Origin of the sequence: Noviherbaspirillum sp. Root189 (genome assembly GCF_001428545.1) — a bacterium.
Taxonomy (GTDB): domain Bacteria; phylum Pseudomonadota; class Gammaproteobacteria; order Burkholderiales; family Burkholderiaceae_D; genus Noviherbaspirillum.
Genome location: NZ_LMHZ01000001.1, coordinates 57194 through 382673 on the forward strand (window position 1 = coordinate 57194; position 325480 = coordinate 382673).

The 325480-nt window shown below is 58.4% G+C and carries 292 protein-coding genes, 2 tRNA genes and 1 riboswitch; of the genes, 127 read left to right on the forward strand and 167 right to left on the reverse strand.

Translation table 11 applies throughout. The annotated features are described in order from the left end of the window. Window positions 1–354: 354 nt before the first annotated feature. Window positions 355–1479: a branched-chain amino acid ABC transporter substrate-binding protein gene (locus ASE07_RS00270; protein WP_057288798.1), complete on the reverse strand. Its 1125-nt coding sequence runs from the start codon at window positions 1477–1479 to the stop codon at window positions 355–357. A gap of 251 nt (window positions 1480–1730) precedes the next feature. Here ASE07_RS00270 and ASE07_RS00275 point away from each other — a divergent pair, with 251 nt between their 5' ends. From ASE07_RS00275 to ASE07_RS00300, 6 genes are all read left to right on the forward strand, one after another. Further along, window positions 1731–2066 (forward strand): hypothetical protein, encoded by a 336-nt coding sequence (locus ASE07_RS00275; protein WP_057289050.1) that lies wholly within the window; start codon window positions 1731–1733, stop codon window positions 2064–2066. A 69-nt stretch (window positions 2067–2135) separates the two neighbouring features. Then, entirely contained in the window at window positions 2136–3026 is an 891-nt protein-coding gene (locus ASE07_RS00280; RefSeq protein WP_057288799.1) for an ion transporter, read from the forward strand. Between the two features lie 36 nt (window positions 3027–3062). After that, a complete protein-coding gene (locus tag ASE07_RS00285; RefSeq protein WP_057288800.1) occupies window positions 3063–4334 on the forward strand; it encodes an amidohydrolase family protein in 1272 nt (423 codons plus the stop codon). 105 nt (window positions 4335–4439) lie between these two features. Further along, window positions 4440–5543 (forward strand): DUF748 domain-containing protein, encoded by a 1104-nt coding sequence (locus tag ASE07_RS00290; RefSeq protein ID WP_057288801.1) that lies wholly within the window; start codon window positions 4440–4442, stop codon window positions 5541–5543. Window positions 5544–5739: 196 nt separating this feature from the next. Beyond that, window positions 5740–5828, forward strand: a riboswitch (cyclic di-GMP riboswitch). A 59-nt stretch (window positions 5829–5887) separates the two neighbouring features. Further along, on the forward strand, window positions 5888–6208 hold the full coding sequence (locus ASE07_RS00295) for a hypothetical protein (RefSeq protein WP_057288802.1): 321 nt from the start codon (window positions 5888–5890) through the stop codon (window positions 6206–6208). Between the two features lie 142 nt (window positions 6209–6350). After that, a complete protein-coding gene (locus ASE07_RS00300) occupies window positions 6351–7109 on the forward strand; it encodes a phytanoyl-CoA dioxygenase family protein (RefSeq protein ID WP_057288803.1) in 759 nt (252 codons plus the stop codon). 79 nt (window positions 7110–7188) lie between these two features. Here ASE07_RS00300 and ASE07_RS00305 read toward each other — a convergent pair whose 3' ends face one another. Further along, on the reverse strand, window positions 7189–7878 hold the full coding sequence (locus tag ASE07_RS00305) for an ArsR/SmtB family transcription factor (protein ID WP_057288804.1): 690 nt from the start codon (window positions 7876–7878) through the stop codon (window positions 7189–7191). An 84-nt stretch (window positions 7879–7962) separates the two neighbouring features. Here ASE07_RS00305 and ASE07_RS27875 point away from each other — a divergent pair, with 84 nt between their 5' ends. After that, on the forward strand, window positions 7963–8514 hold the full coding sequence (locus ASE07_RS27875; RefSeq protein WP_082583864.1) for an antibiotic biosynthesis monooxygenase family protein: 552 nt from the start codon (window positions 7963–7965) through the stop codon (window positions 8512–8514). A 30-nt stretch (window positions 8515–8544) separates the two neighbouring features. Beyond that, window positions 8545–9672 carry a cytochrome P450 gene (locus ASE07_RS00315; RefSeq protein ID WP_057288805.1) on the forward strand — a complete coding sequence of 376 codons (1128 nt, stop codon included), beginning with the start codon at window positions 8545–8547 and terminating at the stop codon, window positions 9670–9672. A 20-nt stretch (window positions 9673–9692) separates the two neighbouring features. Here the strand turns inward: ASE07_RS00315 and ASE07_RS00320 are convergent, their stop codons facing one another. The 4 genes from ASE07_RS00320 to mobA form a co-directional block, all read right to left on the reverse strand. Continuing rightward, window positions 9693–10040 (reverse strand): hypothetical protein, encoded by a 348-nt coding sequence (locus ASE07_RS00320; RefSeq protein ID WP_057288806.1) that lies wholly within the window; start codon window positions 10038–10040, stop codon window positions 9693–9695. Further along, window positions 10037–12406, reverse strand: a complete 2370-nt coding sequence (lon, locus tag ASE07_RS00325; RefSeq protein WP_057289051.1) for an endopeptidase La — start codon at window positions 12404–12406, stop codon at window positions 10037–10039. Before lon ends, ASE07_RS00320 begins: the two co-directional genes overlap by 4 nt. 360 nt (window positions 12407–12766) lie before the next feature. After that, on the reverse strand, window positions 12767–14056 hold the full coding sequence (gene moeA, locus ASE07_RS00330; protein WP_057288807.1) for a molybdopterin molybdotransferase MoeA: 1290 nt from the start codon (window positions 14054–14056) through the stop codon (window positions 12767–12769). Between the two features lie 5 nt (window positions 14057–14061). Next, a complete protein-coding gene (gene mobA / locus ASE07_RS00335) occupies window positions 14062–14661 on the reverse strand; it encodes a molybdenum cofactor guanylyltransferase MobA (RefSeq protein ID WP_057288808.1) in 600 nt (199 codons plus the stop codon). A 174-nt stretch (window positions 14662–14835) separates the two neighbouring features. Between mobA and apbC the strand changes: the two genes are divergently transcribed. The 16 genes from apbC to ASE07_RS00415 all read left to right on the forward strand — a co-directional run bounded on the left by apbC (window position 14836) and on the right by ASE07_RS00415 (window position 30340). Continuing rightward, window positions 14836–15924, forward strand: coding sequence for an iron-sulfur cluster carrier protein ApbC (apbC, locus tag ASE07_RS00340; RefSeq protein ID WP_057288809.1), 1089 nt, complete (start codon window positions 14836–14838; stop codon window positions 15922–15924). A 237-nt stretch (window positions 15925–16161) separates the two neighbouring features. Then, window positions 16162–16680 (forward strand): DUF3305 domain-containing protein, encoded by a 519-nt coding sequence (locus ASE07_RS00345; RefSeq protein WP_057288810.1) that lies wholly within the window; start codon window positions 16162–16164, stop codon window positions 16678–16680. Next, window positions 16670–17209: a DUF3306 domain-containing protein gene (locus tag ASE07_RS00350; protein ID WP_057288811.1), complete on the forward strand. Its 540-nt coding sequence runs from the start codon at window positions 16670–16672 to the stop codon at window positions 17207–17209. The genes ASE07_RS00345 and ASE07_RS00350 overlap by 11 nt, the downstream gene beginning before the upstream one ends. Further along, window positions 17193–19289 (forward strand): 4Fe-4S binding protein, encoded by a 2097-nt coding sequence (locus ASE07_RS00355; RefSeq protein ID WP_082583865.1) that lies wholly within the window; start codon window positions 17193–17195, stop codon window positions 19287–19289. The genes ASE07_RS00350 and ASE07_RS00355 overlap by 17 nt, the downstream gene beginning before the upstream one ends. Before the next feature lie 84 nt (window positions 19290–19373). Further along, window positions 19374–19988: a TorD/DmsD family molecular chaperone gene (locus ASE07_RS00360; protein WP_057288813.1), complete on the forward strand. Its 615-nt coding sequence runs from the start codon at window positions 19374–19376 to the stop codon at window positions 19986–19988. 166 nt (window positions 19989–20154) lie between these two features. Further along, window positions 20155–20352: a hypothetical protein gene (locus tag ASE07_RS00365; protein ID WP_057288814.1), complete on the forward strand. Its 198-nt coding sequence runs from the start codon at window positions 20155–20157 to the stop codon at window positions 20350–20352. Window positions 20353–20370: 18 nt separating this feature from the next. Next, window positions 20371–23331, forward strand: coding sequence for a formate dehydrogenase subunit alpha (locus ASE07_RS00370; protein ID WP_057288815.1), 2961 nt, complete (start codon window positions 20371–20373; stop codon window positions 23329–23331). Between the two features lie 12 nt (window positions 23332–23343). Next, window positions 23344–23970, forward strand: a complete 627-nt coding sequence (gene fdh3B / locus ASE07_RS00375) for a formate dehydrogenase FDH3 subunit beta (protein ID WP_057288816.1) — start codon at window positions 23344–23346, stop codon at window positions 23968–23970. Continuing rightward, a complete protein-coding gene (locus ASE07_RS00380) occupies window positions 23967–24203 on the forward strand; it encodes a hypothetical protein (RefSeq protein WP_156396310.1) in 237 nt (78 codons plus the stop codon). The genes fdh3B and ASE07_RS00380 overlap by 4 nt, the downstream gene beginning before the upstream one ends. A 208-nt stretch (window positions 24204–24411) precedes the next feature. Further along, window positions 24412–25572, forward strand: coding sequence for a formate dehydrogenase subunit gamma (locus tag ASE07_RS00385; protein WP_057289053.1), 1161 nt, complete (start codon window positions 24412–24414; stop codon window positions 25570–25572). 40 nt (window positions 25573–25612) lie between these two features. After that, window positions 25613–26077, forward strand: a complete 465-nt coding sequence (locus ASE07_RS00390) for a hypothetical protein (RefSeq protein WP_200960853.1) — start codon at window positions 25613–25615, stop codon at window positions 26075–26077. 52 nt (window positions 26078–26129) lie between these two features. After that, on the forward strand, window positions 26130–26972 hold the full coding sequence (locus ASE07_RS00395) for a formate dehydrogenase accessory sulfurtransferase FdhD (RefSeq protein ID WP_057288817.1): 843 nt from the start codon (window positions 26130–26132) through the stop codon (window positions 26970–26972). A 67-nt stretch (window positions 26973–27039) separates the two neighbouring features. Further along, a complete protein-coding gene (locus ASE07_RS00400) occupies window positions 27040–27942 on the forward strand; it encodes a DMT family transporter (RefSeq protein WP_057288818.1) in 903 nt (300 codons plus the stop codon). Window positions 27943–28122: 180 nt separating this feature from the next. Next, window positions 28123–28830: an ABC transporter permease gene (locus ASE07_RS00405; RefSeq protein ID WP_057288819.1), complete on the forward strand. Its 708-nt coding sequence runs from the start codon at window positions 28123–28125 to the stop codon at window positions 28828–28830. Next, complete coding sequence (locus ASE07_RS00410; RefSeq protein ID WP_057288820.1) at window positions 28827–29501, forward strand: energy-coupling factor ABC transporter ATP-binding protein; 675 nt, start codon at window positions 28827–28829, stop codon at window positions 29499–29501. Before ASE07_RS00405 ends, ASE07_RS00410 begins: the two co-directional genes overlap by 4 nt. Window positions 29502–29536: 35 nt before the next feature. Beyond that, window positions 29537–30340, forward strand: a complete 804-nt coding sequence (locus tag ASE07_RS00415) for a substrate-binding domain-containing protein (RefSeq protein ID WP_057288821.1) — start codon at window positions 29537–29539, stop codon at window positions 30338–30340. Between the two features lie 44 nt (window positions 30341–30384). Here the strand turns inward: ASE07_RS00415 and ASE07_RS00420 are convergent, their stop codons facing one another. Continuing rightward, the gene (locus tag ASE07_RS00420; RefSeq protein ID WP_057288822.1) at window positions 30385–30789 is read right to left on the reverse strand and encodes a hypothetical protein; all 405 of its coding nucleotides are present in this window, start codon (window positions 30787–30789) and stop codon (window positions 30385–30387) included. A gap of 331 nt (window positions 30790–31120) precedes the next feature. Between ASE07_RS00420 and ASE07_RS00425 the strand changes: the two genes are divergently transcribed. After that, window positions 31121–31720 (forward strand): type 1 glutamine amidotransferase domain-containing protein, encoded by a 600-nt coding sequence (locus ASE07_RS00425; RefSeq protein ID WP_057288823.1) that lies wholly within the window; start codon window positions 31121–31123, stop codon window positions 31718–31720. Window positions 31721–31916: 196 nt separating this feature from the next. On the opposite strand, the gene ASE07_RS00430 is transcribed toward ASE07_RS00425, so the two are convergent. After that, window positions 31917–32660, reverse strand: a complete 744-nt coding sequence (locus ASE07_RS00430) for an MgtC/SapB family protein (RefSeq protein WP_057289054.1) — start codon at window positions 32658–32660, stop codon at window positions 31917–31919. A 65-nt stretch (window positions 32661–32725) separates the two neighbouring features. Then, complete coding sequence (locus ASE07_RS00435; protein ID WP_235548295.1) at window positions 32726–33412, reverse strand: Crp/Fnr family transcriptional regulator; 687 nt, start codon at window positions 33410–33412, stop codon at window positions 32726–32728. Window positions 33413–33670: 258 nt separating this feature from the next. On the opposite strand from ASE07_RS00435, the gene ASE07_RS00440 reads away from it, so the two are divergent. From ASE07_RS00440 to ASE07_RS00470, 7 genes are all read left to right on the forward strand, one after another. Continuing rightward, entirely contained in the window at window positions 33671–35638 is a 1968-nt protein-coding gene (locus ASE07_RS00440; RefSeq protein WP_057288825.1) for an AMP-binding protein, read from the forward strand. A 4-nt stretch (window positions 35639–35642) separates the two neighbouring features. Beyond that, window positions 35643–36431 carry an ABC transporter ATP-binding protein gene (locus ASE07_RS00445; protein ID WP_057288826.1) on the forward strand — a complete coding sequence of 263 codons (789 nt, stop codon included), beginning with the start codon at window positions 35643–35645 and terminating at the stop codon, window positions 36429–36431. A 61-nt stretch (window positions 36432–36492) separates the two neighbouring features. After that, window positions 36493–37422, forward strand: coding sequence for a branched-chain amino acid ABC transporter permease (locus ASE07_RS00450; protein ID WP_057288827.1), 930 nt, complete (start codon window positions 36493–36495; stop codon window positions 37420–37422). Between the two features lie 98 nt (window positions 37423–37520). Beyond that, the gene (locus ASE07_RS00455; RefSeq protein ID WP_057288828.1) at window positions 37521–38585 is read left to right on the forward strand and encodes a branched-chain amino acid ABC transporter permease; all 1065 of its coding nucleotides are present in this window, start codon (window positions 37521–37523) and stop codon (window positions 38583–38585) included. A gap of 61 nt (window positions 38586–38646) precedes the next feature. Then, window positions 38647–39966 (forward strand): ABC transporter substrate-binding protein, encoded by a 1320-nt coding sequence (locus tag ASE07_RS00460; protein ID WP_057288829.1) that lies wholly within the window; start codon window positions 38647–38649, stop codon window positions 39964–39966. 87 nt (window positions 39967–40053) lie between these two features. Further along, a complete protein-coding gene (locus tag ASE07_RS00465; RefSeq protein WP_057288830.1) occupies window positions 40054–40902 on the forward strand; it encodes an ABC transporter ATP-binding protein in 849 nt (282 codons plus the stop codon). 71 nt (window positions 40903–40973) lie between these two features. Then, entirely contained in the window at window positions 40974–42221 is a 1248-nt protein-coding gene (locus ASE07_RS00470; RefSeq protein ID WP_057288831.1) for a phenylacetate--CoA ligase family protein, read from the forward strand. A gap of 75 nt (window positions 42222–42296) precedes the next feature. Here the strand turns inward: ASE07_RS00470 and ASE07_RS00475 are convergent, their stop codons facing one another. Beyond that, on the reverse strand, window positions 42297–42554 hold the full coding sequence (locus ASE07_RS00475) for a hypothetical protein (protein ID WP_156396311.1): 258 nt from the start codon (window positions 42552–42554) through the stop codon (window positions 42297–42299). A gap of 107 nt (window positions 42555–42661) precedes the next feature. Beyond that, on the reverse strand, window positions 42662–42964 hold the full coding sequence (locus ASE07_RS00480; protein ID WP_156396312.1) for a DUF1330 domain-containing protein: 303 nt from the start codon (window positions 42962–42964) through the stop codon (window positions 42662–42664). A gap of 156 nt (window positions 42965–43120) precedes the next feature. Here ASE07_RS00480 and ASE07_RS00485 point away from each other — a divergent pair, with 156 nt between their 5' ends. Beyond that, window positions 43121–43702 carry a hypoxanthine-guanine phosphoribosyltransferase gene (locus ASE07_RS00485; protein ID WP_057288834.1) on the forward strand — a complete coding sequence of 194 codons (582 nt, stop codon included), beginning with the start codon at window positions 43121–43123 and terminating at the stop codon, window positions 43700–43702. 111 nt (window positions 43703–43813) lie between these two features. On the opposite strand, the gene ASE07_RS00490 is transcribed toward ASE07_RS00485, so the two are convergent. Beyond that, window positions 43814–44785, reverse strand: coding sequence for an NAD(P)H-dependent flavin oxidoreductase (locus tag ASE07_RS00490; protein WP_057288835.1), 972 nt, complete (start codon window positions 44783–44785; stop codon window positions 43814–43816). Between the two features lie 167 nt (window positions 44786–44952). Here ASE07_RS00490 and ASE07_RS00500 point away from each other — a divergent pair, with 167 nt between their 5' ends. From ASE07_RS00500 to ASE07_RS00510, 3 genes are all read left to right on the forward strand, one after another. Continuing rightward, entirely contained in the window at window positions 44953–45612 is a 660-nt protein-coding gene (locus ASE07_RS00500) for a TetR/AcrR family transcriptional regulator (protein ID WP_057288837.1), read from the forward strand. 441 nt (window positions 45613–46053) lie between these two features. Further along, window positions 46054–46911 (forward strand): enoyl-CoA hydratase-related protein, encoded by an 858-nt coding sequence (locus tag ASE07_RS00505; RefSeq protein WP_057288838.1) that lies wholly within the window; start codon window positions 46054–46056, stop codon window positions 46909–46911. 44 nt (window positions 46912–46955) lie between these two features. Beyond that, window positions 46956–47858, forward strand: a complete 903-nt coding sequence (locus ASE07_RS00510; RefSeq protein WP_057288839.1) for an SDR family oxidoreductase — start codon at window positions 46956–46958, stop codon at window positions 47856–47858. Window positions 47859–47951: 93 nt separating this feature from the next. Here ASE07_RS00510 and ASE07_RS00515 read toward each other — a convergent pair whose 3' ends face one another. The 27 genes from ASE07_RS00515 to ASE07_RS00645 all read right to left on the reverse strand — a co-directional run bounded on the left by ASE07_RS00515 (window position 47952) and on the right by ASE07_RS00645 (window position 74127). Beyond that, window positions 47952–48860 carry an MBL fold metallo-hydrolase gene (locus ASE07_RS00515; RefSeq protein WP_057288840.1) on the reverse strand — a complete coding sequence of 303 codons (909 nt, stop codon included), beginning with the start codon at window positions 48858–48860 and terminating at the stop codon, window positions 47952–47954. Continuing rightward, window positions 48857–49306, reverse strand: a complete 450-nt coding sequence (locus ASE07_RS00520) for a hypothetical protein (RefSeq protein WP_057288841.1) — start codon at window positions 49304–49306, stop codon at window positions 48857–48859. The genes ASE07_RS00515 and ASE07_RS00520 overlap by 4 nt, the downstream gene beginning before the upstream one ends. 3 nt (window positions 49307–49309) lie before the next feature. Continuing rightward, complete coding sequence (locus ASE07_RS00525) at window positions 49310–49936, reverse strand: 2-hydroxychromene-2-carboxylate isomerase (protein ID WP_057288842.1); 627 nt, start codon at window positions 49934–49936, stop codon at window positions 49310–49312. 269 nt (window positions 49937–50205) lie between these two features. Continuing rightward, window positions 50206–50415 carry a DUF1289 domain-containing protein gene (locus ASE07_RS00530; protein ID WP_057288843.1) on the reverse strand — a complete coding sequence of 70 codons (210 nt, stop codon included), beginning with the start codon at window positions 50413–50415 and terminating at the stop codon, window positions 50206–50208. After that, window positions 50412–50918 carry a YbaK/EbsC family protein gene (locus ASE07_RS00535; protein WP_057288844.1) on the reverse strand — a complete coding sequence of 169 codons (507 nt, stop codon included), beginning with the start codon at window positions 50916–50918 and terminating at the stop codon, window positions 50412–50414. Before ASE07_RS00535 ends, ASE07_RS00530 begins: the two co-directional genes overlap by 4 nt. Continuing rightward, a complete protein-coding gene (locus ASE07_RS00540; RefSeq protein ID WP_082583866.1) occupies window positions 50915–51511 on the reverse strand; it encodes a uracil-DNA glycosylase family protein in 597 nt (198 codons plus the stop codon). Before ASE07_RS00540 ends, ASE07_RS00535 begins: the two co-directional genes overlap by 4 nt. A 17-nt stretch (window positions 51512–51528) precedes the next feature. Next, window positions 51529–52437 carry a hydroxymethylglutaryl-CoA lyase gene (locus tag ASE07_RS00545; RefSeq protein ID WP_057288845.1) on the reverse strand — a complete coding sequence of 303 codons (909 nt, stop codon included), beginning with the start codon at window positions 52435–52437 and terminating at the stop codon, window positions 51529–51531. A gap of 151 nt (window positions 52438–52588) precedes the next feature. Beyond that, window positions 52589–54604: an acetyl/propionyl/methylcrotonyl-CoA carboxylase subunit alpha gene (locus tag ASE07_RS00550; protein ID WP_057288846.1), complete on the reverse strand. Its 2016-nt coding sequence runs from the start codon at window positions 54602–54604 to the stop codon at window positions 52589–52591. Between the two features lie 88 nt (window positions 54605–54692). Continuing rightward, on the reverse strand, window positions 54693–55724 hold the full coding sequence (gene bioB / locus ASE07_RS00555) for a biotin synthase BioB (RefSeq protein WP_057288847.1): 1032 nt from the start codon (window positions 55722–55724) through the stop codon (window positions 54693–54695). Next, a complete protein-coding gene (gene bioD / locus ASE07_RS00560) occupies window positions 55724–56458 on the reverse strand; it encodes a dethiobiotin synthase (protein ID WP_057288848.1) in 735 nt (244 codons plus the stop codon). Before bioD ends, bioB begins: the two co-directional genes overlap by 1 nt. Beyond that, entirely contained in the window at window positions 56455–57651 is a 1197-nt protein-coding gene (gene bioF / locus ASE07_RS00565) for an 8-amino-7-oxononanoate synthase (RefSeq protein WP_057288849.1), read from the reverse strand. The genes bioD and bioF overlap by 4 nt, the downstream gene beginning before the upstream one ends. A gap of 2 nt (window positions 57652–57653) precedes the next feature. Then, window positions 57654–58982 (reverse strand): adenosylmethionine--8-amino-7-oxononanoate transaminase, encoded by a 1329-nt coding sequence (gene bioA, locus ASE07_RS00570; protein ID WP_057288850.1) that lies wholly within the window; start codon window positions 58980–58982, stop codon window positions 57654–57656. A gap of 52 nt (window positions 58983–59034) precedes the next feature. Then, complete coding sequence (locus ASE07_RS00575; RefSeq protein ID WP_057288851.1) at window positions 59035–59421, reverse strand: endonuclease domain-containing protein; 387 nt, start codon at window positions 59419–59421, stop codon at window positions 59035–59037. 185 nt (window positions 59422–59606) lie between these two features. Continuing rightward, window positions 59607–60392, reverse strand: a complete 786-nt coding sequence (locus tag ASE07_RS00580; protein WP_200960854.1) for an enoyl-CoA hydratase/isomerase family protein — start codon at window positions 60390–60392, stop codon at window positions 59607–59609. A gap of 286 nt (window positions 60393–60678) precedes the next feature. Then, window positions 60679–62286, reverse strand: a complete 1608-nt coding sequence (locus ASE07_RS00585; protein ID WP_057288852.1) for a carboxyl transferase domain-containing protein — start codon at window positions 62284–62286, stop codon at window positions 60679–60681. 35 nt (window positions 62287–62321) lie between these two features. Beyond that, on the reverse strand, window positions 62322–64022 hold the full coding sequence (locus ASE07_RS00590; RefSeq protein WP_057288853.1) for an AMP-binding protein: 1701 nt from the start codon (window positions 64020–64022) through the stop codon (window positions 62322–62324). Between the two features lie 63 nt (window positions 64023–64085). Then, entirely contained in the window at window positions 64086–64478 is a 393-nt protein-coding gene (locus tag ASE07_RS00595; RefSeq protein ID WP_057288854.1) for a YchJ family protein, read from the reverse strand. Beyond that, window positions 64475–65158: an HAD family hydrolase gene (locus tag ASE07_RS00600; RefSeq protein WP_082583867.1), complete on the reverse strand. Its 684-nt coding sequence runs from the start codon at window positions 65156–65158 to the stop codon at window positions 64475–64477. The genes ASE07_RS00595 and ASE07_RS00600 overlap by 4 nt, the downstream gene beginning before the upstream one ends. Window positions 65159–65164: 6 nt before the next feature. Further along, a complete protein-coding gene (locus ASE07_RS00605; protein ID WP_057289058.1) occupies window positions 65165–65557 on the reverse strand; it encodes a rhodanese-like domain-containing protein in 393 nt (130 codons plus the stop codon). 93 nt (window positions 65558–65650) lie between these two features. Continuing rightward, entirely contained in the window at window positions 65651–66781 is a 1131-nt protein-coding gene (locus ASE07_RS00610; RefSeq protein ID WP_057288855.1) for an acyl-CoA dehydrogenase family protein, read from the reverse strand. Window positions 66782–66810: 29 nt separating this feature from the next. Next, window positions 66811–67482 (reverse strand): SDR family oxidoreductase, encoded by a 672-nt coding sequence (locus tag ASE07_RS00615; protein ID WP_057288856.1) that lies wholly within the window; start codon window positions 67480–67482, stop codon window positions 66811–66813. Between the two features lie 223 nt (window positions 67483–67705). Beyond that, on the reverse strand, window positions 67706–68890 hold the full coding sequence (locus ASE07_RS00620; RefSeq protein ID WP_057288857.1) for an acetyl-CoA C-acetyltransferase: 1185 nt from the start codon (window positions 68888–68890) through the stop codon (window positions 67706–67708). A gap of 15 nt (window positions 68891–68905) precedes the next feature. Further along, the gene (gene aceK / locus ASE07_RS00625; protein WP_057288858.1) at window positions 68906–70699 is read right to left on the reverse strand and encodes a bifunctional isocitrate dehydrogenase kinase/phosphatase; all 1794 of its coding nucleotides are present in this window, start codon (window positions 70697–70699) and stop codon (window positions 68906–68908) included. 2 nt (window positions 70700–70701) lie between these two features. Continuing rightward, window positions 70702–71646, reverse strand: a complete 945-nt coding sequence (locus tag ASE07_RS00630) for a pyridoxal-phosphate dependent enzyme (protein WP_235548297.1) — start codon at window positions 71644–71646, stop codon at window positions 70702–70704. A 113-nt stretch (window positions 71647–71759) separates the two neighbouring features. Continuing rightward, window positions 71760–72197, reverse strand: coding sequence for a PaaI family thioesterase (locus tag ASE07_RS00635; RefSeq protein WP_057288859.1), 438 nt, complete (start codon window positions 72195–72197; stop codon window positions 71760–71762). 182 nt (window positions 72198–72379) lie between these two features. Continuing rightward, window positions 72380–73564 carry an isovaleryl-CoA dehydrogenase gene (locus tag ASE07_RS00640; protein ID WP_057288860.1) on the reverse strand — a complete coding sequence of 395 codons (1185 nt, stop codon included), beginning with the start codon at window positions 73562–73564 and terminating at the stop codon, window positions 72380–72382. A 125-nt stretch (window positions 73565–73689) separates the two neighbouring features. Next, window positions 73690–74127 carry a MerR family transcriptional regulator gene (locus ASE07_RS00645; RefSeq protein WP_057288861.1) on the reverse strand — a complete coding sequence of 146 codons (438 nt, stop codon included), beginning with the start codon at window positions 74125–74127 and terminating at the stop codon, window positions 73690–73692. Between the two features lie 157 nt (window positions 74128–74284). Here ASE07_RS00645 and ASE07_RS00650 point away from each other — a divergent pair, with 157 nt between their 5' ends. Next, window positions 74285–75346: an MBL fold metallo-hydrolase gene (locus tag ASE07_RS00650; RefSeq protein ID WP_057288862.1), complete on the forward strand. Its 1062-nt coding sequence runs from the start codon at window positions 74285–74287 to the stop codon at window positions 75344–75346. A 305-nt stretch (window positions 75347–75651) separates the two neighbouring features. After that, window positions 75652–76056 (forward strand): transcriptional regulator, encoded by a 405-nt coding sequence (locus tag ASE07_RS00655; RefSeq protein ID WP_057288863.1) that lies wholly within the window; start codon window positions 75652–75654, stop codon window positions 76054–76056. A gap of 54 nt (window positions 76057–76110) precedes the next feature. On the opposite strand, the gene ASE07_RS00660 is transcribed toward ASE07_RS00655, so the two are convergent. The 8 genes from ASE07_RS00660 to ASE07_RS00695 all read right to left on the reverse strand — a co-directional run bounded on the left by ASE07_RS00660 (window position 76111) and on the right by ASE07_RS00695 (window position 85223). Further along, the gene (locus ASE07_RS00660) at window positions 76111–76908 is read right to left on the reverse strand and encodes a helical backbone metal receptor (RefSeq protein ID WP_057288864.1); all 798 of its coding nucleotides are present in this window, start codon (window positions 76906–76908) and stop codon (window positions 76111–76113) included. Beyond that, the gene (locus ASE07_RS00665) at window positions 76905–77684 is read right to left on the reverse strand and encodes an SDR family oxidoreductase (RefSeq protein WP_057288865.1); all 780 of its coding nucleotides are present in this window, start codon (window positions 77682–77684) and stop codon (window positions 76905–76907) included. Before ASE07_RS00665 ends, ASE07_RS00660 begins: the two co-directional genes overlap by 4 nt. A gap of 203 nt (window positions 77685–77887) precedes the next feature. Beyond that, the gene (locus ASE07_RS00670; protein ID WP_057288866.1) at window positions 77888–78553 is read right to left on the reverse strand and encodes a thiol:disulfide interchange protein DsbA/DsbL; all 666 of its coding nucleotides are present in this window, start codon (window positions 78551–78553) and stop codon (window positions 77888–77890) included. 64 nt (window positions 78554–78617) lie between these two features. Then, on the reverse strand, window positions 78618–79289 hold the full coding sequence (locus ASE07_RS00675; RefSeq protein ID WP_057288867.1) for an SPOR domain-containing protein: 672 nt from the start codon (window positions 79287–79289) through the stop codon (window positions 78618–78620). Window positions 79290–79332: 43 nt separating this feature from the next. After that, window positions 79333–81060: an arginine--tRNA ligase gene (argS, locus tag ASE07_RS00680; protein WP_057288868.1), complete on the reverse strand. Its 1728-nt coding sequence runs from the start codon at window positions 81058–81060 to the stop codon at window positions 79333–79335. Window positions 81061–81126: 66 nt separating this feature from the next. Next, window positions 81127–81531, reverse strand: a complete 405-nt coding sequence (locus tag ASE07_RS00685; RefSeq protein WP_057288869.1) for a gamma-glutamylcyclotransferase family protein — start codon at window positions 81529–81531, stop codon at window positions 81127–81129. A gap of 108 nt (window positions 81532–81639) precedes the next feature. Continuing rightward, window positions 81640–82869, reverse strand: coding sequence for a GGDEF domain-containing protein (locus tag ASE07_RS00690; protein WP_057288870.1), 1230 nt, complete (start codon window positions 82867–82869; stop codon window positions 81640–81642). 122 nt (window positions 82870–82991) lie between these two features. Further along, on the reverse strand, window positions 82992–85223 hold the full coding sequence (locus ASE07_RS00695) for a S8 family peptidase (protein WP_057288871.1): 2232 nt from the start codon (window positions 85221–85223) through the stop codon (window positions 82992–82994). Between the two features lie 302 nt (window positions 85224–85525). Here ASE07_RS00695 and ASE07_RS00700 point away from each other — a divergent pair, with 302 nt between their 5' ends. Beyond that, window positions 85526–88201 (forward strand): bifunctional acetate--CoA ligase family protein/GNAT family N-acetyltransferase, encoded by a 2676-nt coding sequence (locus ASE07_RS00700; RefSeq protein ID WP_057289060.1) that lies wholly within the window; start codon window positions 85526–85528, stop codon window positions 88199–88201. A gap of 93 nt (window positions 88202–88294) precedes the next feature. On the opposite strand, the gene ASE07_RS00705 is transcribed toward ASE07_RS00700, so the two are convergent. The 3 genes from ASE07_RS00705 to ASE07_RS00715 form a co-directional block, all read right to left on the reverse strand. Further along, the gene (locus tag ASE07_RS00705) at window positions 88295–89419 is read right to left on the reverse strand and encodes a sensor histidine kinase (protein WP_057288872.1); all 1125 of its coding nucleotides are present in this window, start codon (window positions 89417–89419) and stop codon (window positions 88295–88297) included. 177 nt (window positions 89420–89596) lie between these two features. Beyond that, window positions 89597–90727, reverse strand: coding sequence for a methyltransferase (locus tag ASE07_RS00710; RefSeq protein WP_057288873.1), 1131 nt, complete (start codon window positions 90725–90727; stop codon window positions 89597–89599). Between the two features lie 161 nt (window positions 90728–90888). Further along, on the reverse strand, window positions 90889–91287 hold the full coding sequence (locus ASE07_RS00715) for an aminoacyl-tRNA synthetase (protein ID WP_235548298.1): 399 nt from the start codon (window positions 91285–91287) through the stop codon (window positions 90889–90891). Between the two features lie 246 nt (window positions 91288–91533). Between ASE07_RS00715 and ASE07_RS00720 the strand changes: the two genes are divergently transcribed. Together ASE07_RS00720 and ASE07_RS00725 are read left to right on the forward strand one after the other, a co-directional pair. Continuing rightward, window positions 91534–91845, forward strand: a complete 312-nt coding sequence (locus ASE07_RS00720) for a hypothetical protein (protein ID WP_057288874.1) — start codon at window positions 91534–91536, stop codon at window positions 91843–91845. 292 nt (window positions 91846–92137) lie between these two features. Next, the gene (locus ASE07_RS00725) at window positions 92138–92368 is read left to right on the forward strand and encodes a hypothetical protein (RefSeq protein ID WP_057288875.1); all 231 of its coding nucleotides are present in this window, start codon (window positions 92138–92140) and stop codon (window positions 92366–92368) included. Between the two features lie 161 nt (window positions 92369–92529). Here ASE07_RS00725 and ASE07_RS00730 read toward each other — a convergent pair whose 3' ends face one another. Beyond that, window positions 92530–92817: a PsiF family protein gene (locus tag ASE07_RS00730; RefSeq protein ID WP_057288876.1), complete on the reverse strand. Its 288-nt coding sequence runs from the start codon at window positions 92815–92817 to the stop codon at window positions 92530–92532. Between the two features lie 350 nt (window positions 92818–93167). After that, on the reverse strand, window positions 93168–94259 hold the full coding sequence (trfA, locus tag ASE07_RS00735) for a plasmid replication initiator TrfA (RefSeq protein WP_156396313.1): 1092 nt from the start codon (window positions 94257–94259) through the stop codon (window positions 93168–93170). Window positions 94260–95195: 936 nt separating this feature from the next. Here trfA and ASE07_RS00740 point away from each other — a divergent pair. Next, a complete protein-coding gene (locus ASE07_RS00740; RefSeq protein ID WP_057288878.1) occupies window positions 95196–96320 on the forward strand; it encodes an FkbM family methyltransferase in 1125 nt (374 codons plus the stop codon). A 541-nt stretch (window positions 96321–96861) separates the two neighbouring features. Here ASE07_RS00740 and ASE07_RS00745 read toward each other — a convergent pair. Beyond that, window positions 96862–96937: transfer RNA gene (locus ASE07_RS00745), tRNA-Arg, on the reverse strand. A gap of 393 nt (window positions 96938–97330) precedes the next feature. On the opposite strand from ASE07_RS00745, the gene ASE07_RS00750 reads away from it, so the two are divergent. After that, the gene (locus tag ASE07_RS00750) at window positions 97331–97534 is read left to right on the forward strand and encodes a hypothetical protein (protein WP_057288879.1); all 204 of its coding nucleotides are present in this window, start codon (window positions 97331–97333) and stop codon (window positions 97532–97534) included. A 312-nt stretch (window positions 97535–97846) separates the two neighbouring features. Beyond that, a complete protein-coding gene (locus ASE07_RS00755; RefSeq protein ID WP_057288880.1) occupies window positions 97847–98746 on the forward strand; it encodes a c-type cytochrome in 900 nt (299 codons plus the stop codon). Window positions 98747–98846: 100 nt separating this feature from the next. Here ASE07_RS00755 and ASE07_RS00760 read toward each other — a convergent pair whose 3' ends face one another. The 5 genes from ASE07_RS00760 to ASE07_RS00780 all read right to left on the reverse strand — a co-directional run bounded on the left by ASE07_RS00760 (window position 98847) and on the right by ASE07_RS00780 (window position 102881). Beyond that, window positions 98847–99554 (reverse strand): OmpA family protein, encoded by a 708-nt coding sequence (locus tag ASE07_RS00760; RefSeq protein WP_442946036.1) that lies wholly within the window; start codon window positions 99552–99554, stop codon window positions 98847–98849. 191 nt (window positions 99555–99745) lie between these two features. Continuing rightward, window positions 99746–100120, reverse strand: coding sequence for a hypothetical protein (locus tag ASE07_RS00765; RefSeq protein WP_057288881.1), 375 nt, complete (start codon window positions 100118–100120; stop codon window positions 99746–99748). Continuing rightward, a complete protein-coding gene (locus tag ASE07_RS00770; protein WP_057288882.1) occupies window positions 100120–100512 on the reverse strand; it encodes a phage holin family protein in 393 nt (130 codons plus the stop codon). Before ASE07_RS00770 ends, ASE07_RS00765 begins: the two co-directional genes overlap by 1 nt. A 3-nt stretch (window positions 100513–100515) precedes the next feature. Next, the gene (locus ASE07_RS00775; RefSeq protein ID WP_057288883.1) at window positions 100516–100818 is read right to left on the reverse strand and encodes a DUF883 family protein; all 303 of its coding nucleotides are present in this window, start codon (window positions 100816–100818) and stop codon (window positions 100516–100518) included. Between the two features lie 209 nt (window positions 100819–101027). Beyond that, the gene (locus ASE07_RS00780; protein WP_057288884.1) at window positions 101028–102881 is read right to left on the reverse strand and encodes an ATP-binding protein; all 1854 of its coding nucleotides are present in this window, start codon (window positions 102879–102881) and stop codon (window positions 101028–101030) included. A gap of 135 nt (window positions 102882–103016) precedes the next feature. Between ASE07_RS00780 and ASE07_RS00785 the strand changes: the two genes are divergently transcribed. Then, a complete protein-coding gene (locus tag ASE07_RS00785) occupies window positions 103017–103745 on the forward strand; it encodes a substrate-binding periplasmic protein (RefSeq protein ID WP_162256852.1) in 729 nt (242 codons plus the stop codon). A gap of 15 nt (window positions 103746–103760) precedes the next feature. Here the strand turns inward: ASE07_RS00785 and ASE07_RS00790 are convergent, their stop codons facing one another. Further along, complete coding sequence (locus ASE07_RS00790; RefSeq protein WP_057288886.1) at window positions 103761–104306, reverse strand: hypothetical protein; 546 nt, start codon at window positions 104304–104306, stop codon at window positions 103761–103763. A gap of 183 nt (window positions 104307–104489) precedes the next feature. Here ASE07_RS00790 and ASE07_RS00795 point away from each other — a divergent pair, with 183 nt between their 5' ends. Further along, window positions 104490–104915 carry a hypothetical protein gene (locus ASE07_RS00795; protein ID WP_235548299.1) on the forward strand — a complete coding sequence of 142 codons (426 nt, stop codon included), beginning with the start codon at window positions 104490–104492 and terminating at the stop codon, window positions 104913–104915. Between the two features lie 315 nt (window positions 104916–105230). On the opposite strand, the gene ASE07_RS28555 is transcribed toward ASE07_RS00795, so the two are convergent. After that, window positions 105231–105659, reverse strand: a complete 429-nt coding sequence (locus tag ASE07_RS28555; protein ID WP_156396314.1) for a hypothetical protein — start codon at window positions 105657–105659, stop codon at window positions 105231–105233. A 281-nt stretch (window positions 105660–105940) separates the two neighbouring features. After that, window positions 105941–106429, reverse strand: coding sequence for a hypothetical protein (locus ASE07_RS00805; protein WP_057288888.1), 489 nt, complete (start codon window positions 106427–106429; stop codon window positions 105941–105943). 188 nt (window positions 106430–106617) lie between these two features. Here ASE07_RS00805 and ASE07_RS00810 point away from each other — a divergent pair, with 188 nt between their 5' ends. Then, window positions 106618–107151, forward strand: coding sequence for an SRPBCC family protein (locus ASE07_RS00810; protein WP_057288889.1), 534 nt, complete (start codon window positions 106618–106620; stop codon window positions 107149–107151). A gap of 26 nt (window positions 107152–107177) precedes the next feature. On the opposite strand, the gene pip is transcribed toward ASE07_RS00810, so the two are convergent. Then, window positions 107178–108143, reverse strand: coding sequence for a prolyl aminopeptidase (gene pip, locus ASE07_RS00815; protein WP_057288890.1), 966 nt, complete (start codon window positions 108141–108143; stop codon window positions 107178–107180). Between the two features lie 128 nt (window positions 108144–108271). On the opposite strand from pip, the gene ASE07_RS00820 reads away from it, so the two are divergent. Both ASE07_RS00820 and ASE07_RS00825 read left to right on the forward strand, forming a co-directional pair. Continuing rightward, window positions 108272–108850 (forward strand): DUF6622 family protein, encoded by a 579-nt coding sequence (locus ASE07_RS00820; RefSeq protein ID WP_327196031.1) that lies wholly within the window; start codon window positions 108272–108274, stop codon window positions 108848–108850. A 67-nt stretch (window positions 108851–108917) separates the two neighbouring features. Then, window positions 108918–108994 (forward strand) — tRNA-Asp (locus tag ASE07_RS00825). A 184-nt stretch (window positions 108995–109178) separates the two neighbouring features. On the opposite strand, the gene ASE07_RS00830 is transcribed toward ASE07_RS00825, so the two are convergent. The 3 genes from ASE07_RS00830 to ASE07_RS00840 form a co-directional block, all read right to left on the reverse strand. Further along, window positions 109179–110090: a recombination-associated protein RdgC gene (locus tag ASE07_RS00830; RefSeq protein ID WP_057289063.1), complete on the reverse strand. Its 912-nt coding sequence runs from the start codon at window positions 110088–110090 to the stop codon at window positions 109179–109181. A gap of 92 nt (window positions 110091–110182) precedes the next feature. Next, window positions 110183–111328 (reverse strand): DNA polymerase IV, encoded by a 1146-nt coding sequence (gene dinB, locus ASE07_RS00835; protein ID WP_057289064.1) that lies wholly within the window; start codon window positions 111326–111328, stop codon window positions 110183–110185. Window positions 111329–111431: 103 nt separating this feature from the next. Then, window positions 111432–111968 (reverse strand): hypothetical protein, encoded by a 537-nt coding sequence (locus tag ASE07_RS00840; RefSeq protein WP_057288892.1) that lies wholly within the window; start codon window positions 111966–111968, stop codon window positions 111432–111434. Between the two features lie 444 nt (window positions 111969–112412). Here ASE07_RS00840 and ASE07_RS00845 point away from each other — a divergent pair, with 444 nt between their 5' ends. Together ASE07_RS00845 and ASE07_RS00850 are read left to right on the forward strand one after the other, a co-directional pair. Continuing rightward, a complete protein-coding gene (locus ASE07_RS00845) occupies window positions 112413–112976 on the forward strand; it encodes a hypothetical protein (protein ID WP_235548301.1) in 564 nt (187 codons plus the stop codon). Between the two features lie 11 nt (window positions 112977–112987). After that, entirely contained in the window at window positions 112988–113893 is a 906-nt protein-coding gene (locus tag ASE07_RS00850; protein WP_057288893.1) for an NAD(P)/FAD-dependent oxidoreductase, read from the forward strand. Between the two features lie 59 nt (window positions 113894–113952). Here ASE07_RS00850 and ASE07_RS00855 read toward each other — a convergent pair whose 3' ends face one another. After that, window positions 113953–114375 carry a flagellar basal body-associated FliL family protein gene (locus tag ASE07_RS00855; RefSeq protein WP_057288894.1) on the reverse strand — a complete coding sequence of 141 codons (423 nt, stop codon included), beginning with the start codon at window positions 114373–114375 and terminating at the stop codon, window positions 113953–113955. A 173-nt stretch (window positions 114376–114548) separates the two neighbouring features. Between ASE07_RS00855 and ASE07_RS00860 the strand changes: the two genes are divergently transcribed. Then, entirely contained in the window at window positions 114549–114845 is a 297-nt protein-coding gene (locus ASE07_RS00860) for a hypothetical protein (protein ID WP_057288895.1), read from the forward strand. A 28-nt stretch (window positions 114846–114873) separates the two neighbouring features. Here ASE07_RS00860 and ASE07_RS00865 read toward each other — a convergent pair whose 3' ends face one another. The 3 genes from ASE07_RS00865 to ASE07_RS00875 all read right to left on the reverse strand — a co-directional run bounded on the left by ASE07_RS00865 (window position 114874) and on the right by ASE07_RS00875 (window position 116170). Then, window positions 114874–115206 carry a DUF2288 domain-containing protein gene (locus ASE07_RS00865; RefSeq protein ID WP_235548302.1) on the reverse strand — a complete coding sequence of 111 codons (333 nt, stop codon included), beginning with the start codon at window positions 115204–115206 and terminating at the stop codon, window positions 114874–114876. Continuing rightward, window positions 115184–115393, reverse strand: a complete 210-nt coding sequence (locus tag ASE07_RS00870) for a SlyX family protein (protein WP_057288897.1) — start codon at window positions 115391–115393, stop codon at window positions 115184–115186. Before ASE07_RS00870 ends, ASE07_RS00865 begins: the two co-directional genes overlap by 23 nt. 93 nt (window positions 115394–115486) lie before the next feature. Then, window positions 115487–116170 (reverse strand): SDR family oxidoreductase, encoded by a 684-nt coding sequence (locus ASE07_RS00875; RefSeq protein ID WP_057289066.1) that lies wholly within the window; start codon window positions 116168–116170, stop codon window positions 115487–115489. A 495-nt stretch (window positions 116171–116665) separates the two neighbouring features. Between ASE07_RS00875 and ASE07_RS00880 the strand changes: the two genes are divergently transcribed. Then, window positions 116666–116932: a hypothetical protein gene (locus ASE07_RS00880; RefSeq protein WP_057288898.1), complete on the forward strand. Its 267-nt coding sequence runs from the start codon at window positions 116666–116668 to the stop codon at window positions 116930–116932. Between the two features lie 81 nt (window positions 116933–117013). Here the strand turns inward: ASE07_RS00880 and ASE07_RS00885 are convergent, their stop codons facing one another. Together ASE07_RS00885 and ASE07_RS00890 are read right to left on the reverse strand one after the other, a co-directional pair. Continuing rightward, a complete protein-coding gene (locus ASE07_RS00885) occupies window positions 117014–118024 on the reverse strand; it encodes a porin (protein ID WP_057288899.1) in 1011 nt (336 codons plus the stop codon). Between the two features lie 471 nt (window positions 118025–118495). Then, window positions 118496–120553 (reverse strand): UvrD-helicase domain-containing protein, encoded by a 2058-nt coding sequence (locus ASE07_RS00890; protein WP_057288900.1) that lies wholly within the window; start codon window positions 120551–120553, stop codon window positions 118496–118498. A gap of 183 nt (window positions 120554–120736) precedes the next feature. On the opposite strand from ASE07_RS00890, the gene ASE07_RS00895 reads away from it, so the two are divergent. The 4 genes from ASE07_RS00895 to ASE07_RS00910 are packed head-to-tail and all read left to right on the forward strand — an operon-like array spanning window position 120737 to window position 124393. Next, the gene (locus ASE07_RS00895) at window positions 120737–121381 is read left to right on the forward strand and encodes a TetR/AcrR family transcriptional regulator (RefSeq protein WP_057288901.1); all 645 of its coding nucleotides are present in this window, start codon (window positions 120737–120739) and stop codon (window positions 121379–121381) included. Further along, the gene (locus ASE07_RS00900; protein WP_057288902.1) at window positions 121378–122349 is read left to right on the forward strand and encodes an HlyD family secretion protein; all 972 of its coding nucleotides are present in this window, start codon (window positions 121378–121380) and stop codon (window positions 122347–122349) included. The genes ASE07_RS00895 and ASE07_RS00900 overlap by 4 nt, the downstream gene beginning before the upstream one ends. After that, the gene (locus ASE07_RS00905; protein WP_057288903.1) at window positions 122346–123272 is read left to right on the forward strand and encodes an ABC transporter ATP-binding protein; all 927 of its coding nucleotides are present in this window, start codon (window positions 122346–122348) and stop codon (window positions 123270–123272) included. The genes ASE07_RS00900 and ASE07_RS00905 overlap by 4 nt, the downstream gene beginning before the upstream one ends. Beyond that, a complete protein-coding gene (locus tag ASE07_RS00910) occupies window positions 123269–124393 on the forward strand; it encodes an ABC transporter permease (RefSeq protein WP_057288904.1) in 1125 nt (374 codons plus the stop codon). Before ASE07_RS00905 ends, ASE07_RS00910 begins: the two co-directional genes overlap by 4 nt. Before the next feature lie 49 nt (window positions 124394–124442). On the opposite strand, the gene ASE07_RS00915 is transcribed toward ASE07_RS00910, so the two are convergent. From ASE07_RS00915 to ASE07_RS00925, 3 genes are read right to left on the reverse strand one after another with little or no spacing between them, the layout of a single operon-like run. Next, window positions 124443–125297, reverse strand: coding sequence for an amidohydrolase family protein (locus ASE07_RS00915; protein WP_057288905.1), 855 nt, complete (start codon window positions 125295–125297; stop codon window positions 124443–124445). Then, window positions 125294–126292, reverse strand: coding sequence for a Vgb family protein (locus ASE07_RS00920; protein WP_057288906.1), 999 nt, complete (start codon window positions 126290–126292; stop codon window positions 125294–125296). Before ASE07_RS00920 ends, ASE07_RS00915 begins: the two co-directional genes overlap by 4 nt. Window positions 126293–126350: 58 nt before the next feature. Further along, complete coding sequence (locus tag ASE07_RS00925) at window positions 126351–126788, reverse strand: J domain-containing protein (protein ID WP_057288907.1); 438 nt, start codon at window positions 126786–126788, stop codon at window positions 126351–126353. A gap of 203 nt (window positions 126789–126991) precedes the next feature. Between ASE07_RS00925 and ASE07_RS00930 the strand changes: the two genes are divergently transcribed. Continuing rightward, entirely contained in the window at window positions 126992–128203 is a 1212-nt protein-coding gene (locus ASE07_RS00930; RefSeq protein ID WP_057288908.1) for an EAL domain-containing response regulator, read from the forward strand. A gap of 95 nt (window positions 128204–128298) precedes the next feature. After that, the gene (locus tag ASE07_RS00935) at window positions 128299–128769 is read left to right on the forward strand and encodes an SRPBCC family protein (RefSeq protein WP_057288909.1); all 471 of its coding nucleotides are present in this window, start codon (window positions 128299–128301) and stop codon (window positions 128767–128769) included. 154 nt (window positions 128770–128923) lie between these two features. Here the strand turns inward: ASE07_RS00935 and ASE07_RS00940 are convergent, their stop codons facing one another. After that, window positions 128924–130165 carry a YsnF/AvaK domain-containing protein gene (locus ASE07_RS00940; RefSeq protein ID WP_057288910.1) on the reverse strand — a complete coding sequence of 414 codons (1242 nt, stop codon included), beginning with the start codon at window positions 130163–130165 and terminating at the stop codon, window positions 128924–128926. 102 nt (window positions 130166–130267) lie between these two features. Then, entirely contained in the window at window positions 130268–130939 is a 672-nt protein-coding gene (locus ASE07_RS29560) for a YsnF/AvaK domain-containing protein (protein ID WP_235548303.1), read from the reverse strand. A 226-nt stretch (window positions 130940–131165) separates the two neighbouring features. Here ASE07_RS29560 and ASE07_RS00950 point away from each other — a divergent pair, with 226 nt between their 5' ends. Further along, window positions 131166–131765: a hypothetical protein gene (locus ASE07_RS00950; protein WP_057288911.1), complete on the forward strand. Its 600-nt coding sequence runs from the start codon at window positions 131166–131168 to the stop codon at window positions 131763–131765. Window positions 131766–131900: 135 nt separating this feature from the next. On the opposite strand, the gene ASE07_RS00955 is transcribed toward ASE07_RS00950, so the two are convergent. From ASE07_RS00955 to ASE07_RS01070, 24 genes are all read right to left on the reverse strand, one after another. After that, the gene (locus ASE07_RS00955; protein WP_057288912.1) at window positions 131901–132647 is read right to left on the reverse strand and encodes an endonuclease/exonuclease/phosphatase family protein; all 747 of its coding nucleotides are present in this window, start codon (window positions 132645–132647) and stop codon (window positions 131901–131903) included. Continuing rightward, entirely contained in the window at window positions 132647–134800 is a 2154-nt protein-coding gene (locus tag ASE07_RS00960; protein ID WP_057288913.1) for a VTT domain-containing protein, read from the reverse strand. Before ASE07_RS00960 ends, ASE07_RS00955 begins: the two co-directional genes overlap by 1 nt. Before the next feature lie 147 nt (window positions 134801–134947). Then, window positions 134948–135619 (reverse strand): glutathione S-transferase family protein, encoded by a 672-nt coding sequence (locus ASE07_RS00965; protein WP_057288914.1) that lies wholly within the window; start codon window positions 135617–135619, stop codon window positions 134948–134950. A gap of 124 nt (window positions 135620–135743) precedes the next feature. Beyond that, window positions 135744–137774 (reverse strand): primosomal protein N', encoded by a 2031-nt coding sequence (locus tag ASE07_RS00970; RefSeq protein WP_057288915.1) that lies wholly within the window; start codon window positions 137772–137774, stop codon window positions 135744–135746. A 765-nt stretch (window positions 137775–138539) separates the two neighbouring features. Beyond that, complete coding sequence (gene hemE / locus ASE07_RS00975) at window positions 138540–139628, reverse strand: uroporphyrinogen decarboxylase (protein ID WP_057289068.1); 1089 nt, start codon at window positions 139626–139628, stop codon at window positions 138540–138542. Between the two features lie 158 nt (window positions 139629–139786). After that, on the reverse strand, window positions 139787–140284 hold the full coding sequence (locus ASE07_RS00980; protein WP_057289069.1) for a hypothetical protein: 498 nt from the start codon (window positions 140282–140284) through the stop codon (window positions 139787–139789). A gap of 73 nt (window positions 140285–140357) precedes the next feature. Then, window positions 140358–141083, reverse strand: coding sequence for an SGNH/GDSL hydrolase family protein (locus ASE07_RS00985; RefSeq protein WP_235548304.1), 726 nt, complete (start codon window positions 141081–141083; stop codon window positions 140358–140360). A 123-nt stretch (window positions 141084–141206) separates the two neighbouring features. Next, on the reverse strand, window positions 141207–142013 hold the full coding sequence (locus ASE07_RS00990; RefSeq protein ID WP_057288917.1) for a PPK2 family polyphosphate kinase: 807 nt from the start codon (window positions 142011–142013) through the stop codon (window positions 141207–141209). 165 nt (window positions 142014–142178) lie between these two features. Further along, window positions 142179–142601 carry a F0F1 ATP synthase subunit epsilon gene (locus ASE07_RS00995; RefSeq protein ID WP_057288918.1) on the reverse strand — a complete coding sequence of 141 codons (423 nt, stop codon included), beginning with the start codon at window positions 142599–142601 and terminating at the stop codon, window positions 142179–142181. A 208-nt stretch (window positions 142602–142809) separates the two neighbouring features. Next, a complete protein-coding gene (atpD, locus tag ASE07_RS01000; RefSeq protein ID WP_057288919.1) occupies window positions 142810–144210 on the reverse strand; it encodes a F0F1 ATP synthase subunit beta in 1401 nt (466 codons plus the stop codon). Between the two features lie 36 nt (window positions 144211–144246). Then, the gene (gene atpG, locus ASE07_RS01005; protein ID WP_057288920.1) at window positions 144247–145116 is read right to left on the reverse strand and encodes a F0F1 ATP synthase subunit gamma; all 870 of its coding nucleotides are present in this window, start codon (window positions 145114–145116) and stop codon (window positions 144247–144249) included. A 34-nt stretch (window positions 145117–145150) separates the two neighbouring features. Then, window positions 145151–146686: a F0F1 ATP synthase subunit alpha gene (atpA, locus tag ASE07_RS01010; RefSeq protein ID WP_057288921.1), complete on the reverse strand. Its 1536-nt coding sequence runs from the start codon at window positions 146684–146686 to the stop codon at window positions 145151–145153. A 58-nt stretch (window positions 146687–146744) separates the two neighbouring features. Continuing rightward, a complete protein-coding gene (locus ASE07_RS01015; protein ID WP_057288922.1) occupies window positions 146745–147278 on the reverse strand; it encodes a F0F1 ATP synthase subunit delta in 534 nt (177 codons plus the stop codon). Window positions 147279–147280: 2 nt separating this feature from the next. Then, window positions 147281–147751, reverse strand: a complete 471-nt coding sequence (locus ASE07_RS01020; RefSeq protein WP_057288923.1) for a F0F1 ATP synthase subunit B — start codon at window positions 147749–147751, stop codon at window positions 147281–147283. Between the two features lie 96 nt (window positions 147752–147847). Further along, window positions 147848–148093, reverse strand: a complete 246-nt coding sequence (gene atpE, locus ASE07_RS01025) for a F0F1 ATP synthase subunit C (RefSeq protein ID WP_057288924.1) — start codon at window positions 148091–148093, stop codon at window positions 147848–147850. Between the two features lie 101 nt (window positions 148094–148194). Beyond that, window positions 148195–149019, reverse strand: coding sequence for a F0F1 ATP synthase subunit A (gene atpB, locus ASE07_RS01030; RefSeq protein ID WP_057288925.1), 825 nt, complete (start codon window positions 149017–149019; stop codon window positions 148195–148197). A gap of 1 nt (window position 149020) precedes the next feature. Beyond that, entirely contained in the window at window positions 149021–149359 is a 339-nt protein-coding gene (locus tag ASE07_RS01035; RefSeq protein ID WP_057288926.1) for an ATP synthase subunit I, read from the reverse strand. A 439-nt stretch (window positions 149360–149798) separates the two neighbouring features. Continuing rightward, a complete protein-coding gene (locus ASE07_RS01040) occupies window positions 149799–150347 on the reverse strand; it encodes an RBBP9/YdeN family alpha/beta hydrolase (protein WP_057288927.1) in 549 nt (182 codons plus the stop codon). Between the two features lie 13 nt (window positions 150348–150360). Continuing rightward, window positions 150361–151263 (reverse strand): ParB/RepB/Spo0J family partition protein, encoded by a 903-nt coding sequence (locus ASE07_RS01045; protein WP_057288928.1) that lies wholly within the window; start codon window positions 151261–151263, stop codon window positions 150361–150363. An 8-nt stretch (window positions 151264–151271) separates the two neighbouring features. Further along, a complete protein-coding gene (locus ASE07_RS01050) occupies window positions 151272–152042 on the reverse strand; it encodes a ParA family protein (protein ID WP_057288929.1) in 771 nt (256 codons plus the stop codon). Window positions 152043–152048: 6 nt separating this feature from the next. Beyond that, window positions 152049–152681 carry a leucine efflux protein LeuE gene (gene leuE, locus ASE07_RS01055; protein ID WP_057288930.1) on the reverse strand — a complete coding sequence of 211 codons (633 nt, stop codon included), beginning with the start codon at window positions 152679–152681 and terminating at the stop codon, window positions 152049–152051. After that, on the reverse strand, window positions 152678–153331 hold the full coding sequence (gene rsmG / locus ASE07_RS01060) for a 16S rRNA (guanine(527)-N(7))-methyltransferase RsmG (RefSeq protein ID WP_057288931.1): 654 nt from the start codon (window positions 153329–153331) through the stop codon (window positions 152678–152680). Before rsmG ends, leuE begins: the two co-directional genes overlap by 4 nt. Window positions 153332–153343: 12 nt before the next feature. After that, window positions 153344–155269 (reverse strand): tRNA uridine-5-carboxymethylaminomethyl(34) synthesis enzyme MnmG, encoded by a 1926-nt coding sequence (gene mnmG / locus ASE07_RS01065; protein WP_057288932.1) that lies wholly within the window; start codon window positions 155267–155269, stop codon window positions 153344–153346. Window positions 155270–155399: 130 nt separating this feature from the next. After that, window positions 155400–156101: a hypothetical protein gene (locus ASE07_RS01070; protein WP_057288933.1), complete on the reverse strand. Its 702-nt coding sequence runs from the start codon at window positions 156099–156101 to the stop codon at window positions 155400–155402. A 185-nt stretch (window positions 156102–156286) separates the two neighbouring features. Between ASE07_RS01070 and ASE07_RS01075 the strand changes: the two genes are divergently transcribed. Then, window positions 156287–157444 (forward strand): iron-containing alcohol dehydrogenase, encoded by a 1158-nt coding sequence (locus ASE07_RS01075; RefSeq protein ID WP_442946037.1) that lies wholly within the window; start codon window positions 156287–156289, stop codon window positions 157442–157444. A 58-nt stretch (window positions 157445–157502) separates the two neighbouring features. On the opposite strand, the gene ASE07_RS01080 is transcribed toward ASE07_RS01075, so the two are convergent. The 7 genes from ASE07_RS01080 to ASE07_RS01110 all read right to left on the reverse strand — a co-directional run bounded on the left by ASE07_RS01080 (window position 157503) and on the right by ASE07_RS01110 (window position 166408). Continuing rightward, complete coding sequence (locus ASE07_RS01080) at window positions 157503–158489, reverse strand: branched-chain amino acid ABC transporter permease (RefSeq protein ID WP_057288935.1); 987 nt, start codon at window positions 158487–158489, stop codon at window positions 157503–157505. Window positions 158490–158625: 136 nt separating this feature from the next. Continuing rightward, window positions 158626–159510, reverse strand: coding sequence for a branched-chain amino acid ABC transporter permease (locus tag ASE07_RS01085; RefSeq protein ID WP_057288936.1), 885 nt, complete (start codon window positions 159508–159510; stop codon window positions 158626–158628). Window positions 159511–159759: 249 nt separating this feature from the next. After that, on the reverse strand, window positions 159760–160968 hold the full coding sequence (locus tag ASE07_RS01090) for an ABC transporter substrate-binding protein (RefSeq protein ID WP_057288937.1): 1209 nt from the start codon (window positions 160966–160968) through the stop codon (window positions 159760–159762). Between the two features lie 46 nt (window positions 160969–161014). After that, window positions 161015–161725: an ABC transporter ATP-binding protein gene (locus ASE07_RS01095; RefSeq protein WP_057288938.1), complete on the reverse strand. Its 711-nt coding sequence runs from the start codon at window positions 161723–161725 to the stop codon at window positions 161015–161017. Then, a complete protein-coding gene (locus tag ASE07_RS01100; protein ID WP_057288939.1) occupies window positions 161726–162496 on the reverse strand; it encodes an ABC transporter ATP-binding protein in 771 nt (256 codons plus the stop codon). A gap of 301 nt (window positions 162497–162797) precedes the next feature. Next, complete coding sequence (locus ASE07_RS01105) at window positions 162798–164474, reverse strand: GMC family oxidoreductase (protein WP_057288940.1); 1677 nt, start codon at window positions 164472–164474, stop codon at window positions 162798–162800. Between the two features lie 425 nt (window positions 164475–164899). Continuing rightward, on the reverse strand, window positions 164900–166408 hold the full coding sequence (locus ASE07_RS01110) for a CoA-acylating methylmalonate-semialdehyde dehydrogenase (RefSeq protein WP_057288941.1): 1509 nt from the start codon (window positions 166406–166408) through the stop codon (window positions 164900–164902). Window positions 166409–166515: 107 nt separating this feature from the next. Here ASE07_RS01110 and ASE07_RS01115 point away from each other — a divergent pair, with 107 nt between their 5' ends. Both ASE07_RS01115 and ASE07_RS01120 read left to right on the forward strand, forming a co-directional pair. Further along, window positions 166516–167391 carry a LysR family transcriptional regulator gene (locus ASE07_RS01115; protein WP_057288942.1) on the forward strand — a complete coding sequence of 292 codons (876 nt, stop codon included), beginning with the start codon at window positions 166516–166518 and terminating at the stop codon, window positions 167389–167391. Window positions 167392–167743: 352 nt separating this feature from the next. Next, window positions 167744–168505, forward strand: a complete 762-nt coding sequence (locus ASE07_RS01120; protein ID WP_057288943.1) for a 5'-methylthioadenosine/adenosylhomocysteine nucleosidase — start codon at window positions 167744–167746, stop codon at window positions 168503–168505. Window positions 168506–168549: 44 nt separating this feature from the next. Here the strand turns inward: ASE07_RS01120 and ASE07_RS01125 are convergent, their stop codons facing one another. Both ASE07_RS01125 and putA read right to left on the reverse strand, forming a co-directional pair. Beyond that, the gene (locus ASE07_RS01125) at window positions 168550–170580 is read right to left on the reverse strand and encodes an AsmA family protein (RefSeq protein ID WP_057288944.1); all 2031 of its coding nucleotides are present in this window, start codon (window positions 170578–170580) and stop codon (window positions 168550–168552) included. 210 nt (window positions 170581–170790) lie between these two features. After that, window positions 170791–174480, reverse strand: coding sequence for a trifunctional transcriptional regulator/proline dehydrogenase/L-glutamate gamma-semialdehyde dehydrogenase (gene putA, locus ASE07_RS01130; protein ID WP_057288945.1), 3690 nt, complete (start codon window positions 174478–174480; stop codon window positions 170791–170793). 151 nt (window positions 174481–174631) lie between these two features. On the opposite strand from putA, the gene ASE07_RS01135 reads away from it, so the two are divergent. Then, window positions 174632–175090 (forward strand): Lrp/AsnC ligand binding domain-containing protein, encoded by a 459-nt coding sequence (locus tag ASE07_RS01135; protein WP_057288946.1) that lies wholly within the window; start codon window positions 174632–174634, stop codon window positions 175088–175090. On the opposite strand, the gene ASE07_RS01140 is transcribed toward ASE07_RS01135, so the two are convergent. After that, entirely contained in the window at window positions 175087–176091 is a 1005-nt protein-coding gene (locus tag ASE07_RS01140) for a GlxA family transcriptional regulator (protein WP_057288947.1), read from the reverse strand. The two genes, ASE07_RS01135 and ASE07_RS01140, sit on opposite strands and share 4 nt — an antisense overlap. A 126-nt stretch (window positions 176092–176217) precedes the next feature. Here ASE07_RS01140 and ASE07_RS01145 point away from each other — a divergent pair, with 126 nt between their 5' ends. From ASE07_RS01145 to ASE07_RS01165, 5 genes are all read left to right on the forward strand, one after another. Next, the gene (locus ASE07_RS01145; RefSeq protein ID WP_057288948.1) at window positions 176218–176526 is read left to right on the forward strand and encodes a DUF1272 domain-containing protein; all 309 of its coding nucleotides are present in this window, start codon (window positions 176218–176220) and stop codon (window positions 176524–176526) included. Window positions 176527–176701: 175 nt separating this feature from the next. Beyond that, the gene (locus tag ASE07_RS01150; protein ID WP_057288949.1) at window positions 176702–176899 is read left to right on the forward strand and encodes a hypothetical protein; all 198 of its coding nucleotides are present in this window, start codon (window positions 176702–176704) and stop codon (window positions 176897–176899) included. 437 nt (window positions 176900–177336) lie between these two features. Then, on the forward strand, window positions 177337–177720 hold the full coding sequence (locus ASE07_RS01155) for a response regulator (protein ID WP_057288950.1): 384 nt from the start codon (window positions 177337–177339) through the stop codon (window positions 177718–177720). 151 nt (window positions 177721–177871) lie between these two features. Further along, window positions 177872–178072 carry a hypothetical protein gene (locus tag ASE07_RS01160; protein ID WP_156396315.1) on the forward strand — a complete coding sequence of 67 codons (201 nt, stop codon included), beginning with the start codon at window positions 177872–177874 and terminating at the stop codon, window positions 178070–178072. A 101-nt stretch (window positions 178073–178173) separates the two neighbouring features. Continuing rightward, window positions 178174–180426: a PhoX family protein gene (locus ASE07_RS01165; protein WP_057288952.1), complete on the forward strand. Its 2253-nt coding sequence runs from the start codon at window positions 178174–178176 to the stop codon at window positions 180424–180426. Window positions 180427–180584: 158 nt separating this feature from the next. On the opposite strand, the gene ASE07_RS01170 is transcribed toward ASE07_RS01165, so the two are convergent. Continuing rightward, window positions 180585–181562, reverse strand: coding sequence for a LysR family transcriptional regulator (locus ASE07_RS01170; RefSeq protein ID WP_057288953.1), 978 nt, complete (start codon window positions 181560–181562; stop codon window positions 180585–180587). A 180-nt stretch (window positions 181563–181742) separates the two neighbouring features. Here ASE07_RS01170 and ASE07_RS01175 point away from each other — a divergent pair, with 180 nt between their 5' ends. Together ASE07_RS01175 and ASE07_RS01180 are read left to right on the forward strand one after the other, a co-directional pair. Beyond that, a complete protein-coding gene (locus ASE07_RS01175; RefSeq protein ID WP_057288954.1) occupies window positions 181743–182060 on the forward strand; it encodes a hypothetical protein in 318 nt (105 codons plus the stop codon). A gap of 38 nt (window positions 182061–182098) precedes the next feature. Continuing rightward, the gene (locus ASE07_RS01180; RefSeq protein WP_057288955.1) at window positions 182099–182515 is read left to right on the forward strand and encodes a DUF2798 domain-containing protein; all 417 of its coding nucleotides are present in this window, start codon (window positions 182099–182101) and stop codon (window positions 182513–182515) included. A 108-nt stretch (window positions 182516–182623) separates the two neighbouring features. Here ASE07_RS01180 and ASE07_RS01185 read toward each other — a convergent pair whose 3' ends face one another. From ASE07_RS01185 to ASE07_RS01200, 4 genes are all read right to left on the reverse strand, one after another. Next, window positions 182624–183052 carry a hypothetical protein gene (locus ASE07_RS01185; protein WP_057288956.1) on the reverse strand — a complete coding sequence of 143 codons (429 nt, stop codon included), beginning with the start codon at window positions 183050–183052 and terminating at the stop codon, window positions 182624–182626. Between the two features lie 84 nt (window positions 183053–183136). Beyond that, entirely contained in the window at window positions 183137–183430 is a 294-nt protein-coding gene (locus tag ASE07_RS01190) for a DUF5985 family protein (protein ID WP_057288957.1), read from the reverse strand. Window positions 183431–183437: 7 nt separating this feature from the next. Continuing rightward, entirely contained in the window at window positions 183438–183695 is a 258-nt protein-coding gene (locus ASE07_RS01195; protein WP_057288958.1) for a DUF5985 family protein, read from the reverse strand. Between the two features lies 1 nt (window position 183696). After that, window positions 183697–184089 (reverse strand): hypothetical protein, encoded by a 393-nt coding sequence (locus ASE07_RS01200; protein WP_057288959.1) that lies wholly within the window; start codon window positions 184087–184089, stop codon window positions 183697–183699. 226 nt (window positions 184090–184315) lie between these two features. On the opposite strand from ASE07_RS01200, the gene ASE07_RS01205 reads away from it, so the two are divergent. Beyond that, window positions 184316–186832, forward strand: a complete 2517-nt coding sequence (locus ASE07_RS01205; protein ID WP_057288960.1) for a penicillin-binding protein 1A — start codon at window positions 184316–184318, stop codon at window positions 186830–186832. Between the two features lie 22 nt (window positions 186833–186854). Here ASE07_RS01205 and ASE07_RS01210 read toward each other — a convergent pair whose 3' ends face one another. Beyond that, a complete protein-coding gene (locus ASE07_RS01210; RefSeq protein ID WP_162256853.1) occupies window positions 186855–187295 on the reverse strand; it encodes a GFA family protein in 441 nt (146 codons plus the stop codon). A gap of 88 nt (window positions 187296–187383) precedes the next feature. Then, window positions 187384–187728: a DUF805 domain-containing protein gene (locus ASE07_RS01215; protein WP_057288962.1), complete on the reverse strand. Its 345-nt coding sequence runs from the start codon at window positions 187726–187728 to the stop codon at window positions 187384–187386. Between the two features lie 225 nt (window positions 187729–187953). Between ASE07_RS01215 and ASE07_RS01220 the strand changes: the two genes are divergently transcribed. Then, a complete protein-coding gene (locus ASE07_RS01220; protein ID WP_057288963.1) occupies window positions 187954–188424 on the forward strand; it encodes a Dps family protein in 471 nt (156 codons plus the stop codon). A 76-nt stretch (window positions 188425–188500) separates the two neighbouring features. Here ASE07_RS01220 and ASE07_RS01225 read toward each other — a convergent pair whose 3' ends face one another. The 3 genes from ASE07_RS01225 to ltaE all read right to left on the reverse strand — a co-directional run bounded on the left by ASE07_RS01225 (window position 188501) and on the right by ltaE (window position 190885). Then, complete coding sequence (locus ASE07_RS01225; RefSeq protein ID WP_057288964.1) at window positions 188501–188740, reverse strand: DUF2061 domain-containing protein; 240 nt, start codon at window positions 188738–188740, stop codon at window positions 188501–188503. A gap of 141 nt (window positions 188741–188881) precedes the next feature. Then, complete coding sequence (locus ASE07_RS01230; protein WP_057289070.1) at window positions 188882–189562, reverse strand: hypothetical protein; 681 nt, start codon at window positions 189560–189562, stop codon at window positions 188882–188884. Window positions 189563–189820: 258 nt separating this feature from the next. Next, entirely contained in the window at window positions 189821–190885 is a 1065-nt protein-coding gene (gene ltaE, locus ASE07_RS01235; protein ID WP_057288965.1) for a low-specificity L-threonine aldolase, read from the reverse strand. Window positions 190886–191073: 188 nt separating this feature from the next. Between ltaE and ASE07_RS01240 the strand changes: the two genes are divergently transcribed. Then, entirely contained in the window at window positions 191074–191946 is an 873-nt protein-coding gene (locus ASE07_RS01240) for a response regulator (protein WP_057288966.1), read from the forward strand. A gap of 196 nt (window positions 191947–192142) precedes the next feature. On the opposite strand, the gene ASE07_RS01245 is transcribed toward ASE07_RS01240, so the two are convergent. The 5 genes from ASE07_RS01245 to ASE07_RS01265 form a co-directional block, all read right to left on the reverse strand. Further along, a complete protein-coding gene (locus ASE07_RS01245; protein ID WP_057289071.1) occupies window positions 192143–193894 on the reverse strand; it encodes a cation:proton antiporter domain-containing protein in 1752 nt (583 codons plus the stop codon). Window positions 193895–194054: 160 nt separating this feature from the next. Continuing rightward, complete coding sequence (locus ASE07_RS01250; RefSeq protein WP_057288967.1) at window positions 194055–194291, reverse strand: hypothetical protein; 237 nt, start codon at window positions 194289–194291, stop codon at window positions 194055–194057. Between the two features lie 73 nt (window positions 194292–194364). Beyond that, window positions 194365–195138 (reverse strand): TSUP family transporter, encoded by a 774-nt coding sequence (locus ASE07_RS01255; protein WP_057288968.1) that lies wholly within the window; start codon window positions 195136–195138, stop codon window positions 194365–194367. 188 nt (window positions 195139–195326) lie between these two features. Further along, the gene (locus ASE07_RS01260) at window positions 195327–196199 is read right to left on the reverse strand and encodes an acyl-CoA thioesterase (protein WP_082583871.1); all 873 of its coding nucleotides are present in this window, start codon (window positions 196197–196199) and stop codon (window positions 195327–195329) included. Window positions 196200–196258: 59 nt separating this feature from the next. Beyond that, window positions 196259–197824: a class I adenylate-forming enzyme family protein gene (locus ASE07_RS01265; RefSeq protein WP_057288969.1), complete on the reverse strand. Its 1566-nt coding sequence runs from the start codon at window positions 197822–197824 to the stop codon at window positions 196259–196261. A 289-nt stretch (window positions 197825–198113) separates the two neighbouring features. On the opposite strand from ASE07_RS01265, the gene ASE07_RS01270 reads away from it, so the two are divergent. Then, window positions 198114–198545: a hypothetical protein gene (locus ASE07_RS01270; protein ID WP_057288970.1), complete on the forward strand. Its 432-nt coding sequence runs from the start codon at window positions 198114–198116 to the stop codon at window positions 198543–198545. Window positions 198546–198589: 44 nt separating this feature from the next. Here the strand turns inward: ASE07_RS01270 and ASE07_RS01275 are convergent, their stop codons facing one another. The 3 genes from ASE07_RS01275 to ASE07_RS01285 form a co-directional block, all read right to left on the reverse strand. Continuing rightward, window positions 198590–200260, reverse strand: a complete 1671-nt coding sequence (locus tag ASE07_RS01275; protein WP_057288971.1) for a diguanylate cyclase — start codon at window positions 200258–200260, stop codon at window positions 198590–198592. Between the two features lie 156 nt (window positions 200261–200416). Continuing rightward, the gene (locus ASE07_RS01280; RefSeq protein WP_057288972.1) at window positions 200417–200728 is read right to left on the reverse strand and encodes a hypothetical protein; all 312 of its coding nucleotides are present in this window, start codon (window positions 200726–200728) and stop codon (window positions 200417–200419) included. Between the two features lie 719 nt (window positions 200729–201447). Continuing rightward, window positions 201448–202614: a mandelate racemase/muconate lactonizing enzyme family protein gene (locus ASE07_RS01285; RefSeq protein WP_057288973.1), complete on the reverse strand. Its 1167-nt coding sequence runs from the start codon at window positions 202612–202614 to the stop codon at window positions 201448–201450. A 110-nt stretch (window positions 202615–202724) separates the two neighbouring features. Between ASE07_RS01285 and ASE07_RS01290 the strand changes: the two genes are divergently transcribed. Continuing rightward, window positions 202725–203621: a LysR family transcriptional regulator gene (locus tag ASE07_RS01290; RefSeq protein WP_057288974.1), complete on the forward strand. Its 897-nt coding sequence runs from the start codon at window positions 202725–202727 to the stop codon at window positions 203619–203621. A gap of 30 nt (window positions 203622–203651) precedes the next feature. Here ASE07_RS01290 and ASE07_RS01295 read toward each other — a convergent pair whose 3' ends face one another. The 3 genes from ASE07_RS01295 to ASE07_RS01305 form a co-directional block, all read right to left on the reverse strand. Then, window positions 203652–204218 (reverse strand): NnrU family protein, encoded by a 567-nt coding sequence (locus ASE07_RS01295; protein ID WP_057288975.1) that lies wholly within the window; start codon window positions 204216–204218, stop codon window positions 203652–203654. Window positions 204219–204376: 158 nt separating this feature from the next. Further along, window positions 204377–206524, reverse strand: a complete 2148-nt coding sequence (locus ASE07_RS01300; RefSeq protein ID WP_057288976.1) for a DUF1631 family protein — start codon at window positions 206522–206524, stop codon at window positions 204377–204379. Between the two features lie 263 nt (window positions 206525–206787). After that, a complete protein-coding gene (locus ASE07_RS01305) occupies window positions 206788–207696 on the reverse strand; it encodes a LysR substrate-binding domain-containing protein (RefSeq protein ID WP_057288977.1) in 909 nt (302 codons plus the stop codon). A 155-nt stretch (window positions 207697–207851) separates the two neighbouring features. Between ASE07_RS01305 and ASE07_RS01310 the strand changes: the two genes are divergently transcribed. Together ASE07_RS01310 and ASE07_RS01315 are read left to right on the forward strand one after the other, a co-directional pair. Further along, the gene (locus tag ASE07_RS01310) at window positions 207852–208487 is read left to right on the forward strand and encodes a glutathione S-transferase family protein (protein ID WP_057288978.1); all 636 of its coding nucleotides are present in this window, start codon (window positions 207852–207854) and stop codon (window positions 208485–208487) included. 9 nt (window positions 208488–208496) lie between these two features. Beyond that, entirely contained in the window at window positions 208497–209465 is a 969-nt protein-coding gene (locus ASE07_RS01315; RefSeq protein WP_057288979.1) for a pyridoxamine 5'-phosphate oxidase family protein, read from the forward strand. A 58-nt stretch (window positions 209466–209523) separates the two neighbouring features. Here ASE07_RS01315 and ASE07_RS01320 read toward each other — a convergent pair whose 3' ends face one another. Both ASE07_RS01320 and ASE07_RS01325 read right to left on the reverse strand, forming a co-directional pair. Continuing rightward, window positions 209524–210462, reverse strand: coding sequence for a DUF808 domain-containing protein (locus tag ASE07_RS01320; RefSeq protein WP_057288980.1), 939 nt, complete (start codon window positions 210460–210462; stop codon window positions 209524–209526). Window positions 210463–210760: 298 nt separating this feature from the next. Next, entirely contained in the window at window positions 210761–212617 is a 1857-nt protein-coding gene (locus ASE07_RS01325; protein WP_057288981.1) for a phosphoenolpyruvate carboxykinase (GTP), read from the reverse strand. Between the two features lie 364 nt (window positions 212618–212981). On the opposite strand from ASE07_RS01325, the gene ASE07_RS01330 reads away from it, so the two are divergent. From ASE07_RS01330 to ASE07_RS01350, 5 genes are all read left to right on the forward strand, one after another. Beyond that, on the forward strand, window positions 212982–213968 hold the full coding sequence (locus tag ASE07_RS01330; protein WP_057288982.1) for a D-2-hydroxyacid dehydrogenase family protein: 987 nt from the start codon (window positions 212982–212984) through the stop codon (window positions 213966–213968). Between the two features lie 129 nt (window positions 213969–214097). Further along, on the forward strand, window positions 214098–214535 hold the full coding sequence (locus ASE07_RS01335) for a CBS domain-containing protein (protein WP_057288983.1): 438 nt from the start codon (window positions 214098–214100) through the stop codon (window positions 214533–214535). A 163-nt stretch (window positions 214536–214698) separates the two neighbouring features. Next, window positions 214699–215238, forward strand: coding sequence for a hypothetical protein (locus ASE07_RS01340; protein ID WP_200960856.1), 540 nt, complete (start codon window positions 214699–214701; stop codon window positions 215236–215238). A gap of 161 nt (window positions 215239–215399) precedes the next feature. Further along, complete coding sequence (locus ASE07_RS01345) at window positions 215400–216563, forward strand: MFS transporter (RefSeq protein ID WP_057288984.1); 1164 nt, start codon at window positions 215400–215402, stop codon at window positions 216561–216563. Further along, a complete protein-coding gene (locus ASE07_RS01350; RefSeq protein ID WP_057288985.1) occupies window positions 216560–217162 on the forward strand; it encodes an MOSC domain-containing protein in 603 nt (200 codons plus the stop codon). Before ASE07_RS01345 ends, ASE07_RS01350 begins: the two co-directional genes overlap by 4 nt. Here the strand turns inward: ASE07_RS01350 and ASE07_RS01355 are convergent. Beyond that, window positions 217119–217877 carry a hypothetical protein gene (locus ASE07_RS01355; protein WP_057288986.1) on the reverse strand — a complete coding sequence of 253 codons (759 nt, stop codon included), beginning with the start codon at window positions 217875–217877 and terminating at the stop codon, window positions 217119–217121. The two genes, ASE07_RS01350 and ASE07_RS01355, sit on opposite strands and share 44 nt — an antisense overlap. Window positions 217878–218244: 367 nt before the next feature. On the opposite strand from ASE07_RS01355, the gene ASE07_RS01360 reads away from it, so the two are divergent. Together ASE07_RS01360 and ASE07_RS01365 are read left to right on the forward strand one after the other, a co-directional pair. Next, a complete protein-coding gene (locus ASE07_RS01360) occupies window positions 218245–220851 on the forward strand; it encodes a chemotaxis protein CheW (RefSeq protein ID WP_082583873.1) in 2607 nt (868 codons plus the stop codon). Beyond that, a complete protein-coding gene (locus ASE07_RS01365) occupies window positions 220848–221384 on the forward strand; it encodes a hypothetical protein (RefSeq protein WP_057288987.1) in 537 nt (178 codons plus the stop codon). The genes ASE07_RS01360 and ASE07_RS01365 overlap by 4 nt, the downstream gene beginning before the upstream one ends. Before the next feature lie 25 nt (window positions 221385–221409). Here the strand turns inward: ASE07_RS01365 and ASE07_RS01370 are convergent, their stop codons facing one another. Continuing rightward, window positions 221410–222333, reverse strand: coding sequence for a LysR family transcriptional regulator (locus ASE07_RS01370; RefSeq protein ID WP_057288988.1), 924 nt, complete (start codon window positions 222331–222333; stop codon window positions 221410–221412). A 110-nt stretch (window positions 222334–222443) separates the two neighbouring features. On the opposite strand from ASE07_RS01370, the gene ASE07_RS01375 reads away from it, so the two are divergent. Further along, window positions 222444–223091, forward strand: coding sequence for an NAD(P)-dependent oxidoreductase (locus ASE07_RS01375; RefSeq protein WP_057288989.1), 648 nt, complete (start codon window positions 222444–222446; stop codon window positions 223089–223091). A 46-nt stretch (window positions 223092–223137) separates the two neighbouring features. Here the strand turns inward: ASE07_RS01375 and ASE07_RS01380 are convergent, their stop codons facing one another. Further along, window positions 223138–224202 (reverse strand): AbrB family transcriptional regulator, encoded by a 1065-nt coding sequence (locus ASE07_RS01380; protein ID WP_235548305.1) that lies wholly within the window; start codon window positions 224200–224202, stop codon window positions 223138–223140. Between the two features lie 128 nt (window positions 224203–224330). Further along, the gene (locus ASE07_RS01385; protein ID WP_156396322.1) at window positions 224331–225260 is read right to left on the reverse strand and encodes a tripartite tricarboxylate transporter substrate binding protein; all 930 of its coding nucleotides are present in this window, start codon (window positions 225258–225260) and stop codon (window positions 224331–224333) included. 333 nt (window positions 225261–225593) lie between these two features. Between ASE07_RS01385 and ASE07_RS01390 the strand changes: the two genes are divergently transcribed. From ASE07_RS01390 to ASE07_RS01420, 7 genes are all read left to right on the forward strand, one after another. Next, the gene (locus tag ASE07_RS01390; RefSeq protein ID WP_057288991.1) at window positions 225594–226274 is read left to right on the forward strand and encodes a response regulator; all 681 of its coding nucleotides are present in this window, start codon (window positions 225594–225596) and stop codon (window positions 226272–226274) included. Continuing rightward, on the forward strand, window positions 226271–227689 hold the full coding sequence (locus ASE07_RS01395; protein WP_057288992.1) for a sensor histidine kinase: 1419 nt from the start codon (window positions 226271–226273) through the stop codon (window positions 227687–227689). Before ASE07_RS01390 ends, ASE07_RS01395 begins: the two co-directional genes overlap by 4 nt. 322 nt (window positions 227690–228011) lie before the next feature. Beyond that, window positions 228012–228962: a CAP domain-containing protein gene (locus tag ASE07_RS01400; RefSeq protein ID WP_057288993.1), complete on the forward strand. Its 951-nt coding sequence runs from the start codon at window positions 228012–228014 to the stop codon at window positions 228960–228962. Window positions 228963–229114: 152 nt separating this feature from the next. Then, window positions 229115–233032, forward strand: a complete 3918-nt coding sequence (locus tag ASE07_RS01405) for a PAS domain S-box protein (RefSeq protein WP_057288994.1) — start codon at window positions 229115–229117, stop codon at window positions 233030–233032. Beyond that, window positions 233029–234183, forward strand: a complete 1155-nt coding sequence (locus ASE07_RS01410; RefSeq protein ID WP_235548306.1) for a response regulator — start codon at window positions 233029–233031, stop codon at window positions 234181–234183. The genes ASE07_RS01405 and ASE07_RS01410 overlap by 4 nt, the downstream gene beginning before the upstream one ends. Before the next feature lie 184 nt (window positions 234184–234367). Then, complete coding sequence (locus ASE07_RS01415) at window positions 234368–234589, forward strand: hypothetical protein (protein WP_057288995.1); 222 nt, start codon at window positions 234368–234370, stop codon at window positions 234587–234589. 19 nt (window positions 234590–234608) lie between these two features. After that, complete coding sequence (locus ASE07_RS01420) at window positions 234609–235040, forward strand: DUF4186 domain-containing protein (RefSeq protein ID WP_057288996.1); 432 nt, start codon at window positions 234609–234611, stop codon at window positions 235038–235040. 250 nt (window positions 235041–235290) lie between these two features. Here the strand turns inward: ASE07_RS01420 and mnmE are convergent, their stop codons facing one another. The 5 genes from mnmE to rpmH all read right to left on the reverse strand — a co-directional run bounded on the left by mnmE (window position 235291) and on the right by rpmH (window position 239303). Continuing rightward, complete coding sequence (gene mnmE, locus ASE07_RS01425) at window positions 235291–236673, reverse strand: tRNA uridine-5-carboxymethylaminomethyl(34) synthesis GTPase MnmE (RefSeq protein WP_057288997.1); 1383 nt, start codon at window positions 236671–236673, stop codon at window positions 235291–235293. Between the two features lie 146 nt (window positions 236674–236819). After that, window positions 236820–238472 (reverse strand): membrane protein insertase YidC, encoded by a 1653-nt coding sequence (gene yidC / locus ASE07_RS01430; RefSeq protein ID WP_057288998.1) that lies wholly within the window; start codon window positions 238470–238472, stop codon window positions 236820–236822. A 27-nt stretch (window positions 238473–238499) separates the two neighbouring features. Beyond that, window positions 238500–238757, reverse strand: a complete 258-nt coding sequence (gene yidD / locus ASE07_RS01435) for a membrane protein insertion efficiency factor YidD (protein WP_057288999.1) — start codon at window positions 238755–238757, stop codon at window positions 238500–238502. After that, window positions 238754–239140 (reverse strand): ribonuclease P protein component, encoded by a 387-nt coding sequence (gene rnpA, locus ASE07_RS01440; protein ID WP_082583874.1) that lies wholly within the window; start codon window positions 239138–239140, stop codon window positions 238754–238756. Before rnpA ends, yidD begins: the two co-directional genes overlap by 4 nt. A gap of 28 nt (window positions 239141–239168) precedes the next feature. Further along, a complete protein-coding gene (gene rpmH / locus ASE07_RS01445; RefSeq protein WP_057289000.1) occupies window positions 239169–239303 on the reverse strand; it encodes a 50S ribosomal protein L34 in 135 nt (44 codons plus the stop codon). A 705-nt stretch (window positions 239304–240008) separates the two neighbouring features. Between rpmH and dnaA the strand changes: the two genes are divergently transcribed. The 7 genes from dnaA (at window position 240009) to ASE07_RS01475 (ending at window position 250938) form a co-directional block, all read left to right on the forward strand. Further along, window positions 240009–241463, forward strand: coding sequence for a chromosomal replication initiator protein DnaA (dnaA, locus tag ASE07_RS01450; protein ID WP_057289001.1), 1455 nt, complete (start codon window positions 240009–240011; stop codon window positions 241461–241463). 382 nt (window positions 241464–241845) lie between these two features. Then, entirely contained in the window at window positions 241846–242952 is a 1107-nt protein-coding gene (dnaN, locus tag ASE07_RS01455) for a DNA polymerase III subunit beta (RefSeq protein WP_057289002.1), read from the forward strand. A gap of 272 nt (window positions 242953–243224) precedes the next feature. Then, window positions 243225–245720, forward strand: a complete 2496-nt coding sequence (gene gyrB / locus ASE07_RS01460) for a DNA topoisomerase (ATP-hydrolyzing) subunit B (RefSeq protein WP_057289003.1) — start codon at window positions 243225–243227, stop codon at window positions 245718–245720. 41 nt (window positions 245721–245761) lie between these two features. After that, the gene (locus ASE07_RS29365; protein ID WP_200960857.1) at window positions 245762–246976 is read left to right on the forward strand and encodes an ATP-binding protein; all 1215 of its coding nucleotides are present in this window, start codon (window positions 245762–245764) and stop codon (window positions 246974–246976) included. A 72-nt stretch (window positions 246977–247048) separates the two neighbouring features. After that, window positions 247049–247633, forward strand: coding sequence for a hypothetical protein (locus tag ASE07_RS29370; protein ID WP_200960858.1), 585 nt, complete (start codon window positions 247049–247051; stop codon window positions 247631–247633). A gap of 260 nt (window positions 247634–247893) precedes the next feature. After that, window positions 247894–248412, forward strand: a complete 519-nt coding sequence (locus ASE07_RS01470; RefSeq protein WP_327196029.1) for a cupin domain-containing protein — start codon at window positions 247894–247896, stop codon at window positions 248410–248412. A gap of 198 nt (window positions 248413–248610) precedes the next feature. Continuing rightward, window positions 248611–250938: a DEAD/DEAH box helicase gene (locus ASE07_RS01475; RefSeq protein ID WP_082583875.1), complete on the forward strand. Its 2328-nt coding sequence runs from the start codon at window positions 248611–248613 to the stop codon at window positions 250936–250938. A 400-nt stretch (window positions 250939–251338) separates the two neighbouring features. Here ASE07_RS01475 and ASE07_RS01480 read toward each other — a convergent pair whose 3' ends face one another. Further along, window positions 251339–252481, reverse strand: coding sequence for a zinc-binding dehydrogenase (locus ASE07_RS01480; protein ID WP_057289005.1), 1143 nt, complete (start codon window positions 252479–252481; stop codon window positions 251339–251341). 249 nt (window positions 252482–252730) lie between these two features. Between ASE07_RS01480 and ASE07_RS01485 the strand changes: the two genes are divergently transcribed. After that, the gene (locus ASE07_RS01485; RefSeq protein ID WP_057289006.1) at window positions 252731–253165 is read left to right on the forward strand and encodes a DUF3597 domain-containing protein; all 435 of its coding nucleotides are present in this window, start codon (window positions 252731–252733) and stop codon (window positions 253163–253165) included. A 171-nt stretch (window positions 253166–253336) separates the two neighbouring features. After that, a complete protein-coding gene (locus ASE07_RS01490; protein ID WP_057289007.1) occupies window positions 253337–254374 on the forward strand; it encodes a histone deacetylase family protein in 1038 nt (345 codons plus the stop codon). Between the two features lie 187 nt (window positions 254375–254561). Here the strand turns inward: ASE07_RS01490 and ASE07_RS01495 are convergent, their stop codons facing one another. Both ASE07_RS01495 and ASE07_RS01500 read right to left on the reverse strand, forming a co-directional pair. Then, a complete protein-coding gene (locus tag ASE07_RS01495) occupies window positions 254562–255728 on the reverse strand; it encodes an ABC transporter substrate-binding protein (RefSeq protein WP_057289008.1) in 1167 nt (388 codons plus the stop codon). Window positions 255729–256058: 330 nt separating this feature from the next. After that, window positions 256059–257633 carry a DUF4214 domain-containing protein gene (locus ASE07_RS01500; RefSeq protein WP_082583876.1) on the reverse strand — a complete coding sequence of 525 codons (1575 nt, stop codon included), beginning with the start codon at window positions 257631–257633 and terminating at the stop codon, window positions 256059–256061. A gap of 259 nt (window positions 257634–257892) precedes the next feature. Here ASE07_RS01500 and ASE07_RS01505 point away from each other — a divergent pair, with 259 nt between their 5' ends. After that, a complete protein-coding gene (locus tag ASE07_RS01505; protein ID WP_057289010.1) occupies window positions 257893–258150 on the forward strand; it encodes a hypothetical protein in 258 nt (85 codons plus the stop codon). Between the two features lie 54 nt (window positions 258151–258204). Then, window positions 258205–258651, forward strand: a complete 447-nt coding sequence (locus ASE07_RS01510; RefSeq protein ID WP_057289011.1) for a hypothetical protein — start codon at window positions 258205–258207, stop codon at window positions 258649–258651. A 271-nt stretch (window positions 258652–258922) separates the two neighbouring features. Here ASE07_RS01510 and ASE07_RS01515 read toward each other — a convergent pair whose 3' ends face one another. Then, on the reverse strand, window positions 258923–259465 hold the full coding sequence (locus ASE07_RS01515) for a nucleotide pyrophosphohydrolase (RefSeq protein ID WP_235548307.1): 543 nt from the start codon (window positions 259463–259465) through the stop codon (window positions 258923–258925). Between ASE07_RS01515 and ASE07_RS01520 the strand changes: the two genes are divergently transcribed. Next, entirely contained in the window at window positions 259448–260725 is a 1278-nt protein-coding gene (locus ASE07_RS01520; RefSeq protein WP_057289012.1) for an NAD(P)/FAD-dependent oxidoreductase, read from the forward strand. The genes ASE07_RS01515 and ASE07_RS01520 overlap by 18 nt on opposite strands. 77 nt (window positions 260726–260802) lie before the next feature. Here ASE07_RS01520 and ASE07_RS01525 read toward each other — a convergent pair whose 3' ends face one another. Both ASE07_RS01525 and ASE07_RS01530 read right to left on the reverse strand, forming a co-directional pair. Further along, window positions 260803–261735: an alpha/beta hydrolase gene (locus tag ASE07_RS01525; RefSeq protein ID WP_057289013.1), complete on the reverse strand. Its 933-nt coding sequence runs from the start codon at window positions 261733–261735 to the stop codon at window positions 260803–260805. Between the two features lie 214 nt (window positions 261736–261949). Next, a complete protein-coding gene (locus ASE07_RS01530; RefSeq protein WP_082583877.1) occupies window positions 261950–262453 on the reverse strand; it encodes a cupin domain-containing protein in 504 nt (167 codons plus the stop codon). Between the two features lie 258 nt (window positions 262454–262711). On the opposite strand from ASE07_RS01530, the gene ASE07_RS01535 reads away from it, so the two are divergent. Both ASE07_RS01535 and ASE07_RS01540 read left to right on the forward strand, forming a co-directional pair. Beyond that, on the forward strand, window positions 262712–263440 hold the full coding sequence (locus tag ASE07_RS01535) for a glutathione S-transferase (protein ID WP_057289015.1): 729 nt from the start codon (window positions 262712–262714) through the stop codon (window positions 263438–263440). A 154-nt stretch (window positions 263441–263594) separates the two neighbouring features. Continuing rightward, window positions 263595–267779: a DEAD/DEAH box helicase gene (locus ASE07_RS01540; protein ID WP_057289016.1), complete on the forward strand. Its 4185-nt coding sequence runs from the start codon at window positions 263595–263597 to the stop codon at window positions 267777–267779. Between the two features lie 27 nt (window positions 267780–267806). On the opposite strand, the gene ASE07_RS01545 is transcribed toward ASE07_RS01540, so the two are convergent. Genes ASE07_RS01545 through ASE07_RS01555 form a run of 3 tightly spaced genes read right to left on the reverse strand, consistent with a single transcriptional unit; the run spans window position 267807 to window position 269838 of the window. Beyond that, window positions 267807–268592 (reverse strand): metallophosphoesterase, encoded by a 786-nt coding sequence (locus tag ASE07_RS01545; RefSeq protein WP_057289017.1) that lies wholly within the window; start codon window positions 268590–268592, stop codon window positions 267807–267809. 59 nt (window positions 268593–268651) lie between these two features. After that, window positions 268652–269191: an isochorismatase family protein gene (locus ASE07_RS01550; RefSeq protein WP_057289018.1), complete on the reverse strand. Its 540-nt coding sequence runs from the start codon at window positions 269189–269191 to the stop codon at window positions 268652–268654. Next, window positions 269188–269838 carry a TetR/AcrR family transcriptional regulator gene (locus ASE07_RS01555; protein ID WP_235548308.1) on the reverse strand — a complete coding sequence of 217 codons (651 nt, stop codon included), beginning with the start codon at window positions 269836–269838 and terminating at the stop codon, window positions 269188–269190. Before ASE07_RS01555 ends, ASE07_RS01550 begins: the two co-directional genes overlap by 4 nt. Before the next feature lie 180 nt (window positions 269839–270018). Between ASE07_RS01555 and ASE07_RS01560 the strand changes: the two genes are divergently transcribed. After that, a complete protein-coding gene (locus tag ASE07_RS01560) occupies window positions 270019–271584 on the forward strand; it encodes a 4-hydroxyphenylacetate 3-hydroxylase family protein (RefSeq protein WP_057289019.1) in 1566 nt (521 codons plus the stop codon). Between the two features lie 306 nt (window positions 271585–271890). Here the strand turns inward: ASE07_RS01560 and ASE07_RS27880 are convergent, their stop codons facing one another. The 5 genes from ASE07_RS27880 to ASE07_RS01585 all read right to left on the reverse strand — a co-directional run bounded on the left by ASE07_RS27880 (window position 271891) and on the right by ASE07_RS01585 (window position 279579). After that, complete coding sequence (locus ASE07_RS27880) at window positions 271891–272283, reverse strand: DUF4148 domain-containing protein (protein WP_082583878.1); 393 nt, start codon at window positions 272281–272283, stop codon at window positions 271891–271893. Between the two features lie 228 nt (window positions 272284–272511). Beyond that, entirely contained in the window at window positions 272512–273963 is a 1452-nt protein-coding gene (locus tag ASE07_RS01570; protein ID WP_442946035.1) for an efflux transporter outer membrane subunit, read from the reverse strand. Continuing rightward, the gene (locus tag ASE07_RS01575; protein ID WP_057289020.1) at window positions 273964–277137 is read right to left on the reverse strand and encodes an efflux RND transporter permease subunit; all 3174 of its coding nucleotides are present in this window, start codon (window positions 277135–277137) and stop codon (window positions 273964–273966) included. A 230-nt stretch (window positions 277138–277367) separates the two neighbouring features. Next, window positions 277368–278633 (reverse strand): efflux RND transporter periplasmic adaptor subunit, encoded by a 1266-nt coding sequence (locus ASE07_RS01580; RefSeq protein ID WP_057289021.1) that lies wholly within the window; start codon window positions 278631–278633, stop codon window positions 277368–277370. Between the two features lie 79 nt (window positions 278634–278712). Beyond that, complete coding sequence (locus ASE07_RS01585) at window positions 278713–279579, reverse strand: alpha/beta hydrolase (protein ID WP_235548309.1); 867 nt, start codon at window positions 279577–279579, stop codon at window positions 278713–278715. 231 nt (window positions 279580–279810) lie between these two features. On the opposite strand from ASE07_RS01585, the gene ASE07_RS01590 reads away from it, so the two are divergent. Further along, window positions 279811–280836, forward strand: coding sequence for a LysR family transcriptional regulator (locus ASE07_RS01590; protein WP_082583879.1), 1026 nt, complete (start codon window positions 279811–279813; stop codon window positions 280834–280836). A 5-nt stretch (window positions 280837–280841) separates the two neighbouring features. Here ASE07_RS01590 and ASE07_RS01595 read toward each other — a convergent pair whose 3' ends face one another. After that, window positions 280842–281666: a Crp/Fnr family transcriptional regulator gene (locus ASE07_RS01595; RefSeq protein ID WP_442946038.1), complete on the reverse strand. Its 825-nt coding sequence runs from the start codon at window positions 281664–281666 to the stop codon at window positions 280842–280844. Between the two features lie 338 nt (window positions 281667–282004). Further along, a complete protein-coding gene (locus ASE07_RS01600) occupies window positions 282005–282415 on the reverse strand; it encodes an ANTAR domain-containing response regulator (protein WP_057289023.1) in 411 nt (136 codons plus the stop codon). Window positions 282416–282608: 193 nt separating this feature from the next. On the opposite strand from ASE07_RS01600, the gene ASE07_RS01605 reads away from it, so the two are divergent. Both ASE07_RS01605 and ASE07_RS01610 read left to right on the forward strand, forming a co-directional pair. After that, complete coding sequence (locus ASE07_RS01605; RefSeq protein ID WP_057289024.1) at window positions 282609–283184, forward strand: glutathione peroxidase; 576 nt, start codon at window positions 282609–282611, stop codon at window positions 283182–283184. A 143-nt stretch (window positions 283185–283327) separates the two neighbouring features. Further along, on the forward strand, window positions 283328–283780 hold the full coding sequence (locus tag ASE07_RS01610) for a universal stress protein (RefSeq protein WP_057289025.1): 453 nt from the start codon (window positions 283328–283330) through the stop codon (window positions 283778–283780). A gap of 60 nt (window positions 283781–283840) precedes the next feature. On the opposite strand, the gene ASE07_RS01615 is transcribed toward ASE07_RS01610, so the two are convergent. Both ASE07_RS01615 and ASE07_RS01620 read right to left on the reverse strand, forming a co-directional pair. Next, window positions 283841–284302, reverse strand: a complete 462-nt coding sequence (locus ASE07_RS01615) for a cyanophycin metabolism-associated DUF1854 family protein (protein WP_057289026.1) — start codon at window positions 284300–284302, stop codon at window positions 283841–283843. After that, window positions 284299–286578, reverse strand: a complete 2280-nt coding sequence (locus tag ASE07_RS01620; RefSeq protein WP_057289027.1) for a cyanophycin metabolism-associated ABC transporter — start codon at window positions 286576–286578, stop codon at window positions 284299–284301. The genes ASE07_RS01615 and ASE07_RS01620 overlap by 4 nt, the downstream gene beginning before the upstream one ends. A gap of 309 nt (window positions 286579–286887) precedes the next feature. Here ASE07_RS01620 and ASE07_RS01625 point away from each other — a divergent pair, with 309 nt between their 5' ends. Then, window positions 286888–289053, forward strand: coding sequence for a cyanophycin synthetase (locus tag ASE07_RS01625; RefSeq protein ID WP_057289028.1), 2166 nt, complete (start codon window positions 286888–286890; stop codon window positions 289051–289053). Window positions 289054–289194: 141 nt separating this feature from the next. Next, window positions 289195–291762 (forward strand): cyanophycin synthetase, encoded by a 2568-nt coding sequence (cphA, locus tag ASE07_RS01630; protein WP_057289081.1) that lies wholly within the window; start codon window positions 289195–289197, stop codon window positions 291760–291762. Window positions 291763–291877: 115 nt separating this feature from the next. Here the strand turns inward: cphA and ASE07_RS01635 are convergent, their stop codons facing one another. The 3 genes from ASE07_RS01635 to ASE07_RS01645 form a co-directional block, all read right to left on the reverse strand. Continuing rightward, window positions 291878–293005 carry a PQQ-dependent sugar dehydrogenase gene (locus ASE07_RS01635; protein ID WP_057289029.1) on the reverse strand — a complete coding sequence of 376 codons (1128 nt, stop codon included), beginning with the start codon at window positions 293003–293005 and terminating at the stop codon, window positions 291878–291880. 111 nt (window positions 293006–293116) lie between these two features. Next, the gene (locus ASE07_RS01640; RefSeq protein ID WP_057289030.1) at window positions 293117–293413 is read right to left on the reverse strand and encodes a hypothetical protein; all 297 of its coding nucleotides are present in this window, start codon (window positions 293411–293413) and stop codon (window positions 293117–293119) included. Window positions 293414–293503: 90 nt separating this feature from the next. Continuing rightward, window positions 293504–294034, reverse strand: a complete 531-nt coding sequence (locus tag ASE07_RS01645; protein WP_057289082.1) for a hemerythrin domain-containing protein — start codon at window positions 294032–294034, stop codon at window positions 293504–293506. A gap of 180 nt (window positions 294035–294214) precedes the next feature. Between ASE07_RS01645 and ASE07_RS01650 the strand changes: the two genes are divergently transcribed. Both ASE07_RS01650 and ASE07_RS01655 read left to right on the forward strand, forming a co-directional pair. Then, on the forward strand, window positions 294215–295108 hold the full coding sequence (locus tag ASE07_RS01650; protein ID WP_057289031.1) for a DMT family transporter: 894 nt from the start codon (window positions 294215–294217) through the stop codon (window positions 295106–295108). A 128-nt stretch (window positions 295109–295236) separates the two neighbouring features. Further along, complete coding sequence (locus ASE07_RS01655) at window positions 295237–295557, forward strand: YkvA family protein (RefSeq protein ID WP_057289032.1); 321 nt, start codon at window positions 295237–295239, stop codon at window positions 295555–295557. A gap of 139 nt (window positions 295558–295696) precedes the next feature. Here ASE07_RS01655 and ASE07_RS01660 read toward each other — a convergent pair whose 3' ends face one another. Continuing rightward, window positions 295697–296515: a metal-dependent hydrolase gene (locus ASE07_RS01660; protein WP_057289033.1), complete on the reverse strand. Its 819-nt coding sequence runs from the start codon at window positions 296513–296515 to the stop codon at window positions 295697–295699. A 123-nt stretch (window positions 296516–296638) separates the two neighbouring features. Between ASE07_RS01660 and ASE07_RS01665 the strand changes: the two genes are divergently transcribed. Further along, window positions 296639–297244, forward strand: a complete 606-nt coding sequence (locus ASE07_RS01665; RefSeq protein WP_057289034.1) for a TetR/AcrR family transcriptional regulator — start codon at window positions 296639–296641, stop codon at window positions 297242–297244. Window positions 297245–297310: 66 nt separating this feature from the next. On the opposite strand, the gene ligD is transcribed toward ASE07_RS01665, so the two are convergent. Continuing rightward, complete coding sequence (ligD, locus tag ASE07_RS01670; RefSeq protein WP_057289035.1) at window positions 297311–299929, reverse strand: DNA ligase D; 2619 nt, start codon at window positions 299927–299929, stop codon at window positions 297311–297313. 18 nt (window positions 299930–299947) lie between these two features. Beyond that, window positions 299948–300076, reverse strand: coding sequence for a hypothetical protein (locus tag ASE07_RS30340; protein ID WP_268793399.1), 129 nt, complete (start codon window positions 300074–300076; stop codon window positions 299948–299950). A 227-nt stretch (window positions 300077–300303) separates the two neighbouring features. Between ASE07_RS30340 and ASE07_RS01675 the strand changes: the two genes are divergently transcribed. The 10 genes from ASE07_RS01675 (at window position 300304) to ASE07_RS01720 (ending at window position 321129) form a co-directional block, all read left to right on the forward strand. After that, entirely contained in the window at window positions 300304–301266 is a 963-nt protein-coding gene (locus ASE07_RS01675; RefSeq protein WP_057289083.1) for a Tim44 domain-containing protein, read from the forward strand. Window positions 301267–301666: 400 nt separating this feature from the next. Continuing rightward, a complete protein-coding gene (locus ASE07_RS01680; RefSeq protein ID WP_057289036.1) occupies window positions 301667–302752 on the forward strand; it encodes a porin in 1086 nt (361 codons plus the stop codon). Window positions 302753–302819: 67 nt separating this feature from the next. After that, a complete protein-coding gene (locus ASE07_RS01685) occupies window positions 302820–303851 on the forward strand; it encodes an ABC transporter substrate-binding protein (protein ID WP_057289037.1) in 1032 nt (343 codons plus the stop codon). 58 nt (window positions 303852–303909) lie between these two features. After that, entirely contained in the window at window positions 303910–304695 is a 786-nt protein-coding gene (locus ASE07_RS01690; RefSeq protein WP_057289084.1) for an ABC transporter ATP-binding protein, read from the forward strand. Window positions 304696–304760: 65 nt separating this feature from the next. Next, window positions 304761–305525: an ABC transporter permease gene (locus tag ASE07_RS01695; RefSeq protein ID WP_057289085.1), complete on the forward strand. Its 765-nt coding sequence runs from the start codon at window positions 304761–304763 to the stop codon at window positions 305523–305525. 470 nt (window positions 305526–305995) lie between these two features. Then, window positions 305996–307699, forward strand: coding sequence for a TolC family protein (locus ASE07_RS01700; protein WP_235548310.1), 1704 nt, complete (start codon window positions 305996–305998; stop codon window positions 307697–307699). Between the two features lie 5 nt (window positions 307700–307704). After that, the gene (locus ASE07_RS01705; protein ID WP_082583882.1) at window positions 307705–308502 is read left to right on the forward strand and encodes an efflux RND transporter periplasmic adaptor subunit; all 798 of its coding nucleotides are present in this window, start codon (window positions 307705–307707) and stop codon (window positions 308500–308502) included. Between the two features lie 36 nt (window positions 308503–308538). Then, window positions 308539–317625, forward strand: coding sequence for a VCBS domain-containing protein (locus tag ASE07_RS01710; RefSeq protein ID WP_057289038.1), 9087 nt, complete (start codon window positions 308539–308541; stop codon window positions 317623–317625). 9 nt (window positions 317626–317634) lie between these two features. After that, window positions 317635–318999: an efflux RND transporter periplasmic adaptor subunit gene (locus tag ASE07_RS01715; RefSeq protein ID WP_200960859.1), complete on the forward strand. Its 1365-nt coding sequence runs from the start codon at window positions 317635–317637 to the stop codon at window positions 318997–318999. A gap of 3 nt (window positions 319000–319002) precedes the next feature. Beyond that, complete coding sequence (locus ASE07_RS01720) at window positions 319003–321129, forward strand: site-2 protease family protein (RefSeq protein WP_082583883.1); 2127 nt, start codon at window positions 319003–319005, stop codon at window positions 321127–321129. A gap of 30 nt (window positions 321130–321159) precedes the next feature. Here ASE07_RS01720 and ASE07_RS01725 read toward each other — a convergent pair whose 3' ends face one another. Then, a complete protein-coding gene (locus tag ASE07_RS01725; RefSeq protein ID WP_162256854.1) occupies window positions 321160–323799 on the reverse strand; it encodes a sensor domain-containing protein in 2640 nt (879 codons plus the stop codon). A 235-nt stretch (window positions 323800–324034) separates the two neighbouring features. Here ASE07_RS01725 and ASE07_RS01730 point away from each other — a divergent pair, with 235 nt between their 5' ends. Next, window positions 324035–325171, forward strand: a complete 1137-nt coding sequence (locus ASE07_RS01730; protein WP_057289040.1) for a metallophosphoesterase — start codon at window positions 324035–324037, stop codon at window positions 325169–325171. The last annotated feature ends 309 nt before the right edge of the window (window positions 325172–325480 follow it).

Consider the following 325480-nt stretch of genomic DNA (forward strand, 5'->3'; position numbering starts at 1 on the left):
GAATTTCCTCTGGATCAGCGTTGCTCTACCATTGCTGCGGCCACTGCAGCAGCGAGTATGAGGGGTCGCTAAGCCACCTTTTGTTTATAAGAATCAGTGTAGCAGGAGGAAGGCCAAGATTTCCATATTGCCAATTTTCAACATGCCGGGAGTTCTCCGGCGTTGTTGCCTGCAGGCATATCCATAACCCGTACTTAAATGACCGGCATCGACGACTGAAATGGATATAAGACGGAAGTCAGCGGGAGTGTGAAAGCGGTGGACAGAAATAAAAAAGCGGCGCCGGAGCGCCGCTTCTTATTTTCGCAACTGATAGGAAATTACCAATCCAATCAATAACTGATCAATCACTGATCAATAGCTGGTCAGCGGTACTGGCTGCTGGTTCTTGAAGGTGAACACAGTCACTGGAGACTGCTTCATGTTGCCTTTTTCGTCGAACGAGTAGGTGCCGGCGACGCCCTTGAACGAACCCTTCCGGATCTCGGCGTTGACCTTGACCGGATCGACAGAGCCCGACTTCTTCATTGCGTCGGCGAACATCATCATGCCGTCATAGAAGGATGCAGCGTAGACGTCGGGGTCCTGGTTGAAGCGCTTCTTGTACTTGGCCTTGAATTCCGGACCGGAAGCTGCCTTGTCGAGGATCGCGCCGCCTTGCGCGCAGAGGACGTTTTCGCCGACGGCATCACCGCCCAGCTTACCCATTTCAGCTGCACAGATGGTGTCGCCGCCGAGCAGTTTGGCATTGAGGCCGAGCTGCTTCATCTGGCGCGCCATCGGGCCGCCCTGCGGTGCATAGCCGCCGAGGAAGACCGCTTCGACCTTCTTCGACTTCAGGTTGGTCAGGATCGCGGTGAAGTCCGATGCCTTGTCGTTGGTGAACTCGTGGCCCAGCACGTTCATGCCGGAAGCCTTGGCCTGCTTCTTGAACTCTTCGGCGACGCCCTGGCCGTATGCGGTACGGTCATCGATCACGGCGACGTTCTTCAGTTTCAGTTCCTTGGCAGCGTACAGCGCCATCTTGGAGCCGAGCTGGGTATCGCTGGCGTTGATACGGTACAGGGTCTTGTAACCCTGTTCGGTGATCTTCGGGTTGGAACCTACTGTAGCGACGACTACGCCGGCATCGTTATAGACGCGCGATGAGGGAATGGCGACACCGGAGTTGTACGGACCGACAACGAACTTGACGCCGCTGTCGACCAGCTTTTGCGCGACGTTGACGCCGGCCTTCGGATCGCCCTGGTCGTCTTCGCTGACCAGTTCAAACTTGATTTTCTTGCCAGCGACGGTGATCGGATTGGCGTTCAGTTCTTCCACGGCAAGACGGGCACCGTTTTCATTGTCCTTGCCCGCGAACGACTGGGAACCGGACAACGGACCGCTGTGCCCAATTTTGACGACGGTTTCTTGTCCGTATGCCGTACCCACCATGCCGACGAGGGCGAGGCCACCAATAATCTTGTTCAGGTTCATGCGTTTTCCTTGTTGAAGTCTCTGTCGACGGCACATCCGATCGTGTCGGCAAGCGCCAGCGTTATGCACTGGTTAAGTTACGGATGTGGATTATGGACAAGATTTCGACAAATTATCTTGCGTTCTTTTGCCTGAATCCCGACATTTTTGGCGATTAATTTTCCTGTAACCGGCAATTTCAAATTAAATTCGGCGTCTGAAGATCAATGCGGAATAGCAATTCCATGCACAACATGCAAAATCACGGAATCATGAATGTTTACCAGGACATTCCCGCCGCGCTTGCCGATGAACTCATTCAAACCCTGGCCGGTGCCGGCGGAGTGCGGATCGAGCGTATCGTGTCGCGCGGCCATAGCTCCCCTCCGGGATTCTGGTACGAACAGGCAGAACATGAATGGGTGCTACTGCTCAAAGGCGAAGCCTGCCTGCGCTTCGAACGCGGCGACCGCATGCTTCTGCTCATCGAAGGCGACCACGTGACTATTCCGGCGGGCGAACGTCACCGCGTAGAATGGACACGGAATGACGGTACCGACACGATCTGGCTAGCCGTTTTTTATGCACAGGCGACGGCCGATAAATGATCCCCGCTCTATTTGCCACCGGCTACCAGCACGCAGCCCATAACAGAAATTCCCTAGCCTGAATCCTCAATGAACCGTGACCTGCCTTCCTCGCAACCGCTAACGACCGCGCCGTTCGGCCGGCCGGAAAGCGGCTGGCGCCTGCGCCTCTACACCATTATTTTCGAAGCCGAGACCGATGCCGGCCGCCGATTCGACAAGCTGTTGATTGTTGCCATCCTGGCCAGTATTTTCGTGGTGCTGCTCGATAGCGTGCGTGCGATCAGCATACGCTTCGATGTGGAAATGAATGTGCTGGAATGGGGATTCACCCTGCTGTTCACCTTCGAATACCTGCTGCGACTTGCCTGCGTAAAGCGTCCGCTGCGTTACGCCACCAGCTTTTTCGGCATTATCGACCTGCTGTCGGTGCTGCCAACCTATCTGGCGTTTTTTGTTCCCGAGGTGCATGCGCTGCTTGATGTAAGGATACTCCGCCTGATCCGTATCTTCCGCATCTTCAAGCTCACGCTCTATGTGCAGGAGTACCAGGTGCTCACCAGCGCGATCAGTGCCAGTCGCCGCAAGATCCTGGTGTTCCTGTCGATCGTCATGATGGCGGTGCTGGTGATGGGTACGCTGATGTATGTGCTGGAAGGACCGGCGCACGGCTTCACCAGCATTCCGAAATCGATGTACTGGGCGATCGTGACGATGACCACGGTCGGCTACGGTGACATGACGCCGCAAACCGATGTCGGCAAGGCGCTTGCTTCGTTGATGATGCTGCTGGGCTGGGGCGTGCTGGCCGTGCCGACCGGTATTGTGACTGCCGAGATGACGACGCAGCGGCTCAGCCTGCCCGGCAGCCTGCGCCGGAGCACACGCATCTGCGCAAGCTGCCGTAGCGAAGGCCATGACGACGATGCCAGGTTCTGCAAGGATTGCGGTGCATCCATGCCTGCCGGCGGCCAACAGTAACGGACACACTGACCGATTAGAAAACAGGGAGACCGCATGGATCTGATTATTCGCGACGCCACGCTGCCGGACCGCACCCGGGCCGATATTGCCATTGCCGCAGGCCGTATCGCCGCTATCGGTACCGACCTGGCCTTGCATGCCGGACAGGAAATCGACGCCGGCGGCAATCTTGTGACCCCTCCTTTCGTCGATGCGCATTTCCATATGGACGCGACGCTCAGCTATGGGCTGCCGCGCGTCAACCAGTCGGGCACGCTGCTCGAAGGGATTGCCTTGTGGGGCGAGCTGAAGCCGACGTTGGCGCAGGAAGCGCTGATCGAACGGGCGATGCAGTATTGCGACTGGGCGGCGGCACGTGGCCTGCTGGCGATCCGTACCCATGTCGACGTCTGCGACGACCGTCTGCTGGCGACCGAATCTCTGCTGGAAGTAAAGCGCCGTGTCGCGCCGTATATCGACATGCAGCTGGTCGCGTTTCCGCAGGATGGCTTGTTGCGCAGCCCGACCGCATTCGACAACCTCAAGCGCGCGATCGCAATGGGTGTCGATGTGGTGGGCGGCATACCGCATTTCGAACGGACCATGGCCGACGGCGCCGAATCAGTGCGGCTGCTGTGCGAGTTCGCCGCCGACAAGGGCTTGCGCGTCGACATGCATTGCGATGAATCCGACGATCCGCTGTCGCGCCATATCGAAACCCTGGCCTACCATGCAAACCGGCTCGGTCTGCATGGGCGCGTCGCCGGTTCTCACCTGACCTCGATGCATTCAATGGATAACTATTACGTCAGCAAGCTGCTGCCCCTGATTCGCGAAGCCGGTGTCGCCGCAATTGCCAATCCGCTCATTAACATCACGCTGCAGGGCCGTCATGACACGTATCCGAAGCGGCGCGGCATGACCCGGGTGCCGGAACTGATGGCGGCCGGCATCGACGTCGCTTTCGGTCATGACTGCGTGATGGACCCCTGGTACGGACTGGGCTCCGGCGACATGCTGGAAGTCGCGCATATGGGCTTGCATGTCGCACAGATGACCAGTCAGGAGGGCATGCTGGCCTGCTTCAATGCGGTGACGGAAATCCCGGCCCGCATTCTCGGGCTGGAAGACTATGGCCTGCAGCCCGGCTGCCATGCGGATCTGGTCATCCTCGACGCCGGCGATCCGATCGAAGCGATCCGCCTGCGGGCGGCACGACGCTATGTGATCCGGCGCGGGCGCGTTATCAGCCAGTCGCCCGCCGTACGCGCCAGCCTGGATTTGCCGGGACGCCCCGGGACCGTGGATTTCCGGCTTGCTCGCTAAGCCGGAGCGGCGCGTGGCATACTGTGCCAACGCCGATCACAACAGGAACCGGCGCGCTACGATTGACCAAAGAGATAAAAATACAAGCAAGCCGGTACGAGGGAGATGAACAAAAAAACTTACCAGCGCGCGGCCGTCGCCATGCTTGCCGCACTCTGCCTGCTCGCCCTCGCGGCCTTTGCGGGATTGCATGTCGCTACCAGAGTATTGAAGGAACAGGTGCTTCAGGCGCTTGGATCGGATAGCGAAATTGCCGAGGTCGTCGTCGGCTGGTCAGCGGTCGAGATGCGTGGGATACGTATCGCCAGTCCCAAGGGATGGCCAGCCACGGACGCGTTGCGGGCCGACCGGGTGGTGATCGAGCCGGATCTGATCGGCCTGTTTTCAGCGCGCGTGCATGTACGGCGTATCACGGTCGACCGTGCCTATGTGTCGGTGCTGCGCTCCCGCGACGGCAAGCTGCGCGTATTGCCCAGCCTGCTTGAAAAATCCGCGCAAGCGGGACAGCCGGCATCGGTCGCTGGCACGCCAATTTCCATCGGCCACATCGAACTGCGTGAGGGCGTGCTCGAATTCCATGACGCGACCGTCCGCCAGCCGGCGCACAAAACCCGGATCGAGCAAATGCATGCACGGATTGATGACCTGCGCCTGCCAGCGCTTTCAGGCCGTACCCGCATCCAGCTGGACGGTTCGATCAAGGGCGTGAAGCGCAACGGCAAATTGCTGATCGACGGCTGGGCCGAAATCGCTGACCGGAACTCCGAAATCACCACCAAGCTGCAGGGTGTGGATTTGGTCGCACTGCAGCCTTACCTGATCAAGGCCTCGGAAACCGGCGTGCGACGCGGGACGCTGGACCTGAAACTGAAGTCGACCGTGCGCAACAACCGTCTGCATGCGCCAGGCACCGTGACATTGACGGGTCTGGAACTGGCGCCGGCGGGTGGCGCATTCGGCACTTTCATGGGCGTGCCGCGCCAGGCGGTCATTGCGAGCTTGAAGAACCGTCGCGACCAGATCCGTATCGATTTCAGCCTGGATGGCAATCTCGATGATCCGCGATTTTCGCTCAATGACAGCATCACCCGGCGTATCGGCACCTCGGTGGCCGAGAGTCTCGGCATCAGCCTGGAAGGCTTGACGCAGGGCGTCGGTACCGCTGCCCAAGGCCTCGGTGGAATGGTGAAAAAATTGTTCACGCCTTAGACTGGCATCAGAAACCCACCCTGACATCGTTTTTTTCTTCCTTCTTGCAGGCATGCCCAAAAAATATTGCCTGTGGGACACAAAATTCACAAACTGCTATACTTTCGCTAACTTGAAAGTTTTAGAGACGGCGCTGGTTCTTTACCGGTGATCTGTTAAAGAGCAATGCTGTTGCCTGTTGCGCTAAAACCCTTCCATCACCGCAGGGCAAACCGGTCGAAAGACCGGGACGCAAAGCTTCCGGCCTAACAGAGGTTTTCCTCTCATGGTAGCGGGGCCGCCTTCCGAAGCGAAGCCAAGCTTCCGCCTTTGGCATGCCTTGCATCGTTATATTGTGAGCCGCCATGTCCAAAGCCAGCATTGCCCTGTTTTTCGTTTCCGCACTGATGACCTCCCCGGTATTGGCGGCATGCGGCTTTGTGCAGTCCGGCGACACGATGACCATCGTCGTCGGGAGCAACACATCTTCCTGTTTTTCTTCTTCGGAATTCCGCGAAGCCTTCAAGGCCAACATTCAGGCGGCACTCGGTGAAAGCGATGCTGTCGCGGCCGGGCAAAAGAAACCTTTCGATCATCGCACGCGTAATGGCAACAAGCTGTGGGCGCTGGCCGAACGCCATCATCAGGCGACGGCGGGCGGCCGGTATTTCGGCCAGGGTCGATAGGACGCTTTCAATCAATACCGGGTAGATTCTTTTCCATGGAATGGTGGCCTGCGTCCGGTCAGCGTCGCTGATTTGCCATCAAAGTTGCGCCCAAAGCTGTGGTTTTTGCGCTAACGTAGAGCCTCTCAGGAGGATATGCGGCATGTCGCTTTCAGCAGCACAGATTGAACAGTTCAGGACGGATGGCTACCTGGTTTTCAGGAAGCTGGCATCACCGGCAGCTTGCGCCAGCATGCTGGCCGTAACGCAGGCGCACCTGCAGCAGGCACTGGCGCCGGTCGAATTCGAAGCCGAAGTCGGTTACGCCGGCGCGCCCGCTTCACTCGATGCACCGGGTGGCCGGACCGTGCGCCGGCTGCGTGCCGCTTACCAGCGCGACCCGGCGTTTCGTGCATGGGCCGAAGATGCCCGTCTCGTTGTATGGCTGCGCGAACTGCTCGGCGAACGGGTGTGCCTGACGCTGGCTCACCACAACTGTGTGATGACCAAGCACCCCAACTTCGGCACTGCGACGGGCTGGCATCGCGATATCCGTTACTGGTCGTTTGCCCGCAACGAGCTGATTTCGGTCTGGCTGGCGCTCGGCAGCGAAAAGGATGCCAATGGCGCACTGAAGGTGATTCCCGGTTCCCACCGGCTGGACATCAAGCGCTCCCAACTCGATGAACTCGATTTCCTGCGACCGGATGTGCAAGAGAACCTGGCGATCTTTGCCGGCGGGACGACGGTGGAACTGGAACAGGGGGATGTCCTGTTCTTCCACAGCGGTCTGTTCCATGCAGCGGGCAGAAATAACGGCGCTGCGGTGAAGAATTCGGTGGTGTTTGCCTATCGTGGCGAAAGCAATCTTCCCCTTGCCGGAAGCCGCTCGGCGCAAGCAGGCGATGTCTGCCTGGGATAGAAATCGTCGGCCTCATCAGGCATATCCGTAGCCCCGGAGCGGATCCGGGCTGACGCACCGGCGCGTCGGCTGGCATTCGCTACAAACGTATCCCAAACACGTCTTTCAGGCCCGCGCTCCCGGCGGGCGTCAACTGCAGCACCCTCGCCTGCTGTCCGCGCAATAACCATTTTTCATCCAGCATGCGTTGCAACAGCGCGGCACCCAGTGCGCCGCCAAGATGGAACTGGCGCTCGCTCCAGTCAAGACAACCGCAGGCGAACTGGCGCTTTGTTCCACGCAGCGAGGACAAATCCATGCCGAGCCGGGCGAAGGCCTTTTCACCCTTTGCGGAAACGTCAAAGTTTTTTTCGCTGCGTGTCAGCAGGGCCTTCTGCTCCATCTGCATGAGCAGGCTGACGGCCAGTTCTCCGGCGAGATGGTCGTAACAGGTACGGGCAAAACGCATGGCCGGCGGTGTGCCGCGCGAGGCCGGCACCGGCTTCAGCGCGGGGCGCGGGGCAATCGCCGCCAGCGACTCCAGCGCCACGCCAACCGTATGGCTGGCAAGACGGTAATAGCGGTGCCGCCCCTGGGTTTCTACCTGCAGCAATTCCGCTTCGACCAGCTTGGCCAGGTGGCCGCTGGCCGATTGCGCCGAAACATTGGCTGCAAAGGCGAGCTCACCGGCGGGGCGGGCGCGGCCATCGATCAGTTGCCATAACATCGCGGCACGCGCCGGTTCGCCGAGCAGTGCGGCGACCTTTGCAATCTGTACAGCGGATTCCATGCTTCACCTCAGGATGAAATATCGGAGATATCGCCATCGTATCATTCCTCCATCAGCAACGGAAAATGGACAACGGAGGTCACCATGTATGCAGTCGTATTTGAAGTATTGCCATCCGCCAGCGGTTATCAACGCTATCTGGATACGGCCGCCGCCCTGCGTCCCCGCCTTGACGAGATACCTGGCTTTGTGTCGATCGAACGCTTCCGCAGCATGACGAATCCAGGCTGGATACTTTCCCTGTCATTCTGGGAAACCGAAACGGCACTGGTGCAATGGCGCAATCATGGCGAACACCATGCCGCCCAGGAAGCCGGACGTGCTTCAGTGTTCGACGACTATCGGCTACGTGTCGTACGCATGGCCGATGCCGGGACATCCCCGGTGGAAAACAGCCCGCTACTTGTAATGCATGAACATCCTGCCAATCCCAGCCTGCCGCGCGGCAAACGATTTGACAGCCTGGTTACTCCTGGCAAACACATCGATCTGTGGGAGTCCGACGCGGGGTTTGCCGAACCACTGTTACCACCAGCCGCATCAGAGCGTATCTGGTGCGCCAACGTACTGCGTGACTATGGGCTGTTCGACAGGCAGCAGGCACCGCAACACTTTCCTGCCGTGACGCGCGGCTAAGCTCGATCAGCAGTACAAACTGGAGAAAACATGGCAATCATGAACAAGGTGTTATTCCTGCAATCGGAGGTTACCGATCCTTATACCCTGTATGCGATGCGGCGCGTGCAGCCTGTTTGCTGGAGTGCCGAGGACCATGTGTGGGCAGTGTACGGCTACAAGGAAAGTACGACCTTGTTGCAGCATCCGGCCGCAATGATTCCGCCACAGCACACGGAAAAGAACCAGGCGCTCAACGACGCCGCGCGCATGCTGGTCGCACGGCTGGCACGCCTTGCCAATCCGCCAGCGCATCCTGTATTCCGCCAGGCAGTGATGGGTTTGTTTGCCCAATTGCAGCCGCATGCCATTGACGCCATGTTGTCGCGTCTGCTCGGTGATTCAAAAGAAGTCGATTGGGTCGATACGGTATGCCGCAAGCTGCCGGCGCTGGCCGTCATGCAAGGGCTGGGATTTGCCGAAGACGACATTGCGATTCTGCTTCCGCAGACGGAACAACTGACAAAAATCATGCTGCCCGAGAAGACGGCGGCACAAGCAAAGGAAGCCGGCGACGCCGCAGAGTCGGCACTGGCAATCGCCAGGCGCCATATTCTCGCCCATCCCTTGCTTCGGACGCTGGCACAGGACCAGGATGCGCTCGACACGTATGCGGTCAACCTGATCGGCCTGCTTATCCAGAGCGTCGATGCCGGACGTGGCTTGCTTGGCAATACGATGCTGCAGGCGTTGCGGCATCTTGCGGTCGGTGCAACACCCGACCGGCAAACCTGCGAGCGACTGGTGGTGGAAACCCTGCGTTTCGATCCGCCGATTCACAACACGCGCAGGATCATGGCGGACGACGTGCGTCTCGGCGGGCAAGTCGTGCAGCGAGGCGATGCGGTACTGGTCGTCATGGCGGCCGCCAACCGCGATCCGGCGGTCTTCGAACGCCCCGGGCAATTCGACCCCGCTCGCACAAACAACGACAAGCATTTGAGCTTCGGCGCAGGCATCCATGAATGCGCGGCACGACATTTTTCCGTGGCACTTGCCGCAGAGGCGCTGGCCGCGCTATTGGGCCGGACGCGCGTGCGACTCATGCCACAGGAGCTTGCGTATGCGCCCATGGTCAATGCACGCATGCCGCAACGCATGATGCTGGCGCTTGGCTGACCTGGATTGAAACCGAGGGCTCAGCGGATGAACGGGCCGAGCAGCAAACGGGCGACGCCAAACATCTGGTTCAGGAATTGAGACTGCGCTTCGCTGACCATGCGCTGGTAGGCGTCGCGGTTGAGCGAGCCTTCGCATTCCTGCGAACTGAGCCGGCCATCCTGATAGCGCGTCTCACGCATTTTGACGTGTACCTGTCCGTTCTGCGAAAACACTTCCGTCGATGAATAGCGAAAGGTAACAAAACCGCTCGGCATGTTGAACGGGACCTGCTGCGCCGGCGGCCATGCGTCCTGGCGTACGGGTTCGCTGCGTTGTTGTTGCAGTTGTTGCGGCTGTTGAATCTGGTGATCGAGTTCCCACTTCATACGGTATCTCCAATGATCAGGTGACCGATGGCTTCATGCAGCGCATCGTCCACCGTTTCCAGCCAGACGAAGCGCAATCCCTTGCGCGCGGCTTCGGGAATATCATCCATGTCCTTGCGATTGCGGGCCGGCAGCAGGACGACCTTGATACCGGCCTGCAGCGCGGCGAGGACTTTTTCCTTGACGCCGCCGACGGGCAGTACCAGGCCGCGCAGGCTGATCTCGCCGGTCATCGCGCAATCGTGGCTGATCGGCTTGTCGCGCACCAGCGAGGCGAGCGCGACGTAAATCGCCACGCCGGCACTGGGCCCATCCTTGGGCATCGCTCCGGCCGGCACGTGCACATGGATGTCATGTTTGTCGAAGACCTCGGGATCGACCTGGAGTTCAGCGGCGTGGGCCTTGAGCAGCGTGAGCGCGGCCTGCGCACTTTCCTTCATGACATCGCCGAGCTGACCGGTGAGGATCAGCTTGCCGGAACCAGGCGTGCGGCTGGCCTCGATGAACAGGATATCGCCGCCGGCCGGCGTCCACGCGAGCCCGGTGGCGACCCCCGACAGGCTGGTACGGAGAGCCAGTTCGCTTTCGAATTTTGCCGGTCCAAGGATGTCGGCCAGATCGCCGGCGTCGACCGTCACCTGTTGCGCCGATCCTTCTGCCACCCGCATTGCCACATGCCGGAAGACATTGCCGATCTCGCGTTCGAGATTGCGCACACCGGCTTCACGCGTGTAGTCGTGGATCAAGGCGTCGATCGCGTGATCGGTGAGCCGGCATTGTTCCGCTCGCAAGCCATCAGCATCGAGTTGCCGCTGGATCAGATAACGGTGTGCAATCTGCTTTTTTTCCTCAGAGGTATATCCAGGCAGATGCAGCACTTCCATCCTGTCCAGCAAAGGGCCTGGGATGGTGTCGAGCATGTTGGCCGTACCGATGAACATCACCTTGGACAAGTCGAAAGGCTGGGCCAGATAATTGTCGCGAAAACTGCCGTTCTGTTCCGGGTCAAGCACTTCCAGCAACGCCGCCGCCGGGTCGCCATGCATGCCACCGCTGCCAAGCTTGTCCATCTCGTCGAGCATGACCACGCAGTTGTTGGTGCCGGCCTTGCGCAAGGCCTGGATGATATTGCCGGGCAAGGCGCCTACATAGGTACGGCGGTGGCCGCGGATCTCGGCCTCATCGTGCACGCCGCCAAGACTCACGCGGGCAAACTTGCGTCCGGTCGCACGGGCAATGCTCTGGCCGAGCGAGGTTTTGCCGACACCGGGTGGACCGACAAAGCACAGGATGGGGCTCTTTCCTCCCGGATTAAGCTTGCGCACCGCGAGATGTTCGAGAATGCGGCGCTTGACCTTGAGCAGGCCGAAGTGATCTTCATCGAGAATATTGCGTGCGGCTGCAATATCGATACAGTCTTCGCTGCCGATCGCCCATGGCAATTCCGTCATCCATTCCAGATACGTGCAGAGCATTGAATATTCCGCTGCCGCTTCGGGCATGCGCTTGAGGCGCTGCAACTCCTTGCGGGCGTGCGCTTCGACGTCTTGCGGCATCGCTGCGCGGGCAATGCCTTCGGAAAGCTTGTCGAGCTCGGCATTAACGCTTTCTGCTTCACCCAGTTCATCCTGGATGGTCTTGAGTTGCTCGCGCAGCAGGAACTCGCGCTGGCGGTCTTCCATTCTTTCCTTGGTTTGGGCGCTGATTTCCTCGGACAGGCGTAGCACTTCAAGACGCGCGGACAAGGCATCGAGCACCTTGTCCAGGCGCGCAGACAAGTCATCGGTTTCCAGGATTTCCTGTTTCTGCTGCAAGGGCAGGTCAACCAGTCCCGCAACGAAGTCGGCAAGCGCGGTGGCGGAAACCATGTTCTGCGTTGCGGCAACGAGTTCGGCGGAGGCCTGTGGCAACAGGTCGATGACTTCCGCGGTTAACTGCTTTAGAGGAATCATTCGTGCTTCGATGGCATTGCCGTCGTCGGCAGAATCCTCGATCCGCTCCACACGCGCTACCAAAAATGGAAATCCTTCCAGGAATTCCAGCACACGGATCCGCTGTTGCCCCTGACAAACGATGTAATGCCCGCCTTCTTCCGAAGTGATATAGCGCATGATGCTGGCGGCCGTACCAACCTGGTACAACTCATCGGCGCGCGGCGTATCAACTTCAGAGTCATGCTGCAGCAGCAAGCCGATCTCGCGATCGGTGCGCACCGCTTCCCGCGCAGCGGCGATCGACGCTTCGCGTCCCATGCTGATCGGCACGATCATGCCGGGAAAGAGTACGAGGTAACGCACCGGAATGATGACCATTGCATCGTGCGGCAATTTCGGCAGCACAGCGGGTGACGACTTGATGTCCTCCATTGTCCTGGTGCTTTCCCCGCCCAGGCTCGCTTCGAGTATATGTAGTTGCTCCGGCTTGATCATGTCACGTCCCAAGATTGACCGGATACGGTCATGCAGATGCACGGCGCTCGCGGCTGACTTGTTGGACATGGAAGGGCAGACCCTGTTCCTACGAAAGCCCGAATCCGGCAACTGACGACGCGAAGCTAAACCATTGTCAAACTAAGGAACGGAAAAGAGGCAAACTAGACGCGCATCGGGCTGGCATCGAAGGGAATGGAACCGGCATCGATGCGACGAGAGGGCGAGACAGGAACATCGGTTGCGCCACTGCCAGCGCGCCGTAGCGGCGCATCAACGCAGTGGCGCCAGCATGCTTTATACCAGGCCTTCGAACAGCAAGACGTCAACCGGATCACCGGCGTTGACGCTGCCTTGTTCATGATGCAGGACGACCATGCAGTTGGCTTCGGACATCGAACGCAGAATGCCGGATCCCTGTGCGCCCGTAATGCGTACGCGCTGCAGGCCATCCTCACCAACGGTCAGGATGCCGCGCTGATATTCGGTACGCCCGGGCTTCTTGCGGATCGCCGACGCGGATACGGCGCGCATCAGCGGCAAAGGCGCATCGTCCGCGCCCATCATGCGCAGCAGCGCCTGGCGGGCGAAGAAATAAAAGGTCACCATCACCGCCACCGGATTACCCGGCAAGCCGAACAGGTAAGCGCTCCTGCCATTCGAGGAAATCTTGCCAAAAGCCATTGGACGTCCGGGCCGCATGCCGATTTTCCAGAATGTCACATCGCCCAGCGTCGCCATCATTTGCTTTGTGTAATCGGCTTCACCGACCGATACACCACCGGACGTGATCACGGCATCGGCGTTTTCGCATGCTGTGCGGAATGCCTGTTCCAGCGCGGAAGGATCGTCCCGGACCACGCCCATGTCGATGATGTCGCAGCCAAGCCGTGTCAGCATGCCGTACAGCGTGTAGCGATTGCTATCGTAGACACAACCAGCGTCCAACGGTTCGCCGATGGAACGCAGTTCATCGCCGGTCGAGAAAAAGGCGACACGCAAACGGCGTTGCACCGGCACTTCCGCAAAACCGAGCGAAGCCAGCAGGCCGAGGTCGGCGGGACGCAGGCGCTTGCCTTTGAATAATGCAGGCTTGCCCGCCATCAGGTCTTCACCTTGCAGGCGTCGGTTGTCACCGGTTTTGACCACGCCTGCGGGAATGGTCACCGCAGTGGCATTGGTAGCGTCGGCAGCCTCGGTAAATTCCTGCGGCACCACGGTATCGCAGCGCGCCGGCATTGGTGCGCCGGTCATGATGCGGATGCATTCACCCGGATTCAACGTACCATCGAAGCGGCCGCCCGCGTGCACGGTGCCGACTACTTTCAGGACGGTCGGACCGGCCGCACCAAGGTCCGCACCGCAGACCGCATAACCGTCCATTGCCGAATTGTCATGCTGCGGCACATTGATCGGCGACACGATATCTTGCGCAAGAACCCGGTCAAGCGCCGAACGGATCGCGACTTTTTCCACACCCTGCACGGGTGCGACCACATCGCGGATAATTTGCTGCGCTTGTGCCACGGGCACGGCATTCGGGTCGTAGCCCGACAGGCAGCTGATGACTTCTGAAAGGCTGGGCATGGGGGTCAGGTATTTTCGAAGCGACGCAGTTCGTCAAGGGTGTTGATGTTGCGGAAAGCGGTTTCGTCGGGAAACATGACTTCGACGAAGTTGAGTGAACGGTACCACTTGTCGATCTTGCGCTCGCCCAATTGCAGGAAGGCAGTCAGGTTCGGCAGTACCGAGGCTTTCATCAGGCAGAACACCGGATGCGGCTGGCGCCTGCCCTCTTCCTCGGTGACGGCAACCGCGAGGTCCGCATCGTTGTCGGTCAGTGCCTGGAACAGGCGTTCGACTAGATCCTGCGGCAGAAAAGGCGAGTCGCACGGGGCCGTCACCAGGTAGTTGGTATCGCACTGCGACAGGCCAGTCTGCAAACCGGCGAGCGGCCCTTCGAAACCCGTGAGCTGGTCGGGCCAGACCGGCAACCCGAAACCTTCATACGGACCAAGGTTGCGATTGGCGTTGATCATCAGGGCGCCAACCTGCGGCGACAGGCGCATGATGACATGCAGTACCATCGGCGCGCCACGGAAATTCTGCAGGCCCTTGTCCACGCTCCCCATGCGGGAGCCGCGGCCGCCGGCGAGGATCAGTCCGGTAATCTGTTGAGTATCGATCGTCATGGAAGCATTCATTGGAACTTCGTAGGGACGGTAGCGGACATTGTAAGTCGTGCATCGTTTATCTGTCGAACAGTCGTGATAACGTCATGGCAAACTGGCAAGACCCGTCCGAAAAACTTGCAAGCGCATTCGCTGCAATCTGGTTTAGACTTTGCGCATCTATGAGGAGAAGTAATGAGCATCTCGATTGAAACCGTCAAAGCCGCCTTGTCGCAAGTCATCGATCCCAATACCGGCAAGGACCTGGTCAGCTCCAAATCCGCCAAAAATATCCGCCTCGACGGCGCCGATGTCATGCTGGACGTCGAACTCGGCTATCCTGCCCGGAGCCAGCTGGACCTCATCCGCAAGGCCACCATTGCCGCAGTGCGCGGTGTCGAAGGCGCCGGCAATGTCAGCGTCAACGTGTATTCGAAGATCATTGCCCATACCGCACAGCGCGGCGTCAAGCTGATGCCCAATGTGAAGAACATTATTGCCGTGGCGTCCGGCAAGGGTGGGGTCGGCAAATCGACCACCGCCGTCAATCTGGCGCTCGCACTGGCCGCCGAAGGCGCCACCGTCGGCATCCTGGATGCCGATATCTACGGCCCCTCACAGCCGATGATGATGGGTATCAATGGGCGTCCTGAAACAGTGGATGGCAAGACCATGGAACCGCTGGAAAACCATGGCCTGCAAGTATCGTCGATCGGGTTCATGATCGATCCGGACGAACCCATGGTCTGGCGTGGCCCGATCGTCACGCAGGCGTTGCAGCAATTGCTCGAACAGACCAACTGGCGCGACCTGGATTACCTGATCGTCGACATGCCGCCGGGCACCGGCGATGTGCAGCTGACTTTGTCGCAGAAAGTGCCGGTCACCGGCGCGGTGATCGTCACCACACCGCAGGACATCGCGCTGCTGGATGCGCGCAAGGGTCTCAAGATGTTCGAGAAAGTTGGCATCCCCATCCTCGGCATTGTTGAAAACATGAGCATGCACATCTGCTCCAACTGCGGCCATGCCGAACCGATTTTCGGCCAAGGTGGCGGCGAGAAGATGTGTGCGGAATATGGCGTGGATTTCCTCGGCGCGCTGCCGCTGACGATGTCGATCCGCGAGCAGACCGATTCGGGCAAGCCGACCGTGGTTGCCGATCCGGATGGTCAGGTGGCGGCGATCTACAAAACCATTGCGCGCAAGGTCGCGGTCAAGGTGGCGGAAAAAGCCAAGGACATGAGCAGCAAGTTCCCGAGTATCGTGATCAAGAACGACTGATGCGGGGTTAATGCATGGACTGCTGCGGCGCAGCAAAACGCCCTTCCTCACTCGAAGGGCGTTCTTTTTTGTGCCGGATTTCACCCATCAGGCCGGTAACGCCGGGGGTTTCGAACTGCAGCAATTTTGCCTAACAGGCAACGTCTTGCAAACACACGTGCACAAATCTGTTTTTTGGCGCAATATTGCACAATATGTTCTGATACATAACATAGGTGCAAAGCACCAGCGGAGCACATGGAGACAGATGCACTCAAGGTAGCCGTGGTAATGCAGCGCGTACCGCTTGCAAACCGCTGGCAACCCATTCAATGGAAGCCGATAGACATATCGGCAGATTCCGGTTTGCAAGACGGTGGTGGGCGCTGTTTACGTAACGACGAGGCCGACGCGCGCTGGCTCTTCGGCGGCTACGAGGTCCGTCTCTACACCGACGAAGCCGAAGGTTATTTTCTTAACGTCGATTCCCCCGTGCCCTGCTGGTTCATCATGTGGCGTATCGAGGACATCGACGGCGCTGAAGTCGCGGTGCCCAAACAAGTCACCCTGTCCTACAACGAAGCCGCGCGGCTGATGGATGGCGGCGAACAGGTCGATACCCTGCCGGCCTCCCCGGACATCGTTGCGCATCTGGGCGCCTTCGTCCAGCAGCACTATCGTCCCGAAGTCAAAAAGAAGCGGCGCAAGCCTTCGTTCGAAGGGGGCGCCGGCGTCGATCAGATGGCACGTGCCGAAGGAGGCAGCCATGGAAGCTGAAAGCTTCTTTGCGCGCTGGAGCAAACGCAATGCGGAAGCGGCCGAGGAAAAACAGGCTGCCATCACGGTACCGACATCTGTATCGCAGCCGGTAGCGGATGCGCAGCCAAAGCCGCCGCCAACCATTGAAGATGTCGCGACACTCACATCCGACTCCGATTTCACGCCGTTCGTCGCGCGCGGAGTCGATGAAAATGTGCGGCGCTCCGCCATGAAAAAGCTGTTCACCGATCCACATTTCAATGTGATGGACGGCCTTGATGTCTATATCGAGGACTACAACAAATTCGATCCCATTCCTCCTGCCATGCTGGCGGCGCTCAACCATGCCAAGGGATTGCTCGATCCGCTGTCGCAACTGGAGCATCCGTTGATGCGCCTGTTGCAGACACCTCCGCCGACGGAGGAAGCGAGCGCGCAAGCTGAGCCGCCTGAACACAAAGCAGTCGATAACGAACTTGCATCATCCGATATCGACGATGACGTAGACAACACCCCGGACCAGGCTTCACATGACAACCCAGTTTAAAGTCTGCAGCTGCAACCAGACGATGCCGCTTGACGCGGCGGCAGGCGCAACGCTCGGCGCGGCGCTTGACTGCAGCATTCATCCCGCGACGCAACTGTGCAGGCGCGAGGTCGGTGCTTATCTTGACAGCGTGCAAGTACAAAGTGGCGATCAGGTGGTCGTCGGCTGTACGCAGGAACAAGCGCTGTTTTCCGAACTCGCAGAGCAGAAGCTGGCGGTCGCGCCGATCCGTTTCGTCAACTTGCGTGAAACCGGCGGCTGGGGCAAAGAGGCGAAGCAATCCCTGCCTAAAATGGCGGCACTGCTTGCCGCCGCCGCATTGCCCGATCCGGAACCGGTGCCAACGGTTGAGTACGATTCCAGCGGCAATGTGCTGCTGATCGGGCCCGCCGATCGCGTGCTGCCCTGGGCAAAGCGATTGGGCAGCCAGCTCGGCGTGAATGTGTTGCTGACCTCCGGCAATGCGGACACTCCGCTGCAGGGCCGCAATTATCCAACCTATTCCGGCACAGCCATTCGTATCGATGGCTGGCTCGGCGCATTCAAGGTCAGCTGGCAGCAAGCCAACCCGATCGACCTGGAATTGTGCACGCGTTGCAATGCCTGTATCAACGCCTGCCCTGAAAATGCCATCGGCCTCGACTACCAGATCAACTTGGCTGCCTGTACCTCGCACCGCGATTGCGTGAAAGCGTGCGGTGCGATCGGTGCAATCGACTTCCAGCGCGAGGACACGGTGCGCAGCGGTGAATTTGATCTGGTGTTCGACTTGTCCGATCAGCCGTTGATTACGCTGCATCAGCCGCCGCAAGGTTATTTCGCGCCTGGCGCCGACCCATTCAGGCAAACCGAGCAGGCAATGCAGCTGACCCAGCTGGTTGGCGAGTTCAGCAAGCCCAAGTTTTTCGTCTACAAGGAAAAGATTTGCGCGCACAGCCGCAACCAGACGGTCGGCTGCAATGCCTGCGTTGAAGTGTGCTCGGCAGAAGCGATTGCGCACAACGGCAATCACATCAAGGTCAATCCCAACCTCTGTGTCGGCTGCGGCGCCTGCACCACGGTCTGCCCGTCCGGCGCATTGAGCTATGCGTATCCGCGTGCGTCCGATCTCGGTGTACGGATCAAGACCTTGCTGTCCACGTATGCAAAAGCCGGCGGCAAGCAGCCAGCATTGCTGCTGCATAACCAGGAACAAGGCGCGGATCTGATCAACCGCTTCGGCCAGCTGGCTGCCACCGGTTCTGTGCAAGGCATGCCTGCGCGCGTGATGCCGGTCGACCTGCATCATGTGGCGTCGGTCGGCATGGACACCTGGCTGAGCGCACTTTGCTACGGCGCCACCAACGTGCTGGTGCTGAGCACCGGCGACGAAGCGCCGCAATACCTGGACGCGCTGGAGGCGCAGATCGGGGTTGCGCAAACGATCCTGTCGGGTCTGGGCTACCAGGGGCAGCATATTGCCTTACTGCGCGCAACGACACCGGCGGAACTCGATGCCCAGCTGCACAAGCTGCAGCCGGCGCAAGTGCCTGCCGTGCGTGCCGTGTACAACATCGGCGCGGAAAAGCGCAGCACGCTGGATTTTGCCTTCGAGCATTTGCTCAAGCATGCACCGACAGCCAGGGAAGACATTCCCCTGCCTGCGGGCGCGCCCTTCGGTCAGGTGAAGGTGAACGCCTCGGCCTGCACGCTATGCATGTCCTGTGTCGGTGCCTGCCCGGAATCGGCGCTGCTCGACAATCCCAATCTGCCGCAGTTGCGTTTCATTGAAAAGAATTGCGTGCAGTGCGGGCTGTGCGAAAAGACTTGTCCTGAAAATGCGATCAGCCTGTCGCCGCGCCTGCTGCTCGGCGATGCAGCCAGACAGCCCGCCACGCTGAATGAGGCGCAGCCGTATCACTGTATCCGCTGCAGCAAACCGTTCGGCACCTTGCGGATGATCGAAACCATGTTGTCCAAACTGTCGCTGCATGGCGCTTTCGCCGGCAATATCGACCGGTTGAAAATGTGCTCGGACTGCAGGGTGATCGACATGATGGAAAACAAGAAGGAAACGTCGATTCTGGAATTGAAGCGATAAGTTGAAGCATGCATTGAACCGCTGATTCAAGCGTTCCAGCCTTGCAGTAATCGGATCACCAAGCAGGATGCCACCAAGTAAATTATGACCACTGCCCAGCCCTTGAAATTTGAAGCGCCCGACCAGGGCGAGGAAACCGCACGGGCCGACCTGTACGGCGTGCTGGCTTCGCTGTTCTATGCGCCGCCATCGCAACACATGCTGGAAACCATTGCCGCCGCGCCCAATGAAGGTGACGGTGTGTTGCGACAGGCATGGGGAGAAGTCTCGGCTGCCTGTGCGTCCGCAAGCGCGGAACAGGTACGCGACGAATATGATTCGCTGTTCATCGGTGTCGGCAAACCGGAGGTCATCCTGTATGGCTCGTATTACCTAGCCGGATTCATGATGGAAAAGCCGCTGGCCGCCTTGCGTACCGATCTTGCCCGCTTGGGACTGGAACGGGAGCAGCACGTCAACGAGAGTGAAGACCATATCGCGACGCTATGCGAAGTCATGCGCTACCTGATTGCATCGGACGACGTAACACATGCCAATCTGGCGACGCAGAAACAGTTTTTCGGGCAACATCTGCAGCCTTGGGTTTCTCAATTGTGCGATGCAATCGAAGCCCATCCGCAAGCGGTTTTTTATGCGCCGGTCGCCCGACTGGCAAAGGCATTTTTTGAAGTGGAGATGCAGGCATTTGATATGGCATAAGGCGGAAACCAGGCCGGCATCGATGCAAGATCGTTTGCGGAACGATCAACTTGCATGGACAAATTTTCTACCTCAATGCAATTCTCAGGAATTTGTGCTAACTTGAAGAAACAAAATAAAAAGTAGCGAGGATCGGTTTTCATCCTACTACCATTAGGAGACAGATATGGCAGATCAAACCAAGATTGCCCGCCGGACGTTCTTCGCCGGCCTGGGTCTCGCAGCGGCCGCTGGCATCGCTGCAAAAATTTCATCCAAAACCGCCATACCGGAAGTCACCGAAACGACTCCCTCCGAGCCGAAGGGTGACGGTTACCGCCTGACGGAACACGTTAAAAAGTATTACCGGACGACCACCATCTAACCGTCGAGGGAGACGATCATGCTGTTGACTCGCAAAGGCCAGTCAGGCCAGCGCTCGCCCAATCGTTTTACGTCCAGTCTGTCGGAAAGCCTGTCGCGCGCCTTGCCGACCATGGACCGCCGCACCTTCCTGAAGCGCTCGGGAATCGGCATCGGCGCAGGCATTGCTGCATCGCAGCTTAACCTGATCCAGAAAGCCCGCGCGGCCGACGGCGACAAGGCAGCCGGCGGCAAGATCGAAGTCAAGCGTACGGTCTGTACCCACTGTTCGGTCGGCTGTGCGGTCGACGCGGTCGTCGAAAACGGTGTCTGGGTCCGGCAGGAGCCGGTGTTCGATTCACCGATCAACCTGGGCGCGCATTGCGCGAAGGGTGCGGCGCTGCGCGAGCACGGCCACGGCGAGTATCGTCTCAAATACCCGATGAAGCTGGTCAACGGCAAATACCAACGCATCACCTGGGACCAGGCGCTCAACGAGATTTCCGCCAGGATGCTGGATATCCGCAAGGCATCGGGTCCGGATTCGGTGTTTTTCGTTGGCTCGTCCAAGCACAATAACGAGCAATCCGCGTTGCTGCGCAAGTTCGTCTCCTTCTTCGGCACCAATAACACCGACCACCAGGCGCGCATCTGCCACTCGACCACGGTCGCCGGCGTCGCCAATACCTGGGGCTACGGTGCGATGACGAACAGCTACAACGATATGCAGAACGCCAAGGCGGTGATGTATATCGGCTCCAACGCTGCCGAAGCCCATCCGGTCTCGATGCTGCACATGCTGCACGCGAAGGAAACCGGCACCAAGATGATCGTGGTCGACCCCCGCTTTACCCGTACCGCAGCAAAGGCCGACCAGTACATCCGCATCCGTTCCGGTTCCGACATTCCCTACCTGTACGGCATGCTGTACCACATCTTCAAGAATGGCTGGGAAGACAAGCAGTACATCAATGACCGTGTCTACGGCATGGAGAAGGTCAAAGAAGAAGTGATGAAGTGGACGCCGGACAAGGTCGAAGAAGCCTGCGGCGTACCGGAAGCGGAAGTCTTCAAGGCCGCAGAAACCATGGCGAAAAACCGCCCATCGTCGCTTGTCTGGTGCATGGGCCAAACCCAACATTCGATCGGCAATGCGATGGTGCGCGCTTCCTGCCTGGTGCAATTGGCGCTGGGCAATGTCGGTGTCGCCGGCGGCGGCGCCAACATCTTCCGCGGCCATGACAACGTACAGGGTGCCACCGACGTCGGCCCCAATCCCGACTCCCTGCCCGGCTATTACGGCCTGGCGACCGGCTCGTGGAAGCATTGGGCGGCCGTATGGGGCGTCGATTATGAATGGATCAAGAAGCAGTTCGTGTCGCAGGCGATGATGGAAAAGTCCGGCACCACGGTGTCGCGCTGGGTCGATGCGGTGATGGAAAAGAATGAACTGATCGACCAGGACAACAACGTCAAGGCGATGCTGTTCTGGGGCCATGCGCCGAATTCGCAGACACGCGGTTTGGACATGAAGAAGGCGCTCGACAAGCTCGACCTGCTGGTGGTGATCGATCCCTATCCCTCGGCTACCGCAGCGATGGCGGCAATGAAGGTTGACGGCCAGGAACTCAATCCCAATCGTGCGGTGTACCTGCTGCCTGCGGCCACGCAGTTCGAGACGTCCGGCTCGGTGACGGCTTCCAACCGCTCGCTGCAGTGGCGCGAGAAAGTGATCGAGCCGCTGTTCGAATCCCGCACCGACCACATGATCATGTATCAGCTGGCGGAAAAGCTCGGCTTCGGCAAGGAGCTGGTGGCCAAGATCAAGCTGGTGCCGGGCAAGGGCGGCATGATGGAGCCGGAACCGGAAGACATGCTGCGCGAAATCAATCGCGGCACCTGGACCATCGGCTACACAGGCCAGTCGCCGGAGCGCCTGAAGGCGCACATGCGCAACATGCATCTGTTCGATGTGAAAACCCTGCGCTGCAAGGCCGGCAAGGACGCGGCGACCGGTTACGACATGACCGGCGATTACTTCGGCCTGCCCTGGCCCTGCTACGGCACGCCGGAACTCAAGCACCCGGGCACCCACATCCTGTACAACACCAACCAGCATCTGATGGATGGCGGCGGCTGCTTCCGCGCCAACTTCGGCGTCGAGCGCGAAGGCGTCAACCTGCTGGCCGAGGATGGCTCGCATTCGGCCGGCTCCGATATCACGACCGGCTATCCGGAATTCGACCATGTGCTGCTGAAGAAGCTGGGCTGGTGGGATGACCTGACCGACGCCGAAAAGAAGGCGGCCGAAGGCAAGAACTGGAAGACCGACCTGTCCGGCGGCATCCAGCGCGTCTGCATGAAGGTGCATGGCGTGCACCCGTTCGGCAACGCGAAGGCACGCGCGGTCGTGTGGAACTTCCCTGATCCCGTACCGCTGCATCGCGAGCCGCTGTACGGCACACGCGCCGACCTGGTGGCGAAGTATCCGACGCACGACGACAAAAAGGGTTTCTGGCGCCTGCCGACGCTGTACAAGTCGGTGCAGCAAAAGAATGTCGAGACCAAGCTCTACGAAAAATTCCCGATCATCCTTACGTCGGGACGACTGGTCGAATACGAAGGCGGTGGCGAAGAGACACGCTCCAACCCCTGGCTGGCCGAACTGCAGCAGGACAACTTCGTCGAGATCAATCCGAAGGCGGCGGCAGACCGCGGCATTCGCAACGGCGAGTATGTGATCGTGTCGACACCGACCGGCGCCCGTCTCAAGGTCAAGGCGCTGGTGACGCCGCGCGTCGGTCCGGACACGGCGTTCATTCCCTTCCACTTCTCCGGCTGGTGGCAAGGCAAGGACATGCTCGAGTATTACCCGGAAGGCGCGGCGCCGGTGGTGCGCGGTGAAGCGGTGAATACGGCGACCACGTACGGCTACGACTCGGTGACCATGATGCAGGAAACCAAGACCACGATTTGCAACATCGAACGCTTTACTGCCTGACGGAGAAACGACATGGCACGAATGAAATTTATCTGCGACTCGGAGCGCTGCATCGAGTGCAATAGCTGCGTCACTGCATGCAAGAACGAGCATGAAGTCCCGTGGGGCGTCAACCGCCGGCGCGTGGTCACCATCAATGACGGCGTGATCGGCCAGGAAAAATCGGTGTCGGTGGCCTGCATGCATTGTTCCGATGCGCCCTGCATGGCGGTCTGCCCGGTCGACTGCTTCTACCGCACTGATGAAGGTGTGGTCCTGCACAACAAGGACACCTGCATCGGCTGCGGTTACTGCTCGTATGCCTGCCCGTTCGGCGCACCGCAATTCCCGTCCAGCGGCGAATTCGGCCTGCGTGGCAAGATGGACAAGTGCACGTTCTGTGCCGGCGGTCCGGAGGAAAACGGCTCCAAGGCAGAGTTCGACAAGTATGGCCGCAACCGTCTGTCCGAGGGCAAGCTGCCGGCCTGCGCGGAAATGTGCTCGACCAAGGCGCTGCTTGGCGGCGACGGCGATATGGTGGCGGACATCTTCCGGAACCGTGTCCTGCGTCGCGGCAAGGGCAGCGAAGTCTGGGGTTGGGGCACCGCCTATGGCAAAGCCCCGAATGGGGAAGCCAAGCCGGAAGGGAAGAAATCATGAGACTGGCACTGATATTGGCAGGATTGGCTGGTTCTGCAGCCTTGCTGGCGGGCTGCGGCGAAAAGGATCAGATCATGAGCAAGGACACGACCAACCGCAGTGATGTCGCGCCGTGGCAAGGGGCGAAGAATGCCTATCTGGCAAAGGGCTGGTCGCCCGGCGATCAGAAAAGCTGGGAAACGCAGCTGCGCACGCGCGGACAGGCTCAGAATGAGTATGTGAAAGTGAATTGAGCATTGAGCGTCAGGTAAAAAATCCGCTGCTGTCCGGTCGAGCAACATGAAGGCTCCCTCCCCCTCCAAGGGGGAAGGTTGGGATGGGGGTTGGGTGATCAAGCTAACACCGTTGATAACTCGACCGCACTACCCCCACCCTAGCCCTCCCCCTGCAAGGAGGAGGGAACCGTAAGCGGTGGAATTGCCGCCCATGAAGGGAAACATCATGAATAAATGGATTACCGCCCTCACCCTGTCGACGATGCTGTCGGCCGGTATCGCGTTCGCCCAGGACGCCAAGGCACCCGCCGCCCAACCGGCTCCGCCCCCCGCTTCCGCACCTGCGGCCACGGCACCGGCAGCCGCGCCGAACGTCGAGTCGATCGACATTCTGAAACAGAACCAGGCCGAACGTACGCGCGACCAGCCTGGCAACAACGCGCCGACCTGGCGCATCGTCAAGGAAGGCACGAACAATTATTCCAGCCTTCCCGGTGCGGAAATGGGCGTGCTGATTCAGCCCAAGGCACAATTTCTTGGCCAGGACCGGGCGGTGACCGCCGGCGAAGCATGGCGACAATACCGTAACGGCCCGCTGACCTCGTTCGGCGGCTGGCTATTGGTGCTCGCCATCGTGGTCCTGGCGGTCATCTACTTCGTCAAGGGCCAGGTCAAACTCAAGGAAGGACGCACTGGCCGCCTGATCGAGCGCTTTACTTCGCTTGAACGGATCTCGCACTGGACCGTGGCGATCACCTTCCTGACGCTGGCGCTGTCGGGACTGATCCTTCTGTTCGGCAAATACATATTGATGCCGGTATTCGGCCACACACTATTTAGCTGGCTTGCCTATGCCTGCAAGAATATCCATAACTTTGTCGGCCCCTTGTTCTCGTTGTCGCTGATCGTGATGTTCGTCATCTACGTGAAGGACAACTTTCCGCAGCGCGGCGATGGCAAATGGCTGGCGCGGCTGGGCGGCATGGTCGGCAAGGAGCATGTCAGTGCCGGTCGCTTCAATGCCGGCGAAAAACTCTGGTTCTGGGGCGGCGTCGTGGCGCTTGGCCTGATCGTCAGTGCGTCCGGCTTTGTGCTCAACATGCTGGTGCCCGGCATCCTCTACACGCGCGGCACCATGCAGATCGCCAACATCATTCACCTGATCGCCGCAGTGCTGTTCGTTGCGATGTCGTTCGGACACATCTACCTCGGTACCATCGGCATGGAAGGCGCGTACACCGCGATGCGCACTGGCTACGTTGACGATACCTGGGCCAGGGAACACCATGAATTGTGGTACCAGCAGGTCGAAAGCGGCGAAATTCCGCGTGTACGTACCCAGGAGAGACCGGCCAATGTGTTGCCGGCCAGGCCGTCAAAAGCCTGAAGTCAAAAGTCTGGTCTGAAGGAAGGCAAGAGAGGACATCATGAAAAAAAGCTTAGCCCTGTTGATCGTACTGGCTTGCGGCGCTTCCGCCGTGCAGGCGAAACTGCCACCGCCAACGCCTGAAGCCAAGGCGGCGGCCGATGCCGCCAAGGACAAGACCGCCTGGAGCGACAAGGTCGCCAGCTACAAACTTTGCCTGGTACAGGACAAGGTCGCTACGCAATATCTGAAGAGCAAGGAAGGGGCGAAGAAGCCGACCGTGGAAACCCCGCCATGCACCGATCCTGGACCTTATGTACCGACGACGGCCGGTGCAGCGCCTGCCCCTGCACCGGGCTCCGCAGCCGGAGGCACTACAGCCGCAGCCGCCGCGCCTGCGGGCAAGCCTGCAAGCCCGCAGGCAAGTGTTGCTCCGGCGAATGCAAATGCAAATTCCAATGCCAATGCAGCCGCAGCCGCAAACGCGAATTCCAGCGCAACGCCCGCCGAGCCTGCCAAGAAGTAAGAGCGGATTCGCTGATACACTCGTTGCTGTTCGCAGCAGAAAAGTCCGAAGCATGCCACGCCGTCCTCACCTGACCAATGCCGCCGCCCCTCTCACGCAGGAAGTCGAGGTGATGGATGAACGCGGCAGGTTGTCCACCATTTCGATTCCCTCCGAACGGCCGCTGACCGTCTATGTCGACAAGCGCGAGCTGGTGACGCTGATGACGCTGGGCAGCGCGCCGGAAGCATTAACGCTCGGCTATCTGCGCAACCAGCGCCTAGTCAAGTCGATCGAAGATATCGAATCGGTCACGGTCGATTGGGAAGTCGATGCGGTCGCCGTCAAAACCTTTACCGGCATTGCCGACATCGAAGAGCGCACCTCGAAAAAGGTGGTCACCACCGGCTGCGGCCAGGGGTCGGTATTCGGCGGCCTGATGGATGAAGTCGACAAGATTTCCCTGCCTGCCGACGCAAGGCTGCGCCAGTCGACGCTCTACAAGATCGTCGATACCATCCGTACCCAGCAATCGATTTACAAACAGGCCGGCTCGGTGCACGGCTGCGCACTGTTTTCTTCCGACGGCGAGATGCTGTATTTCGTCGAGGATGTCGGACGCCACAACGCGGTCGATTCGATTGCCGGCCGCATGTGGCTCGACGATATCGGCGGCGGCGACAAGGTGTTTTACACGACCGGACGGCTGACTTCCGAGATGGTGATCAAGGGCGCGCAGATGGGCATTCCCTTCCTGCTGTCCCGCTCTGGGACCACGCAGATGGGACATATGGTGGCCGAACGCCTGGGCATGACCTTGCTGGCGCGTTGCACCGGCAAGCATTTCCTGGCCCTGACCGGACGCGATCGCCTGATCATGGAAACGCATCTGGCCGACGTGCTGCGGGTCGCTTGATGCCAGTGCTTTTGCCGTATTCGCTGCCGGCGGGCGATATTGAAGCGAAGGCGCGGACGTCGATTTAATGCCATCTACGCAACGCCTCGATAGCCTGCTGGCCTGGTTTTTTGTCATCGTCTGGGGTTCAGGCTACCTCGCCAGCAAGACCGGCCTGCAATACGCGGCGCCTTTCACTTTTCTCTCATTACGTTATGGCTTTGGCGTGCTGTGCCTGATTCCCTGGGTGCTGCTGTCGCGGCCATCATGGCCATCCAGTCCGCGTGAGTTTTTGCATATCTGCATCGCAGGCCTGATGATGCATGCGATCAACCTCAGCGGCAGCCATTATGCGCAATACCTCGGCATGTCCGCAGGCATCACTGCATTGATGCTGGCGACGCAGCCGCTATTTACCGCGGCTATTGCGCATTTACTCATGGGCGAGCACCTCAAGCCACAGCAATGGCTGGGCGTACTGCTCGGCCTGGCCGGTGTCGCACTGGTGGTCTGGCACAAGATCAACTTCAATGCAGGGGGTGCGGCAAGCCTGTTGGCGGTGAGCGTATCGCTGGTGGCGATTACCTGCGGCACGCTGTACCAGCGCAGTTTCTGTAGGACGGCCGACTTGCGCAGTTCGGCTTTCATCCAGTTCGTACTGTCCTTGCTGGTGCTGGCACCGCTCGCCTGGTCGGTCGAAGGCTTTGTGATCCGCTGGAGCTGGCCGTTGCTATGGTCGGTGGTGTTGCTGGTGATTTTTGCCTCCATCCTTGCCGTGAATGCGCTGCACACCCTGATGCGCCGCGGCCATGCTGCCAAGGTGACCAGCCTGTTTTTTCTGACGCCTGTCGTGGCAGTATTGCTGGAATGGGCCATGTTTGGCGTGGTGCCGACCTGGCTGAGCGTGATCGGCATTGCGGTCACCTGTGCCGGCGTGGCGCTGGTCTCGGGTACACCGGTTGCATCAGGTACAGCGGCAAGAAGGGCGTGAGCCTATGGAAACTGAGTGGCAACCGACCGGCAACCGAGGCCGGCATTTTCAGGCATTGCAATGCGCCGATCTCTGGCAAACTTATACCAATTCTTATATTTCAGGCGTTAGGGGGTTGGGATTGGCGTTCATCCTGTGGACACCGCCCCCATTCGCCGCCCGGCCTGATAGTCCTATCTTATGCATCTGCTTGACGCCATCCGTGACGCTTTTGCCCTGCTCCTGTCCGGGAATGCGGAGCTATGGCAAGTCATCTGGGTATCACTCAAGACGACCGTCCTCGCCTTGCTGCTGGCCACGCCGGCCTCCGTCATCTTCGGTTACCTGATCGCCGCACGTACGTTTGCGGGGCGACGGGTGGCCATCTGGCTGGTGCAGACCTCCTTGTCGCTGCCTACCGTGCTGATCGGCTTGCTGCTCTACCTGATGCTGTCGCGCCAGGGCCCGCTGGGCGATTTCCGCTGGCTGTTTTCGCAGTCGGGCATCATCGCCGGACAAATGCTGATTGCCTTGCCGGTCATGACGGCGTTCACGCTGGCTGCCGTGCAGGCCGCGGACAACCGGCTGGCGGAAACCGCCGTCACACTTGGTGCATCGCCCTGGCGCGTGATGCGTACCGTGTTGTATGAAGTACGCTTTGGCGTGATGGCAGCCATCATCAGCGGCTTCGGCCGGGTGATCTCGGAAGTCGGCTGCGCGATCATGGTCGGCGGGAATATCGAAGGCGACACGCGAACCATTACCACCGCCATCGCCTTGCAGACCAGCAAGGGTGAATTTGCACAAGGCATCGCGCTCGGCATGGTGCTGGTCGCCATCGCGCTGCTGATCAATGCGGCGTTGGTGTTGTTGCAAGGTGATGCACATGCAGCAAGGGGCGCGACATGACTTCACTGCTCACGTTGCATCAGCTCTCCAAGCGCTTTGGCGAGCGCCAGCTATTCAATATCGAGCAACTGCAGATCCGGCAGGCGACGGCCTATGTACTGACAGGTCTCAACGGCGCAGGCAAGAGCACACTGCTGCGTGTGCTCGCGGGACTGGAGCCGGCGGACGCGGCACGTGTGACTTTTCTCGACAGCGAAGTCCGGTTGGCGCCCTATCCCCGCGACATGCGTGAAGCCATTGTCTATGTGCACCAGCATCCGGTAATGTTTTCGACCAGCGTGGCAGACAACATCGGATACGGGTTGGTATCGCGCGGCGTGCCGAAACCGGAGGTCGCACGTCGTGTCGAGGAAGCGATGCAGTGGGCCGGCGTCGGTCACCTGCGCGACAGCAAGCCAACCGTGCTGTCTGGCGGCGAAAAACAGCGCATCGCGCTGGCCCGCGCCAAGGTGCTGGCGCCGAAGCTGCTGTTGCTCGACGAGCCGACCGCCAACCTTGACGGCGCAGCGCGCGAACAGGTGATTGCACTGATCCCATCGCTGACTGCCAGTGGCAGCAGCGTCATCATGGCCTGCCATGACCGCGATCTGATTGCGCTGTCCGGCGTGCAGCGACTGAAACTGAGAGATGGACGGCTGCAGGCGAGACAGCAGCGCATCCGTGTCGCCTAGCGGGGCGAATCATTTTTTAATAGGAGTCCGACACCATGCGCATCCGTATCGCCGCCTTGCTTTCGACCCTGCTGCTTGTCGCGCCTTTGACGATGGCGCAGCAGGTATTGAAACTTTCCACGACAACCAGCACCGAGAATTCCGGCCTGCTCAAATTCATGCTGCCGGCGTTTGAACAAAAGTCCGGGCTCAAGGTACAAGTCATTTCGGTCGGTACCGGCAAGGCGCTGGAACTGGCGAAAAATGGCGACGTCGATGTGACCCTGGTCCATGCGCGTCCTTCCGAGGACAAGTTCGTCGCCGAAGGGCATGGCGTCAATCGACGCGACGTGATGTACAACGATTTCATCCTGGTCGGTCCCACCTCGGACCCGGCGGGGATCAAGGGCATGCGCGATGTCCACGCGGCACTCAAGAAAATTGTCTCGTCGGGGGCGCGCTTCATTTCGCGCGGCGACAATTCCGGCACCGACCAGATGGAAAAAGCTTATTGGAACGAAATCGGCGCCAAGCCGACCGGCAGTGCGTACGTGTCCGCCGGTCTGGGCATGGGCGAAGTGCTGAACATGGCGGCCGAACTGCAGGGGTACACGCTGACCGACCGCGCCACCTATGTTGCCTACCGCGCTAAAACCGGCCTTGCCATCGACGTCGAGGGCGACCGGAAGATGTTCAATCCCTACGGCATCATCGCGGTCAACCCCGCGCGCCACAAAGACGCCAACTACAAGGGAGCAATGCAGCTGATCGAGTGGATCACGTCAGACGCCGGTCAGCAACGCATTGCCGACTTCCGGGTGGAGGGACAGCAATTGTTCTTTCCTTCGGCCGGGCGGTAAGGAAAGCGGAGCGAATTGTCACTCTGGCCACTCCGCCTCGTCCACTATTTTTTCTCGCCGACGCTGCTGGCGGGGCCGGTGGTATCGGGCGTAGAGTGATTATTCACCTGCCCTGAATGCGGCAGCGAGTTCTGCTCCTGCCCCTTGCTTAACGCTGCGGGATTGGCCTGGGTCGGCGTATTGGCGTCGCCACTGTTGGGCGCGTTCGCGACTTTTGGTGGTATCGCCGCATCGGAAGCGGGCATCTGGTTGGGCGGCAAGGCGACCGATTTGCCGGGGTTTTCCGCCGCACCGGTATTGGCAGACGTATTGGCCGATGCATTGGTCGACGTATTGGCCGCAGTACTCGGGCCAGTAATGGCAGAGGTTTTCGGTTCGGGTGTTTTCTGGCAACCGGCAATCAGTGCAAGTGCTGCGCCGGCAAGCAAGAGATGGCGATAAAGGATCATGATGAGCTCCGTGCAAAGCGGGTTGACCGGCATCAGCGCTCGGAATGATTCGGTTAGCGAGGACCGGATTCGTTAATTTTTGACTAAGTTTTTTACTTCCGGTTCGACATTCCTTGCTTCAGGACGAGCAAAATCAAATTTTCTCCGTAGCGCGGCGCACTAGCCATGCACAGCAGCAATCCAGCCTAGGTGAAGAAACGGACAGGTCGCCACCGGTTCAGTCACTGAGGAATTATTTGCAAGTCTGCTGTGCAGGCGCAGTGCGCGGTGTGCTTTGCCGAACTTTTTCGGAAGCCGTTACTCCACCTGATTTTGGTTCAGGAGAAATGAGATGGATCCGCTATTGAACGGAATGAACGTCGCCATCCTCGTCACCGATGGCTTCGAGCAAGTAGAACTGACGGAACCGAAAAAGGCACTGGAAGCCGCCGGGGCACTGACCCGGATCGTGTCCGACAAGTTTGACAAGGTAAAGGGCATGCATCACGACCAGCCAGGTGATGAATTTACGGTCGACCTGCTGCTGCGTGAAGCCGATGCAAAAGCTTTCGATGCGGTGTTGCTGCCAGGCGGAAAAGTGAATGCTGCAGCACTGCGCAATATGGGCGAAGCCCAGCGTTTCGTGCAAAACATGGAAGAAGACCACAAGCCCATCGCCGTGATTTGCCATGGTGCGTGGCTGCTGGTGTCGGCCGGCATGGTGGAGGGACGGACCTTGACCAGTTTCCCTGCACTGGAACAGGATATCCGCAGCGCAGGCGGCAACTGGGTCGATCAGGAAGTGGTGGTTGACAGCAATCTGATCAGTAGCCGCACCCCGGAAGACATTCCGGCGTTCAACGACAAGATGGTGGAAGTCATTTCCGACAGGATGCGCGCGCATCTGCGTGGTACGCCGGATGAACATGCGGTGGGACTGGCGAGTAGTTGACCTTGCATTCCAGCTAGGGAGACCTACTGAGAGCCCTGTCAGGTTCCCTCCCCCTTGCAGGGGGAGGGTTAGGGAGGGGGTAGTGCGGTCGATCAATCGCAAGAGTTGACCGACGTTCACACCCCCATCCCAACCTTCCCCCTAAAAGGGGGAAGGAGCTTGCCAACTATATCGCTTCATTTCCCCCTCGATCCAATCAATTCCTTGCATGCGAAAGATGGAAACTCTCCAGGCCTTCCACCTGTGACATATCGCGCGCCAGCACGCTGATCGGCGCACCGCTGCTCCTGCTGTATGCCACCGCAACGAAATGCCATTCGATTTTTCCATTCTGCATGGCAATGGAAATTGAACCGCCAGCAATTTCATATCCACGATTCATCGCTGCTTCGCGCAACTTCTGTTCACTGGGTGCAGCACCTTTCTTGAAGCGCATCACAATCGCGATCGCCTGACGTGTCGGCAGCCGGCTTGCCAGGCGTGGCACACCGATCATGCAGAATGCTGACATGAAGGCCAGCAGCATCGCCGACAGATAGAACCCGACGCCCACCAGCACGCCGATCACGGACGTCGCCCAGATCGATGCCGCCGTGGTCAGGCCGCTGATATTGCGGCCCTCCTTCATGATGACACCGGCGCCGAGGAAGCCGATGCCGGTGACGATGCCTTGTACGATGCGGGTCGGATCCGCGCCCAATCCCACCATGACCTGTCCGCCGTACCAGTCATTCGGATAGCCTGCGATGACGGTGAGTGCGGCCGAGCCCATGCAGACCAGCCCATAGGTGCGCATGCCGGCGGCACGGCCGCGATACGATCGCTCGTAGCCAACTAGCAGGCCAAGCAGCAAGGCGCCGAACAGGCTGAAGAAAACGATCAGGTTGGTGGCAACCACCGGTCCCGACCAGAACGCTGCCAGCAATTCGAGCGATGGCAGGTCGGCGAGAAAACTATTCATGAAATCCTTGTGAGTCGACTGGGCGCAGCAAGCGTATCAGAGCATCAGGCGCGGAAGCGGCGCAAGCCGTCCAGATCGAGGATTTGTATGCCGCCGTAATCGACTTTCAGCAAGCCTTCCTTTTCGAGCACCTGCAATGCCTGGTTCGCGCGCTGGCGCGAGGCACCGGACAGATAGCCGATTTCTTCCTGGGAAATCTGCAGCAATGGATTAGCCCCGGGATACAGATGGGCATTGAACATTTCGGCGAGGCAGCGTGCGACACGTGTGTCGACGTCGAGTAGCCGGTCGACCTCCACCATGCCGATGAACTGGCCTAGCCTTTCGTTGAGCTGCATCAACAGGAAGCGGGTGAACGGCAAACTATTGTCGAGCAGCCAATTAAAGGTAGAGGCCGGCATGCGCGCGATCCGACTGTCGCGCAAGGCGGTAACGTCGTACTTGCGCACCTCGCCCTTGAGCACCGTTCCCTCGCCGAACCAGCTGCCGTTGGACAGGCCGGTAAAGGTGATGGATTTACCTTCGGGCGAAAGATTGTTCATCTTGACCAGCCCGTCGATCACCCCCAGCCAGGCATCGACCTTTTCACCCTTGCGGCAGACGTAACCGCCTTTCGGCACAAACTGCTCGACGGTATCGGCCTCCACGCGCGCCATTTGTTCCGGGCTGAGCTGGCGAGCCCAGATGGTCTCGCGCAAGGCCTGCTCCAGCGTGCGTTTTTCTACGGTCATGGTGCGATGCATCAACGATAGTTTTTTATTTTGATCAGGATTGTCAGTCAAATGACAGCGCACAGCGGCTTCGCTGTCTAGTATGCTGACAACAAAGAAAACAACGGAGACATTGTAAGCCGACTTCCACCGTGCGGATATAGCTGCGCACAGGGTGGACCGGTGGGCTTGCATCGCCTGACCAGCCAAACGGACAAATGGCCGGCGCTCCGCATTCGATCCTTCATGACGGCACACCTGTTATAAGAGAGCGGGACGATGGAAGAGACAAGCAAGTCGGGCGGACACACTTTCCCCCGCATCCTGCTGCAGCACGCGCAAAAACGTGCCAGCAAACCAGCCTTTCGAGAAAAAGACCTCGGCATCTGGCAGACCTGGAACTGGTCGCAGGTAGCCGATGAAGTGCGCGCACTCGCCTGTGGCTTGGCTGCCATGGGGTTTAAACGCGGCATGAACCTGGCGATCATCGGCGACAACCGTCCGCGTTTGTACTGGTCCATGCTGGCCGCGCAGTGCCTCGGCGGCGTTGCGGTGCCGCTGTACCAGGATGCGCCGGCGGCGGACATGATGTTCGTGCTCGACGACGCGGAAATCGACTTCGCCGTGGTGGAAGACCAGGAGCAGGTTGACAAGCTGTACGAAATCAAGCAAAGCCTGGAGCGGCGCAGTTCGCTTATTTCGCATATCATTTTTGACGACGACCGCGGCATGCGGCACTACGTCCGGCCCGAGCTGAGTTCCTTTGAAAAGGTGCAGCAGCTGGGCCGCGAATTCGATCGCGCGCATCCGGAATTTTTCATGCAGGAAGTCAACGCCGGCCGCCATACGGATACCGCGGTGATGCTGTACACCTCGGGTACGACCGGCAAGCCGAAAGGCGTCTGTCAGACCCACCATGCGTTCATGTCGGCGGCAATCGGCGGCATTGAATTCGACAAGCTCACCGGCGATGAAGACATCCTCTCCTACCTGCCGATGGCATGGTGCGGCGACCACCTGTTCTCGTTTGCGCAGGCGCTGGTGGCCGGCTTCACCGTCAATTGCCCCGAATCGGGCAATACCGTGATGACCGACATGCGCGAAATCGGCCCGACCTATTATTTTGCGCCGCCGCGCATCTTTGAAAACATGCTGACCACCGTCATGATCCGCATGGAAGATGCGGGCGCGATCAAGCGAAAGATTTTCCATCACTACATGGAAGTCGCGCGCCGGGTCGGCGCCGATATCCTCGACGGCAAGCCAGTCGGGTTGACGGACCGCATCAATTACGGCATCGGCAATCTGCTGGTCTACGGGCCGCTGAAGAACGTACTTGGCCTGTCGCGTGTGCGCATCGCCTATACGGCGGGTGCGGCGATTGGCCCTGACCTGTTCCGTTTCTATCGTTGCATCGGCGTCAATCTCAAGCAACTGTACGGCGCGACCGAAACCTGCGCGTATGTCTGCCTGCAGCCGGATGGCAACATCAAGTTCGACAGCGTCGGCCTGCCTGCGCCGGGCGTGGAAGTAAAGCTCGCGCCGAACGGCGAAGTGCTGGTGAAATCGGATGCGATGCTCAAGGAGTACTACAAGCGGCCGGATGCCACCGCCGAAGTCATCGACAGCGATGGCTACTTCCATACCGGCGACGCCGGTATCTTCGATGAAGACGGCCACCTGAAAATCATCGACCGTGCTGCGGACGTGGGCCGTATGAATAGCGGCGACATCTTCGCGCCCAACTATATCGAAAACAAACTGAAGTTTTTCCCCTTCATCAAGGAAGCAGTCGCCTTTGGCAACCAGCGCGACATGGTGTGCGCGTTCATCAACATCGATCTCGACGCAGTCGGCAACTGGGCCGAACGACGCGGTATTGCGTATTCGGGCTATACCGATCTGGCCAGCAAACATGAAACCTACGACCTGATCGCCGAGTGCGTGGAAAAGGTCAACGCCGATCTCGCCAGCGAAGCCATGATGTCGGGCACACAGATTCATCGCTTCCTGGTCCTGCACAAGGAACTCGATGCCGACGATGAAGAACTGACCCGCACGCGCAAGGTGCGACGCCGTTTCGTGGGCGAAAAATACAAGGTGCTGATTGATGCACTGTACAGCGGCCGGACCTCGCAATATATCGAGACCCAGGTCAAGTTCGAAGATGGCCGCACCGGCATGGTGGCCGCCGATCTGCGCATCGTCGATGTGAAGACATTTTCGTCATTGAAAAAGGCAGCGTAAGCACATGAACAGCAATCGCAACATCGGCGATGTGATCCTGGACCTGCAAAACATATCGCTGTCGTTCGGCGGTGTGAAGGCGCTGACCAATATTTCCTTCGACGTGCGTGAGCATGAGATCCGTTCCATCATCGGCCCCAATGGCGCCGGCAAGAGTTCGATGCTCAACGTGATCAACGGCGTCTATCGTCCGCAGGAAGGCGTGATCACCTATCGCGGCCAGCAACGCCGCGACATGAACACCTATGCGGCGGCCAAGAGCGGCATCGCCCGGACCTTTCAGAACATTGCGCTGTTCAAGGGCATGACCGTGCTCGACAACATCATGACCGGTCGCAACCTGAAGATGCAAACCAACTTCCTGATGCAGGCCTTGTACTGGGGACCAGCGCAGCGTGAAGAGATTGCACACCGCAAGGTGGTCGAAGAAATTATCGATTTCCTGGAAATCCAGCACATCCGCAAGACGCCGGTGAGCCGCCTGCCCTATGGCTTGCAGAAACGCGTCGAACTGGGTCGTGCGCTGGCCGCCGAACCGTCGATCCTGCTATTGGACGAGCCGATGGCCGGCATGAACGTCGAAGAAAAACAGGACATGTGCCGCTTCATTCTCGACGTCAATGACCAGTTCGGCACCACCATCGTGCTGATCGAGCATGACATGGGTGTGGTGATGGATATTTCGGACCGGGTCGTGGTGCTGGATTACGGCAAGAAGATCGGCGACGGCACCCCCGACGAAGTACGCAAGAACGACGACGTGATTTCTGCCTACCTCGGCACGGCGCATTGATTGATGCAAACCGCGTAGAACACTCACGTCACGCACTCATCCGCGAACAAGGAAAAGCATCATGGGATTTTTTATTGAAACGGTTTTTGGCGGCCTGATGGCCGGCATGCTGTACGCGCTGGTGGCGCTGGGCTTCGTGCTGATTTTCAAGGCATCCGGCGTGTTCAATTTTGCGCAAGGCGCGATGGTGCTGTTCGCCGCGCTGGCGATGGCGCGGTTTGCCGAATGGATTCCCGCCTGGCTGGGGCTGAGCAACAAGTTCCTGTCCAATGCCCTGGCGCTGGTCGCCTCGATCGCACTGATGATTTGCGTGGCATGGCTGATCGAACGGCTGGCCCTGCGCAAGCTGGTCAACCAGGAACCGATCGCCTTGCTGATGGCGACGCTGGGCATCGGTTATTTCCTGGATGGCGCCGGACAACTGCTGTTTGGCAGCGCGACCTACAAGATCGATGTCGGCATGCCGAAGGAGCCGATGATGGTGATGGAAAACACCTTCGAAGGCGGCCTGCTGCTGAGCAAGGAAGACTTGTATGCGGCACTGATCGCCGCGACGCTGGTGGCCGCGCTGTCGATCTTTTTCCAGAAGACCGCGACTGGGCGTGCATTGCGCGCCGTCGCCGACGATCACCAGGCAGCGCAATCGATCGGCATCCCGCTGTCGCGCATCTGGGTCATTGTCTGGTCGGTGGGCGGTATCGTGGCCCTGGTGGCCGGCATTATCTGGGGCTCCAAACTGGGTGTGCAGTTCTCGATTTCGCAGGTGGCATTGAAAGCATTGCCAGTGGTGATTCTCGGCGGACTGACTTCGGTGCCGGGCGCGATCATCGGCGGACTGATCATCGGCGCGGGCGAAAAATTGTCTGAAATTTATCTTGGGCCTTTCCTCGGCGGCGGCATCGAAAACTGGTTTGCCTATGTGCTGGCACTCGGCTTCCTGCTGGTTCGGCCGCAGGGATTGTTCGGCGACAAGATCATCGACCGGGTGTAGCCGGGGGTAGTCGGGTGTAGCAAGCACCAGCAGGAAACACGAAAAAACAGCAAGAAACAACCCGCGCCGGAACCACGGACGCATTGGAGACAAGCATCATGTTTTATCGCGAAAACGGCCAGTTCAAAACCACGTATCGCCTCGACCAGCAGATTTTCCCGATCTCGCAGGACCGCATCGCGATGGGCCTGTTGCTGGCGGTCGCCTTCATCGTCCTGCCGGGACTGGCCAGCGATTATGCATTCCGCGCCATCTTCATTCCCTTCCTGATCCTGTCGCTGGCGGCCATCGGACTCAATATCCTGGTGGGTTACTGCGGACAAATCTCGCTCGGTACCGGCGCGTTCATGGCGGTCGGCGCCTACGCCGCATTCAATTTTCATGCACGCTTTCCAGGCATGCCACTCCTGTTGTCACTGATCGGCGGCGGCCTGTGCGCCACCGTCATCGGCGTGATATTCGGCACGCCCAGCCTGCGCATCCGCGGGCTGTACCTTGCAGTGGCGACACTGGCCGCGCAATTCTTCATTGACTGGTTCACCAACCGCGTGCCCTGGGTGACCAATAATTCTTCCTCCGGTTCGGTCAGCGTCGGCACTCTGCAGATCGCCGGTTTCACGCTTGATACCCCGGTGTCGAAATACCTGTTTTGCCTGACGCTGGTGCTGGTGATCGGGCTGCTGGCCAAGAACCTGGTGCGCAGCGCAATCGGGCGCGAATGGATGGCGATCCGCGACATGGACGTGGCCGCATCGGTGATCGGCATTCGTCCGGTGTTTGCCAAGCTGTCGGCCTTTGCGGTGAGTTCCTTCATCGTCGGTGTTGCCGGCGCGCTGTGGGGCTTCATCCACCTGGGCGCATGGGAACCGTCGGCATTCAATATCGAAAAATCTTTCCAGCTGCTGTTCATGGTCATCATCGGCGGACTGGGTTCGATCGTCGGCAGCTTCTTCGGTGCAGCCTTCATGGTGCTGCTGCCACTGTTCCTGAACCAGGTACCGCACTGGCTGGGCCTGCCCCTGTCGACAGCGACCGCATCACATCTGGAACACATGATTTTTGGCGCGTTGATTGTGTTTTTCCTGATCGTGGAGCCGCATGGCCTGGCTCGGCTGTGGCTCACCGCGCGGCAAAAACTGCGGGTCTGGCCGTTCCCGCATTGATCCGAACCCGGCTAACGTTTTCATCTCGCACCACGGGTGCGTTTACAACAAGGAGACAAAAATGATGTTGAAGACCATTGCTGCTACCGCCGCCGTTGCGGCAGCCGGCTTCTCGGCACTGACCGCGGCGCCGCTGGCGTACGCACAATCGGCCGAGCAGTTCATCCCTCTGCTGGTGTACCGCACTGGCCAATTCGCGCCACTGGGCATTCCCTGGGCCGACGGCAAGCAGGATTACCTGAAACTGATCAATGCCCGTGATGGCGGTGTCAACGGCGTCAAGCTGACGTACGAAGAATGCGAGACCGCCTATGACGCCGCCAAGGGCGTCGAATGCTACGAGCGCCTGAAAGGTCGCGGTACCGGCGCTTCCGGCTTTGACCCGCAGTCGACTGGCATCACCTTTGCGCTGACCGACAAAGCCTATAGCGACAAGATGCCGATCGAGACACTCGGTTATGGCCTGTCGCAGTCGAGCGACGGCAGCGTGTTCGAATGGAACTTCCCGCTGCTCGGCACGTACTGGACCGCCGCCGACGTGATGATCCAGGACATCTTGAAAAAAGAGAAAGGCAATCTGAAGGGCAAGAAGATTGCGCTGGTCTATCACGACTCGCCATATGGCAAGGAACCAATCCCGCTGCTGCAGAAGCGTGCGGCAAAAGATGGTTTCACGCTGTCGCTGTTCCCGGTCACGCCGCCCGGCGTCGAGCAGAAGTCGACTTGGCTGCAGATCCGCCAGCAGCGTCCCGACTATGTGCTGTTCTGGAGCGCGGGCGTGATGACACCGGCGGCGATTCGCGAAGCGCAGGCAACCGGTTATCCGCGCGACAAGATGTACGCGATCTGGTGGGCTGGCTCCGATCATGATGTCAAGGATATCGGCGACGGTGCCAAGGGCTATAACGCGATCACCATCCACAACAGCGCAGCACGCGACAAGGTGCATGAGGACCTGAAGAAGTTTGTGTACGACAAGGGTCAGGGCACCGCAGGCGATGGCAGCGAAGTCGGCACGCTGGCGCATACACGCGGCATGATGATCTCGATGATGCAGGTCGAAGCGATCCGTACCGCACAGGAAAAATACGGTAAGGGCAAGCCGCTGACACCGGAGCAGGTACGCTGGGGCTTTGAAAACCTGAACCTGAGCGCGGACCGCCTGAAGGCCTTGGGCTTTGGCGAAATCATGCGTCCGGTGCAAACTTCCTGCGCCAATCACATGGGTGCCGACTGGGCGCGCATCGTGCAGTGGGACGGCGCCAAGTGGAAGATCACTTCCGACTGGTACCAGGCCGACAAGACCATGATCGACCCGTTGGTCAAAGAGTACGCCGACAAGTACTCGAAGGAAAAGAACATCAAGCCGCGTAGCTGCTGATGTTTTTACTGTCCCGGCTACGCACCTTTTATCGTGCAGCCGGGACAGCTGCCTCACCGGTCAAACGAAACGCAAGAAGGAAATCCTATGCCGTCCGCCGTGCTGTCCTCCGCGCCTGTGAGCGCTCCGGCGCAAGCCGCCAACCTGCTGGAAGTCAATGGCATTGAAGTCATCTATAACCACGTGATCCTGGTGCTCAAGGGCGTCTCGCTGCAAGTGCCGGAAGGCCGCATCGTTGCACTGCTCGGCGGCAATGGCGCGGGCAAGACCACGACGCTGCGCGCGGTGTCCAACCTGTTGCACGGTGAACGCGGCGAAGTGACCAAGGGCATGATCCAGTTGCGCGGCGAGCGCATCGAAAACCTGTCGCCCGCGCAGCTCGTGCAGCGTGGCGTGGTGCAGGTGATGGAAGGCCGCCATTGCTTTGCCCACCTGACCATCGAAGAGAACCTGCTGACCGGCGCCTACACGCTGAAGAACAAGGGTGAAATCTCGGCGAACCTGGACAAGGTGTACACCTATTTTCCGCGTCTGAAAACGCGCCGCACCTCGCAGGCCGCCTACACCTCCGGCGGCGAACAGCAGATGTGCGCGATCGGCCGCGCGCTGATGACCAGTCCGCGCATGGTGCTGCTCGACGAACCGTCGATGGGCCTGGCGCCGCGCATTGTCGAAGAAGTATTCGATATCGTGCAAGACCTGAACAAGAAAGAAAAAGTCACCTTCCTGCTGGCCGAGCAGAACACCAACATGGCGCTCAAGTACGCAGACTACGGCTACATCATGGAAAGCGGACGCATCGTCATGGACGGCGCAGCGCGCGACCTCGCTAGCAATGAAGACGTCAAGGAGTTTTACCTCGGCGTCGGCGGCGAGGAGCGAAAGAGCTTCAAGGACGTGAAGAGCTACAAGCGTCGCAAGCGCTGGCTGGCATAACGCGGATCAGTGGCATAAGGCCCAAGCCCTACTTCTTACCATCATTTATCCATCGAACCGGCAGCCAAGCGATGTCCCACATTCTTGATACTCTTGAAACGCGCGACCCACAGGAACGCGAACGCAGCCTGATGCACCAATTGCCGCAACTCGTGGCGCGCGCGCAAGCCGCGCCGGGCTGGGGCAGGATTCTTTCCGGCGTGAATGCGGCCGATATTTGCTCACGCCAGGCTCTCGCGCAATTGCCGGTGACGCGCAAATCCGAGCTGAAGGAATTGCAGCAACAGGACGCGCCCTTTGGCGGGCTGACCAGTACCGCGCCCGCCGGCATGCGGCATGTCTTCATGTCGCCGGGACCGATCTTCGATCCGGAAGGGCAAAGTCAGGATTGGTGGCGCTTCGGCCGTCCGATGGCGGCGCTCGGCCTGCGCGCCGGACAACTCATTCAAAATTGTTTTTCCTATCATTTCACGCCGGCGGCCTTCATGGTCGAAGGCGGCGCGGCCAGGCTGGGATGCGCAGTCATTCCGGCGGGCGTCGGCCAGACCGAGATGCAGGTGCAGGCGATTGCCAGCCTGCGTCCGGATGCGTACGCGGGCACGCCTTCCTTCCTCAAGCTCATCATCGAAAAGGCGCAGGAAATGGGCGCGGATTTCAGCAGTGTGCAGCGCGCGCTGGTCAGCGCCGAGGCACTGCCGCCGTCGCTGCGCAAATGGCTGCAGGACAACGGCGTGCCGCATGTATTGCAGGTCTACGGCTCGGCCGATATCGGCAGCATTGCCTATGAAACCGAGACCGACGGCCAGGTGAATCCCGGCATGGTGGTCGATGAAGACCTGATCCTGGAAATCGTGCGTCCCGGCACCGGCGACCCGGTTGCGGACGGCGAAGTCGGCGAAGTGGTCATCACCTCTTTCAATCCCGATTATCCACTGGTCCGTTTCAGTGTCGGTGATATGTCGGCGGTACTGCCAGGTGTGTCGCCCTGTGGCCGCACCAATGTGCGCATCAAGGGCTGGATGGGGCGGGCCGATCAAACCACCAAGGTCAGGGCGATGTTCGTGCATCCGTCGCAGGTAGCGGAAATCGTCAGGCGGCATCCGCAGATCGGACGCGCGCGGCTGGTGGTGTCCGGCGAGATGGCCAATGATGTGATGACATTGCAATGCGAAGTGGACGATCCGGCAACGCTGGCGGCGTCCGAGGTCGTCGAGACCATAAGGGATGTCACCAAGTTGCGCGGTGATGTGCAACTGGTGGCGCGTGGCAGCTTGCCGAACGACGGCAAGGTCATCGAGGACGCACGCAAATATCAATGAGGCGGCGGGTGCGATGCACCCTGCCGGTCCTGCGTTGATGCCTTGGTGTCAAGGCATCAACGCATCAAGGCGACATCAAAATGGTTTTTTCACGACCTTGTCCGGCGAGTGACCGGGCCGGTCGTTGACCACTTCATCAACGCCACCGGTCTCACGCAAGTCGGTATCGACCTGGCCGTTCTGCAAGTCCTCATAAGCCTGCTTCATATCGTCGCGCACATTATCGTCGTAGTTGTCATTCGATTCATCGCGCTCGTGCGGCATCCGTGGCGTCGAACCGTCCCGGTAAGGTCGTTGGGTGGTTACCTGGTGCTGCTTCAAGGTGGTCTTCATCGCTCCCTCACATGAAAGAATGTCATTCTGTTCGAGGCGAATCCGCAGGAAAGATTCCCGCACGATGGCATAAACGTCCGCTGACCTGCCAGGGATCAAGCTTGCGTTCAGGCACCTTCGACGATGAACAGGCGGCCAACCGAATTGGTTTGGCGGATTACCATTGCTTTCTGATACTCCGGGGACTTGTACCAGCGCTGCGCCTGTTCCAGCGAAGGGAATTCGACAATCACGGTGCGCCAGCCGGCATTGTGGGTTGCGTCCTCGCCCTCGCGCTGGTCGCGCTGGCCGCCACGCACCAGGAACTGCCCGCCATACTGCTTGACGGCCTCGGTCGACAAGGCCCGGTATCCTTCATAATCTGCGGGGTTGGTTACGTTGATTTCCGCGACAACGTAGGCTTTTTTCACTATTTTCTCCATTGCATGTATTGAAGTTTACAGCTTGCCATTATCTTGCCACATGCGTGCCGGCGTCATATGATGGCCGCCCGCCAAGGTCATGCGTTAGCATGATGACTGGCTGCATGCAGTACCCGTTTATCTTTTGATGTGAGGCCCCGTGCCATGACCTATATCGATTCCGAATTTCACCGTGACAAAGCCCGCGCGCTCCTCAATGACGCCGAACTGATTTTTGACGATGCAGCCGTCCAGCGCGCGGTCGATGATGTCGCCGCGAAGCTGAATGATCGCTTCGACAACAATGAAGGCGCTCCCTTCCCGCTCGTGCTTGGCGTCATGGGGGGCGCGGTGGTGTTTTGCGGCCAGTTGCTGACGCGGCTGAAGTTTCCGCTGGAATTCGACTACATGCACGTGACCCGCTATGGCAGCAAGGACCAGGGCGGCAAGATCGAGTGGAAAGTGATTCCGCGTTCCAACGTACAGGATCGCACGGTCATCGTGCTGGATGACATTCTGGACGAAGGCGAAACGCTGGCGCATGTGAAGGAGCGCCTGCTGGAAATGGGTGCGGCGGAAGTCGTGCTGGCGGTGTTCGCCGACAAGAATATCGGCAAGAGCAAGCCGGTGACGGCGGACTATATCGGCCTGACGCTGCCGAACAAGTTTGTGGTGGGTTACGGGATGGATGCCTATGGTTACTGGCGTAACCTCCCGAGTATCTGGGCAATCAAGACGGGCGGGTAAGCACGGATAAGCGCGTACCAGACGTTCGGAGACGATCCGTCTTTTACCATCTGCGTCCTTGCCTGAACGAAAAAGCCGGCAGACTCCCGCGAGTCGGCCGGCTTCCTTGTTTTATATGCCGATCCGCTTTTTCGCGGCCACGTACTCGGCGGTCAGTTTCTCCATTACTTCCGGCACGCTCATGACCGCATCCATCAGGCCGACGCCCTGACCGGCACCCCAGATATCGCGCCATGCCTTGGCTTTGCTGCCGCCACCGGAGCCGAAATTCATTGCCGACTTATCGGCTTGCGGCAGGTTGTCCGGATCCAGTCCCGCAGCGACGATCGACTTGCGCAGGTAGTTGCCATGCACGCCAGTGAACAGGTTGGTGTAGATGACGTCCGCTGCCGCCGATTCCACGATTGCCTGACGATAGTTGTCGTCGACATTGGCTTCCCTGGTCGCCAGCCAGCGTGATCCGATGTAAGCGAAGTCGGCCCCCATGGCCTGCGCCGCCAGCACCGCATCGCCGGTCGCGATGGAACCCGACAAGGCGATCGGTCCCTTGAAGAACTTGCGCACCTCGCCGACCAGTGCGAAGGGCGACAGCGCGCCCGCATGGCCACCGGCACCTGCGGCCACCAGGATCAGGCCATCAACGCCGGCTTCCAGCGCCTTCTGCGCATGACGGATCGAAATCACGTCGTGCAGCACGATGCCGCCATAGCTATGGATCGCGTCCAGCATTTCCTTCGGCGGTGCGCGCAGGCTGGAAATGATGATGGGGATCTGGTGCTTTACGCAAACTTCAACGTCATGCGCCAGGCGGTCATTGGACTGGTGCACGATCTGGTTGACCGCGATGGGACCGACCCTGGCGCCGGGATTGCTGCGCTTGAAGGTTTCCAGATCAGCCTGGATCTCGGTCAGCCAGGTATCCAGCAATTCCGCCGGACGCGCATTCAGTGCCGGGAATGAACCGACGATACCGGCCTTGCACTGCGCCTTGACCAGTTCCGGGCCGCTGGCGATGAACATCGGCGACGCAATAACGGGCAGGCTCAGGTTCTGCAAAACCGCCGGCAAATGATTGTTGCTCATGAAAACTCCTTGGATGTGGCTCCGAACCGTTCCGCTTACGTAACGAAATTCGTTGCAAAATTTGTCATGCGCCTGTCGGCCGATCTCGATTGGCCGATTGCGTTTTTTTATTTTCTGTTTATGATGTTATCAGAAAAAACAACGTTTTTGCACAACGCCTCTGGAACATGAAATCTAAAAAAACACCGGTGGTTGATTTCCGCCAGGCACAGGAAGAATTACGCAGCACGCTCAGGCAGGGCATGCTGGAAGCCGCCACGCGGCTGCTGACCGAAGAAGGTCCGGCGGCAATGACGGTCCGGCGCGTCGCCGACGCCGTGAACTGCTCGACCACCCTGCTCTACTCGCTGTTCGGCGGCAAGGATGGCCTTGCCAACGAGTTGTACCTGGAAGGCTTTGCGCGCCTGAAAGCGGAGTTTGCCGCTGCGGCGCAGGCCGCGAAAAAGAAATCCGATACCGAAGGCCTGGGACCGCTGCTCTTGCACGCGCGGGTGTATCACGAGTATGCGAAGCGTAATCCGAGTTACTACATGGTGATGTTTGGCGACGCGATTGCCGGCTTTGTGCCGCCGATCGAATCGCGCAATCAGGCCTGGGAATCGCTGGCTGTGCTGATCGAGACGTTTGACGCGGCGATGAAGGATGGGACGCTGCCGCCTTCGAATCCGACTGCCGCGGCGCGCTTGTTGTGGGCGGCGATGCATGGCGCGGTGAGTTTGGAGTTGAAGGGGTATTACCTGAAGAGCGAGCGCGCGGATGAGTTGTTTAATGCGGCGGTGAATGCGGTGTTGCGGTCGTTGCAGATGGGGGAGAAGGAAGTAGCGTAGGCGGGGGTTGGTGTGCTTTTATCGCCGCATTGTTCTGTTCAGCCCCAACGGATTTTTGGTTTAACAGGCAAGTTCGTTGACTCAACCGCACTACCCCCATCCTAGCCTTCCCCCTACAAGGGGGAAGGGACCGGGCGGTGCAGGCGCGAAGGTCAGAGCACTTGCCCCGCGTTGTGCATAGAGGCTGTGGTGGTTGTTCCCCTGTGCCGACGCCAAAAGAGTGCGCGTCAAAACGGATAAAGAAGCGAAACCTGTTTGAGCCGCAGGCGAGTTTCGGGGTCGCACCTCGGCGGCCCCCTTTCTTTGCTTACTTTCTTTGGCGAAGCAAAGAAAGTGAGTGGCCCGCCGGGGCCAGTCCCGGCAAGCATCCTCGAAGAACAGAACGTCCTGCATTACCGAAGAAAAAACATCACGAGAAACCAAAACCCAAAGGAGCCCATCATGAACTACGAATGCCTCACCCTCACCATCACCAACAAAATCGCCCACCTAACCCTCAACCGCCCCGCCACCCTCAACACCATGCACCCCGCGCTCTGGCGCGAACTCACCCACGCCCTCACCACCCTGAACCGTGAAGCCAACGCCAGGGTGCTCATCATCTCCTCAACAGGCAAACACTTCACCGCCGGCATGGCCCTCGACGTCTTCGGCGCCGACACCGGCATCTCGCTCAACGACAGCACGGCAGCCGGCCGCGCCAACATCGTCCCCCAGCTCACCGACATGCAACAGGCATTCAACCTGATTGAACAGCTGCGCATGCCCGTCATCGCCGCCATCCAGGGCGGCTGCATCGGTGGCGGCGTCGACATGATCAGCGCCTGCGACATCCGACTCGCTACCGCCGACGCTTTCTTTTGCATCCAGGAAATCAACATCGGCATGACCGCCGACCTTGGCACCTTGCAACGCCTGCCCAAACTGATCCCGGAAGGCATCGTGCACGAGATGGCCTACACCGGCCGCCGCTTGCCCGCGCAACGCGCATTCGCGGTCGGTTTGGTCAATGAAATATTCGATACGCAGGACACAATGCTCGAAGCCGCCCTGCAAATGGCCCGCGAAATCGCCGAAAAACCGCCAGTCGCCATCTGGGGCAGCAAACAGGCCATCCACTACGCACGCGATCATTCGACCCATGACGCCCTGCAACAGATGGGCTGGCTGCAGTCGGGCATCTGGCAGACCGGCAACCTGGTGGAAGCCTTCACCGCCAAGCAGCAGGGACGCGCACCGCAATACGACGACCTAGCGCCGCTGCATTCCTTCAGCGAAGGCAAGTACGAACTGAAATAACGATCGCCAACACTCTTCCCGCATTCACATTCAAGGAGACAAGCATGTTTGAACCCAAACTGTTGCAAGGCAAACGCATTCTGGTGACCGGTGGCGGCACCGGCCTCGGCCGCGCGATGGCGGAAAAATATTTATCGCTCGGCGCCGACATCTACATCTGCGGCCGCCGCAAACCAGTGTGCGACGAGACTGCGAAAGAAATGATGGCCACCTATGGCGGCTCGGTAAAAACCTTCGGCATCGATATTCGCGACGCTGCAGCAGTGGATGATATGGTCGAGCAGATTTTTGCCGAAGGTCCGCTCACGGGCCTGGTGAACAATGCGGCAGGCAACTTTATCTCGCCTACATCGGCCTTGTCGCCGCGCGGCTTCGATGCGATCGCCAATATCGTGATGCACGGGACTTTCTACGTCACGCATGCGGTCGGACGGCGTTGGGTGGAGATGGCGGCAAAGGGACAATGGAAACCGGAAGACGGCTATCGCAGCGTGGTGTCGATCATCGTCACCTGGGTGCTGAACGGCGGTCCCTTCGTCGTCCCATCGTCAATGAGCAAGGCGGCGATCCATGCGATGACCATGTCGCTGGCCACCGAGTGGGCGCAGTACGGCATACGCCTGAATGCGATTGGCCCGGGTGAAATCCCGACTGAGGGCATGAGCAAGCGCCTGAACCCGGGAGAAGCGCCCGGCGCACGTTCCGCCGCGATCAACCCGATGGGACGTGCAGGCAAGATGGAAGAATTGCAGAACCTTGCAAGCTTCCTGATGAGCAATGGCTGCGATTGGCTGACCGGTCAGGCAATCATGATGGATGGCGGCAACCACCTGGCGACAGGCGGCAATTTCTATGAATTGCGCTCGTGGTCGGAACAGCAGTGGAAAGAAGCGCGCGACCGGATCGAGGCGCAGAACAAGAAGGACAGAGAGCAGCGCACAGCTTGATCGGCTGACGCTGTAGCGGCTGAGGCTGAGGCTGAGGCTGATTGAGGGTGTGACGAAGGCGACGGATCAGAACACGGCAAACACCACCTGTTCTCAATCCCGATTCCGAAGCGCCTCGCCACTCACCTCGGCCGCACCAACGCGCACCAGTTGCTCGACCGCCCATTGCGCAAGCGCGTGCTCATCCTGATGCAAAAAGCGCCGATTCGCCTCGCCGAACAGATACATTTCCGACATCAGTTGCGGCACCTGCGCCAACGGCAGGCTTTGCTTTTCCAGCAGCAAAAACTTCAGCAATACCTTGATCGCGTTTTGCGCGTTACGCGCCGGATCGGCGGCAAAATACGCCAGCCGCGAGTAAGCGGTTTCAAGGGCCTTGCCGATGTTACTGAACGGCGCGCCATGCCCGGGAATCACCAGCTTCACATCCAGCGCGGCAATCATGTCCAGCGTCGCGCGCACTTCCGCAAAACCGGATTCGCCTTCCAGCTCGGGGAAAACCACACCGAAGCCATGCTCCCACAAGGCATCGGCGGAAATCAGGATGCCTTCATCCGGGCAAAAGAACACCAGCGAATGCGGATCGTGCCCGGGCGCCCCCAGCACCTGCCATGGCAGGTCGCCGAGCGTAATCACATCGCCCGGCGTCAGTGTCTCCTCGAAGCGGAAGCGCTCGCATTGCTGGCCGGTCGCTTCATATGTCAGCTCGTCTTCGTTCCAGGTTTGCACCTTGGCCGCCTCTGAAGCCGGAATCGCGGTGCGGCACAAGAAGCGGCGCTGCAGCGCGGCGTTGCCGCCGCAGTGATCGGAATGCAGATGGGTGTTGACCAGCCGGTCCAGTGGACGACCCTGCAACGCATGCTCGACCAGGGCCACCGTTTGCGCAGCGTGAGTCGCATATCCGCTGTCCACCAGCGCAGTCTCGTTCCGGCCTGTAAAGAGAATGTTGTTCGACGACAGCCAGCCGCGCTCGAACACTTCCATCGATGCGGGTAGTTTCATTTTTTCATTTGATAGGCCAGCGAGATCTTGGCGAATTCCACCAGGATGGATTGCGAACCACCGTTGAAGGTTGTGAAGGAGTTACCGGTGCGGACCACCAGGCGCGGTGGAAAGATCGCCGACAGGTAGGGAATGCCGATCATCTTGGCGCTGCGGATGTCGCGCCATTCGACATGGCGGTTATACATCCAGCGTTGCGTGATGCCGGACTCGTTGATCGTGATGGTCGAGCGCAGGAACCAGTAATAGCTGATGATCAGCATCAGCGCGGCACCGGCGAGCAAGGCTTTGACGCCAAAACCGTATTGCATCAGCGGAAAACGGATCGCGATATTCATCCCGTAAGTCGCGAGCAGGATCGTGACGACCGTTGCCAGGATTTTGAACCAGAGGCTGTACGCGGGACCGGTAAGAGCTTGCTGCGGTTTGTAGAAATCGAGAGTCATTGTCTATTTGTTACGTTGCACGCCTTGCGGCACATTGCCCGCACGGAGGAAGGGCTCGGACCGGAAGAAGGAATCGCCGCGCAGGTACGCCTGCAGCATGTCGGTCGCATCCAATCCCCAGAAACAACGATTATCCACTACCGCGGTCGGCACGCCAAACACACCGGCGGCAATCGCCTGCTCACCATGATTGCGCAGTTGTTGCTTGACCGCGGGGGTATCGAGCATGTCGGGCGTGACGGACAATTCGTTCAACAACTGGCTGAAGTTGTCGCTTTCATTAGGGAGTTTGCCTTCGCGCCAGACCCAGCGAAACAGACGTCGCACGACTGCCGGCGTGCTGCCGAGGGCAATGCACAGGCGCAGCAACGGCAAGGGGTTGAACGGATGCTGGGCGGGCATCGTCAGCGGGATGCCATGCTTGTGCGCAAGCCAGGCGCAGTGCTCGTAGGTCCATTGACGTTTCGGCACGATTTCGGCGGGACCGCGGTTGTCCCAGTGCGTGAGCAAGGCGGCGAACAGGACTGGCTTGAAGTCAATTTGCACATCGCCGGGCAGCGTATGCAGCAGTTCGCTTTGCAGATAGGCAAAAGGCGAGATGAAGTCGAAGTACCAGTCGATCTTTTGCATAGTGTTGCTCCCTTGGCATGGTTTCGGTTGCTCCTTCCTTCTGCAAGGAGATGATCATGATGTTTCCCTTTGACTGAGGGGCATTCCTGCTACCGGCCTGCTCCTTCCCCCTCTTAGGGGGAAGGTTGGGATGGGGGTAGTGCGGTCGCTTCATCGACTGCGATATCTCGATCGCACTACCCCCACCCTAGCCCTCCCCCTGCAAGGGGGAGGGAACCTGTTCAATACTGGCAGATCACGGCGATGCCACTTATTTCACAACGCGCAATTCAAAACAACGCGTCCTGCCGCCGACGAATTTCCACCCACACCGCACGCTTCACGTCATTCGTCGCCGTGCTCCACATTCTGATCTCGTCGATCGTGCGGAAGCATCCTTCGCACAAACCGCTCACTGCGTCCATCTTGCAGATATTGATGCAGGGCGACGGCACCGTACCGGTGTCGTTGTCCGTGATTGGATCGTAGTTCACCGTCATGCCGATTCCATTTCAGTGCGCAGGGCGACGTCGGCGACCGGTGCGCCAGTCATGTTGCGTAATTGTTCGGGCGTCAGGTTGAAAACTGCATGCGGATGTCCTGCCGCTGCCCAGACGCTGGGCAGTTTCATCAAATCTTCGTCGATCAGCATGACGGTCTTTTCTACATGCCCGATCGGGCAGACGCCACCGATCGCGTAACCGATGCGCGTTTTTACAAACTTCGCATCGGCTCTGCCGAGCGGCCCGACGATGGCCGCGACCTTCTGTTCATCGACCCGATTGACGCCGCTGGCGACCACCATCACCGCCGCGTCATCGGACAGACGGCGAAACACGATGGACTTGGCAATTTCCGCCACGCCGCAGCCGAGGCCGGCAGCCGCTTCGGCCGACGTCTTGCCGGTTTCGGGCAGCATGACCACCGGCTTGTCATGGCCAAGCGCTGCGAGCAGGTCGGCAACGCGTTGCGCGGAATCGGGAAGTTTTGTTGTTGTGCTCATTGTGCAGTCTTGAATAAGGGTTCGATGCGTTCGCGCAGGATCGGCAACACCTCCAGCTCGAACCAGGGATTCATTTTGAACCAGTAGCGGTTGCGCGGGCTGGGATGCGGCAATGGCAAGTAGCGCGGCAGGTAGTCGCGGAAGGCCGCCACCGTATCGGTCAGCGTTGACCTGGCATTTTCGCGCAAATAATATTCCTGCGCATACCGGCCGATCAGCAACACCAGTTGTACATCAGGCATCGCTTGCAGCAGCGGGGCATGCCATGTGGGCGCGCACTCCGGTCGCGGCGGCAGGTCGCCGCTGCGACCCTTGCCCGGATAGCAAAAGCCGGTCGGCACGATGGCCACCCGGGATGCATCGTAAAAACTGTCGCGCGACAGGTTCAGCCATTCGCGCAAGCGATCGCCCGATGGATCATTCCACGGGATGCCGGTGTCGTGTACCTTGCGTCCCGGCGCCTGGCCGACGATCAGCAGCCTGGCAGTCGCGCCCGCCTGCACCACCGGACGCGGGCCGTGCGGCAGGTTGGCTTCGCAGCGACGGCAGGTGCTGATGTCGGTCAACAGCGCAGGAAGTTCCAGCTTGCCCACTTCTATCCCGTTGCCTGTTATCCGAGCCGTTTTGCCGCGATCGCGTTACCCGCGCGGCTTACCGCTTTGCGGCCGAGATGCTGCGAGATGAACTGGCCGGCGTCGACGACCTTGTCGAGATCGATGCCGGTGTCGATACCGAGGCCGTTCATCAGGTACAGCACGTCTTCGGTCGACACATTGCCGGTCGCGCCTTTGGCATACGGGCAGCCGCCGAGTCCCGCGACCGAGGAATGGAAAATCGAGATGCCGACTTCCAGGCTGGCGTAAATGTTGGCGGTCGCCTGGCCATAGGTGTCATGGAAATGACCGGACAGGCGCTCGATCGGGAATTCCTTCGCGACGCGTTCCATCACGGTTTGCACTTTCCTTGGCGTGCCGACGCCGATGGTGTCGGCAATGTCGATTTCATCGCAGCCGAGTTCACGAAGGCGCTGCACGACGTCAGCCACGCTTTCCGGCGACACCTCGCCCTGGTAGGGGCAGCCGAACGAGCAACTGATGCTGCCGCGCAGCCGGATGTTGTGCTGCTTGGCTACCTGCGCAACTTCGCGGAAACGCTCGATCGATTCGGCGATCGAGCAATTGATGTTCTTTTGCGAAAAGGCTTCGGATGCCGCGCCAAAGATCACGACTTCATCGGCCTTCGCGGCGATGGCGGCTTCCAGTCCCTTCATGTTCGGCGTCAGCGCGGAATAGATCACGCCGGGCTTGCGTTTGATTTCGGCCATCACCTCGGTCGAGGTTGCCATCTGCGGCACCCATTTCGGCGAGACGAAGGAAGCGGCTTCGATGTTGACGAAGCCGGCGTCGGTGAGACGGTCGACCAGTTCGATCTTGACGGAAGCCGGAATGGTTTCCTTTTCATTCTGCAGGCCGTCACGCGGGCCGACTTCGACGATTTTGACTTTGCTGGGCAGGGTCATTTTTATCTCTCGGAGAGTAGTTTTCGCTCCTTCCCCTTCAAGGGGAAGGCTGGGATGGGGATGGGTTTGGTACTTTGCTGCACCCATCCCCACCCTAACCCTCCCCTTGAAAGGGAGGGAACGTTCTTATGCGACTGACGGCAATGGTGAGTCAAGCTGCCTTGAACGCCAGCAATTGCGCACCTTCCGCCACCTGATCACCAACGGCATACAACAACTCTTCCACCGTCCCATTGGCCGGCGCGGCAATCGTATGTTCCATCTTCATCGCTTCCATGATCAGCAATGGTGTACCTTTTTCCACAGTCTTGCCTTTGTCGACCAGCAGCGCGACGATCTTGCCGGGCATCGGTGCCGTCAGGCGGCCACCTTCAGCCTCGGCTTCACCGGCATGCGCAAGAGGATCGTTGTAATTGAGAACATAGTGCGCACCACCCGTGAACACATGGAACACATCGGCTGCGCGCACCACCGTGCCGCGTACCGCCGTACCATCCACCTTGATGACCAGATGCTGGCCCTTGCGCTCGACCAAGGTCATCACCGATGAGGGCGCGCCTACGCCGATGTTCCAGCCGGCATCGCGATAGCTGACCGATACAGGATAGGTAGTGGCTTCTTCCGCAAATTCCAGTGTGCGCATGAGCGCCGTATTCATGCGCCAGCCGCTGGTATTGGCCCAGGGATCGTTGGCTGCGATACCGTCATTTTGCTCCGCGGACAACAGCGATGCGGCTGCCAGCCCAAGAATCTGCAGCGATACCGGTGCCGCCTGCGGGAACAGCGCATCGTGGTTGCGTTCGATCAGGCCGGTATCGAGATCGGCCTGCGAGAACGGGCGGCTTTCCACCAGGCGCTTGAGGAAGGCGACGTTGGCCGAAAGACCAACCACCTGAAATTCCGACAGCGCCTGCGACATGTGGGCGAGCGCTTCTTCGCGGTCGTTGCCCCAGACGATCAGCTTGGCGATCATCGGATCGTAGAATGGTGAAATTGCATCGCCTTCGCGCACGCCGGAATCGATACGCACCGCGGCCGGATTGCCGGGTACAACACCATTGCCCAGTTGAAAACTGACCGCTTCCGGCGTATGCATATGCTGCAAGGTACCGATGGACGGCAGGAAACCCTTTTCGGGATTTTCCGCATAGATGCGCGCTTCCAGTGCGTGGCCGTGGATGCGCAGTTCATCTTGCTGCTTCGGCAGCGTTTCACCAAAGGCGACGCGCAATTGCCATTCGACCAGGTCATGGCCGGTGATCATTTCGGTGACCGGGTGCTCGACCTGCAGGCGGGTATTCATTTCCATGAAATAGAAGCTGCCGTCCTGGTTGGCGATGAATTCCACCGTACCCGCGCCGACGTAACCAACCGCCTTGGCGGCGGCGACCGCTGCTTCACCCATCGCGCGGCGACGTTCTTCGGTCATGCCGGGCGCCGGCGCTTCTTCCAAAACTTTCTGGTGGCGGCGCTGCACCGAGCAGTCGCGCTCGAACAGGTAGACGCAATTGCCATGGGTATCGGCAAACACCTGAATTTCGATATGGCGGGGTCGGGTCAGGTATTTTTCGACCAGCACCTTGTCGTCGCCGAAGCTGTTGATCGCTTCGCGCTTGCAGGATTCAAGCGCGGCCTTGAAGTCTTCGCTTTTCTCGACGATGCGCATGCCCTTGCCGCCACCGCCCGCGCTGGCCTTGAGCAAGACCGGGTAACCGATCTTGTCGGCCTGCTCCCGTAGAAAATCCGCATCCTGATTGTCGCCATGGTAGCCGGGCACCAGCGGCACATTGGCTTTTTCCATCAAGGCCTTGGCGGCCGACTTGGAACCCATCGCGCGAATCGCCGATGCCGGCGGGCCGATGAACACCAGGCCGGCCTTGGCGCAGGCTTCAGCGAACTCGTCGTTTTCCGACAGGAAGCCATAGCCGGGATGGATGGCCTGGGCGCCGGTGGCAAGCGCGACTTCGATGATCTTGTCGGCGCGCAGGTAGCTTTCCTTGGCCGGCGGCGGGCCGATCAGGACCGACTCGTCGCAGACGGCGACGTGCTTGGCATTGGCATCGGCTTCCGAATACACAGCAACGCTTTTGACGCCGAGGCGATGGGCGGTGGCGGCCACGCGGCAAGCAATTTCGCCGCGGTTTGCAATCAGGATCTTGTTAAACACGCTATCTCCTTTTGGGTGGCGTTGGGGTTGTCTCTTGTTGTAATGCTTTTTGTGGCGCCCCCCTTGCGTCGGAGAGCGACCGGCTTCTTTACTCGTTTACTGCAAGCTTCGCATCCACTTGCGTGTGCTTGATCTTCATGCCCAGCTTGTTCAGCAAGGCCATGTCTGCATCCGCATCCGGATTACCGGTCGTCAGCAGCTTGTCACCATAAAAGATCGAATTGGCGCCGGCCTGGAAGCACATCGCCTGCACCGCTTCGCCCATCTCGCGACGGCCGGCCGACAGACGCACGCGCGCCTTCGGCATGGTGATACGCGCCACCGCAATGGTGCGCACAAACTCCAGCGGATCGAGCGGATCGAGACCATGCAAGGGTGTGCCTTCGACCTGCACCAAGTGGTTGATCGGCACCGACTCCGGATACGGATCGAGATTGGCGACCTGCGCGATCAATCCCGCACGCTGCTTGCGCGACTCGCCCATGCCGACAATGCCGCCGCAGCACACCTTGATGCCGGCATTGCGCACCTTGTCCAGGGTATCGAGGCGGTTTTCGTAGTTGCGGGTCGTGATGATGTCGTTATAGAACTCGGGCGCGGTATCGAGATTGTGGTTGTAATAATCGAGACCGGCAGCGGCGAGGCGTTCGGCCTGGCCGTCTTCCAGCATGCCGAGCGTGGCGCAGGCTTCGAGGCCGAGTTCCTTGACGCCGCGCACCATCGCTTCCACGTGATCGAGGTCGCGATCCTTGGGACCGCGCCAGGCAGCGCCCATACAGAAACGCGTTGCGCCATGGGCTTTCGCAGCGCGTGCCGCTTCCAGTACGGTTTCCAGTTCCAGCAGCTTCTGTGCGGTGACGCCGGTGTCGTAGCGTGCGGCCTGCGGGCAATAGCCGCAATCTTCCGGGCAGCCGCCGGTCTTGATCGACAGCAGCGTGGCGAGTTCGACTTCCTGCGGATCAAAGTGTTCGCGGTGCACTTGCTGCGCACGGAACATCAGTTCGTTGAACGGCAGGTTAAACAGCTCCAGCACCCTTTCTTCGGGCCATGCCTGCGCAGCGGCGACACGCGCTGCGGCAGGCGTGCGAATCTCATGAAACGTAATGGCTTGTGACGGCATCAGACTTCCTTTACTTCAGAGTGAGACAGGACTTGCCGGGCCGGCACTGGCCAATGGGGCAAGCTTGAAAAATCCAGATGCGCGGCGGCCCGTGCAGCCGATGGCGCGGGCAGACGCGGAATGCAGCCGAGCAGCGGCGCGGCGATGCGTGTGCGCAGCGCGTCGACATTGTGATCAAGATGACGCATGCCGGGATCGACGACATTGGCGATCCAGCCGGCCAGCGGCAAGCCACGCGCGGCGATCGCTTCGGCGGTCAGCAAGGCATGGCTGAGGCAGCCGAGGCGCATCCCGACCACCATGATCACCGGCAAGCCGAGCTGTTGTGCGAGATCGGCGGTAGTGGCGGTATCCGACAAGGGCACGCAGAATCCGCCGACGCCTTCGACTACCACGGCATCGGCACTGGCCGCGACGCGTTCATAGCAGAGGCGGATATGCATCAGATCGATGCGCACGCCTTCCTGTGCAGCGACGATATGCGGGGCTGCGGCATCCTGCAGCAAATACGGCGTCGTCAGTTCCAGCGGCAGCGTCACATTGGTGGCAGCAGCCAGTGCATCGACATCGTCGTTATGCAGCATGCCGTCGTGCAGTTCCGCACCGGCAGCGATGGGCTTCATCCCTGCCACGCGCACGCCGCATTGCGCCAGTGCATGCAGCAAAGCGCTCGATGCGAGCGTCTTGCCGATTTCGGTATCGGTGCCGGTGACGAAATAGGCGGGCTTGTTCATGCAGGCACCCCGGCTTCGACGGCATTGATGGCTTCGGCAACGCGTGTGACATCGGCTGCGGTATGTGCGGCCGACAGCGTGATGCGCAAGCGTGCGGTATCGGCAGGTACTGTCGGCGGGCGAATCGCGGGCACCCATAAGCCCTGTTCGTGCAAGGCGGCGGAGGCACGTAGCGCCTCGTCGTTGCGGCCAATGATGACCGGCTGTATCGCCGTTTGCGAAGGAAACAATGTCCAGCGCTGCAAGTGCAATGCCGCTTGCAACTGGCCAACCAATTGCTGCAGGTGCGCCCGACGTATCGCGCCCTCGTGGCCGCTGATCAGTTCGACGCTGGTCATCAGCGCATGGGCCAGTGCAGGTGCGGCTGCGGTTGTGTAGATGTAAGGCCGCGCGCGCTGCACCAGCCATTCGATCACGGTGGCGTGCGCGGCAACGAAGGCGCCGCCGACGCCGGCCGCCTTGCCTAGCGTACCCATGTAGACCAGATAGGGAGAACGCAGCCTGAAATGTTCGAGCGCGCCGCGCCCGTACTTACCGAGTACACCGAACCCGTGTGCGTCGTCCACTACCAGCCACGCGCCATAACGCTCGCAAAGCCCAAGCAGTGCAGGCAAGGGCGCGAGATCGCCGTCCATGCTGAACACGCTGTCGGTGACGACGACTTTGGTTTTTGCGGTACTGGACTTGAGCAGAACCTCAAGCGCGGCATTATCACCGTGCGCATAGACCTGAACTCTGGCGCGCGACAAACGAGCACCATCAATCAGGGAAGCATGGTTCAGCGATTCGGAAAACAGATCGGCATCCCGCCCCGCCGGTGCGGTGAGTGCGGTAAGTACTGCGAGATTTGCCATGTAACCGGTGCAGAAGTACAGGGCACGCGCCTGCTCCAGGTGCGGCGACAGGAAGTCGGCGAGCCGCTCTTCCAGCAGGGCATGCGCACGCGAATGGCCGCTGATCAGGTGCGATGCGCCGCTACCGACGCCATAGCGGGTGGCGCCTTCATGCAAGGCTTCAACCAGTCGCGGATGCGACGCCAGGCCGAGATAATCATTACTGCAGAAGGCCAGCAGCTTGCGACCGTCGACCGTCACATGCGGTGCACATGGCGTGTCGGCGATGCGACGCCGGCGGCGCAATTGCTGTGCATCAAGTGCATTGAGTTGCTGTTCGAGATCGGACAGGAGTTGCATGTTCAGGCTCCGATCACTTGCTGGAACACCGCATGCGTGCGCTGTGCGAGCAACGCGGTTTCCTCGTCATCGAGAATGTAAGGCGGCATCAGGTAGAGCGTGCGGCCGATGGGGCGGAGCAACAATTCATGTTGCAGCGCTGCGGTAAAGAACTTGCGCGAGAATGCCGGGTCGTCGGTCCTTGCATCGCATGCCCAGATCATGCCGCGCTGGCGCACATGCTCGACGCGGGAATCGCTGGCAAACATAGCCAGCGCCTTGCCGAGCTTTGTCGCCTGCTCCTTGTTGCGATTGATGACATCATCTTCGTCGAAAATCGCCAGTGTCGCCAGCGCCGCACGGCAGGCGAGCGGATTGCCGGTGTAGGAATGCGAATGCAAAAAACCGCGCCGCACATCGGTGTCGTAAAAACCCTGATAGATGTCGTCGCGCGTCATCACCAGTGACAACGGCAGATAGCCGCCGCTGATGCCTTTGGACAGGCAAAGGAAATCCGGCCAGATCGCCGCCTGCTCGCAGGCAAAGAAACTGCCGGTCCGACCGCAGCCAACCGCGATTTCATCGGCAATCAGATGCACCTGGTGACGGTTGCAGATGGCGCGCAGTTCCGACAGGTAGACCGGATCGTACATCGCCATGCCGGCGGCACATTGCACCAGCGGTTCGACAATCACGGCGGCAATTTTTCCGGGACGCTGTTGCAGCATTTCTTCAAGTTGTTGTGCGGCACGGTGGGCTACATCTGCGGGCGATTCGCCGTCCTGTGCCTGGCGCGCATCGGGTGAGGCGACCACATGCGCCTGCTGCAGCAGCGGGCCATAGGCATCGCGGAACAGTTGCACATCGGTGACCGCGAGCGCACCGATCGTCTCGCCGTGATAACTGCCTTTCAGGCAAACGAATTCGCGTTTGTCGGTCTGGCCACTGTTGCGCCAGAAATGAAAACTCATCTTCAGCGCGATCTCGACCGCGGAAGCACCGTCGGATGCGTAGAAGCAATGGCCCAGGACGTTGTTGGTGCGGGCGGCCAGTTGTTCCGATAGCCTGATGACCGGTTCGTGGGTAAAGCCCGCGAGCATCGCATGCTCGAGCAGGTCCAGCTGATCCTTCAATGCGGCATTGATGCGCTGGTTGGCATGACCGAACAGGTTGACCCACCAGGAACTGATGGCGTCGAGGTAACGCCGCCCTTGCGCATCGTACAGCCATGCACCGCGCCCATGGCTGACCGGCACCAGCGGTACCGTCTCATGGTGCTGCATCTGCGTGCATGGGTGCCAGACGCTTTTCAGGCTGCGGGCGACCCAGTCGGGTTGTTCAATTGTGTTCAATACTGCTCCAGAAGCTTTGATTTGTTGCCGGGTTACGTTGACAGGCGTTTTTTCATTTCGAAAAGGATTGCGCTGCGGGTGATGCGGTCAATGTGCCGACGATGCTGCTTAAAATACCATCAAGATTTTCAAAAACTTTGTTGTTCCAGAATCGCATTACGCGCCAGCCTTGCGACTGTAAAAATTTGGTTCTCTCAAGGTCATACTCAATCCGATCCTGATGCTGACCGCCGTCCAGTTCAATCAGCAGCAGCGCTTCAACGCACGCAAAATCGGCGATGTAAGGACCGATTGGATGTTGCCGGCGGAAGCGATGTCCTTGTAGTTGTTTGCCGCGTATCGCATGCCATAACCGTTGCTCGGCCAAGGTCATACCTGTGCGCAGTGCTCTAGCATTGGTCCTGATTGTTGGTTTGATGCGCGTTATTGCTTCAACCATCCTGCCTCTTTACTTTCTCCGTCAGGTTCCCTCCCCCTTTTAGGGGGAGGGCTAGGGAGGGGGTGTGAAGGTTGATCGACTGGCTACTATTACTCAACCTCACTACCCCCATCCTAACCTTCCCCCTGCAAGGGGGAAGGAACTCTTCTGTTATCGTTTTGAAGCAGGAAGTAGCAGGATCGTCACTACCCCAACCATCCCGGCTTCCGCTTCTCCAGAAACGACCTTACCCCTTCCTTCCCTTCCTCCGAACTCCGAATATCCGCAATCCTCACCGCCGTATCCGCAATCAGCGCATCACTCAATGGCCGGCCCGCGACATCCTGCACCAGTCGCTTGGCTTCCTTGACCGCATGAGGGCTATTCGACACCAAGGCCTTGACGACATCGGCAACCGCACCATCCAGCGCATCCGCGCTGACAACCGAATGCACAAAGCCAATACGCTGCGCTTCCTGTGCGGAAAAACGTTCTGCGGTCAGAAAGTAACGACGGGCGGCATTTTCACCCATGGCCTTGATTACGTAGGGCGAGATTGTCGCAGGAATCAGGCCGAGTTTTACCTCACTCAGGCAAAAATATGTTGTCTCAACGGCAATGGAAATATCACAGGCGGCGACCAGGCCCATGCCACCGGCATAGCAATCTCCCTGGATCTTCGCGACCACCGGTTTAGGGCAGGTGTAGATGGTGCGCAGCATGTCGGCAAGCTGCACGGCATCCGCACGATTTTCTTCGTGCGTGTAGCCGGCCATCTTTTTCATCCAGTTGAGATCGGCGCCGGCGCAGAATGCCGGGCCGTTCGCGGCGAGCACGATCGCGCGCAATGCGACGTCCTTGCCCAGTTCACCGAACACCTGGGTGATTTCGGCGATCGTGGTTTCGTTGAAGGCGTTGCGCACATCCGGCCGGTTGAGGGTTATGGTAGCGACACCGGCTTGCACGGCGACATCGAGGGTTTGCCAACTCATGATCATTCCTTTCAAACAATGTGGTCATCGACCGCGTACAACGCGCGGCCGGTCCTGACGAATTTCTTGCAGACGATGCGACATAGCCAAACTCGCCGCGCAGGCACGCTGGCGCATGCATACGTGATCGGCATCGCATCGATCTCCGCTTGTTATACCAATCCCAAGCTATAACGTGACAAATGAGATCGATGGATTTTTTTGACTGGCAAGGCGCAGGAGGAGTCAATAGCGAGCTATTGACGACGGACGCGATCTCATGGTGCGTTATGGGTTGGGATTGGTATTACATCCGGAACACGCCGAACTTCGATTCCGGAATCGGCGCATTCAGCGATGCGCTGATGCCCAGTCCCAGCACCATCCGCGTATCGGCCGGGTCGATCACGCCGTCGTCCCATAATCTAGCTGTCGCGTAGTACGGATGGCCCTGGTGTTCATACTGTTCGCGGATCGGCTGCTTGAACGCTTCTTCCTCCTCGGCACTCCAGTTGCCGCCCCTGCCTTCAATACCGTCACGCTTGACAGTGGCCAGCACGCTCGCCGCCTGTTCGCCGCCCATCACCGAGATGCGCGCATTCGGCCACATCCACAAGAAGCGCGGCGAGTAGGCGCGGCCGCACATGCCGTAATTGCCGGCACCGAAACTGCCGCCGATGATCACCGTGAACTTGGGCACGGCAGCGGTCGACACGGCGGTCACCATCTTCGCGCCATTGCGGGCGATGCCTTCGTTTTCGTACTTGCGCCCGACCATGAAGCCGGTGATGTTTTGCAGGAAGACCAGCGGAATCTTGCGCTGGCAGCACAGTTCGATGAAATGTGCGCCCTTGAGCGCCGATTCCGAAAACAGAATCCCATTGTTGGCGATGATGCCGACCGGCATGCCGAAGATATGCGCAAAGCCGCATACCAGCGTGGTGCCGTAGCGTGCCTTGAATTCATCGAACTCGCTGCCGTCGACGATACGCGCAATCACTTCCCGCACGTCGAAGGGCTTGCGGGTATCGGCGGGGATCACGCCATACAATTCCTTGGGATCGAACTTTGGCGCCACCGGTTCACGCAATACCAGCGCATGGTTTTTCTGGCGGTTGAGGTTGCCGACAATGGTGCGCGCCAGGGACAGCGCATGCATGTCGTTCTTTGCCAGATGATCGACCACGCCCGACAGACGTGTATGCACATCGCCGCCCCCGAGGTCTTCGGCACTGACCACTTCGCCGGTTGCTGCCTTGACCAGCGGAGGACCGCCGAGGAAGATCGTGCCCTGGTCCTTAACAATGATCGATTCGTCACTCATCGCCGGCACATACGCGCCGCCCGCGGTACAGGAACCCATCACCACCGCGATCTGCGGGATGCCCTTGGCCGACATGTTGGCCTGGTTGAAGAAGATGCGTCCGAAGTGGTCGCGGTCGGGGAACACCTCATCTTGGTTCGGCAGGTTGGCGCCGCCAGAGTCGACCAGATAGATGCAGGGAAGATTATTCTGGTCGGCGATTTCCTGTGCGCGCAAATGCTTCTTGACCGTAATCGGGTAGTAGGTGCCGCCCTTCACGGTCGCATCATTGCAGACGATCATGCATTCCTGACCGGCCACGCGGCCGATACCGGCGATCACGCCGGCCGCCGGCGCAGCGTTGTCGTACATCTCGTACGCGGCCATCTGCGACAGTTCGAGGAAAGGCGTGCCGGGATCGAGCAGCATCTGCACGCGGTCCCGTGGCAGCAGCTTGCCGCGCGAGGTATGTTTCTTGCGCGCGTCTTCCCCACCGCCCAATGCCAGTTTCTCCACCTTGGCCTTGAGGTCGTCGACCAGCGCCTGCATGGCGGCGGCATTGGCTTTGAAGTCTTCGCTGCGCGGCGACAGTTTGCTTTCTATTTGCGGCATATTTGCATCCTTTTTATAGCTTGTTTTAGCTTGTCTTAAGCGGTTTTGTCTTCGTCGATCTTGAGTTCGTCTTTCATGAGCTCGCGCATTCTGAACTTCTGGACCTTGCCGGTGACCGTCATCGGAAAGCTATCCACGAAGCGGATATACCGGGGGATCTTGTAATGCGCGATCTGTCCCTTGCAGAAGTCGCGTAGTTCGTCTTCCGTGACACTGGCGTCGGGCCGGCGGATCACCCATGCACAGAGTTCTTCACCGTACTTGCGGTCCGGCACGCCGATCACCTGCACATCCTGAACCGCGGGATGGCGATACAGGAATTCTTCGATCTCGCGCGGGTAAATGTTTTCGCCGCCGCGAATCACCATGTCCTTGATGCGGCCGGCAATGTTCACATAGCCTTCTGCATCCATCACCGCAAGGTCGCCGGTATGCATCCAGCCTTCGCTGTCGATGGCTTCCGCGGTCTTTTGCGGATCGTCCCAATAGCCGTGCATGACGGAATAGCCGCGTGTGCAAAGTTCGCCGGTAACGCCGATGGCGACCGGCTTGCCATTCTCAGGATCGGCGATCTTTACTTCCAGGTGCGGCTGTACCCGACCCACCGTCGACACACGTTTCTCGAGCGGTGTGTCGGTGGTGCTCTGGCAGCTGACCGGACTGGTTTCGGTCATGCCATAGGCAATCGTGACTTCGCTCATGTGCATGTCACTGACCACCCGCTTCATCACTTCGATCGGGCACGGCGAACCGGCCATGATGCCGGTGCGTAGCGTAGACAGGTCGAACTCGGCAAAACGCGGATGGTCGAGCTCGGCGATGAACATGGTAGGCACGCCATGCAGTCCGGTGCAACGCTCGTCCTGCACCGCCTGCAGTACCGAGAGCGGGTCGAAGGCATCATTCGGGTAGACGATGGTTGCGCCGTGCGTCAGGCAGGCGAGGTTGCCGAGTACCATGCCGAAGCAGTGATACAAGGGTACCGGGATGCACAACCGGTCTTCGGCGCTCAGGCGCATTGCTTCGCCGATAAAGAAACCGTTGTTCAATACATTGCGGTGCGTGAGCGTGGCGCCTTTCGGAAAGCCGGTGGTGCCACTGGTGAACTGGATATTGATGGGATCGGTGTTGCGCAGCGTGCCGGCAATGCCCTTCAGGTCCGCATCGTCCGGATTGCCCCTGGCCATCAAGTCCGTGAACCGCATTATGCCGGGCTCGTCGCACTCGCCGAGATGGATCACCGTTGAAAGCGAAGGCGCGCGGGATGCCTTGAGCTGGCCGGGCGAGCTGGCAACAATTTCCGGCATGATCTCGCGCACCATCGCCAGGTAATCGCTGGTCTTGAAGCTGGTCATCGTGATCAGCGCCTTGCAACCGACCTTGTTAAGTGCGTACTCCAGTTCGGCGATGCGATAGGCGGGATTGATGTTGACCAGCACGACGCCCGCCTTGGCGGTGGCGATCTGGGTCAACAGCCATTGCGCATTATTGTGCGACCAGATGCCGACGCGGTCACCCGGCCGTATGCCGATCGCCAGCAATGCGCTGGCGAGGCGGTTGGCCTCGCGCTGCAGTTCGCGATAGCTGTATCGCAACTGCTGGTGGCAGGACACCAGTGCCGCGTTGTCGGGAACGCGTGCGGCCATCGCGTCAAAGAAATCACCAATCGTCTGCTCGATCAGCGGGATATCGGTACTGCCGCGATCGATGCTTGTCTCCAGTTGCGCCACGTCCATTCTCCTGTCTTGCGAATTTCATGTTCCGTCAGCGCCCTTGTGGGGCGAGACAGCGCTCAATGTCTATGCCTTGTCGGGAAAACTGCCATCCACGTAAAACCACTTGCCGTCTTCGCGTACGAAACGACTGATTTCATGCAGCCGGTGCGCCCGCCCGCCGACTTTGTAACGTGCGACGAACTCCACCGTTGCCTGGTCGCCGTCGGGCACATGGCGACGTACTTCCAGGCCCAGCCAGTTCATGCCTTCATCCTGTGTCACCGGCTCGACGGGGCGGGTGCTGGCATGCCAGGTGGCTTTCAGATACGGCTCGTTGCGCAATACATACGCGGTATAGCGCGAACGCATCAGCAGGTCGGCGGCCGGTGCCGCGTCTCCACCATCGATATAACGGCCGCAGCAGCCTGCATAATCGTTGCTGCCGCAGGGGCAGGCTGAGCGCGCGGCTTTTTTCATGCGAGCACCAGCTGCGGCAGTTCCGCCATGTCGCTGAAGACACGGCTTGCGCCGGCGTTGAGCAAGACCTGCGGATCCGAGTGCTCGGCATAACCGAATACGGTCATGCCGGCGGCCAGACCTGCGGCGATACCGGTCGGCGTGTCCTCGATGACGACACAGCGCTCAGGCGCCATGCCCATCGTCTGCGCCGCGAGCAGGTAGACATCGGGGGCCGGCTTGGTGCGCGCGACTTCCATGCCGCTGAATATTTTTCCTTCAAACCACGGCAGCAATCCTGTTTGCCCCAGCGTGAGATGCATCTTTGCGCGGTCGGCACCGGAGGCAACGCAGAACGGCATGCTGGCTGCAGCGATTTGTTCGATCGCGGTATTCACACCGCGCACCGCGTCGATACCGGCTCGCAGCGCTACGTTGCGGCGTTCGACGAACTGCTGATAGAAATCGACGGGCATGGGCTTGCGGATATTGGCGGCGATCATCGTCGTTTCGTCACGCACCAGGCGGCCCACGAAGGCACGCATGGTTTCCTGCAGAGAGATCTGCCATCCAAGTTCATTGAGCATGTCGGCGAGCACGCCGCACGTTACCGGCTCGCTGTCGACCAGCACGCCGTCGCAATCGAAGGCGATCATGTCAAATCGTGGCATGCGCGGCATCAGTGACATCAGTGACATCATTCTTTTTCACTTTCTCTGTTTCTCTGTCGTTGGTGCGCCGGCCGCCTTCCAGGCGCCGAATCCGCCTTCGATATGCGCAACCTTTTCCAGTCCCATGTCCTGCATGGTCTTGGTGGCGAGGGCGCTGCGCAGGCCACCGGCGCAGAAGAAGATGTATTCCTTGTTCTCGCCGAAGACCGGTTTGTAATACGGCGATTCGGGGTCGACCCAGAATTCCAGCATGCCGCGCGGTGCGGACAACGCGCCGGGAACGATGCCTTCCCGTTCGAGTTCTCGTGGGTCGCGGATGTCGACGAACTGGACATTGGGGTCCTGGTATTTCTGCAGCGCTTCGGCGACGGTGTAGGTCTTGATCTCCGCCATCGCTTCATCGACGAGTGCCTTGTAGCCTTTTTTCATGCTTGTCTCCGTAGGTTTTTTACTTTGCGATGCGATGAGAACCGGGTACGAACGCCTGCGAATATCACCCTGATCCAACAGGAACATGAACCTTCAAGCCAGGGCGCGACCGATCAGTATTTTCTGGATGTCGCTGGTACCCTCGTAAATCTGGCATACCCGCACATCGCGGTAAATCCGTTCGACCGGAAAATCACTGACGTAACCATAGCCGCCATGGATCTGTATCGCATCGGAGCAGATGCGTTCCGCCATTTCGCTGGCGAACAGCTTGGCCATCGCCGCTTCTTTCAAGCAAGGCTTACCGGCATCCTTCATGCTGGCCGCGTGCATGATCAGCTGGCGCGCCGCTTCGATCTGCGTCGCCATGTCCGACAGCTTGAATTGCACCGCCTGGTGCTCGAACAGCGTTTTGCCAAAGCTGGTGCGCTCTTTGGCGTAAGCAAGCGCCGCGTCGAATGCCGCACGCGCCATGCCGACCGATTGCGAAGCGATGCCGATGCGGCCGCCTTCGAGTCCGGACAAGGCAATCTTGTAGCCCTGCCCTTCGTCGCCGATCAGGTTCTGCGCGGGAATGCGGCAATTCTCGAACAGGATCTGCGCGGTGTCGGACGAGTGCTGACCGAGCTTTTCTTCGAGTCGCGCGACGATGTAACCCGGCGTATTGGTCGGCACCCAGAACGCGCTGATGCCTTTCTTGCCCGCCGCCTTGTCGGTCACCGCCATCACGATCGCCACATCCGCATATTTGCCGCTGGTGATGAACTGCTTGACGCCGTTCAGCACGTAATGATCGCCATCGCGGGTAGCGGTGGTGCGCAATGCCGACGCATCGCTGCCGACATGCGGCTCGGTCAGGCAGAATGCGCCCAGCATGTCGCCGCGCGCCAGCGGCTTGAGAAAGCGCTCTTTCTGCTCGTCGTTTGCATACATCATCGCGATGCTGCAGACCGGACAGTTGTTGACCGAGATAACGGTCGACGTGCCGCCATCGCCGGCCGCGATTTCTTCCAGCACCAGCGCGAGCGACACATAGTCGAGACCTGCGCCGCCCAGTTCTTCCGGCACCGCGACACCGAAGGCGCCCAGCTGGGCAAGGCCTTTCAGTTCATCCTTGGGGAAATGGTGTTCCTTATCCCAGCGCGCGGCATTGGGCGCGAGCCTTTCCTGTGAAAAGCTGCGCAGCGCGTCGCGGATCATTTCATGCTGTTCGGATAAAACCATGGTCTTCCCCTGTCGTTATTTCGTTATTCTTACCAGGCCAGCTCACGCCCCGCGTAATTGCGGAAGCTGCCACTGTCCTTGTGTTCAAGTGCGGCGATCACGCGCAGCAGTCCGGTGACGCTTTCTTCCACCGAGATCGCGGCGTTCGGCCCTCCCAGGTCGGTCCGTACCCAGCCGGGGCAGAGTGCGACGAAACTGGCTTTTGGATAGTCGAGCGAGGCGCTTCTGACCGTCATGTTGAGTGCCGCTTTCGATGCGCGATAAACCCAGCCGTGGCTGGACTCAACTTCGCCGATGCTGCCCATGCCGCTGCTGATGAAGGCGAACTTGCCCTGCGCGGCTTCGACCAGCGGTGCGATCAGCGGAATCGTTTGCATCGCCCCGAGGACATTGGTATGCATCACCGCATCGAAGTCTTCCATGGCCGGCGGCGACGTTGCCTGCCCACCCTGGCCGTAGACGCCGGCGACATAGATGGCGAGATCAAGCTTTTCATCGTCGAGTTGCCAGCCAAGTCCGGCGAGGGACTCGGGTTTGGTTACGTCCAGCTTCAGCGGTTCGGCGCCTTCGTTGCGCAATGCCGCCAACGCCGCATCATCGCGTGCGGTGGCGAAGACTTTCCAAGTTGCGGCGCGGCGCAGCTGGCGGACGATTTCGTGGCCGATGCCGCGTGAAGCGCCGAGGATGAGTGCGGTGGGCATGGTGGTGGTTGACAATGGTTGGTGAACGCAGCGTAGAGGGCGTTTGTTGCCACGCCCTCCGTTGTGTTCCCTCCCCCATGCAGGGGGAGGGTTAGGGTGGGGGTAGTGCGGTCGAGCCATTGCAGTCTTGTGCTCAACCTTCACACCCCCATCCCAACCTTCCCCCTAGAAGGGGGAAGGAGCCTTCAGCGAAAGCGCGACTGAATGGTGATCGAGCAGTCGTTTACACCAGCTCGATCGCCATCGCCGTACCTTCGCCGCCGCCGATACACAGCGCTGCCACACCCAGCTTGCCGCCGGTCTTTTGCAGCGCGCCGATCAGCGTCACGATGATGCGGGCACCGGATGCGCCGATCGGATGGCCGAGTGCGCAGGCGCCACCGTGGATGTTGATCTTGTTATGCGGGATGTCGTGTTCCTTCATCGCGGCCATCGGCACGGCGGCAAAGGCTTCGTTGATCTCGAACAGGTCGACGTCCTTGGTGGTTAGATTCAGCTTCTTGTACAGCTTGTCGATCGCGCCAACCGGTGCGGTGGTGAACCAGTTCGGTTCCTGCGCATGGGTGGAGTGGCCGAGCACGCGGGCGATCGGCTTGCAGCCCAGTTTCTTGGCGGTCGATTCACGCATCAGCACCAATGCGGCGGCGCCATCGTTGATCGACGACGAGGAAGCGGCGGTGATCGTGCCATCCTTCTTGAAGGCCGGCTTGAGCGACGGAATCTTGTCGAGCTTGGCTTTCAGCGGGCCTTCGTCCTTGTCGATCACGACATCGCCACCCTTGGCAGCCACGGTGACCGGTGCGATTTCCCATTTGAAGGAACCATCGTTGGTTGCGGTTTGCGCGCGCTTGACCGATTCAATCGCGTAGGCATCCTGCTCTTCGCGGGTGAACTGGTACTTGGCAACGCATTCTTCGGCAAACGTGCCCATTGCGCGGCCCTTGTCGTACGCGTCTTCCAGGCCGTCGAGCATCATGTGGTCATACATCATGCCGTGGCCGATGCGGTAACCGCCGCGTGCCTTCGGGATCAGGTAGGGCGCGTTGGTCATGGATTCCATGCCGCCTGCGATCACGACTTCATTGCTGCCTGCGAGCAGCGAATCGTAACCGATCATCGCGGCCTTCATCGCGGAGCCGCACATCTTTGACAAGGTGACGGCGCCGGCCGACGTCGGGATGCCGGCCTTGATGGCGGCCTGGCGTGCCGGCGCCTGGCCCTGGCCTGCCATCAGGCAGTTGCCGAACAGGACTTCGTTGACATGGGCCGGTTCGAGATTGGCGCGCTCGACTGCCGCGCGGATCGCGGCAGCGCCGAGGTCCGATGCGGACAGCGCGGAAAAGTCGCCTTGAAATGCACCCATCGGGGTACGTGCTGCGCCGACAATAACAATAGGATCGTTGTTCATCTTGGGTCTCCGAGATCAAGCGGCTCGCGCCGCGGGGGTGAGGGGTTTATAGCTGAAACGCAATTCCTGCGGGTAGGGGAATACGTCTTCGACATGGCCTTCCAGGATTCGCTGTTTGGCTTTCTGCCAATACTGCGCGGTGAGCAGGTCGGCATGGTGTTTTAAAAAGTATTTTCTGACTTCGAGATTACCTAGCAGGAAGGTGCCGAACTGCTCAGGGAATACGTCGTTCTTTGCGACCGAGTACCACGGCTCGCTCGACATTTCATCTTCTTCGTTGCGCGGTGCCGGGATGTGCCGGAAATTGCAGTCGGTGATGTATTCGATTTCATCGTAATCGTAGAACACCACGCGACCATGCTTGGTCACGCCAAAATTCTTGTACAGCATGTCGCCGGGAAAGATATTGACACCGACCAGATCCTTGATCGCATTGCCGTATTCGACGATGCCGTGCTCGATGGCAGCGTGGTCGCCACGCTTGTCCGCCTCTGACAGCCAGATATTGAGTGGCGTCATCCGGCGCTCGATGTACAAGTGCTTGATGATGATTTCATCGCCCTCTTCCTCGACGATCGAAGGCGCGACCTGTTTCAGGTCGGCCAGCAGCTCGCTCGAGAAACGTGCGCGCGGGAAGGCGACGCTCGAATATTCAAGCGTGTCCGCCATGCGGCCGACGCGGTCATGGTTTTTCACCAGCAGGTATTTTTCCTTGACCAGTTCGCGTGTGGTTTCCTTGGGCGGCGGGAAATAATCCTTGATCACCTTGAACACATACGGAAACGACGGTAGCGCAAACACCACCATCACCAGGCCGCGAATGCCGGGTGCCGATTCGAAGCAGTCGGATGAATAGCGCAGATGATGCAGGAAGTCGCGGTAAAACGCCGCCTTGCCCAGTTTCTGCAGGCCGAGGATCGTATAGATTTCGCTGCGCGGCTTGTACGGCATGAGCGTGCGCAGGAATTGCACATACGCGGACGGCACTTCCATGTCGACCATGAAATAAGCGCGTGTGAACGAAAACAGCACCGTGATCAGGGTCGGATCGAACAGCACGGTGTCGAGCACGAGTTCACGCTTGCGGTTGTACAGGATGGGCACGACAAACGGGTAAATGCGATTGCCGTTGATGCCCTTGCCGACAATGTAGGCGCCCTTGTTGCGGTAGAACAGCGTGGCCAGCACCTGGATCTGGTGGTTCGGTTCCAGCAGGTCGGAACCGAACATCGCGCGCATGCGTGCTTCCACTAGATTGACATCGCGGTCGAGATCGGCAAAGGGTGCCGCCAGCTGGAAATTGGTGACGATGCGTTTGAGCGTGTAGTGCAGGCCATCAGTGGCCGGGTAATAGACCCGGTAGGTCGGCTGCATACCTTCCGGCTCGATGTATTCAGTCGATACCGCCGGTCGCACGAAAATGAAATCGTTGTGGAAATAGGTGCGATGCAAAATGTTGCAGCACACGGAATTAAAAAAGGTTTCGGCCAGTTCCGGCTGCTTGTGGTTGATCAGCAAGCCGATGTAATGCAGTTTGACCTCGCGCCAGACTTCGTCGTCGATTTCCTCGCGGTCGTATTCATCTTCCAGTGTCTGCACGGATTCCTGCACGCGGGCATCGTAGAACGCGATTCTTTCCCTGGCCTTGATCTGTGCCGTTTTCCAGTCGCTGGTTTCAAAATAGCGCTTGGCATCCTGGCTGGCGGCACGAAAAAGCCGATAGTGCTTGTCGAAGCCGTCAAGGATGGTGCGCGCGATATCGAACGCGATCTGGGAACTGAGGAGCTTGGGAAAGGCGGTCTGGGGCATGGCTAACGCTCGAATTGGATTTTCCAGGCCTCCAGTTTAGCCAAATCCACGCCGATACCGCCGCAGACGACCACCAGTAGTTTTTCGAAGGGTGCCAGCGCCGGCGCGCAATGGTACGCCACTGACAAGGCGGCGCCACAGGCCGGTTCGACCAGGATACGCATGTCGTCGGCAAAACGGCGGCAGGCGCTGACAGCTTGCGCATCGCTGACCAGCACACTGTGCACGTCATGGCGTTTTGTCCATTCAAATGCCTGGCGCGCGACGCGTTTTGCCCCGAGCGAGGTAGCGATGGACTTGATTTCCGGCAAGGTGACAAGTTCGCCGGCTTGCATCGCGGCATGCAGCGAGGCGGCTCCTTCGGTTTCCACCGCGAGCACCGGAATGTGTCCAAGGCCGTTGCGATGCAGGCCTTCGAGTACGCCGCACATCAGGCCGCCGCCGCCGACTGCACAAATAACAGCATCAAAATCCACGCCGTCGGCACGCACTTCATCGATCAGCGTGGCGTTGCCGTCCCAGATGTCATGATGATCGAAAGGCGGCACATAGATGGTGCCGTCCTTTTCGCATAATTGCAGCGCATGCTGATTGCTTTCATCCCAGACCGCGCCGTGCACAACGACCTCGGCACCAATAGCCCGGATTTTCAGGCGTACCGATTCATGCGTGGTTTCGGGAACGACGATGGTGGTGTGCATGCCAAGCGACACACCGGCCACTGCGGCGGCAAAGCCGGCATTGCCGCCGGAAGGACAGACGAAATGGCTGGCTCCGCGCGCGGCCGCGCGCTGGCAGAACAATCCGATGCCGCGCATCTTGAACGAACCGGATGGCTGCAGGTTTTCCATCTTCAGCAGCACGCGCTTGCCGATAGCCGTGGAAAGGCCACCATGTGTGAGCGTCGGCGTGGTCAGATGCAGAGGAGTCATGGCCGGGATAGTCATCGGTAATTCATCAAATACGGTACCGTAAGAATACGAGGAATGCGTACGTCATGCGCAATCCATGATGCTGGTGTGCGGACGGTAAATTTCACCAGGGAAATCATTTGTGCGGGTTACGGAACATTGCGTGGCACAACGGCCATCGTGCCGCCAAGTTTGCTGACCAAGGTTTTTTTACCACCCTTCATCGCATACACCTCCGACTCCACCACATGGAACGCCTTGCCCGGCTTGAGTACCTGCGCCCGGCACCAGAGGTTGTCACCCAGTGCTGCACGCAGTAACTGCATCTTGAATTCCACCGTCAGGATGACACCATCCGCCGGCGTCACCGTCATTGCCGCGCCACCCGCCGTATGGTCGGCCAAAGTCGATTGCACACCGGCGTGGATGACGCCGGTGTGCTGCAAATGCCTTGGCCCGATGCGAAGGGTAGATTCGCACCAGCCGGGGCCGCAGTCGACAAGGGTGATGCCGATGTCGTTCAGAAAGGCCGCGTCGCGGAAACCGCGTTCGACGACGTGTTTATAGTCTGGATCGGGTGCGTGCATGGGCGCTCCGGGCGGTGGTGCGTTGACTACGGGCTCCTTCCCCTTTTAGGGGGAAGGTTGGGATGGGGGTAAGAGGGTTGATCGACCGACTGCGAGGGCCCGATCGCATCACCCCCACCCTAACCCTCCCCCTACGAGGGGGAGGGAACCGTACATTGGTTAGAGGACGAGCGGTGAAGCGCTTACTTCGTCTCCGCAAACAACTCCCGCCCGATCAGCATCCGCCGGATCTCGCTCGTACCCGCACCAATTTCATACAGCTTCGCATCACGCCACAAACGGCCCACCGGATATTCATTGATATAGCCATTACCGCCCAACGTCTGGATCGCTTCACCTGCCATCCAGGTTGCCTTCTCCGCCGAATACAAAATTGCGCCGGCCGCATCCTTGCGCAGCGCGCGCACCGCTTCCGGGTTCTTCGCACGGTCGCACGCCTGGCCGACCGCATACACGTACGCCTTGCACGCCATCATGGTCGAATACATGTCGGCGATCTTGCCTTGCATCAGCTGGAATTCGCCGATCGGCTGGCCGAACTGCTTGCGCTCGTGGACGTAGGGAACCACCGCATCCATGCAGGCCTGCATGATGCCGAGCGGGCCGCCGGACAGGACGGTACGCTCGAAATCCAGACCGGACATCAGCACATTGACGCCCTTGCCCAAGCCGCCGAGCACGTTTTCAGCGGGCACTTCGCAATCCTGGAACACCAGTTCGCCGGTGTGCGAGCCGCGCATACCGAGCTTGTCGAGTTTCTGCGCAATCGAGAAACCCTTGTAGCCCTTTTCAATCAGGAAAGCGGTCATGCCGCGCGGGCCGGCTTCAATATCGTTCTTTGCGTAGACCACCAGTACGTCGGCGTCAGGACCGTTGGTGATCCACATCTTGGTGCCGTTGAGCACCCAGCGGTCGCCCTTCCAGTCGGCGCGCAGCTTCATGCTGACAACGTCGGAACCGGCATTCGGCTCGGACATCGCCAAGGCGCCGACGTGCTCGCCGGAAATCAGCTTGGGTAGGTATTTCCGCTTCTGTTCTTCAGTGCCGTTGCGATTGATCTGGTTGACGCAGAGATTGGAGTGCGCGCCGTAGGACAGGCCGACCGAGGCGGAAGCGCGCGAAATTTCTTCCATCGCGACGATGTGGGCGAGGTAGCCCATCTCGGTGCCGCCGTATTCTTCGCTGACGGTAACGCCGAGCAGGCCGAGGTCGCCCATCTTTTTCCACAGGTCCATCGGGAACTGGTCGGTGCGGTCGATTTCGGCGGCGCGCGGCGCGATTTCAGCCTGCGCAAACTGCTGCACGGTTTCGCGCAGTGCGGCGATGTCTTCGCCGTGATCAAAGGTCAAGCCGGGCAAATGGATCATGTCGTCCTCACGTTGTTGGAGTTATCAATACAGAAACGGGATAGCGCGATGTTGCGAATCATACCGCCAAACTGACGTTTACGTAAACGTAAAGTAGATACGGTAAAAATACGGTTATCAGGCGCCTACGCCGCGTCCTTCACACGGCGTGTTGATGCTTTCTTTTCGTTACTTTTTGCGGGCTTTTCGCCAGCCAGCAGACGTCGGCATTCTTCTTCATGCGCGGAGATTTCAGCGAGCGTGACTTCAAGATCTTCACGCTGGCGCTCCAGGGTTTCGCGATGTTGTGCAAGCACCGCGAGAAAGCGCTTGAGCTGCGCCGTAGTGTCCTTTGGCGACGCGTACATATCGACCAGGGCCTTGATTTCAGAGAGGCTGAGGCCGAGCCGCTTGCCGCGCAACGTCAGCTTCAGGCGTGTGCGCTCGCTGGCGTTGTAGACGCGCGTTCGGCCGCCGACACCTTCCCGCCGGGGAGTCAGCAAGCCCTGGTCTTCGTAGAAACGAATGGCGCGCGGCGTAATGTCGAATTCACGGGCAAGTTCGGTAATGGTATAGGTCGGCATGGCGCTTTCTGGGGGGGGTCGTCAGCAGCGGAAAACGAATCTGGTTAGAATCACTGAACAGGAACTGCAGTTTACGTTAACGTAAAGCGTATTGTAGGCGCGCTTTACCCAATTGTGAACATGCAGCACCAGAACTTTTGTCTTGGAGCATGCACTGATGAATCCGCAGGAATCTCAACTGAACTACGCCTTCGGCGATACCCTTCCCGCCCCCGGAACCGTGCTGGAGGTTGCGCCGGACGTTTTCTGGCTGCGGATGGGCTTGCCGTTTGCGCTCGACCACATCAACCTTTGGCTGCTGCGCGATCGCGATGAAGCGGGTGGGCAAGGCGACGGCTGGACCGTCATCGATTGCGGCATCAACAACGATGCGACACGCTCATCCTGGGAATCGGTGTTTGCCCATGCACTCGACGGCATACCAGTGCGGCGGGTCATTGTTACCCATTGCCATCCGGATCATGTCGGTCTCGCCGACTGGTTGTGCAAAAAATGGAATGCGCCGCTGTGGATGACGACCGGTGAATACGGTTTTGCGCGAATGATGTCGGCCTCGCTGCCGGGTGTCGACGGCACCGCGATGCTGCCGCATTTCCAGCGTCATGGCCTGAACGATCCGGATACGCTGGAGCGACTGCAGAACCGCAAGAGTTATTACCCGACGCTGGTGCCCGCGGTGCCGGATGCTTATGTGCGCATGCAGGACCAGCAGGCTTTTCGGATCGGCGCACATGACTGGCGCGTGATCACCGGTTTCGGCCATTCGCCGGAACATGCGGCACTGTACTGCGCGGATCTGAACCTGTTGATCTCCGGCGACATGGTGCTGCCGCGGATCTCGACCAATGTCTCGGTGTTCGCGGTCGAGCCGGAAGCCAACCCGGTGCAACTTTATCTCGATTCCCTGCAGAAGTTCACCGACCTGCCGGCCGACACGCTGGTGCTGCCTTCGCATGGCAAGCCCTTCCGCGGCCTGCATACGCGCATTACGCAACTGGCCGAGCATCATCGCGACCGGCTGGAGGAAGTCGTCGTCGCCTGCGCGACGCCGCAATCGGCGGCCGATATCGTGCCGGTGATGTTCCGCCGCGCGCTCGATGCACACCAGATGACCTTTGCGCTGGGCGAAGCGCTCGCGCATCTTCACAAACTGTGGTTCGACGGCGTCCTGAAACGCGTGGTCGACGAACACGGTACCTTCCGCTTCCAGGCCGCCTAAACCTGGAATCGCTGGGCGCCTGAAGATCTCTTTAGGCGCCTTCACCTATCGGCTGCTCATGTCGGCTGCATATGTCGATGGGCACCCTCTTCGATCAATTTTTCGCCATCGACTAATCGCGTCGATCACGACGACTTTATCTTTGCGTATTGTCGAGTTAAGAAGACAATAATGACTTCGCCATCATTAAAAATAGATAGTACGCTACCAAGAATGTGTTACCTTTCCTTTACATTTTTCGTCACAACAGGTTCCTGTAAAACATTGACTGACTGTCAAGGCATGTCATGGAATAGTGCGCGGTCATGAATCCATCAATCGAACGAGAAGGCTTTAGCGAACGGCTCCAGCAGGCATTGCGTAATGCCGACTATTCGCCGGACAGCCCCACACAACTGGCACGTGAATTCAACATCCGCTTTGACGGCCGCCCCATTACGGTGCATGCGGCACGCAAGTGGCTGGTGGGCGAAGCCATTCCAACGCAGGAAAAGCTGCGCGCATTGGCTCAGTGGCTGGGCGTCCCGGCGGAGTGGCTGCGCTTTGGCGGTGAAGCCTCGCATTCCGGCCTTGAAGGCGGGAGCGCACCATCACGCTTCGAATCGGCCGACGTCAAGCTGATCAGCGACCTCCAGCGACTCGATGAACATCATCAGGCTCTGGCCCGTGAATTTATCCGCATGCTGGTAAGGATGAATCGTCAAAAGTAAGCCAGCTTGCTTCAGGGTGCCTGTTCAATCTCAGACTTTGATGTTCTGGACAGGCTATCCGCCTGCTGCCAGCTCACGCAAATAGCGCAGGCCAGCGATCGCCCGGCTGCCGTACCAGGACATCATTTCTCCATCGACCAGCTGAACCGGTTTGCCAACCTGCTTTTCCAATGCATCGACATGCTCTTCCGTAAAACGGTAGGGCTCGCTCGACAGCAAGACGCCATCGATTTCTGCCGCCACGGCATCGGACCATTCGAAACGCGGATAACGCGCATCGCTTCCTGCTGGCGCCCACGCCTGCCAGCCGATCTCGGTCATCATTTGCGCAATGTAGGTGTCGCGCGAAATCGTCATCCACGGATCTTTCCAGATGCAGTACAGCAGCGTTTGCGGCGGCCCCTTGGGCATGGCGCGCAGCGCGGTGTACTCGGCTTCGAATGCGTCGCACAGTGCCTCACCCCGGTTGGCGACGCCGAAGATGCCGCCCAGCAGCCGGTATAGCGCCAGATTGTCGCGCGGTGCCAGTGGATGCGTAACCACGACATGGGGAATGAACTGCGCCAGCGTGTCGACGGTCGGCTTTTCATTTTCGTCGATGTTGACGATCAGGTGCGTCGGCGCGAGGCGACGGATTTTTTCAATGTTCACATCTTTGGTGCCGCCCACCTTGGGAATTGTGCGTATGGCCTCGGCCGGATGGATGCAAAAGCCGGTACGACCGACCAGAAAGGATGCAAGTCCCAGCGCGCACAGCAATTCAGTGATCGAGGGCACCAGCGACACGATGCGCGGCGCAGTGCCGGCGGCAATCGCTTCATGCACTTGCCCGATGGCGTCGGTGTAACTCATGACTTGCGCGCCTTGTGCGGCGCACGGGCAAACGCCGCATCGTAGAGCCAGTTCGGCAATGCCCGCAGCAGTTTGGCAACCACGCCCATTTGCCAGGGGATGACCCGATAGCTGGTGCCGGCCTCGATCGTGCTGACCGCCTTGTCGGCGAATCGCAGCGCGGGCATCAGGAAAGGCATGGGATAGGCGTTCACTTGCGTCATCGGGGTGTCGATGTAACCGGGTGCTATGGTCACCACCTTGATGCCGCTGGCGCGCAGTTCGACGCGCAGCGATTCGCAATAACTGATGACCGCGGCCTTGGATGCGCAATAGCCGCCTGCTCCCGGAAGGCCACGGATACCGGACACGCTGGCAATGCCGACAAGGCGGCAATCGCGGCTCCCGGCCGCGGCCTGTCGTTTCATCGCGGGCAGGAAGGGTGTGAAAGTGGCCACGGTCGCCGTCACATTGGTTGCGACAATGCGCTCGAACACGGGCAGGTCTTCCGCGAACTCGGTCAGCGTACCTTGCGAAATGCCGGCGTTGGCGATCACGACATCGACGCCGCCGAAGGCATGGATGAAATCGGCAGCCGCAGTACGCAACGCCGCATGATCGGTAACGTCGAGCGGATAGATCCGGTGTCGTTCAGGGTGCGGCAAACTGGCGGCCAGCGATTGCAGCATGTCCTGGCGCCTTGCTGCGAGGCCCAGCACTGCACCTTGGGCGGCATAGCGCGCAGCAAGCGCTGCGCCCAGACCGCTGGAGGCGCCGGTGATGAATACGCGTTTCATGTTGTCCCTGGTTTCATGTTGGCCCTGATGCGCTGGTGTGTCTTGTCCCTTGTTGGACGGCGTTCCGGATAACGGATAATTTTACGCCGCGACGCCGGGCGATCCTCAATGAGGTCAAAAACAAAAAAGTCCGCCCTCATACGAGTGACGGACTTTTGTCCTTGCCGGAAAGTCTTGCATTCCGGCGGATCGGCCGATCAGGCTTATTTGCCTTGCTTGCTCTTGCTGACCAACCAATCCGCGACTTGCAGAGTCGCCGCATGCAATACGGGCTCCGGCTTGTTGCCGATGCTGGCGCTGACGATGGACGGCGAAGTCAGGTAGCGGCCGTCGATGGCGAGCAGCGGTACGCCGTCGATCTGGTAAGCCTGTGTCAGCTGGGTAGCGCGCTTGACTTTGCTTTGCACGCCGAAGGAGTTGTAAACCTCAAGGAATTTCTGCTTGTCGATACCATTCTTGGCAACGAATTCCGCGATCTCGGCATCGGTGTCGGTACGCTTGCGCTGCACATGGATAACATTGAATACCTTGGCATGCAGCTCGTCCAGCTTGCCCATTGCTTCAAGCGTGTAGTACAGCTTTTGCTGTGGCACCATCGAATCGCGGAAGGCGACGGGCACACGTTTGAAGACGATGTTGTCGCCCTGTTTTTTGACCCAGGCTGCCAGGTCAGGCTCCAGCGCATTGCAGTGCGGGCATGAATACCAGAAGAATTCGATGACTTCGACTTTCTTGCCGGAGTCGGTTTGCTGCGGCTTCTCCAGCGTGCGGTAATCGACGCCATTTTGCGGATTGTCAGGGGCGGCCTGCGCGCCTGCCGCCAGCAGGCTGATGGTCAGTGCAGCCAGTACATGTTTCAGAAAACGCATAAAATTCCTTCAATTTCTCTGGTAAGTTCTTGTTCGGTTCTTGCAGGATTGCTACTTTAGCCGATCATTTGGCAATGCGCACGATTGCGGCATCGACACCATTGTCAGACAACTTCCCGCGTACCTTGTTCATTGCATCCAGTTGACTGAACGGGCCGACACGTACACGGTACAACACGCCGGTATCGGCCTGACGCTCGGAAATCTTCGCCTCCACGCCCATCAATGCCAGTTTGGCACGAATATTTTCCGCATCATTTTGCTCACGAAAAGCACCCGCCTGCAGATAATAACTCCACTTGTCGTCCGCGTTCTCGGCCTTGGTTTCCGCCTTGGCTTCGGCATCGGCTCTGGTCGGCTTTTCGCTGGTCGACTGGTCGAACACCGGCGCCTTGCTATCGGCCTTCTTGTCCTGCCTGGCGTCGAGCTTCGGATCGACCTTTACTTCCGGTTTCTTCTCGGTTGGCTGCGCCACAGCGGTGTTGGTTGGCGCTTCTTTTGTTTCCCTTCCTTCTTCCGCCGGTTTTTTCGACTTGGCGCCATAGAGTGGCTTGTTGGGGTCGGCAACCTGGCCCGAGGTCGGCTCAGCCATCTTTTGCCGACCCGACTTGTCGGTAAACGGCATCGGTGTCTTGGTGATCATCATCGCGACGCCGAGCGCAATGCCCAAACCGATGATCAAGCCGATGATAATGCCTAAAATTGTTCCACCCTGTTGCCTGTTGTACTTGTGCATACTTCCTCAATAACGTTACATCGACATGGGTCCGGACCCATGCCTACATTCGCGCAGGCGCCGATACCCCGATCAGTGCCAAACCATTGCGCAAGACCTGGCGCGTCGCGCACATCAGTGCCAGTCGCGCCATTTTTATGGACACATCGTCAACGAGCACGCGTTCAGCGTTGTAGTAGCTGTGGAGTTCGCCGGCGAGGTCACGCAGATAGAACGCTACCTGATGCGGTCCGAGTTCGTCGAGTGCTTTTTGCAGCATCTCCGGATATTCGGCGAGCTTGGCGAGCAGCGCTGCCTCGCGCGGCGAAGTGAGTGGCGAAACATCCACATTGTTCAGCGTGGTTTCATCGCCGCCCCACTGTGCCATCACCGAACAGATGCGGGCATGCGCGTACTGCACGTAATAGACCGGATTCTCGTCGGATTGCGACAGCGCCAGGTCGACGTCGAAGGTGAACTCGGTATCGGCCTTGCGCGAGATGAGGAAGAAGCGCACCGCATCGCGTCCGCGTGTCAGATCCCGTTCGCCCTGTTCATTGACCGCGTCGCCGGCCGACCATTCGATCAGGTCGCGCACGGTGACGTAAGAGCCGGCGCGCTTGGAAATTTTCACTTCCTCGCCGTTCTTCATCACAGTCACCATCTTGTGCAGCACATAGTCGGGATAGCCTTGCGGAATGCCCATATCGACGGCTTGCAGGCCGGCGCGTACGCGCGCGATCGTGCCGTGATGGTCGCTGCCCTGCACATTGATGACCTTGCCGTAACCGCGTTGCCACTTGGTGATGTGATAAGCAACATCCGGCACGAAATAGGTATAGGTGCCGTCGGACTTCTTCATCACGCGGTCCTTGTCGTCACCATATTCGGTGGTACGCAGCCACAGCGCGCCATCCTGCTCGTAGGTCTTGCCGGCCTTGACCAGCGCATCGACCGCCGAGGCGACCTTGCCCTCGATGTAGAGCGAGGATTCGAGATAGTAATTGTTGAACTTGACGCCGAAGGCCAACAGGTCGAGATCCTGCTCATGGCGCAGGTAGGTGACTGCGAACTTGCGGATCGATTCGATATCGTCGACGTCGCCGCTGGCGGTAACCGGCGCACCGTCGCTGGCGGAGACGGTTTTCTTTTGCAGGAAATCGGCCGCGATGTCGGCGATATAGTCGCCGTTGTAAGCCGATTCCGGCCAGCCGGCGTCGCCCGGCTTGAAACCCCTGGCGCGTGCCTGCACCGACAGTGCCAGATTGCCGATCTGGACGCCGGCGTCGTTGTAGTAAAACTCGCGGGTGACGTCATAACCCTGGGCATCGAGCAGCGATGCCATCGCATCGCCAAGCGCACCCTGTCGGCCATGGCCGACATGCAACGGACCGGTCGGATTGGCGGATACGAATTCAACCATCACCTTCTTGCCGGCGCCGACATTGCTCTTGCCGAAGTGTGCAGTTTCAGCGAGCACTGTCTTCACCACCGCCTGCTTGGCGGTGGCAGCCACGCGCAGGTTGATGAAGCCGGGGCCGGCGATATCGGCCGATTCGATCAGTTCACCCTTGTTGGCCAATACTGCCGCCACGATCGCTTGCGCCAGTTCACGCGGGTTTTTCTTGAGCGGCTTGGCAAGCTGCATCGCGATGTTGCAGGCGATGTCGCCGTGCGCCGGGTCGCGCGGGCGCTCCAGCACGACATTGGGTTGCAGTTCGGTGCCGGCAATGATCGGCGCAAGCGCGGCCTGAAACAGGTCGACTATCTGTTGTTTTTGTGAAGCGAGCATGGGAAAAATAGCGTCCGGCACGCGGCCGGGCTTGAGCAATTGGGGAAAGCGGCCATTATACCGGCTCTACTCCCCCAGTTTTTCACGGCAATACGACCCGATGAAGCGCTCCATCTGGAAAGCTTCCGGCAACCATGGTGAATCGGACAACTTTTCCGGCAGCAGGTAGAGATAGGTGTGCGCTTCGACCGTTTCGCCGGATTCCAGGGTCACACCGACCGGCACGCGCCGGTATTCGTGGCCTTCAAACGCATCCAGGGCAGCTACATCGGGAGCCGATACCTCGAAGTACAGCAAGCCGGCGACCTTGCTGTCGGCCTGGACGATGACGCCCGGGTAAGTCTCATCCTTCAGGGCAAAGCGGGCATGGCCGGCGAGCGTGGCGGGTGCCGAGCGGTAGCTGCCGCGTACGACACGGCTCCAGACTTGCAGGAACATCAGTGAGCCATAGGTAAAAATAGGAGTGGACATGAGATGAGTTAGCGTAGACAGCGAAGATAACGAAGGTGACTGAAGTCTGCGGATCAGCGATCAAAGACCTTCGATTGTAGCGCCACAACAGGCGTTGGCGTCACGCCCTTATTGCCGCATTGCCATCGTTTGTTCAGTCATCACGACCTGGTTCCGGCCCTGTTCTTTCGCCTTGTACAGTGCGGCGTCGGCGGCTGCGACCAGATCAGCCGGCTGTAACGTGTCAGATGGCAGCAAAGCTGCAACGCCGAAGCTGGCGGTCACCCCGGGCGCAACTTGCGAGCTGGCATGGGGAATCTGGAGATCGATCACGCCCTGCCGCATTTTTTCAGCAATTGCCACGGCATCGGCGGCGCTTGTGGCAGGCAGCAGGGCCACGAATTCTTCGCCGCCGAAACGGGCCACCAGATCGGCCGAACGCTTGGGGACCGAATGCAGTACACCAGCGACCTGTTGCAGGCAGGCGTCGCCGGCCGGATGTCCGTAGTGGTCGTTATAGTTCTTGAAATTATCGACGTCGACCAGGATCAGGGCCAGCGGGTAATTTTCACGGCGCGCACGTCCCCATTCGATCCCAAGCCGCCGGTCGAATTCGCGGCGATTCGCCAGCTGGGTCAGCGCATCTTCCGCCGACAGCCTAGCGAGTAGTTCCACCGCATGACTGAGCTCTTCGTTGCGTACATGTTCGCGCGCCCGGGCCAGGTAGGCGCGGCGCTGATCCTGGTCCATACGGAAATTGGCGATCAGGCTGATCGCCACCGCCGACAGGCAAAACAGCCAATTGTTGAAACGTACATGAGGCGGCATCAACGGCAGATTGCTGAGCGTCAGTCCGTGCAGGATGACGAGGATCACGGATGTCCAAAGGGCGCTGCGAAAACGCTGGTTCACGACGATATTGCCAAACAGGATAATCAGCGTGACCCCGGTCTGATAATGCATGGCGTTGGGATGCGAACTGAGGCCGGCGATCCATGGCAGGCTGGCGCCGCCGATCACGATGGCCAGCGAGATGGCGATCTCTCGCATCACGAGGCTTTTCAGCTTGTACACGGTGAAAGTGCACAACAGCATCAGCGGAATTACGAGCAGAAAGCGTATCGCCCATGCCTGCTGATAAATATCGGGCACCATGGTCTTGTCGCTGATAGCAAAAGCGCCATACAGCACGACACCGGCCACCCCGGTCCTAGTCATTCGGCGTTCACGTACGCTATCCATTTCGAGCTGATAGGCGCGCTCTTCCTGGCTTGAGAATTTTTCGCTGCGGCTCCAGAAATTGCCAGCCCCTTCAGCCGGTGGAACAGTGCGTTCTTCTGATGCGGTATCGCGTGACATAATTGGGGCGTTAAGCCTCCGAATACAGATGCTGCGAGCTTAGCGCCGTGCGCACCCGGCGTCCAGCGCCGCGATGTGCGGCAGGCGACTTCAGCCGGCGATTGGCAAAAACAGCAATGCGATCAAAAGCGTGCGGTATAGCGCAACGCGGCCAGCTTATCCATCGGTGCATCGGCGATATTGTTGGGAGCACGGCGCAGCATGAACATCATGCCGACGGTCGCCAGCCTTCCGGCCGGTGACCGGTAGTTCAGCTCAGCCCGGGTTTCACGACCGGTCGGCACCATGGAAAACACCGTATGCTCGCGCGCCTGATTGGCGGCAAGCACATCAAGCGCAAGACTGCCGGCATAGGTGCGCATCGGTTGCGCAACCGAGATACTGACGCGATCGCCTTCCCGGAAGCGATCGGCACCGACCAGCGCCAGCGAAAACGCATTGGTACGGGTCGCGGTGACTTCGGTGATCAGGCTGTCGATGATACGGCCGCCCGGTGTGATGCCGTAGGCAGCCTGCCCGGCCAGAGCCAGCTTTGGGGTCAGCATGAGCGCCCCGGCGAACTGGGCCGAATTGGTCGATGCACGATTGGCAAGACCCAGCATACCGCTGGAATACGACCCGAGGTAGGCATTGCTTTCGCGCGTTTGCGACAGGGAGAACGACACCGCCGCGCCGTCGAAAGATTTGGACAGTTCGAACACGCCTGCCTTTGCGCGTGGCGCGACGGATGCCGGCAGATAACTATCGGGTGAAGCGACCAACAGATTGTCGCTGCCGCTGTCGATAACGCCGAACTTGAGCTTCACGCCATGAAATTCCTGGGCAAATCCTGCATGCGACGTCGCCGGCAACAACGATAGATAGGGATTGGACAATGCGCTGACTTCCGCCAGCGACATGGATGGCGACGGCTTCAGTGCTGCAGCACCAAAATAAGCGCCTGCAAATCCGCCCAGCGCAAATGCGGTTTCCATCCCGCCGCCGCCTTGCCGTTGCAACGACAACGCCGCAAGCCGGCGGCGCGGCGCATCGGCAAACGACAAGCCCATCTGCGGCCGCCGGTTTTCGTAGGCCAGCGACAATTCGCTGCCATCGGCCAGCACTTGTTCGGCGACTTCGATACGGCGATCCATATCGCCGATTGCCCTGTCCAGCGACAATGATGTCGGCCTTGCCACGGTGGCGCCCAGGTCGATGCCAAAATCTCGTTCAAAATCATCCCTGCCCACGACGCGCAACTGACCGGACGTCGCCAGGCTCCATATTTTGCTGGTGGCTGACGATGGCTGGGTAAGGCCGGCAAGTACGCTGACCGTCTTGCCGTTGAAGGTCGTAGTGGTCAGCGTGCCGACCGGTTGCATGGCTTTTTCCACATTGAGCAAGCCGCGTCCATAGATCGGGTCGATACCGGGTGCGCCGAGATCAGTGGCGGTCACCAGCAGGATCGTGGCGACCTGATCGGCGCGCAGCGAAGGCCACATCTGCATCAGCAGTGCGGCCGCGCCGCTGACTACCGGCGCCGCCATCGAGGTGCCGCTCATGGTCGCGTACTGGTCGTTGCGATAACTGGAGTAGATGCCAACACCGGGCGCGACCAGATACCACGCGGCGACGTCGCCGGCCCGGTTGGAAAACGCCGCCATCTTGTTGGACGCATCGACCGCGCCGACGGCAATGATCTGGTTGTTGGCCCAGACTTCCCGCGCAAAACGTGCAGGCCATCCGACCGACGGGCTGCCATCGTTGCCGGCCGACGCAACGATCAGCAAGCCGCCCTTCACGGCCTGCTGCATTGCGCGTGAATCGTAGACGCTGGAAGCGCCGAGGCTCATGTTGACGATCGATGCCTTGCCGATTGCATAACGCAGGCCGATGTCGAGCGCCGCGGTCGAACCACTACCGCGATCCGGGAAAACCTTGATCGGCAATAGCATGGCATCGTACGCCACCCCCGACATGCCGCGTCCGTCACGCGCCGCCGCCAGAATGCCGGCGCTATGTGAGCCATGTCCTGAACGGTCGGTGACATCGCTGCTGCCATTGACCGCATTAAAGCCGCGCAGCAGTTTGCCTGCCTGCGAAAACTCACGATGATCGGTGCTGATGCCGGTATCCAGCGTAGCGATCGTCACGCCTTTACCGGTAATCCCAAGCCCATAGGCATAATCGGCGCGAATGCGCCCGATGAAAGCGGAGTTACTGCGTTCCGTTTCGAGTGCACTACGGGTAGCCTGCACCGTGGCTCCCGGTATCATTTCAACCGGTTCGGCTGAGGCCGGCATGGCAAGGGCAGCACAGGCGAAACAAACGGCCAACGACATGAAGCGGGGAACAAGCAAAACGGGGCTCGACATTTTTTTACCATTGCGTCAGTGCATGATTCCATTGTGCATGCATCGCATCGTGCTGCAAATGAAATGCTGGAACACAAACACATGGCAGTCGCCATGCAGCAACAGCATGTCGGAACGACAATCCACGTTGCGCTCTGTCCGCAGTGCATCCCCTGACGCAATGCATAGGATCACAACTGAAATGCATGTTGAAAGCGCTTCAACGCAGCTTGACGAAAGCGCTGAAAAAGCTTTGCGAGAACGACACCACGTTGCATGTTGTCTTGTTAAACTCGCACCCATCACACGTGTTGGCGAACGGCATGGAAAAACTCACTCTCTCTCCCTTGTTTTCACCCACATCGATTGTGGTCTTCACCGGCGACGAGCAAAGCAGCACACAGACCGCCTATGGCAAATCGCTTGCCGCTCAGTTACGCGTATCCGGTTATACGGGCCGCGTAAGCTTTCTCGACATCGGCATGAGCGGGACCTTGAGCGAGCTCGCCCAGTCACAATCCGACCTCGCCATCATCGCATTGCCCAACGAGCAACTGGCCGCTGCGCTCGAAGTCGCGGCCCGCATCCACAGCAAGACGGCATTGATCGTCACTAGTGGTGTGGACGCTGCGCTGGCGCGTACGCTGCAGACGATTGCAAAACAACATGGCATTCATTTGCTTGGCCCCAATTCAATGGGCTTCCAGCGGCCTGGCATGGCACTCAATGCCAGTACGCTCGGACCGCTGGGGCAGCAGGGCTCGCTTGCACTGGTGTCGCAATCGGGCGCGCTGGGTTCCTCGATCCTGGACTGGGCGGTCAAGAACGGCGTCGGCTTTTCGACTGTAGTGTCGCTTGGGGCCAGTACCGCGCTGGATGTTGCCGACGTACTCGATTTCCTGGCGCAGGACCGCGCGACGCAAAGCATTGTTGTCTACCTGGAAGGCATACGCAGCGCACGCCGCTTCATGAGCGCCTTGCGTGCAGCAGCCAATGTCAAACCGGTGTTCGTGCTGAAAGCTGGCCGCAAACCGGCCGGATCGACTGCGGCACTGACGCATTCCGGCGCCATCGTCGGCAGCGACGATGTCTTCGATGCCGCCCTGCAGCGCGCGGGGGCTGTGCGTGTACGTACGCTGGTGCAATTATTCACCGCGGCCAAGGGTTTATCGGGGCGCAATCTACCGGCAGGCAAGCGGCTCGCCATTATCAGCAATGGCGGCGGCCCGGGTGTGCTGGCCGCCGACTGGACCAATGAACTCGGACTGGAGCTTGGTGCGTTGACCAGCGGCGAGGCTTTTGCGCTCGCGAAGGAGCTATCGCCGCTGGCCCATCTCGAATCGGTGCTGGACCTGGGCGAAGACGCCGGTGCATCGCATTACCATGCCGCGGTCGCCGCCTGTGCCAAGGGCAGCCAGATCGACGGCATCCTGGTCATCCTCGCCCCCAAACCGGAGCTCGATACGGCAGCGGTAGCACGCGCCCTTGCCGATCTGTTGCCGTCGATCGGCAAGCCGCTGGTTACCTGCTGGATGGGTGACGAGCGGGCGGCGGAAGCACGTTCCATTCTCAGCCGCGCCGCCATTCCGACCTTCCGCACGCCTGAAGCGGCGGTCGACGCTTTCAGCAACATCGCCGCGTTCCACCAGAACCAGCAACTGCTGCACCAGACACCGCCACCCTTGTCACCACTGGCCAAGCCCGACCTCGAAGGTGCGCGCATCCTGGTGGAGAGCGTGCTTGCTGAACGGCGCAAGGTGCTGACGGAAATGGAATCCAAAGCTCTGCTGTCCGCTTTCCATATCCCGGTCACCAAAACCATGCTGGCACGTTCGGCCAGCGAGGCGATCCTGATCGCCAGTCAGCTCGGTTATCCGGTCGCGCTGAAAATCGACTCACCGGACATTCCGCACAAATCCGATGTGCTCGGCGTCGCGCTCAACCTGCAGAACGCCGCCACGGTACGCGACAGCTGGCAAGACATGATGGCCACCGTCGCGCGCCTGCGCCCGGATGCGCGCATCAACGGCGTGACCGTACAGAACATGTCGGGTAAACCGCGTGGGCGCGAACTGTATATCGGCGTCACGACGGATGAACCTTTCGGCCCGGTCATTTCGTTCGGAGCGGGCGGCACCATGATCGAGTTGATCGACGATCGCGCCATTGAACTGCCGCCGCTCAATCAATTTCTTGCCCAGCGCCTGATCGATCGCGCACGCTCGGCCGACACCCTTGGCACATGGCGTGGCGCACCGCCGGCCCATCGCGAATCGCTGGAGCAAATCCTGCTACGCGTATCCGAAATGGTGTGCGCGTTGCCGCAATTACGCGAGATGGATATCAATCCCGTGATCGTTGACGCAACAGGATCGCTGGTGGTCGATGCACGCATCGTGATTGACCATGTACCGCGCGGCACAGGTGATTATCCCCACCTGGCGATCCTCCCGTATCCATCAGACCGTGAAGAGGAATGGCCATTGCGCGGCGGTGGCAGCTATATCGTACGGCCTATCTATCCGAACGATGCCGAAATGCTGCAGGACTTCGTGCGGCGCCTGTCGGCGGAAAGCCGTTACATGCGCTTTGTGTCGACAATGCGGGAATTGTCATTGAAGATGCTGGCGCGCTTCACACTGATCGATTATGACCGCGAGATGGCCCTGGTAGCGATCCGCCGCGAGCGTACGACGGACGATGTGGGCGGCTTCAAGGAAACCGAGCGCATCATTGCGGTCTCCCGTTATGTCACCAATCCGGATTTCACCACCTGCGAATTTTCACTCGCGGTAGCGGATGAGTTCAATGGTCAGGGCATCGGCTCGCGCATGCTGCTCTCCATCATGGATGTGGCACGCAGCAAGGGACTGTCGCAAATCGAAGGGCTGGTCCTGTCCAATAACGTGCCGATGCTGAAGCTGATGCGCAGTCTCGGCTTCGAGGTGCGCCGCTTTGAAGAGGATCCGGATTTTAGGCTGTGCGTGCGGGCGCTGTAATGATGATTGTGCGTTGCGCCTGCAATCGCAGATATCTCAGCAAGCAGATTTCGGAGCTTCACGTCACCGATCACCGATCACCGACATGAGGCGCTACTTCCTTGAACGAGGCAAGGTAAATGTAAACACTGTCCCCTCGGTATCCAATGAAGCCGCACTTATCTCTCCATGATGGGCGTGGACAATTTCGCGCGCGATGAACAATCCCAGTCCCAGGTTGGCCGGCGGCATCGAGCTGTCATCGTCATCGACACCGACATGAATCATCGGGTTGAAGATCACTTGCAGGCTTTCTGCGGAAATTGCGGGTCCGTGATTTCGCACCCGTACGGTAATGGCATCGGCATCGCCATGGGCGCTGATATCCACCGGCTGGTTACGCGCGCCATGCTGGACGGCGTTATTCAACAGGTTCCACAGCACCTGGCCAATACGCTCGCCATCGGCCACGCCATCCATGGGACCGGAGACTTCAAGGTCGAACTGCCGTGCTGGATGCGCCTCCCGTATCTGCTCCAGCGCTGATGCACACACTTTGCCAAGGTCGCATGGCGCAGGTAGAACAGGAATACCTTTGCCCAGGCGCGAACGGGTGAACTCGAGCAAGTCCTTGATCATTGCACTCATTGCCTCGGCACTGCGTCCGAGTCGTACAGCGGCTTCGTTGAGCCTGTCCTGCGAAATGCCGGGTGTCGCCAGATACTGGCTGGTCATGATGATGGCGCTCAGCGGAGTACGCAGGTCGTGCCCGAGAATGGCGAGAAACATATTGCGCGAGCGTTCGACTTCTTCCGCATAACGCGCCAGCGAATCCGCCATCGCCTTGTCGACGGCGTCGTTGAAGCGCAGCATCTGTGTGAACGCCTGCTCATCCTTCGCGAAGTCGTGTGCAATCCATGTACGCAAGACGTTATCGCGCAAGGCATGGAATTCCGCACTCACCTGATGCAATTCAAAGCCGGCCGCATGGCGAACCGCGCCATGCGCGGCCGCTGCATCATGGCAGCGCGCCTGCGCAATGGTCGCTTCGTTTGCTGCCTGACCCGGTGCGGCCAGTGTCTCGATATCAGTCGCGATGCGTTTGAGAATGTCGTGGAAATGATCGCGCAGCGCCACCGGCGTCATCGTTCGTGCAGCAGGCAGCAAGGTAGAGGCGAACGTTTCCCACTCCGCAACGATCGGTCCGATGTTGTCGTTGATGAATGTGGAAAGTTTCACTACGTCTCCAAAGCAAATACGTGGCGGCATTGAGCCCCGCTGTAGCAACGGGGATCCAGGCTGTTGATGACAGGAATGACTTCGCGCCAAAAACACGCCATTTTACTAGGTGGACACGAAAATGCGCAGCACCGTCAGGTTTCTTGCCGTTTTGGAAAACACTGGCGTCCCAAAATGCTAAGCAAGCCTGAGGCGCCAAAGCGAAGTCACTTCAGCGACGCGAGCCTGATGCAATGGGTCTTCAGCATCAACGGCCTTGGGATGACGCGGCCGCACATCGATGCGGGCCTCGACGTTGAGCCCGGCGTTGCCAATCCATTCCAGCAGTTGCGCGCGCGGGCGCAAACCAAGGTGCTCGGCCAGGTCCGATAGGATCAGCCAGCCTTCTCCCTTCGGTTCGAGATGGTCAGCCAGTCCGTCGAGGAAACCCCGCAGCATGCGACTATCCGGGTCATACACCGCGTATTCAATCGGTGAGCTAGGACGCGCAGGCACCCATGGCGGATTGCAGACGACCAAAGGCGCGCGCCCCGGCGGAAACAGGTCTGCCTGCAGGATATCGACTTGTTGCTGGTAGCCGAGACGCGCAATATTGTCGCGCGCGCAAGCCAGTGCCCGCGCGTCCTGGTCGGTCCCGACGATATGCCGCACACCACGGTGGGCCAGCACCGCCGACAGCACTCCGGTGCCGATCCCGATATCAAATGCACGTTCGGTCGACGGCAAGGGTGCGTTTGCCACCAGGTCGACGTACTCGCCACGCACTGGGGAAAACACCCCGTAACAAGGATGGATACGTGCGCCCAGAGCAGGAATGTCGACCCCCTTCTTGCGCCATTCGTGCGCGCCAATCAGACCCAGCAACTCGCGCAGCGAGGCGACATAAGGCGCGTCGGCCGCCCCGTAAGCTTCTTCGCAGGCCAGGTGCACGTCGGGTGCCCGCCGCAGTGGAATGACATGGCCGGCATTAAAGGGTAACAACAGCATGCCAAGTGTGCGTGCGCGTTGCGCTTGCGCCTGCCGGTGCAGGTGGAAGGCTTGCGTAAGGGATGGCGCCGGTGCGCGGCCTTTTTTCGGCTTGCGGTCGACACGCCGTGCAAGCGCCTGCAGCAACTGACGGGCATTCTGGAAATCGCCGCGCCACAGGAGTGCAGTGCCTTCGCATGCCAGCCGATACGCACTATCGGCCGTCATCCGGTCGTCCGCAATCACCACCCGCTTGGGCGGTGTCACGCCGGCTTCGGATCGCCAGCGAGCGGAATGCGGCTGGCCATTTTCTTCCCAGCTAATGGTGGCAAGGTCGGTCATGCTGCGGCTCCCGGTACACGCAAATGGTCGGAGGGAAAATCGGGAGACGGCTGGAACATGGATTCCTGGGGGCGTAAGAAGATTGGCCGGTATTCTAAGCCGGAAAACGACTAGTAACGGCAAGAAGCGCCGCAACCAGCACGAAGTGGCGACCGATAACGTTAAGATCGATGCAATGTCGGTGAAACAGGATGTCCTGAGGCCGAAGGTCCATGCTTATGGTCACTGTGATGTTCCAGATGGCAGATTACCGCCTTGACAATGGCTGTCATGATGGCGCGATCCTTCGATGGATGATCGGAGAAGCGAACGGTCGACGAGCCGGCGATCACGCAATGTGGCTCTGTGCTACCTTCGTCAGCGACAAAGCGCAGCCCAATCCCGTAACGGGCGATCAGCGGTCCGCATGCCGCCCAGTCACGCGTCCATTGCGGCATTGCCTGCGTCCCTTCCCACAGGACGCCAGCGCTTTCGTAGTATTCCTCGACCTCATGCCCGAGCAGTTGCGCCAGATGGCGTTCTTTGGCCACACAGCTGCGGAAGTATTCTTCGTCGCTCATGCGCATCGCGGTCTCCGTCCAGTTTATCGAGTTTATCCGGGTACTACGAAGATATAGGAATTAGATGCCAGAATGTCTAGTGGTTCATCCGGTTTCGAAACGTGCAGCGTTAGTTCGTGTCTTAAAGGCCAGTTAGTTCGTGTCTTAAAGGCCAATCCGACACCACCCGCTCAAACACAACGGTCAAACACGGGCGAAAAAAAACCCGCAACCTTGCGGTAGCGGGTTAATCCAATTCTTGGAGAGTTGGAGGAGACAGTTCTCACTGTAGATGCGCAGCAGCATATTGTCTTCTTTATTGTTGTGATGACCGGTATAGATGACGGTGATAACTATCCATACTGGTTCCCGGGTGACGCGAGGTATAAAAGGAAAAGCCCGCGCAATCTGTATCGCGCGGGCTTTTGTTTGTCTCCCGTCCTTCCTGAGGCGGATTTTTTTGTGCTCGAATATTACACCGAACCTTGGCATTTACCCAAGTTGCACCGCAACGAAGTCAGCGGAAAGGCGGGCACAGCCGGCAGACGCATAAAAAAGCTCGCCGGAGCGAGCTTTTGAAACGATACAGGAGTAGATTCCTGACACCCTAACCGCTCCGGAAAATGGCCCCAGTTTGATGAATCTGCTCTTGTATCGGCGTTCTTGGCGGAGGTCCGTGGTGAGTGCGAAGAATGTGGAATGACTATAGCAACGCGTCTTGTACAAAGGCAAGGGTATTGGTAGCAGACAAAGGTAATCTTTCCCGAACGCTACAGGAAATCAACAGGCGAGAATGCAATGACATGCATTTTTGCACGCAATACGCCGGACATCCGTCACCGTGTTCGTGCCTCAATTTGGAGTAGCCTATATGTCAACAGTGATTCAGCATCGCGGCATTCGTATTGTTACGTTGTCCGCCAACGAAACGGTAGCCGAGCACTGCAAGGAAGGCGACATTGTCCTGGTTCAGGACAATTCCGGCTGGTGGACCCATTTTGTCGGACCAAACGGCGAGACCGAAGGGTATGACACTGCATTCGAAAGTTATGACAAAGCCTTATGGACGGCAAAGGCGGCAGCGGAATTTTCTGCCGAATAGCAAGCTGCAAGCAACCTGCGATAAGTTTGAAGAGTTTGAAGAAAACAGTCCGCCGACGGCACTGCCAGGCATGCCGCGCTGTAGATGCTTTCTTCCTGCGCCAAGCTAAGCGCACGCAGGCTTTACCGGGCCGCTAGCGAACAGCGGCCCGCGGAGCAAGGTCAGCCTTTTTTCAGGCAAGCGCTCATAAACTTCTTGCGCTCGTCGCCAGTCTTGCCCTTGGCCTCGGCATTGCAGGATTTCATCTTGTCCTGCTGTGCCTTCTGCGCTTCGCTGACTTTGGGTTTGCTGCTCAGGCAGTCTTTCATAAAGGCCTTGCGCTCATCGCCCTTCTTGTCGCCGGCATCCTTGTTGCAGGTTGCCATCTTGTTTTGCTGCTCGGTCGCCGCGAATGCCGGCTGCAACAGCATGGGAAGTACGAGCGCGAGTGCGCCTGCAAGTGCTTTCATGGTTCTCTCCTGGTGGTACGTTTTTTAGAGTTATCGTCGACCTTGCGGTCAACTAAATTACAGCACACTTCCGGAAGCAGATGCAGCCGCTTCACTGCTTATTTGACGTCACGGCAGCAGGAATAGTGCCGCCATGGATTTGCGATTCCTCATTGTATTGTTGAGTTTGCAATAAAAAGGCCAGCAGGAAGGTCGATAGTTGGGACCAGTTGGGACTAAGGATTGAAGATCGCCCGACTAGGCTTAGTCGGGTGCCGGGATGGGAAGACGGCAACATGCAGCCATCGCTCGAAACACGATAGCTATCGTAGTCGCCGTAGTGACGGTAGCGACAAGAATGGCAGATTGGATCAGGCAGTCAGCTGCGCGACTTGTTGGGCACGCGTTGCACGCACCACGGTGACAACATCTGTCATCGGATCAATCTTCCAGGACTTAAGAAAGCCCTGCTCGACCAGCAAGTCGAGTGCCTTCTTCAAACCATTGCGGAAATGGTAGAGCTGCTGCGCTGAAGAACCACACAGGCCCTTCAAGGTTTCGACCTTGTAACCAAAGGGTTCGCGGTGGGTAAAGTAAAAACCATGCAGCCACTTCGCAAGCGGTGATCGCAATTTCAAGCGCTGGCGCCAGTCCAGCTGGGTATAGGCATCAGCGCCGAACAGTGTGATGAGCTTCGGATTAAGCCTGACCTTCCACTGCCGGTCGGTCTCATCCTTGAAGGTAAATTCCTGCACCAGCGTACCGCCGTAACCACGCTTGCCCGAACCAGCATCAAACCGGATCTCCACCGCATTGGCGGTCAGGCGCAGAATGCACAGGCGCAGGCGCTCATAAGAGGGGGAAGAGGTCGGCCAGCCCATGGACTTGAGCATTGAATAAGCGGTGAAGGACACCTCGTGACCCAGCGGCTGGCTGCGCGCCAGATGGACCAGATTCAGGAATACGTCTTCGTCGTCCTGGCGCAGTTCCTCGCCGGTATAAAAGATTTCGACACCCTTGACCGAGGTGATCGGCCTTTCCTTCAGGTGCTGACGCGGCTCGTTCTGGCGAGCGACACTGAACAGGGCGGAGCGCGCGAGAGGATTCGGTAAGCCGCGTACCTGATTTTCCCACAGAGGCAACTGGATAATATTGAGCACCTGCTCGACATCGCGGCGGACCGCATCGGCCGACACATCATCACTCGGGTCCAGACTCATCTGGACCTGCCGGCCGGTGCCCTTGCGCTTGGCAGCGAGGGTTTCCTCGATTTTTTGCAGCGCATCGCTAAGCGGCTTGTGCTTGATCCCTGTCGGCGGCATGTCATTCCATCCATTTTCGTTGTCAGGAAGCAAGGTATCACGCCTGTGGACGTATCCCGAGCGTGAAGCGTCGTCGTTGTAGCGTTGAAACACGTATTTCGAGCGTGGGTCGAGCAGCGATTGTGATGAATAAATAGGCACTCCATCGTTTCTCGAGCGTGGGTCCGCGCACTGAATGCTGTCCGGAGATGGCCATCGTCGTTCGAGCGTGGGTAAATCCCTTTTCAACCTCCCTGGAGCGACAGAAATTGGAACCTTAGACAGGTATTGACCAGTGTGGTGAGCAGCATCGGTATCGTATTTCGAGCGTGTACAGCGCGAGCGTCCCTTTGTTGGGGTTCAGCACACGTATTTCGAGCGAGGCAGACGCCAGTCAATGCCCCAATTATCGTTGTTCCAGCGTGGTCAAAACATGTTCTATCGTGTACCGAACGAGGTGAACTGCGGCTCTCAAACGAAATTCCTCGTTTTTCGAGCGATGAAACCAGCGAAAACAAAGGTATTGATCGCGATGTCTTGTATCGGACACCAAAACTTCAGCCCTTAAACCCGTTTTTGCGGCGCTGGCAGATAAAAATTATCGTGTTTGGAGCGTGGATACCCATCGTTCCCCAACCGTTGAGACACGTCGCTCGGGCGAGCATGGCGCGTTCGTGGAGCGTGTGATGCTCGTTTGTGGAGCGCGTCAGACACGTATCTCGAGCGCAAAAGATTGAGAATAAATTATTTAAAATCAAATACCTACAAGTCTTTTTCAGCTGCTTAATCTGGTTTTAATCTTTGTAATCGACGAAGCAGCAACGCTCGAAACACGTGCCTTGATGTGCCAAAGGGCATGGAGGGAATAGAGGGAATGGAGGGAATGGAGAAATATCTATGCGCTCAGAATTAAGGCGATAGTTGATAGTTGATAGTTGTATAAAGATCCGTCGAGGGATACGAAAATCCAGACGCATAGTCCCCGAGGCCAGGTTTCCTGGTTGGTGCTAATGGTGCTGATTCAAAGAGTGGCCGGTGCTAGAATCCTTGTAACCATGTATACGTGAATTAACACATACTGCCATTTAAGAAAGACTTATGAGTTCCTATTCCAATACATTTATTACAAGAAACCAGATTTATCTCGGCTACGATACTGAAGACCTCCTTCGCTTGGTGCGCTATCGCCGCCGTGAAGTCGTACTTACGCCGGGGTCTTACACGGACTGGTTCGGTATTAAGACAAGGACAAAATACTTCACCGCTGAACAGAACACACTTGATCAGCATGTTCCCCGATTCCCTTTTCCCGATGACGGAATCCATGCAGAGGCTATTGAGTATCTTGGAACGGCTAAAGCTTTGGAAGCGTCGGGTGACGATGTCACTATCGTAGAGATGGGGGCCGGATACGCCCCTTGGCTGGTCTTCTCGGCTCATGTGGCTAAACGTCTTGGCAAGAAGAAGATCAGACTTGTGGCGGTCGAAGCAGAGTCGGCTCGACATGAGCTGATGAAGACCCACTTCCAAGACAATGGCATCCCGCTGCCAGGAACAGATGGGCCAGTAACAACCGAAATAATCCACGGCGCCATCTCCAATCAGAGAGGCTCTCTGACCTTTGGGAGCGCCAGCATCCTCGATTGGGGAGGTGCATTACAAGAAGGCAAGGGAGACTATCGCGGTATCCAGACAAAGCAGGAGGTCGTCCCTGCAATGCTCATGAGCGATGTCCTCAAGAATCTTCCTGTGGTCGATCTGCTGCATGTTGACATTCAAGGCTGGGAAGCAAAGGCGATCGAAGCATCACTTGACGATGTTTGCTCCCGTGTCCGGTACATGCTGATCGGAACTCACAGTCGCCCAATTGAAGGCGAACTGATTTCCATGCTTCGCGCGTGTGGCTGGAAGCTAATGCATGAAAAGCCCTGCCAGTTCCACTTCACGGCGGAACTTGAAGAACTCAGTGGGGCAACTTGGCAAGACGGAGCCCAGATTTGGGCTAATACCAAACTAGGAGCCAACCCGAACCCGCCTGTAACCCTGAGCCCTGAGGACATGCGTGTCGCTGAACAGGAACGCGAGAAGTTGATCGCTGCCCACAACGACCAATATGCTGCGAGAGTTCTTGAGTTGGAACATGAAGTGAAGGCTCTGAAGGAATCCACGAGCTGGAAAGTAACTGCGCCCTTAAGGAAGCTCCGTTCGGCAGTCAAAGGGTAAATCTTTGGGGGGAGGCGAGATTTCAAAGCCCCCCGCCGCGAGTCCCCTCCCTCATGCCTTCAATCCCGCTCGGAGTGACACATAATTGGGCCGTGCATCCCGAGTTTTTTATGGAAGAAACGCCGTAGCGTCAGTCAATGGCTGCGCAAAAGGTATGAACGCCGACCATTTCCTCAAGCCGCCGTGCCTGCATGCGCGGCCGGCTAATCGTGTTTTGCTTGGGCTGGACTCCCAATGCCCACTTGCCAATCAGTACATCAAAGCTGGTTTTCCTCTTGAGAGCCATCGTCGCTTGAATGATTCGCCCGGAGTCGCTCGAACTCTTGGTCAAGTTCAAAGCGCACGCAAGGTTTCTCTGCCTTTGTAGTGCAGGATTACCTCTAGTGGGTTTTTGGGCCGGAAATAGTACGGAAAACCCATGCTTTGCAAGATGTGTACACGTAGACTTTTCAAGGTTAGGTGTAACACCCACAGGGGACATTCCCCGCTTCAAAGCCTTGCTGGCTCTGGGTTCGGCATCCCATAAGGGCTTTGGAACGGATGGTGCGGCTGGCGGGGATCGAACCCACGACCCTTGGCTTCGGAGGCCAATACTCTATCCACTGAGCTACAGCCGCGTAGGAGGAACGGTGAAGAGGCTGAAGGATACCGGTTTTCCGGTTGCGCGTCCATGCGTACGGTCGACCGGCCTGTGCATCTCAATAAATGCTATGCATCTCTCCTTGTGCAAGGAATGGATATTCAACGCACTGACAGCCACATTTGGTGCCGTGGAAACCTCCATTCAAACTGGTCATGAAGTCCCATCCGTCCAGTAGGCCAATCGACGCTGCCAATAAAGACGAAGAAATTACGTATTCGTAGTTACTAATTTCTTGCCCTTGGATCCACCCGGAAACACTGTTCTTTGCGCATTTGACGGATTCGGGCCAAGCGCCTCGCTCTTTTTTGTGACTAGTCAATAGCGCTGAGTTTATTGACAAGAAAATAATAAAAAAGGGAGGAAGACAATGAATATCGATAAACTGAGGCTGTTGGCAGATGAGGAAACCAACGATGCAAAGGCGCGCCGACAGCGTCGCAAGCGTAACGAAGTTTTCCGCCATAAACTGGTAAAGCAGCGTGCGTTACAATCTCAACACCGGTATCTGATGCTTTCTATCGGCGCAGCTGTAATAACGTGGACGTTTGCCGGAATCCAGGTGTTACGCTAGTCTTTGAATCATTCGCTGAGTTGCCTGCATGCAGAGCTGTAGTCGGCTCGGAAGCAGTCTGTCCGTCTTCCTCCTCTTCCCCTGCACACCATCCCTTTAATCGATGCATAGCCGTAGTACAGGCATGACGGCACCTACCGTTTTCAATTTGATTTGCCCTCTACACGATGCTACAGCCAGCGCATTTCCGTTCCACACCCTGAGCTTTCCGACTATAATCAAGGGTTTTGCGAGGTGTTGCGCTGCAGTTGGAGAGAGCCCCAGGCCATTTGCACACCCGCCCACCGGTTTTGAAAATGTACTGAGGGAATAATGAGCAACGCACACAACGAACACGAATCCGTTATCAAGACGCCGAAGCAGCTGGTCGCTGCTGTGATTGCCGCGTTCCTGATACCGATTATTTGCATCATCCTGCTGGTTCAGTATGTCTCCAACGAGTCAAAATCGGGGGCCGGTTCCGACAGCCTGGCACCGGAAGCGGTCGCCGAGCGTCTCAAGCCGGTGGCCGATGTCGGCTTCACGCTGAAAGACGTCAACGCACCCAAGGTTCTGCAAACTGGGGAAGCTGTTTATAAAGCTGTTTGTGCAGCCTGCCACACGACCGGGGCCGCGGGCGCGCCAAAAACTGGCGATGCTGCCGGATGGTCGTCACGTATCAGCCAAGGCCAGGCCACGCTGGTCGAACATGCGATCAAGGGCATCCGTGCCATGCCTGCCAAAGGCGGCAACCCGGATCTGGACGATGTGGAAGTCGAACGCGCCGTAGTCTTCATGGCGAATCAGTCGGGCGGCAAACTGAAGGAGCCGGTCGTCAAGGAAGCTGCACCGGCGGCCGCTTCGGCAAATGCTGCACCCGCAGCCAGCGAAGCAGGTGCACAGACCGCATCGGCTACCCAACCGTTAACCTCCTCGCCGTCGCAGCAAACGCAGGCACTAGCCGCAGCCGCTCCCGCAGCAAAAGCAGACGGCAAGAAGGTCTTTGACGCAAGCTGCGCAGCCTGCCACGGCGCAGGCGTTGCAGGTGCACCGAAGGTTGGCGACAAGGCGGCATGGGCACCACGCATCCAGCAAGGTTCCGCAACGCTGTACGAACATGCAATCAAGGGCTTCCAGGGCAAAGCCGGTATGATGCCTCCGAAGGGCGGTTCCTCCGCATCGGACGAAGAAGTCAAAGCTGCGGTCGACTACATGGCTGACGCAAGCAAGTAAATCAGGAATCAGGCGTCGGCATCAACCGTCCGCCCTCAAAAAAGCCGACCCGAGGGTCGGCTTTTTTATTAGCTGTATGGAGCAAAACCCGAGGGCGGTCTCACCTTGGTGGTGGCAGCGGCTGTCCGGGCTGCGGCGCTTGCGCAGTGCTCTGCGGTTCACCCACGTAGATTTCGACGCGACGATTGCGGGCGCGGTTGGCTTCGGTATCGTTGGCCACCAGCGGTTCATGAGAACCGCGACCATCGATATTGATCCGGTTCGTCGGGACACCACGCGCAGTCAGGTAGTCCCGTGTACGTGCAGCGCGATTAACCGACAAGGGGTCGTTGACTGCGTCGCCGCCGGTATTATCTGTATGCCCGACAATGGTCACCCGGCTGTACGGATTCTCGACAAGCCCGGAGGCAAAGCGGTCAAGAATGGGACGGAAATTCGGTTTGATATCGGAGCGATTGGTATCGAAAGAAATATCGGACGGGATGTCAAGCTTGAGGCGGTTGTCCTGGGTCTGGGTCACCTGCACACCGGTCCCCTGCGTAACCTGTTCCATTTGCCGCTTTTGCTGCTCCATCCGACTGGACCAGATGTTGCCGATGACAGCGCCTGCAGCACCACCTATTGCCGCACCTGTCGCAGTGCGACGTCCTCCACCGGGTCCTGTAGCGGCGCCAAGCACAGCGCCAAGACCTGCGCCAACGCCAGCGCCGGTTGCCGTGCCACGCTGTACCTCATTCATATTGGCACAACCACTCAGCGTCACAATAGCGACAAGGGAAGTAACGGTAATTTGCTTGCGCATTTGCATGATCTGCATGTCCTCTTGCGTAATTAAACAAGTTTTGGACATCCATGCGCCGATGCTAGTTCGGCAAGTTACAAATCGAGAGGCTTGTTACTCAAAGTCTGGGAGATGCCCAGTCCGAGCGCGGACATAACGACGACAGACAAATAATCTGGAATCTCATTATCCAGCAACGCATATCGAATCAAACTGCGTCACCTTCCTGCTTCGTGCTGTTTCCTGCGGGACACGGCAGCCGTCACAGCAGCTGTTACACCAGCCGCCAAAATACTGCTCAGTACGATCTTCAGCACTAATTTTTTCGATGTAAACTTCATCAGTCCGGACACCGCAGTAATCAGCAACGGCAAAGCGGTCTGCAGCCTGCCAATCGACAACCCTGCGGCACCCTGATGTCGAAATGTCGAATATACGCGCATCGCAAGCTGTTCAGTTGCCCCGCGTACCAGCGCCTGCGGCCTCAATCCAGTGCGCACGGTATCTTTGGCGATCATGATTTCAGCGCGATATAGGGCGCCTTGCGCTATCAATTGTTTCTTGCGCTCTTCCTGGTTCAAGATCGTCTTCATCACAATAAAGCGTCGCGGTCTTTGCGCAGCTCGGCCATTGTGGCGGGCAACGCCAGCACTTTCCGTGCGACGATCACACGCGCATATGCCAGCAGGGCGACTGCGCCGGCGGAATACAGCATCGCCACCAGAAACAGGATCTTCCATCCTAAAGCTTCCCACGCCAGTACGACGATCAATGCTGTCCAGCTACCTACGGCAAATAGCAGGATTACGGTGCCAAGGGCAGCAATCATCAACAGCCTGGCCAGGTTGTCGCGCAGCTCGCCGATCTCGATGGCGGCAAGCTCTACGCGGCTCAGCAACAGGCCGATGCTGTTTTTGATCAGGGCGGCAGTACCTGCTATCAGACCCGGATGATTGTCGTCGGGACCGGCGTGACGGGAAGTCACCGATTAACGACGTGAAAGCAGCAGGCCGACGACCAAGCCGGCACCGGCTGCAATACCGACAGCTTTCCATGGATTGGTTTGCACGAATTCATCTGTGCTTTGGGCCGCCACCTTGCTTTTTTCCACCGCAATGCCCTGTACTTCCTGCGCCCTATCCATTGCGGTATCAAGCAGGGAAAGTCCCTTGGCGCGCAGTTCGTCAGCCTTGCCGCCGGTCGACTGGGTTGCTTCACGGAAGAGGTCCTGTGCTTCCTTGATCAGGGTTCTCATGTCGTTACGTACGGTTTTGATATTCGAATTCAGCATGGTGATACTCCTTCAAAGTAATCTTTGCTTAACAGTGCTGTACTCATGCGAGAGGGCAAGACACCATTGGCACAAATAAATTTTACGCTTTCAGCAACATTGCCGCTTATTTATCTTAAGTAATTTGCGAAATCTAAACTTCCCGCCGGTAGATCACAAGCTTGTTGGAAGCGGAGAACATCACATTCCACATTCCGCATTGTGATGACTCAAGGCGGCGTCCGAGGGTGCATGTGTTGCTCTACCAGACTAACAATCGCTTTCGACTGATACCCCTGCGCCAGTTCATGTAACCGGTCGGCAAACGGCTGGTAATGGGGATCAAGGCTGGCGATATGCGCCGCATATTTACGAATGGCTCGCATGTTTCCTGCCATCGCAAGCTGATGTAATTCTTTCATTTCTTCAGAAGGAGGCGAGGCAATGAAAGGCTCGGCCATGCCCACAGATTCGGCGTCAGGGCCTAGCGTCATGCTCTGCGGCCCAAGTTTGGCACCACCACCGGATACGGCGGATGCCGCGCCAGCCGCCTCCTGGTCATTGCCGATGCCGACGTCCAGCACGAAACTAAATACACTGCCGCTTCCGGGATGGCTGTCGACGAAAATTTCGGAACCCATCATGTGCACCAGTTGCCGGCTGATGGATAGGCCGAGTCCTGTCCCGCCAAAGCGACTCTGTGGATCGCCTGCCTGCTCGAAAGGCTGAAAAATGCGGTCGAGCTGACTCGGCTCCATTCCGATACCAGTGTCACGCACTTCGAAGCGGAGCTGCGCTCGCGTATCGTTCAGTGACACCTGCTCGACATTGAGAGTAATCGTTCCGTTGTCGGTGAATTTCACCGCATTTCCAAGCAGGTTGAGAAGAACTTGTCGCAAGCGCTGTTCATCGGCGACGATCATGCGCGGAAATCCCTTTGTATCGTAGCTAAAGCGCAGCCCCTTCTGTTCTGCCCTGACGCGGATGATGTCGATGATCGTTTGCAGAAAAGGCTGGAGCGCAAATTCGCCGCTATACAGTTCGAGTTTACCCGCCTCGATCTTGGTCAGGTCGAGCAGATCGGTAATCAACGCCAGTAAATGCTCACCGCTTTGCTGGATGGTTTCCAGATTCTTTTGCTGGCGCGCGGTGAGGTTGCCGTCACGCCTGAGCACCTGTGCATATCCAAGCACGGCATTCAGTGGTGTGCGGAGTTCATGGCTCATGCTGGCAAGAAAAGCGGTCTTGGTCTGATTTGCGACTTCGGCACGCTCCTTTGCAACCGACAATTGGGTGGTCCGCTCTCGGACAAGTTCCTCCAGATGCAGCCGGTGCTGTTGCAGCTCGCGCTCAACCTGCATGCGTTGCTCGATGTCGCGCTCAAGTGCAAGATTCTTTGCTTCGATCTCGCTGAACAGCGATTGCAGCGCCTGGCGCGTACTTTCAAGCCTGTTGCCAAGCATGCTCAGCTCGTCGTCGCCTTGCCAATGGAAAGGTTCGGCCAGCTGCCGGCGGGCGAGACGCTGGGACTCATCCATCAGCCGGTGCACAGGCGCAAGCAATCGCTGTTGCAGCAAGGCGACGATGAGGATCAGGCTGAGCAGGAGCTGGCCGAGCGCGGTGACGACAAACACCGTGCGCATATGTGCGATTTCTTTGTCGAGCTGCCCGCTGTCCATCTCCACGGTTACGAAGCCGATCACCCGATCGTTATAGACCACGTCGCGGCCAATCGACGTCTGACGGCCAAGCCTGCGCTCCGGACGTTCAGCCCGCAGAAAAACGCCAAACTGCTTGTCACGCACGGTCAGTGCGGTGATCCGCTCATCGCTCAATACCGACTCGAACAACGGATAGGCGGCATCCCGGCTGAGGTTCCACAAGGGCTCCTGCATGCCGAGAGAAATTATTTCCGCAATTCGCCGATGGTCCGCAGCGCGACGCTGGTCCAGGGCATGGTGCCTCTCTCTGAACGTGGCCAGACTGGCGACGAAAAGTGGAATCAGCAAACCGATAATGACAGCGAGCACAATGGACGCACGTAGCTTCAGTTGCAGCCTTCCCCTGTATCGTTGAAAAATCATCGCCGTATGTTGCCGTGACGCGCCTGTCCTTTTCAGGGAAGGGCTGCGCTGGAAATGAATCCGGTATGGTCAGTCGCCACGGCGATGACTATACTGAACCGCTCACCACCCTTGCGCATCCATACGGAGCATCGTATGCATTGTCGTATGCCGCTGCTGCTGGCTGCAGTGCTGCAGCTCCTCGGATGCTCGGCTGCTTGCGCATGGCAACTAGTGACGGAAGAAAATCCGCCATACAACATGCGTCAAGATGGCAGGGTGGTCGGCATTTCGACCGATAAGCTGCTGGAAGCGTTCCAGCGAGTCGGTGTTAAGCCGGACATCCAGATCATGCCGTGGGCGCGCGCTTACCAGTCGGCACTGACACGCAGCAATCACTGCGTGTTTTCCACCGCAAGAAACACGGACAGGGAGCCGTTGTTCAAGTGGATCGGACCAATTGCCGAGGCAGAATGGGTACTCTATAAAACCGCGGACGCAGCAGTGCCGGCCAGACTCGACGATGTGCGCGGCCAAGTGATCGGCGGGTATCTGGAGGATGTCATTACCAAATGGCTGCTGGCGCAAGGCTACCATGTGGAAGCAGCAACCAGCGACGCGGTCAATCCGCGCAAACTGATCGCCGGAAGAATTGATTTTTGGGCATCGACGCCGGCACGCGCATCGCGTTTCCTGGCCGCTGGGAATTTGGCTTCAGCCATCGTACCGGCGTTGTCCTTCGGGCGCAGCCAGCTTTATCTGGCCTGCCATCCGTCCGCGTCGGACGCCATGGTACGTCGGCTCAATGATGCACTGCGAGATATGGGTAAGGATGGCACATCGGCACGCATCGAAGCGCGCTATGCGAACCGGCTCAAGCCATAAGAAAAACAGGTTGTTTCAGGCGCCGCGCACGCGAAGTTCGGCAATGCTCTCGATGCTTCCGATACGGATGACCACCGGACTACAAGACATCACGTGCTGGGTTGGCCTCCATGCGAACAGCCATTCCTTTTCCAGGGCAAGCTGCCGGGCTTTGGAAAATGCCGCACCCAGGGGGCTGGGCGTTCCATATGAAATAGCCGCATCGATGCCAGCCCAGCTCGGTAACATGCGCTGCACGGCACGGTGTATCCGTTCGCCGAATTGCTCGGCATCGTGAACGACCAGGCAGGTATCGGCGCCGCCGAAGATATCGAAGAGCTTTTCGTCCCAGGAATCCGCCATGCTCAGTGTCAGAAAGGTGGACGCGGCAACCGACCGGCGTGCACTGAAAGGTATGATTTGCTGGACCGGCGCAGTCATCTGCATTTCCGCCGGCGGCGGCCGCAGGCGGAATTCGCCCAACTGGAGAGAGCGCTCCAGCCATTGACGCTGCGAATAGCGGTATAGCTTGGATGGACGCTGGTAAGCGTGGACGGAAGAACGGGACTGGGCAGGATTCATGGAAGTCGGGATGTGGATCTTGCTGTCATTTAAACAGATTACGGACAACGCGACAAATACAGGATGCCAAATATTGATACAACATCGTTACATCTTGCTGGCACGCATCGTTTATCATTGAAGTCAAATTCCCGGTCTTGCATTGATGCATGTTGCAGGATTATCACCGCTCAAGGAGCTACCATGCGATTCAAACTATTTGCCGTGTCAGGTGCCATCCTCGCGCTGGCTCTGTCGTCCGCCCATGCGAGCGATGTCAATGTAGGCGTCACTGTTGCCGGCGAAATCAGCCCGGGCGTCTACGGCCGTGTCAACATCGGTAATACGCCGCCACCGGTCGTCTACCAACAACCCGTCGTGATTGTGCGCCAGCCGCGTCCGGTTGCACCGATCTATATGAATGTTCCTCCCGGCCACGCAAAAAAATGGAGCAAGCACTGCCATAAATACAATGCCTGTGCCCAGCCGGTGTATTTTGTAAAGAGCGCCGAATATGGCGGCTATGACCGTGGTGGCCGTGATGATGGGCACGGACGAGGGCATCATGATGACCATCACGGTAACGGTCATGGCCACAAGGAAAAGAAGAACAAGCATCATCACGACTAATACCAATCCCAACCCATAACGCAACATGAGATCGCGTCTTTTTTCCGGGGGCGCCGAGCCGCCTGCCGGCGTTGCACTCGTCGTCAATAGCCCGCTATTGACTCCTCCTGCGCCTTGCCAGTCAAAAAAATCCATCGAGGTTGGACCGGGTTGGCAACGGTCGACCGTAAGCAACGACGCTTCGGTGTTTGCAATAACTTTTCGTTTTCATTCTTAGTCGAATAGCCGCTGTACTGGCGGCATTCGTTCCCTTTCTTCTTCGCATAAAAAAAAGCGGCCCGAAAGCCGCTTTATCACACGTCCGAACCAGTAACATTACTGGCTTGAGGTAGGGGAAGTACCTTGACCGGACGAGGTTTCCGAACCCGAGCCAGCCGATGCGCCGGAAGACTGCGCCTTCTCGGCGCGCTTGGCCTTTTTCACTTTTTTCTTGGATGTCGCGGTATCGCTGCTGCCCGATGAAGCACCAGATGTTGCCGAGGGCGAGCTGGTGCCGCTTGCGCCGGAAGTGCTTGAGGGATTCGGCGTGCTCGGCGGTACCGACATGGATGTCCCGTTGCCACCTGCCATGCCGGCATCGCTGCCGGTACCGGCACCAGTTGCCCCAGTCGCATTTTGCGAACGTACGGTCGGTGACGGTGTGGTTGCGCTGCTGCCTGCACCTGAGGATTGCGCCAGAACCAGTGACGATGCCGATGCAATCAGAACAAATGAGATCGCTTTGAGCTGGTTGGTTAATGTCATGTGTACCTCCTATTAATCACAAGAAAAGCATCACCGATGCAGCAACTTGGATGCAGTGCTTTTCTGCTTGTTCAGGCGGATCACTAACCGGTTACCGCAATCCCTGATGGTTTTTTTGCAAGCAACTGAATTTAAAAGGTTTTTGACAATGTAAAAAACTGTAACCCCTATCACTCGGATAGAGGTACTTTCAGCGTTACAGCGAACCTCATGTTGCGAGTTCTATTTTTGCCGATCAAGCGTAAACCTCGTGCCGGCCTGACGAACACGCTCACGCAGGTTTACTGGTCCATTTGTGGCAGGGCAAGCGAGCGCAACTGGAAACGCCCGTCGTTATTGAATAACCATGTCTCGGACACTTCTACCTTGCCATGGCGCAGCAGATGGGAAGCCGGTTTGGGAAAAGGCGCCGCCTTGCGCAATGAAGCCAGCGCGGTTATCTCATTTTCTCCATCACGATTGGAACGCATGATGTCGCTACGGATCAGTTGTCCATGCGAGTCGATGGAATAGCGAACCACGATCACAGAACGCAGTAATGCCTGTGGCCTGCTGGTGTACACCTTGGTGGAATTAACCTGGACGATGCGCTGTGCAAGGTCGCGCTTGTAACCTTCGACCGTGTTTTCGGTCGAAGTCGCATCCGGCAGCGTGTCGACTGTTTCGAAACGACTGGCTTTCCGGGCGTTTCCGGTCGGTGCATCCGCACTGCGGGTGGCGCAACCGGCAAGCACAGTCACGGCAAGCAGGATCAGGAATTTGGCATGCATGGCATTGTCAGTAACTATGGCGGAAGCAGTGGTGAAGATGAACGACAGTCTGCATGCGACGATCGTCCTGCAAGGCCTGCGGACGCCGGGATGCTGTGACTCAACATAATATAGTGCCGCCGAACGGCAGAAGTCATTTTACCGGCAGTTACAACTTGTCCTGCCGGCCATTAGTTAGGGAATAACCCATGCGCGTTCAACACTCTGTTGCCTCAACCGTAGTGCAGGCGAATGCCCAGCGCATCCACCGCGATGGCCAGTCATTTTTCGAGGTATACGCGACAGGTTTCACCACCGCCACGCACGATCAGGTGTGGGCAACCTTAACCGATTACGAAAGTCTCGCGAATTTTGTGCCGGATCTCGTGTATTCCCGTGTGATCTCCCGCTCCGGAATGGTGAGCATGGTGGAACAGGCGAGTCGCGCAGGGACAATGTTCTTCGCGCCACTGGTGCGCATGCTGGTGCGTATTGAAGAAGAGCCGCAGTCCACCATCACTGTGTCCCAGGAATCCGGCGACATGCAACACTACACTGCGCGCTGGGAACTGGAGCCGGCCAGCCAGGGTGATGGCGCGCAAGGTACGCGCATCGTGTTCGCCGGTGAACTCGAGCCCAGGTTCTTTATCCCTGCTTTTATCGGGCAACCTGTTGTACAAGCCAATGTCAGGCAAATGGTGGAATCGGTCATCAAGGAAATTGAACGCCGCACTCGGCATTAGGGCATTTACCCGACTTCAGCCCGAGTTCAACCAAAGTGGCGGCTGATCCGGAATGATTCAGTCGCCGCGATCAGTTCCTGCGCAATGCCGGGTTCAAAGCCAGAATGTCCCGCGTCATCGATTATCCTCAGCCGGGATTCGGGCCATGCCTGATGCAGGCGGTAGGCAGTCAACGGCGGACAAACGACGTCATATCGCCCTTGCACGATGACAGCCGGTAAATGGCGAATTTTGTCGACGTTGCGGATCAGCTGATCGTCGCTGAAGAAGCCGTCATGCAGAAAATAATGCGCTTCCAGCCGGCCGATACCCAGGCTGACCGCATCCGTGCCGAACTGGTCAATCGACTGCGGATCGGGACGCAGGAACAGGCAACTCGCTTCATAACGGCTCCAGCGACGGGCGGCAGGAATATAGATGTCGGGATTGTCTGAAAACAGGCGCTTGCAGTAAGCCTGCAACAGTTCGCCACGCTCGCTTTCCGGGATGGCGGCGATAAAGTCATCATGCACTTCCGGATAAAACCAACGCATCCCGTTTAGGAACCAGTCGATCTCGGGTTGTGTACACAGGAAGATACCGCGCAGGATAAATCCGAGGCAGCGTTCGGGATGCGCCTGGCCGTACGCCAGCGCGAGGGTCGATCCCCAGGAGCCGCCGAACAGCAACCAGCGTTCTATACCGAGCATGGTGCGCAGGTGCTCGATATCTTCGATCAGCAACTGGGTTGTATTGTTGCGATATTCTCCGAGCGGTGTTGACTGGCCGGCACCGCGCTGGTCGAACAGGATGATGCGATAGTGTTCCGGGTCAAAGAAACAGCGCTGGCGTGGCGAGGTACCGCCGCCGGGACCGCCATGCAGGAACAACACAGGCAACCCGTCCGGATTGCCTGATTCTTCCCAGTACAAGGTGTGAATGTCATCGACCGGCAGCATGCCGCTGCGATGGGGTTCGATGGGAGGAAAAAATGGCTGGCTGGCATCAATCATCGTGCGCTCCGAACTAGCATGGCAGTGTCATTGTAGAACGTACTGGCGGCAAGGTCGTTCCCCTAAGCGCCTACCGTTAGGCTGACGTTGCATTTCACTCCCCGAATTCCGCGTTTCGTCGCAATTGGCTGTCACCGGCTGACGCGTTCCGGCAGAATCCGTTTCATTATCTAGCTGCCAAGGAGCGTGACATGCTGCTGCAAATCATAGGGAATACACCCGCCTGGGTCTGGGCTTTGCTGGCTTTTCTGGTCTATCGCGGCGTGGTGGCCAGCGTCGGCCAGGAAACAGGGCTGAAAAAGTTATTTATCATCCCGATAGTCATGCTGGGTTTATCGATCCAGGGCATCGCGGGCAGCTTCGGCGCCAGTCTCATGGCCGCACCGGTCTGGCTCGCCGGTATGGCGGCCGGCATCCTGGCGTCATGGATACTATTCAGTCTCGATAGCGTCATCGTGCGTCCGGAACGCGGTACCGTGTTCCAGCACGGCAGTTGGTTACCGATGTTTTTGATGATGGGTATTTTCCTGACCAAGTACGCAGTGGCCGTATGCCTGGTCATGTCGCCTCAGTTGAAACAGCATGCCGGATTTGTCATCAGCGTCTGCGTGTTGTACGGCATATTCAATGGTGTGCTGATTGGTCGTCTGCTGCGCATTGTGGCAATTTATCGCTCGGGAGTAGCCAGAATTTATAATTTGCTGTAGACTTCAGGCCCTTCAGACGTGGTGACAAACGTCGCATGTACCGGCTTGCCGGGCATGAGCAATTTCAGGAGTGGTAGTTCAGTTGGTTAGAATACCGGCCTGTCACGCCGGGGGTCGCGGGTTCGAGTCCCGTCCACTCCGCCAGAATTAAAAAGACGAACCTTCGGGTTCGTCTTTTTTTTCGCCCGGTGTTTTTATTATTCCGTTCGTATCGACCGGGATGGTCGATACGGCGCAGATCACGGCTCAGATTTGCAGGCATTCAGGCATCGGGGCGGACGAAGCTGACGAAGCTGCCGCCCTACTCTGCCTGTTTTTTCATCGCCGTTCAGGCAGCCTTCTTTTGCTGCTCCTCGCCACCGAGTGCGTCAACCAGATCGCCGATCAGCTTCGCCAGTTCACCGGTCATCAAGGCAAAATCGGTGTCAAAACGTTCATCGTCATTCTGGGTCGACGAATCAACATTTTCCTTCAGTACATCCAGTGCCGCGACGCGCTTGATCGCCAGCGATTCGGTCAGCACAAACGACACGCGGTCATTCCACGTCATCGCCAGGCGCGTGCACTGCTTACCCGCGGCGATGTGGCGACGTACATCGTCAGCTTCCAGCGTGTGGCGAACGTAGCGCACCGTCGCCTTGCCTTCGTTGGTGGCACGCAATTCGGTATCCTGGTCGACCGTGAAGCCACTCGGTGCTTCATCAGCGGCGAGCCAGTCGGTCATTGCCGACAGCGCAGAACGCTCGGTACGCAGCGAAGCGAACGGCAGGGTCTCCAGCGATTTCAGCAGCAGCTTGAACACTTCATCGGCCTTGGCCGGGCTCGATGCATCCACTACCAGCCAGCCGTTGACCGAATCGATCCAGACCCGCGTGCTGCGTTGAATACTGAACGCGCGCGGCAACAGTTCGTCAGCTACCTGTTCCTTGAGTTCCTTCATCTGCTTGCGGCCCGGCTTGAAGCCTTGCTGCTCTTCGAGTTCAACGGCGCGCGCCTTGGTCACCTGATTGATCACGCTCGATGGCAACAGCTTCTTTTCCGTCGATAGCTCCAGCAGCATCTGGCGGTTGACGGTATGCACCAGCGCGCCATTGTTGCGCGGCGATGCCCAGCCCTGGCTTTGCAGTTCACTGCTCGAGCAGGGGGCAAATTCCTGCTTGACGAGACTCTCTTCGAGCTGTTCGGATGTCATGGTCCATGGAGCGGTGAGACGGTAGATTTGCAGGTTCTTGAACCACATGCTTGGCACCCAAAAAGGCGCCATTCTACCGCCAGGATCGGCAGTGTTGGTTGTAGGCGTGCAGCGCAAAAAGTATTGACAGCGACGGCGCTTTATATCGCTGTGATGGTATCCGGCGCGGAGCTTGGCGTGCTCTCGTCACCAAACAATCCGAGCTGAAGGAGTTCTTCTTCCTCGTTCAGGCGCACACCCACGCCCAGCAGCCGCACGGGACGTCGGCCGCGTTGCCAGGCCGTGTCGAGGAGCTTGCGGCATAAGCCAGGATCGAGAATGCTGCTGACACATTCGGCTGTCGTGCGCTGAAAATTCGCGAAACGAATTTTTACAAACAATTTATGCGTAGCGCGCTCGGCATTGGCGCGCCGGATGCGTTGTTCAAGTTTGGCAATCAGGTCATCGAGTTCGCGTTCACACGCCGCCAGGTCGGGCAGGTCGGTAACATAGGTTTCCTCGACACTGACCGACTTGCGTTCCTGGCTTGGACTGACCTGGCGTCGATCGACGCCACGGCAGAGGTTGTACAGGCTACCGCCGAACTTGCCGAAGTGATGCTGCAATTCGTTGATCGGCCATTGCCGCAGATCCGCGCAAGTGAATGCGCCGAGTTTCTTTAGCTTTGCCGCAGTCACTTTGCCGACGCCGAACAGTTTATCGACCGGCAGTGCTGCGACGAAGGCGTCGACCTCGTGCGGGCGCACCACGAACTGTCCATTCGGCTTGTTCCAGTCGCTCGCGATCTTGGCAATGAACTTGTTCGGCGCGATGCCGGCCGAGGCCGTGATGCCGACCGTGGCAGCGATACGGGTGCGGATTTCCTCGGCGATCAGCGTGGCGCTGTTGCGGCAGTGCGGTGAATCGGTGACGTCCAGATACGCCTCGTCGAGCGATAGCGGTTCGACCAGGTCGGTGTAGTCGCGATAGATCGCCAGAATCTGCTTCGATGCGGCGCGGTACTTGTCCATCGCTGGCGGCAGCACGATCAGGTCAGGACAGCGCTGCAACGCCTGCGATGTCGCCATCGCCGAGCGCACGCCAAATTTTCGCGCTTCGTAATTGCAGGTCGCCACGACGCCGCGTTGATCGGGTCGTCCGCCGACCGCCAGCGGCCGTCCGCGCAGCGAAGGATCATCGCGCATTTCGACCGCTGCATAAAAGCAGTCGCAATCGCAGTGAATGATTTTTCGGAGCGGCGCGTTCACGATTTGACGGTAGCAGCAAGGAAGGAAAGTGGACTCCATTTTACGGTGGCCGTGCACGCTGCGCTTGCCTCGCTCATGCACATGCGTTGCGCAAAAAAAACGCCACCATGAATAGTGGCGTTTTTGCATCGGTGAGAAGGGATTACTTGCCTGAAGTAGTACTCTCCTTCAGGAGTGCATCGGCTTCCTTCTTATCAGTCTTGTACTGCTGCTTCGCGTCTTTCTTGCTTTGCTTGTACTCATCCTTTGCCTGCTTGCGTGCTTCACGGCGCTGCACATACGGATCGGCGGATGCGCTGGAGCCCGACGTACCCGGCATCGCCGTTGTCGTGGTGCTTGCGCCAGCCGGCGCGATTGCGCTCGAAGTGGTACCAGTGGTGCCAGTGGTGCTACCGCTGGTGCCGCTCATGGTGCCGGATGCGGAAGTGCCGGTTGTAGAGCTGGAACCGCTGCTCGGGCTGGGTGTGCTGGCAGGAACCGACATCGATGTGCCGCTACCGCCAGCCATGCCGGCATCGCTACCGGTACCGGAACCGGTCGCGCCAGTCGCGTTCTGTGCACGGACCGACGATGCCGCAGCGGCATTGCCGGTGTCTGTCGTTGTGGTCGTCTGTGCAGTGGCTAGATTAGCCAAGGCAAGGATTGCCGTGCCAAACAGGGCCTTGTGCAGTTTTGTCATGATGAATTCCTTTCAGTTTATTGAAGATCCAATGACGCCGTGTGCGTTGTCCCCTTGTATGCCATGTATGTCTTGTTGAGTCCCGGTAAGGTCGGATAGGACAAGTCGCGCTTCGGCTTCCGTTATGCAAGTGACAAGAAGCGAGAAACGAAAGTTCCGGTATATGCCTCGTGGAAATTGCATCGAAGCCCGCCGCGCCGATACAAAATCGAGACTTTTCGCGAATGAGTTGACTGTCCTGGCCTCGGCCTCAAGCGGTGTACGCCAGCTTGTTGGGGCATCCGGATTTTTGAATGGGAAACCTTCTGCGTTACAGTCATTTACAGTTTCGTTGCAGCGATATGAGGTGAGGTAAGGCCAGCTTCCACGGCATCCATGTCCCCACACCAGCAACGCGACAATGACGCAGTAAGTTGGTATGCCGAACTTCCGCGCAGTACGTCCATGCGCAAAATTCCGATCGTGCGAAAAATCTACACGCTGCTTCTGCCCGGTACCGTCATTTCCGCGCCGGCACGTACGAGGCACGCTTATTGCAAACCCTGCCGTCCATATTGCGCATTCCGCATTGCGATTCTGCGCAACCGTTCACACGTTTTTCTGGAGCACATCATGGCAGGCAGCACACTTGATCCTGACAATATTCCCGAACCGGACCGCTCCCTTGGGACCGGACACGATACCGCATCGCTCGGACCAAGCGATATCTCCGACAGCGGCAGTGACGTTCAACCCGGCCTGCACGGCATCGAGGAACTGGATATCGGCCTCGATAAGGGTACGAGCGAAGATCCGGACAGCCGCGTACTGCAAGTGGAAGGCGACTCAGATGCGGCCGGCACAGGCGAATACGCAAGCGCTGGACGGGACTCGGTGGAAACGGCCAGCGACATCGGTGTCGACCGTATCGACTATGTCAATCCTGAGGACGACCCGGACCTCGCAGACCTCGACATGCCTCCGCCGTCGGATCGTCAGGCGGATCGCCGGCAACCTCGAAAGCAATAGGGAGCGTATATATGCCTGATGCTCCCCTGCTCGACTGCCTGGTAATCGGAGGCGGTCCGGCCGGGCTTAGCGCGGCCATTTATCTCGGCCGATATCGTCGCCGGATTATGGTTCTCGACAGTGGCGGTAGCCGTGCGTTGTGGATTCCGACTTCGCATAACTATCCCGGATTCGAAGGCGGCATCCATGGTCGCGACATCGTCGGGCGCCTGCAGGGACAGGCAAGCACGTATGGAGCGCAGATCGCCACCGCGGTCGTCGACCGGCTGGAACGGCTGCCGGACGGCAGCTTCAGCGCGCACTGCGGCGAGGAGCAATGGCAGGCGCGGACGGTGATCATCGCCACTGGCGTGCTCGACGTCGAGCCTGCCTTTCCCGACGTACGGCGTGCACTGGCGGATGGCTCGGTGCGCTATTGCCCGATCTGCGATGGCTACGAATCGATTGGCAAGCGAGTGGCGGTAATCGGCCGTGGCAACGGAGGATTGAGCGAAGCGATCTTCGTTCGCCACTTCGCCGAAACGGTGACGCTGTTTTCCGTGACCGAACCGATCACGCTGACCGACGACGACAAGAAGCGGCTTTCAGGCGCCAAGGTGGATTATTCTCCGGCGCCGGTCACACGCCTGGCCTACGACGATGCGGGGCAGATGCAACTGTATCAGGGCGACGGTCCGCCACAACGCTTCGACGTGGTCTATGTGGCACTCGGCACCATCGTCAACTCGGGTCTGGCACTGACGCTTGGCGCCGCAGCGGAGCCGAATGGCGAACTGATCGTGGATACGCATCAGCAAACGACGGTCGATGGCTTGTATGCAGTGGGAGATATCGTTGCGGGGTTGAACCAGATTTCAGTCGGGATGGGACATGCCGCGATTGCAAGCACGGCAATCCATAACCGGCTACGGGGTTAATCTACCAGCGCACGCTGTCAACGCGGAGTGGTGCACAACGCCAATCCCGCCGCGTAGATCTACAGGTCCCCTTCCGAAATCAGCAGATCGGTCAGAAGGACTTCGCGTACCTTGCCGTGGCCGAGGGCGTCATTGCCCGCGTCACGCAGGCTTTCCTGCATCGCGACAATGCCGGCTTCGGAGCGTAACTTCTTCGGATCCGCTTCCATCAGTGCGCGCTTCATCACATGTTCGAACGCCTGCTGGTTCCTCGAAGCCCAGTTGGCATCCTCGCCGCTAGTCCTGATCGCGATTCCTGCGCGGATAGAGTGACCGTCGCGGCTGATGGCAATGCTCGGCAAGCTCAGGTAATTGGTTTGTGTGCGGAGCTTTTTTGCGTACTGCAAATACAGCCATACGCCGCCGAAGCTCAGCAATAGAATGAGCAGCGCGATGCCGATGGTGAGAACAAGCTGACGGTCTTTGGCGGGGGCGTGAGGCATGGCAATAATGTACAGCGGGGGGAATGACACCGGATGTCGGAAACAGGAAGTCCATTCTACCTGCAGCGACGACGATCTCTATCCGCAAGTAAGTAAGCTGTAAGCAGTCGGCAACACAATCAGTCCACCGAATGACGTCTCGCTGTTACTCCTTGCATAGTTGGCATTGCTGCATGCGCAACGTTGGCGGCAGCCTTCGGACGGCCCTCGACAGTCCCGGCGAATTACGCCATACCTTTGAATGGGAGCAGACCATGACACCGGAAGAAATCGTGAGCGCCGTGACAACACAAAATCACCTCATCCTTACCGACACCGGCGTGACAAACTTCACTAGGGAAAATGTGTTGGAACTGATGAATGTCGCAGCGATGCAGGGCTTTCGCTATGGCAGCGAAAGTGCGCTGTCGGTCGTCAAGGGCAAGCTCTATCTGAAACATCTGCGTGAAAGTACAGCCGGCGTCGTGTAGAGCCAGCACCTGCCACATCTTATAAGTTTCAGTGCATCTTCTGGCGCTGCACCAGGATCCATGGCTTGACGACGACGGTCCACAACTCGGCATCGGATTCCAGCCAGGTCTGCGCCTGCGTATCGCTCACTTTGGCGACGCGCCCCTCGCTCATCCATTGCTGTACTGCCTGCTTGTCGTCGCTGGCGATGCATACCGCGACATCAACCAGATCCAGTTCGTCGCTGACGGAAATCATCGCGCCGGATGCAAAAAATCGCTGCAGTTCTGTCCATTGCATGCGTGCGGTTTCGCCATTGATCTTGGCGCGCAGAAGTTCGGTATTCTTGTCTGTCATGTCAATAATGCGGAGGTTTTTCATGGGCGGGCGCCGCATCGCTTGCGGCTTCGCGAATTTCCTTGATGTGACGAACCAGCGCCGCACATAACGCCTCCAGTTCATCGATCTTTTTTTGCTGCTGGTAGACCGTGCGATTCAAGGTATCGACCAGATCTTCCTGTCGTGCGATCTTGATCTCGATATCGACCAGACGTTCTTCGTTCGTCATTGGTGTGCCTTTCAATAAGGAGGTCGGATTGTAGTGCGGAACGGCGCCAAGGGGAATCGCCCCGCTTATCGCTTGCTGCCTGTTACTCACTGCTTAGCGTGCGACCCAGCCGCCGCAGACCGGGAACACTTGTCCGACAAAGCAATTGGCGGCACCGCTGCACAGGTACGCGGCGAACATCGCATCCTCGCGTTCGCCCACCAGCCGGCCGAGCGGTACTTCGCGTTTTAATCTTTCCTGAAAAGCGGGATTGGCTTGTACCTCCGGCGGAAAATACGTCGGGTTCTCGACGAAGTTCTGAGCGATGGCGTTGACTTGCACATTGTGTGCGGCGGCCTCCACGCCGACCGACTGAATATAAGCAATCTGTGCGCCGCGTGCCGCACTGTAAGTAGAGGTACGCTTCATGCCGCGCAACGCCGAAGCACTTCCCATCAACAGAATCTTGCCGGACTTGCGCTGCATCATCTGCGGCAGCGTGGCGCGTACCAGACGTTGCAAGGGATCAACCATATGCGCGAAAGCATTGCGCCACTCATCGTCGCTGACCTGAATCACTGGCGTTGATGGAGCGGGAATTGCCAGGTTGGCGACCAGCACATCAATATGCCCGGCCGCGCGCACAATGGCTTCCGGTAACTCCGGATCGGTCAATGGGCGCGCATCGGCGATGACCTCGGCACCCAGTTCGGTCAGCACGTCGCAGAGTACGGGGCCCATAAACGTTTCGGATTGGGTGACGAGGATGCGCTTGCCGTGCAGATCGAGTGCTGTCATGGAGGTCTCCGGATTGACGGTAGTTTCAAGAAATAAGATTACCGGGCAGTGCACCTTGCCATGCGTCACGCCCGATACCATCATTATTTTACGACTGCTCCGGAAACGGCACAGAAACTAGATCGCATTGCCTGGTGAACTCCACCTTCCGCACATTCCTGCGGTGACAGCGCATGCGAGAAACAGACAGCGGGAAGAAACAGCATTGCTGCGATACCCATCGCATGCCCCGCGCAGGTAAGGAAACCTTTGTCGGCGTGGCCGGGTCTGTGTTGAAACAAGCGATTCTGCGCACGCCTTCATGGTTCATCTCCTTCACGAAGCAGATAAATCCTTGGACTGACAGGCCGGCGCGAGATTCCTGGCAGGTGAATAGCTACGTTGCAGTTGCTCAAGCATCGGATCGGCATCGGTATCGGCATCGGCAGCAACGCGACTGCAGTATCATGATCGTGTGCGCCCCTTGCCGGCGGCGCAATCCACCAAAGGTCAGCCATGAGATCAACGAAAGCCAGTGCGGCCATTGCCCGGCTCAACACACGCGATACGGCCTACCGCTATTCGCTCGGCATCAATGCGGCAGGATTGTTTTATCTGCTGCGCGCCGAACCGGGTGCGCGCGCGGAAAAGGTTAGCGCCGATTTGCCGCTCGATGAGTTCGTGCAACTTGTCAACGCAACCGGACCGCAAAAGAAGGTGAAGATGAGCAAGTACGATGTCGCGTTCGAAAAGCAGCTCGGCAAGCCGAACACGCAGGAATAAGAAATAAGTAAGGCGTCACATGGACGCCTTTGTTCAAGCAGCACTGGACGCTGCGGGATGCGGACGTCGGTCCGCTATCGCTTAAAACTTGTGGCGAACGCCGACGTTGAAGACCGACGGATCGCGTCCTGCGCTTGCCGCACCATTCAATGTCGCAAGACCGTCATTGCGGGTCTTGCCGATCGATGTGTACAGGTTGGTGCGCTTGGACAGATTGTGCGTATAGCCAAGTGCCCACAGGTTGGTATCGCGGTTGTTGACCAGGTCGTCGCTGCGGCGAATGTAGGAAGCGAGGATGGTACCGGCACCACCTATGGGTGCGCTCAGGCCGACGAGAAGGTCGTTGCTGTCGGCTGTGGCGACGCCGGCTGCAGTGTTGTTCTTGTTCCAGGCATAGGCAAGATGCGCCTTTGCAACACCGAAGTTGTAAGTGCCGCCGAGCAGCGTCGTCTTGGCATCGCCGGTATCAACGGCGCCGGTAGCGAGATTCTGCTTGTGATACGCGAGCAGGACATTGATTGGCCCTGCAACGTAACCGCCGGAAGCGCCGATCTGGCTTCCGGTCGAGTTGCTGCCAGCGACTTCACCGAAGCTATAGGCTAGCTGGCCAGTAAAGCCGCCGAAGGTTGGCGTGGTGTAGTTGATGGTGTTGTCGGCACGGTCGCCATACACGTTGAATACGAACGATGCGTTGCCGGCGAGGCCGAGGTTGAACGGGTCGAGCGTATCGAGGGCTGCGCGAATCGGGTTGTACTGACGACCCAGCTTGACCGCACCGAAACCACCCTGCAGACCGACAAAGGCCTGGCGACCGAACAGGCGTCCACCCTGGCCCTGCGTACCGTTATCGATGCTAAAACCATTTTCGAGCAGGAAGATCGCATTCAGGCCGCCACCGAGATCTTCGGTGCCGCGAAAGCCGATGCGGCTGCCGGACTGGATGCCGCTGTCGAGCGATGTGGTTTTCGCCACGCCGTTGTTGCTACGGCTGATACCGGCGTCGGCGATACCGTAAATGGTGACATTGGTCTGGGCAATTGCGGTGCCGGCAACGGTGCCGAGCATGGCCAGTGCGATGAGCGATTTTTTCATTTTTAATCCCTGGTTGATGAATCGAAAGCGAGTGCACGCCGTCCAACCGTAACGGTTGTCCTGCAGAGTCCGGCCGCACTGTAGCACCGCAACTGCGTAAATCCAACGAAGGTTTCCGCTTATGTTTATGCGTCGGCGATGGTGATCGATAGATCATCGGCAGACATCGTCAAAAGCAATCAGTGCTGCTGTGCGCCATCGGCAATGCGAAGCGAAGCAATCAGCCGGGATTGTGCCGAAGGTAGATGACACGTTGATGACATGTCATGCAGGTGTATCGATATTGCGACAAAGAAGTCACGATGCTGGTCGACACAATACAAGCGTCGAATAAAAAAACGCCTGCATATCAAATGCCAGGGAAAACCAGGCAAACGATACACAGGCGAAGTCAAACCTTGGGGATAGGAGACAACGTCATCTTGACAGCGCTTTATGACGCAGCCATGACAGTAATACCTATCCAATGCGTCAGGCGACCCTGGGCTTTTGCAGCAAGGCTTTCAGGTTCGCCAGTCGGTTCTGCGGCGTGATCGCTTCTTCCTCCGTCGGCACCGCTGTGCCTTCGTCAAGTTTCATTTCCTTGATGAAGCGCGAGACGTCGCAGTTGATGCTTTCACGCGCGCGCTTGCGCTTCTTGCACCAGGTGATGTGGAGGCTGCGCTGGGCACGCGTAATCCCGACGTACATGAGTCGCCGCTCTTCTTCGATGCGTGCAGCCAGCGTATCGAACGGCGCATCAGGATCGCCCTTGTGCGGCAGGATGCCCTCTTCGACGCCGACCAGGAACACATGAGGAAACTCCAGGCCCTTCGATGCATGCAGCGTCGACATACGCACGGCATCCGGTTCTTCATCACGACCTTCGAGCATGGTCATCAGCGCCACCATCTGCGTCAGTTCGAGCAGACTCTTTTCTTCACCGGCACCATCCTTGCCGCCGGTGCCCTTTTCCTTCAGCCAGCTGGTGAAGTCGATCACGTTCTGCCATTTGCTCTGCGCCTGACGGTCATCGAAGGTATCGTAGAGATACGCTTCATAATGGATCTCCTTCATCATCTCGTCGAGCAGTTCGGCGGCGTTCTCGCCGCGCTTGGAAGCGCGAGCCTCAAGCCCGTTGATGAATTGACAGAATTCGCGCAGCGGGTGCAACTGGCGATCGGCCAGCTTGGATTCAATGCCGCCCTTGAACACGGCTTCGAACAGCGAACATTGCCATTGCCCGGCAAAGGCACCGAGCGCTTCCAGCGTCGACTGGCCAACGCCGCGCTTGGGCGTGGTGACTGCGCGGATGAAGGCGGGGTCATCATCGCCATTGGCGACAAGGCGCAGATAGCTGACGATGTCCTTGATCTCCGCACGGTCGAAAAAGCTCTGGCCACCGGAGATGGTGTAGGGAATGCGTTCCTTGCGCAGTGCCTGTTCGATCACGCGTGCCTGGTGATTGCCACGATAGAGAATCGCGTAATCGGAAAACTTGGCGCGGCGTTCGAACTTGTGCGCGGAGATCATGATCGCGACCTGTTCGGCTTCCTGTTCGTCGTCCTGCATCGCCAGCACCTTGACCGGATCGCCGAGGCCGTGTTCCGACCACAACTGCTTCTCGAACAATTTCGGGTTGTTGGAGATCACCGCATTGGCCGCCTGCAGGATGCGCGTGCTGGAGCGATAGTTCTGTTCCAGCTTGATCACCCTCAGATCGGGAAAATCGACTTGCAGCTGTTTGAGGTTTTCAATGGTCGCGCCGCGCCATGCATAGATTGCCTGGTCGTCATCGCCCACTGCAGTGAACATTGGCTTTTTGCCGACGCCGGTGACCAGCAGTTTCACCAGTTCGTACTGGCAGGTGTTGGTGTCCTGGTATTCGTCGACCAGCAGATAGCGTAGCTTGCGCTGCCAGCGGTCGCGCACTGCGTCGTTGCTGCGGAACAGTTCGACCGGCAAGCGGATCAGGTCATCGAAATCGACTGCCTGATAGGAAGACAAGGTCGCCACGTAATTGCGATACACGCGCGCAGCCTGCGCCTCGTCTTCGGTGACGGCCTGTCGGAGCGCGGCGTCAGGATCGATAAGTCCGTTCTTCCAGAGCGACATCGCGGTCTGGATGCGGCGGATCAGTTGCTTGTCGGTGGTGACCGCCAGGTCCTGCACCAGTGAAAAACAATCATCGCTGTCCATGATCGAGAAGCGATCCTTGAGGCCAAGCTCCTTGGCTTCGCGACGCAGGATTTGCACACCGAGCGAATGGAAAGTACACACGGTCAGCTGCTTGGCTTCCTTGGGTTCTTTGAGCAGCTTGGCGATACGCTCCTGCATTTCCAGCGCGGCCTTGTTGGTGAAGGTCACCGCCGCGATATTGCGTGCCTCGTAGCCGCAATCCTCGATCAGATGAGCGATTTTTTGCGTAATGACGCGGGTTTTTCCGGAACCGGCGCCAGCCAGCACCAGGCAGGGACCGTCCATGTATTTCACCGCTTCGCGCTGCGGGGGATTCATACCATGCATACCGGGGGACGAAGGATGTGACATGCGGAAACTGAAGAAGCAAAGCGGCCCATTGTAGCAGCGTGAGAAAGAGACGCCGGTCTCGTTGCGGCAATGCGACGGATGGTGCCGGAACGCCGGTTTCGGTCGCGTGCTGAGGGAGGATTTCTCTGTTGAAACCTTGTTAGCCTGATATTGCATCGTTACTGGTCGTTCGTACAATAATTCATGGCCAGACCTTCCCAGCACATTGATCAGCGGCTTTTGCAAGCCGGACTTGAGCTTCTTCCGCGCACCGGCTGCCGTGGCTTGTCGGCGCGCAAACTGACTGAGCATGCCGGTGTGCATCTGGGCATGTTTCATTACCACTTTCGCAGCAAGGAAAATTTTATCCGCACGCTGCTCGGCCAAGTGTATGAAGACATGTTTGCCGAACTGGAAATCCGCACACGTGAAAACGCTTCTGCCCTGCATAACCTGCGCAACGCGGTGCAAGTCATTGCCCGCTTTGGCCGCACGCATCGTCAGTTACTGTTGCGCATAGGCGGCGATGCGCTCGCCGGCGAAGCGGTGGCCGCGCAATTCCTGCAGCAAAACCTGCCGCGTCATCTTGCCGTGGTGGCGCGTCTGATCGGCGAGGCGCAGCGTGATGGCGACCTGATTGCGGCGCCGCTACCGCAAATGATCAGCTTCATCGCCGGTGCAGTCATGGGACCGGTGCTGCTTGGCACGGCGGCGCTGGAGCATGACCTGCTCGGTCCGTCACTGGGCGGGATGATCGAACGCGAGATGCTGTCGCTCGAAGCGGTGGATCAGCGAATCGACCTGGCGTTGCGAGGCTTGTCAAGCTTCCGGCAAGGACCTGTCCCATGATTGCACGCCCTGCCCGCTTTGCCCTGCTTCTCTGTGTATTTCTGGCCGCCTGCGGCGACAAGCCGGCCGATTATTTTCCCGGTTACGCGGAAGCCGACTATGTCAGGCTTGCGGCGCCGATCGCCGGCACGCTGGTCAAACTGCAGGTGCAGCGCGGCGATGCGGCGCAAGCCGGTGCGCCGGCGTTTGTCCTTGAGCAGGAAAATGAGCGCGCGGCACGTGAAGAAGCGACGTTTCGCGTAGAGCGGGCGCGGGCGCAACTGGCCGATCTGCGCAAAGGCAAGCGCCCGGACGAAGTCGCCGCTGTGCTGGCACAGTTGAACCAGGCCGCTGCGGCGCTGCGCTTGTCGACGTCCAACTTCGCACGCCAGAAGCAACTGGTAGCCGACAAGTTCATTGCGCCATCCGCCGCCGATGAAGCGCGGGCCGCGGTCGAGCGCGACCAGGCACGCGTCAATGAATTGCAGTCGCAGCTGCGGATTGCCAGAACCGGCGCTCGCAGCGATGAAATTGCTGCCGCCGAACAGGAATTGAAGGCTGCCGAAGCCCAGCTGGCTCAAGCCGAATGGAAACTCGAGCAGAAGACCCAGCGCATCCCGGTCAAGGCGAGCGTGAATGATGTGCTGTTCCGGGAAGGTGAATTCGTGCAGGCGGGAAGCCCGGTCATCAGCTTGCTGCCGCCGCAAAATATCAAGCTGCGCTTCTTCGTACCGGAGCCGGCGTTGGCCACGCTGAAAGTCGGACAGGCGCTGAACGTGCAATGCGATGGCTGCAAGGGGCCGATTGCGGCCAGCATCAGTTACGTGTCCAGCTCCCCGGAGTACACCGCGCCGCTGATCTACAGCAAGGAAAACCGGGCAAGCCTGGTGTTCATGATCGAAGCGCGTCCTGCACCGGAACAGGCGGCACTACTGCATCCCGGCCAGCCGGTCGAGGTACGCCTCGCCAATGCACGGGTGGAGCCATGAAGTCGCCGGCCGCGATCATTGATGTGCACGGTTTGACCAAGCGTTACGGTAGCAGGACCGTGGTCGACCACGTGGACATGCGGGTCGAGCGCGGTCGGATTTACGGTTTCCTCGGGCCCAACGGCAGCGGCAAGACCACCACGATACGGATGTTGTGCGGCTTGCTGACACCGGACGAAGGCAACGGTACCTGCCTCGGTTTCGACATCCGCACACAAGCCCGGCGCATCAAGCGTGAAGTCGGTTACATGACGCAGAAGTTCGGCCTCTACGAAGACCTGACCATCGAAGAAAACCTGGCCTTCATTGCACGGGTCTATGCCGTGCCGAACGCCGCCGCCAAGGTGAGCGCCACGCTGGAACAGCTTGGGCTGGCCAGTCGCAGGACGCAGCTGGCCGGTGCCTTGTCGGGCGGCTGGAAACAGCGCCTGGCGCTCGCCGCCTGTCTGCTGCATGATCCGCAACTGCTGCTGCTCGACGAACCGACAGCGGGCGTCGATCCCAAGGCCCGTCGCGAATTCTGGGATCAGTTGCATGCACTGACCGAACAGGGTTTGACGGTGCTGGTGTCGACCCATTACATGGATGAAGCGGAACGGTGCCACCGGCTCGCCTATATCGCTTACGGCCGCCTGCTTGCCCAAGGCACTGCGGAGCAATTGATCGACGCTGCCGGACTGGTTACCTGGTCGATCAGCGGTCCGCGCGTGGGCGCGATCGCATCAGCGCTGCATGCACAGCCACGGCTCAATGTCGCCTCATTCGGCAACGCCTTGCATGTCAGTGCACGCTCGGAAACCGAACTGGAAAACGCACTGGCGCCATGGCGTACGCAGGAGACCAGGGTGACGCGCATCGATACCAGCCTGGAAGACGTTTTTATCGCGCTGATGCAGGGCGCGGCTGATAACTATTCATCATGAGCTGGTCACGTTTTCTTGCCGTCCTGATCAAGGAATTCCGCCAGATCCGGCGCGACCGGTTAACGTTCGCGATGATGGTCGGCGTGCCGGTGATGCAGCTGATTTTGTTTGGTTATGCGATCAATACCGATCCCAGGCATTTGCCGATGGCGCTGGTCGAGGCCGATCACAGCGAGTTTTCACGCAGCCTGGTGGCAAGCCTGGAAAACTCTGCCTATTTTCGCGTGACCGAGCGGCTACAGAGCGAAGCCGAGGGCAAGCAGGCGCTTGATGCGGGCCGCGTGCAATTCCTGCTGGTGGTGCCGCCTGATTTCTCACGCCGCGTGTTGCGGGGTGAGCAACCGGCGGTATTGCTGGCGGCGGATGGCACCGATCCCGCAGCCTCGGGCAATGCGCTTGCGGCACTCGATGCGATCACCCGACAGGTCGCCGCGCGCGACCTGCCGCAACAGGCCACTGCGGCTGCCGCTATATCGGCCCCGTTCGAGATACGCGTGCAGCGCCGCTACAATCCGGAAGGCATCTCGCGCTACAACATTGTTCCGGGGCTGATTGGCGTCATCCTGACCATGACCATGGTGATGATGACGTCGCTCGCAATGACGCGCGAACGTGAGCGCGGCACCATGGAAAACCTGCTGGCAACACCAGTCAGGCCGATCGAAGTCATGGCAGGCAAGATCGCGCCATACATCGTCATCGGCTATGTGCAGGTAGCGGTGGTCCTGCTCGCCGCACGGCTGCTGTTCGATGTGCCTGTGATGGGAAGCATGTTGCTGCTATCGACGGCACTGGTGGTGTTCATCGCGGCCAATCTCGCGGTGGGTTTCACGTTTTCGACCGTCGCAAGAAACCAGCTGCAAGCCATGCAGCTGACCTTTTTCTTTTTCCTGCCATCGATGCTGCTGTCGGGTTTCATGTTCCCGTTTCGCGGCATGCCGGTCTGGGCGCAATGGATCGGTGAAATATTGCCGCTGACGCATTTCCTGCGCATCGTGCGCGGCATTATGCTCAAGGGCAATGGCCTGGCCGAGATCATTCCCCATCTCTGGCCCATCGCACTGTTCATGCTGGCGGCTGGGCTGGTGGCGTTGAGGCGTTACCGGCAGACGCTGGACTAGCCGATCAACGTTGCGCATGTGACACCAAAGTCAGTATGCGTTGCCTTCGTCATTTGGGTTGACTATCCCCGGCTGGTTTCAAACCGAACATCGCCATCCCGTTGCGGTACGCAATGCGTTCGGCGACATCACGCGGCAATGCCGACAGCATGCGACGGTAAAACGCGGCGAGGTTTTCGACTTCTGACCAGCGTGGCGTGACCCAGGTATCGGTCCCGACGACAAAGCGGTCCGGATACTTGAGCATCAATTGCTTCCAGCGCGGATTGAGTGTGCCGTTTTCTTCGAGGTCGCCACGGTAGGACAGTTCGCCGACGATGTTCGGGTATTGCGCAAACATTTGCTCGACCTTGTCCATCGAGGTGCTCATTCCGGTATGCGCCCAGATCAGCTTGACGCCGGGGGCGTGGCGCAGGATGCGTTCGACCGCATCCTCGTCCGAATGCGCATGCAACCACAGTCCACGCTCCCTGGCAAGACGCGCAATACTTACCATGTAGGGTGCGTCGGCATCTGCGCCGAAAATATGGAATTCACCGATGCCGCGATAGATGCCACGCTTGAGTTCTTTCTCGACATAGGCTTCCACGCCCTTACTATTGAACCAGTCATGCCGGTCCGGTTGCACGCGATAGGGACGCAGGAAAGGCACGATCTGGATATCCGGGGCCTGTTGCGCCATCAGTTCGAGCGTGCCGTCATTCGGACGGCTGGTAGCCAGCACACCGCGAATGCCGACTTTGCGCCACAGTGCAATGACTTTCGGCGCCGGAATGACAGCCCACGCTTCGACGTTGTAATGCATGTGCGCGTCGAATAGGGGTAGCTGTTCCTGCGCGGGGGCCTGAACGCTGACACCAATGAGGATTCCGCATAGCAGCGCGAGCCGCGCCACGCGGCTCATTCCACGACTCCCAGCTTGCCGCTGTGACTGCCCATGTACCAGAGCTTTCCCTTGGCATCGACGATCATCTTGCGTATTCCTTCATTTTTGGTAGGAAGTGAAAATACCCTGAATTTTTCAGTGGCCGGATCAAACAGGGTCACCGTGTCCGTACCAATCTCGTTCGCCCAGACCTTGCCCGCCCCGTCAACCGTGACTGCATAGGGATTGCCCTGTGCACCGGCCGGCATGTCGTAGCTCTTGACCGGCTTGGCGGTTGCCGCATCGATGTGGGTCAGCTTGCCGTCACCATACCGCACTACCCACAAGGTATTGTCGGGCGCCACCGCAATGCGGCGCGGCAGCGAGCCGCTGCCCAGGTCGATCTCGGACACCTTGCCGGTCGCCGCATCGATGCGTCCGACACGCTGGCCGCTGGCCTGGCAAAACCAGACGTTGCCGCCTTTGTCCATCGCCAGGCCGTAGGGGCCGTCACGCGATGAAAATTCGGTCATCTTGCGCGTGCTGCGCTCGAAGCGGGTGACCTTGTCGGCCGATTGATTGGTAAACCACAAGGCATCCTTGCCATCGAAAATAATCGTGTGCGGACTTCCGCCCGAGGGTGTCTTGTGCGCGATCATGGTGCCGGGCTGACCATCGCGGAAAGGAATTTCGAGCAGAGTGCCGTTGCCGTTACCGGTCATCCAGACGGTGCCGCGTTCATCGACCACCAGCCCGTGCGGACGTGTTCCATTTGGCAAATCCCATTCGTCAAACTTTTGTGTGGCAGGATCGAAGCGCGCGAGTTTGTTGCCGTGCATGACAGCGATGTAAATTTTGCCATCAGGCGCAGCCGCCGGGTCGCGTGCGAACTTCGGTGTGGGAACCTTCCATTCGGTGACTTTGCCCGATGGCATCGAGATGCCCGGCGTGATGGTGTAATTGGAGCCGCCGGCCCATGCCAGCGCAGGCAGCAACAGCAGCAGCAGCAGCAGAAGGGAGGATACGGTACGCATGATGGCGCTCCTTTCTTGGAACGCCCATTGTGACGCAAGCGCGCCGCTTATGCATCCGTCATCGGGATGCAGTCACTAGTGAGGTCGTTGGCGACGCCGGGACCGACGCTGTTTGCGGTGGCGATGGCAATGAAGAAGTCGGCGCGTTTGAAGCGGAAGTCAGTTCTTCCAGCGTGGGAAAATGTGAACTGAGGACAATCATGACCAGGCCCGTGACCAGTGAGGCGACCGCGAGAATGGCGCCCCCGATGTCGAGCATCCGGTTACGCTTTTCCTCCTGCTCGGCCAGCGCACGGTCATAGCCTTGCCGGCGTGATGGCGAAGACAATACCAGGTAAGCGTTGCGCATGCTTTGCAAGCGCGTCTGGTCACGCTTGCGCAAGGGCCGGCCGCCGTTGCCGAGCAGATGACGGTTGAGATGACGGCGATAGCCATGTTCGATATCAATAAGGCTGGCCTGGCGGCTGACGCCCAGCAAATCGTAAAGTGTTTTCATGTAAAAGTGCCTTCCTGACAAGCACCGTCTTTATATCGAAACCACCGCACCGCAACAATCCCGCGTTTATGGGAACGTCATGATGCCGGTAACCAACAGGTGGTCAACATACGGCTGTGCGAAATCTGGCCGCAACAGTTAAAGCTGCGGCATAATTTCCCTATAGCAAATTTTCTATCCACACCGCCGCAGGATGGGCCGCCATGACTTCTGAAAACCCCGTATCGATTGCGAACCTGCGCTTCCTGATTGCCGAAGATGACGAATTCCAGCGGCACTGGCTGGCGGTGATGCTGACCAAGCTGGGGGCGCAGCATATCCTCGAAGCCGAAAACGGCCGTGTCGCGCTCGATCTCCTGCGCAGCAAGCAGGCGGTCGACATCAGCTTCATTGACCTCAACATGCCAAGCATGGATGGTATTGAACTGGTCCGGCATCTGGCCAACGGCGATGACAAGACGGCCATCGTGCTGACCAGCGCGCTTGGATCGGCATTGCTGTTTTCCGTTGAGACCATGTCCAAAGCTTACGGCGTCGATTTGCTGGGTACTTTCGAAAAGCCGGCCACGCCCGAGATACTGCAGCGACTGATCGACCAGTATCGGCCGCCCGTGCCGCGCAACGACGGCAACACCGCGATACCGTCGTTTAGCCTGGAAGAAATCCAGCGGGCCGTGCAGGCGGATCAGTTCGAGCCGTTTTTCCAGCCGAAGGTGGAACTGGCGACGGGCAAGGTGAAAGCAGTGGAAGCCTTTGTCCGCTGGCGTCATCCGCAATACGGTGTGCTGAACCCCGCGTTTTTCATCCCGGTACTGGAAGCCAGCGGCCATATGGAAGACCTGACCTGGTCCGTGATCGAGCGCTCGGTCGCTGCCTGCCGCACCTGGCATGATCGCGGGTTGATGCTGTCGGTGTCGATCAATCTGTCGGTGACTTCGTTGTCGGAACCAGGACTTGCCGAAAAGATTTTGCAACACATTGCCGGTCACGCGATCGCGCCGCAATACGTCACGTTTGAAATCACCGAACTGATGGCCATGACCGATGTGCCGATCTGCCTTGAGAACCTGGCCCGATTACGCATGAAAGGATTCGGGCTGTCAGTCGACGACTACGGCACCGCGCATTCCAACCTGCAGCAACTGTTGCGCATTCCTTTCCTCGATCTCAAGATCGACCGCTCCTTCGTTGCCGGCGCGTCGCAAAACGGGCAAATGCATATTGCGCTGAGTTCTTCGCTGGAACTGGCGCGCAGGTTGCGCCGCAATTCGGTTGCTGTCGGAGTGGAAACACGGGAAGACTGGGATTTGCTGCGCGACCTGGGTTGTACTTATGCGCAAGGCTATTACATTGCCAAGCCGATGGAACGCGATGCGGTGCCAGGCTGGGTAGAAGAGTGGTCGCAGTTTTTCTGAGCCGGCAATCCCGGCAACGATACAAACGCCTCCGGTCTGATGTCACTGCACGCGGGAAGCGTTACACTGGGCGATTGTCTATCGTTTCCTGCACCATGAAATTTTCACATCTGGTCGAAATCAACGACCCGCTTAATCCCCTGATCGATGCCCTGTCACGCGAGCAACTCTGGCGTGGGCTGGTGTTACGCGCGGAAATGCCAAAAGCCTTTGTCCCGTATCTCGATGGCTGCGAAATCCTGGAAAAATCTGCGTTGTCGATGCTGCGCGAACTTCGCTATGGAGAGCTGATCGTACGCGACCGCGTCACCTTCCTGCCGCAGGAACAGATCGTCTATCATGTGCCGCAACAGGAAGGCATCCCGGAATCGACATTGACGATGACCATCGAAGAACCGGAGCCGGAAATCCTGTTCGTGCGCTTCGACTACGACGACGGCGCCAGTGAGGCGCAAGACACCGCAGACGCTTTTTACAACGACTTTCGCAAGTCCGCATATACCGAATCGGATATCGACACGATCCGCACCATTCGCGAAATGGCGGAAGAAGGTCGACTGGGCTGACCGGCCTTCATCTCCACCCTGCACCGCCAATCTCGACTCTCTACCAATAAAAAAGCACCCTGCTTCGGAATGAAGAAGGGTGCTTTGCCCGACGGTTTCGGCTGGCGGCTTAACGCCCGTCAATGGGCATCAAATGAATGCCCATTCATGCACATTAGTGCCGGTGCTGATTGCCCGTGACGCGCTCCGCGCCGTAGCGCACTGCGTCCTTGACCTTTTCCCATGCGCTTTCCGGGTGGTTCGATTCCCAGTCGCTGCGCATCGACGGTTCGACATCTTCCCAGCGAGAGTTCTGGTAACGGCCGCTACCGGCCATCGTCGAACCATAGCGGTAGGCTGCGTCATAGTCCTCATAGCGCCCACCGGACTGGCCATAGGCATTCTGCCAGTGCGTACGATAATCGGAATCGTCCGAAGTCATTGCGGTGTCGCGATAAGCGCTGTCTGCACGGGTGCCTGTGTTGCCGGTTGCACCAAGCTGCTCGACTTCAACGTCGGTGCGACGAACAGTGTCGTTGATATCCTTGGTCTGCTCGGTGACTTCCTTGCCGACCACGACTTCCTCGACGACGCGCGCAGTCTTGGATACCACCGCCTCTTCCGCGCTTTCACGCAGTTCGATTGCACCTTCCTTGATCGCATCCAGGTCGGCGGCCGTCGCCGGCTGGTCGACGGGATGACGTTCAACATGCACGTGTTCTTCACGCAGTTGTACCGATTCGTTGACCGGTGTTTCACGCACACGCTGGTAAACACGCACGCCGCCGCGCTCCACCTGGCGCTTGCCAACCTGCAGTTCTTCTTCGACCACCGGGATGCGAGTGGTATCGCTGCCGCTCAGGTTTTGCGTCGCAGTGGTGTTCGCAGAAGTGTTGCTTGTCATATCCGCCGAGGTGCCCGCAGTCGATGTGGTGCTTGCGCCGGTCCAGTCGCTGGATGGTGTGCGGGACTGCCCATACAGTGCCCGATCCTTTTCGATTTCACTGTCGGTAAACATCGGTGCGCTCTCGTCATAACCGCTCCAGCCCTGTGAGCGCCAGTGCGAACTACGCTCATCGATATCGACCGGATCATAGCGGTTCATGATCTCGGTGGCACGGTCACGCTGCTCGTCGCTCGCGGCATTGACGGTCAGCACACAGCTGCCACGGCGTACCGCTTCCGAATAGACGTCACCGTGTTCGCGGTGTTCTTCCATGCCGAACAGCGAACGGAAGAAATTGCCGATGCCCGACCCGCCAGAGCTGCTTGTGTCGGCGTCTGCAACACGGGTGGAGCTTTCCGAATCGGGACTCAGTTGCACATCGGAACGGGAGAAGCCTGCGGTCATCAATTCATTCAGCGCGTTCTGCGCCTGGGCATAACTGTCGTACACGCCTACTACGGTATTTTCCATGATCAGTCTCTCCAAGAAAACGTTGGTTGCCCGGAATAGGTACCCGGGAGAATCAGACTAGAGTGGTCCTGTGCAGGCATAACTCGTGCCTACCTAGCTAGCCTACTGCGGACGCTGGCCCTCGTCCTTATCGTTACCAATGACTCCGTCATCAAAACGCTCAACCGTGACTTGTTCCGAACGCAGGATAACGCGCTGTGGGTCGGTGACACTTCGCTGTTGCCGACGGATATGGACTTCTTCCTTGAGCATCAGCTGCTTCTTTACCACCAGCACCTCCTCCAGCACAGGGACAATCAGCGTGTCTCCCTCATAGCGCATCTGGGGCGGCGTTTCCTCCGCAATCACACGTCCAACCGTCACGTGCTCCACCAGCAGTTCATCGTGCATCAGGGGCTGATCGATTGTCTGTTCACGTTGCGATACTGTCTTGTGTATGCGTACGCCGCGTCCGGTGTCGACCGTACGTTTGTCAACATGCAGTTCCTCTTCCATCACCGGCAAGGTCATCTGTGTCGGACTGTCGCCAGTCGCAGATGTATTGAAGGTAAATGGAAGGCTGTACACACCATCCTCCCGGGGCATCAGCAGGCTGGAAGGGACAAGGACGAGTGTGCCATCGGTGAGCTTTACCCAGACCTGCGCCTCTTCGGCGGAGTTGCCTTGTTCAAGCGAAGCAATCGATGCCTGATTACCCGCAGCATCCACGACGCGAGCATTAAGTAGCTGCCCCGCCGAAGCAGACAGACTGCCGTTCTGATTGAGTTGCGCCATCGCCGCTTTCCATGTGGGTCAAAGGTGGAATGAAGCATGCAAGGAGCGGGCCGGATGTGACACAAGCGCCAGCGATGAGGAAAAACTGCGGTTACGCAAAACCTCCGCGTTGTTTTTACCTTATTTGAAGAAAAATTTACATGAAGGCTGCACTGTTACCAGTCCTAGAACTATTGGACGGTGCCGGCCTCTTACCCATATTCACTTTTTAACAAAGGAGCCAGCCATGACGATTATTATTGCAGGCCGTTTTCAGGAACAGGCAGAGGCTGACGATACCATCGCCGAACTGCTGCGCGCGGGATTCCCGCGTGACCGCGTCTCTACGTTTTATTGCAATCCGGCCGGGCAACATGCCACCTATCCGATCGGTGGCGACAGCGATAAATCGCCGGGCGCAAAGTCATCGGACAAAAGCGCCGCGGCAGGCGCCGCCGCGGGTGCCGTGATTGGCGTTGCCGCGACACCGATTCTGGGGCCGGTCGGAACCGTTACCGGTGGACTGGTCGGTGCCCATCTTGGTGGACTTGTCGGCGGACTGTCCGGCATGAAAGAGAAAGGCGATGTCGGCGACCATGCGGAAGATGTAGAGAATGCGGTGCCGATGCGCCGCTCCGGCATGATGGTGGCCGTCGCCGTACCCGACCAGGAGTACGAAGATCGCGCACTACAGGTCTTGCGTACGCTGGGTGCGGTCGATATCGAGCGCGCGGAAGGCACGATAGAGAACGGCGACTGGAGTGATTTCGATCCAATGGCGCCGATGAATCTTGTGCAGTATGCCCCCGAACACTCGCGTCCGAGTGGCCCTAATCAAAGAGCCTAGAAATCTGCGGCAGCCTGATCGTTTTCCCGGTAACAGGCATAGGCTTATCTGCTGCGCTGCTGCGTGACGCCGTCGCGATGACGGCGCCCGCACCCGACGCTCTTTCGTTAAAAGTCATTGCCGGGTTATTGCCGCTTAGCCGTCGATATGGGCGATCAGCGGAAGGTGGTCGGAGGCGATGCGAGCCAGCGGCGTCGCATGCACTTCCACATGCACCAGGCGGTGCCTTGGCCGGATCCAGATGCGGTCCAGCGGAAACAGCGGGTAGCGTGAAGGAAAGGTTTTGGGGGCTGGTACCGCCTGAAAATGCGACACCAGCCAGCGTAAGGACTGCCCCCAGACAAACCATTCGTTAAGGTCGCCAAGCAGGATCACCGGCATCTCGTCGGTATCGAACCTCTGTAGCAGCTTGCGTACCTGTTCGCGCCTCTCCTTGACCCTGAGACCGAGATGGGTCGCCACCACGCGCAACAGATGCCCATGGCAATTCACATCGGCGTCGACCGCTGCACGCGGTTCGCGGCTGCCGAACGATAAATCGATATTGCGTACCGACAAAATGGGGTAACGGCTGAGCACGGCGTTGCCATATCGCCGCTCGGGACGATCGCAGGCCGGACCTTCGGCTGCGACATAGCCGGTCGCCTTTTGCAATATGTCCAGTACGTTCGGTGTTCTGGAGCCGCCCATCGGGACTTCTTGCAGGGCAATGATGTCGGCATTGAGTTCCTGCAGCACTTGCGCGACACGTTCAGGGGCAAATTTACCGTCGCAGCCGACAGCGCCATGAATGTTATATGTTGCAATCGTCAACGGCCACGGATCAAGATCCGGCACGGCCGTGGGTATTGCTGTTCTGCTGGTGCTGATCAGGTCATCCATTACGCGGTTCGATTCTCTCTGCGGGTAAGAAGTTTTTGAAGGCCCAGCGCAACGGCGATGATGGACAGCGCGACACCGACGAGGATAGCTACCGTACCGGGAGTGGGATTGCGAATGGCTTCGGCGAGGTGATGCACGAAGGTGACGGTCATGATGATGCCCGGGAGCATACCGAGAAACGTACCGATCAGATAATCACGCAAGCTGATATGTGACGCACCGGCGACGACATTGACAACGGTAAAGGGTGCAACCGGCAGCATGCGAATGATGACCATCGCGACGATGCCGCGTTTGGCGATACGTTTGCTCAGCTTGTTGATGCGTGTGCCAAGCACGCGTTGCACTGTGTCGCGCCCGAGCCACTGGCCGATACCATACGCGACAGTTGCACTCAGCAACGTCCCGCCGATCGCATACAAGGAACCGGTCAACGGTCCAAAGACGATACCCGTAACAGCAATCAGCAAAGTCACAGGGACCATCACCAGACCTGCCAAGACATAGCAGACGACTACCGCAAGCGGGGTGAACGGCAAGTCTTCAAGGTTGCGCGCGAAAGCGACCAGCGCGTCCAGATTGGCCCATTCGCGCAACGGGGTCCAGCGCCAGGCGACAGCAAGCAGAGCCAGTCCAATCGCGAAGAGGCCCAAGCCGACGAGTCGGCGCGGTACCGGCTTGCGTGCTTCATTTGGCAGGAACTGGCTGACCAGTTCGTCCGGGTCGATCGGTTTTTCCGGATCGAACAGCGCCTGTTCGGGAATCAATGCATCCAGCTCCGGTGTCGTGGTGGCGTCCATCACCCGCAAGCTGCGTTCAGAAGTCTGCAATGCCAGTACTGTCCGGTGCAGGCTGTCTTGCTTGTGCATCTCCGCTTCCACGGCCTCCGGCGCAGTGTCCAGATGCTCCGCCAGCAGACGGCTGCGCAAGCGTGAAATAGCGGCCTGTATGCGTGGATCACCACGCGCTTCTATCGTGATGTTGCATTCAGTATCAAGGGCCATGGAGCGACTGCTCAAGTTGGCTGAACCAACTGAAAACAGCTCATCGTCCACCGCAAATACCTTGCTGTGCACATTCAGGCACTGGTCTTTCAGGCCGGGAATATGCGGACAATACATCCGATACCGTTCGTGCCTGTCCGCATCTTTTAATTTCTTGTGGATCCGTGCGCGCAGAACCCCCATAGTGGCCTGTTCCAGCCATCCGCTCTGCGTCTGCGGGGAGATGACCAGCACTTCCGGACCTTTGGGCTCCTTGAGACGCGTGGCGAGTGCATCGGCAATGGTGCCGGACGTGAAATACTGGTTTTCAAAAAACAAGTGCCTGCGTGCGCTGGCGATGGCATCCAGATGCAGTTGCCGGATTTCATGCACACCATGCTGACCTTCGTATTCCGGTTCGGTCCGCGAAATCGCGACATCGATGTCTTCAAGATCGGGCACGACATGCTGCGGCCACGGATCGTGTTCGGTGCGCGAGACGACAACCGGCGTTTCGCCGCAGGCACGCTGCCAGCGGGTGCGTGCCAGTTCACCAAGGGCACAGGCGGCATCTCCGTCCACCATTGCCTGCACATCATGGAAAGGCGCGTGCGGTTTGCCGTCGCTGTCGCGCCGCAGCGGGGCGTGGCATGCATGCTCGGAGGTGTCCCACCTGGCTTTCGTGATGTCGAGCCCGCCGACAAAGGCCACGCTGTCGTCAATGACGACGATTTTCTGGTGATGCGAGCCACCGATCGGATGTTTTGCATCCATGCGGAAAGAAAGCCTGCTGTGGGTACGCCACTCGAGCTTGTATACCGGCAACCATTCGCGCTCCAGCGCGTACAACATGGCGAAGTCCCAGTTGAGCACGTAGGCGCGCAGACTGGGACGCGTTGCAACCACCTGATGCAGGAAATCGCCGAGCCCATCCGGATAGCCATCGTTTGCCCCCCCCGGAATCAGTCGCGTCCGGCTGTCGATATCCCAGCTGAGAATAAATACGCTATGCCGGGCATTGAGAATGGCCGCCCGCACCGCGCGAAAATACGCGTCAGCGTCGACCAGCATGGCAAAGCGCTGCGCATGTTCGATCCGCCAGCAATTACGTCCGGGCTGCAATAGCCCGGACAAAACAGGAGGATGAGGAGAAAGCTGGGGTAAGGCCATGCGCGCGCTGTTGAAAGGAAAGGATTTGCTCTTTCGACGCGGCGCCTCAGATGAAGTTTCTAAGCTTGATCCACCTGCATAGCGGTGAACCTCGCGCGATGATGGCGTGAGCCGGACATGCTATTTAGAAACCCGTCAACCGCCAGATCAACTCAACAGTCCGTATTCGCCGCCGCGCTCCAAGGCCTTGCGGTAGGCGGGACGTTGGTGAATGCGCTCCAGAAAGGCTTGCAACTTGGGATAGCGGGCGTCCAGACCGCCGCGCGCCGCAGCTGCCTCCAGCGGAAAACTCATCTGGATGTCGGCGGCGGAAAATTCATCGCCGGCAAACCATGGACGCTGCGCCAGCTCGCTTTCCAGGTACTCGAGGTGCCGTTTGATCTGCGGTTCGATGAACGTGCTCTTCGCCCGTCCGGCGATGGCTTTGGCGATCGGTTTCACGAAAAACGGCATCGGGCCTTTCTCGATGCGATCGAAGACGAGCTTGAGCAGCAGTGGCGGCATGGCCGAACCTTCCGCATAGTGCAGGAAGTAAGTGTACTTGAGCCGCGATTCGCCACCCCGCCCCGGCGCAAGGCGGCCAGTACCGTAGCGATCGACCAGGTATTCGACAATGGCGCCCGATTCGGCAATCGTCAGGTCGCCGTCGGTGATCACCGGCGACTTGCCCAGTGGATGCACTTGCCGCAGCGTGTCCGGCGCCAGCATGGTCTTCGGGTCGCGCTCGTAGCGCTTCACTTCGTAGTCGAGGCCGAGTTCTTCAAGCAGCCACAGGACGCGCTGCGATCGGGAGTTGTTCAGATGATGGACAATGATCATGCGGTTTCTTTTCGAGGAATGTAGTTATTTGGCAGGCCGGTCCGCTGAACACCCGCGGCAGGCCGATTCTGCCACGAATGCGCGCTCGGCTCAGCAACTGGGCAATTCAGCTGTTAAGCGACAGTCAAATGTCGACCGGATCGACTTCCAGCGACCACTTGGCGCGGGTTTTCATTGCCCGGAGCGCCGCCATCCAGGTTTTCAGGAACATCTGCAAGGCCGGGCGGGATGGCGACTCGATGAGGAGCTGCGCCCGGTCGACGTTGGCAACCCGGGTCATCGTCATCGGAATCGGATCGTTGATCGTGATGCCGGGATGCAGCAGGCAATCCGCCGCCTGCTGCAGGAAGTCGAGCGCGGTCTGCAATTCGCGCGCTTCGGCCCGCAGCAGCGCCTGGTACATGAAAGGCGGCACACCGGCCTGCTGGCGTTCTTCCAGCAGTTCACCGGCAAAGCGGTCATAGTCGTGCGCCATCACGGCGCCGAACAGGGGATGCTGCGGATAGCGGGTCTGTATCAGCACTTCGCTGGCATTGCCGCCTTCCTTGCGCCCGGCCCGTCCCGCCCGGCCCGCGACCTGCATCATCTGCGCAAACAGGCGTTCGCTGGCGCGGTAATCATGCGAGAACAGCGCGGTATCCGGATTGAGTACGCCGACCAGCGTGAGATTGCGGAAATCATGCCCTTTCGCGACCATCTGCGTGCCGATCAGGATGTCGACTTCGCCCTGGTGAACCCGTTCGAAGGCTGCTTGCGCACTCCCCTTGAGCCGCGTCGAGTCGGCATCGATGCGCATGACGCGCGCCTGCGGAAATACCTGCTGCAGGCCCTCTTCCACGCGTTGGGTACCACGCCCGAGCGGTTGCAGGTCGACATTGCCGCAGGTCGGGCAGGACTTCGGAATGCGCTGCTCCAGGCTGCAATGATGGCAGCGCATGCGGTTTTCCGGTTTGTGCAGCACCATGAAGGCGGTACAACGGGTGCAATTGCCGATCCAGCCGCAGGCGTCGCAGGCAAGGACCGGCGCATAGCCGCGGCGGTTCAGGAAAAGCAGCGACTGTTCACCGCGTTCCAGTCGCAGTTTCAGCGCACTGACCAGCGTCGATGTCAGACCTTGGGCCGGCTTGTCGCGCTCCATGTCGATCAGGCGGATGCGCGGCAATGCGGCGTCGGGTGAAGCACGTTCGCGCAATTCCAGCTTGCGATAACGTCCCGATTGTGCGTGATGCCATGTTTCCAGAGAAGGCGTGGCAGAGCCAAGCACGATCGGAATCTTTAATTGGCGGGCACGCCAGACAGCGAGATCGCGCGCCGAATAGCGCAAGCCTTCCTGCTGCTTGTAGGAAGGATCATGCTCTTCGTCGATGATGACCAGCTTGAGACGCGGCAGCGATGCGAGAATCGCCAGGCGCGTTCCAAGAATGATCCGGGCATGTCCCAGATGCCCTGCGAGCCAGTGGCTCAGGCGCTCTCCTTCAGCCAGGCCGCTATGCAGTGTTGCCACCGGTACGCCTGGAAACCGGGCACGAACGTTGTTTTCGAGTTGCGGGGTCAGGTTGATCTCGGGCACCAGAATCAATACCTGGGCCTCGGTTTGTGTGCGTTGCGCGTTTGCCAGCACCTGGGCAGCGGCTTGCAAGTAGACCTCCGTCTTGCCACTGCCGGTGACGCCGTACAACAAGGTCGGGCTGAAACCATCGGCATTACCGATCGCAAATGCCGCCTCGAGCTGCGCGGCATTGAGCACCGGCGCATCGGCTGGTGCGGGGTCATGCGGGAATGCGGTCTTGGCGAGCTTCTTCAGCGCGCGGTCGAGGGATACGGTTTTTTGTACGCGCAGGTTTTTCGGAATGCCTGGCACCATCACTTCGCCGATCGGTCGCTGGTAATAATCGGCGGCAAAACGGCATAGATCGAGCCATTCTGTTGTCAGCGGCGGCAGTTGTGCGCGTACATCGAGCGCGTCCTTGAGTTTGTCCGGAGGTACTTCGGTCCGCGTGCGCACGTCGACAATCACACCGACGACCTCACGCCGGGCAAAGGGCACAAGGACAAGCTGCCCGATCTGTGGCGGCTCGCCATGTCCGGGCCAGCGGTAATCGAAGCAAGTGTCCAGCGGCGTATCCAGGGCGACGTTGAGATAAAGGTCGGTCACGAACTTAATGTATTTCTTGAAAAAGGCGACTAAAGTCGCGATTCTTAAAGGCTTTTCGGACTATCCACAAACCCTGTGGATAACTTTGTGGAGAACCGAAGCTTGATCGACAGCAAACCTGAACCAGGCGTGACCCTCCCTTCATAAAGCGTTGGAGAAGAAAAAAATAAAGCGAGTCATTTCAATTACTTAGGGTGTATCTCTTGGCTCAATGGAATCACTCCACGGAAAAATGCTGTTGCTTTGCACAACTGAGGACGATGACGCAAATTGTGAATAACTCTGTATAAAGCCGCATTTCCCCTTGACTTTTTCCAGACGGCACTGTCCTTATGGCAATACGTGTGCGCGGGCGTTTTCCTTACAGCATTTTTAGATGCGCCAGGTAATGGGCCGAGGCGAGAAATTTTCCGGCATTCAGTGACTGGTAGCAACTTAACAGGTTTATGAAGGATCTCCGCTAAGTTCCCGATTTATAAACATTTTTTTACCTATCCACAAAGTCTGTGGATAACTTTGTGGACAAGCCCTGTATGACGCCCCGGCAGCCCTGATTTTATGCGGTTTTCAATAGAATGCTAAATTGAAAAGCAAAAATTCCGTCCTTTAAAATCAATGACTTAGGAAAACCAAAAAGCGGCTATATATTGACGCTCGCACATTCGTTAACGATTTGCACTATCGCAAAAAATGTGAATAAGCGTCTCATTCCGTCCGGAAGTGTTTCGCCGATGATAGTTGTCCACAGGGGGTTGATAACTTTATTTAATCGCCGCTGCGTTGTGCCCTGCTGAACTCGTGGACTGCGTCCACCAGCACCGATACGGACTCAGGTGGGGTGAACTGCGAAATGCCGTGACCGAGGTTAAATACATGCCCGTGTCCGGCGGTCGGCTTGCCGTAAGAATCGAGCAGGTTTTTCACCTGGGTGCGGATCTGGTCGGTGCCGGCGAACAAGACATTGGGATCGAGATTGCCCTGTAAAGCGACCTGGTGCCCGACACGGGCTCGTGCTTTGCCAAGGTTCACCGTCCAGTCGAGGCCGACCGCATCGGCGCCAATACCGGCAATTTCTTCGAGCCAGAGACCGCCACCTTTGGTAAAGACAATTGCCGGAATCTTGACCCCGTCGTGCTCGCGCTTGAGCTGTTGCATAACTTCGCGCATGTAACTCAACGAAAACTGCTGGTAGATGCCATCGGCGAGCGCCCCACCCCAGGTATCGAAGATCATCACTGCCTGAGCTCCAGCCTCGATCTGCGCATTCAGGTAAGCGGCGACTGCCGTGGCATTGGTCTTCAGAATGTGATGCATCAGGTCGGGGCGGTTGTACAGCATCGTCTTGACGGTCCGGAAATCAGCGGAGCCACCGCCTTCGACCATATAGCAGGCAAGTGTCCATGGGCTGCCGGAAAAGCCGATCAATGGCACGCGGCCAGCCAGTTCGGTACGAATCTGCGTGACCGCATCGAACACGTACTGCAACGATCCGGCTTCCGGGGTCCGCAATGCCATGACGGCCTTTTCGTCGCGCAGTGGACGCTCAAACTTCGGGCCCTCGCCTTCGGCGAAATACAGGCCGAGGCCCATGGCGTCCGGCACCGTCAGAATGTCCGAAAACAGGATTGCCGCGTCCAGCGCATAGCGATTCAGCGGTTGCAGGGTCACCTCGGTTGCGTAATCGGGGCTTTTGGCAAGTCCGAGGAAAGAACCGGCGCGCTTGCGGGTCGCGCAGTATTCCGGCAGGTAGCGGCCGGCCTGGCGCATCAGCCAGAGCGGGGTGTAATCGGTCGGCTGGCGCAGCAAGGCGCGCAGGAAAGTATCGTTTTTCAGGTGGGCAAATGTGTTCGGCATAAGAGGGGCTTTCTGTGAGCCGCCATTATCGCCGATGCCGAGGATTTCCTGCGGCTTCATGAGGATTTTGTCCGCGCCAACCTGTCCGATGCGATGCTTCTTAAGGCAATTGTCGTGAACGTCGGCGAAAATTACGTGGCTGGCTACCCGTGCGGCAACTAGCGATGCAGGATTTTTCCATGCTGCTCTTCGTCGGCGATGCGACGAATGTAGGCGGCAAAGTCAGGATCTTCGCCCCGGAGAAGCTGCGGAAGCAAGTAGTAAAAATCTTCCCGGCGCGACCATTCACGCATGTAATCGTCCCAGGAATTCCAGCGTCGCAATGCCACCCCCTTCAGGTCATCCTCATAGGAAACAATGTAGGCCCGCTCGAACAATGCAATCAGCATTTCGTAGATGATGAGTGTTCGCTCACGCTGCTCATCGGTCAGGTTATTGCTCAGGGTGGCACTGCGCAGCTGCAAATCCGGATTGTTGAGAACAATCTTCAGGAAGTCGTTGTAGGCGTTTTGCAGAAGCTGATACGCCTCTTCATCTTCGGAGTCACGTTCTTTCCGCTGCTCGTACAGGAACAGGAAAATTGCAAATGGCAGGCCGAACACGGTGACCACAAAGCTGGCGGTTTCCCAGAAACCGGGGTCAGTGAAGTAATTCATTGCAATCTCGCTAAGGATATTGCCATCGTACCGCCAATTTCCTTTGCCGGCGAGAATCGCTGCGGTGGCCAGGTTACCGCAGATGGCTACCTGCCGCCTGTGCAAGCAGGTTTGCCCAGGCGGCGCAGCCGGCAGCCGAGGCGTGATAGCCGTCCGAGGCCATCAGGGCGCGATCCCGGACGTCAAGGGCGAGCGGAATATGCAGGGTACCGGGGGCGTACTGTGCGACGAGAGTCCGGGCGACGGCATCCAAGGTCTGAGCCTTGAGCCCCATGACATGGCGTAAAGGCTGCGGCAAGGCGGGAAAATGCGCCATCGGTGGTACGCCTGACACGATAGTGAGCGTCGGCGAACAGCGTTGCTCGATGGCGGCAAGGATGGCCGACAGGTCGCGGCGCCAGCGTGTTGCCGGCTGAAATGCGGTGGTGTCGTTGACGCCGAAAGCGATCAGCGCAATGTCGACCCGGGCTACCGGAATGGTGGGTACCACCTGTTCCAGTGCTTCGGCGGCGGTCACGCCATTCTTCCCGCAAGCGCGCCAGGCCACCGGGCGACGAAGCCGGACGGAGAGTGCTGCGGCGAACTGACCGGTAATGGCTTCGTCGTATGTGGCGACGCCCACACCGGCAATCGGCGACTCACCGACGCCAAGCAGACGAAGCGGCAGTCCGTCGAACTGTGCGCCTGTAAGCCCATGGGCTGGTCCCGCGGCTTCCGGCAGCCTGGGTGTCAGGCGGCGGGTGCGCTTTCCCTGCAGGATAAGGAAAGGCAGCATGGGCAGGGCAACCAGTTCTGGCAAGTAATGGCGCATCGGTTCAGGAGGTTAAGAGCATCTGCGTTCTGATGAAAGTATGGTGGAGCGAGCGGCTGTCACCATGCCAACCGGGCGGGCGGACTACCGAGCGCGAAAGGCCGCCGCTGCTCAGCGGATCTTCAGACCGGCAAGCGCCGGGTTTGCTAGCGGATAGGCAAACTTCATGGCTTCCATGGTTTCGCAGACAATTGAAGCGATTGCCAGGTTGCGATGGGTCTTGGAGTCAGCCGGAATGATATACCAGGGCGCGTGGTCGGCGTCGGTCTCGTCAATCGCGGTCTGATACGCCTTCTGGTAGTCATCCCAGTGGATGCGTTCATCCAGGTCTTTCGGGTCGAATTTCCAGTGCTTTTCCGGATCGTCGACGCGTTCCTGCAGGCGTTTGCGCTGCTCATCCCGCGAAATATGGAGAAAAAATTTCAGCAATATCGTGCCGGTTTCCGACAGCATTCGTTCGAAGTCACGGATTTGTGCATAGCGCCGCTTGCATTCATCCGCGTCGATCCATTCGTGCACGCGAGTGATCAGCACGTCTTCGTAATGGCTGCGGTTGAAGATCGCCAGCTCGCCTTGGCCCGGCACCTGCTGGTGCACGCGCCACAGGTAATCGTGCTCCTTTTCGGACTGGGTTGGCGCCTTGAACGGTATCGTCCGGACGCCTAGCGGATCAATCTTGCCGAAGACGCCCTTGACGGTACCGTCCTTGCCTGACGTATCCATCCCTTGGAGGATGACGAGGATCTTGCGTTTGTGCTCGGCATAGAAGACGTTCTGCATGTCAGCGATGCGTTGCGCCATTTCATCGACACGCTGCTTGTCCGCATTCTTGTCGTCCGAGCTGAGCGACTTGTCGCCGGCCGCTTTATCTTCAATGTTCAGTTTTTTGGGTTTGCGAAATTCTTCGCGTGCGGTCATGGCTTCTCCATTGGGGAAACAGTTGCATGTGCTTGATCAGATGCTTCTATTCATCTTACTGACCGCGACACGTTCGTTGGGTTCGGCGTTCCCGAGTTTCGAGCGGTTTTGCGGGCAACAAAAAAGGCAGCCGAAGCTGCCTTTTGATTTTACTGCCGTACCGGATTAGCGTTTTTGACGCAGCTTCTGAATCGCTGCCAATTGCGCGACTGCAGCGGCCAGTTCAGCCTGTGCCTTCGCATAATCAATCGACGAATCCTTGTTCGACAATGCCTCTTCCGCCAGTTTCTTGGCTTCCGAAGCTTTCGCCTCGTCCAGGTCGGCACCGCGGATGGCCGTATCGGCCAGTACGGTGACGCCATTCGGCTGCACTTCGAGAATGCCGCCCGCCACGAAAACGAATTCGTCTTCGGCTTGGCCCGGCACCTTGATGCGAACCGCACCCGGCTTGATGCGGGTGATCAGCGGAGTATGCATCGGGTAGATACCCAATTCGCCCGCTTCACCCGGCAACGCGACGAACTCGGCTTCACCGGCGAAGATTTGTTCTTCGGCGGAGACGACGTCTACGTGAATAGTGTTTGCCATGTTAGAACCTTATATGTTCGTCCGAAGATCCGGGAGTAGCAGGCTGACGAAAGGCGGCGGACCGCATGCCGACAACCCTTACCGGATAACTGGTTTGCCCCTGTCCCCTTGCATGCAGAGGGAAAGGCTGGTTGCAGGATGGGACTTCCGAAGATGCGTTGACCGCATCCTGCACCGGCCCTCCCCGAAGGGAGGGAGCGAATCAGCATTACTGGATCTTCTTGGCTTTTTCGATTGCTTCTTCGATCGTGCCGACCATGTAGAACGCCTGTTCCGGCAGGTGATCGAGTTCGCCGGAAGCGATCATCTTGAAGCCCTTGATCGTGTCTTTCAGCGAAACGTACTTGCCCGGGGAACCGGTGAACACTTCAGCAACGTGGAACGGCTGGGACAGGAAACGCTGCATCTTACGTGCGCGTGCCACAACCAGCTTGTCTTCCGGTGCCAGTTCGTCCATGCCCAGAATCGCGATAATGTCGCGCAATTCCTTGTAGCGCTGCAGGGTGCCCTGAACGGCGCGTGCGGTCTCGTAGTGTTCCTGACCGACGACGTTCGGGTCCAGCTGACGCGATGTGGAGTCGAGCGGGTCAACCGCAGGGTAGATACCCAGCGCAGCAATATCACGGCTCAACACGACGGTGGAGTCGAGGTGAGCAAACGTGGTTGCCGGAGACGGGTCGGTCAAGTCGTCCGCAGGGACGTACACGGCCTGGATCGATGTGATCGAACCGGTCTTGGTCGACGTAATACGCTCTTGCAGGCGGCCCATTTCTTCGGCCAGTGTCGGCTGGTAACCCACCGCGGAAGGCATACGGCCCAGCAGCGCGGACACTTCGGTACCGGCCAGTGTGTAGCGGTAGATGTTGTCGACGAAGAACAGCACGTCACGGCCTTCGTCACGGAAGGATTCCGCGATGGTCAGACCGGTCAGCGCGACGCGCAGACGGTTGCCCGGCGGTTCATTCATCTGGCCGTAGACCATCGCGACCTTGGAGTTTGCCAGGTTGTCGAGGTCGACGACCTTGGAGTCCGCCATTTCGTGATAGAAGTCGTTACCTTCACGAGTACGCTCACCCACACCGGCAAACACGGACAGACCCGAGTGCGCCTTCGCGATGTTGTTGATCAGTTCCATCATGTTCACGGTCTTGCCCACACCTGCACCGCCGAACAGACCGACCTTACCGCCTTTTGCGAACGGGCAGACCAAGTCAATCACCTTGATGCCTGTCTCCAGCAGTTCCTGCGACGGCGACAGGTCGTCGTATGCAGGCGCCTTGCGGTGGATCGATGCGGTGCGGTCGGAAGTGACCGGACCACGTTCGTCGATTGGATTACCCAACACGTCCATGATGCGGCCCAGAGTAGCGGGACCGACCGGCACCATGATCGGTGCGCCAGTGTTCTGGATGGTCATGCCGCGACGCAGACCGTCGGAAGTGCCCAGAGCGATGGTACGGACGATGCCGTCGCCAAGCTGCTGCTGCACTTCGAGAGTCAGCTCGGAGCCTGCCATTTTCAAGGCGTCATACACCTTGGGCATGGCGTTGCGCGGAAATTCCACGTCAACCACGGCACCGATACACTGAACGATTTTGCCTTCAGCCATGTTCGTTCCTTCAATATTTAATGTAGATTCGTTTCGTTAAACCGCAGCCGCACCGGCGACGATCTCGGACAGTTCCTTGGTAATCGCAGCCTGACGGGTCTTGTTATAGACCAGTTTCAGTTCGCCGATCACGTTACCTGCGTTGTCCGAAGCGGCCTTCATCGCGACCATGCGCGCCGATTGCTCGGACGCCATGTTTTCGGCAACAGCCTGGTAGATCAACGCTTCGACATAGCGCACCAGCAGCTCATCGATGACAGTCTGCGCATCCGGCTCGTAGATGTAATCCCATGCATGGGACGACTTATCCGCTTCCATCCGCTCGGACGACAATGGCAGGAGCTGATCCATCATCGGCTCCTGGCGCATCGTGTTGATGAACTTGGTGTAGCACACGTATACGGCGTCGAGCTTGCCTTCCTGATACGCATCGAGCAGCACCTTGACCGGTCCGATCAGCTTTTCCAGGTGCGGCGTATCGCCGAGCTGGATTGCGTGGGACACAACCTTCGCGCCAATGCGGTTCAGGAAACCGAAACCCTTGTTACCGATCGCAACTGCTTCAACTTTCTTGCCCTGACCTTCGAGTTCACGCACCTTGGTGGTCACCTGACGCAGCACGTTGGTGTTCATGCCGCCGCACAGACCCTTGTCGGTCGTGACGACGATGATGCCCACTGTCTTTGCCGTGTCCTGCTTGACCAGGAACGGGTGTGTGTACTCGGGGTTGGCCTGCGACAAGTGAGCGGCGATATTACGAATCTTGTCACTGTAGGGACGTGCCGAACGCATCCGGTCCTGCGCCTTGCGCATTTTGGATGCGGCGACCATTTCCATCGCCTTGGTGATCTTCTTCGTATTCTCAACGCTCTTGATCTTGCCGCGTATCTCTTTACCTGCAGCCATGAGTACTTACTCCTTTAGCCTAAAGCTCCGTGGCTCAGAATGTTTTCTTGAAGTCGGCAATCGCGGAGGCCAGTGCTGCTTCGCCGTCCTTGTCGAGTTGCTTGGTGTCTTCAATCTTCTGCAGCAGGGCGCCGTGGCTGGTCTTCATGAAGTTGTGCAGGCCGGATTCGAATGCCAGTACGCGCTTCACGTCGATGTCGTCGAAATAGCCCTTGTTCACTGCGAACAGCGACACAGCCATCAGCGAAATCGGCAGCGGCGAGTACTGCGGCTGCTTCAACAGTTCGGTCACGCGTGCGCCGCGGTCGAGCTGCTTGCGGGTCGCTTCGTCGAGGTCGGAAGCAAACTGCGCAAACGCTGCGAGTTCACGGTACTGCGCCAAGTCGGTACGGATACCACCGGACAGGTTCTTGATGACCTTGGTCTGCGCTGCACCACCGACGCGGGACACCGAAATACCGGCGTTGATCGCGGGACGGATACCAGCGTTGAACAGCGAAGTTTCAAGGAAGATCTGGCCGTCGGTAATCGAAATCACGTTGGTCGGAACGAACGCGGAAACGTCGCCAGCCTGTGTTTCAATGATCGGCAGCGCGGTCAGCGAACCGGTCTTGCCCTTGATTTCGCCTTTGGTGAACGCTTCGACGTAGTCAGGGTTCACGCGAGCAGCACGCTCGAGCAGACGACTGTGCAGATAGAACACGTCGCCAGGATAAGCTTCGCGGCCCGGCGGACGGCGCAGCAGCAGCGAAACCTGACGGTAAGCGACAGCTTGCTTGGACAGATCGTCATAAACGATCAGCGCATCTTCGCCGCGGTCACGGAAGTATTCGCCCATGGCGCAGCCGGAGTAAGCCGACACGTATTGCATCGCGGCGGATTCGGAAGCGGAAGCGGCAACAACGATGGTGTACTCGAGGGCGCCATTCTGTTCCAGCGCGCGCACGATGTTCTTGATGGTCGATGCCTTCTGGCCGATCGCGACATAGATACATGTCATGTTCTGGCCTTTTTGGTTGATGATGGTATCAACCGCAACAGCAGACTTACCGGTTTGACGGTCGCCGATGATCAGCTCACGCTGGCCACGGCCGATCGGCACCATCGCGTCAATCGCCTTCAGGCCGGTTTGCATCGGCTGGGAAACGGATTGACGGGCGATAACGCCCGGAGCGATTTTTTCGATCGGAGCGGTCAACGCGGTGTTGATCGGGCCTTTGCCGTCGATCGGCTGACCCAGTGCGTTGACGACGCGGCCACGAAGTTCCGGACCGATCGGCACTTCCAGAATACGGCCCGTGCACTTGACGGTATCGCCTTCGGAAATGTGTTCGTAGTCACCCAGGATAACGGCGCCGACGGAGTCGCGCTCGAGGTTCAGCGCGAGGCCGAAGGTATTGCCTGGAAATTCCAGCATCTCGCCTTGCATCGCGTCGGACAGACCGTGAATGCGGCAGATACCGTCGGTCACGGAAATAACCGTGCCCTGATTGCGGATTTCAGCGGTTTCGCCAAGGCCTTGGATCCGGCTCTTGATCAGTTCGCTGATTTCAGACGGGTTGAGTTGCATGTTAACTCCTAATATTTTTCACTCTGCCTGGCTTGCGCCAGGGGTCAGAAGCAGCCAATCACGATGCCAGGGCTACGTACATGTTCTGCAGTTTGGCGCGGACCGAAGTGTCGAGCACTTCATCGCCGACTGCGACACGTACGCCGCCGATCAGGGAGTTATCCACTTTCACGGACGGATTGAGCTTGCGGCCAAATTTCTTTTCCAGCGTCGCTACCAGGTCTTTCACTTGGGCATCGCTCAGCTCGAACGCGCTCGTGATTTCCGCGTCGGCTGCGCCTTCCGCTGCATTCTTCAATGCATGGAACTGGGTGCCGATTTCCGGCAGCAGCGTCAGGCGGCCGTTTTCCACCAGCATCGCGACGAAGTTTTTCGCTTCGGGAGTGACACTGGATTTCAACAGCGACAGGAAGGTATCGACAATTTGTGCATCCGTATGTTTCGGATTGCTTGCGAAAGACTTGACGTCTGGATTGGCGGCAACCGCAGCCATTTCCGATACGAGATCGGTCCAGGCGGCGAGGTTGCCGGATTTGGCAACACGGAACAGTGCTTCTGCGTAAGGACGAGCAATGGTTGCGAGTTCTGCCATGATTACAGTTCAGTCTTCAGTTGGTTCAGCAGGTCGGCGTGGGCCGCTGCGTTAACCTCACGCTTGAGGATCTGCTCGGCGCCGCTCACCGCGAGGGCGGCGACCTGGCTGCGCAGTTCTTCGCGTGCACGAGTGACTTGCTGTTCAGCATCGGCCTTGGCAGCGGCGATAATGCGCGCAGCTTCGTCGGATGCAGTCTTCTTGGCTTCTTCGATAATTGCCTGCGCACGCTTTTCAGCGTCGTTGATGCGCTTTTGGCCTTCATCACGGGCGGAAGTCAGTTCAGCCTGCGCACGCTTTTCAGCCGCAGCCATCTCTGCCTTGCCCCGGTCGGCGGCAGCCAGACCGTTCGCAATCTTCTCGGCGCGCTCATCGAGCACTTTCATCAGCGGCGGCCACACGAACTTCATTGTGAACATCGCCAAGATGAAGAAGACCACGAACTGTGCAATCAGGGTTGCATTTAAGTTCACGGTATTTTTCCTTCTCAGAATAACGAGAGCCGAACCTGGGTCAGGTCCGGCGGCTGGAAATCGGCGGGTACCGGAGGCGGTACCCTGTGCGCCGGATTACTTCGCGATGAACGGGTTTGCGAAAGCAAACAACATGGCGATACCAACACCGATCAGGAACGCAGCGTCGATCAGACCAGCCAGAACGAACATCTTGGCTTGCAGGGTGTTCATCAGTTCAGGCTGACGAGCGGATGCTTCGAGGTACTTGCCGCCCATGATCGCGATACCGATACACGCACCGATAGCACCCAGGCCGATGATCAGACCACAAGCCAGAGCAACAAAAGAGATATCAGTCATTTGAATTCCTTCAAAAAGTTAAAGTTAAAAATTAAAAACAAAATACCCAAAAACAAACTTCGTTACGTACTTCCTATCTTTCGATTCTTTACTGGCTGCTATTAGTGGCCTTCATGCGCCTGACCGATGTAGATCAAGGTCAGCATCATGAAAATGAATGCTTGCAGGAACACGATCAGGATGTGGAAGATCGCCCAGATGGAGCCGGCAACCACATGACCGAAGAAGCCGAACACGGTGGCTGTGGAGCCGAGCAGTGCAATCAGCAGAAACACCAGTTCGCCTGCGTACATGTTGCCCCAGAGTCGCATACCGAGCGACACGGTGCGGGCGATGTATTCAATGAAGTTCAGCAGCAGGTTGAACGGTGCGAGCCAGATGCCGAACGGTGCGGCAAACAGTTCATGCACCCAGCCGCCGAGACCTTTGATCTTGACGTTGTAATAGAGAACCAGTGCCAGCACGCCGAGCGACATGCCGAGTGCGCCATTGAGGTCGGCGGTCGGGACGACACGGTGATGGATATCGATGCCGAACAGACGGAAGATGCTCGAGAACAGGTCCACTGGCAGGAAGTCGAGAGAGTTCATCAGGGCGACCCAGACGAAAACGGTCAGCGCCAGCGGGGCGATGAAGTCGCGCTTGCCATGCACGATGGACTTCGACTGGTCTTCTACCAGTTCGACGAGCATCTCGACGAAGGCCTGGAACCGGCCAGGTACGCCGGAGGTGGCATGGCGGGCTGCGCGATACATCAGGAGGCAGCCGATGATGCCAACGAAGATGGACCAGAAAATGGTGTCCATATTGATGATCGAGAAATCGACCATCTTTTCCTGGTGTTGGTTGGTCAGGTGTCCGAGGTGGTGGACGATGTATTCTGACGCCGTTGGCGCGTGTGATGCCGCTTCAGTGGTAGATGCCATGTCAGTGCCTAAATAATAAGATGATGTAACTTTTCAGCGCCACGATGAAAGCGGCGATCAGCGCCAGCCAGTTCAAATCGTGGTACAGCCAGACCACCGCACCCAATAGCGCGAGGGTCAATGCAATCTTGATAAATTCGCCGATGAAAAAAGTCATCGGATTGACCGCGCCGGGCTTTCTCGCGCTGATGAACAAGCGCAGAGCGAACAAGCCGTTTGGCACCACACAGCACAGCCCACCCAGAAGCGCCGACACCAGCGCATGTACGCCGCCCAGCATGCCGGCAATCAGTCCGGCGATAACCGTAGTTGCAAATTGCATGAGGACGATGTGCAGCATAAAGGTCCGAATCGTGCAATCCGTGCCACCAGAAGAACGCTTCTGATGCCTGCTACGGGCCGCGGTGTTTCAAGGTGGTGCGTTTTGTGAAACCACGGGATTATAAGTGTTTTCCGCAGTCACCGTCAAACAATTGCCGGCCTGAATGCCGCATGGATGCTACGGTAAAACTACGATAGACAGCTTTACACATCCTCGAGTGATGCCATCCTGCACCGGTTTGTCGACCACCTTTCCATCCATGAAAAGAATAGGTCTGACGGGTCGGCATCACAATTACCTGGTAAGTAATCAGTCATGTGCCCTGCCCCGCTTGGGCGCATCGCGCCAACGTGCCGTCGATACTCTGTTGCGACTGTTTATTTTGTTGCAACGGCAGTATTTGCCTATGGGCGTATTGCCCGGTACTGACTGTTGCTGACCATTACTGCCCGGACTCTCAGCGCCGCGCCAGCATTCCCAGCCACTCCCGTCCCTCCGGCCAGTCGCCAAGCCCGCTGTCGCCGTTGATATGTCCACGCGGACCGATATCGTAGAAGCCGGCGCTCCAGTTAGCCGCCCAGGCCCGCGCACGCGATAGTTCACACCACGGATCGTCCGATGAAGCGGCGACGATCGCTGGAAACGGAAGCGGTGCGCGTGGCATCGGCGAAAAGCCGGTGATGAACGCGGGGAAATCCTCACGCTCGACATCAGGGGGCGCGACCAGCAATGCGCCAAGAACCTTGCTGCCATGCGCAGCCTGATGGTGCTGGCTGGCCCACCACGCAGTCAGCGCGCAGCCCATGCTGTGCGCAGCAAGCACGACCGGTCCGTCGGCTGCAGCGATGGCGGCGTCGAGCATGGCTACCCAGTCATGCCGGTCAGGCTTGTCCCAGTCTTTTTGCATGACACGCCTCGCATTCGGCATGATGGCTTCCCAGACGGTTTGCCAGTGGCCTTCGCCGGAGTTATACAAGCCGGGCAGGATCAGGACGCTGTAGGTCATGGTTGGGCGGAATTCATGCAGCTTGTTTTTCAGTGCGCAGTTTGGCGATCAGGTCATCAAGCGCATCCAGGTTGGCAAAGTCGATCACCAGCTGGCCCTTGTTCTTGGCACCGAGCTTGATTGCGACCTGGGTGGCAAGCAGGTCGGACAACTCTTCCTCGAGCCGGGAAATGTCACGTGACTTTTCCTTGTTGGGGCGCTGCTTGTTGGCCGAGGCCTGTTCGCTGCCGGCGCGAATGACCAGCTTTTCGGCTTCGCGTACCGACATGCGGCGGGCGACGATCTGGTTGGCGAGCGTGATCTGCGTTGCGGAATCGACGGCCAGCAACGCACGGGCATGGCCCATGTCGATATCGCCGGCCATCAGCATGGTCTGCACCGGCTTGGCGAGGTTCATCAAACGTAGCAGGTTTGACACCGCGCTGCGCGAGCGGCCGACCGCGTTGGCTGCCTGCTCGTGTGTGAAGTCGAAATCCGAAATCAGTCGATGAATGCCTTGCGCCTCTTCCAGCGGGTTGAGATCTTCGCGCTGGATATTCTCGATCAGCGCCATCGCGGCGGCGGCCTGGTCGTCGACATCCTTGACCAGTACCGGTACTTCCGTCAGGCCGGCGATCTGGGCGGCACGGAAGCGGCGTTCACCGGCGATGATTTCATATTTGTCGGGTCCCACATGCGCAACCGGACGCACGAGGATGGGTTGCATCAGGCCCTGCGCCTTGATCGATGCGGCAAGTTCATTCAATGCGCCTTCATCCATGCGTGTGCGCGGCTGGTATTTACCGGCTTGCATCTGCGTGACATTCAGTATCGATGGCGCGCCGGGCACGGTCGGTACCGCTTCGGCCATGTCGGACGAACCGCCCAGCAAGGCATCAAGCCCACGTCCGAGTCCCTTGGATTTTTTGATAGCCATGATCTGCCTTACATTGAATGAATGCGTTCAACCATCTCCGCACCGAATGCGATGTACGCCTGCGCGCCCTTGGACGACGGGTCGAAGGTAACGCCGGGCATGCCATAGGAAGGCGCTTCCGCCAGCCGCACATTGCGCGGAATGATGGTCTTGAAAACCTTGTCGCCAAAATGCTGCTCGAGTTGCGCGGAAACCTGCTGCGACAGCGTCATGCGCGGATCGAACATCACCCGCAGCAAGCCGATGATCTTGAGATCCGTGTTGAGCTTGGCGTGCACTTTCTTGATGGTGTTGACCAGGTCCGACAAGCCTTCGAGCGCATAGTATTCGCACTGCATCGGGATGATGACGCCGTGTGCGGCGCACAGGCCGTTGAGGGTGAGCATCGATAACGCAGGCGGACAATCGATCAGTACGAAATCGTATTCGTCGGTGACCAGGGCAATCGCGTCTTTCAGGCGCTTCTCGCGGTTGTCGAGTTCGACCATTTCCACTTCGGCACCGGCAAGTTCGCGATTGGCCGGCAGGATGTCGAAATTTCCGGTGTCCGATGTCTTGCGTGCGGTCTTGATGTCGGACATCCCAAGCAGGACTTCGTAGACAGAAGCTTCCAGTTCCGACTTGTTGATGCCCGCTCCCATGGTGGCATTCCCCTGCGGGTCCAGATCGACCAGCAATACGCGCTGCTTGAGCTGTGCGAGTCCTGCGGCAAGGTTGACGGCAGTAGTTGTTTTGCCGACGCCGCCTTTCTGGTTGGCGACGCAGAATATTTTGGCCATTTGTTCTTAGTTGGTTGTTAGTTTGATGCCGAAGCCAATCAGAAAGATGCCGGCCGCGCGTGATGCGAATGCCGCAATACGGCGATTGCTTGCCAGTCGCTTCGCCGCGGCATTGCCGGCGATGACCAGCAGACTGCCATAAAAAAGCGTGCAACAGGAAATCACAGCACCCATCGCGAAGAAAGTTGTTGCGCCCTGCTGTGTTGCCGGATCGATAAACAACGGGAAGAATGCCATGTAGAACACGATAGCTTTCGGGTTGATGAGGGTGACCAGGAAGCCACGGCGGAAATCGGCGGCGTTGGAAAATGGGATAACCGTGGCATCCTTCCCTTCCTTTGTCGTCAGCAGCTTGAAACCGAGCCATGCCAGATAAACCGCGCCCAGGTATTGCAAGCCCTTGAAGAGAACTGGATTGGCCTGCAACAGGGCTGCGACACCGAGTGCGGCCAGCAGCATCAGGACCGCGTCGCCGAGCATCAGTCCGATCAGTGAAGCATACCCGCCGCGCAGGCCGTGTCTGCCCGTGCTGGTAAGCACGCAAAACGTACCGGGGCCGGGCAGCATCAGGAACACCATGGTGGCGGCAATCAGTTGCCAGACATCGGTGATGCCGATGGCGTGAAAGGCGGCGTTCATGTTTCCCCTTCTCTCTTGATGAAAATAAGGTGCCGCTCTGCCTCCATGCCGGGTACCTGCAACGCTTGGGTGGCAGTGACTTTCCAGCCGGCCGGCAGTCGCACGATTTCTTCCTGCGGCAGTACGCCCTTGAGGGCGATGAACTGGCCGCCTGGCGCGAGCAAGTGTCCGGACCAGGTGACGAAATCCTTGAGCTCAGCGAAAGCGCGCGAGGTGATTACATCGAACGGTGTCGCGACATTCAGTTGCTCGACACGCGCAGTGTAGACGGTCACATTACGCAGTCCGAGTTCAGCTTTTGCCTGGGTCAGGAATGCGGTTTTCTTATGTACGGTATCGATCATCGATACTTGCATGTCGGGACGCGCAATCGCCAGCACGATGCCGGGTAGTCCACCGCCGGCGCCGACATCGAGCACATTGTTCGCCTGGCTGAATGCCGGCACGGCAGCGAGTGAATCCAGCAGATGCTGGATCACCATCTGCGCCGGATCGCGTACTGCGGTCAGGTTGTAGACGGCATTCCATTTTGCCAACAGGCTCAGGTAGTCCATCAATTGATCTGTCTGCGCATCACTGAGTCCGAGCTGCAAGGCGCCAATGCCATCGGCAAGTATGCGGGTGAGCTGGTCGCGGGAAAAAGCGGTCATCGGCCGGCTTTCTCAGGCTACGGCCTGAACCGTGGCGAAGTCCCTGAATCCGCCCTTTTTCAGGTGCACCAGCAGCAAGGAAATGGCTGCGGGCGTCACGCCGGAAATGCGGGAAGCCTGGCCCAGGGTTTCGGGCCGGTGCTTGTTCAGCTTTTGCCGTACTTCCACAGACAGGCCGCGCACTTCCATATAGTCAAGCTCCGCTGGCAGCTTCAGGTTTTCGTAGTGATCGTGACGCTCGACTTCCTTCGCCTGGCGGTCAATGTAGCCGGCGTATTTGATCTGGATCTGGACCTGTTCCTTGACGGCTTCATCCGTGACACCTGGCCCGGCAAGGTCCTTGCCGTCGGCGTCTTTCAGACTCATCAGCGTGTCGTAGTCAACATTGGGGCGGCGCAGCAGATCAGTGAGTGCATACTCTCTCTCAATGGCTTTGCCCAGCACCCGTTCGGCTTCCGCAGAAGGAACGATACGTGGGTTTACCCAAGTCGATTTTAATCGCTCCATTTCACGTGCCACCGCTTCGCGCTTGCGCTCGAAGATTTCCCACTGCGCATCACTGACACAGCCTAGGGTACGACCGATCTCGGTCAGGCGCATATCGGCATTATCTTCCCGCAGGCTAAGCCGGTATTCGGCCCGGCTGGTGAACATTCGGTATGGTTCCAGAACGCCCTTGGTGATCAGGTCGTCAACCAGAACGCCCAGATAGGCTTCATCACGGCGCGGCGTCCAGGCTTCACGTCCCTGCGTTTGCAGGGCGGCGTTCAAACCGGCGAGCATGCCTTGGGCTGCCGCTTCTTCATATCCTGTAGTGCCATTGATCTGGCCGGCAAAGAACAGGCCCTGAATCGCTTTGGTTTCCAGTGAAGCCTTCAAACCACGCGGATCGAAGTAATCGTATTCGATCGCATAACCGGGGCGAAGGATATGGGCGTTTTCCAGACCGCGCATGGAGTGCACCAGCTCCAGCTGTACGTCGAAAGGCAAGCTGGTGGAAATGCCGTTGGGGTAAAACTCGTTTGTGGTCAGCCCTTCTGGCTCCAGAAAGATCTGATGCGCGTTCTTGTCTGCGAAGCGGTGAATCTTGTCTTCGATCGATGGGCAATAGCGCGGCCCTACCCCTTCGATCACGCCGGTGTACATCGGGCTGCGGTCCAAGCCATTACGGATGATGTCGTGGGTACGCTCGTTGGTATGCGTAATCCAGCAGGGCAACTGTTGTGGATGCATAGAGGCATTGCCCATGACGGAAAACACCGGGACCGGATCGAGGTCACCGGGCTGCTCTTCCATCACGGAAAAATCAATACTGCGGCCATCAATGCGCGGCGGCGTACCAGTCTTCAATCGTCCTTGCGGCAGCTTGAGCTCTTTCAGGCGAGCCGACAGAGAAATTGCCGGGGGATCACCGGCGCGCCCAGCCGAGTAGTTGTTCAAGCCAACGTGAATCTTGCCGTCAAGGAAGGTTCCAGCGGTAAGTACAACTGCGCGGCCGCGGAAGCGGATACCGACCTGGGTGACGGCACCGACGACGCGATCACCTTCAACCATCAGGTCATCAACGGCTTGCTGGAACAGCCAAAGGTTTTCTTGGTTTTCCAGGCGATAACGAATGGCTTTTTTATAGAGAATCCTGTCCGCTTGGGCGCGCGTCGCGCGTACTGCCGGTCCTTTGGACGAGTTAAGAATCCGAAACTGAATACCTGCTTCGTCGGTTGCAATTGCCATTGCTCCGCCCATGGCATCAACTTCTTTGACCAGATGCCCCTTGCCGATCCCACCAATAGAGGGATTGCAAGACATCTGCCCGAGAGTTTCAATATTGTGGGTCAGCAGCAAGGTTTTTTGCCCCATGCGGGCAGCGGCCAGCGCGGCTTCGGTGCCGGCATGACCACCGCCGACAACAATAACGTCAAATTCTGTAGGAAAAAGCATAGTTCGCCTCGGTGAGACGGTGATGAAAGGAGCCAGCGAAGTGCTGCCGGAGGCGAGATTATACGGGGTTTTTATGGTTGACCGTTGAGCCCTGTATGCTTTCTACGTCAGTTTGTTCCACGTGAAACAATCAGAATGGGAGCTTGGCAGCAACAAAACCTGCAATGAAGGCAATGCCGATACCAATACTCCAATACGGCCAATTAGTTGGGCGTTGTAGCGTTTCTTCTTTGCGCCGTGAGCTTGTGACCGGCTTTGTATGTCGCCGCAACGGTTTGGTTGCTTGGTGCCTGCCTTGCATGTGTCGTTCCCGTAACTCACTGGTGAGCGAGTCGGCGAGCGCAATATGATGCTCATCCATCGCAAGTTGGACTAGCGGCGGAGTAAACGACTCCCCTGTCGCGTCGGACGTCGCCGTTTGCAAACTGGCTTCGGGTAGGATTGAGGGATGGGGCACACCGGCACTGATGGTGTCAGTGCGTAACCTTGCCTCACCAAGTTCTTCTTCTACGTCATGGATAATAATGGTGACTGGATCCAGAGGGTCTTGCTGAAGGAAACGGTCGATAACTGAGCGTTCAACGGCTTCCGGTGACTGGTCCGCTACCGGCATAAATACTTCAACGATCAACTCCTTCTTGATCAGTGTATTGAAGGCGCGTGCAAATCGCTCATCCCGCAACACTGGAAGTTTTTTCCGAACATCACTATAGGTCGTAACCCCGTCGACCATAATCAGGACCAAGCGCTCACTCTGTGTCAGACCGTGGCGCTTCTCATGTATCTCTTCGCGCCCGGTATGCGTCCTTTGAAATATCAAATTGGTATCCACCTTTGTTGCTCCCTTTATGTTTCACGTGAAACATCGCATGTGGCATTGGCCGCTTTCTGCATTAGCGTCTAGTTAAGCTATCATGCAGGCTATGCTCTCAAAGTCAACAGCGCTCTACCACATCTGCAACAACCTATTACATTAAAGAAACTATCCAAGGAGATTCCATGACTGTCCCCTCCCCAATCGGTGCATTTAGCTTTAGTACTGTCGCACATATTGTCTCAGAACCAGGCGCCGCAAAGCGGCTGGGAAGCATTGCAGCACAACATTTCCCTGCTGTTCGCCGTGCGTTGATTGTGACCGATGGCGGGTTCCTGAAGACTGGGCTAGTTGATGCGCCGATTGCTTCCCTGCGCGAAGCCGGCATGCACGTCAGCATCTATTCGGATGTGGTCGCCGATCCGCCTGAAGCCGTTGTCCTGAGCGCGGTCGCGGAAGCGCGCAAGAATGAAACGGATCTGGTTATTGGCTTGGGCGGCGGCAGCTCAATGGACGTTGCCAAGCTGATTGCCGTCCTCGCAGGCAGTGATCAGGAACTGAAAACCATGTACGGAATTGGCAATGTCAAAGGCTCGCGGCTCCCCCTGATCCAAGTGCCGACCACCGCCGGCACAGGTTCCGAAGTCACGCCAATCTCCATCGTTACCACGGGCGCCACCACCAAGATGGGCGTTGTTTCCCCTCAGCTCTATGCCGATGTCGCTATCCTTGATGCGGAACTGACCGTTGGCCTGCCACCAAAGGTTACTGCGGCCACCGGCATCGACGCGATGGTGCATGCGATCGAAGCCTATACCACCAAGGTTAAAAAGAATCCGCTGTCGGACATGCTTGCACGGCAGGCACTGAAGCTGCTATCCACCAACATCATTGCTGCCTGCGAAGATGGTAAAAACCTGGAGGTTCGCCAAGCCATGTTGTTAGGCGCGATGCTGGCTGGCCAATCCTTCGCCAATGCGCCGTGTGCAGCGGTTCATGCCCTCGCCTATCCGATCGGTGGCATATTTCACGTGCCGCATGGCCTTTCAAATTCCTTGGTCTTGCCGCACGTACTGCGCTTCAATGCACCGAATGCCGCCTCCTTGTATGCCGAGCTGGCCGACATCATTGCGCCGGGCGCGACGGGCAGCGACGAAGCACGCACCCAGGCATTGATCGACCAGATGGACCAGATTGCGCGACGGACTGGCATCGAAACCCAATTGCGTCAGGTTGGCATTGCCGAATCGGATCTCGATCGCCTGGCTGACGACGCGATGTTGCAGACGCGGCTGCTGACCAACAACCCGCGTGAAGTGACACGCAACGACGCCCGCGCGATATACGCCGCGGCGCTGTAATACGCTGAAAAAACCAAGGGAAGAAAGCCGGCAGCAGGACGCTGCCGGCGCAAGACAATCAGTGTGAGGAAGAAGATGCTGCAGGGGCACGCTTGAAGAGAGCACTGATCTCCCCAACGATGCCGCGGCGGAAGGCAAGCACGCAAACAATGAAGATGAAACCGGTAACGATGGTGACCGATTCACCGATCGAGCGGAACCATTCAATGGTGGTCAAGGCAGCAAGCCAGTTACCCAAGTCACCCAGTTTATTCTCCAGCGCAATAATCAGGATGGCACCGACGATCGGACCCGACAGTGTTCCCAAGCCGCCGACCAGTGTCATCAATACCACCAGGCCGGACATCGACCAGTGCACATCCGTCAGGGTCTCGAAACCGAGCACTACGGTTTTAGTAGCGCCTGCCAACCCCGCCAGCGAAGCCGACAACACGAAGGCGAGCAGCTTGTAACGGTCGACGTCATAACCGAGCGAGATGGCACGCGGCTCGTTTTCCTTGATCGCTTTCAGCACCTGGCCGAACGGGGAATGCACAGTCCGCACGATCAGCGCAAAACCGGCGATGCAGATGGCCAGCACGACAAAGTACAACGTCATGTCGCTTTCAAGGTTAATGACACCAAGCAACTTTCCGCGCGGCACGCCTTGCAAACCGTCTTCACCGCCGGTAAACGGTGTTTGTAAAAAGACGAAATACAGCATCTGTGCCAATGCCAACGTAATCATGGTGAAGTAAATTCCCTGGCGACGGATCGCCAGCCCGCCCATGATTAGGCCAATCAGTGCAGCCACAATGACGCCCGCAATGATACCCAGTTCAAACGGCAATCCCATGACCTTCAGCACATGACCGGTGATATAGCCCGCGCCCCCAAAAAAAGCTGCATGCCCGAACGACAGCAGTCCGGTAAAACCGATCAACAAATTGAAGGCGCATGCAAACAACGCAAAGCACAACACTTTCATCAGGAATACCGGATAAAGAAAATATGGCGCCGCCAGCGCAGCCGCGATGGCGATTGCATATCCGACTTTCTTGTTCATGGTTCCAACCTTTTCAAACCTGTGACTCCGAACAAGCTATTCAAACAATATTCAAACGACCTGCAATACCTTCCATCGGCCGGCGGCTTCGCTGCGTTCGGAATGACAGCGAAGCCTGCGACCAGGCGCAGCAGGTTTATTTCTCTTTCCCAAACAAGCCGGCCGGACGAATCATCAGCACGATGGCCATGATGATGAACACGACGGTCGCCGACAGTTCCGGATAAAACACGCGTGTCAGGCCTTCAATGACGCCAAGCCCGAGGCCGGTAAGGATCGACCCCATGATGGAACCCATACCGCCGATCACCACCACGGCGAACACGACGATGATCAGGTTGGACCCCATCAGCGGCGATACCTGGATCACAGGCGCCGCCAGCACGCCGGCCAGAGCCGCCAGCGCCACGCCGAAGCCGTAGGTCAGCGTGACCATCAGCGGCACATTGATGCCGAAAGCCTCGACCAGCTTGGGGTTTTCGGTACCGGCACGCAGGTAGGCACCGAGTTTGGTCTTCTCGATGACGAACCATGTGGCGAAACACACCACCAGAGACGCCAGAACGACCCAGGCGCGGTATTTCGGCAGGATCATGAATCCGAGGTTGAACGCGCCCGAAAGCGCCTCAGGGACCGAATACGGCTGTCCCGATACGCCATAGATGGAGCGGAACACCCCTTCCAGCATCAATGTGATCCCGAAGGTCAGCAGCAAACCATACAGGTGATCGAGTTTGTACAGCCAGCGCAGCATCGTCTTTTCGATAATGATGCCGAACACGGCAACGATCAGCGGTGCGACGATCAGCATGATCCAGTAATTGACCTCAAAGTAACTGAGGCCCATCCACGCCAGAAAGGCGCCCATCATGTACAGCGCGCCGTGCGCAAAATTGATCACATTAAGCAGACCGAAGATCACCGCAAGGCCGAGCGACAGCATTGCGTAGAACGAGCCGTTCACCAGTCCGAGCAGCAGCTGGCTCAGCATGGCCTGCAGGGGGATGCCGAATATATCCATAAACGATAAGAGAGTAGATGATGCCGATGATGCCAGTCATGCGCCCTCACCCGCCGTCCTGATCCTGACAAAGAGTCATGAACGATGAGTGAAACAGCAGGGCTGCTGTTTCAACGCGACCTTCCGGCAAGAGAGGTCGCGCACTACACCAGGAGCGCCGTACCTTTGCCCCGGACGTAAAGTGACTACAGTGACTAAACAAAACAAAACCCGGACCTTTAAATCCGGTCCGGGCTGGTTCTTACTTGCTTACTTCCACAATGCGCACTTGGTTTCGGCCTTGGTAGTGAATGCCTGGTCGCCCGGGATGGTCTGTACCACCTTGTAATAATCCCATGGGTACTTGGATTCGTTCGGGGCCTTCACCTGCATCAGGAACATGTCATGCACCATGCGGCCATCCGGACGGATCACGCCGTTCTTGGCGAACATGTCATTGACCTTGGTGTTTTTCATTTGCGCGATGACCTTGTCCGAATCATCCGTGCCGGCTGCCTTCACCGCGTTCAGATACGTCATGGTGGCCGAGTAGTCGGCGGCCTGCAGGCTGGAAGGCATCTTCTTCATCTTTTCGAAGTAGCGGCGCGCCCACTTGCGGGTCTCGTCGTTCTGGTCCCAGTACCAGGCGTCGGTCAGGTACATACCCTGTGTCAGTTTCGGAGTCAGCGAGTGCACGTCGTTGATGAACATCAGCAGGCCGGCCAGCTTCATCGACTTGGTGATGCCGAACTCGTTGGCGGCCTTGATCGCGTTGATGGTGTCGCCGCCCGCATTGGCCAGACCCAGGATCTGTGCCTTGGAAGACTGCGCCTGCAGCAGGAAGGACGAGAAGTCGGACGCTGACAGCGGATGGCGTACCGAGCCGACCACCGTGCCACCGGATGCCTTGACGACATTGCTGGTATCGCTTTCCAGGGATGCGCCGAACGCATAATCGGCGGTCAGGAAAAACCAGCTCTTGCCACCCTGCTTGACGACTGCGGAGCCGGTACCCTTGGCCAGGGCGACCGTATCATACGAATAATGGATAGTGTACGGTGTGCACTCTTCGTTGGTCAGGCGCGCGGTACCTGCGCCGATGGAAATGAAGGACTTCTTCTTTTCCGCCGCGACCTTCGCCATCGACAGATTGGTACCGGAATTGGTGCCGCCCAGCAGCATGTCGACGCCATCACGGTCGAACCATTCACGTGCCTTACTGGCCGCGACGTCCGCCTTGTTCTGGTGGTCGGCGAAGATCAGTTCGATTTTCTTGCCGTTGACCGAGCCGCCGAAGTCAGCGATGGCCATCTTGATCGCTTCAACGCCGCCCTGTCCATCGATGTCCGAATACAGGCCCGAGATGTCGGTGATGAAACCGATCTTCACGGTATCGCCGGAAATTTGCGCGGATGCGGACCCTGCCATGGCGAGCGAGAGAGTCGATGCTACGGCAACTGCAATTGCTTTCAACTTCATTTGGATCTCCTTTGTTATAAACAATGCCACCCAGTGGCATGCTTCCTTATACCCCGAGCAGTGAATTCAGCACAGGCATCTTGTTATTCAGTTCGGATGAAGCAAAGGTCTCAACGATCTGCCCATGTTCCATCACATAGAAGCGATCGGCCAGCGGGGCGGCAAAACGGAAGTTCTGCTCGACCATCACGATGGTGTAACCCTTTGCCTTGAGCATGGTGATCATGCGCGCCAACGCTTGCACGATGACCGGCGCCAGGCCTTCTGAAATCTCATCGAGCAACAACAGTTTCGCGCCGGTGCGCAGAATGCGCGCAACCGCCAGCATCTGCTGTTCACCGCCGGACAGGCGGGTGCCTTGGCTGTTACGCCGCTCCTTCAGATTGGGAAACATGTCGTAGATTTCTTCTATCGACATGCCCTTGTCAGTCTTCGAAACCGGCGGGGGCAGCAACAGGTTTTCCTCGGCCGACAGCGATGAAAAAATGCCGCGCTCTTCGGGGCAGTAACCAACGCCGAGATGCGCCACTTTATGGGTCGGGAAGCCGATCGCTTCGATGCCGTTGATCTTGATCGAACCCTTGCGTGCGCCGGTGAGTCCCATGATTGCACGCATGGTGGTGGTGCGTCCGGCGCCGTTGCGACCGAGCAGCGTGACGACTTCGCCCTGGCTCACCGACAGATTGACGTCATGCAGAATATGTGACTCGCCATACCAGGCGTGCAGATTGGTGATTTGCAATGCGGGTGTTGCCATTCAATGCGCTCCTTCCAGCGCACCGGATGCCGTGCCCATATACGCTTCCATGACCTGAGGATTGTTCGATACTTCCTGATAGGTGCCTTCGGCTAGTACAGCGCCGCGCTGCAAGACCGAGATGCGGTCGCTAATGCCGGAAATCACGCTCATGTTGTGCTCCACCATGAGAATGGTACGGCCCGCTGACACCTTCTTGATCAGTGCGGTGACGCGGTGCACGTCTTCGTGTCCCATGCCCTGCGTCGGTTCGTCGAGCAGCATCAGTTCCGGTTCCATCGCCAGCGTGGTGGCGATTTCGAGGGCGCGCTTGCGACCGTATGGAAGATCGACTGTCATCGTGTCGGCAAAATTTTCCAGGTCCACTTCGTGGAGCAAGGCAATCGCCTTGTCGTTAAGCGCATTCAGCCTTTTCTCGCTCTGCCAGAAGGCAAAGGAATTGCCGAGCGGGCGCTGCAGACCGATACGCACGTTTTCCAGCACCGTCAGGTGTGGGAAAACAGCGGAAATCTGGAATGACCGGATAATGCCCTGGCGCGCGATCTGCGCCGGTTTGGCCATTGTAATGTCGCGGCCATTGAAAAGAATCTGTCCCGAAGTCGGGACCAGAAATTTGGTAAGCAGGTTGAAGCAAGTTGTCTTGCCGGCACCGTTCGGGCCGATCAATGCATGGATATGTCCGCGCTGCACCTGCAGGCTGACATTGTTGACCGCGGTGAAGCCCTTGAACTCCTTGGTCAACTGCTTTGTCTCCAAAACCACATCCGCCATGGGTTCTCCCTGTTGACTGTTATGAGCAGAAGGTTGTGCATAACGTTGATGCACAGTACACAGTACGACTGGGGGGGTGGCAATACAGTAGATAAATCTTCTACCGATTGTTTGGCCTGTATCAATGTTATTCAGCACTTGACTTCAGGCAACTCGGGCGAATGTTAGCATGAAGAAAATCGACATGCCAGTAAGCTAAGCTTATTCGTGCCTTTCGCAGTGCAATCTCGCGTAAAGCTCTCCTAAATCTCTCTTTTTCTACGTATTTCTACGGTGGTAATGCCACCGTGGCCCATCGACTTCATGCGATCACGCTATCTGGCACGGCCTGGATTGCTGGCGCTTCCGCATTGCGTCGCGCTGCCTTGATCCATTCAGCAGCCTTTTCCGCGATCATGATCGTCGGCGAATTGGTATTGCCCGATGTGATCGTCGGCATCACCGATGCATCGACAACGCGCAAACCGTGTACTCCCCGCACACGCATATGGCTGTCGACAACGGCAAGCGGATCATCGTTGCGCCCCATCTTGCAGGTGCCTACCGGATGGAAAATGGTCGTGCCGATCTCACCGGCCGCCTTGGCGAGTTCTTCCTCGGTACGGTAATGCACACCCGGTTTGAATTCTTCCGGTGTGTATTTCTGCAGGGCCGGGGCAGCAACAATGGTACGCGTCAAGGCCAATGCCTTCGCGGCGACACTGCGGTCTTCCGGCGTGCTCAGGTAATTTGGCGTAATCTTCGGCGCGGCGAATGCATCGCCGGAAGCGATCCGGATATGGCCGCGTGCGGTCGGACGCAAATTGCATACGCTGGCGGTAAATGCAGGGAAAGGATGCAAGGGTTCACCAAAGCGTTCCAGCGACAGGGGCTGCACGTGGTATTGCAAATTCGGGGTGGGCTGGGATGAGTCGGAGCGCGTAAAGGCGCCAAGCTGGGAAGGTGCCATCGACATCGGTCCGCTACGCGACACCGCGTATTCCATGCCGATGCGCATCTTGCCGAACCAGTTGCTAGCCATGGTATTGAGGGTCTTCGCACCTTTGATGCGAAATGCCATGCGCAGCTGCAGATGATCCTGCAGGTTTTCACCGACGCCCGGCAGGTCGACCACGACCGGAACACCATGCCGCTGCAACAATGCGCCCGGACCAATGCCAGACAACTGCAGGATTTGTGGTGAGCCGACAGCGCCGGCGGTCGAAATCGTTTCCCTGGCCGCTTCGGCAAACCACTCGGTGCCGCCGCCGGTAAATTCAACACCGGTACAGGTTTTGCCTTGCGGACCATCCTCGATGCGCAGGCGTTTCACATGGCATCCCGTCATGATGTCAAGCTGACCCTTGCGGCCATTGGGCACTTTCAGAAAAGCGCGTGCGGTGCTCCAGCGCAGACCTTTTTTCTGGTTCACTTCAAAGTAACCGCAACCTTCATTGTTGCCGCGGTTGAAATCATCCACCTTGGGAATGCCAACCTGCTCCGCGGCATCGCGGAAGGCATCCAGGATTTCCCATGACAGGCGTTGGCGCTCCACCCGCCATTCGCCACCGGCTCCGTGAAATTCATTGGCACCCAGATGGTGGTCCTCGGTTTTCTTGAAAACCGGCAGCACCTTGTCCCAGCGCCAGCTGTCGTCGCCAGTCAGGTCTGCCCACAGGTCGTAATCGCGGCCTTGCCCACGCATGTAAATCATGCCATTGATCGACGACGAGCCTCCCATCACCTTGCCGCGCGGATAAATCAAGGCTCGCCCGTTCAGTCCGGCATCGGCTTCGGTGCGGAACAGCCAGTCGGTGCGCGGATTGTCGATGCAATACAGGTAACCGACGGGAATATGGATCCACATGTAGTCATCCTTGCGCCCTGCTTCCAGCAACAGCACCGAGACGCCTTCGTCCTGGGCCAGCCGGTTGGCCAGCACGCAGCCGGCACTACCCGCGCCAATGATGATGTAGTCGTATTTTCCAGCCGATTCCATGGTGAGGCTCCTGTACTGCGTTGTGTTCCTGATGTTACCCCGAAGGGGTCTCGAACATTGGACTTTTGCTTTTAGGGGGTTACCGCATTTGCCAAGGCCGATGAAGCTTTGCGGTTTTTAATCTAGTAGTTGATATATACGAATAGTAATAATGGTTAACGTCCGTCACGGTCTGTGGATAAGCCCGGTTAACCCTGCACAATCAATCGCTTGGCGAATGCACAGCTAATTGGACAAACGGTGTATTGGCGAAGGATGGATTCGGGATAAAAAAACGGCTTCATCTTTTTTCACAGTTGTCCCGTTTACATCCAGCGGCTGTCCATAGACTTATCCACAGGGCCAAAAAACCACAGGAAGACCGTTCCGCACGGCAGGCACAGAGGGAATGGCCGGTGTGCCCTTCCCTCACGTGCATCATTAACTTATTTCGCCACCGGCATCGTGAATTCCGCCCCCTTGCCGATCGAATCGGGCCAGCGCTGCATCACCGATTTGTAACGGGTATAGAAACGAATGCCTTCTTCACCATATGCATGGGTATCGCCGAACAGCGAACGCTTCCAGCCGCCAAAGGAATGCCATGCCATCGGCACCGGAATCGGGACGTTGATGCCGACCATGCCGACTTCGATGCGGCGCGAGAATTCACGTGCGGTATTGCCATCGGACGTGAAGAGGGCAACGCCATTGCCGAATTCATGGCCGTTGATCAACTGCACCGCCGACGCAAAATCAGGCACGCGCACCACACACAGCACCGGACCAAAGATTTCTTCCTTGTAAATCGTCATGTCGGGGGTGACATGGTCAAACAGCGAACCGCCGAGGAAGAAGCCGTTTTCATGTCCGGCCACTTTCAGGCCACGGCCATCGACCAGCAGCTTGGCGCCGGCCTGCACGCCATCAGCGATGTAACCTTCAATCTTTGCCTTGTGCTGGGCGGTGACCACCGGTCCCATTTCGGCTGCGGCTTCCATGCCGTTCATGACCTTCAGCGCCTTGACGCGGGGGATCAGCGCTTCGATCAGCTTGTCGGCGACACTGCCGACCGCCACCGCCACCGAGATCGCCATGCAGCGCTCGCCAGCCGAGCCGTAAGCCGCGCCCATCAGCGCATCGACCGCCTGATCCAGATTGGCGTCCGGCATCACGACCAGATGATTTTTCGCGCCGCCCAGCGCTTGCACACGCAGCGGATACGGACCTTTGCGCTTCGCGCCCTCTGTGTAGATGTATTCGGCAATCGGTGTCGAACCGACAAAGGACACCGCATTCACGGAAGGATGATGCAGCAGCGCGTCGACGGCCACCTTGTCGCCCTGGACCACATTGAATACGCCATCCGGCAAGCCGGCACGCTTCAACAGATCGGCCACCATCAGGGATGGCGACGGATCGCGCTCGGAAGGCTTGAGGATGAAGGTGTTACCGGTGGCGATTGCCATCGGCGCCATCCACATCGGCACCATGAAAGGAAAATTGAATGGCGTGATACCGGCAGTCACGCCTAGCGGCTGGCGCAATTGCCAATTGTCGATGCCACCGCCAATGTTGTCGGTGAACTGGGTCTTCAGCAGCTGCGGAATGCCGCAGGCGAACTCGACCACTTCCAGCCCGCGCGTGACTTCGCCCTTTGCATCCGAAAACACTTTGCCATGCTCACGCGTAATCGCGGCGGCGAGATCGTCATGATGCTCTTCGATCAATTCCTTGAACTTGGACAGGATACGGGCACGCTTGAGCGGCGCGGTATCGGCCCAGGCCGGTGCTGCCGCCTGGGCGGCCGAGACAGCGGCATGGACTTCCTCTTGGCTGGCCAGCACGACCTGTGCGCTGACCTCGCCGGTGGCCGGATTGAAGACATCTTGTTTCCGGCCGCTGGTCGATTCAACGGTGCGACCACCGATATAGTGCTGGATAAGCTGCGTCATAAGGATTCCTTTGGCAAATTCACGATTTTCGACAGAATACCGCGCAACAACAGCGAAGGCCAATCAGTTATTATCAACTTGATATAAGAACTATTTATGATGCTGCCATGGACCTCACCCAGCTACGCGCCTTTGTCACCGTCGCCCGCGAAGGCAACCTGACACGCGCGGCCGAGCGCCTGCACCTGACCCAGCCGGCGGTCAGCCTGCAAATCAAATCCTTGCAGGCCAGCCTCAATCTCCAGCTATTTCATCGTACGCCGAGCGGCATGTCGCTGACCGATGACGGCGCCAAACTGCTGCCCTTCGCCGAAAGGGTGATGGAAAGCGTCGCTGAATTTCGCCAGGGCGCTGCGGCACTGCATTCGACGCTGTCAGGCACGCTGGCGATCGGCACCATCCTCGACCCGGAATTCATCCGGCTCGGCGCTTTCCTGAAACGGCTGGTGGAAACTTATCCACAGCTATCAACCCAGTTGCAGCAAGGCATGTCCGGGTGGGTGCTGCAGCAAGTGCGTTCCGGCACGCTCGACGTCGGTTATTACCTCGGCACGCCCGGCAAGGAATTTCATTCACAAACCCTGACCACCTTCACCTACAACGTCGTCGCGCCCAAGGGATGGAAAAACCGGGTCGCCGGCAAAGGCTGGGAAGCGCTGGCGCAACTTCCCTGGATCTGGACGCCGCCGGAATCCGCCCATTACCGCCTGCTGACCAAGACCTTCGCCGAGTTCAAAGTGCAACCGAACAAGGTGGCACTGGTCGACCAGGAAATGTCCATGCTCGACCTGGTGAAGTCCGGCGTCGGCCTCTCACTGATCCGGGAATCAATCGCTCTGCGAGAAGCGCATGCGCATGGTTTGGTGATCGCCGACCGCGTCAGCCTGTCCACGGAACTGTCCTTCATTGCCTTGGCAAAGCGGAAACAGGAACCCACTATTGCAGCCACATTCGCTTTATTGCAGGCGCTTTGGCCGCATTAAGGTGTGGACGGGTGTCGGCGTCTTTCGCCTGTGGATAAGTCTATGGACAGCCGTTGGACGTAAACGGGACAAGCAGAGAAAAGAACAAAGCCGATTTTTTTATCCCCGATCTGTCCGTCACAGATACAAGCCTTATCCGCGTCCTTATGCGCATCGCAAGCACTTGATCCGTAAACGGTTTACCCGCTTATCCACAGAAACATGGCTGTGTTAACAACTACTACTATTTGTATATATCAACTACAAGGTAAACCAACCCCTTCCTTTTTTATCGGCTGCGGCCGGCAGTCTGCCGCCTGAAAGCCAAACCCCGGCACAATGTCGGTTTTGAATGTTTTAAAAGGAAACATTGATGACGGTTGGATTTCCGCGCCTCGGAATCATCAGTGCGCTGCATCAGGAGCAGGCCGGCCTGATCGATCTCATGCACAACAAGTCAACCCTGACACGCGGCATGCGGGAATACACCAGCGGGCGCCTGGAAAATACCGACACGGTCTGCGTGCTGTCACGCATTGGCAAGGTCGCGGCTGCGGCAACTGCCGCCACGCTGATCGAACACTTCGACGTTACGCACGTCGTCTTTACCGGTGTGGCAGGCGCGACGGATGAATCGGTACAGGTCGGCGACATCGTGGTAGCAGACGCCCTGGTACAGCACGACATGAATGCCTCACCGCTCTTTCCGCGTTTTGAAATCCCCTTGTTGGGCCAGTCTCACTTCGCCAGCGACTTGTCGTTGACTGAACAATTGCTCAGCGCGGCACAAAGTTTTGTCGAGCAGGATCTGGGCAATGTACTCAGTGAACAGGACCGTATGCAATTTCGCCTGGAGCGGCCGCGTGTGCATCGCGGGTTGATCGGCAGCGGCGACGAATTTATCCACAACAGGGATAGGCGTGAGTTACTGCGCAGGCAGTTTCCGGATTTGCTGGCTGTGGAAATGGAAGGCGGCGCGGTTGCGCAAGTCTGCTTCGAGTTCGGTGTGCCGTTTGCAGTCATACGCACCATTTCCGATGGAGCCAATGAAGGTGCGCCGCATGACTTCATGCAATTCATCGAACGCGTCGCTTCACGGTATGCATTCGCCATCGTGCGCCGCTTATGTGGCTAGGGTTGGTTAATGTAGCTCGCATGACATAAGGGGCACCGGCTGATTCATCTGCCGCTGGTTTCCGGCATTCGCCGCTTTGCGGTCTTCTTGGTCTTCGTAGCTTTTGCATCAGGCTGTTCCGCGGCTTTGGCCATCAGCGCACCGCAGCCGCTGTTTTCTCCCGGACCGACATGGATCAGGGGAATCAGCGCGGCAGCGAACGGTGCCAGTACGCCGAGCGCCAGCGCGCTTCCCGCGCGTAGCGCCAGCACCCCCTTGTCAGCCTCGACCTTGGGGTTGATCAGCGGTCCGGTCACATAGAGCGGCGCACCGAGAGAGATAAGCCGCACTCCCTTGCTTTCCGGCTGCAGCGTCAGCGCCAGCTGTTCCTTCGCAAGATCGATACTGCCGCTCACGTAAATATTGGCCGTTTCCGTATCGACAACGAAGGCTTTCGGCCGCATTACGCCTTTTTCGATTCTCAGGGCCGCCACCGCGCAGTGCAATTTGACCTGCTCATCACCGAATAGCCGGCTGACCACGATGTCGCCGACATTCAGACCGATCTGGTCCAGGACCAGTTTGCTGACGGTTCCTTCGCTCGCGACCAGCCTGACCTCGCCGCCGGACGATGCAAACAAGTCCGCGATCGAGTTTCCGCTTCCATGCAGGACCACGTCACCGTTGATTTCACCGGTGCTTGCCTGCGTGTCGGGAACCCGAAACAAGTTCTGCAATTTCAGGTGCCGGGCTGTCATCTTTAATTCGCCCTTCACCGGTTTTACCCGGGCATCGAGGCGCAGATTGGCCACCATGGTGCCACCTGCGATGCCAAACCTGACCGGGGCCAGGGACAACACGCCACCGTCCAGTCGTATCCTGGTGACGATATGGTCGATTGGCAGTTCATTTTTGCGCACCATCTTGCCGACAGTGAACTGGACATCGGTATCGATGCTGTTCCAGCGTTCGGCCTTGAATGGTTCGACCGGAAGGAGCCTGTTTTTCGGCTGGACCACACGGACACCGCGTTCTTTTTTGCTTGCCATGGAGTCGGCGCCAATCAGTGGCGACAGATCACTGACATTGAGCACGTCGGAAGTGAGTGTGCCCTCCAGCCGTGGACGCGGGTCGCCCGGCGTGAAGCGCAGGCTGCCCGCCATGTCGGAAATGCCGACCTTGCCCTTGAAGTCTTCATAGGACCAGCCGCCACCCGGTACACCCGGCGAGCCGCGCAGCCGGCCTTCCGTCGAGAATGGCCGGGTCTCCGGCAGCACCATGTCGAACAAGGGATACAGGTGCGCCATACTGATACCCGAAATCTTCAGCAGCAAGTCGACTTCTTGCGTCTTCATCGGTCCGGTCAGCGTGCCCTTCGCATCGATACGTGTTTGGCCGAGACGCAGGCTGAGCTCCAGCGGATACTGCAGGTCTTGCGACTTGAACGACAACACACTGCCAGAGCGGCCGTCGCCACTGGCTTCTTCGCCACGGAAGCTGCCCGCCATGCGCCAGCCCAGCAAGTAGCCTTCATTGCTACGGCTGCCCAGGGTATCGACCTCGGCTTTCATGTCGGTATGGCGCAAGGCATCGACGAAACGGACCGAGCCTTTGTTGAAACTGACGCGCTGCAGATTGAATTTCCACCCGGAGCGCTTGCGCGGCGTGAAGGTCCAGTTGTTTTGCGCCGGTTCATGGCCGCGTTCGAGCAGGACGTCGACGTTATGCAGTGCCAGTACGGGAACGATGACATGCTGGCGCAGCAGTCCTAGCGGACTGATGGACAGGGTGACCTTGTCGGCATGCGCCATCCAGGGTTCTTTTGCCCATTCCGCATTGCCAAGCGTCACGTCGTCAGCGGTCAGGCGTGGCCATGGTATCCATGCACGCCAGCCGCTATCGCCCTGTGTTGCCTGCCAGGTCAGCGACAAGTCGCCGTTGACGGCAAACGCGCGTCCGGTGACATCGCTAACTTGGGTGGTGATCCAGGGCTTGGCATGATTCCAGTCGTACGACAATAGCAATGCAACGGCAATCGCCAGTACGGCAAGCACGCCGATAAAGCAGCCGATCGCGATATGTGTCGCCCTTGACATACCAAATAGGACTTACCAGAAAGGCAAGAGTTCATGCATGTAACAATGCTCAGGCAAGTTGGATGCCGCGTTACTGATGCACATCAGTGCACAGCGTCGCTGCTGAACAATCGGCCGAAAAGCAAAATGGCGTCATCCTTGTGAGGATGACGCCATTTCAGTTGTACAGTTGCACGTTACCGAGATCTAAGGCTCTCTAACACAGGTCGCTTATGCCGCCAAAGTCATCAGGCTGGCGTTGCCGCCTGCGGCCGTCGTATTGACGCAGAGAGCACGCTCAGCGACAAGACGCCACAAGGGCACCGGCTCGCTTTCGCTGCTGTCGACCACGGGGACCAGCGCACCGTCACGTGCGGCCAGCAGGGGCAGCAATGCAGGCAAAGCTTGCCTATCGACGACAGCTACCTGCAACGAAGCTTGTGCAAGTTCTTTCTGATCCAGCACCCTGATCGTATTGCGCACCTGCGCCGGCAATCCGGAAGGCAACAAGCGCGCGGTGTCGCTCAGCACCAGCGCTGAATTACCTGTCGAAAATACGGCAGCCAGCTGATTAAGCAAGCTGTCGACGCTGCTCGCACAACACAAAACGGCACCACGCGGCGCAAAGCTCAGCGTATTGCGTTCGCCGGTAGGACCGGGCAACACCACTTCGGTATCCAGCAGGGTTTCATGCGCATACGCATCCGCCAGCGCGGCAATGCGTTCATGCCCATGCGTACCGGCCCACGTCATCAGGCTGTCGAATGCCGGACGATTTGCCGCGACATCCTTTTGATGAATGGTATGCGGCGTGCGCTTGAATGTCGCATTGCGCTGCAGGCGCTTCAGGTAAAGCGGGCCGCCCGCCTTGGGCCCGGTTCCGGATTTGCCTTCACCGCCGAAGGGTTGCACGCCGACCACCGCGCCGACGATGTTGCGGTTTACATAGATATTGCCGACATGCGCGCGCGCGGTGATGAAATCAATCGTTTCATCGATACGTGAATGGACGCCCAGCGTCAGGCCATATCCGGTGGCATTGATGGAGTCCAGCAACTTCGGCAATTCATCGCGACGGTAACGCAGCACATGCAGCACCGGGCCGAAGACTTCATGCTGCAGTTCGGCCAGTGAAGCAATTTCGATCACCGTCGGCGGCACGAAGGTGCCCGCCTCGCAAGCCACTGGCAGGCGCAATTGATGCACCTTGTTGCCCTGCGCGCGCATGCGTTCGATATGGCGTAACAGGTTTTGCTGCGCTTCTTCATCGATCACCGGACCGATATCGGCGGCAAGGCGGTCCGGATTGCCGATACGCAGCTCCTGCATTGCCCCTTTCAGCATGGTGATCGTCTTGTCGGCGATATCGTGTTGCAGGCACAGCACGCGCAACGCGGAGCAACGCTGTCCGGCACTGTCGAACGCCGAACTGATTACATCGGTGACGACCTGTTCCGGCAAGGCGCTGGAATCGACAATCATCACATTCTGTCCGCCGGTTTCAGCGATCAGTGGAATATCGCATCCTTCCTGCGCGGCACGTTTGGCGAGGACGCGATTGATCAACTGGGCAACTTCAGTCGACCCGGTAAAGATGACGCCGCGTACGCGTTCATCAGCAGTCAATTTCGCACCGACGATGTCGCCACGCCCCGGCAGGAATTGCAGTGCGCCGCGAGGCACGCCGGCTTCATGCATCAGTTCCACGGCACGGCAGGCGATCAGGGGGGTCTGCTCGGCGGGTTTGGCGAGGACCACATTACCGGCGGCCAGTGCGGCACTGACTTCCCCAATGAAAATCGCCAGCGGGAAATTCCACGGGCTGATGCAAACCACCGGACCAAGCGCTGCCGTATTGGGTGACTGCACAATTTCCGCTGCGTAATAGCGCAGGAAATCAACGGCCTCGCGGACTTCGGCAATCGCATTCGGCAGCGACTTGCCGGCTTCGCGAATCGCAAGCGCCATCAATTCAAGCTTGTGCTGTTCAAGCAAGTCGGCGGCTTTGAACAGAGCTTGCGCACGCGCAGTCGGCGGCAGCGTCTGCCAGTCGGTCGCATAGTCGACGGCAGCCGCAAGCGCCTGCTCGACTTCTTCGGCAGTCGCTTCATTCACCTGCCCCACCACATCACGAAGGTTGGCCGGATTGCAAATGTCTTGCAGTGCGCCCGTTGCCTGGCGGGCATTCGCCAGCAAGGGTGCCGCCTTCCACTGGCGCTTGGCAAAGCCTGCAAAGGCTGTGTCGATGTCACGCAGGACAAGTTCATTGCTGAGGTCGAGGCCGGCCGAGTTCTTGCGCTCTGCGCCAAACATGTCCATCGGGAGTGCAATATTCGGATGCATTTCGCCCTTCAGACCCGTTGCCACCTCGAAGGGATCGGCGATCAGCGAATCGATCTCGACGTTTTCATCGACGATCTGATTGACGAAGGAAGAGTTCGCACCGTTTTCCAGCAAGCGGCGCACCAGATAGGCCAGCAGCGTTTCATGCGAGCCGACCGGGGCGTAAATGCGGCAGGGCTTGCCGAGCTTGTCGGCGCCCACCACCTGGTCATACAGGGTTTCGCCCATGCCATGCAGACACTGGAATTCGTAATCGGTGACGCCGCTTTCCTGCGCCCAGGTATAGATTGACGACAGCGTGTGCGCATTGTGTGTGGCGAACTGCGGATAGATCACATCGGTCGCCGCCAGCAGTTTTTGCGCGCAGACCAGATAGGACACATCGGTATAGACCTTACGGGTATAGACCGGATAACCCGGCATGCCATCGACCTGCGCCCGCTTGATTTCCGCATCCCAGTAAGCACCTTTGACAAGGCGTACCATGAACTTGCGCCCGCTGCGACGCGCCAGGTCGGCAAGGTAATCGATCACATACGGACAGCGCTTCTGGTAAGCCTGCACCACGAAGCCGATGCCGTCGAAGCCGGCAAGGTCGGCGTCATGCGCGAGCGCTTCCATCAGGTCCAGCGACAGTTCCAGCCGGTCGGCTTCTTCCGCATCGATGTTGAGACCGATGTTGTATCGCTTGGCCAGCAAAATCAGTTGCTTCAGGCGCGGCAGCAGTTCATTCATGGTGCGTACGCGCTGCGCGCGTGAATAGCGCGGATGCAATGCCGACAGCTTGACCGAAATGCCCGGGCCATCCTTGATGCCGCGCCCATTCGACGCACGGCCGATCGCATGGATTGCCTGTTCGTAGGCCGCGTAGTATTTCGCCGCATCCTCTTCGGTCAGCGCTGCTTCGCCCAGCATGTCATACGAATAGCGATAGCCGCGCTTCTCGTTGTCGCGGCTGTTGTCCAGCGCCTCATCAATGGTCTGGCCAGTCACGAACTGATTGCCCAGCATGCGCATCGCCAGGTCCACGCCTTTGCGGATCAGCGGTTCGCCGCCCTTGGCGATCAGCTTGGTCAGCGCCGATCCGAGGCCCTGCTCGCTGCTGGTGCCGACCAGCTTGCCGGTAATCAGCAATCCCCAGGTCGCTGCGTTGACGAACAGCGACGGTGATTCGCCCAGATGCCGGCGCCAGTCGCCCTTGCTGATCTTGTCGGCGATCAGGCGATCCGCGGTCTGGTGATCGGGAATGCGCAACAGCGCTTCGGCCAGGCACATCAGCGCCACGCCCTCTTCGGACGACAGCGAAAACTCATGCATCAATGCATCGACCCCCGACGCCCGGGTACGTTTTTCGCGAACCGCTTCGACCAGCCCGCGCGCCAGCTTTTGCGTTTGCGCCTTGGTGGCTGTGCCGGCCTTGGTCTGGCCCAGCAACCATCGCACGGCTTCAGCCTCATCGCGTCGGTAGGCGGCGGTGATTGCTGCCCGCAATGGTGCCGGTGTGTGGTTGATATCCGCATGGAAGGCCGAAAACGGCTGGACGGCGGTGTTCACTACAGGATCGATGGCTGTCAGCATGGTCTGGAATCGAATTAAAATGTCAGAGAGAATAATGATTCGATTGTAGGGAGGTTCATTAAGGATTTATTCTGGAAATCTGATTGACTATCGAAATTTTGTATTTTGTGGGACAATCCTGCCGAACAAAATTTATTCAGTACAACCTGCCATGCTTGATAAGATCAGCAAGAAAATCCTCTCCGAACTGCAGAACGACGGCCGTATCAGCAACGTGGAACTTGCTTCCCGGGTCAACCTGTCGCCCGCAGCCTGCCTCGAGCGGGTGCGCAAGCTGCAGGAAGCTGGCTACATCGTCAACTACACCGCCCAGCTCAACCCGCAACTGCTTGATGTATCGCTGCTGGTGTTCATTGAAGTGGTGCTGGACCGCACCACGCCGGAAGTGTTTGAGGCCTTCAAGCGTAGCGTGCAGGTTATCCCGGAAGTGCAGGAATGCCACATGGTGGCCGGCGGTTTTGATTACCTGGTCAAGGCGCGGGTCAAGGACATGAACGCTTACCGCGAATTCCTCGGCAAATCGCTGCTGCAGCTGAAAGGCGTACGTGAGACCCACACCTACGCGGTGATGGAAGAAGTAAAAAACACCACCAAACTGCCGATCCGTTAATCGGTCAACGACGCGGGCGCCGACGACGATGCACGCTGCATTCGCTGTGTTTCGCGAAACAGCTGCGGTGTCACGCCAAAACGCCGCTCGAAGGCTTTCGACAGGCGCGCCGCACTGCCGAATCCCACTTGCCCCGCCACCTCCTTCAGGCTTGCCTTTGACATCAGCAGATCGCGTGCGCGATCCAGCCTGAGGGTCTCGGCAAAACGGGCAGGCGTCTCCCCGACACTTTCCGTAAAGCGCCGATAGAAACTGCGTTCCGACATCGCCATGCGCGATGCCAGTTGCGGCACGTTCAGCGGTTCGCCGAGATGCGCGGCCATCCATTCGATGAGTGCTGAAAACGGCGCATCCGCCCGCTGCTGGGCATGCAGCAGCGGACTGAACTGCGACTGATAACCCGGCCGGCGCGCATACAGCACCAGTCGCTCCGCAATCCGGTTGGCCGCGGCCGTTCCCAGGTCCCTTTCGACGATTGCCAGGCACATGTCGATACCCGTGGTTACGCCGGCCGATGTCCATACCTTGCCATCTTCCACGTACAAGGCGGCACCGTCGACTTCCACTTCCGGGAAGCTGTCTGCCATAAATCGGCATGCGGACCAGTGTGTGGTCACCCGCTTTCCTTTCACCAGGCCGAGCGCAGCCAGCAGCAATGCGCCTGTGCAGATCGAACCGAAGCGCGCCGCACTTGCGCTGGCCTGCGCCAGCCAGCGGCTCAAATCAGGATCATGTGCAAGCCGCAGCAAGGCGGCTTCATCGCCGCCGGCAATCAGCAGCAGATCGACCGCCACAGGCGGCACTTGCGTCATCGCTTCGCTGAGAATGTCCATGGCGCTGCTGCTGCGCACCGCGCCGCCGGCAGCGGAGAGGATATGGACTTGATATACAGGCTGGGGGCAAGCGTCGTTCGCCGCGGCGAACACCGCTGCGGGGCCACTGACGTCGAGAATCTGCACACCGTCGTAGACAAGGATCGCAATCGTGATAGGAGCCGTCATGAATCTAGATCTCTGTGCCTGGCTAAGTATTTGGCAGAATTTAACCTGTTTCTGTCATTTCTGCCAAACCTGCATGGCATTAGAATCCGCTGACAGCTTTTATTCCCTCCGTAAAAGGACAGTCCCATGCTTGAACTCAGACCCAGCTGCGAACACTGTAATACTGCCTTGCCGCCAGAATCGACACAGGCCATGATCTGCAGCTTTGAATGCACCTTCTGCGCTCATTGCGCGACCACGCTATTGCAGAATATTTGCCCCAATTGTGGCGGCGGGTTTGCAGTCCGCCCGGTGCGCCCCCTGCAGAACTGGAAGAACGACAATTTTCTCGGAAAATACCCGGCATCCGCCATGGTCAAATACCGGCCTGTCGACCTGGCGGCCCATCGTCTGCTACTGGAAAGGCTGAGCGCTATTGCACCGGAGAAGCGTTAACACGGCGCCCTGGTGCTTGCCAGCCTTTGTGGCATGACATGCTTTGAGTTCAGTCAAAAGCCTGAGCGTCGCAATTCTGTACAACAGAAACAAAGCCCGACACAAAGAGGCGCAATACGGAAGGACAGAAGGACAGAAGGGAGTCGAAGGGCATCACGATGCGGGAGCTGATGCGATGATGTGGATTCATGAATTACCCTGGCACTGGCTGGAATCGTTCGCCATGGTGCTGTTCTGGGTGCTGGTCATTGTGCTTGCTCTGGTACCCATCAACTACCTGCGTGACCAGCTTAACTCACCCGAAATGTCGACGCCTTCCGGGCCGGAGCAGATGCCGGCACCCAAACAGGAACCTGGTCACGGTAAAACCTGAGATCCGAGTATCTGTCATCGGTAGCCACCGGTGATGGCCTGTGATGGCCTGCCATCCGGGCTACGCTGCCCGACATGACCGCCAAGGATGCAATTGCAGAATCGACAACGCATTGTATGCGCGGAACGACTGTCGCATCCCTCTTCCGGCTGATTCGACTTTTCAAGTTTACATACCTGTCTTCGCAAGCTTACAGCGTTTGACAAAAGTCAAGGCAGCCCCAGATCGCGGATATTCCGGATTGTCATTGGCCGCTGATTTGCGAAAATACACGACTTGGTTTTGCAGCAATTTCTGCATTTCATTTCAAGAATCCTATTCAGCAAAACAGGCGGTTACCAGATGCAATTTTTTGAACTTCGTACCTCCTCCAGAATGTCGCATTCCGTTATTGGTGCCTCCCGCAAACAGGGCCGGCGCGCGATTCCGGAAAGCGCATGATGGCGGCTACGCTGTTGCGCATCCTGGTAGTCGAGGATGACAAAGCCCTGTTAAGCATCCTGTGCGATATGCTCGCCGGCCTGGGATATCATGCCGTCGGTGTGGCTAGCGCGGAAGAAGCACTAATCCAACTCGACACCGGCAGCTTCAACGTCCTCCTTTCCGACATCAATCTTCCCGGCATGTCCGGTATCGACCTCGCGTCCAGGGCAGTTGCCATGGTTCATGGCATTCGCATCATCTTTTCCTCGGGCTTCGGTTACCTGGTGACCGACAGACTCGAATTCAGCTTCCAGCTGCTCAACAAGCCCTACCATCTTCAGGAACTTGCGCGCGCGATCCGGCACTCCGCCCGTCAGCTTTCCGGCGCAGAACAATAAGCGGCATGCATGGCCGCCTTGCTGCGGCCATGTACACAGCGCGTCACCAAATCGTCACGCAATCTTCATCTGGTCGTCATAAATCCTCCGTAGCATCACGGCTCGTGAAGTGATCAGCGCATCGCTGCTCTTTCCGGATCCGGAGGAAGTCATGAGTCACGACATCGTCATTGTCAGGGAAGGCGACGGTTATCGTCTTTTGCACGGACACCTGCGTCTGGCAAATGAACTCGGACAGCATGGCAAAATCGATATCGATGTTCCGGGCGAAGGAAAAATCAGCATTGTCAGGATGCGCAACGACTACACAGTGCATCGCGATGGCAAGCGTTTGCCGCTTTACAGGCAATAGAAACAGGAAAGAAAAAACAGAAAATGCAAAGCCCCATCCAAGCTCAAATGTTTGCAAGGTTTTGCCTAGGCCGCACAACATATTAAAGAGGAAAAACACCCATGAATGATCTGACCCGCAGCGCCCGGAGCGAACTGCTGGAGCCTGAAGATATCGGCACAAATTCTTCCAGCAACCCTTCCTTTGACAGTGTGCTCACTGCGCGCCTGAGCCGCCGCTCCATTCTGAAGGGTACCTTCGGCCTGGCCTCCAGCGTGTTCTTCGGTACCGGGCTGGCTGCCTGCGGTGGCGATAATGACGTCCTCGCTGCGCCGACAACTCCGCCGGTAACAGCGCCGGAAGTCACCAAGAGCCTCAAGCTCAATTTCAATGCGGTCGCCAAGAGCCTGGCCGATGTGGTGGCCGTCCCTGCAGGTTATACCGCCAGCGTGCTGTACCGCCTCGGCGACCCGATCGCGGCCGGCATCGCAGACTACAAAAATGATGGCACGGAAAGTGGTGCATCCTTTGCCCAGCGTGCCGGCGACCATCACGATGGCATGCATTTCTTCGGCATGTCGGCCGATGGCAAATACAGCGCGAGCAACAGCGATCGTGGATTACTGGTGATGAATCACGAAGCGATCACGGGCGCCTACCTGCATGCCAACGGTCAGACCATCGCCGGTAATGCGCGTACGGTCGCCGATGAAGTGCTGAAAGAAATGCATGCGCATGGTGTTAGCGTCATCGAAGTCAACCGCAGCGGTAGTGGCTTCAGCTATAAGAAGGATTCCGCCTTCAACCGCCGCATCACCGCACTGACCGAGATGAGCCTGTCGGGTCCGGCAGCGAAGTCGCCGATGATGATCACCGCCTATTCGACCGATGGTTCGAAAACGCGCGGCACCGTGAACAACTGCGCCAACGGCTACACCCCTTGGGGCACCTACATCACCTGCGAAGAAAACTGGGCCGGCTTCTTCCGCCGCGTCGCCGCAACCGATGACGCGAACCGCACTGCCAAGGAAAAAACCTCGTTCACACGCTATGGCGTCAACACCAACGGCACCCATTTGTGGGCAACGGTGACCACCGCGGAAACCAGCGATACCACATTCAGCCGCTGGAACGCGATGAAGACAGGACCATCGGCGGACGGCAGCGACGACTTCCGCAACGCACCCAACACCTATGGCTGGATCGTCGAAATCGATCCCTTCACGCCGACATCGACACCGAAAAAACGTACGGCGATGGGCCGCTTCGCCCATGAAAACGCCGCTTATCTGCCCGTGGTCGCCGGTCAACCGGTGGTGTACTACATGGGTGACGACTCGCGCGGCGAATACCTGTACAAGTATGTCTCGACCGCGATGTGGGACCCGGTCGATGCCACCAGGGGTCTGTCCGCTGGCGACAAGTATCTGGACGACGGCAAGCTGTACGTCGCTAAATTCAATGCGGACGGTACCGGTAGCTGGGTCGAGCTCAAGTTTGGCAGCAACGGTTTGACAGCCTCGAATCCCGCCTATGCATTCGCTGATCAGGCCGACGTGCTGATCAATTCCCGTCTGGCAGCCGATGCTGTCGGCGCCACCAAGATGGATCGCCCGGAATGGGTCGCTGTCAATCCGGCCAACAATGAAGGCTACCTGACGCTGACCAATAACAGCAATCGCGTGCCGGCGAATCCAACGTCGAGCCAGCAGCTGGTGGACGCTGCCAATCCGCGCTTCTACAACGATCCCAAGGGCAGCGCCGGGACCGCGCAGAAAGGCAATCCGAATGGTCACATCATTCGCTGGAAGGATGCTTCGGCAACAGCGACGACATTCCAGTGGGATGTGTTCCTGTTCGGCGCCCGCTCGACGGCCAATGCGGACAACATCAACCTGTCCAACCTGACCGCCAACAATGATTTCTCCAGCCCGGACGGGCTGTGGTTTTCAAATAATACCGGCCTGCTGTGGATTCAGACCGATGATGGCGCCTATACCGATGTCACCAACTGCATGATGCTGGCGGCTGTCGCCGGCAAGGTCGGCGACGGCGGCAAGAAAACCATCAACAATGTCGATGGCGCTACGATCAAGGCAGTGGACACTTATGTCGGCGCAGCGCCGGGCGATACTAACCTGCGCCGTTTCCTGGTCGGTCCGAAGGAGTGCGAAATCACCGGTGTCACCGAAACTCCGGATGGCAAGGCATTGTTCGTCAACATCCAGCATCCGGGCGAAGACTCCAAGCCCGACTATACCAATCCTGCCAGCTATGGCAGCCACTGGCCGGACGGCGGTACTTCGCGCCCGCGTTCAGCGACCATCGTGATCACCAAGAGCGATGGCGGCACGGTTGGCGGCGGCCTTGCCTGACGATTCGCTGCTTCACCATCCGCATGCAAACCCGCTTCGGCGGGTTTTTTGTTTCATGAATCAAGCCACAAAGTCGCTGAAAGGCATCCGTACTGTTCTCCTCACAGCTCCACCGGTTGGCTAACGGGGTACGCACAAGACAAGAGACAGGAGGCCATTCAGCTAAGGCTCTTTTCCGGCGCGACGTTCAATTTCAGGATGCTATCCTTGGTTGTGCCACTCAAGTGCGAGCGCAGCCATTTATGCGCCGGACCCCGGGTATCCCTTTCATGCCACAGCATGTCGATATGCACGGTCGGCGTGGGGAACGGCAATTCCTTCGTGATCAACGCTCCGGTAATACCGGTCGATGCAATCAGATGCCTTGGCAAAACGGTGATCAGGTCGGAAGTCGCCACCACACGGCCGGCGGTAAAGAACTGGTTGACCGTGAGCAGGATGCGCCGTTCGCGCCCGAGCTGCGCCAGTGTCTCATCGATCAAGCCATGGGCGCGTCCGGAAAAACTCACCAGCAAGTGGTTTGCCGAGCAGTAGCTATCGATTGTTAGTTCTTCTTTGGCCAGAGGGTGATTCTTGCGCATGACGCAGACATAGCGTCCCGAATACAACTGTTCATGCCGGATCGGCGACACGGAGGCGCCCTGCCCTCCGGCCAGTTGTGCGACCACGCCGGGAAAGAAACCCACTGCCAGATCGATGTCGCCGCGCAGCAGCATCGGCCTCGGCTCACGCGTCGTCAGCGGCACCATGCGAATCGTAAGGCCCGGTGCCTCCCGCTCAATCGAGCGTACAAGAGACGGCAGCCACAGTGCGGCAGTCGCATCGGCCATTGCCATCCGAAAGGTGTTTTGCGCAGTGGCAATGTCAAAGCTCTGTTCCGGAACAATTGCTTCTTCCAGTTCAGATAGGGCACGTCGTACCGCAGGCCACAGTGTTTCAGCCCGCAAAGTGGGTTTGACACCATGCGCGGTGCGAATCAGCAACTCGTCGCCAAGCGCATCGCGTAGCCGGCGTAATGCGTTGGAAACAGCGGGTTGCGTCATTGCCAGGCGGCTTGCCGCACGTGTCAGGTTTTGCTCGGTCATCACGGCATCGAAGACACGCAAGAGGTTCAGGTCGAGGGTAAGGAAACTCATGATGAATGTCCGGCAGGGTTTCTTTCAAGAAAGACAACTTGGTTATCACTTCCGTCATGGATATTCACGAAAAGTATAGCTGATATGCACAACGGAAATTGGTTTTATAACTTTTGTCTACTTATACTGCAATGCAGCAAAAGAGAGAAGTCATTCTGAAAAAATTATTGGGAGTAAGTCATGTCCATCCTGTCCATCGCATTCCCCGCTGAAGCAGCCTTGCCTGCACTGCAGGCGTTTGCCGGAACTGCAGTATCGGCGGTTCGCCCGGTTGTCGGATTGGGCATCGTCGCCGCATTCCTGTTGGCATTCAGACCGCTGCTAATCGGCCTGCTCCGCGCCGCGCTGCTCGTCATCAAACCACGCCAGACCCTGGAACAGCGCTCCGAGCGCCGCATTCTGCAAAGCGTGCTGCTGCTGAACCGCATGGCGCGAGACCTCGACGGTCTCGATCCGAGCCAGGCGCGTGAACTGCGTGCCCTCGCCGCACGTGGCTAAGCATCAAACAAGCATAAAAGATCATTTACGGAGCCAACATGAACGCCTTGACAAGATCGACTGCCCAGCATGACCAGTTGCCGAGCCTGCTGGTGGAATGCGCGTTTTTCATGCGCCGTTCGCGCAGCGTTGCGTCGATGTTACCGGCCTTCCTGATCAGTGGCATGGCAAGTCTGGTAACGAGCCTGGTATTGCATGCGGCCGGGACGGGTGGCAACGAGCACCTGGTAACCGGCTGGGTCGAAGGCTGGCTGACCGCCTGGCCCATCGCATTCCCGCTTACCTATGGCGTCGCGCTGTCCCTGCGGAAAATGACTTCGCTGCTGAAGAAGCGTTCACGACCGGCAGGCGGCCTTGGCTTTGCCGACGTGGTTGACGTGTCCAGCGGGGTAACGAAGGCGCATCGCCTCCACGTTTTGCGTGGTCTGCGCGCCGGCGATCCTTATCGCGCCTGAGCAGGCAAGAAGGTCACAGCGTCTCCTTCATTGTTTCCAGAATTAAGCCCCGCAGCGCAAGCAGCGGGGCTTTTTTATTTTTGGCAGCATTGGCAGCATTGGCAGCAGTTACAACCCACGCAGCAATAGTTCAGTATTCACGACCCGGATTGTGCCCCGGATCCGCGTTCCAGACTCCTCGAACCAGCGTTGCGCGACAAACGGCGCGAACCCCGTCTCTTCGCGAATCGCAAACTGGAATATCGCGTCCCAGTCGCTGTCGCGCGGCATCACCCAGACAACCTGACGGCCATTGTCGGCGCGGATGCCGGCATGGCGCAAGTTGGCGCGCACACCCTCGGCACGCTCCTCCCGACTTTGTGCATATCCACCGTTCCCGTCAGGCAAGGGCAGTACGGCCGGCACGCGCTTCTGCGTCAGCGCGGAAGCCCTGCTGGGAAAACGCGCCCATGGACCAATCAAAACCTGACCAACGAACTGTAGTTCGGGTTCGTCGAGCGGTTCATCCAGGTAATAACAGGAAAGCAAATATGGCATGGCGTCGTCGTCAGTCCGATTCTATGGATCAATGCCTGCCCCGGACCATCATACCGCCGAGCCAACGGCCGACAAACGAAAATGTCAGCTTTCGTCGGCCTTGTCGCGGCCACGCGGCCGGTTCTTGTCGTAGATTGCAAACAGGATCAAGCCGTAACCAAGCAGACGTATCAGGTAATACAGTGGAAAATCCTCATCAGCTTGTGTCATGTTGGATGTAAGCGAGCTTCCCGCCATCACGCGGTTCAATGCGTCAAGAGCGAAGGCCATTGCAAAGAACAGGAAAAAACGGTCGCCTGTGCTGCGCCAGAACCGCAGGAAGAACAATGCCGCAATCAGCGATGCCGTGACGATGGCGCCAAGTAACATATCATTCATCGAAGCCTCACTCCTCCCAAATCAGCCCGTACAGCAACGGCAACAAGGCAATCAACGAAGTTGCCAGCCTCCATGTCGTCAGGTCGACCGTTGTCGCAAACACGACCCGGTCAAGGATCAGGAGCACATTGTTGATCGACAGACCGACGAAACACAGACCGCTCCAGAACAGCAAACGATAACCATTGCTACGGTAACCACGCAATAGCAGCCATGAGCAAAGCATCGAGGTAATTGCGCACAGCGCATAGATAACAGGAGCCATCTCAGGAATCCTTTCGCCATTTGAAAGCATCGGCAAACTGTTGTGCTTTCCTGCCGGACTTGGAATGAATAAGATTGGTCATCGCCACAAGTTGTGTTGAATACGCAGCGGCTACCTGATCGATTATTTGGCGCAACCCTTCGGAAGTCGGGGCGAAACGGTAACGGCCAGGAGAAGCCGCATCATGACTCAGAATGCCTGCATCATGCAGTTCAGCCAGCAGCAAGGCTGCCGCTTTCTCGCTCAGATACAGGCGATTGGCCAGCATGACACTGTCCCAGTCACCGGTATCCTCGGCGCGCAGCAACAGCATCGCTTCAAGGTACGGGACGGACGGAATGCTCGTCAGCACGAAACGACGGACGTCGTCAGTAATGAGAGAGCCAGTAACCATGCTAGGTATTGTCAAAGAGAAACATGCAAAAGGGAAAGGGAATGTTACCTATCCCTGCACGTAACGTCGATGCCGTTCTGACCATATCCCACTCAATCTTGATTTGCCTCAATCCGCAACTTGCCTTGATAGCATCAGCCTAACCTGCCACAAGTGGTTTCCGCAGGATGGGTAAAACCAAACATCTGCAACCTTGTCCAAATGGCCATCAACCGAAAAGGTGTCAATGGTGGACAACGAGAAGCCCCACAAGCCGGACCAGCAACATCGATCAAGCAAAAATAAGCGGCAGCCCCAGCGAAAGCGCAAAATTTGGCGTTACTTCTTCATCCTGTCAGGTGTATTCACCATCATGCTGCTGGGCGTTTCCGCCTTGGTCGCCAGCTATGTCGCCAAGATTGTTCCCACTACCCCGGGCGTAGAAGCCCTGTTACATGCCCGTAGCGCGCAGCCCAGCATTCTGTTGTCGGCAGACGGTACCCATCTTGCCACCTTTAGTCGCGGGCAGCAGGAACAGGTCGGACTTGAGCAAATCTCGCCCCATGTGCTGGAAGCACTGATCGCCACCGAAGATCACCGGTTCTATGAACATCGCGGCATCGATGTCAGCCGGACCTTGTCCGCTATCGTACATACCTTGCGCGGGGATGCCCAAGGCGGCTCCACGATCACCCAGCAGCTTGTGCGCAATCTCTTTCCTGAGGAGATCGGCCGAACCCGCACGATAGACCGCAAGCTGCGTGAAATCATTACTGCCATCAAGATTGAAAAGGCTTATACCAAGGACGAGATCCTCGAGACGTATCTGAACAGTGTCCCTTTCCTGTACAACGTGGTCGGCATCGAAATGGCGGCGCGCACCTATTACGACAAGCCGGCCTCCGAACTGGACGTGGTAGAAAGCGCCACCCTGGTTGGCATGCTCAAGGGAACCAGCTATTACAACCCGATCATCAATCCGGAACGCGCGCAGAAGCGCCGTAACGTGGTGCTTGCGCAAATGCACAAGCGCGGCCTGCTATCCGAGGACGAGTTCAACGCCATGCGCGAGCAAGCCTTGCAGGTCAAGCTGACGCGCCAGCCGGACCCGCTCGGCGTGGCCCCGCATTTCGCCGCTTACGTGCGCAGGCAACTGATCGAATGGGCTGACGCCAACGACTATAACCTTTACACCGACGGGTTGGTCATTCAGAGTACCATCGACGATCGCTTGCAGCAGATGGCGGCCGAAGCGGTCGAGCGACAATCGCAGGTACTGCAAGACATTGCCGATGTCGAATGGGGCCGCAGTACCGAGCGCGTTGCTTCACAAACACCGACTGCCTATGGTGCGCTACGCAAGAACGTCGAGCCCTTCAGCTATTTCTGGTCCGCACGCCCCGAGTTGCTTGACGCCTTCGTGCGGGAAACGCCGGAGTACAAGAAAGCAATCAGTTCAGGACAGACCGACGAAGCTGCACTGGCAAAGTTGAAAGCGAACACCGGCTTCATGACCCGGCTTCGTGACAACAAGACGCGACTTGAGGCTGGCTTCCTGGCGATGGACCCGGTAAGCGGAGAGATCAAGGCCTGGATCGGCAGCCGCAGCTTTGAACGCGACCAGTTTGACCATGTCGCCCAAGCCGAACGGCAACCGGGCTCCACTTTCAAACCGATCGTATATGGCGCTGCGCTGGAACAGGGGTTGCGCCCGGATCGGGTCTATCCCGATGGTCAGGTTGAAATCCGCGCACCCGACGGCAGCGTCTGGCGGCCAACGGACATGTCGGGCTTCAGCGGGCGCATGATGAGCCTGCGTGAAGGCCTGATTTATTCCAAGAACACGATCACCGCGCAGGTGATGCAGGACGTCGGCTTGCCAAACGTGCTCAGGCTGGCGCGCGACATCGGCGTAAACCAGAGCCGGCTCGACCCGGTGCCTTCCCTCTCGCTGGGCACAAGTCCCGTGACGTTGCTGGAAATGGTGTCAGCCTATTCGACGATTGCCCGTGTTGGCAGCTACCGTGAGCCGGTCGCGATCCGGAAGATCACCGACCGTGACGGCAATGTGGTGGCCGAATTCGATACCGAGGCGCACCGCGTCATGTCCGAAGACACCGCAATCGAGCTCATTGACATGATGCGCGGCGTAGTGCGTCAGGGCACCGCAACCGAAGTTCGAAGCCGCTTTAAAATCGTGGCCGATATCGCCGGCAAGACTGGCACCACGCAAAACAATACCGATGGCTGGTTCATCATGATGCATCCCAATATCGTTGCCGGCGCCTGGGTCGGTTTCAATGACTCGCGCGTGACCATGCGCAGCGACTATTGGGGTCAGGGTGGCCATAATGCCCTGCTGCTCGTCGGCGATTTTTTTCGCGACACCATCAAATCGAAGATGATCGATGTCAAGGCCAAGTTCCCGCAGCCGAAACGGCCGCCGCCCGTACTGGTCAACGCGCCGTCCGACGCGTGGGTGGATAAGGTGACTGAAAATATGGAAATGCCGCCTGGCTATGGCGTCATTCAGCGCGAAAGCACGACCATTGTGATCGCGCCGCCTGAAGCGCCGCCCATGGAACGCGGCAGTGATTCCGCGCCGATGCTCAGCAGCGATGAACTTAACCGGTATCTAAGCGGCATCGGGCGCGACCCGGCTCCCGTGCCGCGTTCCGATACCGCCACCAGTTCCGGTGGAAGCGGGGGCGGCAGCCGCCAGTCAGGCGGCCGCGATTTGATTTTTCCGGATGTCGGGCATTAAGTGACACAATATACGGGACTGCCTACAAGGTGACCTCGCCTTCCGGTTCCAGCAAAGGCGGTGATTTGAACACCTTGGGAATGTGTCGGTCCATATTGGCCCAAGGCAAGGCACTGACCGTCCAGATATCGGCGACCGGTTTGAACCAATCCGGCTCGTCGAGCGACGATGCGTGGACCAGGACCACATCCGGCGTTCGCTCGCCCAGTGCAAACAGCGGCGAACCACATTCGCCGCAAAAGCAGCGCTCGCTGTGGCTATCCGCAATTGCCTGGGTAAAAAACCGTTTCGGTGTGCCGCGTACATCAAGCGATTGTGCGGCAACCACTATTAAGGGCGCAAACGCACCACCACCCGCCTGTTGGCAACTTTGACAGTGGCAGTTGTACATCGCCAGTGGTGGTGCCGCGCATTGGTAGCGTATTGCGCCACACGCGCAACCGCCGGAGAATTGTGTCGGCATGGAAACCTCCATCGTCAATCAAAATTAGACCGACCGGGTTCGCTAAAAATCTGCCGCCACGCGATATGCGGGCTGGAAACCTGTCCGCTTATGCTGCTTCGGTTACTGCTTTAACAGAGTCAAAACGGCTTGAAGCCGTGCTTGGTTGGGCAAGGAAATAAATGATCACGATCCAGCCCAGCACGGGCACGATGCCAATCAACTGCATCCATCCGCTACGGTCGGTGTCATGGAGCCGGCGTGTGGCGGCGGCAATCGACGGTAGCAGCATACCTAGCGAAAATAGCCCCGACAGCGTATTGCTGACGAAGGAAAGTACGATGCTGGCGATGACGGTAAACAGCACGAACCACCAGTATTCCGAGCGTGATGCGCGACCATTGAAATCCGCGTACTTCGACAGGCAGGTCTTGGTCGCTTCGGTAAAGGTCATTTTTTTGTCTCCTTGGTTATTTGTTTTTCAGATCGGCATACACCGGCACTTATTCGCCGTCCCGGGTATTTCTTCAGGGTATCACGGTGGTAAAACCTTAACCATGAATTGTCGCCGGCGCCATCCCATCGATATGGGGTATCAATCGTCCGCACCGGACGGCGAACCGCTGGCCTCCCGTGCGGTCGTAGCGATGTAAAGACCACAACTCAGGAGAATAAAAGAATGGATATGGATATTGGAATTTCCGAACAGGATCGCCACGCTATCGTCGATGGTCTTTCCCGCCTGCTGGCCGACACCTACACGCTTTATCTGAAGACCCACAACTTCCACTGGAACGTGACTGGCCCGATGTTCCAGACACTACACCTGATGTTTGAAACCCAGTACACCGAACTGGCAGACGCGGTGGACGTGATCGCCGAGCGCATCCGCGCGCTGGGCAGCTTCGCACCGGGCACCTATGGCGACTTTGCTCGCCTGAGCACGATCAACGAACCCGATGGCGTACCGAATGCCCAGGAAATGATTCGTCAACTGGTGCAGGACCAGGAAGCCGTGATCCGTACCGCACGTTCGATGTTCAAGGTGGTGGAACAGGCAAGTGACGAGCCGACTGCGGACCTGTTGACCCAACGCATGCAAGTCCATGAAAAGACTGCGTGGATGTTGCGGTCGTTACTGGAGAAGTAAGGCGGAAAAAGTAAGGCGGGAAAAGGTTAGCGCGAAAAAGTGTGCGGGCGAGCGGCCCGCCATACACAGCCGGGATTCAGGCGGCGACGGACGCCGCCGGGGAGGAGCGTTGCGCATTCGCTTCCCCTTCATCGACACGCTTGCGGATCCGTTCCCATAACTTGTCATGCAAGGGCAGGACAATCACATTGCAGATCGGCTCAAGGATCGCGGCGAGGCCTCCGAAGGCAATCGATCCGGTCACCACGTAGAGCGTCACAAACGCCACGGCCATGTGGACGACGATCTGGCTGACGGTTCTTGCGGCGGTAACCATGTTTGCTCCTTTTTCAATATCAACGAATCAAAGATCCTTACAACAGATGATAATGATTCGCATTTGATAGAGCAAGTTGATTTACCCAAGAACTTTGATAGCGAATTTCTATAATTTGGGTTGCAGGGACGGCAACCCGCATCAGAATCGATAGCTGATACCGACCCTCAGTACCGGGTAAGCCTTGAACCGCCCGACTTCATCACGTAATTGTTCATTTTCCCGTGCAAGGTCATTCGCAAACTGGGTACATACCGCCGCTCCCGCAGCGCAACCTGTGTTGGAAAGCGAGGTCTTGGGCGAGCCCTGAAACAGCACACCGACATCAGTGGAAAACGACCAACCCTTTTCCTTTTCCGAAGGACGTCCCCAGCCAATGCCGAGATAAGGAGCAACCTTGTTAAAGCTGACCTTGCCATTGACCTGACCGACAACACCGGTGCTGTAGGTCCTGCCATTGACGGTATAGCCACCGGCGACATTCGGCTGCGCTACCACATCAATCTTGTTGCCGTTATACGCCAGACCCGTTGTAACGCGGAAGCTGCTTTCCGCTGCAGGAAACCAGTCAAGCAAGGCTTCGTAGGTATTCGCCTTCAGCTTGAGCTGATATTCCATATCGCGCGTTTTGCCCTCATAGGAATAGCCGAGGAAACCCGAGCCCAGTCGCGCATTCATGTCGGACCGCAAGGGAATGCTTGCATGGAAGCCGATACCCGTGGTTCCAACATCCCCGATAATGCGCACTTCCGCCTGCGCCGCCGTTGCGATTGCCCATCCTCCCGCGATCAAGCCGATCGTCGCCAATGTCTTTTTTACCATTTCCATCCTGTTCATCAATCAGACGCTGAGGAGATTTCGCAAACGCAAAATTTCCCGCCGTACAGCCGCTTCTGACTACAGGCAACTTGGGCGGTTCCGACTAATTTGATGGAAATAAACTTGACGCGACAGTGACTTGGTACAGTTTTAATGGGAAATGGAGAAAGCGTTTCTGCCCTGCATTTCGACGCGGAAATAAAGCGCCGGTGTACTGAATATCAGGATTCTGCACACCGGACCATCAAGGCAAGCCAACACTCAGAATGCAGAAACGACGTCCAGTGCACGTTCGACATCGGCACGATCCACATCCAGATGCGTGACCCAGCGAATCCTTTTCATGGCTTTCTCTTTGGTCTTGTAGTAGCCGCTCGTTACCCGCACCTTGTGCGTCGCCAGATGTTCCACGAAAGCGTCGGCGATCTCGGCGTCTACGTCGAAGAACACGATATTGGTTTGTGCAGGCTGGACGGCGGCTTTGCCCTCCAGTCTGGAATGATTCGCCACGATGCGGCCAAGGCCCTGTACCAGCAACTGGGCGTTGGCATGGTCGTCCGCCATGCGGCGCACATTGTTTTCCAGCGCATAGATGCCGGCCGCCGCCAGCACACCCGCCTGGCGCATACCGCCACCCAGCATTTTCCGGATGCGCCTGGCGCGCGCAATGAAGTCCTTCGAACCCAGCAACAGCGAACCCACGGGCGCACCCAGTCCCTTGGACAGGCACAGCGACACTGAATCGTAGGACTGACAAATGGCGCGTGCCTGTGTTACCGGGTCGCCGCCGTCAGCCAGTGCCACCGCCGCGTTGAACAACCGGGCGCCGTCAATATGGGTACTCAGGCCGTGGCGCTGCGCCAGTGACTGGACTTCACGCATGTACGACAGCGGCAGCACCTTGCCTCCGGTGGTGTTCTCCAGCACGATCAGCCTGGTTTTTGCAAAATGAGGGTCATCCGGCTTGATGGCCGCTTCCATATCGGTCAGCGCAATGGTGCCGTCCGCCTGGTTTTCCAGCGGCTGTGGCTGGATCGACCCAAGCACCGCCATGCCACCGGCTTCCCAGCGATAGGTATGCCATTGCTGTCCGACGATGGCTTCCTCGCCGCGCTGGCAATGCGTCATCAGTGCGATCAGGTTGGTCTGGGTGCCGCTGGGCGCGAACAGTCCAGCCTCATAGCCCAGCATGCCGGCACCAAGTTCCTGCAATCGGTTAATGGTCGGGTCGTCGCTAAACACATCATCACCCAGCGGCGCCTCCAGCATTGCCTGCTTCATGGCTGCCGTTGGTTGTGTCACGGTATCGCTACGAAAATCGGTCATGGTTTGCCTCAACAAGTTCGCCAGGCTTTATTATCGACGTTTTGTAAAAAACGCGACACCAACGGCACAGACTAGTAAAGACCGGCAAATCCACTAAGTGGCAGATGAATTCTGTTATCATTAAGTTAATTTTCCGGCCTGCCCGACTTGCGTAATATTCGATCGAACCGTCGTCATCTCCTACGAAAATGGCCTTTTCCTCCGACACTCCCGTTTCAGGTAACCATCGCTTCGTATTGGAAGTGGTCGGGTTCACCGACGCTGAAAAAAGCCTGCTTTCCTCCACCTTTCGCCTGACCGGCCGCCGACCCTTCTGCTATACCGAGGCAGCGTCGACCGATGAGCGCCCCGATATTTACCTCGTCAACGGCGATAGCTCGGATGGCATTCGCCAGATGCAGGAGCGCAAACCCAATCTGTTCGCACCCGTGGTGTTCATCGGACGCGGAGATGGCAGCAGCACCTGGCCTGTTGTGGCGAAACCCATTCACTGGATGCGTCTGTTCGAGCAACTCGACACCCAGATGCAAGCTGCGCTGGCCGAACGCGCACGCCGGCGTCAGTCGGTGGAAAACATTCCCTGGGACGGGACAGCGCGGCGCCGTGCCACCGACCGGGACATGCCGATGCCGCCGGCCGTCGTTGACGCCAAACCGATCGAATCGGTGCTGGTCGTCGATGACAGTGCAACCGTGCGCGCATTCATGCGAGCCAAGCTCGCGCCTTTCCGATTTGACGTCGACTTCGCAGAAAACGGCGAAATCGCCATCGACATGGCGCAAGCCAAGCAATACACCTGTGTTTTCCTCGACATCCTGATGCCCGGCATGGATGGTTACCAGGTTTGCAAGCGAATCAAGTCCAGCGCTGCCACCAAGGGATCGGCAGTTGTCATGCTGAGCAGCAGAACCTCGGCGTTCGATAAATTTCGCGGCAGCTGGGCCGGATGCGACGCCTATCTCGGCAAGCCTGTCAGCGAAGATGAGTTGTTGAGCACCATCGCTCGCTTCCTGCCAAGCGCGCGCCGGGTGGCGAATGCGATCCTTGCGCGGACCGATTAGGACGTTATTGAAAAGCACGGTGTACGCTTTTGCGGTGTTATACCAATCCCAACCTGTAACGTACCGAATGACATCGATGGATTTTTTTGACTGGCAAGGCGCAGGAGGAGTCAATAGCGGGCTATTGACGACGAGTGCAACGCCGGCAGGCGGAAAAAGACGCGATGTCATGGTGCGTTATGGGTTGGGATTGGTATTACGCCTGCAGTTCCGCAATACGCCGTTCTCTTTCCAGCTGCACCACATGCGCGGCACTGCCTTCAGGCAGCCCCACTGCCTGCAGCACTAGCGCCGACAGCTGTAATCCGGCTTCCAGTGTTTCCGGGATAACGTGCGTGGCTCCGGCATGGCGCAGTGCAACCGCGTGCTTTTCATCGCGTGAACGCGCATAGAGCGGAATACCCGGATAGGCGCGACGGATGGCTTTTACTGCATGCAGCGCCGATGCCGGATGATCCATGGTCAGCACGATGGCGGCGGCCTTTTCCGCGCGTACCTTGTGCAACAGTTCCACCCGCGCCGCGTCGCCGAAGAACACCGGCAATCCCCTGCCATGCAGCTTGCTCACGACCCGCGCGTCCGTTTCGAAAGCGACATAAGGAATCTCTTGTGCCGCGACCAGTTGCGCCACCAACTGCCCGACACGACCAAAGCCGGCGATGATGACGTGGCCCTCTTTCTGCCCTATCTGCTCCGCCTGCTCCGACAAGTCACGCTCGGCCTGCGCTGCCGACCTCCGGCTTTCCGCATGTTCGCGGAAACTGCGGCCGGCTTTTGCGATCAGGGGTGTGGCGAACAAGCTCAAGCCAACGACCAGCATGATGAATTGCCCGGTCGCCACCGGCATCAGCTTGGCAGTCAATGCATAGCCGATCACGATGAAGGTGAATTCCCCGCCTTGCCCCAGCAAGGCGCCGCCCTCAATCGAACGTCCCCAGCGAAAACCGCCGATGCGCAGAATCACCGCGGTCACCAGCATCTTGATGGCAAACAGCCCGGCCACCGACAAGGGTAGCCATAAAGGCGAGCGCGCCACTTCGCGCAAGTCGATTGACATGCCGACCGACATGAAGAACAAGCCCATCAGCAAGCCCTTGAATGGTTCGATGGTCACTTCGACTTCGTGCCGGAACTCGGTTTCCGCCAGCAGCAGACCGGCCAGAAGAGCGCCCAGCGCCATCGACAAGCCGGCCATCTCCGTCAATGCCGCGATGCCAAGCGTGCTCAACAGCGTCAGTGCCATGAACACATCCGGCTGGCGTTGCCGCACGAAGGTCTGGAACAGCGGCCGTATCACGCGGCGTCCGAGCAGGTAAATCAGCACGATAGCGACGGCCGCCTTCAACAATGCCAGTCCGGCCAACGCCGCCATACCTTCGGTGCTGCCGGTTGCCAGCACGCCGATCAGGATCAGCAAAGGCACCACCGCCAGGTCTTGCAGCATCAGGATCGAAAAGCCGGCGCGACCAAGTGGCGTACCGAGCGAACGCTGCTCATCCATCAATTGCATCACTACCGCGGTCGACGACAGCGACAGCACAAAGCCGAGGATCGCGGCCACCTCCGGGGGATTGCCAAACCACCAGGCCAGCCCGCCGATCAGTGTTGCACTGAAGACGACCTGTGCCACACCTGCACCGAATACCCAATGCCGTAACGCCCAGAGACGCGAGGCCGACAATTCGAGGCCGATCATGAACATCAGAAACAGCACCCCGAACTCCGCCAGTGCCGCCACGCCATCGCGATCAGGAAAGGTGAAGTACGCCAGCCAGGGAAATTCACCCGCCCACAGCCCCAGTCCAAACGGTCCAATTAGTGTGCCGGCAGCCAGAAAACCGAGTACCTGGTTGACGCGCGCCCGCTGCAACAGGGGAATCAGGATGCCGGTCAGCGCCAGGAACAGGAGCGTTTCACGAAGATAAGGGAGGGTTTGGTGTACTTCCACGTCGAACGATCCTTTGGCAAGCGATACGGAGGCAACGGACAACCGCCATGGCGCATCCGCGTGCAAAGGAGTGTGTCATAAATCGGGCTGGATATCCCTGAGCGGATTGTGCGGGTATTCGGTAGCGAATCGACTCTGGTAATCCCGCACGCACCAGGTATTACTTCCGGCGCTTTTTCCAGTTGTAATCGGGGTCGGGATCGGCCACGCCGGGATGGCCCACCGAATTGGGGTTTTCGGACGACATGGCAACAAAACAGATGCCCTCGCCAGCTCGCTGACGTGTGCGCAAGTCTTCCATGAGCTTCATTGCGCCAGTCATATCGCTCGACGCGAATTCCTGGCCCCGGGCTGAGGCCTCGCCGTTTTCCACCACGGTCCAGTACACCATGTACATTGTTGTCTCCGCTGCGATGACTGCCGGCCGGCTCTGGGATGTCCGGCCCCACCTCCCGCCGGAAACAACGACGCTAGAACGACAGAAAACCTTTTTGCCACAAATATCTGCCAAGCATGACCACGCACACGGTCACGATCATCGGCCGTATCAGTTTGGTACCGCCGCGCACCATCGCATGCGAACCGCCCCAGGCTCCGATCACCTGCCCAGCGACCATGGCCGCGCCAGCGGTCCACAAGACCTTGCCGCCGGCAATGAATACCGCCAGCGATGCAATGTTGCTGGCGAAGTTCAGCACCTTGGCCTGCGCGGTTGCGGTCAGCAGATTATGGCCGCGCAAGGCGACGCCGGCCAATGAAAAAAATGATCCGGTGCCCGGACCGAACATGCCATCGTAGAAGCCAATGCCTGGCACCACCACACCACGATAGGCTCCCTGATTGATGCGTGGCTTTTTCTCGACCGCGCCTGCATTCGGCGCCAGCAGGAAATACATCGCGATCGCGACCAGCACCACGGGAATGACGATATCCAGCGTTTGCGCACGAACGAATTGCACGGCAAACGCGCCGATTGCCGAACCGATCAGGGAACAGACGAACAGTACCCGCATGTCCGGCCAGTGCACCAGCCCGCGTCGCAGAGCCATCACCGACGCAGTCAAGGAACCGAAGCTGCCCTGCAGCTTATTGGTCGCCAGTGCATGCAGGGGCGGTATCTGGGCCAGCAGCAGGACCGGGATGGTGATCAGCCCGCCGCCGCCGGCGATGGCATCAACAAAACCGGCAATCATGGCGGCACAGAACAGCGCCGCAAGGATTTCCGGCGATAAAACGACATCCATGTGCATCTTTCTTGGGAATGGCAGGAAGCGGTCCCGAACAGTATTTAGAGCGCCTATCAAAATGCCGCTTGCGGCGTTGCTTCTCCTAGCCGTACGCCTGTACTGTCTTCGTCGGCGCGCCTTGCCATCGTCATTTTGATAGGCGCACTTAGCAAAATACTGTTCGGGACCGCGCAGAAATATCTGGACTACGCGTTCGGCTTGTTGCGCAACCGGATCAAGCCCTCCTGCGCAATCGTGGCCACCAGTTCGCCGCCGCGATTGTACACATACGCCAGGCACAGCCCGCGGCCGCCGGAAGCGTTTGGCGACTCCATCGCAAACAGCAGCCATTCATCCATCCGGAACGGGCGGTGGAACCAGATCGTGTGATCCAGGCTCGCAATCTGCAGGCGCGGATCGCCGAGGCGGATGCCGTGCGGCTGCAGCGATGTCCATAACAGGCCATAGTCGGACACGTAGCCGAACAGCGTGTCATGCAGCAGTGGATCGTCCGGCAGGCTGAGCGGCGCCTTGGTCCATACCTGCTTGCCTCGATCGCCGGTATTGCCGCCCAGGATGTCGCCTGCATGGTTAGCACGAAAATCCACGGGCACCGGCATGAAGGGACGCTTGGGATGCGGCGGTTGCTTTTTCCATGCGACGATATTGGATTCAATGGTTTCCGGATCCTGCGACTGCGGCGCTTCCCTCTGGTGCGACAGTCCTTCTTCGACATGCTGGAACGAGGCGGACATCACGAAAATCCGCCGGCCTTCCTGGATCGCAACCACACGACGAGTACTGAACGAACCGCCGTCGCGCACGCGTTCGACCTCATAGTCGATCGGCAGGCGGTGATTCCCCGGCAGCAGGAACATCGAATGCAGTGAATGCACGCGACGCTCCGGCACGGTGACGGCCGCTGCGTACAGCGACTGTCCCACCACCTGGCCGCCGAAAACATTCGGGCTGCCCATGAAATGGCTTTGGCCACGATAGCGGTCGGGTTCAATTTGCTCAAGTTTGAGCAGGTCAAGAACTTCCTGCGTGTTGTACAGAGAGGAATCCGGTATGTTCATGTCGTTCATTATTTTGGAAAGTAAAGCGCCGCCGCTGAGTCAGTCTCTGAGTCAGTCTGTCAGTCGAGCGTGCGGCCGAAGCTATCGCGCAATTCGCGCTTGAGGACTTTGCCGATCGCGCTGCGCGGCAGCACATCGGTGATCTGGACCGCCGCCAGCCGCTGCGTCTTGCCCAGCCGTTCATTGGCCCATGACAGCAGTGTTTTGTCGTCGAGCGCCGCACCCGGGCGCACCACGGCGAACGCAATCGGCGTCTCGCCCCAGCGGGTCGACGGCACCCCGACCACCGCCGCTTCAACCACGTCAGGATGCTGCTGCAGCACCGCTTCCAGGTCGCTCGGATAGACATTGAAGCCGCCGGAAATGATCATGTCCTTCTTGCGGTCCATCAGTGTCAGGAAACCATCTGCATCGAAACGGCCGACATCGCCGGTCCGGATGAAGCGCTTGCCGCTCGGGTCGTACCATTCCGCTTCGGCGGTCTTTTGCGGCTGGTTGTGGTAACCGGCCATCATCGCCGGTGAATGACCGACCACTTCGCCAAGTTCGCCGGGGCCGACTTCCTTGCCTTCATCGTCGATCAGGCGGATGTCATGTCCGGGGGCCGGCTGGCCCACGGTGTGTAACTTGTCCGGGTGCTCATGCGCGGACAGGATACAGGTGCCTCCTCCTTCGGTCATGCCGTAATATTCCACCAGGCCGCCCGGCCAGCGCTTGAGGATGTCGGCCTTCAGTGCAGCGGAAAATGGCGCGCTGGTACAGAACTTCCAGCGGAACGATGACAGGTCGTACTGACCGAAATCCTCGCGCGCCATGATGCGCTGATACTGCACGGGGACCAGCATGGTATGGGTGACACGATATTGTTGGGCCAGCTTCAGGTAAGTGCCGGCATCGAATTTCGCCATCAGCACCACGGTGCCGCCCAGCGTGACGGTCGGGAAAAAACACACCAGCGTCGTGTTCGAATACAGCGGCGTTGAAATCAGCGTCACGGCGCTGCTGTCATAACCGTTGATGCGACCGCGCTGCACATGGGTCCAGCGCATCGAATGGGGCTGCACGATGCCTTTTGGCGCGCCGGTCGTTCCTGACGAATAAATGATATTGAATGGCCAGTCGGGGGCAATGTCCACCGGCTGCGGCTTGCTGCCTTCCGGTGCCAGCCAGGCATCGAAAGCCTTGCCGGCGTCGCTGCCGTCAAGCGCAACCGTGGGTGCGGTGATGGATGCGCGTACCGGTGCGAGTTGCTCCGCCACGGTCCGATCCAGAAACAGCAAGCGCGCATCCGCATCTTTGGCCATGGTTACCAGGCTTTCCGCCGACGACGAGGGGGCCAGCGGCGCCACGGCGACACCGGCGCGCAAGCCACCGAGGAACACCGCGGCATACGGGATCGAAGTGCCGGCGCAAATGGCAATCGCATCACGCGGACGCAGGCCGTCACGCTGGAGCGAAGCCGCAATGCGGTCCATTAAGGCATCAAGTTCGGCATAGGTCAGCGAACTGCCGTCCTGGACCAGTGCCGGCCTGTCCGGCGCGGCTTGCGCATGGAGACGGATCAGGTAAGGCAGTGGATGAAAATCGTCTTCGAGAATGGTATCGATGGTGGACTGGGGCGTCATACGTATCGTCAATCAGGTCAATCGGTTGAATCGGCGTACTGGAAAATTCATCGGTAAATGCTGGACTCAATACTAGAGCAGATTTGAGTTTTTTGTGAAAAGCGCTTCGATTACCTGCCGGCTATCGCCCGCCCGAAGATGGATTGCGGATAATCAATTAATTTATTGATACAACCGTGCATCGCTTGTGGTCGTGCTCGTATGCTGAAGAAATGGCATAAATGGCGTAAATGGCCTAATACAGCGCAAACCTCCAAGCTCAAGCCGCAAAGATTCAAGGGGAAACCATATGAATTTCCGTACTGCCATTGCTGTAGCGATGCTTGCCCTTGCCGGCTTGCCGCTCGGGGCATCCGCTTGCGATACACAGCGTCCAGAAAATTTCTCCAGCTTCTTCAGTCACTTTGCCAACGACAAGAATTTCGCTTTTAGCCGCACGATCTATCCATCAACCCGGGTGCGCCTTGAATACGGTATTGAAGGCGGCAAGCAGCAGATTACCGAGCAGCGGCGCATGGTGACCCGGCAAGGCGACGCCGCCAGTTCTGCACTTGGCGACTACATCAAGGCCAACCAGCTGGAATTTACCGTGGACGAGAATGCATGGGGCAAGGCCGTGGTCGATGTCTTCAAGCCGGAGCGCGACTGGGTATTGAGCTATCATTTCCTGAGCAAGAATGGATGCTGGTTCCTGCGCGAAATCCAGTATCACGCACTGTAGATCGGCAGGCGAATTTTAACGGCGTTCGCTTCTGACCCGTACTCCTATCCCCTGACGATGCGGTTGCGCCCGCTGTTCTTGGCGTCATAGAGCGCCACATCGGCTAGCCGGAACAACTCGTCCGCTTCGGTATCCCCACCCAGGCTGGCCACCCCGGCGGAAAATGTCACGGTAAAGTCCTGATGCTCGGCCTGATGCCGGATATTTGAAAATGACTCGCGAATCTGGTCAAGTACGGTGATCGCAGCGTCAACCGGGGTATTCGGCATGATCACCGCAAACTCTTCGCCGCCGTAGCGGCCGATGATGTCGCTGCGCCGCAAGCGTTGCTGCAGCAAGCGTGACAGTCCGCGAATCACCTGATCGCCGACCGGATGTCCATAGCTGTCATTGACGCTTTTAAATCGATCGATGTCGATCATCACCAGCGATAGCTGCGTTGCCGTACGACGCGCGTTCGATATCTCGCGAATCAGGTGTTCCTTGATGGCGGAGTGGTTAAACAACCCTGTCAAGCTGTCACGCATAATCAGCGCCCGCAGTTCGCGATAACGCCTGGCGCGGCTGGTCAGTGCCGACACCAGTTGCAGCGGCTTGATCGGTTTGGTCAGAAAATCGTCGGCGCCGGACGCAATCGCGTCCAGCTGGTTATCGAGATTGCCTTCGCTCGACAGGAAAACGATGGGCACGTCGAGGTACATGGGATCCTGACGAATGATGCGTGCGAGGTCAATGCCGTTGCAGGTCGGCATATACACATCCATCAAAATCAGTTCCGGCCGGTACTCGCCGAGGACTTTCAGCATGTCGGCAACCTTGTGCAGCACCCGCACTTCCATGCCGGCGCCGCGCAACACTGCGGCATAGTAATCGGCGGTTTCGATTTCATCATCGATCACCAGGATGCGGTAGAGCCGCTCTTCCTCTGCCACCACCAGGTGGTCGAGCCGGTCGATCAGCGCCACCATATCAAGCGGCTTGGAAAAATAGCCATCCGCGCCGGCGCGCACGGTGGCCAGCCTTGCTTCGAAATTGCTGCGTGTCGACAGGAATATCACCGCGATGCGATGCGCGTTGGCAGTCTTGATGCGTGCTACTTCCTTGGCCCCGGCGAGAATGCCAGTCGGGAAGCCGAGGTCCATGACGATGGCTGCCGGTATGCGCCGGTCGATGCAGACTTGTAGTCGCGCCAGTTCGCTGATGACCTCGACTTCATAACCGAAATACTGCAGCTGCACGGCAATATCGGTAGCCAGCATCGGATTGTCGTGTACCAGGTAAATGAGCCGCCGCTCGGCAACATTGCTGTCGTTAGCGCGAAGATTGCGCGGCATGGCGGCGGTCATTTCACGCGACGCGTCATCGCCCTTGGGATTGACCTTCGCCCAGCGCGACAGGTCGCGCACGCCCGAGGCAATCGGCGCGAAATCCTTGCCAAAGGGGGCGGTGCCTTTCATGAAGGCACTCAGCAACATTTCGAGGTCGGTCGCCTGCAGGCCGAGACGCGCAAAACCAAAGGTGCCGGCCGATCCGGCCAAACCGTGCAGCTTGCTCAGCAGAGTATGGTGATGCGCTTCATTGGCCGGTTCGTCGAGGCAGTGCTGCAGGGCGTCGTCGATATCGTCAAGCCGGGGCGGCAGGTTGGCCTCGTAGGTTGCCTCGATGGCTTTCAATGTCTGATCGAGACCGTCATCTTCCGGTTGCTGCTTATCCATTGATGTCCTCCCCGGAGCAGCCTGTGCCGCTGCAACGCTTTCCACTTAGCGCACTTAGCGTGGATGTCGTCCTGATGCACTGTCGCCATACACGCCTCGCGTTGCACGACAGATCGACCTGCTTCCTCACCGGCCAGTTCGCAACCCATTCGCGTCTTAGCTGCTCTCGCTTTCGCTTTCGTTGACAAGGCGTTTTTGTCGGCGCCGGTCGAGCCACCAGGCCAGTACAGGCATTGCCAGGAAACCACCCGGTGACACAAATAGCACCATGTAAGGGCTGAGCGATGCCAGCTTGCGCAATTGGGCACGGATCTTTCGCCGGTCGGTCTCGGTCCAGCGATAGCCGTTGCGTTGCTTCATAAGCAATTGCATCAGCCCGCGCACCTGCGCCATTTCCTGCCAAAGCCTGACTCGTTCGCGATCTTGTACCGCCCACAGATGTAGTACGAAACGGCGTGTGAGCTGCATGGGTGCTTTCACGACGGAACGAAGGCGTGGGATCACGTTGCTCGATTGTTTGAATGATTGGCATGGGCAATAGGCGGGTTCTCACACCGGCTGTAATAATTTTACGGCAGATAATGAAGCTTGCCGAAAAACATTATTCTGTGACGCATGCCCGAACCGGGTGCTTATGCCTGATTCAAGGTAACTGCAGCGCATTGCGCTCGAGCCGCTGGAAATACTCGCTTTCCAGCTTACGCAAGGATATGGTTTGTAACGCTGTGTTGAACGCCTGTCGCAACGCTTTGCCTTCCGCCGAATGCCGGAAACATATATGCAGCGGCAGCTCCGCCAGCGGCTTGTCATGAATACTCGATTCTCACTTGGTAGCCGCCCGCACGCGCCGCGCACAGCAGGCCAAGCAACAGACCGCGAATCATTTCTTTGCCCCCTTGCTGATATCCGGCATGCGTCGTTGTATTAGTAGGGTGGCGTGCGTTAACTATGTCAAATATCGCCGATTCATCCCATCTTTTATGGGATTAGTGTAGCTGTTTGCAAGAAAGATGTCGCGATTCGTATAGAGAAAGCAAGTCATGCTGTCAGGCGGATCGCTCAACCATGGTCCTGGCTTGCCGCCTCGATCAGCTGCTGCGTGGCCGGTTTGCCAACGAATTGCTGCGCCGCGCGACTACGCGTGATCGTGAAGTGTCCGCATCAACGGTCTCGACCTGCATGCGAGCCTAGCTGCTCAAGGCGCGCATCTCGCTGTACAGGTTCGCTTTTCCTTCAAAGCCGATACCGACCAGTTCCGGCATGTGCACGTAGCCGTTGACGACTTCGACGCCATCCGGGAAACCGCCGAAAGGCTGGAACAGGTCCGGATACGATTCATTGCCGCCCAATCCCAGCCCGGCTGCGATATTGAGGGACATCTGGTGGCCGCCGTGCGGAATGCAGCGTGATGGCGACCAGCCGTGCTGGCGCAGCATATCCAGTGTGCGCAGGTATTCCACCAGACCATAGCTCAGTGCGCAGTCGAACTGCAGCCAGTCGCGGTCAGGGCGCATGCCGCCGTAACGGATCAGATTGCGCGCATCCTGCATTGAAAACAGGTCCTCGCCAGTCGCCATCGGCTTGTCGTAATAATTGCGCAGCACCGCCTGCAGTTCAAAGTCGAGCGGATCGCCCGGCTCTTCGTACCAGAACAAGTCATACTGCGACATCGCCTTTGCATACGCGATCGCGGTATCCATGTCGAAGCGGCCGTTGGCATCGACGCACAGTTTCTGGCCATCCTGCAGCACGCTCATGATGGCGTCGATACGGCGCAGGTCTTCATCGAGCGACGCACCGCCGATTTTCTTTTTGACCACGGTATAGCCGCGGTCGATATAGCTGCGCATTTCATCCTTCAGCGCATTCAGATCCTGTCCGGGATGGTAATAACCGCCGGCTGCATAGACGAAGATATCCTTGTTCACCGTGCCGTCGCCATAGCGTTCGGCGAGCAGGCGGAACAGCGGCTTGTTCTCGATCTTTGCCACCGCATCCCACACCGCCATGTCGATGGTGCCGATCGCCACCGAACGTTCGCCGTGGCCTCCAGGTTTTTCATTGGTGAACATGCAGTTCCAGATCTTGTGCGGGTCAAGATTATTGCCCGCGTCATTGACCAGCGTTGCCGGATCGGCAGCAAGGATGCGCGGAATGAAGCGCTCGCGCATCAGGTTGCCCTGACCATAGCGCCCGTTGGAATTGAAGCCGTAGCCGACCACCGGTTTGCCATCACGGATCACGTCGGTGATCACCGCCACCAGGCTCAGCGTCATCTTGCTGAAATCGATGTAAGCGTTGCGGATGGGCGAACTGATCGGAAGGGTTTTTTCGCGGATTTCAACAATTTTCATTCGGGCACCTTACCTTTTCTTCTGAGAGAACCTGCATCAGGGAGAACGTCAGCATACTGCGTAAGCCAGTCCGTATAATTAACGGTATTTCAATACACCATTCACCGCATGTGAAAAACGACGCTGCATCCGAATTACATTTCTTCGTTGTTCTCGCCAGGAAAGCCAGCCTGTCGGCGACCGCCCGCGAATTGGACATGACGCCGCCTGCCGCCACCAAGCGCCTGGCGCAGATGGAGCAGCGGCTCGGTGTGCGACTGGTCAATCGCACTACCCGGACCCTTAGCCTGACCAGCGAAGGCGAGCTGTATCTGGCCCACGCGACGCAGATTCTCGCCAGTATTCGCGAAATGGAAGAGCAACTTGCCGGAAGCCGCGGCGCCCCCAAAGGATTGCTGCGCATTAATGCCACGCTGGGCTTTGGCCGAACCACCATCGCTCCCCTCATTTCCACGTTTGCACAGCATTATCCGGAAGTCGAGGTACAACTGCAGCTGACCGACCGGCCGATCAACCTTGTAGAAGAAGCATTTGATCTGGGGATACGCTTCGGTGAATTGCCCGATACCCGGTTGACCGCCCGCAAGATCATGTCGAATGCACGTTTCCTGTGTGCGTCACCGGCCTACCTGAAGAAAATGGGCGAGCCGCGCACGCCGCTGGAACTGAGCACGCATCGCTGTATCCTGCATCGTCAGAACGACGATGCGCATGGCATCTGGCGTTTGCAAAAAGGGCGCAGGACGGAATCGGTGAAAGTGGGCGGAACGCTGTCAAGCAACGATGGCGACGTGGTACTGAAATGGGCGCTGGATGGCCACGGCATCCTGATGCGCTCCGAATGGGACGTCGCCAAATATCTGGACAGCGGGCGCCTGCGGCTGGTGCTGCCTGATTACAAGCTGGCGCCCGCCGACCTGTTCGTGTTTTATCCAAGCCGGCGCAACCTGCCGGCCAAGGTGCGGACCTTCATCGATTTCCTGATCGCGGAATTCAAGCCGGCTTGATGCACGGCGGATACCCAGTGCGAAAGCGCGCTATACGCCCCAAGGCACCGCCTTCACGCCGAACAGCAGGCGATGGACTGTCATGACCAGCAGTGCGATCACGATGCCACCGAGCACCGCGCGGACATCATGCCGCGACGTCGGGGTAAAAGATTTGATCGCATGCCGGCTGGTTGCGGATAGCAGATCGATGATCGCATAGGCAAGAAAAGCACCGAACAGCAAAGAGGCCTTCAGTTCGCCGTTGGCCAGCAGATGCACCGTCGCCCACAAGCCGACGCCGATCAGCATCGGATGTTTGACCGTATGGCGGATATGGGTCTTCATGTTGGCCGCCGCCAGCAGGATGAAGCTGATGATCATCACCAGCGGCGCAATCATGATGGCAAACGGAAAGGGGGAAAACAGGTAAGGTTCGGACGGCGCACGTGCATAGCCGACGACAATGAGAATGAGCCCGAGCGCCGAGACCAGCGAAAACATTCCCTTGTAGCGTTTCTCGCCCAGCGACGAAAACAAATTGTTCCGCATGCCGGTCAGCACCGGAACAAGATGGATACCCAGAAACAGTACGAGACCCGTAATCAAGATTCCCATGACACGCCTCCTGAAGATAAACGTGAATGCGATTACATCACAGTTGCCGCGATGCGTGGCATGCAATGTGGTCATGAGGATAGCCCGAGGACAACGCAGTCGGTCTGCGTAACGATGCTATTGGTTGCTAGTGGATGCTATTTGAGTGGGGTGGGAGCTTATGCGGCGGACTTGTCGCCGGCGGAGTCCGAGTTGGCGCTGTTGCCCAGGTCGATGCCGAGTGCTTCGGCCAGCGCCTGCCCTATCAGCCCGGCCCCCGGAACAATATGCGCGCGTCCTTCGCGCAGGGCCTGCGCAAATTCTTCAGCGGTCATCGACAGTGCTTCCTGCCGTTCACGGGTGCCGAAGATGTAGAGGTTGCGCAGCGGGCTGACCCAGCCAAGACGCAGCCGCCGGGTGCGGTCTTCACGCCCGATATCAACCCATGCGCCCTGCTCCAGTGCCTGTACCTGCGCATCGTACGCATCCGGTACGCGTTCTGGCTCCGCATTGGCCTGCCGCTGCAAGCGACGCTCAGTCGCTTGTTTCGCCAGTGCCAGTGCAATCTGCACCTGGCGCTCGGGCGACAGCTCCAGCGGCGACCGCACAATGGAGGCGTGGCATTTTGCCAGGTCGTTGAAGAACTTGACGCGCGCCTCATCATTCCAGCGGATGATGTCCAGCCATTTGTTGAGGCCGGCGACGATGGTGGGCAGCTTGGCGAGCAGTTCCTTGCGCTCTTCAGCCGTGATCTTCGGCTTCACGCTCCAGACCAGGTCATCCATGGTTTGCAGTGCATGATCGAGGGCCTGCGGTTTTTCATCCTTGACACTGTAGGCCAGGGTCAGCACCGGCACCCATTGGTCTTCCAGGAAGGCTTCGACGAAGGCAACGACCTCACCGGTGCCGATGCGCAGGGCAACCTGCTGCCTGGCTGCACGGCGCGCCTCGATCATTTTTTCATCTTGCAGCCGCTGTGCAATGCTTGTCTTCAGCGCCTGCACCGTCGTGGTTTCTTCGCGGCGCCGATACGCATCCAGATCCGATACCACATCAAGGAATACAGCCGGACGGCGGTCTGCTTCATGCGCGATACGGTCAATGCTGCGCACCAGGAGCAGGTATAGCGGGTCGGACACGCCCTTTTCGGGCTCCCAGCCCGCACACAGGCCGATCAGCGTGTCGATGGCGCGCCGCGCCGGATGTGAACGCTTGAAAAAGAACTCCGGCTGTTGCAGCGCCGCCTTCAGCACCGGTAATTGCAGGCGCAGCAGCGTCGCCTTCAACTCTCCGGCGATATGCGGGTCACGCTGGATGACCTCAAAAATCTTGGCGACCAGTTCAAGAACATTCGCATCCGAATCGCTCAGGCCTTCGCGCGGCGCGTTGCGATTGATCTCGTCGAGCAAGCCGGCAAGCGATGCATCGGGACTGCTCTTGTCGAAGCTGGTGAGATAACCGAGCAAGGCATTGCGCGCGGTGCTGGCAATCACCGCATCATCGTCGAACAGCGCAGGAAACCCGTTGGACAAAGGCTTGTCCGTGGATTTGGATGACGGCGAGAAAAGCCGGCGCAGTTGTGGCAGCAGCACATCGTCTTCTGGCTCTTCGAAGTCTTCGACGCTGGCGGCGCCATTCTCGCCGCGGGTTTTCCTGACCAGCTGCGGCATGACGCCCAGCTTGACCAGCGCCGTGTTCAGCGCATGCAGCAACGGCCCCATGTCTAGACAGAGTTCCGGTCCCAGCAGCGGATAGACGATGTGATGCGCAGTGACGTCGGGCTGAAATTCGCACCAGGCATCGTGGATCACGGAAAGGAAAATGTGCGGACGGAAAGGGTTCTCGGCAGTGATCAGCGGATTGCGTTGAAGCAGTGCGCCGAGACGCATGCCGAGCCCTACCATGCGCTCAGTATGTTCATTTTCGATGGCGCGGCTGGCCTTGACCAGGCACAGCTTCTTGTCGATTTCAACGTCCGGCTCCAGCGAAGGCGGCGCATCGCCCGCATCGACAGGCTGGAAATCCGGGTTGGCCAGCGCTTCGACTTCCTGCTTGAGCATGGCCGCGAGCCGCTCCGATACCACGTAGTAAAACGGATAGCGGTTTTTCTTCAGCAGGCTGGCAGCGTTGAAATGCAGGCGTGCCTGTGCGGGGTCGGCGCAGGATGCGGATGCACGCAACAGCGCTTCGGAAAGCCGTGTGGTCAATCCGTCGATTTGGGCATTCGCTGTATTCGACGCGAGAACGGCGAGTTCGAGCAGGATCTCGCCTCGCCGTGACGCGGGAATAGCAGTGCTAGCTTTGTTGTCGGCAGAACTGGGGGCCATGAAGTGCTGCTTGTTAAAATGTTCAAAGGAACTGCAACGGTATCAGCGAGAGTTCTATTTTTGCATAATATTGCCTTGCGGCAAGTTATATTTTGTAATGATACGTTACGGATACGAATAGGCTGCGGTTAGCAATTAGTAGCAATTTTGCAAATTTGGCGCTGATCGGTTAGGCCAAGTGTGTAAGTTGGCACTTACCATCAGCCTTGTGGCGTGCGAAACATCTTGCGAATTACGTCAGGACAAATGCGGCTTTCTGGCACTTATTTTCCAAGTTTCGTGAAATCCTGCGCCCGCAGTCGCGGTGCGGCGAAATCGATGAAAGCCCGTACACGTGCCGACATGAGCTTGGAATGCGGGTAAAGCATATGGATCGGAAGCGGTTCAGCTTCGAACTTGCGCAACACCGGTTTAAGTTCGCCTGCGCGTACCGGCGCCTGGATCATATAAGACAGGAATGCACCGATACCGAGTCCGTCGCGACAGGCATTGATCGCCGCATCGACAGAATTGGTGATCAGGCGCGGTGTGAAGCGCACGTTCAGCGTGCGGCCGTTTTCGCGGAACTGCCATTCACTGAGTACGCTTCGTCCTGAAAAACGTATGCCGGCATGGTCACTCAGTTCGCTCGGATGTGTTGGCGTGCCGTGCTGCTTCAGATAGGCAGGACTGGCACAGATGACCCGGTGCAGGAGGCCGGCAGATACCGCATGCAAGCTTGAATCCACGAGGTGACCGATCCGTACTGCGACGTCGACGCCTTCTTCGATGAGATCAATGTTACGGTCCAGCAGCAGCATTTCCACCGTGAGCTCCGGGTACATGCGCATGAACTCCGCTACCAAGGGTGCAACATGGAGACGTCCAAACAAGACGGGCGCTGTCAGCATCAGTTTGCCGGTTGGCTTGGCCTTGGCATCGAACAGTGCTTCTTCCGCTTCTTCCAGTTGCCCAAGTGCGGTCTTGCAGATAGCGAGATAACGTAATCCTTCATCGGTCAGGTGAATGCGGCGCGTTGTCCGATTGAACAGGCGTACGCCAAGGCTTTCTTCCAGTTCCGCAAGCTTGCGCACCACCGTCGGCAATGACGTGTCGAGCGCATTGGCGGCAGCGGTCAGACTGCCCTTTTCGGCAATGGCGATGAAAGTCTGGATACCACGCAGTTTGTCCATGTCGTTCGTGCAAGGAGATCAATGAGGCGCAGGGGATGCTGTCTGCTTATCGCGGATTACTCCGAATTATGGAGCAATTTTGTTTGTTTAATCCCATTTATTCAGTAATGCCCGCGACGCACAATGGCGTCTCCATATCGACCAGGAGGCGCAACATGCAAACCACATCCCCGATCAAGCTGTATCGCAGCATCGTGTCCGGCCACGCGCATCGGGCAGAACTGTTTCTTTCGCTGTTGGGCTTGCCCTACGCGACGATCGACATCGATCTGCGCGCGGGCGAGCAAAAGAGCGAAGACTTCCTCAAGCTCAATCCTTTCGGACAAGTGCCGGTCATCGACGACAACGGTACCGTGGTCGCCGACTCCAACGCCATCCTGGTGTACCTGGCATTGCGATACGGCGATGAACACTGGATGCCGCGCGACCCGGCCGGTGCCGCGCAAGTGCAGCGCTGGCTGTCGGTCGCTGCCGGTGAAATCGCATTCGGGCCGGCGTTGGCGCGGGTGATCAAACGTTTCAACCGGCCGTATGACATCGACAGCGCGACCGCGATTGCCGCTCGCTTATTCACCGTCATGGACAAGCAATTGCAAGAGCGTTCCTATCTCGCTGCAACGCATCCCACGATCGCCGACATCGCCGCCTATAGCTATATCGCCCGCGCTCCGGAAGGCGATGTGTCGCTGGAGCCTTATCCGGCCTTGCAGGCGTGGCTGAAGCGCATCGAAGCAATGCCACGATTTGTGCCGATGATTGAACTGCCGCCGCATCCCGGCAAAGCCGCCTAGGAGATCATCATGGATACCGCTCGTTCGCCACAAGCCCACAATCCCGAGCCCTTCCATCGCGGAGAAATCGACGCTCAGGAACGCGCCGGTGTCCGCGCACAGATGGAAAGAGTCGGTGCGGTCGTGCTGCGTAATCATATGCCCGACCAGCATCGTGAATTGTTCAACAAGCTGCCAACCCTGCTTCTCGGCGGCACCGACGCGAATGCACAGGTCTGGGCTTCCATCATCTGGGGCAAGCCTGGCTTTATCGCTTCACCCGATGCGACCACGCTGCGTGTGGGTGCACGGCTGTGCGACCCTGATCCACTGTCAGCAATGGTAAAACCGGGTGCCGAATTTGGTGCACTCGGGCTGGAGTTCGAAACCCGGCGGCGTAATCGTGCCAATGGCATCGTCACGCAGGTAGACGAGCAAGGTTTCACGTTTTCCGTACAACAGAGCTTTGGCAATTGCCCAAAATATATACAGACGCGGGAGCTTGCGACCCACGAGCCCGACGGACACGGCGGTCAAGTCGTGTCAGGCACCGGAGCGCTGCCGCCAGCCGCGTTAGCGCTGGTCCGCCGCAGCGATACCTTCTTTATCGCCACCATGGCGGATGCCTCCGCTGGCAGGGCACATGGTGCCGATGTGTCACACCGTGGAGGCAAGCCGGGTTTTGTGAACGTCGGCGAGGATGGAGAACTGACCTGGCCGGATTTCGTCGGGAACAATTTTTTCAACACCATCGGCAACATTCTTGCCGATGGCCGGGCCGGTTTGCTGTTCATTGATTTTGAAGACGGCGATCTGCTGCAGGTCACTGGGAAGGCCTGTGTCCTGTGGGACGAAGAAGAAGTAAGCCGATTCGAGGGCGCCAGGCGACTGCTGCGTTTTCAGCCCGCGCGTTATGTGTTCAGGAAAAACGCGTTTCCGCTGCGCTGGGCGCTACGGGAACAGTCTCCTAATCTGGAACCGACCGGCACGTGGAATTAAAACCGTCCATTGCGGCTCGCTGTATCGCATCAGGCCATCCTATGAAACGGGCAGTTATTTAATGCGCTGCTGCGCTTTTGCGAAATGTCTTCTTGTATAAATACACCAGCGCAAGGACAAGTGAGCCTACAACGAGACCGATTGCCATGTTGATGAGCAGCGGCGTTCCGAACGCTAAAACATTGCCCACGGTGGGCAACTCCTGCGCTTCGTGTGCAGCATGCTCTGCAAAATGATGAAGGAACGGAAATCCGTGTGCAATGATGCCGCCACCGACAAGGAACATGGCAACGGTTCCCAGGATGGAAAGTGTCTTCATCAGGTAAGGGGTGATCCACAGTATGAAGCGGCCTGCGGCTTTCTTCGCGCCATTGACCCCGGCAGCAAGATAAAGTCCAAGATCGTCCAACTTGACAACTCCGGCGACGACAAGATAAACACCAATCGTAAACGCAATGGAGATGGCAACGAGTACGGCAGCTTGGGTCATAAACGGTGCACCTTGAATCGTACCGAGTGAAATTACAACGATTTCGGCACTCAAGATGAAGTCCGTACGCACGGCACCTTTAATCTTCTCTTTTTCAGCCGCAAGCAACTGATCAGGCGTCAATTGCACGTGAGTGATGAGCTCAGCGTGGCGGGCCTTGTCTTCTGCCTCAGAGTGCAAAAACTTATGAAAAACCTTTTCGACACCTTCGAAGCAAAGGAATGCGCCTCCAATCATCAACAACGGCGTTAATGCCCAGGGTGCGAATGCGACAAGAAGAAGTGCAATGGGCACCAAGATCGCCTTATTTATTGCAGAGCCTTTCGCTACAGCAAAAACCACTGGCAATTCCCGGCTCGGAGCGAACCCGGTTACCTGATCCGCGTTCAATGCAATGTCGTCTCCAAGTACCCCTGCGGTTTTCTTCGCTGCGATTTTTGACATGGCTGCGACGTCGTCGGCCAGAAACGCTATGTCATCAAGCAATGCTAATAAGCTGACAGCCATATTTGGATCCTTGTTTGGGTACAGAATTTATGTCACGGTTGAATAGTTTCAGATCAAGCCTTCCGTCATCGCACACACACCTGATCAAATTAGTTTCACCCTTGAACTCAAAAGATAAGCAAAAAGCATGACCATCCAAGGATCGCATCGCATGATGCTGCATTTTATGCTTTGAGCCAAAGAAACCGATGACAATCCGGTAAATTTTGCATGGCATCCTGGCAAGGAAAGAAAAAAGGCACCCGAAGGTGCCTTGCTTAACATCGCCAAGCCTGAACCGGGCTTGCCTGATATTTCATTATGCTGCCAGACGCTTTTCCAGCTGAGCCTTGGTCGATTCCAGTTCGCTGGGCAAGTGGTACTTCAGCTTGTCGAACAGCTCCGCGTGCAGTTTCAATTCGGCGTCCCATGCGCTCTTGTCGATCGAAGTGATCCGGTCGAACTGCTCGCGGGTGAATTCGATCCCGTCCCACTTCAGGTCTTCATAGCGCGGTGTGACACCGAAGATGTGTTCGGCGCCGCCGGCATTGCCTTCAATGCGGTCCAGCATCCACTTCAGTACGCGCATGTTGTCGCCGAAGCCGGGCCAGACGAACTTGCCGTTCTCATCGGTACGGAACCAGTTGACGCAGAAGATCTTCGGCAGTTCGGCCGGCGAAGCGGCAATCTTCTTGCCGATGTTTAGCCAGTGCTGGAAGTAGTCGCTCATGTTGTAACCCATGAACGGCAGCATCGCGAACGGATCGCGGCGCACCACGCCCTGTTGGCCTGCGGCGGCCGCAGTGGTTTCCGAACCCATGGTCGCGGCCATGTAGACGCCTTCCACCCAGTTGCGGGCTTCGGTGACGAGCGGCACGGTGGTCGAACGGCGACCGCCGAAGATGAAGGCCGAAATCGGCACGCCGGCCGGATCGTCCCATGCCGGGTCGATTACCGGATTCTGGGTTGCGGCGACGGTAAAGCGCGCGTTCGGATGCGCTGCCTTGCGGCCGCTTTCCTTGGCGATTTGCGGTGTCCAGTCCTTGCCCTGCCAGTCGATCAGGTGCGCCGGCGCTTCCTTGGTCATGCCTTCCCACCAGACATCGCCATCGTCGGTCAGCGCGACGTTGGTGAAGATGGTGTTGCCGCTGAGCGAAGCCATGCAATTGGCGTTCGAGCTGGTGTTGGTGCCCGGTGCCACGCCAAAGTAGCCGGCTTCCGGATTGATTGCGTACAGGCGGCCATCGGCGCCCGGCTTGATCCAGGCGATGTCGTCGCCGATGGTGGTGACTTTCCAGCCGTTAAAGGCTTTCGGCGGAATCAGCATCGCGAAGTTGGTCTTGCCGCAGGCAGACGGGAATGCCGCTGCGACATAGTGCTTCTTGCCTTCCGGCGATTCGACGCCGAGGATCAGCATGTGCTCAGCCAGCCAGCCCTGGTCGCGGCCCATGGTCGACGCGATACGCAGTGCGAAGCACTTCTTGCCCAGCAGCGCGTTGCCGCCGTAGCCGGAACCGAATGACCAGATTTCGCGGGTTTCAGGGTAGTGGACGATGTATTTGGTCTCGTTGCACGGCCACGGCACATCCTTTTCACCCTTGGCCAGCGGCTTGCCGACCGTGTGCACGCAAGGCACGAATTCGCCGTCGGTGCCCAGTACGTCGTACACGGCCTTGCCCATGCGGGTCATGATGCGCATGTTGACGGCAACATAGGGAGAGTCGGACAGCTCGACGCCGATATGGGCGATCGGCGAACCGAGCGGGCCCATCGAGAATGGCACCACGTACATGGTGCGGCCGCGCATGCAGCCGTCGAACAGGCCGTTCAGCGTGACGCGCATTTCGGACGGAGCCATCCAGTTATTGGTCGGGCCGGCGTCTTCCTGGCGTGCGGAGCAGATGAAGGTACGGTCTTCGACGCGGGCGACGTCGGAAGGATCGGAGCAGGCTAGATAGCTGTTCGGGCGCTTGGCTTCGTTCAGCTTTTTCATGGTGCCGGCGGCAACCATTTCAGCGCACAGGCGATCGTATTCTTCCTGGGAACCGTCGCACCAGTAGATGCGGTCGGGCTTGGTCAGGGCGGCGATCTCGGCTACCCAGCTAATCAGCTTCTGCTGTTTGACGTAAGTTGGCGCATTCAATGGTGCAATGCCTCCCATGACGGGTTGGTTCATAAGTTACTTCCTCCAATGCCAATAAAGAATTCTGTCTTGTCCCGGCACGGCAGGATCGTCGTTAGCTTGTGGCTCGGCTGGCACCAATAGCCAGCGGTACGGCGGTCTTGTCGAACGCGGTCTCGTAGTGACCGCGCTGCAGCCCGAAAAATAGAATAATGGTCGGGCTGGTGGGCTCGCGCCAACATCGAAGTGCGTTTCGAGGCGCGAAAAATAGGAACCGATTGTACACGCGGGGGTACCCTTGCTCAATGATTTACAACAAAAATGTAGGAAGAATTCCCGAGTTTTGTAGTAGACCTTTATTGTTTCTCGGCATACTTGTATCTTTCTTACGTAATTACCAAAAACTTGCTAAACCACTATGAAAATCGCGATCCTCGACGACTATCAGGACAGTGTCCGCCATCTAGATTGCTTCCGTCTGCTTGATGGACATGAGGTGAAGATATTCAACAATAGCGCACGCGGACTCGTCCAACTTGCGATACGTCTAGCCGACTACGAAGCGTTGGTGCTGATCCGCGAACGTACTGCATTCAATCGGGCGTTACTACAAAAACTGCCGCGCCTGAAACTGATTTCGCAAACCGGCAAGTTAAGCGGTCATGTGGATGTGGAGACGGCTACCGAACGCGGCATCGCGATTGCCGAAGGCGTGGGCGATCCGACTGCGCCGGCGGAATTGACCTGGGCACTGATCATGGCGGCAACACGCAAGATTCCACAGTACGCGGCAAATTTGCGTGACGGCTTGTGGCAAACCGCGTCGGTAGCGCCGGAACTCAACACGCTCGGTACCGTCCTTAAAGGGCGCACGCTCGCCATCTGGGGATACGGTCGTATCGGGAGGATGGTGGCCGGTTATGGCAAGGCGTTTGGTATGGATGTGATGGTCTGGGGCCGCGAAGCTAGCCGGGCCGCCGCGGAGAACGACGGCTATCGCGCTGCAGCAAACCGCGAAAGCTTCTTCGCCGAGGCCGACGTGCTCTCACTCCATCTGCGCCTGAACGACGCAACCCGTGAGATCGTGACGGCGGAAGATCTTGCGCGCATGAAGCGCTCCGCCCTTTTCGTCAATACCAGCCGGGCAGAACTGGTGGCTTCCGGTGCACTGGATGGCGCGTTGCGTGCTGGGCATCCGGGATTTGCCGCGCTCGACGTATTCGAAACCGAGCCCTTGCCGAAAGATTTTTCCTTGCTGCGCTATGCCAATGTCCTGGCGACGCCGCACCTCGGCTATGTCGAAAAGGACAGTTACGAGATTTATTTCCGCGCCGCCTTTCAGAACATCGTCGATTTTGCCAATGGAACACCGAAAAACATTTTAAATCCGCAAGTGTTCCAATGACGCACGCATCCCGCGCACGCTGGAAATACGATAGCGTGTACGGCCAATGCTTATTTCCTATTCAAGGTCAAACAAAGGGTGGAAAGCATGCCTACAATGGTTTGATGCCACCCGATCAGGAGATTGCACATGCACAGTGTTTCCCAGATTCTGAAGAACAAAAGCAATACTCAAGTCTATACGGTCACGCCGACCACCACCGTGCTCGATGCGATCAAGCTGATGGCGGAACGCGGCATCGGTGCCCTGCTCGTCATGGAAGGCGAAAAAATTGTCGGCATCGTGACCGAGCGTGACTATGCGCGCAAGGTGGTCCTGAAAGGCCGTGCGTCCAACGAGACGCCGGTGCGCGACATCATGACGACTTCGGTGATGTACGTGCGACCGGATACAACCAATGAGCAATGCATGGCGCTGATGACCGAGAACCGCTTGCGGCATTTGCCGGTCATCGAAAACGAAAAGCTGGTCGGGCTGATTTCCATCGGCGACCTCGTGGCCGACATCATCTCGGAACAGCAATTCATCATTGAACAGATGGAACATTACATTCGCGGCGAGCGATAACGCGTCATCGTAGATCTCCTGTCAGGCTGACGGAACTATAGCCACATGCCGGCCTCCTATCGGAACGCAGCGCCGCAGACACCCGTCCACAGGACGCTGAAATCCCTTTCGGCACGTTGTACGGCGCGCTAGCTAACCACAGGAACGATTACAGGAGATAACTATGGGACTCGGATTCGACATCGGCCGTATTCTGGAGCAATACAGTGGCGCCGGCGCTGGCCGCGCATCGCATGACGTGGAACAGGACTTCGATAACATTGCGCAAAATTCTCCGCAGGAAGATCTACGTGACGGCTTGAGCCAAGCCTTCCGTTCCGATCAGACACCACCGTTCAGCAACATGGTGGGCCAGCTCTTCAATCAGGCTGACACGAACCAGCGTACAGGCATGCTGAATCAGCTGCTGGGTTCGGTCGGCCCTTCGGTACTCGCCTCAGTACTGGGTGGTGGCGCCCTGGGTGGTCTGGGCGGCCTGCTCAATCGCGGTGGCGGTGAGCAGCAAGTACAGCTGACACCGGACCAGGTTGACCAGCTTAGTCCGCAGCAAGTCGAGGAACTGGCTGCACATGCCGAACGCGAAAATCCCGGCGTCATTGATCGCATGAGTAGCTTCTATGCGCAAAACCCGACGCTGGTGAAAGCACTGGGCGGTGCCGCGCTGGCGATTGCCCTTGGTCATATGTCGCAACGCCGGCGCTGAGCAGCGCCAAGTACGTCAGTTCATCCACCGAAACGCAGCATCATCAAAGCGCCGTGTCCCGATAAAGGACACGGCGCTTTGGTTTTTGCGTACCGTTTCGAGTCATTCAGCAAGCCTGGGCGGCTTTGGTTACACTGGGATCCTCGTTTTCCGGAGCTGCCATGCAACCCAGACTGTGGTCCCTTACCCTCGGCAATTTCGCCATCGGCACCGGCGTCATGGTCGTGCCCGGCATGCTTAATGAGCTTGCTGCCGACCTCGCGATTTCGCATGCCATGGTTGGCATGCTGATTTCCGGCTTTGCAATGATGATCTGTGTCGGCGGCCCCTTTCTTGCAAGCTGGACCACGGCGATCGACCGGCGCAAGCTGCTCACCGCTTCCCTCGTGCTTTACGCTGTCATGCATGGGGTTGCCGCGCTGGCGCCGGACTATACCAGCCTGCTGGTAATACGCATCGTGACGGCTATTGGCGCCGCACTTTTTACTGCCCAGGCCGCGGCAACCGCAGGCCTGATGGTGCCCGCCGCAATGCGCGGCAAGGCGATCGGCCTGGTATTCCTCGGCTGGTCGATTGCTGCCGTGGTCGGCACGCCGCTCGGCTCTTATCTGGGTGCGCATATTGGCTGGCGATCAACCATGGCGCTGGTCGGCGTGATATCCGCGCTGTTTGCCGTCGCTGTCTGGATACAGATTCCGGCCAAACTCTTCGTCGCGCCGATGGACCGTGCGGCATGGAAGGCGCTGTTTGCCAACACACCCCTGCTGCTGGTGATTTCCGTCACCGCGATCCAGGCGCTCGGCATGTTCACCATGTTCGCGTATATGGCATTGCTGCTGAAGGATTTCATTGGCGCGACACCGACCGTCATCAGTCTTCTGTTCCTGTGCTTCGGCGTCACCGGCGTCATCGGTAATGTGCTCGGCGCGCGCGTGATGGACCGCATCGGGCCCATGCGTGTCGGCGTGGTCGCGATGAGCTGCATGCTGGCGGCGATCATTGCCTGGCCGCTGTCGCGCGGCTCGCTGCCGGCATCGGTGGTGCTCATGCTGTTGTGGGGCTTCGGCTGCTTTGCGATCAATGGTTCGCAGCAGGCGCGCCTGGTTGGGATGGCGCCTTCGCTTGCTTCGGCATCGGTATCGCTCAACTCCTCCGCCATTTATCTCGGCCAGGCGGCGGGTGCCTTCCTCGGCGGTGTCATCGTATCGGTTGCCGGCACGGCCAAGCTGTCGTATTTCGCGGTGGTACCCATGGCGGTCGCCATCGCGGTATCGCTCATGGCAGGCAACATGGCGCAGCGCCGCCGCATGGCCGAGGCAGCATGAAAGTCATCAGTGTTAATGTCGGCGCCATCGGCGACTTGTTCGTTCGGCCATCGGAACACATGAAGGAACCGGTGCGGCGCATCGCCACCGGAATGCACAAGCGGCCAGTCGGTGGCGCTGTCCGGGTGAACCGGCTTGGTCTCGACGGTGATGAACAGGCGGACCCTACTGTGCACGGCGGCATCAATAAGGCCGTGTATGCCTATCCGTCCGAGCATTACGGCTTCTGGATTGCGCAGCGTCTCGCGGCACTGAAGCGTGAAGAGCCGCTGCCGCCCGGCGCGATGGGAGAAAATCTCACGCTGCAGGGTTTGCTGGAAAAGGATCTCTGGATCGGCGACCGGCTGCGCATCGGCACCGTGCTGCTGGAAGTGACGGAACCGCGCCAGCCCTGCTTCAAGTTCAATGCAAAGATGGGCTTTAGCCACGCGGCAAAGATGATGGTGCAGGCCGGCAATAGCGGCTTTTACCTGCGTGTGATTGAACCGGGAGCGATTGCGGCCGGCGATGCGATCGTGCTGAGCGCCGGCCCGCGTGAGACTTCCATTGTGCAAATCAACGAAAGGCGTCTGAAGGGGCGCCAGCGGGATTTGTTCTGACGCTGCTGCGCACCAGCGTACTTCCACCGGTCCACAGGCGTGTCCAGCCAGGTGGCCAAGGCAGCGGCGGTCCCGCATATGGCGGCACGCCACGTCGTACCGGGATCACCGGCAGGTGCTCGGGTACCGGTCCATCGCGATAATCCCAGCCTAGCGTGTACGCATAATTTGGCAGCAAGGCTTCGCACACCGCATCGAACCATGCGGTGTGGTCTTCATCGCGCTTCAACGCCTGTGCGAGACCATGCGGATCGAATTGCGCAAATGCGTTCACCAGTTCCTTGGACGTGGCGCCCGGCTGGTCACCCCAGCCGAGTATCGGGTTGAAGTTGTAATCCGCACCGGATCCGTACCAGCCTTCGCGCCATGCACGATCCATCCAGTTGCGCTGTCCGGTGAACAGGTGCCAGCGCCAGTGCAGGCCCGATGGTTTCGGCCAGCTGTACAAATATAAGCGTTGATAGCCGGCGCGATGCAGTTCGCGCACCATGGCCATCAGCCGCGCGTGCGGCATGCGGTCTGGCGGATCACGCCGGAAATGGATCGGCTCGCCATCGGCGTGCTGCAGCTCGTCATGGGAAAGATTCAGGTCGAGTGTGCGCACCTCGTCGCCGAAACGGGCCGAAATCCAGCCGGTCAGCAGATTGACCGACGTGATAACGCCATAGCCTCGGTGACGGTGAAAAATGACGGTGCCGGGTGCAACAGGTTTCATAGGTCTATCACTTGCAATAACGGTTCTAGTTTAGCTTCATTCGCTGGACGGCCAGCATAAAAACATCGCCTCTGGTCGCTCTTGATCAAGCACCAGCATTGCGCATGTCTCTGCGGGTTTTTGACCATGCGCACCAAAACGGCGCTCGCTGTCTAAGCACGCGGCGCGCATAGGGGTGACAACAGGCGTTGCCATTGCCTAACAACAGCAAAGGCTAGGTTTGAGGCCCAAAAACGCTGGAAATTCCCTGCTGGCCTGCAAATTGCAAGAATGTTGCAGTGCACCTAAATGTGCCGCTCACCTCGAAGCGTGTCTCCACCCGGACTGCGCTGAGAGCTTAAGAGAAATAATTGCCAAGACAGTCATCATGAGTGATTCAGCGCCCTTACCCATCGACACATTTCTTCCCTACATGCGCGACGTCGTTCGCTGCGAGCAATCGCTGCGCGAACTGAACCTCATGTGGCGCATGATTGAAGCTTCCGCCAAAATGAACTGTCCGGTCGAAGCGAAAACCATCCTGCCGACCATGGCCGCGACCCGCGCCGGCTTCAATCGCCTCGAACAGGAACTGGTTACCAGCCTGGTCACCGAAAAAGTCGGCAACGTGCTCGACGAGATTGGCACCAAGGCGCAGTACGTGATCGACATCGTGGTGCGCAACCTGTACGAGCGCACCGCCGATGTCGGCTTCCTTGCCACCGACCGCGAACTCTGTGCATTTGTCGCCGGCATGCACGACGACGCCGACGCGATTCGATTGCGCCTGCGCGCTTACCGCAACAAATACACCGTCTACGACGAGATTATCCTGCTCGACACCGAAGGCAACGTGCTGGTCCAGATCGATGAATCGTCACCGCTGGAAGGCAGCACCGATCCGTTGATCCGTCAGACGCTCATGGCGGAAGGTTATGTCGAAACCTTCCGTGCGACCGACTTGCGGCCGCTGAAAAAACAGGCATTGATTTACTCGCGCCGCATGCTGCATTCGGACACCGGCGTCGCGGTCGGCGTGCTGTGCCTGTGCTTCCATTTCGAGGAAGAACTGGCCGGGATTTTCGATTCACATCGTGATGCCGACGAGCGCGCCAACATGCTGCTGCTCGATGGGAACAACCAGGTGATCGCCAGCGCCGACGAACTGTGGATTCCGGTTGGCGCCACCGTGCCGGTCAATCGCTCGGCAAGTCCGCGCCTGATGGTCTACGGCGGCCGCGAATACCTGGTACGCACCATCAGCGCCGAAGCTTATCAGGGCTACATGGGACCGCCGGGCTGGCAGGGCCAGGTCATGATCCCGGTGGATGTCGCCTTCCATGGCAGCAGCAGCAATGCGCTTGCCTCGCTCGACCCGAGCGTCGCCGACGGGTTGCTGTCACATGCCCGCTCCTTCTGCCCGCCGCTGTTCGAAATCATGACCGCGGCCGATACCATCCGACGCGTGGTCTGGAACGGCCAGGTGATGACCGCCGGCCAGCACGGGGAACTGCTCAAGCTGAAGACCATTCTCGACCAGATCAGCGAGACCGGCATGCGCAGCAACGAGCTGTTTTCGCAATCGATCCGCGACCTCTATGAAACGGTGCTGGCATCGAGCCTGCGCGATTCGGAATTCGTGTCTCACTTGCTGGTCGATTTGCTTGACCGGAATCTGTACGAGCGTTCGGACGACTGCCGCTGGTGGGCATTGACGCCGGAACTGCGCAATGCGCTGGCATCGGAAGAAAAGGATCACGAAGCCATCGCCAGCATCACCGCCATCCTCGCCTACATCAACCGGCTCTATACCGTCTACACCCGCATTTTCGTGTACGACAGCGAAGGCCGCATCATTGCCAGCACCAATCCGATGGAAGACGGCGTCCCGGTGATCGGCACGATGATCGATGCGACCACCCTGAGCAGCGTCATGGCCTTGCGCAGCGAACAGGATTACTACGTATCGCCGTTCGCGCCCACCCCGCTGTACGGTAACCGGCCGACCTACATCTATCATGCGGCGATCCGTGATCCGCATCGCGAATCCACGGTGGTTGGCGGCATCGGCATCGTGTTCGATTCCGAGCCGGAATTTTCCGCCATGCTGCGCGGCGCACTGGCTGACAAGAGCGACATGACCGCGCTCTTCATCGATCGCAGCGGACGCGTGATCTCCAGTACCGACCCGACACGGCCGGTCGGCGCGCAGCTCGACATCGACCCGAAACTGCTGGCTGCGGCCAACGGCAGCAGTGCATCGCGCATCGTCATCCATGACGACCATTACGCGATCATGGGGTGCACGGTGTCCAACGGCTACCGCGAATTCAAGGTATCCGACGGCTACAGGGAAGACGTGCTGGCCGTGGTCTTTGATACCTTTGGCGAAGTACGCGAACGCAGTTCCGCAGTCAACCGCGAAGATACGGTACTGGAAACCGATGTCACCGCCAGCGGCGGCACCGAGTATGCAAGCTTCTTCATCGACGGCATGCTGCTCGCCCTCCCCGCCGCACACGTGCTGGAAGCCTTGCCGGCATCGGAAGTGTCACCGGTCTCGATGGGCGGCCGGCCCGAGCGTGTCGGCGTGCTGGCGCTGCAGCGCTACGGCGAGAACCGGCAGTTCGTCTGGGTGTTCGATCTGCGCCACCTGATGCGCGGCGCACCTGCGCATATCGAAAACAGCAGTCAGGTCATCATCGTTCGTCATGACGGGCAGGACATCGGACTGCTGGTCGATGAACTGCATGGCGTGCCGGAATTTCAGGCATCCCAGATCAAGCCCACCCCGTTTGCCGGCAATGCCGACGGCTTGCTGGTCAAGCAAGTGATCCAGGCCAACGGAGGCCGCCTGCTGATTCAGGCGCTGGATGTGGCACAGCTGTATGCGTGCCTGAAAGACCCCAGCCTGCCTACCGTATTAAACGTCACTGACGTGAATCGCCTGACCGACATGGCGTTCGACGCAGATTTATTGGAGAAAGCAGCATGAACGCGATTGACAGTTTTTTATTGGGCGACAGTGCCTTGTACGCACGCCTTTGCATGACGACCGAAGTGCTTGGCCAGTTCGTGTCGTGCGCGCCGCGTTCCCTCACTCTTGACCAGCTGGAGCGGCTGACGCGCATGCCGGTCAAGGACTTGCTGAAACTGTGCGTGACGCTGTGCCGCGAACAGGTATTGCGTCCGCATCCCGAACAGCCGCAATGCTGGGTGCTGGCCTGCGAAACCAGCGAACTGACGCTGGAAGATGCGTTCCGCTGCGTCGTGTCCGAACAATCCGAGCGCACCCGCGCCGCGAAACGCCGGGCACTGGCGGACGCGCCACTGGCCGATACCGTCCATCGCGAAGTCGACATGCTGGTCATGCAGGCCACGATGGGAATCAACCAGAGCGTGTTCCAGCACCTGCGACAGTTTTCGCTCGACCGGCTGAAGATGACAGCGGCCGGCATGTTTCCCGCACGCCGCAGCAACGATGACGCATTGCGCGGGTGGCCGCCGACCCGGCTGTCGTTTTCCTGAAGCTTATTACTGTTGCTAACGCCGTTCAAAGCGAATCGAGATAGTCGCGGTAGAACGCAATGAAGCTGCGCACCTTGGCCGGCACATGTCGCCCCGGCGGGTACACCGCATACACGCCGCCACGCGGCAATGACCATTCCGGTAACACCTGCACCAGGTAGCCGGCCCTGATGCCTTCGCTGGCCGCCTGCTGGTCCAGCACCGAGATACCGGCGCCGTGCCGCAGCAAGGCGCGCAGGGCGCCCGGCGAATTGACCCGGATGCGCGATTTCATTTGTACGCTACACGTCTCGCCGGACGGCGCGCTGAATTTCCAGGTGAGCGGCGTTGGCAGCAGGCTGAGCGCCAGCCATTCCTTGTCCACCAGTTCTTCCGGCCGGGCTGGTGCGCCGCTGCGCTGCAGGTAATCGGGCGACGCCACCAGATACTGACCGAACTCGCCGAGCTTCACCGCACGCAGCGAGGAATCCCGCAGCCAGCCAAGGCGGATCGCGACGTCGATTCCTTCGCCGACCAGGTCTGCGACCGTATCGCTGGCCCGCAAGTCGATGTGCAGATCCGGATGCAGGGCGGCAAAGCGTGCCAGCGCCGGGGCCAAGGACAGTACCGCATGATCGACCGCCGCGGTCAGCCGCAGGGTACCGCTCAGCCGGACCGCTTTTCCGGCGTCCCGTCCATCCTGACCGACCTGCATCACCGCATCCTGCAAGCCCTGCAGTAAAGGCTGGCATTCAGCATGCAAACTGCGGCCGGCATCGGTCAGTGTCACACGCCGTGTCGTCCGGTGGAACAGGCTGGTGCCCAACTGCTCTTCCAGCCGGGCGATCTGTATGCTGACCCGGGCCTTGGCAATTCCGAGGCGTTCCGCGGCGGCCGTAAAGCTGCCGCATTCGACCAGCCGATCGAAGACCACCAGGCTGTTGAGATCGATTTGACCGAGCAGGGACATGGCAAGTATTGATTAGAAAAAAGTAACAATGAATTATCGATCTTGCCGTTTATCGAATCAATGTTTTCCACGATGATGGCTGCTCCATCGACATTTTCAAGGGGAACACCATGCAAATCGCACTCATCGGCGCAAGCGGCTTTATCGGCTCGGCCTTGCGCAAGGAAGCGCTCTCCCGTGGCCACGGCGTCACCGCCCTGGTTCAGCATCCGGAAAAGCTGGCCGCGGACGACCATGGCAAGGGCAGGCTTCAGGCCGTCAAAGCCGATGTGCTGGACCCGGCGCTGGCTGCGCAGTTGAAAGGCCACGATGCTGTGATCAGCGCATTCAGCGGCCATGCGAAAAGCGATATCTACGACTACTACCTGCGTGGCATGCGGGCCATCATCCGCGCTACGCAAGAAGCCGGCGTCCCGCGACTGCTGGTGGTTGGCGGTGCCGGCAGCCTGGAAGTCGCGCCCGGCTTGCAGGTGGTCGATACGCCGGAATTCCCGGCGCAATGGAAGGCCACCGCCGAGGGCGCACGGGAAGCACTCAAGTTGCTGCGGCAGCAAACGCATCTTGACTGGACCATGCTCAGCCCTTCTGCACATATCGCACCGGGACAAAGAACAGGCAATTTCCGCCTTGGCACCGATCAATTACTGGTCGACAAGAGCGGCGAAAGTCACATCTCGCTGGAAGATTATGCGGTGGCGATGATCGATGAACTTGAAAAGCCGGCGCATCCGCGACAGCGCTTCACCGTCGGTTACTGAGCCCACCCGCCTGATAGGCATCGGTGCCTGAGCAGCCATTTCCTGACTATCCGTGCCGGTTCTTCAGGCGCTGCCCCAGCCGGAACAGCGGGCCGATGCTGATCACCAGCGCCGCCAGCCGCGTCACATGGAATGCCGTGACGATCGGCACCCCAAGCTGCAGATTCTTGGCCGTCAGGCTCATTTCCGCGATGCCACCCGGCGAGGTCGCCAGGATCGCCGTCGCTGGATGGATGCCGCTGATGTTTGCCAGTCCGAACGCAAAAGCGGCGGCAACAGCCATCGCCACCAGTGTGCAGAAACCCACACTGACCAGATAGCGCGGCGCCGTATGCAGGAATTCCGGTGTAAAGCGCGTGCCCAGCGAAATCCCGATGAACAGCTGGCCAAGATGCACCATCCATTCCGGCAGCGCCGACAGGTTGATGCCCGAGGCAGTCAACGCAATCGTGATGGCCAGCGGTCCGAGCACGAAGGCATTCGGCGACTTCATGCGCTTGAACAGCAAGGCGCCCAGCACCGTCAACCCGATCAGCACCAGCAAGCCGCCGTAATGCACGACCCGCGCTCCCGGAACGAAGGTGTCCAGCCCCCGTATATCCTGGAACTTGAACAGGAAGGGAATGATCGCCACCACCATCATGATGCGCAGGCTGTGGGAAGCCGCGACACGGTCCACCTTGGCGCCATGGCGTTCACCCTGGTTGGCCATTTCCGATGCGCCGCCGACCGCCATCGCAAAAAACGCCGTGGTGCGGTCAACACCCGACAGCTTGTGCAGCAGCCAGCCGCAGGACGCGCCGAGCACCAGTGCAAACAGTACGCCAAGCACGATATAACCGCTATACGAGGCCAGCACCCGCACCACGGCGGGCGTGAAATACAGGCCGAGGGCGGCGCCGATCGCCCATTGTCCCGCTTCCCGCACGTGTACCGGGCATGCCAGCGGTGTGCCGCCCATGCGTGCGGCAGCGGTGGCAAACAGCGGACCGATCATCCAGGGCAGAGGCGTGTTGATCCATTCGCAAAACAAGGCGGCGACAAGGCCGATGGACAAGGCAAGCAGGAAAGGGTGAAAACGGGTTTGAAGCATGACAAGAGGTGGAGGCATTGGGCATTGGGCATTGGACAAACGAAGGCATGTGCAGCGGGAATCGGCAACACGCGTCAGGACCACCGGGCCACACGGCGTTGCCGACTCCCATCGAGGAGCTTTTCGGTTTCTTTGCGGTTTTATATCTATCTCATCAAACCCAGTTCCTTTGCCTGTTTGCCATAAGTGTCAACGACGCCACGCACATACTCGGTCAATGCATCGCCGGTCATGGCGAAGGGATACAGACCGTGGGCCGCGCGTAGTTGAGCGAACGATGGCTCGGCCATTATCCTGTCGAAAGCGGCCACCCACTTGCGATAGTCCGCGTCCGGTACTTCCGGTCCCATGTACACGCCGCGAATGATCGGCCAGGTGACGTCGTAACCCTGTTCGCGCGCGGTGGGCACACTGGCCAGTACGCCGGGCAGGCGCTGGTCGCTCATCACGGCCAGCACCCGTATCTTGCCGCCGGCGGCGTACAGCGCGGCTTCCGAGGTATCGCCGGAAACCGCCTGCACATGGCCTGCCAGCAAGGCCGTGAACGATTCGCCGCCGCCTTCAAAGGCAACGAAGCGCAAGGACCTCGGATTCATGCCGGCCTGCTTCGCAATGATCGACACCTTCAACCAGTCCTGGCTGCCGACCGTGCCGCCGGCACCGATCGAGATCTTGCCGGCATCGCGCTTGAGCGCCTTCAGCAGATCGTCCAGCGTCTTGTAGGGCGAATCGCTGCGTACCGCCACCATGCCGTAATCCGTGCCGAGCGCCGCGACCCAGCGTACATCGGCGGCCGACGCCTTGCCGTATTTGCCTTGTGCAAGGTTGAGCAGGGAGCCGCCGGAAAACACGACCAGCGTATCGGCTTCCGCGCGCCGCTGCGACAAGACAGAATTCCAGGCCACCGCGCCGATGCCGCCCGGCAAATAGCTGATATGCAACGCCGGATCGACACGCATGTCAGCGGCGACTTGCGCCAGCCCCTTGCGCGCCAGCTTGCAGGTCAGGTCCATGCCGCCGCCCGGTTTGGCAGGCACTACGCATTCGGGCGGGCGTGCCAATGCCGATGCCGGCATTGATGCCTGCCATGCTGTCCATGCCAAGGCCAGCACGATTGTCACTGCGCTTCGTTTTCCCACCGTGTCTCCTCAACGCCGCCGTGGAGGCGGTATCGCTGCAATTATCCATCCATCGGCGATCTGACGCTGGCAAAGGCATGCTCTTTTGCAATCCGGGCGAAATGCGTATGATGGCATCGCAAGGCGGGCGCTGATCTGTTTGTTTTGTCGCCCTGCCTGTTGAGCAAGCACCATAACCGTCACAAGCTTTCAAAATGCTTTCAAAAAACTGGTAGAAAGTTTTCGCAAAGCTTTCCAGCGAGTCTCCATTTTTCCAGCCCGAATACTGCCATGCGAATCCTGTTGGTCGAAGATCATGCCGAACTGTCACGCTGGCTTACCAAGGCGCTGCAGGATGCGCGCCTGTCGGTGGAATGCGCGATGAACGGGGCCGATGCCGATGCCCTGCTGCATACGCAGGAATACGCACTGGTGATCCTCGACCTGACCCTGCCGAAAATGGACGGACTGGAAGTGCTCAAGCGCCTGCGTGCGCGTGGCAGCAAGACGCCGGTGCTGGTATTGACCGCCCGTGGCGGCCTCAACGACCGCGTGCAGGGACTCAATCTGGGCGCCGACGACTACCTGCCCAAGCCTTTCGAACTGGCGGAACTGGAAGCACGCGTCAAGGCGCTGCTGCGCCGCTCGCAAGGTAACGAAGCGGTCACCCTCACCTGCGGCGCCCTGTCCTTCGATACCGTGTCGCGCATGTTCACCTATGGCGGCGCGCCGCTGGCCCTGACGCCGCGTGAACATGCGGTGCTGGAAGTGCTGCTGACCCGCGCCGGCCGCGCCGTGTCCAAGGAAAAGCTGTTCGACGATGTCTTTGCGCTCGACGATGAAGCCAATGTCGACGCGATCGAAATCTATGTGCACCGGCTACGCAAGAAGCTCGAACGCGCCGAGCCGGGACGCGTTGCTATCACCACGCTGCGCGGCCTCGGTTATTTACTGGAAGAAAAGCCGCAATGAACGCAGCATTGCCGGAAGCGCCCCTTGGCAGCCTGCGTTCGCAACTGCTGCGCTGGCTGCTGATCCCGCTTGCGGTGCTGGTGCTGATCGATGCCGTCTCGGTGTACAACAATGCGCTCGAAGCCGCCGACCAAGCCTATGACCGTTCACTGCTCGCCTCCACGCGCGCACTGGCCGAACGGGTATCGATTGTCGACGGCCGCGTGGTGGCCGATGTGCCTTACGTGGCGCTGGATAGTTTCGAAACTGACACGCTGGGACGGATTTATTACAAGGTCACCGGCGTGCATGGCGAGCATGTCTCCGGCTACGACGATCTGCCGCCCCTGCCGCGCAACGCGACGCGCTCCGATGCCTATCCGGCATTGGTGTATTTCTATCATGCGACGTATCGCAGCGAACCGGTCCGCATCGCTGCGTTATACCAGCCGGTGTATGACGACTCCATGCGTGGCATCGCTATGATCCAGGTCGGCGAAACTTTGGAGGGCCGGCACGAGCTGTCGCGCAAGATCCTGATCGATACCCTGGCGCGCCAGGCGGTGCTGGTGCTGGCCGCAGCTGCGCTGGCGTGGGTTGCCGTACGTCTGGTGCTGCGGCCGTTGATGCAGCTGAAAAGCGATGTCGAATCGCGTGCACCGACCGACCTGTCCGATTTCAATGCCGACCTGGTGCACAAGGAAGTGCGTCCTCTGGTGGTTGCCATGAATGGCTACATGGCACGCCTGCAGACCCTGATCGCCGGCCAGCGGCGCTTCATTGCCGACGCCTCGCATCAATTGCGCACTCCGCTCACCGTGTTGAAAACGCAAGCCGAACTTGCCTTGCGTTCCGACGATCCGAAGGCGATGCGGGAAATCGTCGAGAGCATCGCGCGCACCACCGATTCGACTGTGCATCTTGCCAATCGCCTGTTGACGCTGGCGCGTGCCGAACATGGCGCTGCCGTCGCCGACATGCAGCGGGTGTCGCTGGCCGAAGTCGCCCGTCAGGTCGGACTCGAGCTGGCCCAGCTTGCGGTACGCAAGGATATCGATTTGTCCTTTCATGCCGACGACGGGGATGTGCAGGTCAATGCCAATCCCTTGCTATTGCATGAATTGGTGTCAAACCTCGTTGACAATGCGATCCGTTACACGCCGCCCGGCGGCAAGGTCATGTTGCGCATTACACAGGATGACGGCGAACCACGTCTGGAGGTTGAGGACAGCGGCCCCGGCATTGTCCAGTCGGAACGGGAGCGTGTATTTGCGCCCTTCTATCGGGCCGCGTCCGCGCAGGAAGCCAACGTGCACGGCAGCGGTCTGGGACTGACCATCGTGCGGGATATTGCCGCAATGCACAAAGCATCGGTACAACTAGAAGAAGGCACCGGCGGGTCGGGTTTGAAAGCGCAGATCCGTTTCCCGCGATAAGACGCAAGTAAGCAAAGTGAGCAAAGTGAGCAAAGTGAGCAAAGTGAGCAAAGTGAGCAAAGTGAGCAAAGTGAGCAAAGTGAGCAAAGTGAGCAAAGTGAGCAAATTACCCAAGCTAACCCGGCTGCATAGATTTATTGCCACCGTCGTTGCCACGTATTCCACGCTTTCCCGTATACATCAACATACAGCTTATCCGCATCAGGTAATTTCACAGTCTGGCCTGCAACCGAATACGAAACTTACCGTCTAACCGGCGTTTGTCTTTACGGTGCCACGGTGTATGCATGGCCCGCACCGGATTTTGTTAAAAGGAATATTCATGGGGCGACCAACACGCTCGATCTACCCCGTTTTGCTTGCTTCGCTTATTCTGACTGCCTGTGGCGGCGGTAGCGATTCCGGCCAAAGCACCACCTCTTCCAACGCCGCCGCGACGATCTCAGCACAGGAACCCAATGCGCCGCAGGCAACCGGCAATACCGCCACCGATGGTTTCAACTGGTTCAATTTCCGCCGCCGGCAAATCGGCCTGGAAGCAGTGGCACGCAATGCGTTGATCGATGTCGCTGCGCAGGGCCATTCGAATTACCAAAAGACGAATAACATCATTACCCACGATCAGATCGAGGGCAGACGCGATTTCACCGGCCGGACCGTGGGCGATCGCCTGGCCGTTGCCGGTTACGGATTCGCGTCGACCAATAGCTATGCCTATGGCGAAGTCATTTCCGCGACCTCGGACGCGTCGGGCTTCAATGCTGCGGAAGACTTGATTGCCGCGATTTACCACCGCTTCGTGATCCTGGAACCGATGTTCAAGGAAGCCGGTGCCGGTTCGGCAACCGTTTCCGCAGGACTGACCTATTTCACCACCAATTTTGCGGCCAATGGCCTCGACCGCGGCTTGCCGCGCGGGTCGGTAGTGGTGTATCCGGCGCCGTCGCAGTCCCGGGTACCGCGCAACTTCTTCAGCGACAACGAATCGCCGGATCCGGTCCCGAATCGCAATGAAGTCGGCTACCCGATCAGCGTACATGCCAATATTACGGCGACCGTGTCCGTGCAAAGCTTCACCATCCGTCCGCGCGGCAGCAATGCCAATCTGACCGTACGGCTGCTGACTTCCGGCTCGGATACGCAAACGCCGTCATCGGCCGCGGCTATCGTCCCGCTGGATCCGCTGGCGGCCAATATCACCTACGATGTGCAGTTTATCGGCAAGGTGGATAACACCGACGTCAACCGCTCATGGTCTTTTACAACACAGTAAGTGTTTGACAAGGCGATACAAGGCGATGGCGTGCCGCCGTCGCACGAATTCTGCTATCGTCTTTCCTGATATCAACGGGAAAGACAGGCAGACCGCATTCCGTTGCTTACCGGGGAGGCAGACCATGCCGATAACAATAAGCGGACGGCGGGATGACGGCAACACCGACAACACATAGCCATAGCGCCGCGGAAGACAGCGAACTGCTGCAAGCGGCTTTCGACGCGACGGGAACCGGGATTTGTTTCCTGGATCCCGGTGGCATTTTTCTGCGTGCCAATCAGGCTTTTTGCCGGATGCTGGGCTATACGTCCGACGAAATCACCGGTCTCCACTGGACCACGGTCGCTCCGCCAGAAATCGCGGCATCCGGCGATCACGTCCTTGCTGAATTATTTGCCGCTTCGTCACGCCTGCCGAATGAATGGCAAATGCGCCGTAAGGACGGCTCGCTGCTCGCCGCCATTGTCAGTTTCCAGGTATTGACGCTTTCCGATGGTGCGCGCCGCCTGATCATTACCTTCACCGATATCGAACAGCGCAAGGCCGCCGAAGAAACCGCGCTGCGCCGCTCCCGGGACCGGTATCGCGATGTTGTCGAGAATGTCAGCGAAGCGATGGTCGTCGTGCAGGGCAACCGCTTGATTTATGCCAATCCCCGTGCCGCCGAACTGTCGGGCTTTGCGCCGGAAGAATTACTGAAGCAGCCGTTCACCGTCTTGATCCATCCTGACGATGCCGACAACGTGATGCAGCGTTACCAGCGCCGCATGGATGGCGAGGCGGCCGTTTCGCGCTATATCCTGTTTCGCGTGGTGCGCCGCGACGGCAGCATCGCCAGGGTCGAGTCCAGCGCCGTGCGCATCGACTGGGAAGGGCAGCCCGCCATCCTGGCTTTCCTGTCCGATCAGAGCGACCGGCGCCGTCAGCAGGACGCGCTTTGCTTCATCAGCGACATCACCGAACGCAAGATGCTTGAGGACCGCCTCAAGCAAACCCTCGATGAACGCGAAACCATCCTGGAAAACTCCATTGTCGGCATGGTGTTCCTGAATCAGGCAGGGCGGGTGAACTGGGCCAACGATGCGATGTGTCAGATCTTCCGGGTGAACGCGATCGATCCCGTCGGCAAGTCGCTGGCGCTGCATTATCCATCCCGCGACGAATACCTGAAGACCGGTGCGGCGGTCGCCGCGGCGGTCAGGCGCGGCGAATCGTACGAGACCGAACTGCGCATGCGGCGTGGCGATGGCACGTTGTTCTGGGCCTATCTGTCCGGGCGCGCGGTCAACCGGCATGACCTGTCGCGCGGCACCGTATGGGTGGTCATGGATATCACCGGACGCCGCCAGCTCGAAGAAGCGCTCAACAAGTCCGAAGAACATTACCGTCAAGTCGTCAATAACGTCACGGAGTGTATTTTTGTCGTGCAGGATGGGCATTTCGTGTTTGCCAATCCGCGCCTGACCGAAATCACCGGCTACAGTCCCGAAGAGTTATTCGCCATGCCGTTCACCAGTGCCGTCCATCCCGACGACCGCAGCCTGGTGACCGATCACCATATGCGCCGCCTGCGTGGCGATACAGTCGAACAGTATTACCATTTCCGTGTCGTCAATCCGGTCCATCAAAAAATCATCTGGGTCGAACTGTCGGCGGTAATGATCGAGTGGGAAGGGCGGCCGGCAACGCTGTCCTTCATGACCGACATCACCGAACGCCGGCGTCTCGAAGAAAGCCTGCAGCAAAGTGTGGCCGAGCGCATCCGGCTTGAAACCCTGCAGATCCAGGGCGAGCTGAAGGAAGCCGAACTCGCGCGCCGGCACGCCGAGGAAACCACCAGGGCCAAGTCCATCTTCCTGGCCAACATGAGCCATGAAATCCGCACGCCGATGAACGCCATCATCGGCATGGCGCATCTTGCGCTGCGCACCGAACTCGATACCAGGCAGCGCGACTACGTTGAAAAGATCCGTACCGCAGGGCTGTCGCTGCTCGGCATCATCAACGACATTCTCGACCTGTCAAAGATCGAAGCGGGCAAGCTTGATGTCGAGCATGTCGGCTTTCATCTCGACGATGTGCTCAGCAATGTCTCTACGGTGACCAGCGCCAAAGCGCATGAAAAGCGGCTTGAGTACCTGTTCGCGTTTCCGCTCGACGTGCCGCGCCATCTGGTCGGCGATCCGCTGCGGCTGGGGCAGGTGCTGATCAACCTGATCAATAACGCGATCAAGTTCACCGATCACGGTGAAATCCATGTTTCCTGCGAGGTGCTGGAAACCGGCACTGACCGGATACGGCTGCAATTCACGGTGCGCGACACCGGCATCGGCATGACGCCCGAGCAGACCGCCAGATTGTTCCGCGCCTTCAGCCAGGCCGATGAATCGACTACCCGCAAATACGGCGGCACCGGGCTCGGGCTATCGATCTCGAAACGCCTGGTGGAATTGATGGACGGCACCATTACGCTCGAAAGCGAACTCGGGGTCGGTACCAGCGTCCGCTTTACCGGCTGGTTCGGCCTGACCGACTTGCCCGAACGGCGCGTCACCGTCTCCAATGCACTGAACGGCTTGCGCGTCTTGCTGGTCGACGACAACGTTCATGCGCGCAAGGTGCTGGCCGACACGCTGGGCATGCTGCCCGTGCGCATCGATCTCGCCGGCAATGCCGGCCAGGCGCTGGACATGATTCACACGGCGGACGGCAACGCGCCGTATGCGGCCGTCTTTACGGATCTTGACATGCCCGGCATGGACGGCATCGCACTCATCGATGCCGTCAGGGATGACGAGGTGCTGACCGGCGTACCGCGCCTGGTCCTGCTGGCTGCGCATGGCAGCGAGGAAGCACGTGAACGTATCGGCCATGCACGCGCCGATGTCGTGCTCACCAAGCCGGTCAACGCGTCGGTGCTGGTCGATACGCTGGTCAACCTGTTCGCCCCGAAATCGGCCTTGACGCAGGACCGTCCCGGTGAAGCCTCGCCACAGTTTGCGGGCCTGCGTGTCCTGCTGGTCGAAGACAACGACATCAACCAGCAGATTGCGACCGAATTGCTGAAGGCTGCCGGCATCGAGGTCGACATTGCCGGTAACGGCCGCATTGCGGTGGACAAGCTGCTCGCAGCGGATGCCGGCCGCTACGGCATGGTGCTGATGGATGTGCAGATGCCGGAAATGGATGGCCATGAAGCGACACGCCTGATCCGCGCCGATGGTCGGTTCGCCGGCCTGCCGATCATTGCGATGACCGCGCACGCGCTGGTCGAAGAACGCCAGCGCTGCTTTGCTGCCGGCATGAATGACCATCTCGCCAAGCCGGTCAACCCTGCCGAGGTCTACCGCAGCATTCTGCGCTGGTGTCCGCAGTACGTCAGGCCAGACATCCCGATCACGGCGACTGGTGCAGACAGCGAGATGCCCGGACAGGAACCGGAACTGGTCATCGATGGCATCGATGTGCAGGATGGATTGTCCCGTACCATGGGTAGCCGCTCTTTCTATCTGCAGATGCTGGGACGCTTCCGGGAAGGACAGCCTGAGTCCGCCGAATCCATCGCCGAAGCGCTTGAGCATGACCGCATCGTTGCCGAGCGGCTCGCCCACACGCTCAAGGGTGTCGCCGCCCTGCTGGGCGCGCGCAAGCTGCAGCGGCTGTGCGGCCAGATTGAACAGGACATCCATCGCGGCCTCTTGCGCGAACAATTGCAGCCGATGCTGGACGACCTGAGCATGACGCTGCGCGGCTTGCACGAAGCGATTGATAAAGTCTTGCCACGCCCGGCGCGACCCGCCGCCACGCTGGCTCCCGCTTCTGTGGACCGCGACGCCATGCAAACGACCATTATCCGGTTCGCGCAATTGCTGCGCGACTCCGATGCCGACGCCAGCGAACTGCTCGAGCAGGCCTCGGGATTGCTGGCTACCGCACTTGGCACGGATGCGCTGGAACGCATCGACAAGGCCATGCGCCAGTATGAATTTGACGATGCACTCGCCGCATTGGGCGAGAGCGCGCGGTTGGCCGGCTACCAGATTGAACATACGGAAGGCACGGCATGACGCATTCAGCGCATTCGATGCATATCGCGCAATCGTTCGGCGTCACGCAAAAACCGACCATCCTGCTGGTCGATGATTCACCCGACAACATCGCGTTGTTGTCGGCCTTGCTGAAGGAGCAGTACAAGATCAGGATCGCGACCAACGGCATCAAGGCCTTGCAGATCGCCGCCGCCGATCCGCTGCCTGACCTGCTCCTGCTCGATGTCGTGATGCCGGAGATGGACGGCTATGAAACCTGCCGTCGGCTCAAGGCAGATGCACGCACCGCCGATATTCCGGTTATTTTCCTGACTGCCAGGGTACGGCCGGAAGACGAGGAAATGGGATTGGGGCTTGGGGCCGCCGATTACATCACCAAGCCGATCAGCCCGCCGATCGTGATGGCGCGCGTCGCCACCCAGCTGCAACTGAAGAACGCGCAACAGCAGCTGAAAAACCAGAACGACCTCCTCGAGCAAATGGTCGGATTGCGTACCCGTGAACTTGTGAAGATGCAGGATGCGACCATCATGGCCATGGCCTCGCTCGCCGAGACTCGCGACAACGAGACCGGCAACCATATTCGCCGCACGCAGGCCTACGTCGCAGCACTGGCGCGCAAGCTACAGACGCATCCCCGTTTTGCCGCGCTGCTGACCGACGCCAATATTGAACTGCTGTTCAAGTCTGCCCCCTTGCATGACATCGGCAAGGTCGGCGTGCCGGATCGCATCCTGCTCAAGCCCGGCCGCCTCGATGCCGATGAGTACGAGATCATGAAGCTGCATACCGTCTACGGCCGCGATGCCATCCTGTCGGTTGAACGACAGATCGGCGGCAGTAACGGCTTTCTTACCTTTGCGCGTGAAATTGCGTATTCGCACCAGGAAAAGTGGGATGGTTCAGGCTATCCGGAAGGATTGTCGGGTGATGACATTCCGACTTCGGCACGGCTGATGGCGGTCGCCGATGTCTATGACGCCCTGATCACACGGCGCGTCTACAAGCCCGCGTTCAGCCACGATAAAGCGATGCACATCATGCGGGAAGGGCGGGGCAAGCATTTCGATCCCGATATCCTCGACGCATTTCTCGAGATCGAAGAGCAGGTTTGCGCCATCGCCAGCCAATACCGCGACGACGACACAGCCTGCCAGTCCGTGGCTTGAAGCACTGCCAAGCAGGCTCTGCCTTACCCACATTTCCTGTGGCTAATCCTGTGGATAAAGCATGCCAGGGTGGGCTATCAATATGATTCTTCAGGGAATTTTCGATGTGATGAAAATCAGCGCAACTGCGAACATCTGACGCCCGGGATAGTCCATACCTCCATATGGATGAAAGGAGAACGCCATGGCAGCAGTGAAATACACCAAGGCAGACTGGGTTGCACAAGCAGATATTCAGGAACTGGCCGACGGCCGTTACCAGGGGGTGGTTCTGGTCAGCCGCGAACACGGCAAAGACTCGGAGGATGCGCGCCACACGGTGGAAGCGCCGTCTGACAGCCCCGAGCAGGCATTGGAACAAGCCACAGCCCTCGCGCATCGGCTGCTGGCCGATGTCGCGGCGTAATTTGCGTCGCAACTGATCAATGCGGCATATCGACGCGGTTTTCCGCGCCTTGCAAAGGTCGCCATTTCGCCGGCGATTCCACCTTAAGCCCGAGGAACGTACCTACCTTGGAAACAAGGGTGTCGATGAGGTCATGCGACATGCCCGCGACTTCATCGACACGCGCCTGGCGCCGGCCAACCCGGAAAACGATGGAAAGCAAACGCCGTTTCGCGGCCATCCGGTATTTGTTGCACAGCATGCGACGGCAACGTGCTGTCGCGCTTGCCTGGCTAAATGGCATGGCATCGCTGCCGGCAGGGTTTTGGGCGAAGCGGAGCGCCGGCATGTCGCTTCGGTGCTTGAGCGCTGGCTGCGCATTGAAGCGGCGCGCGCACCACAGGCATCGGTGCAGTCGGCTTTCGACTTCCCCACAAATGCCGTGGACAATCCTGTGGACAACCAAGGATGATCTTGGCTAAGCCGCTGATTCACAAGGGAAACTTTCCTTTGATTAAAATCAAGGCGGCGGGAATGGGTCTTGCATCGTCTGACAGGTAGACGAGCAAAGGAGCACAACATGGAAATCATCATTGCACTCAACTATATAGTTTTGATTGCTGCGACCTATGCGGTGCGGCGATCTTTAAAGCTGCGCGCCGCACGCATCGACAGGGCACCGCATCGTCATCGTCGGTAAGCGGAAGCTGATTGGCAGGGAATTATTTTCCGATACAGAAGCGGCTGAAAATCACGCCCAGCAAATCGTCGGACGTGAATTCGCCGGTAATGCTGTTCAGCTTGTCTTGCGCGATGCGCAGTTCCTCGGCCAGCAGGTCGAGCGCCTGATCATTGGTCTGACCGCCACTGGCGGCCAGTTCGGCTGCGATATCCAGATGATCACGCGCCGCCTTCAAGGCCAGCAAATGCCGCTCGCGCGCGATGAAGCGTGACTCCGCCGTCTGCTGCCAGCCGGCGACGCGCAGCAATTCCTTGCGCAACAGATCGATGCCGCTCCGGTCGGTTGCCGACAGGTAGACATGCGTCGCATCGCTCATGCGATCGACTGCCGGTTTGTGACCTGACAGGTCGATCTTGTTCCAGACGCGCAGCACCGGTACATTCGGTGGAAAGCGGCTGACAATGGTTTCGTCGGCCCGCGTCGGTCCGCGACTCGCATCCAGCAGATGCATGATGACATCAGCCTTATGCACCTCGCCCCAGGTCCGTTCGATACCGATACGTTCGACTTCATCGCCGGCGTCACGGATGCCGGCGGTATCGATGATATTGAGCGGAATGCCTTCCATCTGAATGGTTTCCGTCACCTTGTCCCGGGTAGTACCCGCAATCGGCGTGACAATCGCCACTTCTGCACCGGCCAACGCGTTGAGCAAGGATGATTTGCCAACATTCGGCTGACCGGCCAGCACGACATTCAAGCCATCACGCAGCAGGGCGCCTTGCGAGGCCTGCTGAAACACTTCCGCCAGGTTGGCGCGAATGCGTTCCAGCTGGCCGCGCGCATCCGACTTTTCCAGGAAGTCGATTTCCTCTTCAGGGAAATCCAGCGTCGCTTCGACCAGCATGCGCAGATGAATGACCTTGTCGACCAGTTCATGAATGGTCTTGGAAAACACACCCGACAGCGATTGCGATGCGGATTTTGCCGCCGCTTCGGTCGATGCCTCGATCAGGTCGGCCACTGCTTCGGCTTGGGCCAGGTCCAGTTTGTTGTTCAGGAAAGCGCGGTGCGTGAATTCACCCGGCTGCGCGAGACGCAGGTCGATTTCCTTGCCGGCTTCCAGGCAGCGTGCCAGCAACATTTGCATCACCACCGGACCGCCGTGTCCTTGCAATTCCAGCACGTCTTCGCCGGTATATGAATGCGGTGCCTTGAAATAGATGGCGAGGCCCTGGTCGATCGCGCTGCCGTCTTCATTGCGGAAAGGCAGGTAGGTCGCATGTCGCGGCTGCAGCTCCTTGGGGCCGCAGACTGCCTGCATGACAGACGTGAGATTTTTGCCGGAAATGCGGACGACGCCGATGCCGCCGCGTCCGGGAGCGGTGGCGATGGCTGCGATGGGAGAGGAGTCGTAGTTCATGGAAACGATTGTAGGTTTGCGTCACCGGCGCGGGCAACAAAAAACAAAGGACGATAGGTGCGCTGGGAGCTTTTACAACGGCATCCAGCGCCACCAGAAAAAAAGCCCGCGCAATGCGGGCTTTTTGACAGAACCTGACAAGGCATTTATGCCGGTTTGCCAGCTTCGATTTTCTTGGTGATTACCCACTGCTGGGCGATCGACAAGACGTTGTTCACCACCCAGTACAGCACCAGGCCGGCCGGGAAGAAGAAGAACATCACCGAGAATACGATCGGCATGAACATCATGACCTTGGCCTGGATCGGATCGGGTGGCGTCGGGTTCAGCTTGGTCTGGATAAACATCGATACCGCCATCAGCACCGGCAGGATGTAGAACGGGTCCGGCGCAGCCAGGTCGTGGATCCAGCCCAGCCACGGCGCGTTACGCATTTCGACCGAAGCCAGCAGCACCCAGTACAGCGCAATGAACACCGGGATCTGCACCACGATCGGCAGGCAGCCGCCGAGCGGGTTGATCTTTTCGGTCCGGTACAGTTCCATCATGGCCTGGTTCATCTTGGCCGGATCGGACTTGAAGCGCTCGCGAATCGATTGCATCTTCGGTGTCACGGTCTTCATCTTGGCCATGCTGCGGTAGCTTGCCGCCGACAGCGGGAAGAAGGCAAGCTTGATCAGCACGGTCAGCGCAATGATGGTCCAGCCCCAGTTGCCCAGGATTTTGTGAATCTGCGTCATCAGCCAGAAAATCGGTTTGGCAATGATGGTCAGCCAGCCATAGTCCTTCACCAGGTCGAGACCGGGTGCCAGCTTTTCCAAGTTCTCGGTTTCCTGCGGGCCCGAGTACAGGCGCGATTCCAAAGAAGTCGCGGCGCCCGGTGCGACGGCACCTACCGGCAGGATGGTACCGGTCGCGTACAGGTTGTTGCCGATCTTCTTGGTATAGATTTCGCGCGACACTTTTTCCGGCGGCACGATCGCCGTCACGAAGTAATGCTGGACCAGTGCCACCCAGCCGTCATCCGCTTTTGTTGCATGCTTGGCCTTACCCTCTTCGATGTCCTCGAAAGTCATCTTCTGGTATTTATTGGCGTCGGTATAGACCACCGGACCAGTAAACGTGCTGTAGAAGTGTGACTCGTTTTCCATCTTGTTCCCGTCGCGCACCAACTGCAGGTAAAGCGAAGGATTGATCGGCGCACCGCTGTTATTGACGATGTCATGCTTGACGCCAATGGTGTAATTACCGCGCGTGAAGGTGTAGGTTTTGATCAGTTTGACGCCGCTTTGCTCGGATTCGAGCACCAGTTGTACCTGGTTGCCATTGTCCAGCGTACGTGGACCCGGCTTGGCAATGAAAGCTGATTTGTGGTTAGGGAAATCACCACCGATCAGGCCGGTCTGGCCGAGATAGGTGTGCTTACTGCCCGGATCGAACAACAGCATGTTCTTGGTCGGATCCACCGCGTCTTTATGCTTGAGCAGTTCCAGGCGCTTGATCTCGCCGCCCATTGTGTCGATATCAACCTTCACCACGTCGGTCGTGATAGTCACGATCTCGCTCTTCGCTGCCGCAGCGCCAGCCGGAACGGCAGCAGCGCCTGGTGTCGCCGGCGTGCTGGCTTGCGGCACATCACCCTTGACGGCCGGTGCATTGCCCGCAGCCGGTTTGGCGACCTCTTGTGTCAGGCCCGGAAAAAACATCGAGGGCTTGCCGTTGTGGCGCATCCAGTTGTCCCACAGCAGAAGCAGGGACAACGAGAATACAACCCACAGGACGGTACGTTGGATATCCATAAATATAATCAGTCAGTGGTCAGGAGTTCAGTGATGGCAACCGCAGGCCTTGGCATCGGGCTCATCGGTTGTTTTCTGCGGCACCGGATCGAAACCGCCCGGATGCCAGGGATGACACTTGCACAAACGTTTTGCCGCCAGCACGCTGCCCTTTGCCGGTCCGTGCATACGGATCGCTTCGGTCGCGTAGTCGGAACAGCTAGGGTAAAAGCGGCACTTTGGCCCGAGAAAAGGGCTGATGCCGAGCTTGTACGCGCGCAATAGTAGCAGCAAAAGCGTTTTCATTCCGGGGCCTTCGCCTTCGATTGCGAAGCCAGCAACTGTGTCAGTTCTGCGCGCAATTGCGCTTTCAGGCTGACGGTGGTGGCGGGTTCGGCTTTGGAGTTCACGGGCTTGGAGAGGCGGACGATGCAGTCGATCGCCGGCAGGTCGGACTGGCGGAACAGTTCGCGCGCTACGCGCTTGATCGTGTTGCGGGTAACCGCACGCGGCGCGAAACGCTTGGCTGCGACAATGCCAAGCCGGGCGTGGCTTAGTTGGGTGCTGCGCGCGTAAAGGACGAAATGTGCGGTCCGGTACACGGGCCGCAAACGAAAAACGGATGAAAAATCATCCGTTTTAACGATTCGCCGATCGCGTGCGTAGCTGTGTGAACGATCTTCGCTCACGTCGGCAGCGTCGGTTGCAGTGCCTGGCTTATACAGCCAGACGCTTGCGGCCTTTGGCGCGACGTGCGTTCAGCACGGCGCGGCCACCGCGGGTTGCCATACGTGCACGGAAGCCATGGGTGCGCTTGCGGCGTACGACGGAAGGTTGGTAAGTACGTTTCATGTTGGTCTCGCTAATCGGCAAAAATGGGTGGAATCATCACGCGGCCCATTCTTGTTTTGTGCGCTACACACAAAACGCAACAGGCAGTGAACCCGCAATTAGACACTCTTTTCCGCTTCTGTGTCAATCACTTAGGTATGGCGGGAATGGCAAGCCGGCGCGGTTTCGCAGGGGTTTTGTGCCTTTGTGCAAGATCTGTTAGCAGAAAAGCGCGGGTAGCAAACCCCATTCCGAAGCGAACAGCGCGGGGCAGTCCAGGAATGTTCATTCAAGCTTTGGCAGAGCCATTCCACGCGCGTTCGGCTCAAGCCGATGTGTGATGAATTGTTTAAATTTCATGTGATGAAGCTCGATGAAAATGCATAAAAATTAAACACTCCTTAAGTCCGGTATGGCGATTCTGACATGCTGTATATTTCATCAGCACAAATTTGCATGTTTGCTTCCCGTGCCTTCCTCAAGCGGAAATTTCCTCGGATGGCAAGCAATTTATTATGTGGAAAAAATGATCCAGCCTGTGGATAACTCTGTTTCCCGGCGTTAGAATAGCTCTCCCGTGTGGACAAACCCGAGCGCTGACATATCGATTCTGCACCCTGTTCAAATCCTGATCGTATCCATAGGCAGGGCAGCAAGCTGGTAGAGGGAGGTATTGTCTGGTGCCGGGTCGATTTAATTTCCACATAACAAGATATAGAAAAATACATGGAAGATTTCTGGCAAACCTGTTCTGCAATGCTGGAGCAGGAGCTTACGCCCCAACAGTACAGTGCATGGATTAAACCGTTGGCGCCCATCGATTTCGAAGATGGCCGCCTGCGTATCGCGGCGCCCAACCGCTTCAAGCTCGACTGGGTGAAAACCCAGTTCGCCAGCCGGATTACTACCCTTGCGTCTGAATACTGGGAAGCGCCGATCGATGTTCAGTTCATCCTGGACCCGCGCGGTAATGCAGTACGTCGCCCGGCTCCTTCATCTGCCGACGGCTCGTCCGGCGGAAATGGCAACAACAGCCATAATGGTCAGCATGGTCATCCCAGTCAACATGGCAGCAACGGCCACCATGATCAAATGATTGACCAGGGCCCAGACCCAATTGAGCGGGCTGACATCCTGATCGAAAACACCGCGCGACGCGACCAGAGCAAGATCAACACAGCATTGACCTTCGAAAGCTTCGTGACCGGCAAGGCGAACCAGCTGGCGCGCGCTGCTGCGATTCAGGTTGCCAATAATCCGGGCGTTTCCTATAACCCGTTGTTCCTTTACGGCGGCGTAGGCCTTGGCAAAACCCACCTGATCCATGCGATCGGCAACCAACTATTGAACGACAAGCCCAACGTACGTATTCGCTACATTCACGCAGAACAATATGTTCGCGACGTAGTGACTGCTTACCAGCGCAAGGGTTTCGACGATTTCAAGCGGTATTACCACTCGCTCGACATGCTGCTGATCGACGATATCCAATTCTTTGCCGGCAAGAGCCGGACACAGGAAGAATTTTTCTACGCGTTTGAGGCGTTGATTGCCGCCAAGAAACAAATCATTATCACCAGCGATACCTATCCGAAGGAAATCACCGGCATGGATGACCGGCTGATTTCCCGTTTCGATTCCGGCCTGACGGTCGCCGTCGAGCCGCCGGAACTTGAAATGCGTGTTGCCATTCTGCTCAAAAAGGCTGCACAGGAAGGCGCCGTACTGTCCGACGACGTCGCTTTTTTCGTCGCCAAACACCTGCGCTCCAACGTCCGCGAACTGGAAGGCGCGCTGCGCAAGATCCTCGCTTACTCCCGCTTCCACGGCAAAGATATTACGATTGATGTTGTCAAGGATGCATTGAAAGATCTGCTTTCGGTCCAAAATAGACAGATATCGGTCGAAAACATCCAGAAGACGGTCGCCGACTTTTTCAACATCAAAGTCGCCGACATGTATTCGAAAAAGCGCCCGGCCAATATTGCCCGCCCGCGCCAGATCGCGATGTATCTCGCCAAGGAATTAACCCAGAAAAGCCTGCCCGAAATTGGTGAGTTGTTTGGTGGCCGCGACCACACGACGGTGTTGCATGCCGTGCGAAAGATCGCAGCGGACCGTAGCAAGAGCCCGGAAGTCAACCACGAACTCCACGTCCTCGAGCAGACCCTGAAGGGATAATCCACAGCTGCTTACTGGCTTGTGGATAAGTTGTCGGCACGGACTGTCCCGGGATGTCGCTTCGGGGCACACCGATTTGCCGGATCTTGCTGTTGGAGCTGCTGCCGCCGGGCTTTTTCAGGCGGTCGCCCCATTTCTGCATTGATCTGCAGCCCGGTATCCCGGAAGACAGCGCCGCCTCGACAAAGCAATCGGCTTACTCTCCAGATTGTCTTGTCGCTGCGGCAACAAAACGCTGTTCTATTTCATTGGAAGGAACCTTTTTCTGTCAAAATAGAGGGTATTTAGAAATGGCTCGATCCGGCTCGCGACCGTCGGTAAGCAACAGGCCTTTTCTCCGATTCACAGCATTGTCTCAACTCACACTACAAGGATAAAAAGCATGCAATTGGTGAAAACCCAACGCGACACGCTTCTCCGGCCGCTGCAGATTGTGAGTGGTATTGTCGAGCGTCGGCACACATTGCCGATTCTGGCCAATATCCTCATTCGCAAGGACGGCGAGAAAGTGTCTTTCCTGTCGACCGACATCGAAGTGCAGATCACCACGCATGCCAATGTTGGCAGCGGCGGCGAAGTCGCAGCGACCACGGTCGCCGCGCGCAAGCTGCTCGATATCCTTCGTGCGCTGCCGGATTCAGGCGATGTCTCGCTGTCGCTGGCCAACAAGCGCATGACGGTCCAGTCCGGCAAATCGCGCTTTGCGCTGCAGACGCTGGCCGCCGAAGAATTTCCGACCGTGTCGCAGGCCGAGCACTTCAACGCCAAGGTCACCTTGCCGCAGAAGACGCTTAAGCACCTGTTCAACATGGTCCACTTCGCGATGGCGCAGCAGGATATCCGTTATTACCTCAACGGCCTGCTGCTCGTGGTCGATGGCAAGAACGTGATTGCCGTGGCAACCGACGGCCACCGCCTCGCTTTCTGCCAGGTCGAGACCGAACAGGATTTCCAGCGCCAGGAAGTCATCATTCCGCGCAAGACCATCCTGGAACTGCAGCGCCTGCTGGAAGATATCGACGAGTCGGTAGACCTTGAAATCGCCAATAATCAGGTCAAGCTGACTTTTGCGGATATCGAGCTGATTTCCAAGCTGGTCGAGGGCAAGTTCCCCGACTACACCCGCGTCATCCCGAAAGGATACAAGAACAACTTCACGATCGACCGCCAGACGCTGCTCCATTCGCTGCAGCGCGCGGCGATCATGACCAGCGACAAGTTCAAGGGTGTCCGTTGCATCATCACGCCGGGTAGCCTGAAGATCAGTTCGACCAACGCCGATCAGGAAGAGGCAGTGGAAGAACTCGAAATCGATTACGGCGGCGACAGCGTCGACATCGGTTTCAACGTCACCTACCTGCTCGACGTACTGAACAACCTCAAAGGCGACAACATCAACATCGCGCTTGGAGACGCCAATTCCTCCGCACTGATTACCGTGCCGGAGAACGGTGACTTCAAATACGTCGTGATGCCGATGCGTATTTGACGAATTGAACAAGAAAGAAAGCAAGGGGGCCGCCGTGGTAAAGGCGAGCCCCTTTGCTGCGTTTTAGAAAGTGCAAAATTTGTAGCTGGCGGGCTTTTTTCCCCGTGCTTGATTGATCGGGGAAGCCTGGGAAGAGGGTGGTAGTTGATATAACGACTTCAGGCGTTTAGCCTCACCGCCACCAACCCAGGCCTCTCGTTCTTCTTTGTAACGGAGAGAAAGCCCAAAGCCTTTCGCTCTTTAGTCGTAACTCGAATCATCAGAAAGCAGCCATGTCCGCGATTCCTCAAGAAACCCCGCAACCGCAGCAAAGCCAGTACGGCGCATCCTCGATCCAGATCCTCGAAGGGCTCGAAGCAGTGCGCAAGCGTCCCGGCATGTACATCGGTGACACCTCAGATGGCACCGGCCTGCACCACCTGGTATTCGAAGTGCTCGACAACTCGATTGACGAAGCATTGGCCGGCCACTGCTCCGAGATCCACGTCACCATCCATTCCGACAACTCGATCTCGATCACTGACAACGGTCGCGGCATCCCCACCGGCATCAAGTGGGACGACAAGCACGACCCCAAGCGCAGTGCGGCCGAAATTGTCATGACCGAACTGCATGCCGGCGGCAAGTTCGACCAGAATTCCTACAAGGTCTCGGGCGGCCTGCACGGCGTCGGCGTGTCCTGCGTCAATGCATTGTCCAAACTGCTCAAGCTGACGATTCGCCGCGATGGCAAGGTCCACACGATGGAATTCGCCAGGGGCGTCGTGCAAAACCGCGAACTCGAAACCATCGACGGTGTCCCGGCATCGCCGATCAAGGTCATCGGTGAAACCGACAAGCGCGGCACCGAAGTCCATTTCTGGGCGGACGAAGAAATTTTCACGCACGTCGAGTTTCACTACGACATCCTCGCCAAGCGAATCCGCGAACTGTCCTTCCTCAACAACGGCGTGCACATCAAGCTTACCGACCAGCGCTCCGGCAAGGAAGAAGACTTCGCGTTCGAAGGCGGCACCCGCGGTTTTGTTGAATACATCAACAAGAACAAGAGCGTGCTGCATCCGACCGTGTTCCAGGCCACCGGCGAAAAAATGTCCGAGCACGGCACCAACATCAGCGTCGACGTTTCCATGCAATGGAACGATGCGTACAACGAACAGGTGCTCTGCTTTACCAACAACATCCCGCAGCGCGACGGCGGCACCCACCTGACCGGCCTGCGCGCCGCGATGACTCGCGTCATCAACAAGTACATCGAGGAAAATGACTTCGCCAAGAAAGCCAAGGTCGAGATTTCCGGCGACGACATGCGCGAAGGCCTGACCTGCGTGTTGTCAGTCAAAGTGCCTGAACCGAAGTTCAGCTCGCAGACCAAAGACAAGCTGGTTTCCAGCGAAGTGCGCGGCCCGGTCGAGGAAATCGTCGCCAAGACGCTGACCGACTACCTGATGGAAAAGCCGAACGACGCCAAGATCATCTGCGGCAAGATCGTCGAAGCCGCACGCGCCCGCGAAGCCGCGCGCAAAGCCCGTGAGCTGACACGCCGTAAAGGCGTGATGGACGGCCTCGGCCTGTCCGCCAAGCTGGCCGACTGCCAGGAAAAAGACCCGGCACTGTGCGAACTCTACATCGTCGAGGGTGACTCCGCGGGCGGTTCCGCCAAGCAGGGCCGCGACCGTAAGTTCCAGGCGATCCTGCCGCTGCGCGGCAAGGTGCTCAACGTCGAAAAAGCGCGCTTCGAAAAAATGCTGTCGTCCGAGCAGATCACCACCCTGATCGCCACCCTCGGCACCAGCATCGGCCCGGACGAATTCAACGTCGAGAAGCTGCGTTACCACCGCATCATCATCATGACCGACGCGGACGTTGACGGCGCCCACATCCGCACGCTGCTGCTGACGCTGCTGTATCGCCAGATGCCGCAACTGGTCGAGCGCGGCCACGTCTACATTGCCCAGCCGCCGCTCTACAAGGTCAAGCATGGCCGTGACGAGCGCTACCTGAAGGACGACGTCGAAGAAGCCAGCTACATGATGCAGATCGCCCTCAACGACGCGGCGCTGATCCCGACCGACAATGCATCGCCCATCGTCGGCGACGCCTTGTCCGAACTGGTCCGTCAGTACAACACCGCCAACGCCATCATCATGCGCCTGTCGCGCGCGGTGGATGACGCGGCGCTGTCCGCCATCATGACCGGCGTAACGCTCAACCTCGACAGCGTCGAGAATGCGGAAGCGTCGGCTGCCGCTCTCGGCAAGGCGATCAACGATCCGGCCGTCGAAGTCATCGTCAAGTCCGACGAATTGTCCGACAAGCATATGCTGCGCATCCAGCGTCGCCACTTCGGCAACCTCAAGATTAGCGTGATCGACGCCGACTTCGTGCATGGCCCGGATTATCAGGTGCTGTCGGCTGCGGCGGCAACCTTCAAGGGCTTGATCGGCCCTGGCGCGATGGTGCGTCGTGGACAAGGCGACAAGGCCAAGGAAATCGCGATCCGCGACTTCCATGAAGCGATGAGCTGGCTGCGCGATGAAGCCGAGCGCGGTGTCTCGAAGCAGCGCTACAAAGGTCTGGGCGAGATGAATCCCGAGCAGTTGTGGGAAACAACGATGGACCCGACGGTACGTCGCCTGCTGAAGGTGCAGATCGAAGACGCAATTGCTGCCGACCAGATATTCACTACGCTGATGGGTGACGATGTGGAACCGCGTCGGGCGTTCATTGAGTTGAATGCGCTGCAGGCGGGAAATATTGACGTTTGATGCGTTGCGAATGAACCTCCAAGCCCACAAAAGGTAAACGCTTGAACGCCTTCGAGTTGCTTGAAAATCTGAACCTGCTTGATGAGCATGAGCGTATAGAGGCAAAGCGGGCAAGCGATGTTGGCAAATCCGTATTGGAAACAGTCTGCGCATTTGCCAACGAACCTGGCCTTGGCGGTGGCTGGATCGTCCTTGGTGTTGTACGGGAGGAGCTTGCGCTCTTTCCGTCATATGAGGTGGAAGGCATTGCCAATCCGGACAAGATCAACACGGATCTTGCCAGCCAATGCCGCGATATGTTCAATATCCCCGTTCGGGTCGATATCTCTACCGAGCGCATCAGTGACAAGACCGTCGTAACTGTTTTTGTGCCGGAGGCGCAACCGCAGGACAAACCAATTTGCTTCAAGGCCCAAGGTTTGCCAAAAGGGGCATTTCGCCGTGTCGGTAGTTCGGATCAGCGCTGCACTGACGATGATATGGCAGTGTTCTATCAAGGCCGGCAGCAGGAAAGCTTTGATGCGGGCATCGTAGCGGACGCCTCCCTGGATGACCTATCGGATGAGGCGATTGATGACTATCGGCTGTCCCGTGCCGAAGTCAATCCAGATGCGCAGGAACTACGCTGGTCTAATCGTGAACTCCTGCAGGCACTGGGATGTGTCCGACGCACCAATGACAATGGCGATTGGAAACCCACCGTAGCCGGTTTGATATTGTTCGGCACGCCGCAAGCTTTGCGCCGCTGCTTTCCCATGACACGGGTAGATTACATTCGCGTTCCAGGGCGTGACTGGGTACCGGATCCTGATCGTCGTTTCGATACCATCGAGTTGCGCGACCCACTGTTTCGTTTGATCCGTCGTGCCCAGGCGGCAGTGCTGGACGATCTTCCCAAAGGATTCGGTTTAGACGAAGGGGAACTGCAACGGCGGGAAAAGCCGGTTATTCCTTTGCGTGTCATTCGCGAAGCCTTGGTCAATGCACTCATGCACCGAAGTTATCGTAGCCACAGCCCAGTACAAATCATCCGCTACGCCAATCGGCTCGAAATCCGCAATCCAGGCTTTTCTCTCAAATCGCCTGAACACTTAGGCGAACCAGGTTCGCAACCGCGTAATCCCAAGATTGCCGCCGTATTGCATGAAACACGCTTTGCTGAAACCAAAGGTAGTGGCATTCGTGTCATGCGAGAAAGCATGGAGCAGGCTGGGTTAACACCGCCGCTGTTTGAGTCCGATCGCAGTAATGACTAGTTCGTTGCGCGCTATTTATTTCATCACTTCCTCGACAGCGAAGACATTGCTTGGCTGGCACGTTTCAAGGATATGCATCTTTCCGATGACGACGCCAAGGCGCTGGTATTCGTCCGCGAAGCAGGGGCAATCGATAACGCCACTTATCGTGAACTCAACAAGATTGATCCCCTTGCCGCCAGCGGTGCGCTTCGGCGTCTACGCGATGCTGGCTTGTTGGTACAAAAGGGGCGAGGATCAGCCACTTATTATGTCCCTACCGAGAGACTTACTGCACAAACGGAGCGTTTATCTAGTAACCCCGAAGACTTATCTAGTAACCTAGACGTCTTATCTAGTAACCCAACCGCCTTATCTAGTCAGTCTCAGCCGGAAGACGAGGCGCGCCGAGTGCTATTAGCGACCCTGCCCGGAGAACTGGCCGCCCGTGTCGGAGCACTAGGACAGCGCAAGCCGCCCGAAGAAGTAAGAGTGGTAGTGCTCGATCTTTGTGATTTAAGGCAATGGCGAGCCGAAGAACTGGCAACTCTACTGAGGCGGAACGTGGAATACGTTCGGCAAAACTACCTTCGCCCCTTACTAAAAGACGGTAGCCTGAGAATGACCAATGAAGCTGAACCTAATGATCCGCAGCAAGCGTATCGCACGCCAGATTAAACTTGTGTCCGCTGCAACGTGCAAATACTTTTGCATGCCAATAAAAAGATCAAGGCGTCTTTACCAGATAACGATTAAGGCAACACAAACCCGAAATTTCCCTGTGTAATTATCGTATTGGCATGGCTTTAACCAAAGGCTCCGAAGGGGCCTTTTCTATTTTGTGCGCCCGGCAGGGCGCACTCACTTGGAGGTGGAAATCCTCTGCTCGCCCGGCAAGGGGAAGAGCTAGCTGAACAAACGCTGCGCAGCCTGTAACCTTGAACCTTAGCCATCAGATTTTAACTGTCGAGGTCACCATGCCAAAGCAATCAAATCCGGTCGCAGTCGTCGCAGCGGACGTACCGCCGCGTGTCAAACCGTCGAATTATCCAGAGCCATTTGCATCGCGCATGTCAGGTCGGGAGAAACGCGCTCTCGGCGATCTGTTCGGGCTCAACAACTTTGGTGTCAATCTCACTCGCCTGGCTCCCGGCGCGGTTTCCTCGCTTCGTCATGCTCATACCAGACAAGATGAGTTCATCTACATTTTGCAGGGTCACCCAACGCTACACACCGATGAAGGGAAAACGCAACTCTCGCCCGGAATGTGTGCGGGCTTCAAAGCGGGCACTGGCAATGGGCATTGCCTGATCAACCAGACGTCTGATGACGTTGTTTATCTCGAAGTCGGCGACCGGACGCCCGGCGATGAAGGCAGTTATCCAGACGACGATCTCAAGGCATCGCTTGTTGAAGGGAAATGGCAGTTCCAGCATAAGGACGGGACGCCTTACTAGGGCTGTCAACACGCCACGCGGCGATCCTCTGATGGCTTATCTTTCCACCGCAAGGACATGCTTTGGTCTTGGGTAGCCCGCATTTTTACTCAATAAGTTTCCGGTACGCCGCCGACAACTTATCTAGTTTGCCAACAAGAGAGTAAACTGCGAACAAGTCCTGTCCATCCGCGATTAGAACAATCTTTTGAGCAACCCATGTCCGAAATGTCCCATCCCCTATTTGCCGACCTGAAACTTAGCGAGCCGCTGCTGCGCGTGCTGAATGAACTTGGTTACGAGGCGCCATCGCCTATCCAGGCGGCCACCATTCCCATTTTGCTCAACAACCGCGATGTGCTTGGTCAGGCGCAAACCGGTACCGGCAAGACGGCGGCATTCGCCTTGCCCATCCTCGCACGTATTGATATCCGGCAATCCGCGCCGCAGGCACTGGTGCTGGCACCGACACGCGAACTGGCGATCCAGGTGGCGGAAGCCTTTCAACGTTATGCCAGTCACATTCCCGGCTTCCATGTGCTGCCGATTTACGGCGGCCAGAGCTATGGCCCGCAGCTGAGCGCCTTGCGGCGCGGCGTGCACGTTGTTGTCGGTACACCCGGCCGTGTCATCGATCACCTGGAAAAAAACTCGCTCGACCTTTCGCAGATCAAGACACTGGTGCTGGATGAAGCCGATGAAATGCTGCGCATGGGATTTATCGATGATGTCGAGACCATTTTGCAGAAGACCCCGGCAGGGCGTCAGACAGCGCTGTTCTCGGCGACCATGCCCTCCGCGATCAAGCGCATCGCCCAGACTTACCTGCGCGATCCGGCCGAGGTCACCGTCGCAGCCAAGACCGGCACAGCGGACAATATCCGCCAGCGCTACTGGCTGGTCAGCGGGATGCACAAGCTGGATGCGCTGACACGCATCCTGGAAGCCGAGAGCTTTGATGGCATGATCATCTTCGCGCGCACCAAGCTCGCTACCGAAGAACTGGCGAGCAAGCTGCAGGCGCGTGGATTTTCCGCTGCGGCAATTAACGGCGATATTGTGCAGCAACAGCGCGAGCGCACCATCCAGCAGCTCAAGGACGGCAAAATCGATATCCTGGTTGCCACCGATGTGGCAGCACGCGGCCTCGACGTCGAGCGCATCAGCCATGTGATCAATTACGACGTGCCGCATGACCCGGAAAGTTATACGCATCGCATCGGACGTACCGGACGCGCCGGACGCAGCGGCGAAGCGATCCTGTTTATCGCGCCGCGCGAGCGTAATCTGCTCAAGACCATTGAACGCGCAACCCGTCAGCCGATATCCATGCTTGAGTTACCAAGCATTCAGGAAGTCAATGATGTGCGCATCGCCCGCTTCAAGGACCAGATCAGCGACACGCTCGCAGCCGGCGGCCTCGAAACTTTCCAGTCGCTGATTGAGGATTACGAGCGCGAAAAGAATGTCCCCGCCGTTGAAATCGCCGCTGCACTCGCAAAACTGGCACGTGGCGATGTGCCCCTGCTGTTAGACAAGAACAAGCGCGAGCCGGTACAGGAGCGCTCATGGTCGGACGATCGGTCAGCCCGCCCTGGCAGGTTCGAAAGCAGTACCCGCAGCGAACGGCCGGACCGATTTGAACGCAAGGACCGCCCTGACCGCGCCGCGTTTGCGAGCAAGGCGCGCGTCGACCGCCAGCCGGATGCGGGCATGCAAAGCTTCCGTATCGAGGTGGGCCATGCTCATGGCGTCAAACCTGGCAACATCGTTGGTGCAATTGCCAATGAAGCCGGACTCGACGCTAAGTTCATCGGCCGCATCGAAATTTACGACGATCACAGTACGCTGGATCTGCCGGAAGACATGCCGCCTGAACTGCTGAATCATCTCAAAACCGTCTGGGTCGCCGGCCAGCAGCTACGCATTAGCCGCGACGGTGAGTCGCTGGCTGGGTCGCCTGTATCCGCTACTCCGGCACGCGCGCAGGAAAAGCCGCCAGCCGCGCATAGCGACACACGTGCCGAAAAGCCGGCACGCAAGGAGCGCCCTGCACGTGAAGAACCCGTAGAGCACGAGGCGCCGCCAAAGAAGGAACGCTCCGGCAAGAAAGGCGAAGTCGGCATGCAGGCTTACCGTATCGAAGTGGGACATGTTCATGGCGTGAAGCCCGCCAATATTGTTGGCGCGATAGCGAACGAGGCCGGGCTTGATGCAAAGTACATTGGCCGCATTGAGATATTCGACAACTACAGTTTGCTCGATCTTCCTGACGGCATGCCGAACGAGATTTTCGAGCAATTGAAAACGGTGAGCGTGGGTGCACATCCGCTGCGCATCAGTCAGTCCGGCGTCGCTCCCACGCAGGAAAAAACAAGCGGAAAGAAGATCACCTTGAGTGCGCCAAGAAAAGGCGCTGAACGGCGGGTTGAAGAGAAGAAGTCGGCTGGCAAGCCGCCACACAAGGCGACCGAAGGATTCGGCAAGCGCAGCACTGGTGGGAAGGCCGGGTCCAAGCCGCAGCGCAAGGGCAGTAAGCCGGCATGATGGTTTCTGTCGGCTGAACTTCTATGGCGGGCGAGGTGGTAGGGGCATTCGTGAAGTGCCTGAGTGATTCAGGCAATCCAGGCACATTCACTATTGAGGGTTTAGTGGATACTTGACACACTCAACCCCCATCCCAGCCTTCCCCCTCTCAGGGGGAAGGAGCCGGTCCTCTCCCTGGCATGGCGAGGAGGCCGGTCCTGTTTTCAGCGATATCCCATTCTGGACTTGGCTGGAAACAAAACACCCAACTAACCTGCCCGCCATCGCCTGCAGGCCCCTTCCCCCTGGCAGGGGGAAGGCTGGAATGGGGGTTGAGTGCATCAAGTATTTACTGACCTCTCAATAAATGCTTAGTAAGACGCCGTACACGTCAATACGCGCACACCAGCTCATACGACACTCACTTCCAAGGCGTAATCAAATACTTTTCCCCGGTGCTGCGCTTGCCATACCCGGCAATCGCTTCCAGCTGCAGCGCCTCGGCAAGCGATACTTCTTTCGTGTAATGGCTGGCAAAGGTGGTTTTCAATTCCGCCGCAACCCGTTGTTTGAGCCGCTGCACGACAGCAGGGCCGGCCTTTTGCAGGAAAGGAAACAGCAGCCAGCCGCCCATGCTCCAGGTCATGCCAAAGTCACGAACGATTTCGGTCGGACGCGTGTCGAGGCCGCCGTAGATATAGACCTGCTTGAGTGTGGTGGAGCCATAACGGCTGTATTCCTTTGCGTTCCGGTTTGCCGCCGCTTCCATGCCGCTGAGGATTTGTCCTGCCAGCCGGCCGCCGCCAATGGCATCGAACGCAATGGTCGCGCCTGTCTCCGCCAGCGCATCGGTCAGGTCCTGCATGAAGGTATCGGAACTGGAGTTGCAGACATACTTCGCGCCGATCTTCCGCAGCAAATCTTCTTGTTCCTGCGAGCGCACGATATTGACCAGATCGATGCCATCCTTCAGGCAGATCCGGTTCAGCATCTGACCGAGATTGGATGCGGCAGCGGTATGAACCAAGGCCTTGTGCCCCTCCATGCGCATGGTCTCGACCATGCCCAATGCGGTCAATGGATTGACGAACGAGGACGCGCCTTCTGCCGCAGTGGTTCCTTCGGGCAGCGGCAAACACTGGTCCACCGGAACGCATCGGTACTGCGCATACATGGCGCCACCGAGGATCGCAACGGTCTTGCCCACCAACTGCCGGGCGGCATCCGAAGTACCGGCGCCGATCACGGTGCCGGCGCCTTCATTCCCGACCGGCATGGACATGTCCAGCCGGGCGGCCATGCTTTTCATGCCCTTTTCCGGAATACGCGCCGTAACCAGCGGGCCGTTATCTGTGTCCACGGCGGTCGCGGTGCTCATGTCGGCGGCGCCGAAGAGCAGACCGATATCGGAAGGATTAATGGGAGATGCGTCAATACGCACCAGCACTTCGTTCTCGGCCGGCGTCGGCACGGGCACGCTGACTAAGGACAGTTCCAGTTCGCCGCTCTGCTTAACGAGTGAACGAAGTTGCAACCCGGACTTTTCGGTATTCGTGGTATTCAATTGTGTCTCCTCAGTGGCTCAGTGGCTCAGTGGCCGGTGAAATGGTAGGTGGCGATACCGTCATGATCACGCCGATCTTATCACCGAGGAGATTTACAGGTTTGCAAGGCTGTTCGAAGCGAACTCGCTCACCGCTCGCAGCAATTCATTGACGAAGTTCAATGTAGAACAAGAACTTATTTTTCATGGCAGCCGTCTTATTCCATGGTCATTTGGATTCTTCAATCTTCAACCGCGTAAAGGTCAGATATGAGCATACTGGGCAATATTTTCAACAAGATCTTTCCATCCCGTGCCAAGAGCGACCAGGCAGCCGATGCCACGCAAACTGCGCAAAACACCGCGACGGCAGCTACACCAGCGGCACCTGCAGGCGCAGCACCAGGTGCTGCGGGGACTCCGGCAGCCGCGCCAGCGGCAATCGAGCAAGTCGATGTTGAAGCCATCCTGAACCAGAAGGCGCAGCAGAACGGCCAAAAGCTGAACTGGCGTACCTCGATCGTCGATTTGATGAAGCTGCTCGATCTCGACAGCAGCCTGAATGCGCGCAAGGAACTTGCCCAGGAACTGCATTACACCGGTGACATGAATGACTCCGCGGCAATGAATATCTGGCTGCACAAGCAGGTAATGAACAAGCTGGCAGAAAATGGCGGCAAGGTACCTGCCGACCTGAAGGATTAATTCGCAGTACCGGCATCGTTAATGCAATCAGGCTCCTTCGGGAGCCTGATTTTTTGGGGCCTGATCAGGGATGAGCGTTCAGCCGATTCAACTGTTCGCGCTATCCCGCGTTAATATGTGCTCCATCCGCCATTACAAACATTACACACCAAAAAGCCGGTCCCGTTTCCCATGGATATCATTTATAGCCCTGACCACCAACTCCACCGCGGCGAGTTCGAGTTTTACCGTGGCGAACTCGTGCCATGCTTTGAAAAGCCCGAACGCGCCGACTATGTGCTCAGTGCCGTCACTGCGCAGGATGTTGGCACAGTCTGCGAACCCGAACCGTTCCCGCTGACTGCCATCGAACGCGTGCATGCACCGCGTTACCTGCGCTTCCTTGAGCGTGCATGGGATAGCTGGACGGCGCTGGGCAACACACGGGATGCGATTCCCGCCGTGTGGCCGATCCGTGGTTTCCGGCATGATGTCGAGCCGGATAATTTCATCGCTCAGCTTGGCATGTATTCGTTCGACAGCGGCACACCGTTCACGGCGGGGACATGGCGCGCCGCGCGGCTGGGTGCGGACATTGCCCTGACAGCACAACGGCGCATTGCACAAGGCGCTCGCGCAGCATTTGCCTTATCGCGTCCGCCGGGGCACCATGCGGGCCCGGATTTCCTTGGCGGCTACTGCTTCATCAACAATGCCGCTGTCGCCGCGCAGGCGTTCATTGACAGTGGCGCGTCACGCGTCGCCATCCTCGACGTCGACTACCACCACGGCAATGGCACGCAATCTATTTTTTACGAACGCGCCGATGTGCTGTTCCAGTCCATCCATGGCGACCCAACAACGGAATACCCGTTCTACCTTGGTCACGCGGATGAAACCGGTGCGAGCGACGGCGTGGGCTTCAATCAGAATTATCCGCTTGCTGCGGGCAGCAGCAATGCGCAATGGTTTGCCGCACTCGATGCCGCCTGCAAACGTATTGCGTCGTTTGCGCCGGATGCGTTGGTGGTGTCATTAGGTGTCGATACCTACGTCGGCGATCCGATTTCCAAATTCAAGCTGGATGCGCCGGAGTATTTGCGCATGGGCAGCGAGCTTGCCGGACTTGGATTGCCGACGCTGTTTGTCATGGAAGGCGGCTATGCAGTGCAAGAGATCGGTCTGAATGTCGCGCATGTGCTGCGCGGGTTCAGGGACCTTGCTGGTTGAGTGCGGTGCGGGTCGATAGACACTCTATAGACCCTGCACCTGGGATCTGAATGTCCTCACTGGGGGTGCGAACACTTCAGCGGGAAGAAGAATTTGTCGCGATCGGACTCGTGTGTGGCTTCTTCGCATTAGGACAAGAGTGCGCGCATCTGTTGCGCGCGCTCCGTCTGCGTTCTTATTCTCTGCTTTATTCTCCCCCATACGCATACGTAAATTTGTTTCCGACTATGCGCCCCATCACGCGCGAACGCTGATCAAGACCGACGTGGTCTTTCGGGCTCATGGAAATCACGCCCTGCGGCACCATCAGGTTCCTGGTATTTTCGATGGCCGTGCGCAACGCGGCTCGAAACTCCCGGGTGCCCGGCTTGGCGGTTTTAAGCGCCTGCGGCACCGCATTCGCAATCAGCAGGTAAGCGCCCCAGGCATCTGCGGAAAATTGCGTCATCGTGTCGGGGCCATATGCGGCTTCATAGCGTTGCAGGAAGTCCATCGCAGTCTTCTTGATGGGATTGGTGCTGGGCAGGGTCTTGGCGACCACGCCCGGGCCGGACGGGAAGAACGTCCCTTCCACATCTTTTCCGCCAACGCGCAGGAAGTCGAGCGTGCCGATACCATGCGTCTGGTAGATGCGGCCCTTATAGCCGCGCTCGACCAGGGTTTTTTGCGGCAATACCGCCGGCGTCGCCGAACCGGCTACCAGGATGGCATCGGGCTGTGCCGACATCAGCTTCAGAATTTGCCCGGTGACGCTGGTATCGGTGCGCGCATAGCGCTCGCTCGCAACGACCTTGAGCTTGCGTAATTCGGCCAGCTTGGAAAACTCGCGCCACCATCCTTCGCCATAGGCATCCGCAAAGCCGATGAAGCCAACGGTCTTCACGCCATTGTCCGACATATGCTGGGTGATGATGGTCGCCATGTGCGAGTCGTTCTGCGGGATCTTGAATGCCCAGGCGCGCCTGGCATCCATTGGTTCGACGATCGCCGACGAGGCGGCCAGCGCAACCATGGGCGTTTCGGACTCGGCCGCAATATCGAGCATCGCCAGCGCGTTCGGTGTGGTGACCGGCCCCACCACCACATCGACTTTTTCCTCAGCGGTCAGCTTGCGCATGTTGCGGGTAGCGTTGGTCACATCCGAACCGTCGTCGAGAATGATGTATTCAGCCTTCTGCCCGGCAATTTCTTTTGGCCAGAGCAGCATCGCATTCTTGGTCGGGATGCCGATCGCAGCCGCCGGCCCGGTGGAGGAAATGGTGACGCCGACCTTGATCTGCGAGAAGGCCGGCGCGGCCAGCATGACAAAGGAAGCGCCAACAAGGGCGGGTAAGCGACGCAGGCAGAAGGACATGGATTTTCCTTGGTGGAGAAAGCTGAAATTATAGAACGGGACGGGTGGATACTTCCTGCGCAGAACAGGAAGCCGTCGCCAGACAGCTGCCGGACAATGGATGGCCGGAGAACGACATCATCATGGCGTTGACGATGTGATTGACGCGACATGGATAGATGAAGAGTCAGATGATTGCCAACTAACTCAAATGCTCGGTCATTGCCCGGCGGAGAAGAAGAACTTGGCAGTAGCATGCAGCAATGCGTATTGCCGATCCGGCCGTAACGTGAAGATCTTGGGCCGATTGCAGCCCGTGGTCTTCACGTTATGCTTTGATGCTTTCTACACTTATCGTGCCCGACTGTTCATGATGGTAATCATCGCGTTCATCATGTCACGGCAGGCGATGTAGCTCATTTCGCCCACGCAGGCATACCATTCTCCACTGAACCCGAGTGAGACAGGATAGAGCGACACATGTGCCGGAATATAGGTCTGCATGGTCTGTCTTACCCTGACTGGTTCGGACAACAGCATCTGCCGATAGGAAGCTTCGTCCATCTGCATCATCGTGACCAGCGGCTGCGGGTCCACGTACGGCAGGTCGCTCACTTGCAATGTCACTTGCGGACGGAATGAAGCAGGCGGTATGGGTCCGATCAGGCCGGGTTGCGGGTCGTTGTACAAGTTCCAGGTACGCGCCGGCATGACCGTGGTTTCCGACCCGCCTTGTCCTGGCGGTGCGCTGAAGGCCACGATACGCGAGACCATGATGCCGTTCGGCATGGTCGTGGTATCGACATCCAGCCAGGCAAAGGTTTTGTCAGCCGAGATGTTGAATCTTGCAATCACCGGCGTATAGCTGGAGGGTGGCAGTAGTTCGACGTTTTCAATGCCGGTACCGCGCACTTCGAGTCGGAAACTGCCCCTGACCGCGGCGTCGTTCGCCGGCGCATTGACCAGGGCAGCCGTAAACGATGCCTGGCTAGGTGGGGAGGGGGGAACTTGTGTGGGAGGTGGCACAGAACCTGGCAAGGGCGGCGACCCCGAGGGATCCAGCGGCGGTGAACCTGCCGTCACCGGAATCCGGTCGATCGCCGCTTCAATGCCTTGCGGCGTTACCGCTGCGGCGATCTCCATTGTGCGCTGTATCGATAGCTCGGGCGTGTTGTAGTTCAGCCCTTGCTGGACCGCAAAATAATGCCCTACCGTATATTTGTTGTTCAACAGAGCCGGCACCCAACCCCAGGTTGGATCATTCTGGAAGCTATGTGCGGAGTCAAGCATGCTGCGAATCAGCGTGCCCCTGCTGGCTGCACCGCTCGTAATACGTCCTGCCCAGAATTGCACGTCTTCTTCGGGTGGCGCGGTGTCTCCACTCCGCCCCAGCACATTCTTGTAAATGATCCGGACAAATTCCGATGGTGTCATGTTGACCGCATAACCGGTCAGTGACGGGTACTGGATGGCGGCGTTGTAAAAGTCTTCTGAAATCTGGTCGATGTTTTGGCCAGCTTTAAGGCGGTCTATCCAGAACTCAAGGCCATCGGCTTCCGGGATCCGGTTAAAGAATGCGACATAGAGTTCGATCAGTGTCTTGAGCGCGTTGGCATCGATGCTCTGTGCCTGCGCAGCCATCGCTGTATTCACGGTGACATCGGTAAATTGCAGCCGCTGTGCGCCTGCATTGAGATTGGTGGTGCCATCCGCTCCCGCATTGTCGATCACTGCGTACCCGCTTGCACTCTTGACGATGGTGTAGTTGGCGCGCTCGCCAGAAAACACTGCTTTGTTTCCGACGACGGTAGCTGCTGCCAGCTTCGTACCGGACGTCATCGCCGATGTTGTTTCACCGCTCCCGCCACAGGCTGTAAGCAGCACGCATGCCGATGTAACGGCATACCTCTGTAAGACCGATTTCATTTGTCACCCCAACGCTGTTTGTGCTGATGACGCTGACCGCGTCAATGTTCCTGACCCACCATGGGCCTTGATTTAAGAGCCGGCGCCAGAGGGCACGGTTCCCGGCAAGGGCACAGCGGATTTGATTTCTGTTAATGATGATGCGGGGACAGCTGCGGGTGCGGCAAGGCAGAAAAGAGAAATCACCTCATTTTTTAAACGATAAAAAACCGCCGGCGTACTGCCGGCGGTCGGAGCCATACAGGGAGGAGGTTGCAGAATGACGCTGCCACGCCCTCCGACAGCACAGGCTTACTTGCTGGTGCTGCCTGTCGTTCCTGTACTACTTGAAGGAGTAGTGGTGCTCGAAGGGCTGGAGCTTGACGGTGTCGTGCTGCCGGAGCTGCTGCTACCCGACGAATCGGTGGCGCTGGAGCCGGTGGACGAGCCGGTCGTCGAGCTTCCAGAACCCGATGTGCCCGACGTGCTGCTATCGGTACCGGTTGTGCCCGATCCGGACGAACCCGTCGAGCCGTAGCTTGGCATCGGCGGAACACTCAGACCGGAACTTGAGCCAGAGCTGCTGGTATCGGTGGAGCTACCCGAACCGCTCGAACCGGAAGTGCCCGACGTCCCGGACGTCCCGGATGTACCTGCCGTACCGGAAGTGCCCGATGTGTCCGAGGTGCCGGATGTACTTGAGCTGCCAGGCGTTGTCGTAGAAGTGGTCGTGCTGGGACTGGTGGTGCTCGTACCTGACGAACCGCTGCTGCTGGTATCGGAAGACCCGGACGAACCCGAGGTGCTGCTCTTCGGCGTGTCCACCGTTGTCGTCGTGGTTGTCACCGGGGCTGATGTTCCGCTGCCCGACGCGCCGCTGCTGGAGGTTCCCGCACCCGACGAAGTGGTGTCAGCCTTGGAAGGATCGGTAGTGACGGTAGTCGTGGTGGTGGTTTGTCCGAAGGCCATGGTCGCTGTGCCGATCAGCGAAATAAAAATGGCAATAGGTAACTTCTTCATGCTCGCTCCTTGTTTTTAACAATGAATTCTTCAGAAACTGCCGAAGGCAAGCCGGCCAGGACGGGATCGGAATGTTTCGCGCTCCGAGTCGAGTCATGGCAGGTTCTTTGTTTAGACCTTATTTGGTTGACAGGTTCGCATCATTGTTGGTGCGCCGCGGAAAAGTCGATGGTCTTGCCAAAATACATAACCAGCACATCGCCAGCGATATGTTCGATGAGCAATCGCTTATGTGCAGTGAAGAAATTAGCGACGTCGCTCAAGTTGCTGCATGCTCATCATCAGCTTGGTCATTCTTCGCGTTCGCGGCTTTGCTGCTTGAGTTGCGTGTATTTGGTCGACGAGCCGTAAGAGGCCTCCACCGGGTATTTTTCTGCATTCTTGCGGATCTTGTCTTCGGCGGCCTGCAACAGATCGATCCCGCTTTCACCGGCAATCAGCAAGAGGTAGAGCAGCACATCCGCGCATTCGTCGCGCAGCTGATCATGGAAATGCGGGTCGGATGCGAGTCGCCTGAGATCGTCATTCGATTTCCACTGGGTCAGCTCCAGCAGTTCGGCCGCTTCAAGATTAAGGGAAATGATCAGGTCCTTCAGCGTATGGAATTGTCGCCAATTGCGTTCGTCACGAAAGCGATTGAGCTGTTGATGGATTGCGTCGAGGTCGGCCATGTTATCTGTCCTGCGGTTGTCGTTGTCGCCAGTGTGCCTTGCTTCGGCCAGTGCTGCCAGTGCTGCCAGTGGCAACGAGCGATAAAAAGCAGCGGCAGGCAGCAGCCGAAAGCAACATCGCGCCAGACGCGATAGCATTGCCGGATGGAGAATACTCAACACACGGCGGCAGCCACCGGTAGCGGCGTTATTGTCATTGGCGCAGGTATCGTCGGCCTCTGCACTGCCTATGCCTTACGCAAAAAGGGAATGACTGTTACCGTCATCGATCCTGAAGAGCCCGGCACGCAATGCTCATACGGCAATGCCGGTGCCATCTCTTTCGGCTCGGTAGCGCCGCTGGCCATGCCCGGCGTCATGAAGAATGCAGTCGCCATGCTGCTCGATGCCGATAGTCCTCTGCATGTTCCCTTTCGCTACTGGATGCACGCGGCGCCATGGCTGAGCCGTTTCGTTGCCTCGGCGACGCCGCAGCGGGTCGAGCAGATCGCTTCGGCATTACAGCAATTGTTTGCCGGGGCAATGGACAACCACCGGGCGCTTGCACAGGAAATCGGCTGCCCGCAACGCGTTGTGCAAACCGGGCAGCTTCACCTGTACCGGGATGCGAATGCGCTGGCAAAGGACACCGGTTCATGGCAATTGCGAGAGCGCCACGGTGTACGTACTGAACGCCTGGATGCCGATGGCATCCGTGCGCTGGAACCAGCGCTCAGTCCGGCTTATCGCACTGCCGTCTTCATGCCTGAGCAGGGGGCGGTGACTGAACCATTCCTGTATGCGGAAGCGGTCGCCGCTGCATTCCGCGAGCGCGGTGGCGTCATTCTTCGTGACCGCGTAATGGGGCTGGCAAAAACGGCGGGTCAATCAGCCGGCTGGCGGGTGCAGGGAACGCAACAGGCGTATCAGACCCAGCATGTCGTGGTGGCCGCGGGTGCCTGGTCGGCGGCGCTGCTGCGCCCGCTAGGCTGGCGTGTGCCACTCGAAAGCCAGCGTGGATATCACCTGCACGTCGCGGAGCCGCAGATCTCGATCTCGCGCCCTCTGGTGTTTGCTGATCGCAAGGTATTCGTGGTGCCGATGGAAACCGGACTGCGCATTTCCGGCACCGTCGAGTTTGGCGGCCTCAGGATGCGGCCGACCTGGCGACGCGCCGACCTCCTCGGCGTGGCGGCGAAGGAGGGCTTGCCGGCGTTGCGGCTGGCGCCACAGGCATCGCGGTGGATGGGGCATCGGCCCTGCCTGCCAGATTCCTTGCCGGTGCTCGGGCCGGTGCCGCGCAGTCCGGGGCTGTGGTGCGCATTCGGACACGGGCATCTCGGTGTGACAGGCTCAGTGAATACTGCGCAATGGATCGCATCGGCGATAGCAGGAGCAATGGATATGGCGAAGTTCGAGGCGTTCAGTATCGCGAGGTTTTGATTGGCCGGATTGGTGGGAAAACGACACGGGTCTAAATTCACAGGCATCGCTCTGACCGTAAAAGCAGGTCAAACAGTTCAGGCAGGCTGCGGCGCCCAGCCAAACAAGTCCTTGAACGCCTTCCGGTATTGCGATGCGCCCAGCCGCATGCTGTTGTTATGCGTACCGCCTTCCACCAGCAACAGGCGCTTCTTGCCTGGCGCGGCCTCATACAATTTTTCACTGAAGCGTGACGGCACGTAACGGTCGTCGGAACCATGGACGATCAGCACCGGGAGATAGACGGCGGATATCTTGTTCACCGAATCGAATTTCTGCGATAGCAGCAATTGCAAGGGTAGCCATGGATAGGTCAGCGAGCGCGCAATGTCGACCAGCGAGGTAAATGAGGATTCGACGATCAGGCCATGCGCGGCGGGCAGTGAAGAAACGCCTGTTTTCTTGCTATGTTTGCCATGCAGACTGGCCGCGAGATCGATGGCCACTGCACCACCGAGCGAATGGCCATAGATGAAACGCTTTCCTGCATCGGGCTGCAAGGTGGTCAGGTGCTGCCATGCGACTTGCGCGTCTTCATACACCGTTTTTTCGGAAGGCAGGTCGCCGTCGCTTTTTCCAAAGCCGCGATAGTCGATGGCGAGCACGGAAAAGCCGAACGCATGCAGTTGCTCGATGCGAAACAACTGACCGGTGAGGTTCCAGCGTGCGCCATGCAGGTATAGCACTGCCGGTGCATTCGGATTGGGTGACGGCCACCACCAGGTATTGACATGCTGCGCCTTGCCATCGACCTGCACCGGAAGCGTTGCTTCGACGATGTCGTCGGGCATGCCGCTATACCAGCTCGCCGTGCCGGGCTCGACACGAAACGTCAGTTCACGCTCCTTCTGGGCAAGCTGACCGCAGCCGGCAGCGGCGAGGACCGAAACGATACTGGAGACCGCCACGATGGATACGCCGCGGCGGCGAATAAGTTGTGCAAATGCGGAAGAGAAAAACTTGAAGGCCATGAGCAGGAATGAATGATAACAATCGTGGCGGGTAAATGAACCGCAGTGTGAGTCAATAACAGCCTGCGCATCCTATCCGTACGTAGCACCGTGTCCGATGGAAACGATGTGCCAGGATAAGACTTTACGTTTGGCAAAACGTTCGCCCCGGACAGTAGGTAAAGCCATCCGGTGCAAAAGCGAGGCTGCATCTGTAGCACTTGTACTGAGCCTGTCAATCGTGCTGGTGATCGCTTGATTGATCGTGCGGATGCTTGTGGATCGGGTCGACCCAGTGCACTTCTTGCGGCGTCTCGACCGCGGCAATATCGAGATTGATCACCACGGCTTCATTGTCGCTGCGGACCAATACGCACTCCAGCGGCTCAGCCTCGCTCGCGTTGATTTCCTGATGCGGCACATAAGGCGGAACGTAGATGAAATCGCCCGGACCGGCTTCTGCGGTGAACTCCAGTGCATTACCCCAGCGCATGCGCGCATGGCCACGCACGACATAGATCACGCTTTCCAGTGCACCGTGATGATGCGCACCGGTTTTGGCGTTTGGATGGATGGTCACCGTCCCAGCCCACAGTTTTTGCGCGCCGACACGGGCATAGTTAATTGCGGCGGCGCGGTTCATGCCGGGCGTCTGCGGTGTGTTGGTGTCGAGGTTGTCGCCTTTGACCACCCGCACGCCGTTGTCGCGCCAATCCGGCTGGCTTGTCGTTTCGCTCATGGCATCCTCCATTGGGAATCCACATGATACGACGGTGCCCTGCATCCTGCAGGACTGTTCCCTGCGACCTTGCAACGCGCGTTCCTCCGGGTGTCCAGTGCTGTTATTCATCGTCCACTCACTGCCTGTCGGCGCATGTCATGGCGCGAATACAGGGGCAAAAGATTTTCCATGCATAAACAAGCTTGCGCTTCCTCATGAGGATGAAGGTTTTTCAATAGAATGAAATCAGACGAATGACATGAAAGGACATCACACATGCGCTATGAACTGTATTACTGGCCCGGTATTCAGGGGCGCGGGGAATTTGTCCGGCTGGCGCTCGAAGAGGCCGGCGCGGATTATGTCGACGTCGCACGCGGGTCCGAACGTCGTGGCCTCGGCATGGCAGCGATGATGGAACTGATGGAAAGCCCCGAGGTGACACGCCTGCCTTTCGCTCCGCCGTTCCTGAAGGCCGGCAAACAGCTGATCGGCCAGACTGCCAACATCCTGCTGTTTCTCGGACCGCGGCTGGGACTGGTGCCCAAGGGTGAGGCGGCGCGGATTTGGGTGCATCAATTGCAACTGACGATTGCCGACCTCATCACGGAAGTGCACGACACGCATCATCCGATTGGCAGCGGTTTGTATTACGAGGAACAGAAACCCGAAGCGCGCAGGCGGGCCGGCGACTTCCTGGAAGCGCGGGTGCCGAAGTTCTTTGATTATTTTGAAAGCATCCTGCAACGCAATCCGGACAGCGATGAATGGCTGGTCGGCGATGCGCTGAGCTATGCGGATCTGTCGCTATTCCAGGTGATTGCCGGCATGCGCTACGCTTTTCCAAAGGCGATGAAACGGCTGGAGCCTGACTATCCACTGCTGGTTGCGCTGCATGACCGGGTCGCCGCACGCAGACGTATCAAGGCTTACCTCAAGTCGAAGCGACGGATACCGTTCAATAACGATGGGATCTTTCGGGCGTATAAGGAGCTGGATCGGTAAGCATCATAACTAGGCGGCTTAGCTGGGGGCCAGGAGCCAGGGTTCGCAGCGAGGTGTCACGGGTAAAATAGCCGGTAATGATCACATCCAGCCTTTTTCGCCGCCATCGTTGCCATACCCGGCGCGTGCTGTTTCAACCCATCCGCACCGCCGTATGACCGGTCCCACGTTGGCTCAGCAACTTACCTCTTGTACGCCAGGAGAAACCACGGTGCTGGCGCTTCTCGCCCTGCACGGCGAACCGCTGGGCCGGCTGCGCCTGCTCGAATGCCTGCGCATGCTCGGCATGACCGATAGCGCTGGCAATCCTTATCTTGCTGCCGGCGTCGCCGACCTGCTTGCCGACCTCCATAACAAGGGGCTTGTCAATGAAGCACCTGCCAATGCGGTCACCTGCGTGGAGGAGATCGTTCGGCCGGTGATCCTGCAGGCACTGGAAGGCATCGGTCCGGCATTCGGCGGGCTGTGCCGCGCGGTCGAAGCGGCGACGCCGGTGGGCCGCACTTATGACGGTTACTTGTTCCTGCGTACCTATAAGCAGGCGCTGGCACGGCTGCGCATGGCATTGCTGCAAGCGCAGGGGCCGGACAAGATCGCGCTGTGGATGGACACCTGTGCGCGTTTCCCGGAATTCCGGCGGCGCCATCCTTACGTCGAATTGCTCAGCCAGCCTTTCGATGCCACTCTGCTGAAGCATCTGCATCCGGCGTTGCAGGACGATGCGATGGTTGCCCTGCTGGCGCATACGCAACATGCACCGGAAACCGCCGCCCCCCTGCGCATCTGGACCGAACAGCGGCTGGCGCAGGGCGCCTGGAACGAAGATGCGCTGTCGCTGGCCTATGCAGAGCATCTGCTGCTCTGCGGACGCCTGCAGCAGGCCGAAGCCGTCATTGGCGATTGTCATGCACCCACCACCGGCTTTACGCGCGCGGCTATTCTGCTGCTGCGTGGCGAACAAGCAGCGGCGCTGCGGGGATTCGATGCGGCGCTCAAGTTCCTGCGTAAGGAAAGCGGCAAACGGAATGTGTTTGTCGATGGACCGAGCGGCGCCTTCTTTGTGCTGGCGATGTTGCGATCGAAGGACGCCAAACACAAGAAACTCGCGGAATCGTTGTTGACACTTGCGCAGCGCTCGCCGCAAGGCAGTTCGCGTATTTTCCATGCCTTGCAGGGCATGCAGGACACCTGGGCCGGCGCACAAAAATCCGACGTGCTGCAGGCATACGAACGGTCGATGACCGACGACATGTTGCCCGCGCTATTCGATGCACTGGCAAGCTACTGGCTGGGCCAGCCGTTGCCGTCTCCGGGCAATGCAAGGCTCGAAAAGATATACGCGCGTGCGCAACAGCATGGCTTCGATTGGGTTGCCGCGCAGGCCGCTTCGTTGCTTGCACGACTGGGTGAAGACGGCTATGGGGAACAAGCCCTGCTCTTGCGTCGTGAGCAGGGAGTCGATGACTTGTGCGACTGGTTCGAACATCAGGAACCGTGGGAGCGACAGCTATCGGCGTTGATGGATTTGCGGCGCGAGCAACGTCCGGCAACAAAACCCGAAGCACCTGGCAGGCTGGTGTGGATGATTGCTTACGATGCACGCAGCCAATCGGTGGAGATCGAACCGAGGGAGCAGCGGCGCGATCCCGGCGGCGACTGGGGAAAAGGCCGGCCCGTCGCGCTTAAGCGCCTGCGTGAAGACAGCGATGCGCTCGGCTTCCTGGTACCGCAGGACCGGGCGGTGCTGGCCGCGATCGGTGTCAGTCCCTCTTTCTATCGCGGTCCCAGTTATGACATCGATAATGACAAGGCACTGCTTGCATTGATCGGGCATCCATTGGTGTTCTGGCAAGACGCGCCTGAACAGAAGGTCGAACTGCTGTCCGGAAAAATCGAGCTGATCGTGACCGAACGGGACGGCAAGCTGCGGCTTGCGCTACAGCCGCCGGTGGACAGTACGTCGCGCCGTGAAGTGCTCATCGTTGAAGAGGGCGCATCGCGCCTGCGCATCGTCGAGATCAAGGACGAGCATCGCCGGATCGCTGCCATCATTGACAATGCGCTGGTGGTGCCGTCGCACGCCAGGGCCAGGTTGTTGCAGGCGGTGAACGCAGTATCGACGCTGGTGCCGATCCAGTCCGACATCGATATTGCGGACGGCAGCAGCGCGATCACGGATACCGAAAAAGTGGAGAGCGATACGCGCTTGCATGTCCATCTGCTGCCGTATGGCGAAGGCCTGAAGATGCAATTGCTGCAGAAGCCTTTTGGCGACGATGGTCCATCGTACACACCCGGCAAGGGCAGCGAGAATGTGATCGCCGAGGTGGGCGGTCGTCGCCTGCAGGCAAAGCGGTTGCTTGCGGAAGAACGCATGACGGCCGCAAGCCTGCTCGACGCCTGCCCGGCACTCGCCGATGCGGTCGATACGCATGGCGATTGGTATCTTGCTGATCCGCAGTCCTGCCTTGAACTGTTGATGCAGTTGCGTGGCCGCGCCGACATCGTGCTCGCCTGGCCGCAAGGCGAACGTTTCAGCATTGTTGCCGAAGCGGGGCCACAACAGTTACAGATATCCATCAAAAGCGATCGCGACTGGTTCGAAGCGAATGGCGCATTGCGCATTGATGACAAGACCGTACTCGAACTGCGTCGCCTGCTGTTCGATGTGCAGCAAGGTCAGGGGCGCTTCATTGCGCTTGACGGTAAGCGTTTTGTTGCGTTGACCGAAGAGTTTCACCGGCGTATTGCCGAACTCGCTAATGTCAGCGATCTGGACGGCCCGGGCGGTGACGCCGTGCAGGTGCATCCACTGGCTGCCGGTGCGCTGGAAGAACTGGCGGCGGAGACGCCCGGCTTTGCTGGCGACCAGCGATGGCAGCAGCATGTCGCGCGCCTGCATGAGCTTGATGCCTATGCGCCCGCTGTACCAGGCACATTGCAGACGGAATTACGCGATTATCAATTGACGGGTTTTCAATGGCTGGCCAAGCTCGCGCACTGGGGCGTGGGTGCCTGTCTCGCCGACGACATGGGACTCGGCAAGACCGTGCAAACCCTGGCCTTGCTGCTATTGCGTGCGCCGCAAGGGCCTGCGCTTGTTGTCGCGCCTACTTCAGTATGTCCAAACTGGATGAGCGAAATTGCCCGATTTGCGCCTACGCTCAATCCCATCCTGTTCGGTAGCGCAGAGCGTGCACGCACGCTGGACGATCTGCAAGCCTTTGATGTCGTCGTTGTCAGTTACGGTTTGCTGCAACAGGCAGCCGAACTGTTTGCTGCCATGCACTGGCACACCATCGTGCTGGACGAGGCGCAAGCCATCAAGAATGCGCAGACCAAGCGCAGCCGGACCGTCATGGCGCTCCAGGGTGATTTCCGCATGGCGCTCAGCGGTACGCCGATTGAAAACCATTTGGGCGAGTTATGGAGCCTGTTCCGCTTCATCAATCCGGGTTTGCTTGGTACAGCGGAGCAATTCAATGAACGTTTTGCGCTACCCATCGAGCGGCACAAGAATGTCCGCGTGCGCACGCGCTTGCGGCGCCTGATTCATCCCTTCATCCTGCGCCGGACCAAGGCGCAGGTATTGGCTGAGCTGCCCTCCCGCACCGAGATGCTGCGCCATGTCGATCTCACCAGGGAAGAAACCGCACTCTATGAAGCGCTAAGGCGTATCGCGCTGGAACGGCTCGAAAAAGAAGATATGCCGGCCACGCAAAAGGCCTTGCAGATCGTGACCGAACTGATGAAGCTGCGGCGCGCGTGCTGCAATCCGAATCTGGTTGCGCCTGAACTCGGACTGGCGAGCAGCAAGTTGGCGGCGTTCGGCGAGCTGCTGGACGAATTGCTGGAGAACCGCCACAAGGCGCTGGTGTTCAGCCAGTTTGTCGATCACCTGAGCCTGATTCGCGGCTGGCTGGACCAGCGTGGCGTGCGCTACCAGTATCTGGATGGATCGACACCGATGCAGGAACGGCAACGCCGGGTCGAAGCTTTTCAGGCAGGGGATGGCGATGTGTTCCTGATCAGCCTGAAGGCGGGCGGTACCGGGCTGAATCTGACGGCAGCCGATTATGTGATTCATATGGACCCGTGGTGGAACCCGGCGGTCGAGGACCAGGCATCGGATCGCGCGCACCGGATCGGGCAGCAACGTCCGGTGACGATCTACCGGCTCATCGCTCGGCATACGATAGAAGAGGGAATCGTGGAACTGCATAAGCGCAAGCGGGCGTTGGCCGAGAGCTTGCTGGATGGTGGCGAGGCTGCAGCCGGATTGTCGTCGGAAGAGATGCTGGCGTTGTTGCGGCTGGAGTTGGGGCGGTTTGTCGAATAGCCGGGAATTACCGAGGACCACTACTCCTCAAACCTCCACGACGAGCCTTGCATCGAACGCCTTGTTCTCCCAAACCACTTCCTCCACACTCTTTGCTTCCCGCCGGTTCAACGCATATCCGCGTGGATTCGCCACCACCCTTGTCCCGTTCAGCACGTAATCGAAACTGTCATGCACATGCCCGTGTATCCACAGCGCTGCCTTGCCCATCAACGCACTCAGGTCGCTGACAAACGCCGCATTGAGCGGCGACCCGGCAAAGCGAGGATGGACCGAATTGGGATGCGGGCCATGATGCGTCACCACAATGGTCTTGCCGTCGAACGCTTCATCGAGCTTCTGTGCAAGCCAGTCACGCGATGCTTGATGCATGCGCAATGCATGTGCCGCGCTGAACAAGCCGTCGTCGGTCGTGATCAGTTTATGGTCGTACAGGATTTTCTCCGACTCGGCCATCGCGTCTTCTTGCGGCAACCCGCTGAATTGGTAATCGGTCCACAGGCAGCAACCCAGAAAACGCACGTCGCCAACACGCCACTCCGCATTTTCCAGATAACGGATATGACTGTTGGCGGTAGACTGCCGCAGCTTTTCAATCAATCCGGGATAGTGTTCGTGGTAAGCCTCATGATTACCGTTCACATAGACGACCGGCACCGGCCAATCGGCAAAAGCCTCAAGCGCCCCGGCGCCGTGATGGATATCACCGGCAATCACCAGTACATCAGCGTCCGCCGGTTCAATGACCCGATAGCCGGGAAATTGTCGTTGCAGGACATCGAGATGCAGGTCGGAAGCAATCTGGATTTTCATGGAGAACAGTATCCGCAATAAAGATGCAATAAATGTGCAATAAACATGAGCCTGTTAGTTTATCGCACCAGCTTCAACATGTCCTTGAAGCGCGGATGGGACGCCGTGCGCATCCATTCGAACAACACCATTTCCGTCGTCACCAGTTCCGCACCGGCAGCCTTCGCGCGTTCGAGTGCCATCTGCTTGTTGTAGGGAACGCGTGAACCAATTGCATCGGCAACCAGGCGCACCGCGCGACCATGCCGGCGTAAGCCCAGTACCGTTTGCAGTACGCAGACATGCGCTTCGCAGCCGGCGACGATCAGATCGCCGCGTGTTTCATGCAGCTGTTCCAGGAAGCCGGCTTCGGCACAGGCATCGAAGTCCATCTTGCCGATGACGATATCGCAAAGCGCATGCACGTCTGCAACGTTGGGTCCAAGACCCGCTGGATTCTGCGCCGTACCCACAATCGGAATCTCCAGCAGCTTCGCGGTCCGGGCCAGTCGCAGCGCATTGGCCACGACCTGCGCGCTCTCGTGGATCGCCGGCATCAGGCGTTCCTGCAAATCGACGATGATGAGCGTCGCGCGGCTGGCATCGCAAAGGCTGGTCATTTTTTCACCTGCTGGATGAGTTTCTTTATATAGGCCGTAAACAAGGTGCGGCCATCCTGTCCGAACATGCGGATGCGGCCGGTATGGGTCAGCAGCAGCAAGCCGACACAATGACCGAACAAGGCCGTGGTTTCCTGCGCCGCCGTTTTTTTGCTGCATCCAAGGGCAATCAATCCTTCTTCGACCCCGCTCAGCGCTTCACGCAGACGCGCATTCAGGCGGTCGTTCAATTCCGGCGTCAAGCCCAGCGGCTTCATGCCCTGGAACAGGTAAAAGCCGAGGTCCAGTTCGCGCGGATAGTGCAGGTAGAAATCAAAAAAAGCGAGCGCATGATGCTCGATGCGTTGCACGGTATTCGCCTTCGCCGGCACGTCTGCGCTGACGGCGTCATTCAGGCGATCCAGCGATTGCGACAGCAGGTCGCCGTAAATTTCTTCCTTGCTCGCGTAATGATTGTAAAGCGCGCTGGCGGTATAGCCCGCTTCATTGGCAATGGCCCGCATATTGGCTCCCAGCAAGCCGTCCTTTTCAAATACCCGGCGCGCCGCATCCAGAATCATCTGCCGCTTCATGTCCTTGACCGCGCGCAGACGGGTCAGCCGTGGCGCTTCAGTATTGGCTTCCACTTCCATGGTGGCGTCTTTCACGGTATTTGCTTGTTTTTTCATCGAGCAAATGTAGCACAGACGGCATTTAAATTAACACCTTGACTGAAAAATGAACATAGTTCACATTATGTGGAAACACATCATGCCAAAGGCGTTGCGAACGGTCGTTAAAGTTCAACCCTATTGCAGCGCACAACACCACTCATTGAGGAGACTGCAATGCTGATGTCATCTGCGCAATACCGTGAATCCCTGCGTCAGTACAAGCCGAAGGTTTTTCTCGACGGGCGTCGGGTCGAGTCGGTGGCGGATGAGCCGGCCTTTGCACCGGGTATCAATGCGCTTGGTGTGACCTATGACTATGCGCTGAAAGAAGAGTTTGCGCCGCTGATGCTGGCCACGCAGCACACCAGCGGCAAGCAGGTCAATCGCATGTTGCACATCAATACCAGCAGCGGTGATTTGCTCAACAAGCTGGAAGCAGTACGCCTGCTTTGCCAGGAAACCGGATGCGCGCAACGCTATCTTGCGCATGATGCCTTCAACGCGATTTATCAGGCGACTCACCGCATTGATGCCGATAAGGGCACCACGTATGGCCAGGCTTTCCTGAATTATCTGCACGACGCGCAGGACCGGGACTTGTCAGTCGGCATCGCCATGACCGATGCCAAGGGAGATCGCAGCAAGCGGCCGCATCAGCAAGCCAATCCCGACACCTACGTGCATATCGTGGAGCGCAACGGCAAAGGCATCGTGATATCAGGCACCAAGGCGATTGTTACGGGGGCGCCTTACATGCATGAATTCCTGGTCATGCCGTGCCGGAACATGAGCGAAGCCGATGCCGAGTTCGCAGTCTGCTGCGCGGTGCCTTGCGATGCGCCGGGCCTGACACTGATCGCGCGGCCGGCGGGTCGTCCCGGCGAAAAGGCGGCGCTGTTTTCCAGCAAGTTCGGTCAGTCCACCGCAGTGCTGGTCTTCGATCGGGTCTTCGTGCCCTGGGAGCGCGTGTTTTATGCGGGTGAATGGGAACACTCGTCCTACATGACCTATAACTATGCGACGCACCATCGCCATAGCTGTATTGGTGCGCGCGCCGGCTTTGGCGATTTGCTGATTGGCGCCGGTGCCTTGATGTGCGAGGCAAACGGTTTCGACCCGGGCAAGGAAACGCATTTGCGCGAGCAGATGGTGGAACTGATCAAGATCACCGAAGGCTTTTATGCCTGCGGGGTAGCCGCTTCGGTCTATGCGACTCAGGATGCGGAGGCAAAAACCTTTGTACCGGATGCGGTGTTTTCCAATATCGGCAAGTTGCTGTTGGCAACCCAGATCTATGACATGCACCGCATCGCGCATTACGTGTCGGGCGGCCTGATCGTTACCTTGCCTGGACCGGACGAAGACCACAATCCGGAAACGGCCGCCAATCTCGCCGACGTGCTGCGCGCCAACCCGGATGTGCCTTATGACAAGCGAATACAGGCGGCGCGATTTATCGAAGACTTGACGGCGTCGTACCAGGGCGGATGGTATTCGGTGATCAGCCTGCATGGCGGTGGATCGCCGGCGGCCATGAAGCAGGAGATCTACCGGAACTACCCGATCGGCAATAAGGTTGAACTGGTGGAGAGATTGATGGAGCGCGGAATTGTTGATGATCCGCGCCGGCCGATCACGGCGAACAAGCAGCCGGGGAAGTGTTGCTCAACCGGATGCACGGTGCCGGGGGCACCGGTGATGGTGGATTTGCCGGTGTCGGTAAAGAGACGAGAGGCGTAGTTGTCGTATGGCCCCTTGGCATCGTCATTTTGATTGGTGCTCTAAATTCTCAACAGGCTGTAACGGGCAATTCGGGCGACGGCGTTTACTGATGTTTCGGTATCAGCTGCGATGATGCCAAAGGAAACGCAATGCAGCACAATGTACAAACGCAGCGCAAAAAAAAGCCCGCGGACACAAGGTCAGCGGGCATAAATCCAACTCTTGGAGAGAGTGGAGGAGACTCTTTACAAATTACGGCAATGGCGATCGGGCTTCGCGGCGACCGCCGGTTACCGGCACTAAACTAGGCCGGCTTCGCGGGAATTACTCGCCTGCAGCGGCGCTCTTGCCTTTGGCAGCAGCAACGGCTTCCTGGCGTACCTGGTCGCGTGTCTTGGTCGATGCGACGTTGGTGAATTCAACAAATTCGCTGTTACGGTTGCTGGCGTACTGGCCTTGCGCATAAGCTTCTTCCAGTTCAGCGCGCACTTCAGCGCGTGTCTTGCCCGAAGCAACGTTCTTGTTGGTGAATTCGACGAATTCGGAGTTGTGAGCGATTTGACCGCTCGGGTTTGCCTGTTTCATTTCGGCAATGACTTCAGCGCGTGTCTTGGTCGACACGAAACCGCTGTGGTCGACGTAGGGGTAGGTGCTATCAGCAAATGCAGAGCCGGCGGCAAAAACAGCAACGGCAGCAATCAGATTCTTGGCGTTCATTTTATTCTCCAAATAAGGTTAATTGACTCCGGGCTCATTTGTTCTGAGTCCTTCGAGAGTCGCACTGCGTTGTGTGCTCATCGATGAAGCACAGTCTATCCGTCGCACGAAGGAAGAAAAACCACGTATGCCGCAATGCATCATTTCTGTTTCCGAAATAATCGTTTGCCTGCTTCTGCATTTTTCTTCCTTGCGCCCCTCCTTGAAATTCTTGAAATCTTGTGAAACTTACCAGCCGCCGCCCAGCGAGCGAATCAGGGCGACCGTCGTCGTCGCCCGCGCGCCGCGCAGTTGCACGGCGCTGCGCTCGACGGTCGCGAGGTTACGCTGCGCATCCAGCACCTCGATATAGCTGGTGCGTCCCGCCGCATACAGCTTGTTGGCGAGATCCGCCGACCGGCGTGCCGACGCCAGCGCATCGTCAATCGCTTCCGCCTGTCCCGATAGCGTGCGCAAGCCAACCAGGTTGTCTTCGACCTCGGCGAACGCGGTCAACACGCTTTGCCGGTATCCCGCCACCGATTCTTCCAGCGCCGCCTGGCTACGCACGATGTTGGCCTGGTTCCGGCCGCCATCGATCACCGGCAATGACAGCAGCGCACCGATGATCCAGCTGCGACTGCTCCACTGGAACAAATCGGACAAATCAGCCGACTCGCTGCCGCCCGCGCCGGTCAGGCGCAGCGCCGGAAACATTGCCGACCGTGCCACACCGATACGCGCATTCGATGCAATCATCGCGCGCTGGGCGGCAACGATATCCGGACGGCGTTCCAGCAGCGCGGATGGCAGACCGGCGGGAATCCCCGGCAACATGGACGCTGTCAGAAGCGGATTGGTCTGTGCACCGAAGGCCGCCGCTGGTTTGCCGAGCAATACCGCCAACGCGTGTTCCAGTTGCGCGCGCTGCCGTTCCAGTGCAATCGCTTCGGAACGGATGGTCGACAATTCGGTCCTTGCGCGCACCACGTCGAGCTCACCGGCATCACCCAGGTCGTAACGACGCTGATTGATGCGGACATTCTCTTCCCGAAGACGCACGGTCTCGTTCAGGAACGACAGCTCCGCATCCGCTGCACGCAGACGGAAATACGTCTGTGCCACATCGGCCTGCAGTGCCAGCAGTACCGAGCGATACGTCGCTTCACTGGCGGCTGCATCCGCCTGCGCGGCGCTCACGTTATTGCTTACCCGTCCAAACAGGTCGACTTCATAACTGGCCGTCAGGCGTGCCTGCCAAGCAGTGGTCGCCGGCACCGGGGTACCCGCCGGCAGCCCAAGAGCCACCGCCGAACTACGCCCACGCTGCGGACCGAATTCCGCATTTACCGTCGGCATGCGATCGGCTTCGGCGACGCCCGCAATCGCACGCGCCTGCTTCACGCGGGCCGCTGCTGCGGCGAGATTAGCGTTGGCGGCGGTGGCGTCATCGATCAGCTTGTTAAGTGCGGGATCGTTAAAGGCTTTCCACCATTCGCCGCGCGGCTGTGCTTCAGCCGGCTGGGCCGGTTTCCAGCGTGCCGCTTCCGCGAAGCTCGCTTCCTTGAAGCCGGATGGCATCTCGATGTCCGGTGCACGCAACTCCGGTGCCGCGCAGCCTGCCAGGATCATGGCTGCGAGCAATGGTGAAATCAGTCTTGGCAGCAAGGTCTTGGTCTTCATTTCATTCGTCATCATCATTTACGCAACTCCCGTCGAAGCGGATTCAATGGCGGGCACTTTTCTTTCAAGGCGCTTTGCCAGATTGCGCAACAACACATAAAACACCGGCGTCAGGAACAAGCCGAACAAGGTCACGCCCAGCATGCCGGCAAACACGGCGACACCCATCGCATGGCGCATTTCCGCACCGGCGCCGGAAGAGAACACCAGCGGCACCACGCCCATGATGAAAGCGATCGAGGTCATCAGGATCGGGCGCAGACGCAGGCGGCAGGCTTCAAGCGCGGCTTGCACTACCGATCGCCCGTGGTCTTCCAGCTCACGGGCGAACTCCACGATCAGGATCGCGTTCTTCGAGGCGAGACCGACCAGCACGAACAGCGCAATCTGCGTGAAGATGTTGTTGTCGCCACCGGTCAGCTTGACGCCCAGCAGTGCGCACAATATCGACATCGGCACGATCAGGATGACCGCCAGCGGCAGCGTCCAGCTTTCGTATTGCGCAGCCAGCACCAGGAACACCAGCAGCACGCACAGCGGGAACACGAACACCATGGTGTTGCCGGCCAAAATTTCCTGATAGGTCAGTTCGGTCCATTCATAGGTCACCCCCTTGGGCAGCACTTCCTTGGCAATCCGTTCCATCGCTGCCTGCGCCTGTCCGCTGGACACGCCCGGTGCGGCGCCGCCATTGATATCAGCCGAGACATAAGCGTTGTAGCGTTGCACGCGATCCGGGCCGTAACTGTCCTTGACACGCATCAGCGACGACAGCGGGATCATCTCGCCCTTGTTGCTACGAACCTTCAGTTGCGCGATGTCTTCGGCATGCGAGCGATAGGGCGCGTCTGCCTGCACCTTGACCTGATAGGTGCGGCCGAACTGGTTGAAGTCATTGACATACAGTGAACCGAGATTGATCTGCAGCGTCTGGTAAATCGTTGCCAGCGGCACGCCCAGTTGCTTGGCCTTGGTGCGGTCAATGTCGGCGAACAATTGCGGCACATTGATCTGGAAGCTGGAAAACACGCCAGCCAGTTCCGGCGTCTGCCATGCCTTCATCTGCAGCGCCTGTACGGCCTTGTACAGTTCGTCATAGCCGACGTTGCCGCGGTCTTCGATCATCATCTTGAAGCCGCCGATGGTACCCAGGCCGTTGACCGGCGGCGGTGGGAACACCATGATGAACGCGTCTTCGATACTGCCCAGCTTGGTATTGATCTGCTGTGCAATGGCGGCACCCGATTGCGATGCGGACTTGCGCTGGTCGAATTCATCCAGGCCGAAGAATACGATGCCGGCGTTCGGTGCATTGGTGAAACCGTTGATCGACAGGCCAGGGAAGGCGATCGAATCGCGCACGCCCGGCACCGATTTCGCGATATCCGACATGCGGCGGATCACTTCATCGGTGCGGTCAAGCGAGGCAGCATCGGGCAGTTGCGCGAAGCCCACCAGGTATTGCTTATCCTGACCGGGCACAAAGCCGCTCGGCACTGCCTTGAATACGAACACGGCGGCGATGGCGAGCACGGCATACACAATCAGCGCAGCGGCCTTGCGGTTCAGCACCGTTTTCACGCCGCCTTCATAGCGCTCCGATGCACGGCCGAAGACACGGTTGAACCAGCCAAAGAAGCGGCCGAAGACCTTGTCCATGCCGCGTGTCAGCGCATCCTTCGGCGCATCATGCGGCTTGAGCAGGGCAGCGGCGAGCGCCGGCGACAGTGTCAGTGAATTGAATGCGGAAATCACGGTCGAGATGGCAATCGTCAGCGCAAACTGGCGATAGAACTGACCGGACAGACCGGACACAAAAGCAATGGGTATAAATACCGCGCACAGCACCAGCGCGATTGCAATGATCGGGCCGCTGACTTCCCTCATTGCCTGCACCGTTGCATCGCGCGGCGACAAGCCGGCATGGATGTTGCGCTCGACGTTTTCCACGACCACGATCGCGTCGTCGACCACGATACCGATCGCCAGCACCAGTCCGAACAGCGACAAGGTATTGATCGAAAAGCCGAACATCAGCAAGACCGCGAAGGTACCCACGATGGAAACCGGCACTGCCACCAGCGGAATGATGGAGGCACGCCAGGTTTGCAGGAAGACGATCACCACCAGCACCACCAGCGCAATCGCTTCAAGCAGGGTGTGGATCACCGCCTTGATCGATTCGCGTACGAACTGCGTCGGGTCATACACGACACTATATTCAACACCTTCCGGGAAGTCCTTCTTCAGTTCTTCCATCTTGGCGCGCACGTCAGACGACAATTGCAGCGCATTCGACTGCGGCGCTTCAAAAATCGCGATGGCCGCTGCAGACTTGTTGTTAAGCAGTGAGCGCAGTGCATAATCGGTAGAGCCCAGCTCGATCCGTGCCACATCTTTCAGCAAGGTGACCGAACCGTCCTGACCAGTACGTACGATGATATCGCCAAATTCCTGTTCCGACTGCAGGCGCCCCTGGGTATTGACGGTCAGCTGGAACTCGGCATTCTTCGACGGCGAACCGCCAATCACACCCGCCGCAACCTGCACGTTTTGTTCGCGGATGGCGGCCACTACGTCACTCGCTGTCATGTTGCGGGCGGCGACCTTTTGCGGATCGAGCCAGACACGCATCGCGTAGTCACCGGCACCGAACAGCAGCGTTTCTCCCATGCCCGGAATCCGTGCCAGCTGGTCTTTGATGTTGAGCACCGCATAGTTGCGCAGGTAGACATCGTCATAGCGGCCGTTCGGTGACGACAGGTGCACCACCATGGTCAGGTTGGGCGAACTCTTTGCAGTGGTGACGCCGATCTGACGCACTTCTTCCGGCAAACGCGGCAAGGCGCGTTGCACCCGGTTCTGCACCTGGGTTTCCGCCTGCTCGACATTGGTGCCGATCTTGAAGGTCACGGTCAATGCCAGTGCGCCATCGGACGTCGCCTGCGAAGACATGTAGAGCATGTTTTCGACGCCGTTGATCGCCTCTTCCAGCGGACCGGCCACGGTTTCCGAAATGACTTTCGGATTCGCACCCGGATAAGCGGCGCGCACCACGACCGATGGCGGCACCACGTCCGGATATTCCGAGATCGGCAGTTTGAAGATGGCCAGTACGCCGGCCACGAAAATCAGGATCGACAGGACAGCGGCGAAGATCGGCCGGTCGACAAAAAATCTGGAGAAGTTCATGTTGTTTCTCTCTTGAGAGTCGCTATGTCGTCTTTCATCCGGCAATGCGAGGTCCTGGCATGGTGACTGCCATTGCGGGAGTGAAGCTTGTACGGTTTAGCCGCGCTACCGATGATCGGGATTAGTGAACCATCGCGTTGTCGCAGGCCATCCGGTCTGCCGTCATCTGCATGATGGACAGCCGGAGAGATATTTCTTGCGGTTCGCCCATGTGGACGCGTGGCGCACAGTCAGGATTTCGCCGGCACGGTGTCGTCTTTCTGCTCGGCCTTTTGTTCACCCTTCTGTTCGCCTTTCTGTTCACCTCTGGCGCGTATGTCTGAATTGGTCACGGCAGCTTCCATCGGAATCGTCTGCGCGGTAACCGGCGCGCCGGGGCGAACCCGCTGCAGGCCATTGACCACCACTTTTTCACCGGGCTTTACGCCATCACGTACCACGCGCAGGCCATCGATGACCGGGCCTAGCGTGACCGGGCGGTATTCCGCCTTGCCTTCCGCATTCACGACATATACGAACTTGCGGTTCTGGTCGGTGCCGACTGCACGATCCGAAATCAGCGCAGCTTTGGTATTTGCCGCGCCCCCGTTGCCGCTTGCCAGCTGTACGCGGGCAAACAAACCCGGCGCCAGTGCGTTGTCGGCGTTCTTGAAGGTGGCACGCATACGCACACTGCCAGTCGCCGGATCGACGCGATTGTCGACGAACTCCAGCGTGCCTTCATGCGGGAAGCCTGTTTCGTTGGCGAGTCCGATACGCACTGTCACCGGCTTGCCGCTGCGTGACTGTGCGCCGACGCGCAGGAAGGTGTCTTCATCGCCGTCGAAGCTGGCGTAGATCGGATTGTTCGACACGACAGAGGTCAGGACCACGCTGCCATCCACCAGATTGCCGGCAGTGACTTCCGCCTTGCTGACGCGGCCGTTGATCGGTGAGTGCACACGGGTAAATTCCAGGTTCAGCCTGGCCGCATTATATGCGGCCTGGGCGGCACGGGCATTGGCCTCGAGTTCTTTCACGCTGGAGGCTTTTTCATCGGCTTCACGCTGTGCGATTGCCTTGTCGGCGACCAGTTTCTCGGCACGGGCCAGTTCCAGTTTTGCCAGGTCGGCTTTGGCACGCGCCGCATGCGCGGCGGCTTCAGCGCGGCTGGCCTCGGCCTGGTAGGGACGCGGATCGATCACGAACAGGACGTCGCCCTTCTTTACTTCTGCGCCCGGCTTGAAATTGATGGAAGAAATGAATCCCGCGACGCGCGGGCGGATTTCGACGCGGTCCACGGCTTCTAGGCGGCCGGAAAATTCCTGCGTTTCGATCACGGCTTTTTCGACCACTTCGGCGGCTGAAATCGGCGGGCCGCCGGCAGCCTGGGGCGCTTCCTGTGCCGCCGGCTGTCCACAGCCGGACAAGGTAAAGGCGGCTGCGGCGCCGAGCGCAGCCAGGCCGGGCAGACGGCGCAAGCGAAGCAGCGAAGAAAAATGGAGATTCTGTTTCATGTTCTTATTCCTTTGAATCTGTAAATCTATGAAAGCCTGTAAAGCGATTAGCAGTGTCAACCCTCCCGTAACGGCAAGGTCAAGTGTTTTGTGGTGCGTTCAAGCCAGCGATAAACAATGTGATTTCGTCCAGCACATTTCCCTGGCGGGCACAGCAACATCGCGCGTCCGGCACGTCCAGCGCGATCGGTGGCAGGCGACGCACCGTCGTGGCGACCCCGGATGCCAGCAGCTTCGCGCCATATTGTTCGGCTTCATCGCGCAATGGATCGTCATCGGCCGACAGAATCAATGCCGGCGGCAAACCCTTGGTACGGCTCGACTGCAGCGGCGATGCATACGGATGTGCGCGGTCGACGGCATGCGGCAGATATCCGCGGTAGGACTGGGCGCAGGCATAGGCCGCTCCCATGCCGCCATTGGCTGCGGCGACCGTGCGCATCGAGCAGCTGCTGAGACCGGGGTCCAGCATCGGCATCATCAGTATCTGTGCCGCCAGCGCGGGACCACCGCGGTCCCGTGCCATCAGCGTTGCCACCGCGGCCAGGTTGCCGCCGGCTTCCAGTCCGGCCACGATCAGGCGTGCTTGTTTCCATCCCTTGCGCTTGCTGAAGCGGCCGGCCCAGGCGAGTACCGCATGCGCATCTTCCGCGGCAGACGGGAAGGGCTTTTCGCTGGCCAGCGTATAGCTTGATGCCAGCACGATATAACCGGTACGCGCGGCCAGCACACGCACGAAAATGTCCGACATGTCCAACTCATCCCTGACGAAGCCGCCCCCTGGAAAATAGATGATCATGCCTTCCGCCGGCTTGCCCGCGGGCGTGTATAGCCGCGCATCGAGTTCGCGGTGTTCGCCCTTGATGGCTTGTGCTCGCATCTTGACGTCGGCGATTTCCCGTTTCAGACTGTCCGGCATATCGTCTTCGCGCTGTTCCTGTACCATGGCATCCTCTGCATTGCAGCTTTTGCTGCCCATGGGCCGGACTATAGCTTTGTTCTGCAATCCGGATAAATAGCGATCATCTGAATTGACTGTTCGTAATTCTGAACAATAAAAGTCATCCTCCTGTCACAAACCGGGGCGATGATGCGTCTTCATCATGAAAACAACTATGCGCGGGGCGCTCGTCGATCCGACGGCTTCCCGTTTCCGACCATTTGAGGGAGATCCCCCATGGATAAACTGCAGGCAATGGAAGTGTTTGTACAGGTTGTCGATGCCGGCGGGTTCACCCGCGCCGCCGAGAACATGAAGTTGCCGAAAGCCACCGTATCGACCCTGATCCGTAATCTGGAGACGGAACTTGCGGTCAAGCTGCTCAATCGCACAACCCGCCATGTCAGCGTGACTGCCGATGGCGCGGCTTACTATGAACGCTGCCTGAGCATTCTGGCGGATCTGAAAGATGCTGAAGAATCCCTGTCGCGAACAAGGGCAAGTCCGAGCGGACGATTACGTGTCGATGTGCCGACCGGCATGGGACGCGGCATCATCATTCCTGCTCTGCCGCAATTCTTTGAGCGCTACCCCGACATCGAACTGGAAATCGGCTGCAGCGATCGCCTGGTCGAACTGGTTGAAGAAGGGATCGATTGCGCGGTGCGCGGGGGAGCACTGTCAGATTCGAACCTGATCGCACGCCGCGTGGGCGTCATGCATTTCGTCACCGTCGCGGCCCCAAGCTATCTCGCGCGCCACGGCCGTCCGCAACATCCGAACGATTTGCTGCAGCACCGCTGCATCAATTATTTTTCATCGAAGACCGGCAAAATTTACGAGTGGGATTTCGCACGCGAAGGCGAACGCCTCCAGATCCGCGTGCCGGGTCGTGTCGCGGTCAATGATGCCGATGCTTATATCGCGGCAAGCTTGTCGGGGATGGGGATCGCGCAGATGTCGCTGTTCGCTGCGCAGCCGATGCTGCTGTCAGGACAGATGGAAATGGTGCTGGAGGACTGGTGCGTCGATCCGATTCCCGTGCACATCGTTTATCCGCAGAACCGGCATTTGTCTGCCAAGGTGAGGGTATTCGTGGAATGGATTGCAGAACTGTTTTCCGTGCATGACGCCTTGCGTGGCGATGCTAAACATTGCCCGGCGATGCTTGGCACGATTAAGGCGAAAACCTTGCCTGCCTCTGCCGGGGCGGTGCCTCTCCCCATACCGCTGGAGATGCAACCGCTCGCGGACAGTCGGTAGGTGGCTTAAGCCGCAGCCATTTGTGTGCCGGCGGCGGCACGTTTCTTTGCACTTTCTGCCTTGTTGCGCAGACGGGACGGCGGCAGGCGACGCAGTGTGCGCAGCGACTGCAGGTCATGGATCACGATGGCGCGCTGGTCGACCGAGATCAGGCCGATGGCGTTGAACGCCGAGAAGGTACGGCTGACGGTTTCCAGTGTCAGGCCGAGATAGTTGCCGATTTCCTGGCGTGTCATGCGCAGGTTGAACTGGCTGCCGGAGTAACCCATTTCGGCAAAGCGCTCGGACAGGAATACCAGGAAGCGGGCGACGCGTGCTTCGGCGCTCAGCGAACCGAGCGTGCCGACCATCGCCTGTTCACGCACCAGTTCACGGCTCATCACGCCGTAGATTGCGGCTTCGAGTTCGGCATGGGTGCGGCCCAGTGTCGAGAAGGTCTTGAACGGAACCAGGATCACGTCGCAGTTGGTCAGCGCAACCGTTTCGGTCGAATACTGTTTGCGGTGGATGCCATCGATGCCGAACATGTCGCCCTTCATCGGGAAGCCCAGCACTTGCTCGTTGCCGAGCTCGTCAATCATCACGGTCTTCAGGAAGCCCGAATTCACGATGTACAGCATGTCGAAAGGTTGGCCGATCGTATGGATGCGCTGGCCCGCCTTGAACTGCATGTGCTGGAATTGGAAATCATCGTTGCTCAGGCGCACCGAGATACGCAGCAGGTCACAGACTTCTTTCAGGCTGGACCACAGTTTGGCCTGACGCTGCCAGGAAGCGCCCGACGGAGATGGAGTTGCCAGGGAAACGGTATTGGAACGTAGATCGGTCATTTGCGAGGTCAACATTGCTATACCTTTTTGAAATAGTTGGTGGTTGTTCTTCGTCACAAAAACAGTTTGCGACGCGGCAATCAGTGGTTGAGATTATGTCCATTCAACTGACTGCTGGAAATCAGCGAGAGGATGATTAGCAATGTCGGCACTCGGACCGAGGGAGTCGGATTATTCCTACACGGCCGTTAACACATTGTTACCGCATGGAATAAACGACGGAAAAAAGGCGGGAAATCGCGCCGATGAAAGCCACGATTTGGAGTTGATTTAAAAGGACATTTTGAGAAAACGCAGTCCTGCGGTGCGCAGTTACGCTTTGTTACTGCCAGTTGTTCTCAGGCATTATCGTTGCCAGACGCGTTTGTTTGCTTATGCTGCCTGGCAAGCTTAATAATCGCGTTTCGAATGCCGGCGAGAACGGTCACGGCATTAAATGGCTTGACGATGAAGCCATGCACACCCCATTCGACCGCACGTTGCAGGAATGCCGGCTCCATCTTCCCCGAGACGAGAAAGATGAGCGCTTTCGGCAATCCATTGCGCAGCGTATCAAGTCTGGCGAAGCCTTCATCATCCGGTGTGCCGATATCGATGCAAACCAGTTGCGGCTGCAGCTTGATCATGTTCGCCAGTCCTGCTGAACTGGTATTGGAATCTCCCACGACCTTATGTCCTCCATTGACCAGCACGCTGGTAAGCAGGTTGCGGGAAATGGCATTGGCATCGATGACGACTACTTTCAGCATCGCTCGGATTCCTTATCGTAGCTGGACGGCAATGCACATTATAAGGAGTATCGTGTGGCCGTTGCGCCTTGATTGCTGTCCTGCGCAGGGCCGTAGCACGTCATGATGCAAAGCCTTCATGTGGATTCGGCCCTTGCATTTTTGGCATAGAATGAATTGATCCGCCTATGTCCAAACACCCGAGGATGCCGTCATGTTCAAGAAACTGATTTTGCCCCTGCTGTTGCTTGGCGCCGTCACGCCCGTGTTCGCGCAAACCGGATCTCCCGTCGACCCCGCTTCCTGCCCGGGCATCCTCAACCAGACCTTCAATCGCCTCCAGGACGAAGCGCCACAAAACCTCTGCAAATACGCAGGCCAGGTCGTGCTTGTGGTCAACACCGCCAGCTACTGTGGCTTCACCAGCCAATATGAGGGACTGGAAAAGCTTTACGCCAAATACCAGCCCAAGGGACTGACGGTTCTCGGCTTTCCCTCCAATGACTTCGGCGGCCAGGAGCCGGGTGACAGCAAGCAGATTGCCGATTTTTGCTACAACACCTATGGCGTCAAGTTCCCGATGTTTTCCAAGACTTCGGTCACCGGCAAGGATGCCAACCCCTTGCATGCGCAGCTGGCGAAAACCACCGGTACGGCGCCGAAGTGGAATTTTTATAAATACCTGATCGACCGCAGCGGCAAGGTGGTCGGCAGCTATTCCAGCCGCGTGACACCGACCGACCGGCAGCTCACTGCCGATATCGAAAAGGCGCTCGCGCAAAAAATGTGAGCGTCGGTATCCGCCATATCGCCATGTACTGGCCATGCCCCGGATGTTGATAAAAAACGAATTGCCAGAACGATCATGCGCTGTATGATGAGGGCAGGGACGGCAATAAATTTTTATCGCACAACACACAATAAGGGGCAAGCATGTATCAAAGAATACTGGTCGCCTATAACGGCACGCCGGAGAGCCGGCTCGCACTGCAGGAATGCATTCGTCTGTCGCCCGGCCCTGCCGCGCAAATCCATCTGCTTGCGGTCGTGACGCCGGTGCCGATCGTACTGGCGGGCGAGTTCGTCGCCGCAGTGCCCACCATGGACGAGGAACTCGCCGAGCGCGATGCAATGGCGCAGGTGCTGGAATCGGGGCGGAAGTTGCTGGCCGAGGCAGGATTGAGTGTGACACCGCATCTCGAGGTCGGCGAGCCGATCACCGTGATCAGCGATCTGGTCAACCGGTACAACATCGAACTGGTCATCGTCGGGCATTCGCGACACAAGCCGTTTGCAATGCGCTGGTGGCGCGGTTCGATGGATGCGGTGCTGGTGGATAAGGTGCGCTGCAGCGTGCTGGTCGCCGGCGAATGCCGTAAGGTCTAAATCTTGCGGTCCTCTGCGGCAGGTGGTTGCCCGCCGCAGATGACCACTGTAACTGATCGCTTAGAGAAAGCGATCCAGGAGTTTTTTGCTCGCCTTGTCGAGTGCCTCGGTGTTGCGCAGCAGGTATTGCACGCCGTGGCTGTCGGCGATCAGCAAGGTCGATTCCGCGACGCGGCGGATATCCTCTTCGCCTTTCAATACAAAACGCGCGACGCCGCGATCGGTCTCCACTTCCCAGGTACTTGGCACGGCAAAGGTCGACACGTCGCGGATGCGCTTGATCACCGGCAGGAATTCGCGGCTCTTCAACTCTTCTTCCAGCAATTCCCGCACCGGTCCCGGCAGGTCGGCCAGCCGGTCGATCCATGCCAGTTCATGGCCATCGATATCGACCAGCGCAATGCCTTCATCCGGCGCGGCGATCGGAAAGGCCCGCACCGGTACCACGCCTTCATGCACGCCTTCCGGTGAAGTGAATACCAGCTTGCCGAAGGCATTGCGGCTTAAAGTAAAGTTGCTCATGCAATGTCCTCGCTCAGTTCCGTAGCCGCGTCGTTTTCCGCCTGACGCTGCTGCGCCTGGTAGAGCCTGAAGTAGGCGCCGCCGCGCGCCAGCAACTCCTCATGCTTGCCGACTTCCACGATCTGTCCCTTGTCCAGCACCACCAGGCGATCCGCCTGGCGCAGCGTCGACAGACGGTGTGCGATCGCAATCGTGGTGCGACCGCGCACCAGGTTGTCCAGCGCCTTCTGGATCTCTTTTTCGGTCGTGGTGTCGACCGACGAGGTCGCTTCGTCAAGGATCAGCAATTGCGGGTCGATCAGCAGCGCGCGGGCAATGGAAATCCGCTGGCGTTCGCCGCCGGACAAGGTCTGACCCCGCTCACCGACCATGGAGTCATAGCCATGCGGCAGGCGCAGGATGAACTCATGCGCATTCGCCGCACGCGCCGCCGCCATGATCTCGGCGCGCGTCGCATTTGGCTTGCCGTAGGCGATATTGTCGGCGATGGTGCCAAAGAACAGGAAGGGTTCCTGCAGCACCAGGCCGATATGGCGACGATATTCGGCCACCGGCAACGAGCGGATATCGACGCCGTCGACCATGATCGCGCCTTCCGACACGTCGTAGAAGCGGCAGATCAGGTTGACCAGCGTGCTCTTGCCCGAGCCGCTGTGGCCGACCAGGCCGATCATTTCACCCGGCTTGATCGACAGGTCGACGCCGCGCAGCACCGCCCGGTTGCCGTAACGGAAGCCGATATCCTTGATGTCGATGCGGCCTTCAATGCGCTGCAGGTGAACCGGGTTGGTCGCTTCCGGCACACTCGACACGTGATCGAGGATGTCGAAAATGCGCTTGGCGCCGGCTGCCGCTTTCTGCGTGACCGAAACGATCCGGCTCATCGAATCGAGACGGGTATAGAAGCGGCCGATGTAGGCGAGGAAGGCGGTCAGCACACCGACCGTGATCAAACCCTGCGACACTTGCCAGATGCCGACCGCCCAGACGATCAGCAAGCCGATCTCGGTCAGAAAGGTCACGGTCGGCGAGAACAGCGACCACACCTTGTTGACGCGGTCGTTGATGACGAGGTTGTGCTTGTTGGCTTCGCGGAAACGCGCCGCTTCGCGTTTTTCCTGGGCAAATGCCTTCACCACGCGGATGCCGGGAATGGTATCGGCCAATACGTTGGTGACCTCGCCCCAGACCCGGTCGATCTTTTCAAATCCATGCCGCAGCTTGTCGCGTACCACATGGATCATCCATGCGATGAAGGGCAGCGGCAGCAGCGTGACCAAGGCCAGCCAGGGATTGATCGATACCAGGATGATCGCCGTCATCGTGATCATCAGCACATCGGTGGCGAAATCGAGCAGGTGCAGCGACAGGAACACACAGATGCGGTCGGTTTCCGATCCGATGCGCGCCATCAGGTCACCCGTGCGTCGTCCGCCGAAATATTCCAGCGACAGGCGCAACAGGTGTTCATACGTCGAGGTGCGCAGGTCCGCGCCAATGCGTTCGCTGACCAGCGCCAGGATATAGGTCCGCGCCCAGCCAAGGATCCAGGCAAACAGCGCTGCGCCGAACAGGCCGGAAAGATACAGTGCCACCAGGCTGGTATCGATGGACTTGCCGTTCTGATAAGGAATCAGCACATTGTCCATCAGCGGCATCGCCAGGTAAGGCGGCACCAGTGTTGCGGCGGTGGAAGCCAGGGTCAGCAGGAAGCCCAGCAGCAGCTGGCCCTTGTATGGTTTGGCGAAACGCCAGAGCCGAAACAATGTCCAAGTTGACGGCGGCGTATGGATTTCGCGTGTGCAGACGGGACAGTCTTCCTGGTCTGCGGGAATCGGCGCCTTGCAACTGGCGCATATCGCCTGCTCCGGCGCGCGCAACGCAACGCCGCTGAGTTGCGCATCGCGTTGCTGCTCGAACTGGCCGATTACCCGCAGCGCATCGGGATTGTGTCCCAGCGTATAGCGCCAGCATGCCAGGCGTTGCTGATCGTCGTGCAATTCCAGTGTGCCGACACCGGCATGGTCATGATGTGTCAATGCCAGATGTTGACGGAATGACCATTCCTGCCATGCGCTATCACGTGTGGCCCTGGCAAGCAGACGACGGTTGGTGACCACGATAATGCCGGATGAAAAGCGCAATTGCGGGTCAAGATCGAGTTCGACGCTCGCTACCGCTGTTTCGCCGGGCTGTAGCCGGCTATCGGTATCGTGCTGCCAACTGGCCGGAACGGCACTGCGGGCGGGCAGCACCGGAAGGGATTCTGTGTTCATTCAAGCTCTGAAAGGGCAAACAGGAAGAAGTTTTGTTTGCAGTATGTAAATTTACCGGTGCGGATTGCCTACAATTGCGTACGGGAATGGTCCCAATGCGGCGTCAATGTCGCACTAATGTGGCGCCAAGTATACCGAGAGGCGATAATGTTGTTTTGCAGGATGTGATCCCAGGCGATAATTTTTTCGTAGTTTCAGTAAACTAGCGACTGCGGAAAGCGTTATTCACGCACCGGCCGTAACAGAGACAGCATAAAAATTACCGAATTCACCATATAACGGCCTTTACCCTTTAGCCTCACGTAATAAATGAACAAAAAAACCATTGAGATCATCAATGTGATGTCTCTGCGCGGACCCAACCTATGGACGTATCGTCCCGTTATCGAGGCGTGGGTCGATATCGGCGATCTCGAAGATTCTCCCTCCAACACCATCCCCGGGTTCTATGAACGCCTGACCGCATGGCTGCCCGGCCTGATCGAGCACCGCTGCGGTATCGGCGAGCGCGGCGGTTTCCTGCTGCGCCTGCGTGACGGCACCTGGCCGGCGCACATCATGGAACACGTGATGATCGAATTGCAAAACCTGGCCGGCGTCCAGACCGGGTTCGGCAAGGCGCGGGAAACTTCGAAGCGCGGTGTCTACAAGGTCGCCGTGCGCGCCCGCTACGAAGAGGTCGGCCGTGCCGCCCTGGTCGCCGCCCGCGACCTCGTCATGGCAGCCATCGAGGACAAGCCCTACGATGTCAGCGGTACCGTCAAGAACCTGAGCGAACTGGCGGAGTCGGTCGCGCTCGGCCCCAGCACCGCCAGCATCGTCGATACCGCCGGCGAACGCCGTATTCCCGCCTTGCGCCTGAACGACGGTAACCTGGTGCAACTTGGCTACGGTCATCGCTCCCGCCGCATCTGGACTGCCGAAACCGACCAGACCAGCGCCATCGCGGAAAGCATTTCCAGCGACAAGGATCTCACCAAGAGCCTGCTGTCGTCCTGCGGCGTGCCGATTCCTGAAGGTCGTATGGTCAGCAGCCCGGACGACGCCTGGGACGCTGCCGAAGACATCGGCATTCCGGTCGTCGTTAAACCCTCCGACGGCAATCACGGCCGCGGTGTTTCGACCGACCTCAATACCCGCGAAGACGTGATCGCGGCGTTCCATCTGGCCGACAAGGAAGGCAGCGGCGTTATCGTCGAGCGCTTCATTCGCGGCGACGAGCATCGCCTGCTCATCGTCGGTGGCAAGCTGGTCGCCGCCGCCAAAGGCGAAATCGCCACCGTCACCGGCGACGGCGTATCCAACGTGACCGAGCTCATCAATTCCCAACTCAACACTGACCCGCGTCGCGGCGAAAGCGAAGAGTTTCCGCTCAACGTCATTACCTACGAGGAAGAGCCGACCGTGCTGCTGGTGCTGGAGCGCCAGGGCCTCGGGCCCGATTCCGTGCCGGAAGCCGGCAAGACCGTGCTGATCCAGCGCCATGGCAACGTCGCCTTCGACATCACCGACGAAGTGCACCCCCAGGTGGCCGCTGCCGCTTCGCTGGCCGCCCGCATCGTCGGCCTCGATATTGCCGGTGTCGACCTGGTAGCACAGGATATCTCCCGTCCGCTCGAAGAGCAGGGCGGCGCCATCGTCGAAGTCAATGCCGGTCCCGGCCTGCTAATGCACCTGAAACCCGCGAGCGGCAAGCCGCGCCCGGTCGGTCAGGCGATCGTCGAGCACCTGTTTCCGGAGCAGGTGAACGGCCGCGTTCCGCTGGTGGGCGTCACCGGCAGCCGTGGCAAAACCATGGTCACGCGCCTCATCGGGCGCATGCTGCAACTGCACGGCCCGAATGCGGCGGTGGCCTGCAGCGATGGTCTGTTCCTCGGTCAGCGCCGGATGGACAAGAACGATTGCGCCAACTGGCAGGCCGCGCATCGGGTGCTGATGAACCGTGCGGTTGAAGCCGCGGTGATTGAACACGGCTTCCGCTCGATCCTCACCGAAGGCATTGCCTACGACCGCTGTCAGGTCGGTGTCGTTACCAACATCGATGACGACGCCAGCCTGCCCGATCTGTATATCGATGACGCCGACCAGGTGTTCAATGTTGCGCGTACCCAGGTCGATATCGTGCTGCCGGACGGCATCGCGGTACTCAACGGCGCCGACGAGCGTGTCGCGCGCATGGCCGAGCTGTGCGACGGCGACGTGATTTTCTTCAGCGCCTCACCGGACAACGATGTGGTCGCACAGCATCGTGCACAAGGCGGCCGTGCCGTTTATCTGCGCAATGGCCAGGTGATTCTCGCCAACGGCGCGCATGAGACCTCACTGGTAAAGATGTCCGCGATCGGCATTTCCAATCTGGACAAGCGCGCCTATGTCGCCGAAAACGTGCTGGCAGCGGTAGCGGCCGGGTGGGCGCTGGGTATCGCATCGGATGTGATTCTCGCCGCAGCGGAAACCTTTGATTACGGTGCTTGAGCAACATGCCATGTGCCGTCGCCTTCCCGGCACTGCCGGTAAGGGTATGAAGCCCCTCGGGGCCAACCATGATCATGCAAAAATCAGCCAGGCCGGATGCGCGCAATCAGCGAGCTCCGGCTGGCAACCAAGGAAATACTGATGGAAATTTCGCGTATCCGCGCACTGCGCGGGCCCAACCTGTGGAGTCGGCATACTTCGATCGAAGCAATCGTATCGTGCGAAGAGATCGAACGCGACATCGCCAACCTGCCGAAGTTTGAGCCACAGCTGCGTGCACGCTTCCCTGAAATCAAGTTTCTCGAACCGGCCAGCCCGCTACATCCGTGTTCGCTCGCGCATGCGCTTGAAGCCGCCGCGCTCGGCCTGCAGGCACAGGCCGGATGTCCGGTTACCTTCAGCCGTGCGGTGCAGACTGTGGAGCCCGGCATCTACCAGGTGATCTTTGAATACACGGAAGAAGCCGTCGGCCGCCTCGCGCTCGAACTGGCGGAAGCGCTGTGCCGTAGCGCACTGGACGATACTCCGTTCGATCTCGAAGGCGCGCTGGCGCGCCTGCGTGAACTGGACGAAGACATCCGCCTCGGCCCGAGCACCGGCGCCATCGTGCAGGCTGCGGTTGCACGCGGCATCCCTTATCGTCGCCTGACCGAAGGCAGCATGGTCCAGTTTGGCTGGGGAAGCCACCAGCGTCGCATCCAGGCCGCCGAGACCAGTCGCACCAGCGCGATTGCGGAGTCGATTGCACAGGACAAGGAATTGACCAAGATGCTGCTCAATGCCGCCGGCGTACCGGTGCCGCATGGCCGCTCGGTAACCGACGCCGAAGACGCGTGGAAAGCCGCCTGCGAAATCGACGGCCCGGTCGTGCTCAAGCCGCGCGACGGCAACCAGGGTAAAGGCGTCGCCGTCAACATCCGCACCCGCGAAGAAGTGATCGCCGCATTCAACGTGGCGTATGGCATCAGCACCGACGTCATCGTCGAGCGTTACATCACCGGCCACGATTACCGTTTGCTGGTGGTCGGCGACCAGCTGGTCGCGGCGGCCCGTCGCGCACCGCCGCAGGTGATCGGCGACGGCAAGCACACCATCGGCCAGCTGATCGATGAAGTGAACAAGGATCCGCGCCGTGGCGACGGTCATGCGACTTCGCTGACCAAGATCCGCCTCGACGATATCGCCCGCGCGACGTTGACCAAGCAGGGTTATACCACCGAAAGCGTGCCGCCCAAGGGCACGCTGGTGGTGTTGCGCAATAACGCCAACCTCAGCACCGGCGGTACTGCTACCGACGTGACCGAGGACGTGCATCCCGACATGGCGGCGCGCGCGGTCGAAGCGGCGCAAATGGTCGGTCTTGATATCTGCGGCGTTGACGTCGTGTGCGAAAGCGTGCTCAAGCCGCTCGAAGAGCAGGGCGGCGGCATTGTCGAAGTCAATGCGGCGCCCGGACTGCGCATGCACCTGCAGCCCTCGTTCGGCAAAGGTCGCCCGGTCGGCGAAGCCATCATCTCCACGATGTTCAGGGAAGGCGATGACGGCCGCATTCCGGTGGTGGCCGTCGCCGGGACCAACGGCAAGACCACGACGGTCAAGCTGACCGCGCACATCCTCACCACCAACCGCTATCGCGTCGGCGTGACCGGCACCGATGGCGTCTATATCAGCGGCCAGCGCATCGACACCGGCGACTGCAGCGGACCGCGCAGTGCGCGCAACGTGCTGATGCATCCCGATGTCGATGCCGCGGTGTTTGAAACAGCCCGCGGCGGCGTGCTGCGCGAAGGCCTCGGCTTCGACCGCTGCAATGTCGCGGTCGTCACCAATATCGGCGAAGGCGACCACCTCGGTCTCAACTTCATTACGACTGTCGAAGACCTCGCCGTCGTCAAGCGCGTCATCGTGCAAAACGTCGCCCCCACCGGCACTGCGGTGTTGAACGCGGCCGATCCGATGGTGGCCAACATGGCAGCGGTATGCCCGGGATCGATCACCTTCTTCGCCAAGGATGTGCATCATCCGGTGATGACCGCGCATCGGGCGCAGGGGCGCCGTGTCCTGTTCGTCGAAAATAATGCGATCGTTGCCGCCGAAGGCAAACGCGTCCACAAGATTGCACTGAGCGACATTCCGCTAACCGCCAATGGCACCATCGGCTTTCAGGTCGAGAACGCGATGGCGGCGATCGGTGCGGCATGGGGACTTGGCATCGACTGGAAAGTCATCGAGGCCGGCCTCAAGTCCTTTGTCAGTGATGCGCAGAGTGCGCCCGGACGCTTCAATCTGTTTTCCTACAAAGGGGCAACGCTGATCGCTGACTATGGCCATAACCCGGATGCGATCCAGGCGCTGGTCAATGCCATCGATACCATGCCGGCCAAGAAGCGCTCGGTCGTCATCAGTGGCGCCGGCGACCGGCGTGACATCGATATCCGTCGCCAGACGGAAATTCTGGGCGACGCCTTCGACAGCGTGGTGCTGTACGAAGACCAGTGCCAGCGCGGACGGGAAGATGGCGAGGTGATCAAGCTGCTGCGTGACGGACTGGTCAACGCCAAGCGTGCCAAGGAAGTGCGGGAAATCCGCGGCGAATTCGTTGCCATCGACACCGCACTGGAAAGCCTGTCGGAAGGCGATCTCTGCCTGATCCTGATTGACCAGGTGGACGAAGCGCTTGCCTATATCGGAAAACGCGCTACTGCCTGAGTAGTCACGTAAGTTGGCTTTGTAAGAAGCTTCAGCGCCGTTGCGATGTCCGCACAGCACGGATATCGCAACGGCGCTTATCTTTAGAGAGCTTTCGTCCAGGGTTCTTTTCCCCTCAGGGCGCCGGCTGCAGCCGGATCAGCTGGCCATTGTCATGATCGGTCAGCACATACAGCAAACCATCCGGCCCTTCGCGCACATCGCGGATGCGCTGCTTCACATCCTGCAACAGCTTTTCTTCCTTCACCACCTTGTCGCCCTGCAGCACCAGCCGCGCGAGGTACTGGAACTTGAGCGCACCGACGAAAAGGTTGCCCTGCCATTCCTTGCCATAGCGGTCGCTGCGCAGGAAAGCCATACCGGATGGGGCGATAGAGGGATTCCAGTAATACACCGGTTGCTCCATGCCTTCCTTCTCGGTCAAACCTTCACCGATCTTGCCGCCACCGTAGTCGAGCCCCCAACTGATGACGGGCCAGCCATAATTCTTGCCGGCTTCGGGACGGTTGACTTCATCCCCGCCTTGCGCGGCATGTTCATGGATCCAGAGCCGGCCATCCGGGCCGAGTGCCGCGCCTTGTGAATTGCGATGACCGTAACTCCATATCTCGGGCAATGCCCCTGCCTTGCCGACAAAGGGATTCGTTTTCGGCACTGAACCATCCTTGTTGATGCGCACTACCTTGCCGTGATGGTTGTCCAGTGTTTGCGCATCGTCCTTGCGCTTGTAGCGGTCGCCCAGCGTCAGGAAAAGCGTGCCGTCCTTCGCTTCGACGATACGGCAGCCGAAATGCGCATCGCTTCGCGTTTTCGGCTTCTGGCTGAACACCACCTTTACCTGCTCCAGTTTTTTTCCGTCATCGGACAGGCGTGCCGATGCGAGTGCGGTCGAGTTGCCACCGCCGGATTTGGCCGGCTCCGCATAGCAGAAATAGATGATGCGATTTTGCGAAAAACCGCTGTCGGTCTGCACATCGAGCAAGCCGCCCTGACCGCCGACATCGACCTCGGGAAGGCCCGCTATGGGCGGACCGGCCTTGCCATTGGACTCGATCAGGCGCATTCGGCCCGGGCGTTCGGTGACCAGCATGCGTCCCTGGCCAATGAACGCCAGTCCCCAGGGATGTTCAAGCTTGTCGGTCAGTACTTCAGCCTTGACACCGGCAGCGTGTGCACCGGTAAGGCAAGACAACAGGAATGCGCCGGCCAACAACCATGGCCGGGCATTACGTCGGTTCGGCATGATGAAACTCCCCTTGTACAGTCGGCTCGGTCGGTGCAGTCAATGCGGCGTACCGATGCGATATGCGGAGCAAGGCGAAAGAGGTCAAGGCCATGTACCCGCACATCGACATTATCTGGATTTCTTATCCTGGGATTTTTCCGCATTTTTTCGATCCACCCCCGGCGTGGCATCGTCCATTTTTGGATCGACTTGCTTCGGCGGCGTCACTACCGCCTCTGGATCCGTCTTGGGCGGCACTACCACCATACCGGAATTCGACGGCGCCTTCATTGATTTGTCCGGTGATGTGCTCATGCCCGGATCAGCCGGTGTCGGGATTGAGGGATTAGTCCGCCCCGTGCCGGTCTGGGCGAAGGATGCCGCCGATGCCAGGGCGGCGACCACTGCAACAAGCATGGTTTTCATCGATGACATCTCCTTGAGCGTGGATGGTGGGCGGATTGTCCGGTGGCCGTAGTGACCATGTTGACTCTGCCTGCCCCGATTACCACCAGATTAAGCTTGCTTTCCGGATTGCTCCTGCGTTGCATTGAGCGGCGCAGCGGCGGCGGTTTCGTCAGTGACGCCTTCGCGCGGTTCGCCCTGCGCAGTCATTTCCTGTTGCAGGGCGAGCATTTCGCGGCCGAGTTCTTCGCGCTTGTCGCCATCAATCATCCTCAGCACTGCGGGAAAAAGCTTTTCCTCTTCTTCCTCGTGATGGTGTTCCGTCTGCTCCTTCAGCACCTTGAATTTGGCCTCGAACTCCTTCTCGCCCGGATCCATTTCCAGCAGGTCCGCCAGCAGGCGTTTCAATGAAAGATGCTCTTCCAGCGCCTCCAGCAGATCATCCTCGGTGCGCGCCGCATTGACCGCCGGATAGAAAATCTCTTCCTCGGACTTGATATGGACTGTCAGCTTATCCGCCGCTTTGGCAAACAGCGATTGCCTGTTTGTATCATCGCTTTCCTTGACCTGCTTGAGCAGTTCTTCCATTTCCCTGTGCTGGGCGGTCAGCATTCTTACTGCATCAGTTTGTCGTTCGATCATGCTCTGGCGCTCCAAAAATGTTTTTTCAACAAGGTTAGAGACCAAGGGCATCAACTGGTTCAGGAGCTGGCCGGAAGGAACGTGACGGTGCGCAAACATGCGCAAACATAATGGCTCAACGCAAAAATCTTGCCCCGCTTAAAATGTGTGCTCTACATTGGCATTGGATAAGGAAACAGCATGACTGAACGCAAACCGCTCGACACCTTCGCGATCATGGTGATGCTGGCGCTCTGCGTGCTCTGGGGTATGCAACAGGTAGCCGTCAAAGTAGCGGCGCCGGATATGGGGCCAGTCATGCAGATTGGTGTGCGTTCGGTGATCGCAGCGTTGATGGTCGCCGCCCTGATGCTGGTGCGCCGCGACAAGCTGTCGTTCAAGGACGGCACGCTGCTTCCAGGCATCGGCGCCGGCGTGCTTTTCGCTACGGAATTCCTTTGCGTTGCGCTGGGCTTGCAGTACACCACCGCATCGCATATGTCAGTCTTTCTCTATACCGCACCGATCTTCACCGTGCTCGGCCTGCACTGGTCGATCGCCGGCGAGCGCCTGGCGCCGATGCAATGGGCCGGTGTGCTGGCGGCGTTTGCCGGAATCGCAGTGGCTTTTTCCAACGGCTTCGTCGCGCAGGGACGTGACTGGTGGCATGTACTGATCGGCGACGCGCTCGGCGTGCTGGGCGGCATATTCTGGGCGGCGACCACGGTGCTGATCCGTCGTTCGGCCTTATCCGAGGCGCCGGCGGCTACTACGCTGTTGTATCAGCTGGGCAGCTGCGGCGTCATCCTCGTCGTGATTGGGTTGGCAGTCGGACAGGGCACCGGCATTACGCTGACCGGCACGGTGCTCGGCAGCCTGTTTTTCCAGGCAGTGATCGTGGCCTTCCTCAGCTACCTGGTGTGGTTCTGGATGTTGCGAAAATATCTGGCGTCACGCCTGTCGGTCTTTGCCTTCCTCACGCCCTTGTTCGGCGTTGGTTTCGGCATGTTGTTTTTACATGATCCTATCGACCTGCGCTTTGCTGTCGGCGCGGTGCTGGTGATGCTGGGTGTCGTGATGGTCAACATGCGATAGTGTTAAGTGCAAGTTGGCCCTGTGGCTACATGCATCGCCGTGGTTGAAAATTCCTATGGCACTTTTGCTGCGATGTGGAACCTAAGTTGACTGGCGCGATGTGCGCCTTGCCTGATAGGAGCTTTGCCATGTTCTTCCGTTTGGGACGACTGTTCCGCACCGTCGGTCGTGAAATCATTGTCCTATGGTACGCCTGCCGCAACCCGGCAACGCCCTTGCCTCTGAAGATTGGAGCCCTGTTGCTGGGCTTGTACGTGATCAGTCCGATAGACATGGTGCCCGACTGGCTTGCCTTTCTTGGCTGGGCCGATGATGTGACCTTGCTTGCACTCGGCATTCCCGCGTTGCTGCGCCTGGTCCCGGTCCATGCATTGCAACAGGCGCATGTCGCCGCCGATCGCCTGATGTCGCGCGTGTCGCCATTGCGTTCCAGAGGCCGGCAGCAATAACGGCAATTCGTCACGCAATATTGAAGAAATAACTACGCAATAAAAAAACGGCGCGAAGAGCTTTGCAGGCTCTTCGCGCCGTTGTCTTATCCGGCTCCGCCGACATCTGCTTAGGTGCGCTTATTTCGCTTATGCGGTCTTATGCCCCGACCGGCGTGTAAGCGTTCATGTTGTCTTCCAGCCAGCGACGCGACAGGTCACTTTCCTGCTGCGACGGATGAAAGTCGGGGCGCAGGTATTCGCGCCACGGACGATAGCTCTGGCGGACCAGTCCGCGCTTGCCAAACAGGTAGCTTGCCGCGCTCTTCCAGGTGCGCCATTTCCATAGCGTGCCGTCATGCCGCAGGTTGTTGATCGTCTGCCGCAATGTATCTCCGAGGAAGATCAATGTCACGCGGCGGAACCAGGTGATCCGCCATTCATGCGTGCCGCCCAGCGCCTGGTAAAGATCGAACGCCGTGCTCTTGTGCTCGGACTCTTCCGCGCTGTGCCAGAGCCACATGGTCTTTAGGCGTGCTTCGCTGCCATCGAGCCAGTCATGATTCTGCAGCATCCATTCGGCGAAGATCGCGGTGAAGTGCTCATTGGCGGCGGTGATCGCCAGCCAGTGACGCGCATCGGCGCCTTCGAGCAGCTTTAGCCGCTTTTGCGCACGTGGCGCCCAGTCATTGACCAGTCCCTGCTTATCCAGGTGGGCATTGAACAGCGCATGGACCCGGCGGTGCGTGGCTTCCTGACCGACAAAGCCTTGCACCTCCGCCTTGAAGCGTTGCTGCTGTTCGGGTGGCAGCGCCTTGAAGCCGTTGCGAACAGAATCAATAAAAAACTGTTCGCCCACCGGGAAGCTCATCGACAAAGCATTGAACAATGCCGAGCGAAAGGCATCGCCGCCGCACCAGTGGCGGTCAAAAGGCGTCTCCAGATCAATCAATAGCCGACGCACAACAAGATCGGTCATCTGCAATGCTCCATCGAAAAATTATGCGGGTTGGTACCCTTAAGTACCGGTAGCATATGGTGGTGCCGGCTATTGGTACTGTCAAGTACCAGCTTTAGAAAAGAAAGTCTAAAAAACGAAAAGATGACGCAAATTCCGAAAACACCTGATCCGGCTGTTGCTCACCGTCACCGCCTGCTGGAAGGCATGGCGCAAGCTGTTGCGGCCAAGGGCTACGCCGAGACCACCATTTCCGATATCGTGCGCGAAGCGTCCGTTTCGCGCCGCACTTTTTACGAATATTTCAACACCAAAGCCGATTGCCTGATCGCCCTGTACACCGCAGCCAGTCACAACGCGCTTGACGTACTGCGCAATGCTATCGATCCTGCTCGTCCATGGCAGGCACAAGTGGAAACGGCAATCCATGCCTATCTTGGCTGTCTCGCACAAAACCCGGTACTGATGCGTACGCTATTTATCGAGATCCTCGGACTCGGTGCCGAAGGACTTGCCGCCCGACGCAGGGTCAACAATGAAATCGCGAGTTTCATGCTCAAGGTCATCAACGCCGAGCAGGTTGGCAAGCCGGGTGACACGGCACTAACGGCCGACATGGCCATGACCGTAGTTGGCGGTATCAATGAACTGGTGTTGCAGGCCATAGAACAGGATAGTGCCGCCGACGTTGCCAAGCTGGCCGAACCGGCGATCCGCCTGGTCAAGGCGGTCACCCGGGATGTCGTCTGAGGACGCTTGCCCGCCGGCGACCCCATCACCCGGTCGCGGCCTGATGGCAGTCGCGGCATTTGCTGTTCACTTCTTAGTCAGCCCGAGCGTCTTTTTCATCGCCGCAGTCAAGGTCTGGCGTGTCGTCAGAAAATCCTGCCAAGGATCCTGCTTCAGTGTATCGAGGCGTTCCGGCAGCGTTGCGACGGTCCATGCCGTCGCCTTGTCAATGTGGTCCAGTTCTTCCCAGGCGATCGGCACCGACACCGGTAGACCAGGACGCGCACGTACCGAGTAGGGCGCAACGGTGCTGGCATGACGACGGTTGCGCTGGAAATCGACAAAGACTTTTTTCACCCGGTTTTTTTCGCCCATGGTGGCGCTGAACAACTTCGGCAGCGTACGCGCGAGATGCTTGGCAATCGCTTGCGAGAAGTCGGTGACCTCGTCCCATGTATGGCGACGCGCAAGCGGCACCACGATGTGCAGGCCTTTGCCGCCACTGGTTTTCAAAAAGCTTTTCAGGCCGAGCTCATCGAGCATGACCTTCGTCAGTTGCGCAGCTTCCTTCACGGTCGTCCATGGCAATGAGGGATCCGGATCGAGATCGAAGACCATATTGTCAGGCCGGTCAATCTTGTCCGCTGTCGCACTGCAGATGTGCAGTTCCATCATGCCCATCTGGCTTGCTCCGGCGAGCGCATGCGCATCGTCGATAGCCATCAACGGGTCATGCTCGGGATCCAGGGAAGGGTCGAGCAGGCGTATCCCGGGAATGGACAGTTTTGTCGCATGCTTTTGAAAGAACTGTTCTCCGCGTATGCCCTCGGGACAGCGCAACAGATACACCGGCCGATTGTTCAGGTAAGGCAACAACATAGGCGCGACCCGCGCGTAATGGGTTGCAACATCGAATTTGGTGAGGCCGGTGCTTGGGTCAACAACCCGGTCAGCGTGGGTGATGCGGATACCGGCGACCTCATCCTTGCCTGCCTGTTGCGTGGGGGCAGGGTTGGCCTGACGACGCTTTACTGCTTTCTCCGGCGTTCCGGCCATGATGGTTGCCGGACCATTGGAAACCGGTACAGACTGCTCACGTCGAATCTCCTTCGCAGGCTTGTCTTCACGCAGCCCATGAAAAACTGCTTGCCGCACAATGCCGTCGGTGGTCCATTCGGCAAAGGAGATTTCGGCGACCAGCTGCGGTTTGACCCAATGCGTTTCCGCGCGACGGACGCCGGCCGGCATGCGTTCGAACGGACGTTTATCAATTTCCAGCCTGCTCAGGCGCTGGTGGAGCGCAAGCAAGGTCTTGTGGTCGAAGCCGGTACCAACGCGGCCGGTATAGCGCAATTTTCCGTCTTCATACACGCCGAGCAACAGGGCGCCCAGGAACTTGCGGCTGCCTTGCGGTTCCGTATAGCCGGCGATGACGAATTCCTGACGGTGCTGACACTTGAGTTTGATCCAGGTGTTGCTGCGCTTGCCGACGTAAGGCGAATCGGCAAGCTTACCGATGATGCCTTCCATCGACATGCCGCACGCGCTGGTGAGCAGCTGCTGTGGCGGCTCCGACATCGGCGCACTGTATCGGATCGCGCTGTTGTCAGCGTCAGTCAGCAATTTACTAAGTCGTGCGCGGCGGTCGCTGAGTGCGGCCCCGCGCAAGTCGTAGCCGTTCAGGTAAGGAACATCAAACAGGAAATAGAGAATCCTGGACGGACTTTTTTCATCGAAGGCATTTTGCAGCAGCTGGAACGAGGGAACGCCATGTTCATCGAGGACGACAATTTCACCATCTAGCCATGCAGTCTTCAGCCTAAGGCCCTTGATGGCTTCCACCTGCTTTGGCAGGCGAGCGGTCCAGTCCTTGCCGTCACGCGTGAACAACCTGACTTCGCCGTTGTCGACGCGTGTCAGCAGGCGGTAACCGTCAAATTTGACTTCAAAGAGCCATTCCCCAGCCGATGGTACTTCATCGACCAGCGTGGCAAGTTGCGGCAACATGGTTTCCGGCAATGGCGCTTTGACCGAGCCTGGCATTTTTCCCTGGGCCGGGGTTTTAGATACGGTACGCGATGCCCTGGTATTCAAGTGGGCATCGTTGGTCTTCACTGGTGCCTGGGCTTTTTTCGCGACGCTGGATTGAAAGGCAGGCGCGCCCTGCAGCACGCTGTCAGGCAGCGCTTCGGTGATGTCGTAGTCCTTGATGGAGCGTGCGGTCTCATCCTTTTCCTTGATGAGCAGCCACTGTTCCTTGCCGCCGCTGCCAGCGAGGCGGGTGCGCACCAGGGTCCAGCCGCCATGCAGTTTTTCTCCGTCGAGCCGGAACTTGATCTTGCCTGCCCGGTAAGCAGCCGCCGGGTCTTCCTGCGGTTCCCAATAGCCAATGTCCCAGACATCGACATGGCCGGCGCCATACTGGTGTTCAGGTATGTCACCCTCGAAATCGATGTAATCGAGAGGATGGTCTTCGACATGCACCGCGAGGCGCTTTTCCGCCGGGTCGAGGCTGGGCCCCTTTGGCACTGCCCAGCTTTTCAGCGTGCCGTCGATTTCAAGCCGAAAGTCATAGTGCAGGCGGCGCGCATCATGTTTTTGCACGACGAAGCGCAAGCGCTCCGATAGTGCAACAACCATTCCTTTCGGTTCCGGCGTGATGCCGAAGTTGCGCTTGGCGTGATAGGTCGACAGCTTGTCGGGCATGGCAATCCTCCTTGCTCCTTACTTTGATGCGGCGTGCAGGCGGTACGTCAATGCACCGACTTCGAGGGTCTGCCGCGACTTGCCGTTTTGCGTGCGGCGGGCGGCCTGTTCGAAGCTGATTGCACCTTTCCACATGACACGTGCCATGACCAGTCCTTTCAGGGAAGCTGATTGGTTGAAATGTTAATTGTTCGACATGGGTTGCTTCACCGAGTTCTCGAGGCTGCTTCGACTTCCGGTATTCGTTTTTTGCGAACAAAAGATCATTATTTATTCGCTTTTTATATTTACGCAGAGCCCGTACCATGGTGCCGTTGTGAATGGCCGGCGCCTCGCGCAAGGCGGCACACACATACTTATTCTTCGGAGGAAACATGAAAAAGTTTTTGGTCACCTTGATGGTTGCGGTCAGCGCGCTGTCTGTCGTCGTCACAGACGCGCAGGCCAAGCGCATGGGTAGCGGCGGGTCGTTCGGCAAGCAGTCGCAGGGTGTCAGCCGTCAGTCGGCCGCACCGTCACAAAGTCAGGCGGCCCCTACGGCGGCCAAAGCTGCGCCGGCCGCTGCTGCTCCTGCAGCCGCTGCCAAACCGGCTAGCCCGTGGAAAGGCATTCTCGGCGGCGCACTGCTCGGTCTCGGCCTCGGCGCATTGCTTTCGCATTTCGGCCTTGGCGGTGCAATGGCCAGCATGATCAGCACAATACTGATGCTTGCCCTCCTGGCTGGTGCGGCGTTCTTCATCTACCGCATGATCATGCGTAAGCGTGAAGGCGGAGCAATGGCGAAAAGCGGCTTGACCCCTGCTTACGCGAACGGCTCAGGCGCGGGCTCGGGCGGCTATACCCCCGAAATCGGTTCACGCATCGAACCGACGCAGCCAGCGGCACTGCAGTCTTCGTTCAGTGCATCGGGCAACGAGAGCGACAATAACGTCAACAATGGCGCAAGCCATGCACCATGGGGTGTGCCGGCGGACTTTGACAGCGCGGGTTTCCTGCGTCATGCAAAGACTTACTTTATCCGTCTGCAAGCTGCCTGGGACAAGGCCGATGTGAATGATCTGCGCGAGTTCACATCACCTGAGATGTTTGCGGAAATGAAGCTGCAGTTGCAGGAACGCGGCGCGTCGGCCAACCATACCGATGTGGTGTCGCTGAACGCGGAACTGCTGGGCATGGAAACGGTCGGCAACGACTACCTTGCCAGCGTGAAGTTCTCGGGCATGATCCGCGAATCGGAAAACGCGGCTGCGGAACCGTTCACCGAGGTATGGAACCTGAGCAAGCCGGTATCCGGCAATGGCGGCTGGATCCTGGCGGGCATTCAGCAGCTGGCGTAAGGCGCCGGTAGTAGAAGTAGTAGTCGCTCCATTGGGTGCAATGCCTGGTGGATGACGCGTGAGAAGCAGTAACGAGAGGGGCTGGGTAACCAGCCCTTTTTTTGCGCGTTCGATATTGAACTGACCGCACATCGGAACGACTTCAAGAGCTGACGACATCGAGAGCATGTCGCAGCCCTGAATAATGACCGGCGCGGTATCAAAGCCATTTGTTACTCCCCATAACAGTGCGATACCGGAACGAATGCACCGTGATGGCACAAGCCATGCCTTCCTTTCCTAAGATTGTGTACAAAAAAAGCGTACGAAATTGGCATTCACATTGGCACAGGAATTGCTCCAGAGCACGCAGGCCGCTGCGCCTGCAGCGGCGTGCCCTCATCCATCACGAAGGAAATAAATGAAGACAACTCAGGCAGCATTGGGATTGATTGCGTGTGTCATGGCTGGCAGCGCCTTTGCACAGACCAACGTCACCATCGGTGGACTGGTCGATACGTTCGCCGGTTCGGTCAAGAACAGCGGCGATCCTGGGCGCAAGGGCGTCGTAGGAAGTGGCGGCATGACCACCTCCTGGTTCGGTTTCAAGGGTACGGAAGACCTTGGCGGCGGACTGCGCGCAGAATTCGCGCTGACGGGCTTTTTCCGCGGCGACACGGGTGAAAGCGGCCGTTTCGGCGGCGACAACCTGTTCTCGCGCGATGCCAACATCGGCCTTGCTGGCGGCTTCGGTAAAGTGCAGCTGGGTCGCGGCCTCGCTCCGAATTTCCTGCCGACCGTACTGTTTAATCCATTCGGCGATTCGTTCACGTTCTCGCCGCTGGTGGTCCATCTCAATGTTCCGTCCGGGGCCTTTGCTGCACGTACCTGGACTGCCGCCAACGCCGGTGACACCGGCTGGAGTAACCAGATCATCTATACCACGCCGAAATTTGGCGGCCTGTCTGCCAACGTGCATTACCAGTTCGGTGAAGTCGCCGGCGCGACCGGCCGCAACAACGTCGGCGTCAACCTGCTGTATTTCAACGGCCCATTCGCCGCAACAGCGTTCTATCACGATGTACAGAGCGCCAATCCGAACCCGGGTGCGATCATCGACGTTACCGCAAGTCCGGTCAGCTTTGCGTCGATCAACAAACAGAAGGCTTACTTCGTTGGCGCCAGCTATGACTTCAAAGTCGTCAAGCTGTTCGGCACTTACCAGCGCAATAAGGACGACACGACGACTGCCGCCGAGCTGACCGACAAGGTCGCCAGCCTCGGGCTGTCCGCGCCCGTCGGTCCGGGTTCCGTGCTGCTCGGGTATGCCCACACGGACCGCACCGGCTCGCTGGTTGGTGCGGATCGTAAGCGTGACACCGTATCGGTCGGCTACGACTACGTGATGTCCAAGCGAACCGACCTGTACGCGATTGCGATGACCGACAAGATCACCGGCGCATCGCGCGCACAAAGCTTCGGCGTCGGTGTTCGTCACAAGTTCTGAAGCAATTTGTTTTGAGTCAACTCATGCCGGGCGCGCCGTCCGGCATGTCACCACACAAAGGATTGTTATGCGTTCATCACGCGTTTTGCGCTGGGCAACCGGCTTGTTGATAGGCGCGGTTGCGCTGACTGCCACGGCACAGGAAACCAAGGTCAAGTTTCAGCTCGACTGGCGCTTCGAAGGTCCGGCCGCCCTGTTCCTGGTTGCCAAATCCAAGGGCTACTTTACCCAGGAAAAGCTCGATGTCACCATTGATGCCGGCAACGGTTCCGGCAATGCGGTCAATCGGGTCGCCTCCGGTTCTTATGACATGGGCTTCGCCGATCTCGCCGCCCTGATGGAATTCACTGCCAATAACCCGACTGCGCCGAGCAAACCGGTCGGTGTGATGATGGTATATAACGACACGCCTGCCGCCGTCTTCGCGCTGAAGAAATCCGGCATCAAGACGCCGGCCGACTTGTCCGGTAAAAAGCTTGGCGCGCCGGTATTCGATGCCGGACGCCGCGCGTATCCGATTTTTGCGAAAGCCAACCAGCTCGATAACACCAAGGCGAACTGGATCAGCATGGACCCGCCGCTGCGTGAAACCATGCTGGCACGTGGCGATGTCGATGCGATCACCGGTTTTTACTTTACCTCGCTGCTCAACCTCAATGCGCGCGGGATCAAGGATGAAGACGTGGTCGTGATGCCTTTCCCCAATTACGGCGTCAAGATGTACGGCAATGCGATCATCGCTTCCGATACCTTCGTCAAGCAAAAGCCGGAAGCCGTGAAAGCCTTCCTGCGTGCGTTTGCCAAGGCAGCCAGGGATGTGATGGCCAATCCGGAAGAAGCCATCAAGAGCGTCAAGGAACGCGATGGCCTGGTGGATGAAAAGCTGGAACTGCGCCGCCTCAAGCTGGCGATCGCGGGTTCGATCGCGACCGCCAATGCCAGGGCGGAGGGTTTCGGCCAGATCTCCGCGCCGCGCATGTCGTTGATGGCCTCGCAGGTTTCGGATGCCTACAACACCAAGACACGCGTCGATCCAACCGCGATCTGGAATGCGTCTTTCCTGCCATCGAAGGCAGAGCTCAACGTCTTCCCCAAGTAATTTTCAGCAATGCATGACGGCTCCTGCAATGACGCGGGAGCTTCTTTCCGGATTGTCCATGTCTGCCACTTTCGTCGATTTCAACCACGTCTACCTTGCCTACGGCGAGTCCTCCGAGTTTGCGGTGGAAGACATCAACCTGCAGACCCGGCAGGGCGAATTCATCGCCATCGTCGGCCCCTCCGGCTGCGGCAAATCCACTTTCATGAAACTGGCTACCGGCCTCAAGCCGCCGACCCGCGGCAAGGTCGCCATCGATGGCGCACCGGTCACAGGTCCGCTCAAGTTTGTCGGCATGGCCTTCCAGGCGCCGACGCTGCTGCCATGGCGTACCACGCTCGATAACGTGCTGTTGCCGCTGGAAATCGTCGAGCCTTATCGCAGCAACTTCAAGCGCAACAAAGCCGAGTACGTCGGGCGCGCACTGGCACTGCTCAAGACAGTAGGCCTCGACGGCTATGCCGACAAGTTTCCCTGGCAATTGTCGGGCGGCATGCAGCAGCGTGCGTCGATCTGCCGGGCGCTGATCCATGAGCCCAAGATGCTGCTGCTTGATGAGCCCTTCGGCGCGCTCGATGCTTTTACTCGCGAAGAGCTGTGGTGCGTGCTGCGCGACCTCTGGACCGAGCGCAAATTCAACGTCATCCTGGTCACGCACGACCTGCGTGAAGCCGCCTTCCTCGCCGATACCATCTATGTGATGAGCAAGCGTCCGGGGCGTATCGTCGCCCGCCGTGAGAATCCGCTGCCGCAGCCGCGCGAACTCGATGTCACTTACACCGAAGCCTTTACCGGACTCGTGCATGAACTGCGCGAGCACATCGGTCGGGTGCGCAGCAGCTGACTCCAGGCTTGCCGCATTTTTCCTCTCTCATTCGACGTCCTACCGGTGGCCCTTAGCTTATGTCCATGAATACCAAATCCGTCAAAACTTTCGCGCCTTGGCTGCTACTGGTGGCAATCCTCATCCTCTGGCAAATCATTTGCAGCGCCTTTAACGTGTCAGAGTTCATTTTCCCGAGTCCCTATGCGATCGGTCAATCGATGGTGGAATTCGCCGGCCCGATCGCCGGTCATGCGTTGCGCACGTTTTGGGTCACGATGGCGGGGTTTGCCCTCGCTGTTATCGTTGGCTTGATCCTTGGCTTTGGCATCGGCTCGTCGCCGGTCATGTATGCGGCTTTCTATCCGCTGATGACTGCCTTCAATGCATTGCCGAAAGCGGCCTTTGTGCCCATTCTGGTGGTGTGGTTCGGCATCGGCGCCGGCCCGGCCATCCTGACCGCATTTCTGATCTCGTTCTTCCCCATCATGGTCAATATCGCCACGGGACTGGCCACGCTCGAGCCGGAACTGGAAGACGTGCTGCGCGTACTCGGCGCACGGCGCATGGATGTGCTGCTGAAGGTAGGGCTGCCGCGCTCGATGCCTTACTTTTTCGCTTCACTGAAAGTGGCGATCACGCTGGCATTCGTCGGCTCGACCGTGTCGGAAATGAATGCCTCGAATGAAGGCATTGGCTACCTGCTGGTCTCCGCCGGTTCATCGATGAAGATGCCGCTGGCTTTCGCTGGATTGGTCGTGATCGGGGCAATGGCAATGGCGATGTATGAGCTGTTCGCCATTATTGAAAAACGCACCACGGCTTGGGCGCATCGTGGGCAAGGAAAATAAACGCTTCCCAATTTAAATTTCCATGCGGCAATAAACTCCCCGCATTGTCTGCATAAATACGGTTTTTTCGTACAAAGACGCCCATTCTCTATAGAAACTTTCCTTTCGGTACGTTAACATCGAGGGACTGATTTCGCGGTCCGCCGGGCCTCAACCACGCCTGTTCCGGATCCCACATATCGTCGCCATTTCCTCGCGGCCCATTGCATTTACCAGATCCTGCGCTTCGTTCCGATGACGAACAGCGCTTTTCTGTGTTTGAGATTTGCCATGACAAGCATGCTGCATAACGCACTTCATCTGTCGCGAGGTACCCGGGACGACCGGGTAGCGAACGCATTCCTGTTGCACTCACCGTATTGCTGCCAGCTGCTCCTTTCCAAACTCCCTTTTCTTGTCATTTCGCCATGCCGTCCTTGACTACCTTTACTTGCGAGTATGCTCGCGCACGTCGTTTACATCGATTCCATGTGCCGTCGGCAAGAACCGCTTGTGCCATTGCCGTTGTGCTATTGCTGACCGCCTGCGGCTCGGTGCCGATTCAACCCCTGAGCCAGGCCGAACTCGATAAACAGACGGTTGCCGATCGCACTGCGGCACAGCAGGGTATTCCTGGCATCCAGGGCGAACTGTCGATGGATGAAGCCGTCGCCCGTGCGCTCAAGTACAACCTGGATCGCCGCACCCGGATGATGGAAGAAGCGCTGGCGCTCAACCAGCTCGACGCCGCAAGCTGGGACATGCTGCCCAAGCTGACGGCCAGCGCCGGCTATGCATCGCGCAACAAGAATCTGATTACCCGCAGCGAAGACGCGGTCACCGGCTTACCCTCGCTTGCCAATCCCTATATTTCCTCGGAACGGAACCATCAGATCTATGATCTTGGCCTGACATGGAACCTGCTCGATTTCGGGCTGAGTTATGTCTACGCCAAGCAGCAGGGCGACCGCGTCATGATCGCCGCCGAACGCCGCCGCAAGGCCATGCATACGCTGATCCAGGATGTGCGCACCGCATTCTGGCGTACCGCCAGCGCGCAAAAGCTGCGCGATGACGTCAAGAACGCGATCGTGCTTGCCGAGGATGCGCTGCAGGATGCACGCAAGGCCGAAACCGAACGCGTGCGCTCGCCGATCGATGCACTGCGCTATCAGCGTCAGTTGCTGGAAAACCTGCGCCTGCTGGAAAGCATTGAGCAGGAATTGTCATCCGGTCGCATCGAGTTGGCCAGCCTGATGAACACGCCGCTTAACCTGGATTTCCGTGTACAGGAGCCGAGCGACACGGTTGACGCCACGCTATTGGATGTGCCGGTACAGCGCATGGAGGACATGGCGGTAACCCAGAACGCGGATATCCGCGAACAGTTCTACACCAGTCGCATCGCGGTCGAGGAAACCAAGCGCACCATGCTGCGCCTGTTTCCGAATTTGTCCTTCAACTACAACGTCAAGTATGACACCGACCGTTTCCTGATCAATAACCACTGGAACGACACCGGCCTGCAGCTTTCGTACAACCTGTTCAACCTGCTATCGGCGCCGGCACAGAAAAAACTGGCCGATGCCGGCGTCAAGCTTGCCGACCAGCGCCGTATCGCCGCGCAGATGACCGTACTCACCCAGGTGCACTTGTCACGCTTGTCTTATCAGATCGCGTATCGCCAGTATGTGCGCGCAGACCAGGTATGGCAGGCCGATGCCAAGATCGCCCAGCATATCAAGAACCGCGAAACCGCCGAAACCCAGAGCAAGCTTGAACAGGTCGCCAACAGTACGACCGCCATCCTCAGCCTGTTGCGCCGCTATCAATCGCTGTCGCAAGTACAAGCGGCCGCCAGCAAGCTGCAGGCCACGATGGGACTGGAACCGGTGATCGGCAGTGTGACCGAGATGTCGCTGGAAGACCTGACCCGGTCGGTGGGAACTTCCATGCGCGACTGGAGCCGTCAGCTGGACAAATCTCCGCAACCGGCGACGCAAGCATCGGATCCGCTAAAGACTGGTGCCGTCAAAAGCGACCCTGCCGCGTCGACACCGTTGCAGGCAATGGCCTTGCGCATGACGAGGGAAGTTGGTCCGGGTCGTGAGCAAACTGGAAGCATCGGGGATCAGTTCATCGCAATCGCGACGCAGGATATGGGAACATCACCCGCGATGGACGTGATGGAGTGACCGACATGAATTTCAATGACAAAGAAGGTCGAGTTTCATTCGCAGCGATCGCTGCATTGCTGCTGTCCGCATGCGTCTCGGCCAATGCACAGCAAGCTGCAGCGACGCCCGCACCGGCAAGAGCCGCGCTGGAAAAGCAGGACATCCGCGCGCAGCTTTCACCGCGCCGTTTTACCACCGTTGCCGCAGAAATTGGCGCCAAGATCAGCCGCATTAGCGTTGTCGAAGGAGGCCGTTTCAAGGCTGGCCAGACTCTGGTATCGCTCGACTGTTCGCTGCAGGCAGCGCAGTTGCAAAAGGCCAAGGCGTCGCTAACCGCTGCTGAACGCACGTATAGCGGCAACAAGCGCCTAGCCGAGCTGAACTCGGTTGGCAAGGTGGAACTGGAAGTGTCCGAAGCCGAAACCTCCAAGGCCAAGGCCGAAGTCACACTGATGAACGTTTCCCTCGACAAATGCCATATCGCCGCGCCCTTCAGTGGACGTGTGGTTGAGCAGCGCGTGCGCGAACAACAATTCGTGCAGCCGGGACAGCCGATGCTCGACATCCTCGACGACAGTGTCCTCGAACTCGAGTTTCTGGTGCCGTCACGCTGGCTGGCGTGGCTGAAAGCAGGTTATGGATTCCAGGTACGCATCGATGAAACCGGCAAGAGTTACCCGGCCAAGATTCTGCGCCTCGGCGCGAGGGTGGATCCGGTCAGCCAGTCGGTGAAGGCAGTTGCCACCGTGGACGGCAACTTTCCCGAGCTGATGGCGGGTATGAGCGGCAAGATTGCGCTCGTGCCGCCGGCAGGGCAATAACAACATTTTTAAACAGTCTTCGGCAGGAGCATCAATATGAAACCAACCAACAAGAATCGTCGCGCGCTGGTGAATCCCCGTCCCGGCATGATGGCGCTTGAAGCGAGAATCATGTTTGATGCCGCAGTCGTTGATACGGCCGTCGCAGCAAAAAACGTCGTCGATGCGGCGATCAAGGATGCGACAAAAGTTGAAGCGGCTCCGAGCAGGGTGGTGGCTGCCGATGTAAAGCCTTCGCAAGCGGATCCAAAAAACGCGACAAGTGATGCGGCAGGCACTGCCGGCACGAATCCAGCGGTGCGGGAATTGGCAACCCGCGACATTCAGATTTTCCGTAACGATGCAACAACGCCGGAATTGAAGGAGGCGATGTTGCGGGCAGAACAGGCGATTCGTGACTATCTGACCACACAAAGCAGTGACTCGCTGTTTTCCTTGTTCAACGCCGGAATGAACAGCGCCTCGCAGGCGTGGCAGAGCAATGCGGATGCGTTGCGGCTTGATATCCTGGACGGTCGGTACACGCTCCAGGTCAAAGTGGTCAGCAGTGCGGATATCGGTGGTGTTTTCGCTGCCTTTGCGGCTCAGGGAACGGATGGCCAAGCAACCATTTTCATCAATCAGGAGTGGCTCGCCCGAAATCCTTCAACCGAAACAGTCAGCCGCGTACTGGTCGAAGAGTTCGGTCACGGGATGGATCGATACCTGAATGCCGGCGTCGATACGCCTGGTGACGAAGGCGAATCGTTCGCCGCCAGCGTCCTCAACTTGAATTTCAGCGAAAGCGACCGACTTCGCATCGCTTCGGAAAATGACCACTCGACAATCTATGTCGACGGGCAGGCGATCGAGATCGAAGAAGCTGCATTGACGTTTAGTGCGGTGTATAAGGGACAGCCAAGTTCATGGAGCCAGGAAGCGAATCAGATCGCCAATGTCGCGACGATCACAGGAACAAACTTCAAATTTACTTCGCTCGATCCAAGCGCTCCCTATTTCTCCGGTAACAATGTCTCCGGGGTATTGACGTACACAGACAATAGCGGTCAGACGCAATCCGTCAGTGGTGTGATAAGCCGACTGGTCAAAACGGGTAATACGGTTGAAGCCCTGTTTTTCTATGCATGGGGCAATACCACCGTCATCGGTGACGGCGGCACCGGCCCCGGGAAAGATACTGCGGAGACCGCATACCTGCTCTGTATCGATCCTACCAAATTTACCGTCGGCCAGAACTACAACACCAGTAGCGATCCGGTCGATACGGCAATGAACAAACTGATCGTTCCGAATAGCGCACCGGTGGCCGCGAACGATAGTGCGACCGTTCTGGAAGATGCCACGTCGCCGGTCACCGGCAATCTGCTCAGCAACGACACGGACGCCAATGGCGATGCGCTACGGGTAACACAGTTCATCGTGTCCGGTCAGACCTATAGCGTCGTATCCGGTGCAGCGCAGTCTGCAACGCTTGCCGGTATCGGCAGCCTGACCATCGGCAGCAACGGTGCGTACAGCTTTTCGCCCGCAACGAACTATGCCGGCGCAGTGCCGGTGATTACCTATACCGTCAGCGACGGTAGCGCCAGCACGACCGGCAGTTTTTCGATCCGTATTACCGCCGTCAACGATGCACCGGCCGGCACCGACACGAGCGTAACTATCAGGCAGGGAAACACCTATACCTTTTCCGCTGCCGACTTTGGATTCACCGACCTGAACGATACGCCGACCAATACGCTGTCGGCAGTCAAGATCACCACACTGCCTAATAACGGCACGCTGACACTCAATGGCGTGGCCGTGACCACCGGTCAGATAGTCGCCGCTGCGGACATTTCCAAACTGGTATTTACTTCGGCGAGTGCCGGTACGGTGTCGTTTACGTTCCAGGTAAAAGATAACGGCGGAACAAGCAATGGCGATAAAGACCTTGACGAGTCGGCGAATACCGTCAATGTGACGGTCACCGCACTCAATAGTGCGCCGGTCGCCGGGACCGCCTCGGTTACCGCTACCGAAGCGGGCGGGGTGGCAAATGCCACTCTTGGTACCGATCCCTCGGGGAACCTGATTACCTCATTTGCCAGTGATCCGGACGGCGATACCCTCAGCGTATCAGGCGTTAGCAGCGGGACCGAATCCAAAACCATTGCGGCATCAGGCAGCACCAGCATACAAGGCACTTACGGGACGCTGACCATTGCGGCAAACGGCACTTACACCTACCAGGTAACGAATAGCGCAGCCGCAGTTCAGGCCTTACTGAACAACAGTGGTAAGGATGTTTTCAGTTATACGGTGAAGGATCCCTCCGGCCTGACATCGACTAACACGTTTACCGTCACGATCAATGGCAGCAATGATGCGCCGGTGGCGGTTGCCGATTTCAATTCGGCTAAGGAGCAAGATTCCGGCACAAGCTACGCGGGAACGGCTACCGGCAATGTATTGACGAACGACACAGATCCCGATACTGGGGACACGAAGACAGTGGTAGGTCTGGTCGCGAGCGCCACTGCGGCGGCTACTTCTGCGACAAATGCCAATCAAATCACAGTTACTTCGTTGGGAAACTTGTCTTCTAATCAGACAAAGGACTACGCTAATGTTGGCGATGTTTTACAGGTCACTAACGGCGCCACTACTGTTTACGATAAAAACCCTTCAAATCTGGCAAATCGTATAACCGTAACTGCGGTGGATTCTGCAACAAAAACCATCACATTAAGTTCCACCGTAAATATTCCTTCAGGTTCGACAATCGAGTTCTGGGAGCCAAATAACGGGGGGCAGATTTCCGGCAACAGCTTCTATCAAACCAATGGAGGCTCAGTCGCGGCGTCAAATTTGACTAAAACGATATCGGTATCTGCGATTAGCGGCAGCATTCTGACCGGTATGACGGTAACAGGAACAGGAATTCCTGCAAACACGACGGTCACTGCTGTAAATGGAAGCACGTTGACACTAAGTAACGATGTTGCTTTAAACACTTCTACGGCATTATCGTTTTCGCTTGCACCGGCTAGCTCAATTCACGGGCAGCGCGGCACACTTAATTTGTCCGCTGACGGTACTTATACCTACACAATTACGAATACAAGCTTAGCGGCAGGTCAGACCTACGGTGAAGCCTTTACTTATACCATGCGTGATTCGTCTGGCCTCACGAGTTCGGCCATTCTTACCATTCGCATAGAAGGCACTACAAATAACACGGAGCCGCTCGTCAATAATGCTGTGGCGACAGCGGTGGAATCCGGGTTTGACAGCAATGGCTCGGCGGTTGGCACAAACCCTACCTCTGGAACGGTTACTTGGACCGGTAATGGCACGGTTACATCCGCTTGGTCCGACAAGACACCGGGGACTACTGGAATGACCGTCTCCGGCACTTATGGCTCGCTTACCATTGCAGCAAACGGTACCTATACCTATACAGTAGCAAACAGTAATTCAACGGTCGATGCCCTCAATATTGGTGACACGCTGACCGATGTATTTTTTTACAAGGTGACCAATGGATCAGTGTACGGGGTTGCCAAACTGACCGTGACGATAGAGGGCGCTAACGACGCACCTGTCGCCTTTGTCGATGCCGCTACCGCTAGCGAAAAAGGCGGCTCGAACAATGGCTCAGGCGGATATGATCCATCCGGCAACGTCCTGCGCAACGATACCGATGTGGATGCCGGTGACACCCGTAACGTCAGCAATGTCATCGCGGGAACGGGCACCCCGAACGTGACAGTGGCCGCATCAAGCACCTCGGGCACGAACCCTACGTCGGTCAATGGCAGTTACGGTACGCTCAAAATAGGTGCTGACGGCAGCTACGTCTATACCGTCGATAATGCCAATGCCGCGGTCGAAGCGCTGGCAATTGGCAACACGCTGACGGATGCCTTCACTTATGAGATCAAGGACAGCAAGGGAAAAACCGCAACCGCCACCTTGACCGTGACGATCAACGGCGCCGCCGATGAACACGCACCGGTCAATACATTGTCAGGGACGCCGACGATAACCGAGTACGGCTCAACGTCAATTCAGTTGTCGGTGTCCGATCAGGATACCGACGTCACCAGCGCACGCATTACCGTTACCTCCGGAAAACTGAGCATCGGCGCATTGAACGGCGCGACGCTCAGCGCTGGCAGCAATGGTTCCAATCAACTGACATTGTCCGGGACGCAAGTCCAGATCAATGCGGCGTTGGCGACACTGACATATCAAGCCGGCGACGTGTATGCCGCTTCCGATACCTTGATGCTGGTAACGACCGATTCCACCGGTAACACCGATACGGATACCCTGGCCATCGCCATCACTGCGGACAACAGAGCGCTCACGGTCAACAGTCCGACAGTCAATGAAGCGTCTCCGTATGCGATCTTCACCGTGAGCGGCCAGGCCGGGCAGCGCATCACCTTATCCCTTGCCGAAACGGGAAGCGGGACCGGGAATGCTTCGAGCGGCATGGACTACCTGCCTGATCTTGAATATTTCAACGGAAGTGCCTGGGTCGCTTATACCGGTGGTACGGTCCAGATTCCCGGCAGTTCTGGTGCCGCCGACCTGCTGGTTCGCGTCGCCATCCTGAATGACAAGACATATGAAGGAAGTGAATCCTTTCAGCTGGTTGCCGCAAACTCCGCTGGCGGATCGTTTACCGGGGTCGGCACGATCACGGATGATGGCAGCGGCACGATTTACAAGCCCGACGGAACCCAAAACACGACTACCGGCAAGGACGACGATCGCGCGTTCGGCGTGAGCGACGTATCCGTCAATGAGGGGGCGGGATACGCGGTATTCAGCGTCTCAGGCGCGATCGGGCAGGTGATCAGCCTTGACCTGACCAATGCAAGCGCAACCAATGACGACCATGGAACGACCCTGGAATACTCCAGCGATGGCACTACCTGGACCGCTTATACCGGTGCCTTCACGATGACAGGGACTTCCGTCCAGGTGCGGGTCAGTATCACCAATGACAATATTTACGAAGGTCAGGAATCGTTTGCACTGACTGCAGCCAATGTCGGTGGAAAATCGGCCATCGGCATTGCCACTATTTTTGACGATGGAACCGGCGCCGGTGGCACGAACAATGACACCCCAACGCTTTCGACATCCAATGTCACGGTATCCGAGGGAAGCGATGCGGTGTTCACCATCACGGCGGACAAGATCAGCAATACCGCGATTACTTTCACGCCTGTCCTGAGTAACGGGACCGCGGTGATCGGAACCGACACCGCTGCAACCGGTACGTTGTCGGTTTCTACAGATGAAGGAACAACGTGGAATGCTGTCGGCTCCAGCGTCAGCATTCCTGGCGGCCAGACTTCCATTCAACTGAAAATTACCACCGTCAATGACGGCCTTGCGGAAACCAACGAAACCTTTAGCTTGAGTACCGGCAGCATCATCGGTGCCGTAACCAATCCGGCCGGCGTAACAAGCACAGCGACCATCGTGGAGAGCGCGGCTATTGCGGATACCGCGAGCGCAACGGAAGCCGGCGGCATCGCTAACGCGACGGTGGGCACCGACCCGACCGGCAATGTACTCACCAACGATACAGGTAACCCGATCACGCTGATAAAAGCGCAGACCGGGACCGCTATCACAGGCGGTGCGTCTTCTGTTGGCGCCCTCAGTACCGCCAATAACAATGGCACGACGCTGACCGGTAGCTATGGCAGTCTGGTGATCGGTGCGGACGGCAGCTATGTCTACACCGTCGATAACAGCAATACGGCTGTACAGGCGCTCAATGCCAACGGCACGCTGACGGAGAAGTTCAGCTACCAGATTCAGGATCTCGCGAACCATACGTCGGACGCCACGCTGACCGTAACGATACATGGTGCAAATGACGCGCCTGCAGCAACGACGACATCGAATCAGACAGCGACGGTCGGTCAGGCGCTGTCGGGGCAAGTCAATGCGTTTACGGACGTTGATAATACGGGACTTACCTACACTGCTACGCTATCTGACGGCAGTGCTCTGCCTCCGTGGTTGCAGTTCAACAGCAACACGTGCACGTTCAGCGGTACGCCGACCATCGGCGCGGTAGGCACTTATGTTCTGAAGGTGACCGGCAGCGATGGCAGCCTGTCGGACAGCACCACATTCAGCCTCGCAGTGCAGAACGGAACTGCCCCGGCCCAGACCTTGACCATCGCATCCATGACCAAGGACTCTGGCGTAGCGACGGATTTCATCACGAATGACGGAACGGCAAATCGTACGGTCACCGGGTCGCTGAGCGCCGTATTGGGTGCCGATGAGGTCGTGGAAGTATCGTTCGATAGTGGGGCGACGTGGACGACGGCGACCACAAGCGGCACAGGCTGGACTGTGAGCGACACGGGCGCCCATGGCGGCGACTGGACGATCCAGGCGCGCGTGAAAGATACATCGACCAGCCTGACCGGGACGGCTGCGAGCAAGAACGTCAAACTGGATACTGTCGGCCCGGCTGCGGTCGACGGAACGCTGACGATTGCGGAAAACTCAAGCAATGCCAGCAGCGTGGGATCTGTTACGGCTACCGATACAAATGGCCCGGTCAGTTATACATTGACCGACGATGCCGGCGGGCGCTTTGCTATTGGAAACACCGGTGCCGTGACCGTTTCCGATGGCACGCTGCTCAACTATGAAGTCGCAACCACGCATAACATCACCGTGCGGGCAACCGATGCTGCCGGCAACACCACTGATAAGATATTGACGGTGACCGTCACTAATGTGGACGAACGTGCGCCGGCATTTACTTCGGGCACAACCGCCAATGTCGCCGAAGCACAAAACCTGTTGTATACCGCAGCAGCGACAGACACTGTCGACTTTACCAACCAGATTGTCAGCTACAGCCTCAAACCGTCGACAGGCGATGCAGACGTGTTGAGCATTGATACGAGTACCGGAAAAGTTACCCTGACAACAGATAACCTCAGCTACGCCGGCAAGGCGACATACACCTTCACCGTCATCGCAAGCGATGCGACCGGCAATCAAAGCGAGCAAGCAGTGACGGTCAGCGTCAACGATCCGAATGCCGGAAATCAGCCGGCGTCGGAAGTGGATTTCACCAACACAAGCACGAACATTGTCGAAAACACTTCGACGACTGGCGGTATCAAGGTCGCCGATATTACGGTCACCGACGATGGCAAGGGCACGAACACCTTGAGCCTGACGGGTGACGATGCCGGCAAGTTCGAAATCCGAAATGGCAACGCGTTGTATTTCATCGGGTCCAGTCCGGATTTTGAAACCAGAACCAGCTACAGCGTGACGGTGAGTGTCGATGATCTAACGGTCGGAACGACACCGGACGTGTCGAAAGTATTTACGCTGAACGTCACCAACGTTGACGAAGTGGCACCTGTGTTTGGTTCCGGCGACACGGCAAGTGTGACCGAAGGCCAGAACCTGTTGTACACGGCGCAGGCTACGGACGAGCAAGACTTTACCAACAAGGTCGTGACCTACAGTCTGAAGAGCGGGAATAATGATGATGCTGCGCTTCTTGCCATCGACGCTACAACAGGCAAAGTCACGCGTGCTACGGGGAATCTCGACTTCGAAGCCAAAGCGAGCTACAGCTTCACCGTCGTGGCGAAAGATGCAACAGGCAATGCCACGGAAAAGACAGTCACGGTTAGCGTGACAAATGTCGATGAAGTCGCTCCGGCCATTACTTCTGCTGCAACCGCCAATGCCATCGAGAATCAGAACCTGCTCTATACCGCGGTGGCCACGGATACCGTCGATTTCACGGACAAGGCGGTCACTTACAGCCTGAAGGCAGGTGTCGGCGATGAAGCGGCGCTTGCCATCAATGCAACGACCGGTGCGGTGACGCTGGCAAGTGGCAACCTCGATTTTGAGACCAAGAGCAGTTATACCGTCACTGTCATTGCACGTGATGCTACCGGCAACAGCAGTGAAAGGACTGTGGTTGTTACTGTGGCAGATGTCGATGAAACGGTGCCAGCTCCCGCACCAGCACCGGCTCCCACGCCAACGCCAACGCCAACGCCAACGCCCACGCCCACGCCAACGCCAACGCCAACGCCAACGCCAACGCCCACGCCAACGCCAACGCCAACGCCAACGCCAACGCCAATACCAACACCAACACCGACACCGACACCGACACCGACACCAGTTCCAACGCCCGCACCTGAGCCGGCTCCCACACCTGCGCCTGTGCCAACGCCAGCTCCGACCCCCGTACCTGAGCCAGCTCCGGTTCCTGTGCCAACACCCGTGCCTGTTCCTGCGCCGGTCCCAGCACCGACCCCGATACCGACGCCAGCGCCTGCGCCCGTACCCGTCGTGGAACCACCGGCACCGGTCAGCACCCCGGCACCCGCACCCGTTGCAACGCCACCCGCTGCTCCAACCATCGTTGTCGATCCACGCGGTGCCACCGTGGCCGTGCCGAGCTTCAGCGACAACAGCAGTGTATCCACGATCGCCGCCGCACCAGGCAGCCTGGTTGGCAACGATGCATCACGGACTGGCATAGGCCGCGCCGCATCGGCCACCGATATCCCAGCCGAACAAGTGATCCGCCGCTCGGCCGAACTGAGCGACGTCTATACCCGATCCGAAGGCTTTCGTACGGTGGTCGCAAAAGCGGATGAGCCCGCGCTTGTGATCTTCCGCGGCGTGCCGGACCAGTACACCGAAAGTGGCGCGCGCATTTCGCTGACCGTACCCGCTGATGCCTTTGCGCATACCCAGCCGAAGGAAGTGGTCCGCCTGGCAGCCACCCTGCAGGATGGCCGCCCCTTGCCAACCTGGGTGCAGTTCAATGCCCAGACCGGGCAGTTCACCGGCGAGGTCCCTAACGGTACGGCAGGCGAACTGCGCATCAAGGTGATTGCACGCGACATGCAGGGACGCGAAGCGACCGCGCTTTTCCGTGTCAATATCGGCAACGTCAATCCAAAAACCATCGAGGGCGGCAAGAACCCCGGCAAGGCCAGTCTGTCTGATCAGCTGCGGCAACCCGCCATGTCCACGCGTCACTCCGAGCGCGTGGCGGAAGGTAGTCGCAGTACCGCCGGCCAGGTCCGGCGCTTTGGATAGGAATAGTTGATGGAAATGATGGACAGCGCCCCGGCCGCGATAGTGGCGGGCCTGATCGACATGGCGCACCAGGCCCGCCATGCGAAAGACAGTGTCGAACTGGAATTCATGGCGGTCAACGGCACCCATGCGCTGGCGCCTTATCGGCAGGCGGCGTTGTGGTTTGCCGATCGCGGTATTGCCAGTCTGTCAGGCGTGGTGCAGATCGAAGCCAATGCGCCGTATGTGCACTGGCTTGAGCGTCTGTGCAAGCAAATCGACAAGGCGGGCCCCATCGGGGCCGGTGAAGTCTCTGCCGACGTCGGCGAAGAGTGGGACGAATGGCTGCCAGCCTACGGGTTGTGGCTGCCATTTGGTGAGGACAACGCGCCTGTTGCCAAGAACGGCCTGTTCCTCGCACGTGACATTCCGTGGCTGGAAGGCGAAATTGCCTTGCTGACGGAATGGATGGACGTGTGGTCGCATGCTTATCGGGCACGTGCGCCGCGTGTGCGCTGGAGCCTGCGTGCCTGGAAATCCGGCATTAAGGACCAGTTTAAACGCGAACGCCGGGCGGGGCTGCCATGGTGGCGTCGCCGGGTGGTGCAGGTTGGCGGCTTGCTCTGCGCGGTGATGCTGGTGCCGGTCAGGCTGACCGTGCTTGCGCCGGGTGAACTGGTTGCTGCCAATCCCGCCGTGATCCGTTCGCCGCTCGACGGCGTGATCGAGCGATTCCACGTCAAGCCGAACCAGGCGGTCAAGAAGGGGCAGCCGCTGTTCGACTTCGATGAAGCGCAGTTGTCGAGCCGCTATGCGGTGGCCAGCCAGGCGCTGGCGACTGCGGAAGCAGAATACCGGCAGTCCGCCCAGCAGGCGCTCACCGACAGCAAGTCCAAGGGATTGCTGGCAACTCTGCAGGGAAAAATCGAAGAACGCCGTGCCGAAATGGAATTCCTGCAGGGGCAGGTTTCGCGTGCCAGCGTCGTGGCGCCGCAGGATGGCATTGTGCTGCTCGACGATCCCGCCGAGTGGATCGGCCGTCCGGTCGCCACCGGTGAGCGCATTCTGCGCGTCGCCACGCCGCAGGATGCCGAAGTCGAAGCCTGGCTGCCGGTCGCCGATGCCATCCCACTCGATAGCGGTGCCGCCGCCAATCTTTACCTGAGTGCTACACCGCTGACGCCGGTGTCCGCGACGATCCGCTATGTCGCCTACGACGCCGTGCAGCGTCCTGATGGCGGCTTTGCGTATCGGGTGCGCGCACGGCTGGACGGCAGTACCACGCACCGCGTCGGATTGAAGGGTACCGTCAGGCTGACCGGCCATTGGGTGCCGCTGGTTTACTGGGTGCTGCGCCGCCCGGTTGCCACTATCCGCGAAACGCTGGGTATCTGATTCATGCAAGGCCTCGCATTTGCATTTGCCCCGCTGCGCGAAGAGCTCAGCCTCCATACCGGCCCGGTACTCGCTGATGGCCAGCCGAGCTGGACACTGGAAGACCCGGTCCGCAATCAGTTCTTTCGCATTGACTGGCTCACTTTTGAAATCCTCAAACGCTGGTCGTTTGCCAATCCGCAGGACATCCTGCAGTCCGTACGCACCGACACCACGCTGCATCCCGGCGAGGAAGACCTGATGGTGGTCATGCAATTCCTCGGCGAAAACCAGCTGCTTGCCCCTGATCCGCGCCGTTCGTCGCGCATGCTGGCCGAGCGCCATCAGCGCATGCGTGGCGCCTGGCATCAGCAGCTGCTGCATCATTATCTTTTTTTCCGGATACCGCTGGTCAGGCCGGACCGCTGGCTGACCCGTGTCACGCCCGCATTCAACTGGCTGTTTTCGACGACATTTGCACGCCTGACCATGCTGGCGTTGCTGATCGGCGGCGTACAGGTGTATCGCGAATGGGATAGTTTCAAGGCAAACCTGCTCGATACATTCACCCCGACTGGCGTGCTGGCGTACGCGCTCGCGCTGGTCGGTGTGAAATGCGCGCATGAACTCGGGCACGCATTGACCGCAAAGCGGCTCGGTTGTCGTGTGCCGGCAATGGGCGTGGCTTTCCTGGTGCTATGGCCGGTTCCTTATACCGATACCAACGATGTCTGGCGGCTCAACGACAAGCGATCGCGCCAGCGTGTCGCGGCGGCGGGCGTGGTGACGGAACTGGTGATCGCGATCTGGTCCACGCTGGCCTGGGTGGTCTTGCCCGATGGCTTGCTGCGATCGATTGCCTTTCCGCTCGCCACCACGACGTGGCTCGCGACGCTGACGATCAATACCAGTCCTTTCATGCGCTTCGATGGTTATTTTCTGTTGTCGGACTGGCTGGACTTGCCCAACCTGCATGCACGCGCCTTCGCCCTGGCGCGCTGGGATTTGCGCAAGCGCCTGTTCGCTCTCGATGCTCCGCCGCCCGAATATTTTCCGCGTGCGCGCCACATTGGTTTGATCCTGTTTGCGTGGGGAACGTGGATCTATCGCCTCGTTCTGTTTCTGGGAATTGCCGTGCTCGTGTATCACTTCTTTATCAAGCTGGTCGGGATCTTCCTGTTCGCGGTTGAAATCGTCTGGTTTGTATTTCGCCCGATCGCCAACGAAGTCGCCGTGTGGCGCAGCTTCTGGCCGCAGCTCAAACATCCGAAGCAGCGCCGACACGCCGTCCGTAGCGCAATGTTGTTGTTCGCTTTGCTGGCATTGTTTGTCGTGCCGTGGCCGACACGTCTGCAGGCCAGCGGCGTGTTGCGGGCCAGCCAGGTATTTCCGGTGCACGCGCCGGTGCATGCACAAGTGGCGAGCCTGCCCCTGGCCGAGGGTGCGCAGGTGCAGGCAGGGCAGGTGCTGATACGCCTTTCTGCTGCGGAAAACGACAGCAAGCGCAAGGAAGTGGAGGCGCGGATCGAACGCCTGCGCTGGCAAGCGTCGTCCTCGGCATTCGACAGCGAACAGCGTGCCCGCAGCAGCGTGTTGCGCGAGGAGCTGGCCACGGCCGAAGCCGAACTGGCAAGCCTCGACAGCGACGTTGCCAGGTACCAGCCGCTGGCGCCGTTCGCCGGTCATCTGCGCGACCTGGTGCCGGACCTCGCGCCGGGCGTCTGGGTAGCAAAAAATGAAAAGCTGGCGGTGCTGGTCGGCGATGCCGGCAATGAAGTCGATGCTTATCTGGATGAACATCTTGTGCGGCGCGTGTCGGTCGGCGATACCGCACGCTTTTATCCGGATGGGCTGGAAGGACCGTTCGTGCATTTGCAGGTAACGGCAATCGACCAGGATGCGACAGCGGTATTGCCGAGCGGCGTCTGGGCCGCGCAACTTGGCGGCGCGGTGCCGGCACGTGAAAAACAGGGTAGCTGGATTCCCGAGCATGCGGTCTATCACGTGACGCTGGCGGTTAAAGATCCGGCCGGGGCGCTGGCCGGACGCATCTGGCGTGGCAAGGTAGTCATCGCAGGCGATTGGGAAGCGCCGGGATGGCGTTTCGTTCAGTCGTTTGCCGCGGTGGCGTGGCGCGAGCTGGGGTTTTGATTTCGATTCATCGCCACCCCATGCCCTGGGTCAATGCATGCTCCGACGCGACACTGCCACATCGTTTCTCTGCTGCTCTTGCAGCATGCGTTCAAACCATTCCGCCGGTGCCGGCCGTGCGAACAGGAAGCCCTGTCCAAAATCGCAACCTGCCGCCGTGAGCAGGTCGCGCTGCTCTGGTGTTTCGATGCCTTCCGCGATGACCTTCAATCCGAGCCGGTGCGCCATCATGATGATCGATTCGGCGATGGCCCGGTCGCCTTCATTGGTGGTGATGTCGCGTACAAAGGACTGGTCGATTTTCAGATAGTCGATGTCAAACTTTTTCAGGTAAGCCATCGATGAATAACCGGTGCCAAAATCGTCAAGCGCAACCTGGATGCCGGCATCGCGGTATTCGAGCAGTTTGTCCGCGACCACCTGCGACGCGTTCAGCAGCAGTCCCTCGGTAATTTCCACCGCGATGCTTTGGCCCGACAACCCGACATGCCGCAGATAGCTCGCCCAGTTGATATCTTCCGACTGCGAAAGAAACTGTACGGGCGATTTGTTGACTCCGATCTGGAAAGGTGCACCGAGGATTTCGCTCCATCGTTCCGAGCAAGCTGCTGCCTGGGTAAACACCCAGTTGCCGATGTCATGGATCATGCCCGACTCTTCGGCCAGCGGAATAAAGCGTGACGGGTCGACCGGACCCAGGCCCGGATGATGCCAGCGCAGCAAGGCTTCCGCTTTCGCAATGCGCCCGGTCGCCAGTTCCACCACCGGCTGGTAATGGACGTTCAATTGTCCCGCATTCAATGCATGCCGCAAATCCCCCGACAGGCGCAGGCGATGATGCGCTTCTTCCTGCATCGAGCGGGTGAAATAGCTGAACTGGTTGCGACCGGCATGCTTGGCGACATACATCGCCTGGTCCGCATTACGTACCAGTTCTTCGGGTGTGCTCGCATCCGCCGGATACATGGTGATGCCAATGCTGCCCGAAAGATAAGCGACTTCTTTTCCAAGGCGGAAAGGTTCGGTCAATGCATCCAGAATCTTTTGCGCAATGTCTTCCACGTGGACCATCGTGTCGAGTTCGCCCAGGATTACGGTGAACTCGTCGCCCCCCAATCTTGCTACCGTATCTGAATGACGCACACAATCGCCGAGACGCCTTGCTGCCTGCGTCAGCAACAGGTCGCCAATATCATGGCCGAGCAGATCGTTGACTTCCTTGAAGCGGTCCAGGTCGATGAACAACAGCGCCATTTGCCTGCCGTTGCGATGCGCCTTCTTTACCTCATGCTCAAGACGGTCGCGAAACAGGCGACGGTTGGGCAAGCCGGTGAGGGCGTCGAAATTGGCGTGACGCCAGATTCGTTCTTCGGACTGGCGCTTTTCCGATATATCGGTCATCGTGCCGGTCATGCGCAAGGGTGCGCCCTCCAGGTTGCGTGCGACCACCACCGCGCGCGCCAGCATCCATTTCCAGCTACCGTCCTTGCACTGCATGCGGAATTCACGAATAAACGAAGACTCCTTGCCATCCAGGCAGGACTGCAGCACATAGGTGGTGGGTTCGAGGTCGTCCGGATGCACGCGTCGTTCCCACTCATCGAAGCTGTTCGATATTTCCTGTTCGCTGTAACCCAGCATCTCTTTCCAGCGGGTCGAGTACGAGACTTCGTTTTTCACGATGCTCCAGTCCCACACGCCATCGCCGGAACCTTCCAGTGCAAGGCGCAATCGCTCGTTAGAAGCACGCAATTCTTCGCGTGCGCGCCTGGCCTGCGTCACGTCCTGTCCCTGTACGAAGATGCCCGAGACCGATCCATCGTCCTCGAGGATAGGCTGGAAGATAAAATCGACAAACACTTCTTCCAGCGGCGCACCTTCCTCAGCTTGCACCATGACGCGCGCTTCATGTCCGACGTACTCCGTGCCGCTGGCATAGACGCTATCGAGCAGATCGACATAGCCACGCGCCTCCGTTTCGGTCAGCACCTTGCGGACCGGCTTGCCTGTCACATCCGCTTTTCCAAAAAGCTGGTGATAGGCGGCGTTAGCCAGTTCGAACACGTGTTCAGGACCGCGCAGCACCGCAATGAATGCCGGAGCATGATCGAAGAGTTGACGCAGCATGGTCAGTTCCGCATCGAGGTTGCGATTCGTGCTTGCCAGTAATTGCGAGTGTCGGAAGACGTTGCTGCGTGCATGCATCAACGTATCCGATCCGGTTTCAGCCTCTTCGAGTGCGCGCCGGAGTCTGAACATCTCGGTAATATCAATCGGATTCTGGATCAGGAATTTGACCTTGCCGTTCTCATCCAGCACTGGCGTATGGACCGCGCTCCAGTAACGATCGTCAAACACCTGACCGTCTGCCGTATTGCGTGCCACGCCATAGCGGATCATGGGTATGAAGTCGGGTTTGCCTGTGTCCATGGCCCTTTTGAGTGAAGCGCACATCGTCTTCATGCTGTCGTGGTCGGACAGCGCGGGATTGTTGGGGAAAGCCATAGCGAGATGTTTGCCGCGAATTTCTTCAAGCGTTCTGCCAACCGATTGCAGATAGGCATCATTGGCATCAATGATGATCAGTTCGGGCGACATTAACAGGTAGAGATTGGGCGACGCACGGAGTGCGGCTTTGTAATCCGGTTCTACATCGCGCTGGCGGTTCATCGCACCCATCCAGTTATGGAAAGCGCCCACAGTAAAGGCTTGCAGTTAAGCATCAGAGACATCGGAAGCATCAGAAACATTAAGAAACTGAGAGCAAAGAGGGAGCGTGAAGTCAAACGACAACCCTAGTAGATCGCCGAGCCGGCGTCCAGGTTCCGTCAAGCTATTGAACATTCGATGAATCAGCCCCAAATAGCTCGAACTCTCCTATTTTCCGAGGCATTACCTTCATCACATGCGTGTGCGCTCTTCCACTGTCGTTGTTTTGAGCCTGTTGGCATTGCTGCATGCCTACATCGGCTGGCGCATCCTTCCGCAATTGCCGGTGCAGGACAGCCTGCGTGGTGTCGGTGTTGCCTTGCTGGTGCTTTCTTTCGTGCTGGTCCCGACAGGGATGATGGCGCATGGCATCGCCCGGCAACCACTAGCCGATCGCTTGTCCTGGGCTGGCATGATGGCTTTGGGCATGTTTTCGTCGTTGTTCGTGCTGACTTTGCTGCGCGATGTGATGCTATCGGCGATTGGGCTGGTCGGGGTGCATGACCCCGACGTCGTCATGTGGTCAGCGGTTGCGGTTCCCACACTGGCCGCATTGGCGACATTGATCGGCTTCTTCAACGCGCGCCGCACCGCACGCGTGGTCGACGTCGAGATACCGATCGATGACTTGCCTGATGCCTTACAGGGTTTCACGATCGCGCAGATCAGTGACATCCATGTCGGACCGACCATCAAGCGCGGTTACCTCGATGCCATTGTCGACCGCGTGAACAGCTTGCAGGCCGATGCCGTTGCTGTCACCGGCGACCTGGTTGACGGCAGCGTTCGCCACCTCGCGCCGCATACCGCGCCGCTGGCACGCCTGCAGGCGCGGCACGGGGCTTATTTTGTCACTGGCAATCACGAATATTATTCCAACGTCCATGCCTGGATTGACGAAGTGCGCCGCCTTGGGCTGCGCGTGCTGATGAACGAACATGTGGTGCTGCCACATGATGGCGCACGCGTACTACTGGCCGGCGTCAACGATTTCACTGCGCATTATTTTGACGAATCGCATCGCAGCGATCCGCGTGCGGCGCTGGCGGGCGCGCCCGATAACGTCGGCGTGAAGATCCTGCTGGCGCACCAGCCGCGTACCGCCACCGCGGCGGCTGCAGCGGGCTTCGACCTGCAACTGTCCGGCCATACGCATGGCGGACAATTTTTTCCATGGAATTTGTTCGTGCCAATGCAGCAGCCGTATGTGGCGGGTCTCAATCGGCTTGAACAGTTGTGGGTGTATACCAGCCGTGGTACCGGATACTGGGGACCGCCGAAGCGTTTCGGCGCACCGTCGGAAATTACGCGGGTTCGCTTGGTCAAGGCGTGATGATTGGGTGTATTACAAATCCATTAGTGCGAGATTTGACTTGTCGGGCGGGGTGAACATACTTTCTTTGATTAGTTTGGTAGTTCGGGTTTTTTTCTTCGGTGATTCTGGGCTGTTTGTTCTTCGTGGATGCTAGCCGGGACTGGCCCCGGCGGGCCACTTACTTTCTTTGCTTCGCCAAAGAAAGTAAGCAAAGAAAGGCGACCCCGGTTCGCCGCCCTTCGGGTACCCAAAAGAGCACGGGCCAAAACGGGAAGCGAAACAAACTCGCCTGCGGCTCAGACAGGTTTCGCTTCTTTATCCGTTTTG

Bases quoted from the DNA above. Each gene is read 5' to 3' on its own strand.
- ASE07_RS01325 (WP_057288981.1), bottom strand. From the start codon at position 212,617: ATGAACCAACCCGTCATGGGAGGCATTGCACCATTGAATGCGCCAACT.
- ASE07_RS00285 (WP_057288800.1), top strand. From the start codon at position 3,063: ATGGATCTGATTATTCGCGACGCCACGCTGCCGGACCGCACCCGGGCC.
- ASE07_RS00725 (WP_057288875.1), top strand. From the start codon at position 92,138: ATGTCAACAGTGATTCAGCATCGCGGCATTCGTATTGTTACGTTGTCC.
- ASE07_RS01255 (WP_057288968.1), bottom strand. From the start codon at position 195,138: ATGGATGTCGTTTTATCGCCGGAAATCCTTGCGGCGCTGTTCTGTGCC.
- ASE07_RS00695 (WP_057288871.1), bottom strand. From the start codon at position 85,223: ATGTCGAGCCCCGTTTTGCTTGTTCCCCGCTTCATGTCGTTGGCCGTT.
- ASE07_RS00710 (WP_057288873.1), bottom strand. From the start codon at position 90,727: ATGACCGACCTTGCCACCATTAGCTGGGAAGAAAATGGCCAGCCGCAT.
- ASE07_RS01110 (WP_057288941.1), bottom strand. From the start codon at position 166,408: ATGACGCAGCTTATCCAGCACTATATCGGTGGTCGCACCGTTGAATCG.
- ASE07_RS00475 (WP_156396311.1), bottom strand. From the start codon at position 42,554: ATGAAGACCACCTTGAAGCAGCACCAGGTAACCACCCAACGACCTTAC.
- ASE07_RS01335 (WP_057288983.1), top strand. From the start codon at position 214,098: ATGCACAGTGTTTCCCAGATTCTGAAGAACAAAAGCAATACTCAAGTC.
- ASE07_RS00830 (WP_057289063.1), bottom strand. From the start codon at position 110,090: ATGTGGTTCAAGAACCTGCAAATCTACCGTCTCACCGCTCCATGGACC.
- ASE07_RS01225 (WP_057288964.1), bottom strand. From the start codon at position 188,740: ATGGTTACCGCCGCAAGAACCGTCAGCCAGATCGTCGTCCACATGGCC.
- ligD (WP_057289035.1), bottom strand. From the start codon at position 299,929: ATGCCCGACAAGCTGTCGACCTATCACGCCAAGCGCAACTTCGGCATC.
- ASE07_RS01400 (WP_057288993.1), top strand. From the start codon at position 228,012: ATGGGGCGACCAACACGCTCGATCTACCCCGTTTTGCTTGCTTCGCTT.
- ASE07_RS01100 (WP_057288939.1), bottom strand. From the start codon at position 162,496: ATGGCGGATGTGGTTTTGGAGACAAAGCAGTTGACCAAGGAGTTCAAG.
- ASE07_RS01380 (WP_235548305.1), bottom strand. From the start codon at position 224,202: ATGCCTCCACCTCTTGTCATGCTTCAAACCCGTTTTCACCCTTTCCTG.
- ASE07_RS00590 (WP_057288853.1), bottom strand. From the start codon at position 64,022: ATGGACGTGGCGCAACTGGAGACAAGCATCGATCGCGGCAGTACCGAT.
- ASE07_RS00900 (WP_057288902.1), top strand. From the start codon at position 121,378: ATGATTGCACGCCCTGCCCGCTTTGCCCTGCTTCTCTGTGTATTTCTG.
- ASE07_RS01635 (WP_057289029.1), bottom strand. From the start codon at position 293,005: ATGCCGAACCGACGTAATGCCCGGCCATGGTTGTTGGCCGGCGCATTC.
- atpD (WP_057288919.1), bottom strand. From the start codon at position 144,210: ATGGCTGAAGGCAAAATCGTTCAGTGTATCGGTGCCGTGGTTGACGTG.
- ASE07_RS00410 (WP_057288820.1), top strand. From the start codon at position 28,827: ATGACTTCACTGCTCACGTTGCATCAGCTCTCCAAGCGCTTTGGCGAG.
- ASE07_RS00505 (WP_057288838.1), top strand. From the start codon at position 46,054: ATGAACTACGAATGCCTCACCCTCACCATCACCAACAAAATCGCCCAC.
- ASE07_RS00885 (WP_057288899.1), bottom strand. From the start codon at position 118,024: ATGAAAAAATCGCTCATCGCACTGGCCATGCTCGGCACCGTTGCCGGC.
- ASE07_RS30340 (WP_268793399.1), bottom strand. From the start codon at position 300,076: ATGGCACGTGTCATGTGGAAAGGTGCAATCAGCTTCGAACAGGCCGCC.
- ASE07_RS01375 (WP_057288989.1), top strand. From the start codon at position 222,444: ATGCAAATCGCACTCATCGGCGCAAGCGGCTTTATCGGCTCGGCCTTG.
- ASE07_RS01280 (WP_057288972.1), bottom strand. From the start codon at position 200,728: ATGCAGCTCACACGCCGTTTCGTACTACATCTGTGGGCGGTACAAGAT.
- ASE07_RS01550 (WP_057289018.1), bottom strand. From the start codon at position 269,191: ATGACCAGCCTTTGCGATGCCAGCCGCGCGACGCTCATCATCGTCGAT.
- ASE07_RS01560 (WP_057289019.1), top strand. From the start codon at position 270,019: ATGCTGATGTCATCTGCGCAATACCGTGAATCCCTGCGTCAGTACAAG.
- ASE07_RS00960 (WP_057288913.1), bottom strand. From the start codon at position 134,800: ATGGCCTTACCCCAGCTTTCTCCTCATCCTCCTGTTTTGTCCGGGCTA.
- ASE07_RS01620 (WP_057289027.1), bottom strand. From the start codon at position 286,578: ATGAACACAGAATCCCTTCCGGTGCTGCCCGCCCGCAGTGCCGTTCCG.
- ASE07_RS01215 (WP_057288962.1), bottom strand. From the start codon at position 187,728: ATGACCTTTACCGAAGCGACCAAGACCTGCCTGTCGAAGTACGCGGAT.
- ASE07_RS01600 (WP_057289023.1), bottom strand. From the start codon at position 282,415: ATGCTGAAAGTAGTCGTCATCGATGCCAATGCCATTTCCCGCAACCTG.
- ASE07_RS00315 (WP_057288805.1), top strand. From the start codon at position 8,545: ATGGCAATCATGAACAAGGTGTTATTCCTGCAATCGGAGGTTACCGAT.
- ASE07_RS01720 (WP_082583883.1), top strand. From the start codon at position 319,003: ATGCAAGGCCTCGCATTTGCATTTGCCCCGCTGCGCGAAGAGCTCAGC.
- ASE07_RS01090 (WP_057288937.1), bottom strand. From the start codon at position 160,968: ATGAAGTTGAAAGCAATTGCAGTTGCCGTAGCATCGACTCTCTCGCTC.
- ASE07_RS00445 (WP_057288826.1), top strand. From the start codon at position 35,643: ATGAACAGCAATCGCAACATCGGCGATGTGATCCTGGACCTGCAAAAC.
- ASE07_RS01125 (WP_057288944.1), bottom strand. From the start codon at position 170,580: ATGTCAAGGGCGACACATATCGCGATCGGCTGCTTTATCGGCGTGCTT.
- ASE07_RS01475 (WP_082583875.1), top strand. From the start codon at position 248,611: ATGTCCGAAATGTCCCATCCCCTATTTGCCGACCTGAAACTTAGCGAG.
- ASE07_RS01705 (WP_082583882.1), top strand. From the start codon at position 307,705: ATGAATTTCAATGACAAAGAAGGTCGAGTTTCATTCGCAGCGATCGCT.
- ASE07_RS00595 (WP_057288854.1), bottom strand. From the start codon at position 64,478: ATGAAAAAAGCCGCGCGCTCAGCCTGCCCCTGCGGCAGCAACGATTAT.
- ASE07_RS00580 (WP_200960854.1), bottom strand. From the start codon at position 60,392: ATGAGTTGGCAAACCCTCGATGTCGCCGTGCAAGCCGGTGTCGCTACC.
- ASE07_RS00390 (WP_200960853.1), top strand. From the start codon at position 25,613: ATGAAAAAAAGCTTAGCCCTGTTGATCGTACTGGCTTGCGGCGCTTCC.
- ASE07_RS01730 (WP_057289040.1), top strand. From the start codon at position 324,035: ATGCGTGTGCGCTCTTCCACTGTCGTTGTTTTGAGCCTGTTGGCATTG.
- argS (WP_057288868.1), bottom strand. From the start codon at position 81,060: ATGCTCGCTTCACAAAAACAACAGATAGTCGACCTGTTTCAGGCCGCG.
- ASE07_RS00755 (WP_057288880.1), top strand. From the start codon at position 97,847: ATGAGCAACGCACACAACGAACACGAATCCGTTATCAAGACGCCGAAG.
- ASE07_RS00930 (WP_057288908.1), top strand. From the start codon at position 126,992: ATGACTTCTGAAAACCCCGTATCGATTGCGAACCTGCGCTTCCTGATT.
- ASE07_RS00765 (WP_057288881.1), bottom strand. From the start codon at position 100,120: ATGAAGACGATCTTGAACCAGGAAGAGCGCAAGAAACAATTGATAGCG.
- atpA (WP_057288921.1), bottom strand. From the start codon at position 146,686: ATGCAACTCAACCCGTCTGAAATCAGCGAACTGATCAAGAGCCGGATC.
- ASE07_RS00780 (WP_057288884.1), bottom strand. From the start codon at position 102,881: ATGATTTTTCAACGATACAGGGGAAGGCTGCAACTGAAGCTACGTGCG.
- ASE07_RS00360 (WP_057288813.1), top strand. From the start codon at position 19,374: ATGACCACTGCCCAGCCCTTGAAATTTGAAGCGCCCGACCAGGGCGAG.
- ASE07_RS01690 (WP_057289084.1), top strand. From the start codon at position 303,910: ATGTCTGCCACTTTCGTCGATTTCAACCACGTCTACCTTGCCTACGGC.
- ASE07_RS01320 (WP_057288980.1), bottom strand. From the start codon at position 210,462: ATGGCTGTCAGCTTATTAGCATTGCTTGATGACATAGCGTTTCTGGCC.
- ASE07_RS00685 (WP_057288869.1), bottom strand. From the start codon at position 81,531: ATGTCCACTCCTATTTTTACCTATGGCTCACTGATGTTCCTGCAAGTC.
- ASE07_RS00750 (WP_057288879.1), top strand. From the start codon at position 97,331: ATGAATATCGATAAACTGAGGCTGTTGGCAGATGAGGAAACCAACGAT.
- ASE07_RS00855 (WP_057288894.1), bottom strand. From the start codon at position 114,375: ATGCCTCACGCCCCCGCCAAAGACCGTCAGCTTGTTCTCACCATCGGC.
- ASE07_RS00785 (WP_162256852.1), top strand. From the start codon at position 103,017: ATGCATTGTCGTATGCCGCTGCTGCTGGCTGCAGTGCTGCAGCTCCTC.
- leuE (WP_057288930.1), bottom strand. From the start codon at position 152,681: ATGAACGCCGCCTTTCACGCCATCGGCATCACCGATGTCTGGCAACTG.
- ASE07_RS29370 (WP_200960858.1), top strand. From the start codon at position 247,049: ATGCATCTTTCCGATGACGACGCCAAGGCGCTGGTATTCGTCCGCGAA.
- ASE07_RS01295 (WP_057288975.1), bottom strand. From the start codon at position 204,218: ATGGGAATCTTGATTACGGGTCTCGTACTGTTTCTGGGTATCCATCTT.
- ASE07_RS00275 (WP_057289050.1), top strand. From the start codon at position 1,731: ATGAATGTTTACCAGGACATTCCCGCCGCGCTTGCCGATGAACTCATT.
- ASE07_RS01715 (WP_200960859.1), top strand. From the start codon at position 317,635: ATGGAAATGATGGACAGCGCCCCGGCCGCGATAGTGGCGGGCCTGATC.
- ASE07_RS00730 (WP_057288876.1), bottom strand. From the start codon at position 92,817: ATGAAAGCACTTGCAGGCGCACTCGCGCTCGTACTTCCCATGCTGTTG.
- ASE07_RS01205 (WP_057288960.1), top strand. From the start codon at position 184,316: ATGGTGGACAACGAGAAGCCCCACAAGCCGGACCAGCAACATCGATCA.
- ASE07_RS01260 (WP_082583871.1), bottom strand. From the start codon at position 196,199: ATGAACATACCGGATTCCTCTCTGTACAACACGCAGGAAGTTCTTGAC.
- ASE07_RS00370 (WP_057288815.1), top strand. From the start codon at position 20,371: ATGCTGTTGACTCGCAAAGGCCAGTCAGGCCAGCGCTCGCCCAATCGT.
- ASE07_RS00300 (WP_057288803.1), top strand. From the start codon at position 6,351: ATGTCGCTTTCAGCAGCACAGATTGAACAGTTCAGGACGGATGGCTAC.
- ASE07_RS01505 (WP_057289010.1), top strand. From the start codon at position 257,893: ATGACGCTGCCACGCCCTCCGACAGCACAGGCTTACTTGCTGGTGCTG.
- ASE07_RS00790 (WP_057288886.1), bottom strand. From the start codon at position 104,306: ATGAATCCTGCCCAGTCCCGTTCTTCCGTCCACGCTTACCAGCGTCCA.
- ASE07_RS27880 (WP_082583878.1), bottom strand. From the start codon at position 272,283: ATGAACGCCAAGAATCTGATTGCTGCCGTTGCTGTTTTTGCCGCCGGC.
- ASE07_RS00795 (WP_235548299.1), top strand. From the start codon at position 104,490: ATGCGATTCAAACTATTTGCCGTGTCAGGTGCCATCCTCGCGCTGGCT.
- ASE07_RS01105 (WP_057288940.1), bottom strand. From the start codon at position 164,474: ATGGAATCGGCTGGAAAATACGACTACATCATCATTGGCGCGGGTAGT.
- ASE07_RS01530 (WP_082583877.1), bottom strand. From the start codon at position 262,453: ATGAGCGAAACGACAAGCCAGCCGGATTGGCGCGACAACGGCGTGCGG.
- bioD (WP_057288848.1), bottom strand. From the start codon at position 56,458: ATGAACAAGCCCGCCTATTTCGTCACCGGCACCGATACCGAAATCGGC.
- ASE07_RS01095 (WP_057288938.1), bottom strand. From the start codon at position 161,725: ATGGCAACACCCGCATTGCAAATCACCAATCTGCACGCCTGGTATGGC.
- moeA (WP_057288807.1), bottom strand. From the start codon at position 14,056: ATGCCCAGCCTTTCAGAAGTCATCAGCTGCCTGTCGGGCTACGACCCG.
- ASE07_RS01675 (WP_057289083.1), top strand. From the start codon at position 300,304: ATGAAAAAGTTTTTGGTCACCTTGATGGTTGCGGTCAGCGCGCTGTCT.
- ASE07_RS01390 (WP_057288991.1), top strand. From the start codon at position 225,594: ATGCGAATCCTGTTGGTCGAAGATCATGCCGAACTGTCACGCTGGCTT.
- ASE07_RS29560 (WP_235548303.1), bottom strand. From the start codon at position 130,939: ATGGCGCAACTCAATCAGAACGGCAGTCTGTCTGCTTCGGCGGGGCAG.
- ASE07_RS00675 (WP_057288867.1), bottom strand. From the start codon at position 79,289: ATGCACAAGTACAACAGGCAACAGGGTGGAACAATTTTAGGCATTATC.
- ASE07_RS00500 (WP_057288837.1), top strand. From the start codon at position 44,953: ATGAAATCTAAAAAAACACCGGTGGTTGATTTCCGCCAGGCACAGGAA.
- aceK (WP_057288858.1), bottom strand. From the start codon at position 70,699: ATGCCCCAGACCGCCTTTCCCAAGCTCCTCAGTTCCCAGATCGCGTTC.
- ASE07_RS00385 (WP_057289053.1), top strand. From the start codon at position 24,412: ATGAATAAATGGATTACCGCCCTCACCCTGTCGACGATGCTGTCGGCC.
- ASE07_RS01520 (WP_057289012.1), top strand. From the start codon at position 259,448: ATGGAGAATACTCAACACACGGCGGCAGCCACCGGTAGCGGCGTTATT.
- ASE07_RS01365 (WP_057288987.1), top strand. From the start codon at position 220,848: ATGAACGCGATTGACAGTTTTTTATTGGGCGACAGTGCCTTGTACGCA.
- cphA (WP_057289081.1), top strand. From the start codon at position 289,195: ATGGAAATTTCGCGTATCCGCGCACTGCGCGGGCCCAACCTGTGGAGT.
- ASE07_RS00715 (WP_235548298.1), bottom strand. From the start codon at position 91,287: ATGAGCGACGAAGAATACTTCCGCAGCTGTGTGGCCAAAGAACGCCAT.
- ASE07_RS00420 (WP_057288822.1), bottom strand. From the start codon at position 30,789: ATGATCCTTTATCGCCATCTCTTGCTTGCCGGCGCAGCACTTGCACTG.
- yidC (WP_057288998.1), bottom strand. From the start codon at position 238,472: ATGGATATCCAACGTACCGTCCTGTGGGTTGTATTCTCGTTGTCCCTG.
- ASE07_RS01120 (WP_057288943.1), top strand. From the start codon at position 167,744: ATGACGGTTGGATTTCCGCGCCTCGGAATCATCAGTGCGCTGCATCAG.
- ASE07_RS00650 (WP_057288862.1), top strand. From the start codon at position 74,285: ATGAATCCGCAGGAATCTCAACTGAACTACGCCTTCGGCGATACCCTT.
- ASE07_RS00850 (WP_057288893.1), top strand. From the start codon at position 112,988: ATGCCTGATGCTCCCCTGCTCGACTGCCTGGTAATCGGAGGCGGTCCG.
- ASE07_RS00615 (WP_057288856.1), bottom strand. From the start codon at position 67,482: ATGCCCACCGCACTCATCCTCGGCGCTTCACGCGGCATCGGCCACGAA.
- rpmH (WP_057289000.1), bottom strand. From the start codon at position 239,303: ATGAAACGTACTTACCAACCTTCCGTCGTACGCCGCAAGCGCACCCAT.
- ASE07_RS00400 (WP_057288818.1), top strand. From the start codon at position 27,040: ATGCCATCTACGCAACGCCTCGATAGCCTGCTGGCCTGGTTTTTTGTC.
- ASE07_RS01160 (WP_156396315.1), top strand. From the start codon at position 177,872: ATGAGTCACGACATCGTCATTGTCAGGGAAGGCGACGGTTATCGTCTT.
- ASE07_RS01085 (WP_057288936.1), bottom strand. From the start codon at position 159,510: ATGGATATATTCGGCATCCCCCTGCAGGCCATGCTGAGCCAGCTGCTG.
- ASE07_RS00955 (WP_057288912.1), bottom strand. From the start codon at position 132,647: ATGGATGACCTGATCAGCACCAGCAGAACAGCAATACCCACGGCCGTG.
- mobA (WP_057288808.1), bottom strand. From the start codon at position 14,661: ATGACGATCGATACTCAACAGATTACCGGACTGATCCTCGCCGGCGGC.
- ASE07_RS28555 (WP_156396314.1), bottom strand. From the start codon at position 105,659: ATGACATTAACCAACCAGCTCAAAGCGATCTCATTTGTTCTGATTGCA.
- ASE07_RS01190 (WP_057288957.1), bottom strand. From the start codon at position 183,430: ATGAATGATATGTTACTTGGCGCCATCGTCACGGCATCGCTGATTGCG.
- ASE07_RS00425 (WP_057288823.1), top strand. From the start codon at position 31,121: ATGGATCCGCTATTGAACGGAATGAACGTCGCCATCCTCGTCACCGAT.
- ASE07_RS00660 (WP_057288864.1), bottom strand. From the start codon at position 76,908: ATGAGTTACACCGACGCCATCGGGCAAGTGCATGAAGCGATTGCCGCC.
- ASE07_RS01540 (WP_057289016.1), top strand. From the start codon at position 263,595: ATGACCGGTCCCACGTTGGCTCAGCAACTTACCTCTTGTACGCCAGGA.
- ASE07_RS00670 (WP_057288866.1), bottom strand. From the start codon at position 78,553: ATGCGTTTTCTGAAACATGTACTGGCTGCACTGACCATCAGCCTGCTG.
- ASE07_RS00320 (WP_057288806.1), bottom strand. From the start codon at position 10,040: ATGAAGTGGGAACTCGATCACCAGATTCAACAGCCGCAACAACTGCAA.
- ASE07_RS01330 (WP_057288982.1), top strand. From the start codon at position 212,982: ATGAAAATCGCGATCCTCGACGACTATCAGGACAGTGTCCGCCATCTA.
- ASE07_RS01590 (WP_082583879.1), top strand. From the start codon at position 279,811: ATGGATAAACTGCAGGCAATGGAAGTGTTTGTACAGGTTGTCGATGCC.
- ASE07_RS01695 (WP_057289085.1), top strand. From the start codon at position 304,761: ATGAATACCAAATCCGTCAAAACTTTCGCGCCTTGGCTGCTACTGGTG.
- ASE07_RS01240 (WP_057288966.1), top strand. From the start codon at position 191,074: ATGGCCTTTTCCTCCGACACTCCCGTTTCAGGTAACCATCGCTTCGTA.
- ASE07_RS00860 (WP_057288895.1), top strand. From the start codon at position 114,549: ATGCGCAACGTTGGCGGCAGCCTTCGGACGGCCCTCGACAGTCCCGGC.
- ASE07_RS01575 (WP_057289020.1), bottom strand. From the start codon at position 277,137: ATGAACTTCTCCAGATTTTTTGTCGACCGGCCGATCTTCGCCGCTGTC.
- ASE07_RS00350 (WP_057288811.1), top strand. From the start codon at position 16,670: ATGGAAGCTGAAAGCTTCTTTGCGCGCTGGAGCAAACGCAATGCGGAA.
- ASE07_RS00460 (WP_057288829.1), top strand. From the start codon at position 38,647: ATGATGTTGAAGACCATTGCTGCTACCGCCGCCGTTGCGGCAGCCGGC.
- ASE07_RS00805 (WP_057288888.1), bottom strand. From the start codon at position 106,429: ATGCATGCCAAATTCCTGATCCTGCTTGCCGTGACTGTGCTTGCCGGT.
- ASE07_RS01305 (WP_057288977.1), bottom strand. From the start codon at position 207,696: ATGGACAAACTGCGTGGTATCCAGACTTTCATCGCCATTGCCGAAAAG.
- ASE07_RS01270 (WP_057288970.1), top strand. From the start codon at position 198,114: ATGAATTTCCGTACTGCCATTGCTGTAGCGATGCTTGCCCTTGCCGGC.
- ASE07_RS01185 (WP_057288956.1), bottom strand. From the start codon at position 183,052: ATGCCATATTTGCTTTCCTGTTATTACCTGGATGAACCGCTCGACGAA.
- ASE07_RS00485 (WP_057288834.1), top strand. From the start codon at position 43,121: ATGACCTATATCGATTCCGAATTTCACCGTGACAAAGCCCGCGCGCTC.
- ASE07_RS00405 (WP_057288819.1), top strand. From the start codon at position 28,123: ATGCATCTGCTTGACGCCATCCGTGACGCTTTTGCCCTGCTCCTGTCC.
- ASE07_RS01370 (WP_057288988.1), bottom strand. From the start codon at position 222,333: ATGTCCCTGCTCGGTCAAATCGATCTCAACAGCCTGGTGGTCTTCGAT.
- ASE07_RS00645 (WP_057288861.1), bottom strand. From the start codon at position 74,127: ATGCCGACCTATACCATTACCGAACTTGCCCGTGAATTCGACATTACG.
- ASE07_RS00525 (WP_057288842.1), bottom strand. From the start codon at position 49,936: ATGCAAAAGATCGACTGGTACTTCGACTTCATCTCGCCTTTTGCCTAT.
- ASE07_RS01230 (WP_057289070.1), bottom strand. From the start codon at position 189,562: ATGGTAAAAAAGACATTGGCGACGATCGGCTTGATCGCGGGAGGATGG.
- ASE07_RS01340 (WP_200960856.1), top strand. From the start codon at position 214,699: ATGGGACTCGGATTCGACATCGGCCGTATTCTGGAGCAATACAGTGGC.
- ASE07_RS00365 (WP_057288814.1), top strand. From the start codon at position 20,155: ATGGCAGATCAAACCAAGATTGCCCGCCGGACGTTCTTCGCCGGCCTG.
- ASE07_RS00620 (WP_057288857.1), bottom strand. From the start codon at position 68,890: ATGAACAACGATCCTATTGTTATTGTCGGCGCAGCACGTACCCCGATG.
- ASE07_RS00435 (WP_235548295.1), bottom strand. From the start codon at position 33,412: ATGACCGTAGAAAAACGCACGCTGGAGCAGGCCTTGCGCGAGACCATC.
- ASE07_RS01145 (WP_057288948.1), top strand. From the start codon at position 176,218: ATGCTTGAACTCAGACCCAGCTGCGAACACTGTAATACTGCCTTGCCG.
- ASE07_RS01685 (WP_057289037.1), top strand. From the start codon at position 302,820: ATGCGTTCATCACGCGTTTTGCGCTGGGCAACCGGCTTGTTGATAGGC.
- ASE07_RS01250 (WP_057288967.1), bottom strand. From the start codon at position 194,291: ATGTACATGGTGTACTGGACCGTGGTGGAAAACGGCGAGGCCTCAGCC.
- ASE07_RS00880 (WP_057288898.1), top strand. From the start codon at position 116,666: ATGAGATCAACGAAAGCCAGTGCGGCCATTGCCCGGCTCAACACACGC.
- ASE07_RS01485 (WP_057289006.1), top strand. From the start codon at position 252,731: ATGAGCATACTGGGCAATATTTTCAACAAGATCTTTCCATCCCGTGCC.
- ASE07_RS01315 (WP_057288979.1), top strand. From the start codon at position 208,497: ATGGATACCGCTCGTTCGCCACAAGCCCACAATCCCGAGCCCTTCCAT.
- ASE07_RS00950 (WP_057288911.1), top strand. From the start codon at position 131,166: ATGACGATTATTATTGCAGGCCGTTTTCAGGAACAGGCAGAGGCTGAC.
- ASE07_RS27875 (WP_082583864.1), top strand. From the start codon at position 7,963: ATGTATGCAGTCGTATTTGAAGTATTGCCATCCGCCAGCGGTTATCAA.
- ASE07_RS00305 (WP_057288804.1), bottom strand. From the start codon at position 7,878: ATGGAATCCGCTGTACAGATTGCAAAGGTCGCCGCACTGCTCGGCGAA.
- ASE07_RS01265 (WP_057288969.1), bottom strand. From the start codon at position 197,824: ATGACGCCCCAGTCCACCATCGATACCATTCTCGAAGACGATTTTCAT.
- ASE07_RS01500 (WP_082583876.1), bottom strand. From the start codon at position 257,633: ATGAAATCGGTCTTACAGAGGTATGCCGTTACATCGGCATGCGTGCTG.
- ASE07_RS01080 (WP_057288935.1), bottom strand. From the start codon at position 158,489: ATGAACAAGAAAGTCGGATATGCAATCGCCATCGCGGCTGCGCTGGCG.
- ASE07_RS01570 (WP_442946035.1), bottom strand. From the start codon at position 273,963: ATGATGATGACGAATGAAATGAAGACCAAGACCTTGCTGCCAAGACTG.
- ASE07_RS00465 (WP_057288830.1), top strand. From the start codon at position 40,054: ATGCCGTCCGCCGTGCTGTCCTCCGCGCCTGTGAGCGCTCCGGCGCAA.
- ASE07_RS01360 (WP_082583873.1), top strand. From the start codon at position 218,245: ATGAGTGATTCAGCGCCCTTACCCATCGACACATTTCTTCCCTACATG.
- ASE07_RS01285 (WP_057288973.1), bottom strand. From the start codon at position 202,614: ATGAAAATTGTTGAAATCCGCGAAAAAACCCTTCCGATCAGTTCGCCC.
- ASE07_RS00640 (WP_057288860.1), bottom strand. From the start codon at position 73,564: ATGATCCATTTGCCCGGCTTGACCTTTGATCACGGCGAAGACATCGCC.
- ASE07_RS01165 (WP_057288952.1), top strand. From the start codon at position 178,174: ATGAATGATCTGACCCGCAGCGCCCGGAGCGAACTGCTGGAGCCTGAA.
- ASE07_RS00530 (WP_057288843.1), bottom strand. From the start codon at position 50,415: ATGACGGTGAACTACGATCCAATCACGGACAACGACACCGGTACGGTG.
- ASE07_RS01405 (WP_057288994.1), top strand. From the start codon at position 229,115: ATGACGGCAACACCGACAACACATAGCCATAGCGCCGCGGAAGACAGC.
- ASE07_RS00290 (WP_057288801.1), top strand. From the start codon at position 4,440: ATGAACAAAAAAACTTACCAGCGCGCGGCCGTCGCCATGCTTGCCGCA.
- ASE07_RS00840 (WP_057288892.1), bottom strand. From the start codon at position 111,968: ATGACAAAACTGCACAAGGCCCTGTTTGGCACGGCAATCCTTGCCTTG.
- ASE07_RS00470 (WP_057288831.1), top strand. From the start codon at position 40,974: ATGTCCCACATTCTTGATACTCTTGAAACGCGCGACCCACAGGAACGC.
- mnmG (WP_057288932.1), bottom strand. From the start codon at position 155,269: ATGCTTTTTCCTACAGAATTTGACGTTATTGTTGTCGGCGGTGGTCAT.
- ASE07_RS01395 (WP_057288992.1), top strand. From the start codon at position 226,271: ATGAACGCAGCATTGCCGGAAGCGCCCCTTGGCAGCCTGCGTTCGCAA.
- ASE07_RS01155 (WP_057288950.1), top strand. From the start codon at position 177,337: ATGATGGCGGCTACGCTGTTGCGCATCCTGGTAGTCGAGGATGACAAA.
- ASE07_RS01525 (WP_057289013.1), bottom strand. From the start codon at position 261,735: ATGGCCTTCAAGTTTTTCTCTTCCGCATTTGCACAACTTATTCGCCGC.
- ASE07_RS00270 (WP_057288798.1), bottom strand. From the start codon at position 1,479: ATGAACCTGAACAAGATTATTGGTGGCCTCGCCCTCGTCGGCATGGTG.
- pip (WP_057288890.1), bottom strand. From the start codon at position 108,143: ATGATTGATGCCAGCCAGCCATTTTTTCCTCCCATCGAACCCCATCGC.
- ASE07_RS00605 (WP_057289058.1), bottom strand. From the start codon at position 65,557: ATGAAAAAAGGCTACAAGGCACTCGTCGATGAAGCGATGGCGGAGATC.
- ASE07_RS00910 (WP_057288904.1), top strand. From the start codon at position 123,269: ATGAGCTGGTCACGTTTTCTTGCCGTCCTGATCAAGGAATTCCGCCAG.
- putA (WP_057288945.1), bottom strand. From the start codon at position 174,480: ATGCTGACAGCCATCGATCCTGTAGTGAACACCGCCGTCCAGCCGTTT.
- ASE07_RS01275 (WP_057288971.1), bottom strand. From the start codon at position 200,260: ATGGATAAGCAGCAACCGGAAGATGACGGTCTCGATCAGACATTGAAA.
- ASE07_RS00865 (WP_235548302.1), bottom strand. From the start codon at position 115,206: ATGAAAAACCTCCGCATTATTGACATGACAGACAAGAATACCGAACTT.
- ASE07_RS00380 (WP_156396310.1), top strand. From the start codon at position 23,967: ATGAGACTGGCACTGATATTGGCAGGATTGGCTGGTTCTGCAGCCTTG.
- mnmE (WP_057288997.1), bottom strand. From the start codon at position 236,673: ATGAACTACGACTCCTCTCCCATCGCAGCCATCGCCACCGCTCCCGGA.
- ASE07_RS00890 (WP_057288900.1), bottom strand. From the start codon at position 120,553: ATGTCACATCCTTCGTCCCCCGGTATGCATGGTATGAATCCCCCGCAG.
- ASE07_RS01045 (WP_057288928.1), bottom strand. From the start codon at position 151,263: ATGGCTATCAAAAAATCCAAGGGACTCGGACGTGGGCTTGATGCCTTG.
- ASE07_RS00935 (WP_057288909.1), top strand. From the start codon at position 128,299: ATGAAATTTTCACATCTGGTCGAAATCAACGACCCGCTTAATCCCCTG.
- ASE07_RS01180 (WP_057288955.1), top strand. From the start codon at position 182,099: ATGAACGCCTTGACAAGATCGACTGCCCAGCATGACCAGTTGCCGAGC.
- ASE07_RS00875 (WP_057289066.1), bottom strand. From the start codon at position 116,170: ATGACAGCACTCGATCTGCACGGCAAGCGCATCCTCGTCACCCAATCC.
- apbC (WP_057288809.1), top strand. From the start codon at position 14,836: ATGAGCATCTCGATTGAAACCGTCAAAGCCGCCTTGTCGCAAGTCATC.
- ASE07_RS01350 (WP_057288985.1), top strand. From the start codon at position 216,560: ATGAAAGTCATCAGTGTTAATGTCGGCGCCATCGGCGACTTGTTCGTT.
- ASE07_RS00535 (WP_057288844.1), bottom strand. From the start codon at position 50,918: ATGAGCACAACAACAAAACTTCCCGATTCCGCGCAACGCGTTGCCGAC.
- ASE07_RS00355 (WP_082583865.1), top strand. From the start codon at position 17,193: ATGACAACCCAGTTTAAAGTCTGCAGCTGCAACCAGACGATGCCGCTT.
- ASE07_RS01385 (WP_156396322.1), bottom strand. From the start codon at position 225,260: ATGCCGGCATCGGCATTGGCACGCCCGCCCGAATGCGTAGTGCCTGCC.
- ASE07_RS00920 (WP_057288906.1), bottom strand. From the start codon at position 126,292: ATGCGTACCGTATCCTCCCTTCTGCTGCTGCTGCTGCTGTTGCTGCCT.
- ASE07_RS01040 (WP_057288927.1), bottom strand. From the start codon at position 150,347: ATGACCTACAGCGTCCTGATCCTGCCCGGCTTGTATAACTCCGGCGAA.
- ASE07_RS01650 (WP_057289031.1), top strand. From the start codon at position 294,215: ATGACTGAACGCAAACCGCTCGACACCTTCGCGATCATGGTGATGCTG.
- ASE07_RS00295 (WP_057288802.1), top strand. From the start codon at position 5,888: ATGTCCAAAGCCAGCATTGCCCTGTTTTTCGTTTCCGCACTGATGACC.
- ASE07_RS01490 (WP_057289007.1), top strand. From the start codon at position 253,337: ATGGATATCATTTATAGCCCTGACCACCAACTCCACCGCGGCGAGTTC.
- ASE07_RS01210 (WP_162256853.1), bottom strand. From the start codon at position 187,295: ATGCCGACACAATTCTCCGGCGGTTGCGCGTGTGGCGCAATACGCTAC.
- yidD (WP_057288999.1), bottom strand. From the start codon at position 238,757: ATGAAAACGCTTTTGCTGCTACTATTGCGCGCGTACAAGCTCGGCATC.
- ASE07_RS01195 (WP_057288958.1), bottom strand. From the start codon at position 183,695: ATGGCTCCTGTTATCTATGCGCTGTGCGCAATTACCTCGATGCTTTGC.
- ASE07_RS01420 (WP_057288996.1), top strand. From the start codon at position 234,609: ATGCGGCATATCGACGCGGTTTTCCGCGCCTTGCAAAGGTCGCCATTT.
- ASE07_RS01725 (WP_162256854.1), bottom strand. From the start codon at position 323,799: ATGAACCGCCAGCGCGATGTAGAACCGGATTACAAAGCCGCACTCCGT.
- ASE07_RS00915 (WP_057288905.1), bottom strand. From the start codon at position 125,297: ATGAGCCGCGTGGCGCGGCTCGCGCTGCTATGCGGAATCCTCATTGGT.
- ASE07_RS00995 (WP_057288918.1), bottom strand. From the start codon at position 142,601: ATGGCAAACACTATTCACGTAGACGTCGTCTCCGCCGAAGAACAAATC.
- ASE07_RS00965 (WP_057288914.1), bottom strand. From the start codon at position 135,619: ATGATCATTGTCCATCATCTGAACAACTCCCGATCGCAGCGCGTCCTG.
- hemE (WP_057289068.1), bottom strand. From the start codon at position 139,628: ATGCCGAACACATTTGCCCACCTGAAAAACGATACTTTCCTGCGCGCC.
- atpB (WP_057288925.1), bottom strand. From the start codon at position 149,019: ATGGCATCTACCACTGAAGCGGCATCACACGCGCCAACGGCGTCAGAA.
- ASE07_RS01615 (WP_057289026.1), bottom strand. From the start codon at position 284,302: ATGAGCAACTTTACTTTAAGCCGCAATGCCTTCGGCAAGCTGGTATTC.
- ASE07_RS00280 (WP_057288799.1), top strand. From the start codon at position 2,136: ATGAACCGTGACCTGCCTTCCTCGCAACCGCTAACGACCGCGCCGTTC.
- bioB (WP_057288847.1), bottom strand. From the start codon at position 55,724: ATGCCGTCACAAGCCATTACGTTTCATGAGATTCGCACGCCTGCCGCA.
- rsmG (WP_057288931.1), bottom strand. From the start codon at position 153,331: ATGACCGCTTTTTCCCGCGACCAGCTCACCCGCATACTTGCCGATGGC.
- ASE07_RS00665 (WP_057288865.1), bottom strand. From the start codon at position 77,684: ATGAAACGCGTATTCATCACCGGCGCCTCCAGCGGTCTGGGCGCAGCG.
- ASE07_RS00545 (WP_057288845.1), bottom strand. From the start codon at position 52,437: ATGACCCTGCCCAGCAAAGTCAAAATCGTCGAAGTCGGCCCGCGTGAC.
- ASE07_RS00490 (WP_057288835.1), bottom strand. From the start codon at position 44,785: ATGAGCAACAATCATTTGCCGGCGGTTTTGCAGAACCTGAGCCTGCCC.
- ASE07_RS01535 (WP_057289015.1), top strand. From the start codon at position 262,712: ATGCGCTATGAACTGTATTACTGGCCCGGTATTCAGGGGCGCGGGGAA.
- ASE07_RS00345 (WP_057288810.1), top strand. From the start codon at position 16,162: ATGGAGACAGATGCACTCAAGGTAGCCGTGGTAATGCAGCGCGTACCG.
- fdh3B (WP_057288816.1), top strand. From the start codon at position 23,344: ATGGCACGAATGAAATTTATCTGCGACTCGGAGCGCTGCATCGAGTGC.
- ASE07_RS00845 (WP_235548301.1), top strand. From the start codon at position 112,413: ATGCGCAAAATTCCGATCGTGCGAAAAATCTACACGCTGCTTCTGCCC.
- ASE07_RS00940 (WP_057288910.1), bottom strand. From the start codon at position 130,165: ATGGAAAATACCGTAGTAGGCGTGTACGACAGTTATGCCCAGGCGCAG.
- ASE07_RS00510 (WP_057288839.1), top strand. From the start codon at position 46,956: ATGTTTGAACCCAAACTGTTGCAAGGCAAACGCATTCTGGTGACCGGT.
- ASE07_RS01645 (WP_057289082.1), bottom strand. From the start codon at position 294,034: ATGATCGAACGACAAACTGATGCAGTAAGAATGCTGACCGCCCAGCAC.
- ASE07_RS00760 (WP_442946036.1), bottom strand. From the start codon at position 99,554: ATGCAAATGCGCAAGCAAATTACCGTTACTTCCCTTGTCGCTATTGTG.
- ASE07_RS01595 (WP_442946038.1), bottom strand. From the start codon at position 281,666: ATGACCGATCTACGTTCCAATACCGTTTCCCTGGCAACTCCATCTCCG.
- ASE07_RS01660 (WP_057289033.1), bottom strand. From the start codon at position 296,515: ATGACCGATCTTGTTGTGCGTCGGCTATTGATTGATCTGGAGACGCCT.
- ASE07_RS00775 (WP_057288883.1), bottom strand. From the start codon at position 100,818: ATGCTGAATTCGAATATCAAAACCGTACGTAACGACATGAGAACCCTG.
- ASE07_RS01680 (WP_057289036.1), top strand. From the start codon at position 301,667: ATGAAGACAACTCAGGCAGCATTGGGATTGATTGCGTGTGTCATGGCT.
- ASE07_RS00925 (WP_057288907.1), bottom strand. From the start codon at position 126,788: ATGAAAACACTTTACGATTTGCTGGGCGTCAGCCGCCAGGCCAGCCTT.
- ASE07_RS01115 (WP_057288942.1), top strand. From the start codon at position 166,516: ATGGACCTCACCCAGCTACGCGCCTTTGTCACCGTCGCCCGCGAAGGC.
- ASE07_RS00600 (WP_082583867.1), bottom strand. From the start codon at position 65,158: ATGATGTCACTGATGTCACTGATGCCGCGCATGCCACGATTTGACATG.
- ASE07_RS00395 (WP_057288817.1), top strand. From the start codon at position 26,130: ATGCCACGCCGTCCTCACCTGACCAATGCCGCCGCCCCTCTCACGCAG.
- ASE07_RS01495 (WP_057289008.1), bottom strand. From the start codon at position 255,728: ATGTCCTTCTGCCTGCGTCGCTTACCCGCCCTTGTTGGCGCTTCCTTT.
- dnaA (WP_057289001.1), top strand. From the start codon at position 240,009: ATGGAAGATTTCTGGCAAACCTGTTCTGCAATGCTGGAGCAGGAGCTT.
- ASE07_RS01015 (WP_057288922.1), bottom strand. From the start codon at position 147,278: ATGGCAGAACTCGCAACCATTGCTCGTCCTTACGCAGAAGCACTGTTC.
- ASE07_RS00630 (WP_235548297.1), bottom strand. From the start codon at position 71,646: ATGACTATCCCGGCCATGACTCCTCTGCATCTGACCACGCCGACGCTC.
- ASE07_RS00575 (WP_057288851.1), bottom strand. From the start codon at position 59,421: ATGGTTGAAGCAATAACGCGCATCAAACCAACAATCAGGACCAATGCT.
- ASE07_RS01200 (WP_057288959.1), bottom strand. From the start codon at position 184,089: ATGGTTACTGGCTCTCTCATTACTGACGACGTCCGTCGTTTCGTGCTG.
- ASE07_RS00635 (WP_057288859.1), bottom strand. From the start codon at position 72,197: ATGCACGCACCCGATCCAGACTATAAACACGTCGTCGAACGCGGTTTC.
- ASE07_RS01035 (WP_057288926.1), bottom strand. From the start codon at position 149,359: ATGCTGCACATCGTCCTCATGCAATTTGCAACTACGGTTATCGCCGGA.
- ASE07_RS00585 (WP_057288852.1), bottom strand. From the start codon at position 62,286: ATGCCGCAAATAGAAAGCAAACTGTCGCCGCGCAGCGAAGACTTCAAA.
- ASE07_RS01640 (WP_057289030.1), bottom strand. From the start codon at position 293,413: ATGAAAACCATGCTTGTTGCAGTGGTCGCCGCCCTGGCATCGGCGGCA.
- ASE07_RS01170 (WP_057288953.1), bottom strand. From the start codon at position 181,562: ATGAGTTTCCTTACCCTCGACCTGAACCTCTTGCGTGTCTTCGATGCC.
- ASE07_RS01355 (WP_057288986.1), bottom strand. From the start codon at position 217,877: ATGAAACCTGTTGCACCCGGCACCGTCATTTTTCACCGTCACCGAGGC.
- ASE07_RS01580 (WP_057289021.1), bottom strand. From the start codon at position 278,633: ATGAAACAGAATCTCCATTTTTCTTCGCTGCTTCGCTTGCGCCGTCTG.
- ASE07_RS00990 (WP_057288917.1), bottom strand. From the start codon at position 142,013: ATGACCGCACGCGAAGAATTTCGCAAACCCAAAAAACTGAACATTGAA.
- ASE07_RS01140 (WP_057288947.1), bottom strand. From the start codon at position 176,091: ATGACGGCTCCTATCACGATTGCGATCCTTGTCTACGACGGTGTGCAG.
- ltaE (WP_057288965.1), bottom strand. From the start codon at position 190,885: ATGACCGATTTTCGTAGCGATACCGTGACACAACCAACGGCAGCCATG.
- ASE07_RS01300 (WP_057288976.1), bottom strand. From the start codon at position 206,524: ATGGCCCCCAGTTCTGCCGACAACAAAGCTAGCACTGCTATTCCCGCG.
- ASE07_RS01545 (WP_057289017.1), bottom strand. From the start codon at position 268,592: ATGAAAATCCAGATTGCTTCCGACCTGCATCTCGATGTCCTGCAACGA.
- atpG (WP_057288920.1), bottom strand. From the start codon at position 145,116: ATGGCTGCAGGTAAAGAGATACGCGGCAAGATCAAGAGCGTTGAGAAT.
- ASE07_RS01135 (WP_057288946.1), top strand. From the start codon at position 174,632: ATGCTTGATAAGATCAGCAAGAAAATCCTCTCCGAACTGCAGAACGAC.
- ASE07_RS00520 (WP_057288841.1), bottom strand. From the start codon at position 49,306: ATGACTCTCGATTTCTACAAACCGCAGCAAGCTCTTACCGGTCCCGCG.
- ASE07_RS01220 (WP_057288963.1), top strand. From the start codon at position 187,954: ATGGATATGGATATTGGAATTTCCGAACAGGATCGCCACGCTATCGTC.
- ASE07_RS00700 (WP_057289060.1), top strand. From the start codon at position 85,526: ATGGAAAAACTCACTCTCTCTCCCTTGTTTTCACCCACATCGATTGTG.
- bioF (WP_057288849.1), bottom strand. From the start codon at position 57,651: ATGCAACTCCTGTCCGATCTCGAACAGCAACTCAATGCACTTGATGCA.
- ASE07_RS01655 (WP_057289032.1), top strand. From the start codon at position 295,237: ATGTTCTTCCGTTTGGGACGACTGTTCCGCACCGTCGGTCGTGAAATC.
- lon (WP_057289051.1), bottom strand. From the start codon at position 12,406: ATGGAGGACATCAAGTCGTCACCCGCTGTGCTGCCGAAATTGCCGCAC.
- dnaN (WP_057289002.1), top strand. From the start codon at position 241,846: ATGCAATTGGTGAAAACCCAACGCGACACGCTTCTCCGGCCGCTGCAG.
- ASE07_RS00455 (WP_057288828.1), top strand. From the start codon at position 37,521: ATGTTTTATCGCGAAAACGGCCAGTTCAAAACCACGTATCGCCTCGAC.
- ASE07_RS00905 (WP_057288903.1), top strand. From the start codon at position 122,346: ATGAAGTCGCCGGCCGCGATCATTGATGTGCACGGTTTGACCAAGCGT.
- gyrB (WP_057289003.1), top strand. From the start codon at position 243,225: ATGTCCGCGATTCCTCAAGAAACCCCGCAACCGCAGCAAAGCCAGTAC.
- ASE07_RS01610 (WP_057289025.1), top strand. From the start codon at position 283,328: ATGTATCAAAGAATACTGGTCGCCTATAACGGCACGCCGGAGAGCCGG.
- ASE07_RS01310 (WP_057288978.1), top strand. From the start codon at position 207,852: ATGCAAACCACATCCCCGATCAAGCTGTATCGCAGCATCGTGTCCGGC.
- ASE07_RS00655 (WP_057288863.1), top strand. From the start codon at position 75,652: ATGAATCCATCAATCGAACGAGAAGGCTTTAGCGAACGGCTCCAGCAG.
- ASE07_RS01050 (WP_057288929.1), bottom strand. From the start codon at position 152,042: ATGGCCAAAATATTCTGCGTCGCCAACCAGAAAGGCGGCGTCGGCAAA.
- ASE07_RS01175 (WP_057288954.1), top strand. From the start codon at position 181,743: ATGTCCATCCTGTCCATCGCATTCCCCGCTGAAGCAGCCTTGCCTGCA.
- ASE07_RS00895 (WP_057288901.1), top strand. From the start codon at position 120,737: ATGGCCAGACCTTCCCAGCACATTGATCAGCGGCTTTTGCAAGCCGGA.
- ASE07_RS00810 (WP_057288889.1), top strand. From the start codon at position 106,618: ATGCGCGTTCAACACTCTGTTGCCTCAACCGTAGTGCAGGCGAATGCC.
- ASE07_RS00740 (WP_057288878.1), top strand. From the start codon at position 95,196: ATGAGTTCCTATTCCAATACATTTATTACAAGAAACCAGATTTATCTC.
- ASE07_RS01710 (WP_057289038.1), top strand. From the start codon at position 308,539: ATGAAACCAACCAACAAGAATCGTCGCGCGCTGGTGAATCCCCGTCCC.
- ASE07_RS00515 (WP_057288840.1), bottom strand. From the start codon at position 48,860: ATGAAACTACCCGCATCGATGGAAGTGTTCGAGCGCGGCTGGCTGTCG.
- ASE07_RS01415 (WP_057288995.1), top strand. From the start codon at position 234,368: ATGGCAGCAGTGAAATACACCAAGGCAGACTGGGTTGCACAAGCAGAT.
- ASE07_RS00415 (WP_057288821.1), top strand. From the start codon at position 29,537: ATGCGCATCCGTATCGCCGCCTTGCTTTCGACCCTGCTGCTTGTCGCG.
- ASE07_RS01605 (WP_057289024.1), top strand. From the start codon at position 282,609: ATGTTCAAGAAACTGATTTTGCCCCTGCTGTTGCTTGGCGCCGTCACG.
- atpE (WP_057288924.1), bottom strand. From the start codon at position 148,093: ATGACTGATATCTCTTTTGTTGCTCTGGCTTGTGGTCTGATCATCGGC.
- ASE07_RS00610 (WP_057288855.1), bottom strand. From the start codon at position 66,781: ATGGTTTTATCCGAACAGCATGAAATGATCCGCGACGCGCTGCGCAGC.
- ASE07_RS00440 (WP_057288825.1), top strand. From the start codon at position 33,671: ATGGAAGAGACAAGCAAGTCGGGCGGACACACTTTCCCCCGCATCCTG.
- ASE07_RS01665 (WP_057289034.1), top strand. From the start codon at position 296,639: ATGACGCAAATTCCGAAAACACCTGATCCGGCTGTTGCTCACCGTCAC.
- ASE07_RS01150 (WP_057288949.1), top strand. From the start codon at position 176,702: ATGATGTGGATTCATGAATTACCCTGGCACTGGCTGGAATCGTTCGCC.
- ASE07_RS01585 (WP_235548309.1), bottom strand. From the start codon at position 279,579: ATGGTACAGGAACAGCGCGAAGACGATATGCCGGACAGTCTGAAACGG.
- ASE07_RS00450 (WP_057288827.1), top strand. From the start codon at position 36,493: ATGGGATTTTTTATTGAAACGGTTTTTGGCGGCCTGATGGCCGGCATG.
- ASE07_RS00690 (WP_057288870.1), bottom strand. From the start codon at position 82,869: ATGTCACGCGATACCGCATCAGAAGAACGCACTGTTCCACCGGCTGAA.
- ASE07_RS00870 (WP_057288897.1), bottom strand. From the start codon at position 115,393: ATGACGAACGAAGAACGTCTGGTCGATATCGAGATCAAGATCGCACGA.
- ASE07_RS01625 (WP_057289028.1), top strand. From the start codon at position 286,888: ATGAACAAAAAAACCATTGAGATCATCAATGTGATGTCTCTGCGCGGA.
- ASE07_RS01345 (WP_057288984.1), top strand. From the start codon at position 215,400: ATGCAACCCAGACTGTGGTCCCTTACCCTCGGCAATTTCGCCATCGGC.
- ASE07_RS01410 (WP_235548306.1), top strand. From the start codon at position 233,029: ATGACGCATTCAGCGCATTCGATGCATATCGCGCAATCGTTCGGCGTC.
- ASE07_RS00980 (WP_057289069.1), bottom strand. From the start codon at position 140,284: ATGAATTACTTCACTGACCCCGGTTTCTGGGAAACCGCCAGCTTTGTG.
- dinB (WP_057289064.1), bottom strand. From the start codon at position 111,328: ATGGAGTCCACTTTCCTTCCTTGCTGCTACCGTCAAATCGTGAACGCG.